This window comes from Pseudomonas sp. FP2254 (assembly GCF_030687695.1).
In the GTDB taxonomy this organism is placed as follows: Bacteria; Pseudomonadota; Gammaproteobacteria; order Pseudomonadales; family Pseudomonadaceae; genus Aquipseudomonas; species Aquipseudomonas quebecensis.
In genome coordinates, this window is the sequence record NZ_CP117444.1 from 5,116,710 (window position 1) to 5,573,825 (window position 457,116).

At 61.6% G+C, this 457,116-nt stretch carries 418 protein-coding genes, 1 other RNA gene, 4 pseudogenes and 1 riboswitch (2 of these 424 running past the window's edge); of the genes and pseudogenes, 201 read left to right on the plus strand and 222 right to left on the minus strand.

The window, feature by feature from the left end; genetic code table 11:
• The 7 genes in view from PSH94_RS23625 to PSH94_RS23655 are tightly spaced (at most 18 nt apart) and all read left to right on the plus strand, a layout consistent with a single transcriptional unit that may run on beyond the window.
• On the plus strand, positions 1–835 hold the 3' portion of the coding sequence (locus PSH94_RS23625) for a type II secretion system F family protein (protein WP_305435901.1). It extends 350 nt beyond the left edge of the window; the window shows 835 of its 1,185 coding nt (coding positions 351–1,185); its start codon lies beyond the left edge, outside the window; the stop codon is at positions 833–835.
• A 4-nt stretch (positions 836–839) separates the two neighbouring features.
• Positions 840–2,477, plus strand: a complete 1,638-nt coding sequence (locus tag PSH94_RS23630; RefSeq protein ID WP_285428053.1) for a GspE/PulE family protein — start codon at positions 840–842, stop codon at positions 2,475–2,477.
• Complete coding sequence (locus tag PSH94_RS23635; RefSeq protein WP_305435902.1) at positions 2,458–3,183, plus strand: hypothetical protein; 726 nt, start codon at positions 2,458–2,460, stop codon at positions 3,181–3,183. The genes PSH94_RS23630 and PSH94_RS23635 overlap by 20 nt, the downstream gene beginning before the upstream one ends.
• A complete protein-coding gene (locus tag PSH94_RS23640) occupies positions 3,180–3,734 on the plus strand; it encodes a hypothetical protein (protein WP_305435903.1) in 555 nt (184 codons plus the stop codon). The genes PSH94_RS23635 and PSH94_RS23640 overlap by 4 nt, the downstream gene beginning before the upstream one ends.
• A 6-nt stretch (positions 3,735–3,740) precedes the next feature.
• Positions 3,741–4,277, plus strand: a complete 537-nt coding sequence (locus tag PSH94_RS23645; RefSeq protein WP_305435904.1) for a hypothetical protein — start codon at positions 3,741–3,743, stop codon at positions 4,275–4,277.
• Positions 4,274–4,762: a hypothetical protein gene (locus tag PSH94_RS23650; protein WP_181080719.1), complete on the plus strand. Its 489-nt coding sequence runs from the start codon at positions 4,274–4,276 to the stop codon at positions 4,760–4,762. Before PSH94_RS23645 ends, PSH94_RS23650 begins: the two co-directional genes overlap by 4 nt.
• A gap of 18 nt (positions 4,763–4,780) precedes the next feature.
• Entirely contained in the window at positions 4,781–6,697 is a 1,917-nt protein-coding gene (locus tag PSH94_RS23655) for a secretin N-terminal domain-containing protein (RefSeq protein ID WP_253509654.1), read from the plus strand.
• Between the two features lie 531 nt (positions 6,698–7,228).
• On the opposite strand, the gene PSH94_RS23660 is transcribed toward PSH94_RS23655, so the two are convergent.
• The 6 genes from PSH94_RS23660 to PSH94_RS23685 form a co-directional block, all read right to left on the minus strand.
• Positions 7,229–7,999, minus strand: a complete 771-nt coding sequence (locus PSH94_RS23660) for an electron transfer flavoprotein subunit beta (protein WP_253509655.1) — start codon at positions 7,997–7,999, stop codon at positions 7,229–7,231.
• A gap of 10 nt (positions 8,000–8,009) precedes the next feature.
• A complete protein-coding gene (locus PSH94_RS23665) occupies positions 8,010–9,230 on the minus strand; it encodes an electron transfer flavoprotein subunit alpha/FixB family protein (protein ID WP_305435905.1) in 1,221 nt (406 codons plus the stop codon).
• The gene (dgcB, locus tag PSH94_RS23670; protein WP_266247184.1) at positions 9,230–11,173 is read right to left on the minus strand and encodes a dimethylglycine demethylation protein DgcB; all 1,944 of its coding nucleotides are present in this window, start codon (positions 11,171–11,173) and stop codon (positions 9,230–9,232) included. Before dgcB ends, PSH94_RS23665 begins: the two co-directional genes overlap by 1 nt.
• A 102-nt stretch (positions 11,174–11,275) precedes the next feature.
• Positions 11,276–13,336: a dimethylglycine demethylation protein DgcA gene (gene dgcA, locus PSH94_RS23675; protein WP_285428060.1), complete on the minus strand. Its 2,061-nt coding sequence runs from the start codon at positions 13,334–13,336 to the stop codon at positions 11,276–11,278.
• 15 nt (positions 13,337–13,351) lie between these two features.
• Entirely contained in the window at positions 13,352–13,882 is a 531-nt protein-coding gene (locus PSH94_RS23680) for a DUF5943 domain-containing protein (protein ID WP_008083165.1), read from the minus strand.
• Positions 13,883–13,960: 78 nt separating this feature from the next.
• On the minus strand, positions 13,961–14,938 hold the full coding sequence (locus PSH94_RS23685; protein WP_015373138.1) for a dipeptidase: 978 nt from the start codon (positions 14,936–14,938) through the stop codon (positions 13,961–13,963).
• A 219-nt stretch (positions 14,939–15,157) separates the two neighbouring features.
• On the opposite strand from PSH94_RS23685, the gene PSH94_RS23690 reads away from it, so the two are divergent.
• Positions 15,158–15,559 carry a lysozyme inhibitor LprI family protein gene (locus PSH94_RS23690; RefSeq protein ID WP_305435906.1) on the plus strand — a complete coding sequence of 134 codons (402 nt, stop codon included), beginning with the start codon at positions 15,158–15,160 and terminating at the stop codon, positions 15,557–15,559.
• A 41-nt stretch (positions 15,560–15,600) separates the two neighbouring features.
• Positions 15,601–16,017, plus strand: a complete 417-nt coding sequence (locus tag PSH94_RS23695; RefSeq protein WP_305435907.1) for a DUF3010 family protein — start codon at positions 15,601–15,603, stop codon at positions 16,015–16,017.
• Positions 16,018–16,140: 123 nt separating this feature from the next.
• Here the strand turns inward: PSH94_RS23695 and PSH94_RS23700 are convergent, their stop codons facing one another.
• Entirely contained in the window at positions 16,141–17,319 is a 1,179-nt protein-coding gene (locus PSH94_RS23700) for an AAA family ATPase (protein ID WP_305435908.1), read from the minus strand.
• Positions 17,320–17,386: 67 nt separating this feature from the next.
• Complete coding sequence (locus PSH94_RS23705) at positions 17,387–18,331, minus strand: GlxA family transcriptional regulator (RefSeq protein WP_034115322.1); 945 nt, start codon at positions 18,329–18,331, stop codon at positions 17,387–17,389.
• A 193-nt stretch (positions 18,332–18,524) separates the two neighbouring features.
• Here PSH94_RS23705 and PSH94_RS23710 point away from each other — a divergent pair, with 193 nt between their 5' ends.
• The 5 genes from PSH94_RS23710 to PSH94_RS23730 all read left to right on the plus strand — a co-directional run bounded on the left by PSH94_RS23710 (position 18,525) and on the right by PSH94_RS23730 (position 22,449).
• Positions 18,525–19,469 (plus strand): choline ABC transporter substrate-binding protein, encoded by a 945-nt coding sequence (locus PSH94_RS23710; RefSeq protein ID WP_253509660.1) that lies wholly within the window; start codon positions 18,525–18,527, stop codon positions 19,467–19,469.
• 73 nt (positions 19,470–19,542) lie between these two features.
• Positions 19,543–20,430, plus strand: coding sequence for a 3-keto-5-aminohexanoate cleavage protein (locus PSH94_RS23715; RefSeq protein ID WP_181080708.1), 888 nt, complete (start codon positions 19,543–19,545; stop codon positions 20,428–20,430).
• 48 nt (positions 20,431–20,478) lie between these two features.
• Positions 20,479–21,444: an L-carnitine dehydrogenase gene (locus tag PSH94_RS23720; protein WP_305435909.1), complete on the plus strand. Its 966-nt coding sequence runs from the start codon at positions 20,479–20,481 to the stop codon at positions 21,442–21,444.
• Positions 21,445–21,457: 13 nt separating this feature from the next.
• A complete protein-coding gene (locus PSH94_RS23725; RefSeq protein WP_181080706.1) occupies positions 21,458–21,934 on the plus strand; it encodes a thioesterase family protein in 477 nt (158 codons plus the stop codon).
• 251 nt (positions 21,935–22,185) lie between these two features.
• Positions 22,186–22,449: a hypothetical protein gene (locus tag PSH94_RS23730; protein WP_181080705.1), complete on the plus strand. Its 264-nt coding sequence runs from the start codon at positions 22,186–22,188 to the stop codon at positions 22,447–22,449.
• A 94-nt stretch (positions 22,450–22,543) separates the two neighbouring features.
• On the opposite strand, the gene PSH94_RS23735 is transcribed toward PSH94_RS23730, so the two are convergent.
• Together PSH94_RS23735 and PSH94_RS23740 are read right to left on the minus strand one after the other, a co-directional pair.
• Positions 22,544–23,647, minus strand: coding sequence for a GlxA family transcriptional regulator (locus PSH94_RS23735; protein WP_060753382.1), 1,104 nt, complete (start codon positions 23,645–23,647; stop codon positions 22,544–22,546).
• Positions 23,648–24,156: 509 nt separating this feature from the next.
• A complete protein-coding gene (locus tag PSH94_RS23740) occupies positions 24,157–25,533 on the minus strand; it encodes an L-serine ammonia-lyase (RefSeq protein ID WP_181080704.1) in 1,377 nt (458 codons plus the stop codon).
• Between the two features lie 416 nt (positions 25,534–25,949).
• Between PSH94_RS23740 and PSH94_RS23745 the strand changes: the two genes are divergently transcribed.
• The 3 genes from PSH94_RS23745 to choV all read left to right on the plus strand — a co-directional run bounded on the left by PSH94_RS23745 (position 25,950) and on the right by choV (position 28,987).
• Complete coding sequence (locus tag PSH94_RS23745; protein WP_305435910.1) at positions 25,950–26,897, plus strand: choline ABC transporter substrate-binding protein; 948 nt, start codon at positions 25,950–25,952, stop codon at positions 26,895–26,897.
• Positions 26,898–26,966: 69 nt separating this feature from the next.
• A complete protein-coding gene (gene choW, locus PSH94_RS23750) occupies positions 26,967–27,812 on the plus strand; it encodes a choline ABC transporter permease subunit (RefSeq protein WP_016972877.1) in 846 nt (281 codons plus the stop codon).
• On the plus strand, positions 27,809–28,987 hold the full coding sequence (choV, locus tag PSH94_RS23755) for a choline ABC transporter ATP-binding protein (RefSeq protein ID WP_266247203.1): 1,179 nt from the start codon (positions 27,809–27,811) through the stop codon (positions 28,985–28,987). The genes choW and choV overlap by 4 nt, the downstream gene beginning before the upstream one ends.
• A 91-nt stretch (positions 28,988–29,078) precedes the next feature.
• Here choV and PSH94_RS23760 read toward each other — a convergent pair whose 3' ends face one another.
• On the minus strand, positions 29,079–31,013 hold the full coding sequence (locus PSH94_RS23760; protein WP_305437750.1) for a BCCT family transporter: 1,935 nt from the start codon (positions 31,011–31,013) through the stop codon (positions 29,079–29,081).
• 386 nt (positions 31,014–31,399) lie between these two features.
• Between PSH94_RS23760 and betI the strand changes: the two genes are divergently transcribed.
• From betI to yccS, 10 genes are all read left to right on the plus strand, one after another.
• Positions 31,400–31,993 (plus strand): transcriptional regulator BetI, encoded by a 594-nt coding sequence (betI, locus tag PSH94_RS23765; protein ID WP_181080700.1) that lies wholly within the window; start codon positions 31,400–31,402, stop codon positions 31,991–31,993.
• 109 nt (positions 31,994–32,102) lie between these two features.
• On the plus strand, positions 32,103–33,575 hold the full coding sequence (betB, locus tag PSH94_RS23770) for a betaine-aldehyde dehydrogenase (RefSeq protein WP_181080699.1): 1,473 nt from the start codon (positions 32,103–32,105) through the stop codon (positions 33,573–33,575).
• Positions 33,576–33,689: 114 nt separating this feature from the next.
• Positions 33,690–35,393: a choline dehydrogenase gene (betA, locus tag PSH94_RS23775; RefSeq protein ID WP_181080698.1), complete on the plus strand. Its 1,704-nt coding sequence runs from the start codon at positions 33,690–33,692 to the stop codon at positions 35,391–35,393.
• A gap of 204 nt (positions 35,394–35,597) precedes the next feature.
• Entirely contained in the window at positions 35,598–37,040 is a 1,443-nt protein-coding gene (locus PSH94_RS23780; RefSeq protein ID WP_305435911.1) for a TldD/PmbA family protein, read from the plus strand.
• Positions 37,040–38,356 carry a TldD/PmbA family protein gene (locus PSH94_RS23785; RefSeq protein WP_181080696.1) on the plus strand — a complete coding sequence of 439 codons (1,317 nt, stop codon included), beginning with the start codon at positions 37,040–37,042 and terminating at the stop codon, positions 38,354–38,356. Before PSH94_RS23780 ends, PSH94_RS23785 begins: the two co-directional genes overlap by 1 nt.
• A 294-nt stretch (positions 38,357–38,650) precedes the next feature.
• Positions 38,651–39,541 carry an alpha/beta fold hydrolase gene (locus tag PSH94_RS23790; protein ID WP_253509669.1) on the plus strand — a complete coding sequence of 297 codons (891 nt, stop codon included), beginning with the start codon at positions 38,651–38,653 and terminating at the stop codon, positions 39,539–39,541.
• A gap of 35 nt (positions 39,542–39,576) precedes the next feature.
• Positions 39,577–40,983, plus strand: coding sequence for a multidrug transporter subunit MdtD (mdtD, locus tag PSH94_RS23795; RefSeq protein ID WP_181080694.1), 1,407 nt, complete (start codon positions 39,577–39,579; stop codon positions 40,981–40,983).
• 186 nt (positions 40,984–41,169) lie between these two features.
• Positions 41,170–42,507 (plus strand): ATP-dependent RNA helicase DbpA, encoded by a 1,338-nt coding sequence (dbpA, locus tag PSH94_RS23800; protein WP_305437751.1) that lies wholly within the window; start codon positions 41,170–41,172, stop codon positions 42,505–42,507.
• 99 nt (positions 42,508–42,606) lie between these two features.
• Positions 42,607–43,785 (plus strand): NAD(P)/FAD-dependent oxidoreductase, encoded by a 1,179-nt coding sequence (locus PSH94_RS23805; RefSeq protein WP_253509670.1) that lies wholly within the window; start codon positions 42,607–42,609, stop codon positions 43,783–43,785.
• A 154-nt stretch (positions 43,786–43,939) separates the two neighbouring features.
• Positions 43,940–46,123 carry a YccS family putative transporter gene (gene yccS / locus PSH94_RS23810; protein WP_305435912.1) on the plus strand — a complete coding sequence of 728 codons (2,184 nt, stop codon included), beginning with the start codon at positions 43,940–43,942 and terminating at the stop codon, positions 46,121–46,123.
• A gap of 3 nt (positions 46,124–46,126) precedes the next feature.
• On the opposite strand, the gene PSH94_RS23815 is transcribed toward yccS, so the two are convergent.
• Entirely contained in the window at positions 46,127–46,864 is a 738-nt protein-coding gene (locus PSH94_RS23815; RefSeq protein ID WP_181080691.1) for an ABC transporter substrate-binding protein, read from the minus strand.
• A 190-nt stretch (positions 46,865–47,054) separates the two neighbouring features.
• On the opposite strand from PSH94_RS23815, the gene PSH94_RS23820 reads away from it, so the two are divergent.
• Complete coding sequence (locus PSH94_RS23820) at positions 47,055–47,525, plus strand: GNAT family N-acetyltransferase (protein ID WP_181080690.1); 471 nt, start codon at positions 47,055–47,057, stop codon at positions 47,523–47,525.
• On the opposite strand, the gene PSH94_RS23825 is transcribed toward PSH94_RS23820, so the two are convergent.
• The 3 genes from PSH94_RS23825 to PSH94_RS23835 are packed head-to-tail and all read right to left on the minus strand — an operon-like array spanning position 47,516 to position 50,479.
• Positions 47,516–47,812 (minus strand): helix-turn-helix domain-containing protein, encoded by a 297-nt coding sequence (locus PSH94_RS23825; protein WP_181080689.1) that lies wholly within the window; start codon positions 47,810–47,812, stop codon positions 47,516–47,518. The genes PSH94_RS23820 and PSH94_RS23825 overlap by 10 nt on opposite strands.
• A 19-nt stretch (positions 47,813–47,831) precedes the next feature.
• Positions 47,832–48,332, minus strand: coding sequence for a M48 family metallopeptidase (locus PSH94_RS23830; protein WP_181080688.1), 501 nt, complete (start codon positions 48,330–48,332; stop codon positions 47,832–47,834).
• Between the two features lie 41 nt (positions 48,333–48,373).
• Entirely contained in the window at positions 48,374–50,479 is a 2,106-nt protein-coding gene (locus PSH94_RS23835; protein ID WP_181080687.1) for a bifunctional diguanylate cyclase/phosphodiesterase, read from the minus strand.
• Between the two features lie 312 nt (positions 50,480–50,791).
• On the opposite strand from PSH94_RS23835, the gene PSH94_RS23840 reads away from it, so the two are divergent.
• Positions 50,792–51,457 (plus strand): polysaccharide lyase family 7 protein, encoded by a 666-nt coding sequence (locus PSH94_RS23840; RefSeq protein WP_181080686.1) that lies wholly within the window; start codon positions 50,792–50,794, stop codon positions 51,455–51,457.
• A 137-nt stretch (positions 51,458–51,594) separates the two neighbouring features.
• On the opposite strand, the gene fba is transcribed toward PSH94_RS23840, so the two are convergent.
• The 6 genes from fba to tkt form a co-directional block, all read right to left on the minus strand.
• Positions 51,595–52,659 carry a class II fructose-bisphosphate aldolase gene (fba, locus tag PSH94_RS23845; RefSeq protein ID WP_003177554.1) on the minus strand — a complete coding sequence of 355 codons (1,065 nt, stop codon included), beginning with the start codon at positions 52,657–52,659 and terminating at the stop codon, positions 51,595–51,597.
• A gap of 233 nt (positions 52,660–52,892) precedes the next feature.
• Entirely contained in the window at positions 52,893–53,225 is a 333-nt protein-coding gene (locus PSH94_RS23850; RefSeq protein WP_181080683.1) for an MliC family protein, read from the minus strand.
• A gap of 60 nt (positions 53,226–53,285) precedes the next feature.
• Complete coding sequence (locus PSH94_RS23855) at positions 53,286–53,513, minus strand: hypothetical protein (protein WP_181080682.1); 228 nt, start codon at positions 53,511–53,513, stop codon at positions 53,286–53,288.
• A 29-nt stretch (positions 53,514–53,542) separates the two neighbouring features.
• The gene (locus tag PSH94_RS23860) at positions 53,543–54,706 is read right to left on the minus strand and encodes a phosphoglycerate kinase (protein WP_253509676.1); all 1,164 of its coding nucleotides are present in this window, start codon (positions 54,704–54,706) and stop codon (positions 53,543–53,545) included.
• Positions 54,707–54,723: 17 nt separating this feature from the next.
• On the minus strand, positions 54,724–55,779 hold the full coding sequence (epd, locus tag PSH94_RS23865; protein WP_181080680.1) for an erythrose-4-phosphate dehydrogenase: 1,056 nt from the start codon (positions 55,777–55,779) through the stop codon (positions 54,724–54,726).
• Positions 55,780–55,917: 138 nt separating this feature from the next.
• Positions 55,918–57,915 (minus strand): transketolase, encoded by a 1,998-nt coding sequence (tkt, locus tag PSH94_RS23870; RefSeq protein WP_181080679.1) that lies wholly within the window; start codon positions 57,913–57,915, stop codon positions 55,918–55,920.
• A gap of 257 nt (positions 57,916–58,172) precedes the next feature.
• Between tkt and PSH94_RS23875 the strand changes: the two genes are divergently transcribed.
• Positions 58,173–59,168 (plus strand): metalloregulator ArsR/SmtB family transcription factor, encoded by a 996-nt coding sequence (locus PSH94_RS23875; RefSeq protein ID WP_181080678.1) that lies wholly within the window; start codon positions 58,173–58,175, stop codon positions 59,166–59,168.
• A gap of 19 nt (positions 59,169–59,187) precedes the next feature.
• Complete coding sequence (gene metK / locus PSH94_RS23880; protein WP_034115338.1) at positions 59,188–60,378, plus strand: methionine adenosyltransferase; 1,191 nt, start codon at positions 59,188–59,190, stop codon at positions 60,376–60,378.
• Between the two features lie 70 nt (positions 60,379–60,448).
• Here metK and PSH94_RS23885 read toward each other — a convergent pair whose 3' ends face one another.
• Complete coding sequence (locus PSH94_RS23885; protein WP_305435913.1) at positions 60,449–60,640, minus strand: hypothetical protein; 192 nt, start codon at positions 60,638–60,640, stop codon at positions 60,449–60,451.
• Between the two features lie 37 nt (positions 60,641–60,677).
• Here PSH94_RS23885 and ligB point away from each other — a divergent pair, with 37 nt between their 5' ends.
• Together ligB and PSH94_RS23895 are read left to right on the plus strand one after the other, a co-directional pair.
• Entirely contained in the window at positions 60,678–62,339 is a 1,662-nt protein-coding gene (gene ligB, locus PSH94_RS23890; RefSeq protein WP_305435914.1) for an NAD-dependent DNA ligase LigB, read from the plus strand.
• A 67-nt stretch (positions 62,340–62,406) separates the two neighbouring features.
• A complete protein-coding gene (locus tag PSH94_RS23895) occupies positions 62,407–62,802 on the plus strand; it encodes a DUF1090 domain-containing protein (protein WP_181080676.1) in 396 nt (131 codons plus the stop codon).
• Between the two features lie 6 nt (positions 62,803–62,808).
• Here the strand turns inward: PSH94_RS23895 and PSH94_RS23900 are convergent, their stop codons facing one another.
• The gene (locus tag PSH94_RS23900) at positions 62,809–63,258 is read right to left on the minus strand and encodes a cytochrome c (RefSeq protein ID WP_253509678.1); all 450 of its coding nucleotides are present in this window, start codon (positions 63,256–63,258) and stop codon (positions 62,809–62,811) included.
• Between the two features lie 128 nt (positions 63,259–63,386).
• Here PSH94_RS23900 and PSH94_RS23905 point away from each other — a divergent pair, with 128 nt between their 5' ends.
• Complete coding sequence (locus PSH94_RS23905; RefSeq protein ID WP_181080674.1) at positions 63,387–64,583, plus strand: murein transglycosylase A; 1,197 nt, start codon at positions 63,387–63,389, stop codon at positions 64,581–64,583.
• Between the two features lie 66 nt (positions 64,584–64,649).
• Here the strand turns inward: PSH94_RS23905 and PSH94_RS23910 are convergent, their stop codons facing one another.
• The 4 genes from PSH94_RS23910 to PSH94_RS23925 form a co-directional block, all read right to left on the minus strand.
• The gene (locus PSH94_RS23910) at positions 64,650–65,036 is read right to left on the minus strand and encodes an MAPEG family protein (protein ID WP_181080673.1); all 387 of its coding nucleotides are present in this window, start codon (positions 65,034–65,036) and stop codon (positions 64,650–64,652) included.
• Positions 65,037–65,187: 151 nt separating this feature from the next.
• Positions 65,188–66,075: a formate/nitrite transporter family protein gene (locus tag PSH94_RS23915; protein WP_181080672.1), complete on the minus strand. Its 888-nt coding sequence runs from the start codon at positions 66,073–66,075 to the stop codon at positions 65,188–65,190.
• A gap of 71 nt (positions 66,076–66,146) precedes the next feature.
• A complete protein-coding gene (locus tag PSH94_RS23920; protein WP_305435915.1) occupies positions 66,147–68,054 on the minus strand; it encodes a patatin-like phospholipase family protein in 1,908 nt (635 codons plus the stop codon).
• 102 nt (positions 68,055–68,156) lie between these two features.
• Positions 68,157–68,561, minus strand: coding sequence for an acyl-CoA thioesterase (locus PSH94_RS23925; protein ID WP_181080670.1), 405 nt, complete (start codon positions 68,559–68,561; stop codon positions 68,157–68,159).
• A 177-nt stretch (positions 68,562–68,738) separates the two neighbouring features.
• Positions 68,739–68,846, plus strand: a riboswitch (S-adenosyl-L-homocysteine riboswitch).
• Positions 68,847–68,867: 21 nt separating this feature from the next.
• Here PSH94_RS23925 and ahcY point away from each other — a divergent pair.
• The 5 genes from ahcY (at position 68,868) to PSH94_RS23950 (ending at position 75,404) form a co-directional block, all read left to right on the plus strand.
• Positions 68,868–70,277: an adenosylhomocysteinase gene (gene ahcY / locus PSH94_RS23930; RefSeq protein WP_181080669.1), complete on the plus strand. Its 1,410-nt coding sequence runs from the start codon at positions 68,868–68,870 to the stop codon at positions 70,275–70,277.
• Positions 70,278–70,445: 168 nt separating this feature from the next.
• Positions 70,446–71,291, plus strand: a complete 846-nt coding sequence (gene metF / locus PSH94_RS23935) for a methylenetetrahydrofolate reductase [NAD(P)H] (RefSeq protein WP_181080668.1) — start codon at positions 70,446–70,448, stop codon at positions 71,289–71,291.
• A gap of 78 nt (positions 71,292–71,369) precedes the next feature.
• Positions 71,370–72,449, plus strand: a complete 1,080-nt coding sequence (locus PSH94_RS23940) for a hypothetical protein (protein WP_253509680.1) — start codon at positions 71,370–71,372, stop codon at positions 72,447–72,449.
• Positions 72,450–72,512: 63 nt separating this feature from the next.
• On the plus strand, positions 72,513–73,304 hold the full coding sequence (locus PSH94_RS23945) for an ABC transporter substrate-binding protein (RefSeq protein ID WP_305435916.1): 792 nt from the start codon (positions 72,513–72,515) through the stop codon (positions 73,302–73,304).
• A gap of 222 nt (positions 73,305–73,526) precedes the next feature.
• Positions 73,527–75,404, plus strand: coding sequence for a DEAD/DEAH box helicase (locus PSH94_RS23950; protein ID WP_305435917.1), 1,878 nt, complete (start codon positions 73,527–73,529; stop codon positions 75,402–75,404).
• Positions 75,405–75,507: 103 nt separating this feature from the next.
• Here PSH94_RS23950 and PSH94_RS23955 read toward each other — a convergent pair whose 3' ends face one another.
• On the minus strand, positions 75,508–76,086 hold the full coding sequence (locus PSH94_RS23955; protein ID WP_034101238.1) for a YceI family protein: 579 nt from the start codon (positions 76,084–76,086) through the stop codon (positions 75,508–75,510).
• Positions 76,087–76,118: 32 nt separating this feature from the next.
• Positions 76,119–76,670 (minus strand): cytochrome b, encoded by a 552-nt coding sequence (locus PSH94_RS23960; protein ID WP_181080664.1) that lies wholly within the window; start codon positions 76,668–76,670, stop codon positions 76,119–76,121.
• A gap of 273 nt (positions 76,671–76,943) precedes the next feature.
• On the opposite strand from PSH94_RS23960, the gene PSH94_RS23965 reads away from it, so the two are divergent.
• Entirely contained in the window at positions 76,944–78,350 is a 1,407-nt protein-coding gene (locus PSH94_RS23965; protein WP_181080663.1) for an adenosylmethionine--8-amino-7-oxononanoate transaminase, read from the plus strand.
• Between the two features lie 91 nt (positions 78,351–78,441).
• Positions 78,442–79,161 (plus strand): 16S rRNA (uracil(1498)-N(3))-methyltransferase, encoded by a 720-nt coding sequence (locus tag PSH94_RS23970; RefSeq protein ID WP_305435918.1) that lies wholly within the window; start codon positions 78,442–78,444, stop codon positions 79,159–79,161.
• A 160-nt stretch (positions 79,162–79,321) separates the two neighbouring features.
• Here the strand turns inward: PSH94_RS23970 and PSH94_RS23975 are convergent, their stop codons facing one another.
• The 3 genes from PSH94_RS23975 to PSH94_RS23985 are packed head-to-tail and all read right to left on the minus strand — an operon-like array spanning position 79,322 to position 81,842.
• Positions 79,322–80,224 (minus strand): transporter substrate-binding domain-containing protein, encoded by a 903-nt coding sequence (locus tag PSH94_RS23975; RefSeq protein WP_305435919.1) that lies wholly within the window; start codon positions 80,222–80,224, stop codon positions 79,322–79,324.
• A gap of 24 nt (positions 80,225–80,248) precedes the next feature.
• On the minus strand, positions 80,249–80,599 hold the full coding sequence (locus PSH94_RS23980) for a RidA family protein (RefSeq protein WP_181080660.1): 351 nt from the start codon (positions 80,597–80,599) through the stop codon (positions 80,249–80,251).
• A 10-nt stretch (positions 80,600–80,609) separates the two neighbouring features.
• On the minus strand, positions 80,610–81,842 hold the full coding sequence (locus PSH94_RS23985) for a D-amino acid dehydrogenase (RefSeq protein WP_370694785.1): 1,233 nt from the start codon (positions 81,840–81,842) through the stop codon (positions 80,610–80,612).
• Between the two features lie 99 nt (positions 81,843–81,941).
• Here PSH94_RS23985 and PSH94_RS23990 point away from each other — a divergent pair, with 99 nt between their 5' ends.
• The 4 genes from PSH94_RS23990 (at position 81,942) to PSH94_RS24005 (ending at position 88,130) form a co-directional block, all read left to right on the plus strand.
• Positions 81,942–82,844 carry a LysR family transcriptional regulator gene (locus PSH94_RS23990; RefSeq protein WP_305435921.1) on the plus strand — a complete coding sequence of 301 codons (903 nt, stop codon included), beginning with the start codon at positions 81,942–81,944 and terminating at the stop codon, positions 82,842–82,844.
• Between the two features lie 895 nt (positions 82,845–83,739).
• Positions 83,740–85,476: a B12-binding domain-containing radical SAM protein gene (locus PSH94_RS23995; protein ID WP_266247240.1), complete on the plus strand. Its 1,737-nt coding sequence runs from the start codon at positions 83,740–83,742 to the stop codon at positions 85,474–85,476.
• Between the two features lie 22 nt (positions 85,477–85,498).
• The gene (locus PSH94_RS24000) at positions 85,499–86,347 is read left to right on the plus strand and encodes a DUF692 family multinuclear iron-containing protein (RefSeq protein WP_305435922.1); all 849 of its coding nucleotides are present in this window, start codon (positions 85,499–85,501) and stop codon (positions 86,345–86,347) included.
• 526 nt (positions 86,348–86,873) lie between these two features.
• Positions 86,874–88,130 carry a hypothetical protein gene (locus PSH94_RS24005; RefSeq protein WP_305435923.1) on the plus strand — a complete coding sequence of 419 codons (1,257 nt, stop codon included), beginning with the start codon at positions 86,874–86,876 and terminating at the stop codon, positions 88,128–88,130.
• 106 nt (positions 88,131–88,236) lie between these two features.
• On the opposite strand, the gene PSH94_RS24010 is transcribed toward PSH94_RS24005, so the two are convergent.
• Positions 88,237–88,854, minus strand: coding sequence for a hemolysin III family protein (locus tag PSH94_RS24010; RefSeq protein ID WP_181080655.1), 618 nt, complete (start codon positions 88,852–88,854; stop codon positions 88,237–88,239).
• A gap of 143 nt (positions 88,855–88,997) precedes the next feature.
• Here PSH94_RS24010 and PSH94_RS24015 point away from each other — a divergent pair, with 143 nt between their 5' ends.
• Positions 88,998–89,912, plus strand: a complete 915-nt coding sequence (locus PSH94_RS24015; RefSeq protein WP_305435924.1) for a LysR substrate-binding domain-containing protein — start codon at positions 88,998–89,000, stop codon at positions 89,910–89,912.
• Between the two features lie 117 nt (positions 89,913–90,029).
• Here PSH94_RS24015 and madM read toward each other — a convergent pair whose 3' ends face one another.
• The 12 genes from madM to PSH94_RS24075 all read right to left on the minus strand — a co-directional run bounded on the left by madM (position 90,030) and on the right by PSH94_RS24075 (position 98,946).
• Positions 90,030–90,794 carry a malonate transporter subunit MadM gene (madM, locus tag PSH94_RS24020; protein WP_253509688.1) on the minus strand — a complete coding sequence of 255 codons (765 nt, stop codon included), beginning with the start codon at positions 90,792–90,794 and terminating at the stop codon, positions 90,030–90,032.
• Between the two features lies 1 nt (position 90,795).
• The gene (gene madL, locus PSH94_RS24025) at positions 90,796–91,200 is read right to left on the minus strand and encodes a malonate transporter subunit MadL (protein ID WP_061434475.1); all 405 of its coding nucleotides are present in this window, start codon (positions 91,198–91,200) and stop codon (positions 90,796–90,798) included.
• Between the two features lie 67 nt (positions 91,201–91,267).
• The gene (gene mdcH / locus PSH94_RS24030) at positions 91,268–92,167 is read right to left on the minus strand and encodes a malonate decarboxylase subunit epsilon (RefSeq protein WP_253509689.1); all 900 of its coding nucleotides are present in this window, start codon (positions 92,165–92,167) and stop codon (positions 91,268–91,270) included.
• Positions 92,164–92,760, minus strand: coding sequence for a malonate decarboxylase holo-ACP synthase (locus PSH94_RS24035; RefSeq protein ID WP_181076569.1), 597 nt, complete (start codon positions 92,758–92,760; stop codon positions 92,164–92,166). The genes mdcH and PSH94_RS24035 overlap by 4 nt, the downstream gene beginning before the upstream one ends.
• Positions 92,754–93,524, minus strand: coding sequence for a biotin-independent malonate decarboxylase subunit gamma (gene mdcE, locus PSH94_RS24040; RefSeq protein WP_305435925.1), 771 nt, complete (start codon positions 93,522–93,524; stop codon positions 92,754–92,756). Before mdcE ends, PSH94_RS24035 begins: the two co-directional genes overlap by 7 nt.
• Positions 93,521–94,363, minus strand: coding sequence for a biotin-independent malonate decarboxylase subunit beta (locus tag PSH94_RS24045; protein WP_305435926.1), 843 nt, complete (start codon positions 94,361–94,363; stop codon positions 93,521–93,523). Before PSH94_RS24045 ends, mdcE begins: the two co-directional genes overlap by 4 nt.
• The gene (locus PSH94_RS24050) at positions 94,356–94,655 is read right to left on the minus strand and encodes a malonate decarboxylase subunit delta (RefSeq protein WP_181076564.1); all 300 of its coding nucleotides are present in this window, start codon (positions 94,653–94,655) and stop codon (positions 94,356–94,358) included. Before PSH94_RS24050 ends, PSH94_RS24045 begins: the two co-directional genes overlap by 8 nt.
• Entirely contained in the window at positions 94,655–95,488 is an 834-nt protein-coding gene (locus PSH94_RS24055; RefSeq protein WP_181076562.1) for a triphosphoribosyl-dephospho-CoA synthase, read from the minus strand. Before PSH94_RS24055 ends, PSH94_RS24050 begins: the two co-directional genes overlap by 1 nt.
• Positions 95,489–97,159, minus strand: a complete 1,671-nt coding sequence (mdcA, locus tag PSH94_RS24060) for a malonate decarboxylase subunit alpha (protein ID WP_253509695.1) — start codon at positions 97,157–97,159, stop codon at positions 95,489–95,491.
• Positions 97,160–97,512: 353 nt separating this feature from the next.
• Positions 97,513–97,932: a hypothetical protein gene (locus PSH94_RS24065; RefSeq protein WP_266247251.1), complete on the minus strand. Its 420-nt coding sequence runs from the start codon at positions 97,930–97,932 to the stop codon at positions 97,513–97,515.
• The gene (locus PSH94_RS24070) at positions 97,910–98,293 is read right to left on the minus strand and encodes a polymorphic toxin type 44 domain-containing protein (RefSeq protein ID WP_253509697.1); all 384 of its coding nucleotides are present in this window, start codon (positions 98,291–98,293) and stop codon (positions 97,910–97,912) included. The genes PSH94_RS24065 and PSH94_RS24070 overlap by 23 nt, the downstream gene beginning before the upstream one ends.
• Before the next feature lie 392 nt (positions 98,294–98,685).
• Positions 98,686–98,946 (minus strand): DUF6124 family protein, encoded by a 261-nt coding sequence (locus tag PSH94_RS24075; protein WP_305435927.1) that lies wholly within the window; start codon positions 98,944–98,946, stop codon positions 98,686–98,688.
• Between the two features lie 779 nt (positions 98,947–99,725).
• Between PSH94_RS24075 and PSH94_RS24080 the strand changes: the two are divergent.
• A pseudogene (locus PSH94_RS24080) lies at positions 99,726–100,012 on the plus strand (HigA family addiction module antitoxin).
• Between the two features lie 20 nt (positions 100,013–100,032).
• Here PSH94_RS24080 and PSH94_RS24085 read toward each other — a convergent pair.
• Positions 100,033–100,668, minus strand: a complete 636-nt coding sequence (locus PSH94_RS24085; protein ID WP_253509699.1) for an NBR1-Ig-like domain-containing protein — start codon at positions 100,666–100,668, stop codon at positions 100,033–100,035.
• Positions 100,669–100,956: 288 nt separating this feature from the next.
• Here PSH94_RS24085 and PSH94_RS24090 point away from each other — a divergent pair, with 288 nt between their 5' ends.
• Positions 100,957–101,763 carry a 2OG-Fe(II) oxygenase gene (locus PSH94_RS24090; protein WP_305435928.1) on the plus strand — a complete coding sequence of 269 codons (807 nt, stop codon included), beginning with the start codon at positions 100,957–100,959 and terminating at the stop codon, positions 101,761–101,763.
• Positions 101,764–101,785: 22 nt separating this feature from the next.
• Positions 101,786–102,421, plus strand: coding sequence for a LysE/ArgO family amino acid transporter (locus tag PSH94_RS24095; protein ID WP_181076553.1), 636 nt, complete (start codon positions 101,786–101,788; stop codon positions 102,419–102,421).
• A 55-nt stretch (positions 102,422–102,476) separates the two neighbouring features.
• On the opposite strand, the gene PSH94_RS24100 is transcribed toward PSH94_RS24095, so the two are convergent.
• Genes PSH94_RS24100 through pilG form a run of 6 tightly spaced genes read right to left on the minus strand, consistent with a single transcriptional unit; the run spans position 102,477 to position 112,201 of the window.
• Positions 102,477–102,932: a chemotaxis protein CheW gene (locus PSH94_RS24100; protein ID WP_181076551.1), complete on the minus strand. Its 456-nt coding sequence runs from the start codon at positions 102,930–102,932 to the stop codon at positions 102,477–102,479.
• On the minus strand, positions 102,925–108,744 hold the full coding sequence (locus tag PSH94_RS24105) for an Hpt domain-containing protein (protein ID WP_305435929.1): 5,820 nt from the start codon (positions 108,742–108,744) through the stop codon (positions 102,925–102,927). The genes PSH94_RS24100 and PSH94_RS24105 overlap by 8 nt, the downstream gene beginning before the upstream one ends.
• A 53-nt stretch (positions 108,745–108,797) precedes the next feature.
• Positions 108,798–110,849 carry a methyl-accepting chemotaxis protein gene (locus tag PSH94_RS24110; RefSeq protein WP_181076548.1) on the minus strand — a complete coding sequence of 684 codons (2,052 nt, stop codon included), beginning with the start codon at positions 110,847–110,849 and terminating at the stop codon, positions 108,798–108,800.
• Positions 110,846–111,370, minus strand: a complete 525-nt coding sequence (locus PSH94_RS24115) for a chemotaxis protein CheW (RefSeq protein ID WP_181076547.1) — start codon at positions 111,368–111,370, stop codon at positions 110,846–110,848. The genes PSH94_RS24110 and PSH94_RS24115 overlap by 4 nt, the downstream gene beginning before the upstream one ends.
• Before the next feature lie 12 nt (positions 111,371–111,382).
• A complete protein-coding gene (pilH, locus tag PSH94_RS24120) occupies positions 111,383–111,748 on the minus strand; it encodes a twitching motility response regulator PilH (RefSeq protein ID WP_181076545.1) in 366 nt (121 codons plus the stop codon).
• Between the two features lie 45 nt (positions 111,749–111,793).
• A complete protein-coding gene (gene pilG, locus PSH94_RS24125) occupies positions 111,794–112,201 on the minus strand; it encodes a twitching motility response regulator PilG (protein ID WP_181076543.1) in 408 nt (135 codons plus the stop codon).
• Positions 112,202–112,439: 238 nt separating this feature from the next.
• On the opposite strand from pilG, the gene gshB reads away from it, so the two are divergent.
• The 7 genes from gshB to PSH94_RS24160 all read left to right on the plus strand — a co-directional run bounded on the left by gshB (position 112,440) and on the right by PSH94_RS24160 (position 118,366).
• Complete coding sequence (gene gshB / locus PSH94_RS24130; protein WP_253509703.1) at positions 112,440–113,417, plus strand: glutathione synthase; 978 nt, start codon at positions 112,440–112,442, stop codon at positions 113,415–113,417.
• Positions 113,418–113,513: 96 nt separating this feature from the next.
• A complete protein-coding gene (locus PSH94_RS24135; protein ID WP_181076540.1) occupies positions 113,514–114,419 on the plus strand; it encodes an energy transducer TonB in 906 nt (301 codons plus the stop codon).
• Between the two features lie 54 nt (positions 114,420–114,473).
• On the plus strand, positions 114,474–115,043 hold the full coding sequence (locus PSH94_RS24140) for a YqgE/AlgH family protein (protein ID WP_181076539.1): 570 nt from the start codon (positions 114,474–114,476) through the stop codon (positions 115,041–115,043).
• Complete coding sequence (gene ruvX / locus PSH94_RS24145) at positions 115,043–115,480, plus strand: Holliday junction resolvase RuvX (protein ID WP_003176676.1); 438 nt, start codon at positions 115,043–115,045, stop codon at positions 115,478–115,480. Before PSH94_RS24140 ends, ruvX begins: the two co-directional genes overlap by 1 nt.
• A gap of 82 nt (positions 115,481–115,562) precedes the next feature.
• Positions 115,563–116,069, plus strand: coding sequence for a bifunctional pyr operon transcriptional regulator/uracil phosphoribosyltransferase PyrR (gene pyrR / locus PSH94_RS24150; RefSeq protein ID WP_181076537.1), 507 nt, complete (start codon positions 115,563–115,565; stop codon positions 116,067–116,069).
• Positions 116,070–116,093: 24 nt separating this feature from the next.
• Positions 116,094–117,098, plus strand: coding sequence for an aspartate carbamoyltransferase catalytic subunit (locus PSH94_RS24155; RefSeq protein WP_181076535.1), 1,005 nt, complete (start codon positions 116,094–116,096; stop codon positions 117,096–117,098).
• Positions 117,095–118,366, plus strand: a complete 1,272-nt coding sequence (locus tag PSH94_RS24160) for a dihydroorotase (protein ID WP_285428527.1) — start codon at positions 117,095–117,097, stop codon at positions 118,364–118,366. Before PSH94_RS24155 ends, PSH94_RS24160 begins: the two co-directional genes overlap by 4 nt.
• 72 nt (positions 118,367–118,438) lie before the next feature.
• On the opposite strand, the gene PSH94_RS24165 is transcribed toward PSH94_RS24160, so the two are convergent.
• Entirely contained in the window at positions 118,439–118,867 is a 429-nt protein-coding gene (locus tag PSH94_RS24165) for a TM2 domain-containing protein (protein WP_219855145.1), read from the minus strand.
• A 249-nt stretch (positions 118,868–119,116) separates the two neighbouring features.
• Between PSH94_RS24165 and PSH94_RS24170 the strand changes: the two genes are divergently transcribed.
• A complete protein-coding gene (locus PSH94_RS24170) occupies positions 119,117–119,752 on the plus strand; it encodes a C40 family peptidase (protein ID WP_181076532.1) in 636 nt (211 codons plus the stop codon).
• A 60-nt stretch (positions 119,753–119,812) separates the two neighbouring features.
• Here the strand turns inward: PSH94_RS24170 and PSH94_RS24175 are convergent, their stop codons facing one another.
• On the minus strand, positions 119,813–120,847 hold the full coding sequence (locus tag PSH94_RS24175; protein ID WP_253509705.1) for a type IV pilus twitching motility protein PilT: 1,035 nt from the start codon (positions 120,845–120,847) through the stop codon (positions 119,813–119,815).
• A gap of 57 nt (positions 120,848–120,904) precedes the next feature.
• Between PSH94_RS24175 and PSH94_RS24180 the strand changes: the two genes are divergently transcribed.
• The 9 genes from PSH94_RS24180 to PSH94_RS24220 all read left to right on the plus strand — a co-directional run bounded on the left by PSH94_RS24180 (position 120,905) and on the right by PSH94_RS24220 (position 127,534).
• Positions 120,905–121,591: a YggS family pyridoxal phosphate-dependent enzyme gene (locus tag PSH94_RS24180; RefSeq protein WP_181076529.1), complete on the plus strand. Its 687-nt coding sequence runs from the start codon at positions 120,905–120,907 to the stop codon at positions 121,589–121,591.
• A gap of 33 nt (positions 121,592–121,624) precedes the next feature.
• Complete coding sequence (proC, locus tag PSH94_RS24185; protein WP_285428525.1) at positions 121,625–122,443, plus strand: pyrroline-5-carboxylate reductase; 819 nt, start codon at positions 121,625–121,627, stop codon at positions 122,441–122,443.
• A gap of 24 nt (positions 122,444–122,467) precedes the next feature.
• Positions 122,468–123,055, plus strand: a complete 588-nt coding sequence (locus tag PSH94_RS24190) for a YggT family protein (protein ID WP_181076526.1) — start codon at positions 122,468–122,470, stop codon at positions 123,053–123,055.
• A 122-nt stretch (positions 123,056–123,177) separates the two neighbouring features.
• Positions 123,178–124,317 carry a homoserine O-acetyltransferase gene (locus PSH94_RS24195; RefSeq protein ID WP_305435930.1) on the plus strand — a complete coding sequence of 380 codons (1,140 nt, stop codon included), beginning with the start codon at positions 123,178–123,180 and terminating at the stop codon, positions 124,315–124,317.
• Between the two features lie 7 nt (positions 124,318–124,324).
• Positions 124,325–124,945, plus strand: a complete 621-nt coding sequence (gene metW, locus PSH94_RS24200) for a methionine biosynthesis protein MetW (RefSeq protein ID WP_181076522.1) — start codon at positions 124,325–124,327, stop codon at positions 124,943–124,945.
• Positions 124,946–124,966: 21 nt separating this feature from the next.
• Entirely contained in the window at positions 124,967–125,401 is a 435-nt protein-coding gene (locus PSH94_RS24205; protein ID WP_181076521.1) for a DUF4426 domain-containing protein, read from the plus strand.
• Complete coding sequence (gene rdgB, locus PSH94_RS24210; RefSeq protein WP_105521096.1) at positions 125,398–125,994, plus strand: RdgB/HAM1 family non-canonical purine NTP pyrophosphatase; 597 nt, start codon at positions 125,398–125,400, stop codon at positions 125,992–125,994. Before PSH94_RS24205 ends, rdgB begins: the two co-directional genes overlap by 4 nt.
• A gap of 59 nt (positions 125,995–126,053) precedes the next feature.
• Complete coding sequence (gene hemW, locus PSH94_RS24215; protein WP_305437752.1) at positions 126,054–127,193, plus strand: radical SAM family heme chaperone HemW; 1,140 nt, start codon at positions 126,054–126,056, stop codon at positions 127,191–127,193.
• Positions 127,194–127,210: 17 nt separating this feature from the next.
• The gene (locus PSH94_RS24220) at positions 127,211–127,534 is read left to right on the plus strand and encodes a DUF3392 domain-containing protein (RefSeq protein WP_122716594.1); all 324 of its coding nucleotides are present in this window, start codon (positions 127,211–127,213) and stop codon (positions 127,532–127,534) included.
• Between the two features lie 79 nt (positions 127,535–127,613).
• On the opposite strand, the gene trmB is transcribed toward PSH94_RS24220, so the two are convergent.
• From trmB to PSH94_RS24240, 4 genes are all read right to left on the minus strand, one after another.
• Positions 127,614–128,339, minus strand: a complete 726-nt coding sequence (gene trmB, locus PSH94_RS24225; protein WP_181076518.1) for a tRNA (guanosine(46)-N7)-methyltransferase TrmB — start codon at positions 128,337–128,339, stop codon at positions 127,614–127,616.
• Between the two features lie 9 nt (positions 128,340–128,348).
• Entirely contained in the window at positions 128,349–129,143 is a 795-nt protein-coding gene (locus PSH94_RS24230; protein ID WP_034101284.1) for a thiazole synthase, read from the minus strand.
• 51 nt (positions 129,144–129,194) lie between these two features.
• Positions 129,195–129,395 carry a sulfur carrier protein ThiS gene (gene thiS / locus PSH94_RS24235; RefSeq protein ID WP_181076516.1) on the minus strand — a complete coding sequence of 67 codons (201 nt, stop codon included), beginning with the start codon at positions 129,393–129,395 and terminating at the stop codon, positions 129,195–129,197.
• A 71-nt stretch (positions 129,396–129,466) separates the two neighbouring features.
• Positions 129,467–129,847, minus strand: coding sequence for a DUF423 domain-containing protein (locus PSH94_RS24240; protein ID WP_181076515.1), 381 nt, complete (start codon positions 129,845–129,847; stop codon positions 129,467–129,469).
• 73 nt (positions 129,848–129,920) lie between these two features.
• Here PSH94_RS24240 and mtgA point away from each other — a divergent pair, with 73 nt between their 5' ends.
• Entirely contained in the window at positions 129,921–130,643 is a 723-nt protein-coding gene (gene mtgA / locus PSH94_RS24245; RefSeq protein ID WP_266247265.1) for a monofunctional biosynthetic peptidoglycan transglycosylase, read from the plus strand.
• Positions 130,644–130,752: 109 nt separating this feature from the next.
• Here mtgA and rpoH read toward each other — a convergent pair whose 3' ends face one another.
• The 4 genes from rpoH to ftsY all read right to left on the minus strand — a co-directional run bounded on the left by rpoH (position 130,753) and on the right by ftsY (position 134,827).
• Entirely contained in the window at positions 130,753–131,607 is an 855-nt protein-coding gene (rpoH, locus tag PSH94_RS24250) for an RNA polymerase sigma factor RpoH (protein ID WP_005792286.1), read from the minus strand.
• 129 nt (positions 131,608–131,736) lie between these two features.
• Positions 131,737–132,759 (minus strand): permease-like cell division protein FtsX, encoded by a 1,023-nt coding sequence (gene ftsX, locus PSH94_RS24255; RefSeq protein ID WP_181076511.1) that lies wholly within the window; start codon positions 132,757–132,759, stop codon positions 131,737–131,739.
• Entirely contained in the window at positions 132,756–133,427 is a 672-nt protein-coding gene (gene ftsE, locus PSH94_RS24260; protein WP_003176700.1) for a cell division ATP-binding protein FtsE, read from the minus strand. Before ftsE ends, ftsX begins: the two co-directional genes overlap by 4 nt.
• Positions 133,424–134,827 carry a signal recognition particle-docking protein FtsY gene (gene ftsY / locus PSH94_RS24265; protein ID WP_305435931.1) on the minus strand — a complete coding sequence of 468 codons (1,404 nt, stop codon included), beginning with the start codon at positions 134,825–134,827 and terminating at the stop codon, positions 133,424–133,426. Before ftsY ends, ftsE begins: the two co-directional genes overlap by 4 nt.
• 232 nt (positions 134,828–135,059) lie before the next feature.
• Here ftsY and PSH94_RS24270 point away from each other — a divergent pair, with 232 nt between their 5' ends.
• The 4 genes from PSH94_RS24270 to PSH94_RS24285 are packed head-to-tail and all read left to right on the plus strand — an operon-like array spanning position 135,060 to position 139,566.
• Positions 135,060–136,415 carry a pitrilysin family protein gene (locus tag PSH94_RS24270; RefSeq protein WP_181076508.1) on the plus strand — a complete coding sequence of 452 codons (1,356 nt, stop codon included), beginning with the start codon at positions 135,060–135,062 and terminating at the stop codon, positions 136,413–136,415.
• Positions 136,408–137,898 (plus strand): pitrilysin family protein, encoded by a 1,491-nt coding sequence (locus tag PSH94_RS24275; protein WP_305435932.1) that lies wholly within the window; start codon positions 136,408–136,410, stop codon positions 137,896–137,898. The genes PSH94_RS24270 and PSH94_RS24275 overlap by 8 nt, the downstream gene beginning before the upstream one ends.
• A complete protein-coding gene (gene rsmD / locus PSH94_RS24280; RefSeq protein ID WP_285428522.1) occupies positions 137,898–138,515 on the plus strand; it encodes a 16S rRNA (guanine(966)-N(2))-methyltransferase RsmD in 618 nt (205 codons plus the stop codon). The genes PSH94_RS24275 and rsmD overlap by 1 nt, the downstream gene beginning before the upstream one ends.
• Before the next feature lie 55 nt (positions 138,516–138,570).
• On the plus strand, positions 138,571–139,566 hold the full coding sequence (locus PSH94_RS24285; protein WP_253509711.1) for a hydrolase: 996 nt from the start codon (positions 138,571–138,573) through the stop codon (positions 139,564–139,566).
• A gap of 13 nt (positions 139,567–139,579) precedes the next feature.
• On the opposite strand, the gene PSH94_RS24290 is transcribed toward PSH94_RS24285, so the two are convergent.
• The gene (locus PSH94_RS24290) at positions 139,580–140,434 is read right to left on the minus strand and encodes a sulfurtransferase (protein WP_305435933.1); all 855 of its coding nucleotides are present in this window, start codon (positions 140,432–140,434) and stop codon (positions 139,580–139,582) included.
• A gap of 30 nt (positions 140,435–140,464) precedes the next feature.
• Positions 140,465–141,136: a TetR/AcrR family transcriptional regulator gene (locus PSH94_RS24295; RefSeq protein WP_181076502.1), complete on the minus strand. Its 672-nt coding sequence runs from the start codon at positions 141,134–141,136 to the stop codon at positions 140,465–140,467.
• Between the two features lie 146 nt (positions 141,137–141,282).
• Here PSH94_RS24295 and PSH94_RS24300 point away from each other — a divergent pair, with 146 nt between their 5' ends.
• The 5 genes from PSH94_RS24300 to PSH94_RS24320 all read left to right on the plus strand — a co-directional run bounded on the left by PSH94_RS24300 (position 141,283) and on the right by PSH94_RS24320 (position 145,854).
• Positions 141,283–142,710 carry a coniferyl aldehyde dehydrogenase gene (locus PSH94_RS24300; RefSeq protein ID WP_305435934.1) on the plus strand — a complete coding sequence of 476 codons (1,428 nt, stop codon included), beginning with the start codon at positions 141,283–141,285 and terminating at the stop codon, positions 142,708–142,710.
• Positions 142,711–142,738: 28 nt separating this feature from the next.
• Positions 142,739–143,284, plus strand: coding sequence for a twin-arginine translocation pathway signal protein (locus PSH94_RS24305; protein WP_305435935.1), 546 nt, complete (start codon positions 142,739–142,741; stop codon positions 143,282–143,284).
• 37 nt (positions 143,285–143,321) lie between these two features.
• Complete coding sequence (locus PSH94_RS24310) at positions 143,322–144,917, plus strand: GMC family oxidoreductase (protein WP_181076499.1); 1,596 nt, start codon at positions 143,322–143,324, stop codon at positions 144,915–144,917.
• A 103-nt stretch (positions 144,918–145,020) separates the two neighbouring features.
• Positions 145,021–145,500 carry a pantetheine-phosphate adenylyltransferase gene (gene coaD / locus PSH94_RS24315; protein ID WP_003176711.1) on the plus strand — a complete coding sequence of 160 codons (480 nt, stop codon included), beginning with the start codon at positions 145,021–145,023 and terminating at the stop codon, positions 145,498–145,500.
• Positions 145,501–145,602: 102 nt separating this feature from the next.
• On the plus strand, positions 145,603–145,854 hold the full coding sequence (locus PSH94_RS24320; RefSeq protein WP_181076498.1) for a YfhL family 4Fe-4S dicluster ferredoxin: 252 nt from the start codon (positions 145,603–145,605) through the stop codon (positions 145,852–145,854).
• Between the two features lie 118 nt (positions 145,855–145,972).
• On the opposite strand, the gene mutM is transcribed toward PSH94_RS24320, so the two are convergent.
• Entirely contained in the window at positions 145,973–146,785 is an 813-nt protein-coding gene (mutM, locus tag PSH94_RS24325; RefSeq protein ID WP_034101302.1) for a bifunctional DNA-formamidopyrimidine glycosylase/DNA-(apurinic or apyrimidinic site) lyase, read from the minus strand.
• Between the two features lie 21 nt (positions 146,786–146,806).
• A complete protein-coding gene (locus PSH94_RS24330) occupies positions 146,807–147,673 on the minus strand; it encodes an HDOD domain-containing protein (protein WP_181076497.1) in 867 nt (288 codons plus the stop codon).
• 226 nt (positions 147,674–147,899) lie between these two features.
• Here PSH94_RS24330 and PSH94_RS24335 point away from each other — a divergent pair, with 226 nt between their 5' ends.
• A complete protein-coding gene (locus PSH94_RS24335; RefSeq protein ID WP_181076495.1) occupies positions 147,900–149,096 on the plus strand; it encodes a class I SAM-dependent rRNA methyltransferase in 1,197 nt (398 codons plus the stop codon).
• A gap of 167 nt (positions 149,097–149,263) precedes the next feature.
• A complete protein-coding gene (locus PSH94_RS24340; protein ID WP_305435936.1) occupies positions 149,264–150,427 on the plus strand; it encodes an MFS transporter in 1,164 nt (387 codons plus the stop codon).
• Here the strand turns inward: PSH94_RS24340 and PSH94_RS24345 are convergent.
• Entirely contained in the window at positions 150,424–152,157 is a 1,734-nt protein-coding gene (locus PSH94_RS24345) for a DUF4153 domain-containing protein (protein ID WP_305435937.1), read from the minus strand. The genes PSH94_RS24340 and PSH94_RS24345 overlap by 4 nt on opposite strands.
• Positions 152,158–152,435: 278 nt before the next feature.
• Between PSH94_RS24345 and ilvD the strand changes: the two genes are divergently transcribed.
• The gene (gene ilvD / locus PSH94_RS24350) at positions 152,436–154,277 is read left to right on the plus strand and encodes a dihydroxy-acid dehydratase (RefSeq protein WP_181076491.1); all 1,842 of its coding nucleotides are present in this window, start codon (positions 152,436–152,438) and stop codon (positions 154,275–154,277) included.
• Positions 154,278–154,416: 139 nt separating this feature from the next.
• On the opposite strand, the gene PSH94_RS24355 is transcribed toward ilvD, so the two are convergent.
• Positions 154,417–155,478, minus strand: coding sequence for a haloacid dehalogenase-like hydrolase (locus PSH94_RS24355; protein ID WP_305435938.1), 1,062 nt, complete (start codon positions 155,476–155,478; stop codon positions 154,417–154,419).
• Between the two features lie 241 nt (positions 155,479–155,719).
• On the opposite strand from PSH94_RS24355, the gene PSH94_RS24360 reads away from it, so the two are divergent.
• Entirely contained in the window at positions 155,720–157,111 is a 1,392-nt protein-coding gene (locus PSH94_RS24360; RefSeq protein WP_253509717.1) for an L-cystine transporter, read from the plus strand.
• Positions 157,112–157,189: 78 nt separating this feature from the next.
• Here PSH94_RS24360 and PSH94_RS24365 read toward each other — a convergent pair whose 3' ends face one another.
• Complete coding sequence (locus tag PSH94_RS24365; protein WP_305435939.1) at positions 157,190–157,702, minus strand: dihydrofolate reductase; 513 nt, start codon at positions 157,700–157,702, stop codon at positions 157,190–157,192.
• 69 nt (positions 157,703–157,771) lie between these two features.
• On the opposite strand from PSH94_RS24365, the gene PSH94_RS24370 reads away from it, so the two are divergent.
• A complete protein-coding gene (locus tag PSH94_RS24370) occupies positions 157,772–159,151 on the plus strand; it encodes a DUF2868 domain-containing protein (RefSeq protein WP_181076484.1) in 1,380 nt (459 codons plus the stop codon).
• Positions 159,144–160,511, plus strand: coding sequence for a DUF3482 domain-containing protein (locus PSH94_RS24375; protein ID WP_305435940.1), 1,368 nt, complete (start codon positions 159,144–159,146; stop codon positions 160,509–160,511). Before PSH94_RS24370 ends, PSH94_RS24375 begins: the two co-directional genes overlap by 8 nt.
• On the opposite strand, the gene PSH94_RS24380 is transcribed toward PSH94_RS24375, so the two are convergent.
• The 7 genes from PSH94_RS24380 to PSH94_RS24410 form a co-directional block, all read right to left on the minus strand.
• Positions 160,502–161,065, minus strand: coding sequence for a phosphonate degradation HD-domain oxygenase (locus PSH94_RS24380; protein ID WP_305435941.1), 564 nt, complete (start codon positions 161,063–161,065; stop codon positions 160,502–160,504). The two genes, PSH94_RS24375 and PSH94_RS24380, sit on opposite strands and share 10 nt — an antisense overlap.
• Positions 161,062–162,189, minus strand: coding sequence for a TIGR03364 family FAD-dependent oxidoreductase (locus tag PSH94_RS24385; RefSeq protein WP_305435942.1), 1,128 nt, complete (start codon positions 162,187–162,189; stop codon positions 161,062–161,064). Before PSH94_RS24385 ends, PSH94_RS24380 begins: the two co-directional genes overlap by 4 nt.
• A gap of 119 nt (positions 162,190–162,308) precedes the next feature.
• Positions 162,309–163,331, minus strand: a complete 1,023-nt coding sequence (locus PSH94_RS24390) for a putative 2-aminoethylphosphonate ABC transporter substrate-binding protein (protein ID WP_253509723.1) — start codon at positions 163,329–163,331, stop codon at positions 162,309–162,311.
• 22 nt (positions 163,332–163,353) lie between these two features.
• A complete protein-coding gene (locus PSH94_RS24395) occupies positions 163,354–165,066 on the minus strand; it encodes a putative 2-aminoethylphosphonate ABC transporter permease subunit (RefSeq protein ID WP_305435943.1) in 1,713 nt (570 codons plus the stop codon).
• A 1-nt stretch (position 165,067) separates the two neighbouring features.
• Positions 165,068–166,132, minus strand: coding sequence for a putative 2-aminoethylphosphonate ABC transporter ATP-binding protein (locus PSH94_RS24400; RefSeq protein ID WP_305435944.1), 1,065 nt, complete (start codon positions 166,130–166,132; stop codon positions 165,068–165,070).
• 216 nt (positions 166,133–166,348) lie between these two features.
• Positions 166,349–167,212 (minus strand): LysR family transcriptional regulator, encoded by an 864-nt coding sequence (locus PSH94_RS24405; RefSeq protein WP_305435945.1) that lies wholly within the window; start codon positions 167,210–167,212, stop codon positions 166,349–166,351.
• Between the two features lie 15 nt (positions 167,213–167,227).
• Positions 167,228–169,480, minus strand: coding sequence for a heavy metal translocating P-type ATPase (locus PSH94_RS24410; protein WP_305435946.1), 2,253 nt, complete (start codon positions 169,478–169,480; stop codon positions 167,228–167,230).
• Positions 169,481–169,565: 85 nt separating this feature from the next.
• Here PSH94_RS24410 and cadR point away from each other — a divergent pair, with 85 nt between their 5' ends.
• Entirely contained in the window at positions 169,566–170,006 is a 441-nt protein-coding gene (gene cadR / locus PSH94_RS24415) for a Cd(II)/Pb(II)-responsive transcriptional regulator (RefSeq protein WP_305435947.1), read from the plus strand.
• 63 nt (positions 170,007–170,069) lie between these two features.
• On the opposite strand, the gene PSH94_RS24420 is transcribed toward cadR, so the two are convergent.
• The 3 genes from PSH94_RS24420 to PSH94_RS24430 form a co-directional block, all read right to left on the minus strand.
• The gene (locus PSH94_RS24420) at positions 170,070–170,903 is read right to left on the minus strand and encodes a thymidylate synthase (RefSeq protein WP_181076469.1); all 834 of its coding nucleotides are present in this window, start codon (positions 170,901–170,903) and stop codon (positions 170,070–170,072) included.
• A 58-nt stretch (positions 170,904–170,961) separates the two neighbouring features.
• A complete protein-coding gene (lgt, locus tag PSH94_RS24425) occupies positions 170,962–171,774 on the minus strand; it encodes a prolipoprotein diacylglyceryl transferase (protein ID WP_181076467.1) in 813 nt (270 codons plus the stop codon).
• Between the two features lie 65 nt (positions 171,775–171,839).
• A complete protein-coding gene (locus PSH94_RS24430; protein WP_181076465.1) occupies positions 171,840–172,622 on the minus strand; it encodes a sulfite exporter TauE/SafE family protein in 783 nt (260 codons plus the stop codon).
• Positions 172,623–172,741: 119 nt separating this feature from the next.
• On the opposite strand from PSH94_RS24430, the gene PSH94_RS24435 reads away from it, so the two are divergent.
• On the plus strand, positions 172,742–173,488 hold the full coding sequence (locus PSH94_RS24435) for an NRDE family protein (protein WP_285428510.1): 747 nt from the start codon (positions 172,742–172,744) through the stop codon (positions 173,486–173,488).
• Positions 173,489–173,527: 39 nt separating this feature from the next.
• Here PSH94_RS24435 and ptsP read toward each other — a convergent pair whose 3' ends face one another.
• The gene (ptsP, locus tag PSH94_RS24440) at positions 173,528–175,807 is read right to left on the minus strand and encodes a phosphoenolpyruvate--protein phosphotransferase (RefSeq protein WP_181076462.1); all 2,280 of its coding nucleotides are present in this window, start codon (positions 175,805–175,807) and stop codon (positions 173,528–173,530) included.
• A gap of 22 nt (positions 175,808–175,829) precedes the next feature.
• Positions 175,830–176,309, minus strand: a complete 480-nt coding sequence (locus PSH94_RS24445; RefSeq protein ID WP_003176750.1) for an RNA pyrophosphohydrolase — start codon at positions 176,307–176,309, stop codon at positions 175,830–175,832.
• 143 nt (positions 176,310–176,452) lie between these two features.
• Between PSH94_RS24445 and PSH94_RS24450 the strand changes: the two genes are divergently transcribed.
• The gene (locus PSH94_RS24450) at positions 176,453–177,109 is read left to right on the plus strand and encodes an HAD family phosphatase (protein WP_305435948.1); all 657 of its coding nucleotides are present in this window, start codon (positions 176,453–176,455) and stop codon (positions 177,107–177,109) included.
• A gap of 90 nt (positions 177,110–177,199) precedes the next feature.
• On the opposite strand, the gene PSH94_RS24455 is transcribed toward PSH94_RS24450, so the two are convergent.
• On the minus strand, positions 177,200–177,613 hold the full coding sequence (locus PSH94_RS24455; RefSeq protein ID WP_181076459.1) for a DUF2269 family protein: 414 nt from the start codon (positions 177,611–177,613) through the stop codon (positions 177,200–177,202).
• Between the two features lie 40 nt (positions 177,614–177,653).
• Positions 177,654–179,168 (minus strand): threonine ammonia-lyase, biosynthetic, encoded by a 1,515-nt coding sequence (gene ilvA / locus PSH94_RS24460; protein WP_181076457.1) that lies wholly within the window; start codon positions 179,166–179,168, stop codon positions 177,654–177,656.
• A 137-nt stretch (positions 179,169–179,305) separates the two neighbouring features.
• Between ilvA and rpiA the strand changes: the two genes are divergently transcribed.
• Positions 179,306–179,977, plus strand: a complete 672-nt coding sequence (gene rpiA / locus PSH94_RS24465; protein WP_305435949.1) for a ribose-5-phosphate isomerase RpiA — start codon at positions 179,306–179,308, stop codon at positions 179,975–179,977.
• Positions 179,978–180,242: 265 nt separating this feature from the next.
• Positions 180,243–182,189, plus strand: a complete 1,947-nt coding sequence (locus PSH94_RS24470; protein ID WP_305435950.1) for an autotransporter domain-containing protein — start codon at positions 180,243–180,245, stop codon at positions 182,187–182,189.
• On the opposite strand, the gene PSH94_RS24475 is transcribed toward PSH94_RS24470, so the two are convergent.
• From PSH94_RS24475 to PSH94_RS24490, 4 genes are all read right to left on the minus strand, one after another.
• Positions 182,190–183,098: an SdiA-regulated domain-containing protein gene (locus tag PSH94_RS24475; RefSeq protein ID WP_305435951.1), complete on the minus strand. Its 909-nt coding sequence runs from the start codon at positions 183,096–183,098 to the stop codon at positions 182,190–182,192.
• A 120-nt stretch (positions 183,099–183,218) separates the two neighbouring features.
• Positions 183,219–184,145 carry an SdiA-regulated domain-containing protein gene (locus tag PSH94_RS24480; protein ID WP_253509728.1) on the minus strand — a complete coding sequence of 309 codons (927 nt, stop codon included), beginning with the start codon at positions 184,143–184,145 and terminating at the stop codon, positions 183,219–183,221.
• Between the two features lie 145 nt (positions 184,146–184,290).
• On the minus strand, positions 184,291–184,956 hold the full coding sequence (locus tag PSH94_RS24485; RefSeq protein WP_181076449.1) for a fumarylacetoacetate hydrolase family protein: 666 nt from the start codon (positions 184,954–184,956) through the stop codon (positions 184,291–184,293).
• 22 nt (positions 184,957–184,978) lie between these two features.
• A complete protein-coding gene (locus PSH94_RS24490) occupies positions 184,979–186,373 on the minus strand; it encodes an FAD-binding oxidoreductase (RefSeq protein ID WP_285428505.1) in 1,395 nt (464 codons plus the stop codon).
• Between the two features lie 205 nt (positions 186,374–186,578).
• On the opposite strand from PSH94_RS24490, the gene serA reads away from it, so the two are divergent.
• A complete protein-coding gene (gene serA / locus PSH94_RS24495) occupies positions 186,579–187,808 on the plus strand; it encodes a phosphoglycerate dehydrogenase (protein ID WP_034101340.1) in 1,230 nt (409 codons plus the stop codon).
• Positions 187,809–187,875: 67 nt separating this feature from the next.
• On the opposite strand, the gene PSH94_RS24500 is transcribed toward serA, so the two are convergent.
• Positions 187,876–188,316 (minus strand): DUF4399 domain-containing protein, encoded by a 441-nt coding sequence (locus tag PSH94_RS24500; protein WP_181076446.1) that lies wholly within the window; start codon positions 188,314–188,316, stop codon positions 187,876–187,878.
• A gap of 133 nt (positions 188,317–188,449) precedes the next feature.
• Between PSH94_RS24500 and PSH94_RS24505 the strand changes: the two genes are divergently transcribed.
• Positions 188,450–188,974, plus strand: a complete 525-nt coding sequence (locus PSH94_RS24505; protein WP_181076444.1) for a transporter substrate-binding domain-containing protein — start codon at positions 188,450–188,452, stop codon at positions 188,972–188,974.
• Here the strand turns inward: PSH94_RS24505 and PSH94_RS24510 are convergent.
• Positions 188,925–189,407, minus strand: coding sequence for a DUF523 domain-containing protein (locus PSH94_RS24510; protein ID WP_181076442.1), 483 nt, complete (start codon positions 189,405–189,407; stop codon positions 188,925–188,927). The two genes, PSH94_RS24505 and PSH94_RS24510, sit on opposite strands and share 50 nt — an antisense overlap.
• 2 nt (positions 189,408–189,409) lie before the next feature.
• Positions 189,410–190,042, minus strand: coding sequence for a 2OG-Fe(II) oxygenase (locus tag PSH94_RS24515; protein WP_181076586.1), 633 nt, complete (start codon positions 190,040–190,042; stop codon positions 189,410–189,412).
• A gap of 132 nt (positions 190,043–190,174) precedes the next feature.
• Between PSH94_RS24515 and PSH94_RS24520 the strand changes: the two genes are divergently transcribed.
• Positions 190,175–190,927 carry a DUF2059 domain-containing protein gene (locus PSH94_RS24520; protein ID WP_181076441.1) on the plus strand — a complete coding sequence of 251 codons (753 nt, stop codon included), beginning with the start codon at positions 190,175–190,177 and terminating at the stop codon, positions 190,925–190,927.
• A 41-nt stretch (positions 190,928–190,968) separates the two neighbouring features.
• Here PSH94_RS24520 and PSH94_RS24525 read toward each other — a convergent pair whose 3' ends face one another.
• Entirely contained in the window at positions 190,969–191,910 is a 942-nt protein-coding gene (locus PSH94_RS24525) for an alpha/beta hydrolase (protein ID WP_305435952.1), read from the minus strand.
• Positions 191,911–191,999: 89 nt separating this feature from the next.
• Here PSH94_RS24525 and PSH94_RS24530 point away from each other — a divergent pair, with 89 nt between their 5' ends.
• Complete coding sequence (locus PSH94_RS24530; RefSeq protein WP_305435953.1) at positions 192,000–192,575, plus strand: DUF6436 domain-containing protein; 576 nt, start codon at positions 192,000–192,002, stop codon at positions 192,573–192,575.
• Positions 192,576–192,607: 32 nt separating this feature from the next.
• Positions 192,608–194,962, plus strand: a complete 2,355-nt coding sequence (locus PSH94_RS24535) for a penicillin acylase family protein (RefSeq protein ID WP_305435954.1) — start codon at positions 192,608–192,610, stop codon at positions 194,960–194,962.
• 66 nt (positions 194,963–195,028) lie between these two features.
• Here PSH94_RS24535 and PSH94_RS24540 read toward each other — a convergent pair whose 3' ends face one another.
• Entirely contained in the window at positions 195,029–195,994 is a 966-nt protein-coding gene (locus PSH94_RS24540; RefSeq protein ID WP_305435955.1) for a GlxA family transcriptional regulator, read from the minus strand.
• A gap of 239 nt (positions 195,995–196,233) precedes the next feature.
• On the opposite strand from PSH94_RS24540, the gene PSH94_RS24545 reads away from it, so the two are divergent.
• Positions 196,234–196,875: an HD domain-containing protein gene (locus PSH94_RS24545; protein ID WP_181076433.1), complete on the plus strand. Its 642-nt coding sequence runs from the start codon at positions 196,234–196,236 to the stop codon at positions 196,873–196,875.
• 114 nt (positions 196,876–196,989) lie between these two features.
• Here PSH94_RS24545 and PSH94_RS24550 read toward each other — a convergent pair whose 3' ends face one another.
• The 7 genes from PSH94_RS24550 to PSH94_RS24580 all read right to left on the minus strand — a co-directional run bounded on the left by PSH94_RS24550 (position 196,990) and on the right by PSH94_RS24580 (position 205,302).
• The gene (locus PSH94_RS24550; RefSeq protein ID WP_046034911.1) at positions 196,990–197,874 is read right to left on the minus strand and encodes an ABC transporter permease subunit; all 885 of its coding nucleotides are present in this window, start codon (positions 197,872–197,874) and stop codon (positions 196,990–196,992) included.
• Positions 197,871–198,791 carry an ABC transporter permease subunit gene (locus PSH94_RS24555; RefSeq protein WP_253509735.1) on the minus strand — a complete coding sequence of 307 codons (921 nt, stop codon included), beginning with the start codon at positions 198,789–198,791 and terminating at the stop codon, positions 197,871–197,873. Before PSH94_RS24555 ends, PSH94_RS24550 begins: the two co-directional genes overlap by 4 nt.
• On the minus strand, positions 198,788–199,930 hold the full coding sequence (locus tag PSH94_RS24560; RefSeq protein WP_046069993.1) for an ABC transporter ATP-binding protein: 1,143 nt from the start codon (positions 199,928–199,930) through the stop codon (positions 198,788–198,790). Before PSH94_RS24560 ends, PSH94_RS24555 begins: the two co-directional genes overlap by 4 nt.
• 67 nt (positions 199,931–199,997) lie before the next feature.
• The gene (locus tag PSH94_RS24565) at positions 199,998–201,092 is read right to left on the minus strand and encodes a polyamine ABC transporter substrate-binding protein (RefSeq protein ID WP_181076430.1); all 1,095 of its coding nucleotides are present in this window, start codon (positions 201,090–201,092) and stop codon (positions 199,998–200,000) included.
• Positions 201,093–201,243: 151 nt separating this feature from the next.
• A complete protein-coding gene (locus tag PSH94_RS24570; RefSeq protein WP_181076585.1) occupies positions 201,244–202,338 on the minus strand; it encodes a polyamine ABC transporter substrate-binding protein in 1,095 nt (364 codons plus the stop codon).
• A 182-nt stretch (positions 202,339–202,520) separates the two neighbouring features.
• Complete coding sequence (locus PSH94_RS24575) at positions 202,521–203,885, minus strand: aspartate aminotransferase family protein (RefSeq protein WP_305435956.1); 1,365 nt, start codon at positions 203,883–203,885, stop codon at positions 202,521–202,523.
• A 58-nt stretch (positions 203,886–203,943) separates the two neighbouring features.
• Positions 203,944–205,302 (minus strand): glutamine synthetase family protein, encoded by a 1,359-nt coding sequence (locus PSH94_RS24580; RefSeq protein WP_181076427.1) that lies wholly within the window; start codon positions 205,300–205,302, stop codon positions 203,944–203,946.
• Between the two features lie 608 nt (positions 205,303–205,910).
• On the opposite strand from PSH94_RS24580, the gene PSH94_RS24585 reads away from it, so the two are divergent.
• Together PSH94_RS24585 and PSH94_RS24590 are read left to right on the plus strand one after the other, a co-directional pair.
• Complete coding sequence (locus PSH94_RS24585; protein ID WP_034101359.1) at positions 205,911–207,287, plus strand: glutamine synthetase family protein; 1,377 nt, start codon at positions 205,911–205,913, stop codon at positions 207,285–207,287.
• A gap of 222 nt (positions 207,288–207,509) precedes the next feature.
• On the plus strand, positions 207,510–208,133 hold the full coding sequence (locus PSH94_RS24590; RefSeq protein ID WP_181076426.1) for a TetR/AcrR family transcriptional regulator: 624 nt from the start codon (positions 207,510–207,512) through the stop codon (positions 208,131–208,133).
• A gap of 120 nt (positions 208,134–208,253) precedes the next feature.
• Here the strand turns inward: PSH94_RS24590 and PSH94_RS24595 are convergent, their stop codons facing one another.
• From PSH94_RS24595 to argE, 10 genes are all read right to left on the minus strand, one after another.
• Positions 208,254–208,469 carry a molybdopterin-binding protein gene (locus PSH94_RS24595; RefSeq protein WP_003176783.1) on the minus strand — a complete coding sequence of 72 codons (216 nt, stop codon included), beginning with the start codon at positions 208,467–208,469 and terminating at the stop codon, positions 208,254–208,256.
• Positions 208,470–208,497: 28 nt separating this feature from the next.
• Positions 208,498–209,304, minus strand: a complete 807-nt coding sequence (gene ssuB / locus PSH94_RS24600; protein ID WP_253509740.1) for an aliphatic sulfonates ABC transporter ATP-binding protein — start codon at positions 209,302–209,304, stop codon at positions 208,498–208,500.
• Positions 209,301–210,089 carry an aliphatic sulfonate ABC transporter permease SsuC gene (gene ssuC / locus PSH94_RS24605; protein ID WP_181076424.1) on the minus strand — a complete coding sequence of 263 codons (789 nt, stop codon included), beginning with the start codon at positions 210,087–210,089 and terminating at the stop codon, positions 209,301–209,303. The genes ssuB and ssuC overlap by 4 nt, the downstream gene beginning before the upstream one ends.
• Positions 210,090–210,098: 9 nt before the next feature.
• The gene (gene ssuD, locus PSH94_RS24610; protein ID WP_181076423.1) at positions 210,099–211,247 is read right to left on the minus strand and encodes an FMNH2-dependent alkanesulfonate monooxygenase; all 1,149 of its coding nucleotides are present in this window, start codon (positions 211,245–211,247) and stop codon (positions 210,099–210,101) included.
• Positions 211,248–211,272: 25 nt separating this feature from the next.
• Entirely contained in the window at positions 211,273–212,241 is a 969-nt protein-coding gene (locus PSH94_RS24615; protein WP_181076422.1) for a sulfonate ABC transporter substrate-binding protein, read from the minus strand.
• Positions 212,242–212,336: 95 nt separating this feature from the next.
• Positions 212,337–212,930 carry an NADPH-dependent FMN reductase gene (gene ssuE, locus PSH94_RS24620; RefSeq protein ID WP_181076421.1) on the minus strand — a complete coding sequence of 198 codons (594 nt, stop codon included), beginning with the start codon at positions 212,928–212,930 and terminating at the stop codon, positions 212,337–212,339.
• Positions 212,931–213,186: 256 nt separating this feature from the next.
• Positions 213,187–213,825 (minus strand): peroxiredoxin, encoded by a 639-nt coding sequence (locus PSH94_RS24625; protein WP_181076420.1) that lies wholly within the window; start codon positions 213,823–213,825, stop codon positions 213,187–213,189.
• 270 nt (positions 213,826–214,095) lie between these two features.
• On the minus strand, positions 214,096–215,466 hold the full coding sequence (locus PSH94_RS24630; RefSeq protein WP_034139726.1) for an OprD family porin: 1,371 nt from the start codon (positions 215,464–215,466) through the stop codon (positions 214,096–214,098).
• Between the two features lie 620 nt (positions 215,467–216,086).
• Positions 216,087–217,388 carry an amino-acid N-acetyltransferase gene (gene argA / locus PSH94_RS24635; RefSeq protein WP_034101368.1) on the minus strand — a complete coding sequence of 434 codons (1,302 nt, stop codon included), beginning with the start codon at positions 217,386–217,388 and terminating at the stop codon, positions 216,087–216,089.
• A 135-nt stretch (positions 217,389–217,523) separates the two neighbouring features.
• Positions 217,524–218,672, minus strand: a complete 1,149-nt coding sequence (argE, locus tag PSH94_RS24640; protein ID WP_266247352.1) for an acetylornithine deacetylase — start codon at positions 218,670–218,672, stop codon at positions 217,524–217,526.
• 158 nt (positions 218,673–218,830) lie between these two features.
• Here argE and PSH94_RS24645 point away from each other — a divergent pair, with 158 nt between their 5' ends.
• On the plus strand, positions 218,831–220,198 hold the full coding sequence (locus PSH94_RS24645) for an inorganic triphosphatase (RefSeq protein WP_305435957.1): 1,368 nt from the start codon (positions 218,831–218,833) through the stop codon (positions 220,196–220,198).
• 172 nt (positions 220,199–220,370) lie between these two features.
• Here PSH94_RS24645 and PSH94_RS24650 read toward each other — a convergent pair whose 3' ends face one another.
• The gene (locus PSH94_RS24650) at positions 220,371–220,841 is read right to left on the minus strand and encodes an Lrp/AsnC family transcriptional regulator (RefSeq protein ID WP_305435958.1); all 471 of its coding nucleotides are present in this window, start codon (positions 220,839–220,841) and stop codon (positions 220,371–220,373) included.
• Between the two features lie 126 nt (positions 220,842–220,967).
• Between PSH94_RS24650 and PSH94_RS24655 the strand changes: the two genes are divergently transcribed.
• From PSH94_RS24655 to PSH94_RS24680, 6 genes are all read left to right on the plus strand, one after another.
• Complete coding sequence (locus tag PSH94_RS24655) at positions 220,968–221,306, plus strand: hypothetical protein (RefSeq protein ID WP_305435959.1); 339 nt, start codon at positions 220,968–220,970, stop codon at positions 221,304–221,306.
• 82 nt (positions 221,307–221,388) lie between these two features.
• Positions 221,389–223,053, plus strand: a complete 1,665-nt coding sequence (locus PSH94_RS24660) for a GspE/PulE family protein (protein WP_266247376.1) — start codon at positions 221,389–221,391, stop codon at positions 223,051–223,053.
• 92 nt (positions 223,054–223,145) lie between these two features.
• The gene (locus PSH94_RS24665; protein ID WP_305435960.1) at positions 223,146–224,066 is read left to right on the plus strand and encodes an SPFH domain-containing protein; all 921 of its coding nucleotides are present in this window, start codon (positions 223,146–223,148) and stop codon (positions 224,064–224,066) included.
• 10 nt (positions 224,067–224,076) lie between these two features.
• A complete protein-coding gene (locus PSH94_RS24670) occupies positions 224,077–224,523 on the plus strand; it encodes an NfeD family protein (protein ID WP_266247379.1) in 447 nt (148 codons plus the stop codon).
• A 69-nt stretch (positions 224,524–224,592) separates the two neighbouring features.
• Positions 224,593–224,907 carry a DUF2388 domain-containing protein gene (locus PSH94_RS24675; RefSeq protein WP_003176799.1) on the plus strand — a complete coding sequence of 105 codons (315 nt, stop codon included), beginning with the start codon at positions 224,593–224,595 and terminating at the stop codon, positions 224,905–224,907.
• 162 nt (positions 224,908–225,069) lie between these two features.
• A complete protein-coding gene (locus tag PSH94_RS24680; protein WP_305435961.1) occupies positions 225,070–226,212 on the plus strand; it encodes a DegT/DnrJ/EryC1/StrS aminotransferase family protein in 1,143 nt (380 codons plus the stop codon).
• A gap of 55 nt (positions 226,213–226,267) precedes the next feature.
• On the opposite strand, the gene gcvH is transcribed toward PSH94_RS24680, so the two are convergent.
• From gcvH to PSH94_RS24725, 9 genes are all read right to left on the minus strand, one after another.
• Entirely contained in the window at positions 226,268–226,651 is a 384-nt protein-coding gene (gcvH, locus tag PSH94_RS24685) for a glycine cleavage system protein GcvH (protein ID WP_181076409.1), read from the minus strand.
• A gap of 51 nt (positions 226,652–226,702) precedes the next feature.
• Positions 226,703–227,785, minus strand: a complete 1,083-nt coding sequence (gene gcvT / locus PSH94_RS24690; protein WP_305435962.1) for a glycine cleavage system aminomethyltransferase GcvT — start codon at positions 227,783–227,785, stop codon at positions 226,703–226,705.
• Between the two features lie 156 nt (positions 227,786–227,941).
• A complete protein-coding gene (locus PSH94_RS24695) occupies positions 227,942–229,558 on the minus strand; it encodes an iron ABC transporter permease (RefSeq protein ID WP_253509746.1) in 1,617 nt (538 codons plus the stop codon).
• A gap of 164 nt (positions 229,559–229,722) precedes the next feature.
• Positions 229,723–230,727 carry an extracellular solute-binding protein gene (locus tag PSH94_RS24700; protein WP_305435963.1) on the minus strand — a complete coding sequence of 335 codons (1,005 nt, stop codon included), beginning with the start codon at positions 230,725–230,727 and terminating at the stop codon, positions 229,723–229,725.
• 93 nt (positions 230,728–230,820) lie between these two features.
• The gene (locus tag PSH94_RS24705; protein WP_305437753.1) at positions 230,821–232,038 is read right to left on the minus strand and encodes a 2-octaprenyl-3-methyl-6-methoxy-1,4-benzoquinol hydroxylase; all 1,218 of its coding nucleotides are present in this window, start codon (positions 232,036–232,038) and stop codon (positions 230,821–230,823) included.
• Positions 232,039–232,047: 9 nt separating this feature from the next.
• The gene (locus tag PSH94_RS24710; RefSeq protein WP_181076403.1) at positions 232,048–232,533 is read right to left on the minus strand and encodes a DUF4442 domain-containing protein; all 486 of its coding nucleotides are present in this window, start codon (positions 232,531–232,533) and stop codon (positions 232,048–232,050) included.
• Positions 232,526–233,713 (minus strand): 2-octaprenyl-6-methoxyphenyl hydroxylase, encoded by a 1,188-nt coding sequence (gene ubiH / locus PSH94_RS24715; RefSeq protein ID WP_181076402.1) that lies wholly within the window; start codon positions 233,711–233,713, stop codon positions 232,526–232,528. Before ubiH ends, PSH94_RS24710 begins: the two co-directional genes overlap by 8 nt.
• Positions 233,710–235,032, minus strand: a complete 1,323-nt coding sequence (gene pepP / locus PSH94_RS24720) for a Xaa-Pro aminopeptidase (RefSeq protein ID WP_305435964.1) — start codon at positions 235,030–235,032, stop codon at positions 233,710–233,712. Before pepP ends, ubiH begins: the two co-directional genes overlap by 4 nt.
• 20 nt (positions 235,033–235,052) lie before the next feature.
• Positions 235,053–235,610, minus strand: coding sequence for a YecA family protein (locus PSH94_RS24725; protein WP_253509750.1), 558 nt, complete (start codon positions 235,608–235,610; stop codon positions 235,053–235,055).
• Between the two features lie 137 nt (positions 235,611–235,747).
• Here PSH94_RS24725 and PSH94_RS24730 point away from each other — a divergent pair, with 137 nt between their 5' ends.
• The 4 genes from PSH94_RS24730 (at position 235,748) to PSH94_RS24745 (ending at position 237,168) form a co-directional block, all read left to right on the plus strand.
• The gene (locus tag PSH94_RS24730) at positions 235,748–235,957 is read left to right on the plus strand and encodes a TIGR02449 family protein (protein WP_007982902.1); all 210 of its coding nucleotides are present in this window, start codon (positions 235,748–235,750) and stop codon (positions 235,955–235,957) included.
• Complete coding sequence (locus PSH94_RS24735) at positions 235,954–236,271, plus strand: cell division protein ZapA (RefSeq protein ID WP_181076399.1); 318 nt, start codon at positions 235,954–235,956, stop codon at positions 236,269–236,271. Before PSH94_RS24730 ends, PSH94_RS24735 begins: the two co-directional genes overlap by 4 nt.
• 30 nt (positions 236,272–236,301) lie before the next feature.
• Positions 236,302–236,480, plus strand: a non-coding RNA gene (gene ssrS / locus PSH94_RS24740) — 6S RNA.
• Positions 236,481–236,538: 58 nt separating this feature from the next.
• Positions 236,539–237,168, plus strand: coding sequence for a 5-formyltetrahydrofolate cyclo-ligase (locus PSH94_RS24745; protein ID WP_285428542.1), 630 nt, complete (start codon positions 236,539–236,541; stop codon positions 237,166–237,168).
• A gap of 7 nt (positions 237,169–237,175) precedes the next feature.
• Here PSH94_RS24745 and PSH94_RS24750 read toward each other — a convergent pair whose 3' ends face one another.
• The gene (locus tag PSH94_RS24750; protein WP_181076398.1) at positions 237,176–237,322 is read right to left on the minus strand and encodes a hypothetical protein; all 147 of its coding nucleotides are present in this window, start codon (positions 237,320–237,322) and stop codon (positions 237,176–237,178) included.
• 195 nt (positions 237,323–237,517) lie between these two features.
• Between PSH94_RS24750 and PSH94_RS24755 the strand changes: the two genes are divergently transcribed.
• The 4 genes from PSH94_RS24755 (at position 237,518) to PSH94_RS24770 (ending at position 242,903) form a co-directional block, all read left to right on the plus strand.
• Entirely contained in the window at positions 237,518–237,967 is a 450-nt protein-coding gene (locus PSH94_RS24755; protein ID WP_266247402.1) for an EVE domain-containing protein, read from the plus strand.
• Between the two features lie 138 nt (positions 237,968–238,105).
• The gene (locus tag PSH94_RS24760; RefSeq protein WP_305435965.1) at positions 238,106–239,071 is read left to right on the plus strand and encodes an HlyD family secretion protein; all 966 of its coding nucleotides are present in this window, start codon (positions 238,106–238,108) and stop codon (positions 239,069–239,071) included.
• Positions 239,068–241,785 carry a ribosome-associated ATPase/putative transporter RbbA gene (gene rbbA, locus PSH94_RS24765; protein WP_305435966.1) on the plus strand — a complete coding sequence of 906 codons (2,718 nt, stop codon included), beginning with the start codon at positions 239,068–239,070 and terminating at the stop codon, positions 241,783–241,785. The genes PSH94_RS24760 and rbbA overlap by 4 nt, the downstream gene beginning before the upstream one ends.
• Complete coding sequence (locus tag PSH94_RS24770; RefSeq protein WP_181076392.1) at positions 241,785–242,903, plus strand: ABC transporter permease; 1,119 nt, start codon at positions 241,785–241,787, stop codon at positions 242,901–242,903. Before rbbA ends, PSH94_RS24770 begins: the two co-directional genes overlap by 1 nt.
• A gap of 19 nt (positions 242,904–242,922) precedes the next feature.
• Here the strand turns inward: PSH94_RS24770 and PSH94_RS24775 are convergent, their stop codons facing one another.
• Complete coding sequence (locus PSH94_RS24775; RefSeq protein ID WP_034101391.1) at positions 242,923–243,339, minus strand: flagellar basal body-associated FliL family protein; 417 nt, start codon at positions 243,337–243,339, stop codon at positions 242,923–242,925.
• Positions 243,340–243,488: 149 nt separating this feature from the next.
• Between PSH94_RS24775 and PSH94_RS24780 the strand changes: the two genes are divergently transcribed.
• Positions 243,489–244,466 carry an NADPH:quinone oxidoreductase family protein gene (locus PSH94_RS24780; RefSeq protein ID WP_181076390.1) on the plus strand — a complete coding sequence of 326 codons (978 nt, stop codon included), beginning with the start codon at positions 243,489–243,491 and terminating at the stop codon, positions 244,464–244,466.
• Between the two features lie 184 nt (positions 244,467–244,650).
• Positions 244,651–245,988, plus strand: a complete 1,338-nt coding sequence (gene glpT, locus PSH94_RS24785; RefSeq protein WP_181076389.1) for a glycerol-3-phosphate transporter — start codon at positions 244,651–244,653, stop codon at positions 245,986–245,988.
• On the opposite strand, the gene PSH94_RS24790 is transcribed toward glpT, so the two are convergent.
• On the minus strand, positions 245,972–246,637 hold the full coding sequence (locus PSH94_RS24790; protein WP_181076387.1) for a gamma-glutamylcyclotransferase: 666 nt from the start codon (positions 246,635–246,637) through the stop codon (positions 245,972–245,974). The genes glpT and PSH94_RS24790 overlap by 17 nt on opposite strands.
• 324 nt (positions 246,638–246,961) lie before the next feature.
• Between PSH94_RS24790 and PSH94_RS24795 the strand changes: the two genes are divergently transcribed.
• On the plus strand, positions 246,962–247,444 hold the full coding sequence (locus PSH94_RS24795; protein WP_181076386.1) for a sn-glycerol-3-phosphate transporter: 483 nt from the start codon (positions 246,962–246,964) through the stop codon (positions 247,442–247,444).
• A gap of 22 nt (positions 247,445–247,466) precedes the next feature.
• Here the strand turns inward: PSH94_RS24795 and PSH94_RS24800 are convergent, their stop codons facing one another.
• From PSH94_RS24800 to PSH94_RS24825, 6 genes are all read right to left on the minus strand, one after another.
• Complete coding sequence (locus PSH94_RS24800) at positions 247,467–248,435, minus strand: CDP-6-deoxy-delta-3,4-glucoseen reductase (protein WP_181076384.1); 969 nt, start codon at positions 248,433–248,435, stop codon at positions 247,467–247,469.
• On the minus strand, positions 248,435–249,901 hold the full coding sequence (gene ubiD / locus PSH94_RS24805; RefSeq protein WP_034101397.1) for a 4-hydroxy-3-polyprenylbenzoate decarboxylase: 1,467 nt from the start codon (positions 249,899–249,901) through the stop codon (positions 248,435–248,437). Before ubiD ends, PSH94_RS24800 begins: the two co-directional genes overlap by 1 nt.
• 59 nt (positions 249,902–249,960) lie before the next feature.
• Entirely contained in the window at positions 249,961–251,943 is a 1,983-nt protein-coding gene (locus tag PSH94_RS24810) for an acyltransferase family protein (protein ID WP_305435967.1), read from the minus strand.
• Positions 251,944–252,099: 156 nt separating this feature from the next.
• On the minus strand, positions 252,100–253,359 hold the full coding sequence (gene rho, locus PSH94_RS24815; protein ID WP_003176825.1) for a transcription termination factor Rho: 1,260 nt from the start codon (positions 253,357–253,359) through the stop codon (positions 252,100–252,102).
• Between the two features lie 232 nt (positions 253,360–253,591).
• Complete coding sequence (gene trxA, locus PSH94_RS24820; RefSeq protein ID WP_253509756.1) at positions 253,592–253,921, minus strand: thioredoxin TrxA; 330 nt, start codon at positions 253,919–253,921, stop codon at positions 253,592–253,594.
• A gap of 124 nt (positions 253,922–254,045) precedes the next feature.
• Positions 254,046–254,738, minus strand: a complete 693-nt coding sequence (locus PSH94_RS24825; protein ID WP_181076379.1) for a FadR/GntR family transcriptional regulator — start codon at positions 254,736–254,738, stop codon at positions 254,046–254,048.
• A gap of 260 nt (positions 254,739–254,998) precedes the next feature.
• Between PSH94_RS24825 and PSH94_RS24830 the strand changes: the two genes are divergently transcribed.
• Genes PSH94_RS24830 through PSH94_RS24845 form a run of 4 tightly spaced genes read left to right on the plus strand, consistent with a single transcriptional unit; the run spans position 254,999 to position 257,841 of the window.
• The gene (locus tag PSH94_RS24830) at positions 254,999–255,784 is read left to right on the plus strand and encodes a transporter substrate-binding domain-containing protein (RefSeq protein WP_181076378.1); all 786 of its coding nucleotides are present in this window, start codon (positions 254,999–255,001) and stop codon (positions 255,782–255,784) included.
• Between the two features lie 17 nt (positions 255,785–255,801).
• Positions 255,802–256,470 (plus strand): amino acid ABC transporter permease, encoded by a 669-nt coding sequence (locus PSH94_RS24835; protein WP_181076376.1) that lies wholly within the window; start codon positions 255,802–255,804, stop codon positions 256,468–256,470.
• On the plus strand, positions 256,467–257,117 hold the full coding sequence (locus tag PSH94_RS24840) for an amino acid ABC transporter permease (RefSeq protein WP_305435968.1): 651 nt from the start codon (positions 256,467–256,469) through the stop codon (positions 257,115–257,117). The genes PSH94_RS24835 and PSH94_RS24840 overlap by 4 nt, the downstream gene beginning before the upstream one ends.
• The gene (locus PSH94_RS24845) at positions 257,104–257,841 is read left to right on the plus strand and encodes an amino acid ABC transporter ATP-binding protein (protein ID WP_181076373.1); all 738 of its coding nucleotides are present in this window, start codon (positions 257,104–257,106) and stop codon (positions 257,839–257,841) included. Before PSH94_RS24840 ends, PSH94_RS24845 begins: the two co-directional genes overlap by 14 nt.
• Here PSH94_RS24845 and PSH94_RS24850 read toward each other — a convergent pair.
• The 4 genes from PSH94_RS24850 to PSH94_RS24865 form a co-directional block, all read right to left on the minus strand.
• The gene (locus PSH94_RS24850) at positions 257,813–258,325 is read right to left on the minus strand and encodes a hypothetical protein (RefSeq protein WP_305435969.1); all 513 of its coding nucleotides are present in this window, start codon (positions 258,323–258,325) and stop codon (positions 257,813–257,815) included. The genes PSH94_RS24845 and PSH94_RS24850 overlap by 29 nt on opposite strands.
• A complete protein-coding gene (locus PSH94_RS24855) occupies positions 258,315–260,816 on the minus strand; it encodes a fimbria/pilus outer membrane usher protein (protein ID WP_305435970.1) in 2,502 nt (833 codons plus the stop codon). The genes PSH94_RS24850 and PSH94_RS24855 overlap by 11 nt, the downstream gene beginning before the upstream one ends.
• A 7-nt stretch (positions 260,817–260,823) precedes the next feature.
• Positions 260,824–261,453 (minus strand): fimbria/pilus chaperone family protein, encoded by a 630-nt coding sequence (locus PSH94_RS24860; protein WP_305435971.1) that lies wholly within the window; start codon positions 261,451–261,453, stop codon positions 260,824–260,826.
• Between the two features lie 196 nt (positions 261,454–261,649).
• Positions 261,650–262,309 (minus strand): DUF1120 domain-containing protein, encoded by a 660-nt coding sequence (locus tag PSH94_RS24865; RefSeq protein WP_305435972.1) that lies wholly within the window; start codon positions 262,307–262,309, stop codon positions 261,650–261,652.
• Positions 262,310–262,754: 445 nt separating this feature from the next.
• Here PSH94_RS24865 and ppx point away from each other — a divergent pair, with 445 nt between their 5' ends.
• On the plus strand, positions 262,755–264,257 hold the full coding sequence (ppx, locus tag PSH94_RS24870) for an exopolyphosphatase (RefSeq protein ID WP_181076365.1): 1,503 nt from the start codon (positions 262,755–262,757) through the stop codon (positions 264,255–264,257).
• Between the two features lie 65 nt (positions 264,258–264,322).
• Here the strand turns inward: ppx and ppk1 are convergent, their stop codons facing one another.
• Together ppk1 and hemB are read right to left on the minus strand one after the other, a co-directional pair.
• On the minus strand, positions 264,323–266,545 hold the full coding sequence (ppk1, locus tag PSH94_RS24875) for a polyphosphate kinase 1 (protein ID WP_253509761.1): 2,223 nt from the start codon (positions 266,543–266,545) through the stop codon (positions 264,323–264,325).
• An 18-nt stretch (positions 266,546–266,563) separates the two neighbouring features.
• On the minus strand, positions 266,564–267,577 hold the full coding sequence (hemB, locus tag PSH94_RS24880) for a porphobilinogen synthase (protein ID WP_181076362.1): 1,014 nt from the start codon (positions 267,575–267,577) through the stop codon (positions 266,564–266,566).
• Between the two features lie 207 nt (positions 267,578–267,784).
• On the opposite strand from hemB, the gene PSH94_RS24885 reads away from it, so the two are divergent.
• Positions 267,785–268,420, plus strand: coding sequence for a DedA family protein (locus PSH94_RS24885; protein WP_181076361.1), 636 nt, complete (start codon positions 267,785–267,787; stop codon positions 268,418–268,420).
• On the opposite strand, the gene PSH94_RS24890 is transcribed toward PSH94_RS24885, so the two are convergent.
• Positions 268,401–269,636, minus strand: a complete 1,236-nt coding sequence (locus PSH94_RS24890) for a sterol desaturase family protein (RefSeq protein ID WP_181076359.1) — start codon at positions 269,634–269,636, stop codon at positions 268,401–268,403. The two genes, PSH94_RS24885 and PSH94_RS24890, sit on opposite strands and share 20 nt — an antisense overlap.
• 116 nt (positions 269,637–269,752) lie before the next feature.
• Here PSH94_RS24890 and elbB point away from each other — a divergent pair, with 116 nt between their 5' ends.
• Entirely contained in the window at positions 269,753–270,421 is a 669-nt protein-coding gene (gene elbB, locus PSH94_RS24895) for an isoprenoid biosynthesis glyoxalase ElbB (protein ID WP_305435973.1), read from the plus strand.
• A gap of 23 nt (positions 270,422–270,444) precedes the next feature.
• On the opposite strand, the gene PSH94_RS24900 is transcribed toward elbB, so the two are convergent.
• Complete coding sequence (locus PSH94_RS24900; RefSeq protein WP_181076357.1) at positions 270,445–270,900, minus strand: YaiI/YqxD family protein; 456 nt, start codon at positions 270,898–270,900, stop codon at positions 270,445–270,447.
• Between the two features lie 2 nt (positions 270,901–270,902).
• Positions 270,903–272,798 carry an FTR1 family protein gene (locus tag PSH94_RS24905; protein WP_305435974.1) on the minus strand — a complete coding sequence of 632 codons (1,896 nt, stop codon included), beginning with the start codon at positions 272,796–272,798 and terminating at the stop codon, positions 270,903–270,905.
• 266 nt (positions 272,799–273,064) lie between these two features.
• Between PSH94_RS24905 and PSH94_RS24910 the strand changes: the two genes are divergently transcribed.
• From PSH94_RS24910 to PSH94_RS24925, 4 genes are read left to right on the plus strand one after another with little or no spacing between them, the layout of a single operon-like run.
• Positions 273,065–274,462: a COG3014 family protein gene (locus PSH94_RS24910; RefSeq protein ID WP_305435975.1), complete on the plus strand. Its 1,398-nt coding sequence runs from the start codon at positions 273,065–273,067 to the stop codon at positions 274,460–274,462.
• 10 nt (positions 274,463–274,472) lie between these two features.
• Complete coding sequence (locus PSH94_RS24915; RefSeq protein ID WP_181076354.1) at positions 274,473–274,844, plus strand: YcfL family protein; 372 nt, start codon at positions 274,473–274,475, stop codon at positions 274,842–274,844.
• A gap of 29 nt (positions 274,845–274,873) precedes the next feature.
• The gene (gene lpoB / locus PSH94_RS24920; RefSeq protein WP_181076353.1) at positions 274,874–275,461 is read left to right on the plus strand and encodes a penicillin-binding protein activator LpoB; all 588 of its coding nucleotides are present in this window, start codon (positions 274,874–274,876) and stop codon (positions 275,459–275,461) included.
• 3 nt (positions 275,462–275,464) lie between these two features.
• The gene (locus PSH94_RS24925) at positions 275,465–276,205 is read left to right on the plus strand and encodes a penicillin-binding protein activator LpoB (RefSeq protein ID WP_305435976.1); all 741 of its coding nucleotides are present in this window, start codon (positions 275,465–275,467) and stop codon (positions 276,203–276,205) included.
• 73 nt (positions 276,206–276,278) lie between these two features.
• Here the strand turns inward: PSH94_RS24925 and PSH94_RS24930 are convergent, their stop codons facing one another.
• From PSH94_RS24930 to PSH94_RS24940, 3 genes are all read right to left on the minus strand, one after another.
• Entirely contained in the window at positions 276,279–276,911 is a 633-nt protein-coding gene (locus PSH94_RS24930) for a LysE family transporter (RefSeq protein ID WP_181076351.1), read from the minus strand.
• 87 nt (positions 276,912–276,998) lie between these two features.
• Positions 276,999–277,565, minus strand: coding sequence for a mechanosensitive ion channel family protein (locus PSH94_RS24935; protein WP_181076349.1), 567 nt, complete (start codon positions 277,563–277,565; stop codon positions 276,999–277,001).
• Entirely contained in the window at positions 277,565–279,475 is a 1,911-nt protein-coding gene (locus PSH94_RS24940) for an ATP-binding cassette domain-containing protein (RefSeq protein WP_253509766.1), read from the minus strand. Before PSH94_RS24940 ends, PSH94_RS24935 begins: the two co-directional genes overlap by 1 nt.
• A gap of 50 nt (positions 279,476–279,525) precedes the next feature.
• Here PSH94_RS24940 and PSH94_RS24945 point away from each other — a divergent pair, with 50 nt between their 5' ends.
• Positions 279,526–279,993: a TIGR02444 family protein gene (locus PSH94_RS24945; protein ID WP_305435977.1), complete on the plus strand. Its 468-nt coding sequence runs from the start codon at positions 279,526–279,528 to the stop codon at positions 279,991–279,993.
• Here PSH94_RS24945 and PSH94_RS24950 read toward each other — a convergent pair.
• Positions 279,990–281,045 carry an AlgP family protein gene (locus PSH94_RS24950; protein ID WP_305435978.1) on the minus strand — a complete coding sequence of 352 codons (1,056 nt, stop codon included), beginning with the start codon at positions 281,043–281,045 and terminating at the stop codon, positions 279,990–279,992. The genes PSH94_RS24945 and PSH94_RS24950 overlap by 4 nt on opposite strands.
• A gap of 192 nt (positions 281,046–281,237) precedes the next feature.
• Between PSH94_RS24950 and PSH94_RS24955 the strand changes: the two genes are divergently transcribed.
• Positions 281,238–281,915: an FKBP-type peptidyl-prolyl cis-trans isomerase gene (locus tag PSH94_RS24955; RefSeq protein WP_305435979.1), complete on the plus strand. Its 678-nt coding sequence runs from the start codon at positions 281,238–281,240 to the stop codon at positions 281,913–281,915.
• 52 nt (positions 281,916–281,967) lie between these two features.
• Here the strand turns inward: PSH94_RS24955 and rsd are convergent, their stop codons facing one another.
• From rsd to PSH94_RS26230, 8 genes and pseudogenes are all read right to left on the minus strand, one after another.
• A complete protein-coding gene (rsd, locus tag PSH94_RS24960; protein WP_305435980.1) occupies positions 281,968–282,426 on the minus strand; it encodes a sigma D regulator in 459 nt (152 codons plus the stop codon).
• 205 nt (positions 282,427–282,631) lie between these two features.
• Positions 282,632–283,153, minus strand: a complete 522-nt coding sequence (locus PSH94_RS24965; RefSeq protein ID WP_181076340.1) for a disulfide bond formation protein B — start codon at positions 283,151–283,153, stop codon at positions 282,632–282,634.
• Positions 283,154–283,389: 236 nt separating this feature from the next.
• The gene (locus tag PSH94_RS24970; protein WP_305435981.1) at positions 283,390–284,631 is read right to left on the minus strand and encodes a heme biosynthesis protein HemY; all 1,242 of its coding nucleotides are present in this window, start codon (positions 284,629–284,631) and stop codon (positions 283,390–283,392) included.
• Positions 284,632–284,636: 5 nt separating this feature from the next.
• Positions 284,637–285,749 (minus strand): uroporphyrinogen-III C-methyltransferase, encoded by a 1,113-nt coding sequence (locus tag PSH94_RS24975; RefSeq protein ID WP_181076337.1) that lies wholly within the window; start codon positions 285,747–285,749, stop codon positions 284,637–284,639.
• A 41-nt stretch (positions 285,750–285,790) separates the two neighbouring features.
• Positions 285,791–286,540, minus strand: coding sequence for a uroporphyrinogen-III synthase (locus tag PSH94_RS24980; protein ID WP_181076335.1), 750 nt, complete (start codon positions 286,538–286,540; stop codon positions 285,791–285,793).
• The gene (gene hemC / locus PSH94_RS24985) at positions 286,537–287,478 is read right to left on the minus strand and encodes a hydroxymethylbilane synthase (RefSeq protein WP_181076334.1); all 942 of its coding nucleotides are present in this window, start codon (positions 287,476–287,478) and stop codon (positions 286,537–286,539) included. The genes PSH94_RS24980 and hemC overlap by 4 nt, the downstream gene beginning before the upstream one ends.
• Positions 287,479–287,616: 138 nt before the next feature.
• On the minus strand, positions 287,617–288,363 hold the full coding sequence (locus PSH94_RS24990) for a LytTR family DNA-binding domain-containing protein (RefSeq protein WP_181076332.1): 747 nt from the start codon (positions 288,361–288,363) through the stop codon (positions 287,617–287,619).
• Positions 288,360–288,476: pseudogene (locus PSH94_RS26230) on the minus strand (sensor histidine kinase); the annotation flags it as partial. The pseudogene PSH94_RS26230 and the gene PSH94_RS24990, both read right to left, overlap by 4 nt.
• A 393-nt stretch (positions 288,477–288,869) precedes the next feature.
• Here PSH94_RS26230 and argH point away from each other — a divergent pair.
• The gene (gene argH, locus PSH94_RS24995; protein ID WP_024078056.1) at positions 288,870–290,264 is read left to right on the plus strand and encodes an argininosuccinate lyase; all 1,395 of its coding nucleotides are present in this window, start codon (positions 288,870–288,872) and stop codon (positions 290,262–290,264) included.
• 36 nt (positions 290,265–290,300) lie between these two features.
• Here argH and PSH94_RS25000 read toward each other — a convergent pair whose 3' ends face one another.
• Entirely contained in the window at positions 290,301–290,960 is a 660-nt protein-coding gene (locus tag PSH94_RS25000; RefSeq protein ID WP_266247426.1) for a glutathione S-transferase family protein, read from the minus strand.
• 127 nt (positions 290,961–291,087) lie between these two features.
• Here PSH94_RS25000 and PSH94_RS25005 point away from each other — a divergent pair, with 127 nt between their 5' ends.
• The 3 genes from PSH94_RS25005 to PSH94_RS25015 all read left to right on the plus strand — a co-directional run bounded on the left by PSH94_RS25005 (position 291,088) and on the right by PSH94_RS25015 (position 294,732).
• Positions 291,088–291,372: a hypothetical protein gene (locus PSH94_RS25005; RefSeq protein ID WP_253509773.1), complete on the plus strand. Its 285-nt coding sequence runs from the start codon at positions 291,088–291,090 to the stop codon at positions 291,370–291,372.
• 96 nt (positions 291,373–291,468) lie between these two features.
• The gene (locus PSH94_RS25010; RefSeq protein WP_181076327.1) at positions 291,469–291,723 is read left to right on the plus strand and encodes a TIGR02647 family protein; all 255 of its coding nucleotides are present in this window, start codon (positions 291,469–291,471) and stop codon (positions 291,721–291,723) included.
• A 168-nt stretch (positions 291,724–291,891) separates the two neighbouring features.
• Positions 291,892–294,732, plus strand: coding sequence for a class I adenylate cyclase (locus tag PSH94_RS25015; RefSeq protein WP_305435982.1), 2,841 nt, complete (start codon positions 291,892–291,894; stop codon positions 294,730–294,732).
• Here PSH94_RS25015 and rnk read toward each other — a convergent pair.
• The 3 genes from rnk to cyaY all read right to left on the minus strand — a co-directional run bounded on the left by rnk (position 294,729) and on the right by cyaY (position 295,827).
• Complete coding sequence (gene rnk / locus PSH94_RS25020) at positions 294,729–295,142, minus strand: nucleoside diphosphate kinase regulator (RefSeq protein ID WP_181076324.1); 414 nt, start codon at positions 295,140–295,142, stop codon at positions 294,729–294,731. The two genes, PSH94_RS25015 and rnk, sit on opposite strands and share 4 nt — an antisense overlap.
• 131 nt (positions 295,143–295,273) lie before the next feature.
• The gene (locus PSH94_RS25025; protein WP_305435983.1) at positions 295,274–295,492 is read right to left on the minus strand and encodes a DUF1289 domain-containing protein; all 219 of its coding nucleotides are present in this window, start codon (positions 295,490–295,492) and stop codon (positions 295,274–295,276) included.
• 2 nt (positions 295,493–295,494) lie between these two features.
• Entirely contained in the window at positions 295,495–295,827 is a 333-nt protein-coding gene (gene cyaY, locus PSH94_RS25030) for an iron donor protein CyaY (protein WP_181076321.1), read from the minus strand.
• 238 nt (positions 295,828–296,065) lie between these two features.
• Here cyaY and PSH94_RS25035 point away from each other — a divergent pair, with 238 nt between their 5' ends.
• From PSH94_RS25035 to PSH94_RS25060, 6 genes are read left to right on the plus strand one after another with little or no spacing between them, the layout of a single operon-like run.
• Positions 296,066–296,236, plus strand: a complete 171-nt coding sequence (locus PSH94_RS25035) for a lipoprotein (protein WP_253509776.1) — start codon at positions 296,066–296,068, stop codon at positions 296,234–296,236.
• A 9-nt stretch (positions 296,237–296,245) separates the two neighbouring features.
• The gene (gene lysA / locus PSH94_RS25040; RefSeq protein WP_181076318.1) at positions 296,246–297,493 is read left to right on the plus strand and encodes a diaminopimelate decarboxylase; all 1,248 of its coding nucleotides are present in this window, start codon (positions 296,246–296,248) and stop codon (positions 297,491–297,493) included.
• A 3-nt stretch (positions 297,494–297,496) separates the two neighbouring features.
• On the plus strand, positions 297,497–298,327 hold the full coding sequence (gene dapF / locus PSH94_RS25045) for a diaminopimelate epimerase (protein ID WP_181076317.1): 831 nt from the start codon (positions 297,497–297,499) through the stop codon (positions 298,325–298,327).
• Between the two features lie 13 nt (positions 298,328–298,340).
• A complete protein-coding gene (locus PSH94_RS25050) occupies positions 298,341–299,057 on the plus strand; it encodes a DUF484 family protein (protein WP_181076316.1) in 717 nt (238 codons plus the stop codon).
• A gap of 2 nt (positions 299,058–299,059) precedes the next feature.
• Positions 299,060–299,959, plus strand: coding sequence for a tyrosine recombinase XerC (xerC, locus tag PSH94_RS25055; protein WP_181076315.1), 900 nt, complete (start codon positions 299,060–299,062; stop codon positions 299,957–299,959).
• Positions 299,956–300,651: an HAD family hydrolase gene (locus tag PSH94_RS25060; RefSeq protein WP_266247431.1), complete on the plus strand. Its 696-nt coding sequence runs from the start codon at positions 299,956–299,958 to the stop codon at positions 300,649–300,651. Before xerC ends, PSH94_RS25060 begins: the two co-directional genes overlap by 4 nt.
• A 155-nt stretch (positions 300,652–300,806) precedes the next feature.
• Here the strand turns inward: PSH94_RS25060 and sutA are convergent, their stop codons facing one another.
• The 4 genes from sutA to glnK form a co-directional block, all read right to left on the minus strand.
• Positions 300,807–301,142, minus strand: a complete 336-nt coding sequence (gene sutA / locus PSH94_RS25065; protein ID WP_181076313.1) for a transcriptional regulator SutA — start codon at positions 301,140–301,142, stop codon at positions 300,807–300,809.
• Between the two features lie 101 nt (positions 301,143–301,243).
• Complete coding sequence (locus tag PSH94_RS25070) at positions 301,244–301,669, minus strand: secondary thiamine-phosphate synthase enzyme YjbQ (protein WP_305435984.1); 426 nt, start codon at positions 301,667–301,669, stop codon at positions 301,244–301,246.
• A gap of 210 nt (positions 301,670–301,879) precedes the next feature.
• Complete coding sequence (locus tag PSH94_RS25075) at positions 301,880–303,217, minus strand: ammonium transporter (RefSeq protein WP_181076311.1); 1,338 nt, start codon at positions 303,215–303,217, stop codon at positions 301,880–301,882.
• A 34-nt stretch (positions 303,218–303,251) separates the two neighbouring features.
• Complete coding sequence (gene glnK / locus PSH94_RS25080) at positions 303,252–303,590, minus strand: P-II family nitrogen regulator (RefSeq protein ID WP_002555808.1); 339 nt, start codon at positions 303,588–303,590, stop codon at positions 303,252–303,254.
• A 419-nt stretch (positions 303,591–304,009) separates the two neighbouring features.
• Here glnK and PSH94_RS25085 point away from each other — a divergent pair, with 419 nt between their 5' ends.
• Positions 304,010–304,270, plus strand: a complete 261-nt coding sequence (locus tag PSH94_RS25085; protein WP_034101453.1) for an accessory factor UbiK family protein — start codon at positions 304,010–304,012, stop codon at positions 304,268–304,270.
• A 166-nt stretch (positions 304,271–304,436) separates the two neighbouring features.
• Positions 304,437–305,933 (plus strand): YifB family Mg chelatase-like AAA ATPase, encoded by a 1,497-nt coding sequence (locus tag PSH94_RS25090; RefSeq protein WP_305435985.1) that lies wholly within the window; start codon positions 304,437–304,439, stop codon positions 305,931–305,933.
• 24 nt (positions 305,934–305,957) lie between these two features.
• On the opposite strand, the gene PSH94_RS26235 is transcribed toward PSH94_RS25090, so the two are convergent.
• From PSH94_RS26235 to PSH94_RS25100, 3 genes and pseudogenes are all read right to left on the minus strand, one after another.
• Positions 305,958–306,818 (minus strand): methyl-accepting chemotaxis protein, encoded by an 861-nt coding sequence (locus tag PSH94_RS26235; RefSeq protein ID WP_370694786.1) that lies wholly within the window; start codon positions 306,816–306,818, stop codon positions 305,958–305,960.
• Positions 306,819–306,860: 42 nt separating this feature from the next.
• Positions 306,861–307,934, minus strand: a pseudogene (locus tag PSH94_RS26240) (Cache 3/Cache 2 fusion domain-containing protein); the annotation flags it as partial.
• 177 nt (positions 307,935–308,111) lie between these two features.
• Positions 308,112–309,032: a LysR substrate-binding domain-containing protein gene (locus tag PSH94_RS25100; RefSeq protein ID WP_305435986.1), complete on the minus strand. Its 921-nt coding sequence runs from the start codon at positions 309,030–309,032 to the stop codon at positions 308,112–308,114.
• 153 nt (positions 309,033–309,185) lie between these two features.
• On the opposite strand from PSH94_RS25100, the gene PSH94_RS25105 reads away from it, so the two are divergent.
• Positions 309,186–310,589: a NorM family multidrug efflux MATE transporter gene (locus PSH94_RS25105; protein WP_181076580.1), complete on the plus strand. Its 1,404-nt coding sequence runs from the start codon at positions 309,186–309,188 to the stop codon at positions 310,587–310,589.
• 27 nt (positions 310,590–310,616) lie between these two features.
• On the opposite strand, the gene PSH94_RS25110 is transcribed toward PSH94_RS25105, so the two are convergent.
• Positions 310,617–312,290 (minus strand): bifunctional diguanylate cyclase/phosphodiesterase, encoded by a 1,674-nt coding sequence (locus tag PSH94_RS25110; protein ID WP_305435987.1) that lies wholly within the window; start codon positions 312,288–312,290, stop codon positions 310,617–310,619.
• Positions 312,291–312,558: 268 nt separating this feature from the next.
• On the opposite strand from PSH94_RS25110, the gene rep reads away from it, so the two are divergent.
• Both rep and PSH94_RS25120 read left to right on the plus strand, forming a co-directional pair.
• Positions 312,559–314,568 (plus strand): DNA helicase Rep, encoded by a 2,010-nt coding sequence (rep, locus tag PSH94_RS25115; protein WP_181076301.1) that lies wholly within the window; start codon positions 312,559–312,561, stop codon positions 314,566–314,568.
• 58 nt (positions 314,569–314,626) lie between these two features.
• Positions 314,627–315,199, plus strand: a complete 573-nt coding sequence (locus PSH94_RS25120) for a xanthine phosphoribosyltransferase (protein ID WP_305435988.1) — start codon at positions 314,627–314,629, stop codon at positions 315,197–315,199.
• Between the two features lie 135 nt (positions 315,200–315,334).
• Here PSH94_RS25120 and PSH94_RS25125 read toward each other — a convergent pair whose 3' ends face one another.
• From PSH94_RS25125 to dadA, 6 genes are all read right to left on the minus strand, one after another.
• Positions 315,335–317,257 (minus strand): acetyl-CoA hydrolase/transferase C-terminal domain-containing protein, encoded by a 1,923-nt coding sequence (locus tag PSH94_RS25125; RefSeq protein WP_305435989.1) that lies wholly within the window; start codon positions 317,255–317,257, stop codon positions 315,335–315,337.
• Between the two features lie 136 nt (positions 317,258–317,393).
• Positions 317,394–317,804: a cytochrome c5 family protein gene (locus PSH94_RS25130; RefSeq protein WP_305437754.1), complete on the minus strand. Its 411-nt coding sequence runs from the start codon at positions 317,802–317,804 to the stop codon at positions 317,394–317,396.
• 181 nt (positions 317,805–317,985) lie between these two features.
• Positions 317,986–318,534 carry a cupin domain-containing protein gene (locus PSH94_RS25135; RefSeq protein WP_005792468.1) on the minus strand — a complete coding sequence of 183 codons (549 nt, stop codon included), beginning with the start codon at positions 318,532–318,534 and terminating at the stop codon, positions 317,986–317,988.
• Between the two features lie 114 nt (positions 318,535–318,648).
• Entirely contained in the window at positions 318,649–319,722 is a 1,074-nt protein-coding gene (alr, locus tag PSH94_RS25140) for an alanine racemase (RefSeq protein ID WP_181076296.1), read from the minus strand.
• 80 nt (positions 319,723–319,802) lie between these two features.
• Positions 319,803–320,156 carry a RidA family protein gene (locus PSH94_RS25145; protein WP_181076295.1) on the minus strand — a complete coding sequence of 118 codons (354 nt, stop codon included), beginning with the start codon at positions 320,154–320,156 and terminating at the stop codon, positions 319,803–319,805.
• A complete protein-coding gene (gene dadA, locus PSH94_RS25150) occupies positions 320,128–321,429 on the minus strand; it encodes a D-amino acid dehydrogenase (protein ID WP_181076294.1) in 1,302 nt (433 codons plus the stop codon). Before dadA ends, PSH94_RS25145 begins: the two co-directional genes overlap by 29 nt.
• Before the next feature lie 155 nt (positions 321,430–321,584).
• Between dadA and PSH94_RS25155 the strand changes: the two genes are divergently transcribed.
• Entirely contained in the window at positions 321,585–322,073 is a 489-nt protein-coding gene (locus PSH94_RS25155) for an Lrp/AsnC ligand binding domain-containing protein (protein WP_003176896.1), read from the plus strand.
• Here the strand turns inward: PSH94_RS25155 and PSH94_RS25160 are convergent.
• Positions 322,070–322,423 carry a YkgJ family cysteine cluster protein gene (locus PSH94_RS25160; protein WP_305435990.1) on the minus strand — a complete coding sequence of 118 codons (354 nt, stop codon included), beginning with the start codon at positions 322,421–322,423 and terminating at the stop codon, positions 322,070–322,072. The genes PSH94_RS25155 and PSH94_RS25160 overlap by 4 nt on opposite strands.
• 115 nt (positions 322,424–322,538) lie before the next feature.
• Here PSH94_RS25160 and PSH94_RS25165 point away from each other — a divergent pair, with 115 nt between their 5' ends.
• Positions 322,539–323,831 carry an FAD-binding oxidoreductase gene (locus PSH94_RS25165; RefSeq protein ID WP_305435991.1) on the plus strand — a complete coding sequence of 431 codons (1,293 nt, stop codon included), beginning with the start codon at positions 322,539–322,541 and terminating at the stop codon, positions 323,829–323,831.
• Here the strand turns inward: PSH94_RS25165 and PSH94_RS25170 are convergent, their stop codons facing one another.
• Entirely contained in the window at positions 323,832–324,056 is a 225-nt protein-coding gene (locus PSH94_RS25170; protein ID WP_181076289.1) for a DUF1127 domain-containing protein, read from the minus strand.
• A gap of 166 nt (positions 324,057–324,222) precedes the next feature.
• On the opposite strand from PSH94_RS25170, the gene PSH94_RS25175 reads away from it, so the two are divergent.
• Positions 324,223–325,641: a PLP-dependent aminotransferase family protein gene (locus PSH94_RS25175; protein ID WP_305435992.1), complete on the plus strand. Its 1,419-nt coding sequence runs from the start codon at positions 324,223–324,225 to the stop codon at positions 325,639–325,641.
• A 3-nt stretch (positions 325,642–325,644) separates the two neighbouring features.
• Here PSH94_RS25175 and PSH94_RS25180 read toward each other — a convergent pair whose 3' ends face one another.
• The 4 genes from PSH94_RS25180 to PSH94_RS25195 form a co-directional block, all read right to left on the minus strand.
• On the minus strand, positions 325,645–326,175 hold the full coding sequence (locus tag PSH94_RS25180) for a hypothetical protein (RefSeq protein ID WP_305435993.1): 531 nt from the start codon (positions 326,173–326,175) through the stop codon (positions 325,645–325,647).
• Positions 326,175–328,601 carry a fimbria/pilus outer membrane usher protein gene (locus PSH94_RS25185; RefSeq protein WP_305435994.1) on the minus strand — a complete coding sequence of 809 codons (2,427 nt, stop codon included), beginning with the start codon at positions 328,599–328,601 and terminating at the stop codon, positions 326,175–326,177. Before PSH94_RS25185 ends, PSH94_RS25180 begins: the two co-directional genes overlap by 1 nt.
• On the minus strand, positions 328,601–329,305 hold the full coding sequence (locus tag PSH94_RS25190) for a fimbria/pilus chaperone family protein (protein ID WP_305435995.1): 705 nt from the start codon (positions 329,303–329,305) through the stop codon (positions 328,601–328,603). The genes PSH94_RS25185 and PSH94_RS25190 overlap by 1 nt, the downstream gene beginning before the upstream one ends.
• Before the next feature lie 121 nt (positions 329,306–329,426).
• The gene (locus tag PSH94_RS25195) at positions 329,427–330,077 is read right to left on the minus strand and encodes a DUF1120 domain-containing protein (protein ID WP_305435996.1); all 651 of its coding nucleotides are present in this window, start codon (positions 330,075–330,077) and stop codon (positions 329,427–329,429) included.
• A 243-nt stretch (positions 330,078–330,320) separates the two neighbouring features.
• On the opposite strand from PSH94_RS25195, the gene PSH94_RS25200 reads away from it, so the two are divergent.
• Positions 330,321–331,886: a phospholipase D family protein gene (locus tag PSH94_RS25200; protein ID WP_305437755.1), complete on the plus strand. Its 1,566-nt coding sequence runs from the start codon at positions 330,321–330,323 to the stop codon at positions 331,884–331,886.
• Here PSH94_RS25200 and PSH94_RS25205 read toward each other — a convergent pair.
• Positions 331,883–333,028: an MFS transporter gene (locus PSH94_RS25205; protein ID WP_305435997.1), complete on the minus strand. Its 1,146-nt coding sequence runs from the start codon at positions 333,026–333,028 to the stop codon at positions 331,883–331,885. The two genes, PSH94_RS25200 and PSH94_RS25205, sit on opposite strands and share 4 nt — an antisense overlap.
• Positions 333,029–333,176: 148 nt before the next feature.
• The gene (locus PSH94_RS25210; RefSeq protein ID WP_305435998.1) at positions 333,177–334,670 is read right to left on the minus strand and encodes an aldehyde dehydrogenase; all 1,494 of its coding nucleotides are present in this window, start codon (positions 334,668–334,670) and stop codon (positions 333,177–333,179) included.
• 230 nt (positions 334,671–334,900) lie between these two features.
• Here PSH94_RS25210 and PSH94_RS25215 point away from each other — a divergent pair, with 230 nt between their 5' ends.
• Positions 334,901–335,263, plus strand: coding sequence for a cupin domain-containing protein (locus PSH94_RS25215; protein WP_253509788.1), 363 nt, complete (start codon positions 334,901–334,903; stop codon positions 335,261–335,263).
• Positions 335,264–335,334: 71 nt separating this feature from the next.
• Here the strand turns inward: PSH94_RS25215 and rpmG are convergent, their stop codons facing one another.
• Together rpmG and rpmB are read right to left on the minus strand one after the other, a co-directional pair.
• Positions 335,335–335,490: a 50S ribosomal protein L33 gene (gene rpmG, locus PSH94_RS25220; protein WP_003176906.1), complete on the minus strand. Its 156-nt coding sequence runs from the start codon at positions 335,488–335,490 to the stop codon at positions 335,335–335,337.
• Between the two features lie 11 nt (positions 335,491–335,501).
• Positions 335,502–335,735, minus strand: a complete 234-nt coding sequence (rpmB, locus tag PSH94_RS25225) for a 50S ribosomal protein L28 (protein ID WP_181076277.1) — start codon at positions 335,733–335,735, stop codon at positions 335,502–335,504.
• A 458-nt stretch (positions 335,736–336,193) separates the two neighbouring features.
• On the opposite strand from rpmB, the gene PSH94_RS25230 reads away from it, so the two are divergent.
• On the plus strand, positions 336,194–337,786 hold the full coding sequence (locus PSH94_RS25230; RefSeq protein WP_305435999.1) for an ABC transporter substrate-binding protein: 1,593 nt from the start codon (positions 336,194–336,196) through the stop codon (positions 337,784–337,786).
• 28 nt (positions 337,787–337,814) lie between these two features.
• Here the strand turns inward: PSH94_RS25230 and radC are convergent, their stop codons facing one another.
• Positions 337,815–338,489: a DNA repair protein RadC gene (gene radC, locus PSH94_RS25235; RefSeq protein ID WP_181076273.1), complete on the minus strand. Its 675-nt coding sequence runs from the start codon at positions 338,487–338,489 to the stop codon at positions 337,815–337,817.
• 143 nt (positions 338,490–338,632) lie between these two features.
• Here radC and coaBC point away from each other — a divergent pair, with 143 nt between their 5' ends.
• The 5 genes and pseudogenes from coaBC (at position 338,633) to argB (ending at position 342,893) form a co-directional block, all read left to right on the plus strand.
• A complete protein-coding gene (coaBC, locus tag PSH94_RS25240; protein WP_266245059.1) occupies positions 338,633–339,841 on the plus strand; it encodes a bifunctional phosphopantothenoylcysteine decarboxylase/phosphopantothenate--cysteine ligase CoaBC in 1,209 nt (402 codons plus the stop codon).
• A gap of 5 nt (positions 339,842–339,846) precedes the next feature.
• The gene (gene dut, locus PSH94_RS25245) at positions 339,847–340,302 is read left to right on the plus strand and encodes a dUTP diphosphatase (protein WP_181076270.1); all 456 of its coding nucleotides are present in this window, start codon (positions 339,847–339,849) and stop codon (positions 340,300–340,302) included.
• A 68-nt stretch (positions 340,303–340,370) separates the two neighbouring features.
• Entirely contained in the window at positions 340,371–340,529 is a 159-nt protein-coding gene (locus PSH94_RS25250; RefSeq protein ID WP_253509789.1) for a hypothetical protein, read from the plus strand.
• A gap of 18 nt (positions 340,530–340,547) precedes the next feature.
• Positions 340,548–341,969, plus strand: a pseudogene (locus PSH94_RS25255) (phosphomannomutase/phosphoglucomutase); the annotation flags it as partial.
• Positions 341,970–341,987: 18 nt separating this feature from the next.
• On the plus strand, positions 341,988–342,893 hold the full coding sequence (argB, locus tag PSH94_RS25260) for an acetylglutamate kinase (protein WP_003176913.1): 906 nt from the start codon (positions 341,988–341,990) through the stop codon (positions 342,891–342,893).
• Between the two features lie 62 nt (positions 342,894–342,955).
• Here argB and pyrE read toward each other — a convergent pair whose 3' ends face one another.
• Positions 342,956–343,603 (minus strand): orotate phosphoribosyltransferase, encoded by a 648-nt coding sequence (gene pyrE, locus PSH94_RS25265; protein ID WP_181076267.1) that lies wholly within the window; start codon positions 343,601–343,603, stop codon positions 342,956–342,958.
• Positions 343,604–343,685: 82 nt separating this feature from the next.
• Between pyrE and PSH94_RS25270 the strand changes: the two genes are divergently transcribed.
• The gene (locus PSH94_RS25270; RefSeq protein WP_003195493.1) at positions 343,686–344,465 is read left to right on the plus strand and encodes an exodeoxyribonuclease III; all 780 of its coding nucleotides are present in this window, start codon (positions 343,686–343,688) and stop codon (positions 344,463–344,465) included.
• Positions 344,466–344,523: 58 nt separating this feature from the next.
• Here the strand turns inward: PSH94_RS25270 and PSH94_RS25275 are convergent, their stop codons facing one another.
• Together PSH94_RS25275 and rph are read right to left on the minus strand one after the other, a co-directional pair.
• Positions 344,524–344,892, minus strand: a complete 369-nt coding sequence (locus PSH94_RS25275) for a DUF4870 domain-containing protein (RefSeq protein WP_181076266.1) — start codon at positions 344,890–344,892, stop codon at positions 344,524–344,526.
• 22 nt (positions 344,893–344,914) lie between these two features.
• Positions 344,915–345,637, minus strand: a complete 723-nt coding sequence (rph, locus tag PSH94_RS25280) for a ribonuclease PH (protein ID WP_034101482.1) — start codon at positions 345,635–345,637, stop codon at positions 344,915–344,917.
• 214 nt (positions 345,638–345,851) lie between these two features.
• Between rph and PSH94_RS25285 the strand changes: the two genes are divergently transcribed.
• From PSH94_RS25285 to PSH94_RS25310, 6 genes are all read left to right on the plus strand, one after another.
• On the plus strand, positions 345,852–346,715 hold the full coding sequence (locus PSH94_RS25285; protein WP_181076264.1) for a YicC/YloC family endoribonuclease: 864 nt from the start codon (positions 345,852–345,854) through the stop codon (positions 346,713–346,715).
• Positions 346,716–346,725: 10 nt separating this feature from the next.
• The gene (gmk, locus tag PSH94_RS25290; protein ID WP_181076262.1) at positions 346,726–347,346 is read left to right on the plus strand and encodes a guanylate kinase; all 621 of its coding nucleotides are present in this window, start codon (positions 346,726–346,728) and stop codon (positions 347,344–347,346) included.
• 167 nt (positions 347,347–347,513) lie between these two features.
• Entirely contained in the window at positions 347,514–347,777 is a 264-nt protein-coding gene (gene rpoZ / locus PSH94_RS25295; protein WP_003176920.1) for a DNA-directed RNA polymerase subunit omega, read from the plus strand.
• A 60-nt stretch (positions 347,778–347,837) separates the two neighbouring features.
• Complete coding sequence (spoT, locus tag PSH94_RS25300) at positions 347,838–349,943, plus strand: bifunctional GTP diphosphokinase/guanosine-3',5'-bis pyrophosphate 3'-pyrophosphohydrolase (protein WP_181076261.1); 2,106 nt, start codon at positions 347,838–347,840, stop codon at positions 349,941–349,943.
• Positions 349,944–349,983: 40 nt separating this feature from the next.
• Positions 349,984–350,364 (plus strand): RidA family protein, encoded by a 381-nt coding sequence (locus PSH94_RS25305; RefSeq protein ID WP_003176922.1) that lies wholly within the window; start codon positions 349,984–349,986, stop codon positions 350,362–350,364.
• A 56-nt stretch (positions 350,365–350,420) separates the two neighbouring features.
• Positions 350,421–351,164 carry a hypothetical protein gene (locus PSH94_RS25310; protein ID WP_181076259.1) on the plus strand — a complete coding sequence of 248 codons (744 nt, stop codon included), beginning with the start codon at positions 350,421–350,423 and terminating at the stop codon, positions 351,162–351,164.
• Positions 351,165–351,228: 64 nt separating this feature from the next.
• Here PSH94_RS25310 and PSH94_RS25315 read toward each other — a convergent pair whose 3' ends face one another.
• Positions 351,229–352,080 (minus strand): SDR family oxidoreductase, encoded by an 852-nt coding sequence (locus PSH94_RS25315; protein ID WP_181076257.1) that lies wholly within the window; start codon positions 352,078–352,080, stop codon positions 351,229–351,231.
• 191 nt (positions 352,081–352,271) lie between these two features.
• Here PSH94_RS25315 and exbB point away from each other — a divergent pair, with 191 nt between their 5' ends.
• The 6 genes from exbB to PSH94_RS25345 all read left to right on the plus strand — a co-directional run bounded on the left by exbB (position 352,272) and on the right by PSH94_RS25345 (position 359,089).
• On the plus strand, positions 352,272–353,240 hold the full coding sequence (exbB, locus tag PSH94_RS25320) for a tonB-system energizer ExbB (protein WP_181076255.1): 969 nt from the start codon (positions 352,272–352,274) through the stop codon (positions 353,238–353,240).
• A 6-nt stretch (positions 353,241–353,246) separates the two neighbouring features.
• The gene (gene exbD / locus PSH94_RS25325; protein ID WP_017526806.1) at positions 353,247–353,672 is read left to right on the plus strand and encodes a TonB system transport protein ExbD; all 426 of its coding nucleotides are present in this window, start codon (positions 353,247–353,249) and stop codon (positions 353,670–353,672) included.
• The gene (locus PSH94_RS25330) at positions 353,669–354,421 is read left to right on the plus strand and encodes an energy transducer TonB (RefSeq protein WP_034101489.1); all 753 of its coding nucleotides are present in this window, start codon (positions 353,669–353,671) and stop codon (positions 354,419–354,421) included. The genes exbD and PSH94_RS25330 overlap by 4 nt, the downstream gene beginning before the upstream one ends.
• Before the next feature lie 142 nt (positions 354,422–354,563).
• Positions 354,564–355,487: a hydrogen peroxide-inducible genes activator gene (locus PSH94_RS25335; protein WP_181076254.1), complete on the plus strand. Its 924-nt coding sequence runs from the start codon at positions 354,564–354,566 to the stop codon at positions 355,485–355,487.
• An 8-nt stretch (positions 355,488–355,495) separates the two neighbouring features.
• Positions 355,496–357,571, plus strand: coding sequence for an ATP-dependent DNA helicase RecG (recG, locus tag PSH94_RS25340; protein ID WP_181076252.1), 2,076 nt, complete (start codon positions 355,496–355,498; stop codon positions 357,569–357,571).
• A 117-nt stretch (positions 357,572–357,688) separates the two neighbouring features.
• Positions 357,689–359,089 carry an aminoacyl-tRNA deacylase and HDOD domain-containing protein gene (locus PSH94_RS25345; RefSeq protein ID WP_305436000.1) on the plus strand — a complete coding sequence of 467 codons (1,401 nt, stop codon included), beginning with the start codon at positions 357,689–357,691 and terminating at the stop codon, positions 359,087–359,089.
• 115 nt (positions 359,090–359,204) lie between these two features.
• On the opposite strand, the gene PSH94_RS25350 is transcribed toward PSH94_RS25345, so the two are convergent.
• The 13 genes from PSH94_RS25350 to tagH all read right to left on the minus strand — a co-directional run bounded on the left by PSH94_RS25350 (position 359,205) and on the right by tagH (position 376,723).
• The gene (locus tag PSH94_RS25350) at positions 359,205–359,579 is read right to left on the minus strand and encodes a hypothetical protein (protein WP_003195530.1); all 375 of its coding nucleotides are present in this window, start codon (positions 359,577–359,579) and stop codon (positions 359,205–359,207) included.
• Positions 359,580–359,703: 124 nt separating this feature from the next.
• Complete coding sequence (tagQ, locus tag PSH94_RS25355) at positions 359,704–360,627, minus strand: type VI secretion system-associated lipoprotein TagQ (protein ID WP_181076249.1); 924 nt, start codon at positions 360,625–360,627, stop codon at positions 359,704–359,706.
• A gap of 84 nt (positions 360,628–360,711) precedes the next feature.
• Positions 360,712–362,424 carry an SUMF1/EgtB/PvdO family nonheme iron enzyme gene (locus tag PSH94_RS25360; RefSeq protein WP_181076247.1) on the minus strand — a complete coding sequence of 571 codons (1,713 nt, stop codon included), beginning with the start codon at positions 362,422–362,424 and terminating at the stop codon, positions 360,712–360,714.
• The gene (locus PSH94_RS25365; RefSeq protein WP_305436001.1) at positions 362,417–363,601 is read right to left on the minus strand and encodes an ABC transporter permease; all 1,185 of its coding nucleotides are present in this window, start codon (positions 363,599–363,601) and stop codon (positions 362,417–362,419) included. The genes PSH94_RS25360 and PSH94_RS25365 overlap by 8 nt, the downstream gene beginning before the upstream one ends.
• Complete coding sequence (locus PSH94_RS25370) at positions 363,601–364,305, minus strand: ABC transporter ATP-binding protein (RefSeq protein ID WP_181076575.1); 705 nt, start codon at positions 364,303–364,305, stop codon at positions 363,601–363,603. Before PSH94_RS25370 ends, PSH94_RS25365 begins: the two co-directional genes overlap by 1 nt.
• The gene (locus PSH94_RS25375; RefSeq protein ID WP_305436002.1) at positions 364,305–367,301 is read right to left on the minus strand and encodes a serine/threonine-protein kinase; all 2,997 of its coding nucleotides are present in this window, start codon (positions 367,299–367,301) and stop codon (positions 364,305–364,307) included. The genes PSH94_RS25370 and PSH94_RS25375 overlap by 1 nt, the downstream gene beginning before the upstream one ends.
• Positions 367,298–368,017 carry a PP2C family serine/threonine-protein phosphatase gene (locus tag PSH94_RS25380; RefSeq protein WP_181076242.1) on the minus strand — a complete coding sequence of 240 codons (720 nt, stop codon included), beginning with the start codon at positions 368,015–368,017 and terminating at the stop codon, positions 367,298–367,300. Before PSH94_RS25380 ends, PSH94_RS25375 begins: the two co-directional genes overlap by 4 nt.
• The gene (gene tagF / locus PSH94_RS25385; RefSeq protein WP_305436003.1) at positions 368,018–368,671 is read right to left on the minus strand and encodes a type VI secretion system-associated protein TagF; all 654 of its coding nucleotides are present in this window, start codon (positions 368,669–368,671) and stop codon (positions 368,018–368,020) included.
• Positions 368,668–372,168: a type VI secretion system membrane subunit TssM gene (tssM, locus tag PSH94_RS25390; RefSeq protein WP_181076239.1), complete on the minus strand. Its 3,501-nt coding sequence runs from the start codon at positions 372,166–372,168 to the stop codon at positions 368,668–368,670. Before tssM ends, tagF begins: the two co-directional genes overlap by 4 nt.
• Positions 372,165–373,454, minus strand: a complete 1,290-nt coding sequence (locus PSH94_RS25395) for a DotU family type VI secretion system protein (protein ID WP_181076237.1) — start codon at positions 373,452–373,454, stop codon at positions 372,165–372,167. The genes tssM and PSH94_RS25395 overlap by 4 nt, the downstream gene beginning before the upstream one ends.
• A gap of 6 nt (positions 373,455–373,460) precedes the next feature.
• Positions 373,461–374,795, minus strand: a complete 1,335-nt coding sequence (tssK, locus tag PSH94_RS25400) for a type VI secretion system baseplate subunit TssK (RefSeq protein WP_253509797.1) — start codon at positions 374,793–374,795, stop codon at positions 373,461–373,463.
• Between the two features lie 15 nt (positions 374,796–374,810).
• Complete coding sequence (gene tssJ, locus PSH94_RS25405) at positions 374,811–375,320, minus strand: type VI secretion system lipoprotein TssJ (RefSeq protein ID WP_181076234.1); 510 nt, start codon at positions 375,318–375,320, stop codon at positions 374,811–374,813.
• A gap of 50 nt (positions 375,321–375,370) precedes the next feature.
• A complete protein-coding gene (tagH, locus tag PSH94_RS25410) occupies positions 375,371–376,723 on the minus strand; it encodes a type VI secretion system-associated FHA domain protein TagH (RefSeq protein ID WP_253509798.1) in 1,353 nt (450 codons plus the stop codon).
• A gap of 394 nt (positions 376,724–377,117) precedes the next feature.
• Between tagH and tssA the strand changes: the two genes are divergently transcribed.
• From tssA to comJ, 12 genes are all read left to right on the plus strand, one after another.
• Entirely contained in the window at positions 377,118–378,137 is a 1,020-nt protein-coding gene (tssA, locus tag PSH94_RS25415) for a type VI secretion system protein TssA (RefSeq protein ID WP_181076231.1), read from the plus strand.
• A 54-nt stretch (positions 378,138–378,191) separates the two neighbouring features.
• Complete coding sequence (gene tssB / locus PSH94_RS25420) at positions 378,192–378,698, plus strand: type VI secretion system contractile sheath small subunit (protein WP_034101506.1); 507 nt, start codon at positions 378,192–378,194, stop codon at positions 378,696–378,698.
• A gap of 2 nt (positions 378,699–378,700) precedes the next feature.
• Positions 378,701–380,197, plus strand: a complete 1,497-nt coding sequence (tssC, locus tag PSH94_RS25425; protein ID WP_181076229.1) for a type VI secretion system contractile sheath large subunit — start codon at positions 378,701–378,703, stop codon at positions 380,195–380,197.
• Between the two features lie 171 nt (positions 380,198–380,368).
• The gene (locus PSH94_RS25430) at positions 380,369–380,857 is read left to right on the plus strand and encodes a type VI secretion system tube protein Hcp (protein WP_017526783.1); all 489 of its coding nucleotides are present in this window, start codon (positions 380,369–380,371) and stop codon (positions 380,855–380,857) included.
• Positions 380,858–380,947: 90 nt separating this feature from the next.
• Positions 380,948–381,463 carry a type VI secretion system baseplate subunit TssE gene (gene tssE, locus PSH94_RS25435; protein WP_042945974.1) on the plus strand — a complete coding sequence of 172 codons (516 nt, stop codon included), beginning with the start codon at positions 380,948–380,950 and terminating at the stop codon, positions 381,461–381,463.
• On the plus strand, positions 381,460–383,319 hold the full coding sequence (gene tssF / locus PSH94_RS25440) for a type VI secretion system baseplate subunit TssF (protein ID WP_034101508.1): 1,860 nt from the start codon (positions 381,460–381,462) through the stop codon (positions 383,317–383,319). Before tssE ends, tssF begins: the two co-directional genes overlap by 4 nt.
• A complete protein-coding gene (gene tssG, locus PSH94_RS25445) occupies positions 383,283–384,326 on the plus strand; it encodes a type VI secretion system baseplate subunit TssG (RefSeq protein ID WP_305436004.1) in 1,044 nt (347 codons plus the stop codon). The genes tssF and tssG overlap by 37 nt, the downstream gene beginning before the upstream one ends.
• Positions 384,319–386,982: a type VI secretion system ATPase TssH gene (gene tssH / locus PSH94_RS25450; protein WP_305436005.1), complete on the plus strand. Its 2,664-nt coding sequence runs from the start codon at positions 384,319–384,321 to the stop codon at positions 386,980–386,982. Before tssG ends, tssH begins: the two co-directional genes overlap by 8 nt.
• 149 nt (positions 386,983–387,131) lie before the next feature.
• Positions 387,132–389,072 (plus strand): type VI secretion system Vgr family protein, encoded by a 1,941-nt coding sequence (locus PSH94_RS25455; protein WP_305436006.1) that lies wholly within the window; start codon positions 387,132–387,134, stop codon positions 389,070–389,072.
• Positions 389,073–389,087: 15 nt separating this feature from the next.
• A complete protein-coding gene (locus PSH94_RS25460) occupies positions 389,088–389,522 on the plus strand; it encodes a DcrB-related protein (RefSeq protein ID WP_065879244.1) in 435 nt (144 codons plus the stop codon).
• A 12-nt stretch (positions 389,523–389,534) separates the two neighbouring features.
• Positions 389,535–393,905 carry an RHS repeat-associated core domain-containing protein gene (locus PSH94_RS25465; protein ID WP_258197630.1) on the plus strand — a complete coding sequence of 1,457 codons (4,371 nt, stop codon included), beginning with the start codon at positions 389,535–389,537 and terminating at the stop codon, positions 393,903–393,905.
• Positions 393,905–394,384, plus strand: a complete 480-nt coding sequence (comJ, locus tag PSH94_RS25470) for a competence protein ComJ (RefSeq protein ID WP_181076223.1) — start codon at positions 393,905–393,907, stop codon at positions 394,382–394,384. The genes PSH94_RS25465 and comJ overlap by 1 nt, the downstream gene beginning before the upstream one ends.
• 91 nt (positions 394,385–394,475) lie before the next feature.
• On the opposite strand, the gene PSH94_RS25475 is transcribed toward comJ, so the two are convergent.
• From PSH94_RS25475 to PSH94_RS25485, 3 genes are all read right to left on the minus strand, one after another.
• Entirely contained in the window at positions 394,476–394,751 is a 276-nt protein-coding gene (locus PSH94_RS25475) for an HU family DNA-binding protein (protein WP_003176958.1), read from the minus strand.
• A gap of 191 nt (positions 394,752–394,942) precedes the next feature.
• On the minus strand, positions 394,943–396,091 hold the full coding sequence (locus PSH94_RS25480; RefSeq protein ID WP_181076222.1) for an NAD(P)/FAD-dependent oxidoreductase: 1,149 nt from the start codon (positions 396,089–396,091) through the stop codon (positions 394,943–394,945).
• Between the two features lie 36 nt (positions 396,092–396,127).
• The gene (locus PSH94_RS25485) at positions 396,128–396,295 is read right to left on the minus strand and encodes a rubredoxin (protein ID WP_122849948.1); all 168 of its coding nucleotides are present in this window, start codon (positions 396,293–396,295) and stop codon (positions 396,128–396,130) included.
• Positions 396,296–396,491: 196 nt separating this feature from the next.
• Between PSH94_RS25485 and PSH94_RS25490 the strand changes: the two genes are divergently transcribed.
• On the plus strand, positions 396,492–397,055 hold the full coding sequence (locus PSH94_RS25490) for a chorismate lyase (protein ID WP_181076220.1): 564 nt from the start codon (positions 396,492–396,494) through the stop codon (positions 397,053–397,055).
• Positions 397,055–397,945 (plus strand): 4-hydroxybenzoate octaprenyltransferase, encoded by an 891-nt coding sequence (gene ubiA / locus PSH94_RS25495; protein ID WP_181076218.1) that lies wholly within the window; start codon positions 397,055–397,057, stop codon positions 397,943–397,945. The genes PSH94_RS25490 and ubiA overlap by 1 nt, the downstream gene beginning before the upstream one ends.
• Positions 397,946–398,065: 120 nt before the next feature.
• On the opposite strand, the gene PSH94_RS25500 is transcribed toward ubiA, so the two are convergent.
• Positions 398,066–398,443: a hypothetical protein gene (locus PSH94_RS25500; RefSeq protein ID WP_305436007.1), complete on the minus strand. Its 378-nt coding sequence runs from the start codon at positions 398,441–398,443 to the stop codon at positions 398,066–398,068.
• A gap of 154 nt (positions 398,444–398,597) precedes the next feature.
• Here PSH94_RS25500 and phoB point away from each other — a divergent pair, with 154 nt between their 5' ends.
• The 3 genes from phoB to PSH94_RS25515 all read left to right on the plus strand — a co-directional run bounded on the left by phoB (position 398,598) and on the right by PSH94_RS25515 (position 402,319).
• Positions 398,598–399,287: a phosphate regulon transcriptional regulator PhoB gene (phoB, locus tag PSH94_RS25505; RefSeq protein ID WP_016703132.1), complete on the plus strand. Its 690-nt coding sequence runs from the start codon at positions 398,598–398,600 to the stop codon at positions 399,285–399,287.
• Positions 399,288–399,423: 136 nt separating this feature from the next.
• The gene (gene phoR, locus PSH94_RS25510) at positions 399,424–400,710 is read left to right on the plus strand and encodes a phosphate regulon sensor histidine kinase PhoR (RefSeq protein ID WP_219855147.1); all 1,287 of its coding nucleotides are present in this window, start codon (positions 399,424–399,426) and stop codon (positions 400,708–400,710) included.
• Between the two features lie 268 nt (positions 400,711–400,978).
• Positions 400,979–402,319, plus strand: coding sequence for a hemolysin family protein (locus PSH94_RS25515; RefSeq protein WP_053127585.1), 1,341 nt, complete (start codon positions 400,979–400,981; stop codon positions 402,317–402,319).
• 196 nt (positions 402,320–402,515) lie between these two features.
• On the opposite strand, the gene PSH94_RS25520 is transcribed toward PSH94_RS25515, so the two are convergent.
• The 7 genes from PSH94_RS25520 to PSH94_RS25550 form a co-directional block, all read right to left on the minus strand.
• Entirely contained in the window at positions 402,516–403,424 is a 909-nt protein-coding gene (locus PSH94_RS25520) for a response regulator (protein ID WP_181076214.1), read from the minus strand.
• A gap of 167 nt (positions 403,425–403,591) precedes the next feature.
• Complete coding sequence (gene phoU, locus PSH94_RS25525) at positions 403,592–404,353, minus strand: phosphate signaling complex protein PhoU (RefSeq protein ID WP_053127580.1); 762 nt, start codon at positions 404,351–404,353, stop codon at positions 403,592–403,594.
• A gap of 115 nt (positions 404,354–404,468) precedes the next feature.
• Positions 404,469–405,302 (minus strand): phosphate ABC transporter ATP-binding protein PstB, encoded by an 834-nt coding sequence (gene pstB, locus PSH94_RS25530; protein ID WP_016971675.1) that lies wholly within the window; start codon positions 405,300–405,302, stop codon positions 404,469–404,471.
• Positions 405,303–405,395: 93 nt separating this feature from the next.
• A complete protein-coding gene (gene pstA, locus PSH94_RS25535) occupies positions 405,396–407,066 on the minus strand; it encodes a phosphate ABC transporter permease PstA (RefSeq protein WP_253509805.1) in 1,671 nt (556 codons plus the stop codon).
• Between the two features lie 15 nt (positions 407,067–407,081).
• On the minus strand, positions 407,082–409,115 hold the full coding sequence (locus PSH94_RS25540; RefSeq protein ID WP_181076573.1) for an ABC transporter permease subunit: 2,034 nt from the start codon (positions 409,113–409,115) through the stop codon (positions 407,082–407,084).
• Positions 409,116–409,543: 428 nt separating this feature from the next.
• A complete protein-coding gene (locus PSH94_RS25545) occupies positions 409,544–410,533 on the minus strand; it encodes a phosphate ABC transporter substrate-binding protein PstS (protein WP_181076211.1) in 990 nt (329 codons plus the stop codon).
• Between the two features lie 270 nt (positions 410,534–410,803).
• A complete protein-coding gene (locus PSH94_RS25550) occupies positions 410,804–412,093 on the minus strand; it encodes an MFS transporter (RefSeq protein WP_181076209.1) in 1,290 nt (429 codons plus the stop codon).
• Between the two features lie 399 nt (positions 412,094–412,492).
• Between PSH94_RS25550 and PSH94_RS25555 the strand changes: the two genes are divergently transcribed.
• Together PSH94_RS25555 and PSH94_RS25560 are read left to right on the plus strand one after the other, a co-directional pair.
• Complete coding sequence (locus PSH94_RS25555; RefSeq protein ID WP_003176975.1) at positions 412,493–412,897, plus strand: acyl-CoA thioesterase; 405 nt, start codon at positions 412,493–412,495, stop codon at positions 412,895–412,897.
• A gap of 57 nt (positions 412,898–412,954) precedes the next feature.
• The gene (locus PSH94_RS25560; RefSeq protein ID WP_181076208.1) at positions 412,955–413,854 is read left to right on the plus strand and encodes a D-hexose-6-phosphate mutarotase; all 900 of its coding nucleotides are present in this window, start codon (positions 412,955–412,957) and stop codon (positions 413,852–413,854) included.
• Positions 413,855–413,973: 119 nt separating this feature from the next.
• Here PSH94_RS25560 and PSH94_RS25565 read toward each other — a convergent pair whose 3' ends face one another.
• The 5 genes from PSH94_RS25565 to PSH94_RS25585 all read right to left on the minus strand — a co-directional run bounded on the left by PSH94_RS25565 (position 413,974) and on the right by PSH94_RS25585 (position 417,700).
• A complete protein-coding gene (locus tag PSH94_RS25565; RefSeq protein ID WP_181076206.1) occupies positions 413,974–414,510 on the minus strand; it encodes a DUF3299 domain-containing protein in 537 nt (178 codons plus the stop codon).
• Between the two features lie 77 nt (positions 414,511–414,587).
• Positions 414,588–414,833 (minus strand): GlsB/YeaQ/YmgE family stress response membrane protein, encoded by a 246-nt coding sequence (locus tag PSH94_RS25570; protein ID WP_181076205.1) that lies wholly within the window; start codon positions 414,831–414,833, stop codon positions 414,588–414,590.
• Between the two features lie 106 nt (positions 414,834–414,939).
• Entirely contained in the window at positions 414,940–416,025 is a 1,086-nt protein-coding gene (locus PSH94_RS25575) for a 5-(carboxyamino)imidazole ribonucleotide synthase (RefSeq protein WP_181076203.1), read from the minus strand.
• 11 nt (positions 416,026–416,036) lie between these two features.
• Positions 416,037–416,528 (minus strand): 5-(carboxyamino)imidazole ribonucleotide mutase, encoded by a 492-nt coding sequence (gene purE / locus PSH94_RS25580; protein ID WP_003195648.1) that lies wholly within the window; start codon positions 416,526–416,528, stop codon positions 416,037–416,039.
• Positions 416,529–416,791: 263 nt separating this feature from the next.
• Positions 416,792–417,700: a LysR substrate-binding domain-containing protein gene (locus PSH94_RS25585; RefSeq protein WP_010566930.1), complete on the minus strand. Its 909-nt coding sequence runs from the start codon at positions 417,698–417,700 to the stop codon at positions 416,792–416,794.
• 182 nt (positions 417,701–417,882) lie between these two features.
• Here PSH94_RS25585 and aspA point away from each other — a divergent pair, with 182 nt between their 5' ends.
• From aspA to PSH94_RS25610, 5 genes are all read left to right on the plus strand, one after another.
• Entirely contained in the window at positions 417,883–419,307 is a 1,425-nt protein-coding gene (aspA, locus tag PSH94_RS25590) for an aspartate ammonia-lyase (RefSeq protein WP_034101530.1), read from the plus strand.
• A 392-nt stretch (positions 419,308–419,699) separates the two neighbouring features.
• Positions 419,700–421,151 carry a sodium:alanine symporter family protein gene (locus tag PSH94_RS25595; protein ID WP_181076201.1) on the plus strand — a complete coding sequence of 484 codons (1,452 nt, stop codon included), beginning with the start codon at positions 419,700–419,702 and terminating at the stop codon, positions 421,149–421,151.
• Positions 421,152–421,228: 77 nt separating this feature from the next.
• On the plus strand, positions 421,229–422,206 hold the full coding sequence (locus tag PSH94_RS25600; protein ID WP_305436008.1) for an asparaginase: 978 nt from the start codon (positions 421,229–421,231) through the stop codon (positions 422,204–422,206).
• 113 nt (positions 422,207–422,319) lie between these two features.
• Positions 422,320–426,909, plus strand: a complete 4,590-nt coding sequence (locus tag PSH94_RS25605; RefSeq protein WP_305436009.1) for a hypothetical protein — start codon at positions 422,320–422,322, stop codon at positions 426,907–426,909.
• Between the two features lie 123 nt (positions 426,910–427,032).
• On the plus strand, positions 427,033–431,688 hold the full coding sequence (locus tag PSH94_RS25610) for a dermonecrotic toxin domain-containing protein (protein ID WP_305436010.1): 4,656 nt from the start codon (positions 427,033–427,035) through the stop codon (positions 431,686–431,688).
• A 7-nt stretch (positions 431,689–431,695) separates the two neighbouring features.
• Here PSH94_RS25610 and PSH94_RS25615 read toward each other — a convergent pair whose 3' ends face one another.
• Positions 431,696–433,234, minus strand: coding sequence for a PLP-dependent aminotransferase family protein (locus PSH94_RS25615; protein WP_305436011.1), 1,539 nt, complete (start codon positions 433,232–433,234; stop codon positions 431,696–431,698).
• Positions 433,235–433,321: 87 nt separating this feature from the next.
• Here PSH94_RS25615 and PSH94_RS25620 point away from each other — a divergent pair, with 87 nt between their 5' ends.
• The 3 genes from PSH94_RS25620 to PSH94_RS25630 are packed head-to-tail and all read left to right on the plus strand — an operon-like array spanning position 433,322 to position 435,091.
• Positions 433,322–433,960, plus strand: coding sequence for an FMN-binding negative transcriptional regulator (locus tag PSH94_RS25620; RefSeq protein WP_305436012.1), 639 nt, complete (start codon positions 433,322–433,324; stop codon positions 433,958–433,960).
• Complete coding sequence (locus PSH94_RS25625) at positions 433,957–434,403, plus strand: GNAT family N-acetyltransferase (RefSeq protein ID WP_181076192.1); 447 nt, start codon at positions 433,957–433,959, stop codon at positions 434,401–434,403. Before PSH94_RS25620 ends, PSH94_RS25625 begins: the two co-directional genes overlap by 4 nt.
• 10 nt (positions 434,404–434,413) lie before the next feature.
• Positions 434,414–435,091 (plus strand): GNAT family N-acetyltransferase, encoded by a 678-nt coding sequence (locus PSH94_RS25630; RefSeq protein WP_266245149.1) that lies wholly within the window; start codon positions 434,414–434,416, stop codon positions 435,089–435,091.
• 3 nt (positions 435,092–435,094) lie between these two features.
• Here the strand turns inward: PSH94_RS25630 and PSH94_RS25635 are convergent, their stop codons facing one another.
• Positions 435,095–435,994, minus strand: a complete 900-nt coding sequence (locus PSH94_RS25635; RefSeq protein ID WP_253509813.1) for a homocysteine S-methyltransferase family protein — start codon at positions 435,992–435,994, stop codon at positions 435,095–435,097.
• A gap of 113 nt (positions 435,995–436,107) precedes the next feature.
• Here PSH94_RS25635 and PSH94_RS25640 point away from each other — a divergent pair, with 113 nt between their 5' ends.
• The 3 genes from PSH94_RS25640 (at position 436,108) to PSH94_RS25650 (ending at position 439,214) form a co-directional block, all read left to right on the plus strand.
• Positions 436,108–436,929, plus strand: coding sequence for an ABC transporter substrate-binding protein (locus PSH94_RS25640; RefSeq protein WP_305436013.1), 822 nt, complete (start codon positions 436,108–436,110; stop codon positions 436,927–436,929).
• On the plus strand, positions 436,926–437,729 hold the full coding sequence (locus PSH94_RS25645; RefSeq protein WP_181076185.1) for an amino acid ABC transporter permease: 804 nt from the start codon (positions 436,926–436,928) through the stop codon (positions 437,727–437,729). Before PSH94_RS25640 ends, PSH94_RS25645 begins: the two co-directional genes overlap by 4 nt.
• A 177-nt stretch (positions 437,730–437,906) precedes the next feature.
• Complete coding sequence (locus tag PSH94_RS25650; protein ID WP_305436014.1) at positions 437,907–439,214, plus strand: autotransporter domain-containing protein; 1,308 nt, start codon at positions 437,907–437,909, stop codon at positions 439,212–439,214.
• Between the two features lie 74 nt (positions 439,215–439,288).
• Here the strand turns inward: PSH94_RS25650 and oadA are convergent, their stop codons facing one another.
• Both oadA and PSH94_RS25660 read right to left on the minus strand, forming a co-directional pair.
• A complete protein-coding gene (gene oadA / locus PSH94_RS25655; RefSeq protein ID WP_253509816.1) occupies positions 439,289–441,097 on the minus strand; it encodes a sodium-extruding oxaloacetate decarboxylase subunit alpha in 1,809 nt (602 codons plus the stop codon).
• A 100-nt stretch (positions 441,098–441,197) separates the two neighbouring features.
• Positions 441,198–442,613, minus strand: coding sequence for an acetyl-CoA carboxylase biotin carboxylase subunit (locus PSH94_RS25660; protein WP_034101546.1), 1,416 nt, complete (start codon positions 442,611–442,613; stop codon positions 441,198–441,200).
• Between the two features lie 195 nt (positions 442,614–442,808).
• Here PSH94_RS25660 and PSH94_RS25665 point away from each other — a divergent pair, with 195 nt between their 5' ends.
• Positions 442,809–443,783 carry a LysR family transcriptional regulator gene (locus PSH94_RS25665; protein WP_181077630.1) on the plus strand — a complete coding sequence of 325 codons (975 nt, stop codon included), beginning with the start codon at positions 442,809–442,811 and terminating at the stop codon, positions 443,781–443,783.
• Here the strand turns inward: PSH94_RS25665 and PSH94_RS25670 are convergent.
• The 3 genes from PSH94_RS25670 to PSH94_RS25680 all read right to left on the minus strand — a co-directional run bounded on the left by PSH94_RS25670 (position 443,713) and on the right by PSH94_RS25680 (position 447,962).
• Positions 443,713–443,910 carry a PA3496 family putative envelope integrity protein gene (locus PSH94_RS25670; RefSeq protein WP_253509817.1) on the minus strand — a complete coding sequence of 66 codons (198 nt, stop codon included), beginning with the start codon at positions 443,908–443,910 and terminating at the stop codon, positions 443,713–443,715. The genes PSH94_RS25665 and PSH94_RS25670 overlap by 71 nt on opposite strands.
• A 149-nt stretch (positions 443,911–444,059) precedes the next feature.
• Positions 444,060–444,926 carry a transcriptional regulator HexR gene (hexR, locus tag PSH94_RS25675; RefSeq protein WP_003177007.1) on the minus strand — a complete coding sequence of 289 codons (867 nt, stop codon included), beginning with the start codon at positions 444,924–444,926 and terminating at the stop codon, positions 444,060–444,062.
• 162 nt (positions 444,927–445,088) lie between these two features.
• Complete coding sequence (locus tag PSH94_RS25680; protein WP_181077628.1) at positions 445,089–447,962, minus strand: EAL domain-containing protein; 2,874 nt, start codon at positions 447,960–447,962, stop codon at positions 445,089–445,091.
• A gap of 268 nt (positions 447,963–448,230) precedes the next feature.
• On the opposite strand from PSH94_RS25680, the gene uvrD reads away from it, so the two are divergent.
• The 3 genes from uvrD (at position 448,231) to PSH94_RS25695 (ending at position 451,994) form a co-directional block, all read left to right on the plus strand.
• Entirely contained in the window at positions 448,231–450,414 is a 2,184-nt protein-coding gene (gene uvrD / locus PSH94_RS25685) for a DNA helicase II (RefSeq protein WP_181077627.1), read from the plus strand.
• A gap of 171 nt (positions 450,415–450,585) precedes the next feature.
• Entirely contained in the window at positions 450,586–451,452 is an 867-nt protein-coding gene (locus PSH94_RS25690) for a Tim44 domain-containing protein (protein WP_034101550.1), read from the plus strand.
• A gap of 134 nt (positions 451,453–451,586) precedes the next feature.
• Positions 451,587–451,994, plus strand: coding sequence for an SMI1/KNR4 family protein (locus PSH94_RS25695; protein ID WP_181077625.1), 408 nt, complete (start codon positions 451,587–451,589; stop codon positions 451,992–451,994).
• Positions 451,995–452,007: 13 nt separating this feature from the next.
• On the opposite strand, the gene PSH94_RS25700 is transcribed toward PSH94_RS25695, so the two are convergent.
• Complete coding sequence (locus PSH94_RS25700; protein WP_181077624.1) at positions 452,008–453,771, minus strand: cation:proton antiporter; 1,764 nt, start codon at positions 453,769–453,771, stop codon at positions 452,008–452,010.
• A 282-nt stretch (positions 453,772–454,053) separates the two neighbouring features.
• Between PSH94_RS25700 and PSH94_RS25705 the strand changes: the two genes are divergently transcribed.
• Positions 454,054–454,539 carry an acyl-CoA thioesterase gene (locus PSH94_RS25705; RefSeq protein ID WP_181077622.1) on the plus strand — a complete coding sequence of 162 codons (486 nt, stop codon included), beginning with the start codon at positions 454,054–454,056 and terminating at the stop codon, positions 454,537–454,539.
• A gap of 65 nt (positions 454,540–454,604) precedes the next feature.
• Here the strand turns inward: PSH94_RS25705 and pdxY are convergent, their stop codons facing one another.
• On the minus strand, positions 454,605–455,477 hold the full coding sequence (gene pdxY, locus PSH94_RS25710; protein ID WP_181077620.1) for a pyridoxal kinase PdxY: 873 nt from the start codon (positions 455,475–455,477) through the stop codon (positions 454,605–454,607).
• A 117-nt stretch (positions 455,478–455,594) separates the two neighbouring features.
• Here pdxY and PSH94_RS25715 point away from each other — a divergent pair, with 117 nt between their 5' ends.
• Positions 455,595–455,990, plus strand: coding sequence for a DUF3301 domain-containing protein (locus tag PSH94_RS25715; protein ID WP_181077619.1), 396 nt, complete (start codon positions 455,595–455,597; stop codon positions 455,988–455,990).
• On the opposite strand, the gene PSH94_RS25720 is transcribed toward PSH94_RS25715, so the two are convergent.
• Positions 455,984–456,946: a GTP-binding protein gene (locus tag PSH94_RS25720; RefSeq protein WP_305436015.1), complete on the minus strand. Its 963-nt coding sequence runs from the start codon at positions 456,944–456,946 to the stop codon at positions 455,984–455,986. The two genes, PSH94_RS25715 and PSH94_RS25720, sit on opposite strands and share 7 nt — an antisense overlap.
• Before the next feature lie 44 nt (positions 456,947–456,990).
• Positions 456,991–457,116 carry the 3' end of a DUF1826 domain-containing protein gene (locus PSH94_RS25725; protein ID WP_305436016.1) on the minus strand. The gene runs 519 nt beyond the window's last position, so the window shows 126 of its 645 coding nt (coding positions 520–645); the start codon falls outside the window, past its right edge — the gene reads right to left on this strand; its stop codon occupies positions 456,991–456,993.

Below are 457,116 nucleotides of genomic sequence, written 5' to 3' on the forward strand. Positions count from 1 at the left end.
GACGTTCCCGTCGCTGTTGATCGCCACCGTGGCGTCCTCCGAGCACAGCGGCCAATTGGCCGTGGCCCTGCGCCGCTACCATCATTTTGAAGCGCACTTGGAAAGCGTGAAAAAACGCGTCAGCGGCGCCCTGATGTACCCCGTGGTGGTGCTCAGCGTGGGTGCGTTGATCCTGCTGTTTCTGCTGTTCTTCGTGATCCCACGCTTCGCTTCGGTGTTTGACGCGGTCAACGACCTGCCTGCCACCGCGCGTTTGATGGTGTGGTGGGGCGCGCTGGTGGAGGCGCGCGGCATGGAGTTACTGATCGGCCTGGTGCTGGCAATCGTCGCGCTGGTGCTGCTGTTTCGCAGTGCCGCGTTCAAACGTCGCGCGGCCGAGCTGTTCTGGAAGATTCCCAGCCTGGGCGCCCAGCGCACGCTGTTTGTACTCGCGCGGTTTTATCGCACCGCCGGCATGCTGTTGATGGGCGGAATGCCGGTGGTCACAGCGGTGGAACTGTCCGGTGCCCTGCTGCCTGTGGAACGCCAGGCAGCCCTGCGCCAAGCCATGATCGATATCCAGTCCGGTCAGCCGCTGTCCACGTCATTGGCCCGTCACCAACTGACCACCGCCGTCGCCGAACGCCTGCTGCGGGTCGGTGAACAAAGCGGCGAATTGGCGGCCATGTGCGAGCGCATCGCGCAGTTTCACGATGAGGCGCTGGAGCGCGCCATCGAACTGTTCAGCAAGGTCTTCGAGCCGGTGTTGATGCTGGTGGTGGGCGGGCTGATTGGCCTGATCGTGTTCATGTTGTACATGCCGATCTTTGAACTGGCGGGCTCCATTCAGGGGTAGTGCGATGAGCGAACAGACACGGCAATGGCAGGCCCTCGCAGAGCAACGCGGGTTGAGCGTATCCAATTACCTGCTGGAGGTGCTGCACACAGCGCCCGAACAGCTGGCGACGATCGCCCATACCTTGGGAATGCTCGCCATTGCCCCGGAAAATCTCGATGAACACTGGCGCTTTGACCTGCTGCCATTGCCTCAGGCACTGGTGCATAACGTGCTGCCCCTGGACCACGAGGGCCAGCCGTGCCTGGTACTGGGCGACCCCTTCACCCTGACAAGCCGACACTGGCTGCAGTCCTCCAGCACCTTGCGCCAATTGCCCCTGGCCATGAGCCTGCCCGGCGCCGTCAAGACCCGGTTGACCAAGGCCGAAGCCAGCCAGCGGGTGATGCAGCCGTTTGGCGCAGACGACCCAGACGCACCGATCAGCCAGGCCGCCCAGGAAATTTCCCTGAGCAGCATCGCCCGCGACGACAACCCAGTGGTGCGTCTGGTCAACTCCATGCTGTTCGACGCGCTGCAAAGCCGCGCCAGCGATATCCATGTGGAAACCAGTCCCGCCGGCCTGGTGATCAAGTACCGCATCGACGGCGTATTGCAGCAGATGGGCCAGGCCAACGGCCTGGACATGGCCGAGCAGGCGCTGTCGCGGATCAAGGTGCTGTCGGAGCTGGATATCGGCGAGCGGCGGGTGCCCCAGGACGGGCGCTTCAAAATGAAGATCCAGAGCCGCGAAGTGGATTTTCGCGTGTCGATCATGCCCAGCATTCATGGCGAAGACGCGGTGTTGCGCATCCTCGACAAATCCCAGCGCGGCGAATCCCTGAGCCTGGAGGCCCTGGGCCTGGCCGCCGACACTATCGCGCGCATTCGCGTCCTGGCCAGCGAGCCCTACGGCATGCTGCTGGTCACCGGCCCCACCGGCAGCGGCAAATCCACCACGCTGTATGCCGCCTTGTCGGAGACCAATACCGGCGAGAAAAAAATCATCACCATCGAAGACCCGGTGGAATACGAACTGCCCGGCGTGCTGCAGATCCCGGTCAACGACAAGAAGGGCCTGACCTTCGCCCGCGGCCTGCGCTCGATCCTGCGGCATGACCCGGACACGATCCTGGTGGGCGAAATTCGCGACGGAGAAACCGCCGGCATTGCGGTGCAGGCCGCTCTGACCGGGCACCTGGTGATGTCGTCGGTGCATGCCAACAGCGCGTTCAGCGTGTTGGAGCGTTTTACCTACATGGACGTCGACCCGGCGAGTTTCGTCGAAGCGCTCAACGGCGTGGTCGCCCAACGCCTGGTGCGACGCGTCTGCCCGGACTGCGCCGAGGAGGCCGCGCCCGACGCGAACATTGCCCGCCTCGCCCAACTGCCCGAGGCTCAGTTGAACCAGGGTCATTACCGCGTGGGCAAGGGGTGCGAGGCCTGTCGCCACACCGGCTATCGCGGCCGGCTCGCATTGGCCGAAGTATTGACCCTGACCGACCGCATCAAGGAAGGCCTGCTCAACCGCAGCTCCGCCTCCACCCTGCGTGAACTGGCGCGTGAAGCCGGCCATGTGTTCATCCGCGACATTGCCCTGGCCCATGCGGCTCAGGGCGACACCACGCTCAAGGAGGTCCACCGTGTCATTTCCCTTTATTGAGCACGTGGTGTGGCTGCACAGCGACGCCGCCGAATGGGCCGCGCGGGCCCGCTGGCGCGGCGCGCCCATCTGCCACGCGCAACGCCGGGGCGCGCCGCTGGCCGCGTGTGCCGAACTGCTGGAGCAGGCGCCACGCGGGCGCGTGAAGTTTCTCGACCGTGCCACGGTGCTGCTGGGTTTTCCCCATGTGCATTACCTGATGCTGCCCTGGCACCCCGAGCTGTACAGCGCACAGGACTGGCAAGGCTTCGCCGAGGCGACGTTCGGCCAGCAGGCCAATATCGATGCCGAGCGCTGGCAGGTGCAGGTCGCCGATAGCCCTTTCGGTCAACCGCGCCTGGCGGTCGCCACGCCACGGGATGTGCTGCAGGACCTGCGCGAGCTGTTCACGCTCAACCGCTTGCCGCTGGTGACCTGCGCGCCCGTGCTGACGGCAGTCGCCCGGCAGTACTGGCGGCACCTGCCCGACGATTGCGTGGTAGCCGTGCCCGAGGCCGGCAGCCTCAGTTGCCTGTACCGACACCACGGCATGATCGATCAGGTGTGCGTGATCCCCACCCTGCCCGGCAGCACCTTGAACGACAACCTGTTCACCGCCGACCTGCTGGTAGAACGACATGCCTCGGCTACGCGGGTTGTCAGCAACGCCCCGGTGGACAATCGCCTGGGGCCCGTGCATCCGTGGCTGGAGGAGTCGCCGTCATGAAATCCAGGCTCGCGGGTGTCTGGCAACACCTGCGCGCGCCCCGTGCGCCCAGCGTTGATTTCCAACGCCCCACCTCCACCCATCGTGCCCTGGTAGCCGGGTTGTGGCTGGTCGCAGGTCTGTTGCTGTCAAGCACCTGGCACCACTGGCAGCGCATGGTGCAACAGCAGCAACAGACCGATGTGCTGGAGCAGCAATTTATTCAACTCACCCGCCGCCAGGAGCAGCTGATCCAGGCCGCCATCCGTTTGTCACCCCAGCAAAAACAGCAGCTGGCGAGCTTCGCCCGGCAAAAGATCACGCCGTTTGCCCTGATGGATGGCGTGGCGCAGGCCTGGTCCAAGGAAATCGCCCTGACCCGCGTGGAGGTCAACACCCAGGCCCAGGTCGTGCACCTGGACCTGGAAGCCAAGCAACTGGGGGATGCGTTTCGCTTCGTAGACCGGCTCAAGGCCCAGCCAGGGGTGCAGGTGAACCTGCAACAAAGCGCACTGAAGACCCAAGACCCGCAGCATCCGGTGCAGGTCAAACTCACCGTTGGCGCGGGGTAGCCGCCCATGGATGCCCTCACTCGCCACTTGCCGCGCCTGCGTTGGTACCTGCTGCAAACGCGCCAGCGCCTGGGCTTCTGGGGCCTGCTGGCCATGGGGGTAATGGCAGCGACGTTGCTGATTGAGGTGGCGGTGATTCAGCCGGCAAGCAGCGCCGACAGCCAGCGACGCCAGGCGCTGCAAGCGGGTATCGACGAACAGCCCCAGGCGGTTCAGGTGACTGAACCGGCGGCGGTCGAGGCATTACCCACGGCACACGATTTTGCCCCGCGCCTGGAAAAACTGCTGGGCCTGCTGAGCCAGCGCGGTTTCATCATTGAGCAAACCACGCTGGCCTACTCCACGCCGGGGGATACCGGATTGCAGCGCCTGGATGCGCAGATCCCTCTTTCCGGCCCCTACTTTCTCCTGCGCGAAGCCTTGACGGATATCGCCAAGGAGCCGGCGGTGCGCATCGAAAACCTGACCCTGGAGCGCAAGGACATCGCCAGCGGCCTACTCACCATCGACCTTAAAATCAGCGTCCTGGGGGTGGTGGAATGAAGCTGCCGGTGTACCTGCGCCTCCTCCTGCTGCTGACGTTGATCGGTTGCGCCTGGCTGCTCTGGCAGGACGAACCCGCACCTCCCGACCACGCTGCGGCCCCTGTCACCGCCACACCGGCGCCGACTGGACCGGCGCCCGCCGCCATTGCCGAAACGCCCCTGGCGAAGATCGATCTGTTCCCTGTACAAACCTGGACGCCACCGCCTGCTCCCGCGCCGGTGGTTAACACAGCGCCCACGCCGCCGGCGCTGCCCTTCACGGTCAGCGCGCAATGGCGCTACGAGAACCAGGCGAACATCGTCGTGCTCAGCGGCAATGGCAAACAGTACACCCTGTGCAACCGATGCTCGGTGCCCGGGCGCATCGTGCCCGGCAAGATGCTGGACGCCCACTACCGCTTGGACAAACTCACCGACACCGCCGTGGTGCTGACCTACCTGCCGTTGAAGCAGGTCAGCACCCTGCGCCTGGACAAGCACTGACCCGGGAGGGGCACGCTTATGCCGCTTAGATGGATTCCCTTGAGCCTGGCGCTGTTCGCGCTGAGTGCGTGCGACACCCAGCGGGCGATCAGGCAAAGCGATGAGTTACGCAAACAAGGCGACATCGTGCGTTCGGTCGAGGTGCTGCAGGCCGAAGCCAAACAGGATCCCGACGATATTCAGCTGCGCACCGCGCAGTTCAGCAGGCTGGAACTGCTGGTGGCCCAATACAGCCGCGAAGCCAGCACCGCGCTGATGCGTGGCGACGATACCGCCGCCATCCGCGCCCTGGAAACCATCCTCAAATATGACCCCGGCAACCTCGGCGCGCGCCAGGAAATCCAGAGCATCCAGGCGATGAAGCACCTGCGCCCGCAGCTGGCGCGGGCCTATGACATGAAGCGTTCCAACCCGGTGGAAGCGCTCAACCTGGTGCGCCGGATCATCGCGCAAAAGCCTAACTACCGAGAGGCCCTGGACTTTCGTAACGCCCTGACCCGTGAGTTGGTCAGCGCTGACTATCTCAGCGCGGACCTCTCCGAAGCCATGCGCAAACCTTTGAGCCTGGAGTTCAGCGCCCAGAGCCTGTCCACGATTTTCGAGACGATCGCGCGGCTGTCCGGGGTCAATTTTGTGATCGACAAGGACGTCAATCCCAGCGCATCGGCCAGCATGACCGCCAGTCGCACCACCGCCGAGGACGCACTGAACCTGTTGCTGACCACCCAGGGCCTGGAGAAGAAGATCCTCAACGCCAACACCATCCTGGTCTACCCGCGCCGCCCGGACAAAGAACGTGAATACCGCGAGCTGGCAGTGCGCACGTTTTACCTCAGCCACAGTGACCCCAAGGTGGTGGGCGCCGAGATCAAGCAAGCCCTCAAGCCCAAGGAAGTGCTGGTGGATGAGCGTTTGAACGCCGTGATTGTGCGCGACGGCCTCGACACCCTGAGCGCCGTGGAGAAACTGGTGGAGGCCATCGATATCGCACAGTCGGAAGTGACCATCGACATTCAGGTGCTGGAGGTCAGCCTGACCGACGAATTGAACCTGGGCATCCAATACCCGGAGAGCATCGGCTTATCCGTGGGCAACCTCGCCAACGTACCTGCCGGGCTGGCGGGCATTCCGATCAGCGCGTTGCGGGGGATCAATGGCGACAACATCCTGCTCGACTCGGGCAGCACCTCGGCACGCATCAATATGCTGCAACGCAGCGGTAACACCGTGACCCTGGCCAACCCCAGGGTGCGGGTGCGCAATCGTGAAGAAGCCCAGGTGAACATCGGTGACAAGATCCCGGTGGTCACCACCACCACCGCCAACCAGATCACCACCTCGTCGGTGTCTTACCAGGACGTGGGGCTGCAGATCACGGTCAAGCCCAATATCAGCCTGAGCGATGAGGTGAACCTGGAGCTGAGCGTGGAAATGAGCCATATCACCAAGCGCATTGCCGGCTCGGAACATGTACCGGCTACGTTCGAGCTCGGCTCACGGGCCACCAAGACCTTGCTGACCGCGCGCAACAATGAAACCCAGATCGTCTCGGGGCTGATTCGCACGGCGGACGTCGACGAGGGCTCGGGTTTGCCGTGGTTGAGCCAGATCCCGTGGATCGGTAAGAAGCTGTTTGGCTCCAACCAGAACACTCAGCAGAAAACCGAGATTATCCTGTTGCTGACCCCGAGAATCGAACGCAACCTGGACCTGCCGATTTCCCAGATCAGCACCTTTCACAGCGGCACCGAGGCGCGCAGTTCGACGCAGGGCATGATCCTGCGCGACACCACCGAAAAAATGATTCTCAAGCCAATTGGGGGCGAGCCTGCGCTGGCGCTGCCGCCGCCGATGCAACAACCGGATGCCACCTGGCAGCCGCTGCCGCCGCCGCTGCCGGACCTGGTACCCAAGCCTGCGCCAGCCCCCCCTTAACCTAAGATTCTGATGGAGATCACAATGTGGGAGGGGGCTCAATCTCAGTATCTGAGCGCAGATCGTTCCCACGCTCCGCGTGGGAATGCAGCCCGTGACGCTCTGCGTCACAAGATGCACAAGGTTCAAGTCTTGCGTGCTTGCCGGGAGGCGGAGCGTCCGGGGAGGCATTCCCACGCGGAGCGTGGGAACGAGGTTCATCGGCTTCGGAGCGTCGATCGTTCCCACGCTCCGCGTGGGAATGCAGCCCGTGACGCTCCGCGTCACAAAGATGCACAAGGTTCAAATCTTGCGTGCTTGGCGGGACGCGGAGCGTCCATGGAGGCATTCCCACGCAGAGCGTGGGAACGAGGTTCATCGGCTTCGGAGCGTCGATCGTTCCCACGCTCCGCGTGGGAATGCAGCCCGTGACGCTCCGCGTCACAAGATGCACAAGGTTCAAGTCTTGCGTGCTTGGCGGGACGCGGAGCGTCCGGGGAGGCATTCCCACGCTCCGCGTGGGAACGAGGTTCACTGGGCTCCCACAGCGGGTCAGCGCACAACGCCTTCTTCTATGAGCAGTTTGAGGATGGCTTGGGCGCCTTCTTCTGCGCTGACGCCTTTGAGCACCTGCCCTCCGCCCCCACTGGCTTTGGCCGTCGCCGCCTTCATGCGGTCGGCGCCGCTCTTGGCCTTGATCACCTTCAGGCGTTTTGGACGAGGCTTGGCCGGTTGCAGCACGGCGCCTGTGAATAACTCATCGGCATGAACCTCGACCTCATGGGCCGCCAACTCACCGCGCTGTGCCGGGCCGTAGGCGCTTTGCCGAGGTTTGGGCGCGGCGTTGTCCACCGTGGCCAGAAACGGCAGGCGTACTTTCAAGCGCCGCCGCTGGCCGCGTGGCAAGGCTTGCAGCACATGGGCCACGCCCCCGTCGATGGATTCCACCTGCGCCAGCCCGACAATCAGCGGCCAGCCCAATTGCTCGGCGAGCAGAAACGGCAACATCCCCGAGCCTTCGCCGGTTTCGGCCTGGCTGCCGGTGAGCACCACCTGGGCACCGGCATCGCGCAGGTACTCGCTGAGCACCGGCAACGCATCGCTGCCCTCCGGTTGTTCCAGCACGTGCAACTGTGGCAAGCCCATGCCCAGGTAGCTGCGCAGGGTCGGCTCGGCGATGTCGCCGGCATGCAGCACCTGCAACTTATCCCCAGCCAATTGCAGACCCAGCTCGACCGCACGGGCATCCTGCTCCGCACGGCGCGGGCGCCCGGAAGTGGGGTGGGCGCCGACGGACACCAGGCTGATTACATTCGTGGTCATGCTCATATCCTCAAGCCGCGTCGCGCTTGGCGCCGTTGCGGTAGGCCTCGACCGCATCGATCAAGGCATGCAGTATCGCGGCGCTCTCGCCGATCACCGACAGGTCGGCCCGCTTGATCATGTCGCAACCTGGGTCGAGGTTGATCGCCACCACTTTGTCGCAGGCACCGATGCCTTGCAGGTGCTGGATCGCCCCGGAAATCCCCACGGCCACGTACACCCGCGCCGTCACCCAGGTGCCGCTGGCGCCGACCTGGCGATCACGCGCCATAAAGCCATCGTCCACGGCGACCCGCGAGGCGCCTTCGGTGGCACCCAGGGCGGCGGCGGTCTGGTGGAACAGGGCCCAGTCCTTGACGCCGTTGCCGCCGGAGAAAATAAACTCGGCTTCGGCCATGGGGATTGCCGCCGGGTCCACCGCCACCGCGCCGAGATCCTCGATGCGCGGCAGGCTGCGCGCCAGGGTTGTGGATAACTCCACGGGCAACACTTCATGGCGGGTTTCGCTGACCGGGTCGGCACATTCGGCGGCGGCCAGAACCAGGCGTGGCAGTGGTCGCGCCAAATCCTCCTGGCCGGCACCGGCGCGGCCGATGCAGGTGTTGTCCTTGATCTGCCAGACGCGCGTGGCCGGGCGTTCCTTGAGGCTGGCGGCAAAACGCCGGCCCAGCTCACCGCCACCGCTGCGACTGTCCGGCAGCAGCCAGTGGCGTGGATTGAATTGGTTATCCACAGCCCGCAGGCCTTGCACCCGCTGTTCCGGCGAATAACCGTCGAATTCGGCACCGCCGAGCACCAGCAGGCGGTCGACACCGGCGGTGGCAAACGCGCTTTCCTTGTGTTCGCCAAATACCACCGCCAGCACCGCGCCGTCGTTGCCGGCCAGTTGCCGCGCCAGGCCAAGCAGGTCGCGGTCGTGACTGCTCAGGCGGCCGCCGACCATGTCCGGCACTACGTTGATGTAGAACGCAGGCGCCGCAATCTGATGCAGCGGCAATTGCACTTCGGCGGCCGCGGTACGCTTGCTGGCGCCGCCCTGCTGGGCGCCGCTGCGGTCGATGCGCTTGATGCCGTTGGGGCCAATAAAACCAACGCCATGAACGTTTTTGCGGATAACGCCGTTAGGCCCCATCCAGCTGTGTTGCAGCGGCTGCATCGCCGCATGCAGCGGGTGCAGGCGGTTGCGGGCGATCCATTCGGCCCGTGGGTCGCGGCGGATTATGTCGCTCATCAGTGCACCTCCGCAGGTTCACGCTTGGTCGGTGACTTGGCCGGTTGAGCCTCCTCAAGCAAGGCGTCGGCCACCAGTTCGGCGATGTCCTTGATCAATGGGCGCGGCTCGACCACCCCTTCGAGCATCGCGGTGCATTGCGGGCACCCTACCGCCACCAGTTCAGCGCCGGTCTCGCGGATGTCTTCCATGCGCATGTCGGGGATCCGTTGCTTGCCTGGGATGTCGGTAATCGGCGCGCCGCCGCCACCGCCGCAGCAGCGAGAACGGAAGCCCGAACGCTGCATCTCCTTGACCTCGATGCCCAAGGCTCGCAGCACTTGGCGCGGGGCCTCGTACTCACCGTTGTAACGGCCCAGATAGCACGGGTCGTGGTAGGTCACACTGTTGCCTTTGTGCTGGCCCAGGTTCAGCGCGCCCTCGCCGATCAGCTCGGCCATGAACGTACTGTGGTGCTGCACAAGGTAGTTGCCGTTGAAGGCGCCGTATTCGTTTTTCAGCACATGGAAACTGTGCGGGTCGCAAGTGACGATGCGCTTGAAGCTGTACTTGGCCAGGGTCTGGATATTGCGCGAAGCCAGCAGTTGGAAGGTCGCTTCATCGCCCAGGCGCCGGGCCACGTCGCCGCTGTCGCGTTCTTCCAGGCCGAGCACCGCGAAGTCGACCTTGGCCGCTTTCAGCACTTTGACGAACGCACGCAGCGTGCGCTGGTTGCGCATGTCGAAAGCGCCGTCGCCGACCCAGAACAGCACGTCGGCGCTGCCTTTTTCGCTGAGCAGCGGCAGGTTCAGATCCGCCGCCCAGTTCAGGCGACCGCCCGGGGCGAAACCGCCGGGGTTGTCGGTGGCGATCAGGTTTTCCAGGACTTCGGCGCCCTTGTTCGGCGTGGCACCTTTTTCCAGGGTGAGGTGGCGGCGCATGTCGACGATGGCGTCCACGTGCTCGATCATCATCGGGCACTCTTCCACACAGGCGCGGCAGGTGGTGCACGACCACAGGGTCTCGGCGTCCACCAGGCCATTGACGATGGGCTGGTGCGGGTTACCGCCGTGTTCGCCAATCGGCTTGCCTGGATACGGGCTGCCGGCAAACCTGGCATCGGTGCCGCCGGCCAGGCCGACCACCATGTCCTGGATCAGCTTTTTCGGGTTCAGCGGCTGGCCGGCGGCGAACGCCGGGCACGCCGCTTCGCACTTGCCGCACTGCACGCAGGCGTCGAAACCGAGCAGTTGGTTCCAGGTGAAATCCTTGGGCTTTTCCACGCCCAGGGGCGCGGTTTTGTCGCTAAGGTCCAGCGGTTTCAAACCGGTGGAGCGACCGCCGCCGAAGCGTTCGGCGCGGCGGTGCCAGGCCAGGTGCAGGGCACCGGCGAAGGCGTGCTTCATCGGGCCGCCCCAGGTCATGCCGAAGAACATCTCGCTTACGCCCCACAGCACGCCCACGCTGAGCAGCGCAGCCAGCAACCAACCGCCGAAGTCCGCCGGCAGGATGCCCGCCACCGGCAGGGTCACCAGGAAGAAGCTCACCGAGAATGCCATGAGGCTCTTCGGCAGGCGCATCCACGGGCCTTTGGACAGGCGCGACGGCGGGTTGCGCCGACGCAGGTACACGAAGGTGGCGCCGACAAACATCAACACCGAAGCCAGCAGCAAGGCGTAGCCGAGGATGCGATTGTGCAGGCCGAAGCCGTGCACCAGGATCGCCAGCAGCGCCGACAGCACAAAGCCCAGCGCCGTGGCGACGTGGGTGTTGGCGATGTATTTGTCGCGAGCGACCACATGGTGCAGGTCGACCATGTAGCGCTTGGGCATGGCCAGCAGGCCGCCCAGCAGGTCGACCTTGGACGCGCGGCCACGGCGCCACATGTTTACCCGGCGCAGGGCGCCGAGGACGGCGAGGCCCAGGGCGGCAAACAAGAGAATAGGCAGCAAGGTGTTCAACATTGAGGTGGCCTCAAGCGGCAAGTTTCAAGCTACAAGCGGCAAGTCAAAGCGGTCACCCATTGCTCTTCCTTGCTGCTTGAAGCGGGTGGCTTGCGGCTGTTTTTAAAAATCCTTGCACAAGCGCAGGGCGTCGTAGATGGCAGCGTGGGTATTACGCTGCGCCACACAGTCACCGATGCGGAACAGCAAGTAGCCCTCGCCCGGTTCGCTCAGGCACGGTTGCGGTTTGATCGCGAACAAGGCTTCCACGTCGATCTGGCCTTTGTTGCGCGAACCTTCCTTGAGCCCGTAGTAAATGGCTTCGTCCGGACGCACGCCGTTCTCGACCACCACCTGATCGACCACTCGCTCCTCTTTGGCGCCGGTGTATTCGTTCTCCAGCACCGCCACCAGCTTGTCGCCCTCGCGATAGACCTTTTCCAGCATCATGTCGCCGGTCATGATCACTTCCTTGGGGTACATGCTGCGGTAGTAGGTCGGGAACGACGTACCGCCAATCGCTACGCCCGGCTTGATGTCGTCGGTGACGATTTCCACCTGGCAGCCTTTGTCGGCCAGGAAGTCCGCCACCGACATGCCGGTGAACTCACAGATGGTGTCGTACACCAGCACGTTCTTGCCCGGCGCGACTTTGCCATCGAGCACATCCCAGCTGCTAACCACCAACCCTTCGGCGGCGCCCCAGTGTTCGTTCTGTTCGATGTACGGGTGCCCGCCGACGGCCAGCACCACCACGTCCGGACGCAGGTCCAGGATGGTCTCGGCATCGGCCGCCACGCCCAGGCGCAGGTCGACTTTCAAGCGCGCCAGTTCCAGTTGGAACCAACGGGTAATACCGGCGATCTGGTCGCGCTGCGGCGCCTTGGAGGCGGTGGTGATTTGCCCGCCGATAAATTCTTTTTTCTCCAGCAGGGTTACGTCGTGGCCACGTTCGGCGGCCACGCGCGCCGCTTCCATCCCGGCCGGGCCGGCGCCCACCACGACCACCTTGCGTTTCGGCCCGGTGGATTTCTCGATGATGTGCGGCACGCCCATGTATTCACGGGAGGTCGCGGCGTTCTGGATGCACAGTACGTCCAGGCCCTGGTACTGGCGGTCGATGCAATAGTTGGCGCCGACGCACTGCTTGATCTGGTCGATCTGGCCCATCTTGATCTTGGCGATCAGGTGCGGGTCGGCGATGTGCGCACGGGTCATGCCGACCATGTCCACGTAGCCGCCTTCGAGGATACGCGTGGCCTGGTTCGGGTCCTTGATGTTCTGCGCGTGCAGCACCGGGACCTTGACCACTTCCTTGATCCCGGCCGCCAGGTGCAGGAACGGCTCCGGCGGGTAACTCATGTTGGGGATCACGTTGGCCAGGGTGTTGTGCGTATCGCATCCCGAGCCCACCACGCCGATGAAATCGAGCATGCCGGTGTCGTCGTAGTACTTGGCGATCTGTTTCATGTCCTCGTGGGACAGGCCGTCCGGGTGGAACTCGTCGCCGCACAGGCGCATGCCCACGCAGAAGTCGTCACCGACCTCGGCGCGCACCGCTTTCAACACTTCCAGGCCGAACTTCATGCGGCCTTCGAAGGTGCCGCCCCATTCGTCGGTACGCTTGTTGACGCGCGGGCTCCAGAACTGGTCGATCATGTGCTGGTGCACGGCGGACAACTCCACGCCGTCCAGACCACCGGCCTTGGCGCGGCGCGCGGCCTGGGCGTAGTTGCCGATCACGCGCCAGATCTCTTCCGGCTCGATGGTTTTGCACGTGGCACGGTGCACCGGCTCACGCACACCGGACGGCGACATCAGTGTCGGCCAGTTGAAGCCATCCCAGCGCGAGCGACGGCCCATGTGGGTAATCTGGATCATGATCTTGGCGCCATGCTTGTGCATGGCGTCGGCCAGGTTCTGGAAGTGCGGGATGATGCGATCGGTGGACAGGTTCACCGAGCTCCACCATTCCTGGGGGCTGTCGATGGCGACCACCGAGGAGCCGCCGCAGATCGCCAGGCCGATACCGCCCTTGGCTTTCTCTTCGTAGTACTTCACATAGCGGTCAGTGGTCATGCCGCCGTCGGTGGCATACACCTCGGCGTGGGCAGTGCTGAGTACGCGGTTGCGGATGGTCAGTTTGCCGATCTGAATCGGCGCAAACATTGCTTCGAAAGCCATGGCACGGTCCTCGGCTTACAACGGCTTGACGGTGAACAAACCATCATCGTGGCCCTCTTCGGAGCCTCCGTAGACTTGTTCGGCGACGGTGCGGATCTTGCTGCCGCGTGCTTCAAGGATCTGGTCCATGGCACCGGCAAACCAACCGGTGAACATGTAGTCGACCTTGCGCCCGACCTTGCCGTAGACGTAGACGAACGCCGAGTGCTCCAGCTTGACGCTGGCGGTGCCTTTATCCAGGTCGATGTCCTGGATTTTGAACAGGCCCCAGCCACGCTGCGACAGGCGTTTCATGTAGTGCTCGAACACCGCGACGCCTTCCAGGCCATGGCACTCGGCTTCTTTTTCGCACCAGTGCCAGGCGGATTTGTAGCCGGCCTTGTAGAGGATCTCGGCATAGGCCTCGGCGCCCAGCACCTCCTCGATGCCCATATGGTTGTTGACGAAGAAATGACGCGGCACGTACAGCATCGGCAAGGCATCGGACGTCCAGACACCGGTTTCGCTGTCGACTTCGATAGGCAATTGCGGGGCGATCTTGGCCATGGAAACTTAACTCCAGAAAATTCGTGTTGATGCCCGCTGCGCGAATGGCAACGGGTTAAGGATAAGGAGAGCGGCGGCTTATTCGCCCCACACGTCTTTAAGGACGTTGACCCAGTTCTCGCCCATGATCTTGCGCACCACGCGCTCGCTGTGGCCGCGCTTGAGCAGGGTTTCGGTGAGGTTGGGAAACTCGCCCACGGTGCGGATGCCCAGCGGGTTGATGATCTTGCCGAAGCTGGTCAGGCGCCGGGCGTAGCCTTTGTCATGGGTCAGCATTTCGAAGAAATCCTGGCCATGGCCCTGGGTGAAGTCGGTGCCGATGCCGATCGCGTCTTCGCCGACGATGTTCATGGTGTATTCGATGGCTTCGGCGTAGTCGTCGATGGTCGAGTCGATGCCCTTGGCCAGGAACGGCGCGAACATGGTCACGCCGACAAAACCGCCATGGTCGGCGATGAACTTCAGTTCTTCATCGGACTTGTTGCGCGGGTGCTCCTTAAGGCCCGACGGCAGACAGTGGGAGTAGCACACCGGTTTTTTCGATTCGAGGATGACTTCTTCGCTGGTCTTGGAGCCCACGTGGGACAGGTCGCACATGATGCCGACGCGGTTCATCTCGCCGACGATTTCACGACCGAAACCCGAAAGGCCGCCGTCGCGCTCGTAGCAACCGGTGCCGACCAGGTTCTGGGTGTTGTAGCACATCTGCACCACGCCAACGCCGAGCTGCTTGAAGATCTCCACATAGCCGAGCTGATCTTCGAACGCATGGGCATTCTGGAAGCCGAAGATGATGCCGGTCTTGCCCTGCTCTTTGGCTTTGCGGATATCGGCGGTGGTTTTTACCGGAATCACCAGGTCGCTGTTCTCGCGGATCAGGGTCTGGCTGGCCACGATATTATTGATGGTGGCCTGGAAGCCTTCCCACACCGACACGGTGCAGTTGGCGGCGGTGAGGCCGCCTTTGCGCATGTCCTCGAACAGGTCGCGGTTCCACTTGGCAATAATCAGCCCGTCGATAACGATGCTGTCGGCGTGCAATTCGGCTGGGCTCATCAGGCGTCCCCTTATTGGCGATTCATGCGCCGAATCGTCTGCCGGCGCTTTGGGGCCAGCATATGCCCAGGGGCTGAACGGACCGGGTGCAAAAACGACAGGGGAATTGCCGAAAGCGTCAATCCACGACAAAGGCTGTATAGACGCGTCTGACGGGTGGCTGTTCTTTGTCTTACGCTTGAGCCAGAATTCGGCCATCAACTGATATGAGACGGCGCAATGAAATCGATTTTCCTGGCTTTGGCACTCATCGCAACCGGCGTCCACGCGGCCGAAGACACCGACAACACGCCCTGCGACAGCATCGAGAACGACAAACAAACCCTGGAATGCGCCACTTACAACAAGACCACCGCCGAGCAATTGCTCAAGGACAACTACCAGAGCCTGCTCGAACGCATGGGTTCGACCTATGGCAGCAACAAGACCCAACTGGCCGACATTACCGCTCGTCTGAAGGATGCCCAGCAGAAGTGGGAAAAACTGCGGGATGCCGATTGCGCCGTGGACACCTTCCCGGCCAAGCCCGGCACCAAGGATTACGCGATTGCGCAGAACGACTGCCTGGCGCGGATGAGTGATGAACGGTCGGAATTTTTGGAGTCGATCGGGCAGGAATAAGCGACAATCGCCGCCAATTTTTAATCTGACCAAGGCCATTCATGACCCTCTGCGGCATCGAAATCAAAGGCAGCGAAGCCATCATCGCCCTCGCCTCCCTCGACAACCAGGCGCTGACCCATGTCGCCCTGGCCACCAAAAAAATCGCTCTGGAAGATGACGACGACGCGACTAACGTCAAAGCCTTCGCCGCGCAGGTGAAGGCGTTTGTGCAGGACAATGCCATTACTCGCATCGCCATCAAGAAACGCAGCAAAAAAGGTGAATTCGCCGGTGGGCCGACGACGTTCAAGATCGAGGGAGTGTTTCAGTTGCTCGACGGTGTGGAGGTGACACTGCTGTCGCCCCAGACCATCAATGCGCAGAACAAGAAGCACAATTTTGAACTCCCCGCGACGCTGAACAAGTATCAGCATGAGGCCTATAAGGCTGCGTGTTCGGCGTTGGTAAAAAAATAAGCCACACCGAAATTCAATGTGGGAGGGGGCTTGCCCCCGATAGCGGTGGGTCAGCCAACGTTGTATCAGCTGACAGTCCGTCATCGGGGGCAAGCCCCCTCCCACATTGGATATGTGTTGTTTTTAGTGTTGGGTATGGCGCTTGTAGCGCAGCCACTCGCCGAATGATTTGTCTTCGAGCACGTACCCGCCCCGACCCGATTTCCACACCAGTTCCTTGTCGCGCAGAGCATCGATGCAGGCCTGGATGGTCTGGGTGCCCGGCACCACGTCACTGCCCATATCCTCCAACGCCTTGCTGACCGCAGTGAGGGTGCTGTCGGTAAACGGCGCAAAAGGCTCGTTGTTCAGCGAGCGCTCCACCATCACCTGCAGGACGGCGCGTTGCGGGATGGTCAGGGCGTTCCAGGCGCTTTCGAATTCGGTCCACACACCTGCGCGCAGCAGTTCGGCGCGACTGTGCAGCAACTGGCCCAAATTGCTGGCCTCGCCCAACTCCAGCGCTACTTGACCGATGATCGTGCGCAGCATCTCGGGTCGGCGGCCGACCAACTCGAAGGCTTCATCGATATCGGCCGCGTTGAATTGGTTGGTCGGGGCCAGGTTCGCGTTGAGGTGTGCGGTGTACGCCTGGGTGAAGGCTTTGCCCAGCAGCGGAAACGGCGTGATGCTGGAGCCAAAAAACGGCTGGCTTTTACCCAATACCAGATAGGCCAGCTTGTCGCGGTTGGAACCGGTAAAGACTAAATGCAGACCGCTGCCCTCCTCGTCACGCCCTTGGTTGAGCTGATCACGGGCGGCCTTGAGCGCGAACATGGCGTTGGTCCCCGAATCGCTGGTCAAGGCATGCTGGGCTTCATCGATCACCAGCACGACGGGTTTTTCCGCCGCGTGGTGGAGCAACTCCAACGCCTGGGTCAAGGTCGCGCCCACCGGCAATTGCGGCTTGCTGAAGTCCCAGGACAGGGTCCGCAGAAAACTCAACCTTTCGATGCCAAGGTTTTTGGCCAGCTTGCGAATGCCCTTTTCGTAGGGTGCAAGCGCGGCGGCAATGGCGCTGGCGATCAGCTCCGCGGGATCTTTTTCTTTGTCGGCCCACAGGTCCACATACACGGTGAGCCAACCGCGCAGCTGGCACTCCGGGATCAGGTCTTCGCGCAAGAACGTACTTTTACCAGTGCGACGTGGCGCGGCGAGAAACAGGCCAGAAGTGAAATCCTGAAGGCCGGCGCCCACCAGGCCATCGGCAATGCTGCTGGCCAGCGCGGGACGGCGGAACACAAAACCGCTGAGTTTGGACATGGCCTATACCAAATTATTGAAACGGCTATAAATTATAGCCACGAGTATAATCTACTATAATTGCCCGTCAAACCGGCTCCCGCCGCCGGTCCTCCCTGGGGCATTTGGCAAACCGCGCCCGGTAACTGCGCGTGAAATACGACGGCGACTCAAACCCGCAGGCAATGCTCACCTCCAACACGCTCAAACCGCTTTGGCGCAGCAGTTGCCGGGCTTTTTCCAGGCGCAGGCCCAGGTAAAAGTTGCTCGGCGTGTCGTTCAGGTGCAGGCGAAACAATCGCTCCAACTGCCGCCGCGTGACCTTGATCGCTTCGGCCAGAGCCAATGTGCTCAGGGGCGGTTCGGTGTGCTGTTCCATCTCGCCGATCACTTGCACCAGTTTCTGATTGTTGATGCCGTAGCGCGTGGCGATCTGCATGCGCTGGTGGTCTTTGCGTGGGCGAATGCGGCCCAGCACGAACTGCTCGGACACCTGAATCGCCAGGTCGGCGCCGTGGGCCTGGGCGATCAGGTCGAGCATCAAGTCGATGGAGGCGGTGCCACCGGCGCAGGTGATGCGGCGACGGTCGATTTCGAACAGCTCCTGGGTCACCGCCAGGTGCGGATAGGACTCTTTGAAGGCGTCGATGGCTTCCCAGTGCAGGGTCACGCGATGGCCGTCGAGCAGACCGGCTTGGGCCAACACACAGGCACCGGTGTCGATACCGCCCAGCGTCACGCCATCGTGATCGAGACGGCGCAGCCACTGTTCCAGTGCGGGCGTAGCGAACTGCAGAGGCTCGAAACCGGCGACCACCAGCAGCGTGGTGCCCTTTTTCAGCGGTTCCAACGCGGCGTCGGCGTTGACTGACATGCCGTTGCTCGCCAGCACCGCGCCGCCGTCGGCGCTCAGTACATGCCAGCGGTACAGCTCACCGCGAAAACGGTTGGCCACCCGCAGCGGCTCAAGGGCCGAGATAAAGCCCATCGCCGAGAAACCCGGCATCAGCAAAAAGTAGACATCCTGGGACATGGTGGCGCTCTCATCGGACGGCCAGCGTGGCACTGTGATACTCCCGTTCAGGGGTGGTTTCAAGGGGGCAGGTCGCTGCAGTGCAAGAGTCGGTCGCCGCCGTGCGTTTTGTCGCCTCACAAGCTGCGTAACGTGGCGTCACGGTGCACAAAGACACCGGCAACCACAATAACGACCTGCCGAGGGCTCCACCATGAACCGACTGATTCGCCGCTGCGTGTTCGCACTCAGCGCCAGCGCCATCTTGAGCACCAGCGTTCTCGCGGCCGATGCCGCCTCCTGCAAGAACGTGCGCATGGGCGTGGTGAACTGGACCGATGTGATCGCCACCAGCGCCATGACCCAAGTGCTGCTCGATGGCCTCGGCTACACCACCAAGCAAACCAGCGCCTCCCAGCAAATTATCTTCGCCGGCATCCGTGACCAGCGCCTGGACCTGTTCCTCGGTTACTGGAACCCGTTGATGACCCAGACCATCACCCCATTCGTCGACGCCAAGCAGGTCAAGGTGCTCGACAAACCCAGCCTGCAAGACGCCCGCGCCACCCTCGCCGTGCCGACCTACCTGGCCGACAAAGGCTTGAAGAGCTTCGCCGACATCGCCAGGTTCGAGAAGGAACTGGGCGGCAAGATCTACGGCATCGAGCCCGGTTCGGGCGCCAATACGCAGATCAAGGCGATGATCGCCAAGAACCAGTTCGGCCTGGGCAAGTTCCAGCTGGTGGAATCCAGCGAGGCCGGCATGCTCGCCGCCGTCGACCGCGCCGTGCGCCGCAAGGAAGCCGTGGTGTTCTTCGGCTGGGCGCCGCACCCAATGAACGTCAACGTTGCCATGACCTACCTCACCGGCAGCGACGACGCCCTGGGCCCGAACGAAGGCATGGCCACCGTGTGGACGGTCACGTCGCCCAACTACGCCGAACAATGCCCCAACGTGCACAAACTGTTGACTAACCTGACCTTCACCGCCGCCGACGAGAGCCGGATGATGCAGCCGTTGCTGGATCACAAGGACGCCCTCACGTCCGCCCGGCAGTGGCTCAAGGACCACCCGCAGGACCAGGCGCGCTGGCTGGAAGGCGTGACCACCTTCGATGGCAAACCAGCGGCGGCCAACCTGCAATTGACCAGCAAATAACCTTTTCGAATCACCGTTTCGCGGTCACTGACGACCGCGAACGGCATCACCACGCCTGTAAGGAACCTGCCTCATGAACCACGACGTCATCATCACCTGCGCACTCACCGGTGCTGGCGACACGACCAGCAGAAGCCCCCACGTGCCGGTCACGCCCAAACAGATCGCCGCGGCGGCGGTTGAAGCGGCCAAAGCCGGCGCCACCGTGGTGCATTGCCATGTGCGTGACCCGCAGACCGGCAAATTCAGCCGCGACGTGGCGCTGTACCGCGAAGTGATGGAGCGCATCCGCGAGGCCGACATCGATATTATCGTCAACCTCACCGCCGGCATGGGCGGCGACCTGGAGATCGGCGGCGGCGAAAACCCGATGGAATTCGGCCCCAACACCGACCTGGTCGGGCCGCTGACGCGTCTGGCCCATGTCGAAGAGTTGTTGCCGGAAATCTGCACCCTGGACTGCGGCACCCTGAACTTCGGCGATGGCGACACGATTTACGTGTCCACGCCGGCACAGCTGCGCGCCGGCGCCAAACGTATCCAGGAACTGGGCGTGAAGGCCGAGCTGGAGATCTTCGACACCGGCCACCTGTGGTTCGCCAAGCAGATGATCAAGGAAGGCCTGCTCGACGACCCGCTGTTCCAGCTGTGCCTGGGCATTCCCTGGGGCGCACCGGCCGACACCACCACCATGAAGGCCATGGTCGACAACCTGCCCGCCAACGCGGTGTGGGCCGGCTTCGGCATCGGCCGCATGCAAATGCCGATGGCCGCCCAAGCGGTGCTGCTGGGCGGCAACGTGCGGGTCGGCCTGGAAGACAATCTGTGGCTGGACAAAGGCGTGCTCGCCACCAACGGCCAGCTGGTCGAACGCGCTGGCGAAATCCTCAGCCGCCTGGGTGCGCGGGTCATGACCCCGGCCGAAGGGCGCGTGAAGATGGGCCTCACCCAGCGCGGCTGACCCACCGTCCCTGCCACACGCGATCATCGAACTCTTTAGGAATTTGCCATGCGCTTTATCACTGAGATCAAAACCTTCGCCGCCCTCGGCAGCGGTGTTATCGGCAGCGGTTGGGTGGCCCGCGCCCTGGCTCACGGGCTGGATGTGGTGGCCTGGGACCCGGCGCCCGGCGCCGAAGCCGCGTTGCGCAAACGCGTCGCCAACGCCTGGGGCGCTCTGGAGAAAAACGGTCTGGCCCCCGGCGCGTCCCAGGACCGCCTGCGCTTTGTCGCCACCATCGAAGCGTGCGTGAAAGACGCCGACTTCATCCAGGAAAGCGCCCCCGAACGCCTGGAGCTGAAACTGCAACTGCACCGCCAGATCAGCGCGGCGGCCAAACCCGATGCACTGATTGGTTCGAGCACCTCGGGGCTGTTGCCGAGTGAGTTCTACGAGGGCTCGACCCACCCGGAACGCTGCGTGGTCGGCCACCCGTTCAACCCGGTTTACCTGCTGCCGCTGGTGGAAGTGGTCGGCGGCAAACACACGGCGCCCGAGGCGGTGCAGGCGGCGATCACAGTGTATGAATCCCTGGGCATGCGCCCCTTGCATGTGCGCAAGGAAGTCCCTGGGTTTATCGCCGACCGTTTGCTTGAAGCGTTGTGGCGCGAGGCATTGCACTTGGTGAACGACGGCGTGGCGACCACCGGCGAAATCGACGACGCGATCCGTTTTGGCGCTGGCCTGCGCTGGTCGTTCATGGGCACTTTCCTCACCTATACCCTGGCGGGCGGCGATGCGGGCATGCGCCACTTCATGGCCCAGTTCGGCCCGGCGCTGCAGTTGCCGTGGACCTACCTGCCGGCGCCGGAACTGACGGACAAGCTGATCGACGACGTGGTCGATGGCACCAGCGCTCAACTGGGTACCCACAGCATTGCGGCGCTGGAGCGCTATCGTGATGATTGCCTGCTGGCGGTGCTAGAAGCGGTGAAAACCACCAAGGCCAGGCACGGCATGACCTTCGCCGAATAATGGAATGCAGACAATGCCCGCACTCACGACCTACACCACACAGATCCAGCCCGACTGGGTGGACTACAACGGCCACCTGCGCGACGCGTTCTATCTGCTGATCTTCAGCTACGCCACCGACGCACTGATGGACACCCTCGGCCTGGACAGTGAAAACCGCGAAGCCAGCGGCCATTCCCTGTTCACCCTGGAGCTGCACTTGAACTACCTGCACGAAGTGACACTCGGTGCCGAGGTTGAAGTGCATACGCAACTGATCGCCCATGACGCCAAGCGCCTGCACCTGTATCACAGCTTGCATCGGGTCGGGGATGGGCAGGAACTGGCCGGCAACGAACAGATGCTCTTGCATGTCGACCTGGCCGGGCCGCACTCGGCGCCGTTCGCCCAGGCGACACTGGAAAAAATCGCGGCCCTATGCACCGAGCAGGCCGACCTGCCGCGCCCGGCCCTGCTCGGCCGTGTCATCGGTTTGCCGCCCAGGAAATAGGCCAAAAAAAGCCCCGATCCAGCCGTGACGGGATCGGGGCAGAGGGCCTTGTGAGAGCGATGCATATCGAGGGTGACCAAACCTTCAAGCTGCTTGCTGAGGCCAGTGTGCCGGTTAGTGCGATCGGCAAATGGCCCGAAAACGACCTGCTCATAGCCATCTGAGGCATCCGCGCGGCGCGCCCTTGCCGATGCGGTCGGGGGCTACCAGAATCCAGGCAGATCCCCGCTCCCCTAACCAGGATAAACGTCATGATGCACGCGGATTTGATTGACCAGGATGACCTGCTGAGCCAATTGCGCTCGCTGGGTTTCGAGGTATCCAGCGGCGCCAGCGCCGAACAGGCGTGTGAGTGCGCGGTGCGCGGCTTGAGCGAAGCACGGGCCAAGGCGCTTAAAGGCATGGTCGAGCGGATGTACAGCGGCAGCGCGACGATTTTGCCGGCGGTGCGTCAGGCCATCGACAAGCAGTTGTTGCCGGCGTTGATGCAGTTCAAGCAGAACTCCGGGGCCTGACAGATGGCTATCGGGGGCAAGCCCCCTCCCACCTTTGACTGTGTTCACAAATCAAATGTGGGAGGGGGCTTGCCCCCGATACAGACGCCTCGGTTCAGAGCCTTACACTGGCAAACGTCGACTCATTACGCGCCTGGCTCAACGCCGACATCGGCCCCGACAACGGTGAAAGTACCAGCGCCTGCGGAATCGGCATCATCGCCACCTGCTGGGTGGTGTTGGAACCTACACGCTCATCCCGTGGCGGGATGCCGAAGTATTCGCGGTAGCACTTGGAGAAGTGCGGCGTGGAGACGAACCCGCACACCGAGGCGACTTCGATGATCGACATTGGCGTTTGCTTGAGCAACTGCCGCGCACGGATCAGGCGCAACTTGAGGTAGTAACGCGACGGCGAACAGTGCAGGTATTTCTGGAACAGCCGCTCCAGTTGACGCCGGGATACGGCGACGTAGACCGCCAGTTCGTCCAGGTCGATGGGTTCTTCCAGGTTGGCTTCCATCAGCGCGACGATTTCCTGCAATTTCGGCTGGTTGGTGCCGAGCATGTGCTTGAGCGGCACGCGCTGGTGATCCTGTTCGTTGCGGATGCGTTCGTACACGAACATCTCGGAGATCGCCGCCGACAGTTCACGGCCGTGATCGCGGCTGATCAGGTGCAGCATCATGTCCAACGGCGCAGTGCCGCCGGAACTGGTGAAGCGGTTGCGGTCGAGGGTGAACAGGCGTGTGCTCATGGACACACGGGGGAAGGCTTCCTGCATCGAGGCCAGGCATTCCCAGTGCACGCTGCAATCGAAACCATCCAGCAGGCCGGCACAGGCCAACGCCCAGCTGCCGGTGCACACCGCGCCGAGGCGACGGGATTGGCGTGCCTGGCTTTGCAGCCACGACACGTGCTCACGGGTGACGGTGCGCTGGATGCCCACGCCGCCGCACACGATCACCGTGTCCAGGGCCGGGGCCTTATGCATGGCGGCGTCGGGAGTGATCTGCAGGCCGTCGCTGGCCCAGACCTGGTTGCCGTCGACGCTCAGTGTGGTCCAGCGGTACAGCTCACGGCCGGACAGCTGGTTGGCCATGCGCAGGGGTTCCACTGCGGACGCCAGGGAAATCAGCGTGAAATTGTCCAACAGCAAAAAGCCGATGGATTGAGGCGCACGGTTCTGGGGTTGGGCCCCTGAGTTGAACGACGTCATCGCGGTATCTCCTCACACAAAGCGGGTGATGGCCTCAGGCGAGGCTCTTGTTATTGCACTCTTCGTCCTGACACGGCGAGAGGCTTTGAATTGATAGAGCAATTGCCGTGCCTAAATTTGAATGGCTATTCAATAACTCCTGAAAACGACCTGTTGACGCGTCTATGTAGCCCTTGCGTGAAGTACGGAATATGCCCGGAAAAGGACGTAGGAGCGGCTACCCTCAAGGGGTGTGAGCAGATCGGTAGCACTTGTGGGAAGGCGCTTTCAGCACGTAGGAAAACTCTGTCACCGCACGCACAGGGGACAGGTGGTCGGAGGGGAAATCGTTCGCGAGCTACTTATCTGTTTGCGACGCGCTAAAAGGTGGCGCGCGGGGATACTGGTGTTCACTTTTTGAGCAGTATTGTTTGAACTGCCGCTATCGGGGGCAAGCCCCCTCCTACCTTTGACTGTGTTCACAAATCAAATGTGGGAGGGGGCTTGCCCCCGATGCAGGCGACTCGGTCTTAACACTCGACCGCGCTGACCGCCAACCCACCCCGCGAGGTTTCTTTGTACTTGTCATGCATATCCGCCCCGGTATCGCGCATGGTGCGGATCACCCGGTCCAGAGAGATGAAGTGCTGGCCGTCGCCGCGCAGGGCCATTTGCGCGGCGTTGATCGCCTTGACCGCTGCAATCGCATTGCGCTCGATGCACGGCACCTGCACCAACCCGCCCACTGGGTCGCAGGTCAGGCCGAGGTTATGCTCCAGGCCGATTTCGGCGGCGTTGCACAGTTGCTCCGGCGTCGCGCCGAGGATCTCCGCGAGCCCGGCGGCGGCCATTGCGCAGGCGGAACCCACCTCGCCCTGGCAACCCACCTCGGCACCTGAGATGGAGGCGTTTTTCTTGCACAGAATGCCTACCGCTGCGGCGCCGAGCAGGTAGTCGACCACGTTGGCTTCGGTGACTTCTTCACTGAACTTCATGAAGTAATGCAGCACGGCCGGAATGATCCCCGCCGCGCCGTTGGTGGGCGCGGTGACCATCCGCCCGCCGGCGGCGTTTTCTTCGTTTACGGCCAGGGCGAACAGGTTGACCCACTCCATGGCGCTCAAGGTCGAGCCGATCACATTGGGCTTGTTCAACTCCTGCAGGCTGCGGTGCAACTTGGCGGCGCGGCGGCGCACGTTGAGGCCGCCGGGCAGGATACCTTCATGCTTGAGCCCCTGCTCCACACAGTCCTGCATGGCACGCCAGAGCTTCATCAGGCCGCTGCGGATTTCTTCTTCGGAACGCCACACTTTTTCATTGGCCATCATCAGTTCGGCGACACGCAAGTGGTGGGTCTTGCACAGCTGCAACAGCTCCACCGCGCTGGAAAAATCATAGGGCAACTCGGTGCGGTCCATATCCGCCACACCGCTGCGCGCCTGGGCTTGATCCACGACGAAACCGCCACCGACCGAATAATAGGTATCACGGTGCAATTCGCCGTGTTCGTCATACGCCACCAGGGTCATGGCGTTGGGATGGAACGGCAGGTTTTCGTCGAGCAGGCGCATGTCCCGCGCCCATACGAATGGCACCGGCAGGCGCCCATCGAGCAGCAGTGTGTCGGTTTCGCGCAGGGTGCTGATGCGACCGGCGATCTGCGACGGATCGATCGCGTCCGGCCATTCGCCCATCAAGCCCATGATGGTGGCGGTGTCGCTGCCATGGCCGATGCCGGTGGCCGACAGCGAGCCGTAGAGCTGAACTTCGATGCGCCGCACCTGTTCCAACCGTTCACGTTCACGCAGTGCCTGGACGAACAACGCCGCGGCGCGCATAGGCCCGACGGTGTGGGAACTGGACGGTCCGATGCCGATCTTGAACAGGTCGAAAACGCTGATAGCCATTGCCGTGAAACTCCTCATTGAGCACAGGCCAGGCATGAACAAGCTGCTACGCTCAGTTCGCCCAGATGGCGGCATCATCAAGGTTTTATTCGCTGCCACGGCGTCTCACACCGACGTAACCATGCTCACCAGCGTCGCCCGCGCGCGATCGCCTGTTTTGGCCGTTTTTAGCGGTGCAGATGGGCAAAATCCACGGTTTTGCCTTGGGAAAAACCTGTAAACGACGTCACCGACACTGGATACGACCCTCCCTGTACTGGATACGACGCCCCCTGTAGGCGTCTGATTTTCACTGGTACATGATCAGTTCCGACTCGTTTGCAAGGCACCGTGCCAGAGCTGTCGTCGCACGCTCCAACCGCAACACTGATAAAGCGCGGCACATGCCGCCAGAAAAAACACAGGAGTCTAGCCTCATGAAAGCTTCACCCTCGTTGTTGTTGGCCGCCATGCTGAGTCTGCCAGTCCTGGCGCACGCGGCAGAACCGGAACAGTGCAAGACCGTCAACTTCTCCGATGTCGGCTGGACCGACATCACCGTCACCACCGCGACCACCAGCGAAATCCTCAAGGCCCTCGGCTACAAAACCAAAACCACGATGATTTCCGTACCGGTGACCTACAAGTCCCTGGCCGACGGCAAGAACATGGACGTGTTCCTCGGCAACTGGATGCCGACCATGGAAAACGACATCAAGCCGTACCGTGATGCCGGCACCGTGGAAACCGTGCGCGCCAACCTGGAAAACGCCAAGTACACCCTGGCGGTGCCCGAGGCGCTGTACGACAAGGGCCTTAAGGACTTTGCCGATATTGCCAAGTTCAAGGACCAACTGGGCGGCAAGATCTACGGCATCGAGCCGGGTAACGATGGCAACCGCACCATCCAGACCTTGATCGACAAGAACGCGTTCGGCTTGAAAGACGCAGGTTTCAAGGTGGTCGAGTCCAGCGAAGCCGGCATGCTGTCCCAAGTGGACCGCGCCGCCAAGCGCGGCACGGACCTCGTCTTCCTCGGCTGGGAACCGCACCCGATGAACACCCGCTTCAAGATGAAGTACCTGACCGGTGGCGACGACTCGTTCGGCCCCAACTACGGCCAGGCGACCATCTACACCAACGTGCGCAAGGGCTACACCCAGGAATGCAGCAATGTCGGTCAGTTGCTGAAAAACCTGGTGTTCACCCTGAACATGGAAAGCACGCTGATGGGCAACGTCCTGGACGACAAAATGAAGCCCGACGCCGCCGCCAAGGCCTGGCTGCAGAAGAACCCGCAAGTGCTCGACACCTGGCTCGCCGGCGTCAACACCGTCGACGGCAAACCCGGCCTTGAGGCCGTCAAAGCTTACCTCGCCAAATAACACCCGCTGACCCCGGGGCGGTGCGCTGCCCCGGGATGTTTTCCCCTTCGCATGTGGACATTCACTACCATGCTGACTGAACAGAAAATCCCACTAGGCCAGTACATCGCTGCCTTCGTCGAATGGTTGACCCAACACGGCGCCAACTACTTCGACGCAATCGCATCGACACTGGAAACGATGATCCACGGCGTGACGTTTGCGCTGACCTGGTTCAATCCGCTGGCATTGATCGGTCTGATTGCGCTGCTGGCTCACTTTATTCAACGTAAATGGGGCCTGACTGTTTTTGTCATTGCCTCCTTCCTGCTGATCCTCAACCTGGGGTACTGGCAGGAAACCATGGAGACCCTCGCACAGGTGCTGTTCGCCACCCTGGTCTGCGTGGTCATCGGCGTGCCGCTGGGCATTGTTGCCGCGCACAAGCCACTGTTCTACACCATGATGCGGCCGGTACTCGATCTGATGCAGACCGTACCGACCTTCGTCTACCTCATCCCTACCCTGACCCTCTTCGGGCTGGGTGTGGTGCCCGGGCTGATTTCCACGGTGGTGTTCGCGATTGCCGCGCCGATCCGTCTGACTTACCTGGGTATCCGCGATGTACCGCAAGAGTTGATGGACGCCGGCAAGGCCTTTGGCTGCTCGCGCCGTCAGTTGCTCTCGCGCATTGAACTGCCCCACGCCATGCCGAGCATTGCCGCCGGCATTACCCAATGCATCATGCTGTCGTTGTCGATGGTGGTGATCGCGGCCCTGGTGGGTGCCGACGGCCTCGGTAAACCGGTGGTCAACGCACTCAACACCGCCGACATCGCCCTGGGCTTTGAAGCGGGCCTGGCAATCGTCTTGCTGGCCATCATGCTCGACCGCATCTGCAAACAACCCGATGCCAAAGTAGGGGGTGATGCATGAGCATTATCCGATTCGACAAAGTCGACGTGATCTTCTCCAAAGACCCACGCGAAGCGCTCAAGCTGCTGGACCAGGGCATGAGCCGTAACGAGATCCTGAAAAAGACCGGCCAGATCGTCGGCGTCGAAAAAGCCAGCCTGGACATCGAGAAAGGCGAAATCTGCGTGCTGATGGGCCTGTCGGGCTCCGGCAAGTCGAGCCTGCTGCGCTGTATCAACGGCCTCAACACCGTCAGCCGTGGCCAGCTGTTCGTGGAGCATGAAGGTCGCCAGATCGACATTGCTTCCTGCACCGACGCGGAGCTGAAAATGATGCGCACCAAGCGCATCGCCATGGTGTTCCAGAAGTTTGCCCTGATGCCTTGGCTGACGGTGCGCGAGAACATCAGCTTCGGCCTGGAAATGCAGGGCCGCCCGGAGAAAGAACGGCGCACGCTGGTGGACGAGAAACTTGAGCTGGTGGGCCTGTCCCAGTGGCGCAATAAAAAGCCCGACGAGCTGTCCGGCGGCATGCAGCAACGCGTCGGCCTGGCCCGCGCGCTGGCGATGGACGCCGACATCCTGCTGATGGACGAACCCTTCTCCGCCCTCGACCCGCTGATCCGCCAAGGCCTGCAGGACGAGCTACTGGAACTGCAACGCAAGCTGAGCAAGACCATCGTGTTTGTCAGCCATGACCTGGACGAAGCGCTCAAACTGGGCAGCCGTATCGCGATCATGAAGGACGGCAAGATCATCCAGTACAGCGTGCCGGAAGAGATCGTGCTGAACCCGGCGGACGACTACGTGCGTACGTTCGTGGCCCACACCAACCCGCTGAACGTACTGTGCGGCCGCAGCCTGATGCGTACGCTGGATAACTGCACGCGGGTCAATGGCTCGGTCTGCCTGGACCCGGGCGGCGATTCGTGGCTGGACCTGGCCGAAGGCAACACCATCCAGGGCGCGCGCCAGAATGGCGTGGTGATGAACCTGCAGAACTGGGCGCCAGGGCAAGCAGTGGAAGGTTTGGGCCGCGTACCGACCTTGGTGGACTCCAATATCGGCATGCGCGATGCGTTGCAGATTCGTTACCAGACGGGTAACAAGCTGGTGTTGCATGACAACAACAAGGTGGTGGGGATCCTCGGCGACAGTGAGCTCTACCATGCCTTGCTGGGCAAAAATCTGGGCTAACACACACTGCAAAACAACTGTGGGAGGGGGCAAGCCCCCTCCCACATTTTTTTCCCAGTGGGGTCAGTGACACCACCGGGCTTTCAACACATCAGCTATAGACACGGCCAAGGAGCTGCCGATGGCTTTCAAACTGATCGAGCACATCCCGAGTGATCTGCTCCGAGGTGAAGCCCATCAGGTCGTATTCCTGAGGCCCATTGTGCAGGTACACCTCGGCGCGGTAGTAGCGGGTGCGTTCTTCTTCAGGCACATCGCTCGGCGCCGACGAGTAAGCATCCAGGCTCACCTCATAGACGAACGGGTTGCCCTCTTCCATCTCGATACGCACCCCGATGCAACGCTTGGATTTACCCAGCAGCGTCTGCACTTGCAGCCCTTGCTCACGCAACGCGACGGCAGCCTCTTCCAGCGCCGGCGTAACGTGCTTGTCCATAAAGCGCTGCACCGTGCCCTGGCTCGGTTGCAGGTCCAGCGCGGTCAAACGCTCGCTGAACCCACGACGCCCGCGTTCGGCCAGTTGCGCCTGCTCCTGTTCGATCGCCGCATCCTGGCGCATGGCCTTGTGCAAACCGAACATGAAGAAAACCAGCACCACCGAGAACGGCAGCCCCGCCAGCACCACCATGGTCTGCATGGCTTCGAAGTTGCCGGCGAACAGCAAGCCGATGGTCACCAGGGTAATCACTGCCGACCAGAAGATCCGCAGCCAGTGCGGCGCATCCTCATCAACGTTGCCGCCCTTGCACGACAGATTGGCCATCATCACCGCGCCGGAATCCGCCGGAGTCAGGAACAGCACAAAGCCCACAAAGATCGACACACCGATCACGACTTTCGACGCCGGGTAATGCTCCAGCAACTGGTAGATCGCCATGGACGGCTGTTCCAGCGCGGTCTTACCCAGCTCCACCGCGCCCTGGTTAAGCACCAGATCCAGTGCCGAGTTGCCAAAAATCGACAGCCACGCCAGGGTAAAGCCCAGCGGGATCAGCAGCACGCCCGCCACCAGTTCACGCACCGTACGGCCACGGGAAATCCGCGCGATGAACATGCCCACGAATGGCGCCCAGGAAATCCACCAGGCCCAGTAGAACAGCGTCCACAGGCCCATCCAGCGTTCGGTCTTGGCGCCGTCGCCTTCGTACACGTACAAATCGAAGGTTTTCAGCACCAGGCCATTCATGTAGTCGCCGATGTTCTGCACGAAGCCGTTGAGCAGGTGCAGGGTCGGGCCGAACAACAGCACAAAGATCAACAAACCGCTGAACAGCACGATATTGAGGTTGGACAAGCGACGGATGCCGTTTTCCACCCCCGACACCGCAGCGATGGTGGCCACGGTGCTCATCACGATGATCACGATCAGCAGGTTGGTGTTGCTGTGCTGCATGCCGAACAGGTTCTCCAGGCCGGACGACACCTGCATCGCGCCGATGCCCAGGTTGGTCACCAGGCCCAGCAGCGTCACGAACATGCCGAAACCGTCCACCGCGTGGCCGGCCGCGCCCTTCACCCAGCGCTCGCCTACCAGCGGGTAGAGCGCCGAACGCAGGGCCAGCGGCTGGTTATGGCGATACGCGAAATACGCCACGGCCAGGCCGACCAGGGCGTAGATCGCCCAGCCGTGCAGGCCCCAGTGCAGAAAGGTCAGTTGCAGCGCCTGGCGCGCGGCCAGGTTGCTGCCGGCAACGCCTTCTGGCGGGTTGAAGTAATGATCCAACGGCTCCGAGGCACCGAAGTACAGCAGCGAAATGCCGATCCCCGAGGAGAACAACATGCCGGCCCAGGCGCCGTAGCTGAAGTCCGGGGTGTCGTCCTTGCTGCCCAGCTTCAATTTGCCGTAGGACGAAAACGCCAGCCCGACCACAAACACCAGGTACGCGGCGATGACCACCATGTAGTACCAGCCGAAGCTTTTGGACAGCCAGGCCTGGGCAATCCCGAGCAAGCGCCCGGCCTCCTGCGGGGCGGCGATCAGGACAATGGTCAACAACAGAATCAGCGCGGTAGAGGTGTAAAACACCCAACCGTTGACCCGGACCTTTTCCGGTGGGGTCTTTATTAGAGAGGCAGAACTCATGGCGCAGATGCTCCGGGCAGTGCGAAAGAGAAACACAAGGCAACGGTTATCCCGGGACATCGATTTTTCGGCAGTCGACGGACGGGTGTTATAAAGACACCCCGAAAATCCCCGCTGCGCCAAAACCGCGGCAGGCCCTTGAGCGGGCCCTTGCAGGGATGTTCCAGGTGTCGGATGTCGCTGGCTGAATGGGCTGAAAACCTGCCAGCAGCGACGATTTGTCGCAGAGCTTATTCTTTGTTGATTGAACGTTCAATCAAAACAAAATAGACTGGCCTTCAAGCCGATGGACGTGATCGCCCGTCGGCAGGCCTAAGGAGACGTGCTACATGCCCAAGGTCGGTATGCAACCCATACGCCGTCAACAGTTGATCGAAGCCACGTTGACGGCCATTGATCAAGTGGGGATGGCAGACGCCAGCATTGCGCTGATCGCCCGCCTGGCCGGTGTCTCGAACGGCATCATCAGTCACTACTTTCAGGACAAGAACGGCCTGATCGCCGCGACGATGCGCTACCTGATGAACGTGCTGATCGAGAACGTCCACGAGCGCAGGCTTGCGTTGGAGGATGACAGCCCACGGGCACACCTTCAGGTGATCGTCGCGGGCAACTTCGACGCCAGCCAGGTCAATGGCCCGGCAATGAAAACCTGGCTGGCCTTCTGGGCCGCCAGCATGCACCACCCGTCATTGCACAGGTTGCAGCGGATCAACGATCAACGTCTGTATTCCAACCTGTGCTGCCAGTTCCGCCGGGCGCTGCCGCTGCCGCAAGCACGCAGCGCGGCCCGCGGCCTGGCGGCATTGATCGACGGTTTGTGGTTGCGCGGCGCCCTGTCGGGAGACGCTTTCGACACGGAGCAGGCGCAACGCATCGCTTACGAATACATGGATTTCCAATTGGCCAAGCAGGTGAGTTAGAGCCCTTATAAATGCTCAACCCCTGAACGTCTGCCACGCAGTGATGCCACACCCTCATGGCCCGCTGTCGGCAGGTAACGCCAACCACTTATGCACTTGCGAGGACTTTATGGCCCGTTTCGACCTGCAAAAACTCTACATTGACGGCGGCTACAGCGACGCCGGCAGCGATGCCACCTTCGAAGCCATCAACCCGGCTAACGGTGAAGTTCTCGCCCAAGTGCAACGTGCAACGTTCGAGGACGTTGAACGTGCCGTGGTCAGCGCTGAAAAAGGCCAGAAAATCTGGGCCGCCATGACCGCCATGGAGCGTTCGCGCATCCTGCGCCGTGCCGTCGACATCCTGCGCGAGCGCAACGATGAACTGGCCGCACTGGAAACCCTGGACACCGGTAAGGCCTTCTCCGAAACCAAGTACGTCGACATCGTCACCGGCGCCGACGTGCTGGAGTACTACGCTGGCCTGGTGCCGGCCATCGAAGGCGAGCAGATCCCGCTGCGCGACACCTCGTTCGTCTACACCCGCCGCGAGCCACTGGGCGTGGTCGCCGGTATCGGCGCGTGGAACTACCCGATTCAGATCGCCCTGTGGAAATCCGCCCCGGCCCTGGCCGCCGGCAACGCGATGATCTTCAAGCCGAGCGAAGTCACCTCCCTGACCACCCTGAAACTGGCCGAGATCTACACCGAAGCCGGCGTTCCAGCGGGTGTGTTCAACGTATTGACCGGCAGCGGCCGTGAAGTCGGCACCTGGCTGACCGAGCACCCGCGGATCGAGAAAGTCTCGTTCACCGGCGGCACCGACACCGGCAAGAAAGTCATGGCCAGCGCGTCGAGCTCGTCGCTCAAGGAAGTGACCATGGAACTGGGCGGCAAGTCGCCGCTGATCGTGTTCGACGATGCCGACCTGGATCGCGCCGCCGACATCGCAATGATGGCCAACTTCTACAGCTCCGGCCAGGTCTGCACCAACGGCACCCGCGTGTTCGTGCCCAAGCACCTGCAGGCGGCATTCGAAGCCAAGATCGTCGAGCGCGTAGCCCGCATCCGTGTTGGCGACCCGCAGGATGACAACACCAACTTCGGCCCGCTGGTCAGCTTCGCTCATATGGAAAGCGTGCTGGGCTACATCGCCAAGGGCAAAGAGCAAGGCGCGCGCCTGCTGTGCGGCGGCGATCGTCTGACCGACGGCGATTTCGCCAAAGGCGCCTATGTCGCCCCGACCGTGTTCACCGACTGCACCGATGACATGGTGATCGTGCGTGAAGAAATCTTCGGCCCGGTGATGAGCATCCTCACCTACGAGACCGAAGAAGAAGTGATCCGCCGCGCCAACGACACCGACTTCGGCCTGGCCGCAGGCCTGGTGACCAAGGACCTGAACCGCGCCCACCGCGTGATTCACCAACTGGAAGCGGGCATCTGCTGGATCAATGCCTGGGGCGAATCCGACGCGAAGATGCCGGTGGGCGGCTACAAGCAATCGGGCGTGGGTCGTGAGAACGGCATCAGCTCGCTGAACAACTTCACCCGCATCAAATCGGTACAGGTTGAGCTGGGCGATTACGCATCAGTGTTCTGATGAGCCTCAAGCGGCGAGCTTCAAGCTGCAAGCTCGCCGCACCTCCCAGATACACCGCTCGCTGCTCTTTCTTGCAGCTTGAAGCTTAGAGCTTGCCGCTCTAAAGGAGACCCCATGACTCAAGAATACGACTACATCATTGTTGGCGCAGGTTCTGCGGGCAACACTTTAGCAACCCGCCTGACCGAAGACGAAGGCGTCACCGTCCTGCTGCTGGAAGCCGGCGGCCCCGATTATCGTCTGGATTTCCGTACCCAGATGCCAGCCGCCCTGGCGTTCCCGCTGCAGGGCCGTCGCTACAACTGGGCCTACGAGACGGATCCGGAGCCGCACATGGACGGCCGCCGGATGGAATGCGGTCGCGGCAAGGGCCTGGGTGGCTCGTCGCTGATCAACGGCATGTGCTACATCCGTGGCAACGCCATGGACTACGACAACTGGGCAAAGCTGCCGGGTCTGGAAAACTGGACCTACCTCGACTGCCTGCCGTACTTCCGCAAGGCCGAAACCCGCGATATCGGCCCCAACGATTACCACGGTGGCGACGGTCCGGTCAGCGTGACCACGCCCAAGGCCGGCAATAACCCGCTGTTCCACGCCATGGTCGAAGCCGGCGTGCAGGCCGGCTACCCGCGTACCGAAGACTTGAACGGTTACCAGCAGGAAGGTTTCGGCCCCATGGACCGTACCGTCACGCCGAACGGCCGTCGCGCCAGCACTGCACGCGGTTACCTGGACACGGCTAAAAAGCGTTCGACGCTGACCATCGTCACTCACGCCCTCACCGACAAAGTCTTGTTCGAAGGCAAGCGCGCGGTGGGCGTGCGTTACCTGATCGGCGCCGCCGAAGAACGCGTTGAAGCCCGCGCGCGCAAGGAAGTGCTGGTATGCAGCGGCGCCATCGCCTCGCCGCAGTTGCTGCAACGCTCCGGCGTCGGCCCGGCCAAATTGCTGGAAAGCCTGGATATCCCGGTGGTCCACGACCTGCCCGGCGTCGGCGAAAACCTGCAGGATCACCTTGAGCTGTACCTGCAATACGCCTGCACCCAGCCAGTATCGCTGTACCCGTCGCTGCTCTGGTACAACCAGCCGGCCATCGGTGCCGAATGGCTGTTCAACGGCACCGGTATCGGCGCCAGCAACCAGTTCGAAGCGGGCGGGTTTATCCGTACCCGTGAAGAGTTCGAATGGCCGAACATCCAGTACCACTTCCTGCCGGTGGCGATTAACTACAACGGCAGCAACGGTGTGAAAGAGCACGGCTTCCAGGCGCACATGGGTTCCATGCGCTCGCCGAGCCGCGGCCGCGTCCAGCTGAAGTCGAAGAACCCACGGGACTACCCGAGCATCCTCTTCAACTACATGGCCACCGAACAGGACTGGCAGGAATTCCGCGACGGCATCCGCCTGACCCGGGAAATCATGCAGCAGCCGGCGCTGGACCCTTACCGTGGGCGCGAAATCAGCCCAGGCATCGACGTGCAAACCGACGAGCAACTGGATAAGTTCATCCGCGAGCACGCCGAAACCGCGTTCCACCCGTCCTGCTCGTGCAAGATGGGCACCGACGAGATGGCGGTGGTGGACGCCGAAGGCCGCGTGCATGGCATGCAAGGTCTGCGTGTAGTCGACGCGTCGATCATGCCGATCATCACCACCGGCAACTTGAACGCGCCGACGATCATGATCGCCGAGAAAATCGCCGACAAGATCCGTGGCCGCCAGCCGCTGCCGCGCAGCACCGCCGACTACTACGTGGCGGGCGACGCGCCGGTGCGTGGCAAGCCGTTGCGTGAAGTGGGGCCGACTGCGCAGTAACCCACTCCCTGTGGCGAGCGGGCTTGCCCCGCGCTGGAGTGCGTAGCGCTCCCAAGATTTTTGGGGCCGCTGCGCAGCCCAGCGCGGGACAAGCCCGCTCGCCACAGGGGCACTTGTCACAAAGAATTACCTTTCCTTGATCAGCCCCCAGCCCGGGCCTACTCTGTTGCCTGCCCGCACCGAGCCGCCCACAAGGAAGGCCCCATGTTCGACCACCACGCCACACTTAAAAAACATTTCGGTGCCCTGCGCACCACCGCCGACTTCTTCTCCCTGCGCTACGTGCGCGAATCCGGCCAGTACCTGTCGGTGCGCAAGAATGTCGCCGAACCACCGCACCTGAACCACGACGAGGGCGTCATGCTCACCGTGCGTCTCAACGGTGTGGAAGCCTACGCCGCGACCCACGATATTTCCCTGGCCGGCCTGCAAGCCGCTCTTGAACGCGCCGAACAACAGGCCCTGCTGATCAAGTCCCATGCGCTGCTCGACCTGCGCGACCAGCACGCGTCCAGCGACGTGGCCGACTACCTGTCTCCCGAACTCGACCAGCCCTTCCCTTCCCTGAGCGACTGCTACCAACTGCTGGGCGACGAGTCTGCCGCCGTGCCGAAAGACGATCGCCTGGTCAGTTGGGACGTCAGCCTCGGCCTGACCCACGTCGAGCAGATCTACCTCAACAGCGCCGGCGCCGAGCTGCGCCAGGCTCAGCGTTTTGTGTTCCCCGGCGTGAGCGTTACCGCCTACGACAGCAATGACAGCCAGACCCGCACCCTGGGCGGCAGCAACTTCGGCCAGCAAGGCGGTTATGACGTGATCAGCCGCTTCGGCCTGATCGGCGCCGCGCCACGGGTGGCCGACGAAGCCCTGCAACTGCTGCTGGCGCCCAATACGCCCCAGGGCCCGCGCGACCTGCTGCTGATGCCCGACCAGATGATCCTGCAGATCCACGAGTCCATCGGCCATCCGCTGGAGCTGGACCGCATCCTCGGCGACGAGCGCAATTACGCCGGCACCAGTTTCGTCAAAGCCAGCGACTTCGGCCACCTGCAATACGGCTCCAGCCTGCTCAACGTGACGTTCGACCCAAACATCCCCGAACAGCTCGCCAGCTACAGCCATGACGACGACGGCACCCGCGCCAGCAAACAATTCCTGATCCGCGAAGGCTTGTTGCTCAAGCCGCTGGGCGGGGCGTTGTCGCAATTGCGCGCCGGCATGGGCGGTGTGGCCAACAGCCGCGCCAGCAGTTGGAACCGCCCACCGATCGACCGCATGGCCAACCTGAATATCGAGGCCGGCGACCAGAGCCTGGCACAGCTGATTGGTGGTATCGAAAGCGGCATCCTGATGTCGACCAACCGTTCGTGGTCCATTGACGACGCGCGCAACAAGTTCCAGTTCGGCTGCGAATGGGGCCAGTTGATCGAAAACGGCGAACTCAAAGGCGTGGTCAAGAACCCCAACTACCGCGCCATTTCCGCGCAATTCTGGCGCAACCTCAGCGCGGTGGGCGACGCCAGTACCTTTCAGGTGCTGGGCACGCCCAACTGCGGCAAGGGCGAGCCCAACCAGGTGATCCGCGTCGGCCATGCCTCGCCGGCCTGCGTATTCAGTCATGTCGACGTATTCGGGGGAGCTGCCTGATGCATGATTTCAAGGCATTGGTGGAGTGGCTCAAGCAGGCCCTCACCGACCAGGAACAATTTCACCTCGGCTACGCGGCGGAAGCCTCCGAGTTCGTGCGTTTCAATCATGCCAAGGTGCGCCAGGCAGGGCAGGTGCAGCAGGCCAGCCTCAATCTGAAACTGATCAGCGACGGCCGGCATGCCGACCTCGCCATCACCCTGGCCGGCGAACCTGCGCTGGACCGTCAGCGCCTCGCCGAAGGTTTGCAGCAACTGCGCGAAACCTTGCCGTTGTTGCCGCAGGACCCGTACCTGCTACTCAACCCCACCGCCTGGCAAAGCAGCAATGAGCAGGCTCGGCCGTTGCCCGAGCTGGCTCGGGTGCTGCAAGACATCAGCCAGGCCGCCGACGGTGTTGACCTGGTCGGCATCTATGCCGCCGGCCCTATCAGTCGTGGCTTTGCCAGTTCAAACGGAGCGTTCGGCTGGCACCAGGCCAATAGCTTCAACTTCGATTTCAGCCTGTTCCATGCCAATGGCGAAGCGGTCAAAGCCAGCTATGCCGGGCACACCTGGGACAGCGTCGAATTCGCCGCGCGCCTGCAGCAGGCGCGCGAGCAATTGGCATTCCTCGACCGTGCGCTGCACCCGTTGCCGCCCGGCCAGTACCGCGCCTACCTGGCGCCCGCCGCGCTGGAAGAAATCATCAGCATCATCACCTGGGGCGGGTTCTCCGCCCAAGCCATCGCCAGCAAAGGCAGCTCGCTGCAACGGCTGTACGCCGGTGAGCAACACCTGAGCCCGCTGGTGACGGTAAGCGAACAGATCAGCGGCTCCCTGAGCCAGGCGTTCTCCACAGAGGGCTACCCGCGCAGCGACGTGACGCTGATCAACGCCGGCAAGGCCTGCGGCCAACTGGTCAATTCGCGCAGCGCCGCCGAATACGGCCTGAGCGCCAACGGTGCCAGCAGCGACGAATCCCCCAGCGCCCTGCAAATGGCGGCGGGAAGCCTGGCCCAGGCCGATATCCTCAAGCAGCTGGGCACCGGGTTGTATATCAGCAACCTGTGGTACCTGAACTACTCGGACCTGCCGGCCGCACGCCTGACCGGCATGACACGCTTCGCCACGTTCTGGGTGGAGGACGGCGAGATCAAGGCGCCCGTCAGCACCATGCGCTTTGATGACAGCGTCTACAGCCTGCTCGGTTCCCAATTGGAAGCACTGACCGCCGAGCGAGAGTTACTGCTGTCACCCAGTACCTACGGTCAGCGCAACACCGCTTCCAATCTGTTACCGGGGGCGCTGATAAAACGCCTGACCCTGACGTTGTAAATACTCTCCCTGTGGGAGGGAGCTTGCTCCCGATAGCGGTGTTCAACCAAGTGCTCATTGACTGACACGCCGCTGTCGGAGGCAAGCACCCTCCCAGATTGTCTTGTGCTGATTTCAGACAGCTCGGTTTTACCCGTTCCTACGGCCATTTCTCTTGCGCACCGCGCGCGCGGGCGGCCTGTTGTCGCCTGTGGAAAACCTCGTTATAAGGGTTAGTGGCATCCCGCCACCTCGCCCGCGTGCCTGCACGCACTGCATGACCTTGTCCGGGGAAGGACAAGCTGGAGCGTTGACATGAACCATGGAAGTTTTGTCATTGAACAGCTGTACAAGCACTACAACGTCCACGTAGAGCGACTGGGAAACGATCCACACAAGAACACCGTCCTGCTGGTCAACGGAGCGCTCGCCACCACGCGTTCCTTTGCGCGTACCGGCAAGTGCCTGGCCGAGCACTTTAATGTGCTGCTGTTCGACCTGCCGTTCTCCGGTTATTCGCGCGAACACAACCTCAACCTCGACCTGGTCACCAAGGACGACGAAGTGCAGATCCTGCGGGCGCTGGTGGAGCGCTTCGAGGTCAACCATCTGGTGTCGGCCTCCTGGGGTGGCATTTCCACCCTGCTGACCCTGGCGCATAACCCACCCTCCATCAAAAGCTCTGTAGTGATGGCGCTGGCGCCCAACCTCAACCAGGCCATGCTCGACTACGTGGACCGCGTGCGCGTGCTGATCGAGGCCGATGACAAGTCCGCCGTCGGCCATTTGCTCAACGAAACGGTGGGCAAATACTTGTCGCCGCGCCTCAAGCGCAACAACCATCGGCACCTGTCGAGCATGGCGACCACCGAGTACCGCCAGGCGCGCTTTCATATCCACCAGGTAATGGCGATGGGCGACGGCAACTACCTGCCGGCGCTGCGGCAAATCGAAACGCCAGTGCATTTCCTCAACGGCGCGCTGGACGAATACACCCCCGCTGCCGACGCTCAACTGTTCAAGCAGTATGTGGGGCGCAGCAGTTATTCGGTGGCGCAACACACCGGTCACCTGCTGGATCTGGAATCGCGCGAAGCCGCCCTGGCGGTGCATCGCGCGCTGTTGGATTTCCTGGTGGGCAAGCACGCGGTGTTGTCGGATTTAGACGAACCGCCAGTGGGAAAAGGCGCCACGGATGGCGCATAATCGCCGACACATAGCCGGCTGACAAAAGGTCCCCCATGCCCGATCGCGCCCCTCTCGATGCCAAGACCGCCCGATGGCTCCCCTGGGTGGTGGCGATTGCCTTCTTCATGCAGTCGCTGGATGGGACGATTCTGAACACCGCCCTGCCGGCCATGGCCCGGGATCTCGCGGAAAACCCGTTGCGCATGCAGGGGGTGGTGATCGCCTACATGCTCACCGTCGCCTTGCTGATCCCGGCGTCGGGTTGGATCGCCGACCGTTTCGGCACCAAGAAGATTTTCTTCGGCGCGATCATGCTGTTCAGCATCGGCTCGCTGCTGTGTGCGCTGTCCAGCAGCCTGACCATGCTGGTGGGCGCGCGCGTGGTGCAGGGTTTGGGCGGCGCACTGATGCTGCCGGTGGGGCGCCTGGTGGTGCTGCGCGCCTACCCGCGCTCCGAGCTGGTGCGGATCATGGGCTTCATTACCATCCCTGGCCTGCTCGGCCCGCTGCTTGGCCCGACCATGGGCGGCTGGATGGTGCAATACCTGACCTGGCACTGGATCTTTCTGATCAACCTGCCGGTGGGCATACTCGGGTGCTATGCCGTGTGGAAATTCATCCCGGACCTGCGCGGCAGTGAACGCACGCGCTTTGACGGGTTGGGTTTTGTGCTGTTTGGTGCGGCGATGGTGCTGATCACCATCGCCATGGAGGGCCTGGGCGAACTGCACCTGCCGCATCTGCGGGTGATGTTGCTGCTGTTCGGCGGGCTGGCGTGCCTGGCGGCGTACTGGCTGCGCGCCGGGCATATCGACAACCCGCTGTTCTCGCCGGTGTTGTTCAAGACCCGCACCTTTGCCGTGGGCATTCTGGGCAACCTGTTCGCGCGCCTGGGCAGCGGCGCGCTGCCGTTCCTGGTGCCGCTGCTGTTGCAGGTGGCGCTGGGGTATTCGCCGTCGCAGGCGGGCATGAGCATGCTGCCGTTGGCGGCGGCCGCGATGTTCGCCAAGTCCGTGGCGCGGCCGCTGATCGAACGCCTGGGCTATCGGGTGGTGCTGACCGGCAACACATTGGCGCTGGGCATCATGCTGGCAAGCATGGGCCTGGTCAGCGAGCAGACACCCTACCCTCTGCTGCTGGGCATGCTGGCAGTGCTCGGGGCGATCAACTCCCTGCAGTTCACCGCGATGAACACCGTGACCCTGATCGACCTTGACGATGCCCAGGCCAGCAGCGGCAACAGCCTGCTGTCGGTGGTGGCGCAACTGTCCCTGAGCCTCGGCGTGGCCTGCGCCGGTGCGCTGCTGGGCGGGTTCACCGCCGAAGCCGGCAACGACGGCGTCAACAGCGTGCTCGGCGCGTTCCAGTTGACCTTCCTCACCGTGGGCGTCATGGCAATGCTGGCGGCGGCGATCTTCCTGCAACTGGAGCCTAAAGGCAGCCTCAAGCGGCAAGCTTGAAGCTGCAAGAAAAGCTTCAAGCTTGCCGCTTGCCGCTCATAACTTGCCGCTGCCCCCCATCCCCTCGTCTGAACCATGCGAAAAAACCTACGGGGGGCTGCTACACTGCGCGACATTTTGTTTTGCAGAGCCAGTCCCGTGACTACCATCGCCACCGCTTTTAATACTTTGCCCCTGTCCGCCGCCATGCTGGCTAACCTCGACTCGCTGGGTTATGTCGAGATGACGCAGATCCAGGCGCAAAGCTTGCCGGTGATCCTCAAGGGGCTGGACCTGATTGCCCAGGCGAAGACCGGCAGCGGCAAGACCGCCGCCTTCGGCATCGGCCTGTTGAACCCGATCAACCCGCGTTACTTCGGTTGCCAGGCGCTGGTGATGTGCCCGACCCGCGAGCTGGCCGACCAGGTGGCCAAGGAAATCCGTCGCCTGGCCCGCGCCGAAGACAACATCAAGGTGCTGACCCTGTGCGGCGGCGTGTCCCTCGGCCCACAGATCGCCTCCCTGGAACACGGCGCCCACGTGATCGTCGGCACTCCGGGCCGCATCCAGCAGCACTTGCGCAAGGGTTCGCTGGTGCTGGACGGCTTGAACACGCTGATCCTCGATGAAGCCGACCGCATGCTCGACATGGGTTTCTACGACGCCATCGAAGACATCATCAGCAAGACTCCGCCGCGCCGCCAGACCCTGCTGTTCTCGGCCACCTACCCGGTGAGCATCAAGCAACTGGCATCCAAGTTCATGCGCGCGCCGCAGCAAGTGAAGGCCGAAGCGTTCCACTCCGACGATCAGATCGAGCAGCGTTTCTACGAGATCTCCCCGGAAGAGCGCATGGACGCGGTGACCAAAGTCCTGGCGCACTTCCGTCCGGCCTCGTGCGTGGCGTTCTGCTTTACCAAGCAGCAGGTGCAGGAGACCGTCGACCACCTGACAGCCAAGGGCATCTCCGCCGTCGGCCTGCACGGCGACCTGGAACAGCGCGACCGTGACCAGGTTCTGGCGATGTTCGCCAACCGCAGCACCTCGGTGCTGGTGGCGACCGACGTCGCCGCACGGGGCCTGGACATCGACTCGCTGGACATGGTGATCAACGTCGAACTGGCCCGCGACTCGGAAATCCACATCCACCGCGTCGGCCGTACCGGTCGCGCCGGTGAGACCGGGATTGCCATCAGCCTGGTAGCGCCGTCCGAGGCGCACCGTGCCCAGGCCATCGAGCAGCTGCAGAAATCGCCGCTGAACTGGGAGCAACTGGACAACCTCAAGCCGCAAAGCGGTGGTCCACTGCTGCCGCAGATGAGCACCCTGTGCATTGCCGCGGGCCGCAAGGACAAGGTTCGTCCAGGCGACATCCTCGGCGCGCTGACCGGCGAAGCCGGTATCCCCGGCGCCCAGGTCGGCAAGATCGCGATCTTTGATTTCCAGGCGTTCGTAGCCGTGGAACGCGGCATCGCCAAGCAGGCGTTGCAGCGTTTGAACGACGGCAAGATCAAGGGCCGCTCGTTGCGCGTGCGGATCCTGTAACCCGATCTGCGACCTATATGAAGATCCAATGTAGGAGGGGGCTCGCCCCCTCCTACAGTTTTGATTGCATTTCAGACCCGTATTTGTGAGGACATTGCTGTGCGCTCGACCGAAGTTGTGATCATTGGCGCCGGCGCCGCAGGCTTGATGTGCGCACTGACCGCCGCCGGGCGTGGGCGCAAGGTGATGCTGATCGATCATGCGAACAAGGCCGGCAAAAAGATCCTGATGTCCGGTGGTGGCCGCTGCAATTTCACCAATATGTACACCGAGCCGGCCAATTTTCTCTCGCACAACGCACATTTCTGCAAATCCGCCCTGGCTCGCTACACCCAGTGGGATTTCATCGGCCTGGTGGCCAAGCACGGCGTGCCGTACCACGAGAAGAAGCTCGGCCAGCTGTTCTGCGATAACAAATCCAGCGACATCCTCGGCATGCTGCTCGATGAGTGCATCCAGACCGGCGTGAGCCTGCACCTGGACACCTCCATCCAGGAAATCGCCAGGCTCGACAGCGGTTATCAGTTGCAGACCACCCTCGGTGAGCTGCGCTGTGAATCCCTGGTAATCGCCACCGGCGGCCTGTCGATCCCAACCCTGGGCGCCACCGGGTTCGGCTATCAGGTGGCCAGGCAATTCGGTCATGAACTGCTGCCGACCCGCGCCGGATTGGTGCCGTTCACCATCACCGACCAGCTCAAGGCACTGTGTACCGAGTTGTCCGGCACTTCTGTGGACTGCGTGGCCAGCTGCAACGGCCAGAGTTTTCGCGAGAACCTGCTGTTTACTCATCGCGGCCTGAGCGGGCCGGCGATCCTGCAGATTTCCTCGTACTGGGAGCCGGGCGACACGGTCGAGATCAACCTGCTGCCCGACCACGACGCCCACACCTGGCTGCAACAACAACAGGTCGAACGGCCGAACAGCGAGTTGAAAACGCTGCTGGGCGAGATCTTCACCAAGAAAATGGCCACCCTGCTGGCGGACACCTGGTTCGCGTCCAAGCCGATGAAGCAATACACCCATGCCGAAGTCGCCGACATTGCGCAGAAGTTGTCGAGCTGGCAGCTGGTGCCCGCCGGCACCGAGGGCTATCGCACCGCCGAGGTGACGCTGGGCGGTGTAGACACGCGGGAAGTCTCGTCCAAGACCATGGAGTCGCTGAAAAGCCCGGGGCTGTACTTTATTGGGGAAGTGCTGGATGTGACCGGGCATTTGGGCGGGTTTAACTTCCAGTGGGCATGGGCATCGGGCTACGCCGCCGCGCAATACGTCTGACGAGACCGGATCAACAATGTGTAAGGGTGCTTGCCCCCTCCCCATTTTGTAGTGTGCCTGGGGAATAATTTGCTGTGAGATGTGATCACCACGCTTGCCGTGGCGTCCTTACTGCCTCAATTTAGCGGCATCGTCCCGGAAGACCCCAGCCTTCATGTCATCGACCTCGTTCAAGCAGTCCATGCGGCGCCTATGGGCGCTGGATAAATTCAGCTATAGCGTTCGGGTATTCATCGCCCTCACCGGCAGCATGGCGCTGTGCTGGTATCAGGATGAAATGACCCTGCTGATCCCGCTGTTCCTGGGGATTATCGCCAGCGCCCTGGCCGAGACCGACGACAGCTGCCAAGGGCGCCTCAATGCCCTGGCGGTGACGCTGGTGTGCTTCAGCATCGCCGCGCTGTCGGTGGAATTGCTGTTTCCCTACCCTTGGTTGTTCGCGATTGCCCTGGCGCTGGCGAGCTTCTGCCTGACCATGCTCGGCGCCCTTGGCGAGCGTTACGGCGCGATTGCCTCGGCGACGCTGATTCTGTCGGTCTACACCATGATCGGCGTGGACCAGCGTGGTGGCGCGGTGTCGGACTTCTGGCACGAACCGCTGCTGCTGGTGGCCGGCGCCGCTTGGTATGGCGCGTTGTCGGTGCTGTGGCAGGTGTTGTTTTCCAACCAGCCGGTGCAACAGAGCCTGGCGCGCTTGTTCCGCGAGTTGGGGCGTTACCTCAAGCTCAAATCGTCGCTGTTCGAACCGATCCGCCAATTGGATGTAGAAGCCCGTCGTCTGGAACTGGCCCAGCAGAACGGTCGCGTAGTCGCTGCGCTGAATGCGGCCAAGGAAATCATCCTGCACCGCGTGGGCAATGGTCGCCCGGGTTCGAAGGTCAGCCGCTATCTGAAGCTGTACTTTCTGGCCCAGGACATCCACGAGCGCGCCAGTTCTTCGCACTATCCCTACAACGCCCTGGCCGAAGCGTTTTTCCACAGCGACGTGCTGTTCCGCTGCCAGCGCCTGTTACGCCAGCAAGGCAAGGCCTGCCAGGCCCTCGCTGAGTCGATCCAATTGCGCCAGCCGTTCGTCTACGACGACAGTTTTGCCGAAGCCCTCGGTGACCTGAACGCCTCCCTGGAACACCTGCGCATCCAGAGCAACCCGGCCTGGCGGGGCCTGCTGCGCTCGTTGCGCGCCCTGGCGGCCAACCTGTCGACCCTCGACCGCCTGCTCGGCGACGCCAGCAACCCTGACGCCCTGGCCGATGCCACCGACAGCAACCTGCTCGATCGCGCCCCGCGCAACCTCAAGGAAATGTGGACGCGGCTGCGTACTCAACTGACCCCGACCTCGTTGCTGTTTCGCCACGCATTGCGCCTGTCGTTGGCGCTGACCGTCGGCTACGGCACCTTGCACGCGATTCACGCGTCCCAGGGTTATTGGATCATCCTCACCACTCTGTTCGTGTGCCAGCCCAACTATGGCGCCACACGGCGCAAGCTTGGCCAACGGATCGTCGGCACCGCCATCGGCCTGACCGTGGCCTGGGCGCTGTTCGACCTGTTCCCCAGCCCGCTGGTGCAATCGATGTTCGCCATCGCCGCCGGCCTGGTGTTCTTTATCAACCGTACCACCCGCTATACCCTGGCCACCGCGGCGATCACGCTGATGGTGCTGTTCTGCTTCAACCAGGTGGGCGATGGCTACGGATTATTCCTGCCACGGCTGTTCGATACCCTGCTTGGCAGTCTGATCGCGGGCCTGGCGGTGTTCCTGTTCCTGCCGGACTGGCAGGGCCGGCGTCTGAACAAAGTGCTGGCCAACACCCTGACCTGCAACAGCATCTACCTGCGGCAGATCATGCAGCAGTACGCCGCCGGCAAGAGCGACGACCTGGCCTATCGCCTGGCCAGGCGCAACGCGCACAACGCCGATGCGGCGCTGTCCACCACCTTGGCCAACATGCTGATGGAGCCGGGGCACTTTCGCAAAGAAGCCGACGTAGGCTTTCGCTTTCTGGTGCTGTCGCACACCTTGCTCAGCTATTTGTCGGGGCTTGGCGCGCACCGTGACACGCAACTGCCCGCCGAAGTGCGTGAACACCTGATCGACGGCGCCGGCAATAGCCTGGCGGCGAGCATTGATGAAATCGCCACGGGGCTGGCGAACAAGCAGCCGATTGCGATTCAGAGCGATGCCGAGGAGGCCTTGGCGGCGGACCTGGAGCAAATGCCGGATGAGATCGACGAAGGGCAGCGCTTGGTGCAAACGCAGCTGGCGCTGATTTGTCGGCAATTGGGGCCGCTGCGCACATTGGCCGCGCATTTGATCAAGGACACTCGCGCGGCTTAGGCCTTACATGCCATGGGCCTTCATTAATCGCTCGTAACTGCCATCGGCCTTCATCCTGGCTATCTCCCGGTCAAAGCCCGCTACGATCTGTGCATGTTCGGGGTGCTTGAGGCTGACCAGAATGTGCAGGCTGTTTTCAGTCAGCGGCTTGGGCAGGAACTCTATGGCATTGCGCACCCGGGGTGATTCACGGGCCAGGTAATAGCGCGCGACATACTCGTCCTCCACCGTCAGCCGCACTCGCTGCGCCGCCAGCATGCGCACGGCCATGGCGAAGTTATGCACCGGCACTTTCTGCAGCTGCGTGTCCCCGTCGAACGCCGCGGAGTAGGCATAACCGCGCACCACCGCGATGGGCTCGTCATGCAGTTGCTCAAGCGTCTGGTAATCGATGGGGTCGTCGCGGCGCTTGATGAAGCGCACGCGGTTGAGCAGGTATTCGTTGGAGAATTCTCCCAGCTGTGTACGCGCCTCGTCGTACCAGGCATTGATCAGCACGTCATAACGCCCATCGCCTATGCCCATCAACGCACGCGCCCAGGGCACCTGTTCGAAATCACTGGCGTACCCGGCGCGGGCCAGGGCGGTGGTGACGATGTCGGTGGCCAGTCCGCCGTTGATCAGCGTGGCATCGGTAAAGGGTGGCCAGGCGTCCGCGACCAGGCGCAGACGCTGTGCAAACGCCGGTTGAGCCAGCAGCAACACTCCAATTAAAGCAACGGCACGAGACAATCGCGGCATGCTCAAAATCCTTGGCGGGCTTAGCTCAGGCAAGACCTGAGGTGTTAACAGTAGCTCAGATTACACAAAGAAACGGCTGGGGCACGCACTCAATAGTGGCTAATTGACCTCGCCCTCAACAATAGACCATTTAGACAGAGCCGCCCGCCGCGCTTACTATCAAGCACAGACATTCGAGCGAGAACACACCATGACTGTTGATTGGGTCTGCAAGCACCATAATGACCTGGGCAAGGAGCAGCTTTACGCCATCCTGCGGTTGCGTAACGAAGTGTTCGTGGTTGAGCAGAAATGCGTCTACCAGGACATCGATGACCAGGACCTGAGCGGTGACACCTACCACCTGATGGGCTGGCGGGACGATAAGCTGGTGGCCTACCTGCGCCTGCTGGACCCGGAGTCCCAGGGCGGCGATGTGGTAATCGGCCGTGTGATTATCGCCCCACTGGCGCGGGGCACCGGGTTAGGCCATCGGATGATGGAAGAAACCCTCAAGCAGATTGACGATATCTGGCCTGAAACCCCGATCTTTCTGTCAGCCCAGGCGCACTTACAGGGTTACTACGGGCGGTACGGGTTCGTGGTGGCGGGAGAGGAATACCTGGAGGACGACATTCCTCATATCGGCATGCGGCGCACCGGAGAAAGCCCTCAGGGATAACCCAGCACGCGCTTGATCGACGCCAGGTTGGCCTCGATCCAGCGCCGATCAATCGCGCCCCAGTTACGAATCCGATAGCACCCGGCATGGTTACGCGCGCCATCCTCCTGCTCGAACTCACACACAATATCCAGGTCGGCGAGCGCCGCTATCGTATCCTGGGCCGTGCGCCGGGGCATGCCGGTCGCGTCGGTCAGCGCCGGTACGTTGCTGGCCTGGCCGCTGTCGATCAGGTAGGCGACGTAGAGGCGACGGTAGAAACTGCTTTTGGTCTTGCTCACATCCATGGTCATTGGCCTTGTGCGGTCAGGGTTTGCCCAGCAGGTCGCGATACGTGAGGTAGACCCGCAGGTCGAATTCCACCTGATGGTAGTCCGGCATCATGTATTGGCAGAGTTTATAGAACGCCTTGTTGTGGTCCGATTCTTTGAAGTGCGCCAGTTCATGCACCACGATCATGCGCAGAAATTCCGGTGCGGCCTCTTTGAACAAGGCGGCGATGCGGATTTCTTTCTTGGCCTTGAGGTTGCCGCCCTGCACCCTTGAAATCGTGGTGTGCAGGCCGAGGGCGCGGTGGGTCAGGTCCAGGCGGTTATCGAACAGGACCTTGTCGATGGCCGGCGCGTTGCGCAGGTGTTCCTGCTTCAAGGCCAGCGCGTAGGCGTACAAGGCCTTGTCGCTCTGCACCGCGTGGCGCTCGGGATAACGCTGCTCCAGATAATTGCCCAACTGGTCAGTGGCGATCATCTGACGCACTTGCTCCTGTAGTGCAACCGGGTAGGCCTGGAGGTATTTCAGCGCGGTCATGAGGGTCTGCAACAAGATTTGAAGGGCGCCAGTGTACCAATTCAACGTGCGCGGGTGCGGGACCAGTCGGCGACATCCTCGGCTATCAACGGCTGCGCCGCCCATGGCCCCTGGATAAACGTGCAGCCCTGGGCTTTGAGCCATTGGGCCTGCTCCTGGGTTTCCACACCTTCGGCCACCACCAGCACCTCGAAATGCCCGCACAACTCGATAATGCTGCGCGCCATTGCCGCGTCCCGTGCCGAGCCCGGCAGACGCGCCACCAATTTGGGGTCGAGCTTCAAGGTGTCAAATTCCAGATCACGCAGGTGCGCCAGGGAACACTGGCCGGAACCAAAGTCATCCAGGGCGATACGCACACCAATGCGGCGCAGCAACTTAAGCTGTTTGATGGCCTCCTCACGGTTACTCATCAGGCAGTCCTCCCCGATTTCCACCTCCAACTGCCGCCCTTGCAAGCCGTAGCGCTCCAGCATCTGCTGCAGTTGGTTGGCCAGGTTGGGCATATTGAACTGGCTGCTGCTCAGACTCACACTCAGCACCAGCTCCTCGTCGAAGGTGGTGTGCCAGGCCTGGCGCTGTGCGGCGACCTGCTGGTAGATCCAGATGCTCAATTGGCTGATCAGCCGCGCCTCTTCCAGCAGCGGCAGGAAAAGCCCCGGCGGCACGTCGCCGACACTTGGGTGCTGCCAACGCAACAACGCCTCGACGCCGCGCAGACGCCCGTCCTCCAACGACACCTGCGGTTGGTAGACCAGGATGAATTCTTTGTTTTCAATGGCCGTGCGCACGCTGTCTTCAAGCATCAGCCGCGAGCGAGCCCGGCCGTTCATTTCCTGGTCGAAATAGCGATATTGCTGACGCCCGGCGCGCTTGGCTTCGTACATTGCAATATCAGCGGCGCGCAGCAGACCATTCAAATCCGAGCCGCAGTCAGGAAACGTGGCGATACCAATACTCACGCCGAGCATCACATCCAAACCGTCGACCTGTTGGCAGACTGACACCCGTTCGATCAGTTTTTCCGAAATTTTCGCCGCCTGCTCAGGGAAGTCCAGCTCCAGCAATGCGGTAAATTCATCGCCGCCCATGCGTCCGACAATGTCGTAGGAACGCAGGCAACCTTGCAGTTGTTCCGATACCCAGCGCAGTACCCGGTCGCCCGCGTCATGGCCCAGGGAGTCGTTGACCCGCTTGAAGCCGTCGAGGTCCAGGTACAGCAGCACCAGGGATTGCTCGACGCGCTCGCTGCGCGACAGGGTGCTTTCCACGGCCTGGTAGAACCCACGACGGTTGAGCAGGCCGGTGAGCGGGTCGGTAACGGCCTGGAACTCCAGTTGCTGGTGCAGGTGGCGCACTTCAGACATATCCAGCACGGTCACCACCATAGCCTTCTGCTCGGACGGCAATGGGGCGCAGGACAACGCCACGGGCACCTGCTGCCCGCGGCCGGTGCGCAGCATGGCGTCGTGCAGGCGCCAGGTCTGGCCGGTGCGATAACCGGCGTACATCTGCGAATCCAACCAGCTGGGCACGTGGGGCTTTTGCAAAAAGCTCAGGAACGTCTGGCCCTGCAATTCGTTGAGCGTCGCATTGAGTAAGCGCGAAATGGCCGGATTGGCGTACTGGATCACGCCTTCTTCGCCCACCACCAGGATGCCTTCGGCGGCGTTGTCGAGCACCGAGGCGTTGAACGCGCGAGCCGACTCCAAGTCATGGCTCAGGCGCTGCAAGGCGCGGCGATTACGCTGGTGCTCCAGCAGTGCCTGGACCTTGGGCTTGAGAATATGCGGGTCGAACGGCTTGAACAGGTAATCAATGGCGCCACTGGCGTAGCCTTCCAGCACGGCGGCGGGCGATTGGGCGTTGGCGCTCAGAAAGATGATCGGGGTCATGCGGGTGCGCTGGCTGCCGCGCATCAGGCGGGCGACTTCAAAGCCATCCATGCCCGGCATCATCACGTCCAGCAATACCAGGTCCACATCGTGCTGCAGCAGCAACTCCAGGGCTTCCACACCGGAAGCGGCGGTTACCACATGCCAATCCTCACGCTGCAAAAGCGCACGCATGCTGATCAGGTTTTCCGGGTAGTCGTCGACCACCAGAAGAACCGAACTGCCATCGCCGTGGTGTGGAGCGCATTCCATGCTACGTCTCTTCCTTAGATCGCTGCTCCGGTCATTTCTGAGAGAAAACCCGGACAAACACTGAGGCCTCACTCTAGCCCCGGTTCTGGAAAAGCAGAAGTAACCTCGGTGCCATCATTGCGCCAAATTTCAGGAAGCCGACTAACGGTCAGTGCCTGCAACCCACGGTTCATGGGCAACATGGCTTTTTGGCATTCATTTGGCGCCAATAAATTGCCAGCAATTGTTTAACAATCCGCTGCACAGCACCTATAAAGAACCTGACTGGCCCTGAGGGCCATAGCCTACACCCTTCTGTAAAAGGCCTACGCCATGATTGACCTCTCCACTTGGAACCTGAGCATTCCCGTCGGCTCGCCCCCCGCGACCATCGACACGCCTAAACTGCTTAGCGGCTTCAAGGACCAATACTTCCAGGCCGAAGGCAGCAACGTGCAATTCTGGACACCCGTCACCGGCACGCGCACCGAGAACGCGATCTACCCCCGCAGCGAATTGCGCGAAACCTACGCCGACGGCCGCTTGCGCAACTGGACCTACCCCGACGCCGACAATTTTCTGCGCGCCACCCTGGCCGTCAACCAGGTGCCCTCCAGCGGCAAGATCGTCATTGGCCAGATTCACGCGTATGACAGCCAGAAACCGCTGATCAAGCTCGAGTACCAATTCAAGGAAAAGACCCAGACCGGCAACATCGTCGCCAAAGTGCGCATGCGCCCGGATGAGGACGAAAGCCGCGTGATCACCGTCGCCTCCAACGTGCCGTTGGACAAGAGCTTTACCTACGTAATCAACCTCAACAAGGCCGGATTACTCAGCGTGTATGCCGCCGATGGCGAATGGAACGAACGCATCGGCGCGGCATGGGGCGCCAAACCGCTGTACTTCAAGGCCGGCGCCTATGTGCAGGACAACAGCGGGGACAGCAAGGAAGGCGCGAAGGTGACGTTCGACAAGCTGGATATTGATCATGAGTGAGCGCCGCCTCATTCACTTAGCGGGTGACGGCCACACCGAACTAGGGCGCCAGCCTCCTCCCACATTTTGACCGCATCGCACGTTCACAGCACAAAAAAGCCCGCATCGCTGCGGGCTTCTTTTGTAACGCCTGAGGCTTAGTTCACCTTAGCGTTCAACTCACCTTTCAAATAACGCTGGTACATCGCCTCCAACGAGATCGGCTTGATCTTCGATGCATTGCCGGCCGTGCCGAATGCTTCATAACGAGCGATACACACGTCACGCATGGCGGTCACGGTGGCGCCGAAGAATTTGCGTGGGTCGAATTCGCTCGGGTTGGTGGCCATCAGGCGGCGCATGGCACCGGTGGACGCCAGGCGCAGGTCGGTGTCGATGTTGACCTTACGCACGCCGTACTTGATGCCTTCGACGATTTCTTCAACCGGTACGCCGTAGGTTTCCTTGATGTCGCCGCCGTACTGGTTGATGATCGCCAGCCATTCTTGCGGTACCGAGGACGAACCGTGCATCACCAGGTGGGTGTTGGGGATGCGCTTGTGGATTTCCTTGATGCGGTCGATGGCCAGTACGTCGCCGGTCGGTGGCTTGGTGAACTTGTAGGCGCCGTGGCTGGTGCCGATGGCGATGGCCAGGGCGTCCACCTGGGTTTTCTTCACAAAGTCGGCAGCCTCTTCCGGGTCGGTCAGCATCTGGCTGTGATCCAGCACGCCCTCGGCACCGATGCCGTCTTCTTCACCGGCCATGCCGGTTTCCAGGGAACCCAGGCAGCCCAGCTCGCCTTCAACCGAAACGCCGCAGGCGTGGGCCATGGCCACGGTTTGTTGGGTGACGCGGACGTTGTATTCGTAGTCGGTCGGAGTCTTGCCGTCTTCGCCGAGGGAGCCGTCCATCATCACCGAGCTGAAGCCCAGTTGAATGGAGCGCTGGCATACGTCAGGGCTGGTGCCGTGGTCCTGGTGCATGCACACCGGGATGTGTGGGAATTCTTCGATAGCGGCGAGGATCAGGTGACGCAGGAACGGGGCACCGGCGTATTTGCGCGCACCGGCCGAAGCCTGGACGATCACGGGGGAGTCGGTCTTGTCAGCGGCTTCCATGATGGCGCGCATCTGCTCAAGGTTGTTGACGTTAAAGGCTGGGACGCCATAGCCGAACTCGGCTGCGTGGTCCAGCATTTGACGCATGCTGATAAGTGCCATTGTGTTGTCTCTCCCGGTCGAGGGTCGTTAATCGTGCAAGCCTGCCGTAGCGGCGACTGCTATTCAAGTTATTGCAGGCCAGGTTTTACATACCTGGCCTGCTGAATCGTTATTGCAAGTGTGGGAGGGGGCTTGCCCCCGATGACAGCCTGGCAGTGATGAATCTGTTGACTGATCCACCGCTATCGGGGGCAAGCCCCCTCCCACATTTGGATCTCATCAAATTTGAAATCTCATTGGGCCTTGCAGCCACGCCCGATCAAATCGTCGGTGGCGACCCAGTAAACCAAGCCTTCCTCACCTTTTGTGTGAAACGCCAACTGGTCGTTGCTGTACAGCACGCCCGAGGCGGCAACGTCCTGTTTAAGGCGGTAGACCTGGTCCGAGCCGCCGAGGCGCACATCCACCTCGCTGCGGGCCGCATTGGCAAAGCGCCAGTTGACCTCGGCCTTGCTGTCGCAGGTCCAGGTGGTCCACTTATCGGCAGGTTCTGCCTTATTGAACATGTTCATGCTGCTGCAACCCGCCAACAGAGCCAGTGCCGCCAGGGCGAAAACGCCTTTCATTGCCAATCCTCGAACGCGACCCAAGGGCCGCGACTGCTGTCGGTTAGTTGATCAGACCCGTCAAGGGCAACCCTGTTCCTGACCGTTGGGCGCGGAGTCGTATTTCTCCAGCCGCTCGTTGCCGATGCGCTTGTTGATCACCGGCATGGTTTCGGCCTGCCAGTCAGCCTGGTAGCAGCCCTGTTTCTGCTGCGCCGCAGGCTGTTCGGGCGCCGATACCGCAGTGGGCGCGCTGCCGCACCCGCCCAACAGGCCCGCCGCGAACACCAGTGCCAATGACTTGATCATGGGAATGCTCCTTTTCCGGATCACGCGTTTCAGCCTTTGGCTCGGCTTTCCAGCACTTCCACGGCCGGCAGCACTTTACCTTCGACGAATTCGAGGAAAGCGCCACCACCGGTAGAAATGTAGGAGATCTGCTCGGCCACGCCATATTTGTCGATGGCAGCCAGGGTGTCGCCGCCGCCGGCGATGGAGAATGCCGAGCTGTCGGCGATGGCCTTGGCCAGCACTTTGGTGCCGTTGCCGAACTGGTCGAATTCGAACACGCCGACCGGGCCGTTCCACAGAATGGTCTGCGACGCTTTCAACAGTTCAGCGAAATTGGCCGCAGTCTGCGGGCCGATATCCAGGATCATGTCGTCGGCAGCCACGTCAGCGATCAGCTTGACGGTGGCTTCGGCGCTTTCGGCGAATTCCTTGGCCACCACCACATCCACCGGCAACGGCACGCTGACTTTGGCGGCGATGGCACGGGCGGTGTCGAGCAGGTCCGGCTCGTACAGCGACTTGCCCACCGGATGACCGGCGGCAGCCAGGAACGTGTTGGCAATACCGCCGCCGACGATCAGTTGGTTGCAGATCTGGCTGAGGCTGTTGAGCACGTCAAGCTTGGTCGACACCTTGGAGCCGGCGACGATGGCCGCCATCGGTTGTGCCGGCGCGCCTAGGGCCTTGCCCAGCGCGTCCAGTTCAGCAGCCAGCAGTGGGCCGGCAGCGGCGACCTTGGCGAACTTGGCCACGCCGTGGGTCGAACCTTCGGCGCGGTGAGCGGTGCCGAATGCGTCCATCACGAACACATCGCACAGGCCAGCATATTGCTGGGCCAGTTCGTCGCTGTTCTTTTTCTCGCCTTTGTTAAAGCGCACGTTTTCGAACAGCACGATGTCGCCGGCCTTCACGTCCACGCCATTCAAGTAGTCAGCCACCAGCGGCACGTCACGGCCCAGGGCCTTGCTCAGGTAGTCGGCTACCGGCTTGAGGCTGTTTTCGGCGGAGAACTCACCTTCGGTCGGGCGACCCAGGTGGGAGCAGACCATCACGGCCGCGCCTTTTTCCAGGGCCAGCTTGATGGTCGGCAGCGAGGCCAGGATTCGCGCATCGCTGGTGACAACACCGTCCTTGACGGGGACGTTGAGGTCTTCGCGAATCAGTACGCGCTTACCTTGCAGATCGAGGTCGGTCATCTTCAACACGGTCATGGGTCGCAGTTCCTGAATTACTGTTGAGGTTGTTTGGAGGCCACTTGCAGATAGTGTTCTGCAACGTCCAGCATTCGGTTGGCAAAGCCCCACTCGTTGTCGAACCAGGCCAGGATATTCACCAGCCTGGGGCCGGAAACACGGGTCTGGCTGGCATCGACAATCGCCGAATGCGGGTCATGGTTGAAATCGCAACTGGCGTGAGGCAATTCGGTGTAGGCCAGCAAGCCTTTGAGCGGGCCGCGGGTGGCGGCGTCGCGCAGGATCCGGTTGACCTCCACGGCATCGGTGTCGCTGACGGTTTGCATGGTGATGTCCAGGCAGGACACGTTCACCGTCGGCACACGTACGGCTTTGGCCTGAATTCGCCCGGCAAGTTCCGGCAACAAGCGTTCGATGCCGCGTGCCAGGCCGGTGGACACCGGAATCACCGACTGGAACGCCGAACGCGTGCGACGCAGGTCTTCGTGGTGGTAGGCGTCGATCACCGGCTGGTCGTTCATTGCCGAGTGAATCGTGGTGATCGACACGTAATCCAGGCCGATCGCCTGATCCAGCAGGCGCAACAGCGGCACGCTGCAGTTGGTGGTGCAGGAGGCGTTGGACACCAGCCGCTCATCGCCGCTCAGGCAATCCTGGTTGATGCCATAGACGATGGTGGCGTCGACATCCGCCTCGCTGGCCATCGGCTGGGAAAACAGCACACGTGGCGCGCCGGCGTCGAGAAAACGCTGGCCATCGGCACGGGTGTTATAAGCACCGGAGCATTCCAACACCAGGTCGACGCCCAGCGCCGCCCAGTCGATGCCCTCGGGGGTGGCACTGCGCAGCACTTTCACGCAGTTGCCGTTGATATGCAGACAATCGCCGTCGACCCGCACTTCGCCGGGGAATCGGCCATGGGTGGAGTCAAAGCGTGTCAGGTATTCGATGCTGGCCATGTCCGCCAGATCATTGATCGCAACGATTTCAAACCCGGCTGCCGCCCCTCGCTCGAACAGAGCACGCAAGACGCAACGACCAATGCGGCCGTAGCCGTTGAGTGCAACTTTGTAGGGACGCAGTTCGGGCATGGGGTTCTCGGTCAAGGTTAGTTCGGTGTTGAACGTTCTGACGCCATCGCGGGCAAGCCCCCTCCCACATCAGACCGCGATCCAAATGTGGGAGCGGGCTTGCCCGCGATAGCGCCAGTACAGACAACGCAGACTGGCTTAGTCTTCCAGCAGCTCTTCAGCCTGACCCAGGATGTTTTCCAGGGTGAAGCCGAACTCTTCGAACAAGGCTGGCGCCGGCGCCGACTCACCGTAGGTGGTCATGCCGATCACGCGGCCTTCCAGGCCCACGTACTTGTACCAGTAGTCGGCGTGCGCCGCTTCGATGGCGATACGCGCGCTGACCTGCAACGGCAGCACCGATTGCTTGTAGCCGGCGTCCTGGGCTTCGAACACGCTGGTGCACGGCATGGATACAACGCGCACATTGCGGCCCTGCTCAGTCAGCTTGTCGTAAGCCTGAACGGTCAGGCCCACTTCGGAACCGGTGGAGATCAGGATCAGCTCCGGCTCGCCCACGCAGTCCTTGAGCACATAACCGCCACGGCTGATGTCGGCGATCTGCGCGTCGGTACGCGCCTGGTGCTGCAGGTTCTGACGCGAGAAGATCAGCGCCGAAGGGCCGTCCTTGCGCTCGATGGCGTGCTTCCAGGCCACGGCGGATTCCACCGCGTCGGCTGGGCGCCAGCAATCCAGGTTCGGCGTGGTACGCAGGCTGGTCAATTGCTCGACCGGCTGGTGCGTCGGACCGTCTTCGCCCAGGCCGATGGAGTCGTGGGTGTACACATGGATCACGCGCTTCTTCATCAGCGCGGCCATGCGCACGGCATTGCGCGCGTATTCCATGAACATCAGGAACGTTGCGCCGTAAGGCACCAGGCCACCGTGCAGGGACACGCCGTTCATGATCGCGCTCATGCCGAACTCGCGCACGCCGTAGTACATGTAGTTGCCGCTGGCGTCTTCGGCCGTGACACCTTTGCAGCCTTTCCACAGCGTCAGGTTGGACCCGGCCAGGTCGGCCGAACCGCCGAGGAACTCAGGCAACAGCGGGCCAAAGGCGTTCAGGGTGTTCTGGCTGGCTTTACGGCTGGCGATGGTTTCACCCTTGGCCGCGACTTCGGCGATATAGGCCGAGGCTTTTTCCGAGAAGTCGGCAGGCAGGTCGCCGGCCAGGCGGCGAACCAGTTCGTTGGCCAGTTCCGGGAATTCGGCGGAATAGGCAGCGAAGCGCTGGTCCCACTCGGCTTCGGTGGCCAGGCCTTTTTCCTTGGCATCCCATTCGGCGTAGATGTCGGCCGGGATTTCGAACGGGCCGTGGTTCCACTTCAACGCTTCACGGGTCAGGGCGATTTCCGCGTCACCCAATGGGGCGCCGTGGCAGTCTTCCTTGCCTTGCTTGTTCGGCGAACCGAAGCCGATGGTGGTCTTGCAGCAGATCAGGGTCGGCTGCGCGCTCTTGCGGGCGGTGTCGATGGCGGTCTTGATCTCTTCCGGGTCGTGACCGTCGACGTTGCGGATCACCTGCCAGTTGTAGGCTTCGAAACGCTTCGGGGTGTCATCGGTAAACCAGCCTTCGACTTCACCGTCGATGGAGATGCCGTTGTCATCGTAGAAGGCGATCAGCTTGCCCAGGCCCAGGGTGCCGGCCAGGGACGCAACTTCGTGGGAAATGCCTTCCATCATGCAGCCATCACCCAGGAACACATAGGTGTGGTGATCGACGATGTCGTGGCCGGGGCGGTTGAACTGCGCGCCCAGGACTTTTTCAGCCAGGGCGAAGCCCACGGCATTGGCCAGGCCCTGGCCCAGGGGACCGGTGGTGGTCTCGACGCCTGGGGTGTAGCCGAATTCCGGGTGGCCCGGGGTGCGGCTGTGCAGCTGGCGGAAGCTTTTGAGGTCGTCGATGGTGACGTCGTAGCCGGTCAGGTGCAGCAGCGAATAGATCAGCATCGAGCCGTGGCCGTTGGACAGCACGAAGCGGTCACGGTCGGCGAACGATGGGTTGCTCGGGTTGTGTTTCAGGTAGTCACGCCAAAGCACTTCGGCGATATCCGCCATGCCCATCGGGGCACCGGGATGGCCGCTGTTGGCTTTTTGCACGGCATCCATGCTGAGGGCACGAATGGCGTTGGCACGCTCACGACGGCTGGGCATCGCTGTTCTCCTGCGGATAGGGAAAGAAACGGAAAAAAGGACCGGCATTTTCCCTCAGCCACCGCCTGCGGGCAATGACAGATAGTCACTTGAAGCGGTTTTTCCTGTGGTTTGCACGGCAATCGTCTGCGCAAACCTTTCACCTGTTCGCCGAAAGGCTATAGCGACTGCTTATAACCGCCACTTATCGATCAATATCAAAACTTTTTGATATTGACCTTGCGACCGCCCTGTCCCACCACTAGACTGCTGGCCTTATGAACCTACCCGCATCCTCCCTGCGTTCCGACGATGGTGAAGAGCTGGCCGCCTTGTGCAAGGCCGCCGGCGACCCCTTGCGCCTGAACGTTTTGCGGGCATTGGCCAATGACTCCTTTGGCGTGTTGGAGCTGGCGCGGATTTTCGCCATCGGCCAGTCGGGCATGAGCCACCATTTGAAAGTGCTGTCCCAGGCCGACCTGGTGGCCACTCGCCGCGAAGGTAATGCGATTTTCTACCGCCGCGCCCTGCCCCACACCGACCTGCTCGGCGGCAAGCTGCACGCGGCCCTGTTGGATGAAGTGGATAACCTGAGCCTGCCCAACGACGTACAGGCACGTATCGGCCAGGTGCATGGACAACGTGCTGCGGCCAGCCAGGACTTTTTCGCACGGGTCGCCGAGAAGTTTCGCGCCCAGCAGGATTTGATCGCCGGCTTGCCGCAATACCGCGACAGCGTGCTGGCGTTGTTGGACAAGCTGAGCTTCAGTGAAGAGGCCACGGCGCTGGAAGTCGGCCCCGGCGACGGCGGTTTTCTGCCGGAACTGGCGCGCCGCTTCCAGCAGGTCACGGCATTGGACAACAGCCCGGCAATGCTGGAACTGGCGCGCCAGCTCTGCGAGCGCGAGGCCTTGAGCAACGTCGATCTGCAATTGGCCGATGCCTTGAACGACACCCGCCTGCGGGCCGACTGCGTGGTGCTGAATATGGTCCTGCATCATTTCGCCGCGCCCGCCGAGGCCCTCAAGCAAATGGCCGGGTTACTGCACCCCGGCGGTAGCCTGCTGGTGACGGATTTATGCAGCCACAACCAGAATTGGGCCAGGGAGGCCTGCGGTGATCTCTGGTTGGGTTTTGAACAGGACGATCTGGCCCGTTGGGCCACCGCTGCGGGACTCGTTCCCGGGGAAAGCCTCTATGTAGGTTTACGTAACGGTTTCCAGATTCAGGTCCGCCACTTTCAGCGACCGGCTGGCGACACTCACCATCGGTAAATATCAGGAAAACATCGAGATGAGCGAATACTCCCTTTTCACCTCCGAGTCCGTGTCTGAAGGGCATCCGGACAAAATCGCCGACCAGATTTCTGACGCGGTGCTGGACGCCATCATCGCTGAAGACAAGTTCGCCCGCGTGGCGTGCGAGACCCTGGTGAAGACCGGTGTAGCGATCATCGCCGGCGAAGTGACCACCTCGGCCTGGGTCGACCTGGAACAACTGGTCCGCGACGTGATCACCGACATCGGCTACAACAGCTCCGACGTTGGCTTCGACGGCGCGACCTGCGGCGTGATGAACATCATTGGCAAGCAATCGCCCGATATCAACCAGGGTGTCGACCGCGCCAAGCCGGAAGACCAGGGCGCCGGCGATCAGGGCTTGATGTTCGGCTACGCCAGCAACGAGACCGACGTGCTGATGCCGGCTCCGATCACCTTCTCCCACCAGTTGGTCAAGCGCCAGGCCGAAGCCCGTAAATCCGGCCTGCTGCCGTGGCTGCGCCCGGACGCCAAGTCCCAGGTAACCTGCCGTTACGAAGGCGGCAAAGTCGTCGGCATCGACGCGGTGGTGCTGTCGACTCAGCACAACCCGGATGTGTCCTACGCCGATCTGCGCGAAGGCGTGATGGAACTGATCGTCAAACACGTGTTGCCGGCCGAACTGCTGAGCAAGGACACCCAGTTCCACATCAACCCGACCGGCCAGTTCATCATCGGTGGCCCGGTGGGCGACTGCGGCCTGACCGGTCGCAAGATCATTGTCGACAGCTACGGCGGCATGGCCCGTCACGGCGGTGGCGCGTTCTCCGGCAAAGATCCGTCCAAGGTGGACCGTTCGGCCGCCTACGCCGGTCGCTATGTGGCCAAGAACATCGTGGCCGCCGGCCTGGCCGAGCGCTGCGAGATCCAGGTTTCCTACGCTATCGGCGTGGCTCAGCCTACGTCGATCTCGCTGAACACCTTCGGCACCGGCAAGATCAGCGATGACAAGATCGTCAAGCTGGTACGCGAAGTCTTCGACCTGCGTCCCTACGCGATCACGACCATGCTCGACCTGCTGCACCCGATGTACCAGGAAACCGCAGCCTACGGCCACTTCGGTCGTACGCCTGAGCAGAAGACCGTGGGTGACGACACTTTCACCACCTTCACCTGGGAAAAAACCGACCGCGCCAACGACCTGCGTACCGCCGCCGGCCTGTAAGCGAAGCGATGTGCAAAAAGCCCCGCCAGGTTCGCCCTGCGGGGCTTTTTATTGCACCCACGGCCAACGCTTAAAGCGCCGTCGGAGGCGCTACACCAGTTGAAACACTTTGACTGAATCCACCGTCAAAGCCGACATTGGGCAGCAAAACCAGGCCGCCAGCAATCAGGCAATGCGGTTCCACGGTGATCTGTTCGGCAAACAGCAACACCCGGTAAAAAGCCCCGTATGGCCGGGACTTTTTTGTCGGCAAACGGATCATTTAGGCTGGGCGCCCTTTTCGAGCAAGGATGCTCCTGATGCGTTTACTGGTTGCTCTATTCATCGTTGCGCTGCCCTTCCGGGTGGCAGCGGAAACATGCCCGCAAGAAGCCCGTCAACAAGCGGATGCCCTGGCCGAACAGGTGCGAAGGTGGGACGACAGTTACCACCGCCTCGGCCAATCGCCGGTCAGCGACGAACTCTATGACCAAGCCCGTCAGCGTCTGGCTGATTGGCGCCAGTGTTTCCCTGCGCCTGCTGCGGCCGACGACCAGCCCCTGGCCAGCTCGCGAGGCACCTTGCGCCATCCCGTCGCCCATACCGGCCTGGAAAAACTACTGGATGACCAGGCCGTCGGGGCTTGGCTGGCCACGCGTCAGGATGTGTGGGTCCAACCCAAGGTGGATGGCGTCGCGGTGACGCTGGTGTACCGCAAGGGCCGCCTGCGGCAGGTAATCAGCCGTGGCGACGGTGTGCTTGGCCAGGATTGGTCGACGTCTGCAGGTAAAATCCCCGGCATTGTCCAGCAATTGCCCGACCCCATCGATCTGATGTTGCAAGGCGAACTGTACTGGCGTCTCGACGACCATGTGCAATCGGCACAGGGCGGGCTCAATGCTCGCAGCAAAGTGGCCGGGCTGATGAATCGCCGCCAATTGAGCGACGCCGATGCCGCCGGTATCGGCCTGTTCGTATGGGCCTGGCCCGACAGTACGGCCACGTTCAGCGAGCGCCTGGCCACACTGGCGCGCTGGGGCTTCACCGACAGTCAGCGCTACAGTCACCCCATCCAAAGCCTCGACGAAGCCGCCCATTGGCGTACCTACTGGTACAACCATCCTCTGCCCTTCGCCAGCGATGGCGTGGTGTTGCACCAGGCTTTACGTGCACCCGCCGAGCGTTGGCAGGCCAGTGCGCCCTACTGGGCGGTGGCCTGGAAATATCCGGCCACCAGGACCCTGGCGCTGGTGCGCAAGGTTCGGTTCAAGATCGGCCGCACCGGGCGGATCACGCCGATCCTGGAGCTGGAGCCGGTGCGACTGGACGACCGGCAGATCAGCCGCGTGAGCGCCGGCTCCTTGAAGCGCTGGCAAACCTTGGATATTCGCCCCGGCGATCAGGTGTCCATCACCCTCGCGGGCCAGGTCATTCCACGGCTGGACCAGGTCGTCCTGCGCAACCCCACCCGAGTCGAGCTGCCCGTCCCCGACCCTCGGAATTTTCATGCCTTGAGCTGCTGGCAGCTCGACCCTGGCTGCGAAGAGCAATTGCTCGCCCGCCTCACCTGGCTCAGCAGCAACCAGGGCCTGGCTTTGCCACATATGGGGCGAGAGACCTGGAACGTATTGATCCAGGCCGGTCTAATCGCAGGCTTTCTCGATTGGTTAACCCTGGATGCGGCGCAGCTTGCTAACATTGATGGCTTTGGCGAGCAAAGCCGCGCGCGGGTACTCGACAGTCTCCACCGCGCCCGGCAGCGGCCTTTCGCACACTGGCTCAAGGCCTTGGGCGTACCGCCTGTGGCGCGTAACAACCTCAAGGGTGACTGGCATACGCTGGTCGCCCGCGACACCCAAGCCTGGATGGCCGAAGATGGCATCGGCCCGGGGCGTGCGGCGCAATTGAGCGCTTTTTTTCACGACCCACAGGTAAAGGCCTTGGCTGAAACATTGCGTATGGCCGGGATAGACGGGTTCTGAACCCGGCCCGCCACCGTTTTAACAGTTGGCAGAATTCACCCTGCCCCATGCGACCCTGGAGTTCACGATGAAATTTTTAGCCCCTGTTGCCTTATTGACCGTCGCAAGCCTGATGACCATGCCGTTGCTGGCGGCCGAAGACGCCGAGCCCCTCACCGGCTGCGCCGCCAAGCGCCAAGCCATCAGCACTCAGATTGAACAGGCCAAGGCCCACGGTAACAGCGAACAGCAAGCCGGCCTTGAAAAGGCCCTGAGCGAAGTCACCGCCAACTGCAACGACGCATCGCTCAAGAGGGAACGTGAAAACAAGGTGCTCGACGCCAAGCATGAAGTCAGCCGCCGCCAGGCCGATCTCGATAAAGCCATGAAAAAAGGCGACCCGGACAAGATCAACAAACGTAAGGACAAGCTCGCCGAGTCGCGCAAGGAATTGCAGGACGCCGTGGAAGAACTCGATCAGTAAGACCGGTCAATGGTCCCGAAACTGTTTATGGCAGGCGCTGCAGGCATCTTCGACTTTCTGCACGGCAGGCCCCAGGTTGCTGGCTTTGTAAGGCAGGACCTGGCTGGCGATCACCAGTTCGCCGGTGGCCGCTTCCAGGTCGCGCGCCAATTGCTGAAACTGCGCCTGTTTTTGCCATACGTCGTCCTTGGCACTGGTGTGGTCTTCTTCCCGCACGCTTGGAAAGTGCTGCCACGGTTGATGGGCCAATGCATCGAGTCGGGTCGCGCCTTCGGCGAACTTCGCGCCGTCGAACGGTATACGCCCACGCAACATGCCGCCCAGGTCTTCGCCGGTCTTGAGCATCTGCTTGAAGATCGCCTTGCGCAGCCCCAGGGGCGAATTGGGATCCACCCCGCCACAGGCGGACAGAGTGAGGCAGGCCAGCAATACAACGGTCAGTCTTTTAAAAGTCATGATGGCTTCGAGGTCACGGGAAACGGCGGCCAGTATCCTCGCCCCGTCCCTAAAGACCAATAGCCCTATTAATAATAAGGTTGCCCGGCGCCACTACGGCGCGGGCAATCAGTTCAGGAATTGCTTGGATGACTATCACGTTGAAACCCTGGAGCCGCCGCCTGGCGTGGGCTCTCCCCCTCGTCGCGCTGCTGGCCGGCTGCGACGCCGGCAAGGACACGGGTAAAGAAGCAGCCAAGGACGAAACCGTCAAACCCCACGCCGTCGCCACCTATGTGAGCGCACCGTGGGAAGCGTTGCCGGCGGTGTCCGACAGCGATTTACTGGCCGGCTTCGAAGCCTGGCGCAGCGCCTGCCAGCGCCTCAAGGCCGACCCGGTCTGGGGCACGACCTGCGCGGCAGCGGCGACGGTGCCGGGCGACGCAGCGGCCGTGCGGGGGTTTCTCAAGGAGCGCCTGGACGTGTTCGGCTTGCGCTCGGCCGACAATACCCCTGATGGCTTGATCACCGGCTACTACGAGCCCGTCTACCCAGGCAGCCTGACCCAGACCGCCGCCGCCCACGTCCCGGTGTACGGCGTACCGGATGACCTGATCATCGTCAATCTGGAAAGCATTTACCCTGAACTCAAGGGCAAGCGCCTGCGCGGACGCCTGGAGGGCCGCGTACTCAAGCCTTATGACGATGCCAGTGTGATCAACGGCCAAGGCTCCACCGCCAAGCCGATCGCCTGGCTCACCGACCCGATGGACCTGCAATTCCTGCAGATCCAGGGTTCGGGCCGTATTCAACTCAAGGGTGGGCGCCAACTGCGTGTCGGTTACGGCGACCAGAACGGCTACCCCTATCGTCCTATCGGCCGCTGGCTGGTGGAGCAAGGCGAACTGAAGAAGGAAGAGGTCAGCATGGGCGCCATCAGCGCCTGGGCCAAGGCCCACCCGCAACGCATTCCGCAACTGCTGGCGAGCAACCCCAGCTACGTATTTTTCAGCGCCCGCCCCGACAGCAACGAAGGCCCGCGCGGCTCACTGAATGTGCCGCTGACTGCCGGCTACAGCGTGGCGGTGGATCGCAAGGTGATTCCGTTGGGCAGCCTGTTATGGCTGGCGACCACCAGGCCGGATGGCTCGCCGATTACCCGCCCGGTCGCCGCCCAGGACACCGGAGGCGCCATTACCGGTGAAGTGCGTGCGGATTTGTTCTGGGGCACGGGCCAAGCGGCGGGTGAGTTGGCGGGGAATATGAAACAGCAAGGCCAGATCTGGATGCTCTGGCCCAAGGGCGCTGCGCTGCCACAGGTCCCGGATGCGCCTGTCGGGTCCTGATCGAGGCTGAAAAACCCAGTGCGGGAGGGGGGGAGCCTCTCCCTGCCTTGGAATCTGCGCCACGTCTCAGATCGAGACGAAGAAGAAACTCGCGATCAACGCCATCCCCACCGCCCATACCAGCGAGCGCAGGATCGCCCAGTCCGCCAGGTAGCAGATGATGTACAACAGGCGACTGGTGATAAACAGCACCGCCAGCACGTTGATGGTCACCAGTTCGGCCGTCCCGGCCAGGTGGGCAATAATCACCGCTGCCGCAAACGCCGGGGTAACTTCAAAACCATTGAGCTGCGCGCTGTGGGCACGCTTGGCTACACCATCCAGGCCGTCCAGGAACGCCCGAGGGTCATGGTTATGGCGCAACCCGAACTTGCCGCCGCTGAACTTGGCCACCCCCGTGCACAGGTAAGGCAGAAAAATGGCGATCAACACACACCAGAAAGCGACTGTCATGACTTAATTCCTTTTGTCGTTTTTTATGCTGCGATGAAAGTTCTAGCACCACAAACTTAAAACCGCACCTACCCGCTCTGAGCCGTGGCACATCGAAAGGTTCTATCGCGCACTTATCTGGGACCGTGCAACCTCACGCCACGACTCAGGCTCACTGACCCTTGTCGATGCGCTGCGGATGCCTTGGATCTGCAGCCTTCTTGTCCGGTAGGCTGCTTTCGCTGCGGATCTGCGCATGACTGATCAGGGCAAAAATGAAGCTGCCGCCGATGATGTTACCGGCCAGGGTCGGTCCGGCGAACACCAGCCAGAAGTCATGCCACGACAATTCGCCGGCAAACACCAGGTACGAGACTTCCGCCGAGCCCACCACGATATGGGTGAAATCGCCCAGCGCCATCAGGTAGGTGATCAAGATGATGATCCACATCTTGGCGCTTTCCATGGAAGGAATCATCCACACCATGGTGGCGATCATCCAGCCTGAGATGATGCCCTTGGCGAACATCTGCCCCGCGTCGTTTTCCATGATCTTGCGCCCGATCTCCAGGAAGGCGTGGTCGGTCTTGGTGTCGAAAATCGGCAGGTGCAGCATCACGTAGGCCACCAGCAAGGTGCCGCACAGGTTACCCACCAGCACCACAGACCACAGCCTAAGCAGGCGACCGGCGTTGGCCAGCGTCGGCTTGCTCATCACCGGCAGCACGGCCGTAAGGGTGTTTTCCGTAAACAGTTGCTGGCGCGCCAGGATCACCGCCAGGAAGCCCGCGCAGTAGCCGAAGCTGGCGATCACCTTGAACGCTTCACCGTCGGGCAGCCGCGAATTGAGCAGCCCCATGGCCATCAGTGAAAGGCCCATGGTCAGGCCGGCGGCCAGCGCCGACCACCATAACGCAGCGACGCTGCGCTCCAGCTCCTGATCGCCTTGGGTGCGGATGATCTCGTGCAGTACCGCCGCGCGGGGCGGTTGATTGTCGTCGACGTCCTGCTGCTCTTCCTGCGACAAGTTGGGGGTTTTGCCGTCTGCGTGTGTGGCCATGATTTACCAGAGTCCAAGGGATGCCTGTAGCTACGACACGCCGCGACAGTGGCTGTTCAGTGGCCAGACAACTAAACCGGTACACGCCAGGCTTTGGCCATCTCAACCGTTGTGGCGCTGCCCGGTTTCGCCCAAGGTTTGTTGCGCGCCTTGTAATTGCCAATGATGCCGTCGAGCACTTGGTTGAACTCGGCCGGCGTGGTTGCCTTGGCTACTTCGCGGGCCGCTTGCTGCAACAGGTCGACATTACTGTCTGGCTGGCCCAGGCGGTATTGCGAGGGATAAATGACTTCTCGGGTGAAGCGCTCGGCCTTCACCGCGATATCGCGCTTGCCCATTTCAATAACCGCCGCTCTCATGACCTTGGACAGAGGTGCGTCATCCCATCCGCCCTTGGCACACACTTGCAAAAGCTGCTGAAAATTGCGCTGCCCCGACACGTTAAGGCGCCGTGACAACCATTCAACACGCTCCGGACGACAGGCAAGTGCATCCAGGTTGCGCAGAGCGCAGGCCAATTTCGATGTAAGCGTCAGGGTGTTGCTCGATTGATTGGCCTCGCAAATCGCACTGTCCAGTTGCTGCAGCGCCTGCTGCGCCTCCTTGCGAAAACGCATGATATCCGTGGCCGCAGGCTCGTTCTTGAGCGAGTCTTGCACGCTGGCCAGCATTTCATCATCCATCGCTAGCACCGCCTGTTCCAATGTGGCGAAGTGATGATGCTCACGGACCGTAGCGTGCTTTTCGAGGTGGGCCGCCACCGCTTTGTACGCCTGGGCCTGCAAGTGGTCTTTCTGTCCAGGCGTCATGGTGAAATTGACAGTACCGTGCATGCCGCGAAAGTCACCTTCGGCGGTGTTCATGGGTAATGTCACCGTCTGATCGGCAAGTGCAATGAGTCGATCATTTTGATACGCGTCGGCAGCCGTATGTGAGGTTCCACTGAAGGTATCGACCAGATGACTGAAAAATCCGCCGGTCCTCGTTGGCTCCGACGGTTGTTCGGATTCAAATTGAACAATCAGCGACTTGTCCTTGCTCAGAGGGGATTCTGGAAACGAACGCTCAATCACATCCGGTGCCGGAACGTTGACCAGCAGTCCGCCGTCCTGAAAAGCGCTGACGTCAGTGGCCGCCTGGAACGCATGCCCCTGCTCAAGCGGGCTCTTGAACAGCACAGGCAATGCCCCTGAGATATGTGCGGCGCGGGCGATACCCATGTCCGGCGTCAGATCGGCATTGAACACCACCAATTGAGGGCGGCCGTCGAACATGCCGGTGCCGGTGATGTTGAGTTGCTTGATATCAGGGATATGGCGACTCAACGTGGCGAGATCGGCAAACGTAGGGCCGCTTCCGGCGCTCAGCCGGTCGGCAATCTTCATCAGTTCGGCAGGCCGGGTAGACCTGGGCGTGTCGGCAATATGGGTGAGAATCGATTGGCGCGCCTGGTCGCGCATCATCGCTTCCAATGCAGGCGCCTCAGTCTGCAGACGCGGCATCAGCGTCATGAACAACTGCAAAATGCCACCGCCCGGCAAGCGGCGGGTAACGTTGCCAAGAGTCGAACTGGCGCTTTGCAACCACGCCGTTACGGGGTCCGGACTGTTAAGCAGACTCGGCATGTCAATACGGTCCAGCAGGGCGTCGAATGCGTCGCCCCCCATGCCACTGGCAATCAGCACACCGGAAATCGCCCCGGCTGAAGAGCCGGAAACCAGCCTGATATCTTCCAGCTTCCCGGCCTCCTCAAGTGCCCGCATCATGCCGGAAAAGGCAATGCCTTTGGCGCCGCCGCCGCTGAGTACGAGATGCTCAGGTGCTGCGGGCGATAAAAACACATCCACCCGACCACCGGCATCGCGATAGAGATCCAATTTGCGCGGACCTGCCCCCACGATTAACGGCCCATGGGCATGCCGATCGATGTTTGCGGGCAATGTTGGTTGATGCTGAACGAGCGGGCTGGACACTTTCATATACGGACTCCTTTCACTTCAGTTGTCATCCTGAGTGAGCAGAACGCTGCAGAAAGGTCCATCCGGAATAATTCAGTAACTTAACTGACGCCCGCCAAGGCGTTACTCAGCAAGCGTGTCGTCCTTGAACTGGTCCTTCACGTATTTAATCTCGGTGCGCCCGTGCGGCGCCGGCAACCCATCTTCGCCAAGATTGACGAACACCATTTTTTCCACGGTAAGGATGCTTTTGCGGGTGATCTTGTTGCGCACTTCGCACGTCAGGCTAATGGAGGTGCGGCCGAATTCAGTGGCGGTAATGCCCAGCTCGATGATATCGCCCTGGCGCGAGGCGCTGACGAAGTTGATTTCGGAGATGTACTTGGTGACCACCCGCTGATTGCCCAGTTGAACAATCGCGTAGATCGCCGCTTCTTCATCGATCCAGCGCAACAGGCTGCCGCCGAACAACGTGCCGTTGGGGTTGAGGTCTTCGGGTTTTACCCATTTGCGGGTGTGGAAGTTCATGGGGGGCGGACTCCGAGGTGTTTGAGAGACGCCAGCTTCAAGTTTTAAGCGACAAGCTGCAAGTTAAAAGCCGATTCGCTCTTACTGGCCGCTTGCCGCTTGTCGCTTGCCACCAACCAACCAAAGAAAGCTATAATCGCCCCCGATTCAGAACGGCTACTGCCGTTTTCCCGCCACCTGTCCGAGGGGCGCTGCAGCAGGGTTCAACCTGTCAGGCTCGGATGGGGCGTTGTCCGGCCTGGTTGCCCTGGCCTGATACTAAACGCACAACGGCGCCCATTCGCACACTACGAATGGAGGCTCTTCATGAGCGCTGTCAACACGCCTGCAGATTTCACCGACTACAAAGTCGCCGACATGTCCCTCGCTGCCTGGGGCCGTCGCGAAACTTTTATCGCCGAATCCGAAATGCCTGCCCTGATGGGCCTGCGTCGCAAGTACGCCGCCGAGCAACCGCTCAAAGGCGCGAAGATCCTCGGTTGCATCCACATGACCATTCAGACCGCCGTGCTGATCGAAACCCTGGTTGCCCTGGGTGCCGAAGTGCGTTGGTCGTCCTGCAACATTTTCTCGACTCAAGACCAGGCGGCTGCCGCTATCGCTGCCGCCGGTATTCCGGTGTTCGCCTGGAAGGGCGAGACCGAAGAGGAATACGAGTGGTGCCTGGAGCAAACCATCCTGAAAGATGGCGCGCCTTGGGATGCCAACATGATCCTTGACGACGGCGGCGACCTGACCGAGCTGCTGCACAAGAAATACCCGCAGATCCTCGACCGCGTCCATGGTGTGACCGAAGAGACCACCACCGGCGTACACCGTCTGCTGGACATGCTGGCCAAGGGCGAGCTGAAAATCCCGGCCATCAACGTCAACGACTCGGTGACCAAGAGCAAGAACGACAACAAGTACGGCTGCCGTCACAGCCTCAACGACGCCATCAAGCGCGGCACCGACCACCTGTTGTCGGGCAAGCAAGCCCTGGTAATCGGCTACGGTGACGTGGGCAAGGGTTCGTCCCAGTCCCTGCGTCAGGAAGGCATGATCGTTAAAGTGTCCGAAGTCGACCCGATCTGCGCCATGCAAGCCTGCATGGACGGTTTCGAAGTGGTTTCGCCGTTCATCGACGGCGTCAATGACGGCACCGAGGCCAGCATCGACAAGGCCCTGCTGGGCAAGATCGACCTGATCGTGACCACCACCGGTAACGTGAATGTGTGCGACGCCAACATGCTCAAGGCCCTGAAAAAGCGTGCCGTGGTGTGCAACATCGGTCACTTCGACAACGAGATCGACACCGCTTTCATGCGCAAGAACTGGGCATGGGAAGAAGTGAAGCCGCAGGTGCACAAGGTTCACCGCACCGGCGCCGGCGATTTCGACCCGCAGAACGACGACTACCTGATCCTGCTGGCCGAAGGCCGTCTGGTTAACCTGGGCAACGCCACCGGCCACCCAAGCCGCATCATGGACGGTTCGTTCGCCAACCAGGTGCTGGCGCAGATCTTCCTGTTCCAACAGAAGTACGCCGATCTGTCGCCTGCTCAGAAAGCCGAGCGCCTGACCGTGGAAGTACTGCCGAAGAAACTCGACGAAGAAGTAGCCCTGGAAATGGTCCGCGGCTTCGGCGGCGTGGTGACCCAACTGACCAAGACCCAGGCCGACTATATCGGCGTGACCGTTGAAGGTCCGTTCAAGCCCCACGCGTATAGGTACTGACAGCAGCGGCAAGCTTTCAGCTACAAGCGGCAAGTAAAAGCGTTTGTGTGAAGGCTTGCTACTTCCTTGCTCTTTAAGCAGTTATGGGTTGGGAGCTTCATGCTACAAGAACAGGCGCACCGCCCTCTTGCAACTTGAAGCTCGCAACTTGCAGCTGGAGACCCCTCCATGTCCCAAGACCGTCGCTTCAGCTTCGAGTTCTTCCCGACCAAGACCGATGCTGGGCATGAAAAGCTCATGGCGACTGCCAAGCAGTTGGCCAGCTACAACCCCGATTTCTTCTCCTGCACTTACGGTGCCGGCGGTTCCACCCGCGACCGCACGATCAACACCGTGTTGCAGCTGGAAAGCGAAGTCAATATTCCCGCCGCGCCGCATTTGTCGTGCGTGGGCGACAGCAAGGCCGACCTGCGCGGCCTGCTTACCCAGTACAAAGGCGCTGGCATCAAGCGTATTGTCGCCCTGCGCGGCGATTTGCCGTCCGGTATGGGCATGGCCAGCGGCGAGCTGCGCTACGCCAATGATCTGGTGAGTTTCATCCGCGAAGAAAGCGGCGATCACTTCCATATTGAAGTGGCGGCTTACCCGGAAATGCATCCCCAGGCGCGCAATTTCGAAGAAGATTTGAAGAACTTCGTGCGCAAAGCCAACGCCGGCGCCAACAGCGCGATCACCCAATACTTCTTCAACGCCGACAGCTACTTCTACTTTGTCGAGCGCGTGCAGGCCATGGGTGTGAACATCCCGATCGTGCCGGGCATCATGCCGATCACCAACTACAGCAAGCTGGCGCGTTTCTCCGACGCCTGCGGCGCAGAGATCCCTCGCTGGGTACGCAAGCAATTGGAAGCCTATGGCGACGACGTAAAGAGCATCCAGGCGTTCGGCGAGCACGTCATCACCGAAATGTGTGAGCGTTTGTTACAAGGTGGCGCGCCAGGGTTGCACTTCTATACCCTGAACCAGGCTGAACCCAGCCTTGCCATCTGGAACAACCTCAAGCTGCCACGCTGACGTTTGCCCAGCTGAGCCAGGGCCCTCGTTTCGACGAGGGCCTTTGTCGTTTTACATGTCCACGGAAACCCGCAGTCCATGAATACAGTGCCCACGACCTCCCGCCCGCAGCTGGTCTATCTGGTTTTCGGTGCGCAGACCTACCACCAGGAAGCCGTGTTCAGCATCGCCAGTGCCCTGGCGTTTCTGCAGGAAACCCCCGATGCCGTGGATATTCAGGTATTCAGCGATGACCCCGAGCCCTATCGCCTGCTGCCCGTACGCGTCCGCCCGCTGGACGAGGCCACGCGTAAACGCTGGAGCGAACCTCATGGCTATCACTTCCGCACCAAACATGTAGCGTTGCGCCAGGTACTGCAAGAATCGCCGGTAGCACTGCTGATCGACACCGATACCTTTTTCCACCACTCGCCCCTGGAACTGTTCGAACGCGTGCAGCCCGGTACGCTGCTGTGCAACGCCTTCTACACCCGCTACGGCGATAACCACGAAAGCATCCTCTATACCGCCCTGCGCCAGCGCCTGTTGGACATGGGAGTGGCCGACGATGACATGATGACGCTCAACTCCGGCGTCATGGGCCTGACCCAGCAGGACGCGCCTATCCTGGATCGCTCCATTGCCTTGATGGACGAACTGTTCCCCCATGCTCAGGGCGCGTACACCCTGGAAGAGTTCTGCCTGTCGATCGCCGCCTACCGCACGGTCAACGTGCGGGAGTGTCCGGACCTGATTCATCACTACTGGAGCCGCAAGCAACTGTTTCGTGCCAAGGTCAAGGCATGGATCGCCAAGCACCAGGCGGCCCCCACCAGCCCTCAGGCCCTGGCTGACACCCGCCAGGTCTCCGCGCACCTGCCGCGCCCACCGCGTGCGCAGCGCCTGATGTACAAGTTGATCACGCTGGCGCTGCCCAAGCACCAGCAGCAGTTCATCCGCGAAATTCTTTACGGCTGCTACGAGCACAAGAATGAGTTCGACCAGGCATGCGGCCCGGTGTGGTGGGACAAGGCGCGACAGAACCAGGAGGAGCGGCAGAAACGCCCAATCGATGCCCACCAGCTGGAACATTGGTTTGCCAACCCGCTGGTACGCCTGATTCTCGGCGAGCGGCGCACGGCGATCTACGAACACTTGATGACATCGCCAGCCAAATAGCAGCCGCCGCGGATGCGCATGCCAGAGCTTCTCTTTAATGCGCCAGCATCGTAACCTCAGGGCATGCCCGTCATTCTCAAGTTGTTGACTGCTGTGCTTTTCACTTGCCTTAGCCTGGCCGCTTACGGCGAGAAACTGCGCATTGTCACCGAGCCGTGGGCGCCCTACGTGTACGAAGACCAAGGCACCATGCGCGGGCTGGACTACGAAACCACCGTCATCGTGTTCCAGCGCCTGGGGGTCGAGGTGCAGTGGCAATTCCTGCCCTGGAAACGCTGCCTGGCCATGCTGGATCAAGGCCACGCTGATGGCGCGCTGGATATTTTCCACAGCCAGGCGCGCGACGCACAGTTGCTGTACCCCAGCGAACCGTTGTCCGACGTGGACTTCGTGCTGTTCTATGCCAACGAGCGACCTCACCCGGCGCAGCGCCTGGACGACCTGCGTGGACTGACGGTCGGCACCTCGCCGGGCTACATGTACGGCGCTCATTTCAGCGATTCGGCGCTGTTCAACCGCGAGTCGGCGCCCAGCCATGAGGCGAACTTCGGCAAATTATTGCTCGGACGCATCGATCTACTGATCACCGATCGCCGGGTTGGCCAGCATTTGATCAAGACATTGGGCCTGGAAGGCAAGGTCAGCCAGGCCCCGCTGGTGGTCAGCCGCCAGCCGCAGTACCTTGCCGTACGCCGTGGCGCGGGCCTGGACCTGCTGGTGCAGCGGTTTGCCGCTGAATTAAAACGTTTCAAGCAAGAACCAGGCTACGCTGCACTGAGCGCCAGGTACGGCGCAAACGCCGGCATTGCAGCGGCAGAACGCACCGTTGAGCAGCAGGAAAGCAGCGCGCCGTGATTGCTCTGTTATACTCCGGCCTTTCCGCCAGGCTTACGCCCGGCCGCTGAGGTCCTGGAAAAGGCACCCAACCCCGCTACAGCGCAGCTTTGCAGCCCGCGCGAGCCGGTGGAGTGCTCGCCGGACGCAGCAGGACCGGACGGGATTTCGCTCCCCTAAGCGCCATTCACGCCCGGCAAGATTATCCCTTTGGGCCAAGCCCTAACTAAAACAGGATTACTCATGTCCTTTGCTTCCCTCGGTCTCTCCGAGGCTTTAGTCCGCGCCATCGAGGCAGCGGGCTATACCGAGCCTACTCCCGTGCAACAGCGGGCCATTCCCGCCGTGTTGCAAGGTCGCGACCTGATGGTTGCAGCCCAGACAGGTACTGGTAAAACCGGCGGTTTCGCCCTCCCTATCCTGGAGCGGTTGTTCCCCAACGGTCATCCGGACAAATCCCAGCGTCACGGCCCGCGCCAACCGCGCGTTCTGGTCCTGACCCCTACCCGCGAACTTGCCGCCCAGGTCCATGACAGCTTCAAGCTGTATGCCCGCGATTTGAAGTTCGTCAGCGCCTGCATCTTCGGCGGCGTCGGCATGAACCCACAGGTTCAGGCCATGTCCCGCGGTGTCGACGTGCTGGTGGCCTGCCCCGGTCGTTTGCTCGACCTGTGTGGCCAGGGCAGCGTCGATCTGTCCCACGTGGAAATCCTCGTACTGGACGAAGCCGACCGCATGCTCGACATGGGCTTTGTCCATGACGTGAAAAAAGTGCTTGCCCGTCTGCCGGCCAAACGTCAGAACCTGCTGTTCTCGGCAACGTTCTCCCAGGACATCACTGCCCTGGCCGGCAAGCTGCTGCATAACCCGGAGCGCATCGAAGTCACGCCGCCGAACACCACGGTCGAGCGTATCGAGCAACGCGTGTTCCGCCTGCCCGCCAGCCACAAACGTGCGCTGCTGGCTCACCTGATCACCGCCGGCGCGTGGGAACAGGTCCTAGTGTTCACCCGCACCAAACACGGCGCCAACCGCCTGGCCGAGTACCTGGACAAGCACGGCCTGACCGCCGTGGCCATCCACGGTAACAAGAGCCAGAACGCGCGCACCAAAGCCCTGGCCGATTTCAAGGCCGGCACTGTGCGCATTCTGGTCGCCACCGACATTGCCGCCCGCGGCCTGGATATCGACCAGTTGCCACACGTCGTCAACTTCGAGCTGCCGAACGTCGATGAAGATTACGTGCACCGTATCGGTCGTACCGGCCGTGCGGGTCGCTCGGGCGAAGCCATCTCCCTGGTGGCACCGGACGAAGAAAAATTGCTGAAAAGCATCGAGCGCATGACCAAGCAGAAAATCGCCGACGGCGACCTGATGGGCTTCGATGCCAGCACCGTGGAGGCCGAGAAGCCTGAAGCGCGCGAGCGTCCGGATGTGCGCAACCCACGCAACCCACGCGGTCCGAAGGGCGATGGCCCGAACGGTGGCGGCGGTGGTGGTGGTCGTCGCGACAAAGGCAAGGACAAGGGCAAGGAAAAAACCGCCGGCAGCAGCCGTGGCGAACGCCCGGCCCGTGAGCAGAAGCCCCGTGAAGGCAGCCCGGCGCGCGAACAGCGCCAGCCGAGCCAGCCACCGCGCGCCGCCGCCGACCGAGCCCCGGACGAATTCCTCGACGACGATGTGGATAACTTCGGTAACCGCGTTGACTATGTGCCCCAGGCCAAGCCGGCCCAGAGCCGTGGCCGCCGTCCAGGTGCTCCGGCACAGGGCGCGGGCGCAGGCGCTCCTCGTGGCGGTCAGCCACAGGGCGCACGTCAGAATGGCCCACGCAACAGCAGCGGCGGTACCACCGGCACCCCACCTGCCAAACGCAGCGGCCCGCGTAACGGCGCACCGCGTGATGGCCAGGCCCGTCGCGAAGACTCGCGCAATCGCCGTCCAGCCCGTGACGACCAGCCACGCTCCTCCGAGCCCGCCGTGCAGAACCCGCGCGGTGGCCCGGCGCCGAAGATTATCCACAAGGAGTCGAAAGTCGATCGCTTCCCGACCCCAGAGCAGTTGGATCAATTGCCAGGCCGCCCTCGTGGTGAGAAACCAGCGTTGCTGACCCGCAACCGCTGAGTTTCTACGCAGCATAAAAAATGCCCCGCTCTCTCGAGACGGGGCATTTTTTTGCACCCAGCAAACCGGACCCTGAGATCCGGTTTTTCTTAAACCCGCACCATTACTTCTGCTTCACACCTTCCAGCGAGATGTCCAGGTCCAGGGTCTGGGAAGACGGGCCTGGGCCTTTGATGCCGAAGTCGTTCAGGTTCAGCGTGGTCTTGGCGTTGAAGCCAGCGCGCTCGCCGCCCCATGGGTCTTTGCCTTCACCGTTGAACGTGGCCTTGAAGGTCACCGGCTTGGTCACGCCGTGCAAGGTCAGGTCGCCGGTTACGTCAGCGGTTTTGTCGCCGGTGGATTTAACGGCGGTGGACACGAACTTGGCGTCGGCAAACTTGGCAACGTCGAGGAAGTCCTTGCTGGCGATGTGCTTGTCACGCTCGGCATGGTTGGACCACAGGCTGGCGGTTTTCACGTCGACTGCGATTTTGCTGGCTTCAGGCTTGGCCGAATCCCAGCTGAACGTGCCATCCCAGTCCTTGAAAGTACCGTGGATGAAGCTGTAGCCCAGGTGGCTGATTTTCCAGTCGATGAAGGCATGCTGGCCTTCCTTGTCGATCTTGTAGTCAGCAGCCATGACCTGGCCAGCGGACAGCAGAGCAGTACCGATTGCCAGAGCAGCGAGTGTCTTTTTCAACATGCTTTCTATTCCTTGTGAGTCGAGGTTGAACATCAGGCTTTGCGCCCCAGCATTCGCGTAAGGGTCGCATCACGATCGATAAAGTGGTGTTTCAACGCAGCCACGCCATGCAGGCCGGCGAAGACCACCACCACCCAGGCCAGGTACAGGTGCACCAGGCCGGCGTTGTCTGCCTGGTCCGGTAGACCGGAAACCAATGCAGGAATTTCAAACAGCCCAAACACCGGAATACCGACACCGTCTGCGGTGGAAATCAGGTAACCGGCAATCATCACCGCAAACAGGCCGACGTACAGGAACATATGGCCAAACGCGGCACCGATGCGGGTCAGGCGGCTGTAGCTGGCCAGCGGCGGTGGCGGCGGGCTGATCAGGCGCCAGACGATCCGCACCAGCATCACCGCAAACAGCGTGATGCCGATGCTCTTGTGCAGGTCCGGCGCATCTTTGCGCCAGGCGCTGTAATAATCGAGTCCAACCATCCACAGGCCCAGGGCAAACAGGCCAAACACCACCAGGGCCACGCCCCAGTGCAAAACCATACTGACCCAGCCATACCGGGCCGGTGAGTTACGTAGCTGCATGTACTTAATCCCGTAAGAGCTGCGCCCAAGACTAGCCTGTTAACTATCGAATTAAAGCGGAAAATTTCGCTTTGAAATATCGAGAAATGCGATCAAGAGCCTAGGCACGATAAGTTAACCAAGGATTAAGGACTATTCCTGAGAAACGTGACAGTCCGTCCTGTGTTTACTGCCAATTAACACGCCATGGGTTGTGACGCCGCCCTGCTTTGCATAGGCTTGCGCGATTGTTTCGCCTGCGCCGGTCGCAGGACCGCTTCGAGGAGAGACACGATGGGCCTGAACAACCAGTGGATGCAACGCGACCTCGCGGTGCTGTGGCATCCCTGCACCCAGATGAAAGACCACCAGCAACTGCCGCTGATCCCCATCAAGCGTGGCGAAGGCGTGTGGCTGGAGGATTTCGAAGGCAAGCGCTACCTCGACGCCGTCAGCTCCTGGTGGGTCAATGTATTCGGGCATGCCAACCCGCGCATCAACCAGCGCATCAAGGACCAGGTCGATCAACTCGAACATGTGATCCTTGCCGGCTTCAGCCACCAGCCGGTCATCGAGTTGTCCGAACGCCTGGTGGCGATGACGCCCGAAGGCCTGACCCGCTGCTTCTACGCCGATAACGGTTCGTCGTGCATCGAAGTCGCGCTGAAGATGAGCTTCCACTATTGGCTCAACCGCGGCCTGCCGGACAAAAAGCGCTTCGTCACCCTGACCAACAGCTACCACGGCGAGACCATCGCCGCGATGTCGGTGGGCGATGTGCCGCTGTTCACCGAAACTTACAAGGCGCTGCTGCTCGACACCATCAAAGTACCGAGCCCCGATTGCTATCTGCGCCCCGAAGGCATGAGCTGGGAAGAACATTCACGCGCCATGTTCCTGGCCATGGAGCAGACCCTGGCCGAACACCATGCCACGGTCGCCGCGGTGATCGTCGAACCGCTGATCCAGGGCGCCGGAGGCATGCGCATGTACCACCCGGTGTACCTCAAACTGCTGCGCGAAGCCTGCGATCGCTACGGCGTGCACCTGATCCACGATGAAATTGCGGTGGGCTTCGGCCGCACCGGCAGCATGTTCGCCTGTGAGCAGGCCGGCATCCGTCCGGACTTCCTGTGTCTCTCCAAAGCCCTGACGGGGGGTTACCTGCCGCTGGCGGCGGTGGTCACCACCGATGATGTCTACGACGCGTTCTACGACGACTACCCGACCCTGCGCGCCTTCCTGCATTCCCACAGCTACACCGGCAACCCGCTGGCGTGCGCGGCGGCTTTGGCGACCCTGGATATTTTCGAAGAAGACAACGTTATCGAGAACAACAAGGCCCTGGCCCAGCGCATGGCCACGGCGACGGCGCACCTGGTCGACCATCCGCATGTGTCGGAAGTACGTCAGACTGGCATGGTGCTGGCCATCGAGATGGTCCAGGACAAGGCCACCAAGACCGCCTACCCATGGCAGGAACGCCGTGGCCTCAAGGTGTTCGAACACGCGCTGGAGCGCGGCGCATTGTTGCGGCCGTTGGGCAGCGTAGTGTATTTCCTGCCGCCCTATGTGATCACGCCGGAGCAGATCGACTTCCTCGCCGAGGTTGCCAGCGAAGGCATCGACATCGCCACCAACAGCAATGTCAGCGTGGCGGTGCCGAAGGATTTCCACCCCGGCTTCCGCGATCCGGGCTAAACCACCCCATGATCGTTCCCACGCTCTGCGTGGGAATGCAGCCCTGGACGCTCCGCGTCCGCTCTGCACACCCTTTTTCCAGAGAACAGACATGAGACTGTCCCGCTTTTTCACCGACACCCCGCTGAGCCTCGGCGAGGTTGAACTGCCCGAAGCCCAGGCGCATTACATCAGCCGCGTACTGCGCATGGGTGAAGGCGATGCCGTGCAACTGTTCGACGGTTCCGGTCAGGAGTTTCGCGGCGCGTTGCTGGAGGTCGGTAAGAAACGCGTCACCGTGCAACTCACGCAACGCTTCGCCGGCCAGACCGAATCGCCGCTGCACATCCACCTCGGCCAGGGGCTGTCCCGGGGCGAGCGCATGGATTGGGCGATTCAGAAAGCCACTGAACTGGGGGTCAACGCCATCACGCCGATCTTCAGCGACCGCTGCGAAGTGCGCCTCAAGGACGAACGCGCCGATAAACGCCTGCTGCACTGGCGCCAGGTGGCGATCAGCGCGTGCGAGCAATGTGGGCGTTCGACGGTGCCGGTGATCCACCCGCCGCTGCTGCTGGCCGATTGGCTCAAGCAGGCCGAGGCGGATTTGAAGTTGGTGCTGCACCCGGTGGCCGAGCCGATGGTCAGCCATGCCAAGCCGTCGAGCCTGGCGTTTTTGATCGGGCCAGAAGGTGGGCTGACCGACAATGAAGTCGAAACAGCCCAAGCCGCCGGCTACCACGCCGCCCGCCTTGGGCCGCGGGTGTTGCGTACCGAAACCGCGCCCGTCGTTGCATTGGCCGTGGCCCAACAACTCTGGGGCGACTTCTAACGCCCTTACTTTGCAAACCCCATCAAAACTGTGGGAGCGGGCTTGTGTGGGAGCCGGGCTTGCCCGCGATGCAGTCACCTCGGTCTTTCAGTAACACTTGGGTGATGCTATCGCAGGCAAGCCAGCTCCCACAGTTAGATTGGGTTACCACATCAGCACATCACTCCACCGGGTCGCTGACCGGCTTGGCAATGATCGCCTTCAGCTCGCTGGTCATCGGGAACTCAAGGTTCAAGCCCTTGGGCGGAATCGGCTGTTCAAACCAGCGCTGGTAAATCCCGTTGATTTCCCCGCTGCGGTACAGGTCACCGAGGGTCTCGTTGACCACCGCCAGAAACTGCGGATCCTCCTTGCGCACCATGCAACTGTAGATCTCGCGCGACTGTTCCTCGCCCACCACCACCCAGTTGTGCGGGTCGCGGGCCTTGGCACGTTCGCCGTAAAGCAACGCATCATCCATGTAGAACGCCGCCGCGCGGCCGGTCTCCAGCATCTTGAACGCTTCGCCATGGTCCTTGGCGCTGATCACAAACATATTGGCCTTGTGCTCGGCGTTGTAGCTTTTAAGGAAACGCTCGTTGGTCGTGCCGGCGGTGGTCACCACATTCTTGCCCGCCAGATCGGCGAAGCCGTTGATGCCGCTGTCTTTAGCCGTCAACAACTGGCCTTTCACATAGATAAACCCGTAGGAAAATGCCACCTGTTTCTGCCGTTCGGCAGTCACGCCGGTGGAGCCGCATTCCAGGTCGACGGTGCCGTTCTGCACCAGCGGGATACGGGTCTGGGAGGTCACCAGGTTGTACTTCACATTCAGGTTGGCCACCCCGATTTTCTGCTGGATGCGCTCGACGATCTTGTTCGCCAGGTCCACCGAATAGCCCATGGGTTTGCCGCTATGGTCGCCCACATACGAAAACGGTACCGAGGCGTCGCGATAACCCAGGGTGATTGACTTGGCGCTGGCGATCTTGGCCAGTGTGCCGTCCAGCGGGGCCGTGCTCGCTTGGGCCTGTGCGGCCAATAACAGCCCGAGGGTGCAGCCGGTCAACAGGATCTTTTTCATTGTTATTCTCCGTTGGTCTTTGAGTTATTTACGTACAGCAATCACGCTGATTTCCACCAGCACACTGGGTCGAGCCAGTTCCGCTTGCAGGGTGGTGCGGGTCGGCGCCATGCCTGGCGAAAGCCACGCAGACCACTGCGCGTTCATCGGTGCAAAACCACTGCTGATGTCTTTCAGATAAATCGTTGCATTGAGCAGATGATCCTTGTCGCTGCCTGCCTGGGCCAACAGCCCATCGATCTTGGCGAGGACTTCGCGGGTTTGCGTCGCCACGTCCTCACCGTCGCCTGGCACCTGGCCGGAGAGGAACACCAAGTTCTTGAACGTCACGGCGCCGCTCAGGCGTTCATTACTGCTGATTCGGTTGATGGTCATGGGGGCTTCCTTATGCCGCGCGGGGCGCCAGGCCCTGCATATCAATGGAAGTGACCTGTTGGTCGATGAGTTCGGCAAGCAGTTTGCCGCTGCCACAGGCCAGGGTAAAACCCAGCGCGCCGTGGCCCAGGTTCAGCCACAGGTTGCGATATTGACCGGCGCCAATCAGCGGCACGCCGGTCGGGGTGGCCGGACGCATGCCGGCCCATTCCACCGCATGGGCATAGTCGCCAGCCAGGGGTAAAGTCTCCAGGGCCTGGCGTTTCATCAGCGCCAGGCGTTTGGGGTCGAGGCTCGCATCGAAACCGACGATGTCCACCATCGCCGCCACCCGCAGTTGCTCGCCGATGCGCGCGTAGACGATCTTGCGGTCGTAGTCGGTGATGCTCACGTTCGGCGCCCGATGCTGCGCGCCAATCGGCACGCTGAGGCTGTAGCCCTTGAGCGGGTACAGCGCCAGCGAGGCCCCCAGTTCAGCGCTGCGATAACCGGCGGCCAGCACCAGGTTTTCGACCGGCATCACCTCATCGCCCAACTCGATTGCCTGCACCGCGCCGTCGGCATGACGAACGCCAGTGACCTTGCGCCCCAGCACAAAGCGGCAACGCCCCGACGCTTGCAGCCGCGCCGCCAAACGCTGGCAGAAGGCATGACAATCGGCCACTTCTTCGCTCGGTGTGTAGATCCCGCCGACAAAACCACCGCCCTCCAGCGCCGGTTCCAAGCGTGCACAATCGACGGCGGATAGCACTTGCTGTTGCAGGATGTCGGTGATTTTATTGCGTGCCGATTCAAAGCTTGCCGCAGTGCGAAACGTCACCAGCTTGCCGTTGCGCCGCCAGTCGAAACCGTCCAGACGATCATCCTCGCGCCATTGCTGCAACGTCGCTTGGCTCAAGGCCGCCAGGCGCAGCAGGTGCGCGGCATTGCGCTGGTTCACCGAGCCACGGCAAGCGCCGAGGAACGCCGCCATCCAGCGCCACTGCCGAGGGTCGAGGCGCGGGCGCAGCTTGAGCGGCGAGTCACCACGCAGCAACCAACCGATGGCTTGCAGCGGCACACCGGCATCCGCCAGCGGGGCGACGTAGCGGTAGGACAATTGCCCGCCGTTGGCGAAGCTGGTCTCGCTACCCAGGGTGTCGCGCGCATCGATCACCGTCACTTCATGGCCCGCACGCACCAGCGCATAGGCACTGGCCAGACCGATCACCCCACCGCCGATGATGCACGCCATCCCCGCCACCTGCCGTTGCATTAAGAGGGTTCCAGCCTAGGGGCAGGTGACAGGCCAGCGACAATGAATAAAGATGGTTCACCTATAAACAAAGGTTATGGACTTGCCATGCGCCTGCGTCATATCGAAATCTTCCAGGCCATCCGCCAGACCGGCTCCGTCAGCGCTGCCGCGCAGTTGTTGCACGTGTCACAACCGGCAGTGACCAAGGTGCTGCAGCACGCCGAGTTGCAGTTGGGTTTCCCGTTGTTTCTGCGGGTGCGCGGCAAGTTGCAGCCCACGCCGGAAGCGCTGGCGCTGGAGCGCGAAGTCGATAAAGTCACCGACAGCCTGCAAGCCGTGCGGCGCCTGGCCAAGAGCTTGCGCCTCGCACCGGGCCAGAGCGTGCGCATCGGGGCGATCCCGGCGCTGGCCTTGTCGCTGCTGCCGCCGGCAATCCTGGAATGGACCCGCGATTACCCGGACATGGCCTGCGAGCTGTCCAGCGACCACAGCCGTGAGTTGGTGCAGAAACTGCTGATGCGCGAGATTGATCTGGCGCTGACCCTCAACTTCTCCGGGCACCCGGGGTTGACCACCCAAGTGCTGGCCAACGGTGTGCTGGTGGCGTTGGCGTCCAAAGGCTACTGGACCGAAGCCGAACTGAGCACGCCATTGCCCTTGGCGGACCTGGCGGGTGCGCCGTTGATCGGCCTTTCCAGCGCCGATCCGCTGGCCGCCAAACTCGACAGCTACCTGGAAAACGTCGACCCCGCGCCCCGGGTGACAATCTCGGTGCAAACCTATTCCCTGGCCCGCGCCATGGTCGAATCCGGCGCTGGCCTGACGGTCATCGACCCCTTCACCGCCCTCGGCGCCTCGACCGCCACCACCTGCATCCGCCCGCTCACACCACCGTTGCCGATCACCTTGTACGCCCTGACCCGCGCAGATGAGCCACCGCCGCATATGTTGGCCAAGTTGTTGGGGGTTGTTGGGCAGCGTGCCTGGGAACTACTGCAACGTCTGTAGGAACACAGAAGATCCAATGTAGGAGGGCAAGCCCTACTCCATATGTTTATCTCAGTTAAAGCACTTACTTAATGCATAAATTGGAATCTGAGTCTCGATCGCAGAAACAGCTCAGAGGACTGTTTTTTAGACCAAGAGATAGGAATCGGATTACATTCGCACGATATAACTGCTTAAAAAGTCTTGAAATTTCGAAAATAGAGTTTTGCTGTAACGAGTCAGCCGTTAATCCATAATTCCAAAAAATAAACAAGCACACCACAAACGATTCGATTGCCTCCATGGCCTCTTCATCCTACATACTCGTAGGAGCCATCCTTCAAAGCGGGACTTTTCTTACAAGCAAACAGTAATCTTAGGAAATTTCTGAAATTTCATTTTTTATTTGACTTAAAGAATCTCTGGGACTTTTATATAAGAGCAGCCACGATTCTTGCTGGCATGCAAGACACTTAATCCGACTGCAAATACGCTGAAATCAAAAACAAAAAGGAGCAATATCATGGCAGACGAAAATGACGATGACTATCTGGATGAACTGGCCTCTGATGTCGAGACCTTAACTCCGGTACCAGATGGAAGTTACGACATGGTTGCTGGAAAAACGGCACCCGAATTCTAATGAAGTACTACTAGCTACTAATTGGACACTGTAAAACAGTGTCCAATTACTGAGAGCGGATGGATCAACGCCGCATGAGAATAAAAACGAAGATCGGAGTAGTCTGCCTAACAGAACTAGGATATTGCTTCTTCCATAACGGGACGCACCTTCTAAAAATATCGAAAAATAAATTTATTGATGCACTAGAGTCTGACGAGAAATCTGCGCTCATAGCGGAGCGCTATCCAGATTTTTTTTGCCTGGCTAAAGCCAGTGAAGCGAGGAGTTCTTATGAAAAAAGCTCACAACTTTTCCGCGCCTTGCACGAGTGAGCCTGTCGAACTCTGTCGACTCGCATTAGTCGCTCTACCCTACGGCGAAGGCCCACAAAAAGTGATGCCGCTTGGCCTACAGAACATTTCAGCTTATGTAAGAAAAAATTCCGAGCACACAACTTGTAAAATCTTTGACTATTCCGACCTATACACATCAGATATTGACGAGCTAGCCGATTTAATCAACTGGGCACCACACTTTATAGGGATCTCAATATATAGCAGTCATGTGCAGGCAGCGATAACATGGGGAAAAACAATAAAAAATGCCTTGCCCGGAACATTCATTTTTTGTGGCGGCCCACATATAAGCCTAGCAGCGGAAGATTTTCTGCGTGCGAGTAACAGGACCTTTGAGTTAGCGATACGTGGCGAGGGTGAGCATTCAACTGCTAAACTCATAGACGTATTTAATAATACTCACACTCAGTTCCCACGCAAAACAAAATCAAAAAAACACATTTATAAAAATCACTTCAATAGAATACCAAACGCAGTGTGGCTTACGACATCTGGAAAGCTGAAAGAGTCCTATATAGAAAAGATACAACTCCCCACAGCGGACTGGGAGAACCCGCTCCTTGAATACTCTTCGGAACGCTTACAAAAACTTTATTTCACAGATAGGAAAGACTCTAAACAGAGAAAAGCCATAGCATTGACAAGCAGTCGAGGCTGCCCATTAGCATGCTCTTTTTGCGCTATTGTCGCAGCAGACAAGGAGGGGCCAAAATGGCGCGCCATCGAAGCCACGACACTTGTTAGCTGGATAGCGGAAGCCTATACGCACTACTCGTTCGAACACATATACATGATGGATGCGAATTTTTTCGTTCGTAAAGATAGGGTGCTGGAATTCTCAGAGAAACTGTACAACTTATTTAACGGCCGGGTCACATGGAGCAGTTCCTCCACGGTAGGCTACCTTCTAAAGTTACAATCCGAACTACCAAAACTAGTGAGTCAGGGACTAAGGCTTGTCGAGATGGGCATCGAGTCTGGCTCACAGTCGCAACTAGACTACATGAACAAAAGGGTCACCGTGCAAAACAATATTGATGCCGTAAGAGCCCTACAAAACAACAAGATCGATGTCGGGCTTGACTTTATAATGTTTTATCACGACCAACAAAAAAGAGAAATCATTGAAAACTTAGTTTTTTTGGTAAAATCCGGGCTGACAGAACACGAATCTTTAGATCACTATTTCAATATTATGATGTTGTATCCAGGAACCCCCGTAAGAAAAAATCTGGAGAGAAAGACAGGCACAAAGCTTGACCTGACACAGCTACCAAACAGCAGAGAATTTATTGAAAATCACGAAGTATATAACATATATACCGCCTATATAGACAACTTTGCAATCCCACTACTAAATCAACTCGAACAAGCAATCGAATCAAACATTGAAAAAATTGGGACACATACGTCGCTTACAGAGACAGCCTACCACTCCTTGCTAAATATTCACTTAAAGCATATGCCATTCAAAGTCTTATGGTGGCTTTGCCACAACACGGATAAAACAACTGAAATTAACCGCGAGCCATTCTTTATCAACTATGTGGCAACAATCAACAAAGCTATCGCCGATGACAAACCGGTCAACGCGCCCAAACTCAAAATCCTAGAAACACCGACAACTGGTTCAGGAGGTAGGAGAGGCGAACTTATAGGTAGATCCTTATAACCAACATTCAAACGGGTGATTTATGAACAACCGCTCAATTCGCATAGGCATTAGCGGCGACGTAGAGAAACTAAAACAATTCGTTCAGCATCGCACTGACAACAACCATATATATAATCAAACACCGATTCGCCACTTTAGTTTGGGTATACGCCCTTGGGATAAAATAGAAAGCTCATTAACTGATATATGCCTATCCGCAGACTTTACGATGTCCGCACACCCCGTAGACATCAATTTCTCAGGGGTTACTGACTTGGCAGACTTAAAAAACCTGAAGGAGGCGCTAGCCACACTTCCTATAATTTATATCGAGGAAGACATCGGAATTTGGAGGAATGGCAATCTATTTTTGGGCGCTCACCAAACCAATCCGCCTATGAATAAAGAAACATTAAAAACCACTGCTGACAATGCCAGATTCATAAATGACTACTTTGAAATACCTGTAGTTTTGGAAAACCCACCAATCTATAGCGAATTTGGAAACATAGAATTTTGGGAGTTTTACCTAGAGCTGTGCAGGCGCTCTGAATGCATGATGGCGTTTGATATTGGGCACTATCTTGGCTACTGTAAAACTAAAGGTCTAGCGTTCGATTTGCCCTGCGCTGCCCACGAAATTTGGAATCTAATTAAGACGCTACACATCTCAGGAGTGAAGTCTTGGCTATGGAATGGTATTCCCGTCTGGCTTGACCAACATTCAGACCACTTCAAAAACGAACTAACCGAAACATTTAAAAGCGCGGTAATAAAAAGCCTAAAAACGCACAACATTTTGTTGGAAATGGAGGGAGCACCGCTAGATGTTGAAAACAGCAACATAATTCTCATAAAAAAGGCGCTCATAGAAGCGAATAAAAAATGAAAAAATCCTGCCATATCTCAACAACTATATTTTTCTCAAAAATATATGAACCTAATAACTTGCTATCAACTCCAACATCCTCGGAAGAAAAACACTTCGCGTTTGAAAGCATCAGAAGGTATTTAGACATCTCTAGGCACATCAGTAGAAGATGGCCCTATACGATCAGGTATCTAGAATCAATTCATGGAGAGGAAGTTTTAATCGCCGTATTTGATCGTTTTGATAAAACCTCGAAAATCTACAAAAATTTAAACGCCGCGGCGTGTGAAATTTTTCTACAGAAGATAAAAACTCAATTCCCCCCTATCGATTACGAACTACTGCTTTACGAAGATTTTCGAAATAGGAGAGACACACAATACAAATATGTCTCTACCCCGCCCGCAGGACGTTCTCTCACTTTAGTTCCTTTCGACTTGGACTCCATTTACACGACACTAATGTTTTATGGTAGAGCTCATGCCCCGTCGATCTTTTATAAAAATCTAGTACTTGAACCCGGCAAAACTTTCAGGGTCAGCCTATGAAAAGCGCCACCAATATTGTCTCCCGCTCAGACGCACTATATGGTGGCATCGCGATGGGTGTAACGATACTAGAACTGGCTCTGATAGCAACCAACCCTAAGCTTGGGAGTTTTTCCTTAGAGTTCTCGCTCATTACACAGCTGCTAATTTCTCTGGTTATTGAGTTTTACGTTGGGCATTCGTTTGCAAACCGTTTTGGTACGGCATACACAACAATTTACGGGTTCATATTCAAGTTTGCATGCGCTATTTTTTTAACCACCGGATTTTATTTAGCGCTACTCGACTACTGGCATATTAGTTGGTGCTTGATACTTATTTCATTCACCTTCGACTCAATAGGCACTGGCTGCCTGCGATCATCTTTCAGGCCGGCCTACAACGACCTCCACCTGCACCTTACTGGACATAGCGCAGATTACGTGGGAGCTTTTAAAAAACACCTGCACATACGCATAGGGACTCCATTAACTCTATTACTGATAGCATCACTCATGATGAGTAGCGGATACTACCTGTACGCCATGCTAGTGACGATGTTGCCAATATTACTATGCCGAGTCATTCAGACTTACGTCTCCTACCATGATCTCAAGCCAGTTCTCACTAAAAAGAACAGCTCAAAGCACCGAACCCGCCTTTATTATATTCATCACTTTAAAGTCATCTCTAAATACCCTAGCCAGTTTTTGGGATACGTAGCAGGCAATACTTTTGAGATGTTGATCCTCATGTACGCAATTGGCTTATTATATCGACACAAACCCTCGACAGACATACCTGAAGGTTTATCTTGGCTAGGAAGCTCACTAACAGCCTTTGTAGTTTTTTTGGCGTCTACGGTTCTCGGAGTCGTGGGACTATCCCAGCCGACACTCAAAAAATCCGGCTCAATATTTTCATTTTTTTGCTTTTTCATAACCGTTGCCATATCCCTGCCAACGGCCATTGACAACACAAACACTTCATACTTCCTGATTCTTTCGGCCTTCTGTTTTTTTGGGGCTGGGATTGGAATCATAATGACCAGAGTCACATCAAATGAAGTTCTAGATCGTGCATGTAGACAGGAAATATTCTCTTTCTTTCTAATCACCGAACTCGTAACGACAATTTCGGTTATATTTACAGTTATGGTAAGCAGCCTTTTCTTTTCTCCAGAGAAAATAATGAATGGGCTAAGCTATGGTTTAATAATGCTCATGGGAGCTTACTGCTTTTCTACTACTTACAAACAGCTGAAAGAAAAGTAAATTTTCAATGTAAACCAGCGTCAGCCAACCTATTCGTCACTGGCCCACCGCCATCGGGGTGGGACGGTGCGACAAGCACCCTCCCACTTTTTGATCGAGTCGGCTGTCAGAGTACGTAGCGCATGATCGCCACGAAATGCAGCACGCTGCCGCCGATCACAAACAAATGCCAGATACCATGGGAATGCCGCAGGCGATGCTCCAGGGCAAAAAAGATGATGCCGACGGTGTACAGCACGCCGCCCGCCGCCAGCCAGATAAACCCCGCCGTGCCCAGCGCGGCCATCAGCGGCTTGACCGCCACCAGCACGATCCAGCCCATCACCGCATAAATGACGATGGACAAAATGCGCGCCTCGGAACGCGGCTTGATCTCCTGCAGGATGCCGATCACCGCCAGCCCCCACACAATCCCGAACAGCGTCCAACCCCACGGCCCGCGCAGGGTCACCAGGCAGAACGGCGTGTAGCTGCCGGCGATCAGCAGGTAGATGGAAAAGTGATCGACCTTCTGCATGATCTCTTTTCGCCGCCCCTGCACGCTGTGATACACAGTAGACGCGCTGTACAGCACCATCAGCGTAAAGCCATAAATCGCCACGCTGACGATCTTCCAGGGGCTGCCATCCAGACTGGCTACCACCAGCATCCATACGGCGCCAATACACGCCGCGACGGCACCGAGCAAATGGCTCCAGGCGTTGAATCGTTCCCCGTGGTACATGAATCACTGACCTCCCGTAACCGTTGACGACTGGCCGCAAGCCTCCGGCCTTGCGCATCAGAGTGCAAGTGCCGTGTGACGTTCCGAGGACGCCGAGCGCTTTTGCGGGCACAATCGACCCCACGCGAACCAGAGCCACGGCCATGCTGATCGACGAAGAATTCACCCTCAAAAAACTCGAAATCTTCCTGGCGTTCATGCGCACCAGCAACCTGGCCCGCGCCGCCGCCGAGCTGCAGACCAGCAATGTCAGCGTGCACCGCGCCATTCATTCACTGGAAAACGCCCTGCGCTGCCCGCTGTTCAAACATGAGGGGCGCAACCTCACGCCGCTGGAGAGCGCCTACGTGCTCGAAGAGCGCGCACAGAAACTGATCGCCGATGTGGTCGACAGCGTGCGCCTGACCCGCGAGGCCGCCGGTTTCTCCGCCGAACGTTTCAAGCTCGGCTCGCTGTATTCGCTGACGGTCAAAACCGTGCCGCAACTGATCATGGGCCTGAAGATACGCCGCAGCGAACTCAACATCGACCTGATCCTCGGCTCCAATTTCGACCTGCTCTATAAGCTCAAGAACATGGAAGTCGACGCGATCCTCATCTCCCTGGACGAACACGCCAACGATCCGGACTGCGAACAGATCGAACTGTTCTGCGACGATATCTTCCTCGCCACCCCGGCCGACTCGCCTTTCGACCGCGAGCAGGAAATCGACCTGGCCGACGTGCGCGACGCCACCTTCATCACCCTGACTCAAGGCTTCGCCACCCACCAGGACGGCAACCGAGTGTTCAAGCAGGCGGGGTTCGAGCCGAAGGTGGCGATGCAGGTCAATGACATCTTCACGCTGTTGAGCATGGTCAGCTCGGGGGTAGGTTATGCGCTGCTGCCGGGCAGAATCGCGGCGGTGTACGAGAACCGCGTGAAGCTGATACCGCTGCAAGCCAGGTATCGGTTGCAGCAGCATATTGGCGTGGTGTTCTTGAAGGCCAAGGAGCGAGACCCGAATTTACTGGCGCTGCTGGCCGAGTGTCGGATGTATGCCAACCGCCAGACTTGAGATGATCGTTCCCACGCTCCGCGTGGGAACGCAGCCCTGGACGCTCTGCGTCCGCTCTTGAAGGCGTGACGCGGAGCGTCACAGGATGCATTCCCACGCGGAGCGTGGGAACGATCGTCAGCCGACCAACCCACGCACAATGAAGTACAGCAGCGAAGGCCCGAGCAAGCACCCAAGCCCGGTATGGAACGTCGCCGTCAACGCGCCATACGGCACCAAGCGCCGGTCCGTCGCCGCCAGCCCTGCGGTCACGCCGCTCACGGTGCCGGCCAAGCCACCGAAGACCATCGCCGAGCGCGGGTTGTCCAAGCCCATCCAGCGCGCCGCCACCGGTGTGCCGACCATCACCAGGATCGCCTTGATCAAGCCGGTGGCAATCGACAGCGCCATCACATCGGACGTCGCGCCAATCGCCGCGCCGGTCACCGGGCCGACGATGTAGGTCACGGCACCCGCGCCGATGGTGGTCATGCTGATCGCATCGCGATAACCAAATGCCCAGGCCATGCTCGCGCCGACGATAAACGGCAGGACGGTGCCCAACAGCAGCGCAACCACGCCGATCATCCCGGCCTTGCGCGCTTCGGTGGCCTGCACTTCAAACGCCGTGGCGACAATGGCGAAGTCACGCAGCATCGCGCCGCCCATCAGGCCGATGCCAGAAAACAGCGCCAGGTCGGCCAGGCCTTTCTGGCCACCGCTAATCGTGCCGCCGACCCAGGCCAGTACCAGGCCGATCACAATGGCAATCGCCGAGCCGTGGATGCGGCCAAAGGTCAAGCGCCTGGACAGCACCACGGAAATCCACATCACCACGCCAACAAAGGCAAACGCAGTGATCAGGCCGTTATGCTCCAGGCCCTTTTCGATGAGATCCCACATATCAGCGACCTCCCGCAGGCACGATCAGCGGCTCTTCATCGGGCAACGGTTCGCCTTTATGCGTGCGGCTGATCAAGGCAATGGTGCAACCGCAGACCACCACCGATCCGATGGCGGCGAGCACCGCGACCGGCCCGCCGTGCAACGCGGTTACAACGTTCTGCTGCGCGGCCATCGCCACAACAACGGGGATATACATGGCGCCCCAGAAGCCCACGCCCATCTCACAATCCTTGGTCATGCCGCCGCGCTTTTGCATCCACAGGCGGGCACAGATCAACAGGATCATGGCGATCCCCACCCCGCCCACGTTGGATTTGACGCCCAGCAACACGCCAAGCATGTCGCCCATGATCACCCCTGCAAGCGTGCAGATCGCCAGCAGTGCCACACCGTAAATAATCATTGTTGTTGTCCTCAAAGTGCTCGATCGACATTGTTGTTTTTGTGCTTCGACAGCCTTGGGTAGTGCTTTATCGGTGGCGGCGCTCCTCCTCTTCCAGCAGGGCCTGCAAGGTATCCAGGCGCGCGCCCTCGCAGGCGATCACCGTGCCTTGCTCGAACACGCGGCGTGACAGGCCGGTGAGCACGGCGCCCGGAGGCACTTCGATTTGCAGGCGCACACCGCGTTCGTAGGCGCTTTGCACCGTGCCGCGCCAGTCAACGACGCGACACATGTTGAAGGCCAGATCGTCGCGCAGGTGTTCGGGGTTGTGAATCGGCCGCGCTCGGGTGCTGCTCAGGTAGGTGATGCGCGGCGCCTTGAGCGGGACAAATGCCTGGGCCAGGGCCTCGGCCGGTTGCGCCAGCAGCGCGCAATGGGACGGCACACTCACGGCCAGGCGCTTGGCGATGCCGTTGCCTTTGATACGCGCGGCGACGCGCTTCATGGCTTCGTCGCTGCCGGCGATCACGCTCTGGTTATCGGCGTTGATATTGGCCAGGTACACCGGGGTTTCGGGGCTGTGGATGGCGGCGAGAAGTGTTTCGACGGTGGATAACTCCACGCCGATGATCGCCGTCATGCCGTAGCCGTGTGGATAAGCGTTTTGCATCAGTTCGCCGCGCAGGCTTACCAGTTTTACTGCCTGAGCAAAATCCAGGGCCCCGGCGATCACCGCAGCCGGGTAGGCGCCGATGGACAGGCCCGCCACATAGTCCGGGGTGCGCGCCAACAGGCGAGCGTGGGCCGTACCTGCGATCAACAGGCACAACTGCACGGCGCGGGTACTGGCCAGGGCTTGCGCGGAGTCGAGCAGGCGCACGTTTTCGCCAAGAGCATCGCTGGCTTCTTCCAGTACAGGTTCGGGCAACGACTGGAGCATGCCGGGTCGCTGCGCCCCCTGCCCCGGAAACACCAGGAGGCTGCTCATGCCACGGCCTGCCAGGGGTCGAGCACGAGGTGGGCGCCGCGATCGGTTTTCAGCAGCACACGGCGTGAGCCGCTGGCCCACTCGCGCAAGGCGACAGCGCCGAACGGGGTTTGCAGTTGCAGATCGACGGGGCACACCGTGGCGTCCAGGATCGCCAGCAGGTCGTCGGCATACGCGCGTTCAAGGCGCTTGGGCGTACGCAGGATCAAATCCAGATCGCTACGAGCATGCAACGCTTCGATGCCGGTGGCCAATTCAAACCCTGCGCTACCGCTGACGCCCCATGTCTGTTGCACCAGCACCGAACGCAATTGAGCGAGCGCTTGCAGCGCGGGTAAATCCCGTGACGAAACCACGTCGCGCAGGGCTTCCGGGGCCACGCGCCGCTGCACCGCCGCCAGCGGCATCTCGGCGGCGAAACGCTGCTCACGCAAACGCCCGCGCACACCAACCGCCACATAACCCGGTGCGGCGATGGCGCGGCGCACCACCACCGGGTGGCCGGCGCCGAGCGCCTCCAGCCCCCAGGCCGGTGCATCGGCGGGCAGGTGCGCCGGGGTCATGCCCCAGAGCAAGTCGTGGGCGTTCACCATTGTTCCCGCAGCAGTTGGCGAACATGACTGGACGCCGCGCGATTAGTCGCGCCCAGGCGCCCGCGCAGATCGGTGCTGCCGACATCCTTGATCGCATTCACCAGGCAATCACTGACCCGCGCCACATCGTCCGCCGTGGGCTGTTCGATCTGGCTGACCGACAAGGTCTCCCACAGCAGACCGAGGCTGGCATAGCTGTCGATGTCATAGGCCATGGGCGGCACGCTGGCGGCCAGGGCTTCCAGCTCTTCGACGCTGCGCATGGTCACCCGCGCGGCCGAAGCCTTGCCCATCGCGTGCACCATCACACCGGGATCACGCAGGGCGATCAGGCGGTTGGCCTGGTAACCGTGGGCCAGGAACGCACCGGACATGGCCTTGCCCACCAGCAGCGCAATCACCGGGTGGCCGGCCAGGCGAGCACGCGCATAGCTGTCGGCGGCAGCGGCCAGGGCCTGATGGATGCCGAGGGCTTCTTCGCGACGGCCGTAGGCTTGGCTCGGCACATCGACGATGGCGATGATCGGGCGCTTGTCGCCACGGGCAATAGCCTCATCGACGGCCTTGGCCAGGCCCCAGCCTTCGAGCAGGCCGACTTCGCCATTGCGCGCCCGAGGGAAGCGGTTTTGCGCGTCCGTGATCACGGCGACAAAGCGCACCTTTTGCTCACCCAATACAGCGTCGGCAACCCTCAGCGACGCCGGCAAACCGTCTACAGGTGGAGCGCCGCCGCTCAATGCGTTGAACCACTGCAAGCCTCTCATGACCGTTCTCCTTGATACAGCTCGCGCACCGTCGCCGGGTCGATTTGCGGTATGGCGTCCAACTCGGCCAAGCGTGCGAGGTAATAATCAGCCTGGCGACTGCGTTGCTGGGCGGGCACGCCTTGCTGCAACAACGCGCTGACGGTCTGCTGAATCTGCGCCACATCGTCGGCGACATAACGGTCGGCCAGGCCACTGTTGAAGCGCTGTTCACCACCCGTGAGGCTCCAGATAAAGGGACGGTCGCGGGAGTCGTATTCTTCCAAGCCGGCTTCCTGCTCGATCACCTGCGGACCATTGAGGCCCAGCCGTGCTTCGCGGGTCACGACGAGGTAACTGCACAGCCCGGCCGCGATGGACATGCCGCCGAAACAACCAACGCTGCCCGCCACCACACCGATCACCGGCTGGTGCTGGCGCAGGTCGACTATCGCCGCGTGGATATCGGCAATCGCGGCCAGGCCCAGGTTGGCTTCCTGCAAGCGCACGCCGCCGGTTTCCAGCAGCAGCACGGCGCGGGTGCGGATGCCGTTGCGGTTGTCTTCGGCGGCCAGCTCCAGCGCACCGGCGATTTTTGCTCCGCCGACTTCACCGAGGCTGCCGCCCTGGAAGTTGCCTTCGATGGCCGCCACCACCACCGGCAAGCCACCGATGCTGCCCTTGGCGATGATCACCCCGTCATCGGCCTGCGGCACCACGCCTTGGCGGCCAAGCCAGGGCGACATGACGCGCTGGAACGGGTCGATCAGTTCGCGAAAGGTACCGGCATCCAGCAGCGCCTTGGCTCGCTGGCGTGCACCGAGTTCGACAAAGCTGTGTTTGCTGAGCAAGTCAGTCATGGTCGATCTCCTCGAAACCCTGTTCCAGGCGCAGACGCACCACGCCGGGGGTGGCGCCGAAGTCGTGGATATCAATATTCAGGGCCGGTGGCGTGTGCTCCTGGAAGATCCGCTCGAACAGGTGCAGCCAACGCTGCTCGGCGCCGTTCACTGAGGTCTGCACCTGAATGGTCAATCGCCCCGCCGTGCCCGGCTCCAGCAGCACTTCCAGGTCGCCCGAGCCGACGCAACCTACCAGCGCGCGGCCTTTTGGCGGCTGCCCGGCGGGGAATTCAAAGGATAAGGTTTCCATCACAACGCTCCGTCGAGGCGGTCGATAAACAGGCAGGCGGCCAACAGGTCGGCGGCGCCGCCGGGGGAGGCATTCAGGGCCAGGAGTTGGTTGTCCAGTGCGTGCAGGCTGCGGCGGCCGGCCAGGGTGGCGCTGCCGCCGGCGTCGAGCACCGCTTGGGCGCCGTGTTGCATGGCTTGCAGGCCTTCGGTGCCGGCGCGGTAGAGCACACACGTGTCGGCCAGCTCGGTCATGATCGCCAGCAAGGCATCAAGACGCGCGTTCTGTTCACCGGCGTTCCGGCGGCGACTCTGGTGCAGTTGCGGCAGGCCGCGCTGGGTCACGGCGGGGAAGCCCAGTTGCGCTTCTTCACGGGCACCGCGTGCACCGTAGCGTTGCGCGACCTGGGCGCCGTGGCTCATCGGTTGAGGTGCATAACGGTCGTTGAGCAGGGCCAGTCTGGCGGCGTTCAGCGTTATGGCGCGCGGTTCCAGGGCAGCCGATGCGGTCAGCAAGCCGAGGGCCCAGATCGCGCCGCGATGGGTATTCACACCGTTGGTGGTGACGAGCATCGCCTGCTCGCCTTCGCGACCGATTCGGCCGAGCGCTTCGCGCAGCGGCAAACCGACCTCGCCGAATTCAATCGCCGCCTCGGCCATTGCCTTGAACATCGGCCACAGCGACAACGCCGACGCGTGCATCAGGCCCAAGTGCAAATCGTGGTGGGCGCCGTTGCCGCGACGGTCCACCAGGGCGGGTTTGGGCGACAGGTCGGCTTCGTCGATCAGCGCGTCGACGGCCATATCCGCCAGGCGATCCGCGAGGCTGAGTTCGTGCAGTTTGAGGGCGCGCATTTACCAGCTCCTGAATTTGGCGGGCGGGTTGTAAAGGCCACCGGACCACTCCACCAGGTCGGCCACGCTCTTGGCGGCCAGCAACTCGCGGGTGGCGTCGGTGCGGCGGATGCCGAGGTCTTCGGGCAAAGCAATCAAACCCTCGCGGCGCAGGCGCGCGGTGTCCTTGGGGTTATGGCGCATGCCGATGGCGGTGACCCCGGCGACGGCGGCGATCATCGCCTGGCGTTCTTCCAGAGAGCGCGCCTTGTACAGGTAAGCGATGCCTTCTTCGGTAAGCAGGTGGGTGACGTCGTCGCCGTAGATCATGATCGGCGCCAGGGGCATGCCGCTTTTGCGCGCCACCTCCACGGCATCAAGGGTGTCGACGAAGGTCGGTTTACCGCCCTCCTGGAAGGTTTCAACCATCTGCACCACCAGTTTCTTGCCGCGTTCGAGCAGCGCTTGCGGTGCGTCGCCGTGGCGCATATCCAACCATGCCGGGGTGCCATGGCGACGGCCGCGCGGGTCGTGGCCCATGTTCGGCGCACCGCCAAAGCCGGCAAGGCGACCACGGGTCACGGTGCTGGAATGGCCGTCGCCATCGACTTGCAGAGTGGCGCCGATAAACAGGTCCACTGCGTATTGGCCGGCCAGTTGGCAGACCATGCGGTTGGAGCGCATCGAGCCATCGCGGCCGGTGAAGAACACATCCGGCCGGGCGGCGATGTAGTTTTCCATGCCCAGTTCGGTGCCGAAGCAATGCACGCTTTCCACCCAACCGCTTTCAATCGCCGGGATCAGGGTGGGGTGCGGGTTGAGGGTCCAGTTGCGGCAGATCTTGCCCTTCAAGCCCAGGGATTCGCCGTAGGTGGGCAGGATCAGTTCGATGGCAGCGGTGTTGAAACCGATACCGTGGTTGAGCGACTGCACGTTGTGTTTTTCGTAGATGCCACGGATCGCCATCATCGCCATCAGCACATGTACGGGCTTGATGTGGCGGGGGTCGCGGGTGAACAGCGGCTCGATGTAGAACGGTTTGTCGGCCACCACCACGAAATCCACCCAACTGGCCGGGATGTCGACACGGGGCAGGTCAGTGACGTCGTCGACCAACTGGTTGACCTGCACGATGACGATGCCATCGCTGAAGGCTGCGGGCTCGATCAGCGCCGGGGTGTCCTCGGTGCTGGCGCCGGTGTAGATATTGCCGGCGCGGTCGGCCATGAAACCGGCGGAAAGTACGACGTTGGGGATCAGGTCCACTACCAGGCGGGCATAGAGTTCGATGTAGGTGTGGATCGCACCGATTTCCAGCAGACCGTCTTCCAGCAACTGGCTGATGCGCAGGGATTGGGTGCCGGCGAAGGAAAAGTCCAGCTTGCGCGCGATGCCCTTTTCAAACAGGTCCAGGTGCTCGGACCGCCCGACACTGGGCATGATCATGTGCAAATCGTGAAGCTTGGCCGGGTCGGCCTTGGCCAGGGAGCGCGAGAGGAAGTCGGCCTGCTTCTGGTTGTTGCCCTCCAGCACCACGCGGTCGCCGGGGAGGATCAGGGCTTCCAGGGCCTCGACAATCCTGTCGCCGGGCAAAACCGCCCCGTCTGCGATTTTTTTGACCAGCCCGAGCCGCCGCAGCTTCTCGTCACGCCGCCGCGTCCAGCGCGAGTCGGGGTTTATTGTTGTTGTCATGGTCGCTCCACGGGTTTGCTGTCGTGGGCTGTACCTTAGGAGTGATTCAGGGGGTCATCAATCAAGCTGGGCGACGGATCATTACGGCTGGAGTAATGGATCGAGGTGATCGTTCCCACGCTCTGCGTGGGAATGTCTCCCGGGACGCTCCGCGTCCCGCCAGACGCTGCAAATTTCGACTACTGCGCATAGGCAACGCGGAGCGTCACGGGCTGCATTCCCACGCGGGAGCGTGGGAACACGTCCGTGTCACCGTTTTTTGCGATGACGGACGAAGACTAGGCGCGCGGGCTGCACACGACACGTTCATGCACGGCCCAAAATCTTGCAGGAAAAATCCGAAGCCAGCAGGCCTACAGCCTCATGTCGATGCTCACAGCCCCCAAAGCGTCAAGCGGGTAGCTGCGGTACTCATAAACCTCCCCACGAACAATGAGGTGGAGGACTCCATCCACCTGGGTCACTTGGACATCAGGCTCCTTGGTTTTTAGAAATGGATGTGCCGACACCAATGACGTGAGTATTTCGTGATCATTACCCAGATTCTTATGGACGTAGTACCTGTAGGAAAAGCCCACCGTCGCACCACCCTGACTATTCCGCACGCCATAAATAGAGTTGCCGTTACTCAAGGAATACCTGAGTACTACCTCATCCAACTCCGGTGTACCGGGACTCATCAACCAACCAACGCCCAAGTACCCGAGACACACCACCAGCAACCCGTTGAGCAAGACCTGGACCGACCACTTAATACCCTTGAGCTCTGGCATATTCGATGCCCTCCTTGATCCAATGCTGGTCGCTATGGTCATCGCCATATGGCGCATCACCCCACCAATCTCCAAATTCCGTCCGAGAGGTACCCGCTGATTTTTGCGCAGCACCTGCCGCTCTAAGCAACACACCTTCGGGGATACCCAACACCGTTCCGGTAACCCCATAGTTGAAGTTACCAAACGCCTCGTACTCGCGACTTTTCTGTTTGTAATCCCAAGGGCCACGCCCTCTGACTTGTGAGTAAAACCATGAATAGGTGAACGCCGAACCAGGCTTCAAATGCATCCTGCGGTTGTTGGCCAGGGCGATATTGTCTTGCAGCGACACGCCTGGGGGCATTGGAGGGACAGCCATTTGCGAATCCTTCGCTGATGGGGTTGAGCGTCAAAAGCTAGCACTCAAAAATCAGCCAAAACTCGGGAAATGAACTTACAGAAACTTCAGACTACTTTTCGATCCACGTCTTACATCGGTTAGGAGCAAAGTAAGACTTTTTGGGGCCGGCGTGGCTACCGCACGGCTATGGCCGTCGATGTAAAGCGCCTACGACTTGTGGCAGGCCGAGCATCGGGAGCAGCCGATGATTGAGCTCTACAGATTGTGGGAGGGGCTTACCCCGATAGTGATGGTTCAGTAACAGTTACTGAGGCTGATACACCGCCATCGGGAGCAAGTGGAATCGTCGCACCGCCCCTCCCACATTTGCTCAGTGGTGTCTGTTAGATAGCGATCCCAAAAGGAAATGATCAGCCCCTGTTTGGAACCTTTTCCGGCGAAGGGCTTACCTGTTCCAGTGCTCTATCCACTAACAACTGCCCCAACTCGGCCATTTGCTGGATCCCGAGCATGATGGCGCGCAGGGAAGTGTCCAGGTCGAAGGCCAGGTTGCAGGTCAATGCGTTGAGGGAGGACAGCGTTTCGCTGGCGTTGACCAGCAGGGTTTCGGTGTTTTGGTGGGGGTTTACCGTGAAGAGGCTTGTGGGTGGATTGGGTGTAGGTTTGACCATGATTTACAACTCCGATATGTGATGGAGACTGCCCTTTTCCGCTTGCACGCGAATTAAGGTGGCAGCTGTGCGCAGGTGTGCAAGACCGGGCATATCGGACCCCGGCAGACCCCGAAAGGTCTCCCACGCACAGCCGCCATAACAAATACAGCAGGCATAAAAAACGCCCGCTGAATGGCTATGGGCGTTGGTGCGCCGACATGTAACCGGACTTGCACGTCCGTGTCACCGTTTTTTGCGATGAAGGGTCGAAGACTAGGCGCGCGGGCTGCACGCGACAAGTTCATGCACGGCCCAAAATCTTGCAGGAAAAATCCGAAGGCTGGTCACACCTCGCAAGCGCAAAGCGCTTTCTGTGGCGAGCGGGCTTGTCGAATCGTCGCACCGCCCGCGTTGGGCTGCGCAACAGCCCCAGCAAGATAAATGCGTTGCTTCAGGTAAACCGAGTTGGCAGGTTTTGGGGCTGCTGCGCAGCCCAACGCGGGGCAAGCCCTAATGCCGTTCAGTTAAGGCTTTTTGTAGGAGCGAGCTTGCTCGCGAAGAACTCAGGGCCACCGCGCTTATCGAGAATGAACGCGTTGCCTGGGCGTTTTTCGCGAGCAAGCTCGCTCCTACAGTGAATCACTTTCGCTTAACTGAACGGCATTAGGGCAAGCCCGCTCGCCACACAGAATATTCCGACAAGGATTTCAGGTTGTTGCTCGGGACTCGCCTCTCTAGCCTTTTTCGTCCAAATCCCACCAAGGGCAAACATGATGAGTCCGAACACTAAGCCCCATATAGCCATGCACAACCCACCTCACCCAGGCGAAATTCTGCTTGAGGATGTAGTCCCGGCCCTCGGTATTACCATCACCGAATTGCCAGACGCCATGGCTTCGCCCGCGAGACTTTTTCAAGGATCTTGCATGGCCACGCCCCCGTCAGCCCAGACCTTGCCGTCAGGTTGGAGCGAGCCGGCGTGAGTACTGCGCAGTTATGGTTGTCGATGCAAAGTGCCCACGACTTGTGGCAGGCCGAGCATCGGGAGCAGCCGATGATTGAGCGGTTTGCGCGGATTGACTAAGGAAAAAGCCAACCGGACGCTCAACGCGCCATGACGTTAACCACTACATGCAAAATGAACGCAGGCCCGTAACAGGGTTTCCCCTGCTCATCCTCGATTCTCCAGACTGAAGCCACCGTGCAGGTCTCTTTGGGTGCTGCAAACTCCACACTGATATGCACCGGCTGGCCCGGCAGCGTATCGGCAATAGGGAGCTCGCTGTGCAGGCTACGCAAATGAATATCCATCACAACCTCCAACTGGCCTTGTGGATCTGCGCGGCGGGCAATCACATATTCCCTATCAACACGCACCAGTCGTCGCCCTCGCCAAGGTCGTGTGCCCAGGTTCTGAATCTCCCAGGTTTTCTGAAAAACTTCCCCCGGCAACACGACGGCTTGATCAGGCGTCGTGACATCGGCATTGAACACCGCAACGTCCTCCGGATCATCAATACCTGCAGCCCGATTGGTGGTAGCCATTGAGCACGCATTAGCGGGCGCGCCTGTCAGGTCAGCGAAGTAGCGAAACAACAGCAAGGGAGAAACCTGCAATGCCTTCGCCAGCTTGATCAGCGTGCGTACCGATGGGTCCCTGGACGCTCCAGCCGCTAGACCGTACAGGTAAGTCCTGGAAATTCCTGCTTCCTTGGCCAGCGCAGTCAGCGGCTTGCCCAATTCGCGGCTGCGCCGTGCAACCAATGACCTGAGGGTATCTCGCGTTCTTATATTCATACGAAGTGTACGGTTCCCGTTTTTAGGTGAACGTCATTTCTTTGTCCGCCAAAAAAGACAACCTGTCCGCCGCCCCGTGTCTTGAACCATGCACACTCGCCACCTGCTGGCGATGTTGTGAAGGACATGGATGGCACCCTTTTAGCCGGTCATATCCAGTGTCGTAGTTTCTCGCATGCTTGCGAACCTAGTGTTTGTTGCATTCCTTTACATCTACCTTTGGATATAGCCATGAACCACATTAAAGCGTGCTGTGAATCCATTGCTCAAACAGGCTTCGGCACCCTGCAAATATCAGAAGCGATGCTGCTGGATTACAAAAAAATCGTTGATGGATACCCCGCAATATCACCAGCCACCAAAGCCTCGTTTTCCTTCGAAAAAGGCACCGATGGATTTTTCCCCTTTGGCGCTGAGTACTCGAGCCTTGAGGAGCAGCCAGACCTATGTGAGCGATTTTGTTACTGGCCTGCACATTCATTAAAACGAAGAGCCTTTGAATTCACACGAAGTGATTTTTTTGCCGCCGTCACAGCTTTTGAACAACAGATCAGCGAGCTTGCCCAGGGATTGATGGACGGAATTTGCGCGGAGTTTGGAGCCACTTCGTTGAACTCTTTGCGTGCAGCGTCCTATCTGCAACTGTGTGTCTATGGAGCTAATTCCGGGTCGGGTCAGCGCCAGTTTGCTCAGGATCCTCACGAGGATGGTCATCTGTTGTCATTTATCAAGCCTACTCGTGATGGCCTCGTTCTGGTTCGAGGCAGCTCGCTGGAGCCGGTGCGCCTCTTGGAGAACGAGGTAGCAATCTTGGCCGGATCGTTACTGACCGAGCTCTCGGATTGTGCGATTCCCGCTGCGTACCACGCGGTTCTGACGCCTCGGAGACCAATGCCGCGCAGCTCTCTCATTTACTTCGTCAACCCTGATTCGGAGCAGGAACTGACAAGCTTTTTCCGCCACCAGCCGATCGACTTGAAAAACGCCGCCAACACGCGCCATACCAGCTTCGGTAATCACCCCCTTCAATTGATCTGATACACAGGCGGCTGAGCGCTTCATGACTCCAGACTTCAACGCTTTTTATCTCGAAGGCCTGTTACTGGGCATCGGACTGTTCGCCGCTCCTGGACCGAAGGACACCCTGGTTATTCGCCAGGGTGTCAGTCGCAGCCCTGTCTGGGGGGTGGTGGCGGTATGCGTGTTCGCCGACATCATCCTCATCGCTCTTGGGGTCATGGGCTTGGGCTCGTTACTTGGCACAAAGCCAGGTTTAGTGGCGTTTCTGCTGCTGTCGGGAGCGGCCTACCTATTGTGGTTCGGCTGGCAGCGGTTATTGGCTTGTCTGCGTAACCAGTCGATGCCGGACACTCGAAGCAACCTCACCTCACAACGGGGATTGCTGCGCACAGCGGTGATACTTGGATTTGCCAATCCGTATGCTTGGCTGGATACCGTGGTGCTAATTGGCTCTATTGGCGCGGTAAAGCCCGTCAGCCAACAAGCGTTCTTTGCCGTCGGAGCAATGACTGCGTCGCTGGTGTGGTTTGTGGTTTTGGCGTTGGGATGCCAGAGGTTGACGGGGCTATTCCGTTCGGCAAAAGTCTGGCGTTTATTGGACGCGGGCGTGGTGATTTTGATGGTGTATCTGGCGGGTATGCTGATTGCTGATTTTCATCGGCTGCAGCGTCCCTGAACCGGAAAAGGCCCCTCATCATAGGACGCCTTTCATTTCTCAGAAAATGCGCAGCTCAGGCCAGGCCTGACTCGACCAGCAAGGCTTCCAGCCCCATCAAATCCGGCACCTTCGCCACATGCTCGCCCACCTGCACCGCTGCCAGCTCCAGCGGGCTGAGCGGCACGTCCACATAGCTCAGCTCGCTGTCGAGCTTGTACGACCGCGGAATCCCCTGGATCACCAGTGCGACGAACTTCAAGGTCGGCCGCCCACCCAGTGCGTTCAGCACCACGATGCGCGAGCGTTCGCCGACGACAATAGCTTCGCCGCAGGCGGCTTCAAAGCTGATCAGGGGGATTTGCCGGTCACGCCAGGTGACTTGCCGCAAATACCACGGCGGCGCATCACTGGCCGGTTCGCCGCGCTGAAAATCGATCAGCTCGGCCACGGCCACGTTGGGCAGTATCAGGTGCCGGTCAGCCAGGGGCAGAAGCAGGCCGGTGACCTGGCTGGCGCGATGGTCAAGCATGGGACTTGCTCCAGTAAGCGATGCTTTCGAGCAGCACCGACTCCTGGTACGGCTTGCCCAGGTAATCGTTGACGCCGATGGCCATGGCGCGGTCGCGGTGTTTCTGGCCGGTGCGAGAGGTGATCATGATGATCGGCAGGCGCATCAGCCGCGGGTCGTTACGCACCTGAATCGCAACTTCAAAGCCGTCCATGCGCGGCATTTCTATGTCCAGCAACATCAGGTCCGGGGTGTGTTCCTCAAGCACGGCCAGGGCGTCAATGCCGTCCTTGGCGGTGAGTACGTTCATGCCGTTGCGCTCCAGCAGGCGGCTGGTAACTTTGCGCACCGTCACCGAGTCGTCGACCACCAACACCAGCAGCGGGCGCTTTTTCAGGGGATCGTTGAGGATCAGCGGCGCGTGGCTCGCCTGGGCCGGCAATGCCGCTGGCCGGGCGCGGATATGGGCCAGCAGGTCGATGATCAGCACCACGCGACCGTCTCCGAGAATGGTCGCCCCCGAGACGCCTTTTACCCCGGCAAATTGCGGGCCCAAGCCCTTGACCACAATCTCACGCGTGCCGGCCATGGCGTCCACATGCACCGCCACATGCCGCTCATTGCACTGCACCAGCAGCACCGGCACGGGCTGGTACTGGCCCAGCAGTTTCGGGCGCGCGACGGTGTGCAGCAGGTCGCCCAAGTAGAACAGCTCATAGCGCTGGCCAGCATACTCGTAGCACGGCGGGTCCTGCTGATAGTGGCCCGCCAGTTCATGGGGCAGCACACGCACCAGGCCCTCAATGGTGTTGAGCGGGATCGCGTACTGCTCGTCCGCGCACTGCACCATCAACGCACGATTGACCGACACGGTGAAAGGCAGGCGGATGCGGAAATGCACGCCCTGCCCCGGCGTCGAGTCGATCACCATCGAACCGCCGAGCTGGCGCACTTCTTCATGCACCACGTCCATGCCCACGCCGCGCCCGGAAATCTGGGTGATTTTTTCCGCAGTGGAGAAGCCCGGTTGCAGGATGAACTGCAGCACGTCACGGTCGCTGATCTCTTGCTGAGGACTGAGCAGGCCGCGCTTGATCGCCTTGCGCCGCACCGCGTCCAGCGGCACGCCGGCACCGTCGTCGCGCATGTCGAAGACGATATCGCCGCCTTCATGAGTCAGGTCGAGGGTGATGCGGCCCTTTTCCGGCTTGCCGGCGGCCAGGCGCACCTCCCGGGACTCCAGGCCGTGGTCGACGGCGTTGCGCAACATATGCTCCAACGGCGCTACCATGCGCTCCAGCACGTTGCGGTCCATTTCGCCCTCGGCATTGCCGACGATGAACTCGACATCCTTGCCCAGCTCACTCGCCACCTGCCGCACGATACGTTTGAGCCGTGGCAGCATGCGTTCGAACGGCACCATGCGGGTACGCATCAGGCCTTCCTGCAACTCGGTGTTGATGCGCGCCTGCTGCTGCAACAGGTTGTGCGCGTCCTGGTTACGCCGTTCCAGGGTTTCCTTGAGGTCCAGCAGGTCCGAGGCCGACTCGAACAGCGCGCGGGACAATTGCTGCAGTTGCGAATGACGGTCCATTTCCAGCGGGTCGAATTCTTCGTAGCCCAGGCGCTCGGCCTCGACTTGCTGGCGACTGAGAATGCGGCCCTGGGTTTCGGTGTCCAGGCGGCGCAACTGATCGCGCATGCGCTCAATGGTGGTTTCCACCTCGTTGAGGGCGACGCTGGCATCGTTGACCTGCTGCTCGATCCGCCCTCGGAAGATCGAGGTTTCGCCGGCCAGATTGACCAGGTCATCAAGCAGATCCGCCGAGATTTTTACCGTATCGGCGGCCGGGTCCACCGCCGCCTCGGCCTTGCCCGTCGGCAACGCCACCGGCACCAGCGGCTCGTCGCTGGGGTGCACCAGGCTCTTGATGCGCTCGATCAGTTTGTCCACCGAGCCCACCGGCAAGCCGTCGGCCACCGCGTCGATCATCTGTGCCAGGCGATCGTGACAACCTTGCAGCAGCGCGAACAGCTCCGGGCTTGCAACCAGTTGGCCGGCGGACAGCCCTTCGTAGAGAAACTCCAGTTCATGGGCCAGGTCGCCAATCGGACCGATCTCGACCATGCGCGCGCCACCCTTGAGGGTGTGCAGGTCGCGCAGCAGGGTTTCGACCTCCTGGCGATTGCTCGGCTCGGCCTGCCAGCGCAGCAGCGCGGCGCCGGAGCTGTCGAGGATGTCGGCGGCTTCTTCGAGAAAGATCTCCAGCAACTCAGGGTCGGCACTCGACGCGTCGCTCGCCGGCGTGGCGGCTGCCGGGGCGCCGTTGTGGCGCAGCGCCCGGATTTTGGCCACCAGCTCCGTGCTGTCGCTCAGGGCCTGATGCTGGTGCAGCTCTTCCAGCTGCAGCGCCAGCCGTTCATGGCTGGCCATCAACACCTGGGACAGTTCGTTGGAGTAGTTGTAGCGACGGTCGACCAGGCCTTCGTAAAGGCCTTCCAGTTCATGGGCCAGGTCGGCTACCGGCGCGATCTCGGCCATGCGCGCGCCGCCCTTGAGGGTGTGCAGGTCGCGCTGCAACGACGACAACGGCGCCATGCTCTCGGGCTCCAGCAACCAGCGCTTGAGGGATTGCCCGGCACTGTCGAGGATATCGACCGCTTCTTCCAGGAAAATCTCGACGATCTCATCGTCCACGGTGGTGGCGTGTTCCAACTGTCGCGTAGCCGCGCCCAGTTCGGCAATGTTCGGCGCGCGGTCGCCCTGGCGTGTGATCAGGCCGGTGGCCGAGGGGTCGAGGGCTTCATCCAACAGCTCGCGCAAGGCCTGTACACGAGCCGGCGCGGGGCTGATCTCCTGGCCGGCGGCGAGTTGGTCGAGCATGTTGATCAGCGCTTCATGGGCCTGTTCGGCCTCCTGGAAAAACCGCTCGCTGACCGCCAGGCTGCTTTCTTCCACGGCGCCGTACAGGTCGAGCAAGGCTTCGCAAAGCTCGTCGATGGCATGCAGGTCGGCGTGATGCGCGCCTTCGCCGAGGGTGGTCAGCTCATCCAGCAGCGCGGTGAGTTCCTGGCGCTCGCCGGGATGTTGCTGCCAGCGGCGCAGCAGGCTTTCGGCATCGAGCAGGATGTCCATGCCCTGGGCCAGGAAATCGGCGATCAGGTGCGGGTTGCGCTTGATGCGCAGGCCACTGCTGGGCGCGTCGAGCAACGCCTGGAGCTGACGCTCGAGCAGCTGTTGGGTACGTGCAATCAGGTCCGCCGCGCCCGAGATCGGTGCAAGGGGGTCGCTGTCCAACTGACGCAACCCTCGCTGGAACAGGCCTTCGGCTTCCAGCAGCAGCTCCACTTCATCCAGGTCCAGCGGCAGGCGGTGAGCCTTGTACTCGCGAGTCAGGTGATCCAGCGGCCGCGCCAGTTCGGCGATGGGCGATACGCCGGCCATGTAGGCGCTGCCCTTGAGGGTGTGCAGGGCCCGTTGCAGTTCATCGCTGACTTGCAGCGGCACATGCTCGGCGGCCTGTTCCAGGAAGCGGTTGAGGCTGTCGAGGTGGCTCAGGGCTTCGTTGCGAAAGATCTCCAGCAGCAGCGGGTCATGGGGCTCGGCGGCCGTCACGGCGACACCACTGGCCAACCCATGGGCACGGGCGGCCAGGGCGTCGACTTCATCGCGCTGGCGCTGGGCGCCCTGGGCAAAATCGGCGATCAATTCCGGCAACAGTGCCACGGCTTCATCCAGCACCTGTTGCACCTGCGGGCCCAGGGTCACGCTGCGTTCGAGCACGCGGTTCAGCAGGTTCTCCACGGCCCAGGCCAGTTCCGCCAGCACCAGGGCGCGCACCATGCGGCCGCTGCCTTTGAGGGTGTGAAACGCGCGGCGCATCTCGCCTTGGGCGTTTTTGTCCGCGCTGTTGGGCAGATAGCGGTGCAGCACCTCGAGGACTTCGTCGGTCTCTTCGAGAAACACCTCGCGCAACTCATCGTCGACCGGCGCTTCATCGGCCGGCGGCGGCAACAGGCTGCCGGGGCGCTGCAAGGCCGGCGGGTTGAGGCGCGACGTGGGGCTGGCCAATGCGTCGAATTGGGATTGGCTGGGCGCAGCCTCGGTAGAGAGTGCACCGTCCGGCGCGGCCAGGGCTTGGCGCCAGGGTTTTTCCGCCGGCAGGTAGCCGAGCGCGGCCAGCCCCTGGGTGGCCAATTCCAGCACCCGTTCGCCGGCGGCATCCGGGTCCTGGAGCATGCGTTCGAGGTAATACTCCAGGCTGCTGATTACGTCGGCGAAGTGCGCCAATTGCGTCTCGCTCGGCGGTTGTTCGTCGACCATCAACTGCGCATCGACGTAATCGGTGCAACCGCGCATCAGGCTGGCCGCCCGGGGCAGAGGGATCATGGCCAGCGCGCCGCGCACCTGGCTCAGCAGTTCCGGCAGGGATTCCAGGCGTTGGCGGTCCCAGTCGGCCTCGATGCAGTCGATCACCAATTCTTTGGCCTGGCGCAGGCACTGGCAGGATTCGCGCAGCACCAATTGGTGAATCTGGGTCAGGTCGGTGGTGGGCAGGCGGCTTTCTTCGCGGCTCTCCGGCTCGACGGTGCCTGCCATGCCCGCCAGCGTGGCTTCGACGTAAAGGAGCGCGCCGGCCACATCCATCAGCACCGCATCGTCCGGTTCGCGATGGCCTTGGGCCAGGCTCAGCACCACGGCGAGCTGGTCGATGATCACTTTGCGCGGCTGGCCGAAGCCGAGCACCGCCAGCGTATCGGCGATCTGTCGCAACGGTGCCAGCAGCGCGTCAAGGTCGCTGGCGTGCTGGCGGTCGCTGCGCACGAACAGGTCCAGGCGCTCCTTGACCCGCACCAGCTCCTCGCACAACGCACCGAGTACCGAGCCCATCGCATTGCGATCCGGCCCGGCCATGCGCGCGCGCTCGGCATCCACCACGGCGCTGTCGGGCAAGGCATCGTCCAGGCCGTAGCGTTCTTTCAAGCTTTGCATGCGGGGCGTCGGGCGGGTGACTTTGGCGACGTAGAACAGCAGGCTCTTGAGCAGGTCATCCGGCGCCGACTGGTTGATGCCCTCGATGCCCTGGGCCAGCAGGCGCTTGAGCTGCCTGTCGCTGGCCTTGAGCAGGCTGCGCAGCGCCGGGCTGTTGGCGATCACGCCCGTGAGCATGCCCTCGACCAGCGCCGAGGCCACTTGCCACAATGGCAACAGAGGTGCGCCCTGGCACAGCGCTTCCAGACGCGCGAACACCCGCGCCATGTCTTCCAGGTTGCTCGGGCCGTGATCTTCGCGCAGCAACCCGGCCAGCGCCTGTTGCAGCAGTTGGTGCCATTGGCGCAGGTGTTCGTGAAGGTCCGGCCCTGCGCGCCGGGCCAGGGCCTCGTCGGGCAACGGCGCAATCGACAGCAGTTGCGGGCTGAACAGGCTGGTTTCCGACAGCAGGCTTTCACCGCGGGCGCTGCGCAGGTCGTTGAGCAGCGGCAGGACGACCAGCGGCAAGTCACGGCGAGCGCTGTGCACGCGGTCGAGGTACAGCGGCAACTGGCCAAAGGCCTGTTGCAGCAGGCGGATGCCCTCATCGCGCTGGCCGACCTGCCCGTCGCGCAGGGCCATCACCAATGCCTCGATCTCCTCAGCCAGCAGCGCCGCGCCGTAGAACTCGACCATCTGCAGCGCGCCGTGCACCTGGTGGATGCCGGCCAGGCATTCGTCGATCACATCGCCGTCGGCGGTTTCGACGTAAGCGTCCAGCGCCGAACGGGCGTGTTGCAGGGTCTCGGCAATGTCGTCCTTGACCCATTCGAGGGCCACGTAGTCGTGCCGATCAACCATAACTGCTCCGCTTTGAATTCATGGATTGCTGGTGTTCTTGAAACCTGTACCTGTCAACTGTCGACCTGTTTGGGCGGCGGCAGGGTGAAACCCGACACCGACCGGCGCAACTGGCTCGCCATCTTCGCCAGGTTGCCGATGCTTTCGGCGGTAGCGGTGGAACCCGACGAGGTCTGCGTGGTGATCTGCTGGATCACGTTCATGGTCAGGGAGATCTGCCCCGCCGACGAGGTCTGCTGCTGCGCCGCGTTGGAGATGCTCTGGATCAACGCCGCCAGGGTTTTCGACACGCCCTCGATCTCTTCCAGCGCCACCCCGGCGTCCTGCGCCAACCGCGCGCCGCGCACCACTTCGGTGGTGGTCTGCTCCATGGAGATCACGGCTTCGTTGGTATCGGCCTGGATCGCCCGCACCAGGGTTTCAATCTGCCGGGTTGCCGCCGATGAACGCTCGGCCAGGCGTTGCACTTCATCGGCCACCACGGCGAACCCGCGCCCGGCGTCGCCGGCCATGCTGGCCTGGATTGCCGCATTGAGGGCGAGGATGTTGGTTTGATCGGCAATGTCGTCGATCAGGCTGACGATATCGCCGATCTCCTGTGAGGACTCGCCCAGGCGTTTGATGCGCTTGGCGGTGTCCTGGATCTGCTCGCGAATGTTGTCCATGCCATGGATGGTGTTATGCACCACCTCGTTGCCCTTGTTGGCGATTTCCACCGAGCGCTCGGCCACCGCGGAGGATTCGGCGGCGTTGGCCGACACCTGGTCGATGGACTGGGCCATCTGGTTGATCGCGGTGGACGCTTCGGCGATCTGCTGGGCCTGGTGCTCGGACGCTTGTGCCAGGTGCATGGCGGTGGCCTGGGTTTCCTGCACTGCACCGGCCACTTGCCCGGCGGTGAGATTGATGGTGGCCACCAGATCGCGCAGTTGGTCCACCGAATAGTTGATGGAGTCGGCGATGGTGCCGGTGAAATCCTCTGTGACCGAGGCGGTCACGGTGAGGTCGCCGTCGGCGAGGTCTTCGATTTCGTCGAGCAGGCGCATGATCGCGTTCTGATTGCGCTCGTTTTTCTCGGCGGTTTCGTGTAACTGGCGGTTGGTCTCACGCACCATCACCAAGCCGATCAGGATGATCGAGGTCAACGCCAGCAGGCCCAGTACGTAGCCGCCGATGGTGTCGAAACTGCGCCCGCCGGCCAGATTTTCAAAGCCGCTGGCAAGGCGCGAGGCTTCATCGAGCAGGGTCTGGGAGAGGTTGAAAATATTGCTCGCCGAGGCGCGCACCTGAAACAACTGGGGCGAGGTTTCCAGGATTTCATCCACCGAGCCGGAAACGAATTCGAACAGCTCGGCGATTTCCGCCAGCCGTGCGCGGGCATCGCGGTCTTCGACCTGAGTGATGCGCAGCCCCGGGTTGCCGTTGAGCATGCCATTGAGCACCTGGCCGAAGCGGTTGGCATCGCGACCGAAGGCATCGGCAGCCTGCACGGCGGTTTCGTCGCCGGCAAGCACGGTATTGACCGCGCCCAGGATGCGCTCGGCGAGCAACGATTGGCGCTGGGCCAAGGCTACCTGGCTGGCCGGCGCGCCGCGCTGAAGCAGGATATCGACGACTTTTTCCGATTCCATCTGCAATTGCGGCACGGTTTCGGCGAGGGTCGCCGCCACTTGGTGCAGGGACAGCACCGTTTGTTCGCTGGCCAGGATCGCGTCGGTGTTTTTCAGCAAGGCTTCCCAGTCGGTCTGCACCGCGCGCATTTCGCCGCGCACGGCGCTGGGGGCGGCGGGCAGGCCGGTTTGCGGGTCGCCTTTTTTCAGGTAGCCCCAGCGCTGGGCAAAGTCGTTGCGCGCTTCGCCCAGCAGCTTGAACGCGGCGGCCTTGCCGGCGGCGGCTTCGGTGGCGTTCTTGGCGATACGTTGGGACAGCACGCGCAATTCACCGGCGTGGCCGATGTACTGCTTGTCGTAAGTGGATTGGGTATTGAGGTAGGCGAAGTTGGCGAACAACAACATGATGAACACGATCAGCGCGATAAACAGCACGATGATCTGTGAGCGGCTGCGCGAGCCGGCCTGGGGTTTGGGCGGGGTCACGGTGGTCATGCGGCGACATCCATGAAGCCCGGCGCCTGGGCCAGGGCGAAGGGGCTGAAGACCTGCCAGAGCGGCTCGCCGTCAAATCGGCCCTGGATAAACGGCGCGCCTGGCTGGGCGCTGGCCAATAAAGCGTCTTGCGCGAAATGCTGCATGCCCACCACCTCGTCCACCAGCAACCCGACAAACAGGTCATTGAATTCCACCACCAGCACCCGCCGTTGCTTGCGCGCCTTGGACAGCGCCTCGCCGAGGAACCCGCCGAGGTCCATCACCGGCAACAACCGCCCACGCAGATTCGCCACGCCTCGCACCCAGGTCTTGACTCCGGGCATTAACGTGCAGCGCGGCTCATGCAGGACTTCGGCGACTTCCCCCATCGGCGCCACAAACCAGTGCGCGCCCACCCGAAAGCCAATCCCGCTCCAGCGCTGCAAGCCGGCATCCTGGGACGGCAGGTCGGCGGCCAACAGGCGACAGCGGCGGTCGATGTCCAGCAACAGCTCGAAGGCGGTCTGCGACTCGGTCATGATGGCGTGCCGTCAGCCGGCCAGCACCTTGTTCAGGGTGGCGATCAGGGTTTCTTCGTCCACCGGCTTGGTCAGGTAATCCTTGGCACCCTGGCGCGCGCCCCAGATCTTGTCGGTGTCCTGGTCCTTGGTGGTGATGATGATGATCGGGATACCGTTGGTTTCCGGCTCCTTGGACAGCTGGCGGGTGGCCTGGAAGCCATTGAGGCCCGGCATTACGATGTCCATCAGCACGGCGTCGGGTTTTTCCTGACGGGCCAGGGCCACGCCGTCCGCGCCGTTTTCGGCTTTGAGCACTTCGTGCCCGTGCTTTTCCAGCATGCCGGTGAGTTTGTACATTTCGGTCGGCGAATCGTCGACGATCAGAACACGTGCCATGGTTTTCCCCACTACATTGGTCGGCGCCGGCGTTGTGAAGCGGCGTCAGTGTGCTTGTTCCACTGCGGCGAACCCCGGCACGTAGGCCTTGATCGCACCCAGCAGTTCTTCCTTGCTGAAAGGCTTGGTCAAAAACTGGTCGACCCCCACGATGCGCCCCTTGGCTTTATCGAACAGGCCGTCCTTGGATGACAGCATGATCACCGGGATCGCCTTGAACGCCGGGTTGTTCTTCACCAGGGCGCAGGTCTGATAGCCATCCAGGCGCGGCATCATGATGTCGACAAAGATAATGTGCGGGTGATGATCCACAATCCGCGCCAGGGCATCGAAACCGTCGATGGCCGTGATGACGTCGCACCCCGCGTTTTTCAACAGCGTCTCGGCGGTACGGCGGATCGTCTTCGAATCGTCGATCACCATCACCCTCAAGGCGTTGGAATGCTGTTCCATATCTGCTCTACCATCGCCACAGCGAATCGGTTTTCGGTGTGTACTGCCTGATGTTGCACAGGATGAGCGCCGCGGGCCTTGGAATTCACGGCCTGCTGCGTCGTGGCAGCCTTTTTAGCACAGTCTCGGGGAGCAATCTATCGAGGCACCCGCCAGGTGGTTTTTCCTTGACCCACAACAGCGTCAGCGCCACTCTGACGCCACTTTTATGCGCCCAATTTGCCAGAGGAAATCCCCCATGAGCGTTCGCGTCGGCATTGTCATGGACCCTATCGCCAGCATTTCCTATAAAAAGGACAGCTCGCTGGCCATGCTCCTGGCCGCCCAGGCCCGTGGCTGGACCCTGTTCTATATGGAGCAGCGCGACCTGTACCAGGGCGAGGGCCAGGCCCGTGCGCGCATGCGCCCGCTGCAAGTGTTCGCCAACCCCGAAAAATGGTTTGAACTGCAGGATGAAATCGACAGCCCCCTGAGCGATCTGGACGTGATCCTGATGCGCAAGGACCCGCCGTTCGACATGGAGTTCGTCTACTCCACGTACCTGCTGGAGCAGGCTGAGCGCGACGGCGTATTGATCGTCAACAAGCCGCAGAGCCTGCGCGACTGCAATGAAAAGCTGTTCGCCACCCTCTTCCCGCAATGCACCCCGCCCACCGTGGTCAGCCGCCGCGCCGATGTGCTGCGTGAATTCGCCGCCAAACACGGTGACGTGATCCTTAAACCGTTGGACGGCATGGGCGGCACCTCGATCTTCCGCCACCGCGCCGGCGACCCCAACCTGTCGGTGATCCTGGAAACCCTGACCGTGCTGGGCAGCCAGCAAATCATGGGCCAGGCCTATCTGCCGGCAATCAAGGACGGCGACAAGCGCATCCTGATGATCGACGGCGAACCGGTGGATTATTGCCTGGCGCGCATCCCGGCCGCCGGTGAGACCCGAGGCAATCTGGCCGCCGGCGGGCGCGGTGAGGCACGCCCGCTGTCGGACAAAGACCGCTGGATCGCCGCGCAGGTCGGCCCGACGCTGCGGGAAAAAGGCCTGCTGTTTGTCGGTCTGGACGTGATCGGCGAGCATCTCACTGAAATCAACGTGACCAGCCCGACATGCATCCGCGAGATCGATAACGCATTTGGCACGAACATCGGCGAAATGTTGATGGCCGCGATAGACGCGAAGCTGCAGGTGACAAGCTCCAAGCGGCAAGTTCAAGGCTGACCGCGCCAAAGCTTGCAGCTTGTAACTTGTCGCATGAAGCTAAAAACCAACATTGCGTTATCATGCCGAACCTCGAAATACGCGATGTTGGTTTTTATGTCCCTCCCGTCCGAGCTGCCCCCCGAACTCTCCCACAGCGGCGTGCGCCCGGCTGATCGGCTCGGTTTTACCCTGTTCCTGGCAGCGTTGATTCACCTGGCCGTCATCCTCGGCGTGGGCTTTACCATGGTCGAGCCCAAGCAGATCACCAAGACCCTGGAAATCACCCTCGCCACCTTCAAAAGCGAAAAGAAGCCTGAAAAGGCCGACTTTCTCGCGCAGGATAATCAGCAAGGCAGCGGCACGCTGGACAAGAAAGCGGTCCCCAAGACCACTGAAGTGGCGCCCTTCCAGGACAACAAGGTCAATAAAGTCACGCCGCCGCCGGCGCCCAAGCCGGAGGTCAAGCAGGCCGCGCCAAAAGCCGCTGTGACCACCGTGGCGCCCAAGCCGCAGAAAGCCCCGACCCAGCGCGAGAAGACCAAGACCGAGCCGCAGCCCGAGCCGGTAAAACCGGCGCCGACGTTCGACAGCTCGCAACTGTCCGACGAGATCTCCAGCCTGGAAGCCGAACTGGCCAACGAACAACAGCTGTACGCCAAGCGCCCGCGCATCTACCGCCTGAACGCGGCCTCGACCATGCGTGATAAAGGCGCCTGGTATAAGGACGAATGGCGCAAGAAAGTCGAGCGCATCGGCAATCTTAACTATCCCGAAGAAGCTCGCCGCCAGCAGATCTACGGCAATCTGCGCCTATTGGTGTCGATCAACCGCGACGGCACGCTGTATGAAGTGCAGGTGCTGGAATCTTCCGGGCAGCCGCTGCTGGACCAGGCCGCCCAGCGCATCGTGCGCCTGGCGGCGCCGTTTGCACCGTTCACCGGGGACTTGAATGATGTGGACCGCCTGGAAATCATCCGCACCTGGAAATTCGCCAAGGGCGATCGACTCTCCAGCAACTGATCGGCGATCAAACCTGGCTTGTCAGTTCGCCCCCGCGCCGCCACACTAGCGGGCATGAAAAATGTCAGCCCGACCTACCTCAAGCACCAATTCCTGATCGCCATGCCCCACATGGCCGACCCGAACTTTGCGCACACCTTGACCTACATCGTCGAGCACACGGCCAATGGTGCCATGGGGCTGATCGTGAACCGCCCGCAGGAGCTGAACCTGGCCGATATCCTCGAGCAACTGCGCCCCGAAGTTGACCCGCCGGCACGTTGCCAGGGCGTGCCGATCTACATTGGCGGCCCGGTACAGACCGATCGCGGCTTCGTATTGCACCCTACCGGGCCAACGTTCCAGGCCACGGTGGACCTGGACGGTGTGTCGCTGTCCACTTCCCAGGACGTGTTGTTCGCCATCGCCGACGGCGTGGGCCCCGAGCAAAGCGTCATCACCCTGGGTTATGCCGGCTGGGAAGCCGGACAACTGGAAGCCGAGCTGGCCGGCAATGCCTGGCTGACCTGCCCGTTTGACCCCGACATTCTGTTCAGCACCGCCAGCGAACTGCGCCTGGACGCGGCGGCGGCAAAGCTTGGGGTCAACCTCAGCCTGCTGACCAGTCAGGCGGGGCACGCCTGATGGCTTTGCGCTTGATCCTCGGTTTTGACTACGGCACCAAGCAGATCGGCGTGGCGGTCGGCCAGGTTATCACCGGCCAGGCCCGCGAGCTGTGCACCCTCAAGGCCCAGAACGGCATCCCGGACTGGAATCAGGTCGAAGCCCTGATCAAGGAATGGAAACCCGACGCGGTCGTCGTCGGCCTGCCCCTGAATATGGACGGCACGCCCAGCGACATGTGCCTGCGCGCCGAGAAGTTCGCGCGCCGCCTCAATGGCCGCTACAACATCCCCTTCTATACCCATGACGAGCGCCTGACCACCTTCGAAGCCAAGGGTGAACGCCGTGACCGTGGCGGGCAGAAGGGCAGCTACCGCGACAACCCCGTGGATGCCATCGCCGCCGCCCTGCTGTTGCAGGGTTGGCTGGATGAAAACACGGCTTTATTTGAATCCTGACTGACGCGGCTTGCCGCGTCTTTTTACGTTTGAGCCCGACCCCTGCCGCCACCTCGAGGCGCAAGGCCTAGAAGGAGCCACCATGAGCCTGCCCAATCCCGCCGAACTGATCAGCCAGATGGCAATACGCCTCAAGGCGCACCTGGAACACCGCGGCATCAACGAACCGCGCTTTATCGGCATCCGCACCGGTGGCGTATGGGTCGCCCAGGCGTTGCTCGAAGCACTGGGCAGCGAGTCGCCGCTCGGCACGCTGGATGTGTCCTTCTACCGCGACGACTTCAGCCAGAACGGCCTGCACCCGCAAGTCCGCCCATCCGCCCTGCCCTTTGAAATCGAAGGCCAGCACCTGGTGCTGATCGACGACGTACTGATGAGCGGGCGCACCATTCGCGCGGCCATGAATGAACTGTTCGACTACGGCCGCCCGGCCAGCGTGACCCTGGTGTGCCTGCTGGACCTGGACGCCGGCGAATTACCGATCAGCCCCGATGTGGTCGGCGCCACCCTGTCGCTGCAAGCCCATCAGCGGGTAAAATTGTCCGGTCCCACGCCGCTCGAACTCGAACTGCAAGACCTCGCCCCTTAAACCGCCTTGTAAAGAGTCCCCGCGATGACGCCTCTAGATGCCAAGCGCCCGCTGCAGCTCAATGCTCAGGGTCAGTTGCAACACTTCTTGTCCCTCGACGGTTTGCCCCGCGAACTGCTCACCGAAATCCTCGACACCGCTGACTCGTTCCTCGAAGTCGGCGGCCGGGCAGTGAAGAAAGTCCCGCTGCTGCGCGGCAAAACCATCTGCAACGTGTTCTTCGAGAACTCCACGCGCACCCGCACCACCTTTGAACTGGCGGCCCAGCGGCTGTCGGCCGACGTGATTACGCTGAACGTTTCCACCTCGTCGGCGAGCAAGGGCGAAACCCTGCTCGACACCCTGCGCAACCTGGAAGCCATGGCCGCCGACATGTTCGTGGTGCGCCACGGCGACTCCGGCGCCGCGCATTTCATCGCCGAGCACGTGTGCCCGCAGGTGGCGATCATCAACGGCGGCGACGGCCGCCACGCCCACCCGACCCAGGGCATGCTCGACATGCTCACCATTCGCCGGCACAAGGGCAGCTTTGAAAACCTCTCGGTGGCCATCGTCGGCGACATCCTGCACTCGCGGGTGGCGCGCTCGAACATGCTGGCCCTGAAGACCCTGGGCTGCCCGGATATTCGCGTGATCGCACCGAAAACCCTGCTGCCCATCGGTATCGAGCAGTACGGCGTGAAGGTCTACACCGATATGACCGAAGGCCTCAAGGATGTGGACGTGGTGATCATGCTGCGCCTGCAGCGCGAGCGCATGGCCGGTGGCCTGCTGCCGAGCGAAGGCGAGTTCTACCGCCTGTTCGGCCTGACCACCACACGCCTGGCCGGCGCCAAGCCGGATGCCATCGTGATGCACCCGGGGCCGATCAACCGTGGGGTGGAAATTGAATCGGCGGTGGCCGACGGCAACCAGTCTGTAATTCTCAACCAGGTGACCTACGGCATCGCCGTGCGCATGGCGGTCTTGTCCATGGCCATGAGCGGGCAAACCGCGCAACGTCAATTCGAGCAGGAGAACGCCCAGTGAAGCTCAGCATTCTCGGCGCCCGAGTCATCGATCCGGCCAGCGGCCTGGATCAAATCACCGATCTTCATGTGGAAGCCGGCAAGATCATCGCCATCGGCGCCGCGCCTGCCGGTTTCAGCGCCAGCGAACGCATCGACGCCAAGGGCCTGGTAGCCGCGCCAGGTCTGGTGGACCTGAGCGTCGCCCTGCGCGAGCCGGGTTACAGCCGCAAAGGCAGCATCGCCAGCGAAACACGCGCCGCCGCCGCCGGAGGCGTGACCAGCCTGTGCTGTCCGCCGCATACCAAGCCGATCCTCGATACCTCGGCGGTGACCGAACTGATCCTCGACCGCGCCCGCGAAGCCGGCAATTGCAAAGTGTTCCCCATCGGCGCCCTGAGCAAAGGTCTGGACGGCGAGCAACTGGCGGAGCTGATCGCCCTGCGCGATGCCGGTTGCGTGGCGTTCGGCAACGGCCTGGAAAGTTTCCGCAGCACCCGCACGCTGTGCCGCGCACTGGAGTACGCGGCCACTTTCGACCTGACGGTGATCTTCCACTCCCAGGACCGCGACCTGGCCGAAGGCGGCCTGGCCCATGAAGGCGCCGTGGCCAGTTTCCTCGGGCTGCCGGGCATCCCGGAAACCGCCGAAACCGTGGCCCTGGCCCGCGACCTGTTGCTGGTGGAACAAAGCGGCGTGCGCGCGCACTTCAGCCAGCTGACCAGCGCCCGGGGCGTGGCCCTGATCGCTCAGGCCCAGGCCCGCGGCCTGCCGGTCACGGCGGATGTGGCGCTGTATCAGTTGATCCTGACGGACGAGGCGCTGATCGACTTCTCCAGCCTGTACCACGTACAGCCGCCCCTGCGCACCTTGGCAGACCGGGAAGGTTTGCGCGCGGCGGTGAAATCGGGCGTGGTTTCGGCGATTTCCAGCCATCACCAACCCCACGAGCGCGATGCCAAGCTCGCGCCCTTCGGTGCGACCGAGCCTGGCATCAGCAGCGTCGAGCTGTTATTGCCACTGGCGATGACATTGGTGGAAGAAGGCTTGCTGGACCTGCCGACGCTGCTGGCGCGCTTGAGCAGCGGCCCTGCCGAGGCGTTGCGTCTGCCGGCTGGCAAGTTGGCGGTGGGGGCGGCGGCGGATCTGGTGCTGTTTGATCCGGCCAGCTCTACCCTCGCCGGGGAACACTGGCTGTCCAAGGGCGAAAACTGCCCGTTCATCGGCCATAGCCTGCCGGCGAGCGTGCGCTACACCTTGGTGGATGGGCGCATCAGCTACCAGGCCTAAACGGTCGCGGGGAAAAGGTGTGGGGAGGGAACTTACCCCTCCCACACTCAGCTTTCTATTCAGCCAGAGATATCAACGCCCGTTATTGCGCTCGGCATTGCGGATGGAAATCTGAGTGTTCAACGTCAGAAAGTCATACAGCACTCCCACCAGAAACAAGCCGCCGGTCAGCAGGTAAATCAGCCCGGTGATCCATTTGCCCTGATACATGCGGTGCACGCCGAACACCCCTAGGAACGTCAACAGAATCCATGCCAGGTTGTATTCGATGGGCCCGGCGGTAAAGCGCAGGTCTGCCTGGCGGTCCATGGCCGGGATCAGGAACAGGTCGATCAGCCAACCGATACCCAGCAAGCCGAAGGTAAAAAACCAGATCGTGCCGGTGACCGGTTTACCGTAATAAAAGCGATGCGCGCCGGTAAAACCGAAAATCCACAGCAGGTAACCGATCACCTTGCTGTGGGTGTCTTGCTGCGGGCCAATCTGTTGATAGGTGTTCATCGCGTACCTCTTTTGCCTCGATAGATAAATTTTTTCACTTTCTTTGTGACTTTTTTACAGGCGCCCGACGTACGGCGAGTGGTATCTTCCCTGCCCTGAAAGCCTTATGCCACCTGCCTTGTGTAGGACAATTGCGGCGATTTGTCGCGTTTTCCTGAATTTGACCCCAAGGTTCAGTCGACAAACGGCCTGAGAACGACATCAAAAGCTGTTATAAAGTTGCGCGCAAACCCACAAGAGCCACGCCTAATGCGACCATTTTTCAAGACATGGCTAACCATTTGCCTATTAATGCCACTGGCCGCCCACGCCACCAATCGTGAGCAACGACTTCCAAACGTCAACGGTTTCACCCCTAAAGTCCACAGCACGCCGAGCACCGCCAAAGCCTCCAAGCCGACCGTCAACCGTCCGACTCAACTGAGCAAGGCCCACGGTAAAGCGACCCCGGGCCTGATGGCCGTTAACACCAAGCAGAGCAGCAACGTGCTCAGCCGCGCGGTGAATGTGCTCGGTACGCCTTATCGTTGGGGCGGCAGCAGCCCAAGTAAAGGGTTCGACTGCAGTGGCTTGGTGAAATATGCCTTTAACGATGTAAAAGCGGTGGATTTGCCACGCACCTCCAACGCCATGGCTGCCGGTCACGGTTTGAAGGTTGACCGCAAAGACCTGAAACCGGGCGACCTGCTGTTCTTCAAGTTGAAGAGCCGCCAGGTCAACCATGTTGCCATCTACCTGGGCAACGACCGTTTTATCCACGCACCACGACGTGGCAAGTCGGTGAGCATCGACACGCTGAAAAAGCCGTTCTGGGACAAGAACTACGTAATTGCCAAGCGGGTTCTGCCGAAAGAGCAGAACACTATGCGGGTAGTACAACGCTGATCTGAAGCTCGAATGCGGTCGAGTGTGGGAGGGGCAAGCCCCTCCCACATTTAAGCCTGCTTATATATCCCCAGGCACCCTCGCCTTTTCCCGCGCCTCTTCCCGGCTGATCACGCCCTGCGCGACCAGCGCCTTCAAACTCATATCCAGTGTCTTCATCCCCAGCGCGCCCCCCGTCTGCATCGCCGAGACCATCTGAGCCACTTTGTCTTCACGGATCAGATTACGAATTGCCGGTGTGCCCAGCATGATTTCATGGGCCGCCGCACGCCCGCCGCCGAGCTTCTTCACCAGCACCTGGGACACCACGGCTTGCAGCGACTCCGACAGCATCGAACGCACCATGGCCTTTTCGCCTGCGGGGAACACATCGACCAGGCGATCTATGGTTTTCGCCGCCGAGGTGGTGTGCAAGGTGCCGAACACCAGGTGCCCGGTCTCCGCTGCGGTCAATGCCAGGCGGATGGTTTCCAGATCGCGCAGCTCGCCGACCAGGATTACATCGGGGTCTTCGCGCAATGCCGAGCGCAGCGCTACCGAAAAACTGTGCGTATCACGGTGCACCTGGCGTTGATTGATCAGGGCGACTTTCGGCGTGTGGATAAATTCGATGGGGTCTTCCAACGTGAGGATGTGCTGGCGCCGGTGCTGGTTGAGGTAGTCGATCATCGCCGCCAGGGTGGTGGACTTGCCTGAACCGGTAGGCCCGGTCACCAGCACCAGGCCGCGCGGTAACCGGGCGATACGTTGGAATACATCGCCCAGGCCCAGCCTCTCCAAACTCAGGACCTCCGTCGGGATGGTGCGAAACACTGCGCCCATGCCGCGATCCTGCTGGAACACGTTAGCCCGGAACCGTGCCACATCGGGCAGCTCGAAGGAAAAATCAGTTTCAAGAGACGTTTCGAAATCCTTTTGTTGGTGCTCGTTAAGCAACGGGCTCAGCAAATCTGCAACTTGCCGGGCTGAAAGTACGGGCCAATCCAGGGGCCAAACCTCGCCATCGATCCTTAACATTGGCACCAGGCCTGCCGAGAGATGCAGGTCGGAGGCGCCTCGGCGCACGCTGACCGTCAGCAATTGAGCGATATCCATAGGGCTTTCCATTTCCAGTAGAATGCCGCGGACTCCATATCCACGGGCGCAACTTGAATGTCGACGATAGCAGACAACCTCGGCCTGGTTAGCCAGCGCATCCGCGCCGCGGCCGCCGCCGCGCAACGTGACCCCGACAGCGTCCACCTGCTGGCCGTGAGCAAGACCAAACCCGCGCAAGCCGTGCGCGAAGCTTATGCCGCCGGCCTGCGTGACGTTGGCGAGAACTATCTGCAGGAAGCCTTGAGCAAACAGGCCGAATTGACCGACCTGCCCTTGAGTTGGCACTTCATCGGCCCCATTCAATCGAACAAGACTCGTGCGATCGCCGAGCACTTCGCCTGGGTGCATTCCGTGGACCGCTTGAAAATTGCACAACGCCTGTCCGAGCAACGCCCGGCCGAGCTGCCGCCGTTGAATATTTGCATTCAGGTCAACGTCAGCGGCGAAGCCAGCAAGTCCGGCTGTACGCCCGCCGACCTGCCGGCCCTGGCCAACGCCATCATTGCCCTGCCGCGCCTGTCGCTGCGCGGCTTAATGGCGATCCCGGAGCCGACCGACGATCGTGCCGCGCAAGACGCCGCGTTTGCCACGGTACGCGACCTGCAGGCCAGCCTGAACCTGGCGCTCGACACACTTTCCATGGGCATGAGCCACGACCTTGAATCGGCCATCGCCCAAGGCGCTACCTGGGTGCGGATCGGTACCGCTCTGTTTGGCGCCCGCGACTACGGCCAGCCTTGAAATGGCTGACTTCTCTTTGAGTAAGGACCTGTCATGAGTAACACGCGTATTGCCTTTATCGGCGCCGGTAACATGGCGGCCAGCCTGATCGGCGGCCTGCGGGCCAAGGGCCTGGAGCCGGCCCTGATCCGAGCCAGCGACCCGGGCGCCGACACCCGAGCCCGCATCAGTGCCGAACACGGCATCGAGACCTTCGCCGACAACGCCGAGGCCATCCAGGGCGTCGATGTGGTCGTACTGGCGGTCAAGCCACAGGCCATGAAAGCGGTGTGCGAAAGCCTGCGCGCCCATCTGCAGCCGCATCAACTGGTGGTATCCATCGCCGCCGGCATCACCTGCGCCAGCATGCACAACTGGCTGGGCGCGCAGCCGATCGTGCGCTGCATGCCCAACACCCCGGCGTTGGTGCGCCAGGGCGTGAGCGGTTTGTACGCCACCGCCCAGGTGAGCGCCGAACAACGCGACCAGGCGCAGGAGCTGCTGTCCGCCGTGGGTATCGCCCTGTGGCTGGAACAGGAGCAGCAACTGGATGCGGTGACCGCCGTGTCCGGCAGCGGCCCGGCGTACTTCTTCCTGCTGATCGAAGCCATGACCGCCGCCGGTGTGAAACTGGGCCTGCCCAAGGACGTTGCCGAACAACTGGCCGAGCAGACCGCACTGGGCGCCGCGCATATGGCGGTGTCCAGCGATGCAGACGCCGCAGAGCTGCGCCGCCGCGTGACCTCGCCGGGTGGCACCACCCAGGCCGCCATCGAATCGTTCCAGGCCGGAGGCTTCGAAGCCCTGGTGGAAAAAGCGCTGGGTGCCGCGGCACACCGTTCGGCCGAGCTGGCCGAGCAACTGGGCAAATAATCGTCTCCTACGAAGGAATACATGATGCTTGGACTCAATGACGCCCTGATCTTCATCATCCAGACCCTCGGCAGCCTGTATCTGCTGATCGTGCTGATGCGTTTTATCCTGCAACTGGTGCGGGCGAACTTCTACAACCCGCTGTGCCAGTTCGTGGTCAAGGCCACCCAGCCGTTGCTCAAGCCACTGCGCCGAGTGATCCCGAGCCTGTTCGGGCTGGACATGTCGTCGCTGGTACTGGCCCTGCTGCTGCAGATCCTGCTGTTCGTGGTCGTGCTGTCGCTCAACGGCTACCAGGCCTTCACCGTGCTGCTGTTGCCTTGGGCGCTGATCGGCATCTTTTCGCTGTTCCTGAAGATTATCTTCTGGTCGATGATCATCAGCGTGATCCTGTCGTGGGTCGCCCCCGGCAGCCGCAGCCCGGGCGCCGAGCTGGTCTACCAGATCACCGAACCGGTGCTGGCGCCGTTCCGTCGCCTGATTCCCAACCTGGGCGGCCTGGATATTTCGCCGATCTTCGCGTTTATCGCCATCCAGCTGCTGCAGAGCTGGGTGATTCCGCGCCTGGCGTTCTACGCGTTCATGCCTAAAGAGCTGTTTGGCCTGATCTGACACGGTTGCAAGGAAGGAGGGATCACCCCTCCCTTCCACATTTTGCCTCCCCAGAGGCCTTCGCTTGCCGCTGGGGTCCCCGCTCTTTAGACTTACGCCTCATTTAGACGAGAGCAGGGTCGATGCCAACTGCCTTCCCCCCCGATTCTGTTGGACTGGTCGTGCCCCAAGTGGCGCACTTCAGCGAACCGCTGGCCCTGGCCTGTGGTCGGTCGCTGCCAGCCTACGACCTGATCTACGAAACCTATGGCCAATTGAATGCCACGGCGAGCAACGCCGTGCTGATCTGTCATGCCCTGTCCGGCCATCATCATGCCGCAGGTTTCCACAACGTCGATGAGCGCAAGCCCGGCTGGTGGGACAGCTGCATCGGCCCCGGTAAGCCCATCGACACGCGAAAGTTCTTTGTGGTCAGCCTCAACAACCTCGGGGGCTGCAACGGGTCCACCGGCCCCAGCAGCCTCAACCCGGAAACCGGCAAGCCGTTCGGCGCCGATTTCCCGGTGCTCACCGTGGAAGACTGGGTGCACAGCCAGGCCCGCCTGGCCGATCGGCTGGGTATCAACCAGTGGGCGGCGGTGATCGGCGGCAGCCTGGGCGGCATGCAGGCGCTGCAATGGACCATCACCTACCCGGACCGGGTGCGCCATTGTCTGGCTATCGCTTCGGCGCCTAAATTATCGGCGCAGAACATCGCCTTCAACGAAGTGGCGCGCCAGGCCATCCTCACCGACCCCGAGTTCCACGGTGGCTCGTTTCAGGAAGCCGGCGTGATTCCCAAGCGCGGCCTGATGCTGGCGCGCATGGTCGGCCACATCACTTACCTGTCCGATGATTCCATGGGCGAGAAATTCGGCCGCGGTCTCAAGAGCGAGAAGCTCAACTACGATTTCCACAGCGTCGAGTTCCAGGTGGAAAGCTACCTGCGCTATCAGGGCGAGGAGTTTTCCGGGCGTTTTGACGCCAACACCTACCTGCTCATGACCAAGGCCCTGGACTACTTCGACCCGGCGGCCAACCACGACGATGACCTGGCGAAAACCTTTGAGATCGCCAAGGCCAAGTTCTGTGTGATGTCATTTACCACCGACTGGCGCTTCTCGCCGGCCCGCTCCCGTGAGCTGGTGGATGCCCTGATGGCCGCGCGCAAGGACGTCTGCTACCTGGAGATCGATGCTCCGCAAGGCCACGATGCCTTCCTGATTCCGATCCCGCGCTACCTGCAGGCCTTCGGCAACTATATGAACCGCATAACTGTGTGAGAACGCCATGAGAGCCGACCTGGAAATTATCCAAGACTGGATCCCCGCCGGCAGCCGCGTGCTCGACCTGGGCTGCGGCGATGGCGAACTGCTGAGCTGGCTGCGGGACAACAAGCAAGTCACCGGCTACGGCCTGGAAAACGACGCGGACAACATCGCCCAGTGCGTGGCCAAGGGCATCAACGTGATCGAGCAGGACCTGGACAAGGGCCTGGGCAACTTTGCCAGCAACAGCTTCGACATCGTGGTGATGACCCAGGCCCTGCAGGCGGTGCACTACCCGGACCGCATCCTCGACGAAATGCTGCGCGTAGGCCGCCAGTGCATCATCACCTTCCCCAATTTCGGGCACTGGCGCTGCCGCTGGTACCTGGCCACCAAGGGCCGTATGCCAGTATCGGATTTCCTGCCCTATACCTGGTACAACACGCCGAACATCCACTTTTGCACCTTCGAAGACTTCGAAGCCCTGTGTGGTGAGCGTGAAGCCAAGGTGATCAACCGCCTCGCCGTCGACCAACAGCACCGTCACGGCTGGGCGAGTAAACTATGGCCCAACCTGTTGGGCGAAATTGGTATCTACCGGGTCAGCAGCCCCGGTCTGGCCGACCACAAGATTGCCGTCTAATCATTTTCAAGAGGGACGCTCATGAGCCGCCTGGCTGTATTTCTATTGACCGCCTGCCTGGGCGCCAGCGCCATGGCCGCGGACGCTATCGACGCAAATCGCAAGAAGGACTTCGGCGATATCACCGTTCACTACAACACATTCACGTCCAGCTTCCTGCCCCCGGAGACCGCGCAGAAAATCGGCGTGGTGCGCAGCAAGGAAAAAGGGCTGATCAATGTGACCGTGATCAAGGGAGTGACGCCGGGCGCGGCTCAGGTGACCGGTACCATCAAGGACCTGGGTGGCAAAAGCGAGATCCTGACGTTCAAGCAAATCGATGAGAAAAACGGGATCAGCTACCTCGCGCCGTACTCCGTGACCCAGCGCGAATACAAGACCTTTACCATCAATGTTGAAACCGGCGGCAAAGCGCATAGCTTCCAATTCAACCAAGAACTGTTTCCGGCCGAATGATGAACCTGACTCAACTGGTACTGGCCAGCCATAACGCCGGCAAACTCAAAGAACTGCAGGCCATGCTCGGTGACTCCGTGCAACTGCGCTCCATCGGCGAGTTCAGCCAGGTGGAGCCGGAAGAGACCGGCCTGTCGTTCGTCGAAAACGCCATCCTCAAGGCGCGCAATGCCGCGCGTATTTCCGGTCTGCCGGCACTGGCGGACGACTCGGGCCTGGCGGTGGACTTCCTTGGCGGTGCGCCGGGGATCTACTCGGCACGCTATGCCGATGGCAAGGGCGACGCGGCCAACAACGCCAAGCTGCTCGAAGCCCTCAAGGACGTACCGGATGCCGAGCGCGGCGCGCAGTTCGTCTGCGTACTGGCGCTGGTGCGACACGCCGACGACCCGCTGCCGATCCTCTGTGAAGGCCTGTGGCACGGGCGCATCCTGCATGCGGCCAGCGGCGAGCATGGGTTTGGCTATGACCCGCTGTTCTGGGTGCCGGAGCGTAACGTGTCCAGTGCCGAGCTGAGCCCGGCCGACAAGAACCAGATCAGCCACCGTGCTCGCGCAATGGATTTGCTGCGCCAACGCCTGAGCCTGAAATGACCCAGAACACCTCTGCGCAGCCGCTGATTCACGGCGGCGTGCAAACACCTCGGGCGGCCATGCCTGTGCTGCCGCCCCTGGCGCTGTATATCCATATTCCGTGGTGCGTGCGCAAATGCCCGTACTGCGACTTCAACTCCCACACCGCCAGCAAGGTGCTGCCGGAAGAAGAATACGTCGACGCCTTGCTGGCTGACCTCGATCAAGATCTGCACGCGGTATATGGGCGTGAACTGAGTTCGATCTTCTTCGGCGGCGGCACGCCCAGCCTGTTCAGCGCTGCGGCGTTGGGGCGACTGCTCAAAGGCGTGGAAGCACGCATCCCGTTTGCCGGCGACATCGAAATTACCCTGGAAGCCAACCCCGGCACGTTCGAGCAAGAGAAGTTCGTCGCTTACCGCAAGCTGGGAATCAACCGGCTGTCCATCGGCATCCAGAGCTTCCAGCAAGCAAAACTCGAAGCCCTGGGCCGCATTCACAACGGCGACGAGGCCGTACGCGCCGCCGGGATGGCGCGCCAGGCCGGGTTCGATAACTTCAACCTCGACCTTATGCACGGCTTGCCCGATCAGTCTTTGGACGACGCGTTGAGCGACCTGCGCCAGGCCATCGCGCTCAAGCCCACGCATTTGTCCTGGTACCAGTTGACCCTGGAACCCAACACCGTGTTCTGGAACCAGCCGCCGGCGCTGCCGGAAGACGACACGCTGTGGGATATCCAGGAAGCGGGCCAGGCGCTGCTGGCCGAGCACGGTTACGCACAATATGAAGTCTCGGCCTATGCGCAGCCGGGTCGACCGGCACGGCATAACCTGAACTACTGGAGCTTCGGCGACTTTATCGGTATCGGCGCCGGTGCCCACGGCAAACTCAGCCATCCGGACGGGCGTATTGTGCGCACGTGGAAAACCCGCGCGCCCAAGGACTATCTGAACCCGGCCAAAAGCTTCCAGGCCGGCGCGAAGGAACTGACCAACGAAGAACTGCCATTCGAGTTTCTGATGAATGGCCTGCGGCTTACCGACGGCGTTGATGCCAGGCTCTACGCCGAGCGCACCGGTCTGGCCCTGGCAAGCCTCGACGAAGCACGCAGGGAGGCAGAACAAAGCGGCTTAATGCAGGTCGAACCGTCACGCCTGGCGGCCACCGACCGCGGGCAACTCTTTCTCAATGACCTGTTGCAGAAGTTTTTGAGCTGACGCTCTAAGGAATTCGAATGGATTTGGTACTCGACCTGCTCGCCACCGTATCCCGCTGGAGCCGCAGCAACCTGTCGGAAATCTCCCTGGCCCTCGTCGGCTGCTTGCTGGTGCTGTTCGGTGCCGACATCAAGGGCTGGATCGAAGCCCGCCTGGGCAGCATCGCCGGCGCCTTGCGCGTGCCTTTGATGGCCCTGGTCTGCATGATCGGCAGCGGCGCCGCCTTGATCTACGCCACACCGTGGATCGTGCGCGGGTTGAGCCAGTTCAACAACTACAGCCTGGCACCGGTGCTGGTGGTGGTGCTGGTGTTGATTGGTGTGGTTGCCGACCGCCGCTGATCTTAAATCCAATACAAAACAACTGTGGGAGGGGGCAAGCCCCCTCCCACATTGGATTGCATTTCAAGCCAGTGGCGAGTTATGCCAGCTTCTCGAACTTCAAATCCCACACCCCATGCCCCAGCCGCTCACCACGGCGTTCAAACTTGGTGATTGGACGCTCCGCCGGGCGCGGTACGCATTTGCCGTCTTCGGCCAGGTTGCGGTAGCCGGGGGCGACGTTCATCACTTCCAGCATGTACTCCGCGTACGGCTCCCAGTCGGTCGCCATATGCAGGATACCGCCGACTTTGAGCTTGCTGCGCACCAGTTCCGCGAACGAAGCCTGGACGATGCGGCGCTTATGGTGGCGGGCTTTGTGCCATGGGTCGGGGAAGAACAGCATCAAGCGGTCCAGACTGTTGTCGGCGATGCAGCGGTTAAGTACTTCGATCGCGTCGCAGTCGTACACCCGCAGGTTGGTCAGGCCCTGGGTCAGCACGCCGTTGAGCAGCGCGCCGACACCTGGACGATGCACTTCCACACCGATGAAATCCTGTTCCGGCGCAGCCGCTGCCATTTCCAGCAGGGAGTGGCCCATACCGAAGCCGATCTCCAGCGAGCGCGGGGCCGAACGGCCGAACACCTGGTCGTAGTCCACCGGCGCGTCGGCCAGGGGCAGCACGAACAACGGCGTACCTTGTTCCAGGCCCTTTTGCTGGCCTTCGGTCATGCGGCCGGCGCGCATCACAAAACTTTTGATGCGGCGGTGCTTGGACTCGTCGCCTGCTTCCTGGGTGTTCGGCGTTTCGTTTGATTCAGTCATCAATGGCTCTTACTTGATCAGACCATCCAGCGGCGAAGAGGCGCTGGCGTAGAGTTTTTTCGGCATGCGCCCGGCGAGGTAGGCCAGGCGGCCCGCGACGATGGCGTGGTTCATGGCTTCGGCCATCATGATCGGTTGCTGGGCATGGGCAATGGCCGAGTTCATCAGCACCGCGTCGCAGCCCAGTTCCATGGCAATGGTCGCGTCGGAGGCGGTGCCCACGCCCGCGTCCACCAATACCGGGATCGTGGCTTCTTCGAGGATGATCTGCAGGTTGTAGGGATTGCAGATCCCCAGGCCTGAACCGATCAGACCGGCCAGCGGCATCACCGCGATGCAGCCGATTTCGGCCAATTGGCGCGCGATGATCGGGTCATCGCTGGTGTAGACCATCACGTCGAAGCCTTCCTTGACCAGGGTTTCGGCGGCCTTGAGGGTTTCGATCACATTGGGGAACAGGGTTTTCTGGTCGGCCAGCACTTCCAGCTTGACCAGGTTATGACCGTCGAGCAGCTCACGGGCCAGGCGACAGGTGCGCACGGCTTCGACGGCGTCGTAGCAACCGGCGGTGTTCGGCAAAAAGGTGTAGCGGTCCGGCGACAGCACTTCGAGCAGGTTCGGCTCGCCCTCGATCTGGCCGAGGTTGGTGCGACGTACGGCGAAGGTCACGATTTCGGCACCCGAGGCTTCGATGGCCAGGCGTGTTTCTTCCATGTCGCGGTACTTGCCGGTGCCGACCAGCAGACGGGACTGGTAGGTACGGCCGGCCAGGACGAAGGGCTTGTCGTTACGAACGATGCTCATGGGAAATCCTCGTATGGGGTGAGGTTCTGCAGAATTCAGAAAGCTACGCGACTAGCCGCCGCCGATGGCGTGGACCACTTCGACCTGGTCACCGTCGCTCAACGCGGTACCTTCATGCTGGCTTCGCGGAACGATGTCTTGGTTGAGTTCCACCGCGACGCGACGCCCGGTCAGGTCCAGACGGGTCAGCAGGGCCGCAACGGTTTCACCGTCGGGCAGTTCAAAGGGTTCGCCGTTCAACTGAATGCGCATGCCACGGGCCGCCATCGTTTTTAGGGGCCCGCATTCTAGCTCGATTGGGACCTGAAGGTCAGCTCCAAGCGTCAAGCGGTCAGCTGCATGCGCCAGGCAGCAAGGCCCAGGAAGAACCAGCCGAGCAGGAAGGCCAGGCCGCCGAAGGGTGTGATGATGCCCAGCTTGCTGACACCGGTCAGGGTCAGCGCATACAGGCTGCCGGAGAACAGCACGATCCCGACCACAAACGACACGCCGGCCCAGGTCACCAGCCGGCCGGGGATGTGGGCGGCCAGCAGCGCGACGCCCAACAGCGCCAGGGTGTGCACCAATTGGTAGGTCACGCCGGTGTGAAAGATCGCCAGGTAGTCGGCGCTCAGGCGGTTTTTCAGGCCATGGGCGGCGAAGGCGCCAAGGGCAACGCCCGTAAAGCCAAAAAAGGCGGCCAGCATCAGAAAGCTACGCAGCATGGGAACTCCGGTCAGACTCATCGGGCAGGGTCTGTATAATGGCCCGCTCAACGGGTTCGGCCAAGCCATCTCTATGCTGCGTGTCCTCTTCAGTCGTTTACTCAAAGTCGTGAAATGGTTCGCCATCGGCAGTGTGTTGCTGGTGCTGCTGTTTCGTGTCGTCCCGCCGCCGTTCACCGCGCTGATGGTGGAGCGCAAGGTCGAGTCATGGTTCGACGGCGAACCCATCGACCTGCAGCGCACCTGGGTGCCCTGGGACGAGATTTCCGATGACCTCAAAGTCGCGGTGATGGCCGGTGAAGATCAACGCTTCCCGCAGCATTGGGGTTTCGATTTCGGTGCGATCCAGGCGGCATTGGCGCATAACGAGCGCGGCGGTTCGATACGCGGCGCCAGTACGTTGAGCCAGCAGGTGTCCAAGAACCTGTTCCTGTGGGCCGGCCGCAGTTATTTGCGCAAAGGCCTGGAGGCTTGGTTCACCGGGTTGATCGAGGTGTTGTGGCCCAAGCAGCGCATTCTTGAGGTTTACCTCAACAGCGTGGAATGGGATGAGGGCGTGTTTGGCGCAGAAGCGGCGGCGCGACATCACTTTGGGGTGAGCGCCAAGGGCTTATCACGGCAGCAGGCCAGCTATCTGGCGGCAGTGTTGCCCAACCCTCGCGTGTGGAGTGCCAGTCACCCAACAGCGTACGTGGCGCGGCGGGCGGCGTGGATTCGACAACAGATGAGCCAGCTGGGCGGTGATGGTTACCTGATGGAGCTGAACAACGCCCGCAAAGCCCCCTGGTCCGACTGACACAACACAGAAACAAATATGGGAGGGGGCTTGCCCCCGATTGCGGTGGATCAGTCACACAGAAGTTGACTGACACTCCGCCATCGGGGGCAAGCCCCCTCCCACATTGTTAAGCGGCGATGGACAGCTTCAGCTTGTTCATCGCGCTCTTTTCAAGCTGACGAATCCGCTCGGCCGACACGTTGTACTTCTGTGCCAGGTCGTGCAACGTGGCTTTTTCTTCCGCCAGCCAACGCTGGTAGAGGATGTCGCGGCTGCGTTCGTCCAGCACTTCCAGCGCTTCGTGCAGGTTGTGATTGGAGTTATCGCTCCAGTCCGCGTCTTCCAGTTGACGCGCCGGGTCGTACCGGTGGTCTTCCAGGTAGTTGGCGGGCGATTGGAAAGCGCTGTCGTCGTCCGCTTCAGCGGCCGGGTCGAACGCCATGTCATGACCGGTCAGACGGCTTTCCATTTCGCGCACTTCGCGCGGCTCCACACCGAGGCTTTCGGCCACGCGGTGGACTTCTTCGTTGTTCAGCCACGCCAGGCGCTTTTTCTGGCTGCGCAGGTTGAAGAACAATTTGCGCTGGGCCTTGGTGGTCGCGACTTTCACGATGCGCCAGTTGCGCAGGATGAACTCGTGAATTTCCGCCTTGATCCAGTGCACGGCAAACGACACCAGGCGCACGCCCATTTCAGGGTTGAAGCGCTTGACCGCCTTCATCAGGCCCACGTTGCCTTCCTGAATCAGGTCAGCCTGGGCCAGGCCGTAGCCGCTATAGCTACGGGCGATATGTACGACAAAACGCAGGTGGGCGAGCACCATCTGCCGAGCCGCCCCCAAATCCTGCTCATAGTAGAGACTCTCGGCCAGTTCACGCTCCTGCTCGGGCGTCAGCAATGGAATGCTGTTGACCGTGTGCACATAGGCTTCCAGGTTCGCACCCGGCACCAAGGCATAAGCAGGTTGCAAAGAAGTGGTCATACGAAAAAACCTCCGACTCACATAACTCGTGCAGTTCAGCACTGCGAAAATTGACCGGGAACCGTAGGACAAGTTCCCTAAACCACTGATACGGTCAATACAAACGAAACCACATTAATCTGACATTAACTACTTCGGTGCCAGCTCACGTAAATGCCGTGCGACCGCAATCCAAGCACCGATATACCCCAACAATACCGCGCCGAGCAAGAGTGACAGGCCATCGGCAACCGGCACGCCCGCCAGGGCGAAATCGCTGCCGTACAGCCCGGCCAGCCCGACCACCGCGTCGTTCAGCCAGTTCAGGCCAAACGCCAGGACACCCCAGGATAAAATCCCCGCACCGAAGCCATAAAGCGCGCCCATGTACAGAAACGGCCGACGCACATAGCTGTCCGTGCCGCCGACCAGTTTAATCACTTCTATCTCAGTGCGACGGTTTTCAATATGAAGACGAATGGTATTACCTATCACCAAAAGTAATGCAGACACCAGCAACACCGTCAAACCGAACACAAACCGGTCACCCAGCTTGAGGATCGCCGCCAGGCGCTCTACCCAGACTAGATCAAGTTGCGCTTGTTGCACCTTCGGCAGCTCTGCGAGTTTTTGTCGCAGGGCTTCGAGGGCGGCCTTGTCCACTTCGTTCGGCGTTACCAGCACCACGCCGGGCAATGGGTTCTGCGGCAGCTCCTTGAGCGCCTCGCCCAGGCCGGATTGTTGCTGGAACTCCTCAAGGGCCTGGTCACGGCTGACGTACTCGGCATCCGCCACGCCCGGCATGTTCTTGATGTCGTCGCGCAACGCTTCGCCCTGCTGTGGGCTGGCATCCAGGTTCAGGTACAGCGAAATCTGCGCCGCACGTTGCCAGGAGCCGCCCAGGCGCTCCACATTATTGAGCAACAGCGACAAGCCCATCGGCAGGCTCAAGGCCACGGCCATTACCAGGCAGGTAAAAAAGCTACCGATCGGCTGCTTGCCCAGGCGGCGCAGGCTGTCGACCAGGCTGGCGCGATGACTTTCGATCCAGGCGCGCAGCAGGGTGCTGAAGTCCGGGCCGTCGTCATCGTTGTGTTTTTTCTTTTTCGGTTGCGGGTCGGCCGGTTTTGGCGCCACGCGCTCGGAAACCTTGGGGCTGCGTGTGGCACTCATACGCCCGCCTCCCCGTCGCCGATCAGGCGGCCGCGTTGCAAAGTAAGCATGCGATGGCGCATGCGTGCGATCAGCGCCAGGTCGTGACTGGCGATCAGCACACTGGTGCCCAGGCGGTTGATGTCTTCGAACACGCCCATGATCTCCGCCGCCAGACGCGGGTCGAGGTTGCCGGTGGGTTCGTCCGCCAGCAGCAGGGCCGGGCGGTGGACGATAGCGCGGGCGATACCGACGCGCTGCTGCTGGCCGGTGGACAGGTCGCCGGGGTAGAGGTCGGTCTTGTCCGACAGCGCTACACGCTCCAGGGCCGAATCCACGCGCTTGATGATCTCAGCCTTGGACAACCCGAGAATCTGCAGCGGCAGCGCGACGTTATTGAACACCGTGCGATCGAACAGCAACTGGTGGTTCTGGAACACCACGCCGATCTGGCGGCGCAGAAACGGAATCTGCGCATTGCTGATGGTGGCCAGGTCCTGGCCGGCCAGCAGCAGTTTGCCGGTGGTCGGGCGCTCCATGGCCAGCAGCAGGCGCAGCAAGGTACTTTTGCCCGCGCCCGAATGGCCGGTGACAAACAGGAACTCGCCGCGACGCACTCGAAAGCTCAGCTCATGCAAGCCGACATGCCCGTTGGCATAGCGTTTACCGACCTGTTCGAATCGAATCATGAACGCTCCCGCTCGGCAAACAGTGCCTGGACAAAGGGTTCGGCTTCAAAGGTGCGCAAGTCGTCGATACCCTCACCGACACCGATATAGCGAATCGGCAACCCAAACTGTTTAGCCAGGGCGAAGATCACACCGCCCTTTGCCGTGCCGTCGAGTTTGGTCAAGGCCAGGCCGGTCAACTGCACCGTCTGGTTGAACTGCTTGGCCTGGCTGATAGCGTTCTGGCCCGTACCGGCGTCCAGCACCAACAGCACCTCGTGGGGCGCGTCGGCGTCGAGCTTGCCGATCACACGGCGCACTTTTTTCAGCTCTTCCATCAAATTGTCTTTGGTGTGCAGGCGACCGGCGGTATCGGCGATCAGCACATCGATGTTACGGGCCTTGGCCGCCTGCACGGCGTCGAAAATCACCGAGGCGGAATCGGCGCCGGTGTGCTGGGCGATGACCGGGATCTTGTTGCGCTCACCCCAGACCTGCAACTGCTCCACGGCAGCGGCACGGAAGGTATCGCCGGCGGCGAGCATGACTTTCTTACCCTCAAGCTGCAGCTTTTTGGCCAGTTTGCCAATGGTGGTGGTCTTGCCGGCGCCGTTGACGCCCACCACCAGAATCACGAATGGCTTGTTCGGGGTGATCACCAGCGGCGCTTCGACCGGCTTGAGCATCGCGGCCAGCTCGGCCTGCAGCGATTTGTAGAGGGCATCGGCGTCGGTCAGTTGCTTGCGGGCGACCTTCTGGGTAAGGCTCTGGATGATTACCGCGGTGGCTTCGACGCCGACGTCGGCGGTCAGCAGACGGGTTTCGATGTCTTCGAGCAGTTCGTCATCGATGGTCTTGCGGCCCAGGAACAGGCTGGCCATGCCTTCGCCGATACTGGCGCTGGTCTTGCTCAGCCCTTGCTTGAGGCGGGCGAAGAAGCCGGTCTTGCTGATTTCGGCCGGTTGCGCAGCGATGACCGCAGGCGCGACCTCCAGCACCGGCGCAGGCTCGGCCGGCGCAGGCACAACTACCGGAGCAGGCGTCGGCTCGACTGCCGCCGGCTGCGGCTCAGGTTCGACAACCGGCGGAATCGGCGGCACGAGGTGCTCAGCCTGCACATCATCGACCAGCGCCACCGGTTCCTCGGCCACCGGCAACGGCGGCCACGGCTTGTGGTCCGGCTCCGGCTCAGGCGGCGCTTCGACGACCGGCTGCAATACGGGTTCCACCAGGGGCAATACCACCGGTGCCGGCGCTTCGGCCGCCGGTTCGGCTTCTATAACGGGTTCGGGGATCGGCTCAGGTTGAACCTGCGGCTGTTCGACGACGGTTTCCTGCGGCTTTTTGCGCAGCCATCCGAACAGGCCTTTTTTCTCGCCAGCCGCGGCTGGGGTCTTCTTGTCGTCGTTGGAACCAAACATGGAGACGGCTATCTCAAGGTAGCGACGCGCCTAGGGGCGTGCCGGTAAATAAAATTCGATGCGTAACAGACTGTTTTTTAGCCAGCTCGTTCATGCGCAACATTTTGTAAGGCCTAAATAGGGCCTCAACAAGACAGCCGCTGTGGCCGTCCCTGAATCGGATCAGTATCCTAGCACCTCCTCGCCCGCCGACGCTAAGACCAAGCGGGCAGCCCAACAGGTTAAAAAACGAATGAATGCTCTCGCCCGCCGCGCCGCAGGCCTGCTGTTCAGCACAGTTTGTCTGCCTCTTTCAGCTTTGGCTGCCGATCCACAACCCACCCATGAATTCACCCTCGACAACGGCCTCAAGGTGGTCGTGCGCGAAGACCATCGCGCGCCGGTAGTGGTTTCCCAGGTCTGGTACAAGGTCGGCTCAAGCTATGAAACCCCGGGCCAGACCGGTTTATCCCATGCCCTGGAACACATGATGTTCAAGGGCAGCGCCAAGGTCGGGCCAGGCGAAGCCTCGCTGATCCTGCGCGACCTGGGCGCCGAAGAAAATGCGTTCACCAGCGACGACTACACCGCCTACTACCAAGTACTGGCCCGCGACCGCCTGGGTGTGGCCTTCGAGCTGGAAGCCGACCGCATGGCCAGCCTGCGCCTGCCGGCCGACGAGTTCAGCCGCGAGATCGAGGTGATCAAGGAAGAGCGCCGCCTGCGCACCGATGACAACCCGATGTCCAAGGCCTTCGAACGCTTCAAGGCCATGGCTTTCCCGGCCAGCGGCTATCACACGCCGACCATCGGCTGGATGGCGGACCTGGAACGCATGAAGGTCGAGGAGCTGCGCCACTGGTACCAGTCCTGGTACGTGCCCAACAACGCCACGTTGGTGGTGGTCGGCGACGTGACCCCGGACGAGGTCAAGAACCTGGCCCAGCGCTACTTCGGCCCGATCCCCAAGCGTGACGTGCCACCGGCCAAGATCCCGATGGAACTGGCCGAACCGGGCGAGCGCCTGCTGACAATGCGCGTGCAGACTCAATTGCCCAGCGTGATCCTGGGCTTCAACGTCCCGGGCCTCGCCACTGCCGAGGACAAGCGTTCGGTGCAGGCCCTGCGCCTGATCTCGGCCCTGCTGGATGGCGGCTATAGCGCGCGTATTTCCGAACAATTGGAGCGCGGCGAAGAGCTGGTATCCGCCGCCTCCACCAACTACGACGCCTATACCCGTGGCGACACCCTGTTCACCCTCTCGGCCACGCCGAACCAGCAGAAGAAAAAGACCATCGCCCAAGCCGAAGCCGGCCTGTGGCGCCTTCTGGACGAGTTGAAAGCCAAGCCGCCGACCGCTGAAGAACTGGAGCGCATCCGTGCCCAGGTCATCGCCGGCCTGGTCTATCAGCGGGACTCCATCACCAGCCAGGCCACCGCCATCGGCTCCCTGGAGACCGTGGGGCTGTCGTGGAAACTCATGGACAGCGAACTCGCCGACCTGCAAAGCGTGACCCCGGATGATATCCAGAAGGCCGCCCGCACCTACTTCACCCGCGAACGTTTGAGCGTCGCCCATGTTCTGCCCGAGGAGACCGCTCATGAGTGATCGCAAAAACAGCCGCCTGATCCTGCCTGGCCTGATCGCCGTCACCTTGATCGCCGCAAGCGCCGTGTACTTCCTGCGCCCCAGCGAGTCCGTGGCCAGCCAGGCGCTGGATCAGGCCCAATCGGCCAACACGCTGCAGTCCCTGGCGGAACTGGACGGCAAGGCGCCGACCAATCGCAAGCTGGATGTGCAGACCTGGACCACCGCAGAAGGCGCCAAGGTGCTGTTCGTCGAAGCCCACGAACTGCCCATGTTCGACATGCGCATCCTGTTCGCCGCCGGCAGCAGCCAGGACGGCGATGTACCCGGCCTGGCGCTGATGACAAACGCCATGCTCAACGAAGGCGTGCCGGGCAAGGACGTCAGCCAGATCGCCAGCGGCTTTGAAGGCCTGGGCGCCGACTTCGGCAACGGTGCCTACCGCGACATGGCATTGGTGTCCCTGCGCAGCCTCAGCGACAGCGCCAAGCGCGACGCCGCCCTGGCGCTGTTCGACCAGGTGATCGGCCAACCGACCTTCCCGGCCGATTCCCTGGCGCGCATCAAGAACCAGATCCTGGCCGGCTTCGAATACCAGAAGCAGAACCCCGCCAAACTGGCGAGCCTTGAGTTGTTCAAGCGCCTGTATGGCGATCACCCTTATGCGCATTCCAGCGAAGGCACGCCTGAAAGCGTGCCGAAGATTACCCTCGCACAACTGCAGGCCTTCCATGCCAAGGCTTATGCCGCAGGTAACGCAGTGATTGCGGTGGTGGGTGACTTGAGCCGCGCCGAAGCCGAGGCCATGACCGCCAAGGTGTCCGCCTCACTGCCCAAGGGCCCTGCCCTGCCGAAAATCGCCCAGCCCACCGAGCCCAAGGCCGGTCTGAGTCATATCGAGTTCCCTTCCAAGCAGACTCACCTGCTGTTCGCCCAACTGGGCATCGACCGCGCCGACCCGGACTACGCAGCCTTGTCCCTGGGCAACCAGATCCTCGGCGGCGGTGGGTTCGGCACGCGCTTGATGAGCGAAGTGCGCGAGAAACGCGGCCTGACCTATGGTGTGTACTCCGGTTTCTCGCCCATGCAGGTGCGCGGCCCGTTCATGATCAACTTACAAACCCGCGCCGAAATGAGCGGCGGCACCCTGCGACTGGTGGAGCAAGTGCTGGCCGATTACCTCAAGACCGGCCCGACCCAGAAGGAATTGGATGACGCCAAGCGTGAGCTGGCCGGCAGCTTCCCGCTGTCGACGGCGAGCAACGCCGATATCGTCGGCCAGCTGGGCGCCATGGGTTTCTACAACCTGCCGCTGAGCTATCTCGAAGATTTCATGAAACAATCCCAGGCCCTGACCGTAGAGCAGGTCAAGGCTGCGTTGAACAAACACTTGAGCGCCGACAAGATGGTCATCGTGACCGCCGGCCCAACGATTGCGCAGAAGCCACTACCGCCCCCTACTGATAAACCCGCCGAGCAGCCGCTCGGCGTCCCGGAGCATTAATGGCCAGTTCATCTCGCCCGAAAAAACCTGTCCACAACGTGCATAACGGTGTGGGCCAACTGCGCATCATTGGCGGTGAATGGGGCAGCCGCAAGCTGAGCTTCCCCGACGTGGTAGGCCTGCGCCCCACGCCGGATCGTGTGCGCGAAACCCTGTTCAACTGGCTCGCGCCCTACATCGGCGGGGCCAGGGTGCTGGACCCGTTCGCCGGCAGTGGCGCGCTGTTCCTGGAGGCGCTGTCCCGTGGCGCTGCCCAGGCCCAGGCGCTGGATGCCAGCAACGTCGCGGTGTCCAGCCTCAAGGAACATCTGGGCACTCTGCGTTGCACCAACGGCCAGGTGCAGACCGCCGACGCCCTGCGTTACCTGGAAACCCAGCCTGCCAGCGAGTACGACGTGGTGTTCCTCGACCCGCCGTTCAACCAGAACCTGTTGCCCACCGTGTGTGCGCTGCTGGAAGAACGCCAATGGCTGGCTGCCGATGCGTGGATCTACACCGAAAGCGAAACCGCACCTTCTACCCTGGGCCTGCCGGGCGCGTGGCGCCTGCACCGGGAGCAAAAATCCGGGCGGGTGTATTACGCGTTGTGGCACCGGTTGGTCGAAAGCGCCGCCTGATTGTTCAGACTGGCTTTACTTGTGGCGAGCGGGCTCGCCACAAACCGAGAGTTTCATGACACCGTCCTCCGACCTGTTTACCCCCGCCTTCGGCCTCGGCAACCCTCACCTGCAAACCCTGTGGGGGCCGCTGTTGCGCCCCACAACCCACATTGAGCGCCAACGCGAGCGCTTGTGGCTGGACGACGGCGACTTTCTCGACCTCGACTGGCATGGCCCCCACGACGCACACGTGCCGCTGGTGCTGGTGCTGCATGGGCTGACCGGCTCGTCCAATTCCCCCTATGTCGCAGGCTTGCAGAAAGTCCTCGCCGGCCAGGGCTGGGCCAGCGTCGCGCTGAACTGGCGGGGCTGTTCCGGCGAGCCGAACCTGTTGGCGCGCAGCTATCACTCCGGCGCCAGCGAAGACCTCGCAGCGACCATTGCGCACCTGCGCGCCAAGCGACCGTTGGCGCCCTTGTACGCGGTGGGTTACTCGCTGGGCGGCAATGTGTTGCTCAAGCACTTGGGGGAAACGGGGGAAATGTCCGGGTTGCAAGGCGCAGCGGCAGTGTCGGTACCCTTTCGCCTGGATCAGTGCGCCGATCGCATCGGGTTGGGGTTTTCGCGGGTGTATCAAAAGCACTTCATGCGCGAGATGCTGGCGTATATCCGCGTCAAGCAACGCCGCTTCCTACAGGACGGCCAGGTGGAGGGACTGAAAACCCTGGAGGCCCTCGGCTCGCTGGAGAAGATGCGCACGTTCTGGGACTTCGACGGCCGGGTCACCGCGCCGCTGCACGGTTTTCTGAGTGCCGAGGATTATTACCGCCGCGCGTCGAGTCGTTACTATCTGGGCGGCATCCGCACCCCCACCCTGATTATCCAGGCCGCCGACGACCCGTTCGTGTTTGCCCATAGCCTGCCGCAGGCCAGCGAGCTGTCGGATTGCACCGAGTTTGAGCTCACGACCAAGGGCGGCCATGTGGGCTTTGTCGATGGTTCACTGAAACGCCCCGGCTACTACCTGGAACGTCGCATCCCCCAATGGTTATTGGCACAACACGGCTAAAACGGGTGGAAGGTCAGTCGCCCGTAGCAATCGCCCGCTTCGAATCGGTGATCCACTCGCTCCACGACCCCGCATACAACTTACCCAGTGGATAACCCGCCAGGCTCAGGGCGAACAGGTTGTGGCACGCCGTCACCCCCGAACCGCAATAGGCAACCAGTTCTTCCGGCGAACGCCCCTGCAACTGTGCGGCGAAGCGTTGCTTGAGTTGTTCAGCCGGCAAAAAGCGCCCGTCGCTGCCGAGGTTTTCATTGAATGCCGCGCACTGCGCGCCGGGAATATGCCCGGCAATCGGGTCGATGGGCTCAACGTCGCCGCGAAAACGCGCGCGTGCGCGAGCATCGATCAAGGTCATGCCCGGCTGACCCAAGCGTTTTTGCAGGTGTTCGGCGTCCAGCAGCAGATGATTGTCCGGCTGGCCGACAAAGCTCCCCGCTTCGTTTACCGGAACGTCCAGGCTCAATGGGAAACCGGCGCTGTGCCAAGCCTTGAGGCCGCCATCCAGAATGAACACGCCGTCGCGCTTGCCCAGCCAGGCGAGCAGCCACCATGCCCGCGCAGCATAGGCGCCCGGGCCGTCGTCATATAGCACGACATCGGTATCCGCACTGATGCCCCAGGCCCGCAGTTGCTTGGCGAAGGTGTCCGCCGCCGGTAAAGGGTGGCGGCCGGTCACGCCTTTTACCACCGGACCACTGAGGTGACGATCCAGATCGGCATATTGCGCCCCCTCAATGTGACCTTCTTCATAACTGGAGCGCCCGTAGTCCGGGTCTTCCAGGGCAAAGCGGCAATCGAGGATCACTAGACCTTCGGCCTTGCGGCGCTCGGCCAATTGCTGGGGACTGATCAGTTGGGCAAGCGGCATGGCGGACTCCTGTAGCATTAGAGAAAGGGCCTACTTCACGTCTTCCAGTGCCTGATTCAACGGCACGTAAAACTCCTTGAACAGCGCGTCTACCGCCTCTTTCGCCTGGGGCGTGACAAAACCCGCCTCCAGCACCAGCACCTGATACACCCCGCGTTTGATCGCTTCGGCGCTCAGGTGGGCAGAGTTTTCATTGGTGGTGCACAAAAACCGCACCCAGGAGGTGAGGATGATCCAGGCATTGAGGGTCAGGGCTTCGGTTTGCACCGGGTCCATGTTGAGGATGCCGGCATCGACAAAGCCCTGATAGATAGCACCGCCCTGGATCAGGCAGCGCTGGGAAAAACGCCGATAGCCAGTAGCCAGCTCCGGGTCGCTTTCCAGCAGGTGTTCCAGGTCACGGTGCAGGAAACGATAGCGCCACATGCCGGCCAGCACGGCCTGCAGGTAGAAGCGCTTGTCCTCCACCTGCATGGCGCGCCCTTGGGGCGGACGCAGGAAGCTGTCCACCAGCGCTTCGTATTCGCGAAACAGCACGGCGATGATCGCCTGCTTGTTGGGGAAGTGGTAGTACAGGTTGCCCGGCGAAATTTCCATATGGGCGGCGATATGGTTGGTGCTGACACTGCGTTCGCCCTGCTGGTTAAAAAGCTCCAGGCTGGTTTGCACAATGCGCTCGCTGGTCTTTACTCGTGGTGCCATAGGGGATCAGCTTCTGTACACGGGATGGGGCATCTTACGGGCTATCTCGGCCTGGATAAATCCATCATGTTGCTGCAATGTTATTTGACAATTTAGAGTAATGACTCTAAAAATCCACGCAGACCAATAACAATCGGTACTGCGCCATGTCCGCCAACGTTGCTTACCTGCAGGATACCCAGGCGCTGGATCAACTCCAGGCGCTGTTTGACGCCCAACGGCATGCCTACGCCGCAAACCCGATGCCGCCGGCCGCGCAACGCCAGCAATGGCTCAAGGCCCTGCGGGATGTGCTCAGCAACGAACGCCAGGCCCTGATCGACGCCATCAGCCAGGACTTCAGCCACCGCAGCGCCGACGAAACCCTCTTCGCTGAATTGATGCCCAGCCTGCATGGCATTCACTACGCCAGCAGACACCTCAAGCGTTGGATAAAACCATCCCGACGCACCGTAGGCATTGCCTTCCAACCGGCCTCAGCCAGCGTTATTTACCAGCCACTGGGGGTCGTCGGTGTGATCGTGCCGTGGAACTACCCGCTGTACCTGGCCATCGGCCCGCTGGTCGGAGCGTTGGCGGCGGGTAACCGGGTGATGCTCAAACTCAGTGAGTCCACTCCCGCTACCGGGCAATTGCTCAAGACGCTGCTGGCGAAAATCTTCCCTGAAGACCTGGTGTGCGTGGTGCTCGGCGAGGCCGATATGGGCATCGCGTTCTCCCGGCTGCGCTTCGATCACTTGCTGTTCACCGGCGCCACCAGTATCGGCAAGCATGTGATGCGCGCGGCGGCGGAACACCTCACCCCGGTAACCCTGGAACTGGGCGGCAAGTCGCCGGCCATCGTTTCCGCAGATGTACCGCTCAAGGACGCCGCCGAGCGCATCGCCTTCGGCAAAGCCTTGAACGCCGGGCAGACCTGCGTCGCGCCGGACTACGTGCTGGTACCAGAAGACCGCATCGAGGGGTTTGTCGAGGCTTACAGCAACGCCATTCGCGGGTTTTATCCCACGCTGACCGACAACCCGGACTACACAGCCATCATTAATGAGCGACAGTTGGCCAGGCTCAACGCCTACGTCAAAGACGCCATCGACAAGGGCGCCACCCTAATTCCGCTGTACGACCAGGGCCAGGCGCGGCGCATGCCTCACAGTCTGCTGCTCAACGTCAGCGACGACATGACTGTGATGCAGGACGAAATCTTCGGCCCGGTGCTGCCGATCGTCCCGTATCGCGGCCTCGAACAGGCCTTTGCCTACATCAACCAGCGCCCTCGCCCCCTGGCGCTGTACTACTTCGGCTACAACAAAGGCGACCAGCAGCGCGTGCTGCACGAAACCCATTCCGGTGGCGTATGCCTGAACGACACCCTGCTGCACGTGGCCCAGGACGATATGCCCTTCGGCGGCATCGGCCCCTCGGGCATGGGCCATTACCACGGTCATGAGGGTTTCCTGACGTTCAGCAAGGCCAAGGGGGTGCTGGTCAAACAGCGCCTGAACGCCACGAAGCTGATCTACCCGCCCTACGGCAAAGCCATTCAGAAGTTGATCCAGAAACTGTTCGTCCGCTGATTCCGCCACCTACGGGATAACAATAACAATGAACCCCAGCCTCACGGATTCACCCGCGCTGTCACGACGCGGCGTCTTGAAAATCGGCCTGTGTGCCAGCGCGTTCCTGTCTACCGCAGGGCTGGGCGCCAGCCTCAGCGGCTGCTCCAGCAGCACCCCGGCCAGCGGCTTTGCCCTGCTGCGCAGCAGCGATTTGCCGTTTTTGCGCGCGGTAATCCCTGTGGTGCTGGAAGGCGTGGCCAGCGCCCAGGAGGTGGCCAGCGGCATCGACGGCACCCTGAAAAAACTCGATTTCAGCCTGCAGCACCTGTCCCCGGAGATGTTCAAGCTCACCCAGCAATTGTTCGACGTACTCGGCATGGGCCTCACCCGTGGACCGCTCACCGGTGTCTGGGGCAGTTGGGAGAACGCCAGTGCCGAGCAGATCCGCAATTTCCTGCATCGCTGGGAAAACAGTTACCTGAACCTGCTGCGCATGGGACAGGGCTCGCTGCTCAAGCTGGTGATCATGGCCTGGTACTTCCAGCCGGCGTCCTGGGCCCATTGCGGCTACCCCGGGCCGCCGAAGATCTGAACCGCATCCCCCACAATAAAAACAAGAGACGACCCTGATGCCTGTACCCGATCTGTTCCGCGAAGGCCTGGCCCGTGGCTGGAAAACCCATAATGGCGCCGCCCTCGATCAAGACCTGACCCTGGAAACCGATGTCGCGATCATCGGCAGCGGCGCCGGCGGTGGCACCACCGCGGAAATCCTCAGCGCGGCCGGTTACAAGGTGCTGCTGATCGAGGAAGGCCCGCTCAAGACCAGCAGCGATTTCACGTTACTTGAGGACGAGGCCTACACCAGCCTGTACCAGGAAGGCATCGGCCGCATGAGCAAGGACGGCGCAATCACCATCCTGCAGGGCCGCGCGGTGGGCGGTACCACGCTGATCAACTGGACATCGAGTTTTCGCACACCGGACGCAACCCTTTCTCACTGGGCCAGCGAATATACGGTGAAGGGCCACAGCAGCGCCGAGATGGCGCCGTGGTTCGAAAAAATGGAGCAACGCCTGGGCATCGCCCCCTGGGCCATCCCGCCTAACGCCAACAACGATGTCATTCGCAAGGGCTGCGAAAAACTTGGCTACAGCTGGCACGTGATCCCACGCAACGTGCGCGGCTGTTTCAACCTGGGGTATTGCGGCATGGGCTGCCCGGTCAACGCCAAGCAATCGATGCTGGTGACCACCATCCCGTCGACCCTGGAACAAGGCGGCGAGCTGCTCTATCTGGCGCGCGCCGAGCGTTTCAAATATAACGGCGACACCGTCAGCAGCCTGGAGTGCGTGGCGATGGACGCCCGCTGTGTAGCGCCCACCGGGCGCAAGATCACGGTCAAGGCCAAGCATTATGTATTGGCCGGTGGCGGCATCAACAGCCCGGCGCTGCTGATGCGGTCGGACGCGCCGGACCCGCATTCGCGACTGGGCAAGCGTACCTTCCTGCACCTGGTGAATTTCTCTGCGGCACTGTTCGACGAGGTCATCAACCCGTTTTACGGCGCGCCGCAGTCGATTTATTCCGACCATTTCCAATGGCAGGACGGCACCACCGGCAAAATGTCCTACAAGCTCGAAGCGCCACCGTTGCACCCGGCGCTGGCCAGTACGCTGCTGGGCGGCTACGGCGCCCAGAATGCACTGGACATGAGCCAGCTACCCAATACCCACGCCATGCTGGCGTTGCTGCGCGACGGCTTTCACCCCGACAGTCCGGGCGGCAATGTGGAGCTGCGCGGCGACGGCACGCCGGTGCTCGACTACCAAGTGTCGGACTATGCCTGGGACGGCCTGCGGCGCGCCTTTCATAGCATGGCCGAGATTCAGTTTGCGGCGGGCGCCACGTCGGTCAAACCGCTGCACCATGATGCGCGCTATGTAAAGACCCTGGCCGAGGCCCGCACGCTGATCGAGGGCCTCAACCTGGAACTGCACCGCACCTGCCTGGGCAGCGCCCACGTGATGGGCGGTTGCGCCATGGGCGAAGACCCGAAAATGGCCGTGGCCGACAGCCTTGGCCGGCACCACCAATTGCGCAATCTGTCGATCCACGACGGTTCGTTGTTCCCCACCAGCATTGGCGCCAACCCGCAATTGTCGGTGTATGGACTGACCGCGCAATTGGCGACGGCATTGGCCGAACGTCTGAAAACAGCGTGAATAAACGTGGGATTCACGGCATCTATCTACATAAGTCGACTTGGCCGACCGAGATGGCTGCGATACCATCCGGTTCCCCAACGGACTCCGCCAGGACGACGCGATGAACCGAGTGTTGTACCCAGGTACCTTCGACCCGATTACCAAAGGCCACGGAGATCTGGTCGAACGCGCCTCTCGCCTGTTTGACCATGTGATCATCGCGGTCGCTGCCAGCCCCAAGAAAAACCCGCTGTTTCCCCTGGAACAGCGCGTGGAGCTGGCGCGAGAGGTCACCAAGCACCTGCCCAACGTGGAAGTGGTGGGCTTTTCCACGTTGCTCGCGCATTTCGCCAAGGAGCAGAACGCCAATGTATTCCTGCGCGGCCTGCGCGCGGTGTCGGACTTCGAATACGAGTTCCAACTGGCCAACATGAACCGCCAACTGGCGCCGGACGTTGAGAGCCTGTTCCTGACGCCGTCGGAGCGTTACTCGTTCATTTCCTCGACGTTGGTCCGGGAAATCGCGGCGTTGGGCGGAGATATCACCAAGTTTGTGCATCCGGCCGTGGCCGATGCACTGACGCTGCGCTTCAAGAAGTAAGACCGCTCAATCGGCGCCTGCTCGCACTGCGGGCGCCAATGCGGCACAATTGCGCGCATTAGTTTTCAGATGCCTTGGCTGACGGCCCTGGCAGGAGTTTCCATGTCCCTGATCATCACCGACGATTGCATCAATTGCGACGTCTGCGAACCCGAGTGCCCGAACGCGGCGATTTCCCAAGGTGAGGAGATCTATGTGATCGACCCCAACCTGTGCACCCAGTGCGTCGGCCACTATGACGAACCTCAGTGCCAGCAGGTGTGCCCGGTGGATTGCATTCCGCTGGATGAAGCCCATCCGGAGACGCAAGAGCAGTTGATGGAGAAGTACCGGCAGATTACCGGTAAGCATTGAGCTTATTCAGCGCCTGTCAGGGCCTTATCCGGGGCAAGCCCCCTTCCACACTTGGAATGTATGCCCAAACTGTGGGAGAGGGCTTGCCTCCGATAGCGATATCAGCCATCACCCGCAATCAGCTCTGGCACCTTGGGCAAAACACACTCGCCCGCTGCCCCAGCACCACATTGCGCAGCTCAGTCCCGCACACCTTGCACGCCTCGCCGCCCCGGCCGTAGACGAACAGTTCCTGCTGGAAATAACCCGGCTGCCCATCGCCGCCGATAAAGTCCCGCAATGTAGTGCCGCCGCGCTCGATGGCCGCCGCCAGCACCCGCTTGATCTCGATCGCTAGCTTCAAATAACGCCCGCGTGAAATGCCGCCGGCCGCTCGACGCGGATCGATCCCCGCCGCAAATAACGCTTCCGTCGCATAGATATTGCCCACACCGACCACCACCGCGTTGTCCATGATGAACGGTTTGACCGCCATGGACTTGCCGCGGGACTGTTGAAACAGGCGCTCGCCGTCGAACAGGTCGGTCAACGGTTCCGGCCCCAGGCGCAGCAGCAGTTCGTGGTTGTGCGGGTCCTGGCTCCAGAGCATCGCGCCGAAACGCCGGGGGTCGGTGTAGCGCAGGGCCAGGCCGGATTCGAGTTCGATATCCACATGCTCATGCTTGGCCGCCGGCATGCCGGTTTCCACCAGGCGCAGGTTACCGGACATGCCCAGGTGGCTGATCAGAGTGCCCACTTCGGCATTGATCAACAGGTACTTGGCGCGCCGCTCCACCAGCACGATGCGCTGCCCGGAGAGACGCACATCCAGGTCTTCCGGGATCGGCCAGCGCAGGCGCCGTTCGCGCACCACCACACGGCTGACGCGCTGGCCTTCCAGGTGCGGGGCAATCCCGCGACGGGTGGTTTCGACTTCAGGTAACTCGGGCATGTACGCCTCTTGGGTAAAAAATCAGTTCGCGCCCAATTCGCGGATCGACAACTTCATGCTCTCGAAGTCGTAGTCCGACAGCCCCACATAATCGAGCACCAGAGGGCCAACGGCATTCCACTCATGGTCCACCGACTGGTTCCCCAGCACCCGGTAAGACTCGCAGATGTGCTCGGCCATCTTCAGGATCGCCAGCAGGTTCTTCAGCGGTGCATTGCGTGACGACTCGTCGCTGAAAATCGCCAGGGCGTTGTGGTGGTTGGCGATCGCGTCGGTCACATGTTCCGGCAGGCGCCAGGACTTGGCGGTGTAGTAGCCCACCACCGCGTGGTTGGTATTGAACGCGTTGTTCTCGGTATCGACCACGCGGCAGTCCGGCCCGGCATTGGCGTAGGCCTCTTCGAGCACGCTCATGTAGTTGGGAAAGCGCTTGAGCATCAGCGGTACGCCACAATCGTGGAACAGCCCAAGGGCATAGGCCTCGTCCACGGCCTGGGAGCCGGTGCGCTTGGCCACGGTCAGGCTGGTCATGGCCACGTCCTGAGCGGTGTCCCAAAAGCGGTTGAGGGTGACGATGGTTTCATCGCTCATTTCACCCCGGATCGACAAGGCATTGATCAGGTTGATCACCGAACGGCTGCCCAGCAGGTTCACCGCGCGCTGGATCGACGCGATCTTGTTGCTCAGGCCGTAATGCGCCGAGTTGACGATTTTAAGCAGCGCGCCGGACAGGCCCGGGTCCTGGGAGATCAACCGCGCGATCACCTCCAGGTCCGGGTCGGGCATGTACTGCTCCATCTGCAGATCCACCATGATCTGCGGTTGCGGCGGTACGCTGATGCCTTGCAGGGCCTGTTGAATCTGTTCGGCGGTAAGCTCTTGGGACATAAGTACACACTCCGGGCTAGGTGGGGATTCTAACCTTGAAGCAAAGCTGACTGACACCTCAAAAAACCTGAATTGAAACCCGATCAAATGTGGGAGCTGACTTGCCTGCGACAGCATCGCCGCCGTACGTCAGATACAGCGCGCCGTCCGCATCGCAGGCAAGCCAGCGCCCACATAAACCGGTGCGCAAAGGGTATACTCCCGCTCTTTTTTCCGGAGCGACGTCATGTCCCTGCCAAGCCTGCGTCTCAAAGCCAACGCCGATCGTCGTTTGCGCAACGGCCACCTGTGGGTCTACAGCAACGAAATCGATGTGGCCGCCACCCCACTCCACGGGTTCCAGGCAGGCGACCAGGCCATCCTGGAAGCGGCCGGCGGCAAGACCCTCGGCATTGTGGCCATGAGCCCGAACAACCTGATTTGCGCCCGTCTGCTGTCGCGCGACATCAAGTTGCCGCTGGACAAGTCGCTGCTGGTGCATCGCCTGAACGTCGCCCTGTCCCTGCGTGATCGCCTGTTCGACAAACCGTTCTACCGCCTGGTCTACGGCGATTCCGACCTGCTGCCGGGCCTGGTGGTCGACCGTTTCGGCGACATCCTGGTGGTACAGATCGCCTCGGCGACCATGGAAGCCCATAAGGACGACGTGATCGCAGCGCTGACTCAAGTGCTCAAGCCCAGCGGCATCCTGTTCAAGAACGATTCCGCCGCACGCGACGCCGAAGGCCTCAACCGCTATGTCGAAACCGTGTTCGGCCTGGTGCCGGAGTGGGTGGCGCTGGAAGAAAACGGGGTGAAATTCGAAGCCCCGGTGATCCAGGGCCAGAAAACCGGCTGGTTCTACGACCACCGCATGAACCGCGCCCGCCTGGCCCCGTATGCCAAAGGCAAACGCGTACTTGACCTGTACAGCTACATCGGCGGCTGGGGCGTGCAAGCCGCGGCGTTCGGCGCCAATGAAGTGTTCTGCGTCGACGCCTCCGCCTTCGCCCTCGACGGTGTGGAGCGCAACGCGGCGCTCAACGGCGTCGCCGAGAAAATGACCTGCATCGAAGGCGACGTCTTTGAAGCGCTCAAGGAGCTGAAAGCCAGCGAAGAGCGCTTCGACGTGATCGTCGCCGACCCACCGGCCTTCATCAAACGCAAGAAAGACATGAAGAACGGCGAAGGCGCCTACCGCCGCCTGAACGAGCAAGCCATGCGCCTGCTCAGCAAGGACGGCATCCTGGTCAGTGCGTCGTGCTCCATGCACTTGCCGGAGGACGACCTGCAAAACATCCTGCTGACCAGCGCGCGCCATCTGGACCGCAATATCCAGATGCTGGAACGCGGCGGCCAGGGTCCGGATCATCCGGTGCATCCGGCGATCGTGGAGACGCGGTATATCAAGAGCATTACGTGCCGGTTGTTGCCCAATAGCTGAAACGGTGGGAGGGGCCAGCCCCCTCCCACCTTTGGGCGGTGCAATGAAGATTTTTCCTACCGCAGCAAGCTACGTTAATTCAGGAAATTTCTTCCAACACTTTGGATTGCATTGCATTTTTCGCAGACTAGTATCGGTTTCTGGTTTTACGCCGGAAAACAATAACAATGTCTGGGCCCATCCTCTCCCGCTTCATCCTCATCACCAGCATTTCCCTGATCAGCTTCTTCCCGATCAATATCCTGCTGCCCTCCTTCCCCGCGCTGGCAACCCGGTTCGACACCCCCAGTGCAGACATCGCGCTGTCGATCAGTCTGTTTACGCTGGTGTTTTCGATCTCGCAGATGGTCGCCGGGCCGCTCTCGGATAAATGGGGACGCAAGGAAGTCCTGCTCGGCTGTATCGTGCTGTCGATCCTGGGAGCGATGGGCTGCGCACTGGCGAACGACTATCCGACCTTCCTGCTGTTTCGAAGCGTACAGGCCGTGGGCTGCGGTTTCTTCGTACTGGGCCACGCGCTGGTGGAGGACCTGTTCGAAGAACAGCACCGTGCCAGAGTGCGCCTCTATTACATGACCCTGAGCGGCTCGTTTGTCGCACTGTCGCCGCTGATCGGCTCCTGGCTGCAAACCACCTTCGACTGGCAAGGCAGTTTCTACGGCTTTGCACTGATGGCATTGGGCATGTTGATCCATGCGTTCTGCATCCTGCCCTCCAAGTCCACCGGCCCGCATCGCGCGCCGGTGCCCATCCTCGGCACACTCAAAGCTGTTGCGCGCAATCGTGACTTCCTGCGCTACTGGTGGATCGCCGCCCTGGTGTTTGCCTGTTATTTCGCCTTGATCAGCGTGACGCCGATGATTTTCATGGATGCGCTGAAGTTGTCCGAATACCAATATGCGCTGGTGCTGATGGTGTACGGCTTGGCCTATCTGCTCGGCGGCGTGGCGGCTTCGTACCTGCAAAAGCGCATTTCGCTGTCGCGACAAATCAACATCGGCCTAGGGCTACTGCTTGTTGCTGGCGCGCTGTTAACGCTGATCATCAGCCTGGAAGCCATCACCACCGTGACCTTGCTGATTCCAATGCTGATCAGCGCTCTCGCCGTCACCCTGGTTCGACCCGCCGCCATTTCTGCAGCGATGCTGCTATTTTCCAGCCGCGCGGGCACGGCGGCCTCGGCAGGAAACAGCATCATGTTCCTCACCGCCGCCGTCAGCAGCGCGGCACTGGCCCAGGCGGGCGGTCATCTGCTGCTGACCATCGCCCTCAGTTTTATCGGCTTGAGCCTGTGGGGACTGGTGACCAATCACCGAACAGGCCGCGACTAACGCTCCCGAATCACCGGGGTGAGCAACATGTCACTGGACTCCAATTGCAGGTAACGCGGCTTGGCCAACGATACCTTGCCTGCGCGGATGTCACGGATCAGCGCTTCAGTGTCGACGGCTCCGTCCGGCAGTTGCGTCCACAGCAGCGGGCCGCGATCTCCCCATTGGCCCTTCCGGTCCTGCACAAAAATGCGCGGGAGCATGAAGTCGTGGCCGTAGCCGGTGTGTGGGATGGCCAGCACTTCGGGCCGGCCATCCTCGTCAAGGTCGACCGCCCACAGCACGCAGCCGGGTTCGCAAGGCGAGTCCGCATCCAGGCTGAGGTTCGCGAACTGTTCGCTGCCTTTGGGCTGCGGGCCGATCCATTCCAACTCGGGCTTGGGCCGCTGGGCGCGTTCCTTTTCGTACTGTTCGCTGAAACTCAGCGACGTGTCCTCCATGCGCTCGCGCAGGGCGCGGCGTGTTTGCGGGTCAAGAATGCGCTCCTGATCCAGGTCGGCCTGCAATTTCGCATACGCCTCCTGGCCGGCCTTTTCCAGGCCGAAGCGCAGGTTGTTCGCATCGAACGCTTCTGCCTTGATACGCCCGTCGAGCAGACGCCGGACCTGATCGTCGACGCTCAAGCGCACCGGGTCCAGGAGCGGCGTATTGATCAACACCACCAGCCCACAAAACAGCAACGCCAGGGCCGGGTTGGTCACCCGCAAGTTGCCCAGCCAGACCGGCGAGCGCAAGGCCACCGCCCACACCGCCGCCAGGCCGTACAGGCTGCACAATACGGCCAGTGCCAGTGCGATGAAACGCAGGGGCGACAAGGCATATTGCTCGACCCGCAGCCAGCTTGAATAAAACGCCAGCGCGGCAAGAATCGGCAGGCACAGCAGGCTCAACTCGATAAAATGCGTCAACCATTTGGGATACGGTCGAGGCTGGACGCCATCCTGGAACACGCCGTTGAGCAGGAACAACTGCGCACCGGCCAACACCAGCAGAATCGGGGTGGAATAGCCCGTGGCCCAAATCCGCGCCAGCCCGGTGAACGGCAAGGTCAGGGTAAACAACACGCTGATCAGCGCAATCAATGGCAGCAACAGACCGCAGGCGCTCAACAGCATGCTGCGCATCTGGCCGATGACCTTCTCGCTACGCGCCGCCAGATACATCCCCAGCGCAAACACCAGCGGCAGGCTGAAGCACAGGAACAGCTTGCTCCAGAAGTGACGCTCAAAAAACTCGATGCCCAGCATCAGGAACAGTTGGCCCCAGAGTTTGAGCAACAGCATGATCACCGCCACCAGGATCAACGCGTACAGCACGATAAACACGCTGCTCCAGGCTTGCAGGAACAGGTCCTCATAGCGCCAGCGCTGCCCTTTGGTGACGGGCCAGGCGAACAGGAAGGTGGCACAGACATAACACAGCACCAGCAAGCTGATGATCCAGGTATTGATCGCCCAGCGGTGATTGTCATCCGGGTCAAGGCCCTGGCAGACCCAAAATGTCATGCCGCCCATCAGCAGGGTGAACGCCAGGGTAGGCAGCAATGAGCGCCAATGTCGGGCTTTTTCGCCCAGCAGCTGCAACGTAGTGCCGCCGACCAACACCACGGTGCCGGTGACGAAGAACAGCGTCTCGCTCAAGCGATGCAACTGGCCGGCGTAATAGCAGACGATGCCCTGGATCAGGCCGATCAGCAGGTAGAAGCCTAGAAGACGATGAATAACGGGCATTCCAATTCCTTTGGAGCGAGGTAAGAGCAAAGGGCCGCCAGTCTAAACAAAGCCGGTGGCGCTGAGTATTGCCCCATTCCCTCCAGCCGCCAGCGGTGTAGAATCGGCCCTATTCATCGCCAGTCATCCCCCGGCGGGTTTATGAGCTCAAGGCCACGGCGCGCGGCGATCCCGCAGCGTTTGAGGCAACCTCCGGACACACGGCTATTTCTGAGTGTTCCAGACGTCCATAGAAGCTCACTCCCCTTTAGTACCTGATTAGCCGCCCGGAGTGCTCCATGCCAGATTACCGCTCGAAAACATCCACCCACGGCCGCAACATGGCCGGCGCCCGCGCACTGTGGCGCGCCACGGGGATGAAAGATGACGACTTCAAGAAGCCGATCATCGCGATTGCCAACTCCTTTACTCAGTTCGTACCCGGCCACGTCCACCTCAAGGACCTGGGCCAGCTGGTCGCCCGCGAAATCGAACGCGCCGGCGGCGTGGCAAAAGAATTCAACACCATCGCCGTGGACGACGGCATCGCCATGGGCCATGACGGCATGCTGTACTCGCTGCCGAGCCGCGAGATCATCGCCGACTCCGTGGAGTACATGGTCAACGCCCACTGCGCCGACGCCATCGTGTGCATCTCCAACTGCGACAAGATCACCCCCGGCATGTTGATGGCCGCGCTGCGCCTGAACATCCCGGTGATCTTCGTCTCCGGCGGTCCGATGGAAGCCGGCAAGACCAAACTCGCCTCCCATGGCCTGGACCTGGTCGACGCCATGGTCATCGCCGCCGATTCCAGCGCTTCTGACGAGAAGGTGGCGGAATACGAGCGCAGCGCCTGCCCGACCTGCGGTTCGTGCTCCGGCATGTTCACCGCCAACTCGATGAACTGCCTCACCGAGGCCCTCGGCCTGGCACTGCCGGGCAACGGTTCCACCCTGGCCACTCACAGCGACCGCGAGCAGCTGTTCCTGCAGGCCGGCCGCACCATCGTCGAGCTGTGCAAGCGCTACTACGGCGACAACGATGAGTCGGTGTTGCCGCGCAACATCGCCAACTTCAAGGCGTTCGAAAACGCCATGACCCTGGACATCGCCATGGGCGGTTCCACCAATACCATCCTGCACTTGCTGGCCGCGGCCCAGGAAGCCGAGATCGACTTCGACCTGCGCGACATCGACCGGCTGTCCCGCCATGTGCCGCAACTGTGCAAGGTCGCGCCGAACATCCAGAAGTACCACATGGAAGACGTGCACCGCGCCGGCGGGATCTTCTCCATCCTCGGCTCCCTGGCCCGTGGCGGCCTGCTGCACACCGACCTGCCGACCGTGCACAGCAAGACCATGGCCGACGGCATCGCCAAATGGGACATCACCCAGACCGACGACGAAGCCGTGCACACCTTCTTCAAGGCCGGCCCGGCGGGCATCCCGACCCAGACCGCTTTCAGCCAGTCGACCCGTTGGGACACCCTCGACGACGACCGTGAAAACGGCTGTATCCGCAGTGTCGAGCACGCCTACTCCAAAGAAGGCGGCCTGGCCGTGCTGTACGGCAACATCGCCCTCGACGGCTGCGTGGTCAAAACCGCCGGCGTGGATGAGTCCATCCATGTGTTCGAAGGCAACGCGAAAATCTTCGAAAGCCAGGACAGCGCCGTACGCGGCATCCTCGCAGACGAAGTGAAGGCCGGCGACATCGTGATCATCCGCTACGAAGGCCCCAAAGGCGGCCCGGGCATGCAGGAAATGCTCTACCCGACGTCGTACCTGAAATCCAAAGGCCTGGGCAAAGCCTGCGCCCTGCTGACCGATGGACGTTTCTCCGGCGGCACCTCGGGCCTGTCCATCGGCCACGCTTCGCCGGAAGCCGCAGCGGGCGGTGCGATTGGCCTGGTGCAGGATGGCGACAAAGTGCTGATCGACATTCCGAACCGCTCGATCAACCTGTTGATCAGCGACGAAGAACTGGCGGCACGCCGGGTCGAGCAGGATAAAAAAGGCTGGAAGCCGGTGGAGAAGCGTCCGCGCAAGGTCACTACCGCGCTGAAGGCTTACGCCCTGCTCGCTACCAGTGCCGACAAAGGCGCTGTGCGTAACAAGGCGATGCTCGACGGCCTGTAAGACTCGCCCCCATAAAAATGCCCCGCCAAGTGCGGGGCATTTTTTTGCCGGGTCAAATCTCAAAGCCAGCGTGCCAGTTAGCACATTTGCAACTGAACTATTGCAATCGGGGGCAAGCCCCTCCCCCATTTTTGATCAGTTACTGGATTTCATCCGGCTTGACGATCACCCAGTTCTTGTCCGCCGTCACCGGCAGCCCTTCCTTGGCCTGCGCCGCCGCATGCTTGGCCATCATGCCGTTGAGTTGGGCCATGTACTTGTCTTTGCGGTTGACCCACAAGTGAATGCCGCCCTTGGCCACGTCCACATCGTGGAACAGCATGTAGCCATCGCTTGTCGGCGTGTCGCCGCCGACGATCAGCGGTTTTTTCCATTCGTCGATGTAGGTGAGGATCGCTGCGTGCTTGCCGGCCATCCAGGTCGCCGGGGTCCACAGGTACGGGGTGAGTTCCAGGCCGAGGTTGGCCTTCTCGTCGTATTTGCCGGCGGCGATCTGTTTACGTGCGGTGGTCAGTTCGCCGGTCTTGCGATCCTTGAGCAGGGTGGTCACGCCGATCACGTTCTCGGGTTTGACGTTGTAGCCGTACTTCGGGTCGGCGGCGACCATGCGCACCAGTTCTTCCGAGGCGGCGGTCATCACATACACCTCGATGCCGTTTTCCATCAGCTTGTTGTACAGCTCGGCCTGGCCGGTGAAGACTTTCGGCGGCTGCACCTCGGACGTCTTCACCACATCGCCTTCGTAATAACTGACCGGCACGGGCTTGCCGGAGGCCATCAGCTCGTCGACCTGGACTTTGAGTTCCTTGAGGGTGAAGCCGGAAAACACTTGGGCGACCCACGGGTAACAGACCATGTCGTCCACTTCGCACAGGCGATAGTAGTAACTGAAGAGACTTTCCTTGTGGTCGGAAGTGTCCTTGAACGGCATTAGCTTGAGCGATGGATCAAGGCTTTCGCGGGTGATGAGCCCCTTGTTTTCCATGTAGGGCAACAGCGACTCTTCGAGGTCGTAGCGGTAGCTGGTGTTGTCCATGTCGAACACCGCGAAGTTGCCCTTGTTGGCGTTGGCGGCGATCATCTCGTTCAACTGCTTGGCGGCGGGTGCCGGCCAGTGTTTCAACTCGGTGTCGGCGAACGCCTGGCCGGCGAGCCCCAGGCAAAGTACGGCGGATACCAGTAGTGTCGGCGCGAGCTTCATAGGCGTTGTCTCCCTGAGTGAAAGACATCGACGCTAACAAATCCCTATGACAGTTCCCACTTCACCCGCGACCGTGCGCGTCCCGTTCCCGCCAACGCCATACGCCTTTGCGTCAAACGCTTATTCCAAAAACGACAGCTACCATTCCATATTGGTATTAAATCATTATATTTCAAGCTGTTAGGCTCCCCGGTTCGCAATCGCAGGCTCACGCGATTGGCGCCTTCTCAATGGAGCTCAAATGAATCTGCCGCTGATTCTCAACTTACTGGTGTTCGTGGCCCTGCTGCTGGGCCTGGCACAAACCCGTCGTACCCAATGGAGCCTGGCCAAAAAGGTTCTGTTCGCGCTGGTGCTGGGCGTGGTGTTTGGTGTGGTATTGCATGCCATCTACGGCGCCGGCAACCCGGTGCTCAAGGCTTCCATCGGCTGGTTCGACCTGGTCGGCAACGGCTATGTGCAGTTGTTGCAAATGATCGTGATCCCGCTGGTATTCGCCTCGATCCTCAGTGCCGTGGCGCGCCTGCATAACGCGGCGTCCCTGGGCAAGATCAGCTTCCTGACCATCGGCACGCTGCTGTTCACCACCGCGATTGCGGCGTTGATCGGTATCGCCCTCACCAACCTGTTCGGCCTTACCGCCGAAGGCCTGGTGGCCGGCACCCAGGAAATGGCGCGCCTGCAAGTGATCCAGAGCGATTACGCGGGCAAAGTCGCCGACCTGAATATCCCGCAACTGCTGCTCTCGTTCGTGCCAGCCAACCCGTTTGCCGACCTGGCCCGGGCCAAGCCGACGTCGATCATCAGCGTGGTGATTTTCGCCGCATTCCTGGGGGTTGCCGCGCTGCAGCTGCTCAAGGATGACGTGGAAAAAGGCCAGAAGGTCCTCAACGCCATCGACACCCTGCAAGCCTGGGTGATGCGCCTGGTGCGCCTGGTGATGAAGCTGACCCCGTACGGCGTACTGGCGCTGATGACCAAAGTGGTGGCCAGTTCCAACCTGCAGGACATCATCAAGCTCGGCAGCTTTGTGCTGGTGTCGTACCTGGCTTTGGGCCTGATGTTCGTGGTGCACGGCCTGCTGCTGTCGTTGGCCGGGGTCAACCCACTGCGGTTTTTCCGCAAGGTGTGGCCGGTGTTGACCTTCGCCTTTACCAGTCGCTCCAGCGCGGCCGCGATTCCCCTGAGCATCGAAGCGCAGACCCGTCGCCTGGGTATCCCGCAATCCATCGCCGGCTTCGCCGCTTCGTTCGGCGCGACCATCGGCCAGAACGGTTGCGCCGGTCTCTACCCTGCCATGTTGGCGGTGATGGTGGCGCCGACCGTGGGCATCAACCCGCTCGACCCGCTGTGGATCGCGACCCTGGTAGCGATTGTGACCTTGAGTTCGGCAGGCGTTGCCGGGGTGGGCGGCGGTGCGACCTTTGCCGCGTTGATCGTGCTGCCGGCCATGGGCTTGCCGGTGTCACTGGTGGCGCTGCTGATTTCCGTGGAGCCGCTGATCGACATGGGCCGTACGGCGCTGAACGTGAATGGTTCGATGACGGCCGGCGCGATTACCAGCCAGATCATGGGGCAGACGGACAAGGCGCTGCTGGAGGCGGATGAGCATGGGGAGTTAGCGCAGGCCTGATAGACCGCCATCGGGGGCAAGCCCCCTCCCACATTTGGCGTGCATATCAATGTGGGAAGGGGCTTGCCCCCGATGCTGTTAGGCTTTTTCCCAAACTTCAAAGTTGTAGGCTGGCTTGTCGCCCTCAGCCGCATTCTCGGCATTCGACATCAGCGTCCACTGGCTGCGATCAAACTCCGGAAACCACGCATCCCCTTCCGGACTCAACGCCACCCGCGTCAAATACAACCGATCCGCCAGCTCCAGGCCCTGCGCATACAACTGCGCACCGCCGATCAGCATCAGCTCGTCCACGCCCTGCTCCAATGCCCATGCCTCGGCGCGCTCGACGGCGGCCTCCAGTGACGGAAAAACTTCCGCACCTTCCAGCGCCAGGTCGGTCTGACGGCTGACCACAATGTTCAAGCGCCCCGGCAGCGGTCGGCCTAGGGAGTCCCAGGTCTTGCGCCCCATAATGATCGGCTTGCCGAGGGTGGTGGCCTTGAAATATTTGAAATCCCCGGGCAAATGCCAGGGCATGCGGTTGTCGACGCCGATCACGCGGTTTTCACCGAGGGCTGCGATCAGGCTTAGAGGGAGAGTTTTTTTCATGGCGACGAGAATACCAGAGCCGCGAGTCAGCGGTTATGCTCCAGACTCACTTGCTCAACAGGACAGCGCGTGACTGCACTGAACTCGCTACACACACTCTGGCTGACGGAAACCGTGCGGCTGCGTGAAGAACACGCCGGCAACCTCGAAGACCAGGAAGCCAACCGCCTGGCCCGCACGGCCGGAGGCGACCTGCCGACGCGCATTCAACGACGCGCCTTGCACCTGGCCGAGCGCGATGGCTTGGTGGCGGCCCTGACCCGCTGGTTGCAAGGCGCGCGCCTGGCGCTGGTGCTGCTGGCGATACTCGCGGTGGTCAGCGGTGCCGCCCTGGCGTTTGCCGCGCTGGGTAACGGATTGGCGCCAGTGAACGTGTTCTGGGCACTGGGCAGTCTGCTCGGTTTGAACCTGATTCTGCTGATCAGCTGGGCATTGGGCCTGCTATTGGCCGGCGAACATAGCGCCAGCCTCGGGCGCCTGTGGCTGTGGCTCAGCGAAAAATTCGCACGCGATGCCAAGGCCGCGCAATTGGCCCCGGCCTTGTTACTGCTGTTGCAACGGCAGAAGCTCAATCGCTGGGCCGTAGGCGTCCTGGTCAATAGCCTCTGGCTGCTGGCATTGCTCAGTGCGCTGGTGATTCTTCTGACATTGCTTGCCACACGCCGCTACGGCTTTGTGTGGGAAACCACTATCCTCGGCGCCGATACCTTCGTCGCTGTGACACAAGCGCTGGGTACCTTGCCTGCCCTGCTCGGCTTCAACGTGCCAAGCGCCGAGATGATCCGCGCCAGCGGGGATGCAGCCGTGAATATCGAGCGTGCGCGCCAGGCCTGGGCAGCGTGGCTGGTCGGCGTGTTGCTGGTTTACGGCCTGCTGCCTCGCCTGATCCTCGCCCTGCTCTGCCTGTGGCGCTGGAAACGCGGACGCGCCGCCCTGCGCCTAGACCTCAACCTGCCCGGCTACAGCCAACTGCGCGAGCGCCTGATGCCAAGCAGCGAGCGTCTTGGGGTTAATGACGCCGCGCCCGATCACTTGCACGCCGTCATCGGCGGCGTCAGTGAACAGGACAGCAATGGCGCCCTGCTGGTGGCCATCGAACTGGACGGTCAGCACCCCTGGCCGCCCAAACTACCGGCCAACGTGAGTAACGCCGGTATTCTCGACAGCCGCGAATCGCGCCACAAACTGCTGGAACAACTCACGCGCTTCCCACCTGCGCGCCTGGCCATTGCCTGCGACCCACGGCGCTCGCCGGATCGCGGCAGCCTGGCGCTGATCGCCGAACTGGCTCGCAGCGCCAGCGCCGCCCGCGTCTGGCTGTTGCAGGCGCCACCCGGCCAGGCGCTGGACGCCGAACGCCTGGGCGATTGGCACAACGCGCTGCAACAGCTCGAGCTTCCCTTCGCCGACTGCGCACCGTTGAACTGGCTGGAGACCGGTCATGACTAAGCCGCTGAAACTCGCCGTGGTCGGCCACACCAACGTCGGCAAGACCTCGCTGTTGCGTACCCTGACCCGCGATGTGGGCTTCGGCGAAGTCTCCCATCGCCCCAGCACCACGCGGCATGTCGAAGGCGCGCGCCTGTCGGTGGACGGTGAAGCCTTGCTGGAGTTGTACGACACGCCCGGTCTGGAAGACGCCATCGCCCTGCTCGATTACCTGGAGCGCCTGGACCGCCCTGGCGAACGGCTTGACGGCCCGGCGCGCCTGGCGCGCTTCCTGGAGGGCAGTGAAGCGCGCCAGCGGTTCGAACAGGAGGCCAAGGTGCTGCGCCAACTGCAGGCCTCGGACGCCGGCTTGTACGTGATCGATGCCCGCGAACCGGTGCTCGCCAAATACCGCGACGAACTGCAGGTGCTGGCCAGTTGCGGCAAGCCGTTGTTGCCGATACTCAACTTCGTCAGCAGCAGCGACCACCGCGAGCCGGACTGGCGTGAAGCCCTGGCACGCCTCGGCCTGCATGCGCTGGTGCGTTTTGACAGCGTCGCGCCGCCCGAAGACGGCGAACGGCGCTTGTATGAAAGCCTCGCCCTGCTGCTGGAAAACGCCCGGCCGCAGTTAGAAAGGCTGGTTCTTGACCAGGAGGCTCAACGCCAGGCCCGCCAGCAAAGCGCCGCGCGGTTGATCGCCGAGCTGCTGATCGACTGCGCCGCGTGCCGACGCAGCGTGGTCACCGAGGACGAGCACAACGCAATCGGCGAACTGCGCAAGGCTGTGCGTCAACGCGAACAAAAGTGTGTGGACGCCTTGCTCAAACTCTTCGGGTTCCGCCCGCAGGATGCCGCCGCCAGTGATTTGCCGTTGCTGGACGGGCGCTGGGGCGACGACCTGTTCAACCCCGAAACCCTCAAGCAACTCGGCGTGCGCGTCGGCGGCGGGATCGCTGCCGGTGCGGCGGCCGGTGCGGGTGTGGATCTGCTGGTCGGCGGCCTGACCCTCGGCGCCGCCGCCCTGGCCGGTGCGATTGCCGGAGGCGCGCTGCAAACCGCACGCAGCTATGGCAACCGCTTGATGGGCAAGCTCAAGGGTCACCGCGAGCTGACCGTGGACGACAGCGTGCTGCGCCTGCTCGCCCTGCGCCAACGCCAGTTGCTCAAGGCCCTCAACCTGCGCGGCCATGCGGCGATGCACAGCATCAAAGTGGACACACCCCAGGACAAAACCTGGCGCGAGGGCAAACTGCCCGACGCCCTGCACAAGGCCCGCGCCCACCCGCAATGGTCGTCCCTCAACCCTCACGCCAAACTGAGCCAGGCCGAGCGCCAGGAACAGATCGATGCCCTCGCCGAGCGCCTCGATCAGGACTGAGCCGTCAGCAACCGCCGTGCCTTGGCCTTGAGCCATTCAAGGTCGAGCGGCGACACATTGGGCTGCTTGGCCATCTCATCCCAATGCCGCAGACGCACACTCACCGCGCAGAGCGGGTCCTGTTCGAAGGCCCGGGCCTCGACCGCGCTCATCATGCCGCCCTGGTAAGCCAGGGTGCGGCGGCTCGCCTCGCTCAGGCGTGCGTAATAATCCGGCTGGCTGAAGGTCAGGTAACGCTTGGCCTGGACGTGATACTCCACAAGCCTGGCCAGGCGTTCGCTGAAGCCGGCTCGGCGCAGGTAATCCGCCCCCAGCCGCTCATGACTGACCACGCCGTAACCGCCCATGCTCTCGGCACGTTGATCACAAAGATGGCCGATATCATGAAAGAACGCCGCTAATACCACTTCGTCATCGAAGCCTTCGGCCAGGGCCTGCTGCGCGGCCTGGGACATATGCTCGAGCTGCGACACCGGTTCGCCGATGTAGTCCGCCGCGCCGTGCTGTTCGTACAGGCCGAACACATTGACAATCGTCTGCTCCGGGCTACTCACGCCTCACCCCACAGCGCCGCAACGTTGCGCTCGCCCAGCGCCGGCCCCACGCTCATGCCCACGCCGGTGTGCATCAACGCGGCACTGACCCCGGGCGCCGCCCGTACGAAGGAAAACGGTCCCGGCCCGCGCGCGCCATAGACCCCCTGCCAGCGCTCGACTACCTGAATTGCACAACCCAGGGTCTGCTCGGCCAGTTCAATCATCCAGTTGTCCACCTGTTCGCCGTTGAAGGGTGACGCATCCCGGCCGTAATCATGGGAATCGCCGATGATCAGCTCACCATAAGGCGTGGGGCTGATCAGCAGATGAATGCCATGCTCGTGCAGGTGCGGCGCATCGCGCAGGATCTGCGCCTGCACCGCCGCCGCTTCCGGCAGATCGGCGAACGCGCCGTAATGCACGCAACTGAGGCCCGTGAGCAAGGCATGTTGCAGGTTCAGATTCAGCGCTGGTCGCGCCCGTAGCATTTGCAGGCGGCAGATACTCGGGTTGAGTTCGGCCAGCGCTTCGGCCAGCAGGGTTTGGTAGTCATGGCCGGAACAGACGATGATCTGTTCGCCGCGAAAGCTGCCCGCCGTGCTGTGCACGTGGCCCGGCTCAACGTCGCGCACCAGGGTAGAAATGTGAAATTCCACCTTCAGTTCGCGGCGAAGATAGTCGATCAACGCCGGGAGAGCTTCCCGCGAATACAGTTGCTGGTCGTCGCGACCGTGCAGCGCAGCCCGGTGATGACGGAACTGGCCACCGTACAGATCGCGCATTGCCGCGCCCTGCAGCAGCTCCACGTTGTACCCGTGTTCCTGCGCGCGCCCGGCGCAGAACGCTTCCAGCAGGTGTTCTTCCGCTTCGGTGCGGGCGAACAGGTAAGCGCCGTTGCGCTTGAGCGGCAGGCCCGCCACCTGGGCCCAATGCCCCCAGATGTCACGGCTTTGCCGCGCCAGGTCGAGCATCGGCCCAGGCGGCTGGCCGGTAACCAGGGCCTGGCCGAAGTTACGTACCGAGGCGCCCAGAGGCGTGGCGCTGCGTTCGAACACCTTGACCTTGAGCCCACGCTTGGCGGCGGCGTAGGCGTGGGACAGGCCGAGGATGCCGGCGCCGACAATTAACAGATCACTGCTCATGCGTTCCTCTCGTTCCCACACTGTGTGGGAATGCATCCAGTGACGCTCTGCGTCACTCATTTAACAGCGGACGCGGAGCGTCCAGGGCAGCATTCCCACGCGGAGCGTGGGAACGATCATTACTGACCGGCGACCTTCTCCGACTTACCGTCATAGCGCTTGCGCCATTCGGTCAGGATGCTGTCGCGGTTTTTCGAGGCCCAGGCGAAGTCGTTCTTGATCAAGCGTTGCTCGTAGTCGGCCGGCAACTCGGTCTGCGGCTTGGCGATACCTGGCTGGGCGAGTACCGCAAAGTTGTCCTTGTACAGCTCCATGGCTGCGGGGCTGGCGGAGAAGTCGGCGAGTTTTTTCGCCGCATCGGCGTGGGCGGTGCCTTTCATCACGGCGGTGGCTTCGATGTCCCAGCCCAGGCCTTCTTTGGGCAGGATGATGTCCAGCGGCGCCCCTTGGCGTTTGAGCTGGACCGCCGGGTACTCAAACGAAATACCGATCGGGAATTCACCGGAAGCCGCCAACTTGCACGGCTTGGAACCGGAGTGGACGTACTGGCCGATGTTCTGGTGCAGGTCATCCATGTACTGCCAGCCCTGCTTCTCGCCGAAGGTCTGCAACCAGGCACTCACGTCAAGGAAACCGGTGCCGGACGACGCCGGGTTGGGCATCACGATCTTGCCCTTGTATTCAGGTTTGGTCAGGTCCTGCCAGCTCACCGGTTTGGTCAGGCCCTGCTTCTCGGCTTCGACGGTATTGAAACAGATCGTCGCGGCCCAGACGTCCATGCCGACCCACGCGGGCGGATTGGCAGGGTCGCGGTAATTCTTGCCGATCTTGTCCAAATCCTTCGGCGCATAGTTGTCCAGCATGCCCTGCTGCTCGAGGATCGCCAGGCTCGAGGCGGCCAGGCCCCACACCACGTCAGCCTGCGGGCGATCTTTTTCGGCCAGCAGCTTGGCGGTGATGATCCCGGTGGAGTCGCGTACCCATTTGATCTCGATATCGGGGTTGGCCTGCTCGAAGGCTTTTTTATAGGTCTTCAACTGTTCGGCTTCGAGGGCCGTGTACACGGTGAGGTCGGTCTTGGCGAAGGCATTCAGGCTGAATGCGGTGAGTACGGCAGCGACCAGCGCCAGGGGCTTGAACATAAGGAACCTCCTTCAGGGTTGTTTATTGGCCGGGCGCGGTCTGGCGCCAGGCTTGGGAGCGACGCAAGGCGCCGCGTGACGCCCACGCCAGCAGCAGCGAGACGCCGCCCGAGGTGAACAGGATCAAAGTGGACATGGCCGCCGCGCCGCCTACATTGCCGGCGTCGTCCATGTTCAACACGGCAACGGCGGCGAGAATGGTGTCGGGGCTGTAGAGGAAGATCGCGGCGGACACGGTGGTCATCGCCGACACGAATAAATAGCGCAGGATGTCCAGCAGCGCCGGCAGGCAGATCGGTACCGTGACTTTCAAGTAATGGCGATACAGCGGCGCCTTGAGCGACAGCGCGGCGGCTTCAAACTCAGCGTCCAACTGGCGCAGCGCGGTAGTAGCGGTCATCTGTGCGGTGGTCAAATAGTGAGCAATGGTGCACACCACCAACAGGGTCATGGTCCCGTAGAACACATGCAGCGGGTTGCCGTTGAGGTTGAAAAAGAACACGTAGCCCAAACCCAGCACCAACCCCGGCACCGCCATCGGAATGAAACTGAGCATGCGCAACGTCAGATTGAGGTGCTTCTGGCCCTTGGTCTTTTCCATCAGGTAGGCACCGGTGAAAATCAGCACGCTGCCGATCAATGCCGTACACAGCGCCAGGGTCAGGCTGTTGCGATACGCCAGCCAACCACCGCCGGCGGTGTCCTCGAACTGGTAATGAGCGAGGGACAGCGACAGGTTGTACGGCCAGAACTTCACCAGCGAGGAATACACCGCCATGCCAAATACCAGCAGCAACAGCGCGCAGATCAGCAGCACGATGACCAGGTAGCAGGCGTCTCTCAAGCGCGACGGCGCCGGACGAAAGACTTGGGCGCGACCGCTCATGGCATCGCCGTGACGACGGCGCAGCCAGCCGTCCACAGCGAAGCTGAACAGCGCCGGCAGGAGCAGGACCATGCCGATCAACGCACCGCGACCGAACTGCTGCTGGCCGACCACCGCCTTGTACGCCTCCAGCGCCAGTACCTGATAATCGCCGCCAACCACCACAGGCACGCCGAAATCGGTGATGGTCAGGGTGAACACCAGGCAGAACGCGGCGAACACGGCCTGGCGCGTGGCCGGCCAGGTAATGCTGCGAAACGCCCGGGCCGGGCTGGCACCCATACTCGATGCGGCATCGAACAGGCGCGCATCCGCCAGCGAGAGCGCCGACAGCAAAATCATCAGCGCGTGTGGGAAGGTGTAGATCACTTCGCCGAGCACGATGCCCCAGAAGCCGTAGATATTATCCGCGAGCATCCCGCGCAGCAGACCCTGGTTGCCGAACAGGTATACCAGCGCGATGCCCGGCAACATCGAGGGCGCCATCAATGGCAGCAATGACAGGCCGCGCCAGATCGCTTTGCCGGGAATCAATGTACGTTGCAGCGCGTAGGCAAACAGGTAGGCCAGCGGTACGACGATGGCCGCCACGCTGAGCGAGACTTTCAGGCTATTGCCCAACAACCAGTGGAAGTTGGCGCTGGTCGCCAGTTCACGTGCAGCGACAAAACCGCCGCCCTGCCCGGCCTCGCTGCTGAAACCACGCCAAAAGATTGCCAGCAACGGCATCAACACCGCGATGCTCAGCAGGCCCAGCCACAGCCATTTGCCGCCGACCACAAACAGGCGGTCGCCCCAGTCGGCACGGGAAACCTGACGCGTTGCAGGCACACTCATCACCACGGCCATCTCAGGCAAACACCTGCAGGCTGCGCGGCGGCAAGGCTACCCAGATGTCCTGGGCACCCAGGCGCGGCATGGCTTCGGGGGCGAGTTCGGCCAGCAGCGGATGACCGGGCAAGTGCTCCAGTTCAAAACTCATGCGGCATCGGTTGCCCAGAAAGGTGATTTCGCGGACCTTGGCCGGGAACAGGTTCTCCTCGTGCACGGGAGGGTTGACGCTGATCGCTTCCGGGCGACAGAACAGGCGACCGGACTTGGCTCTACCGGCATCATCGGCCAGGCGCATAGTCAGCCCGCCGACCTGGGCATGGCTGATGCTGTTACGACTGAACGGCAGCCAGTTGCCCTGGCCGACAAACTCCGCCACGAACGGCGTGGCCGGACGGTCATAGATTTCCTGGGGCGTGGCGTATTGCTCGACCTTACCGTTGTGCATCACGGCGATGCGATCGGCCATCAACATGGCTTCGTCCTGGTTGTGGGTCACCATCAGCGTGGTGATGCCCAAGCGCCGTTGCAGTTGGCGCAGTTCGGTGCACAAGTGCTCGCGCACCCGGGCGTCGAGGGCCGACATCGGCTCATCCAGCAACAGCAGCGACGGCGCCGGCGCCAGGGCACGGGCCAGGGCGACCCGTTGTTGCTGGCCGCCGGAAAGCTGGCCGGGGTACTTCTTTTCGCTGCCGAGCAGGCCCACCAGCTCCAGCATCTGACCGACGCGCTGGCGCACTTCGTCGCGGCCGCTGCCGGTGAGGCCGTAGCCGATGTTCGCTTCGACGGTCAGGTTGGGAAACAGCGCGTAGGACTGGAACAGAATGCCGTAGTCCCGCGCCTGGGGCGGCAGCACGGAGACGTCACGGCCGCCCAGGTAAAGCTCGCCACTGTCCTGGCGCTCCAGGCCGGCGATGCAGCGCAACAAGGTGGTCTTGCCGCAGCCGGACGGGCCCAGCAGGCACACCAGCTCGCCGGCGGCGACATCCAGGGAGACGTTGTCCAACGCCGTAAAGGCGCCGAAGCGCTTCTGGATGCCGCGCACCTTCATGGGCGCGCCGGGTTGGCTCAGGGCTGTGTTCATGGTGGCACCTCATCAAACGGATGAAGGCCATGCTAGGCAGGCAATGCGTCGCTCTTGTGGCAGGAAGGCAAAGCGCGGCGATAGTGGTATTCGCAGATTTGTGTAGGACGCATATCGCCAATCGGGGGCAAGCCCCCTCCCATACTTGAAGCCGTTCACAATTCAACTGTGGGAGGGGGCTTGCCCCCGATTGCCCCCCAGAGCCACTACAAGGCTTCAGATCGGCGACATCTCCTGCGCCAACCCCAAAAACGCCGCCGGCAGGCGAGCGCCTTTTCGTTCTTTGAGGCAGTACAGATACTCCGGAATCTGCGGCGCATGCTCGAGGGTCAGCACCTTCAACTGCGGGTCATGGGGCACTTCCTGGCGGGCGATGATGCTGATGCCGATATTGCGCAGCACCGCCTCGCGGATCGATTCGCGGCTGCCGATTTCCAGCAGCGGGCCGTAGCTCACCCCAACCCCGCGCAGCATGTCTTCGGTCAGGCGCCGCGTGGTGGAACCCACCTCGCGCATCAACAGCGTGTGTCCGGCGAGCGCGCTCAACGGCACATGATCGAGTTTGGCCAGGGGGTGGTTGCGATGCACCGCCAGTACCAGCGGATCGGTGCCGAGGACGCGGCGGATCAGACGTGGGTCGTCGAGCAGCTGTGAGGACGCCGCCACATCGACGCGGTAATCATCCAGCGCTTCGAGCACTTGCTGCGAGTTGCCGATTTCCACCGACACCTCCACCTGCGGCAGGCGTTCGCGGAACGCTTTGACCAGATCAAGGATGTAATAAGGTGCCGTCGCGGCAATACGCAGGGCGCCCTGGACCTGACCATTGTTACGCAGGAAAAACTCGATATCGGCTTCCTGCTGCAACAGCGTCTTGACCATCGGCAGCAACCGCGCGCCTTCGTCGCTGACGGTGAGGCGGCGCCCGCCGCGATAGAACAGCTCGACGCCGTATTGGCTTTCCAGGTTGCGGATCTGGGTAGTGACCGTGGGCTGGCTCAGGCCGAGTTTTTTCGCCGCCTGGGTGATGCTGCCCAGGCGGGCGACCATAAAAAACGCCTTCAGCTCGGCACTCAGCACACCACCCTCTCTTGTCTATTTGCGCAACAGGCGCAGGCCATTGAACACCACCAGCAGGCTTACGCCCATGTCGGCGAACACCGCCATCCACATGGTGGCCATACCCATGAACGTCACCGCGAGGAAGATCGCCTTGATCACCAACGCCAGGGCGATGTTCTGCTTGAGGATACTCGACGTTTGTCGCGACAACCGAATGAATGCCGGAATCTTGCGCAAATCGTCATCCATCAAGGCCACGTCGGCGGTCTCGATGGCAGTGTCGGTGCCGGCGGCGGCCATGGCAAAGCCGATCTCGGCGCGCGCCAGGGCCGGGGCGTCGTTGATGCCGTCGCCGACCATGCCCACTCGACGGCCCTGGGCGTAGAGGGTTTCGATGGCGTGAAGTTTGTCGGTGGGCAACAGGTCGCCCTGGGCCTGATCGATGCCCACCTGCGCAGCGATTGCCTGGGCGGTGTGGGTGTTGTCGCCGGTGAGCATCAGGGTCTTGATGCCCAATTCATGCAACTGCTCGATGGCTTCACGGCTGCTGTCCTTGACCGTGTCGGCCACCGCGAACAGTGCCAGCGGGCCGGATTTATCGAGCAGCAGCACCACGGACTTGCCTTGTTTTTCCAGGGCAAACAGCTTTTCTTCCAACTGCGGCGAACACAGGCCAAGGTCTTCCACCAGGCGGTGGTTGCCCAGGTGGTAGGTTTGGCCATTGATGTCCCCGCGCACACCCCGGCCGGCCAAGGCCTCGAAGTTATCCACAACATGGGTCGGCAGGTTTTTATCCACAGCCGCGTTGGCGATCGCTAGGGACACTGGGTGATCGGAACGCCCCGCCAGGCTGGCGGCCAGGGCCGGCGCGCTGTCCTCGAGGGTTGGGAACAGCGCCAGGTAGTCGGTTTGCACCGGTTTGCCGTGGGTGATCGTGCCGGTCTTGTCGAGGGCCAGGTAATCAAGTTTGTAACCACCCTCCAGGTACACGCCGCCCTTGATCAGGATGCCTTTGCGCGCCGCAGCGGCCAGGCCGCTGACGATGGTCACCGGCGTGGAGATCACCAACGCACACGGGCACGCGACCACCAGCAGCACCAGCGCGCGGTAGATCCAGTCGAACCAGACGCCGGCCATGAACAGTGGAGGAATCACCGCCACACCGAGGGCAAACAGGAACACAGCCGGGGTGTAGAGCTTCGAAAAGCGGTCCACAAAGCGCTGCGTCGGCGCCCGTGCGCCCTGGGCCTGCTCCACCGCGTGGATGATCCGCGCCAGGGTGGAGTTGTTGGCTGCCGCCGTGACCTTGTACTCCAGAGAGCCTGCCTGGTTGATGGTGCCGGCGAAGACTTTATCGCCCACGGTCTTTTCAATCGGCAGGCTTTCACCGGTAATCGGCGCCTGATCGATAGTGGATTGACCCGCAGTGACTTCACCGTCCAGGCCGATACGCTCGCCGGGCTTAACCCGCACGACAGCGCCCAGTTCGATACTTTTCACCTCCTGTTCGGTCCAACTGCCGTCAGACTGCTGCACGGTGGCCCGTTCCGGGGTCATCTGCATCAAACCGCTGATGGCGTTGCGCGCGCGATCCAGGGACTTCGCCTCGATCAGTTCGGCCACGGTAAACAGGAACATCACCATGGCCGCTTCCGGCCACTGGCCAATCAGTACCGCGCCGGTGACGGCGATGCTCATCAGGGCGTTGATATTCAGGTTGAGGTTTTTCAAGGCGATCCAGCCCTTTTTATAGGTGCCGAGGCCGCCGCTGAAGATCGACACCAGCGCCACCAGGGCAATCACCCAGGTCGGCGCGGCATTAGTGAAGTGCAGCACTTCGGCGCCCAACGCCCCAAGACCCGACACGGCCAGCGGCCACCAATGCTTCTTGGCCGGGGGGGCAGCGGCAGGCACGCCCTCTTCGATGGGGTCGGCCTGCATGCCAAGGGATTTGATCGCGTCAATGATCGGCGCGGTGCTCGGCAGGTCATGGGTGACGCCGAGGATACGGTTGATCAGGTTGAATTCCAGCTGCTGCACACCGGCGAGCTTGCCCAGTTTGTTCTGGATCAGCGTTTGCTCGGTGGGGCAGTCCATGGCCTTGATACGGAAGGTGCTCAGGTGCGCGCCGGCGGTGGGTGCTTCACTCAGTTGCACCACCGCAGGGGCCGGGGTGGCGGAGCAGCAGGAGCCGCCATGCCCGTGGTTATGCACGGGCGTCAGCTTCTGCTCGCCATGGTCATGGTCATGGTCGTGTTTATGTGGGGTGTGAATGGAATCGCTCATCAGGTCGCGTCCGTAAGGTGCCTGTTGCCAAGTAAAGACCCTGTAGCCACTATAGGGTCAAGCATCCATTTTGGAGATTGCGCCAATGAAGATCGGCGAACTGGCGAAACTTACCGACTGCCCGGTGGAAACCATCCGTTACTACGAGAAGGAAGGCCTGCTGCCGCCCCCGGCACGTACCAACGCCAACTACCGCGTGTACACCCAGGCGCACACAGAGCGGCTGATCTTTATTCGCAACTGCCGCAGCCTCGACATGACCCTGGAAGAAATCCGCAGCCTGCTCAGCCTGCGCGATAGCCCCCAGGACCAGTGCGAAAGCGTCAATGCGTTGATCGACGAGCATATCCAGCATGTGAAAGCACGCATCGATGGGTTGCTGGCCTTGCAGGAGCAATTGCTGGATCTGCGCCAGCGGTGTGGGGGTGGGGATCACTGCGGGATTTTGCAGCGATTGGAGGTCAACGGCGGGGTGGCCCCCAGCGAGGCCGAGCCCTCACACGTAGGCAGGAGCCACGGGCACTGACTCAAGCGAACACTGTTCAACTGTGGGAGGGCAAGCCTCTCCCACATTGGACAGCGTCAGGCTCTAGATAGCCACGTCGGCCTTAATGCTCGGATCGGCCTCGTAGCCTACGATTTCGAAGTCTTCGAATTTATAGTCGTAGATCGATTCGGGCTTACGCTTGATCACCAGCTCCGGCAGCTTCTTCGGCGTACGCGCCAGTTGGGTCCGGATCTGTTCCATATGGTTGCTATAGGCATGGGTGTCGCCGGTGGTGACGATGATCTCGTGGGGAATCAGGTCACACTGTTGAGCCAGCATATGGGTCAGCAGCGCCAGCGCGGCGGTGTTGTACGGCAGGCCGAGGAATACGTCGGAGCTGCGGATATACAACTGCATCGACAGGTGGCCGTCATGCACGAATGCCTGGTACAGCAGGTGGCACGGCGGCAGGGCCTGTTTGCCGTTGCGCGCGTTCTCCTGGGGGCTTTGGGTTTCGTCAGGCAGGTACTCGACGTTCCAGCCATGGAACAGGATACGGCGGCTATTGGGGTTGGTCTTGAGCGTGTGCACCATGTAGTCGATCTGGTTGATCGTACCGCCGTCCTTGGTCGGCCAGGCGGTCCACTGCTCGCCGTAGACCGGGCCTAGGTCGCCGTCTTCGGTGGCCCATTCGTCCCAGATGCGCACGCCGTTTTCGTTGAGCCACTTGATGTTGGTGTTACCGCTCAACATCCAGATCAGCTCGTTGGCGATGCTCTTGAAGTGCAGCTTCTTGGTGGTCAACAGCGGGAAACCGTCGGCCAGGTTGTGCCGAAACTGCCGGGCGAACACGGCCTTGGTGCCGGTGCCGGTACGGTCGCCCTTGGTCAGGCCATTGGTCACGACGTCGTTCAGTAGTTCGAGGTATTGCTTCATGTGGGTACCCGTATCGTTGAAGCCTGGGCTCTTCGCGGTCGAGCCCAGGCATTCGAATTTAAAGCGCGGTGTTCTTCAGCGGTTGCGGACGGTTATACGCCCACCACAACAGGCCAAGACCGACGAGAATCATCGGCATGCTGAGCACCTGCCCCATGGTCAGCCAGCCCCACGCCAGGTAACCCAGCTGCGCATCCGGCACCCGTACGAATTCGACGATGAACCGGAAGATCCCGTAGAACAGCGCGAACATGCCGGACACGGCCATGGTCGGGCGCGGTTTGCGCGAGAAGATATACAGAATGAGGAACAGTGCCACACCTTCCAGGGCGAACTGGTACAGCTGCGACGGATGGCGCGGCAACTGGGCAGGGTCGCTGAACGGCGGGAACACCATGGCCCACGGCACGTCGGTCGGCTTGCCCCACAACTCGGCATTGATGAAGTTACCGATACGCCCGGCGCCCAGGCCGATCGGCACCAGCGGCGCGACGAAGTCCATCAGTTCGAAGAACGACTTGCCGTTGCGACGGCCAAACCACCAGGCGGCGATCATCACACCGATGAAGCCGCCGTGGAACGCCATGCCACCCTTCCACACCTCGAAGATCAGCATTGGGTTGGCGATGTACGCCGAGAGATCGTAAAACAGCACATACCCCAGGCGCCCGCCGACGATCACCCCCATCGACAACCAGAACACCATGTCGGAGAGCTTCTCCTTGGTCCAGGTCGGGTCGAAACGGTTCAGGCGCCGGGACGCCAGCAGCCAGGCGCCGCCGATGCCGATCAGGTACATCAAGCCGTACCAGTGGATTTTCAGCGGACCGATGGCCAGGGCCACCGGGTCGATCTGCGGGTAAGGCAGCATTGCGACTCCTCGTTAAATCATTCGTTATGGCGACCGGACCATGCCCGGACGCGATTAAGCGTGCGTTACAGCAAAAAATTCAAACCGACACAAAACAGCAAACCGGCGAACAGACGCTTGAGCAAACGCGGCGACAAGCGATGCGCCAACCGTGCACCGAAGCGCGCAAATACCATGCTCGTCAGGGCAATGCCCAACAGCGCCGGCAAATACACGAAGCCCAGACTATGAGCGGGCAACAGCGGGTCGTGCCAGCCCAGAATCATGAAACTTAATGCACTGGCCAGCGCAATCGGCAGGCCGCAGGCCGACGAAGTAGCTACCGCCTGCTGCATCGGCACGCTGCGCCAGGTCAGAAACGGCACGGTCAGCGAGCCGCCGCCAATTCCGAAAATCGCCGAGGCCCAGCCAATAACAGTGCCGGCGAGGGTCAGCCCAACCTTGCCCGGCACCGTTCGACTGGCCTTCGGCTTCATGTCCAGGGCCAGTTGCAGTGCCACCAGCAGGGCAAATACGCCGATGATCTTCTGCAGGTGCGGCCCGGAGATCGCTTCGGCGGTCAGCGCACCGAAGCCGGCGCCGATCAGGATGCCCACGGTCATCCACACGAAGATCGGCCAGCGCACCGCGCCACGCCGATGGTGCTCGCGCACAGCGTTGACCGAGGTAAAGATGATGGTCGCCAGGGACGTGCCCACGGCCAGGTGCGTCAGTACCTGCGGGTCGAAGCCCTGCAAGGTGAAGCTGAACACCAGCACCGGCACGATGATGATCCCGCCTCCCACGCCGAACAGCCCGGCGAGCACACCCGCACAGGCGCCGAGCACCAGATACAGTAGAAATTCCATGGGAGCCCTCGAAACAAGTCCGGCATGTTAACGGATGGAAGGCATGCGACCCAACTGGATACGATGGAACGCCTCTGCTTGAGTCAGTAGAGTGACAAAAACACAAAAGGGATCGCCTGATGTGCCTGATTGTTTTCGCCTGGCGGCCGGGCCACGCCCAGCCGTTGATCGTCGCGGCCAACCGTGATGAGTTCTATGCCCGCCCCACGCTGCCGCTGGCGCAGTGGCCGGATATGCCCCATGTGTACGCCGGCCGCGATCAGGAAGCCGGCGGCACCTGGCTGGGGATCAGCGCCGAAGGCCGGTTTGCGGCCCTGACCAATATTCGCGACCCGTACCAGCCGCCCGCACGCAGGTCCCGTGGGGAACTGGTGGCGCGGTTTCTCAGTGGTTCGCTACCGATTGATGAATATTTGGCCGATGTTAACGGCAGATCGATTGAATACGCCGGGTTTAACCTGCTGGTGGGCACGCGGGATGAGTTGTGGCATTACAACGCCAACCACACTGAGCCAACGCAACTGAAAGTCGGGGTCTATGGGCTTTCAAATGCCGGGCTGGATACACCGTGGCCGAAGTTGCTCAAGGCCAAGGCGGCGTTGAGCGAGGTGTTGGCAGACCCGCAGCCGGAAACGTTGCTGGGGATTTTAAGCGACCCGCAGACGGCGCCGTTTGCCGAGTTACCGGATACCGGCGTGGGGTTGGCGACTGAAAGCCTGTTATCCAGCGTGTTTATCGCCAGCCCTGCTTATGGGACCCGAGCCAGTACGGCGCTGATTGTGAATGCCGATGGGACGCGGCGGATGGTGGAGCGTAGTTTTGGGCCGCTGGGTGGGCGACTGGGTGAAGTAGAGCTCAGAATTTAGCGGCATGATCTTTCCCACGTTTTGCGTGGGAACGATCAGTTACAAGGTCTTGGCAGACGCCGGATTGATCATCCGCGTCAGGCCCAGGTTTTTCAGGGCCAATTGCAGCGAGCTGTGGATAACTTGCGGGTTGTCGATGGTCATCACCTCCGCCAGCAGATCCTTGGCCATGCTCAGGTTGACCTGGCGCAGCAGCCACTTCACTTTCGGCAGGTTGGTGGCGTTCATCGACAGACTGTCAAAGCCCATCGCCATCAACAACACCGCCGCCGCCGGGTCGCCGGCCATTTCACCGCAGATACTCACCGGTTTGCCTTCGGCGTGGGCGTCGCGCACCACATGTTGCAGGGCTTGCAGCACCGCCGGGTGCAGGTAGTCGTACAGGTCGGCCACCCGGGGGTTGTTGCGGTCCACGGCCAGCAAGTACTGAGTCAGGTCGTTGGAACCCACCGACAGGAAGTCCACCTGCCGCGCCAGCTCCTTGGCCTGGTATACGGCCGCCGGGATTTCGATCATCACCCCAATCGGCGGCATCGGCACGTCGGCGCCTTCGTCGCGCACTTCACCCCAGGCCCGGTGGATCAGGTGCAACGCTTCTTCCAGCTCATGGGTGCCGGAAATCATCGGCAACAGGATGCGCAGGTTGTTCAGGCCCTCGCTGGCCTTGAGCATGGCGCGGGTCTGTACCAGGAAAATCTCGGGATGGTCGAGGGTCACGCGGATACCGCGCCAGCCCAGGAACGGGTTGTCTTCCTTGATCGGGAAGTACGACAGCGATTTGTCGCCGCCAATGTCCAGGCTGCGCATGGTCACCGGCAGCGGGTGGAAGGCCGACAACTGCTCGCGATAGATCGCCAGCTGTTCCTTCTCGCTCGGGAAACGCTGGTTGATCATGAACGGCACTTCGGTGCGGTACAGGCCCACGCCTTCGGCGCCTCGCTGCTGCGCGCGGGCCACATCGGCCAGCAGGCCGGTGTTGACCAGCAGCGGCACGCGGTGACCGTCGAGTGTTACGCACGGCAACTCACGCAACGAATCGAGGCCCAGCGCCAGCTGCTTCTCTTCTTCCACCACCTCGGCATATTGCTTGCGCAGTACCTCGCTGGGGTTGGTAAAGACTTCACCGCGATGGCCGTCGACGATCATATCGATGCCGTCGACCTTGGAATACGGCAGGTCCACCAGGCCCATCACTGTCGGAATGCCCATGGCGCGGGCCAGGATCGCGACGTGGGAGTTACCCGAACCGAGTACCGACACCAGGCCCACCAGTTTGCCTTCGGGCACTTCGCCGAGCATGGTGGCGGTCAGTTCTTCACTGATCAGGATGGTGTTGTCGGGGTAGACCAGGTTGGTGCTGCGGTCTTCCTGCAGATAGGCCAGCAGACGGCGACCCAGATCGCGCACATCCGAGGCGCGCTCGCGCAGGTAGGCGTCGTCCATCATTTCAAAACGGTTGACGTGATCGCTGACCACCTGGCGCAAGGCGCCCTGGGCCCACTGGCCGGTCTTGATCACAGTCTTGACTTCGTTCCCGAGGGACGCGTCGTCAAGCATCATCTGGTACACCTCGAACAACGCGCGCTCTTCGGGGCGCAGTTGGGTGGCCAGTTTGTTCGACAGGTTGCGCATGTCGGCGCGCACGCCTTCGAGGGCGGTCTTGAACAGTTTGATTTCAGCGTCGATGTCGCTGATGGTCTTGTCCGGCACCACGTCGAGATCGGCCGGCGGCAGCATGACCACCGCCGTACCCACGGCGGCGCCTGGCGAACCCGGCACGCCGACGAACTTGGCTTCCTGGATGCCCTTGCCCTGGCGACCCAGGCCACGGATGGAGCCGGTGGCCTCGGCGTGGGCGATAACCCCGGCCAGTTGCGCGCTCATGGTCACGAGGAAGGCTTCTTCACCCTCGTCGAACTGGCGGCGTTCTTTCTGTTGGATGACCAGCACGCCGACAACGCGGCGGTGGTGGATGATCGGCGCCCCAAGGAACGAGGCGTAGCGCTCTTCGCCGGTTTCGGCAAAGTAACGATAACGCGGGTGATCGGCCGCGTTTTCAAGGTTCAGGGGTTCTTCACGCGTCCCTACCAGGCCAACCAGACCTTCATTGGGCGCCATGCTGACCTTGCCGATGGAGCGCTTGTTCAAGCCCTCGGTGGCCATCAGCACAAAACGGTTGGTCTCTGGATCCAGCAGGTAAACCGAGCAGACCTGGCTGCCCATGGCTTCCTTGACGCGCAACACAATAATCCCCAACGCCGCCTTGAGATCCTTGGCGGAGTTAACTTCCTGGACGATCTTGCGCAGCGTATTGAGCATGGCTCGGGGTCGAACTCCGTCGTCAGTCGCGCGCTAAAAGGCGCGGGGCAAGCTCTTTGAGAGCGCGACGATAAACTTCGCGCTTGAATGTCACCACCTGGCCCAACGGGTACCAATAACTGACCCAACGCCAGCCATCGAACTCCGGTTTACCGGTCAAATCCATCCGCACCCGCTGCTCGTTGGAGATCAGGCGCAGGAGAAACCATTTCTGCTTCTGGCCGATGCACAGCGGTTGGCTGTGGGTACGCACCAGGCGTTGCGGCAAACGATAGCGCAACCAGCCACGGGTACAGGCCAAAATCTGCACATCTTCACGCTCAAGGCCGACTTCTTCGTTCAACTCACGGTACAAGGCGTCTTCAGGGGTTTCGTCGGGGTTGATTCCGCCCTGAGGAAACTGCCAGGCATCTTGGTTGATTCGGCGAGCCCATAGCACCTGTCCGGCATCATTCGTAAGAATAATCCCGACATTAGGACGGAAACCATCGGGGTCGATCACGGCAACAACCTCGCAAACGCATGTCGCCGCATTGTTCCACAAAGCTTGCGCAAGCGGCAACGAGGCTTCTTAGCTTATGTGCACTCTTGTGAAAAGACCGTATTCTGGACGCCTTTTTACAGACATTTCAGCGAGTAACTGCAATGCGCCTGGCTTTATTCGACTTGGACAACACCCTGCTTGGCGGTGACAGCGACCATGCGTGGGGCGATTACCTGTGCGAACGCGGGATTCTCGACGCGGTGGCCTATAAGGCCCGCAACGACGAGTTCTATCAGGATTACCTGGCCGGCCGCCTGGATAACGCCGCCTACCTGAACTTTTGCCTGGAGATCCTCGGCCGCACCGAGATGGCCCAGCTGGACGAATGGCATAACGACTATATGCGCGACTGCATCGAGCCGATCATGCTGCCACGAGCCTCAGAACTGCTGGCCAAGCACCGCGAAGCCGGCGACAAGCTGGTGATCATCACCGCCACCAACCGTTTCGTCACCGCGCCGATTGCCGCACGCCTGGGCGTAGACACCCTGATCGCCACTGAATGCGAGATGGAAAACGGCCGCTATACCGGACGCAGCACGGACGTGCCGTGTTTCCGTGAAGGCAAGGTCACGCGTTTGAATCGTTGGCTGGAGGAGACCGGGCATAGCCTGGAAGGCAGTTACTTCTATAGCGACTCGATGAACGACTTGCCGCTGTTGGAGCAGGTGGCGAACCCGGTGGCGGTCGACCCGGACCCCAATTTACGCGCCGAAGCCGAGAAGCGGGGTTGGCCGGTGATTACCCTGCGTAGCTGAGGGTGCTTATCGGGGGCAAGCCCCCTCCCACATTTGACCGAGTCCGTGTGGGAGGGGCTTGCCCCCGATGCAGGCGACACGGCCCAAGCGTTAAACCGGCTTGGCCCCCATCAACCCAGCAATCGCCACAAACCCCACCAGGCTGACCACCGCCAGCACCAGGGTGAAATTCAGGCTGCCGCCCTCGCCTTTGCGCAGCCGGTTGAGGCGCGCCACCAGCCAGAACCAGGCCAGCGCCGCCACGGTGTAGAGCAGGCTGGAACCCAGTATCCACGTCTGCCCCAGTGGCCAGCCCACCAAGTGCACCAGCCACCAGCCGGTAAACGGCATGCTGAGCAGGCAGACTCCCATCAGCAACCACACGAACGCCCAGGGGCGCCGGACGACGACGGCCGGGCCGGCGCTGCGGTTGCGCCAGGCCAGCAGCGCCAGGCCCAGGCCACACAGCAGCAGCACCACAGTGGCGGCGATGTGGACAGTCTTGAGGGTGATCAGGGTATCCATGGATCGTCTTCCTTAAAGGTCGCCCAATCAGCGTAGTCGCTCAACCGAGGAACAGTGTGTAGGCAGGGTTATCGCTTTCATCCCAGTACGGGTAGCCGATTTGAGCCAGGGCCGCCGGAACCAGGTGACGTTCGTCCGCCGGTACTTGCAGGCCGGCGACCACACGACCATCGGCCGCGCCATGGTTGCGATAGTGGAACATCGAGATGTTCCAGCGACCGCCCAGTTTATTGAGAAAGTTGAACAACGCCCCCGGCCGTTCCGGAAACTCGAAACGCAGGACCATTTCGTCGCTGACCTTGGCCGCATGCCCGCCGACCATATGGCGGATGTGCAACTTGGCCAGTTCGTTCTCGGTCAGGTCCAGCACCGGAAAACCCTGCTGGGTGAGGCTGGCGATCAATGCGCTGCGCGGGTCGCTGTCCGGGTGGGTCTGCACGCCGACAAAGATGTGCGCCTCGCTGCCGGTGTGGTAGCGGTAGTTGAATTCGGTGATCTGGCGCTTGCCCACGGCCTCGCAGAACGCCTTGAAGCTGCCCGGCTGTTCGGGAATGGTCACGGCGATAATGGCTTCGCGGCCTTCACCCAACTCGGCGCGCTCGGCCACGTGACGCAGGCGGTCGAAGTTGACGTTGGCGCCGGAATCAATGGCCACCAGGGTCTGGCCACTGACGCCACGGGTTTCCACGTATTTCTTGATGCCCGCCACGCCCAGCGCGCCGGCCGGCTCGGTGATGGAGCGGGTGTCATCGTAGATGTCCTTGATCGCCGCGCAGATTTCGTCAGTGCTCACGGTGATCACTTCATCCACATAGTCCTTGCAGATTTCGAACGTGTGCTGACCGATCTGCGCCACCGCCACGCCATCGGCAAACAGGCCCACGGTCGGCAGCACCACGCGCTCGCCCGCTGCCATCGCGGCTTGCAGGCAGTTGGAATCGTCCGGCTCGACGCCGATGATCTTGATTTCCGGGCGCAGGTATTTCACGTATGCCGCGATACCGGCGATCAGGCCGCCGCCGCCCACCGGGACGAAAATCGCATCCAACGGGCCAGGGTGCTGGCGCAGGATCTCCATCGCCACGGTGCCCTGCCCGGCAATGGTGTGCGGATCGTCGTAGGGGTGAATGTAGACGTAGCCTTTTTCGTCGACCAGCTTGAGCGAATAGGCCAGGGCTTCCGGAAACGAATCGCCGTGCAATACCACTTTACCGCCGCGCGAGCGTACGCCTTCAACCTTGATCTCCGGGGTGGTCTTGGGCATCACGATAGTGGCCTTGACCCCCAGCACTTTCGCCGCCAGGGCCAGGCCCTGGGCGTGGTTACCCGCCGAGGCGGTGACCACACCGCGCGCACGTTCTTCGGCGCTCAGTTGGGTCAGCTTGTTGTAGGCGCCGCGAATCTTGAACGAGAACACCGGCTGCAAGTCTTCCCGCTTGAGCCAGACCTTGTTGCCCAAGCGCTCGGAGAGCTGGCGGGCGGTCTGCAACGGGGTTTCTACGGCCACGTCGTAGACGCGCGAGGTGAGGATCTTTTTGACGTACTGTTCAAGCATCGGAAAGCATCACTGGGCGGGTTGGGCAGGGCCAAGGAGTCTAACCCGGCTTTTAGCCGTACGACCACACGAATCCCGAGGTTTTGTTGGGGTATACTCGCCGCCCTCGATCACTCCCCGCCCGTTCCGGAGCCCGCATGACCCAGGATCAACTCAAACAGGCAGTGGCCCAGGCCGCCGTCGATTTAATCCTTCCCAAACTCGACGACAAGAGCATCGTCGGCATCGGCACCGGCTCCACCGCCAACTGCTTTATCGATGCGCTGGCCCAGCACAAGGGCGCGTTCGACGGCGCCGTGGCCAGCTCCGAAGCCACCGCCGCGCGCCTCAAGGGCCACGGCATTCCGGTGTATGAGCTCAATACCGTGAGCGACCTGGAGTTCTACATCGATGGCGCCGATGAAAGCGACGAGCACCTGCACCTGATCAAAGGCGGCGGCGCAGCCCTGACCCGCGAGAAGATCGTCGCGGCCGTGGCCAAGACCTTCATCTGCATCGCCGATGCCAGCAAACTGGTGCCGGTGCTCGGCACATTCCCGCTGCCGGTGGAAGTTATCCCGATGGCCCGCAGCCACGTAGCCCGCGAACTGGTGAAGCTGGGCGGCGACCCGGTGTACCGCGAAGGCGTGTTGACCGACAACGGCAACATCATCCTCGATGTGTTCAACATGCAGATCACCAACCCGGTCGAGCTGGAAACCCGAATCAACGCCATCGTCGGCGTAGTCACCAACGGCCTGTTCGCCGCGCGGCCAGCGGATGTGTTGCTGCTGGGCACGCCCGAAGGTGTGAAGACCCTCAAGGCTTAAGCATCGGTTGACTGTGGGGCGGAGCCAGCCTCCTCCCACAGCCCGTGTCCATGTAACAAAAACGCTACCTTTCGCAGCACCCCTCTCCAAAATCGTGCGCCAAGTCACGACATTCAATACCGTCGCTGGTATCAAATCCGTTACAACTTACAGCCACGCGACCCCGCCGTTTAACAATGCGCCAATTCACAATCGCCCAGGGAATGAGGCGCACATTGTGCAAAGGGTCTGGGCTCAACAACTCCGTCACTTCAAGGAAGACCCTGTGATAAAGCCCCTCGCCTTCGCGATCGGCGCGACCTGCGCCCTGCTGTCCCTGCAAACCTCAGCCTATGAATACGGCGAGCACGCCAATACCACCCTGGAAAAACTGATCAACGATTACCCCGGCCGTTATCGTGGCACGGCCAATTTCGCCGGCGCGGCCGATTGGATGCAAAGCCAGATGGGCGCGGCCTACAGCATCGGTCGACAGGATTTCACCTGGAGCGGCGGCAGTCGCGCCTCGCAGAACGTAGTGGCCTACGCCGCCGGCACCCGGCCGCAGTACGTGGTGATTGGCGCGCATTTCGACACTTACTTCGGCCGCCCGACCCTGCAAGGCCTGGACGACAACGGTTCCGGCGCCAGCGTACTGACCGAAGTGGCGAAGAACCTGGGCGGTCTGCAGCTGGAAAACGGCCTGCAGGTTGTCGGTTTCGGCGCGGAAGAAGAAGGCTTGCGCGGCTCTCGGGCTTTCGTCGATTCGCTGAGCGCCAGCCAGCGCGCGAATATGCTGGCGATGATCAACCTCGACAGCCTGATCACCGGCGACATGATGTACGCCCACGCCGGCCAGAACAGCACCGCCAACCCGGCGCTGGCGGCGTTGCGCGAGCACACATTCCAGATCGCCAGGGAATTGAACATTCCCCTGTTCACCAACCCCGGCCTGGACCCGCAATACCCCAAAGGCACCGGCTGCTGCAGCGACGGCGAAGCGTTCGAGGCGCTGAATGTGCCGATTCTCTATATAGAAGCCACCAACTGGGAACTGGGCGACCTGGACGGCTACACCCAGACCGACAACCCCGCAATCCCTGGCGGTTCGACCTGGCACGACCCTGCCGAAGACAACAAAGCCGTGCTCACGGATGCCTTCGGCCAGGCGCGCATCGACCAGCGCCTGCGCGACTATTCACGCCTGCTCAGCCGCCTGGTGCTTGAGCTGACCAACGCCGATCTGCTGGCCTCGACCGCCTCCGGCGGCGCCGTCGCGCGCAATATGCAGGACAACCTGCAGCGCCAGCACCAGGCGATGGTGCGCCTGCATGACCGCCGCTGGCTGACCTTGCAGTCGGCCAGCCGCGAGATCGGCAGCTTTGACGGCGAGATCGGTGTGGACGGCGAATACAACCCCGACAGCGGTTTCGACACGGCGCCCAACCCCGAAGCGCGGCGCGTGGGCCTGCACGCACTGGGCGATTACCAACTCACCCCCAGCCTGAACATCGGCGCCAGCCTCAGCTACCTCAACGGTCGCGACAAACTGGAACATCGCGGCAAGCTCGACAGCGATACCTGGCAGGCCGCCGCCTACGCGCTGCTCAACGATGGCGGGCCGACCTGGCTGGCCGGCGATCTGAGCATAGGCCACGCCCGCTTCGACAGCCGGCGCAACCTGCTGATTCAGGCCAATGGCGGGCCGATCCTGCTCAATCAACAGCTGACCGGCAGCACCGATGCGTTAACGCTCGGCGCAAGGGTGCTGGGTGGGTACGACTTTGACCTCGGCGCGATCAAGAGCGGTCCGTTCGCCGGCCTGGATTACAGCTACTCGCGCATCGATCAATTCCACGAAAAACAGAATCTGCGTACTGCACTGGAGTATGAAGAGCAGTCCTTCGACTCCCTGGAAGCCAGCCTGGGCTGGCGCGTACGTGGCATGGTTGGCCTGCCCCGCGGCCTGAGCCTGATGCCCTACGGCGACATAGCCTGGGTCTCGGAATTGGCCGACGGCCGCCTGGACAACCTGCAACTGACCGCCCGGGCCGATGACCAGGCGCGCACGGCACGGCTGGGCGCGGTGGATAAGCATTTTGGTCGCGCGCAACTGGGCAGCCAGCTGGCGATCACTCCGCAGTTGGGGGTGTACGCCGAGGTCAACAGCCGGCTGGGCCACAACGAAGGCAGCCAGACCGGCTATTCGCTGGGTGTGCAATGGCTGTTCTGATCAGGGCTTTTTGAACACGTAGAACAGGTTCGGCTCACTGACCAGGTACAACGCCCCGTCGTCATCCATGGCGATACCTTCGGCCTGTGGCACACGTTTGCTCAGGCCATGGCGCCCGCTGAGCAGAGACAGGCTGCTCAGCGGGCGACCGTCGATGTCCAGTTCCAACACCAGGAACGACTCATCCGACAGCGCCAGTAAATGCCCGCTGCGCTCGTCGTACTGCAGGCTCGACAGGTCGCGCACAAACAACCCGGCATCGCGCTTGGGGTTGTTGATCACGTGCACCGAGTAGGTTTTTTCCGGTTTGAAATGGGGAAAGCCGTGCACCTCGTAGATCAGCATCGGGTCGCGCTCCTTGGCGACGAACAGGCGCTTGCCCACCGAATCATAAGCCAGGCCTTCGAAGCCTTTGTTGCCGCCGACATGCACGCCCAGAGTCATTTGCTCGGCATCGGCGGCATCGAGGAATTGGGTGTCGTCGTCCACGTGCACCTTGATCAGCCGTTGCTGGCGCTCGTCGCTGATGACGTAAATATTTTCACTGATAAATTCCACCGCTTCGGCATCGCCAAACCCGATCAGAGGAATGCGTCGCACAATTCTGCCCTCCAGGGACAGCTCGATCAGCTCGGCGTTTTTATTGGTCACGGTAAACAGGCTTTTGCGCACCGGGTCATAGGTCAGCGCCGATACGTCGTCGTTGAGCCCGTCGATCACCTGAGCCTCCAGGACCACGCGGTAATCGGCCAGGCCGATGGATTGCGCCTGAGTGGGCTGGCGCCACGCCTGCCAGTTGAACCAGGCGCGCTCGAACAAACGGAAGTTCTGGGCAACAGCGACGGCGCCGATCACGATGACCAGCGCAAGCAGGAGAAGAAGAGGTTTAAGGCGGGCTAATCGACGCATCGGGCAAGCTCAAAGTCAAAAGTGGCGAATGAATATCACGCCGGTCTGAATTTAAACTTAAACGCGCCACAGTGTCTGACGAATTCCGCTGAAAGAGAAATATCCGACGTAATTTGCCAGCTACTTCTGCTTTTCAAAACGATAGAACAGGTTCGGCTCACTGACCACGTAGAGGTTGCCGTCCTCGTCGAGGGTGACCCCTTCAGCCCGTGGAATGGTGTCCTTGAGGCCGTTGAAGCCACCGAGCAAGGTCATGAAGCTGACTTGCTCGCCCTTTTCATCCAACTCCAGCAACAAATGAGAATCGGCCGACAGCACCAGCAGATGGCCCGTACGCGGGTCGACGGCCAGGGCCGAGAGGTTGCGCATGTCCAACTCTTTACTCGCCAGCTTTTGTTTAGCGCCGGTCAAGAGCTGGGCGCCGTCGCTTTTCCAGGTGAACAACGCCGGCGGGCGCTCCTCGCCCAACACTATCTGCTGGTTATGCTTGTCCCAGGTCACGGCCTCAAACGCTTTGTTCTGGTCCTTGGAAGGGCCCAGGTCATAGCTCTTGAAGTCGGCCTTGGTCAACTGTTGCGTGGCGGCCTCGACCTTGACGATGCTGAGCGTATGCTGGCGCTCGTCGACAATCGCCATCAGGCCGTTCTCCATCATCGCAACGCCTTCGGGGTTGTCCCAGCCGTTGAGCGGCATCTTGCGCAGCACGTCGCCTTGCAGGCTCAGCTCGACAAGAAACGGGTTTTTACCCATCACGGAAAACAGGGTTTTGGTCTGCGGATTGTAGGTAATGTCCGAGGCTTCGTCCTTCTCCAGGCCCGGCAGCACCTTGGCGTCGATAATCGCCTGGTAGTCGGGCAGCCATACGCTTTCCTTGCGCTCGGCAGGGCTTTCGAACCGTTCCAGCACCCACAGTACGCCGCGATCGTCCCAATGCATCAGCCACGCCACGCCATACACCACCGCCCCGGCCAGGAACAGCCAGGAATACCAGCGCAGGGCGAAACGGGAACGGGACTTGGATGGTGCAGAGGGCAGAGGCACGGCCATTGAGCGCTTTTCCTGCAGATGAGCTTTAGGGGTTAGCACAGGATCAATGGGCTCGCGTGCTGGAGGCTGAGGATTATCCGGATTGCGTGTGAAAAAAATGCAAAAGCCGCTATGTGGGAGGGGCAAACCCCTCCCACCCTTTCGTTCAGCGAACGACGCTTTCGAAGCGACTCACGTTCGGCAATTCCAACACCAGCTCATCACCTGCATTCAACGGCCCGACGCCGGCCGGAGTACCGGTGAGGATCACGTCTCCTGCCTGCAGCGAGAAGCAGCCGGCCATGTACTGGATCATCGGCACGATCGGGTTGAGCATCTGCGCGCTGCTGCCGTCCTGACGCACTTCGTCGTTGATGGTCAAGCGAATGCCAATGTCGGTCAGGTCAGGGAAGGTACTGTCGACCACGAACGGCGCAATCACCGCCGCGCCGTCGAATGACTTGGCGACTTCCCACGGCAGGCCCTTGGCCTTGAGTTCGGCCTGCTTGTCGCGCAGGGTCAGGTCCAGCGCCGGCGCGAAACCGGAGATGGCGTCCAGCACTTCCTCACGGCTTGGCTTGGCCGACAGCGGCTTACCGATCAGCACCGCGATTTCCGCCTCGTAGTGCACCGAACCGCGCTCGGCAGGAATGGCGAAACCGCCTTCCAGCGGCACCACGCAACTGCCCGGTTTGATGAACAACAACGGCTCGGTCGGTACCGGGTTGTCCAGTTCCTTGGCATGTTCGGCGTAGTTACGCCCGATGCACACCACCTTGCCCACCGGGAAGTGGATGTGGGTGCCGTCGACATACTTGTGCTGGTAGCTCATGAAACGACTCCTTGAGGGGCGGTTAAACAGCGAAGATTTTGCCCGGGTTCATGATCCCGTTCGGGTCGAACACGGCCTTGACGGCCTTCATGTATTCGATTTCAACCGGCGAGCGGCTGTAGGTCAGGTAATCGCGCTTGGTCATGCCCACGCCGTGCTCGGCGGAGATCGAGCCGTTGTACTTCTGAACGGTTTCGAACACCCACTTGTTCACAGTGGCGCATTTGGCGAAGAACTCGTCCTTGCTCAGGTTTTCCGGCTTGAGGATGTTCAGGTGCAGGTTGCCGTCACCGATGTGGCCAAACCAGACGATTTCGAAATCCGGGTAATGTTCGCCGACAATGGCGTCGATTTCGCTGAGGAACGCCGGCACTTTGGAAACCGTCACCGAAATATCGTTTTTGTAGGGCGTCCAGTGGGAAATGGTCTCGGAGATGTACTCGCGCAGCTTCCACAGGTTGTGCAACTGGGTTTCGCTCTGGCTCATCACCCCGTCCAGCACCCAACCCTGCTCGACACAGTGCTCGAAGGTCTCCAGGGCATGGTTGGCGACTTCTTCGGTGGTGGCTTCGAATTCCAGCAGTGCGTAGAACGGGCACTCGGTGTCGAACGGCGCCGGTACGTCACCACGGCCGAGGACTTTGGCCAGGGCCTTGTCGGAGAAGAACTCAAAGGCCGTCAGGTCGAGCTTGCCCTGAAACGCGTGCAGCACCGGCATGATCGAATCGAAGTCGGTGGTGCCCAACACCATGGCGGTGAGGTTCTTCGGCGCGCGGTCCAGGCGCATGGTCGCTTCGACCACAAACCCCAGCGTGCCTTCGGCACCGATGAACAACTGCCGCATGTCGTAGCCGGTGGCGTTCTTGATCAGGTCGCGGTTCAGTTCCAGCACGTCGCCCTTGCCGGTGACGACTTTCATGCCCGCTACCCAGTTACGGGTCATGCCGTAGCGAATCACCTTGATCCCGCCGGCATTGGTGCCGATATTGCCGCCAATCTGGCTGGAACCGGACGATGCGAAGTCCACCGGGTAATACAGGCCGTTTTCTTCGGCGACATTCTGCAGTTGCTTGGTGACCACGCCCGGCTGGCACACGGCAGTGCGGTCGGTGAGGTTCACGTCGAGAATCTGGTTCATATAGTCAAACGACACCACCACCTCGCCATTGGCCGCAACCGCTGCCGCCGACAGGCCGGTACGCCCGCCCGACGGCACCAGCGCCACCTTGCGCTCGTTGGCCCAACGGACAATGGCCTGCACCTGCTCGATGGTCTTGGGAAATGCGATAGCCATGGGTGCCGGAGCGAAATGCTTGGTCCAATCCTTGCCGTAAGCCTCCAGGGAGTCGGCGTCGGTCAGCACTTTGCCGGGCTCAACCAGGGTCTTCAGCTCATCAATCAGGGCAGGATGGGTCATCGACAGAACTCTCGAACAATTCATGGTCATCCTGAGAACGCTTCACGTCGCAGGAATAGGTGTTTAGCGGGGCGCGTATGCTAGCATACCGCCCCCGCAGGACAGAGCCCAAGGGCGTTTCTGCGGTGACGGCTTTCCTGCCGTCCGGGTCAGCTTAAGTGATCCGACTCCCTGCCATTTTTCTCCGGGATACAGGTTTACGCAGATGAGCAAGACTTCTCTCGATAAGAGCAAGATCAAGTTCCTTCTTCTGGAAGGCGTCCACCCATCGGCTGTCGACGTTCTGAAAGCCGCCGGGTACACCAGCATTGAGTACATCACCAGTTCTCTGCCGGAAGCCCAGCTCAAGGAAAAGATCGCCGACGCGCACTTTATCGGCATTCGCTCACGCACTCAGCTGACCGAAGAAATCTTCGATCACGCCAAGAAGCTCGTGGCGGTCGGCTGCTTCTGCATCGGCACCAACCAGGTCGACCTCAACGCAGCGCGCGAGCGCGGTATCGCGGTGTTCAACGCACCGTATTCCAACACCCGCTCCGTGGCGGAGCTGGTGCTGGCCGAGGCCATCCTGCTGCTGCGCGGTATCCCTGAGAAGAACGCTTCCTGCCACCGTGGCGGCTGGATCAAGAGCGCGGCCAACTCCTTCGAAATCCGCGGCAAGAAGCTGGGTATCGTCGGTTACGGCTCGATCGGCACGCAGCTTTCGGTATTGGCCGAAGGCCTGGGCATGCAGGTGTTCTTCTACGACACCCTGACCAAGCTGCCATTGGGCAACGCCACGCAGGTGTCGAGCCTGACCGAACTGCTGGGCATGTCCGACATCGTGACCCTGCACGTACCGGAAACCGCTGAGACCCAGTGGATGATCGGTGAGAAGGAAATCCGCGCCATCAAGAAAGGCGGCATCCTGATCAACGCCGCACGCGGTACCGTGGTCGAACTGGACGCCCTGGCCGATGCGATCAAGGACAAGCACCTGATCGGCGCCGCCATCGACGTATTCCCGGTTGAGCCGCGCTCCAACGATGACATTTTCGAAAGCCCGCTGCGTGGCCTGGACAATGTGATCCTGACTCCGCACATCGGCGGTTCCACCGCTGAAGCCCAGGCCAACATCGGTCTGGAAGTGGCCGAGAAGCTGGTCAAGTACAGCGACAACGGTACGTCGGTCTCGTCCGTCAACTTCCCGGAAGTGGCCCTGCCGGCTCACCCTGGCAAGCACCGCCTGCTGCACATCCACCAGAACATTCCGGGTGTGATGAGCGAGATCAACAAGGTCTTCGCGGAAAACGGCATCAACATTTCCGGTCAGTTCCTGCAGACCAACGAGAAGGTCGGCTACGTGGTAATCGACGTCGACGCCGAGTACTCGGACCTGGCGCAAGAGAAGCTGCAGCACATCAACGGCACGATTCGTAGCCGCGTGTTGTTCTAAGGCTTTAACCGCTGTACAAAAAATGGGAGACCCGCAGGGGTCTCCCATTTTTTTGTCCGCAGAACGCTTACTTGACGTTAACGGTGATGACTTTCGAGGCAACCGTTGGCTCGAACTGGCGATGCACGTTGTCGCCTGCCACCAGTTGCAAGGTGTGCTTGCCTGGGGTCAGGGTCAGCTCGGTTTCGGTTTGCGCCTTGCCGAAGTGGATCGAGGTCGCGGTGGCCGGGATCGCGTCGGCGGCCTTAAGCGCCGTCACATCCTGGTCAACCAGCAGGTGATGGTGACCGGCGTTAGGCACTTGCTTGTCGATCGGCTCCAGGTCCAGGTTTTTCACGCCGAATTTGACGGTGAAGGTTTTGTCGACGGTCGCGCCATCCTTCGGCGAGACGATAAACACTTCCGCACCTTCAGGCGCCGGCGTGCGCGGCAGGTCGGCGGCGCTGGCCAACATCGAGGCACCCAGCAACAGGCTGGCAATCGTTGCACGGGACAAAAGGGCTTTCATTCGCTTCTCCACTTCTTTATGAAATCTGCAGGGTTGTGACAACTTCGCGACAAATTGCTGTCCAAGGCACTCAACACCATAGCAAAGCGATGCTGAACGGCGCCTCGCACATTCGAATTTTCTAGGAGTGACCATGCGCTTTTCGCCTGGCCTGTTACTGCTGCTTCCCCTTCTGAGCCCTTTGGCTCATGCCGAACTGATCGACGACGTCAATGATCGTGGTGAGCTGCGCATCGCCCTTGAAGCCAATACCCCGCCCTACAACTTCAAGGAAGGCGACAAGCTCACCGGTTTTGAAGTGGAGCTGGGTGAACTGCTGGCGAAGGAAATGGATGTGCGCGCCTCGTTCATCACCACCGATGACGCCGACATGCTACCCGGTGTAGCAACCGGCAAATACGACGTGGCCATCAACCATATCGCTAAGACTGCCGAGCTTGAGGATCAGTTCGATTTCAGTGAGGCCTATCACGAGAAGCCTGAACTGGCGATCCCGTTCCAGAAGGGTAACCCGGCGTTCAAGACGAGTGTGGACGGGGCGTTGAAGCGGATGAAGGACGATGGCCGATTGAAGACGCTGTCGCAAAAATGGTTCGAGGCCGACGCCCCTACAGGCGCGTCAACGCCTGTGCCGCCTCCGGCAGCTCCAGCTCACTGAATACCTGCACGCCATGACGCTTGAGCAGCGCCGCCGTTACGCCCTCGCCACTGACCTTTACCCCGGCGAAGGTACCGTCATAGGTCAGCAGATTGCCGCACGACGGGCTATTGGCCTTGAGCACAGCAATGCGGATATCGTGCTGCTGCACCAGGGCCAGGGCCTGGCGCGCGCCGTCCATGAAGGCGGCGCTGAAGTCTTCGCCCTCGGCCGTCAGCACTTTGGCACGGCCCTCCCACACGTCGACGCCCTGACCACCGGGGATTTCGGCAGAAGGCCTGGGCGTCGGCAAACCGCCCGCCACTTCCGGGCAGATCGCAACCACCCGTCCCTCAGCCTGCCACGCGGCCAGTTGGTCGAACGGCCCGCTGGCGCCGCCGTCGTAGCGCACCTTGTGGCCCAGCAGGCAGCGGCTGATCAGTATCTTGTGCATGGTTAAAACGGCTCGTTGCCCCGCCGGCGAAACCAGCCGGTGAGGGACAGCCGTTCGCGCGAGGCAGGCATGACTTCGTGGGGCACTTCGCCCGACAGGAATACCACCAGGCTGCCGCCGGTGGGCACCACATCGTATTCGACGCCATTCTTGAGGTACATGCGCAACTGGCCGCCATGTTCGGGCAGCCAGGCGTCATTCAGGTAGATCACCGCCGAGACCATGCGCCGGTCATCATCGCGAAAACGGTCCAGATGCTTGAGGTAAAACGCCCCCGGCGGGTACATCGCGAAATGACTTTCGAAATCTTCCAGGCCGAGGAAGAGCCCCCGGTTCATCGCCAGGCGCAGGCTGTCCATCACCGCCATGTAGGCGTCGCAGACTGGCGCATCGCCCTCTTCCAACCATTGGATATGGTCGCCGCGAATGCCTTCGCGGATCTCCTGTGCCGGCCCGCGTCCTACCGCCGCGGGTGCTAATTCGCCCTCGGCCGCACGTTTACGGCACTCAGCCGCCAGTTCCAGGGTCAGAGCCTGGGGCAGGAAGCCATTCTGCTGCGACCAGCCTTTTTCGGCCAGGTCGTCGACAATGCGTTGCAGCAGGGGATGATCGAAGGGTATTTGCATGGCGCGCATAGTATCCATACGCCTGTGAATCCGACAGAGCCGCCGAGCGTCTGAACATAGATTAGTTCAAGTGACCGACAGGATTTCTCGACAAATACTACGCCCGACACGGACAATAGTGGCCGACTGACAGGAGTCCATATGCGTCGTTTGTTTTTTTCCTTGCTGATGTTCTGCGTTTTGCCCGCCTGGGCAGACGGCCATGACCAGTTGTACAAGGTCGCCGGCTGGGCCGAACAACGTGCGCATTTCAATGATGCCCTCGCCGCCGCCCAGCAGCGCTATCGCAACAGCCTGCCGCCGGCGGTGTATCAGGCGCTGGTGGATAACAGCAACCAGCGCTTCGCCGCCCAGGCCATGGATCAGCGCGCCGAAGCGCAGTTGCGCAAGCACCTGGCGGACCCGGCGCCGGCGCTGGCGTTCTTTCAGTCACCCTTGGGGCGCAAGATCGTCGCTGCCGAGTTGCTGGCCACCCGCCGCGATCAGTTGGCCAAAAACGCCCAGGGCCTGCCGAAAATCCAGGCCGACGCCACCCGCAGCCTGATCATCGGCCACCTGGCCCAAGCCCTGCCCGCCCGCGAAGCCGGCGCGGAGGTCAGCCTGGCGATTGCCGGTGTGGCGGCCGACAGCCTCAGCCAGATGATCCCTGGCCTGCTGGGCGGCGGTCAGGCCCAAGGCATGCTGAATGGCCAGCGTGAGCGGCTGATGCAACAGATCGACAAAGACCTGAACAACACTCTGCTGTACGTCTATCGGGATTTATCCGACCCGGAGCTGGAAGAGTTTGCAACGTTTGCGGAGTCACCGGAAGGTAAAGCGTATTACCAGGCGGCGCTGGCGGCGATTCGCGCAGGTCTGGCAGTCGGCCAGAGCACCTCAAGCCTGGCGCAGTAGAAAACGTGGAGGGGCTTGCCCCCTCCTGCATTGGCACCGTGTTATTTCAGATGGTCCGTCAAATACCGGAAGTACTCTTCGCGAATCTCAGGAATCTCATTCGCCAGATGATGCCGGCCACGCGGCAGCATCAGCACCTCGGGCCGGTCGAACTTGCCGCGCAGCACTTGCAGGTTGTGTTGCCAGTCCACCGTCATGTCTTCCTCACCCTGCACAATCACCGGCCGCCGCGTGCTGCGCGGGGCGGCTTCGATGCGCTTGATCCAGCGCGCCAGGGCGCCCACCCACGCGGTTGGCAGTTGCCGTGGCTGCAGTGGATCGGCTTCCAGGAACGGCTTGAAGGCCGGGTCGTTGGAGTTGTCGCTGAACCGCCGCGCAATGCCTTTGACGAACGGCCGCAACAGGTAATAGCTGACCTGGGACCAGCCCCACGCCCGTGGACGCACCAGCGGTGACAACAGCAAGACCTTGCCCTGCGCCGGGCTGTCGGCGCCGTGATGCAGCAGATGGTCAACGACGATAGCGCCGCCGGTACTTTGCCCGAACAGATGCCATGGCGTGGGTAATTGCAGCGATTCGGCCTCGGTGAACAGTGCCTGGACCACATTCTGATACACCGCGAAATCACCGATGCTGGCACGCGCGCCGCTGGACAATCCATGCCCCGGCAGATCGCAGGCGATCACCACAAAACACTGGTCCAGCGCCCAGTCCACCACGTTGCGGTACAGACCCATGTGGTCGTAGAAGCCGTGGAACATGAACATCGTCGCCACCGGCACCGGCGGCCACCACACTTGCGCCACAACGTCGAATCCGTCCACCTCGAAGCGCCCCAGGCGACTTACCGCCGGCACTTTGCGCGCGGCCAGGTCCAGCCCGTAGAAGCGCTGGTACACCCGCGCCTCGGCGCTGAGCGGTTGCGCATCCGACAAGGGGCGCAAGCTGTCGCGCAGATGATCGGGGTCAAAGGTGACGGGCATAAAGGGTTCCAGACTCACACTATCGAGCAGCGATATTCATCTGTCAGGGCAAGCATGGCAAGCTACGCGACCTGCGAGGATAGATCCGAATGCGACAGCCCCACCGTACTACCTTGTTCGCCGCCCTGATCCTGCTCATTTGCACCGGCGTGCTGTGGGCGGCGTATGACTGGTTCCAGGGCCGCTACCTGCGCGCGTTCAGCGAGCACACCGCCGTATTTTCCGGCGATGCGCTGCAACTGCCCGCCGAACTCAGCGGCCCCGGCCCGATCCGTCTGGTGCATTTCTGGGACCCGGCCTGCCCGTGCAACGTGATCAACCAGCAGCACCTGGGGGAACTGATCGAGGCCTATGCGCCCTTGGGCGTCGAGTTCTATGCCTTGCAAAAAGCCGGCAGCCACGGCCAATTGCCGGACAACCTGAGCCGGATGAAGATCCTCACCGCCCTGCCCGGTGCCGACCAGGTGCCGGCCAGCCCGGCCGTGGGCATTTGGGATCGAAGCGGCAAACTCGCGTATTTCGGACCGTACAGCGAAGGCCTGACGTGCAATGCCGGCAACAGTTTTATCGAGCCGATCCTGCAGGCCCTGGCAGCCGGGCGCGAGGTGAATGCCACGCACACCCTGGCGGTGGGCTGCTATTGTTCGTGGTCTACCGGTCCGTAGGCCATCACTCCCACTTTGGGTAAGGAATGTTCATGAAACGCGTCCTGCAGACGCTGGCGGCCCTGGCGGTGCTGCTCGCCCTTGCCGTCGGTTGGTATGTCTACAGCAAACAGCCCACGCGCCAGGGCACGGTAGAGCTGGCCAACCTGCAAAGTTCGGTCACGGTGCGCTATGACGACCGCGGCGTGCCGCATATCCGAGCCGAGAACGAAACCGATCTGTATCGCGCCCTGGGCTATGTGCACGCCCAGGACCGGCTGTTCCAGATGGAGATCATGCGTCGCCTGGCCCGTGGCGAACTCGCCGAAGTACTGGGCCCCAAGGTGGTCGACACCGACAAACTGTTCCGCAGCCTGCGCATCCGCGACCGCGCCGCGACGTATGTGACGCAGCTGGATCATGAATCGGCGCACTGGAAGGCGCTGCAAGCCTATCTGGATGGAATCAACCAGTATCAGGACAGCCACCCCAGCCCGATGGAGTTCGACGTGCTGGGCATTCCCAAGCGGCCCTTTACCGCCGAGGACACCATCAGCGTCGCCGGGTACATGGCCTACAGTTTTGCCGCCGCGTTTCGTACCGAGCCGTTGCTGACTTACATCCGCGACCAGTTGGGCAGCGACTACCTGAAAGTCTTCGACCTCGACTGGCAACCCAAGGGTGCCCTTAACCTGGCCGCCAGCGACTGGCAGGCCCTCGGCGCCCTCGCAGCCCTGAGCGACCAGGCTTTGGCGGACAACGGCCTGCCGCAGCTCGAAGGCAGCAACGCCTGGGCCATCAGCGGCAGCCGCACGCGCAGCGGCAAACCGTTGCTGGCGGGTGACCCGCATATTCGTTTTTCGGTGCCGTCGGTGTGGTATGAGGCGCAATTATCCGCGTCGGGTTTTGAGCTGTATGGCTATCACAACGCACTGGTGCCGATGGCGTTCCTCGGGCACAACCTGAATTTCGGTTGGAGCCTGACCATGTTCCAGAACGACGACCTCGACCTGATCGCCGAGAAGGTCAATCCGGATAATCCCAATCAGGTCTGGTACCAGGGCCAGTGGGTCGACATGACCCGCAGCGAGCAGCAGATCGCGGTAAAGGGCCAGGCGCCGGTCACCCTCACCCTGCGCCAGTCGCCCCATGGCCCGATCGTCAATGACGTGCTCGGCGAGGCGGGCGGCAAAACACCGATTGCGATGTGGTGGGCGTTTCTCGACACGCAGAATCCGATCCTCGAAGGCTTCTATCAGCTCAACCGCGCCGACACGTTGGCGAAGGCGCGCGCCGCCGCCGCCAAGGTCTCGGCACCCGGCTTGAATATCGTGTGGGCCAATGCCAAGGGCGATATCGGCTGGTGGGCGGCGGCGCAGTTACCGATTCGCCCGGCAGGCGTGAACCCTGGGTTTATCCTCGACGGCAGCACCGCCCAGGCCGACAAACTGGGTTTCTACCCGTTCAATGCCAACCCTCAGGAAGAAAACCCGGCGCGCGGCTATGTGGTCTCGGCCAACGCCCAGCCGGCGTCGCCCACCGGCATGGAGATCCCCGGTTATTACAACCTGGCCGACCGTGGCCAGCAGCTGAACGCCCAGCTGAGCGACGCCCGCGCGAAGTGGGACGTGACCAACAGCCAGGCCTTGCAACTGGGCACCACCACCGCCTTCGGCCCGCGCCTGCTGGCACCGCTGCTGCCAGTATTGCGTGAAGTGGTCACGGACCCGGCGCAACTCAAGTTGGTGGATCAACTGGCCAACTGGAAAGGCGACTACCCGCTGGATTCCATCAGCGCCACGCTGTTCAACCAGTTCCTGTTCAACCTCGCCGACGCCGCGTTCCACCCCAAACTCGGCGATGCGATGTTCAAGACCCTGCTCGGCACCCGCATCATCGACGCGGCCCTGCCACGCCTGGCCGCCGATGCGGACTCACCCTGGTGGGACGGCCAGCGCGCCGCCGTCGTCAAACTTGCATGGGACAACAGCCTCGCCCACCTGCAGGCCACGTTCGGCGGCGATCCGAGCCAATGGCAGTGGGGCAAGGCGCATACGCTGACCCATGGCCATCCGCTGGGCCAACAGAAGCCGTTGGACAGGCTGTTCAACGTCGGCCCATTCCCCGCTCCCGGCACCCACGAAGTGCCGAACAACCAATCCGCCGCCATCGGACCCGCGCCCTGGCAGGTCACGTATGGCCCGTCCACGCGCCGCCTGATCGACTTCGCCGACGTAGCCCACGCGCTGACCATCAACCCCGTGGGGCAAAGCGGCGTACCGTTCGACAAGCACTATGGCGACCAGGCCGAGACCTATATCGAAGGCGGTTACGAGCAGGCGCATTTGAGTGATGAGGAAGTCACGGCCAACACCCGTGGCACGCTGAAGCTGCTGCCCGCTCGATAACGGCCTGCAGCGCAAAAACCGTGGCAGGGGCTGGCCCGCTCACACAGTGTCGCTGCAGTGGCGCGTCTATACCGGCGCCGCAAAGTTGAGCCGGAACTGATGCGGCGTCACGCCCAACCGGCGGTTGAACACGCTGCGCATGTGCTGGGCATCGCGAAAGCCGCATCGATAAGCCACGGTCTTGAGCGGCGCGTGGGTGCTTTCGAGCATCACTCGCGCCGCGTCCACCCGTGCTCTTTCGACGAATTCCGCCGGCGTGATGCGGGCCTCACGGGCAAACACCCGGGAGAAATTGCGCGCACTCATATTGGCCGCCTTGGCCAGGTCGGCGATGGTCAGGTCGCCGGTCAGGTTCGCCAATACATACAGTTGCACCTGCGCCACCGCCGACGTGGGTTCGGCGTGGGGCGCAAGGAACGGGCTGAATTGCGACTGCCCGCCGGAGCGCTGGGTGAACACCACCAAGCGCTTGGCCACGCTCAACGCGACTTCCGGGCCGTGATCCTGGGCCAGCAGGTACAGCGACAAGTCGATGCCTGCCGTGACGCCCGCCGAGGTATAGAGATTGCCGTCTTGTACGTAGAGGCGGTCAACCTCGACCTGGGCCGACGGGCACAGATGCGCCAGGTCGGCAGCATCGTTCCAGTGGGTAGTGACGGTTTTGCCCTCCAGCAATCCAGCGCGCGCCAGCATAAAGGCGCCGTTGCAGACAGAACCGAAGCGTTGCGCCCTGGCGGTTGCACCCCGTAGCCAGTCATCGAACGCCGAGCCGAAATCTTCGAACGGCAGTTGCGGGCCTCCAGCGACCAGCAGCAGATCATAGTCCTGCAGGGCCTCGCTGTAATGCCGGTGGGCCTGCAATGCCAAGCCGTTGGAGGCGACCATGGTGCCGTGGTCCAGCCCGATGACCTCTATCCGGTAATGATCCTGGGCCGGCAGAAAGCGGTTGGCTTCGCAGAACACATCCATGGGGCCGGTCACATCCAGTGACTGGACGCCGGGGAAAATCAGGATCGCGACGGTCTTGTGCATGGGGAAACCTTATAGCTGGGGCTGGCGCAAAACCCTGTGGGGCTGACTTGCCTGCGATACAGACGACCAGGCCCATCAGGTATACCGAGGTGATGCTATCGCGGGCAAGCCAGCGCCCCCATTGACAGCGTATACCCTTGGCACGAAGTGACGGCACTTTGGCCGGGATCGCATCCCCGTCGCCATGGTCGCTTCGCGGGTGCGCGACCAGACTGTGGGCTTTCCACAGGAGAGCTACCATGACCACTACCATTGCCGGCATCAAAATCCCGAACAGCGCGCTGGCCAAGGCCACCACCGAATACATCCGCGACGTCGAATCCGACCTGCTCTATCACCACTCCCGTCGGGTCTTTCTGTTCGGCGCACTGAGCGGTGAACGCAAGCAACTGGCCTACAACCCCGAGCTGCTCTACGTCGGCGCCATGTTTCATGACCTGGGCCTGGTGGCAGGTCATCGCAGCGACAACGAGCGTTTCGAAGTGGACGGCGCCAACGCCGCCGCCGCCTTCCTGAAGCCGTATGGGCTGAGCGATGACGATATCGAACAGGTATGGCTGTCCATCGCCCTGCACACCACGCCCGGCATACCGCAACATTTGCGTCCGACCGTGGCGTTGGTGACCGCCGGCGTCGAAATGGACGTGCTGGGCATGGACTACGCCGCGTTCAGCAGCGTGCAGCGCGAAGCCGTGGTGCATGCGCATCCACGCGGTGAAGGATTCAAGGAGTGCATCATCTGCGCCTTTGCCGACGGCTTGCGCCATCGCCCGCAGACCACGTTTGGCAACGTGAAGACGGATGTACTGGTGGATCAGGAGCCAGGGTTCAAGCCGATGAACTTTGTCGAGGTGATTCGCAAGTCGCCTTGGACTGCATAGCCAATCTGGAATGCGGTCAAGACTGTGGGAGGGGGCTTGCCCCCGATTGCTGAGTGCCAGTCACTGCATCTGTTGACTGACCCACCGCCATCGGGAGCAAGCCCCCTCACACATTTAGACCGGCGCCGGAGCGCGGCGCTTGTCCGGTTGCTGCCAGCCATCGGCGGCGGCTTCTTCGATGGCTTGCTGGATGGCTTTCTTGCGCATCTCTTCGGCACGGCGGCTGAAGAACCACACCAGGAAGGTCACCAGCGACACCGCCAGCAGAATCAGGCTGGCCACCGCGTTGATCTCGGGTTTAACCCCCAGGCGCACGGCCGAGAACACTTCCATCGGCAAGGTGGTCGAGCCCGGGCCCGACACGAAGCTGGCCAAAACCAGGTCGTCCAGGGACAACGCAAACGACATCATGCCGCCCGCCGCCAATGACGGCGCAATCATCGGGATGGTGATCAGGAAGAACACTTTCCACGGCCGCGCGCCCAGGTCCATCGCCGCCTCTTCGATCGACAGGTCCAGCTCACGCAAACGCGCCGACACCACCACCGCCACATACGCAGCACAGAACGTGGTGTGAGCGATCCAGATGGTGACGATGCCACGCTCCTGAGGCCAGCCGATCATCTGGGCCATGGCCACGAACAGCAGCAACAGCGACAGACCGGTGATCACTTCCGGCATCACCAACGGCGCGGTCACCAGGCCGCCGAACAGCGTGCGGCCTTTGAACTGGCTGATACGCGTCAGCACAAACGCCGCCAACGTACCCAGCGCCACCGCGGCCACCGCCGTGTAGCAGGCGATTTCCAGGGAGCGCGCCACCGAGCCCATCAACTGGGTGTTGTCCAGCAGGCCCACATACCACTTGATCGACCAACCGCCCCACACCGTCACCAGCTTGGATTCGTTGAACGAGTAGATCACCAGAATCAGCATCGGCAGGTAGATGAACAGCAACCCCGCCACCAGCATGAAGCTTGAGAAACTGAAGCGCTTCATATCTTGCCCTCCATCTCTTTGGCTTGGCTGCGGTTGAACAGGATGATCGGCACGATCAGGATCGCCAGCATCACCACCGCCAGTGCAGAAGCCACAGGCCAGTCACGGTTATTGAAGAATTCCTGCCACAGCACTTTACCGATCATCAGGGTTTCCGGGCCGCCCAGCAGTTCCGGGATCACGAACTCGCCCACCACCGGGATAAACACCAGCATGCAGCCGGCGATAATGCCGTTCTTGGACAGCGGCACGGTGATCTTCCAGAAACTGTTGAAGGTGCTCGACCCCAGGTCCGACGCGGCTTCCAGCAGGCTCTGGTCGTGCTTCACCAGGTTGGCGTACAGCGGCAGGATCATGAACGGCAGGTAGGAATAAACCACGCCGATATACACCGCAATGTTGGTGTTGAGGATCTGCAGCGGCTCGTTGATCAACCCCATGGACATCAGGAAACCATTGAGCAGACCGTTGTTGCTGAGGATGCCCATCCAGGCATAGACGCGGATCAGGATCGCCGTCCAGGTCGGCATCATGATCAGCAGGACCAGCACGGTCTGCATTTCCTTGCGCGCGGTGGCAATGGCATAGGCCATCGGGTAGCCGATCAGCAGGCACAGCAGGGTGCTGAAGAACGCCATTTTCAGCGAGCCCAGGTATGCCGAGATGTACAACTCATCGCCTGCCAGCAGGCTGTAGTTGGCGAGGTTGAGCACCACCTGCAGCTTCTGCTCAACGTAGGTATAGATCTCGGTGTACGGCGGGATCGCGACATCGGCTTCGGCAAAGCTGATTTTCAGGACGATAAAAAAAGGCAGGGCGAAGAACAGGAACAGCCACAGGAACGGAATCCCGATGACCACCTGCTTGCCGCTGGGGACGATGCGGTGCAAGCGCCGCTTGAACTTCTTCATGTTCATGAGCGCAGTACCACGCCGCTGTCGTCTTCCCACCACACGTAGACCTGGTCACCCCAGGTCGGACGCTGGCCACGGCGCTCGGCGTTGGCCACGAACGATTGCACCAGCTTGCCGCTGGGCAGCTCGACGTAGAACACCGAGTGGCCGCCCAGGTAGGCGATGTCGTGCACCTTGCCGCTGGACCAGTTGTGTTCGCAGGTCGGCATCTGGGTAGTGACCAGCAGTTTTTCCGGGCGAATGGCATACGTCACCGACTTGTCTTCCACCGCCGTGGCGATGCCGTAGCCTACGTAGATATCGCGGTCCAGGTCGGCGCACTTGAGTACGGCGTGACCCTCGGCATCATCCACGACCTGGGTGTCGAAGATGTTGACGTTGCCGATGAACTCGCACACCAGGCGGCTGGTAGGCGTTTCGTAGATGTCGATCGGGCTGCCGATCTGCGCGATCCAGCCCAGGTGCATGATCGCGATGCGCTCGGCCATGGTCATGGCCTCTTCCTGATCGTGGGTCACCATCACACAGGTCACGCCGACGCGCTCGATGATTTCCACCAGTTCCAGCTGCATCTGCGAACGCAGTTTCTTATCGAGGGCGCCCATCGGCTCGTCGAGCAGCAGCAGTTTCGGGCGCTTGGCCAGGGAGCGGGCCAGGGCCACGCGTTGGCGCTGACCACCGGACAACTGGTGCGGCTTACGCTTGGCGTACTGGCTCATCTGCACCAGCTTGAGCATCTCGGCCACGCGGGCGTCGACCTCGGCCTTGGGGATCTTGTCCTGCTGCAGGCCGAACGCAATGTTCTGCGCCACGGTCATGTGCGGGAACAAGGCGTAGGACTGGAACATCATGTTGATCGGCCGCTCGTAGGGCGGCATGTCGGTGATGTCCACACCGTCGAGGTAAATGCGGCCCTCGGTCGGACGCTCGAAACCTGCGAGCATGCGCAGCAAGGTGGACTTGCCCGAACCCGAACCGCCGAGCAAGGCGAAGATCTCGCCTTTCTTGATTTCCAGGGACACATCGTCCACGGCAATCGTCTCGTCGAACTTCTTCGTGACCCGGTCGATTTTGACCAGCACCTTCTTCGGTGTCTGGTCGCCCTCGAGGGCTTTCTTGTAGGCGCCGGAGGCAACTGCCATTTACGAAACTCCCAAAAAAACAGAGTGCGGTTCGCCCGAGGCGGGCGAACCCAGGATAGTTTGAGCCTTACTTGCCCGTCTTGATCTTGGTCCAGCTACGGGTCATTAAACGTTGCACCTTCGGGGGTAGCTCGAAGTTGACGAACGTGCGGTCAAGAACCGCCTGCGGTGGGTAAACCGCTTCGTCAGTGCGTATCGATTGCTCCATCAGTTTGTCCGCCCCTGGGTTAGGGTTGGCGTAACCGACGACGTCGCTGACCTGGGCGATGACCTCAGGCTGCAGCAAATAGTTGATGAAGGCGTGGGCTTCCTTGACGTTGGTGGCATCCTTGGGGATGGCCAGTACGTCGAACCACAGGTTGCCGCCCTCTTTGGGAATCACGTAAGCGATGTTCACGCCTTTGCCGGCATCGCTGGCACGCGCCTTGGCCTGGAACACATCGCCGGAGAACCCGGCAGCCACGCAGATATTGCCGTTGGCCAGGTCCGAGATGTATTTGGACGAATGGAAATAGGTCACGTAGGGCCGCACTTTCAGCAGCTTTTCCTCGGCCTTCTTGTAATCCTCGGGGTTGGTGCTGTTAGGGTTCAGCCCCATATAGTTGAGCACCGCCGGCAGCATTTCGTCCGCCGAATCCATGAACGACACGCCACAGGTGGCGAGTTTTTTCATGTTTTCCGGTTCAAACAGCACGGCCCAGGAGTCGATATGGTCGACGCCCAGCACTTCTTTGACTTTGTCGACGTTGTAACCGATGCCATTGGTGCCCCACAGGTACGGTACGGCGTACTGGTTGCCGGGGTCGTTCTTTTCCAGGCGCTTGAGCAGTGCCGGGTCGAGGTTGGCGTAATGGGTCAACAGTGACTTGTCGAGCTTCTGGAACGCCCCGGCCTTGATCTGCTTGCCGAGGAAGTGGTTGGACGGCACCACCACGTCGTAACCGGTATGACCGGCCAGCAACTTGCCTTCCAGGGTTTCATTGGAATCGAACACGTCATACACAGGCTTGATGCCGCTGGCTTTTTCGAAATTGACCAGGGTGTCGGTGCCGATGTAATCCGACCAGTTATAAATATGCACGGTCGGTGCAGCCTGCACGCTGACACTCAGCGTGATGCCTGCAGCCGCCAGCATGGCTTTGCTGAATAAAGAAATTGGCAAGTGGAGGTCCTCTTAAATAGTTGGGCCCAAAGTTGTTGCCCGGCAACAAAACCGGCGCGCAACTTACCCTCGATAAACCGATCCGGCAAAACTTTCTGTCATTTAATTAATGTGCGGGAGGGGACCAGCCCCCTCCCACAGGTTTTAAGGCTTACTTGCCCGACTTGATCTTGGTCCAGCTGCGGGTCATTTCACGCTGGGTCGCGGCCGGCAGGTCGGCAATGGCATAGAGCTTGGCCTGCACATCCGCCGATGGGTAGATGCCCGGGTCGCTGGTAATGTCCTTGTCGACCAGTGCGGTCGCCTTCTCGTTACCATTGGGGAAACGCACGCTGTTGGTGATAGCCGCCATGACATCCGGCTTGAGCAGGTAGTTCATGAACTTGTAGGCCGCGTCGACGTTTTCGGCGTCTTTAGGGATGGCGACCATGTCATAGAAACTGCCGGCGCCTTCCTTAGGAATGTCGTACGCCACCTTGACCTTGCCGCCGGCTTCAGCCGCGCGGGACTTGGCCTGCTGGATGTCACCCGAGTAACCGACGGCCACGCAGATGTTGCCGTTGGCCAGGTCGGAGATGTACTTGGAGGAGTGGAAGTAGCCGATCGAAGGACGGATCTTCAGGAACAGCTCTTCGGCTTTCTTCAGGTCGTCTTTTTTCTGGGTGTCCGTCGGCAGGCCCAGGTAATGCAGTGCGACCGGCAGCATTTCGGTTGGCGAATCGAGGAAGCTCACGCCGCAGCTTTTGAGCTTGGCGATGTTTTCAGGCTTGAGCAGCGTGTCCCACGAGTCGATCTTGTCCACGCCCAGCGCAGCCTTGACCTTCTCCGGGTTGTAGCCGATGCCGATCGAGCCCCACATGTAAGGGAAGGCGTGCTTGTTGTCCGGGTCACTGACCGACACGGCCTTGAGCAGGGACTTGTTCAGGTTGTCGTAGTTGGACAGCTTGGACTTGTCCAGCTCCTGATAAACGCCGGCCTTGATCTGCTTGGCCAGGAAGTTGTTCGACGGTACGACGATGTCATACCCGGACTTGCCGGCCAGCAACTTGGCCTCCAGGGTTTCGTTGCTGTCGAACACGTCGTACACCACTTTGATGCCCGACTCTTTTTCGAAGTTGGCGATGGTGTCCGGTGCGATGTAATCGGACCAGTTGTAGACGTGCAGCACTTTATCGTCCGCCTGTGCCGCGCCCGCCATCGCGCCCATCAGGGACAAGGCGAGGAGGGTCTTGCCCGCGTTCTTCAAACCTAATGCCTTCATTTGGTAATGCTCCAATTTTTCTTTTTTGGGCCACACGCTATGTATGTTCCGCAGCCCAGCCAAAGGGCAACACAACAGGGCGACAGTCTGGCAAGTTCAGGGGCCGGCTTTCAACCAAAGCCCCTACATTTATAACCGCTCGGTGCACTGCGCACTGAGCCTAGCATTTAGCCCTGCAATGCCGCCAAAGTCAGGTCCAGGCACTGGCGAGCCTTGGTGACCAGTTCGTCGATTTCCGCCTTGCTGATCACCAGTGGCGGCGAAATGATCATGGTGTCGCCCACGGCGCGCATGATCAGGCCATTTTCGAAGCAGAACGTGCGGCAGATCATGCCTGCACCCCTGCCCTCGTAACGCTTGCGCGTGGCCTTGTCCTGCACCAGTTCAATCGCACCGAGCATGCCGACGCCACGCACTTCACCCACCAGAGGGTGATCCGCCAGCTCCCTCAGACGTTTCTGCAAATAGGGTGCCGTTTCGTCATGCACACGTTTAACAATCTGTTCATCGCGCATGATGCGGATGTTTTCCAACGCCACCGCCGCCGCCACCGGGTGACCGGAGTAGGTGAAGCCATGGTTGAAATCGCCGCCTTCGTTGAGCACGGCCACCACGTCATCGCGCACGATCAGGCCACCCATGGGGATGTACCCCGAGGTCAGGCCCTTGGCGATAGTCATCATGTGCGGCTTGAGGTCATAGAAATCGCTACCGAACCACTCGCCGGTACGTCCGAAGCCGCAGATCACTTCGTCGGCGATAAACAGAATGTCGTACTTGGCCAGAATCTCTTTGATGCGCGGCCAGTAGGTCTCGGGCGGCACGATCACACCGCCGGCGCCCTGGATCGGTTCGGCAATAAACGCACCGACGTTATCCACGCCCACTTCCAGGATCTTTTCTTCAAGCTGGTTGGCGGCCCACACACCGAACTCTTCGGGGCTCATGTCGCCGCCTTCGCCGAACCAGTACGGCTGGGCGATATGGACAATGCCCGGGATCGGCAAGTCGCCCTGCTCGTGCATATAGGTCATGCCGCCCAGGCTGGCGCCGGCCACGGTGGACCCGTGGTAGCCATTTTTGCGGCTGATGATGGTTTTCTTGTTCGGCTGGCCCTTGATCGCCCAGTAGTGGCGGACCATGCGCAACATGGTGTCGTTGCCTTCGGAGCCGGAACCGGTGAAGAACACGTGGTTCATGCCGGCCGGCGCGATGTCGGAAATGGCTTTGGCCAGTTCCAGCACCGGCGGGTGAGCGGTCTGGAAGAACAGGTTGTAGTACGGCAGCTCTTTCATCTGTTTGGCGGCGGCGTCGGCCAGTTCATCGCGACCGTAACCGATCGCCACGCACCACAGGCCGGCCATGCCGTCGAGGATCTTGTTGCCTTCGCTGTCCCACAGGTACACGCCGTGGGCTTTGGTGATGATGCGCGGGCCTTTCTCTTTCAATTGCTTGAAGTCGCTGAACGGCGCCAGGTGGTGATCACTGCTCAAGGCTTGCCATTCACGGGTTTGCGGGTTGTTGCTGGACATACCGATCTCCTAGACTTTTCAGTGAAGGGCGCGCGGGTTGCCCCGCGCGCCCGGCGCATCAGACGGCGAAGAGCAGGAATTCCCGCTCCCACGAACTGATGACGCGCTTGAAGTTTTCATGCTCGGCCCGCTTGACCGCGACGTAGCCTGTGATGAATTTGTGCCCCAGGTATTTCTCGATGGTCTTGCTGTTTTCCATGCGTTCCAGGGCGTCTTCGATGGTCAACGGCAGGCGCAGGTTGCGCCGCTCGTAACCACGGCCTACCACGGGAGCGCTCGGCTTATGGCCTTCGACCATGCCGATGTAGCCGCATAACAGGCTGGCCGCAATCGCCAGGTACGGGTTGGCATCGGCGCCCGGCAGGCGGTTTTCCACACGACGGTTCTGCGGGCCGGCGTCCGGGACGCGCAGGCCCACGGTACGGTTTTCTTCGCCCCATTCCACGTTCACCGGCGCCGACGTATCGGGCAGGAAGCGGCGGAACGAGTTCACATTGGGTGCAAACAATGGCAGCAACTCAGGGATGAATTTCTGCAGGCCACCGATGTGGTTGAGAAACAGCTCGCTCATGGTCCCGTCTTCATTGGAGAAGACGTTCTTGCCGGTGGCGATGTCGATGATGCTCTGGTGCAGGTGCATGGCGCTGCCGGGCTCACCGGTCATCGGCTTGGCCATGAAGGTGGCGGCCACGTCGTGCTTGAGTGCGGCTTCACGCATGGTGCGCTTGAACACCAGGATCTGGTCGGCCAGGGACAGCGCATCGCCATGACGGAAGTTGATTTCCATCTGCGCCGTGCCGTCTTCATGAATGAGGGTATCGAGGTCCAGTTCCTGCAGCTCGCACCAGTCGTAGACGTCTTCGAACAGCGGGTCGAATTCGTTGGCCGCTTCTATAGAGAAGGACTGGCGACCGGTTTCCGGGCGACCGGAACGACCGATCGGCGGTTGCAGCGGAAAGTCCGGGTCTTCGCAGCGCTTGGTCAGGTAGAACTCCATCTCCGGCGCCACGATGGGCTGCCAGCCTTTGTCGGCGTAGAGCTTGAGGACTTTCTTGAGCACGTTGCGCGGCGACAGCTCGATGGGGTTGCCTTGCTTGTCGTAGGTATCGTGGATCACCTGGGCGGTGGGCTCGATGGCCCAGGGCACCAGGAATACCGCGTTCTGGTCGGGGCGGCAGATCATGTCGATATCGGCCGGGTCGAGCAGTTCGTAATAGATGTCGTCTTCGACATAGTCGCCGGTCACGGTCTGCAGCAGAACGCTCTCGGGCAGGCGCATGCCTTTTTCGGCAATGAACTTGTTGGTCGGCGAGATTTTGCCCCGGGTGATACCGGTGAGGTCGCCAATCATGCATTCGACTTCTGTGATCTTGTGGTCTTTCAACCAATCGGTGAGCTGGTCGAGGTTGTTACTCATAAATGCCTCTGGGCTGGGTTTCCTGGCATCCATTAAAGGCCAGGCGTTGGTTGACGCAGCATCCGCGTCGTTTCTTCACTCAGGGTAGGAGCTTACCTGCCATTTGGAGCGCAGATGCATTCCTCACGCCAAACTTGTGCAGAATCATGAGCGGCACCCAGGGTCGGCGCCCTTCAGGGGCGAAGGCGAGGTGAGTGAAGGGGGGAAAAAGAGGTCGGCCGAGGCGTCAAGAATATTGGCCGGGGCATGGGCATTCACGCAGGAAGAACGAACAGATGACAAAGCCTGTGTGAAGCAGGCCGAGACGCCGATTGGCGGCAGGCGAGACATGAAGCACCCCGGTATTATTGCTGTTATGGGTTTGAATCGAGCTTAGCCTTGTTCATTTTTTTACACAACACCCCCGTAAAAAATACAACACGGCCCGCTCAAGCCTGCGGTACCCAAGCCGGTCAAAGCGAAAAAAACGCCCCGAAAAGCCCCAAAAAAGCCGTCACGGCGCTTTTTTAGGGCAAAAAAGGCCTCGCTTGACTTCGGCATGCCGTTCGGGTTGACTGAAACCAGAAAAGATCAATGATTGATATTTTTAACAACAAAGGTGTTGCATCATGTCGGTACCCCCGCGTGCCGTTCAGCTTAACGAAGCGAACGCGTTCCTTAAGGATCATCCTGAGGTTCTGTACGTAGACCTTCTAATTGCGGATATGAATGGTGTGGTGCGCGGCAAGCGCATCGAACGCACCAGCCTCCACAAGGTTTACGAGAAGGGCATTAACCTGCCTGCCTCTTTATTTGCTCTGGATATCAACGGCTCGACGGTGGAAAGCACCGGCCTGGGTCTGGACATCGGCGATGCTGACCGAATCTGTTATCCAATCCCCGACACCCTGTGCAATGAACCTTGGCAAAAGCGCCCTACCGCGCAGTTGCTGATGACCATGCACGAACTGGAAGGTGAACCTTTCTTCGCCGATCCGCGCGAAGTACTACGCCAGGTTGTCAGCAAATTCGACGACCTCGGTCTGACCATCTGCGCTGCCTTCGAGCTTGAGTTCTACCTGATCGATCAGGAGAACGTGAACGGCCGACCACAACCGCCCCGCTCGCCGATCTCCGGCAAACGCCCGCACTCGACACAGGTCTACCTGATCGACGACCTCGACGAATACGTCGACTGCCTCCAGGACATTCTGGAAGGTGCCAAAGAGCAAGGCATCCCGGCCGACGCCATCGTCAAGGAAAGTGCCCCGGCGCAGTTCGAAGTGAACCTGCACCACGTGGCCGACCCGATCAAGGCCTGCGACTACGCGGTACTGCTCAAGCGCCTGATCAAGAACATCGCCTACGACCATGAGATGGACACCACCTTCATGGCCAAGCCTTACCCAGGCCAGGCAGGCAACGGTTTGCACGTACACATTTCGATCCTGGACAAGGACGGCAAGAACATCTTTGCCAGCGAGGATCCCGAGCAGAACGCCGCATTGCGTCACGCGATCGGCGGTGTGCTGGAGACCCTACCCGCCCAGATGGCGTTCCTGTGCCCCAACGTCAACTCCTACCGCCGCTTCGGCGCACAGTTCTACGTGCCGAACTCGCCGTGCTGGGGTCTGGATAACCGTACCGTGGCGATTCGCGTACCGACCGGCTCGGCCGATGCGGTGCGTATCGAACACCGCGTAGCGGGTGCCGACGCCAACCCTTACCTGCTGATGGCTTCGGTCCTGGCAGGCGTGCACCACGGCCTGACCAACAAGATCGAGCCTGGCGCACCGGTGGAAGGCAACAGCTACGAGCAGAACGAGCAGAGCCTGCCGAACAACCTGCGCGATGCCCTGCGCGAGTTGGACGACAGCGAGGTGATGGCCAAGTACATCGATCCGAAGTACATCGACATCTTCGTCGCCTGCAAGGAAAGTGAGCTGGAAGAGTTCGAACACTCCATCTCCGACCTTGAGTACAACTGGTACCTGCATACCGTGTAAGCGGTTGCGGCGATAAAAAAACGCCACAGGCTTTGGGTCTGTGGCGTTTTTTTATGGGTCTGTTCTGAGAGACCGGGTCGGTCTTATCGGGGGCAAGCCCACTCCCACATTTTGACCTGTGAATGCTTTCAGAATGTGGGAGGGGGCTTGCCCCCGATAGCTGCCTGGCAGACAACACAGATTCCTGCTCCTACAATGCCCGCTGCCTTGTAGGAGACTTCCATGACCGCTACCGCCCCTCGCAAACCCCGCGCCCGCAGCCAGGCCCGGATCGATGCGATTCTGGACGCCGCCCGCACCCTGCTGGCCGCCGAAGGGGTGGCAGGTTTGTCGATCTACAGCGTGGCCGAACGCGCGCAGATTCCTCCGTCGTCGGTGTATCACTTTTTCGCCGGTGTGCCGGCGCTGCTGGAGGCTTTGACGGCCGATGTGCATGGGGCGTTTCGCGCGGCGATTCAGGCCCCCATCGACCATGAATGCCTCAAGCAATGGCGCGACCTGTCCTGCATTGTCGAGCAACGTATGCTCACCATCTACGACCAGGACGCCGCCGCGCGCCAGTTGATCCTGGCGCAGCATGGCCTCACCGAAGTGACCCAGGCCGACCGCCAGCATGATCTGGAACTGGGCGATCTGATGTTCAAGGTCTTCAACCGCCATTTCGAGCTGCCGACACTGCCCAGCGATGTGGATGTGTTCGCCCTGGCGCTGGAGTTGAGCGACCGCGTGTATGCGCGCTCGGTGCATCAGCATGGGCTGATCACGCCGCGCATGGCCGAGGAAGGGATGCGCGTGTTCGATGCGTATGTAGGGTTGTATTTGCCGGTTTACCTGCCCAAGCGTTGAGCCTTGTGTTGGTTGGGGCGGCCTCATCGGGGGCAAGCCCCCTCCCACATTTGAATGTGTTTACAGATCAAACTGTGGGAGGGGGCTTGCCCCCGATGGCAGCCTCAAGAGCGACGCGAATTACAACTTGGCAATCGACACCTCAGTGGACTTCACAAAGGCAATCACTTCACTACCAATCACCAGCTCCAACTCTTTGACCGAGCGAGTGGTGATCACCGAAGTGACGATACCGGAGGCGGTCTGCACGTCGATTTCCGACAGCACGTCGCCGACCACGATTTCCTTGATGGTGCCTTTGAACTGGTTACGCACGTTGATGGCTTTAATAGTCATGGTGTTCTTCCTTCGTGGGACAAGTGAGTTATTGCGCCCAACGCAGTTGCGTCGGCAACGGTGAAACAGGTTCGGGTTCGGGCGGCGTGCCGGGCAGCGACAGCACACGGTTGAGCACTTCGGCTTCCAACGCCGCAAGGCGATGAGAGCCACGCGCCCGCGGGCGCGGCAGGTCGACGATCAGGTCCAGGCCTATTTCGCCGTCTTCGATCAGGATCACCCGGTCGGCAATCGCCACGGCTTCGCTGACGTCATGGGTAACCAGCAGCACGGTGAAGCCATGTTTTTGCCAGAGGTTTTCGATCAGTTGCTGCATCTCGATGCGCGTCAGGGCATCCAGCGCACCCAACGGCTCATCGAGCAGCAACAGACGTGGTTGGTGGATCAGCGCGCGGGCCAGCGCCACGCGTTGCTTCTGGCCACCGGACAATGCCGCCGGCCATTCATTGGCGCGTTCGGCCAGGCCCACCGCGCCCAGGGCCTCCAAGGCCTTGGGCCGCCAGTCGCCCTTGAGGCCCAGGCCCACGTTGTCGATGATTTTTTTCCACGGCAGCAGGCGCGCTTCCTGAAACATCAACCGCGTGTCTTCAATCGCTTCACTCAGCGGCGCGGAACCGGCCAGCAGCTCGCCGCCACTGGGCTTGTCCAGACCCGCCAGCAGGCGCAGCAAAGTACTTTTACCGCAACCACTGCGGCCGACCACAGCCACGAACTGGCCCGCGGGGATGTGCAGGTCAATCTCTTTAAGCACGTGCCGAGCGCCAAACGATTTGCGCAATTTGCGCACCGCCAGGGGGATGCCCTTGAGCAGGCGCGGAGGTTGTTGGGCCGTCATACCGCACCGCCTTTATTCACTTGATACGCCGGGTGCCAGCGCAGCCACACACGTTCCAGGCCACGCGCCGCCAGGTCGGCGAGCTTGCCGAGGACCGCGTACATCACGATGGCCAGCACCACCACGTCGGTCTGCAGGAACTCACGGGCGTTCATTGCCAGGTAACCGATGCCGGAACTGGCGGAGATGGTTTCTGCCACGATCAGCGTCAGCCACATGAAGCCCAGGGCAAAGCGCACGCCCACCAGGATCGACGGCAACGCGCCGGGCAGGATCACCTGCCGGAACAGACTGAAACCGGACAAGCCGTAGCTGCGCGACATCTCTACCAGCGCCGGGTCGACGTTGCGGATGCCGTGGTAGGTGTTCAGGTAGATCGGAAACAGCGTGCCGAGGGCCACCAGGAAGATCTTCGCCGTCTCGTCAATGCCGAACCACAGGATTACCAGCGGGATCAGCGCCAGGTGCGGCACGTTGCGGATCATCTGCACCGAGCTGTCGAGCAGGCGCTCGCCCCACGTCGAAAGCCCCGTGATAAAGCCCAGCGCGAGGCCGATAGCGCCGCCGATCACAAAGCCCAGGCCCGCGCGCCAGCCGCTGATGGCCAGGTGTGTCCAGATTTCGCCGCTGCGCACCAGGTTGACCCCGGCCTCGATCACCGCGCTCGGCGCCGGCAGGATGCGCGTCGACAACCAACCCGCCGACACCGACAACTGCCACACCGCCAGCAACAGCACCGGCAGCACCCAGGGCGCCACGCGATGGCTCACTTTTTCAATACTCATGGCGCCGCCTCAGCTCTGTGACGCAGCTTTGGGGAGGATATCGTTAGCGACCATTTCACCGAACGGGCTGACGTAGCCGGCGCTTTTCGGCGCTTCGGGCCGTTCGATATCCAGGTGCGGGAACAGCAGTTCCGCTACGCGGTATGACTCTTCCAGGTGCGGATAACCGGAGAAAATAAAGGTATCGATGCCCAGGGCCGCGTACTCCTTCACACGTTCGGCCACGGTTGGGCCATCGCCCACCAGCGCCGTGCCCGCGCCGCCACGCACCAGACCGACACCCGCCCATAGGTTGGGGCTGACTTCGAGATTGTCGCGGTTGCCGCCATGCAAGGCGGCCATGCGTTGCTGGCCGACGGAATCGAAACGCGCCAACGAGGCCTGGGCGCGGGCGATGGTGTCGTCGTCCAGATGGGAGATGAGCTTGTCGGCGGCTCTCCAGGCCTCGTCATTGGTTTCGCGCACGATCACATGCAGACGAATGCCGAAGCGCACGGTGCGCCCGAGTTTGGCGGCCTTGGCGCGCACTTGTTCGATTTTCTCGGCGACGGCAGCCGGCGGCTCGCCCCAGGTCAGCACCATCTCCACTTGCTCGGCCGCCAGGTCCTGGGCCGCCTCCGACGAACCGCCGAAGTACAGCGGTGGTCGTGGCTGCTGGATCGGCGGATAAAGCAATTTTGCGCCTTTGACGCTGATGTGCTGGCCGTCGTAATCCACGGTTTCGCCTTCGAGCACGCGGCGCCAGATGCGGGTGAACTCCACCGACGCCTGGTAGCGCTCTTCGTGACTGAGAAACAGGCCATCGCCGGCCAGTTCTTCAGGGTCGCCACCGGTCACCAGATTGAATAACGCCCGCCCGCCGGATAAGCGATCCAGGGTCGCAGCCTGACGCGCGGCCACCGTCGGGGAAATGATCCCAGGGCGCAGCGCTACCAGGAATTTCAGGCGCTGGGTCACCGGGATCAGCGAAGCGGCCACCAGCCACGAGTCTTCGCAGGAGCGCCCGGTGGGGATCAGCACCCCGCCAAAACCCAGACGATCTGCCGCCTGGGCCACTTGCTGCAGATAGCCGTGATCGACGGCGCGCGCGCCTTCGGCGGTGCCAAGGTAATGGCCGTCACCGTGGGTAGGCAGGAACCAGAAAATATTGAGGCTCATGGAGTTGTCTCCTGAAGAAGTCGGATTACGGCGCGTTAGCCACCGCGGCAGGTGGCGTCCAGATCACGTCCTTGATGCTCAAGGGCTTGGGGATCAATTTGAGTTGGTAGAAGCTGTCGGCGATCTTCTGCTGGGCCGCGATCACCTGCGGGGTCAGAAACAGCGCACCGTAGCCTTGGCGTTTGACCGAGGTAAGGGTGATGTCCGCCGGCAGGCCGAGCAGCGGCGCAACTTGATCGGTGACTTCCTGCGGGTTGGCCTTGGACCACTCACCCACGGCACGCACTTCTTCCACCAGCGCCTTGATCACGTCGGGGTGCTGTTCGGCGTAGGGTTTGGTCGCCAGGTAGAACTGATGGTTGTCGGCAATACCGGTACCGTCACGCAGGGTGCGCGCCTGCAGTTGTTTCTCGGCGGCGGCCTGATACGGGTCCCAGATCACCCACGCATCCACACTGCCCCGCTCGAACGCGGCGCGGGCATCGGCGGGCGGCAGGAATACGGTCTGCACGTCGGTGTATTTCAGGCCGGCCTCCTCCAGGGCGCGCACCAGCAGGTAGTGCACGTTGGAGCCTTTGTTGAGCACGATTTTCTTGCCCTTGAGCTCGGCGACCGATTTGATCGGTGAGTCTTTGGGCACCAGGATCGCTTCACTGCTCGGCGCCGGCGGCTCGTAGGCCACGTAGAGCAGATCGGCACCTGCAGCCTGGGCGAAGACCGGCGGGGTTTCGCCGGTCACACCGAAGTCGATGGAGCCGACATTCAGCCCTTCGAGCAACTGCGGGCCGCCGGGAAACTCAGTCCACTGCACCTGCACGCCTTGGGCGGCCAGGCGTTTTTCCAGGGTGCCCTTGGCCTTGAGCAGGACCAGGGTGCCGTATTTCTGATAGCCGATCCGCAGGGGCTCGGCGGCGTGAGCTTGAACAATGGCGCCGAAGGACACAGCCGCAGCAAACAGTGCGACCAGACCGCGACGCAAGATGACAGTGCGCATGGCGCTCTCTCCAAAATGCGATGAGGGGTTTTGGCTGCACCTGCTTGGCCGTTGGCGGCTGAGTAAGGTGAGTGTTTCCAGGTTTCAGGTGAGGCTTAAATGCTCCAGCGAGCACTCAACAAACGTTCATTTAACACATGCGGATCAAGCGGTTTTGGGCGACGGGCCATCGCGCTGTAAAGCGTGTCCAGCGCCTCGTGCAACCGCTGCTCGAGCACCGGCACCAATTGCGCCTGGGCGTTGCCTTCGCCATAGGCGATCTGGCTGTCTTCGGCAAAAATACCGTGGAGCAATTCCTGGGCCTTGAGCGCCGACAGCACCGGCTTCAACGCGTAGTCCACCGCCAGCATGTGCGCGATGCTGCCGCCAGTGGCCATCGGCAGCACCACCTTGTGGGCCAGGGCCCGTTCGGGCAGCAGGTCTAGCACGGTTTTCAACGCACCGGAGAAGGAGGCTTTGTACACCGGCGTGGCGATCACCAGGCCGTCGGCATTGGCTACCTGCTCCAGCAGGTCGATGACCTTGGGGCTGTCGAACCGCGCGTGCAGCAGGTCTTCAGCCGGGAAGTCCCGTATCTGGTAACTCACTACTTCCACGCCTTTGTGTTGCAGCCACTGACGGGTTTTTTCCAGCAAGACCCCGGAGCGGGAGCGCTGGCTGGGACTGCCTCCTAGTGTTACGACCAACATGCAGGAATTCCTTGAGCAGGTGTCGGCGGTTCGCTGTGTGGCGATGGCGCCAAGATGGAACAGACCTTATCAGCTGATTCATATATCTATAAATCTTATTTTTTCATTTGTTTATTCCATAAAAACATATAGGCCCTATCAATCGCCAGGCGAAAAAAAAGGCCGTGGAAACGGCCTGAAAACCCCTGCTTTGATTCAGTTACAGATGCGGTGCATCGACGGTGGGAGGGGGGTTGCCCCCGAGGCGATATCCGCGTTAACGATTGGGCTGCGGGGTAAGCCGCAGGTACGGCTTCACTGCGCGATAGCCTTTTGGAAAGCGTTTCTTGATCTCGTCTTCGTCCTTGAGCGACGGCACGATCACCACTTCATCACCGTCCTGCCAGTTGGCGGGGGTGGCGACCTTGTGGTTGTCGGTCAGCTGCAGCGAGTCGATTACCCGCAGGATTTCATGGAAGTTGCGCCCGGTACTGGCCGGGTACGTGATGGTCAGGCGAATCTTTTTGTTCGGGTCGATGACAAACAACGAGCGCACGGTGAGGGTGTCGCTGGCATTGGGGTGGATCAAATCGTAGAGGTCCGAGACCTTGCGGTCGGCGTCGGCCAGGATCGGGAAGTTGACGGTGGTGTGCTGGGTTTCGTTGATGTCTTCGATCCACTTGTGGTGTGAGTCCACCGGGTCGACCGACAGCGCGATGGCTTTGACGCCGCGCTGGGCGAACTCGTCCTTGAGCTTGGCGGTAAACCCCAGCTCGGTGGTGCATACCGGCGTGAAGTCGGCCGGGTGGGAAAACAACACACCCCAGCTATCGCCCAGCCACTCGTGGAAACGAATCTTGCCGGCGCTGGAATCCTGCTCGAAGTCGGGGGCGATATCGCCCAGTCTTAGGCTCATGGTGTGGCTCCTGATGAGTGCTTATGGAGGCCACTGTGCATGGGTTGTGAATATTTTAAAAAGAATAAATATCGATTTATCTAGACGATAAAGGAATATTAAAAATCGTTCATTGGACGCTGAACCGGGCGCAGGGCACCATCGGTTTCAAGGTTCGAGAAGGCCTTGAGACGCTGTAAAAGAGGGGTTCAGGAAGGGCTTACGGGGGTGAGCCCGACTTGAAAGGCAACACACCTTGCCCGGCGTTGCGCCGGGCAAGGTTTTACGCAGTTACTTGAACGCGTAGGTGTAGCTGACGATTACACGGTTTTCGTCCTGGTCGCGCGCGGCGGCAACATCGTTGCGCCACATAGCGTTTTTCCAGGCCACGCCGACGTTCTTGAACGGGCCTTCCGGCACCACGTAGGCAACAGTGATATCGCGCTCCCACTCGGACTGGCCGGTGAACTCTGCACGGCTACCGTTAACGGTGTCGATGTCAGTACCTTTGAGGTACACGACGCCCGCTGTCAGGCCAGGCACGCCGACCTTGGCGAAGTCATACGCGTAGCGAGCCTGCCAGGTGCGCTCGCCGGCACGGGCGAACTTGGCGATCTGCATGTCGGTGGTGATGTAAGCCGACGAACCGTCGCCCTGGTTCAGCCAAGGGAAGTCGCTGCTACCGTTGCTGACCTGATAACCACCACCGAAGGTGTGACCACCCAGGGTGTACAGGAACAGGCCGCTGTACAGGTTGTTATCGACCTTGCCGCGACCGGAGTTCACGCCGCTGTAGTTGCCCGAGGAGAAATAGGCCGACTCGTTGCCGTTCTTGCCGTCATCGGTGCTGTGGAAGTAGCGCAGGTCGGATTTCAACACGCCCGGGCCGATTGCCCAGTTGTGAGTCAGACCCAGGAAGTGCTGCTTGTAGAAGTCTTCCAGATTGCCGTAGTAGTACTGGGCAGTCAGGTCCTTGGTGATCTTGTAGTCACCACCGGCGTAGTAGAACTTGTTGCTGTCACGCCAGTTGGCGCCACGGGAGTTGGCACCGGAGATCGACAGGTTGTCGACGTTGCTGGAGTTACGACCTTTGGCTTTTTCGATCTGACCGGCAACCAGAGTCAAATCCTTGATGTCGTTGGTGGTGATCTGGCCACCCTGGAAGGTCTGCGGCAGCAGACGACCGTCGTTGGTCACGATGACCGGCAGCTTGGGCTGCAGAGTCCCCAGCTTCAGTTCGGTCTGGGAAATCTTGGCCTTGGCGGTCAGGCCCAGGCTCGAGTAGTTATCAACGGCTTCGCCGTTGGACTTGCTCGGGAACACAGTGCCACCGTAGGAAGAGGCAGTAGCACCGTTGGTGCCGCCACCGGAATCCAGGCGAACGCCCAGCAGGCCGATAGCATCAAGACCGAAGCCTACGGTGCCTTGGGTGTAACCGGAGATGAAACGCAGGTCGAAGCCTTGGCCCCATTCTTCCTGCTTGCTTTGAACACCGGCGCGCTTGTTGGCAGCAGAGCCAGCAGCCGAATCACGGTTGTCGGTGTTGATGTAAAAGTTACGCAGACCCAGGGTTACTTTACTGTCATCGATGAAACCAGCAGCGCCTGCTTGCTGAGCGATTGCGCCCAGGGCTACAGCCAGTGCCAAGGTGGACTTCTTCATGTACCGCTCCTCTCGTTTCTAATTTTTGTAGTTCTTAGGTCTCGGGTCTGACGCCCTCGATCCACAGATGCGCGATTAGCGCCAGATAGTGACTACCAAGTCAATCGTAACCTAGTGTGTCTACTACCTTCGTCTAACCACCGTTGATTTGGTCCCTGCAGGGTAATGAGTTTTTCATACACCCAAAAAGAATTGTTTCATTCTTTTTCATACAATTTCGGAATAAGCCATTACGTAGATCGGGCAGGTCAGGATAGACGAACCTCCCTAAAAGCTAATTCCTAAAGGGTATTTGTTTTCCACTTTTTAGATCATCGAATGCAGGTCTAAAGCCGCATACGTCACGTACGATCAAAAAAGCGACGCCATGATGGCCAAACGCATATCCTCCCGTCAATTTGTTACAGTTTTTGTATCGGAATAGTTTCTTTTGATGACAAGCCTGCCAAGGCTCATAGGCCGATGCCCCTCCCGTCACGCGCTCTATCCCTGCTCGCGCTCAGCGTATCGGCCTGATTCAACGGTTCTGAAGGGGGTGGTGTCGTTTGCCGGAGCACAAACAGGACGGGGAACAGGAAAAGGGTAGGAGCGCGTTCGCTCCTACCTTGGGAGAGGATTAGCTAGAGGGCCTTTTCGAAAATCTTCGAATTACGCTGGTAGTTGTACAACGAGGCGCGGGCGGACGGCAGGCGATCGACGCTGCTCGGCACAAAGCCCCGTTCACGAAACCAGTGGGCGGTGCGAGTGGTGAGCACGAACAAGGTCTTCAAACCCTGCGCCCGGGCCCGGGTTTCGATGCGCTCAAGCAGCTCATCACCGCGCCCGCCGTGGCGGTACTCGGGGTTCACCGCCAGGCACGCCAGCTCACCGGCATCCGAATCGGCGATCTGATACAGCGCCGCGCAGGCGATGATCATGCCTTCGCGCTCCACCACGCTGAACTGCTCTATTTCACGCTCCAGCACTTCCCGCGAACGACGCACCAGAATGCCCTGCTCTTCCAACGGGCTGATCAAATCGAGCAAGCCGCCGACGTCTTCAATCGCCGCCTCGCGTACCAGTTCGAATTGCTCCTGAGCCACCAGCGTACCGCCACCGTCTCGGGTGAACAGCTCGGTGAGCAACGCGCCATCTTCGGCATAGCTGACGATATGGCTGCGCCCTACCCCGCCCCGACAAGCCTGCGCCGCTGCGTCGAGCAACTCGGCCTGGTAGTTGCTGCTGCCCAGACGCTGCAAATGCGCCGGCACTTGCTGCGGGCGCAACTCACGCACCAGGCGCCCATGTTCGTCGATCAATCCAAGATCGGCACCGAACAGCAGCAACTTATCCGCCCCCAGGTCGATGGCGGCGCGGGTAGCGACATCTTCACAGGCCAGGTTGAAGATCTCCCCGGTCGGCGAGTAACCCAGCGGCGAGAGCAATACGATCGAGCGCTCGTCGAGCAGCCGATTGATGCCCTTGCGGTCGACCCGGCGCACTTCGCCGGTATGGTGGTAGTCCACGCCTTCGAGCACGCCGATGGGACGCGCGGTCACCAGGTTGCCGCTGGCCACGCGCAGGCGCGAGCCCTGCATGGGCGATGAGGCCATGTCCATCGACAGGCGCGCTTCGATGGCGATACGCAGATGACCGACCGCATCGATCACGCACTCCAGGGTGGCGGCATCGGTGATGCGCATACCTTCGTGGTATGCCGGGGTAAGGCCGCGCGCTTCAAGGCGCGCTTCGATCTGTGGGCGCGAACCGTGCACCAGCACCAGACGCACGCCCAGGCTGTGGAGCAGCACCAGGTCGTGGACGATATTGCCGAAGTTGGGATGGTCCACACCGTCGCCAGGCAACATGACCACAAAGGTGCAGTCACGATGGGCATTGATGTAAGGGGAAGCATGACGAAGCCAATTGACGTATTCGGGCATAACACCTGGGCCTGTAATAAAAAGCAGCCAAAAAAGGATGAATCGTGAAAGCGCACGGCGGGCTGATGGTTATCGTCGGAACAGGCTTGGCGACACGCTCACTCTCCTTCTATGTACGAACAGGCAGGGGTTAATTTATGCAGGTTTGAGGCAGTAATGTTCGATCAATCCGCGCAATAGACGCACTGTAGGCGTCAAGCGTGACATTTCGAGGTATTCGCCCGGCTGGTGCGCACAGGCGATATCGCCAGGGCCGAGCACCAGGGTTTCACAACCAAGGCGCTGAAGATAAGGCGCTTCGGTGCCGAACGCTACTGCTTCGGCACGATGACCGGTCAAACGTTCCGCGACCCGCACCAGCTCGGCGTCTTCCGGCTGCTCGAATGGCGGCACGGCGGGGAACAGCGGCGCATAGTCGATCTTGACCTGATGGCGCTCGGCCAGGGGTTGGAGCTTCTGCCGGATGGCGTTGCGCAACACCTCAGGGTCCATGCCGGGCAGGGGTCGCAGGTCGAACTCCAGGGAGCACTGGCCACAGATGCGGTTGGGGTTGTCACCGCCGTGGATACAGCCGAAGTTCAGGGTCGGTTGCGGCACGCTGAATTGCGCGTTGCGGTATTCGCGCTGCCAGGCCAGGCGCAGGCCGCGCAATTCACCGATGGCATCGTGCATGGCCTCGAGGGCGCTGTGACCGAGACTGGGGTCCGAAGAATGACCGCTGCGACCGAGGATGTCGATGCGCTCCATCATCACGCCTTTATGCAGGCGGATCGGCTTGAGACCGGTCGGCTCGCCGATCACCGCTGCGCGACCCAGGGGGCGACCGGCTTCGGCCAGCGCTCGCGCACCGGACATGGAGCTTTCTTCATCGCAGGTGGCGAGGATCAGCAATGGCTGCCTGAACGGTTGATCCAGCAGTGGCAACACAGCCTCAATGATCAGAGCGAAAAAGCCCTTCATGTCGCAACTGCCCAGTCCTACCCAGCGGCCGTCAACTTCTGTCAGCGTGAGCGGGTCGGTTTTCCACAACGCGGGGTCATATGGCACGGTGTCGCTATGACCGGCCAGCACCAGGCCGCCGGGGCCGCTGCCGAAACTGGCAAGCAGGTTGAATTTGCCGGGGCTGACGGTCTGGATGTCGATGGCGAAACCCAGGTCGCCCAGCCAGCCGGCAAGCAGATCGATTACCGGGCGGTTGGTCTGATCCAGGGACGCCTGGGTGCAACTGACCGACGGCGCGGCGATCAACGCGGCGAACTGCTCTTTCATGGACGGCAACGGCATACACGGTCTCCCCACTTCCCGGATGAGCCTCACTATAGAGGCATCTGCACGACACAATAAACCGTTGCGGCGCGTTGCCGGGCTCAGTCCTGTACACTGCACGACCTTGGCAGCCACTCTTTTCCCCGGCTGCGCTCCCGATCCTGGATTTTCCGGCCATGCAGAAAGAAACCGAAATCAAGCTCCGCGTCAGCCGCGAAACACTCGCCGCGCTGCGTGAGCACCCGCTACTGAAAAAACGCAACAAAAGTGGCTGGGAACGCCGTGAGTTGATGAACCAGTATTTCGATACCCCCGAGCGCGACCTGGCTCAGGCCAAAGTCGCCCTGCGTCTGCGCAAGGACGGTGACGACATCATTCAGACCCTCAAGACCCGCGGCCAGAGCGTCGCCGGCTTGTCGGAACGCAATGAGTACAACTGGGACTTGCCCAAAGCCAAGCTCGACGTGAAGAAACTCGACGGCGAGTGCTGGCCCGAGCAATTGGCCGAGCTGGACAAAAAGACCCTCAAGCCAATCTTCACCACCGATTTCGTGCGCGAGCGCGCCGAAATCGCCTGGGGCCGTGGCAAGGCCAAAGTGGTGATCGAAGCCGCCCTGGACCTGGGCCACGTAGTGGTCGGCAAGCAGAAAGAAGAGATCTGTGAGCTGGAACTGGAGCTGCGCGAAGGCGAACCGGCGGCGCTGCTGGAACTGGCCGCCGAGCTGGCCGCCACCCTGGCACTGATGCCGTGTGACATCAGCAAGGCCGAGCGCGGCTATCGTCTCTACGACGCCAGCAGTTACTCCCTGAGCCTGCCGGCACCGCAGTTGCACGCCGAAATGCCCTTGGACGACGCCTTTGCCGCCATCCTGTGGCACCTGCTCGGCAGCAGCCAGCGCCTGGCTGAGCAGTACCGCTTCAATGGCCATTGGCGCCTGCTGCAGGAATGGGTCGACAACCTCGGCGAACTGCGCGCCCTGGTCGGCAGCCTCGGCCAGGCTGCGCCCCGCCAATCCACCAGCGAACTGCGCACTGCGCTGGATGCGCTGTTGGAAGACTGGCGCCCGCTGGTACAAGCCGGCGACGACGATGAAGACATCCGCAAGGCCGCGCCGGAGCAATTCGCCGAAGAATTGGACGACGTACGCTGGGGCCTGTTCTCACTCAACACCTCGCGGTGGCTGATGGCCCGCACCTGGACCGCCGACCGCAACGTGCGTGGCAACCGCCAGGGCGCCGCGCAAATCGCCAATTGGCTGCCGCGCCTGCTGGCCGACGACGCCGTCGCCTTGCAACTGCAGCGCTACCAGCAGCAGCCGGAAGACCTGGCCGAGCAACTGCCGCGCATCGAACGCATCCAGGCCTGGCTGCACCACGCCCGCCATGTGCTGGATATTCCGGAACTGGATCGTTTGTACGGCGAGCTGAACAAGCTGGCGCAACTGGCCAATCAGCCGATCACCGATGAATCGCTGGATGCGCGGATGCACCAGGCGATTGCGGTGTATCAGAACCGCGCGTGGAAGACCCTGTTGCGCCTGTAGTCAGCAAAGGCCCGATAAGCTCTACGCACATCTTGAAAGCTGAAAATAACTCCGTGGTGAGCAGACTTGCCTCGCGCTGGGCAAGCCTGCTCATTACAAGTATGCAAAACGAGCCGCTCTTGATCGTGCTGGTGTAACGCGGGATACCTCTACCTCAATAAGGCGAGGCCGGTCAGCGCAATACTGGCAGGCTGGTGGTCGATTTGATTTCAGACAGCGCCACAATCGAATTGACCTCCTGGATCCCCGGTACCATCGACAGCTTCTCGAAGAAAAACCGCTCGTACGCCTCGATATCCGACGTCACGATGCGCAGCAGGAAATCCACCGCCCCCATCAGCACGTAACACTCCAGCACTTCGGGAAAGCCGCGAATCGACTCGGTGAATTCAGTGAAGTTGGAGCGGCCGTGGGCGTTGAGTTTGACCTCGGCGAATATCTGCGTGTTAAGGCCGATTTTCTTGCGGTTCAGCAACGTCACCTGGCTGCGGATTACTCCTTCCTCCTTAAGCCGTTGAATGCGCCGCCAGCACGGCGACTGGGACAAGCCCACCTGTTCGGCAATCTGCGCGCTGGAGAGCGAAGCGTCCTCTTGCAGCAACGCTAGAATGCGTCGGTCGTAGACATCCAGTTCATTTTGCATAGAAATACCTGATTCACCGCCATTCTTGAATTGATCTCGCTTAATAGTCGGCAGTAACCCGTATCTTAGATAAGAAATCTCCGTTAACGCATGTAAAAATTTCTGCGTCGAATCTGGAGCAAGAGCATGCACACCATCGAAGCCACCCCCTCGCTTACCCGCGTCGATGCATGGGCCGCCAACAGCCCCCACTGCCGCGCCCATTACCAGATCGTTGCCGAGGCTGAACCCGATGTGTTGTGCCGGGTGCTCAACTACTATGCCCTGCAGTTTCTGACGCCGGCGCAGGTCACGGTGAGTCGAGAACAAGAGCTGCTGAATATCGAGATCGTGCTGGATGGCCTGAGCTGGCATCGGGCCCAGGTGATCGGTGAAAAGATTCGAAACCTGATCAGCGTCTGTTCGCTGGATGTATGGGCCATTGATGCCACGGGCCCCGGCGTACAGGTGGCGGTTGCCGGGTAAAAACCTGCAACACAGGCGGGCGGGAAGAAAGTCAGGGGCTGACTAGCCTGGGAGAACATCCAAGGTTGCCCAGGAACCCCTCATGGCTATTGATCACCGATTGAAGCTGCATTCGTTGCTGCCGGCCTTGCTCGAACGAGGGCTGATCTCGCCCGATATCGCGCGTCGCTTGTCGGCGCTGCCAGACGATAATGCCCAGCATCCCTTGGAACGCATCGCGGAACATGGCCCGGGCCTGGAGCTTTTGACCCAGTGGCTGGCCGAGCAGGCCGGGCAAGCCTATCTGCGCATCGACCCACTGAAGATCGATGTCGCGACAGTCGTGCCGCTGATGTCCCATACGTTTGCCCAGCGCCACGGCATCCTGGCCGTGGCCATGGATGGGCTGACGGTCACCGTCGCCAGCGCGCAGCCCTACGTGACTTGTTGGGAGGCGGGGCTGGCACAGGTGCTCAAGCGTTCGATTACCCGCGTTGTCGCCAACCCTCAGGCAATTCAACGGTATATAGGCGAGTTCTATCGACTGACGAAGTCGGTGAGCAGGGCTGATCAAAACGTCATCGGGCCTGCCCCTTTCGATCTGCTCAACCTCGGCGCCAGCGATCAGGAGCCGGACGCCAACGATGCGCACATCGTCACGATCGTCGATTGGCTTTTGCAGTACGCCTTTGCCCAGCGGGCCAGCGATATCCATATAGAGCCGTGTCGGGATCAGGGCCGGGTACGCTTTCGCATTGACGGGCTGCTGCATGATGTCTATCAATTCCCGCCCCAGGTCGCGGTGGCCGTGGTCAGCCGCCTCAAGAGCCTGGGCCGCATGAATGTGGCGGAAAAACGTAAACCCCAGGATGGTCGGGTAAAAACCAAAAGCCCGGCGGGTACCGAAATCGAGCTGCGCCTGTCGACCTTGCCCACGGCCTTCGGCGAAAAACTGGTGATGCGGATTTTCGATCCCCAGGTGCTGCTCAAGGATTTTGACCAGTTGGGCCTATCGGATGAAGACCAGCGGCGCTGGCACGCCATGACACGCCAGACCAGCGGGATCATCCTGGTCACGGGCCCTACGGGCTCCGGCAAGACCAGCACCCTCTACACCACGCTCAAACAACTGGCGACCCGAGAAATCAACCTGTGCACGGTTGAAGACCCGATCGAGATGGTGGAGCCGGCGTTCAACCAGATGCAGGTCCGGCACAATATCGACCTGACCTTTGCCAGCGGTATTCGCGCCTTGCTGCGTCAGGACCCGGACATCATCATGATCGGTGAGATCCGCGACCACGAAACCGCGGAAATGGCCATCCAGGCCGCGTTGACCGGGCATCTTGTGCTGTCCACCCTGCACACCAACGACGCGCCCAGCGCCATCAGCCGGCTGCAGGAGTTGGGCGTTGCACACTATTTGATCAAGGCCACCTTGCTTGGGGTGATGGCGCAGCGCCTGGTACGGGTGTTATGCCCCCAGTGCAAGCGCGTGGAACATGACCGCCATGAAGCCGTGGGGTGTGCGGACTGCCGCCACAGCGGCTACCACGGGCGCGCCGGGATCTACGAGATCATGGTGCTGGATGAATCGCTCAAAACGCTTATTACCCCCGAAGCCGACGTGCTGGCGCTGCGCCGTGCAGCGATAGGGCAAGGAATGTGCAGCTTGCGCATGGCTGGCATGCAGAAGGTCATGAGCGGCCACACAACGCTGGCTGAGGTGCTGCGGGTGACGCCAGCAGATTCAGTAACAAATCCCTAATGGGTAACCCCGGGAAACCGTTCTTATCGGTGACAACCCCGTTACAATCGGCCGTAAGTCGCGCCACTGACATCATCAGATAGGGAATCGCCATGCAAATCGGAACCGTACTGCTGCTTTTTGTAGGATTGGCCATCGCCATTCTGTTCATGGGCTTCAAGGTCGTGCCCCAGGGCTATCAATGGACAGTCGAGCGTTTCGGTCGCTATACCAATACTCTCAAGCCCGGCCTGAATATCATCATTCCGGTCATGGATCGCATCGGCCGCAAGATCAACGTGATGGAGAGCGTGCTGGATATCCCGCCGCAGGAAGTCATCACCGCCGACAACGCCACCGTGCAGATCGATGCCGTGTGCTTTTTCCAGGTGGTCAATACGGCCCAGGCGGCTTACGAGGTCAACAACCTCGAACATGCCATTCGTAACCTGCTGCAAACCAATATCCGTACCGTACTCGGCTCGATGGAACTCGACGCCATGCTCAGCCAACGCGACGGCATCAATGAAAAACTGCTGAAGACCGTGGACGAAGCCACCGCGCCCTGGGGCATCAAGATCACCCGCATCGAAATCAAAGACATCAGCCCGCCTGCCGACCTGATGGCCGCGATGTCCGGCCAGATGAAAGCCGAGCGGATCAAGCGCGCGCAAATTCTTGAGGCCGAAGGGTTGCGAGCATCGGCGATCCTCACCGCAGAAGGTAAAAAGCAGGCCCAGATCCTGGAAGCCGAAGGTAGCCGGCAAGCGGCATTCCTTGAATCCGAAGCCCGCGAACGTCAGGCCGAAGCGGAAGCACGGGCAACCCAAGTGGTGTCGGAGGCCATCGCCTCGGGCAACGTGCAGGCGGTCAACTACTTCGTCGCGCAAAAGTACATCGACGCCCTGGGCAAACTGGCCTCGGCCAACAACAGCAAAGTCATCCTGATGCCACTTGAAGCCAGCCAGGTGATCGGTGCGGTCGGCGGCATCGGCGAGATCGTCAAAGCAACGTTCGATAACAAAAAGGACTGAGGCCATCGCCATGTGGGATTTCCTGCTGCACCTGTCGTTTTGGGATTGGCTGGCTTTGGGCACAGTGCTGTTGATTCTTGAAGTTTTCGGCGCCGGCGGGTACCTGCTGTGGATGGGCATCGCAGCGGCTGCCGTGGGCGTAATCAAGTTTTTGGTTCCGCCGCTGGGCCTGGAATGGCAATTGCTGCTGTTTGCCGTGTTGTCGATATTGACCGCTGTTTACTGGTGGAAACGCCAACGCAGCAGCGCCAAGGCCAGCGACCAACCGGGATTGAATGAGCGCGGCTCAGAACTGGTCGGTCGCACGTTCGTGGTACACCAGGCGATTGTGGATGGGCGAGGTAAGGTGAAAGTCGGGGACGGCGTGTGGATGGTGAGCGGCCCTGATTGCCCTGTAGGCACTCAAGTGCGCGTGATTGCCCAGGAAGGCGTGGTGTTGAAGGTTGAAACTGTTTAGTCAGTGACGGAACTCGTTTGGATAAATTACGATCCAAACGTACAGATCACCCACCCGGAGTCACCCATCATGCGTCTCAAATATGCTGTCGCAACCCTCGCTGTGCTTTCCCTCCCTGTCGGTTCAGCCATGGCCGACAGTTTCTGGCGCAACGTCATCTCCTCAGGTGCTACCACCGGCTCGACGTACCTGACCTTCAAGGATCACAAGCTGGTGGTCGCCGCGCAAGACGATGCTGGTAGCTTTGTTGCGAGCGATGGCGGTATCCGTGGCCCGTATCTGGAAGCCGCAATGCAGAAAGTCCGCGCCGACAACCCAGGCCTGCAAGCCACGGATATGGAACTGGCCAACGCCATCCTCGCGAAGAATGCCGTCACCGAGTAATAGCCTCTCGCTGAAAAATGCCGCTTTTGAAGCGGCATTTTTTTGCCCGCACGGTGACGATTCATTCACAGGCGACAGGCTATATTCAGTCGAGCCGTGCCACCATGCCCGTGCTGACAAGCCTCACCACCATCGCCAATTTGAACGGATGCCATCATCGTCATGAGCCAACAGCCTTTCCTGCCGTTTTCCAAGCCCACCATCGATGAGGCCACCATCTCGGCGGTAGGCGACGTCCTGCGCTCGGGCTGGATCACCAGCGGGCCGAAGGTGCAGGCGTTCGAGGCGCAGCTGTCGGAATACTTTGGCGGCCGACCGGTGCGCACGTTCAACTCCGGCACCTGCACCATGGAGATTGCCTTGCGCATCGCCGGCATCGGGCCGGGCGATGAAGTTATCACCACGCCGATCTCCTGGGTCGCCACGGCCAACGTTATTCTGGAAGTCGGCGCCACACCGGTGTTTGCCGATATAGACCCTGTCACCCGTAGTATCGACCTGGCCCAAGTGGAAGCCGCCATCACCCCACGCACCAAGGCGATCATTCCTGTCTACCTGGCCGGCCTGCCGCTGGACATGCCAATGCTTTACGCACTGGCCAACAAGTACAACCTGCGCATCGTCGAAGACGCCGCCCAGGCGTTGGGTTCCAGCTGGGACGGCGAGCGCATTGGCGCCACCGGGGATTTCGTGTCGTTCAGTTTCCAGGCAAACAAGAACATCACCTCTTCCGAGGGCGGTTGCCTGGTGTTGAACAATGCCGAAGAGGCGCGTCTGGCCGAAAAATACCGCCTGCAAGGCGTTACGCGTACTGGCTTCGACGGCCTGGACGTGGACGTGCTGGGCGGTAAATTCAATATGACTGACATTGCCGCCGCCATTGGGCTGGGACAATTCGCTCATATCGAGCAGATCACTGCCCATCGCCAGAATCTTGCGCGTCACTACTTCAACTGTTTTGGCAGTGACTTCGAAGAAAAGTACGGCGCTCAACTGCCGCCGGCCGACTTCGAAAACAGCAACTGGCACCTGTTCCAACTCGTACTGCCGGAACGCCAGGACGGTTTGCCCGCCCGCGCCACGTTCATGGAAAAAATGCAGGCTCTGGGCGTCGGCATTGGCTACCACTACCCGCCGATCCACCTGCTGAGCCTGTATCGGGCGCAGGGATTCAAGGAAGGCATGTTCCCGGTGGCGGAAAAGGTAGGACGCTTGATCGTGTCGCTGCCGATGTTCACGGCGATGACGAAGGCGGATGTGGAGCGGTCGGTGGCGGCGGTAAAAGCAGTCTTGACGGCGAGCTGAACACTTACGGTTCAATGTGGGAGGGAGCAAGCCCGCTCCCACATAGGCCTCGCGTTTATTCGCCGATGGCGGCTTTGTAGCCGGCAGCATCCAGCAGCTTGTCCAACTCAGCCGCGCTGCTTGGCTTGAGCTTGAAGATCCAGGCACCGTATGGGTCAGAGTTCAGCAGTTCAGGGCTACCGCTCAATTCCTCATTGACGGCGATTACTTCACCTGCAATCGGGGCGTAGATATCCGAAGCCGCTTTCACAGACTCAACCACCCCAGCCTGGTCTCCTGCCCCGAACGTGGCGCCGACCTCAGCCAACTCAACAAACACCACATCTCCCAACGCTTCCTGGGCATGATCGGAAATCCCGACGGTAACAGTACCGTCAGCTTCCAGACGGGCCCATTCATGACTTTCGGCAAAACGCAGGTCGGCTGGGATATTGCTCATTGTCTGTGTCCTCAAGAAGAAATGTCAGCGGCCATTAGCCCGCCGGAATAGTTAGATCAAGGTTTTGCCATGACGCACGAAGGTCGGTTTGACCACTCGAACCGGGTACCACTTGCCGCGGATTTCCACTTCGGCCCGATCGGCAGTCGCCGCCGGTACACGCGCCAGGGCAATGGATTTGCTCAGCGTAGGAGAGAAACTACCACTGGTGATCTCCCCTTCGCCAACATTGGCGATACGAACCACCTGATGAGCGCGTAAAACCCCACGTTCCTCCAGCACCAGCCCCACCAGTTTGGACTGCACACCCGCCGCCAGCTCTGCTTGCAGCGCAGTACGGCCGATGAAATCGCGCTCGGCAGGCTCCCAGGCGATGCTCCAGGCCATGTTGGCCGCCAGGGGCGAAACATTTTGGTGGATATCCTGGCCGTACAGGTTCATGCCAGCCTCCAGACGCAGGGTGTCCCGAGCACCCAGACCGATAGGTGAAATACCGGCGCCCACCAGGTCGTTGAAAAAACCCGGCGCCTGATCGGCAGGCAGGACAATTTCCAGGCCGTCTTCGCCGGTATACCCCGTGCGAGCGATAAACCAATCGCCGTCGGCCTGGCCTTCAAAAGGCTTGAGTTGATGGATCAGGGTGCCGCGCGACTGGGTTACCAACTCTGCAATCTTGTGGCGCGCATTGGGGCCCTGGATGGCCAACATCGCCAGTTCCGGGCGCTCATTGAGGTGCGCCTGATAGTTACCCAGTTGTGCCTGCATCCAGGCCATGTCCTGGTCGCGGGTGGCGGCGTTGACCACCAGCCGGTAACCGGCCTGGGTGCGGTAGACGATCATGTCGTCCACCACCCCGCCCTGCTCATTGAGCATGGCGCTGTACAACGCACGGCCGCAGCCATGCAAACGATCGACGTCATTGGCCAGCAGATGCTGGAGCCATTCCTTGGCCTGGGGGCCTGTGACATCGATCACGGTCATATGAGATACATCGAACACCCCGCAGTCGCGTCGCACCTGATGGTGTTCTTCAACTTGCGAGCCGTAATGCAAAGGCATATCCCAACCGCCAAAATCGACCATTTTCGCGCCGAGGGCGAGATGCAGGTCATACAGAGGCGTACGCTGTCCCATGGGTTTCTCCTTCCGGGCTTGGCGAAGGTGCGCAGCGTTGCCAAACGCGCTGGAAGCCTTGAATAACAAGGACTGCAGTCACGCTAAGCGCGCCGATCCGAAGGATGGACCGCACCGAATGCCGCGCATTGTAGCCGCAAGCCGTAGGACTGGCACCTAACCGATTTGTCGCGCCGAGCGTCGGATCAGCCCGATGACCGGCAGCAACCCCACCAGTACCAGCGTCAATGCGGGCAGGGAGGCGCGCGCCCACTCCCCTTCGCTGGTCATTTCAAAGATCCGCACCGCCAACGTATCCCAGCCGAACGGGCGCATCAGCAGGGTGGCGGGCATTTCCTTGAGCACATCGACAAACACCAGCAGCGCCGCGCTCAAGGCGCCGGGAAGCAACAGAGGCAGATACACTTTGCAAAACAGTCGCGGACCGCTCACGCCCAGACTGCGGGCGGCCTCCGGCAAAGATGGGCGGATTCGCCCTAGACTGTTTTCCAGCGGCCCATACGCGACCGCCAGGAATCGCACCAGATACGCCAACACCAACGCCAGCAGGCTGCCCAGCAGCAGCGGCTTGCCCGCGCCGCCCAGCCAGCCCGACAGCGGCACCACCAGTTCGCGGTCCAGGTAGCTGAACGCCAACATGATCGACACTGCCAGCACCGATCCCGGCAAGGCATAGCCAACATTGGCCAGGCCGATCCCGGAGCGAATCGCTCGGGTCGGCGACAGGCGGTTGGCGAAAGCGAGCACTAATGCCACGGCTACGGTGATCAACGCCGCGATACCGCCGAGATACAGAGTGTGAACGATCAAGCCGGCGTAGCGCTCATCGAGGTCGAAGCGGCCGCGCTGCCAGAACCAGGCCACCAGTTGCAGTACCGGAATCACAAAGGCGCAGGCGAACACCAGGCCGCACCACGCGCTCGCGGCCGCCGCCTTGAACCCACGCAGGTGATACAACGCCTTACCTCGCGGTCGCTCGTTGCCGGGGCGGCTCGCGCCTCGCGCACGGCGCTCGCCGTAAAGCACCAGCATCACCACCAGCAGCAACAGGCTCGCCAACTGGGCTGCGCTGGACAGGCTGAAAAAGCCGTACCAGGTCTTGTAGATGGCCGTGGTGAAAGTATCGAAGTTGAACACCGAGACAGCACCGAAATCCGCCAGGGTCTCCATCAATGCCAAGGCCACACCTGCACCGATCGCCGGGCGCGCCATGGGAAGGGCTACGCGCCAGAACGCTTGCCAGGGCGACTGGCCCAGCACCCGTGCGGCTTCCATCAAGCCCTTGCCCTGGGACAGGAACGCCGTACGTGCCAGCAGGTAGACGTAGGGATAGAACACCAGCACCAACACGACAATCACGCCACCGGTCGAACGCACCCGTGGCAGGCGCAACCCCATACCGAACCACTCGCGCAGCAGCGTCTGCACGGGGCCGGAAAAGTCCAGAAGGCCGACGAACACGAAGGCCAGCACGTACGCCGGGATGGCGAAGGGCAGCATCAACGCCCAGTCGAGCCAGCGCCGGCCGGGGAACTCACAGAGGCTGGTCAGCCAGGCCAGGCTGACGCCCAGCAGCGTTACGCCCACGCCGACACCCAGCACCAACGTCAGGGTATTGCCCAGCAGACGGGGCATCTGGGTGTCCCAGAGATGGGACCAGATTTGCGCGTCGATACTTTGCCAGGACAACACCAGCACGCTCAGCGGCAGCAGCACCAGGGCGGCAACGGTGAAGACCGGCAGGTACCAGCGACGTTGGGCAGGGTGGGCCAAAGGTGGGTTCTCGGTAATGAATATCTTGAAATCACCGCAACCCAATGTGGGAGGGGGCTTGCCCCCGATGGCAGCGGATCAGTCACTGATCAGTAGACTGACACTCTGACATCGGGGGCAAGCCCCCTCCCACAGTTAGATCTGCGGCGTCCTACAAATTGTACTTAGTTCCAGCCGGCGCGATCCATCAACCGAATGGCCTCTGCCTGACGCTTGCCCGCGACCTCCACCGGCAGGGTATCCGCGACGAACTTGCCCCAGGTCGCCACTTCGTCCGACGGCGGCACTGCCGGGTTGGCGGGGAACTCCTGGTTCACATCAGCGAAGATCTTCTGCGCTTCAGGGGTGGTCATCCACTCCACCAGGGCCTTGGCGGCTTCCGGGTGTGGCGCGTATTTGGTCAGGCCGATGCCCGACAGGTTCACGTGAACACCACGGTCGCCCTGGTTGGGCCAGAACAGTTTTACCGGCAGGTCCGGCTTCTGCTTGTGCAGCCGGCCGTAGTAGTAGGTGTTGACGATGCCCACATCGCACTGGCCGGCGTTGATAGCTTCCAGTACCGCAATGTCATCGGAGAACACGTCGGTGGAAAGGTTATTGACCCAGCCCTTGATGATTTCTTCGGTCCTGGCCGCGCCGTGGGTTTCGATCAGGGTAGCGGTCAGCGATTGGTTGTAGACCTTTTTCGCCGTGCGCAGGCACAGGCGGCCTTCCCACTGCTTGTCGGCCAGGGCTTCATAGGTGGTCAGGTCGGAGGGTTTGACCCGGTCGGTGGAGTAGGCGATGGTCCGCGCGCGCAGGCTCAAGCCGGTCCAGGCATGGGCCGATGAGCGGTATTGAAGGGGGATGTTCTTGTCGATCACCGCAGAGGTGAACGGTTGCAGGATGCCCATTTGCTCGGCTTGCCAGAGGTTACCGGCGTCGACGGTGAGCAGCAGGTCGGCGGTGGCGTTGTCGCCCTCGGCCTTGATGCGCTGCATCAGCGGGGCTTCCTTGTCGGTGATGAACTTGACCTTCACGCCGGTCTTCTGGGTGTAGGCATCGAACACTGGCTTGATCAGTTCGTCGATGCGCGAGGAGTAGACCACCACTTCGTCGGCAGCCTGCACGGCGCAGCTGCCGAACAGGGTGAGTGCCAGGGCAGTCAGAAGGCGCTTGGATGCCAACATAGGTGCGGTCTCTCATGAACGAAGGATCGCAAATGATAAGGACTCACATTTGCCGGCGCTCGGTAGAGGCGTTACCAGATGTTGCACGCCCCGTCAGGGCCTGGCCAACTCCGGCAAATCCCCGCTCAAGCCGAGGGCCTGGCGCACGAATAACGCCTTGGCTTGCGGCAGCCGGTCGACCATTTTCAGGCCCGCATTGCGCAACCAGCGCAGCGGCAATGGGTCGGCCTGGAACAGCCGCTCGAAGCCCTCCATCGACGCCATCAACGCCAGGTTATGCGGCATGCGGCGCCGCTCGTAGCGGCTCAGTACTTTCTGGTCCGCCAGGCGCTCACCGCGCTCGGTGGCCGCCAGCAGCACCTCGGCCAGTACCGCCGCATCGAGAAAGCCCAGGTTCACGCCCTGCCCGGCCAGCGGGTGGATGACGTGGGCGGCGTCGCCTATCAGCGCCAGGCCTTCGGCCACGTAACGTTTGGCATGCCGCTGACGCAATGGCACGCAGACGCGCGGGTCAGCGCTCACCACGGTGCCCAGGCGCCCCTCGAATGCTCGCTCCAGTTCGCGGCAGAAGCTGTCTTCATCCAACGCCATCAAGCGTTCGGCTTCAGTCGGAGTGGTCGACCAGACAATCGAACACCAATCCTGCTGGCCGTCGCGCTCCAGCGGCAAGAATGCCAAGGGCCCGGTATCGGTGAAGCGCTGCCAGGCCGTACGCTGGTGCGGCTGGGTGCTGCGCACACTGGTGACGATAGCGTGGTGCAGGTAATCCCACTCACGAGTGGCGGTACCGGTGAGGCGGCGCACGGCGGAGTTGGCGCCGTCGGCCGCCACCACCAGCGGTGCACGCAGCTTGCGGCCGTCGGCCAGGGTCAGCAGCCACTCATCGCCGGAGCGACGCATCTGTTCGAGCCGCGCATTGGCCAACAGGCCCAGGTCGCAGTCATGCAGGCGGTCGAGCAAGGCGTCCTGAACCACGCGGTTCTCGACGATATGCCCGAGCGCCTCGGCATGCACACTGGCCGCCGAGAAGCGGATCTGCCCGGTGCCGCTGCCGTCCCACACCTGCATCTGGCCATAGGGGCTGGCGCGACGTGAGACGATGCCGTCCCACACGCCCAGTCGTTCGAGGATGCGCTGGCTGGCGGCGGACAACGCGCTTACACGAGGTTCGAAGGCCGCGTCACGGTCGAACGGCTTGACACTCAACGGGCTGCCATCGAGCAACAGCACCTGCAGGCCGCTGCCCTGCAACGCCAGCGCCAGGGCGCTTCCGACCATTCCGGCCCCGACAATCAGCACATCTGCGCGCATGTCCATGCTTTAAGCCTGTCTCACTGGCGGCTTGCGCCGCACATAAAGGGTTTTGTCGACCCGCGCCACCAGGGTGCCGGAGCCGTCATGAATCTGGACCTTAAGATGAGGCAGATATTTCTCGCCCCCTTCGGTCTGACGGCGCACCTCATCGAGCAGGGTGTCGTCGATAAAAAATTCGGCATACACCGGGCCTTTGCCCGGCGAGATGAAGTCGATGCTGGCGGCCTTGTCCCAGACAATGTAATCGCGCCCCAGGTTCTCCATGAGCATCAGCATGTAGAACGGATCGACCATCGAATACAGGCTGCCGCCGAACTGCGTCCCTACGTAGTTGCGGTTGTACCAGCCCAGGCCCATGCGCACTTTGACGTGCCGAAAGTCGGCGCTCATGTGCTGCACGCTGATACCCGCGCCCAGGTACGGCGGGTACACCGTCATGATCCAGCGCAACAGGCGCGCCTTGCCCAGGCGCTCTATCAGCCACTTACGCATCGGGGCGCGTGCCCAGGCCCATGGCCTGCCGGGCGAACCAGCGCTTGGCCGGTGGCAACAGATCCAGGCCCAACAGCCCCATGTTGCGACCCATCGCCACTAACGGTTGTGCACTGCCAAACAGCCGCGTGACCTGGTCGGAAAAGCCCACGGTGAGCGTCTGATCCATGCGCTGGCGGTCACGGTAGGCTTGCAACGTTGCCAGATCTCCCGGCACCGCCGGCCCGGCCAGCAAGGCTTCGGCCAAGGCGTGCGCGTCACGCAGGGACAGGTTGAAACCCTGCCCGGCAATCGGGTGCAGGCTGTGGGCGGCATTGCCGATGATGGCCAGGTGAGAGCGCACTTGCTCTTCGGCTTCCACCAATGTCAGCGGATACAAATGTCGCGCACCGACTTGCTTGAGGGTGCCCAGGCGATAGCCGAACACGCTCTGCAGTTCGCTGAGGAAACTGCGTTCGTCGAGATCGGCCAGGCGCTGGGCGTCCATCCCGACGCGCGTCCACACCAGTGCACAGCGGTTGTCCGGCAGCGGCAGCAAGGCCATCGGGCCATCATCGGTGAAGCGTTCGAAGGCTTCGCCGTTGTGAGCTTCACTCGGGGTGATGTTGGCGATCAGCGCACTCTGGTTATACGGTCGGGTTTTCACGCCGATGCCCAGTTGTTCGCGCAAACCGGAACGGCCGCCATCGGCCAGGATCGCCAGGTCGCACGCCAACTCGGTTTCATCGTCGAGGGTCAGGCGATAGCCGTCGGGCAGTGGCGTCATGCGCGTGACATGCGCCGGGCAACGCCAGCTCACCACGTCGCTGTCCAGCCCTTGCCACAGGCATTGGCCCAGCCAGGCGTTTTCCACCACATAGCCAAGGGCCGGCACACCTTCTTCCATGGCGGACAAGCGCGCGGTGGAAAAACGCCCGCGGTCGGAGACGTGAATCTGCTTGATCGGCTCGGCGCGACGAGCGATGGCCTGCCACAGGCCCAGCCGCTGGTAGATCTGCCGGGCGCCAAACGACAGCGCCGAGGAGCGCGCGTCGTAGCTGGGCTGGTAGCTGTCGCCGGGAGCGAACGGTTCGATCAGCACGATCTTCCAACCGCGCGCCTTGGCCCCGGCCTGCAACGCCAGCGCCAGGCTGGCGCCCACCAGGCCGCCGCCGATAATCGCCAGGCTGACCCGGCTCATCGGGCAGCCGCCATCAACGCTTCGATGTCGGCGACAGTCTTGGGCACGCCGCCGGTCAGGATTTCACAGCCTTGCTTGGTCACTACCACGTCGTCCTCGATGCGCACGCCAATGCCACGCCATTTCTTTGCCACGTTCTGGTTGTCCGGCGAAATATAAATCCCCGGTTCCACGGTCAGCGCCATGCCGACTTCCAGCACGCGCCACTCACCGCCTACTTTGTACTCGCCTACATCGTGCACATCCATGCCCAGCCAGTGCCCGGCGCGGTGCATGTAAAACGCTTTATAAGCTTCGCTGGCGATCAACTCGTCGACTTCGCCCTGCAACAGCCCCAGCTTTACCAGCCCGGCGGTGATGACCTGCACGGTGGCCTCATGGGCCTGGTTCCAGTGCTTGTTGGGGGCGATCTGCGCAAACGCCGCCTCCTGGGAAGCCAGCACGATTTCGTAGATTGCCTTCTGCTCCGGCGAAAACCGACCATTGACCGGCCAGGTGCGCGTGATGTCGCTGGCGTAGCAGTCGATTTCACAACCGGCGTCGATCAACACCAGATCGCCGTCCTTGAGCGGTGCGTCATTCTGCTGGTAGTGCAGGATGCAGCCGTTGCGCCCGGCGGCGACGATGGACCCGTAGGCCGGCATTTTCGCGCCCCCCCTGCGGAATTCGTAGTCCAGCTCGGCCTCCAGGCTGAATTCGTACAGGCCGGCGCGGCTGGCCTGCATCGCCCGCACATGGGCGGCGCAGGAAATCCGCGCGGCTTCGCGCATCACCTTCAGTTCCGCCGCCGATTTATACAGACGCATGTCGTGGAGCAAATGATCCAGGGCAACGAATTCGTTCGGAGGCTGCGCGCCCAGGTGGGCCTTGGAGCGGATCACGTTGATCCACTCCATCAAATGCCGGTCGAATTCGGCATTGCTGCCCATGGCCGAGTACACGCGGTCGCGACCTTCAATGAGGCCGGGCAGGATGTCGTCGATGTCGGTAATGGGGAAGGCATCGTCGGCACCGAACTCACGGATTGCGCCTTCGGTGCCGGCGCGCAGGCCATCCCACAGCTCACGTTCGGCATTGCGTTCGCGGCAGAACAGCACGTACTCGCCATGCTGGCGACCGGGCATCAGCACGATCACCGCTTCGGGTTCGGGAAAACCACTCAGGTATTGGAAGTCGCTGTCCTGGCGGTACACATGCTCCACATCACGGTTGCGGATCGCCACGGCGGCGGCCGGCAGGATCGCGATGCTGTTGGGTTCCATCTGCGCCATGAGCGCCTTGCGGCGTCGGGTGTATTCCGCTTTGGGGATATGGATCATGGGCAGATGGGTGTCCTTTCTCAGTGCAGCGACGGCTTGGGCGCGGCAGGTTCAGCGGATTTTCGGGTCTCGGTGAACAGCAGCAGCGGCGCGACGCGCAGGTATTCCATGACTTCCATGTAATCGCCTTCGCCGTCTTCGGACTCTTCCAGCGCGTCTTGCACTTGGGAGATGGCGGCCAGGTCCTGCAGCACTTCCTTGGCGTCGGTGCTCAGCTCCAGGCCGCCGGCGTTCACGCCGAAACCATGGAGGAAGCCCTGGCACCATTGGCCCAGCGCGGCGGCGCGCTCGGTGAGCGGCGCGTCGTCGGTCGGCAGCAGCAGAACCACGGTGATTTCATCACCGGTCAGCTCGCCCTTGACCATTTCCTGCAGGCCGATCAGCGCATTGCGCACGTTGTCTTCGGGCTCTTTTTCCAGCAGCTCGGCCACATCGGCGAGCCAGTTGTCGGCGTCGAAACCAACACCGGTGCAGCTGCGACCCAGCAGTACGCCGTGGAGCTCGGCGGGGGAGCAAGGGTGACCGCTGGCGTTCAGCAGAGTGGAAAAAGCGTCGTACGGGGAGTTCTTAGTGGGCATGATGAGCTAGGCGCCAGGCGGCGCGATGTCTAGAATGAAGCGCTGTATCCTAGCACCGGCAGACGCACCCGACTATCAAGGGCGTCAGATCGTTTATCCTGCAGTCGCCATTCATCAGACAAATCCAGTGGAACCCAATGGAAGACACCGACCTGCAAGCGCTGATGGCCAGACTTGAGCTGCTAATTACTCGGGTCGAGCAACTTAAGAGTCAAAACGGACTCCTATTAGCTCAGGAAAAGACCTGGCGCGAGGAACGCGCTCACCTCATTGAAAAAAACGAAATCGCCCGGCGTAAGGTCGAATCGATGATTTCGCGCCTGAAGGCCCTGGAGCAAGACTCATGAGTTCAAGCAATAGCGTCACCGTGCAGATCCTCGACAAAGAATATTCGATCATCTGCCCCCAGGAAGAGCGCAACAACCTGGTGAGCGCCGCCCGCTACCTGGATGGCAAGATGCGTGAAATCCGCAGCAGCGGCAAAGTCATCGGCGCCGACCGCATCGCCGTAATGGCCGCGCTGAACATCACCCATGACCTGCTGCATAAGCAGGAACGCCCGGATGTACAGGCCAGCGGCTCGACACGCGAGCAGGTGCGCGACCTGCTCGAACGCGTGGACCTGGCGCTCTCCAGCGACTCGGATGCACCCAAGGGCTGATTGCCGCGTCTGTTTAAGGTATACTCGCCCCACTCCCTGGCGTGTTTGCCAGTCGGCGATGTCCCTGAGCCGATTCGCACTACCCTGGAAGTTGCACGTTGGGCTGGTGTGCATGTCCGCTAGACGGAAAGCCTTAAAGCCTACTGCTTCTTCCACCTTGAACTTTCGGGTTCAAGGGCTAAGTCGACAGCGGCTCTGTCGGGGAGCCTGAATTCCCAAACTCAATGCCAGTCCCAGGACTGGCATTGTTTTATGAGCCAAACAGCCATGACCGAACCTGCGCCGCTTTCCCGCCCGCAACTTCGACGCCTGTTGCGCAAAGCCCGCCGCGCCCTGACGCCGAGCAAGCAACGCGAGGCCGCACAGGGCCTGTATCGGCAACTGGCACAGCATCCGCTGTTTCGCCGGTCCAGACATATTTCCTTGTATCTACCGACGGACGGTGAAATCGATCCGCGCCTGCTGCTGCGCGCCGCCCAGCGCCGGGGCAAAGCCACTTACCTGCCGGTGCTCAGTGCGTGGCCGCGTACGAAGATGGTGTTCCAGCGCGTGCGGCCTGGAGAAAAGCTGCTGCCTAATCGCTTTCGCATCCTGGAACCACGGGGCAATATCCGCCAGCAACGCAAGCTGTGGGCGCTGGACCTGGTACTGATGCCGCTGGTGGGGTTTGATGATGAAGGTGGCCGCCTGGGCATGGGGGGAGGCTTCTATGACCGCAGCCTCGCTTATCTTGCCCGACGCCAGCATTGGCGCAAGCCGACCTTGCTGGGTCTGGCCCATGAATGTCAGAAGGTTGATCGCTTGGCGCAGGCAAGTTGGGATGTGCCGATGGCTGGCACGGTGACGGATAAGCAGTGGTATATCGCAGAAGCGTCGCTGGAATCAGCGACGCCTTGAAGCCAGATTAACGCTTGTACTGTTGTTGCACAGGTGACAATTCAACCGGCGCATCGGTCTTGGTCGACCACAAGCTCTGCGCATACCCGGTGGTCACGACGCCCAGACCAAACAAAATAACCAATATCCATAGTAAATCCGGTTTACGTTGCATCGATTGCCCCCCTTCAGGCACCTCGTACACGATGACAACAACGTTCCAAAGTAGTCCGTTGCAGCGGCGTCAAGCTTAAAATCCCGGCATTTTGCGTTAACGTGAACCAACACGCAAACCTTGACGCCAACCGACTGTCGGTTTGTCCGGTAATTGCCCGACAACTTGCCCAATGCCTGTTTGAGGAGCCCAAGAATGGCCTACTGGCTGATGAAATCCGAGCCCGATGAACTCTCCATCAAAGGCCTGGAAAAGCTCGGCGAAGCTCGCTGGGACGGCGTGCGCAACTACCAGGCGCGCAATTTCCTGCGCGCTATGGCGGTGGGCGATGAGTTCTTCTTTTACCACTCCAGTTGCCCCGAACCGGGCATTGCCGGCATCGGTAAAATCATCGAGGCCGCCTACCCGGACCCGACCGCACTGGAACCCGACAGCCATTACTTCGACGCCAAAGCCAGCCCGGAAAAAAATCCGTGGAGCGCGATCACCGTCGCCCATGTCCAGACCTTCCCCAAAGTACTGGGCCTGGGTTACCTGAAACAGCAGACAGCGCTCGCCGAACTGCCTCTGGTGCAAAAAGGCAGCCGGCTCTCGGTAATGCCGGTCACCGCCGAGCAATGGGCCGCCGTACTGGCGCTGCGCTAGGCACAGAACCCTACGGTCACGCTCACGCCGCAAGCATCTTCGCCGCAACCACGTTAGGCTTGCCCTTCATTTGACCGGTATCAACGCCCGCAGCGGCGATACCGTCAAACTAGGACGCTAACGCAGCAGGATGCTTCCATGTCGACCAACCCTCGCACTTCTCAGCTGTTTGCCACCCTTCTGATCGCATTGCTGGTCGCCGCCGGCGGGTTCGGTTATTGGAAATCCACCCAGGACCGGTTGCCCGACGGGCTGAGCATGGGCAACGGTCGTCTGGAATCCACCGAAGTGCAGATCGCCGCGAAAATCCCTGGGCGCCTGGCCGATGTGCGGGTGGACGAAGGCGACAAGGTGCTCAAGGGTCAATTGCTGGCGCGCATGGACACCCGCACCCTGGAGGCCCAGCGGGCCCAGGCCGAAGCCGAAGTGGTGCGCGCCAGGGAAAACCTCGCCGCCGCTGAAGCCAACGTGCAACTGCGCCAGAGCGAACAACTGCTGGCCAACCAGGAACTCAAGCGCACCCAGGAGCTGTACAAGCGCGGTTTCGCCAGCAGCCAACTGATCGATCAGCAGCAGGCGCGGCGCAACACCGGCAATGCAGCGGTGGTCGCCGCGCTGGCGCAGGTCAATTCGGCCAAGGCCGCCATCGGCGCTGCCCAGGCGCAAGTGGCTCAGCTCACCAGCGAAATCGATGACAGCAGCCTGCGCGCGCCTATCGACGGCATCATCCAACTGCGCCTGGCCGAGCCCGGCGAAGTGCTCGGTGCCGGCGGTCGCGTGTTGCTGCTGATCGATCCCGAGGATCAATACATGAACCTGTACTTGCCCGCCTCGGTGGCCGGTCGCCTGACAGTGGGCAGTGACGCTCGCATCCTGCTCGATGCCCTGCCCCAGCAGGCGCTGCCGGCGAAAATCACGTTTGTCGCGGCCAAATCGCAATTCACCCCTAAAGAAGTGGAAACCCGCGATGAGCGGCAAAAACTGGTGTTTCGCGTCAAGCTGCGCCTGACCCAACCCAGCGCCGTACCGCAGGCCAAGCCCGGCATGCCGGGCGCCGGTTACGTGCGCACGGCCGACATAGACTGGCCGGCCAACCTGCAATGACCGGCCTGGCGCTGCACGCCACGGGGATCAACCACCGCTACGGCCAGCAACAGGCGCTGGTCGACATTGCGTTCAGCCTGCCCGCCGGCACGCGTTGCGGGCTGATCGGCCCGGACGGTGCGGGCAAATCCAGCCTGCTGGGCCTGATCGCCGGGGTCAAGAAGCTGCAGGCCGGCCAGCTCGAGGTCCTCGGCGGTGCAATCACCGACCGCCGCCATCGCAATAGCCTGTACCCGCGCATCGCCTTCATGCCCCAGGGCCTGGGCGGCAACCTGTACCCCGAGCTGTCGATCCGCGAAAACATACGCTTCTTTGCCACGCTGTTCGGCTTGTCGAAAACCGAGTGTGATCGGCGCATGCACAGCCTGCTGCTGGCCACCGACCTTGAACGCTTCGCCGAGCGCCCCGCCGGCAAGCTGTCCGGGGGGATGAAACAAAAGCTCGGCCTGTGCTGCGCGCTGATCCACGAGCCCGACCTGCTGATCCTCGACGAGCCCACCACGGGTGTCGACCCGCTGTCGCGCCGACGCTTCTGGGAGCTGGTCGAAACGGTGCGCCGCGAACGCTCGCAACTGACCTTGCTGGTCGCCACCGCCTACATGGAAGAAGCCGAGCAATTCGAACACTGCCTGATGCTCGATCGCGGCACGCTGATCGCCAATGGCTTGAGTCGTGACCTCGCCGCCGCCACCCCCAGCGGCAAACTGGATGAGGCGTTCACCCACTTCCAGGGCGACGGCGCTCACGACAAAGCGCCGCTGGTGATCCCTCCGAGGGAAAGCGCCAGCACCGACATCGCCATCGAGGCCCACGACCTGACCCTGCGCTTTGGCGACTTCACCGCGGTGAACAAGGTCAGCTTCGCGATCGGCCGTGGGGAGATCTTCGGCTTCCTGGGCTCCAACGGCTGCGGCAAGACTACCACCATGAAGGTCCTCACCGGGCTGATGCCGGCCACGGAAGGCAGCGCGACGCTGCTGGGCAAGACGGTGGACGCCAAAGACCTGGCCACCCGCAAGCGCGTGGGGTTCATGTCCCAGAGTTTTTCGCTGTATGGCGAACTCAGCGTGCGCCAGAACCTGGCGCTGCATGCGCAATTGTTCGACTTGCCCAAGGCCGACAGCGGCCCGCGCATCGACGAGCTGATCCAGCGCTTTGAGCTGACCCACGTTGCCGAACAGCCGTCGGGCGAGCTGCCGCTGGGCCTGCGCCAGCGCCTGTCCCTGGCGGTCGCGGTGCTGCATCGCCCGGAAGTGTTGATCCTCGATGAGCCGACCTCCGGCGTCGACCCGGCCGCCCGGGACGATTTCTGGCGGTTGCTGATCGAGCTGTCCCGCGAGCAAGGGGTGACGATTTTCCTGTCCACCCACTTCATGAACGAGGCCCAGCGCTGCGACCGCATCTCACTGATGCACGCCGGCAAGGTGCTGGCCTGCGACACGCCGCACGCGCTGCAGCAACAATTCAAAGGAGAGACCCTGGAGGCCGCATTCGTCACGTGCCTGGAGCAGGCCCAAGGTGAAGACGAACCCGCCGCGCCGAGCCAAACCGTCAGCGAAGCCAGCGCACCGCTGCAGGGAAAGCGCGGTTTCAGCCTGGCGCGCCTGTTGGCCGTGGCCAGCCGTGAAGGCAAAGAGCTGTTGCGCGACAAAGTGCGCATGGCCTTCGCGCTGCTCGGGGCGATGTTCATGATGGTGATCTTTGGCTACGGGATTTCGCTGGATGTGGAAAAGCTGGCGTTCGCTGTCTACGACCAGGACCAGACCGCGCAAAGCCGCGCCTATCTGGAAGCGTTTCGCAGCTCGCGCTATTTCGCCGAACGGCCGCCCATTCAGGATGCGGATGAACTGCACCGGCGCCTGCAACGCTCGGAAATCAAACTGGCATTGGAGATCCCGCCGGGCTTTGGCCGCGACCTGTACGCCGGGCGCCAGCCCACAGTGGCCGCCTGGCTCGATGGCGGCATGCCGTTTCGCGCGGAAACCAGCCGTAACTATGTGGAAGCCGTACACCTGGGCAACCTTCAGCAATTGGCCGAATTGAGCAGCCTGCCGCGCAGCCCGCAAGCCGCCGCCAAACTCGAAACCCGTTTCCGCTATAACCAGGACGTGGTCAGCGTAAATGCCATCGGCCCTGGGGTGATGGCGCTGATCCTGGCGTTTATCCCGGCCATGCTCACCGCGCTGGGCATCGTGCGTGAAAAGGAGCTGGGCTCAATCACCAACTTTTACGCCACACCGCTGACCCGCCTGGAATTCCTGCTGGGCAAACAAGCGCCATACCTGCTCGTGAGCCTGGTCAACCTGGCCCTGCTGGTGGCAATGAATCGTTGGCTGTTTGGCGTGCCATTCAAGGGCAGCGGCCTGGCATTGGCATTCGGTGGGCTACTGTATGTGCTGGCCACCACCAGCATGGGCCTGCTGATTTCAGCGTTCACGCGCACCCAGATCGCGGCGATCCTCGGCACGATGATCATCACCAGCCTGCCGACCATCCAGTTCTCCGGGCTGATCGTGCCGCGCTCATCCCTGGAAGGCGCCGCAGCGCTGATGGGCATGCTGTTTCCGGCCGGGCACTTTTTGGATATTGCGGTGGGCACCTTTACCAAGGCTCTGGACCTGCGCCAGCTGTGGCCGCAGTGCCTGGCGCTGTTCGGTTTTTTTGTCGGGTTCACCGGGCTGAGCCTGGTGATGCTCAAGAAGCAGGAGGTCTGATGCATAAGTTTGCGCATATCCTGCGCCTGGGCCTGAAAGAACTCACCAGCCTGCGCCACGACAGCGTACTGCTGCTGTTTCTGTTTTACGCCTTCACCGTGGCCATTTACATGCCCGCCGCCGGTTCGGTGATTGGTGTGCATAACGCTAGCGTGGCGCTGGTGGATGAGGACCACAGCGCCCTGTCCCGGCAACTCGGCGAGGCCCTGCAACCGCCGGAGTTCCAGGCGCCGGCCGCGTTGCCCTACAACCTGCTGGACCAGGCCATGGACAGCGGCGAGTACACCTTCGTGATCAATGTGCCGGCCAATTTCCAGGCCGACCTGCTGGCCGGGCGCCAACCCAGCGTGCAGGTCAACGTGGACGCGACGGCCATGAGCCAGGCGTTCATGGGCGCCGGTTACATTGGCCGGATTTTCCAGCGCGAGTTGCTGAGCTACAGCGGCCAGGCCGATGCCGCCGCACAGACACCGGCGCGGCTGACCACTCGCTCGCTGTTCAACACCAACCTGGAAGGCGGCTGGTTCCTGGCGGTGATCCAGATCGTCAACAACATCACCATCCTCGCCATCGTGCTGACCGGCACCGCGCTGCTGCGCGAGCGCGAGCACGGCACGCTTGACCATTTGCTGGTGCTGCCGCTGACTGCGCTGGAAATCATGCTGGCAAAAATCTGGAGCAACATGCTGGTGGTGGTGTTGTGTACCTGGGTATCACTGGAAGTGGTGGTCAAAGGCTTGCTGGGCGTACCGCTGGCCGGCTCGCTGGGATTATTTCTATTGGTGACGGCGTTGTACCTGTTCGCCAGTACCGCCCTGGGAATTTTCCTCGCCACCCTCGCCCGCTCGACCCCGCAATTCGGGTTGCTGGCGATTCCGGTGATTATCCCCATGCTGTTGCTGTCCGGCGGCAGCACGCCCCTGGACAGCATGCCCGAGTGGCTGCAGTGGGTGATGCAGGGCTCGCCGTCGACGCATTTTGTGAGCCTGAGCGCGGCGATTCTGTTCCGCGACGCGGGTGTGGGCGTGGTGTGGCCGGATTTGCTGGCGTTGACCGCGATCGGCCTGCTGTTTTTCGCCGTGGCGCTGGCGCGGTTCAGGAAGAGCCTGGCGTCCTGAAACCGCGCACCTGGTGTGCTTACTGGATGATCAGGTTGTTGAACAACAGGTCTTCGACCATCGGCTTGCCGGTCTCATCGTTCATCACTTGCTGAGTTTGCTTCAAGGCTTCCTGGCGCAGTTTTTCCTTACCCTCAACGGTGCTCATCGCCTCGTTGGTCTGCTGAGTGAACAGCGCCACCAGTTGGTTGCGGATCAATGCATCGTTGGCTTTAACGGCGGCGGCCGCTTCGGTACCGGTCACGCGCAGGGCGATGTCGGCCTTGAACACTTTGAGTTTTGCCGTGCCATCCAGGCCATAGTTACCCACGAACGGCGGGCTCAGGCTGATATAGCTGACCTTCGGCGCCTCGCCTTCTTTGCCTTCCTTGGCTTCTTCGGCCTGTACCGCCATCGGCAGGATCAAGGCCAGCATCAACAGAATCCGCGCTTTCACAATTCATTCCTCACATTCGGTGCCCGGTAGCATAACGCTAGCAAGGCTGAGCACAAGCTTATGGCGACTTATCAGGCCGGGGCATGCTTGTTGACCCAGGGGCCTGCCCTCCTACACTTATCGGCCACGACGCCAAAAGGAATAGTCCGATGAAAGCTGTGCTGTGCAAAGCCTTCGGCCCCGCCGAAACCCTGGTGCTGGAAGATATCGCCAGCCCGGCGATCAAGAAAAACGAAATCCTGCTGGACGTCCATGCCGCCGGGGTCAACTTTCCCGACACCCTGATCATTGAGGGCAAATACCAATTCAAACCGCCCTTTCCGTTCTCGCCGGGCGGTGAAGCCGCAGGCGTGGTCAGCGAGGTGGGAGAAAAAGTCAGCCATTTGAAGGTGGGCGATCGCGTCATGGCGTTGACCGGCTGGGGCAGCTTTGCCGAGCAGGTCGCGGTGCCGGGCTACAACGTGCTGCCGATCCCGCCGAGCATGGACTTCAACACCGCCGCCGCCTTCAGCATGACTTACGGCACCTCGATGCATGCGCTCAAACAACGGGCTCACCTGCAACCCGGCGAGACCCTGCTGGTGCTCGGTGCCTCCGGTGGGGTGGGCCTGGCCGCGGTGGAAATCGGTAAAGCCATGGGCGCCCGGGTGATCGCCGCCGCCAGCAGCGCCGACAAGCTCGCAATCGCCAAGGCCGCGGGTGCCGATGAATTGATCAATTACAGCGAAGCCAGCCTGAAGGATGAGATCAAGCGCCTCACCGACGGCAACGGTGCCGACGTGATCTACGACCCAGTGGGCGGTGACCTCTTCGACCAGGCCGTGCGCGCCATCGCCTGGAACGGCCGCCTGCTGGTGGTGGGATTTGCCAGCGGGCGCATCCCCGAGCTGCCGGTGAACCTGGCGCTGCTCAAGGGCGCGGCGGTGGTCGGGGTGTTCTGGGGGTCGTTTGCACAACGCCAGCCGCAGGATAACGCGGCGAACTTCCAGCAACTGTTTAGTTGGTATGCCGAGGGCAAGCTCAAGCCGTTGGTGTCGCAGGTGTATCCGCTGGAGCAGGCTGCCCAGGCCATCAATGACCTCGGCCAGCGCAAGGCGGTCGGCAAGGTCGTCGTGCAGACCCGCTGACTAACCTGAAATGCAATCAAACGTGGGAGGATCAAGCCCCTCCCCATTTGATCTCTGGTGTTCGTAAGAGAACATGCAATTGCTCTCATTTTCCTGTGGTGGCGCTTAAGCGGCGATGCTATTTTCGGTAACGAAACTGTAACATTCGCATCCGCAGTCAAAACAAGAAATCTGGAGCTCTTGAATGTTTGCTTTCTTTCGTCCTGCCGCGCACCAGGCGCCTCTGCCTGAAGAAAAAATCGACAGTACCTACCGACGTCTGCGCTGGCAGATCTTCGCCGGTATTTTCTTCGGGTACGCCGGTTACTACCTGCTACGCAAAAACTTCTCCCTGGCCATGCCTTACCTGATCGAAGACGGGTACAGCCGTGGCGAACTGGGCCTGGCGATGTCGGCTATCGCGATTGCCTACGGCCTGTCCAAGTTCCTGATGGGCCTGGTGTCCGACCGCTCAAACCCGCGCTACTTCCTGCCCTTTGGCCTGTTGGTCTCGGCGGGCGTGATGTTCATTTTCGGTTTCGCGCCTTGGGCGACGTCCAGCGTGACCATGATGTTCATCCTGCTGTTCATCAACGGCTGGGCCCAGGGCATGGGCTGGCCGCCGAGCGGACGGACCATGGTGCACTGGTGGTCGCAGAAGGAACGCGGCGGCGTGGTGTCGGTGTGGAACGTAGCGCACAACGTCGGCGGCGGCCTGATCGGCCCGCTGTTCCTGTTGGGCATGGCCTGGTTCAACGACTGGCATGCGGCGTTCTATGTACCGGCTACCGTGGCCCTGGCGGTGGCGGCGTTCGCCTTCATTACCATGCGCGACACCCCGCAATCGGTCGGCCTGCCGCCTATCGAGCAATACAAGAATGACTACCCGGAAGGCTACGACGCCAGCCACGAAGACGAATTCAGCGCCAAGGAAATCTTCGTCAAATACGTGCTGCGCAACAAAATGCTGTGGTACATCGCCTTTGCCAACGTATTTGTCTACCTGCTGCGCTACGGCGTACTGGACTGGGCGCCGACCTACCTCAAGGAAGCCAAGCACTTCACGGTGGATAAATCGTCGTGGGCTTACTTTTTCTATGAATGGGCGGGCATCCCGGGCACGCTGCTGTGCGGCTGGATGTCGGACAAGATCTTCCGTGGCAATCGAGGCCTGACCGGCATCGTGTTCATGGGGCTGGTGACCGTCGCGACCCTGGTGTACTGGTTGAACCCGCCAGGCAATCCGACCGTGGACATGATCGCGCTGGTGTCGATCGGTTTCCTGATCTACGGCCCGGTGATGCTGATCGGTCTGCAGGCGCTGGAACTGGCACCGAAGAAGGCCGCCGGCACTGCCGCGGGTTTTACAGGGTTGTTCGGTTACCTGGGTGGTTCGGTGGCGGCAAGTGCGGCCATGGGCTACACCGTTGACCATTTCGGCTGGGACGGCGGTTTTGTGCTGCTGATCGGCGCGTGCCTGCTGGCCATCGCATTCCTGATCCCGACCCTGTGGCACACCAACAGTGTCAGCTCGGCCCGTTAAGCGCCTGAGCCCCTTTTGCACACCGCTTGAGCCGCGCCTCCAGGTTCTTATCTGGCATGGCGTGGCTGCGCAGGGCGTTGACGGTTTGTTCGACATAGTCGCGCGTCGTACCGTAACGCCCGCTCGCGCTTTGCAACACATGGTTGAGCACGATGTCGGGCAGGTTGCCGGCGTAGCTGGGCAAGTGCCGCTCCAATACAAACCCCAACGCCTGCACCTGAGTACCATCCTCCAGCCGGCAACTGAGCCAGTGCGGTCGGTACGAGGGATAGGGCATCTCGCGCTGCCATAAGGCATACAGCGAGGCTTCCAACTGATCCTCGGGCAAGCGATAGGCAAACCCGCTGCACGATCCGCCTCGATCCAAGCCAAAGACCAACCCCGGCAACTCCGGCGTACCACGGTGCTCGTGGGACCACAAATACAGGCCGCGGTGATAACCGTGGACTCGCGCCCGTACCCGCTCGGTCGACGAGCATTCAGGTCGCCAGATCAATGAACCATACGCAAACAGCCAGACCGGCCCGCCCTTATGCCGGGCCATCGTGGCCTGCATGGAGCTCATTAACTGTTCGTGAGTGAGTTGCGGTCCCAGATCGAGCCGCGGAGGGTAAGCCAACTGCAGAAGATCGGTTTCAATGACGGTCATGGCGAAAAGCGGTGCGCCTCCTGTGTAACCAGTTGTAAGCGACTTTAGCGTAATAAAACGCGCCGCAGGAACCGTTAAGGGAAAAAGTCCGGGCCGCGCTGAGCCAGCGACCTCGCGGGTGTAGCTTAGGGACATCCACTGGCGACACTAAATACCGGAAGTGAATAAGCACGGATATAAGCCCAACGGCCGCTCGTCAGGATTGGAGCGGCTAATCTCGCTACCTTCAGCCCCGGTTCAGCCTGGGGCACGATCCTGCCGTCAAAATAGCGCGCACAACGACCCACTTAGCCGCCCTTCATACCGACTATCGAGGTCACACCCATGAAAAAAATTCGATTGCCCGGCCTGGTGTTCCTGGCTCAGGCCACCACCGCGCTGGCCGCCGAAGCACCGCCTGCCGGGGATGAAAAAAGTTTCTGGCACGCCCAGACCAGCGTCTACACCCGGCACTTTTCTCCCGACCCAGGCCACAATAACAATCAGGACCTGATCGGCCTGGAACGCAATGAAGCCTCAGGCCTTGTTTATGGCGGGGCGACTTTTCGCAACTCGTTCAGCCAGCGTTCGTATTACGTCTATGGAGGCAAACGCTATGACATGGCGGATTACCCGGTGTACGTAAAACTGACCGGCGGCGCGCTCCAAGGCTATCGCGGCGAGTATCGCGACAAGATCCCATTGAATCGATTCGGCGTGGCGCCGGTGATCATTCCTTCAGTGGGTGCCCATTACGGACCGGTGGCGGCGGAGCTGGTGCTGTTGGGCTTCAACGCCGCGATGGTGACGACAGGCGTACGATTCTAAGCACAGGCAAGCCCCCTCCCACTCAGGGCCGGGGGGCGTAGGCAAATACGTCAGCGCGCATCTGGTGCGCGTCCATGCCGGCCTCCACCAGCGCATCCAACGTACCGTAGATCATCGCCGGTGAACCGCTGGCATAGACGTGTACGGTCTTCAGGTCGTGGATGTCCTCGCACACCGCTTCATGCAAAAGACCGCAACGCCCTTCCCACCCGCACAGATCGCTGACAACCTTGTGCAGGAACAGATTGGGCAGTTGCTGCCATTGAGCCCAGTGCTCGATCTCATAGAAATCTTCCGGGCGACGCACTCCCCAGTACAGGTGCACCGGGTGTTTGAACCCGGAGGCCCGACAATGCTCGATCAGGCTGTGCATCTGCGCCATGCCGGTGCCCGCCGCGATCAACACCAGCGGGCCGTCGGGCAGCTCGGCCAGGTGGGTATCGCCAAACGGCAGCTCCACGCGCGCCATGCGGTCGCGCTGCAACTGGGCCAGCAGATTGCGTGCGCTGTCTTCGCGGGCCAGCACATGCAGTTCCAGCTCGCGCCCGGCATGGGGCGCGGACGCCAGGGAAAAGGCGGATTTTTCGCCGTTATCCCGTTCGATCATCAGGTATTGCCCGGCGTGGTAGCGCACCGCCTTGCCGGCCGGCGCACGCAGGCGTACCCGCCATACATCGCCGCCCACCTCCACGCACTCGCTCAATTGGCAGGCCAATTGGCGCAACGGTAATTCTCCTGGCGCGAGAACGCCGTCCCACAACACCACGCAATCTTCCAGCGGCTCGGCGATACAGGTGTAGAACTCACCATGGTCCCGCACCTCACCCGCCTGCCGCACCCGGCCTTCCACCAGCAGCGCGGCACACACGTGGCATACGCCGTTTCGACAGGCCTGGGGGCACTCGTAGCCCAGGCGGCGCGCGCCTTCGAGGATTCGCTCGCCGGGGACCAGCTCCAGTACGGCGCCGGAAGGTTGCAGGGTTACACGCATCAATCTATTCCCAATTCTTTCCAGATCGCATCGACACGTGCGGTCACGGCTGCATCCTTGACAATGACCCGACCCCACTCACGGGTGGTTTCACCCGGCCATTTATGAGTGGCGTCCAGGCCCATCTTCGAACCCAGACCGGACACCGGCGACGCGAAGTCGAGGTAGTCGATCGGCGTGTTGTCGATCATCACCGTGTCGCGCTTGGGGTCCATGCGCGTGGTAATGGCCCAGATCACATCGTTCCAGTCCCGGGCATTGATGTCGTCGTCAGTGACAATAACGAACTTGGTGTACATGAACTGTCGCAAAAACGACCATACACCCAGCATGACCCGCTTGGCATGGCCTGGGTACGACTTCTTCATGGTTACGACGGCCATGCGGTACGAGCAACCTTCGGGCGGCAGGTAAAAGTCGGTGATCTCGGGGAATTGCTTCTGCAGGATCGGCACAAACACTTCATTGAGCGCGACGCCAAGGATGGCCGGCTCATCCGGCGGACGGCCGGTGTAGGTGCTGTGGTAGATCGGTTTGATCCGATGAGTGATGCGTTCGACGGTGAAGACCGGGAAGCTGTCGACTTCGTTGTAGTAGCCGGTGTGATCGCCGTAGGGCCCTTCGTCGGCCATCTCGCCGGGGTGAATCACGCCTTCCAGGATGATTTCCGCCGTGGCCGGCACCTGCAGGTCGTTGCCGCGGCACTTGACCAGCTCGGTGCGGTTACCGCGCAACAGGCCGGCGAAGGCGTATTCGGAGAGGCTGTCCGGCACCGGCGTCACGGCACCGAGGATGGTGGCCGGGTCCGCGCCCAGGGCCACGGACACCGGGAAAGGCTGGCCGGGATGTTTTTCGCACCATTCGCGAAAGTCCAAGGCACCGCCACGATGGCTCAGCCAGCGCATGATGACTTTGTTACGGCCAATGACCTGCTGGCGGTAGATGCCCAGGTTCTGGCGGTCTTTGTTCGGGCCCTTGGTGACGGTCAGGCCCCAGGTGATCAATGGGCCGACGTCGCCGGGCCAGCAAGTCTGCACCGGGAGCATGCCCAGGTCGACGTCATCCCCTTCGATGACTACTTCCTGGCATACGGCGTCCTTGACCACCTTGGGCGCCATGGCAATGATCTTGCGGAAAATCGGCAGCTTCGACCATGCGTCCTTCAAGCCCTTGGGCGGCTCGGGTTCCTTGAGGAACGCCAGCAGCTTGCCGATCTCGCGCAGCTCGCTGACCGACTCTGCGCCCATCCCGAAGGCAACCCGCTCAGGCGTGCCGAACAGGTTGCCGAGCACCGGGATATCAAAGCCGGTCGGCTTTTCGAACAGCAGCGCCGGGCCCTTGTTACGCAAGGTACGGTCGCAAATCTCAGTCATTTCCAGCACCGGGGAAATCGGCATCTGGATACGTTTCAACTCTCCGCGCTGCTCAAGTTGCTGCACGAAATCCCGAAGATCCTTGAATTTCATTAACCATGCCACCCGTAAAATAGGCGTACATCCTACCTGCTCTGAAGCAGGCTGGCAGCTTAATTGGCCGTAACCTCGCGTGATTGCAGGGAACGGAACAACGGCTCCAGGAACGCCTCGACGTGGCGCGCCCCGACCTCGGAAAGGTGGTTATCGTCGGTATAGAGGGCGCGCCCATTGAGTTCGACACGGCATAGACCGTCGGCACCGCAGAGCAAGGGCGCAGGGTCCAGCACCGTGACGCCGGTGTCCGCCGCCGCCAGCTCCTCGAACACACGAGCAATGAAAGCCTGGCGCTCCAGATGATCGGCGACCGGTAGCCCTTCGTCGGCCACGGGGCGGTTCATCATCGCCAGGCGACTCAGACGGTAAGGCACGATGATTTTCTGCAGCGGCACTTCCTTGACCAGCCACACCCGGTGTCCGGCGGCGCGCAATTGCCGCACTCGCTCGCGCAAGCCCTCGGCGAATCGCTGCTCAGCCACGGCACGCACATACTTGCCTGTGCTCGGGTCCTTGAGTGCGTGCTCCTTGTCGCCGGACATCTGCCCATAGACATACAGACTCCAGCGCGCCGCCAGCACTACATCGCTGAACCGTTTCTCGGCCATGGCCTTCTCGACGCGATGATTGAAATGCGCACAGCGGGCGATGTTCTCCAGGCCGTCCAACGGGATGCAGCCAGCAAAACTGGCCTCCACCAGACTGAGGTCATGCCGGTCGGCGCCGTCCTTAAGTGCTGGGATCAGTGCGGTGGCGTGGCTGTCGCCCCATACCAGCGCCGAGACGGAGCGGCCATTCGGGCCGAAATGGCAGAACAGTCGCTCATCGGGCGTGTCTTTGTCGGCCATGCAGGCCAGTAAATCCGGGCTCCACTTCTTGGCCTGGGCAAAACGCAACGCCTGCTCCGGCAACCGCGAAGGCACGCCGTCGGCTTTGCGGATCGCCAGGCCGGTCAGGCCGAGACACAAAATACCCACCAGGGCCGTCGTCAGAATCGCCTGGCGCCCGGCGAGCAAGCGCTTCTCCCGGAACGGCGTCTCAACAAAGCGCCAGGACAGGTAGCCCAGCACCAGCGAGAGCAGCATCAAGCCGGCCAGTTCCAGCGCGCTCAAACCATCCACGGCGGCATAGCTGGCGTACACGAATACTGGCCAATGCCACAGGTACCACGAGTACGAGATCAGCCCGATGCCTACCATCACCCGTGAACTCAACAGGCGAGCGACCCAGGTGTGTTGCTGCCCATTGGCCCAGATCAAGCCGACCACACCCAGCACCGGCAACAGCGCGGTCGCGCCAGGAAAGGAGGTCGTCGCGTCGTAGCCCAGTACCGCGATCAGGATCAACCCCATGGAAACCAGGCTGACGCCCTGCGCCAGCAGCGGCGAGGCGCGCCAGTCGCGCTTGGGCATCACCGCCAGCATCGCGCCGGCCAACAACTCCCAGGCCCGTAGATGCAGCAGGAAAAACGCTTTCTGCGGTTGATGCTCGACCGCCCAGACACTCATGCCAAACGACACCAGCAATACCGCAAGCAGCGCCAGGCGCCAATGCTTGAGTCGACTCGAAAGCAGCATCAGCAGGAGCGGAAACACGATGTAGAACTGTTCTTCTACCGCCAGCGACCATGTGTGCAGCAAAGGCTTGATGTCGGAGGCCGCTTCGAAATACCCATGCTGGCGCGAGAACAGCAGGTTGGAGGTAAAGGTCACTTGATAATGCGCAGATCGCCCCAGCTCTTCGTAATCCTTGGGAGCCAGCAGAAACCAGCCGAGGATCAGCGTTGCCGCCATCATGACGAACAGCGCGGGCAGGATGCGACGCGCGCGCCGCGCCCAGAAGTCGATAAAACTGAAGCGCCCGGCCTGACGCTCACGCCAGATAATCGAAGTAATCAGGAAGCCGGAAATGACGAAAAACACGTCAACCCCAACGAAACCGCCCGTGATGCCAGGCACTCCGAAGTGAAACAACACGACTGCAAGGACAGCGATGGCACGCAGGCCGTCAATGTCTCTGCGGTAAGCAAGAGTGGTCATAAGAAATAGGGTCAGTCTGTGACGAAAGGAATGAGCGTAGTCGCGCGTACAAATTTTGTTACTTAACGGACACTTATGCCATAAAAAAGACTGAATCTCGACGCAAAAAAATGGCGCCCTGTGTGGGCGCCATTTTTTCGGACCTGAAACGTCGGGTTACTTACGCTTCATCGACAGGAAAAACTCGTCGTTGGTCTTGGTGGTTTTCAATTTGTCGATGAGGAACTCGATGGCGGCCACTTCATCCATCGGATGCAGCAACTTGCGCAGGATCCACATGCGTTGCAGTTCGTCGTCGGCGGTCAACAACTCTTCGCGGCGGGTGCCGGAGCGGTTGATATTGATGGCCGGGAAGACGCGTTTTTCTGCAATACGGCGATCCAGGGGCAGTTCCATGTTGCCGGTGCCCTTGAACTCTTCGTAGATCACTTCGTCCATCTTCGAGCCGGTTTCAACCAGCGCGGTGGCGATAATGGTCAGCGAGCCGCCTTCTTCGATGTTCCGCGCGGCACCGAAGAAACGTTTCGGTTTCTCCAGGGCATGGGCGTCGACACCACCGGTCAATACCTTGCCGGAGCTCGGGATCACGGTGTTGTAGGCACGGGCCAGACGGGTGATGGAGTCAAGCAGGATCACCACGTCCTTCTTGTGTTCGACCAGGCGCTTGGCCTTCTCGATCACCATTTCGGCAACCTGCACGTGGCGGGTTGGCGGCTCATCGAACGTCGAGGCAACCACTTCGCCGCGCACGGTGCGCTGCATTTCGGTCACTTCTTCCGGACGCTCATCGATCAGCAGCACGATCAGGTGAACTTCAGGGTTGTTACGTGCAATGTTCGCGGCAATGTTCTGCAGCATGATGGTCTTGCCGGCTTTCGGCGGCGCGACGATCAGGCCGCGTTGGCCCTTGCCGATCGGCGCGCACAGATCAATCACACGGCCGGTCAAGTCTTCGGTGGAACCGTTACCGGCTTCCATCTTCATGCGCACGGTGGGGAACAGCGGCGTCAGGTTCTCAAAGAGAATCTTGTTTTTCGCGTTCTCGGGACGATCGAAGTTGATCGTATCGACCTTGAGCAGGGCGAAATACCGCTCGCCTTCCTTAGGAGGACGGATCTTGCCAACGATGGTGTCACCGGTGCGCAAGTTGAAGCGGCGGATCTGGCTCGGCGAGACGTAGATATCGTCAGGGCCGGCGAGATAGGAAGCGTCTGCAGAGCGGAGGAAGCCGAAGCCGTCCTGGAGAATCTCCAGCACGCCATCACCGGAGATTTCCTCGCCGCTTTTCGCGTGCTTTTTCAGCAGGGAGAAAATCACGTCCTGCTTGCGCGAACGGGCCATATTTTCTATGCCCATTTCTTCGGCCAATTGGAGCAGGTCGGTAATCGGCTTTTGCTTGAGTTCAGTCAGATTCATATAGGAATGACGTAATCATTTATGGAGGGGGAAATTAAGCTTTTGGCTTAATGAGGCCGCGCCGCGGAGAAGGCGACAGGATCGCGTACTAATCGAAAGGAATGCGTCGGCGACGGCTTGCAGGGGGCAGTGGAGAAACCAGTGCGGGGCCGAATGTAACACCTGAATTTCGGAGCGTCTAGCCCTGCTTTACGAAAAAGCCCCGCCAATTGCGGGGCTTTTTTGACGACGCTTAGATGTTGGCGTCGAGGAAAGCTTGCAACTGAGACTTCGACAGCGCGCCGACTTTAGTGGCTTCAACGTTGCCGTTCTTGAACAGCATCAGCGTAGGAATACCGCGCACGCCGTGCTTGGCCGGGGTTTCCTGGTTTTCGTCGATGTTGAGCTTGGCAATGGTCAGTTTGCCTTCGTAGGCCATTGCAATGTCGTCCAGGACCGGAGCGATCATTTTGCAAGGGCCGCACCATTCAGCCCAGTAGTCAACCAGCACCGGGCCTTGAGCCTTGAGTACTTCAGCGTCAAAGGTCGCGTCCGTGACGTGCTTGATAAGATCGTTGCTCATGGATGTCTCCGGATTGTAAGCAAAAAAAACGTTGCCCATCATAGCCGCCCTTCCCCCGTTCAGGAAGCCGCCTCTGATTGAGTCTTGCTATGGTGGTAAGTGAGTTTGCACATTGCCCGGCGCATTAAATGGCAGGGGTCACGAAAGCGATGCCGGTGCGTAACGCCGCGTTGCGTACATGCTCCTGCATGGTTTTCTGTGCCGCGGTACTGGCACGCCGCGCCAGGGCGCGAAGGATCCTGCGGTGCTCCTGCCAGGTTTCCATGGCTCGTTCCGGCCGGATGAACGGTAGTTTCTGACTTTCCAGAAAAACCTCCGCGCTGGCACTCAGAATACTGACCATCGCCCGGTTGCCGCTGGCCTGCAGGATGCACTGGTGGAACTCGAAATCCAGCCGCGCGGCCGCGTCGAAGTCACCGGTCTTGAGCACCTTGCGCATCGCCTCGACGTTATCTTGCAGGCTGTCCAGTTCATCGATGCTCAGCGTGACCGCCGCCAGGCCCGCGGCAAACCCTTCAAGGGCATAGCGCAGCTGGAAAATCTCCAGCGGTGTGACCTGCGCCGCAAAAGGCCAGACAACTCCCGGGGTCTCCTGTGAGGTGTGTACGAACACCCCTTTGCCCGGCTGCACACTGACCACACCCAGGGCACTGAGGGTCGACAACGCTTCGCGCAACGACGCTCGGCTCACCCCCAACCGCACCGCCAGGTCACGCTGGGACGGCAGCGCATCGCCCGGGCCGAAGCCTTGCTCCTTGATGAGTTTGCGGATGGCCTGCAGAGCCGCTTCCGGTACCGCTTGGGCGATGGAATTCATAAAAACTCAAGGTTTCAGTCGACTGAGCGGCTAGTTGTAAAGCTATTCGCAGTCGGCGGCAAGCCACGCCCCAAAGGCGCTCGCGAGGTTTTGCCGGCGCTCGAAAAGGGTGCGAAAAATCCGCTCACTGTTCAGACCAGTAAGACCACTGCGCGCCAGTAAAACCCAGCCTTGCAGGACGATCGGCCACGGCTGGCATGGGCTGTGCACTTGGCATATGCCACTTACAGAATATTCCTTCGCCTTCTCGGAGAGTTGCCATGACCCAGCGCTACCGCGCCCTGCTCACTGCCCTGTTTGCCAGCCTGGTGCTGAGCCAGGCGCCTGCCATGGCCGACGGGCTGGACGATATCGTCGCCCGTGGCACCCTCAAGGTCGCGGTACCGCAGGACTTCCCGCCGTTCGGCTCGGTCGGCCCGGACATGAAACCCCGCGGCCTGGACATCGACACCGCCAGGCTGCTGGCCGATCAACTCAAGGTCAAGCTGGAGCTGACCCCGGTCAACAGCACCAACCGCATTCCCTTCCTTACCACCGGCAAGGTCGATCTGGTGATCTCCAGCCTGGGTAAAAACCCCGAACGCGAGAAGGTCATCGATTTCTCCAAGGCCTATGCGCCTTTCTACCTGGCCGTGTTCGGCCCGCCTGAGGCAGCCATCGGCAGCACCGATGACCTCAAGGGCAAGACCATCAGCGTGACCCGCGGCGCCATCGAAGACATCGAGCTGACTGCCGTGGCGCCCAAGGAAGCCACGATCAAGCGCTTCGAAGACAACAATTCGACCATCGCCGCCTATCTGGCCGGGCAGGTCGACCTGATCGCCAGCGGCAACGTGGTGATGGTGGCGATCAGCGAGCGCAACCCCAAACGCGTACCGGCGCTGAAAGTGAAGCTCAAGGACTCGCCGGTATACGTGGGCGTGAACAAAAACGAGCCCGCGTTGCTGGAGAAGGTCAATCAGATCCTGGTCGCGGCGAAGGCTGACGGCAGCCTGGAGAAGAATGCGATGCAATGGCTGAAAGAGCCGCTGCCCGCCGATCTCTGAAGCGACGGAGCTGACTGATGGCGTACCAATTTGACTTTGTGCCGGTACTGGCCAATACCGACCTGCTGTTGCGCGGCGCGCTCTTTACCCTGGAGCTCACGGCCATCGGCGCAATCCTGGGGGTGGCACTGGGCACCGTCGGCGCCGTGGTGCGCGCCTGGAAAATCCAGCCCTTTGCCTGGGTCTTTGGCGTCTACGTCGAGTTGATCCGTAACACACCGTTTCTGGTACAGCTGTTCTTCATCTTTTTCGGCCTGCCTTCACTGGGCCTGAACATCACCGAATGGCAAGCCGCCGTGCTGGCGATGGTGATTAACCTGGGAGCCTATTGCACGGAGATCATCCGTGCCGGCATCCAGGCCATCCCTCGCGGTCAACTGGAAGCCGCCGCCGCGCTGGCGATGACCCGCTTCGAAGCCTTCCGCTACGTCGTGCTGCTGCCCGCGCTGGGCAAGGTGTGGCCGGCCCTGAGCAGCCAGATCATCATCGTCATGCTGGGCTCGGCGGTGTGTTCGCAGATCGCCACCGAAGAACTGAGCTTTGCCGCCAACTTTATCCAGTCGCGCAATTTCCGTGCGTTTGAAACCTACGCCCTCACCACGCTGGTGTACTTGTGCATGGCATTGATGATTCGCCAGTTGCTCAATTGGATCGGCCGCCGTTTTGTGATGAGGAACAGCCGATGAGTGATTTTTCCTTCTGGGACATCGTGCGCAACCTGCTGGCCGGCCTGCAATGGACGCTGTTGCTGTCGCTGGTGGCATTCGTAGGGGGTGGCGTGATCGGTATGCTGGTGATGATCCTGCGCATCAGCCGCACGGCGTTTACGCGCAATATCGCGCGCCTCTATATAGAACTGTTCCAGGGCACGCCGCTGCTGATGCAGTTGTTCCTGGTGTTTTTCGGCATAGCCCTGCTCGGTGTGGATATATCGCCCTGGCTGGCGGCCGCGATTGCCCTGACGCTGTTTACCAGCGCCTACCTCGCCGAGATCTGGCGCGGGTGCGTCGACTCCATCGCCCATGGGCAATGGGAAGCATCGGCCAGCCTGGCCCTCAACCCGCTTGAGCAACTGCGCTACGTGATCCTGCCCCAGGCCCTGCGCATTGCGGTAGCGCCGACGGTGGGATTCTCCGTGCAAGTGGTCAAAGGCACGGCGGTCACCTCGATTATCGGCTTCACCGAACTGACCAAGACCGGCGGCATGCTCGCCAACGCCACGTTCGAACCCTTCATGGTGTATGGCCTGGTGGCCCTTGGTTACTTCCTGCTCTGCTACCCCCTGTCCCTCAGCGCGCGCTACCTGGAAAGGAGACTGCATGCCTCTGCTTAGAATTTCCGCCCTGCATAAGTATTACGGCGATCATCACGTCCTCAAGGGCATCGACCTGACGGTAGAAGAAGGCCAGGTGGTGGCGATCATCGGCCGCAGTGGCTCGGGCAAATCCACCTTGCTGCGCACCCTCAATGGCCTGGAGTCGATCAACGATGGGGTGATCGAAGTCGACGGTGAATACCTCGACGCCGCCCGCGCCGACCTGCGCAGCCTGCGGCAGAAGGTCGGCATGGTATTCCAGCAATTCAACCTTTTCCCGCACCTGACCGTGGGGGAGAACGTCATGCTGGCGCCGCAGGTGGTACAGAAAGTGCCCAAGGCCAAGGCGGCACAGCTGGCAAGGCAGATGTTGGAGCGCGTGGGCCTGGGCGAGAAGTTCGACGCTTTCCCTGATCGGCTGTCCGGTGGCCAGCAACAGCGCGTGGCTATCGCGCGCGCCCTGGCCATGTCACCCAAGGTGCTGCTGTGCGATGAAATCACCTCGGCCCTGGACCCGGAATTGGTCAATGAAGTGCTCAGCGTGGTGCGCCAACTGGCAAAGGACGGCATGACATTAATCATGGTGACCCACGAAATGCGCTTTGCTCGGGAAGTCGGCGACAAGCTGGTATTCATGCACCAGGGCAAGGTGCATGAAGCAGGCGACCCAAAGCAGCTATTCGCCCACCCCCGAACCCCCGAGTTCGCCAACTTCATCGGCTCAGTGGAACAGTCGGGCTGACCAGTTCGAAGCTGCCACGCCCCTCCAGCACGACATGGTTGCGTACCTGCAAGGCGTCGGCGGGCAAGTCGACCTCGATTTCGACCTGGGCGATCAAGCGCTTCCCAACTGCCCGCGCCACCAGCACCTGGCCCGGCGGCAACGGCGCAACGCTGGAGTCACCGGGTAGATGGGCGCCCGACCAATCGATGGCGCGCCCGTCCACTTGGGCATGTTTAAGCGTCAATCGGAACCGCCCCTGCTGCCCAAAGCGGAAACCTTCCGCATCGCCCGCGCCGCTGAAACGCAGGGCAATGGCGGAAGGCTGCGTACACAGGACACTCAAGTGCAGCAGGCGTGTGCCCAGTACGGTTTCATGGCGAATCACACCGTAGTCGAGCGTCGATTGGTTCAATGACAGCCGACAGTCCTGCGCCTGCGCCACCGGAGTCATCAACGCCGCAAAGAACAGGGCGCCGCCCAACGTTTTAAGCTTAACCACCATGGCACACCGCCGATGTCGTTTCGTAGAACTTGTCATGGTCCGGCTGGGTGCCGGGCGTGAGCTTGAGCAGGCACGTGGCAGCCTGCGACACTGAAACCCGCAGTTCCTGTGAGTCCTCCGCGTCATTCAGGAAAATCATGCCCTCGCCCACCACGCTGGTCAGGAAGCGGTTGTTCTTGTCGAACACCGAAGCCCCCTGGGGCAGCGGTCGGCCTTGCTCATCGCGACCGGTGACCAACATACGACGCACTTTCACCACATCGAATGCCACGTTATTGACCGAGCCGCGGCTGGCGGCGAGTACTTTGGTGCCGTTCTTCAAATCCACCTTTTTTGGCAGGGATTGGGTCTGCACTTCGATTCGGCTATCGGTATACGCCGGCAAGCCCGGGATCACCGCCTGCCCGCTGAAGTCGGTCCATACCGGCCCGTGCGGAGTGCTGATTCTGGCAGCGCCAATGTCGCCGACCGAGACAATGCCAAAGGTGTCCTGCACGGTGTAGGGCGAAAAGGTCACCCCGCCGCCGTGAGCGACGACACCGCCTTGCAACTGCCCGGAATAAGTACTGCCTTGCGAATCGTGGCTGACCCCAAGCCCCATCCGGGTAAACCGTGGCATCAGGTTCAACTGGCCATGCAATGTTTGCTCGCGCGCACTGAGGTCACGCTCCACGCCTATGTCGTAGTTCACGTAATCGTTGACCCGCTCGGTGAGCGCCGAACCCGTCCGGGACTGCTGCCCACGGCGGCTGACGTAGCTGCTGACACGACGATCCCCACCCAGCGGCACGCTGACCTGCAGTCGCACGAACAGGTCATCGTCGAGCGTCGAGTCGCGCCGGTTGCCGCCGGTGCCGGCGTCACGACGTGCTCGGGTGCCGCCGACCTGCGAATCGGCGATCAAGCCAACGTCGGCGTATCTGAACGACTTGTTCCAGGAAGCGAACAGGTGCTCTGCCGCTTGCCCGTCAAATTGAGCGCCACGGGTGTAGCCAAGTGAAAAGGCACCCAGCGTGGGATCGAGCCAACTCACGCCTGCCGTGTACTGATTCTTGAAGCGCGAATCCAAGTCGCCGGATTTGACCGGACGACCCGCCTCCAGCACCTCGCGATACCCCTGGGTCTGGGTGGTGGCGCTGAGGTTGAGGTCTATGTTGGCATGCACCGGGCTGCTCACGCTCACGCTGCTGCGAGACCCGGAAATGGCATTGAGGCTGTCTCGGGACTGGTTATGACGCGCGCCCACCGAAACCCGCTGGAAAAACACGCTGCTCAGGGTGCCACCGGCCGACCAGTAGTCCTCGGTGCTCAACAAACCAAAGCCCGCCGATGAATCGCGCCCCAGGCCCCAGGTGCCGCCGCCCATGGCAACAACCGGCGGCGGCGCTGCGTCAGCGGCCTGCTCACGCACCTTACCCAACGAAAAGTAATAGCCCGGCGCCGCAGGCGCAGCCCCGGCAAACGACGCTGCCGGCACCACGAAACTGCGCTTGCCACCGCGCACATCAATCACGCTGACCTCCAGGTCGCTGGTGCCGTTGAGCAACGGCAGCCCCGTGAGCCGGAAAGGCCCCTGGGGCACCAGCGTGCTGTGGATCAACGCGCCGGACTGGCGCACTTCAATCCGCGACTGACTTTGGGCCAGCCCCTCCACGACCGCATTGTTGCTGCCCGCCGGCACGCGCGATTGACCATCCGGCGAGAACTGCACGCCGGACAGCTGGAGGCCGCCGAACAGAGGGTTATTGCTGGATATCTGACCGGCTTGAAAAGTCGACTGCAGCGCCGCGATATCCCGCTGTACAAAGGCACTCTGGTGCTCGGTGCGGGCCTTGCCATTGTCGGAAACGTAATACTGGCGACTGCGAACGATCCAGTCACCGACGTTGAAACCTGCTTCCGTATACGCCGACACGAATTGGCTGGTGCCGCTGCGCGAGTGGCTATCGAAGCCTTGTACGTCATAATTGAACAACCCCGCGGCACCGCCCGTGGCGAACTGCCCGCTCTCCCATTGCGGTTCGCGCAACGACTGCGTGGGCACCACCAATGCGACTTCATCGCTGCCGGGCCGCAGCCGCACCATGGTGGCGGGGAAATCGGCGAGAAAATCATGACAGCCCTGCTCCGCCTTGGCCCCTTCTCGAACGAGGGCGCGGGGCTTGACCAGCCCGGCCTTATCCAGCAAATCCGCGGTAAAGCACAACTGCCCCTGGGCGTCGAAACGAGCATCTACCAGCCCAAGCGGGTTGCCATTGACCCGCAGGCCGACCACCTGGACACCTTCGCGAAAACGCGCCGCCGTGCGGAAGTAATCGGAGACTTTCGGGTCAATACCGTGGGTGGTCAGCGCCGCCAGGTCGAATCCCTCGCCCAGTTCCAGTGCAGGCACAGCGCCAGGCAAGCTCCATAACGTCGCGACGCCCACAAGCAGGCTCGGTCGACACGCCCAGGAAGGTGCCGCGCGCCGGTTATTCGACAGGTTGCTCATGGCTTGATCAACCCTCGTCGGCGCTGACCGACGCCTGGTAACTGTCCGCCGAAAAGCCGTAGACCGTGGCCGGCTGGATCTCGACAGCCGACACGCCTTCCAGGCGCCCCTCTACCGTTGCCGTCAGCACTTCGCCCGGCAGGATATAAGTGCGGGGCAATGTCGCCAGGGCCTTGTGTGGCAGCAGCAGCACCTCCGGCGCCAGGCGCACGACGTAGGCACTGTCATTGGACACCACGAGCTGCTCCGCCGAGCGCTTCCACTTCAGCAGTTCCCAGGGAGAGTGGTGCACCGCAAGCCCGCGCGGGTGCAGGATCAGCGGTAAATTCTGGCGCAAGGTGATACCGATGGTCGCACCGCCCGCTGCACGGGCCTGGGGGATACCTTCGAAAGACACGCGCTTCAACCGCTGGGTTTTCAGAGGCGCCGTGGCGGTGCTGATGAAGCGCACCAACTGGGTTTCACCTGCCTCCACCCGCGAAATGGGCGGCGTCACCACCAGCAGCGCTTCCCTGTCTTCGGGCACGTTTTCAATGACGGCGTGTAGCAGCGCTGGCGCCGCATCGGTATTTTTAATGTTGATTGTGGCCTCGCCCTGCTCTTCATGAAGCACAACTATTGTAGTTTCCGGCAACATACCGTCAGCTACCGCAGCGCCGGTAACCCACAGGCACAAACCGGCACATAACACGCGCGCACTATTTATTATCGAAAGACTAAGCACTCAGTGTTCCCCGCGTCGTTCAAGTTAACTATTGGCCGTCGAGCGCCCACACAAAAACAGTCGAACAGAAATACCGAAGGTGTCTGATCGACTGTTTTTAAATCGCTTTTTAGATGTAACTCAGCTCAAGCGTCGCACGCCCATCAATGACGGTATCGCGACCCAGATCCAAGTCCTGCCCCTTATTGATGACGGCCCTCACTTCCAGGGTTCCGGTCAATTGGGTGATCGACGCCGGAGTCACGGTCGCGCCATTGCGCCACGAGTACTGGCTGGGCGACTGGGCAACCTTGCCGTCCGAGTTCTGCCAGGTACCCGTTGTACCGACACGCATGATGGGATAAAGGGTGGTGCTGGACGTACGCAGGTCCTTGAGGTTAATCGCGAAACCGCCGGTCTTGCGACCAGCTACGGTGCCCAGGCCATAGTTGTGCGCCTCGGTATAGCCCGTACCCAGAGCCCCCAGGATGCCCGTCACCTTGCTGCTGGCCTGCAGATCGACGAATCTCAAGCCGAACTTGGCTGGAGTGGTGCCGCAACTGACACTCAGGGGCGCGGTTTTTGGCGACAGTGGGTTGAATGCCGTTGGCAGCAATGAGCCGGAAGGGATATTGCCGTAGTCAATAATGCCACCTGCGCTCAGGCTGAGATTACATGCGGCCGGTTTGATCGTACCCCTGACGATCAGTTCGGCGCCGGTGGTTGCGTGAGCATTGAGGGCCGCAGCCAGGCATGCGATCCCGAAAGTCAATCCAACAATTCTTTTCATAGTTGACCTGTCACTTAAAGTTGTCAGGCGCATTTATTGTTGTAATCAGGAAAAACAACAAATAAATAACGCCACGGCAAAATTGCCGAGTGACAGTCTGTTCCTTTAGCAACGGGGCGAAAAATAAGACGAGACTTCAATAACTGTGGGAGTGATAAAAATAAATCGTCGGCTTAAAGCCCCACAGCAGTAGGCTTAAACAAAACAACAAACGGGACACTGTCCTTCCAGCTGTAGGTGAAATCATAAACAGCACTATCACCCGTCAAAGTAAAAGATTCCTACGACACCGAACGAAGACGTAACAGAGTTACGAAAGGAAGACCTATAGGTCCTACGGCAAGTTCTTACAGACCGCCTCTGTGACATTCCCGCAGCGCTACGCGTTGGCGTCAGCGGTCGATCGTGGCACGATGGTCAGGTTATCGACCGAGACCCCCAAACCATGCCGCAATCCCAAGCCAAGAATCTGTCCCTGATCGCCGCCATCGACCTGGGCTCCAACAGCTTTCACATGGTCGTGGCCAAGGCCCAGAACGGTGAGATCCGCATCCTCGAACGGCTCGGCGAGAAAGTGCAACTGGCTGCCGGGATCGACGATGCCCGCCAGCTCAATGAAGAGTCCATGCAGCGCGGCCTCGATTGTCTCAAGCGCTTTGCTCAATTGATCAACGGCATGCCGCTGGGCGCCGTTCGAATCGTCGGTACCAATGCCCTGCGCGAAGCGCGCAACCGTGTCGAGTTCATCCGCCGCGCCGAAGAGATTCTCGGCCACCCGGTGGAAGTCATCTCCGGTCGTGAGGAAGCACGCCTGATCTACCTCGGCGTGTCGCACACCCTCGCCGACACTCCCGGCAAACGCCTGGTGGCGGACATCGGTGGCGGCAGCACCGAGTTCATCATCGGCCAGCGTTTCGAACCGCTGCTGCGCGAAAGCCTGCAGATGGGCTGCGTCAGCTACACCCAACGTTATTTCAAGGACGGCAAGATCACCCCGGCGCGCTACGCCCAGGCCTACACGGCGGCGCGCCTGGAGATCATGAGCATCGAGCACGCGCTGCACCGCTTGACCTGGGATGAGGCGATCGGCTCGTCCGGCACCATCCGCGCCATCGGCCTGGCCCTCAAGGCGGGTGGGCATGGCACCGGCGAGGTCAACGCCGAAGGCCTGGCGTGGCTCAAGCGCAAGCTGTTCAAGCTGGGGGATGCCGAGAAGATCGACTTCGATGGCATCAAACCCGACCGCCGCACGATTTTCCCGGCCGGCCTGGCGATTCTGGAAGCGATTTTCGACGCCCTCGAACTGCAACGCATGGATCATTGCGACGGCGCCCTGCGCGAAGGCGTGCTGTATGACCTGCTGGGGCGCCACCACCATGAAGACGTGCGCGAACGCACCCTCAGCTCATTGATGGAGCGTTATCACGTCGACCTGGAGCAAGCGGCCCGTGTTGAACGCAAGGCGCTGCATGCCTTCGACCAGGTGGCCGAGGACTGGGACCTGCAGGACGGCGTCTGGCGCGAACTGCTGGGTTGGGCGGCGAAGGTGCATGAAGTGGGCCTGGATATCGCTCACTACCATTACCACAAGCACGGCGCTTACCTGATCGAGCACTCGGACCTGGCCGGCTTCTCCCGGGAAGACCAGCAGATGCTCGCGCTGCTGGTGCGCGGCCATCGCCGTAATATCCCCAAGGACAAATTCGCGGAGTTCGGTGACGATGGCATCAAACTGATTCGACTGTGCGTGCTGCTGCGCTTTGCGATCCTGTTCCACCACATCCGCGGTACCCAGGAAATGCCCCAGGTAAAACTGCGGGCCGATGGCGACAGCCTGGAAGTCATGTTCCCCAAAGGCTGGCTGGATGAAAACCAGTTGACCCAGGCCGATTTTGCCCAGGAAGCGGAGTGGCTGACGCGGGTGGGGTTCAGTCTGAACCTGCGCTAGAGAACACCGAAAATAAATGTGAGAGGGGGCAAGCCCCCTCCCACATTTTCAGACACTATTGTCTGCTAGTTCACCGCCAGAATCGGGCTACCCAACTTCTCCAACAACGTCGCCTGCGCGCTGCGCGGGTTCTGGTTGCCGGTCGGGGTGTTGCGCACGTAGCGCCCGTCGGACTGCAGGCTCCAGCTGTGAGTGTTATCGGTCAGATAACTTTCCAGCTCCTTCTTGACCCGCATGATCAGCTTCTTGCCTTCCACCGGGAAACAGGTCTCGACGCGCTTATCGAGGTTGCGCTCCATCCAGTCGGCGCTGGAGAGGAACATCTGCTCTTCGCCGCCGTTGAGGAAGTAGAACACGCGGGTGTGTTCCAGGAAGCGGCCAATGATCGACCGCACATGGATATTGTGCGAAACCCCGACGATCCCCGGACGCAGGCAGCACATGCCACGCACCACCAGGTCGATGCGCACGCCGGACTGGCTGGCCTTGTACAGCGCACGAATGATTTTCGGGTCGGTCAGCGAGTTGAACTTGGCAATGATGTGCGCCGGCTTGCCGTCGAGGGCGAACTGGGTTTCGCGGGCAATCATGTCGAGCATGCCCTTCTTCAGCGTAAACGGCGCATGCAGCAGCTTTTTCATGCGCAAGGTCTTGCCCATGCCGATCAGCTGGCTGAACAACTTGCCGACGTCTTCGCACAAGGCGTCGTCGGAGGTCAGCAGGCTGTAGTCGGTGTAGAGCTTGGCGTTGCCGGCGTGGTAGTTACCCGTGCCCAAGTGGGCATAGCGCACGATTTCGCCGGCCTCGCGACGCAGAATCAGCATCATCTTGGCGTGGGTCTTGAAGCCCACCACGCCGTAGATCACCACCGCGCCTGCGGCCTGCAGGCGGCTGGCCAGTTGCAGGTTGGACTCTTCGTCGAACCGCGCACGCAGTTCGATAACAGCGGTGACTTCCTTGCCGTTACGCGCGGCGTCTACCAGCGCATCGACGATTTCCGAATTGGCGCCGGAGCGGTACAGGGTCTGACGCACCGCCAATACATGGGGGTCTTTGGCGGCCTGACGCAGCAGGTCGACCACCGGCGTAAACGACTCGAAGGGGTGCAGCAGCAGAATGTCCTGCTTGCTCACCACGCTGAAAATGTTCTCGCTGTTTTGCAACAGCTTGGGGATCTGCGGAGTGAATGGCGTGTATTGCAGCTCCGGGTGGCTGTCCAGGCCGGTGATGCTGAACAGGCGCGTGAGGTTGACCGGGCCATTGACCTGGTACAGCTCGCTCTCGCCCAGGTTGAACTGCTTGAGCAGGTAGTCCGACAGGTGCTTGGGGCAGGTATCGGCCACTTCCAGACGCACCGCATCGCCGTAACGCCGCGAAAACAGCTCGCCGCGCAGCGCGCGCGCCAAGTCTTCGACATCTTCGGAATCCAGCGCCAGGTCGGCGTTACGGGTCAGGCGGAACTGGTAGCAGCCCTTGACCTTCATGCCCTGGAACAGGTCATCGGCGTGGGCGTGGATCATCGACGACAGGAATACATAGTTGTCGCCAGCGCCCCCCACCTCTTCCGGTACCTTAATGATCCGTGGCAGCAAGCGCGGCGCCGGGATGATCGCCAGGCCGGAGTCGCGACCGAAGGCGTCGATGCCTTCCAGTTCGACGATGAAGTTCAAGCTCTTGTTGACCAGCAACGGGAACGGGTGCGTGGGGTCGAGGCCGATGGGGGTGATGATCGGCGCGATTTCGTCGCGGAAGTAGCGACGCACCCAGGTCTTGATCTTGGTGGTCCAGTGCCGGCGACGGATAAAGCGGACCTGATGTTTTTCCAGTTCCGGCAGCAGAATATCGTTGAGGATCGCGTATTGGCGATCCACATGGCCGTGGACCAGCTCACTGATGCGCGCCAGGGCCTGGTGCGGCTGCAAACCGTCGGCACCCGCCTGTTCACGGGCGAAGGTGATTTGTTTCTTGAGGCCGGCGACGCGGATCTCGAAGAACTCATCCAGGTTGCTGGAGAAGATCAGCAGGAATTTCAGCCGCTCCAGCAAGGGGTAGGACTCATCCAGCGCCTGCTCCAGCACGCGGATGTTGAATTGCAGTTGCGACAGCTCGCGGTGGATGTACAGGCTGCTGTCATCCAGGTTGACCACCGGCGCCACCGGGGCCGGCACCGGCACTTCAGCGGCGACGACGGGGGCGAGCGGCTCATGTTCCGGCGGCGTCTCGGTGACTTGCTCCACCACCGGGTGGGCGTCTTTTACGGCAACTTCGGAGAGTCCTTCGGTATTCATCGAGTGTTCCTGTGAGGGCTATTGTTGCTCTCTAAGCAATTGGGCGGCGCGGGCGGCAAAGTAGGTCAGAATGCCATCAGCCCCGGCACGTTTAAAGGCAGTCAGGGATTCAAGGATCACCCCTTCACTCAACCATCCATTCTGTATTGCAGCCATGTGCATGGCGTATTCGCCGCTGACCTGATACACGAAGGTCGGCACCTTGAATTCCTCTTTGACCCGGTAAAGGATGTCCAGGTACGGCATCCCGGGCTTGACCATCACCATATCCGCCCCTTCGGCCAGATCGGCGGCCACTTCGTGCAAGGCCTCGTGGCTGTTGGCCGGGTCCATCTGGTACGAGGCTTTATCAGCCTTGCCCAGGTTCAACGCCGAGCCCACCGCATCGCGGAACGGGCCGTAGTAGGCGCTGGCGTACTTGGCCGAATAGGCCATGATCCGCACGTTGACGTGGCCGGCCAGCTCCAGGGCCTCTCGAATCGCCTGGATGCGGCCATCCATCATGTCCGACGGCGCCACCACCTGCGCGCCGGCCGCGGCATGTGACAACGCCTGCTTGACCAGTGCATCGACGGTGATGTCGTTCTCGACATAGCCGTCAGCGTCCAGGATGCCATCCTGGCCGTGGGTGGTGAACGGGTCCAGCGCCACGTCGGTGATCACTCCCAGCTCCGGGAAGCGTTCACGCAGTGCACGGGTGGCGCGCTGGGCTATCCCGTCCGGGTTCCAGGCTTCGGCAGCATCCAGGGACTTGAGTTCAGCGGGAGTCACGGGAAACAACGCCAGGGCCGGAATCCCCAGCTCAACCCAACCGGCCGCCTCTTCAAGCAGCAGGTCGATGGTCAGTCGCTCTACGCCAGGCATTGACGCCACCGCTTCGCGGCGGTTCTCACCGTCCAGCACAAACACCGGCAGAATCAGATCACCGGTCGTCAGCACGTTTTCACGAACCAGGCGGCGAGAAAAGTCATCACGGCGATTGCGACGCAGACGGGTGGCGGGGAACAGGCGATGGGCAGGGGTAAAGCTCACGACAGACTCCTGAGCCCGGGTTCACGGGCGAGCGTTGCAGTTATAAGCGGCCATTATGACGAAGGAATGACAGTTGTGCTTATCGATGCGACCTGTAGTCGCATTCGTCGTTTCCGTAGGAATTGTTCACTTCGTGACACATCTCGATACTTTCATGAATGTTCGCGAAGGCGTAGGCTGCGCGTTCATTTCGCCAGCACCCAGACCATGCTTCAACAATTTCTGCATGACTTCGGCTACTTTGCCCTCTTCCTCGGCACCTTCTTCGAAGGCGAAACCATTCTGGTGCTCGCAGGCTTTCTGGCGTTCCGTGGTTACATGGATATCAATCTGGTGGTGGTCGTTGCCTTCTTCGGCAGCTACGCCGGCGACCAGCTCTGGTACTACATGGGGCGCAAGCATGGCCGCAAGCTGCTGGCGCGCAAACCGCGCTGGCAATTGATGGGTGACAAGGCACTGGAACATATCCGTAAGCACCCGGACATCTGGGTGCTGAGCTTCCGCTTCGTCTACGGGCTGCGCACCGTGATGCCGGTAGCGATCGGGCTGTCCGGCTATCCGCCGCTGCGCTACCTGATCCTCAACGGCATCGGCGCCGCGATCTGGGCGGCCGCGCTGGGCGCAGCGGCGTACCATTTTGGCGCGGTGCTCGAAGGCATGCTGGGCAGCGTCAAGAAGTACGAGCTGTGGGTGCTGGGCGCGCTGCTGGTGCTGGGTTTCGGTCTGTGGCTGCGCCGTCGCTTCAAAAATGCGCGTATCGCCCGTCAGGCCTGCGCCGACGCGCAAGCCCAGCGCGCTGCCGAACCGGTGCCGAGCGAGCAACCTAAGACACCAGTCGAGTAAGCCGGCTTCTGCAGCAGTAAAGGCCGATCACGCTGAGCAGGCTGTAACTGGCCAGTCCCAGCCAGGCCAACGGGCTTGCCGGCCACAGCCCGACCAACGGCGCCAGCCATACCAGCGGCACGTTCAGCGCCAGGCGCACCAGCTCGGCCGTCAATGCCCAGGGACGATTCTCCAGGGCCACGCCCAAGGCAAACAAGCCCAGCGCCATCGCGCCCCAGCCCAGGATCAGCGCTGCCGTGGGCAGGCCTTGGCCGACGTTCATCAAGTAACTGCCAAAGCCTGCGTAGGCCACAAATTGCAGGGCCACGTACACCTGCTGACGTACATCCAGCGGCACCTCGAACTTGCTGAACTGGCTCAGGTCCGGCTTGGCCAACGGGTACTTGGCCTTCACGTCCGCCGGGCGCCAGCCGGTACGCATGAACCAGATGCGTAGCTTGTCCCATAGGCTGTGCGTGCGCCGCGCATCGCTGCACAGTTGGGCATAGAACTGCAGGTTGGCCCACAGCGGGTTCCAACTGGCCAGCGGCGTGGTCACGCCGAAGATCACCGGTTCGTTTTCGTCCTCTTCCTGGAAGCTGCCGAATAGACGGTCCCAAATAATGAACACCCCGCCGTAGTTGCGATCCATGTAGAGAGCATTCTGCGCATGATGGGCCCGATGATTGGACGGCGTGACGAAGAACCACTCGTACCAACCCAGCTTGGGCACATGCCGCGTATGCACCCAGAATTGATACAGCAGATTGAGCGACGCCACGCTGATAAACACCACCAACGGCACACCGAGCACAGCCAGGGGCAGGTAGAAGATCCAGCTCAGCAAAAAGCCCGTGCTGGTCTGGCGCAGGGCAGTGGTGAGGTTGTAGTCCTCGCTCTGGTGATGCACCGAGTGTGCCGCCCACAGGATGTTGCGCTCATGCCCCAGCCGATGCAGCCAGTAGTAGCAGAAGTCATAGAACACGAACGCGAACAGCCACGTCCATGGGCTCTGCGCCGGCAACTCCAACAGCGCCAGATGCTCAAGGGCAAAGGCATAGGTCAACACACCCACACCCTTGGTCAACAGGCCCGTGGTGGTGGACAGCACACCGGTGCTCAGACTGTTGATGGCATCCGCCACCCGGTAATTGCGCTGGCCGCGCCAACGGTCGGCGAGCAATTCCACCACGATCAAGGCAATGAAAAACGGTACCGCGTAAGGCACGAAGTCCATGGGCAAGTCCGGTCTATTTTTGTTACATCAAGATTAGGTGCAGTGCTGTGAGATCCCATTGGCAACAGGTTACAAATTAGTAGACATTTAACGCCAAGAACTCAGGAGAAACGCCCATGAGCAAAAAGATTGCAGTGATCCTTTCCGGCTGCGGCGTGTATGACGGCGCAGAGATCCAAGAAAGCGTGATCACCCTGCTGCGCCTGGATCAGCGCGGCGCTCAGGTCCAATGCTTTGCACCCGATATCGCCCAACACCATGTGATCAATCACCTGACCGGCGAAGAAATGCCCGAATCACGCAATGTACTGGTGGAGTCGGCGCGCATCGCCCGTGGCGAGGTGAAGGACATCAGCCAGGCCAATGTCGACGACTTCGACGCACTGATCGTGCCCGGCGGGTTTGGCGCGGCGAAGAACCTGTCGAATTTTGCCAGCGAAGGCACCGCCTGCAGCGTCAACCCGCAGGTACTGGCGTTGGCGGAGGCCTTTGCCGAGGCGAGCAAGCCCGTCGGGCTGATCTGCATCTCGCCGGCCCTGGCCGCGAAGATCTATGGGCCGGGCGTGACATGCACCATCGGTAACGATCCCGATACCTCGGCCGCCCTCAATAAAATGGGCGCTACCCATCAGGAGTGCTCGGTAGAAGACATCGTCGAGGATAAACCGCGCAAACTGGTGAGCACGCCCGCCTATATGCTGGGCAAGAACATCAGCGAGGTGGCGTCAGGCATCAACAAACTGGTGGATCGCGTGCTGGAGTTGACCCACGAGAACGATGAGTGAGCGCCTGATCGCTACAGGCCCGCTCACTCCTGACGCATCAACTGCGTGAGGATGCGATCCAGCGCGTTGGCAAACGCCTGCTTGTCCTTCTCTCCATGGGGCGGTGGTCCGCCGCCCATCTGGCCCTGTTCACGCAGGTCGGTGAACAGGTTGCGCACCGCCAACCGTTCGCTCATGTTTGCCGGGCTGAACTCCTTGCCTCGCGGGTCCAGCGCCGTGACGCCCTTTTTCACCAAACGATCAGCCAGCGGTACGTCGCTGCAAATCACCAGTTCGCCGGGCACCGCATGTTCCACCAGGTAGTCATCGGCGGCGTCCGGGCCGCTCGGCACCACGATCAATTTCACGCAGGAAAAGCCAGGCTTGATCTGGCTCTGCCCGGCTACCAGCACCACTTCGAACTGGCGCTTGAGGGCGAACTTCACCACCAGGTCCTTGGCCGCGCGTGGGCACGCGTCGGCATCGATCCACACGCGCACGTCTAGACCGCCACTCGACGTCTTTCGGCCAGGCGGCTTCGGCCGTACAGCACCACAATCGCCAGGATCGCCACCACCTGCGCACTCAGCGAGTAGGCGTCGGCGTGGATGCCCAGCCAGTCGAAGTCAAAGAACGCCACCGGCCGCGTGCCGAAGACACCGGCCTCCTGCAATGCCTTGACGCCATGCCCGGCGAATACCACCGACAGCGCGCACAGCAGCGCCGCGTTGATACCGAAGAACAGCGCCAGCGGCAGCTTCGCCGAGCCGCGCAGGATCACCCAGGCCAGGCCCACCAGCAGCACCAGCGCCGTGGCGCCCCCCGCCAGCACCGCGTTATGTCCGGCCGGACCGGCTTGCAGCCATAGGGTTTCGTAGAACAGGATCACTTCGAACAGCTCGCGGTATACCGAGAAAAACGCCAGCACCGCAAAACCAAAGCGCCCACCGCCGCCTACCAGGCTGCTTTTGATGTAGTCCTGCCAGGCCGCTGCGTGGCGTCGGTCGTGCATCCAGACCCCCAGCCACAGCACCATCACGCTGGCGAACAACGCCGTGCACCCTTCCAGCAATTCACGCTGGGCGCCGCTGACGTCGATCACATACGCGGCCAGTGCCCAGGTAGCCAGACCGGCCAACAGCGCCAAACCCCAGCCCGCGTTGACGCTGCGCACCGCCGACTGCTGGCCGGTATTACGCAGGAAGGCCAGGATCGCCGCCAATACCAGGATCGCCTCCAGGCCTTCCCGCAGCAGGATCAGCAAACCGGAGATGTAGCTCAACGACCAGCTCAGGCCATCGCCACCGAGCAAATCGGCCGACGCGGTGAGCTTGGCCTTGGCGACGTCCAGGCGCTGTTGCACTTGCTCGATCGGTAGCCCGTCCTGCAACGACTGTCGATACGCCATCAACGCCTTCTCGGTGTCCTTGCGCACGTTGGCATCGACGTTGTCCAGAGAGCTTTCCACCAGCTCGAAACCTTCCAGGTAGGCGGCTACCGACAGGTCGTAGGCTTGGTCGTGATCGCCATTGCGGTACGCGGCGAGGCTTTTGTCCAAGGTCGTCGCGGTGTAGTCGAGCAACTGCGCCGGGCCGCGCTTGACCTGTGGCGGCTGCGCGCGCTGAGCGCGGAAGGTCGCGGCAGCAACGGCGCCGTCGGCGGCCAACACTTCATTGGGTGTACGCCGGGCCAGGTCAGCGAGGTTGAATGGCTGCTCGCTCTTGGCGGCCGCCGGGTCGGCGGTAAACCCGGCGATGTAGGTGGCCAGGTCCCAACGCTGACGGTCGTCCAACTGATCGGCGAACGCCGGCATGTCGGTACCTTCGACGCCCAGGCCCAAGGTGTTGTAGATCGCGTAGAGGCTCAGGCGATCCAGCCGCGCGGCATCCCGTAGATTCGCCGGCGGCGGCGTAAGGCCCACGCCCGCCGGGCCATCGCCGGCGCCGGCGGTGCCGTGGCATACCGAGCAATGCTGGGCGTAGAGCGGTGCGCCACGCGTCGGGTCAGGCGTAATGGCCGGGGCCTGGCTCACTTCATAGGCCACCGCCAGCTTGGCGCCCAACTGCCGGGCCTGACGGGCAACGGTGGCACCGTCCTGACGAGCGGTCACCGCCGCGCGCAGTTCTTCGACGCCCGTTACCAGCTCGGCGCGTTCCGGCTTGGCCGGCAAGTCCGCCACCAAACCTTGCAACACCCCAAGAAACTCAACCTGCTCGCGGTATTCCGAGGTGTCCACCACCCTGCCCGCGTCCACGGTCGGCGGGTAATCAGCACCGATGTAGTCCAGCAAATGCAGGGCTTGGGGCGCGCCCTCGGCCGTCGCGGCCAACAGGTTGAAGCTGCACGACATCAACGCCGGCAACACCAGCCAGGCGAGAAAACGGTGGGGGGCAGTCATGAATGAATCTCAAAGGGAAATACGAAGTAACACATTGTTTAACGATAAGGGATTTGACTCAAGCCGTTCGTGACCTGGAACACCTGAGCGCATCGGTTTACGTGTTCAGTAGTGGCATTCTGTGGAGCACATCACAGCAAAAAGCCATTGTTTTGCCAGCTATGGCGCCTATAATGCCGCGCCCTGTTAGTGCGAAAGGGAATGTCATTGCCGTTTTTTATGCGCAATGACCACATTGGCTGACTACTTTCAGGGAAGAAATCTGCATGGCATTTCGCGCCTTAACTCCGCTTGCGCTCGCGGCGGTGACCTTGCTGTCCGGCTGTTCGATGTTGCGCAGCTACGACACCGAGCTGCAAGCCACTAACCAGCAACTGGCCACCGGCAACGTCGATGCAGCATTGAATCTGCTGGAGAAGAACAACACCGGCGAAGACAAAGACCTGCTGTATTTCTTCGAAAAAGGTGAGCTGCTGCGCGCCAAGGGCGACCTGACCGGCAGCCAGACCGCCTGGCGCAGCGCCGACCTGCAAGTCTACAAATGGGAAGAGTCGGTCAAGTTCGACAGCGCCAGGTACCTCGCCCAGTTCGGTAGCTTCCTGGCCAACGACAAAGTGCGCCGCTACGAAGGCTACGACTACGAAAAAGTCATGCTGACCACCCAGATGGCTTTGAACCTGCTGGCGGTGAACGACTTCGACGGCGCCCGCACCGAGATCAAGAAAACCCACGAGCGCGAAGCCGTGATCGCCGATCTGCGCGACAAGGAATACCTCAAGCGCGAAGACGAGGCCGAGCGCCAGGGCGTGACCACCCAGCTCAAAGACCTCAATGGCTACCCGGTGGCGGCCCTGAACGCGCCGGAAGTGGTCGGCCTGAAAAACAGCTACCAGAGTGCGTTCAGCCACTACCTGGCCGGCTTCGTCTACGAAGCCCTGGGCGAAAAAGACCTGGCCGCGCCCGGCTATCGCAAGGCGGCCGAGCTGCGCCCCAATACCCCGCTGCTGGAGCAGGCCTTGCGAGACCTGGACAAATCCAAGGTCGGCGCCAATGAAACCGACGTGCTGATTGTGGTTCAGAGCGGCCTGGCGCCGGCCCGCGACTCGATCCGCCTGCCGTTGCCGATCCCCATCAACGGCAACCTGGTGATCACCCCGCTGTCGTTCCCCGTGATTAAGGCCGACACCTCCACCGCCACCTTCGCTCAGATCGGTGTCGACGGCCAGCAACAGAACCTCACCGCGCTCAACAGCACCACCGCCATGTCCCGCCGCGCCCTGCGCGACGACATGCCGGGGATCATCCTGCGCACCACCGTACGCGCAGTCAGCCGTGGCGTGGCGCAGAACAACCTGAACAAGACCAACCCCATGGCGGGCCTGGTACTGGGCATCGCTTCGGCCGTGACCGAGGGCGCCGACACCCGCACCTGGCGCACCTTACCGGACATGACCCAAGTGACGCGCCTGCGCCTCAAGCACGGCGAGCACCAGGTCAGCCTGCCCAACGCGCTGGGCGGCACGCTGGTGACGGTCAAGGCCGATCAGCGCTATCAGGTGATCACTCTGCGCGTGGTCGGCAACCAAGTGTTTGCCGGTGGCCTCGCGGCCCATGTCGTGCCGAGCAGCACGCCTCAGGCAATCGCCACCCTTAAACAACCGTAAGGAGCACGCTATGCGTCATTTCATCCTCGGCGCTTTGGCGCTGGTCCTGCTCGTCGGCTGCGCCACCCCGCCGCCGCCGGCGCCCGGCAGCGCCGCCAGCAAAATCGTGGTGATGGGCAAGTTCAAGGGCATCGCCGTCGGCGCTATCCGCGTCGCGCGCGAGAACGGCTTCCTGACCGCCAAAGTGCAACTGAGCAACATCACCAGCAGCAACCAGACGATGTATTACCGCTTCGCCTGGCTGGGCGCCGATGGCTTCCCGGTAGGCGACGAAGAGACCTGGAAAGTGCTCAACCTGTACGCCAACCAGGCCACCTTCCTGCCGGCCATCGCCAACCTGCCCCAGGCGGCGGACTTTCGTCTTGAAGTGAAAACCCCTTGAGCCGCTCACCCTTTCTGAGAGATTTCCCCATGTTTGCACGCTTCTCGATGCTCGCCGTGGTCGCCGTCCTGGCCAGCGGTTGCGCCAATACCTCGCCGGTACTCGGCAGCAAGCACATCAACTACGGCGACACCAAGGCCGTGGAAACCGTGACCAACGAGTTCGGCTCCACCGACCTGCAGATGATCGCCGAAAGCATGACCCGCTCCCTGGCGCAGTCCGGCGTGCTGCGAGGTCGCCCGGTGGTGCAGGTGTACGACGTGAAGAACAAGACCAGCGAGTACATCGATACCCGCGAGATCACCACGTCGATCAAGACCCAACTGATGAAGACGGGCACCGCGCGCTTCGCCAGCGACAATACCGACATGCAGAGCCAGGTCGACCAGCTCAAGCTGCAGAACCAGAGCGGCCTGTACAAGAAGTCCACGGTCAGCAAGACCGGCAACATGGTCGCTGCCCAGTACCGTCTGGAAGGCTCCATCAGTTCCATCGTCAAGCGCAGCTCGGACTACAAGGACGTGTTCTACAAATTCAGCCTGCAGTTGATCGACGTCGAGAGCGGCGTGGCCGAATGGATGGACGAAAAAGAAATCCGCAAAACCACGGAGCGCTGAACAATGCGTGCATGGATCGGCATGATCGGCCTGCTGTGCGCCTTTGGCGCCTCGGCCGCGCCGAAGATCGCAGTGACCGACCTGGCCTACGAGGCGCGGGTCGAGGAGTACATCCACCAGGTCTCGGCCAGCGACACCTTTCAGGCCAGCGCCTACCACGCCAGTGGCGCCTCGAATTACAGCGAGTACGAAAGCCGTACCAGCTATATCGAGCAGACCGAGCTGCGTAAATTCAGCGGTGATATCAAGGGGGAGATCCTCAAGTCGCGGCAGTTTCAGCTGGTGCAGGGCACGCCCTATACCGCCGATGCCAAGGGTGACGTCTACGACGTCATCAAGCGCATCAAGGCCGGCCACTTCAAGGGGGCCGATTACGTGCTGTTCGGCACTTTGTCGGATATCGACTTCACCCAGGACATCGACGCCCTGGACCACACCAACAGTTATTCGGCTGTGCTGGGCCTGACGCTGGTGGCGGATTTCAGCCTGATCAACACCCGCACCTACGAGATCACGTCGGCGTTCACCGCCATGGGCGAAGGCCAGGACACTAAACTGGTGAACAGCCGTGACATCCGCGTGAGCTTGAACCGGCCACGGGTGGTGAAGGAAGTGTCCAAAGCGTTGGGTGAGGATGTGGCCAGGCAGTTGGCAGAGCAATTGGGCGGTGGCTATCAGGAACCTGGCCAGCCGACACCGCGTAGCAATCTGCCAAGGGACGAAGCGCCGAAGATTCTGCGCTGACCGTTAATCCTCCAGGCAACACAATGTGGGAAGTGGCCAGCCTCCTCCCACATTCTTGACTCGGTTTGGCCAGTTACGCCGTTGCGCGATGCAGGCTGGCCAGAAACCCCGCCGCTCCCACGAACAACCCGGCAAACGTACGATTCACGCGTTTTTGCTGCGTGGGCGTGCGCAACAGGCGCAACACTTTCGACGCCAGCCCGGTGTAGCCCGCCATCACGATCATATCGACGCTGATCATCGTCGCGCCGATGATCAAATATTGAACCAGCAACGGCGCCTGCGGGTTCACGAACTGCGGCAACACCGCGAGCATGAACACCAAGGCCTTGGGGTTGCTGGCATTGACCAGAAAACCACGGAACATCATCGCCATCGGCTTGCCGACGGGGCGCACGGCCGCATCGTTGGCCATGTCCAGAGGCAAGGCACGCCATTGCTTGATGGCCAGGTACACGAGGTACGCCACACCGAACCATTTGATCGCATAGAACGCGGTGGACGATGCGGCGAGAATGGCACCCAACCCGCCCGCGACCACGGCAATCTGCATCGCCAGGCCCAGTTGCAGGCCGATGGCATTCCAGTAGCCGCGCAGAAAGCCGTATTGCAGGCCACTGGACATCGAGGCGATGGCGCCGGCGCCGGGAGAAAGGGAGATGATCCAACTGGCCAGGAAAAAGGCCAGCCACGTATCGAGTGCCATGACACACCTCGCAGAGAGTTAGCGGTTGTGCCTAAAGCTAACGCCAGCGACCAACGGCTGGCTATCAATTTTTACTCGATATGAACGCTAGCGGTCGCCCGGGAACACATGGGTGCCCGGCCAACGTCGCACCGAGCGCTGGAAGAATAGACTGTTAGGCACCTGCACGATCGCGCTGTCGGTGCCTGCGGCCTCCACTTCGACCAGCGTGGTATAGAGCAGATTGATTGCCACTACCCGCCCCTTGACGCCCGGTTTGTCGACGGTATCCACCAATTCCACAATGTCACCCAGACGAAACGGTCCGACCGTAAAGATCAGAATCGCGCAGAGCAGGTTGGACAACACCGACCACATGGCAAAAAACGCCACGGCGGCGACCGCCACAAACCCCGACAACGCGGTCCACAACACCGTGGCGGACACACCGAGGCGGCCGAGCACGAAGATCAGCGCGCTGCCCATGATCAGCCAGCGCAGGCCGCCCCGCAGCGGCATCAGCAGTTGCGGCGGGAATGGGTAGCGCTCGCCTAGGCGCGTGAGGCCCTTGCCCACAAAGCGCTGCGCCAGGTAACCGGCCAGCAGGATCAACAGGATCTGCGCGCCAATCCACACAGGCTCGACCCACTCTGCCGGCAGTTGCAATGCCTCCATCAGGACAGCGCCTCCAGCTCCGCCTGCAGGGTTTCAAGCAGTTCGAGGGCTTCCATCCAGGCTTCCTCCAATTGCCCTTCGCGCACCTTGAGCTTGGCCTGTTCGGCCAGCAGGTCGCGCAGTTCGTCTTTGCGTGCGGCTTCGTACACGGCACTGTCACCGAGGCTGGCTTCGATTTTGGCCAACCGCTCGTGCACCTTGCCCAGCTCGGCCTCCAACTTATCGGCTTCGCGCTTGTGCGGCGCCAATTGCTGGCGCAACGCAGCGGCGGCCTGGCGCTGGGCCTTTTTGTCGGTCTTGTCCGGGTTGACCGGCGTGTTGCTGGCCGGCGCATTACGCAGGCGGTAATCGGTGAGCCAGCGGGCGTAGTCGTCGAGGTCGCCATCGAACTCTTCGACTTTGCCATCGGCCACCAGCAGGAAATTATCCGTGGTGCTCTTGAGCAAATGGCGGTCGTGGGAGACCACCAACACCGCACCGCTGAACTCCTGCAAAGCCATGGTCAGCGCCAGGCGCATTTCCAGGTCCAGGTGGTTGGTCGGCTCGTCGAGCAGCAGCAGGTTCGGGCGATCCCAGGCGATCAGGGCCAGGGCCAGACGGGCTTTTTCGCCGCCGGAGAAATTCAGCACCGGCTCATCGATGCGCGCGCCACGGAAGTCGAAGCCACCCAGGAAGTCGCGCAGGGTCTGCTCGCGCTCGGTCGGTGCCAGGCGCTGCAGGTGCAGCAACGGGCTGGCCTTGGCGTCCAGGGAGTCCAACTGATGCTGGGCGAAGTAACCCACCACGGTGTTTTCGCCACGGGTCAGGCGGCCGGCCAAAGGCTCCAGTTCACCTGACAGGTTCTTGATCAATGTCGACTTGCCCGCGCCGTTAGGGCCGAGCAAACCGATCCGCGCACCCGGCGTGAGTTGCAGCTTGACCTTCTCCAGGATGGTTTTATCGCCATAGCCCAGGCGCGCGTCAGAAAGATCCAGCAATGGACTGGAGATTTTCACCGACTCGCGGAACACGAAGTCGAACGGCGAATCGACGTGGGCCGCCGACAGCTCTTCCATGCGCTCCAGCGCCTTGATCCGGCTCTGGGCCTGACGGGCCTTGGTGGCCTGGGCCTTGAACCGAGCGATGTAGCTTTCCATGTGCGCGCGTTGCGCCTGCTGTTTCTCGTAGGCCTGTTGCTGCTGGGCCAGGCGTTCGGCACGTGCACGTTCGAACGCAGTGTAGCCGCCGCGGTACAGGGTGATTTTCTTCTGTTCGACATGGGCGATGTTATCGACCACCGCGTCAAGGAAGTCCCGGTCGTGGGAAATCAGCAGCAAGGTGCCCTGGTAGCTCTTGAGGAAATCTTCCAGCCACAGGATCGCATCGAGGTCCAGGTGGTTGGTCGGTTCGTCGAGCAGCAACAGGTCCGAGGGGCACATCAGCGCCTGGGCCAGGTTCAGGCGCATGCGCCAGCCGCCGGAGAAGTCGGCGACCGGGCGGTCCATCTGTTCGTTGGTAAATCCCAGACCGGCGAGCATCTTGCGGGCACGAGCGTCGGCAGTGTAGCCATCGGCGCTGTCCAGCTCCGAGTGCAGGCGCGCCTGGGCGGCGCCGTCCTGAGCTTTTTCGGCTTCGGCCAGGTCGTGCTGCACCTGGCGCAGGCGCAGGTCGCCATCGAGCACGTAGTCGATCGCGATACGGTCCAGGGTGTCGATCTCCTGGCGCATATGAGCGATGCGCCAGTCGGCCGGCAGCAGACAGTCGCCGGAGTCCGGAGTCAGCTCGCCCAGCAACAGCGCGAACAACGTGGATTTGCCGGCGCCATTGGCACCGATCAGGCCGGCTTTGTGACCGGCGTGCAGGGTCAGCTCGGCGTCTTCGAGAAGACGTTGCGGGCCACGCTGTAATGTTAGGCTTTGAAGTCGGATCATAATGGCGGCGGAGTCTACCAGCTTCGTTCGCCGCTGGCTTGGGTGTGACTATGTGCGCTGACCTGTGGAGCTTTGCTCTTTCGATGTATGCCCGCCCGGGCATAGAAGCCGCCTGCCTGCGCCTTCAGGCGCAAGGGGCGGACGTGTGCCTGGTGCTCTGCGGCGCATGGCTGGAACAACGCGGCATTATCCCGACCGCCGAGCGATTGCAGGCGCTCAGGCAAATTGCCGGCCCTTGGCAGACGCAGGTGATCGAGCCGTTACGCCAGTTGCGTGTGCAATGGCGAACGAACGCGCAGCAGGACAAGCCGTTGGCTGCCTTACGGGAACGGATCAAGTCGATGGAGTTGGAGGCCGAACGGCAGTTGTTGATGCGTCTCGAAGAGTTGATCGAAACATGGTCATCTGGCGAGCGGGCAGATCAACAGCACTGGCTGGAAAGACTGGCGGCTGAGGATGCCGCCAACCTTGACCACGACGCGCTGCAGCAGCTGCGCGTCGCGGCCACCGGCACTTAAGAGGCGCTGGTTGGGGCAGCGGTTGGCGTCGCCGATGCAGGGGTGCTGCTGGCCGGTGCGGTTGCAGCGGTGGATGCTGCCGGGGTCGCTGCTGGAGTAGCGGGCTTGGCCGGCGAAGGCTTTGCAGCGGCCGGTTTGGCGGCAGCGGGTTTAGCCGTTGGCTTGGCTGCTGGCTTGACGGCAGTCGTTTTAGCCGCAGGCTTGGCAGCCGGTTTAGCGGCAGCGGTTTTAGCTGCTGGCTTGGCTGCTGGTTTAGCGGCAGCGGTTTTGGCTGCTGGCCTGGCTGCTGGTTTAGCGGCAACGGTTTTGGCTGCAGGCTTGGCTGCTGGTTTAGCGGCAGCGGTTTTGGCTGCAGGCTTGGCTGCTGGTTTAGCGGCAACGGTTTTGGCTGCTGGCTTGGCTGCTGGTTTAGCGACAGCGGTTTTAGCTGCAGGCTTGGCTGCTGGTTTAGCGGCAACGGTTTTGGCTGCAGGCTTGGCTGCTGGTTTAGCGGCAACGGTTTTGGCTGCAGGCTTGGCTGCTGGTTTAGCGGCAGCGGTTTTAGCTGCAGGCTTGGCTGCTGGTTTAGCGGCAGCGGTTTTGGCTGCAGGCTTGGCGGTTGGTTTGGCCGATGGCTTTTTAGCGGTGCTTGCTGCAACAGCTTTCACGGGGGTACGAGCACCCAACGCCTTAGCCACTGCTTCTTTCACACGACCAACGCCCTGGGCCAGCTTCAAGCTTTCCTGAGCATCTTTTTTCAGTTGGGAAATGTAGGCACGGGTTTCGGCCTGGCGATCCTTGAGGGCGTCCAGCAGGTCCTCAAGTTCTTTGACGGCGTCTTTGGCCTTGGCTTGTGCCTTGGCTTTGCCGGCAGTGGCGGCATCTTGCAATTTGGTACGGGATTTGTGCAGCTTTTCTTGCGCCTTACCACGTTGTTTCTCCAGCTTGGCGAGCAGTTTTTCTGCATCAGCCAACGCTTGGGAACATGCGCTTTCCAGATGTTCGAGCAAGCTGCCCGAGAGTTGTTGGAGTAAGTGCAACGGGGTATTAACAGGCTTCTGTTTGGCCGACATGGTTTACCTCCTGGCTGACGTGGGTGCGGCTCATACTAGCCCTCTGCTCTTACCGCCGCTAGCGCATGTTGACAGTATCGATAGCCTTGCGTTGCACCGTACGAAAATTCTTATTGGGATGACGAAAATACCCAGCACTTTTTACCTTTCCACACTGGCATAATCCGTCGCACTTTCGGCTGGAGGATGCCCATGTTGCGCTACCTTTTTCTTGTGCTTGGCCTGGCGATCCCAGTGGCCGGTGCGAGCGAATCATCGCCGTCCAAGACCAACGACCAGGATCGGCACGACCTCGCCTACAGCGTGGGTGCCAGCCTCGGCGAACGCCTGCGTCAGGAGGTTCCCGACCTGCAGATACAAGCCCTGATCGACGGCCTCCAGCAGGCCTATCAAGGCAAGCCACTGGCGCTGGACGCTGCACGCATCGAGCAGATCCTGGCGCAGCACGAGGCGCAGATCGAAGCCGCTGCCCAGATCCCCCAAAGCGAAAAGGCATTGGCCGCCGAGCAACAATTCCTCGCCAAGGAAAAAGCCTCAAAAGGCGTTCGTGAATTAGCGGATGGAATCCTGCTCACCGAACTCACGCCCGGCACGGGCAACACGCCGTCGGCCAATAGTCAGGTTCAAGTGAAATACGTCGGCCAACTGCCCGATGGAACAGTCTTCGACAAGAGCAACCAACCACAGTGGTTTCGCCTGGACAGTGTGATCAACGGCTGGAGCAGCGCGTTGCGACAGATGCCGGTGGGCGCGAAATGGCGCCTGGTGATTCCATCGGCCCAGGCGTACGGCGCCGACGGTGCCGGCGAGTTGATCCCGCCTTATACGCCACTGGTTTTCGAGATCGAACTGCTGGGTACGCGTTCCTGAAGCCAAAAAAAAACGGTGCGACCCGCGCACCGTTTTTATCGCATCCCCCAGGTCAGGCCTGGGCGACGGTTTGTTCCTTGTGCGCGTTGTGCAGCACTTCGATCAGGCAGTCTTCCAGCTCGAAGCGCTCGTGAAGCAGCGCACCCAATTCTTTGAATTTTTCAGCGACGCATTTGCCTTGATCACAGAGTTCGGTAAACGTCAGCAACATCTGGGTAATCACATCGATACGCGGGTAAAGGGTCTTTGCGAAATCCAGGCCACGCTGGTCATCGAACGCTTCGGCCTCTTTGGTGAGTTGGGTGTAAATGCTCAAATGCCCAGCCGACACGTAATCCACCAGTACAACGCAGAAATCCTGCAACGGTTCGCGCTTCTCGGCCAACGCCTCGGGCTCGGCACCTAGCGCATCGAAAGCCCGAATCAGTTCATGGCGTGCCTTCAACCAGCTGTCGATCAGCTTGTGCACCCCACCCCAGCGTTCCCGAGCATTCTTGCAACGTTCCAACATGATGATCTCTCTTCCCTAATAGGGGGCGCTGCCGCCTGATGCCCGCGCTCTTCAAGGAAGCGGGGGCGAAACAAGGCTGCATCTGACAACCGGTTTGAATAACGCGTGCGGGCCAGATTATGCCCGCACGACTGTGGCTTCAAGGTACGCAGGACAGAAAGTTCATACAAGTGTTTAATCCCGTCCTACAAACCACCGCCGGGTTTTAATGCCTCGCAGGGTGCAGGCCTCGCCTGAGCAGCAGCCGTGAAAACTGCATGATGCCCAGGATCAGCATTCCCACGAAAAACAGCAGGCTCCACTCAGGGAGGCTCAAATCAAACAGCGTCCAGCTGATTTCCATGCAGTCGACGGTGCCTTTGACCGCCAGCTGCAGCGCCTGCCACCACGAAATATCTTCGAGCATGTGGCTGGCGTTCGGCCAACAATTGGCGGCCTGCCCAGGTGCGGAGTTTTGCAGCAAGACCTGGCGCACGGCGGTGGCCGCCCCCAGTAATGCACAGCCCATGCTCGCCACGCCGTACACGTAGATGATGGGACGCCTGGGGTTATGGAGCGCGGCCACCAGATTGACCAACGTGAACGCCGCTAGAAATACGCGCTGCATTTGGCACAGAAAACACGGGCGCAGCGAGGCTCCGAATTCGAGGTAATAGGAAGCGCCCAACGTCAGCGTACCCGCCATGAACGCCAGAAAAAACAAGGAACGTGAAGGGGCCAAAGACATGCTTTATCCGCATCGCGAAAGACAGGTGGCTACGGTAGAGGAAAGGCCTGACTCCTTTCAATACGCGACAGATCAGCCGATTCCGTGAGCGCTTAAGGAGATCCCGCCAGAACCTGGAAGACTTTAAGCCACTGTGTGTAGGAGGCTGCCGCCAGCAACGCCCGGCCGAGTTTTGACCTCCCAGAAAGGGCTGACGCTCAGACGCATCTGAGGCAGCCCTCGGCTCTGTTCCTACATCAAACTCGCGCGGGAACTGGCAAGGGGGACGCCAGCAGACGGCTATCCAGCAAGCCCAGGCCTTCCTGGAACAGTTGGTTGCTGCGCTCGGTATCCCCCAGTTGCGCCAACAGGCGTGCCAGTTCGGCGCAGGCCTCGGGGTTGCGCTGCACCTGCAGGCTGCGTTCGAGGTAGTCGCGCGCCTTGCCCCAAAAGCTGTTCTGCAGACACAAGCGACCCAAGGTCAGCAGCAGGCTGGCGTCGCCTGGATGCTCCTTGAGCCGGCCTTCGGCAAACTTCAACTGCCGCGCCGAGTCACTGCCGCGCAGAAGGCCGTACAGTCGCATCAGGTGGCTGTTGTAGTCGCGTTTGATCGCTGCGCGCAGGGCCTCCTCGGCCTTGGCGTCTGCGCCCAACTGGCGCAACTGTTCGGCATAGGCCAGCACCAACTGTGGTTCCTGGCGCTGGGCGGAGGTGAGTTGTTGCCAGGCGCGCTCCAGCGACTGCAACCCCGCCTCGCCCTGCTCTTCGCGCTGAGCAGCCAGGCTCAGGTTCTCACCCCATGCGCGACGTTCCAATTCGGCCAGTTCAGCGGCGGGTAACACCTTGTCCTTACGCAGTTCCGGCAGCAGCCGGATCACTGAGGACCAGTCGCCACGCTGCTGATGCAAGCGCTGCAATTGGCGCAGGAGTTGCGCGTTATGCGGGTGGCGCTCATGCATCGCCTGCAGGGTGACCAGGGCCCCGTCCGTGTCGCCACGGTCCAGTTGCAGTTGGGCGTGGCTCAAGGCGACCGCCAATTCAGCCTGGGGCTGACGCTCAAGGGCCCGCTCGAGCAAGCCGTCGGCCTCTTCGTAGCGCCCCTGCTCGTTGGCCGCACGCGCGGCGCCGAGATAGTAGAGCAACGGTTGGCGCTCAGCTTCGGCAGCCCGATGCAAATGGCGTTCAGCGCTGGCCCAACGTCCCTCGGCGAGGTCCATCTGGCCCTGCTCGATAGCAATCTGCACACGACGGCTGCGGTTACGCCGCGACCAGGGGTTGACCACACCGCTCGACGTGGTGACCAGGCTCAGCGCCACGCGGATCAGATAGATTGCCAGGGCGATGCCACATACCGCGATCAGGGTCGCCCAAAGGCTCGACTCGTAATGCAACACATGGGGGTAGGTAATCAGCACGTAGCCGGTGTGTTTCGAAATGCCCACGGCCAGCGCCAGGGCGATGGCAATCGCCAGCACCAGGATCACATAGAAACGCTTCATCGGCTCTACTCCTGGGTCGCCGGCTTGGCAGCCGCCTTGGCTTCATCGGCGGACAAGTGACGACGATCAAGATACGCCTGCACGGCCGCCAGGCTGGCGGCCAGATCGGGCGTCACCACCGAAACGGCTTTAGGCTCAAGCTCGGCAATACGCGCCAGCATCGCTTTGCTCTGGGGATTATCCTGATTGAAGTTGTCCTGCAGCACACTGCGCGCTTCTGCGAGCGAGCGACTGTACACCGCCGACTCGCCATTGAGCGCAGCCCATTGTGCTTGCTCAAGAGCCAGACTCAAGGCCAGGCGAACCTGGTTCAAGCCTTGCCCGGCGAGCAGCGGACGAATGTTGTCGTCCGGGTTGAAATCGATACGGAAGTAGCGGGAAATCTGCTCCCACCATTCGCTCCAACGGCTTTGTGTGTCAGTGGTCGGCCGCCCATCGCTGGAAGGCTCGGTCAACTGATACTCCGGCGCAATCGCCGCCAGCTGCACCACTTGGTCGCGCAGGGCGGCCAATTGCAGGTAAAGCCCGGTGCGATCCGGTTGTTCGGTACTGCGCAGCGCCACCAGGCTCTTGGCCAATTGCTCACGCGCGGCGTACGCACCTGGGTCGCTTTGCTCGCGAAGAATCTCGTCGGCGCCCTGCACCAGCGCCAGGGCGCTGTTGATGTCCTGTAACGCCGACAGACGCAGGCTCGCCAGGCGGATCAAGTGCTCGGCCTCGGCCAGGCGCCAGTCCTGACGACTGGCACCCAGCACGGTCTCCAGCCGCTGGCTCAAGTGTTGTTGATCGGCCTGCAACTGCGTCACCAGGCGACGGCGCTCTTCCAGCTCGTCCGCAGCTGGCAACTGGGCCAGACGCGCGGCCAGTTGCTGCTGGTTCTGCTTGAGGGACTGGGATTGGTCGTCCAGGGCCTGCACCTGACCGGTCTGCTGCTGGCCGCTGGCTTGCAGGGCACGGACCTGCCAGATGCCCCAACCGCCGGCTGCCACCCCGGCAACGCCGAGCAGCAAGGCGACGACTGCCAGGCCATTGCCACGGCGCGGCGCGGTGACCGTTGACTCGACCGGCGCTTGAAGTGCGGGTTGAGCTTCATCTTTAGGCAAGGCTGTTTCGCTCACGTATCCGTCCTTTGCGTATCAGAGAGTGGGGCGGGATCTTTTTATAAGACAATGCCGCGTAACGCCACTAACAACGCCGCAGCGCTCGCGCCGCGACAATCCACAACTTTTTCTGCGCCGGCAGCCTGCGCCATCTGCTGGACTCGCGGGCTGGGTACGAACAATGGCAGTTGTGCCACCTGTGGCCAATCGGCACCGGCCAGGGCTTGCAGATGCAAAAAACCCTGCCCACTGCTGACCACCACGCCGTTCAAGCGTTCCAACTGGATGCGCCGCGTCAGTTCACCGACGTCGTACTCAGGCAGGAGCCGCCGGTACAACTCCAGATAATCGACACTAACACCTCTGGCGCGCAACTGTTGCGCCAGCAACTCGCGACCGCCCTCACCCCGCACGATCAGCACTCGCGCATCGGGGCGAGCAATCGCCTCGCGCAACGCCGGCAGTTGCAGCAAAGCCTCGCTGTCGTCGCCGGTTTGCGGGTAATCAACCCTGTAGCCACGCTCGGCCAACACCTGCGCGGTGGCCGCGCCGACACTGAACCACTGCACCTGAGGCCATTGCCTGTCCAGGTGTTGCAAGGCCAGGCGCGCGGCCGGCTTGCTGACCACGATTACCGCGCAGTAACGGCCCAGATCACGAAGTACCGCCTGCCGTTCCGGGCTGACAGGCAGCGGCTCGATGTCCAGCAAAGGCAGGCTGCTGCTGTAGATCCCGACGTCGGATAACGCCGCCGCCAGCGCCACCGATTCCTCGGCGGGCCGCGTCAGCAGCAAGCGCCAGCCGATCACTGCGGCCCGGCCTCGCCATAGACTTTTTGCAGGATGGCGCCGGCGCCCTTGGCCAGCAGCTCTTCAGCCACCTGGACCCCCAGTGCCGTCGCATCGCGTTGCGGACCACGCACCTCGGCGGTCAGCAACGTGCCGCCGTCGGGGTCGCCCACCAGGCCACGCAGCCACAGGTTATCGCCTTCGAGCACCGCGTAGCAGGCAATCGGCACCTGGCAGCCGCCATTGAGGTGCTTGTTCAGGGCACGCTCGGCCGTAACGCGCACTTCAGTGTCGTAGTGATCCAGAGGCTTGAGAAGCGCGTGAATTTCGCTGTCCGCGCTGCGGCACTCAATGCCCACTGCGCCCTGCCCACCCGCTGGCAGGCTGTCTTCGACACTGATGGCCGAAGTGATGCGGTCCTCGAAACCGAGACGGATCAAACCGGCGGCGGCGAGGATGATGGCGTCATATTCACCGCTGTCCAGCTTGGCCAGGCGGGTGTTGACGTTTCCGCGCAGAAAGCGGATCTGCAGGTCGGGGCGGCGGGTCAGCAGCTGAGCCTGGCGTCGCAGGCTCGACGTGCCGACGATGCTGCCCAAAGGGAGGTCATCCAGCGATGCGTAGTTATTGGAAACGAAGGCATCGCGCGGGTCTTCGCGCTCGCAGATGCAGAACAGGCCCAAGCCTTCAGGGAAGTCCATCGGCACGTCTTTCATCGAATGCACGGCGATGTCGGCTTCGTTCTCCAGCAGCGCGGTTTCCAGCTCCTTGACGAACAAGCCCTTGCCGCCGATCTTCGACAGCGGTGAGTCGAGCAGCTTGTCGCCACGACTGACCATGGGCACCAGGGACACCTTGAGGCCCGGATGGGCAAGCTCCAGGCGTGCTTTGACGTATTCGGCCTGCCATAGGGCCAAGGCGCTTTTACGGGTGGCGATGCGGATTTCGCGAGAGGACATGAATCAATCCGTACTGAATAGATACGGCAGATAATAACAGCTCAGGCAAATACGCCTTGATTTGAATCAGCAAGTGCGGGGCCTCCCTGGCCTCGTCGCACCGGGATAAGGAATGCAAATTGCGCCACAGCCCTCGAGCTAAAGCTGCTGCATCATCTTGCGTACGCCGGCGACATGCCGTCGACTGACGATCAAGGCATCGCCATTGAGCCCTTTGAGGAACAACTGGAAGTGCCCCAATGGCGTGCGTTGCAGGCGTTCGATACGCTCTCTGGCCACCAGTGCATTGCGGTGGATCCGCACGAAGCGGTCGCCGAACTCATCTTCCAGGGCCTTGAGCGGCTCGTCGAGCAAGACTTCTCCCGCTTCGTGACGCAAGGTCACGTACTTGTGGTCGGCAATGAAGTACACCACTTGATTCAGGGGAATCAACTCGATGCCCTTGCGGGTACGCGCACTGATATGACTGCGGGGGCCGTTGCCACTTTGGGCGGCAGGCTGGGTCAAGGCGGCGAGCTGGGCGCGGCTGGGGCGCTCGGCCTTTTTCAGGGCCTTGAGCAGCGCTTCGGCCGTCACCGGTTTAGTCACGAAACTCACACCGCTGTCTTCCAGCGTCTGCGCGGGAAACTCTTCCTGGGCCGCACACAGCACCACGGCCGGCGGTGATTCGCGTTCACTCAGGCGGGCGGCAACCTGCAGACCATCCAGGCCCGGCATGCGGATATCGAGCAGCAGTACATCCGGCTTGAGGCTGTCGATCAGCGTCAACGCTTCCTCACCGCTGGTGGCGCTCGGTTCTAGGACTGTATAACCCTCGAGCTCACCGACCAGACGGCTCAGTCGGTCGCGGGCTTGGGGTTCGTCATCAACGATCAGGACATTCATATTGCGCTGGATTCCTGCGTGAGTCTCGCACATGGATAACGTAGACAGGTGCGGTGACTTGCGTCACAGCGATCCACGCTAAGACTAGTGCGAGCGGCAAAAAGTGCCCCGACGGTGGCACCCATATTTACCCGGATCTGTTCAAGAGTGCCCAAGACCTGCAGCCTTCGGGCATCGTCGTAGGGTTTGCTGATACACAATCCGAATACCCCCCTTGTTTAATGGTTAGTCTGGGCTCTGACCGCAATAGCCGACTTTGGTGCATTCATACACTCTCAGTCCAACTGTAGACGCTCGCCGAGGCGACATTGCTCAATCGTCAAATATCGTTTCAATAAGCGTCTTTCTCCAGTCTCGTCCCGGACGTGATCGGCGGCAAGGCACTTAGCCATCCTTTGTACAAATAAAAATGCCGACGACCCTCGCCACCGCCTCCGCGAGCAACCCTGTTATGATCGGCGTCACACGTCCATGCCTTTTACTTACAGCAAATCACGAGCGAATCCATGAGCACCGACAAGACCAACCAGTCCTGGGGCGGCCGCTTCAGTGAACCCGTCGACGCCTTCGTCGCGCGCTTCACCGCCTCCGTCACCTTCGACCAGCGCCTGTACCGCCACGACATCATGGGCTCCATCGCCCACGCCACGATGCTGGCCAAAGTCGGCGTGCTGACCGACGCCGAGCGCGACAGTATCATCGACGGCCTGACCACCATCCGCGGTGAGATTGAAGCCGGCACCTTCGACTGGCGCGTCGACCTGGAAGACGTGCACATGAATATCGAGGCGCGCCTCACCGACCGCATCGGTGTGACCGGCAAGAAGTTGCACACCGGGCGCAGCCGTAACGATCAGGTGGCCACCGATATCCGCTTGTGGCTGCGCGATGAAATCGACCTGATCCTGGCCGAGATCACCCGCCTGCAAAAAGGTTTGCTGGAGCAGGCCGAGCGTGAATCGGACACCATCATGCCCGGCTTCACCCACCTGCAGACTGCGCAACCCGTGACATTCGGCCACCATCTGCTGGCCTGGTTCGAAATGCTCAGCCGCGACTATGAGCGCCTGGTGGACTGCCGCAAGCGCGCCAATCGCATGCCCCTGGGCAGCGCCGCGCTGGCCGGTACGACTTACCCGATCGACCGTGAGTACACCGCGCAATTGCTGGGCTTCGATGCCGTGGGCGGCAACTCTCTGGACGGCGTGTCGGACCGCGACTTCGCCATCGAATTCTGCGCCGCCGCCAGCATCGCGATGATGCACCTGTCGCGCTTCTCCGAAGAGCTGGTGCTGTGGACCAGCGCGCAATTTCAGTTCATCGACCTGCCGGACCGCTTCTGCACCGGTAGCTCGATCATGCCGCAAAAGAAAAACCCCGACGTGCCTGAGCTGGTGCGTGGCAAGAGCGGCCGTGTATTCGGCGCACTGATGGGCCTGCTGACCCTGATGAAAGGCCAGCCATTGGCCTACAACAAGGACAACCAGGAAGACAAGGAACCGCTGTTCGACGCCGCCGACACGCTGCGCGACTCGTTGCGCGCGTTTGCCGACATGATCCCTGCGATCAAGCCCAAGCACGCCATCATGCGCGAAGCGGCTTTGCGTGGGTTCTCGACGGCGACTGACCTGGCGGACTACCTGGTGCGCCGTGGCCTGCCGTTCCGCGACTGCCACGAAATCGTCGGCCACGCCGTGAAATACGGCGTGGACACCGGCAAAGACCTGGCGGAAATGAGCCTGGAAGAACTACGCCAGTTCAGCGACCAGATCGAGCAGGACGTGTTTGCCGTGCTGACCCTGGAAGGTTCGGTCAACGCCCGTAACCACGTGGGCGGCACGGCGCCGGCACAGGTGAAGGCAGCCGTCGTGCGCGGCCAGGCACTGCTCGCCAGTCGCTAAGACATATGGGAGGGGTTTTGCCCCTCCCGTACTTGATTACTTTTTGGCCGCAACCATCGCCATGAACCCCGGCATCGCGGCCTGCCTGTCAGCCTCTACCTTCCGGGCGTTAGGCATGTCATTCAGACGTTCCAGCAATGCCTTGGCCGCCGGCAGCTGCGCCAGCAGGTCCAGGCCAAACAATTTATCCCCCACCCCGCAGGCCAGGTTCAGGCTGTACATAAAGTACAGATCCGCGATCGTGAAGCTGTCTCCCGCCACATACGGCGCAAACTTGCCGTGCCTTCCCAGCGAAGCGATGCCCAGCAGCAATTCCGCCCTGGATTTTTCCTTGATCGCCTCCGGCACTTGCATGCCAAAAAATGCCTCGCCAAAACACGCCCGCGCAGGCAACTCGATGTACAGTTCGATCTCCCTGCACAACGCCAGCACCTGGGCGCGCTGGAACGGGTCGGCCGGGAGCAGCGACGGCCCTTCCTGGGTTTGTTCGATATATTCCAGAATCACGCTGGTTTCATTGATAAACCCCTGCTTCACCCCCAATACCGGCACCTTGCCGCGCGGGCTGACGGCCAGAACGTCAGGGGTTTGCCCGGCATAAAACGGCACTTCTTCAAAGGGCAGGCCCTTCTCCAGCAGCGCCAGTTTCACCATGTTGTAGTAGTTGCTGACCGAAAATCCGTAAAGCTTGAGCATCGCAAAGCCTCCAGGCCGTGTGCGGGGTTGGCTGCAAGCGTTATAGACGCCGCCGGGCCATCTGACCAGCAGCATCACCTGGCTGAATGGGGGTAGACTGGCGCCCTTTCCTTGAAGGAGTCCCGCCGTGAGCGAGCCCACCGATATCGATAGCGACGAAGAAACATTCACCGAAAATACGTTGATCGAAGCGATCGAAAACCAGATCGAAAACGACAACCCGCCTGCCGCCAAGGCCACGTTCAACAAGTTGACGCTGGTGGGTTACGAGCGCGAGGAGATTCTGAATCTGATGGCTCATGTGCTGGCGTTCGAAATCGACGCCATGTTGGATGAGGACCGCGCGTTCGATACCCAATGGTATGAAACAGCGCTGCGCGCACTGCCCGATCTGCCGCCTGAAAAGGATTAATCCCGACACGCAGCAACGCTGCTGGACAGTTCGGCAAATTGCGTTCACCTTATGGTCTGCTAGCCTCTAATAAATTTTAGAAAGTCTGGAGTCCTTATGTCGTATACCCCTGAGTTGGTTGCCGAACTGGAAATCCTTGTACTCTTCCCCTTGGACAGCACCCAGGAAGGCCTGAAAGTCCATCAGACCGCCGCTCCCGCTGCCATCGCCGCGGCCAAGCGCCTCCACGCGAAAGGGCTGATCGATCAAGCGGATGGAGGCTACCTGACCAGCCTTGGCCGAGACGCTGCAGAGCAGGCCCAAACCCTGCTGACCATCCTCACCACCGCCAGCACTAAAGAAGCAGCCTGAGAGCGTACGCCGCCCATGGAGTCCGCTTCCTGCGGATTCCGAGGGCCGCATTATGGAGCGTCTCGATTTTTAACCTCGAAAGCCATTTCCCTCTAAACCTCCTACGTTTCTGGCTGTAAACTCCTACACGGCCGCCCATGCCGGGCCCTGCGAGCCGCCGAGTTCTACATGACCCGCACCCACGAAATCCGCCCCGACCTGGACGAAGGCATCGACCGCAAGGTGCTGGCCCAGTTGCGTGCGCGGTTCATGACCCTGAACGAAGGCCGCATGGCGCGAGCCGTCGAGGGGCTGACGCCACGCCAGCAGAGCGTGCTGACGCTGCTACCGCTGTTTTTTCATGTTAATCATCCGCTGCTGCCCGGTTATGTATCGGGCAGCACGCCGGCCGGGCTGTCGAATTTCGAGCCCGACGCCCAGGCCCTGGCCGAAGCTCAGCGCCTGACCCGCTCGTTCTCCTATAAGCCACGCCATGGCAACCCGCCAAGGCCGATTCACGGGCTGTACCTGATGGGCAGTCTCGGCACGCTGGCGCAGGCCGACCAGAGCGATATGGACGTGTGGGTGTGCCACGCAGCTGACCTGGGCGAGAGCGAACTGGCCGAATTGCGCAGGAAATGCCAGTTGCTGGAAACCTGGGCCCTGAGCATGGGTGCCGAGGCGCACTTTTTCCTGATCGAGCCGACCCGCTTCGTACTCGGTGAGCGCGATACGCAGCTCAGCTCCGATGATTGCGGCACCACCCAACATTACCTGTTGCTCGACGAGTTCTACCGCACCGCCATCTGGCTGGCCGGGCGCACGCCGATCTGGTGGCTGGTACCGGTCTATGAAGAACCTCGCTACGCCGAGTTCACTCACACGCTGCTGTCCAAACGCTTCATCCGTGCCGACGAGACCCTGGACCTGGGCCACTTGGCACACATTCCGGCGGGCGAGTTCATGGGAGCCGGACTGTGGCAACTGTTCAAAGGCATAGAGTCACCTTACAAGTCGCTGCTCAAACTGCTGCTGACCGAAGTCTATGCCAGCGAGCACCCACAGGTGCATTGTCTGAGCCTGCGATTCAAGCGAGCCGTGTTCGCCAACCAGGTTGACCTCGACGAGCTGGACCCCTACATCGTGGTGTACCGCCGCATCGAGGAATACCTCACGCAGCGCAACGAGCCCGAACGCCTGGAGCTGGTACGGCGCGCGCTGTATTTGAAGGTCAATCGCAAGCTCAGCAGCGGCCAGCGCACGACCAGTTGGCAGCGCCTGCTGCTCGAACGTCTCGCCGATGAGTGGGGCTGGGACCATCGCCAACTGGCCCTGCTGGACAGCCGCAGCCAGTGGAAAGTACGCCAGGTGGCCTCTGAACGCCGTGCTCTGGTCAACGAGCTGAACCACAGCTACCGCTTCCTGGCCCAATTCGCGCGCACGGAGCAGACCGTCAGCCTGATCAACAAGCGCGACCTCAACGTGCTCGGCCGCCGGCTGTATGCAGCGTTCGAGCGCAAGGCCGGCAAAGTCGAGTTCATCAACCCTGGCATCGCCCCGGACTTGGCCGAGGACACCCTCACGCTGGTGCAGTCGCCCGTCCGCAAAGAGCCTGGCCAGCACCATTGGGGCTTGTATAACGGTAACCTCACCGCGCTCGAATGCGAGCACTTCGCGCCGATCAAGCGCAGCCGCGACCTGCTGGAAATGCTCACCTGGTGCCATCGCAACGGGGTCATCGACAGCAGTACGCGCCTGGCCCTGCATCCTGGCGTCAGTGACATGACCGAGTTCGAGTTGTTCAACCTGCTGGGCAGCCTGCAGCAGACCATCGCCCTGCCCCTGACCAGCGTTGATGAGGAGCGCCTGCTGCGCTCGGCGGTGCCCGAAGAGGTGCTGTTGCTGATCAACGTCGGCGTCGACCCGCTCAAACACCACCGCGACCTGAATATCCTGATGACCACCGAGCGCACCGACTCCCTGAGCTATGCCGGGGTGCGCGACAACCTGGTGCTGACATTGGACCAGGTGACCCTCAACAGCTGGAACGAGGTCATGGTCAGCCGCTACGACGGGCCGCACGCGCTGCTCGACTGCCTGCGCGATTACCTCAACCAATTACCGCCGAATCACCTGCCGCGCCTGCGGGTGCGCTGCTTCTGTCACAACCGTGCACAATTTATCGCGCAGCGCGTGGAAGAAGTCTTCGACACCGCGCAGAACCTGCTGCTGGGTCGCTCCAACCATCGCTACCTGTTGCAAGTGCAGCAGCATTACCACGTGATGGAGTTGACGCCGGGCCAGGCCGTCCACGTTTCATTGGCCACTCAAGAGGCGTTGATCGCGTACCTCAGCGAGGAACTGGCCAGCTACAGTCCGTTGCACCTGGACGCCATGGCTTTGGAAGACCACGACCTGGCGCTACTGTTACCCATGGGCATGGCGGACTGTGTGCAGGTGTTCTACCGGGTCAACGAAGGGTTCGCGGAGCTGTATGTGCTGGATGAATTCAACGCACTCTGGCAACAGCGCCTGCCTTTCCATGATGAGCAAAGCCTGTTGGTGCCGTTGCAGCGCTTTTTACAATCGATCATCTACCGCCGCGACGCGCTGTCGCCGCTGGACCCGCAACAGCCGATGAGCGCCGTACAGACGCTGTATTACCAGCTGTTGCCATCCGGCAGCGGACGCGCCCGTGGCATCGAGCCTCGGCCTGTGCCCTTGGCCTCGGCAAACAAACCGTTCTATGACGTGCAGGCCATTATCAGCAAGGCGGCACCCGGTCAGGTGGGCATCACCCTCTACTGCAATCAGCGCGAGTTTTCCGAACTGGAGTTCGGTGACCAGCTGTTCACCGTGGTCGCCCGGGAGATCGTCGGGCAGCGCCGCGAAACCGAGCGCTACCGCTGCTACATCACCGACCTGGACTTGTCGGGCCTGCTCGGCGATGTGCAGAGCCCGAGTAATCTGTACCTGCGCTATAAGGCCGAGCTGGAGCTGTCGCTCAATGAGGCGCTGCGCCAGATTTAGAGCGGGAAGGCGCCCCCATCCTTGGGCTGGCCTTCAACGCTGAGCAATTCAAGCTTGAGAGTCTTGCCGCCGGGTGCCGGCCAGTCGATGTGCTGGCCCACTTGCAGGCCGAGCAACGCGCTGCCCACTGGCGCCATGATCGAAATCTTGCCTTCGTCGGCATTCGCATGCTTCGGGTAGACCAGGGTCAGGTGGTAGTCCTTGCCGCTGCCTTGCTCGCGGCAATGCACGCTGGAGTTCATGGTCACGACACCCGCGGGCACTTCATCGTGGCCAACCACCTCTTCGGCGCGGTCGAGTTCGGCCTGCAACGCTTCGACGCCGGGAGACTCGTCGCCCAAACGGTCGATCAGTTGCTCCAGACGCTGCACGTCAAGGCGGGTGAGGATGATGGACGGTGCGGTGGTCATGATTCAGGCAGACTCCTTTTTTCTGCACAAAAAAGCAAAACCCCGCCAGAAAAAGGCGGGGTTCTCACGGGCCTCGATGAGTGGAGGCGTACCCGGACACTAACACAGCGTCACAAATAAACAAGACAGCCTCAGGCGTGGGCCTTGCGTCGCTCGGCCTGGGCGCAGATCACACGGCGTCGATCGTCGTCGGCCGAGCGCCATTCGCGGATGTCTTCCACATGGCGAAAGCACCCGAGGCAGACTTTTTGCTCATCCAGGCGACACAAACTGATACAAGGTGACGGCACCGCCGGGCTGACGTTGCTGAACAACGGCTTGGGCGGGCGTACGGATACGGGCTGGCTCACGATCAGATCTCGTCGAAGTCCAGCTCTTCGCCGGTATAGTCCTGGACCAGGCGCGCGAGCATCTCGCCCAACAACTCTTCACTCTTATCGCACTGCCATTTGCGGCTTTCTTCGTCGTAGTCAAAGTGGATGCCACCGGAGCGCGCCGCCAGCCAAAGCTGACGCAGCGGTTCCTGGCGACTGAAGATCAGTTGCTGGCCACTCTCGAACTTGACAGTCAACACACCGGCCGATTGTTCCAGATCCACGTCCAGGTCGCTGTCGTCGAAAATATCTTCCAGCTTCTCCTGGGTGGCATCCACCAGGTCGTGAAAACGGGCTTCGGTCAAACTCATTGTGGCAACCTCAAAAGTGTCTGGTTTTGCTCAAGCGCCGCACGATACGGGCGAGCCTCGCCGATTGCAAAGGATACCGATTTCATCGCAGATGGCGGTATGAAATATCCCCTTCCAGCGTAGTCCGCTTCCCTACCATCTCGGCAAACCCCCGCCGGACGGGTATTCCAGCGCATAGGCAAGGTGGCGGGTGGTCGGTATACTCGGGCGCAATTAATGCATATTCAAGGATTTCGCCATGAAGCGCCTGATCTCTTCCCTTGCTGCGCTCGTCGCGGTCGCCTGCCTCGTTAGTGCCTGTGGTCAGAAGGGCCCGTTGTACCTGCCCGATGACAGCAAAGACCCTAACGATCAGGCGCAATCGTCGCAAAAGCCAGCCAAAGCGCATAAGCACGACACCTTCGAATAAGGGAACCCCATGGACGCTTTTAACTACCGGGACGGCGAGCTGTTCGCGGAAGGCGTGGCGCTGTCCGCGGTTGCCGAACGCTTTGGCACCCCGACGTACGTGTACTCGCGTGCGCACATCGAAGCGCAGTACCGTTCGTTTACCGATCCGTTGAATGGCGTGCCGCATCTGGTGTGCTACGCGGTCAAGGCCAACTCGAACCTGGGTGTGCTCAATGTCCTGGCGCGTCTGGGCGCCGGTTTCGACATCGTGTCCCGTGGCGAGCTGGAACGGGTGCTGGCCGCCGGCGGCCAGGCCGACAAGATCGTGTTTTCCGGCGTCGGCAAGAGCCGTGAAGACATGCGCCGCGCCCTGGAAGTCGGCGTGCATTGCTTTAACGTCGAGTCCACCGAAGAGCTGGAACGCCTGCAAAAGGTGGCCGCCGAGATGGGCGTTCGCGCGCCGATCTCCCTGCGCGTCAACCCGGACGTCGACGCCGGCACCCACCCCTACATCTCCACCGGTCTCAAAGAGAACAAGTTCGGCATCGCGATTGCCGACGCCGAGGATGTGTACATCCGCGCCGCCCAGTTGCCGAACCTGGAAGTACTGGGCGTCGACTGCCATATCGGCTCGCAACTGACCACACTGCCACCATTCCTCGATGCGCTCGACCGCCTGCTGGCGCTGATCGACCGCCTGGGCGAATGCGGTATCTACCTGCGCCACATCGATCTGGGTGGTGGTGTCGGCGTGCGTTACCGCGACGAAGAGCCGCCGCTGATTGCCGACTACATCCAGGCCGTGCGCGAGCGCATCGAAGGCCGCGACCTGACGCTGATGTTCGAGCCGGGCCGTTACATTGTCGCCAACGCCGGCGTGCTGCTGACCCAGGTCGAGTACCTCAAGCACACCGAACACAAGGATTTCGCCATCGTCGATGCGGCGATGAACGACCTGATCCGCCCGGCGCTGTACCAGGCCTGGATGAATGTCACAGCGGTAACGCCTCGCAACAGCGCTGCGCGCGCCTATGACATCGTTGGTCCGATCTGCGAGACCGGCGACTTCCTGGCCAAGGATCGTCAGCTCGCCCTGGAAGAAGGCGATCTGCTGGCCGTGCATTCGGCCGGTGCCTACGGGTTTGTCATGAGTTCCAACTACAACACCCGCGGCCGTACCGCCGAGGTGCTGGTGGACGGTGATCAAGCGTTTGAAGTGCGTCGCCGCGAGACGGTAGCCGAGTTGTATGCTGGCGAAAGCCTGCTGCCGGAGTAAGCCATGCTGCTGCGTTTTACCAAGATGCACGGGCTGGGCAATGATTTCATGGTTCTCGACCTGGTCAGCCAGCACGCGCACATCCTGCCCAAGCACGCCAAACAATGGGGCGACCGTCATACCGGCATCGGTTTCGACCAACTGCTGATTGTCGAGGCCCCGACCAATCCGGAGGTGGATTTCCGTTATCGGATCTTCAACTCCGACGGCTCCGAAGTGGAACAGTGCGGCAACGGCGCGCGCTGCTTCGCGCGCTTCGTGCTGGACAAGCGCCTGACCGCCAAGCGACAGATTCGCGTCGAGACCAAGAGCGGCGTGATCGAACTGGACATACGCAATGACGGCCAGATCAGCGTCAACATGGGCGCGCCACGTCTGGTACCGGCGGACATTCCGTTCCAGGCCAGCGAGCAGGCGACCAGCTATGCGGTAGACGTCGATGGCAACGTGCTGGACCTGGCGGCCGTGTCGATGGGCAATCCCCACGCCGTGCTGCGCGTCAACGACATCAACAACGCGCCCGTGCACGATCTGGGGCCGAAAATAGAACACCATCCGCGCTTTCCGGCGCGGGTCAATGTGGGCTTTTTGCAGGTGATCGAGCGTAACCGCGCGCAACTGCGCGTATGGGAACGCGGCGCCGGCGAAACCCAGGCGTGCGGCACCGGTGCTTGCGCTGCTGCCGTCGCCGCGATCAGCCAGGGGTGGATGGATTCGCCGCTGCTGATCGACCTGCCCGGCGGACGTTTGTCCATCGAATGGGCAGGCCCGGGCCACCCGGTGATAATGACCGGGCCGGCCACGCGCGTATACGAAGGACAGGTCCGTCTATGAGAGAGCCAATCCAATGACCGATAAGCCTCAAGTACCCGCACAAGCATCCCCGGGCGAAACTCTGGAGGCCGCTGCCGTCGCGGCGTACCTTGAGGCTCATCCGGATTTCTTCGTCGAACACGACGAACTGCTGCCGGCCCTGCGCATCCCGCACCAGCGTGGCGACACCGTGTCGCTGGTGGAGCGGCAGATGAAAATCCTGCGTGAGCGCAACATTGAAATGCGCCACAAGCTCTCGCACCTGATGGACGTGGCCCGCGATAACGACCGCCTGTTCGACAAGACCCGTCGCCTGATCCTCACACTCCTGGACGCCGCCAGCCTGGAAGAAACAGTGATGGCCGTGGAAGACAGCCTGCGCCAGGATTTCCAGGTGCCCTTTGTCAGCCTGATCCTGTTCAGCGACAACCCGATGCCGGTGGGCCGCTGGGTCAGCGGCAGCGAAGCCCAGACTGCCATCGGCGGCCTGCTGTCCGAAGGCAAGACCATCAGCGGCACCTTGCGCGAGCACGAGCTCGACTTTCTGTTCGGTGCCGAACAGCGCAAGCAGATCGGTTCCACCGCCGTGGTCGCCCTCAGCCATCAAGGCCTGCATGGCGTACTGGCCATCGGCAGCCGCGACCCTGCGCATTACAAAAGCTCGGTGGGCACGCTGTTCCTGACCTACATCGCCGAAGTGCTTGGCCGCGTCCTGCCGCGCTTCACCACCGCCCTGCGCGCGGTGCGCTAGCCATGGAACGGCAACTGGACGCTTACTGCGCTCACCTGCGCAACGAGCGCCAGGTGTCGCCCCATACGCTGCAAGCCTACCGGCGGGATTTGAATAAGGTCCTGGCCTACTGCGAAAAGCATCAGGTTGCCAGCTGGAAAGCCTTGGACATTCAAAACCTGCGCAGCCTGATCGCGCGGCTGCACCAGCAGGGGCAATCCTCGCGCAGCCTGGCTCGCCTGCTGTCGGCGGTGCGCGGGCTTTACCATTACCTCAATCGCGAGGGCCTGTGCGATCACGACCCGGCCACCGGCCTGTCACCACCCAAGGGTGAACGACGACTGCCCAAAACCCTGGATACCGATCGCGCCCTGCAGTTGCTGGAAGGCGCCGTGGAAGATGACTTCCTCGCTCACCGTGACCAGGCCATCCTTGAGCTGTTCTATTCCTCGGGCCTGCGCCTGTCGGAGCTGACCAGCCTGAACCTCGACCAACTGGACCTGGCGGACGGCCTGGTGCAAGTGCTTGGCAAGGGCAGCAAGACCCGCGTTTTGCCTGTGGGCAGCAAGGCTCGCCAAGCGTTGCAGCAATGGCTGGCGCTGCGTGCGCTGGCCAACCCGGTAGATGACGCCGTGTTTATCAGCCAAAAAGGTCGGCGCCTTGGCCCACGGGCCATTCAGGTCCGGGTCAAGGCCGCGGGCGAACGCGAGCTGGGGCAGAACCTGCACCCGCACATGCTGCGACACTCCTTCGCCAGCCACCTGCTGGAGTCGTCCCAGGACCTGCGCGCCGTGCAGGAACTGCTCGGCCACTCCGACATCAAGACCACGCAGATCTACACCCATCTGGATTTCCAACACCTGGCAACGGTGTACGACAGCGCCCATCCACGAGCCAAACGCATCAAGGACAGCGACTCATGAGTATCAAGCTGATCACTTTCGACCTGGATGACACACTCTGGGACAACGTGCCCGTCATCATCAGCGCCGAAGCATCGATGCGCGAATGGTTGGCGACCCATGCATCCAAAGTGGGCGACCTGCCCCTGGAGCACTTCGCCAGCCTGCGCCAACAGGTGCTGCAACGCCACCCGGAGCTAAAGCACCGCATCAGCCTGTTGCGCCATCGGGTATTGATGCATGCATTCGAAGAGGCCGGTTATCCACAGCCCGAAGCCACCGAAATGGCTGATGTGTGCTTTGAAGCGTTCATCCATGCACGTCATCAACTGACGGTCTTCCCAGAAGCCGAGCCTATGCTGCAGGCGCTGCGTCGCCAATATCTGCTGGGGGTCATCACCAACGGCAACGCCGACGTGCAGCGTGTAGGCCTGGCGGACTATTTTCACTTCGCGTTGCGCGCCGAAGATATCGGCATCGCCAAACCGGATGCGCGGTTGTTTCAAGAGGCATTGCAACGGGGCGGAGTGGATGCCAGTGCGGCGGTGCATGTGGGCGATCATCCTGGGGACGACATTGCCGGCGCGCAACAGGCGGGGCTGCGTGCAGTATGGTTCAACCCGACGGGCAAGACTTGGGCGGCGGATACGCGCCCGGATGCGCAGATTCGCAGCCTGACGGAGTTGCCGGAACTGCTCCGTAACTGGCAATAACCGTGGAGATTTAACTTTGGGAGCCGGGGACTGATACACCGCTACCGGTGGCAAGCCCACCTTCCACAGTTGAATCGCATAAGACTCAATAAATCATCAGGCATGAAAAAGCCCGCAGCGACGGCGGGCTCTTTCTTACACGCAGGTGGCTGGCCTCAGATAGGTCGGCTGCCGTACTTGTTATCCGGTTTCTTGGGTGGATCGGCTACCACGTTGGGCTCGACCTCGACCACTTTGCCGCCTTTCGCGAGAAACTCTTCCATCGCACGGGCCAGGGCATCACGCTCTTTGTTCTTGGCCTCAACGCTCGGCAACTCATCGACCGACACTGCGGCCTTGGCTTTGCCTTTGGCCTTGGGAGCAGCGTCATCGCCTACACTGTCATCGGCCTCGTCAGGCACGTCGTCAACCGCCGCCGCTTCGAGGCTATCATCAGCCTCGTCTTCGTCACCGACTTCAAGGTCGTCGTTTTCCAGATCATCGTCGCTCATGTTCTACCTCATGACTTGCGAAAAGCAGATTAGTTATAGCCCAGCTTCACCCTCTGTCGAGCTCGCCGGAAAAAAATCACATCCACTGGATTACCAGTGGCTTACGCCTCATCACCCTGCAGGGTGGCGAGGACTTTGCGAGCACCGCCATGATCACGGTGCTCGCCCAGGTAAACGCCCTGCCACGTCCCGATCGCCAAACGGCCGGCCTTCACCGGCAAACTCAGCTGACAGCCCAGGAGACTGGCCTTGAAGTGCGCCGGCAGATCGTCCGGACCTTCGTCGTTGTGCTCAAACCCTGCGCGGCCTTTCGGCACCAGCAGGTTGAAAAACCGTTCGAAGTCACGGCGAACCGCCGGGTCGGCGTTCTCGTTGACGGTCAACGAGGCCGAAGTGTGCTGCAACCACAGGTGCAACAGTCCTACGCGACACGCCTTTAATTCAGGCAAGCCGGCAAGCAACTCGTCGGTCACCAGGTGAAAGCCCCGGGGCTTGGCCCGCAGGGTAATCAGGGTCTGTTGCCACATACAGTTCTCCGCCCATCGGCGCGCATTCTAGCGCGCTCTGGGAAAAAACAAAGTGTCGAATACGCCTACATGCCTGTAAGACATTCGCATGCTGAAAAATGCTCTATACGTCCCGACGCAAACATGACGCAAAAACCGCCGGAGCCTGTATGACTGACAAACGCCAGGCAAAAAAATGCCCGGCAAGCCGGGCATCTTTTTTTCGCGTACTTACAAGTTGTAGCCGCGCTCGTTGTGTTGCGCCAGATCGAGGCCGACCGCTTCTTCCTCTTCGGTAACGCGCAGCCCCATGACCATATCCAGCACCTTGAGGATGACGTAGGTGACGATCGCCGTGTAGATCACGGTGAAGCCCACGCCTTTGCACTGGATCCAGACCTGTGCCGCTACGTCCGTCACGGTACCGAAGCCGCCCCATGCAGGCGCTGCGAACACACCGGTAAGGATCGCGCCGACGATACCGCCGATACCGTGCACCCCGAACGCGTCCAGGGAGTCGTCATAGCCCAGCTTGCGCTTGAGGCTGGTGGCGCAGAAGAAGCAGATCACACCGGCCACCAGGCCGATCACCAGGGCGCCCATCGGGCCCACGGTGCCTGCAGCCGGGGTGACGGCAACCAGGCCCGCCACCACGCCCGAGGCGATGCCCAGTGCGCTCGGTTTACCGTGGGTGATCCACTCGGCGAACATCCAGCCCAGTGCTGCGGCAGCGGTAGCGATCTGAGTGACCAGCATCGCCATGCCGGCGGTACCGTTGGCGGCCGCCGCGGAACCTGCGTTGAAACCAAACCAACCAATCCACAGCATGGCCGCGCCGATCAGGGTGTAACCCAGGTTGTGCGGCGCCATCGGCGTGGTTGGGTAACCTTTACGCTTGCCGAGCACGATGCACGCCACCAGGCCAGCCACACCGGCGTTGATGTGCACCACGGTGCCACCGGCGAAGTCCAGCACGCCCCAGTCCCACAGCAGGCCGCCGTTGCCGCTCCACACCATGTGTGCGATCGGTGCGTAGACCAGAGTGAACCAGATGGCCATGAAGATCAGCATGGCGGAGAACTTCATACGCTCAGCAAACGCGCCGACGATCAGCGCCGGTGTGATGATCGCGAAGGTCATCTGGAAGGTGATGAACACCGCCTCAGGGAACAGTGCCGCCGGGCCGGTAATGCTGGCTGGGGTGACACCGGCCAGGAACGCCTTGCCCATGCCGCCGACGAAGGAATTGAAGTTGACCACGCCCTGTTCCATACCGGTGGTATCGAACGCGATGCTGTAACCGTAGATAACCCACAGAATGCTGATCAGGCCAGTGATGGCGAAGCATTGCATCATCACTGAAAGAATATTTTTGGAGCGAACCATGCCGCCGTAGAACAGCGCCAGGCCAGGGATGGTCATGAACAGCACCAGCGCGGTGGATGTGAGCATCCACGCCGTGTCGCCGGAGTTGAGGACTGGAGCAGCCACTTCGTCTGCCGCCATGGCCAGGCTTGGCATTACGATGGACAACAGGGCTCCGAGCCCTGCGAATTTACGCAGAGTCATATTGTTTTCTCCTGGGGCGTTGGGGTTTAGCGGCTTAGATTGCGTCGGTATCGGTTTCGCCGGTACGGATGCGAATAGCCTGTTCCAGATTGACCACAAAGATCTTGCCGTCACCGATCTTGCCGGTGTTGGCAGCCTTGGTTATCGCCTCGATAACCCGGTCAAGATCCTTGTCGTCAATGGCGACATCAATCTTCACCTTCGGCAGGAAATCCACTACATATTCCGCGCCGCGATACAGCTCGGTGTGACCCTTCTGCCGACCGAAGCCTTTGACCTCAGTAACGGTAATGCCCTGCACGCCGATCTCGGACAACGACTCGCGTACATCGTCCAACTTGAACGGCTTGATGATGGCAGTGACTAGCTTCATGAAAACTCTCTCCCGAATTGGTGGACTTGCCCCAGGAAAACAAACCCGTCTCAAGTCTAAGCGCAGTGCCTGGCTTTGTAACGCGTCGTCGCCTCGGCATGCCGTTGCGACGCCAGCTAACCACTGGTGACAAACCTGTACCCCTGATCCATCGGCGCACTGCATTCGTCACAGCGACTGCATCAGTGCATGGGTCATGATCGTCTAAGCAGAAACCTTGCCAGCTCCGTGAAACTCACTGAAATCAATCCTTTGCTCACTTATGCCCACCTGCGGGGCGATGTGGCGAGCCTGACGCGCACAAAAACGGTGCGCAGCCCGCCGGAGCCCTGCGCGAAAAGCGTGCGCCCAAGGCCGTGAAAAAGACTATAGACGGTGCGTGATACACTGCCCGCCAACTGTTTTCCGGAATATTTCCCATGCTCGCGCCCAAAGATTTCCTCGATGCCCTGAGCGGCCACGCCTCTCGCCTGTTCAGCGGCGAAACTCCGCTGCCCCGCAATGAAATCGAAAGCCAGTTCAAGGCCTTGCTGCAAAGCGGTTTCAGCAAGCTCGACCTGGTCAGCCGTGAAGAATTCGACAGCCAGATGGTCGTGCTCGCCCGCACGCGGGCACGGCTGGAGAGCCTGGAGGCGAAGGTGGCGGAGCTGGAAGCGCGGCTGACGCCTGACCAGAAATAACCCACACTCCTTTGCACAAGCGAGCTTGTTCGCGCAGATCTTCGCGAGCAGGCTCACGTCGCCACGCCCAAGATACGTTCTGTAAAACCTCCCCGCCCCGCGCTGACTTGCCTCGTCTACCCTTGAAAAACCGCAGGAAGCGGCCCTCATTTTTCAAGGAACGAGCATGTCACTGGCCATCGTCCACAGCCGCGCCCAAATCGGTGTCGAAGCCCCCGCCGTCACCGTCGAAGTGCACATGGCCAACGGCCTGCCGTCCCTGACTCTGGTGGGCTTGCCCGAAACCGCAGTCAAAGAAAGCAAGGACCGCGTGCGCAGCGCCATTCTCAACTCCGCGCTGCAATACCCGGCCCGCCGCATCACCCTCAACCTCGCGCCCGCCGACCTGCCCAAGGATGGCGGGCGTTTTGATCTGGCGATTGCCCTAGGCATCCTGGCCGCGAGTGTGCAGGTGCCGACGTTGATGCTCGACGACGTGGAATGCCTGGGCGAATTGGCGCTGTCCGGCGAGGTACGCGCCGTCAAAGGCGTGTTGCCGGCGGCGCTGGCTGCGCGCAAGGCCGGGCGCACTGTGATAGTGCCGCGCGCGAATGCGGAGGAAGCATGCCTGGCATCGGGCTTGAAAGTGATTGCAGTGGATCACTTGCTGCAGGTCGTGGCGCACCTCAATGGGCACGCGCCGATTGAGCCCTACACATCCGACGGTTTGCTGTACCTGAGCAAACCGTACCCGAACCTGAGCGAAGTGCAGGGCCAGATGACGGCCAAGCGGGCGTTGCTGATCGCCGCGGCCGGCGCACACAACCTGCTGCTGAGCGGCCCGCCGGGCACCGGCAAGACCTTGCTCGCCAGCCGCCTGCCCGGCCTGCTGCCGCCTTTGAGCGAGCAGGAAGCACTGGAGGTCGCGGCGATTCAATCGGTGGTCAGCCTGGCGCCGCTGAGCCATTGGCCCCATCGACCGTTTCGCCAACCGCACCACTCAGCCTCCGGGCCGGCCTTGGTGGGCGGCGGCTCAAAACCCCAGCCGGGGGAAATTACCCTGGCGCATCACGGCGTGTTGTTTCTGGATGAGCTGCCGGAATTTGATCGCAAGGTGCTGGAGGTTTTGCGTGAGCCGCTGGAGTCAGGGCATATCGTGATTTCCCGCGCGCGCGACCGAGTGAGCTTCCCGGCGCGCTTTCAACTGGTGGCAGCGATGAATCCCTGCCCCTGTGGGTATCTGGGCGATCCTACCGGCCGTTGTCGCTGTACGCCGGAGCAGATCCAGCGCTATCGCAACAAACTGTCCGGGCCGCTGCTGGACCGGATCGATCTGCACCTGACGGTCGCGCGTGAAACCACGGCGCTGAACCCCACCCAAGCGCCCGGCGATAACACCGCGACGGCGGCCGCACAGGTTGCCGACGCTCGAGAACGGCAGGAAAAACGCCAGGGCTGCGCCAACGCGTTTCTGGATCTGCCAGGGCTGCGTGAGCATTGCAGGCTGGCGAAGGCCGATGAAAGCTGGCTGGAACATGCCTGCGAGCGGCTGACACTGTCCTTGCGCGCGGCTCACCGGCTGCTCAAGGTCGCCCGTACCTTGGCCGACCTGGAGCAGGCGGAGGCGATCACTCGCGAGCATCTGCAGGAGGCACTGCAATACCGCCCTGCAGCGGTCACTTGACCCTCGTTTTTACCCGTCAGTGCTTCAGCGGAAGCGGTCCACCTCATGCCGCAAGCCCGACGCCAGGGTCTCCAGCTCCTTGGCGGTGATCGCCAGGTTCGACACCACTTCGCGTTGTTCGCTGTTGGCCAGCGCAATGCTCTGCAGATTACTGCTGAGCAGCGTTGCGGTGCTGCTCTGCTCCTGGGTGGCGGTGGTAATCGCGGCGAACTGCTGGCCGGCCGAGCGGCTTTGCTCGTCGATTCGCGCCAGGGCCGAGGCCACATCGGCATTGCGCGACAGGCCTTCCTGCATCAGCACCTTGCCCTGCTCCATGGTGCTGATGGCGTTACCGGTTTCCTTCTGGATGCTTTGAATCATTGCGGAAATTTCGTCGGTGGCTTCGCGGGTACGCGAAGCCAGGTTGCGCACTTCGTCCGCCACCACGGCGAAACCACGCCCCTGTTCACCAGCACGTGCCGCCTCGATGGCTGCGTTGAGCGCCAGCAGGTTGGTCTGTTCGGCGATGGCCGTGATCACGCCGACGATCCCACCGATTTCCTGGGAGCGCTGGCCCAGGGTGTTGATCACTGTGGCGGTGCTGTTCAACGCCGTGGCGATATGCTCCAGCGAAGATGAGGCCTCCTGCATCGAGTTGCGACCGATGCGGGTTTGCTGGGCGTTCTCCTGAGCCAGGCGTTCGGTGTTGCCCATGTTGTCGGCAATGTTCAGCGACGTCGCACTGAACTCTTCCACCGCGCCGGCCATGCTGGTGATTTCGCCGGACTGCTGCTCCATGCCTTCATAGGCGCCGCCGGACAAACCGGACAGCGCCTGTGCACGGCCATTAACTTCTTCTGCGGCCTTGCGGATATGCGACACCATGGTCGACAGCGCCTCACCCATCTGGTTGAAGGCGCGCGCCAGTTGGCCGATTTCGTCGTGACTGGAAACGTTCAGGCGTGCACTCAAGTCCCCCGCACCCAAGGCTTCAGCCTGGCGCACCAGATCGCCCAGCGGCGCCAGCTTGCTGCGCAGCAACCAGACCGTAGCGCCCACCGCCAGCAACATCGCCAACACACTGCCGATGACCAGGCGCAGGCCGACGGCCCAGGTAACCGCACGAATTTCCGCCTTGGGCATGCTGGCAACGACCGCCCAGGGGCCACCGTCGAAGGGCACCGATACACTGTAGAAATCTTCGCTCTTATCGCTCCAGAACCGCCCCTTGCCCGGGGTTTTGGCTAAGTCCAGCATTACCGGCACCGCCTGCTCCGGGGTCTGTACGCCGGCCGGTGGCACCAGCCAGTGTTTCTGTTCATCCAGCAAGGCCAGCGAACCGGTCTGGCCGATACGGAAGCGCTTGAGATTCTCGAACTGGGCACTCTGCGCGTCCGTGTAGTCGAAGCCGATGAACAGCACGGCGATGACTTTACCGCCGGCGTCCCGCACCGGGCTGTACTGCGTCATGTAGGAGCGATCGAAAAGTACTGCCCGACCAATATAAGGCTGTCCGCTGAATACTCGCGCATAGGCCGGACCCTGACGGTCCAGCACGGTGCCAATCGCGCGGCTGCCGTCCTGCTTGGTCAGGGAAGTGCTGACCCGGATAAAGTCATCGCCACTGCGCACGAACACCGTAGCGACGCCGCCGGACATCTGTTTGAACTCGTCCACTTCGTTGAAGTTGTTGTTCAACACATCGCTGCCCAGGTACAGGCTCGGGGTCTGCACACCGGCGACGGCAATCGGCTGGTCCGCGCGCACGCTCAAACCGGCACTGAAACGCTGCTCGAACAGCCCGGTCAGGCGCTGGGTGCTTTCACGCAACGTGCTGTGGAACGTGTTGAGCTGATCGGCGAGCAAGCGTGCCTCACTGGCCAAGTGTTCCTCGCGGGTATCAAGGTTGGCGGCATCCAGGGAACGCAAGGCAAAAACAGTGCTGCCGCCGATGGCGACAGCCAGGATCAAGGCGAGGGCAATACCCAGTTGTGAGGCGATCCGAGCGCGAGGTTGAGACATGACAGCTCCTGGCCGAGGCCAGGATCATCCTGATCTCTTAGCGATGCTCGGCAAATTATCCAGTGGGGTACGTCGGCGCACCGTGGCTCCAATACTGCTACTTCGGCGGGATGAGCAAATACTTGAGCAGATCGCAGGGGTATCACGCAAACGGTTGCGCAGCAGGCGCTGCGGGCTTCAATCCAGGCGTTCCACCGCCGGCAGGAGCATGGCCTGAACTTCACTCTGAAGAAAATCCGCCAGGCGTCGCAGGCGTTCGCCACCGGGACGGGTCTTTGGCCAAACCAGGTAATAGTTTTCTCCACTGGCCACGGCGGTCGGCCACGGCAGGCTCAACCGGCCCTGGGCCACGTCTTCGGCGACCATAAGCAGGTCCCCCATGGAAACCCCATACCCACGCGCCGCGGCAATCATGCCCAACTCCAACGTGTCGAAGACCTGTCCGCCCTTGAGCGACACTTGAGACGACAGCCCCATGCGCTCCAGCCAATAGCGCCAGTCACGCCGATCGGGCGTGGGGTGCAGCAGCTCGGCCGTGGCCAGGCGCGCCACATCCCAGGGACCATCGTCCAGCAGGTTCGGCGCGCCAACCGGAATCAGCATCTCGGGAAACAAGTGGCACGCCTCCCAGTCCGTCGGAAAATGGCCGTTGCTCAGCAGCACCGCGCAGTCGAACGGTTCCTGATTGAAGTCCACTTCATCGACGCTCATCCATGCGCTCGTCAATTGCACCTCGTTGCCCGGCTGCAAATGCCGGAAGCGGCTGAGCCGCGCCAGCAACCAACGCATGGTCAGGGTCGAGGGCGCCTTCATGCGCAGGATGTCGTCATCGGTGTTCAGGGTGTGGCAGGCCCGCTCCAGCGCGGCAAAGCCTTCGCGTACGCCAGGCAGCAACAGCCGTGCGGCTTCGGTGAGTTGCAGATGGCGCCCGCTGCGCTGGAACAGGCGACAGGCAAAATGCTCTTCGAGGGTGCGGATATGCCGGCTCACGGCGCTTTGCGTGATCGATAGCTCATCCGCCGCCCGGGTGAATGAGTTATGCCGGGAGGCAGCCTCGAATGCCCTCAGGGCATACAGCGGAGGAAGACGACGAGACATAAGGAAAGCTCCGACAACGCAATAAGAGAACCGTACCAGAATCCACAGAGGCATGAGTTTTAATCATGTGAACGATCGCATTTATCCCTTTGTGCAATGGGCCGGGAGCGCCGAGAATCAACCCTCCCCCCATTCCATGACTTTTCGAGCGTGATGATCATGCAGCATCCGGCACGTACCGAACTCTGGGCCATCCTGCGGCTGTCAGGGCCGCTGATCGCTTCGCAGTTGGCCCACATGTTAATGGTGCTGACCGATACGCTGATGATGGCGCGCCTGAGCCCCGAAGCCTTGGCCGGCGGCGGCTTGGGCGCGGCGAGCTATTCGTTCGTGTCGATTTTCTGCATCGGTGTGATCGCCGCCGTGGGTACGCTGGTAGCCATCCGCCACGGCGCGGGCGACATCGAAGGCGCCACGCGCCTGACCCAGGCCGGGCTCTGGCTCGCCTGGCTGATGGCCCTGGCAGCCGGCCTGCTGCTGTGGAACCTCAAGCCCGTGTTGCTGCTGTTCGGCCAGACCGAAACCAATGTGCATTCGGCGGGGCAATTCCTGACGATCCTGCCCTTCGCCCTGCCCGGCTACCTGAGCTTCATGGCGTTGCGCGGTTTCACCAGCGCCATCGGCAAGGCCACGCCGGTCATGGTGATCAGCCTTGGCGGCACGGTGCTTAACTACTTGCTAAACCACGCGCTGATTGAAGGTCTGTTCGGCTTGCCGAAACTGGGCCTGATGGGCATTGGTCTGGTCACCGCGATCGTCGCCAATGGCATGGCGCTGGCACTGATGTGGTACATCCGTAGCAATCGCGCGTATGCGGCTTACCCGCTGAGCAGCGGCCTGCTGCGTCTGAACACCCATTACCTGCGCGAATTGTGGCGCCTGGGCCTGCCGATCGGCGGCACCTATGCGGTGGAAGTCGGATTGTTTGCCTTCGCGGCACTGTGCATGGGCACCATGGGCAGTACGCAACTGGCCGCGCATCAGATCGCCCTGCAGATCGTCTCGGTGGCGTTCATGGTGCCGGCGGGCATGTCCTACGCGGTGACCATGCGCATCGGGCAGCATTACGGGGCCGGGCAGTTGCTGCAGGCACGCCTGGCGGGGCGCGTCGGGATCGGTTTCGGTGCCTTGGTGATGCTGGGTTTTGCCGCCGTGCTGTGGCTGTACTCCGACCCTCTGATCGGACTGTTCCTCGACCATAACGACCCGGCATTCCATGACGTCATTGTATTGGCCGTCAGCCTGCTGGCCGTGGCGGCCTGGTTCGAACTGTTCGACGGCGTGCAGACGATCGCCATGGGCTGTATTCGTGGGCTCAAGGACGCCAAGACCACCTTCCTGGTGGGGCTGGCTTGCTATTGGCTGATCGGGGCGCCGTCGGCATGGTTGATGGCGTTCACCCTGGGCTGGGGGCCAACCGGCGTGTGGTGGGGCCTGGCGCTGGGGCTGGCCTGCGCGGCGGTGAGCCTGACGTGGGCGTTTGAAGCAAAGATGAAACGCATGATTCATCAGGAACCTGCGACTCAAGGCGTGTTTCAGGCTGCGCAAGCAGACTGAAAGGCCAACTTCACCGGCTCCACCGCGCTAGATAACCGCGCCCGGCATGGCCTGCTGGCCATCGCCGACGGTCAGGTAAGCCACCAGCTCAGGCAATGGCAATGGCTTGCTGATCAGGTAGCCCTGGGCCTGATCGCAGCCAAATAACCGCAACAGCGCCAGTTGTTCCTGGGTTTCCACGCCTTCGGCCACCACCTCCAGGTTGAGGTTGTGGGCCAGGTTGATCATGGCGTGTACCAATTTGCGGTTTTCTTCACGCTCCTCCATGCCGCCGACAAAACTCTTGTCGATCTTCAACAGGGCAATCGGCAGGCTGTTGAGGTGCACGAACGAAGAGAAACCGGTACCGAAGTCATCCAGGGAAAACCGCACGCCCAGGCGACCGAGGGCATCCATGGTCTGTTTGACCAAATCGCTGCGGCGCATCACAGCGGTTTCGGTCAGCTCGAATTCCAGCCACTGCGCCTCTACCCCACGCTCCGCAATCAGACGGCTGAGGGTGGAAAGCAGTTGGCTGTCCTGAAACTGGCGAAACGACAGGTTCACCGCCATGTGCAGCGGCGGCAGGCCGCGTTCGCGCAAGTCCTGCATGTCGCGCAGGGCACGGGAGATCACCCAATAGCCAAGCGGTACGATCAGGCCGCTTTGTTCGGCCAGCGGTACGAACTCGCTGGGCGGCAACAGGCCACGTTCGCCGTGGCGCCAGCGCACCAAGGCTTCGAGGCCGACAATGTGGCCGTCGTCCAGGTCCAGGCGCGGTTGGTAGTGCAGCTCCAGCTCATCACGCCGCAGGGCACGACGCAGCTCGCTTTCCAGGTCGGCCAGGCTGCGGGCGTTGCGGTTGATGCGTTCGTTGAAGATATGAAAGGTGCAGCCCTGGGTGCTCTTGGCCTGCTGCATGGCGATATGGGCGTGCCACATCAGCGGGTCGGCGCCGGCGCGAGCGCGGGCATGGGCCACGCCCAGGCTGCAGCCGATCAGCAGGCTTTCGCCATCCACCCAGTAAGGTTCGGCCATGACTTGCGTGATGCGTTCGGCCATCCACTCGGCACGTTGGGGCGCGCGGCGGGTATCTATCAACAGAGCGAATTCATCGCTGCCCAGGCGGGCGAGTTGGTCGCCGACTTCGAGTTGGCTCTTGAGCCGCGACACTACCTGCAGAATCAGGCGGTCGCCGGCCTGGTGGCCAAGGGCGTCGTTGGCATGTCGGAAATTGTCCAGGTCCAGGTGACCGAGAGCCAGGCCGCGACCGTCGTTCTCGGCCAGTCGCGCGGCCAGCAAGGTCAGGAAGCCCTGACGGTTGGCGATGCCGGTCAGCGGGTCCTGTTCGGCCAGGCGTTGCAGGGTTGTTTCCAGCACACCGCGCTCGCGAACATGGCGCAGGCAGCGGCGCAGCGTGTCGACGGCCACGCCATCGCGCACCAGCCAATCGCTGACGCCTAACGGCGCAACCAGCGGTTCCTGCTCCAGCAGGAGCACGCAGGGCAGGCTGCAACGGCCGGGGGCGGGTTGCAGCATCGGTGTGGTCAACAGCACCGCGCTCTGGTCGTCATCGAACAGACGACTCACGGAGTCCCAGTTTGGCGCGCTGATCAGCACAGCCCCATCGCCCATCGGCGCCAGGCACTCGCGCAACAACGCTGCCCACTCAGGCGTATCGGCCAGAAGCAGCAAACGCAAGGGTTCGACAGGCGTAGACAAGCTAGCTCCCTAGACTCTGCAAAATTTCGTTGGCGGCGGGCATTATGACGTGCGGCCTGATAATCACCAATGATAAGAGTTATCAAACACGCAGGCTGTAATCATTTGTCAGCGCTTTAACCACAAGAAGCCCCGACATCCTGCGGCAAAGTAGCAAAACCGGCAAATTTAGATCGAGTGGTACGTCACACCGTCGATCCAGAGCAGCAGAATCTTGCCAGCCTGTTAAAATGCCCGCCCTTTTGATCAACGACCCCACACATTCCGTATGTCCCGACTCAACCCCCGGCAGCAAGAAGCCGTGAACTACGTCGGCGGCCCTCTATTGGTGCTCGCCGGCGCAGGCTCCGGCAAGACCAGCGTGATTACCCGCAAGATCGCGCACCTGATCCAGAACTGCGGCATCCGCGCCCAGTACATCGTCGCGATGACCTTTACCAATAAGGCCGCGCGGGAAATGAAAGAGCGCGTCGGCACCCTGCTCAAGGGTGGCGAAGGCCGTGGCCTCACCGTGTGTACCTTCCACAACCTGGGGCTGAACATCATCCGCAAGGAGCATGTGCGGCTGGGCTACAAGCCAGGCTTTTCGATCTTTGACGAGACCGACGTCAAAGCCTTGATGACCGACATCATGCAGAAGGAATACGCGGGCGACGACGGCGTCGACGAGATCAAAAACATGATCGGCGCCTGGAAAAACGATCTGGTCCTGCCGCCCGAAGCCCTTGAAAACGCGCGCAACCCCAAGGAACAGACCGCCGCCATCGTTTACACCCACTACCAGCGCACGCTCAAAGCGTTCAACGCCGTGGACTTCGACGACCTTATCCTGCTGCCGGTCAAACTGTTCCAGGAACACAAGGACATCCTGGAAAAATGGCAGAACAAGGTGCGCTACCTGCTGGTCGACGAATATCAGGACACCAACGCCAGCCAATATCTGCTGGTGAAGCTGCTGATCGGCACGCGCAACCAGTTCACCGTGGTGGGCGACGATGACCAGTCGATTTACGCCTGGCGCGGCGCTCGTCCGGAAAACCTGATGCTGCTCAAGGAGGATTACCCATCCTTGAAAGTGGTGATGCTGGAGCAGAACTACCGCTCCACCAGCCGCATCCTGCGCTGCGCCAACGTGCTGATCTCCAACAACCCCCACGAGTTCGAAAAACAGCTGTGGAGCGAGATGGGCCACGGCGACGAGATCCGCGTGATCCGTTGCCGCAACGAAGACGCCGAAGCCGAGCGCGTGGCCGTCGAGATCCTCAGCCTGCACTTGCGCACCGACCGGCCCTATAGCGATTTTGCGATCCTGTATCGGGGCAACTACCAGGCCAAGCTGATCGAGTTGAAGTTGCAGCATCACCAGGTGCCGTATCGCCTGTCGGGCGGCAACAGCTTTTTCGGACGCCAGGAAGTCAAAGACCTGATGGCGTACTTCCGCCTGATCGTAAACCCGGACGACGACAACGCCTTCCTGCGCGTCATCAACGTGCCACGCCGGGAGATCGGTTCGACGACCCTGGAAAAGCTCGGCAACTACGCTACCGAACGTAAGATCTCGATGTACGCCGCCACCGACGAAATCGGCCTGGGCGAACACCTGGACACGCGCTTCACCGACCGCCTGTCGCGCTTCAAACGCTTTATGGACAAGGTGCGCGAGCAATGCGCCGGCGAAGACCCGATCAGCGCCCTGCGCAGCATGGTCATGGACATCGACTATGAAAACTGGCTGCGCACCAACAGCTCCAGCGACAAGGCCGCGGATTACCGTATGGGCAACGTCTGGTTCCTGATCGAGGCGCTGAAGAACACCCTGGAAAAAGACGAAGACGGCGAAATGACCGTCGAAGACGCCATCGGCAAGCTGGTACTGCGTGACATGCTCGAACGCCAGCAGGAAGAGGAAGACGGCGCCGAAGGTGTACAAATGATGACCTTGCATGCGTCCAAGGGTCTGGAATTCCCCTACGTGTTCATCATGGGCATGGAAGAGGAAATCCTCCCGCACCGCTCCAGCATCGAAGCCGACACCATCGAGGAAGAACGGCGCCTGGCCTACGTGGGCATTACCCGCGCGCGTCAGACCCTGGCCTTCACCTTTGCCGCCAAGCGCAAGCAATACGGCGAAATCATCGATTGTGCCCCCAGCCGGTTCCTCGACGAACTGCCGCCGGACGACCTGGCCTGGGAAGGCAATGACGACACCCCGACCGAGGTGAAGGCCGTTCGCGGCAATACCGCCCTGGCGGACATACGCGCGATGTTAAAGCGCTAGAATCGACTACTTTTTAATCTACTTTCGGCGCACAACGCGCCATTAGAGGAAGCTTTCCGTGGAAGCACTGCACAAGAAAATTCGCGAAGAAGGCATCGTGCTTTCCGATCAGGTACTCAAGGTCGATGCGTTTCTGAACCACCAGATCGACCCGGCGCTGATGAAACTGATCGGCGACGAGTTCGCCGCGTTGTTCAAGGACTCGGGCATCACCAAGATCGTCACCATTGAGGCCTCGGGCATCGCCCCGGCGATCATGACCGGCCTGAACCTGGGCGTGCCGGTGATTTTCGCGCGCAAGCAGCAATCCCTGACCCTGACCGAAAACCTGCTGTCGGCGACGGTGTATTCGTTCACCAAGAAAACCGAAAGCACCGTGGCCATCTCGCCGCGTCACCTCACCAGCAGCGACCGCGTCCTGGTGATCGACGACTTCCTGGCCAACGGCAAGGCGTCCCAGGCACTGATTTCGATCATCAAGCAGGCCGGCGCAACCGTGGCCGGTTTGGGGATCGTGATCGAGAAGTCGTTCCAGGGTGGCCGCGCCGAGCTGGACGCGCAGGGTTATCGGGTTGAGTCGCTGGCGCGCGTGAAGTCGTTGGAAGGTGGTGTGGTCACCTTCATCGAGTAATTTGCTACGAGGTGAACACGCATCAAAATGTGGGAGGGGGCTTGCCCCCGATAACAGTGGTTCAGCCAACACATTTGGGACTGATACGCCGCTATCGGGGGCACGCCCCCTTCCACAGTTGGCCCTGTGTTGGTTTTAGTGTGCGGTTGCTTGTAAGCCAGCGAGTAACAGGCGCTGATAGAGGTCCTCCTTCAAACCTTCAGGCTTGTCCAACCGCATCCGCCTCAAATGCTCTGGAAACGCTTCCGGTTCCGGCGCATCCAATGCAGCCTTGCCCAACTCGAGAATCTCCGTCAGCTTGAATTTGCTCTTGAGCCAGTTCAGCGCCCGCAACAGATCTCGCTCCTCATGAGTGAAATCGCTGCCCAGCGGATATTCGGGGAACAAGCGTCGGTGTCGCGCCTGGATACCCTGCAACCGTTCGGGCGTGTTGTCGCTGAACCGCGGATCCAGCTGGAAATCCTTGGGCAATTTGCCGGCCTTCTGCGCCTGTTGGATCAGGTCATTCTGGAAGCGCGAGTCGGTGATGCTGAGCAACGCCTCGATCACCTTGGCGTCCGTCTGACCGCGCAAGTCCGCGATGCCGTATTCGGTAATGACGATGTCCCGCAGGTGCCGGGGAATGGTGCAGTGACCGTAGTCCCAGACGATATTGGAACTGACCTCCCCGGCCGATTCGCGCCAGCTCCGCAGGATCAGGATCGAGCGAGCGCCCTCCAGCGCATGGCCCTGGGCGACAAAGTTGTATTGCCCACCGACCCCGCTGAGTACGTGGCCGTCTTCCAACTGGTCGGCCACGCCCGCGCCCAGCAGCGTCACCATGATCGCGCTGTTGATAAATCGCGCATCCTGGCGCTGCAGGCGCTTGAGTGCCTCCTGACCGTACAGCTCGTTGATGTAACTGATACCTGTCATGTTGAATTCAAGGCGCTTGGCGTGGGTCATTTCCTGCAAGCGCTGGTAAAAACTCCGAGGCCCTAGAAAGAAACCGCCGTGGATCGACACGCCATCGGTCTGCGCGGCGTCATCGAGCAAGCCCGCGTTGGCCTGTTCTTGAGTGGCGACATCCGGGTACACCTTGCGCCGCACGATGCCCGCGTCGGCCAGTACCAGCAGGCCATTCACGAACATTTCGCTGCAGCCGTACAGGCCACGGGCGAACGGCGCAACCCCGCCTTCACGGCTGATCAACGGCGCCCAGCGGTATACATCCAGGTCCGTCAGCAGCAAGCGATAGGCTTCGTTGTCCGCCTGACGCGCCAGCAGTGCGGCCGTGAGTGCATCGCCCATCGAGCCGATACCAATCTGCAACGTGCCGCCGTCGCGTACCAGGGTGCTGGTGTGCAGGCCGATAAAGTGATCCTGGAAACCCACTGGCATATTGGGTGTGGAAAACAGCGTGGTGCTGTCCTTTTCGTCGAGCAGGTAGTCGAATGCGTCCATGCCCAGCTCGGAATCCCCGGGCATGTAGGGTAATTCGGTGTGAACCTGACCGACGATCAGGATGGTTTCACCCGCGTCGCGGCGCCTGGCGATCATCGGCAGCAGGTCGAGGGTAATGTCGGGGTTGCAGCTCAGGCTCAGACGGTCGGGGTGTTCGGCACTGCTGGCGACCAGCTGCGCCACCAGGTTCAGGCCGGCAGCGTTGATGTCGCGGGCGGCGTGGCTGTAATTGCTGCTGACGTAGTCCTGCTGCGCCGATGCACTGTGCAGCAGGCTGCCGGGTTGCATGAAGAATTGCTGCACGCGGATATTGGCCGGCAAGCTGTCTGTGTGCAGGCCGGCGAGGAAATCCAGCTCGGGGTAATCGCCGAACACACGCTCGATGAAGGGTTCGAGAAAGCGCTTCTGCAAACCGTCGCCCAATGTCGGGCGGCCCAGGCTCAAGGCGGTGTAGATCGTCAGTGCCCGCTCCGGCAGCTTGGCGATACGCCGGTACAGCGCGTTGACAAACAGATTGGGCTTGCCCAGGCCCAGCGGCAGGCCCATATGGATATGCGCCGGCAATCGCGCCAGTACGTCATCAACTGCTTGCTCGATTGAACACAACTGCACCATCCGACCCTCCTGACATTCCATGAATTGGAGTTGGACCGAGCTTGCAGGGTCTTTGCTGCAATAACCAGCCTCGACCTATCAATTGCAGGCACAAAAAAGCCGCTCGGAAGCGGCATTTTTGGCGAAGCTACCCGGGTTACAGACCGGACATCTTCTTGATGGCGCCCTTGAGCTCCTCATCGGAGCAATCGGCGCAGGTACCTTTGGGCGGCATGGCGTTGATACCGGTAATGGCTTTGGCCAGGATGCCATCAAGGCCGCCCTGGTGATCGGCGCGCTCTTTCCAGGCCGCGGTATCGCCGATTTTCGGCGCGCCCAGCAAACCTGTGCCGTGGCATGCATTGCAATGCTTGGCGATGATGTCATCCGGCGTTTTCGCACCGCCGCCGCCCGCCGTCACGGCCACCTCCATGCCCTTGCATTCCTGGCCCTGGACGCACACCTGGCCGACAGGCTCCAGGCGCTTGGCGATCTCATCGTTGGTCGCAGCTTGAGCGCTGACAGCCCAGAGGGCCAGTACGGTTGCTGGTGCAGCCAGCATTTTCATAATTAGGTTCACGCGTTCACCCTCAATGGTGGCTATTCACGCCTGCGGCCACGGTTTCGCAGGCGGCGAAAGTATAACGGTTAGCCCGCCTGGCCGAAACAACCCCATTAAATAAAGGGAGATTCAGCCTCGCGGATACTGCCACGGGCGGCTCTGCAACGCTGGCAGGACGCCTCTTGTGTTAAAAGTTCGCGGGTGTGGCTGCGCTGATTAGTCGCGCCGGCACGTCGAACGGGTTGCGGAAACGGTGGGGCTTGGTGCTTTCAAAGTAGTAGCTATCGCCCGCTTCGAGCACAAAAGTTTCAAGACCGACCACCAACTCCAAGCGGCCCTCAAGCAAAATCCCGGTTTCCTCACCTTCGTGGGTGAGCATTTCCTCACCTGTGTCGGCGCCCGGCGGATAGATCTCGTTGAGGAACGCGATAGCCCGGCTGGGGTGCGCCCGGCCCACCAGCTTCATGGTGACCGCGCCGTCGGAGATATCGATCAGCTCATTGGCTTTATAGACGATCTGCGTCGGTATTTCCTGGAGGATCTCTTCGGAAAAGAACTCGACCATGGACATCGGAATGCCGCCCAGCACCTTGCGCAAGGAGCTGATCGAGGGGCTGACACTGTTTTTTTCGATCATCGAAATGGTGCTGTTGGTGACACCCGCGCGCTTGGCGAGCTCACGCTGGGAAAGACCTTTGAGTTTACGGATGGATTGCAGTCGTTCGCCGACGTCCAATGCAGGTGCCTCCTAGGATTCAGGCTTGTTGTAATTGAGCGTTATCATGGCGACAGCGTTCAGTATTTACAACACTTTGGCCTAAATCCCGACCAGCTCCATTCGTAACGGCGCTCAGGCCTCGGAGTAGAGCCTTGGCACCCGCCGCAGGTTGCAGAAAATCTGGTAGGGGATGGTGTCGGCGGCGACGGCGACGTCGCTGGCCAGGATGTTTTTTCCCCACAACTCCACCGTCGAGCCCAGGCCGGCCTGAGGCACGTCCGTCAGGTCGATACAAAGCATGTCCATGGACACGCGCCCCAGCAACCGGCTGCGCTGCCCAGCCACCAGCACTGGCGTCCCGGTGGGAGCGTGACGTGGGTAGCCATCGGCGTAACCCATGGCGACCACACCGATCCGCATGGGTTTGGGCGTGATGAACCTGGCGCCGTAGCCCACTGGCTCACCCGCCGGCAGCTCACGCACGCAGATCACTTTCGATTCCAGGGTCATTACCGGCTGCAGGCGCGCGGCCACGGCCTGGTCTTCGCCAAACGGCGTGGCGCCGTACAGCATGATGCCGGGGCGCACCCAGTCGCTGGACACATTCGGCCAGCCCATCACCGACGGCGAATTGCGCAGGCTCACCTCGGCCGCCAGGCCCTGGCGCGCCGCGTCAAACACCGCCACTTGCTCATCGCTGCTCACGCAATCGAGCTCATCGGCACGTGCGAAGTGGCTCATCAAGACGATTTTTGCAACGCTGCCGGTGGCCAGCAGGCGTTGGTAAGCCTCGTGATAATCCTTGGGATGCAGGCCGACACGATGCATGCCCGAATCCAGTTTCAACCACACGGTCAGCGGTTTGCTCAAGCGAGCCTGTTCGATAGCTTCCAGTTGCCACAGCGAATGCACCACACACCAGAAATCATGCTCGATGATCAGCGGTAGCTCGTCGGCTTCAAAAAAGCCTTCCAGCAGCAGCACCGGCCCACGAATGCCGGCGGCACGCAGTTCCAGTGCTTCCTCGATGCAGGCCACGGCAAAACCATCGGCCTGCGCCTCCAGCGCCTGGGCCACCCGCACGGCGCCATGGCCGTAGGCATCGGCCTTGATCACGGCAAGCGCCTTGGCGCCCGTGACTTCACGGGCCAATTGGTAGTTGTGGCGCAAGGCTTGGAGGTCGATCAGGGCACGGGCTGGACGCATGGCGGCAGGCTTCTAGGCGGCGGAGTGAAAAAAAAACCGGCACCGATCAACAGCCTCGGCGCCGGGAGAGGGATCTGAATCTAAGGCAGCGCGGCCACCACGGACAGCTCTACCAGGATGTGCGGTTCGCACAGCTTGGCTTCAACGGTGGCGCGTGCCGGGGCAACGCCTTTGGGCAGCCACGCGTCCCACACTGCATTCATGCCGGCGAAATCGGCGTCGATGTCCTTCAGGTAAATCGTCACCGACAGCAGTCTGGTTTTGTCGGTGCCGGCCAGGTCCAGCAAGCGCTCGATATTGGCGAGCGTCTCGCGAGTCTGCTGTTCAATCCCGGCGCTCATGTCATCGCCGACTTGCCCGGCCAGGTACACGGTACCGCTGTGAACAACGATCTGGCTCATGCGCTCATTGGTGAGCTGGCGCTGGATTGACATGTTTTGCGGACTCCTGGTGGTTGCCGTAACGGGAAATATCGAGGCCCGCGGCGCTGATCTGCGGGGTTTTCCTGGCCATCAGGTCGGCCAGCAAACGACCGGAGCCACAGGCCATGGTCCAACCGAGGGTGCCGTGGCCGGTATTCAGGAACAGGTTCTTGAACGGTGTGGCACCGACAATCGGCGTACCGTCGGGCGTGGTCGGACGCAGGCCGGTCCAGAACGAAGCCTGGGCCAGATCGCCGCCTTGAGGATAAAGGTCGTTGACGATCATCTCCAGGGTTTCGCGTCGACGCGGGTTCAGCGACAGGTCAAAACCGGCGATCTCAGCCATGCCGCCGACGCGGATGCGGTTGTCGAAACGGGTAATCGCGACCTTGTAGGTCTCGTCGAGGATGGTCGAGGTGGGCGCCATCGCCGGGTTGGTGATCGGCACGGTCAACGAATAACCCTTGAGCGGGTACACCGGCGCCTTGATACCCAGCGGTTTGAGCAACTTCGGCGAATAACTGCCCAAGGCGAGGACATAACGATCGGCTGTTTCCAGCTTGCCATCGATCCATACACCGTTGATGCGCTCGCCCGCGTGGTCGAGGCGCTGGATATCCTGTTCGAAGCGGAACTCAACGCCCAATTGCCTGCACATGTCGGCCAGGCGCGTCGTGAACATCTGGCAGTCGCCAGTCTGGTCGTTGGGCAGGCGCAGAGCACCGGCGAGGATGTCGGTGACGCTGGCCAGAGCAGGTTCCACGCGGGCAATGCCGGCACGATCAAGCAGCTCGAACGGTACACCGGACTCTTTGAGTACAGCGATGTCCTTGGCGGCGCCGTCCAACTGCGCCTGAGTGCGGAACAGTTGGGTGGTCCCCAGGCTTCGGCCTTCGTAGGCAATGCCGGTCTCGGCGCGCAGCTCATCGAGGCAATCACGGCTGTATTCGGACAAACGCACCATGCGCTCTTTGTTCACCGCATACCGGCTGGCGGTGCAGTTGCGCAGCATCTGGGCCATCCACAGGTATTGATCGATATCGGCGGTGGCTTTGATCGCCAATGGCGCGTGGCGTTGCAGCAGCCATTTGATTGCCTTGAGCGGCACGCCCGGCGCGGCCCAGGGCGAGGCATAGCCTGGGGACACCTGGCCGGCGTTGGCGAAACTGGTTTCCATGGCAGCGGCGGGCTGGCGGTCGACCACCACCACTTCAAAACCGGCCCGCGCCAAATAGTACGCACTGGTTACCCCAATGACGCCGCTACCCAAGACCAGAACGCGCATTTTTATATCCTCATCGCGGCTTGGCCGCCGACGTGTGTTATTCGAGCAATGATGGGCGCAGTATAAAAAGCAATCGCCAGTGCATTTCACTATATAAATGCCTATATTTGGCGACAATTCTCGGCAAAAACCGTTTTAACAGAGGCGTATCCCCTATGCGTACCAACACCCAGACCAAGCGGGAGCTGGACAAGATCGACCGCAATATCCTGCGCATCCTGCAAACCGATGGGCGCATCTCGTTCACTGAGCTGGGGGAAAAAGTCGGCCTCTCGACCACACCCTGCACCGAGCGCGTACGGCGCCTGGAGCGCGAGGGAATCATCATGGGCTACAACGCGCGGCTCAACCCGCAGCACTTGAAGGGGAGTTTGCTGGTATTTGTCGAGATCAGCCTGGATTACAAGTCCGGCGACACCTTTGAGGAGTTCCGCCGCGCCGTGCTGAAACTGCCCCATGTGCTGGAATGCCACCTGGTATCCGGTGACTTTGACTATCTGGTGAAGGCGCGGATTTCCGAGATGGCCTCCTACCGTAAATTACTGGGCGACATCCTGCTCAAGCTGCCCCACGTGCGCGAATCCAAGAGCTACATCGTGATGGAAGAGGTTAAAGAGAGCCTTAACCTGCCGATCCCGGACTAAACCAATACCTGCCGGGTGCTGGCCATGTATTCGTGGATCTGTTTTTCCACCCGTGGGTGAATCAGCTCCACCGGCCGACGGCCATTGGGGCATGGCAAGGTTTCGGTGGTGCCGAACAGCCGACAGATCAGCGGCCGCTCGTCATACACCGTGCAGCCCGCGGGGCCCAGATGAACGCAGTTCAGCTCGTCCATGGCGGCCTCCTGCTCGGCAGCAGTCTTGCGCGGCAGGCGCGACATTTCTTCGGGCGAGGTGGTCACCGGCCCACAACAGTCATGGCACCCCGGCACACATTCGAACGAAGGAATCTGACGGCGCAATGCGCTGATCTTCTGACGGTTGCAACTCATCGAAACACGTACCCCACGGCGAACAGGCGTGGATTCTGCCGCAAATTGCCCTGCGCAGACAGCATCGTCCGACCGCTGTATCCTGCGTCAAATTTTCCAAACAGGGATGCTCCCCATGATCACAAGCGCCCGCCACACTGATTCCTACTACGCCGCCAGCAGCCTGCCGCAGCCCGACTACCCGGCGCTGACGGGCGAGGTGACAGCCGATGTGTGTGTGGTTGGCGGTGGCTTTTCCGGGCTCAATACCGCCCTGGAACTGGCCGAGCGCGGGTTCAGCGTGGTGCTGCTGGAGGCCCGCAGAATCGCCTGGGGCGCCAGCGGGCGTAACGGCGGGCAATTGATCCGCGGGGTCGGTCATGGCCTGGACCAGTTCGCCAGCATCATCGGCACCGACGGGGTCCGACAGATGAAACTGATGGGCCTTGAGGCCGTGGAGATCGTGCGCGAGCGCGTTGAACGCTTTCAGATCGCGTGCGACCTGACGTGGGGCTATTGCGACCTCGCCAACAAGCCTCGCGACCTGCAAGGCCTGGCCGAAGATGCCGAAGAACTGCGCAGCCTCGGCTATCGTCATGAAGTGCGCCTGCTGCAAGCCAACGAAATGGACAGTGTGATCGGTTCCGGGCGCTATGTGGGCGGCATGATCGACATGGGCTCCGGCCACCTGCATCCGCTGAACCTGGCTATCGGCGAAGCCGCCGCCGCCGCGCAACAAGGCGTAAAGCTGTTCGAGCAATCGCCAGTGACGCGTATCGACTACGGCCCCGAAGTCCAAGTCCACACCGCCCAGGGCACGGTACGCGCCAATACGCTGGTGTTGGCCTGCAACGCTTATCTCAATGGCCTCAACCCTCATCTGAGCGGCAAGGTACTGCCCGCCGGCAGCTACATCATCGCCACCGAACCCTTGAGCCAGGCCCAGGCCGCTCAATTACTGCCGCGCAACATGGCCGTCTGCGATCAGCGGGTGACCGTGGACTACTTCCGCCTGTCGGCCGACCGGCGCCTGCTGTTCGGCGGGGCCTGCCATTATTCCGGTCGGGACCCCAAGGACATCGGCGCGTATATGCGTCCGAAAATGCTGCAGGTGTTCCCGCAACTGGCCGACGTGAAGATCGATTATCAATGGGGCGGCATGATCGGCATCGGCGCCAATCGCCTGCCGCAGATCGGGCGCCTGAGCGATCAGCCCAATGTGTATTACGCCCAGGCCTACGCCGGCCATGGCCTCAATGCCACACACCTGGCGGGCAAGCTGCTGGCCGAAGCAATCAGCGGCCAGCAGCACGGGCGTTTCGATCTGTTCGCCCAGGTGCCGCACATGACCTTTCCCGGCGGCAAGCATCTGCGCTCGCCGCTGCTGGCATTGGGCATGCTTTGGCACCGCCTCAAAGAGCTGGTCTGATCAATCACGCCAGAACGGTTTCAGGCCTTCCTCCAGCGCCTGTTCGGCACTCAAGCCGATGTCGCGCAGTTGCTCGCCGGTCAAGTGCAGCAAGGCCTTGCGGGTGTGGCGACGGCGCCAGAACAGCCCCCAACGGCTGATATCGCCCGGCGTTGCGGCCCGAGCTTGGTCAGCCTCCAGCTCCTGACTGTATAACCTCAGGCGCACATCGCTCATACCGTTCATTTTTGCTGCCCCTCATTTGTCGGTTGCCATGAGTGACTAGAATGAGCGAGTGGACCAAACCATTACAGATTCAACAAGCGCTTATTAAATCCATACAGATACTGCCACTTGAAGGTTGAATCCTGTATTTTCCCAGGATCTGTACTGGTCCCAGGGAGCGACCGCCATGATCCTCTACGTCAACCTCGCCGAGCTGCTGGGCACTCGCATCGAACAAGGCTTCTATCGCCCAGGCGACCGGTTGCCCTCCGTACGGGCGTTAAGCGTGGAACATGGGGTGAGCCTGAGCACCGTGCAACAGGCCTATCGCCTGCTGGAAGACCACGGCCTGGCGACACCTAAACCCAAGTCTGGTTACTTCGTGCCCGCGAGCCGTGAGCTGCCTGCGTTGCCGGAGGTAGGACGGCCGGCACAGCGCCCGGTGGAAATCTCCCAGTGGGACCAGGTGCTGGAACTGATTCGCGCTGTGCCGCGCAAAGACGTCATACAGATGGGCCGTGGCATGCCCGATGTACTGTCGCCCACCCTCAAACCCTTGCTGCGCAGCCTGGCCCGCGTCAGCCGGCGCCAGGATCTGCCGGGGTTGTACTACGACAACATCCTGGGCTGTATGGAACTGCGCGAGCAGATCGCCCGGCTGTCATTGGATTCCGGCTGCCAACTGGGCGCCGAAGACATCGTGATCACCACCGGCTGCCACGAAGCGTTATCGGCCAGCATCCACGCCATCTGTGAGCCGGGCGACATCGTCGCGGTGGACTCACCGAGCTTCCATGGCGCCATGCAGACCCTCAAGGGGCTGGGCATGAAAGCCCTGGAGATCCCCACCGATCCGCTCACCGGCATCAGCCTCGAAGCCCTGGAGCTGGCCCTCGAACAATGGCCGATCAAGGTCATCCAGCTGACCCCCAACTGTAACAACCCCTTGGGCTACATCATGCCGGAAGCGCGCAAACGCGCGCTGCTGACCCTGGCCCAGCGCTTTGACGTGGCCATCATCGAAGACGATGTGTATGGCGAATTGGCCTACAGCTACCCGCGCCCGCGCACGATCAAGTCCTTCGACGAAGACGGTCGCGTGCTGCTGTGCAGTTCGTTCTCCAAAACCCTCGCCCCAGGCCTGCGCATTGGCTGGGTTGCGCCGGGCCGGTATTTGGAACGCGTGCTGCACATGAAATACATCAGCACCGGTTCCACCGCCACGCAGCCGCAGATCGCCATCGCGGAATTTCTAAAGGGTGGCCACTTCGAACCGCATTTGCGGCGGATGCGCACGCAATATCAGCGCAATCGCGACCTGATGCTCGATTGGGTCAGCCGCTATTTCCCGGCTGGCACACGCGCCAGTCGGCCACAGGGCAGCTTTATGCTGTGGGTAGAACTGCCGGAGGGCTTCGATACCCTCAAGCTCAACCGCACGTTGATGCAGCAAGGGGTACAGGTGGCGGTCGGCAGCATTTTTTCCGCGTCGGGCAAGTACCGCAATTGCCTGCGCATGAATTACTCGGCCAAACCCACCCCGCAGATTGAAGAAGCGGTGCGCAAGGTCGGAGCGGCCGCGACGGCGATGCTGGCAAGCGACTGACCCTCACTCCAGCTCAAAGCGCCCCACTGTTGCAAACCGCGTGATATCCCTGACATTCGCCGCCTGCCGAGGCACCAGCGGCTCGACCTCCAGCTCCAACTGCAAATGGCGACCTGCCAGCGCCTGGCCATTGTGCCAGGGCCGCACGCGGTCGCCTGGGCGCAATACGTTGTCGCGTGCAGCTGCATCCGCGTCGCGCCAGCCTTCGATCAAGCGCCCATCCACTCGCGCGGCACGCACGCGCACCTGCAAACGACCCACGCCGAAGCGATAGGCCTGGGCGTTCGCTGCAGGAGCCTCGAACCGCAAGCTCATCGGCTGCGATTGCCGGCACTGCGCATTCAACCACACACGCCGCACGCCAAAACTCAGGTCACCGCCAGCGCTGCCGGGTCGCAGCGCCGAACGCGGGCCTGGTTCGAACACCACCTGAGGCGAACTCAACTGCAAGCTGCACTCAGCCTGGACTTGCGCAGCCGGGCCGTAGCAGAGCGCCACGGCGCAGAGGACGCCCTTCATCGTTGTGCCTGCCATTACGGGCTCCTTTGGCTACAGGTCGTTTCGGCGCTTTGATACGGCGCCGCGGTTTGCGCAATGCGCCGGGTATCCAACTCGATAACGCAGCGCCGGTCGTCGGCCATGGAGACGTACAGCTTCAATTGCTCCGGTGCGTCGGCCAGGTACACCAGACCGGCGTCAACCACGTTGGTAAGGTAGGCACCCGTGGCACTGTCATACACCGCGCCGCCCTTGGGCACCCAACCCCCCGCGTCGGTGCGCACGCGCAGCAACAGGCGCCGGGCACTGGCCAGGGCAAATTCGACCCGTGGCACAGCGCCACGCCCGGCCTCGACCTCCCGGAACCCATTGAGCACGTCGGTGTTCCGTTTGAGGCTGCGAGGATCGACCTCCAACCGGCTCGCGGAAAATGCCGGCAGGCTCGCCGCCACGGCATGCCCCGAGCTATCGGTCCAGACCGGCCCCTGGGGTGTATTGACTTTGACGCCGGCGCCCTCGCCGACCTTGATCACACCAAAGGTATCGCGCACGGCGTATGGCGAAGGCGTCACGCCGTGCGCGTGCAGCGCCAGGCCGCCATTGAGCGACAGGTCATAGCTGCGTTGCCCCAGACCGCCGCGCGCATGCCCCAGCTCAACACTGCTGTAGCGCGGCAGCAGGCTCAGGCGCGCGGAAAGATCGGTGCGGCCGGTATCGCTGCGATCCGCGGCAAGGCTGTAGCTGACGGTATCGCTGATGTGCTCGTTGTAACGCGCGCCGGTGCGCGTGCCCTGCCGCTCGTCATGGCGCGCCGAAACGCTCACGCGGCGATGCCCGAACGGCAGGGTCAGGCTTGTGTAGACACCGATCCCCCGGTCATCGCCGCCGCTGTCATGGCGAACGCTCAACGACAGGCTGGCGTCGGCAAAGGCGCGTGACCAGGCGACATTCACGCTCGTGCGATCCGCGGCGCCTGCCAGGCGGTACTGCGACACGGAAGACGTCAGGGCACCCCACGCCTGATCGGAATAGCTCAACGACGCCCCCCATTGTTGCTCCGCCCGCTCATAGGGATTGCTATCGCGGGCATCCAGCGCGACGTCATCCAGAGCTCGAAACCCCTGGCTGCGTCGCGTCCAGGTCAAGCCAGCGGAAACACCGGCGCCGAGCGATGTGTTCACGGCAGCGTTAAGACTGTGCCCCGACCCCGCCGTCGCGACATGAGAGCCCAGGTGCTGCGCGCTCACCGTGGTGTCGCGGCCCAACGCGTGCTGAACGCCAAGGCCGAGGGATTGATAGTCACCGGCGCCCATCCATCCTCCCGTCAGCAACGTCGAAGGGCTCAACAGCCAATCCTTGCTACCGACCGCGAACGACGGCTTTTCGCGCGTATCGTCGGCAAATCGGCGAACCTGCCCCGCCGCCAGGGCAAACCCGGGGGACGCCGCAATCGCCAGTGGGCGCAGGCTGTCGACGGGCACCCAGAAACGGCGGGGCTCGGCACCGTCCTCTATCACGCTGACTTCAAGGTCCAGCCGCCCGCTCAGCAGGGGCACATCGCGCAGGACGAAAGGCCCGCTGGGAACCAGCGTGGTGTGGATCAGCGCACCGCTTTGACGCACCTCGACACGGGCAGGCCCGTAGGCAATGCCTTCGACCTGCGTGCCATCGCCCAACTGCCCATCGAACCGTTGGGCGAGGCCCGCTTCGGGCAACATCTGGATCCCGGTGAAGGCCCCGCCTGCAAACAGCGGCGAGCGCAGTGTGAGCTGGCCCACCTGGACAGTGGCCTGGTAGCGCTCCAAGGTCCTTGAGGCGTGGGTGTAAAGGTTTTCGACCTGCGAGGCGTCGTTTGATCGGGTGTAACTTTGGCGGCTGCGCACCACCCAATCATTGGCGTTGAAGCCCCACTCCACCCCCACGTGACGAAACTGGCTGGAATAGGCAGGCCCTGCGCTGGCGGACACCAGCGCCGTGTAGTTCACCACCCCGGCCGTGCCGCCCGTCGTCCAGGTTTTGGACGCGCGCGCGCCGTTGCGCAGCAGTCCCGTGGGCACCAGCAACGACACCTGCTGGGTGCCAGGATCAAGCTGCACTTGTACGCCGGCAAGCGTCTCGGCCGGCAGCGCGCATTGCGTCGACGCGGCGTACGGTATGAACGCCTCATCGATACCTGCCTGCTCAAGCAGCGCGGCATCCAGGCACAGCCGGCCTTGCTCATCGAAGGTGGTCAGCACCTGTCCGGCGGACACACCGTTGACCCTCAGGGCGACCCGACTTTGCCCGGCGGTGAAGCGCGGGGCTGTTCTAAAGTACTCGGCGAGCTTCGGATCAAGGCCGCGCGCCTGCACCACCGAGAGGTCGAATTCCACCGCTGTTTCACCGAATGCATTCGCTGTGGTGCCGATGAACATCGCCACCGCCAGGCGCGAGACCGGCCAAGGGCCAAACCCACGTGGCATTACTGCGTGCTCAGCGGCGCGTCATGGCTGCTGACCGCGAACCCATAAGTGGTCGCCGGAAACAGTCGCACGTGGGTGCCCAGGAAAGCGTCACCTGCCGGCGTCAGCACCTCCCCCGGCAGAATATAAGTGCGCCCCAGGTCCAGCACTTCGCCACCCGGCAGCAGGCTGACGGATTTGGATAAACGAACCACATAGGGGCTGGGATTGCTCACCTGTACCTTGCCCTCGGTCACGCGCCAGACCAAGAGCTTCCAGGGCGCGCGCTCGATGGGCAGGTTGGCGGGCCGCAGGATCACCGGGATGTTCTGCCGCACGCCCAGGCTCACATGAGCACCTTCGGCACTCTGGCGCGGCTTGATGCCCTCGAATACCGCGCGCTTGAGGCGCTCGGTGGTCAGTGGCGTTTCGCTGTGCAGGACAAACCTGACCTGCTGGCTCTGCCCGGCTTCGACCCTGATCACAGGCGGCGTCAGCAACAGGATCGGTGCCGGGTCCTCAGCGATGTGTTCGATGCTGCTGTAAAGCAACGCCGGCTGGTCATCGGTGTTCTTGACGATCAACGTAGCGTCCCCCGTCCCTTCGTCCACGATGACAACCGGGGTTTGCGGCACCATGCCTGCCGCCATCGTCGACAGACTGGCAAACGCCAGGCACGACAGGGCAACGACGCTCAACGCGCGAAAACAATCATGGGATTTCATGCAGTGCTCCAGGGCACGTCAAGGCGGCGTAACAGCCATGCCGCCCGACGTGTTTCGTTTGGCTGAGTCGCGTATTCAGGCCGACCGGGTCAGCGCCCCGTCATGCCTGGCGCGCACTGCTTCAGAGGTAGAAAACGTTGAACGTGACGGACCCGGAGAGCTCGTACGAATCAGTGGTCTCCGGCAGCGCCGACGCACGGCGAATCGCTGGCAGCACCTGCATCGGAAATGTGTGCAAACGGGCTGCAACCGGGCCCGAGGCCGCACTCTCACCCCAGGAGTAGGACGTCGGCGAATTGGATACCAGGCCGCTGGTCGGCACGCGCCATACCGGGTTTTCCGGCGTACGCACCAGGAACGTCTGGGCCGTGCCGTCGGTGGTGGGCTGCCCCACCGACAGACCAAACCCGCCGATCGGCACGCCCTGGACACTGCCCAGGCCGTAATACAGGCCCACGCTCGGGTTGTTTTTGAAGAGCATGCCGGGGGCCTTGGTTTCCGCGCGGTTATCCACGACGGCAATTTCCACCGGCGCCGGGGCGTCGCAGGCAATGATCAGGTTGATATCGCGCGGCGGCAGATCGGTCTGGCGCTCCTGGTTCAAACGGGAAGCTTCGACCTGGCCCAGGTTCACATGGGAGCCGCCCGCAAAGGACGGTACGCAGGAGGTGGGCACGACCGTACCGCTGACGGTCAGGTCGACACTGGCGGCATTGGCCGCAAGCGGCGCCATCGCGATGATGAGGGCGGTCAAGATACGTTGTTTTTTCATGTTGGTTTTTTCTTGATTGGATTAGTCGGACGCGCCGCACTCCGTCGGCCCAGATGCGCCGCGGGGCATCGGCGACGTCGAAATAATCCGGGCAGCGCCCCGCGCTGATCTGTAGGGAATGTCTCCAAATCAAAGGCAGGTGTGCTGCCTGATCAGCCTGCGCGTTCCAATCAACGCCCATGACATTTCGCAAAGCGTGTTGTCCAACGCCGCGCCCCCTCAGCGAGACACATCCCCTTGAGATTGCGACCTGCCCAGCTGTTCACATTGGTACTCGCCCTGGCCTTGGCTGGCTGCGCAACGGTGCATGCCCCGCGCATCCCCAGCGACGCCCTGCCCGCGCCGGCGTCTTCGTTCGGCCGTTCGATCCAGGCCCAGGCCGCGCCTTACCAGGGCCGTTCGGGTTTTCGCCTGCTGCCCAACAGCAGCGAAGCGTTCATGGCCCGCGCCGAACTGATCCGCAACGCCCAGACCAGCCTCGACCTGCAGTACTACATCGTGCACGACGGCATCAGCACTCGCATGCTGGTGGACGAGCTGCTCAAGGCCGCCGACCGTGGCGTGCGCGTACGCATCCTGCTGGACGACACCACCAGCGACGGCCTCGACCAGATCATCGCCACCCTCGCCGCCCACCCCAAGATCGAGATTCGCCTGTTCAACCCGCTGCATCTGGGACGGAGCACGGGGGCCACGCGGGCCATGGGGCGCCTGTTCAACCTGTCGCTGCAACACCGACGCATGCACAACAAATTGTGGCTGGCGGACAACAGCGTGGCGATTGTCGGCGGGCGCAATCTGGGCGATGAGTATTTCGACGCCGAGCCCAATCTGAATTTCACCGACATCGACATGCTCAGCGTGGGGCCGGTGGCCGAGCAACTGGGGCACAGCTTCGATCAGTACTGGAACAGCGCCCTGAGCAAGCCCATCGACGACTTCGTTTCCAACCCGCCGTCAAAAGGCGACCTGGCCGTCGCACGCGTGCGCCTGGAGGCGTCGCTCGCCGAATCACGCCAGCAGAACCACGCGCTGTACAACCGCTTGCGCACCTACAAGACTCAGCCACGCATGGACATCTGGCGCCGCGAACTGATCTGGGCCTGGAACCAGGCGCTGTGGGACGCACCGAGCAAGGTGCTGGCCAAGGCGGACCCGGACCCGCAACTGCTGCTGACCACCCAACTGGCGCCGGAGCTGGAACGAGTCAACCGCGAACTGGTGATGATCTCAGCGTATTTTGTGCCCGGCCAGCCCGGCCTGGTGTACCTGACTGGACGCGCCGACGCCGGGGTTTCGGTGCGCCTGTTGACCAACTCCCTGGAAGCCACCGACGTGCCGGCCGTACACGGCGGCTACGCGCCCTACCGCAAAGCGTTGCTCGAACACGGCGTAAAGCTGTACGAATTGCGCCGTCAACCCGGCGACCCCAGCGCCGGCAGCGGACCGCACCTGTTCCGGCGCGGCACGTTCCGCGGTTCGGATTCGAGCCTGCACAGCAAGGCGATGATCTTTGATCGCGAAAAATCGTTTATCGGCTCGTTCAACTTCGACCCACGGTCGGTGCTGTGGAACACCGAAGTCGGCGTGCTGGTGGACAGCCCCGAACTGGCCGAGCACGTGCGTAACCTGGCGCTGCAGGGCATGGCGCCAGCACTCAGTTATGAGGCGAAACTGCAAGACGGCCAGGTGGTGTGGGTAACCGAGGATAACGGCCAACTGCACACCCTGACGCGCGAGCCAGGCAGTTGGTGGCGGCGTTTCAACGCATGGTTCGCCACCTCAGTCGGCCTGGAGCGCATGCTTTAAGAACACGGTTGTGTGGCGCCGAAAGCGCCTTGGCGCAGTAACAGCAGCACCAGCCCCACTGCCCCGGCCGCCATCAGCAACGGCAGCGCGTGTCCGCTGATCCACTGGCTGCCGGCGCCGGCCACCAGCGGCCCAATCAGACACCCGATACCCCACAGCTGCGCGATATGAGCATTGGCCCGCACCAGCGCATCATCGCGATAGCGCTCGCCGATCAGAATCAACGACAGCGTGAACAATCCGCCGGCACTGGCGCCGAACAGCACCCACACCGGCCAGATCAACAGCGTGTGCATCAACGCAGGAATTGCCAGGCTCGACACCAGTAACAGCAGCGCACAGCCCAGAAACAATGTTCGGCGCGGCAGGTAATCGGCCAGCGCGCCGATGGGCAACTGCAGCAGCGCATCGCCAACGACAACGGCGCTGACCATCGCCAGGGCAATTTCAGCGGTGAACCCCTGCTGCAGGCAATACACCGGCAGCAGCGTCAGGATCATTGCTTCGAACGCAGCAAACAGCGCCACCGCCCACGCAATCGCCGGCAGGCTGCGGCAAAAACGCCACAGGTCGACAAAGGTGACGCTGAACGCTTCGGCCGTGGGCGCGCCGGAGCGCCCCAGCAACAGCAGCGGCGCAACCATCAGAAGCCCCACGCCGACCCAAAAGCCGTAGTCATGCCCGGTGCCGATCACGCCCAGTAACAAAGGCCCCGACAACTGGCTCAACGCATAGCTGCAGCCGTACAACGCCACCAGCCGTCCACGCCACTGCTCGACCACCAATTGATTGATCCAGCTTTCGCCGAGGACAAACACGATGGTCAGGATCACGCCGATCATCAAACGCAGCACCAGCCACACCGGGTAACTGGGCAGGATCGCCAGCAACCCGATGGACACCGCACCGGCCCACAGGCACAGGCGCATCAGGTTGGCGGTGCCCAGCCACGCCGCCAGGCGACTGGAGAGTTTGGCGCCGAGCAGTACACCAAATGCTGGCATCGCCGCCATTACGCCAATGGCGAAGCTGCCATAGCCCCAGCCTTCCAGGCGCAAGGACACCAGCGGCATGCTGACGCCCAGCGCCAGGCCCACGCTGAGTACCGAAGCCAGGACGGCAAAGTAAGTCGCCCAACGCATTGCCACGCTCCTGTGGATATCTACGGGTTCGTACAAAACAGTGTGGGAGCGGGCTTGCTCGCGAATGCGCTGTATCAGACGCGACAACGGCGACTGTCATACCGCATTCGCGGGCAAGCCCGCTCCCACATTTGGCCTGCAGGGGTGCTTAGAGCTTGATCCAGGTAGCCTTCAGCTCGGTGTACTTATCGAACGCATGCAGCGACTTGTCGCGACCGTTACCCGATTGCTTGAAGCCACCGAACGGCGCGGTCATGTCGCCGCCGTCGTACTGGTTGACCCACACGCTACCCGCGCGCAGCGCCTTGGCGGTCAGGTGCGCTTTGGAGATATCCGCAGTCCACACCGCCGCGGCCAGGCCGTATTGGGTGTCGTTGGCGATCTTGATCGCTTCGTCGGCGCTGTCGAAGGTGATCACCGACAGCACTGGACCGAAGATTTCTTCCTGGGCGATTCTCATCGCATTGGTCACACCGTCAAAAATCGTCGGCTCGACGTAGGTACCGCCGGTCTCTTCCAGGGTGCGCTTGCCGCCCGCCACCAGCTTGGCGCCGTCGGCGTGACCCGCCTCGATGTAGGACAGCACCGTGTTCATCTGCTGGGTGTCCACCAGGGCACCGACGTTGGTCGCCGGGTCCAGCGGGTTGCCGGGCTTCCAGCCTTTGAGGGCCTCGATCACCAGGGGCAGGAAGGTGTCCTTGATCGAACGCTCCACCAGCAGGCGCGAGCCGGCGGTGCACACTTCACCCTGGTTGAAGGCGATGGCACTGGCGGCCGACTCGGCGGCGGCCTGCAGATCCGGAGCGTCGGCAAACACGATGTTCGGGCTCTTGCCGCCCGCTTCCAGCCATACGCGCTTCATGTTCGATTCGCCGGAACGAATCAACAGTTGCTTGGCAATCTTGGTGGAGCCCGTGAACACCAGCGTGTCGACATCCATGTGCAACGCCAAGGCGTTACCCACAGTGTGACCGTAGCCTGGCAGAACGTTGAACACGCCTTTCGGGATACCGGCTTCAACGGCCAGGGCCGCGATGCGGATGGCGGTCAGCGGAGATTTTTCGGACGGTTTGAGGATCACCGAGTTACCGGTGGACAGCGCCGGACCGAGTTTCCAGCAGGCCATCATCAACGGGAAGTTCCACGGCACGATGGCGGCCACCACGCCGACCGGCTCACGGGTCACCAGACCCAGCTGGTCATGAGGCGTGGCCGCCACTTCGTCGTAAATCTTGTCGATGGCTTCCCCGCTCCAGCTCAAGGCGTTGGCGGCACCGGGCACGTCGATGTTCAGGGAATCGCTGATGGGCTTGCCCATGTCCAGGGTTTCGAGCAGCGCCAGCTCTTCGGCGTTGGCTTTAAGCAACGCGGCGAAACGGATCATGGTGGCTTTGCGTTTAGCCGGTGCCAGGCGCGACCACACACCGGAATTGAAGGTGGCGCGGGCGTTTTCCACGGCGCGCTGGGCATCGTCGGCGTCACAGCTGGCAACGGTGGTCAGCAGGCGGCCGTCCACCGGGCTGATGCACTCGAAGGTACTGCCGGAAACGGCGGTGGTGTATTCGCCATTGATATAGGCGCGGCCTTCGATCTTCAGATCCTTGGCGCGTTGTTCCCAGTCGGCACGGGTCAGGGTGGTCATGCGAGTGTCCTCCTCTTATTGAATACGAGGGCCAGGTGATGTCGCCCGGCAGCCTCAAAGAATTCTTGCCCGCCAGCCAACTGCTCGGCTCAAAGGCAGCTGCCACCCTAAACCAGCGGCCAGGGATGTTTCAATATATTTGACATAACGGCGGCAAACGCCCTTGCGATGTTCATTTTAATAAACATAGACTTTGGGCTCTCCAACCGCAGGCCAGACGGGACACGCATATGAGCATCCAGGACATCGTCGACTTCAGCCAGGCCAACACCGCCCCAGACCGCTACCGCCCTGCCGCAGAAAAAATCCTCAAGGGCGATCCCGAGCAGACCGTCTACAACCATTACAACAGCCCCTGCGGCCAGATGAATGCGGGCGTCTGGGAAGGTGAAGTGGGGCAATGGGCGGTTAATTACACCGAGCATGAGTACTGCGAAATCGTGCAGGGTGTGTCGGTGCTGCGCGATGGCGAAGGCAACGCCAAGACCTTGCGCGCCGGTGACCGTTTCGTGATCCCCGCCGGATTCAGCGGAACCTGGGAAGTGCTCGAACCTTGCCGCAAGATCTATGTGGTATTCGAACAGAAAGCCTGATCAATAAATCGGACGCAAAAAAAAGCCCGTATCGTGAGATACGGGCTTTTTTTCACAAGGAAGGAAATCAATTACTTGATTTTGCCTTCTTTGTAGATCACGTGCTTGCGAACGCGCGGGTCGAACATTTTCTTTTCGAGCTTGTCCGGGGTAGTACGCTTGTTCTTGTCGGTAGTGTAGAAGTGACCAGTACCGGCGCTAGAGATCATTCGAATCAATTCACGCATGATATAGCTCCTTAAACCTTGCCAGCGCGGCGGATGTCGGCCAGCACGGCAGTGATGCCACGCTTGTCGATGATACGCATGCCTTTGGCGGATACGCGCAGACGCACGAAACGTTTCTCTTCTTCAACCCAGAAGCGGTGATGCTGCAGGTTCGGCAGGAAACGACGACGGGTTTTGTTATTTGCGTGGGAAATGTTATTCCCAGTCACCGGACCCTTACCGGTAACTTGACAGACTCTCGACATGCCTCAGCCCTCTAAAACCACATGCCCAACCCGGCATGGGTTGGCCGCTTAATCTCTCAGTCATTTGGCGCCAGGCGCCGCGTTTCTTTAGGGTCTTACCGGCTACACCTACAAGCGAAGGAACCGGGCCCCTAGAAAAGAGCGCTGCTTTATACCAGAAAGACCCAGGCGCAACAACAGCCCGTGTGTTTTTCCCAGCTTAATTCAACGCCACTGGCGCCCGAACCGCTGCCAGGAGGCGCCGCCCTTACCGCTGACCGCTCGTCGCACAGAATCAGTTTATGCCCTCATGCACGGTGCCGAGCGCACGGCGAAACGAACCGAGGCGCCATCAAAACAGCATTTGCCGCAAAAGCACAGGCAAAAATGGGCTAGTCATTTATCAATCAGACCTCTACGGTAGGACTTTTCCAGACTGCACTCGCAGATGGGCCTACGATCTGCAAAGGAAACCGAATATGCGCCTCGCAGCCCTGCCGCTCTTGCTTGCCCCTCTCTTTATTGCGCCGCTGGCCTCTGCCGCCAGTAATCTGAGCGTCTGCACCGAGGCCAGCCCCGAAGGGTTCGATGTGGTGCAGTACAACTCGCTGACCACCACCAACGCCTCGGCCGACGTGCTGATGAACCGTCTGGTCGACTACGACGCCGCCAGCGGCAAGCTCGTGCCAAGCCTGGCCGACAGCTGGGAAGTCTCGCCCGACGGCCTGACCTATACCTTCAAGCTGCATCCCGATGTGAAATTCCACCGCACCGAGTATTTCACACCGAGCCGGACGCTGACGGCCGAAGACGTACGCTTCAGCTTCGAGCGCATGCTCGACCCGGCCAACCCTTGGCATAAGATCGCCCAGAGCGGTTTCCCCCATGCCCAATCGCTTCAATTGCCCGCTCTGGTCAAGAAGATCGATGCTCTGAACCCACTCACCGTGCGCTTCACCTTGGACCACGCCGACTCCACGTTCCTTGCGGCCTTGAGCATGGGCTTCGCCTCGATCTACCCGGCGGAGTACGCCGACAAACTGCTCAAGGCCGGCACGCCGGAAAAGCTCAATAGCCACCCTGTCGGCACCGGCCCGTTCGTTTTCGTGCGGTTTCAGAAAGACGCCGTGGTGCGCTACAAAGCCAACCCGGATTATTTCGCCGGCAAACCGGCTGTGGATAACTTGATCTTCGCGATCACTCCGGACGCCAATGTGCGACTGCAGAAGTTGCACCGCGACGAATGCCAGATCGCCCTGTCGCCCAAGCCTCTGGATGTGGCGCAAGCCGAAAAGGATGCCGCCCTCAAAATCGAGAAAACCGCCGCGTTCATGACCGCCTTTGTGGCCATCAACAGCCAGCATCCACCGCTGGACAAACCCGAAGTGCGCCAGGCCATCAACCTGGCATTCGACAAGGGCAGTTACCTCAAAGCCGTGTTCGAAGGCACCGCCGAAGCCGCCAACGGGCCTTACCCGCCGAACACCTGGAGTTTTGCCAAGGAGTTGCCGGGCTATCCACAAGACCTCGCCAAAGCCAAGACGTTGCTGGACCGCGCCGGCCTCAAGGATGGCTTCAAAACCACGATCTGGACGCGCCCTACCGGCAGTCTGCTGAACCCCAACCCCAACCTGGGCGCGCAATTGCTGCAGGCCGATCTGGCCAAGGTCGGCATCCAGGCCGAGATCCGCGTCATCGAATGGGGCGAGTTGATCCGCCGCGCCAAGGCCGGCGAGCACGACCTGCTGTTCATGGGCTGGGCCGGCGACAACGGCGATCCGGACAATTTCCTGACCCCGCAGTTTTCCTGCGCAGCGGTGAAGTCCGGCACCAACTTCGCACGCTATTGCGACCCGACCCTGGACAAGCTGATCAATGCTGGCAAGACCACCAGCGAACAAGGCGTGCGCAGCAAGCTGTATCAACAGGCCCAGGCCCAGATCCAGCAACAGGCGCTCTGGTTGCCGCTGGCGCACCCCACCGCCTTCGCCCTGACGCGCAAAGGCGTCGAGGGGTATCAGGTCAGCCCGTTCGGGCGCCAGGACTTCTCCAAGGTCAGCGTCAAGCCTTGAGCCTGTGCCCCGCTCTTACCGGGCGGGGTCACATCCATCCATACTCGGCCATCGACAGCGGGTCGCCGTCCCCGACGATGATGTGGTCCAGCACTCGCACATCCACGACTTCCAGAGCCTTTTGCAGCAGCTTGGTCAATTTTCGATCAGCCGCGCTGGGTTCAAGGCTGCCGGAAGGATGGTTGTGACACAGGATCAGCGCCGCCGCGTTATAGGCCAAGGCGCGCTTGACCACTTGCCGTGGATAAACTACCGCCGCATCGATGGTGCCTTCGGACAGCGCCTCGAAACCCAGCACCCGATGCCGCGAGTCGAGGAACAGGCAACCGAATATCTCGTGGGGCTCATGCCGTAACAGCGCCTTGAGGTAGTCGCGCACCGCTACCGGACTTTCCAGCACCGAGTCATGGCGCAGCCGTTCGGCCATGTGCCGCCGGGACATTTCCAGCACGGCCTGCAGTTGCGCATACTTCGCCGGCCCCAGCCCCAATTGCTGGTTGAACAGCGCCTGGCTGGCCTCAAGCAACGGGCGCAGGCCGCCGAACTGCGCCAACAAATGGCGCGCAAGGTCCACAGCGCTGCGCCCCGCCACCCCCGTGCGCAGAAAAATCGCCAGCAGTTCGGCGTCCGACAGACTCGCTGCGCCCCATTCCAAAAGTTTCTCCCGTGGTCGCTCTGCCGCCGGCCAATCGCGAATACTCATCCCACCTCCCTGTGCATGTGCGCCGCTGTTGCGTGGCGGTCGCTGTGTTATCGTAGGCCCTCTTTTTTGCCTGCGATTTCACCTGGGGAGGGGGCATCGCAGGCGTCACTGAACTGGCTTCACTGAACTGGAAAGGCAAACCAATGCAGCGTCTGTATCGGAAACGCATCGTTCTCGGCGTCGGCGGCGGCATTGCCGCTTACAAGAGCGCAGAGTTGGTTCGCAGGCTTCTCGACCAAGGCGCCGAAGTGCGCGTGGTCATGACCCGCGGCGGCAGTGAGTTCATCACCCCGCTGACCATGCAGGCCCTGTCCGGCCACCCGGTTCACCTGGACCTGCTCGACCCCGCCGCCGAAGCCGCCATGGGCCATATCGAGCTGGCCAAATGGGCCGACCTGGTGTTGATCGCCCCGGCCACCGCCGACCTGATCGCGCGCCTGGCCCAAGGTATCGCCGACGATCTGCTCACCACTCTGGTACTGGCCACCGACGCCACCGTTGCCATCGCTCCGGCCATGAACCAGGCCATGTGGCGCGACCCGGCAACCCAGGCCAACACTCAACTCCTGCAAAGCCGTGGCCTGAAGGTGTTCGGCCCGGCCTCCGGCAGCCAGGCCTGCGGTGACGTGGGCATGGGCCGCATGCTCGAAGCCACCGACTTGGCCCTGTGTGCCGCCGAGTGTTTCCAACACCTGGCCCTCACCGGTAAGCACGTGCTGATTACCGCAGGCCCGACCCAGGAAAACATCGACCCGGTGCGCTACATCACCAACCATAGCTCAGGGAAAATGGGGTTTGCCCTGGCCGAAGCAGCGGTTGAGGCAGGCGCGCGTGTCACGCTCATCACTGGCCCGGTGCATTTGCCGACGCCGGATCGCGTGACGCGCATTGATGTGGTCAGCGCCCGCGACATGCTGGCGGCCTGCGAAGCGGCCATTCCATGTGACCTGTTCATCGCCTCGGCAGCGGTTGCGGACTACCGTCCAGAAGTCGTCGCCCCGCAAAAACTCAAGAAAGACCCTACCAGCGGCGATGGCCTGCTCCTGCAAATGGTGCGCAACCCGGACATTCTGGCCACCATCGCCACACGCCCGGACCGCCCGTTCAGTGTCGGCTTTGCCGCCGAGACCGAAAACCTGCTGGACTATGCCGCGCGCAAGCTGAAAGACAAAAACCTCGACTTGATCGTTGCCAATGATGTCGCCAACCCGAGCATCGGCTTCAACAGCGAGGAAAACGCTTGCAGCGTGATCGACCGCGAGCTGCACGCCACCCTTTTCGCCCAGACCAGCAAGGGCAAGATTGCCCGCCAACTGATCTCTTTTATCGCCCAACGGCTGAACCAGGTTTAATTTCCATGCACGCTTTGCAAGCCAAGATCCTCGACCCCCGCCTCGGTACCGACTTCCCATTGCCGGCCTACGCCACACCAGGCTCCGCCGGCCTGGACCTGCGCGCCATGCTCAAGCAAGACACCGTGCTTGAACCGGGCCAGACCCTGCTGATCCCCACCGGCCTGTCGATCTACGTGGGCGATCCGGGCCTGGCGGCACTGATCCTGCCGCGTTCCGGCCTGGGCCATAAGCACGGCATCGTGCTGGGCAACCTGGTGGGCCTGATCGATTCGGACTATCAGGGCGAGCTGATGGTGTCGTGCTGGAACCGTGGGCAAACCGCCTTCAACATCGCCGTCGGCGAGCGCATTGCCCAACTGGTGCTGGTGCCGGTGGTGCAGGCGCACTTCGAACTGGTAGAGGAATTCGACGAAACCCAACGCGGTGCGGGCGGTTTTGGGCATTCCGGCAGCCACTGACTAAGCTGAATCGGGCCGGACACTGACGTCCGGCTTAACGCCCCTGGCAAGGTCATTCAGGACGAAGAATGCGTGAAGTTAAATGGCAATATTTCTCCATTAAAATCAAAGCATTATGCGGATACGGCAACGATGGGCGAGCGGCGATGGCATTTTTGCACCACGAACTCTCTGCCGAAAACGCCGTCATACCCTTCAGCTTGAGCCTGCCGGCCACCCCCAATTAGGCCAGCCTTGCCCCCCCCCTTCAGATGGAGTTTCCCCCCGCGATGAGTACCGCAGCCCGTGTAGCCCCGACGTTCCCAGACAGCATTTTTCGCGCCTACGATATTCGCGGCGTCGTACCCAAAACCCTGACCGCCGAAACCGCTTACTGGATTGGCCGCGCCATCGGTGCCCAAAGTCTGGCCCAAGGCGAGCCCAATGTCTGCGTCGGCCGCGATGGGCGCTTGTCCGGTCCGGAGCTGGTGGAGCAACTCATCCAGGGCTTGGCCGACAGCGGCTGCCATGTCAGCGATGTGGGCCTGGTGCCGACACCGGCGCTGTACTACGCGGCAAACGTCCTGGCCGGCAAGTCCGGCGTGATGCTTACCGGCAGCCACAACCCGTCGGACTACAACGGCTTCAAGATTGTCATTGCCGGCGACACCCTGGCCAATGAACAGATCCAGGCCCTGCACACACGCCTTAAAACCAATGACCTGACCAGCGGCCAGGGCAGCATCACCAAGGTCGACATCCTGCAGCGCTACTCCGATGAAATCACCGGCGACGTCAAACTGGAGCGCCGCCTGAAGGTGGTGGTGGACTGCGGCAACGGCGCGGCCGGTGTGATCGCCCCGCAATTGCTCGAAGCCCTGAACTGCGAGGTCGTCCCGCTGTTCTGCGACGTGGACGGCAACTTCCCCAATCACCACCCGGACCCGGGCAAACCTGAAAACCTGGTGGACCTGATCGCCAAGGTCAAGGAAACCGGCGCTGACGTCGGCCTGGCCTTCGACGGCGATGGCGATCGTGTGGGCGTGGTGACCAACACCGGCGTAAACGTGTTCGCCGACCGCCTGCTGATGCTGTTCGCCCGCGACGTGGTCAAGCGCAACCCCAACGCCGAGATCATTTTTGACGTGAAGTGCACCCGCCGCCTCACGCCGCTGATCAAGGAATATGGCGGTCGCCCGCTCATGTGGAAGACCGGTCACTCGTTGATCAAAAAGAAAATGAAGGAAACCGGCGCCCTGCTCGCCGGCGAAATGAGCGGCCACGTGTTCTTCAAGGAACGCTGGTTCGGCTTTGACGACGGCATTTACAGCGCCGCGCGCCTGCTGGAAATCCTCAGCAAGGAAAAATCCACCGCCGAAGAGCTGTTTCAGACCTTCCCGAACGATATTTCCACGCCAGAGATCAATATCCATGTGACCGAGGAGAGCAAATTCAGCATCATTGACGCTCTGCACGATGCGCAATGGGGTGAAGGCGCCAACCTGACGTCCATTGATGGTGTGCGAGTCGATTACGCCAAAGGCTGGGGCCTGGTTCGCGCCTCCAACACCACACCGGTGCTGGTGCTGCGTTTCGAGGCGGATACCGAGGCTGAGTTGCAGCGCATCAAGGACGTGTTCCACGCCCAGTTGAAACGTGTTGCCCCTGATCTCCAATTACCGTTCTGATTTTTACCGGAGCCCTGAATGACCCTCGAACGCGAAGCCGCTGCCAACACCGCCAAGGTCCTGTCCGAAGCGTTGCCTTACATTCGACGCTACGTCGGCAAGACGCTGGTGATCAAGTATGGCGGCAATGCCATGGAAAGCGACGAGCTCAAAACCGGCTTCGCCCGCGACATCGTGCTGATGAAGGCGGTGGGCATCAACCCGGTGGTCGTGCATGGCGGCGGCCCGCAAATCGGCGACCTGCTCAAGCGGTTGTCGATCGAGAGTCACTTTATCGATGGCATGCGCGTCACTGACGCGCAGACCATGGACGTAGTGGAGATGGTCCTCGGCGGCCAGGTAAACAAAGACATCGTTAACCTGATCAACCGTCACGGCGGCAGCGCCATCGGCCTGACCGGCAAGGACGCGGAGCTGATCCGCGCGAAAAAACTGACAGTGACCCGCCAGACGCCGGAAATGACTCAGCCGGAAATCATCGACATCGGCCAGGTGGGCGAAGTGATCGGCATCAATACCGATCTGCTGAACCTGCTGGTCAAAGGCGACTTCATCCCGGTGATCGCGCCAATCGGCGTAGGTGCCAACGGTGAGTCCTACAACATCAACGCCGACCTGGTGGCCGGCAAGGTGGCCGAGGCCCTGAAGGCTGAAAAGCTGATGCTGCTGACCAACATCGCCGGCCTGATGGACAAGCAAGGCAAGGTGTTGACCGGCCTGACCACCCAGCAAGTGGACGACTTGATCGCCGACGGCACCATCTACGGCGGCATGCTGCCCAAGATCCGTTGTGCACTGGAGGCCGTGCAGGGCGGGGTTGGCAGCTCGCTGATCCTGGATGGCCGGGTGCCGAATGCGATCCTGCTGGAAATTTTCACCGATACCGGTGTGGGCACGCTGATCAGTAATCGCAAGCGTCCTTAAACCGCTGACAACGAAAAGCCCCGCTCAACCTGATTGAGCGGGGCTTTTTTATGGTTCGGCGATTACTGAACGCCGAACTGCTCGCGGTATGCACGAACAGCAGGCAAGTGCTGCTTAAGCTGCGGATCATCTTCCAGGAACTGCAACACCTGGTTCAGCGACACGATGCTTACCACTGGAATGTCGAAATCGCGCTCCACTTCCTGGATCGCCGACAATTCACCGTTGCCGCGCTCCTGGCGGTTCAGTGCGATCAGCACACCGGCGGCCTTGGCGCCTTCCTGGGACGCGATGATCTGCATCACTTCACGGATCGCCGTGCCGGCAGTGATCACGTCGTCGATGATCAGCACATCACCGGTCAGTGGCGCGCCTACCAGGCTGCCGCCCTCGCCATGGGCCTTGGCTTCCTTGCGGTTGAAGCACCACGGCAAATCGCGCCCATGATGCTCGGCCAGAGCCACGGCCGTAGCGGCAGCCAAAGGGATGCCTTTGTAGGCAGGGCCAAACAGCACGTCGAAGGCAATACCGCTTTCAACGATGGCCGCCGCGTAGAAACGACCCAGCTGCGCCAGGGCGGAACCGGAGTTGAACAAGCCGGCATTGAAGAAGTACGGGCTGGTGCGCCCGGACTTGAGGGTGAACTCACCGAAGCGCAAAACCCCGCGATCGATGGCAAAACGAATGAAATCGCGTTGATACGCCTGCATGAAAAAAGCCTCAGATACCACGGATTTAGCTAATTAGGTAGACGGCGTGTATCATACACGCACGCGATTTTTGGGGCCATTTATGCGGATCATCAGTGTGAACGTTAATGGTATTCAGGCTGCAGTCGAGCGTGGTTTGCTCAGTTGGCTGCAAGCCCAGAATGCCGACGTCATCTGCCTGCAGGATACCCGCGCCTCCGCCTTTGAACTGGACGACCCAGCCTTCCAATTGGATGGCTACTTCCTTTATGCCTGCGATGCCGAAGTGCCCACTCAAGGTGGCGTGGCTTTGTACTCGCGGTTGCAACCCAAGGCGGTCATCAGCGGCCTCGGCTTCGAGACAGCCGACCGCTACGGGCGCTACCTGCAAGCCGATTTCGACAAGGTCAGCATCGCGACCTTGCTGCTTCCATCAGGGCAGAACGGCGATGAAGACTTGAACCAGAAATTCAAGCTAATGGACGATTTCGCCCGTTACCTGGATAAGCAGCGGCGCAAACGTCGCGAGTACATTTATTGTGGCTCGCTGTACGTGGCGCAACAGAAGCTGGATATCAAGAATTGGCGCGACAGCCAGCAATCTCCAGGCTTCCTGGCGCCGGAGCGGGCCTGGATGGACGAGATTGTCGGCAACATGGGTTATGTCGATGCCCTGCGCGAAGTCAGCCGTGAAGGCGACCAGTACAGCTGGTGGCCGGACAACGAACAGGCCGAAATGCTCAACCTGGGCTGGCGTTTCGACTACCAGCTGCTGACCCCAGGTCTGCGCCGCTTCGTTCGCAGCGCGCGTTTGCCGCGCCAACCGCGTTTCTCGCAGCATGCGCCGTTGATCGTGGACTACGACTGGACACTGACCATCTAAGGTCTTTTTCCAGGCACAAAAAAACCGACATCACTGTCGGTTTTTTTGTGGGCGGTCATTATTTAACCAGACGCCAGGTCAGCGGATAGCGATAAGCGATGCCGTTGTTGGCCTTGATGCCACCGATGATGGTCAGCACCACCGTGGCAATCGCCAGGGCCATCATCAGGAAAAACCCAATCACGGCGAACGCGAGCACGATGCAGACCAACCAGGCGATAGCCACGGTTATCTGAAAGTTCAAGGCTTCCTTCCCCTGATCGTCGATGAACGGGTCCACTTCCTTCTTCATCTGCCACAGGATCAGCGGCCCCACGACACTGCCGAAAGGGAACACAAACCCGAGGAACGCCGCGAGGTGGCACAACATTGCACTCTGCCGAACCTCGTAGGAAGGGGTAGGTACCGGCATTTGGCTGTCATTCATGGCGCTTCTCCTTGAGGCGGTTTCAGTCGGCCAGGGCGGCGTTCTGCAGTTCGAAAATTTCGCTCATGCCTTTCTGGGCCAAGGCCAGCATGGCGTTCAGGTCGGCCGGCTGGAATGGCGCGCCTTCAGCGGTGCCCTGCACTTCGATGAAACCACCGGTGCTGGTCATCACCACGTTGAGGTCGGTTTCGGCGGCAGAGTCTTCCAGGTAATCCAGGTCCAGCACAGGCTCGCCCTGGTACATACCGACCGACACCGCGGCAATCATCTGTTTGAGTGGATCGCCGGCCTTGAGGCCGCCACGCTTCTTGATCACTTTCAGGGCGTCGACCAGGGCCACCATGGCGCCGGTAATGGACGCGGTGCGAGTACCGCCGTCGGCCTGGATTACGTCGCAATCGACATACAGGGTCACGTCGCCCAGCTTGGACATATCCAGGGCGGCGCGCAGGGAGCGACCGATCAGGCGCTGGATTTCCAAGGTACGACCGCCCTGCTTGCCTCGGCTGGCCTCACGCTGGTTACGCTCGCCGGTGGCGCGCGGCAACATGCCGTATTCGGCGGTCAACCAGCCCTGGCCCTGGCCCTTGAGGAAACGCGGCACGCCATTTTCGACGCTGACGGTGCAGATGACCTTGGTATCGCCAAACTCGACCAGTACGGATCCCTCGGCGTGTTTGGTGTAGTTGCGGGTGATGCGGATCGAGCGGAGCTGATCGGCAACGCGACCACTTGGACGTTTCATAGGGGATACCTGTACTGAGGACGAAAACTGCCGGGCATTATAGAGCCGCGAACCGCTTCGGGGCACTTCTAAAAATTCAGTTACGAATGCTGGGCCCGTCGCCCTTTGTTTGGGCGCATTCGTCCCACTGCGCTACAATCCTGCGCCTTCGCAGCCTGCCTGCTTCATTTACCCATCAGCCCGTGATCGCGGGACTGCAACGCGAGGTACCCGCATGGTGCACAGCATGACCGCCTTCGCCCGCGTCGAAAAAGCCGGCGTCCAGGGCACCCTGAGCTGGGAATTGCGCTCGGTCAACAGCCGCTACCTGGAGCCGCACCTGCGCCTGCCGGAGTCGTTCCGCGACCTCGAAGGCGCCGTGCGCGAAGCGCTGCGCCAGGGCATTTCCCGCGGCAAGCTGGAATGCACCCTGCGCTTTACCGAAGAAACTGCCGGCAAACCGCTGCAGGTCGACCGCGACCGCGCGGCACAACTGGTCGCCGCCGCCGAAACCATTGCCGGCCTGATCCAGCGGCCGGCCCCGCTCAACCCTCTGGAAGTGCTGGCCTGGCCCGGTGTATTGGTGGCCGACGCTGCCGACCCGCAGGCCCTCAATGCCGAGGCCCTCGCCCTGTTCAACCTGGGCTTGAAGGAGCTCAAGGCCGGTCGAGAGCGTGAAGGTGCCGAGCTGGCGCGCCTGATCAACGAGCGCCTGACCTCGATCGAAGAGGATGTGCTGATCCTGCGCGACCTGGTGCCACAGATGCTCGCCACACAGCGCCAGAAGGTGCTCGACCGTTTCGCCGACATGAAGGCTGACCTCGATCCGATGCGCCTTGAGCAGGAAATGGTGCTGCTGGCACAGAAAAGCGACGTTGCCGAAGAGCTCGACCGTCTGAGTACCCACATCCTGGAAGTGCGCCGCGTACTCAAGTCCGGCGGTGCCGCTGGTCGTCGCCTGGACTTCCTGATGCAGGAACTCAACCGCGAAGCCAATACACTGGGCTCCAAAGCCTTCGATCCGCGCAGCACACAGGCGGCGGTCAACCTCAAAGTGTTGATCGAGCAGATGCGCGAACAAGTACAGAATATTGAGTAAGGCAACCTCCATGACCCATAGCACCGGCACCCTTTACATCATTTCCGCCCCTTCGGGCGCGGGCAAGAGCAGTCTGGTCAAGGCCCTGACCGACACCAACGATCAAATCCGCATCTCGGTTTCCCACACCACTCGTGCCATGCGCCCGGGTGAAGTGAATGGCGTGCACTATCACTTCGTCGAGCGCACCGAGTTCGTGAAGATGATCGAACACGGTGACTTCCTAGAGCGCGCCGAAGTGTTCGGCAACCTCTATGGCACCTCGCAAAGCCACCTGCAGCAGACCCTGGACGAAGGCCACGACCTGATTCTGGAAATCGACTGGCAGGGCGCCGAGCAGGTGCGCAAATTGATGCCCAACGCGCGCTCGATCTTTATCCTGCCGCCCTCGCTGGAAGCCTTGCACCAGCGCCTGACCAATCGCGGCCAGGACAGCGACGAGATCATCGACGGCCGTATGCGTGAGGCGGTCAGCGAAATGAGCCACTACGTCGACTACGATTACCTGATCATCAACGACGATTTTTCCCACGCGCTGGATGACTTGAAGGCGATTTTCCGTGCCAATCAGCTCCAGCAGAAGCGGCAACAGCAGCGTTTTGGCAAATTACTGGCCGAATTGCTCGGCTGATTGACGCTTCCCAAAACCCCTGCAAGGGCTTTACATTGGCGCTTGCAGCGGTTTGGCGAGGTTCCGCGAAAAATCAGCGCTTCCCTAAACGCTGGTGATTTTTTAAACTGCTCAGTCCGCTCGCCCAACCGGGCAGCGCGCATCTTGCATTCGCTCCGAGGAATACCATGGCCCGCGTAACCGTTGAAGACTGCCTAGAACACGTGGATAACCGCTTTGAGCTGGTCATGCTCTCTACCAAGCGTGCCCGTCAACTGGCCACTGGCGGCAAAGAGCCCCTGGTCCAGTGGGAAAACGACAAGCCGACCGTTGTCGCCCTGCGTGAAATCGCCGAAGGCCTGATGAGCTACGAGTTCATCGCCAATGCCGAAATCGTTGAAGACGAACCGCTGTTCGCAGCGTTCGAGGACGAGTCCAACGAGGCCGTCTAAGCCTATGCCTGGTCGACGTAGCACGGCGCGGGGTCACAGCCATCGGCAGGAGTTCACACTTTGCCGAGCATAGACGCCCTCGCCGATCGCTTATCGGCCTACCTCGGCCCAGACCAGGTCAATCTGGTCCGCCGAGCGTATTTCTACGCCGAACAAGCCCACGACGGCCAACGCCGTCGCAGCGGCGAGGCGTATGTCACCCATCCTCTTGCGGTGGCCAATATTCTTGCGGACATGCACATGGACCATCAGAGCCTGATGGCCGCGATGCTGCATGACGTGATCGAAGACACCGGTATCGCCAAGGAAGCGCTCAGCTCCCAGTTCGGCGAAACCGTGGCCGAACTGGTCGACGGGGTCAGCAAACTGACCCAAATGAACTTCGAGACCAAGGCCGAAGCCCAGGCGGAAAACTTCCAGAAGATGGCCATGGCCATGGCCCGCGATATCCGCGTGATCCTGGTCAAGCTGGCCGACCGGCTGCACAACATGCGCACGCTGGAAGTGCTGTCCGGCGAAAAACGCCGGCGCATCGCCAAGGAAACCCTGGAAATCTACGCCCCCATCGCTAACCGGCTGGGCATGCACGCCATTCGCATCGAGTTCGAAGACCTCGGCTTCAAGGCGATGCACCCGATGCGTTCGGCGCGCATCTACCAAGCGGTCAAGCGCGCCCGAGGCAACCGCAAGGAAATCGTCAACAAGATCGAAGAGTCGTTGAGCCATTGCCTGGCGATTGACGAGATCGAAGGCGAGGTCAGTGGCCGACAGAAGCACATCTACGGCATCTATAAGAAGATGCGCGGCAAACGTCGGGCCTTTAACGAAATCATGGACGTGTATGCGTTCCGGATCATCGTCGACAAGGTGGATACCTGCTACCGCGTACTCGGCGCTGTACATAATTTGTACAAGCCCCTGCCCGGCCGCTTCAAGGACTACATCGCCATTCCCAAAGCCAACGGCTATCAGTCGCTGCATACCACGCTGTTCGGGATGCATGGCGTGCCGATCGAGATCCAGATCCGCACTCGGGAAATGGAAGAGATGGCCAACAACGGCATCGCCGCCCATTGGCTGTACAAATCCAGTGGCGACGAACAGCCCAAGGGCACCCACGCCCGTGCTCGCCAGTGGGTCAAAGGCGTGCTGGAAATGCAGCAACGCGCGGGCAACTCCCTCGAATTTATCGAAAGCGTGAAAATCGACCTGTTCCCGGACGAGGTCTACGTGTTCACGCCCAAAGGCCGGATCATGGAGCTGCCCAAGGGCTCCACAGCGGTCGATTTCGCCTACGCGGTGCACACCGATGTGGGCAATAGCTGCATAGCCTGTCGGATCAACCGGCGCCTGGCGCCGCTGTCGGAGCCGCTGCAAAGCGGCTCCACCGTAGAGATCGTCAGCGCACCGGGCGCGCGCCCGAATCCGGCATGGCTCAATTTCGTGGTCACCGGCAAAGCCCGCACACACATTCGCCATGCTCTCAAACTGCAGCGCCGTTCCGAGTCCATCAGCCTGGGCGAACGCCTGCTGAACAAGGTGCTCAACGGCTTCGACAGCGCCCTGGACAAAATTCCCCAGGAGCGCGTGCAGGCGATGCTTCACGAATATCGCCAGGAAACCATCGAAGACCTGCTCGAAGACATCGGCCTGGGCAACCGCATGGCCTATGTGGTCGCCCGCCGCCTGCTGGGCGAAGGCGAACAACTGCCAAGCCCGGAAGGCCCACTGGCGATTCGCGGCACCGAGGGCCTGGTGCTCAGCTACGCCAAATGCTGCACACCGATCCCGGGCGATCCGATCGTCGGCCACTTGTCCGCCGGCAAAGGCATGGTGGTGCACCTGGACAACTGCCGCAACATCTCCGAAATCCGCCACAACCCGGAAAAATGCATCCAGCTCTCGTGGGCCAAGGATGTCACCGGCGAGTTCAATGTCGAGCTGCGCGTAGAGCTGGAACACCAGCGCGGCCTGATCGCTCTGCTGGCCAGCAGCGTCAATGCGGCCGACGGCAACATCGAGAAGATCAGCATGGACGAACGCGATGGTCGCATCAGCGTGGTCCAACTGGTGGTCAGCGTGCACGATCGCGTGCACCTGGCCCGCGTGATCAAGAAGCTGCGCGCCTTGACGGGAGTCATCCGCATCACCCGCATGCGTGCCTAGTGCGTCATACCCCGCCACTGCCTATTACAAGGAGTCATTCATGACCAAGACTGTTATCACCAGCGACAAAGCCCCGGCCGCCATCGGTACTTACTCCCAGGCAATCAAGGCAGGCAACACCGTCTACATGTCCGGCCAGATCCCACTGGACCCAAAGACCATGGAACTGGTGGAAGGCTTCGAAGCCCAGACCGTGCAAGTCTTCGAAAACCTCAAGTCCGTGGCCGAGGCCGCCGGCGGTTCGTTCAAGGACATCGTCAAGCTGAACATCTTTCTCACCGACCTGAGCCACTTCGCCAAGGTCAACGAGATCATGGGCAAGTACTTCGAACAGCCTTACCCAGCCCGCGCCGCCATCGGCGTGGCAGCTCTGCCAAAGGGCGCGCAGGTTGAGATGGACGCGATTCTGGTCATCGAGTAAAACACCCGGCGCAGCCCCCACAGGCTGCGCCGACTTCGTTTTAAAAGGATTTCATCATGCGCAAAGCGCTTGTAGCCTCTTCATTGCTCGCCCTGTTGCTCGGCGGCTGCGCCAGCAACCCCGCCGATCAGGATGTAAGCGGTACCTGGATCAACCAGGCCGCCATCGATGCGGCAGCCAAGGGCGGCCCTTTGCGTGAAGCGCTGCAAAGCTTCGGCCCGAATCTGGAATGGGAGGTCAATACCAAGGCCTCCCAAGCGCGCTACTACAACGGTTTTGAAGTGGCGGAAGGCAAACTGCTTGCGGAACAATCCGGCGCCTGGAGCGTAGGCTTCTACGGCAGCTCCGCCACCGAACTCAAGCGCAAAGGCAAGCAACTGCTGCAGGTGGCCAACGATAACGAGCCCGAGCAATTGTTCGCTCGCGCCAAGGACCCCGCCCCGGAAGGCGCGCCACTGGGCGCCAACTTCGAACGGGCGTTGTACGCCGCCTACCTGGGCGGCGACTGGAAGATCACCGACGGCTTCGGCAACGGCGCCATCGTGCAGTTCCAGGCCGATGGCAAGGTTGTCGGCCTGCCCAGGGTCGATCGGTATTCACTGTGCCTGGCCGGCGATTGCGCTTCCATGAGCGGCGGCTATGACAGCATCTGGCTGCAACTCAATGGTCAGGGCAACCCCTGGATTTTCATGCGCAAAGACAAGCAGTTGGAGATTTTCCAGGCGGTCAATACGGCGCAGGCGGACGAAGTACCTTCGTTTACGCCGGGCCCTCGCCAATGGCTGCTGGAAAAACAATAACCGCCCTGAATGAAAGTGAATGTGGGAGAGGGCAAACCCCTTCCCACCATTTTCAGACCGTGTTTCAGCCCTTGAGGATCGCCGCGTAGCCTTCCCGATACGTCGGGTATGTCGGCGTCCATCCCAAGGCCTTGATGCGCGCATTACTGCATTGCTTGCTCCCCGCACGCCGCACGCTCGCCTCGTCGGACCACTGCGTCACGCCCAGGTAATCGCGCAACCAGGCCACCACCTCGGCCAGCGGCGCCGGCGCGTCGTCCACACCGATGTAGACCTTATCCAGCGAACCGCCCTGCTCCACATGGCGCAGCAGGAATGCGAGCAAGCCCGCCGCATCATCCGCGTGGATCCGGTTGCCATATAAGGGCGGATCGACCGCCACCCGGTAACCCTTGCGCACCTGGGTCAGCAACCATTCGCGGCCAGGGCCATAAATACCGGTCAACCGCACGATGCTGGCCGCAATGCCGCTGTTCAAGGCGACCTGCTCGGCTTCGAGCATGATCTGACCGGAGTAGCCTTTGGCCTGAGTTTCAGACGTTTCGTCGACCCACTCGCCGTTCTGCTGCCCATACACACTGCTGCTGGACACAAACAGTAGATGTTTGGGTTGCTGGCCGTAATCGCCGAGCCACTCCAGCACATGCTGCAACCCCTGCACGTACGCCGCGCGATAGCCGGCTTCATCGTGATCGGTCGCGGCAGCGCAATACACCAGGTAATCCACTGCGCCGATCGGCCAGGTGTCCGGGCAGTCCTTTTTGAACAGGTCGCCGGCAATGCCGATCACTCCGTCGGGCAAGCGCGAAATGTCACGCCGCAGACCATGCACCTCCCATTCCGAGGCGAGCAATTGGCTGGCTAACCGACTCCCCACATCGCCACATCCGACAATCACAACAGAAGGCGCGGACATCATAAAACTCCGTATCGAAAGGTCTAGGTTAGCGCTGCCGGTTGACCGACGGCCAGAAAAACGGCAAATAAAGTTACTGTATTACTTCTGTTAACAAGAATTACTTGCAATAATGACCGCCCATTTGTCCTCGACCCCTGCTCAGGGTCTGGCAGGACAATCACTCATTCTTTCTCTCAGGTCCGGCCAGCATGACACGTAATACAACCCCCGCTTCGCCAACCAAGCCTCACAGTCCTTCCCGCGCCTGGCGCGCGATTGCTGCGGTGCTGTTCAGCGTTCTGCTGGCACCGACCGCCGCATTCGCCGACGCCACCGCGCCAGCCACGCCCACTGCCGCCGAGCAGAGCGCCGCCGCACCGGCTGCACCGGTTGCCGCGCCGGCCGCCACCGATCCGGCCGCAGCGGCCGCGGACGACACCGGCGTAGTGCTGGAAGAAAACAACACCCTGGGCATGGCCCATGACCTGTCGCCATGGGGCATGTACCAGAACGCAGACGTGGTAGTGAAGGCCGTGATGATCGGCCTGGCCATTGCCTCGATCATCACCTGGACCATCTGGATTGCCAAAGGCTTCGAGCTGTTGGGCGCCAAGCGCCGTCTGCGCACTGAAATCGTCCATCTGAAAAAGGCCGCCACCCTCAAGGAAGCCAGCGAAAGCGCCACCAAGAAAGGCACCCTGGCCAATACCCTGGTGCACGATGCGCTGGAAGAGATGCGCCTGTCGGCCAACACCCGCGAAAAAGAAGGCATCAAGGAGCGCGTAGCGTTCCGCCTGGAGCGCCTGGTGGCCGCCTGCGGTCGCAACATGAGCAGCGGCACCGGCGTGCTGGCGACCATCGGTTCAACCGCGCCGTTCGTCGGTCTGTTCGGCACCGTGTGGGGCATCATGAACAGCTTCATCGGCATCGCCAAAACCCAGACCACCAACCTCGCCGTCGTTGCCCCCGGCATCGCCGAAGCCTTGCTGGCAACCGCCCTCGGGTTGGTCGCCGCGATTCCTGCGGTGGTGATCTACAACGTCTTCGCCCGTTCGATTGCCGGCTACAAGGCTCAGGTATCGGACGCGTCGGCGGAGGTTCTGCTGCTGGTCAGCCGCGACCTCGATCACCTGCCTACCGAGCGCAGCTCGCAACCGCACATGGTGAAAGTGGGGTAATCGGCCATGGGCCTGCATTTGAATCAAGGCGACGACGAACTCGTCGAGAACCACGAAATCAACGTCACGCCGTTTATCGACGTGATGCTGGTGCTGCTGATCATCTTCATGGTGGCCGCACCGCTGGCAACCGTAGACATTAAAGTCGACCTGCCCGCCTCCAGCGCCAAACCGGCGCCACGCCCGGAAAAGCCGATCTTCCTCAGCGTCAAGGCGGATCAACGCCTGTTCCTGGGTGAAGAAGAAGTCAAGACCGAAACCCTGGGCCCGGTGCTCGACGCCAAGACCCAAGGCAAGAAAGACACGACGATCTTCTTCCAGGCTGACAAAGGCGTGGACTACGGCGATCTGATGAGCGTGATGGATGCCCTGCGCGCGGCCGGCTACCTCAAGGTTGGCCTGGTTGGACTTGAGACGGCAGCCAAGAAATGATCACGACGCGCCACAAACTGACGCGTTATGGCACCAGCCTCGCCGTCGTGCTGGGCGTGCATGCCATCGCGATTGCCATCGCACTCCATTGGTCGGCGCCGCGTACGGTGCAATTGCCGCCGGCGGCCATGGTCATCGACCTGGCGCCCGCGCCTGCGCCACCACCACCGCCGGCCCCGCCGAAGGTGGTGACGCCGCCGCAACCGCCCGCCCCGGTGGAAGAGTTGCCGCTGCCGAAAATGGCCGAGGCGCCCAAGCCGACTATCCAGGTGCCCAAGCCGGTCAAGCCCAAGCCCAAACCCCAGCCGCCCAAGCCGGTGGAAAAAAAGCCCGAGCCGCCCAAGGAGAAACCGTCCGAGGAGCCGCCGAGCGATACGCCGCCGACCCAGGCGCCACCGCAGAAATCGGCACAGCCTGCTCCGGGGCCGTCGCCGCAACAGCTCGCGGCCAAGGCGTCCTGGGAAGGCACTTTGCTGGCGCACTTGCAGAAGTACAAGAAGTACCCGCCAGGCGCGCAGGCACGTGGCAAGGAAGGCTTGAACCGCCTGAAGTTCGTGGTCGACGCTGAAGGCAATGTGCTGTCGTACGAGTTGGTGGGGCTCTCCGGCAACGCCGACCTGGACCGCGCCACTCTGGACATGATCCGTCGTGCCCAGCCGCTGCCCAAACCGCCGGCCGATATGGTCAAGAGCGGCAGCATCGAGATCGTTGCACCGTTCGTGTACAACATCGAAAAGCGTCGTCGCTGAACATTAGCATGGCGAGGGGCAACCCTCGCCACTTTCAGCAAAATCCTCGGCACTTCCCACTCAATCCCTTACAAACTTCTGATAACGTGCGTCTATCGATTGCAGCCGGTATGCTTGGCTCGCAACCTCATGGACGCCCGCTATGACTCTTACAGAATTACGCTACATCGTGACCCTCGCCCAAGAGCAACACTTTGGCCATGCGGCCGAGCGCTGCCATGTCAGCCAGCCGACGCTGTCGGTGGGCGTGAAAAAGCTTGAAGACGAACTCGGTGTGCTGATTTTCGAGCGCAGCAAGAGCGCCGTGCGCCTCACGCCAGTAGGCGAAGGTATCGTCGCCCAGGCCCAGAAGGTGCTGGAACAGGCGCAAAGCATTCGCGAGCTGGCCCAGGCCGGCAAGAACCAGCTCACCGCGCCGCTCAAGGTCGGGGCCATCTACACCGTCGGCCCGTACCTGTTTCCGCACCTGATTCCGCAACTGCACCGCGTGGCGCCGCAGATGCCGTTGTATATCGAAGAAAACTTCACCCACGTACTGCGCGACAAACTGCGCAACGGCGAGCTGGACGCAATCATCATCGCCCTGCCGTTCAACGAAGCGGATGTGCTCACCCTGCAGCTCTACGACGAGCCGTTCCAGGTGCTGATGCCCGCTTCCCACCCGTGGACCAAAAAAGCCACCATCGACGCCGCTCTGCTCAACGACAAGAGCCTGCTGCTGCTCGGCGAAGGCCATTGTTTCCGCGACCAGGTGCTGGAAGCCTGCCCGACCCTCACCAAAGGCAACGACGGCGCCAAGCACACCACGGTGGAATCCAGCTCCCTGGAAACCATTCGCCACATGGTCGCTTCGGGCCTGGGCATCTCGATCCTGCCGTTGTCGGCGGTAGACAGCCATCATTACGCCCCTGGCGTGATCGAAGTGCGCCCACTGACGCCACCGGTGCCGTTCCGTACCGTGGCGATCGCCTGGCGCGCCAGTTTCCCACGGCCCAAGGCGATTGAGATCCTCGCCGACTCGGTCCGCCTGTGCTCGGTGGCCAAGCCGCCTGCCGCCGCGAGCTGATCCGTCGTATGACTGAGCTGTCGCAGGTGTCGGTGACGGCACTCAAGGGTGTCGGGGACGCCATGGCCGAGAAGTTGGCCAAGGTCGGCCTGGAGAACCTCCAGGACGTATTGTTCCACTTGCCCCTGCGTTATCAGGACCGCACTCGCGTGGTGCCCATCGGCCAGCTTCGCCCTGGGCAGGACGCGGTGGTCGAAGGTACGGTCAGCGGCGCCGACGTGGTGATGGGCAAGCGCCGCAGCCTGGTGGTGCGCCTGCAGGATGGTACCGGCGGCCTTAGCCTGCGCTTCTACCATTTCAGCAATGCACAGAAAGAAGGCCTTAAACGCGGTACTCGCGTGCGCTGTTACGGCGAAGCCCGCCCCGGCGCCTCGGGCCTGGAAATCTACCACCCGGAATACCGTGCAATTACCGGCGACGAACCGCCGCCGGTAGACACCACCCTCACTCCGATCTACCCGCTCACCGAAGGCCTGACTCAACAACGCCTGCGCCAGTTGTGCATGCAGACGCTGACGATGCTCGGCCCGACCAGCCTGCCGGACTGGCTGCCCCTGGAGCTGGCCCGCGACTATCAACTGGCGCCGCTGGCCGATGCGATTCGCTACCTGCATCACCCGCCCGCCGACGCCGACGTGGACGAGCTGGCCCTGGGTCATCATTGGGCCCAGCATCGCCTGGCCTTCGAAGAGCTGCTGACCCACCAACTGTCCCAGCAACGCCTGCGCGAAAGCATGCGCTCGCTGCGCGCGCCGGCAATGCCCAAGGCCACGCGCCTGCCCGCGCAATACCTGGCCAACCTCGGGTTTGCGCCGACCGGCGCCCAGCAGCGCGTGGGCAACGAAATCGCCTACGACCTCAGTCAGCAGGAACCCATGCTGCGCCTGATCCAGGGCGACGTCGGCGCAGGCAAGACCGTGGTCGCCGCCCTCGCCGCGCTGCAGGCGCTGGAAGCCGGTTACCAGGTGGCGCTGATGGCGCCTACCGAGATTCTCGCCGAACAGCACTTCATCACCTTCAAGCGCTGGCTGGAGCCGCTGGGCCTGGAAGTCGCCTGGCTGGCCGGCAAGCTCAAGGGCAAGAACCGCGCCGCCGCGCTGGAGCAGATCGCCGCTGGCGCACCGATGGTGGTGGGCACCCACGCACTGTTCCAGGACGAAGTGCAGTTCAAGAACCTGGCCCTGGTGATCATCGACGAACAACACCGCTTCGGCGTGCAACAGCGTCTGGCCCTGCGCCAGAAAGGCGTGGGCGGGCGCATGAGCCCGCACCAACTGATCATGACCGCCACGCCGATCCCGCGCACCCTGGCGATGAGCGCCTACGCCGACCTCGACACCTCGATCCTCGATGAACTGCCGCCCGGCCGCACGCCGGTCAACACCGTGCTGGTCACCGACACGCGGCGGGTCGAGGTGATCGAACGCGTGCGTGGTGCCTGCGCCGAAGGCCGCCAGGCCTATTGGGTCTGCACCCTGATCGAAGAGTCCGAGGAACTGACCTGTCAGGCCGCCGAGACTACCTATGAAGACCTCACCAGCGCCCTGGGCGAGCTCAAGGTCGGGCTGATCCATGGCCGTATGAAACCGGCGGAAAAAGCGGCGGTGATGGCCGAATTCAAGGCCGGCAACCTGCAACTGCTGGTCGCCACCACTGTGATCGAGGTTGGCGTGGACGTGCCCAATGCCAGCCTGATGATCATCGAGAACCCCGAACGCCTGGGCCTGGCGCAGTTGCACCAGCTGCGCGGGCGCGTGGGCCGAGGCAGCGCCGCCAGCCACTGCGTGCTGCTGTACCACCCGCCGCTGTCGCAGATCGGCCGCCAGCGCCTGGGCATCATGCGCGAAACCAACGACGGTTTTGTGATTGCCGAAAAAGACCTCGAACTGCGCGGCCCCGGTGAAATGCTCGGCACCCGCCAGACCGGCCTGCTGCAATTCAAGGTAGCCGATCTGATGCGTGACGCCGACCTGCTGCCCGCCGTGCGCGATGCCGCCCAAGCCCTGCTGGAACGCTGGCCGGATCACGTCAGCCCGTTGCTGGACCGCTGGCTGCGACACGGCCAGCAATACGGCCAGGTTTAACGCTGTCGAAGGAAAAACCGTCGCGGATCACCAACCTGGTCACAAACAGCACTTATCCGACCAACACTTGTACCAAGCTGGTTATACTTCGATGACTGTACGAAATTGGATCAGGCCATGTCAGAAGTTGCCCATGCCACAGCCCCGCTGACCGCTCCGCCGGTCATTCGGGACCTGCTCGCCAAGCTAGCCGTCAGCTACACGGAAGTCGCCGAACAACCGGGCCTGAATCCTGCGCAAAAGGTCCAGGCCGTGCTGCTCGAAGATGCGGTGGGCGCATTGATGGTGCTGTTCCCGCAGAGCCAGTTACTGGACCTCAACCGCCTCGCCGAACTCACCGGCCGTCGCCTCACCGCCGTGGCGCCGGAGCGCGTCAAGCGCATGCTGGATAAACACAACCTGAGCCTGCTGCCAGGCCTGCCGCCGCTCACCAGTTCGCCCTGTCTGTATGAAGGCAGCCTGCTCAATCAACCGAGCCTGCTGGTGCATTCGGGCGAAGCCGGGCTGTTGCTGCAAATCGACACCGCAGCCTTCAAGACCCTGCTCACCAAGGCCAGCGCCGCGCAGTTCGGCGAGCCACTGAGCAATATTCGCCCGAACCTCGACCGCCCCAATGATGACCGCGAGGAAATCACCCAGGCGATGCAGGCCTTCACTGCGCGCCGTATCCAGCAACGCCTGGAAGCAACCATCGAGATTCCGCCGCTGGCCGACACCGCGCAGAAGATCATCAAGCTGCGGGTCGACCCCAACGCGACCATCGACGACATCACCGGCGTAGTGGAAACCGACCCCGCCCTGGCGGCGCAAGTGGTGAGCTGGGCCGCGTCGCCGTACTACGCGTCGCCGGGCAAGATCCGCTCCGTGGAAGACGCTATCGTGCGCGTGTTGGGTTTCGATCTGGTGATCAACCTGGCGCTCGGCCTGGCCCTGGGCAAAACCCTGAGCCTGCCCAAGGACAACCCACACCAGGCCACGCCGTACTGGCATCAATCGATCTACACCGCCGCCGTGATCGAAGGCCTGACCCGCGCCATGCCAAGGGCGCAGCGCCCTGAAGCCGGCCTGACTTACCTGGCCGGCTTGCTGCACAACTTCGGCTATCTGCTGCTGGCCCACGTATTCCCGCCGCACTTCTCGCTGATCTGTCGGCATCTGGAAGTCAATCCGCACCTGTGCCACAGCTATGTGGAACAGCACCTGCTGGGCATCAGCCGCGAGCAGATCGGCGCCTGGCTGATGCGCTACTGGGACATGCCGGACGAACTGTCCACGGCCCTGCGTTTCCAGCATGACCCGACCTACGACGGCAACTACGCCGAGTACCCGAACCTGGTGTGCCTGGCCGTGTGCCTGCTGCGCAGCCGGGGGATCGGTTCCGGGCCGGACGAAACCATCCCGGATGCGCTGCTTGAGCGTCTGGGCTTGAGCCGGGACAAAGCTGACGAAGTGGTGGGTAAAGTACTGGACGCCGAAGTCTTGCTGCGCGAACTGGCCTCGCAATTCACTCAGGGTTGAATGTGGCGCCTGTCATATAGCAATCGGGGGCAAGCCCGCTCCCACATAGGAATGCATTCCAAATGTGGGAGGGGGCTTGCCCCCGATGAATCCAACTCGGCCTAGCTGAAAAGCCCTACTTCTTTTTCTTCGGCTTCAAGTACTTGGTCAAGCCCTGGAACCAGATCACCAGCGCCGGGTTGCCCTTGATCTGGATCGACTTGTCCTGAATCCCCGTCATGAACGCCAGTTGCTTGTTCTTCGCCTGCATCGTGGCGAAGCCGTAGGCGGCATCTTTAAAGGCAATGGCAAACGCCGGCGCCGGGTGAACACCCGAACGGCTGGTGATGCGCTGGTCTTTAACAATGAAGTGACGGGCAACCTTGCCGTCGAGGGTCTGCAACTGAAACGCCAGGTCTTTGTCACCCAGCTGTTGCTGAAAGGCAGGGTTGGTGCGGCTGGCTTTGCCCATCATCAGGCCCAGCACCCACAACAGAAGACGAAATTTCATGCACACGGCCTCGGTGTAATTATTGAATGGCCGCAGCAGTGTAGCGATTTGCCGGAAGAACGCCACCGATCTCACGCTTTAGCGGGAGATCGGCTGGCGTTTAACGCTTATAGCAACATGTTACTTAAACGTTAGGGCAAGGCACCGGTGCCCAGTCGGCCAGGTTTGGATCGCGGCAGGTGCCTTCGATCTGTGCCTTACCGGCGTTGGCGACCTGCTTGCTTTCAGCTTGCTTGGTCTGCGCGGTCTGCAGGGTTTTCTCGGTCGCGACGGCTTCTTTCGGCACCACCGGCAATACCGGTTTCTTGGCCGGTTTGACAGCCTTCTTGCCCTTGGTCGGAGCAACGACCGGGGTGGTATCGGCGGTGGCCACCGTCACCACGTCGTTGCGCTGCACGCCCACCTGTTGCAGGTCTTTCTCGTAGGCCTGGGTGTAGTTGTTCAGGTCCTCGGCGGCTTTGCCGTTGACTGCCACGATCAGGTCGTTGGATTCCTTCAGGCCGGCGACGATTTCCGCCAGGCGCTTGCGGCCTTCGGTGTCGTTGACGGTCTTGGCCTTGCGGTCCGCGACGAGCTTGGTGAACGCGCTCTGGTAGCACTGCTGCGAAGCTTTGGCGTAGGCGGTGCTGCGGTCGATGTCGGACGCGCTCTTGTTGACGTCAGCCGCGTAGGACGCAATGCGCTGGTTGTCGTCGGCAATCTGCTTCTGACGCTCGGTGTAGTAACCCGCCGCGCCGCCGGCCAGGGCACCGCCGGCAGCGCCGATGGCCGCGTTACGGCCACGTTTTTCCTTGTCACCGCTCAACACGCCGAGCAGTGCACCGCCGGCGGCACCGATGGCCGCGCCGGTCACAACCGACTTGGTCATGTCCGAATCGGTCGCACGCAGGTGCTGCACCGGCTCGTAGCAGCTTGGGTAATACTCGACCTTGGTGCTGGACGCGACCTTGGAGGCTGGCGACGTGGCGCAACCTGTCAGCACGGTGCTGAAACCGGCTGCGATCAGCAGCAGGTGACGCTTGGAAACCGCCTTACGGGAAAAAAGCATAAGTTGTGTTCTCTTCTAAGTTTGACTTGCCCAGCACGGCCCATGCCGCCTGAGTCCCTTCCAAGCTCGCCATACAGCCAACGATCAAGACCGCTGACCGCTCGCTGCGAGCAATTCCTTCAAGATCGTTGCCGGGTCGGCCCGCTGTTGCTTGCGGTAGTTGCCGACATGGCGAACGAACAGTGTTGCGCGCGTCACCAGGCTCTTACCGAGCACCGGCTTGCGATCCAACTCTTCCTTGATCCTTTGAAACTGCGCCTGGATCACCGCATCGGTATAGCGCGTGCCGGTGGCCAGGTTGTCAATATAGATCGCCACTGCGCCATCGAGCGCGCTGCGGCCGTTATCGATGGCCGTGGCGAACAGCTGCGCACTGGCGTCGTCCTTGGCGTCGACGGCCTGCTGACGACTCTTCTGCAGGTTCATCAAACGAATGTTGTAGTTACTGATGGTCTCGGCCACCAGGGCTGCCGACTGGATCAGATTACCCGCCGCCTCTTCGCGTTGCTGGGCGATCAGCGACACGTTGCGCTTGAGCTCCTCGTTGACCAGCCCCAATTCGGCTTGCAACTTGGGGTCGACGCTGGCGGCGATGATGCTGTCCAGGCGCTTGGTCGGGTCCTGAGCGTCGTCGATGGCGTCGGTCAGCGAAGCCAGGCGGCCTTCTTTCTGCCACTGCGCAAACAGCTCCTTGTAGCGCGAACGCGGCGCCGACAGTGCGCCAATCGCCACGCGGAAACCGGTGGTCTCGTTGCTTTGCTCGGTGCCATCGGCGGCGAACAACGGATACTCGCGGCGCATGCCGGTGAACAACGTGCCCTCGCCTTCCAGGTAATTGCCGCCCTTGACCACAAACCCGCCGTAGGTGCCCTGGCGGCGCCCGGCGTGGACCAGCTGGAAGGATTCCTGGACCATTTCCGCAGCGTTGCCAATCACATCGAACATGCCGATCGGGTTGGGCAGCTTGGTGCCGATGGGCATCAACCGCGCCGCCTGGCCGGTGCCGCCGGCCACTTGGTTGAAGACGGCGTAGTCGCCCAGCGGGCCGTCACTGTCGCTGCCTTCGGCGCGGCGCGGGAACAGGCGGCCTTCCAGGTCCTGCCGGCTCACGGCCTGGGCGCCACGGGCGGCAAATTCCCACTCCACTTCGGTGGGCAGGCGCACAAATCCTACACCGCCATCATCCTCGGACGAACCGCGACCACTGACCGGCAGCGCATCGCGGTGATATTTGAGCAGCCAGGCGCTGTAGACCGCCGAGAACCGTTCGGCCTCGAACCTCGATAACTTCACCTTGGGCAAACGCGCGGCCATGCCGGTCGGCGCATCACAGGCCGGAGCCGGTTCGCCGCTGGCCAGGGATTGCGCCTGGGCCATCACCTGGGCGTACTGGCGCGCCGTCACTTCGTACTTGCCGATGAAGTACAGCATCGGCTTGAGCGGCGTCTTGGCGTCGGTCTTGGGCATCAACGGCGTGATGACCTTGCTCCAGTCCTTGGGCAGGTCCTTGAGGGTGAACTGACCGTTGATAAAGTCGCGACGGTAGCCGGAAATAAACGACTGTTGATAACCCGCTTCGCCTTCACTGAACGGATAGCCAAGGCTGATCTCGCGGTCGTCCAGAGTGCCCTGGGCCAGCACATAGGCGTAGCGGAAGACCATATTGCCTTCGCACGGCAGCGGCAGGCTCACGTCATCCGGCAACGGTTTGGGGTTGTCGAGCTTGTCGCTGGCTTCATCGGCCCAGGCCAGCGAGGCCAGGCTCAGCGCCACACAGGCGCCCAATAACTTATACATCTCTGATCCCTTCAGAAGCCTGGATACGCGCCACGCGCCAACCGCCACACGCCGCCGCCACGGCGCTGATGCCGAGCACGGCAACCAGGGCCAGGCCATAGTGATGCGCCAGCAGGCGGCTGGCGTGTTCGCCCGGCACCTGCACGAATAATTGATTCAACCCCGCCTCGGCCAGGCCATATAACCCGGCGCTGAGCACGGCGGCAAGGCTTGCGCTGTACAGCGCCTGCAGCACGACAAACAGCAACAGCGCGCCGGTGGAAAACCCCAGCAGGCGCAGCACCGACAACTCCCGTCGCTTGCGCGCGACAGCGGCCAGGGCGCCGGCAAAGATCGCCGCAAACGCCCCGGCCAAGGCCAACCCGGCGATGATCCAGAACACGATGGACAGGTTACGACTCAGAGATTGCACCTGAGCAATGTTCAATGCCTGGGTCGACACCAGCATGTTCTGTCTGGCAAAAAACACCCGTAACGGTTCCACGTCGTTGAGGCTACGCGCATACAAACGAAACGCCGGGTAGACGCGCTGCTCATTCGTGCCCACGGCCTCGCCCTCCCATCCCAGCGCCGGCACCGCCCGGCCGTCGCGATAATCTTCCGCCGCCTCGAGCAGGCCCAGCCCGGCGAACAATCCGTCGCGGGCAAACGCCTCCAGGGGCAACACCGCCAGCACCTGCAGCCGTGTATGGCGGGCCTCGACACGCCCGGCCACTTGCCGCGCGAAACCGGTCTCCAGCCAGTCACCGGGCCGCGCCGCAAGTTTCTCGGCGGCGGTGTGGCTCAGGACGATCTGCTCCAGCCCCCGAGGCACCGGCAAGCCGCCGAGCAGGGGATCGCCCGGCGCGGTCGGCAGCATCTCCAGCACCAAAGTGCCCACCTGCGCCGTCGCCGCAATCTGCCGCGTACGCGGGATGGCGAACGCCACGTCCGGCCGTTGACCCAGTTGCTCGATAAACTCGCTGTTGAATCGACCACCGCCCAGCGGAATAATTTCACGGGTGGCCGGGTCCGTCTCCAAACGTTGGGTCAAACTGCTGACCAGTCCGAATTTCAGGCCGAACAACACCAGCAACGGCGCGATCACCGCCACCAGCGCCAGCACCGAGCAGGCCGACAGCCAGGTGTCGTTGCGGTAGTCCTGCCAGGCGAGCGACGCCACCAAAGGAAAGCGCATCAGCCGGCCTCCCCCAGCGTGGCCGTGACGCCGCCGTCGCTGTCGCGCCGGCAACGAATACGCCGCACCTGCAAGCCACTGGCGCGCGCCAGGGGCTCATCGTGGGTGGCGATCACACAGGCGGCACGGTGTTCGCGGGCCTGGGCCAGCAACGCTTGCATGACCCGCTCGGCATTCAGCGGGTCGAGAGACGCCGTGGGCTCATCCGCCAATACCAGTTGCGGCGCGTGGGCCAGGGCCCGGGCGCAACTGACGCGCTGGCGCTGGCCCACCGACAATGCCGAGGGTTTCTTGGCCAACTGATCGCTGATCTCCAAGTGTTCGGCCAGGCGCGCCACGCTGCCGTCGTCCTTCAGGCCGAGCAGTTGGCGGGACAACGCGATATTGCCGCGCACATCCAGGAACCCCAGCAGCCCACCGGTCTGCAGCACATAACCCAGGTGCTGACTGCGCAACCGGGCCAGGGCCGATTGCTGATCGGCGCGCCACAACCCGGCGATATCCTGCTGATTGAACTCAAACCGGCCCACCTGATCCGGCGCCAGCACCAGTGCGAGCAGGTCCAGCAAGGTGCTTTTGCCGCAGCCGCTGGGCCCGACAATCGCCACTTGCTCGCCCGCGCGCAGGTGCAGTGCCGGAATCACCAGGCTGTAGCGCTGGCTGCCGGCGCCCCGGCTCTTGTGCACCGCGCTCAGGTTCAGCATCACGGCAGCGTCGACAATGGCACGCGGTACAACGCATCACCCGGCTCGGCATCGCCAAAGCTGACCCAGTTGGCCACGTCGTTGTGGAAGGTTTCGTAGAGGCGGATTTTCGAATCCAGCTCGTCGATGAAGTCTTCCTGCTCGGCCACGCTCAATGACAACCACAAATCCTGGGTCATGTTCAGCGACTTGCTGCGGTACGGCAGGCCTTCCAGGTATTCGCCGAGGATGCCGCCGTCGGCCAGATTGCCGCCCTTGCGCAGGGCCTGCGGGTCGCGGCTCATATAAGCCGACGCACTGGCGATTTCCTGGAAGAAGTCCTTGGGCGAGGTCTGGGTTTTGCGCGCCGCGTCGACGATCAGTTTCAGCGATTGCTGCAGGTCGTTGAGCTGCAGTTTGGTCAGCATCACGCACACCTGGAACGCCGGCAGCGCCGGGTTGGTCAGGTCGCGGTCGGCGGTCCAGGCGCTGACCAGTTGCGGCGCCTGGCTCGCGGTTTTGCGGCCGAGAAAGTCCATGTGCATCGCATAACCGACCGCCGCGGATTTGTCCGCCAGGCTCGGCGCGGCGCTGAGTGTCGGCACCGCTTGCGGCGTATTGCTGCGCACTTGGTGCACGAGGTTGGCGAACACCGTGCCGATCTCATCCACACGCTCGCCCAGCTTGCGCACATCGCCGCCGGGCACCGGTGTGTAAAGGTCGCCGATCTGTGGGTTGGCGTCGGCGGTAAGGATGCGGTACTGGCTTTCGGCGCCGGCGTGGGTTTTCTTGCCGGCGTCGGTGCGCAGGTGCAGGGCGTAGATTTTGATCTGCTTGCCCAACGCGGCCTGGCGCACTTCGGCTTCGTTCATCTGGGTGGCGGCGAACGGGTCGTTCTTGCGCAGCGCGCCGGCGTCGGTTACCAACAGGATGATGCGGCCACCGTAGCCGGACCAGTCCATGCCTTCGACCGCCTGCATCACCCCGGCAAACGCGTCCTCGTTGAACGAATGGCTGGAAACCGTCGAGGCCTTGACCTGGCGCGCCATGTCGAGAAAACGCTGCGGGTCGCGGCCCTGGTCGAGGGTGATCAAGGTCTTGGCCACGTATTCCAGGCCGGGCGTTTTCTTGATGCTGTTGCGAAAACCCACCAGCCCGAAGCTGACGCTGTCGAGCTCGCCGCGTTCGGCGATACGGGTTTGCAGTTCGTGCACCACGTCGCGGACCTGGTCGATATAGGGCTGCATCGACACGGTGGTGTCCACCACCAGTACCACGGCGGTGCGAAATGCATCGGCGTTGGCGTTGAGCACTGGCGTCGACGGCTTGGCCACCGGGCTGCTGCCTGGGTCGATGGAGGCCACGTTAAGCAACTGCACCGGCTGGCCGTTTTCGTCGAAACTCTCTTTGGAATCGAAGATCGGCAGCAGGTAGAACTGGTTCTGCGGCACGGCGCTGGCGGACGGTTCCAGGGCCAGCACCTGGCCGTTGTCTTCGCGGTTTTTCTGCGCCTTGACCAGCACGCCTTTGGCGGCGGCGGGGTCGGCGAGCAACTTCTCGACTTCGCCGGATTGACGCAGGAACATCACCGGCGCACGGCCCGAGCGTTCGGTGAACTTGAGCACCAGGCTCTGCTTCCAGTCGCTGACCTGGGCAGCCGGTAACCACCCGTCGCTGCGACCATCGGTGGCGGCGCCGACGCGCACCCACGGTTGGCCGTCGATGTCTTTACGCTGGTACACGTAGAGCACGGAGAACGCCGGCAGCGTTTTGCCCGGTGCACCGCCGGCATCGCTGGAGAGTTTCGCGCCAGGCTTGCTCAGCACGCGCTGGAACAGGGTTTTCTTGCCCGCCATCAGCAACGGGCGGCCGCCGCCGTCCGCTTCGGCCACTGCCGGTTTCGCCTCTGGCGGCGCGGTCGGCGTCGCTGGCGGTTTCGGCAGGCTGGCGGTGGGCGCGGCCGCTGGCGTATCGCTGCGACTCATCCACCAGTAACTGCCCCCGCCGATGGCCAATGCCACCGCGACCGCCACGGCCGCCAAGGCCAGCACCGGTCCACGCCGCTGCTCGCCGTGCTGGGTTGGCTTGACCACCGGCTGACGCACCGGAGGCGGCGCGGGCTGGGGCTTGTCGGTGGGGATTTCGATGGATTGCGGCGTAATCCCCGCCAGATCGAAACTGAGCGGCAGCGGCGCCGGGCGCACCAGGGTCGCCTCCGGCGAATCGGCCGGCAGTTGATCCAGCGCCAGCAGCAACGCCGCCGCATCCGGGAAGCGATCGGCGGGGTCCTTGGCCAACAGTTTGCGCAACACCGCTTGATAACGGCCGTGGTGCACCGGCAACTCCGGCAACGGTTCGGTCAGGTGCGCCAGGGCGGTGGAGAGCGCATCGGTGCCGTTATACGGCAGCTCGCCCACCAGGATTTCATACAGCACCACGCCCAGGGCGTAGAGGTCGGCGCGCCCGTCGATCTCCTGCCCGCGTGCCTGCTCGGGGCTCATGTAGCTCGGGGTGCCCACGGCGAAACCGGCCTGGGTGAACTGGGTGCGGTCGTCAAGGGATTTGGCGATGCCGAAGTCGGACAACACCGCCGTGCCGTCGGCGCGGAACAGGATGTTCGCCGGCTTGACGTCACGGTGCACCAGGCCCTGGGCATGGGCGTAACCCAACGCCGAGGCGATCTGACGGATCAACGTCACGCCCTGCTCCGGCGTCATGCCGGCGGCGATGCGCTCCTTGAGCGTGCCGTTGGGCAGGTATTCCATGGCCATGTAGTACAGCTCACCGACATTGCCGATGTCATGGATGGTCACAGTGTGCGGGTGCGAAAGGCGCGCCAGGGTCTTGCCCTCGCGCAGGAAGCGCTCGCAGAAACTCGGGTCGGCCGCCAGGGCCGCCGCCATCACCTTCAACGCCACCTTGCGCTCCAGTGAACGCTGGGTGGCCAGGTACACATTGGCCATGGCGCCTTCGCCGATCTCGCCTTCGATGTCATAACCCGGAATCAGAATGTTCATGCCGATACCTTCACGACAATGGCGGTGATGTTATCCGGCGCGCCTCGGTTGAGGCCCAGATGCACCAGGCTGCGCACGATTTCATCCGGCGCGTCATGGCCCAGCACTTCACGGATCTCATGGTCTTCGACGGTTTTGTTGAGGCCGTCGCTGCACAGCAGGTAAGTGTCGCCGGGGGCGATCAACAAGTCGACCACCGCCAGGTCCAGGTGCGCCTCCACACCGATGGCGCGGGTGACGATGTTGGCGCGCGGGTGCACACGAGCGTCGGCTTCGCTGAGCAAACCGCTGTCTTGCAGGTCCTGCACGTAGCTGTGGTCGCGGGAAATGCCTTCGAGCACGCCGTCGCGCAGGCGATACAGGCGACTGTCGCCGGCCCACAGGCACACGCCGCGCAGGCCACGGGCAGCGAAAACCACCACCGTGCTGCCCATCATGGTCACGCCACGGTTGGCGGTTTCCTCGCGCACGGCGGCGTTGATACGGACCAGGTCGTTGCGCAGTGCCGCCGTGTATTCATCCAGCGAGCGACCCAGCGGCACGTTGCGCAGGCTGTCGACGATCAGGCTGCTGACGTAATCGCCCGCCGCATGCCCGCCCATGCCATCGGCCACCACCCACAGGCGGTTCTCCGGCAGGTCCAGGCACGCATCTTCATTGACCTGCCGCACCATGCCCACATGGCTTTTGCTCGCGGATTTGTACGTCGACCCCATCTACACCACACCTTCTTGTCCGAGCAAAAACTGCGCAAAATCGCTGGCGGCAGGCAGGCCCTGACACCGCAATAAACCAGGAGAAATCTGTTGCGAGCCGCGCCCCCACCACAGGCTGGCGCCTTCGCATGCCTGTTCGGCCAGCGCGGCCAGGCGGCCTTGGGGCTCGGTCGCGACGACGCGCTGCAGACCGGCGAAACGGCCGTCGAGGGCGCGCGGCTCGGTGGTCGGCACACCCAGACGGTCGAGCCCCTCGTTGAAGCCTTCAAAGGTCGCGCCGCTGTCCAGGGTACCCAGCAGCAACGCTTCGACCTGCTCGAACCAGGCGTCCGGCCCGCCCACCAGCGAGGCGGGGTTGGTGTTGTGATCCAGCAGCGCCACCACCGCCAGCGGGAAGTACCGCCCGACCCGGTCGATGCTCGGCATCACCACCCCGGCGGCGGCGTCCGGCCCGCAGACGCCCGGCGCCAGCACAAAACGCCACAGCGGGCTGACCAGGTACGCATTGAGCCAGCCAGCGCCCAGGCTGTTCTGGCTGGCGAGCAACCCCGCCGCCAGCCAGCTGTCCCACGGGCCGATAAAGCTCTGGGGCAAGGCGCGGCTGACGAAATCGCCACGGCTGGCCAATTTGCCGTAGAAGCCCAACGTCGTCATAGCCGCTCCGGCAGGCTGAAGCCGCTGAGCACGCGGCTCTTGAACGGGTTGAAGGCACTGTTGGCGCGCAGCTCGTAAGCGATACTCGCGCCATCGACGCGCAGGCGCAGGTTGAAACGGTCCGGTGAGTTGCCGGGGGTCAGGTCCGACTGTTCCAGCAGGCGGAACCAGGCCCACGGGCCGTCGAGGGTTACGCCGGAACGGCCACTGGCCGACGGCGGCATGATGGAGATACGCACCACGCCAATACTGCCGGGGTTCGGCCATTGCATCGCCACCGGACGACTCGGGCCATGGTCATAGCTCAGTTGCTGGCCGTCCAGGTCGAGCAGGAACTGGGTGATGCTTGGGTCCATCGACACCGGCTTAAGCTCGAAACGCACAATCGGTTGGGTGCCCCCGGAGCGGAAGAACGCATCGCGAATCGTCGCGGCGCGCTGGAAGGTCTGCAGCACGCCCGGCGCGATCCCCAGTTTCTGCGCCGCGCCCGGCTGCCAGCGCCAGGTTTGCGCGGAGGTGTCCACGTAGGGCTGCAGGTATTTGCGGAAATAATTGTCCATCACCCCGCCGACGCCGAAGAACTGGCCGAAATCATCCAGCGTGGCGTCCCGCGCGCTGCCGGGCGACATCGGATAACGCCCCGCCAGCGACTGGCGATACACGTTGACCACTTCGCTGACCCAGGCCGCGTTCAGTTGGTTACGCACCCCGCCCATCATGCTGTTGGTGGTGGAGTTGACCACCGACTTGACCATGCCCTGCACCAGCGGCGGCTGGCGTTCGGCATTCAGGCTGACGCGCGTAGCCGCAGCCGCTGCCTGGTTCTTGGCCTCGCCGAGCAGCGCGTCGCCACTGGCGCCGACCATCGCGCTGACCTGCACATACAGCGCATTCATGTCCGCCAACAGGCCGTCGATGGCCGCCGGCTCGCCTTCATTTTTACTGACGATGCTGTTGAGTTCGGCGAAGTGCGCGGTGACCGGATCGTCCGTCGCCGCCGGCGCGTTGGTTGTGGGTTGCTCCTGACCCAGCAAGCTGCCGAGGCGCTCCTTGAGCTTGTCGACGCCGCCTTCCACCGGCGCGCCTTTGGCCGCCAATTGGCGTTCTTCGGCTTGCAGGTCGGTTTCCTTGGCCACCGCCACCAGCAGCTTTTTCAGCGGCGAGGTCGGCCCGGAAATCACCCGCAGCACATCGGCGGCCTGGGCCACGCTGGTGATCGGCACAAAGTCGATGTCGGCGAGCAAGGCGTCCCATTGGCGCTGGTAGTCCTGGAAATACAGGCGGCGCACATCGGCGGCCAGGCTCACCACGTTCTGCTGATCGGCCTGCTCGCGGCCCAGCACCCACTGTTCTTCGGCCAGCGTGCCGGTCTGGTTCAGGCTGCTCAGCAGGAATGCCTGACGATAACCCTTGGCGGTAAAGAACCCACTCAACGGCTCGCCCAGGGGCTTGCCGCTCTTGCGGCTGAACACCAGCGCGGCATCACGCCCGGCGGCTTCGTTGATGCGAAAGTCCGGGATGCCTTCGGGCAGTTTCTGGCGTTTGACCCGGTCATACACACGCTGCGCCACCGGCAACTGTTGCAGTTGGCGGCGCAGGTCGTCGATCAGGCGTGGGTCCAGGCGTGCGTTCGGCGGATGCCGTTCGAACAGGGCCTGCAAATGCCCGGCCAGCGCCTGGCGCTGATCGGCCGGCAGATCCCGTGGCAGGTTGCGGTCCCAGTCCAGGGCGATCCACGCCTTGATGAAATCCGGGTCGTAATGCTCGCTGTCGGCAAGCATCAGGTAAGCCTTGAGGCCTTCGTAGAGGAAGTCGGAGTTGCCGCCGCCGTGCAGTTGCTCCTCGATGCGCGTCACCAGTCGCGGGGCGAATACGGCGATCAACAATTTGCGGTAGACGCTGGCGGACTCGGCTTCGAGCATGTCGCCCTGGTACAACCCCAGGCCCTCGGACCAACTCGGCGAATCCCCCGCCAGGTTTTTCACCGCATTGAGCAGCGGCAGCACCGCGAGCACGTCGCGCTGCGCCGGGCTGAGGTTCTGTACGGTCTGGCCCAGGGGCGCGACCTTCTGGTCGACCTGGGCGATATAGGCCTGGTTGGCGCGATAGCTCACCCACCACAGGCTGCTGACCACGATCACCAAAGCCACGGTGGCCGCGAGTACACCGCGCGCAATCCACTTGCGCCGGCGTTCGACTTTCGGGTTCACACCCACCAGCCCACGCTCGGCAAAGGCCACGGCGGTAAAGAGTTTTTCGATGAAATAACTGCGCCCGGTGCCGCTCTGGCGCGCCAGGTGCTGGCGGTCCAGGTTCATGCTCTGGGCCATGGCGCCGATCAGGCGGTCAATCGGGCTGCCTTCCTGGGTGCCACTGGTGAAGTACACGCCACGCAGCAATACACGCTCTTCAAAGGCGTTGGGTTTAAACACGCCCTCAAGGAAACTCTGCAGGCAATCCTTCAAGGCGCCGAATTGCTGCGGGAAGCCGTAGATCAGGTCGCGCCGCGCCGGGTCGCGCTCTTGTTGCAGACGTTCCACCAGGCGCTCGTTGAGACGCTGTTCGAGTCCGGCGAACTCGCTCTGCAGGTGCGCCAGCGGGCTGTCATTGTTTTTACCGTCGTCCAGGGCAAAGGTCATGCCCCACACCTGGGCGCGCTCTTCCTTGCTCAGGTTGTCGAAGAACTCCATGAAGCCGGGGACCAGATCGAGCTTGGTCAGCATCAGGTAGATCGGAAAGCGCACGCCCAATTGCGTATACAGCTCCTGGATCCGCAGGCGAATCGCCGCCGCGTGGGCGGCGCGCTCGGCGTCGGTGCCGAGCAGCAGATCCGAGAGGCTGATCGCAATGAATGCGCCGTCGATGGGGCGGCGCGAGCGTTGTTTTTTCAGCAGGTCGAGAAAGCCCAGCCACGCAGCTTTATCCACCGTGGAGTTGCTGTCCTGGGTGGTATAGCGACCAGCGGTGTCGAGCAGTACGGCCTGGTCGGTGAACCACCAGTCGCAGTTACGCGTACCGCCGACACCGCGCACCGCACCGGCGCCCAGCTGCGCGGCCAGCGGAAAGTGCAGGCCGGAGTTGACCAGCGCGGTGGTCTTGCCCGAACCCGGCGGACCGATGATCACGTACCACGGCAGTTCGTAGAGGTTGCGCCGCTCGTCGCCGCCCAGTTTGGCTTTCTTGAGCAGCGTCAGGGCCTCGTCCATGCGCTGGCGCAGGGTGGCGAGTTCTTCGGCGGTGGCCACGCTGTTGGGGTCCACCGGCGTATCCGCCGCCAGGCTGCGCATCACTTCGGCGGCCTGGCGGCGCGCCTGGATAATGCGGAACACGCGGTAGGCGATCCACACCGCGAACATCAGGACGATCAACGCCCAGCGGCGGCCTTCCGGCACCAGCACGTCGAGCAGCGGCCCGACAAACCAGATGATCAGGCTCAGGGCGATCAGGCCCAGCACCGGGATCACCCAGCGAATCATGAAACTGAAAAACGCCTTCACTCGACGCCCTCCGCCAATACGGTGATTTCAACCCGACGATTGCGGGCGCGGCCTTCGGCTGTGCTGTTGGTGGCCAGCGGCTCGGTGTCGCTTCTGCCCTCGGCACTGAAGCGTTCGGCCTGGCCGGTCTTGGCGGCAAGAATCTCCAGCACCGACTTGGCCCGCGCTTCCGACAACGCCCAGTTGGACGGGAAGCGCAGCGTGGCAATCGGACGGTTGTCGCTGTGGCCCGTGACGCGGACCTGGCCCTTGACCTTACGCACGGCGTCGGCAATGCGCAGCATCAACGGCTGGTAGTCATCGACGATGCTGGAGCTGGCGGACGCGAACAACTCGTCGCCACGAATGGTCACCACGGAGCGGTCGACCTTGTCTTCCACCGCGACGCGCCCGGCCTTGATGTCTTCCGCCAGGAAGCCGGCCAGACGCGGCCGCTCAATGACCTTGGGCTGCGCCACCGGACGGTCGATGGCCTGCACCGGGATCTCGCCCAGGGCATGGATATTCTTGAACACCGGTTCGGCCTGCGCCGCCAGCAGCATGCGCAACACGAACAGCAGCGCCAGCAGCAGCGCCAGGCCGATGGCCACGGCGATCCACGGCGGCATGAATTGCGCCAGGCGATCTCGCGCCACGGTCACACCGCGCCAATGCGGCGACAGCTCGCGCTCGTGCTCGCCACGGGCACTGCGAATGGCCGCGGCGGTGCGTTCGCGCAGGGCTTCCAACTGGCTGCGGCCGTCGTTCATCACGCGGTAGCGACCTTCGAAACCCAGGCACATGCACAGGTACAGCAACTCCAGCAGGTACAAGCGTTCCCGTGGGCTTTGCAGGCAATGGTCGAGCAACTGGAAGACTTTTTCGCCGCCCCAGGCTTCGTTATGCACGGTGATCAACAGGCTCTGCTTGCCCCACTCGCTGGTGCTGCCCCACGGCGTGCTCAACACCGCCTCGTCCAGAGCGGTGCACAGCGCGTAGCGCGCCAGCAGCACTTCGTTGCGCGCCACGCCGGCGGCCTCGGCACGCTCTTCGAACTGGCGCAGGTAGGCCAACAGTTGCGCGCGCAGGCTGGCCGGCGCCGGGTGGGCGATGGTGTTGCGCAGCCGCGTCAGCAATGCCAGCAACGGGCCGGCGGCGCTTTCCAGCGGGTTGAGGCCCTGGCTCTTGCCGGTGAGCATCGGCGCGGCCGGCACTGACAAAGGCGCGGGCTCTGCACGCGCGGGTTCCGGCGCACGGCCCCCCGGGCGCGGCATGAACTGGGTGCGGTCGTCATCATTGGGATGCATCGCTGATTATCCTCGGATCGCCCAGAAGGCCAGGTTCAAGCCCGGGAACTGCCCGGCGATGTGGAAAGCAAAACCACCGGAGTTGCTCAGTTGCTGCCAGTGCTCGCTGCCCCGGTCCAGCTCGTAGTAAGTCGAGCCTGCGTGGTACGGCAATTGGCGCGGCGCCACCGGCAACGGCACCAGACCGATGCCCGGCAACTGCAGGTTGACCATGTCGCGGATGTGTTCAACCGACCCTACCTTGCTCTGCTGGCCGAAGCGCGCGCGCAGGGTTTCGCCGGGTACATCGGCACGCACCACCAGGATGAAACTGGCGTTGTCGAGCAGGGTTTTGTCGGCCAGCATTGCCACGTGGATGCCATAAGCTTTTTCCACAATCGGGATTGGCGTGGCTTTACTGTCAATCAGCATCGACAACGCTTCGCGCAATGCCGCCATTACCGGGGCGAAGCTGACGGCCAGATCGTCGTGCTGGTATTGCGGGTATTCCTGAGGACGACGGCCCGAGGTGGAGAACGTGGAAAACTCCCCGGCCAGGCTCACCAGTTCACTGAAGAAACGCTCCGGGTGCAGCGGGCTCAACTGGCTGAAATGCTGGATCAGCGGCTGGGCGCGGTTGACCAGTTGCAGCAGCATGAAGTCGGCGATCTCCGAGGCGCCGCCGGCGCCCGAGGCCACCACGCGGCCGGCCAGGGCCTCGCCACGCTGGTGCAGCAGGCCCAGCAATTCGCTGCGAAACGCGGTGAGCGGTTTGCTCGCGGCCACGTCCAGCACCGGTGGGATGTAGCTGTCATCGAGCACCAGCGCGCGGTCGGCGCGTTTTTCCTTGATGCGTACCACACCGATGGCGGCGTAATCGCTGATGCCATCCTGGGCGGTGAGCAGGCGCAGCGCCCGAGAACCCACGGCCACCGGCGCGCGGTTTTCGAACGGTGCGTTGTCATCGCGTACTTCGCGCACCTGGCTCACGTAACGCGCGGCTTCCAGGGCTTCGCCCTCGTCGACGGTGTCGCGCACGCCGGCCCGCTTGAGTGGCAAGGCCAGGTAGACCAGGCCGTCGCGCAGGTTGTCATCGATGTTCAGCGGGCTGGGCGCCAGGTCGTCCTGGGGAATATTGAACGGTGTGCCGTCAGGCAACAGGCCCCGCGCCGAGACGATGGCCAGCTTGCCCTGGGCCAACAGGCCCTGGTCGATCAGCAACTCGGAAAAGCCCCAGGCACCGGCGGACAGCGGGCGGCTGCGGGCGTCGATCAGGTTTTCCAGGTAACGGTCATGCTGCTGGAAGTGCTGCGTTCCGATGAACATGCCTTCCGACCAGACCACGCGATTGTTCCAGGACATGGGGGCTCCGATTGCTTATTGGGCAGGGCTGGATGGGGTAACCACGACGTCGGCGCGCACCGCGCGCACATCGAGGCTGATCTGGTATTCGGTGTATTGACGCGCCGGCACATTGATCACCGTGCGCCACTGCGCGCGATCGAGTTCGCGGTAGCCCACCAGCAAGCCGATCTGGCGCGTCGACGGGTCGAGGTCACGCTGAATGCTCAGTTGCTGGCCGGGCTGCACCATCACTTCGTCCTGGTCCAACAAGTCCAGGCCCAGGGTCGATTGCGCACGGTCGGCCAGGGCGAAATAGTCGGAGCGGGCAAATGTGGCGGCATTCTTCAGTTCGAAAATCCGCACGCGCACCGGGGCGGCCTGGCCATTGGCGCCGGGGTTGAGCCCGGCAATGGCGTGAAAGTGCAATTCGACCGCAGCCGTATCCGCTTCAGCCTCGGCGGCGGCTTCGGGTTTGGCGGCGTCTTTGGCACACGCCGTCAGCAGAAGCGCGGTGGCGACTGCGAGTAAAAACCTGGGAATCATCCTGCGTCCTCAATGACGTACTTAGCTATCCGTTAATCCGTGTGTGCGGTTCAGCGCCGCTGTCGTGCGCTGTGTTCTTCGTAGGCCCGACTGAACTCGCGGCCGAACAGGTCCTGGAAGTCTTCCTGGGCCTCACGGGAAATATTGCCGTAGAGCTCGGTGAACTGCTGCCAGTACTGGGCCTGGCGTGACCCGTTGAAAATACTCGACAGCCCACCGGGCTTGCCCATGCGTTCTTCCAGTTGCGCCGGTTCGAAGCGCTTGAGCAGGTGCTTGATCGCCGCTTCCACACCGGCCATCACCGCCAGTTGGTGGGCGCGCAGGTCGTCGAAACTTTCCTTTACCGCGACATCGGGCGCCATAAACGCCTGGTTGCCGTGACGCAGCAGCAGCAGTAACGCTTCGTCAGCATTCGGTGCGAACTTCAACGGATTGTTTTCGGCGGGCTGGATCATGGTCTGCTGCATGCGGAACTCGCCTTTGAGGCTGGCCCGGGCGCGCAGGACGTCGATCAAGCCTTCGACCATCAGCCGGTAGCTGCGACCGATGCTTTCCATCTGCGCGCAGGCGTCGGCCTTATCCAGGCGCAATTGGTCGAGGCCGGCACCGCGCAGGAAGGCTTGCAGCAGGTCCGGTTGCCCGGCATTGACCACCGGCGGTGCCACCTCGGGCATGGGCGCGGATGGCGTCACTGGCGGTGGCGGTGGCGGCGATGGAGTCGGTGCCGGCGCGCTGATAATCGGCGGCGGCGCGTCGCTGAGCAGGTCCCAATCTTCGGGGATCACTGAACCGGACGCCACCGGCGCCTCGGGCACCGGCACGCTCACCGGCGTCGGCGGGCGGAAGTCGTGTTGTTCACTGGGCACATGATCGGCCACGGTCGGCGGCGGCACGGCGGTGGGGCTGAGGAAGTCGAACAGGTCCGGCAGGGTGTCCATCGACGACGCACCCTGGAACTGCGGCGCGATCGCTGGCTGCGGCATCGGCGCGGGCGTCACGGGGCCGGCCACGGCGCCCATCAGCGCTTCGAAACTGTTCGGCGACTCACCGGCAAAGGGCTGGCTTTCAACGGCTTGCACGCTGAAATCGATGCGTGCCTGGATTTCGTAATCGCCGATACGGATCAGTTCGCCATCCTGCAGCAGCTCGCTGTTGCCGCGGCGCATGCGGATGCCGGCGTTGACCAACTCCACGCCGTTGGTGCTGTTATCGGTTAAATAATAACGGCCGTCTTTGTATTGAATAACGCAGTGTTGCGAAGACACGAGGCGCTCGGGGTCGGGCAATACCCAGTCATTATCCGAGCTGCGGCCGATCGCCATCGAGCCCTGGTTCATGGACTTTTCGGGGCACTGCCCGGGGGTAATCTTGTGATAACTAGTGATAGTCAAACACAGCGACATCTTGCCTCCTTGCTGATACTTCGCGCGCAGTCGATTCCCGGGCTGAACATTCCCGGGAAATCCCATCGGGCCATGCAATCGACCCTTTACAACCCGCTGTTGTCAGCATGATCGCTGATGTTAACTGGGCCGCATGACAAAAATCCTGCCTCGGTGCGTGCTTCGACCCGTCAGTCGCACAGGTTGTTAAGCACCGCACATCTGTCACAGAGGGCGAATAGCTTACCTTGACAAGGCATAAGTACTACACCAAAAATGCACAACTTCTTGAACACCAATGATGGCACATTAATAGCACTGTGCTTATATGACCAAGAAAACATGCAAAGTTCCTTGCGCAACTAATGCATGAATAGCCCGTCATCTTAACGGGCGGATAGGGAGATCGATTTCAGTGGATGTGCCTTTGCTGCTCGCCGCCGTTTCCGCGAACTCGCCGTGTGGCGAAGACATGGAATATGACGCGGACTTTCTCCAGCTTGAGCGTGACGCCAAGGGGCAACCCGAGCGCAGCATGGGTGATGCCATCCTGCCCGCCGAACCGCCGGAATGGCGCAGCATCCAGCAGCAGAGCCTCGACTTGCTGCAGCGCAGCAAAGACCTGCGCATCACTCACTTTCTGCTGCAAAGTTCCCTGGCCCTGCAAGGCGTGGCCGGGCTGGCCGAAGTCCTCACGCTGATCGACGCGTTGTTGCGCCAATACTGGGCCGACCTGCACCCGCGCCTGGACGCTGACGACGATAATGACCCCACCGTGCGCATCAATGCACTGGCCGGCCTGACCAGCGACGCAACCATCCGCCTGCTGCGCGAAAGCATCCTCACCCGCTCGCGCACGTTCGGCCCGGTGAGCCTGCGCGCGGCGCTCAACGCCAGCGGCCTGATGCACTTCCCGGATGAACAACTGGGCGCCCAGCAACTCAACGCGGCGTTCCTCGACAGCGACCCCGATCACCTGCAAGCCACCCGCGAGGCCTTGAGCGCCGCGCGGGCTGCCTGCGAAGCCATTGAACAACAGGTCAACGAGCAGGTCGGCTCCGCCCAGGGCGTGGACCTCAGCGCGTTGAAGCAGCCGCTCAAGCAAGCGCTGCAAATACTCAATCAAGCGGTGCCGGGCACCGACAGCAGCAGCGAACCCGAGGCCGTCAGTGAAGACAATGCCCCCTCGGCCGACTTCGCCCCTGCCCCAGCGGCGCCACGCCCGGTCGGCGATATCGCCAGCCGCGACGACGTGCTGCGCAGCCTCGACAAGATCCTCGCGTACTACACCCGGCACGAGCCTTCGAGCCCGCTGCCGGTGTTATTGAACCGGGCCAAAAATCTGGTCCATGCCGATTTCGAAGCAATCGTGCGCAACCTGATTCCCGACGGCATGTCCCAATTTGAAAACCTGCGTGGCCCGGACGGCGAATAAACCGCCCGGCTGTGCAGTAACAACACCGTCGCTCAAGCGACCAGGAGCAGCAACGTGGCGAAGCAAAGTTCTCAGAAATTCATCGCGCGCAACCGCGCGCCTCGAGTGCAGATCGAGTACGACGTCGAGCTCTACGGCGCCGAGAAAAAGGTCCAGCTGCCCTTCGTGATGGGCGTGATGGCCGACCTCGCCGGTAAGCCTGCCGAGCCTCTGGCGCCGGTGGCCGACCGCAAATTCCTTGAAGTGGATGTCGACAACTTCGACTCCCGCCTCAAGGCCATGCAGCCGCGCGTGGCATTCCACGTGCCGAACGAACTGACCGGCGAAGGCAACCTGAGCCTGGACATGACCTTCGAAAGCATGGACGACTTCAGCCCGGCCGCCGTGGCCCGCAAGGTCGACGCGCTGAACCAGCTGCTCGAAGCCCGCACTCAGTTGGCCAACCTGCTGACCTACATGGACGGCAAGACCGGCGCTGAAGAAATCATCATGAAGGCAATCAAGGACCCGGCACTGCTTCAGGCACTTGCCAGCGCGCCGAAGCCTGCAGGGGATCAGTAATCATGACCGACAACACCGCACGCGAAGGCGTCCAGAGCCTGGGCGCTACTGAAGAAACCAGCGAGTTCGCATCCCTGCTGATGCAGGAATTCAAACCCAAGACCGAACGTGCCCGCGAAGCCGTGGAAACCGCCGTGCGCACCTTGGCCGAACAAGCCCTGGCGCAGACCGACCTGGTGTCCAACGATGCGATCAAGTCGATCGAATCGATCATCGCCGCGATCGATGCCAAGCTGACCGCCCAGGTCAACCAGATCATCCACCACCCGGACTTCCAGCAGCTGGAAAGCGCCTGGCGCGGCCTGCACTACCTGGTCAACAACACCGAGACCGATGAGCAGCTCAAGATCCGTGTGCTCAACATCTCCAAGCCGGACCTGCACAAGACCCTGAAGAAATTCAAGGGCACTGCGTGGGACCAGAGCCCGATCTTCAAGAAAATGTACGAAGAAGAATACGGCCAGTTCGGCGGCGAGCCATACGGCTGCCTGGTGGGCGACTACTACTTCGACCAGTCGCCACCCGACGTCGAACTGCTCGGCGAGCTGTCGAAAGTCTGCGCGGCCATGCACTCCCCGTTCATCGCCGCGGCGTCGCCGACCGTGATGGGCATGGGCTCGTGGCAGGAACTGTCGAACCCGCGCGACCTGACCAAGATCTTCACCACTCCGGAATACGCCGGCTGGCGTTCGCTGCGCGAATCGGAAGACTCGCGCTACATAGGCCTGACCATGCCGCGCTTCCTGGCGCGCCTGCCGTACGGCGCCAAGACCGACCCGGTGGAAGCCTTCGCGTTCGAAGAAAACACCGACGGCGCCGACAGCTCCAAGTACACCTGGGCCAACGCCGCTTACGCGATGGCGGTGAACATCAACCGTTCGTTCAAACACTACGGCTGGTGCTCGCGCATCCGTGGCATTGAATCTGGCGGTGAAGTGGAAAACCTGCCGGCCCACACGTTCCCGACCGATGACGGCGGCGTGGACATGAAGTGCCCGACCGAGATCGCCATCAGCGACCGCCGTGAAGCGGAACTGGCGAAGAACGGTTTCATGCCGCTGCTTCACAAGAAAAACACCGATTTCGCCGCCTTCATCGGCGCGCAATCGTTGCAGAAACCGGCCGAATACGACGACCCGGACGCCACCGCCAACGCCAACCTGGCCGCGCGCCTGCCGTACCTGTTCGCCACTTGCCGTTTCGCTCATTACTTGAAGTGCATCGTGCGCGACAAGATCGGTTCCTTCAAAGAGAAGGACGAGATGCAGCGCTGGTTGCAGGACTGGATCCTCAACTACGTGGACGGCGATCCGGCGCACTCCACCGAAACCACCAAGGCCCAGCACCCATTGGCAGCCGCCGAAGTGATCGTCGAAGAAGTAGAAGGCAACCCGGGTTACTACAACTCCAAGTTCTATCTACGCCCGCACTACCAGCTCGAAGGGCTGACCGTGTCGTTGCGTCTGGTGTCGAAGCTGCCTTCGGCGAAAAGCGCCTGACCCACGGATGAGCTGGCTCTTCTGTGGGAGGGGGCTTGCCCCTCGATAGCATCACCGGGGTGTGGCTGACACACCGAGGTGCCTGCATCGGGGGCAAGCCCCACCCACACAAAAGCACTGCCCATTTGGAGTCACTCAAATTCAGTGGCAAGAGCCACACAGGGAGAAAACATGGCTGTTGATATTTTCATCAAGATCGGCGACATCAAGGGCGAGTCCATGGACAAGGCCCACAAAGACGAAATCGACGTGCTGAACTGGAGCTGGGGCATGTCCCAGTCCGGCAACATGCACGTTGGCGGTGGCGGCGGCGCGGGCAAGGTGAACATCCAGGACCTGTCGCTGACCAAGTACGTCGACAAGGCGTCGCCAAACCTGATGATGCTGTGCGCCAGCGGCAAGCACATCGACAAGGTCAAGCTGACCGTGCGCAAGGCCGGTGGCGAAAGCCAGGTCGAGTACATGGTGATCAACCTGGAAGAAGTGCTGGTAACGTCGCTGAGCACCGGCGGTTCGGGCACCGATGACCGCCTGACCGAGAACGTCACCCTGAACTTCGCCCAAGTGATGGTGGACTACCAGCCGCAGAAAGCCGACGGCACCAAAGACGGCGGCGCGGTCAAGTTTGGCTGGAACATCCGTTCCAACACCAAGCGCTGATAGCCCTTGTGCCGTGGCCCCGCGCCACGGCACAACAGCCTCACATGCAGCATCTTGTTCCTCTCGCAATCCGTCCGTGGAGCTGCTTTGGTGGTAACTGAAATCGCTTCCCGCGACCGTCTGCAACCGTCCCTGCTGGATCGGCTGACCGACGACGACCCAACCAACCCCAAGGAAAGCGCCGACAAACGCGTGCTGTCCCTGACTCAATTGAAAGCCTCGGTGCTGCGCGACCTGGCGTGGCTGCTCAACACCACGTCGTTGCTCGACGCCGATGCAACGCTGCACACCCCGGCCGGCACCTCCGTGGTCAATTACGGCCTGCCGGCGCTGGCGGGCAACAGCGTGTCCAGCGTGGATATCAAAGCGCTGGAGGCCCTGATTTATCAGGCTATCGCCACATTCGAACCGCGCATTCTGCGCCATACCCTGCGCGTCAAAGCCCGGGTCGGCCAGGGCGAGATGAACCACAACGCCCTGAGTTTCGAAATCGAAGGCGACCTGTGGGCACAACCGGTGCCGTTGCGCCTGCTGCTGCAGACCGACCTGGACCTGGAATCCGGCCATGTACGCGTGGTCAATGCCGACCAGCGGAGGCGCCCATGAACCCGCGCCTGCTGGAGCTGTACAACCAGGAATTGCACCACGTGCGCGAAAGCGCCGCCGAGTTCGCCAAGGAATACCCAAAGATCGCCAGTCGGCTGACCCTGTCCGGTATGGACTGCGCCGACCCGTACGTCGAACGCCTGCTCGAAGGCTTTGCCTACCTCACCGCCCGCGTGCAGCTCAAGCTCGACGCCGAGTACCCGACGTTCACCCACAACCTGCTGGAAATCGCCTACCCGCACTACCTGGCGCCGACGCCGTCGATGACCGTGGTGCAGTTGCAGACCGACCCCGACGAAGGTTCCCTGGTCGGTGGTTTCCCGTTGCCGCGCGACACCGTCCTGCGCGCCGCCCTGGGCCGCGAGACCCAGACCTGCTGCGAGTACCGCACCGCGCACCCGGTAACGCTGTGGCCACTGCAGGTGAGCAACGCCGAGTACTTCGGCAACCCGGCCACCGTGCTCGGGCGCCTGGCCGCCAGCGAGCCGAAGGCCAAGGCCGGTCTGCGCCTGACCTTGCGCACCGGCGCCGAACTGCCGTTCAACAGCCTCGATCTGGACAGCCTGCCGCTGTACCTCAGCGGTGCCGACGAGCAACCGTTCCGCCTTTACGAACAACTGCTGGGCAACGCCTGCGCGGTATTCGCACGCAAGCCCGGTGGCGATTGGGTCGAGCGTCTACCGCAGGACGCACTGCGCTCACGCGGGTTCGACGACGCCGATGCGGCCATGCCGGTAGTGGCGCGAGCGTTCCAGGGTTATCGGTTGTTGCAGGAATACTTCGCCCTGCCCCAGCGGTTCCTGTTCGTGGAATTCGCCGAGCTGAGCCGTGCGGTCAAGCGCTGCGACGGCCAGGAGCTGGAATTGATCGTACTGTTTGACCGTCACGAGCCGAGCCTGGAAGGCAGCGTCGGCGCGGCGCAGTTCCTGCCGTTCTGCACCCCGGCGATCAACCTGTTCCCCAAGCGCCTGGACCGTATTCACTTGTCCGACCGCGTCAACGAACACCACGTGATCGCCGACCGCACCCGGCCGATGGATTTCGAGGTGCATTCCCTCACCGGCCTGACCGGCCATGGCACCGGGCCGGAGCAGCCGTTCCTGCCGTTTTATGCGGTGCGCGACCCATCGCGCTATGGCCGTGACAAGGCTTACTACACGGTGCGGCGCGAGCCCCGCGTGCTCTCCAGCGACCAGCGCCGCAATGGCCCGCGCTCCACGTATGTGGGCAGCGAGACCTTCGTCAGCCTGGTGGACAGCCAACAAGCGCCGTATCGCCACGACCTGCGCCAACTCGGCGTGACCGCGCTGTGCACCAACCGCGACCTGCCGCTGTTCATGAGCGTGGGCAACGGCAAGACCGACTTCACCCTGGCCGACAGCGCGCCGGTACTGGCCGTGCGCTGCGTTGCCGGCCCGAGCCGCCCGCGTGCCAGCCATGCCCATGACGCCAAGGCGTGGCGCCTGATCAGCCAGCTGTCGCTCAATTACCTGTCCCTGAGCGAACAGGGCCAGGGCGCCGGCGCCTTACGCGAACTGTTGCGCCTGTATGGCGACAGCAACGACGCCGCCCTGCAGTTGCAGATCGAAGGCCTGCGCGAAGTCAGCAGCAAAGCGGTGACCCGGCGCCTGCCGATGCCCGGCCCGATCGTGTTTGGCCGAGGCTTGGAAATTACACTGGAATTCGATGAAAACGCGTTTCGTGGCACCGGCGTATTCCTGCTCGGTGCGGTACTGGAGCGCTTCCTGGCACGCTACGTGTCGATCAACAGCTTTACCGAGACGGTGATCCGTACCACCGAACGCGGCGAGATCATGCGATGGAAAGCCAAGCCCGGACGTCGTCCGACCCTGTGAGTACCCTGGAAGCGATGCACCAGGAGCCCTGGGAATACGATTTCTTCCAGGCCCTGCGGCGCATCGAATGCGAGTCACCGCACCTGCCGCGCCTGGGCCATTCCCTGCGTCTGGCGGACGACCCGTTGCGCCTTGGGCAACAGGCCGACTGCACCTTCGCCCCGGCCACCCTGGCCTCGGTGGCGCCGGGCGGCGATGGCCAGCCGGCGCGGCTGGAGCAGTTCTTTTTCGGCCTCGGCGGCCCCAACGGCCCGCTGCCGCTGCACATCACCGAATACGTGCGCGAGCGTCAGCGCAACAACGCCGACAGCACCAGCAAAGCGTTCCTGGACGTGTTCCACCATCGCCTGCTCAGCCTGTTTTACCGGGCCTGGGCCGAGGCGCGGCCGACGGTCAGCCACGACCGCCCGGACGATGACTACTGGTCCGCGCGCCTCGCCGCCTTGAGCGGTCGCGGCATGCCGAGCCTGCTCAACCAGGGGCTGATTCCCGACACGGCCAAGCTGCATTACAGCGGCCACCTGTCGGCACAGACCCGCTATCCGGACGGGCTGAAAGCCATCCTCAGCGAGTACTTCGGCCTGCCGGTAGAGATCGAGGAATACGTCGGCCAATGGCTCGAACTGCCCGAACGCAGCCGTGTGGGCGTCAACGCCACCCGGCTGGGCGTGGACCTGTGCCTGGGCAGCCATGTATGGGACCGCCAGCATAAATTCCGTATCCGCCTGGGCCCGCTCACGCTCGATGACTACATGGGCATGCTGCCCGGCCACCAGCCGTTCAACGAACTGGTGGCATGGGTGGCCGAGTACCTGGGCCACGAATTGGACTGGGACCTGAACCTGGTCCTGCAACAACCCGAAGTCCCGGCGCTGCGGCTTAACGGCCAGTTCCGCCTGGGCTTCAACACGTGGCTCGGCCAACCTGCGGTTGACGCCAACGACCTAATCCTGGCCCGGCATTACGCCGATCAAGCCACCACCTCAAGGAATCCAGAGCATGGGTGAAATCAGTCGCGCCGCACTGTTCGGCAAACTCAACAGCGTGGCCTACAAAGCCATCGAAGCCGCCACCGTGTTCTGCAAGTTGCGGGGCAATCCTTACGTGGAACTGGCCCACTGGTTCCACCAGTTGCTGCAACTGCAGGACTCGGACCTGCACCGCATCATCCGCCAGTTCAACGTCGAACCGGCGCGCCTGGCCCGCGACCTGACCGAAGCCCTGGACCGCCTGCCGCGCGGCTCGACCTCGATCACCGACCTGTCGTCCCACGTGGAAGAAGCCGTGGAACGCGGCTGGGTGTACGGCAGCCTGATGTTCGGCGAAAGCCAGGTGCGCACCGGTTACCTGGTGCTGGGCATTCTCAAGACGCCGAGCCTGCGCCATGCGTTGCTGGGCCTGTCCGGCGAGTTCGACAAAATCAAGGCCGAGGCCCTGAGCGAGCGCTTTGACGAATACGTCGGCGACTCGCCGGAAAACGCCCTGACCGCCAGCGACGGTTTCAACGCCGGAGCCGTCCCAGGCGAAGCCAGCGGCGCCATGGCACCCAGCGCAATGGGCAAGCAGGAAGCGCTCAAGCGTTTTACCGTGGACCTGACCGAGCAGGCGCGCAGCGGCAAGCTCGACCCGATCGTGGGGCGTGACGAAGAGATTCGCCAGTTGGTCGACATCCTCATGCGTCGCCGCCAGAACAACCCGATCCTCACCGGTGAAGCCGGCGTCGGCAAGACCGCCGTAGTCGAAGGGTTCGCCCTGCGCATTGTCGCCGGTGACGTGCCGCCCGCGCTCAAGGACGTGGAACTACGCAGCCTGGATGTGGGCCTGCTGCAAGCCGGCGCCAGCATGAAAGGCGAGTTCGAACAGCGCCTGCGCCAGGTGATTGAAGACGTGCAGGCCTCGCCCAAGCCGATCATCCTGTTCATCGACGAAGCCCACACCCTGGTGGGTGCCGGTGGCGCCGCCGGGACGGGCGACGCGGCCAACCTGCTCAAACCCGCATTGGCGCGCGGCACCCTGCGCACCGTGGCCGCCACCACCTGGGCCGAGTACAAGAAGCACATCGAGAAAGACCCGGCCCTGACCCGCCGCTTCCAGGTGGTGCAGGTGGCCGAGCCGTCGGAAGACAAGGCGCTGCTGATGATGCGCGGCGTGGCCTCGACCATGGAGAAGCACCACCAGGTGCAGATCCTCGACGAAGCCCTGGAAGCCTCGGTGAAGTTGTCCCACCGCTACATTCCGGCGCGCCAGTTGCCGGACAAATCCGTAAGCCTGCTGGACACCGCCTGCGCCCGCGTCGCCATCAGCCTGCACGCGGTACCGGCGGAAGTGGACGACAGTCGTCGTCGCATCGAAGCCCTGGAAACCGAGCTGCAGATCATCGCCCGCGAGCACGCCATCGGCATCGACACCGGCGCGCGCCAGAGCAACAGCGAAGCCTTGCTGAGCGCCGAACGTGAGCGTCTGGCCACTCTCGAAAGCCGTTGGGCCGAAGAAAAAACCCTGGTGGATGAGTTGCTCGCGACCCGAGCAACGCTGCGTGAAAAGGTCGGGGTGGTGGACAGTGGCAACGACGAATTGCGCGCTCAATTGGTCGACTTGCAACAACGCCTCACTGCGCTGCAAGGCGAAACTCCGTTGATCCTGCCGACCGTGGATTACCAGGCCGTAGCCTCGGTGGTCGCCGACTGGACGGGCATTCCGGTGGGCCGCATGGCACGCAACGAATTGGAAACCGTGCTGAACCTGGATCAGCACCTGAAAAAACGCATCATCGGCCAGGACCATGCCTTGCAGATGATCGCCAAGCGCATCCAGACCTCCCGCGCCGGCCTCGACAACCCGAGCAAGCCGATCGGTGTGTTCATGCTGGCCGGCACCTCCGGCGTGGGCAAGACCGAAACCGCCCTGGCCCTGGCCGAAGCCATGTATGGCGGCGAGCAGAATGTGATCACCATCAACATGAGCGAGTTCCAGGAAGCCCACACCGTGTCGACCCTCAAGGGCGCGCCACCGGGCTACATCGGCTACGGCGAAGGCGGCGTGCTGACCGAAGCGGTACGGCGCAAGCCCTACAGCGTAGTGCTGCTGGACGAGGTGGAAAAAGCCCACCCGGACGTGCATGAGATCTTCTTCCAGGTGTTCGACAAGGGCGTGATGGAAGACGGCGAAGGCCGCGTGATCGACTTTAAGAACACCTTGATCCTGCTGACCACCAACGCCGGTACCGAGTTGATTTCCCAGGTCTGCAAAGACCCGGCGAACATCCCCGAGCCGGAAGAAATCGCCAAGGCCCTGCGCCAGCCGCTGCTGGAGATCTTCCCGCCTGCCTTGCTCGGCCGTCTGGTAACCATTCCGTATTACCCGCTGAGCGATGAAATGCTCAAGGCGATCACCCGCCTGCAACTGAACCGCATCAAAAAGCGCGTGGAGAATACCCACAAGGTTGCCTTCGACTACGACGACGCGGTGGTCGACCTGATCGTCTCGCGCTGCACCGAGACCGAAAGCGGCGGACGCATGATCGACACCATCCTCACCAACAGCCTGCTGCCGGACATGAGCCGTGAGTTCCTCACGCGCATGCTTGAGGGCAAGGCGCTGGCGGGGGTGCGGATCAGCAGTCGGGATAATGAGCTGCACTACGACTTCAACGACGCCGAATAACGACTGTTGAAATAAGGTTTAAATGTGGGAGGGGGCTTGCCCCCGATAGCGGTGAATCAGTCACTGCATGCATCAACTGACACACTGCTATCGGGGGCAAGCCCCCTCCCACATTTGGACTGGGTTCCTTCAGTTATTAGGGTACTTCGATGCTATTCAACCAAGCCTCACGCCTGGCCAAGATCACCAGCCCTCTCGGGCCGGATGTGCTGCTGCTCAATGAAATGGGCGGCGGTGAAGAGCTTGGCCGCCTGTTCAATTACGAGCTGCAGCTGACGTCCCTGGACGCCAACATCGACCTCAACCAGTTGCTCGGCAAACCCATGAGCGTCGGCCTGCAATTGGCGGACGGCGGCGAGCGGCACTTCCACGGTATCGTCGCGCGCTGCAGCCAGAACATCGACCAAGGCCAGTTCGCCAGTTACCAGGTGACGCTGCGCCCGTGGCTGTGGCTGCTGACCCGCACCTCGGATTGCCGGATTTTCCAGAACCTGAGCATCCCGCAGATCATCAAGCAGGTGTTCCGCGACCTGGGCTTTTCCGACTTCGAAGACGCCCTGAGCCGGCCGTACCGCGAGTGGGAATACTGCGTGCAGTACCGCGAGACCAGCTTCGATTTCGTCAGCCGCCTGATGGAACAGGAAGGCATCTACTACTTCTTCCGCCATGAACAGGACCGCCATGTGCTGGTGCTGGCCGACGCCTACGGCGCCCACACCACGGTGCCGGGCTACGCGTCGGTGCCGTATTACCCCAAGGACGAGCAACAGCGCGAACGCGACCACATGCATAACTGGCACCTGGCGCAGGAGGTGCAGCCGGGCTCGCTGGAGCTCAACGACTATGACTTCCAGCGCCCCAGCGCCAGCATCGACGTGCGCTCGGCCATGCCGCGCCCGCACACTGCCGGCGACTATCCGCTGTACGACTACCCCGGCACCTACGTGCAAAGCGAAGACGGCGAACACTACGCGCGCACCCGCATCGAGGCCCTGCAAACCCTGCACGAACAAATCGAGTTTGCCGGCAATGCACGCGGCCTGGGTTCGGGCCACCTGTTCAGCCTCACCGGCTTCAGCCGCCAGGACCAGAATCGCGAATACCTGATCGTTGGCATCCGCTACTACATCGCCCAGGAAAACCTCGAAAGCGGCGGCGGCTCGGCCTCGGCGCAGTTCGAAAGCAGCCTGACCTGCATCGACGCCCAGCAAAGCTTCCGCCCGTTGGCCACCACTCACCGGCCCATCGTCAAAGGCCCGCAGACCGCGCTGGTGGTCGGCCCCAAAGGCGAGGAGATCTGGACCGACCAGTACGGCCGCGTGAAAGTGCATTTCTATTGGGACCGTCACGACCAATCCAACGAAAACAGCTCGTGCTGGATTCGTGTGTCGCAATCCTGGGCCGGCAAGAACTGGGGCTCCATGCAGATTCCACGGATTGGCCAGGAAGTGATTGTGAGCTTTCTGGAAGGCGACCCGGACCGGCCGATCATCACCGGCCGCGTGTACAACGCCGAGCAGACCGTGCCCTATGACTTGCCCGAGAACGCGACCCAGAGCGGCATGAAAAGTCGTTCGAGCAAGGGCGGCACGCCAGCCAACTTCAATGAAATCCGTATGGAGGACAAGAAGGGGTTGGAGCAGTTGTATATCCATGCCGAGCGTAACCAGGACATTGTGGTGGAGGTGGATGAGAGCCACTCCGTCGGGCATGACCGCAACAAAAGCATCGGCCATAACGAGACGGTGACCATCGGCAACAACCGCCTGCGCATCGTCAAGCAGGAAGACATCCTCTCGGTGGGCCAGCGCAAGACCGACAGCATCAGCCAGAGCTATGTGATCGAGGTGGGCGAAAACCTGCGCCTGGTCTGCGGCGAAAGCATCCTGGAGTTGAATGCCAGCGGGCAGATCAACCTCACCGGCGTGAACATCAGCTTCTATGCCAGCGGCGACGCCGAGTTCAATACCAAGGGCGTGCTGCACCTCAATAACGGCGGCGGCCCTGGCGCCACGCCCGATGGACAGGGCCAGAAAGCCAGCATCGACGCCAATATCAAAGCCGCGTTCCCCGCGCCGAAAAGCTCCTGACGAGACCCGTTTGCCATGACGTACCGAATCAACGAATTCCAGTTCCAACTGCCGGCGAGCGAGCTGCAGGACGCGACGATCAATATCCTCAAATTCCCTGAGCTGGGCACATCCCTGATCGTCAGCCGCAGCCTGCTGGCCGACGGCGAAACCCTGCACAGCAACTTCAACGACCAACTCCAGCGCCTGGAAAAACAAGTGCAGGAGCTGCGCTATCAACCGGGCGTGGACGTGCGCTTGGGCGCCGCGCAGGAAGTGGAAGGCATCGAGCTGCGCAGCCAGTTCAACAAGGGCAACGACAAGGTGTTCCAGTATCAGCTGGCGCTGGTGATACCGGGCACGCGCAAGATGCTCGCCTTGAGTTATGTGAAGGCGGACAAGCTTGGGGATGCCGAGGCGGCGCATTGGGCGCTGATTAAAAATTCGCTGTCGTTCGACGCTATTTCCTGATGAGTTGCCTGCATGTCTGACGCACTCTGGGCCGCCCGCATGGGCGATGCGCTCTCCCACACCTCGATGATGGCCGACATCCTCGGCGGTGTGCTGGAAGTGGCGGCTAACATCGCGATCACGGCGGTGGCGACTGCGGCGGTGGTTGCCGCCACCGGGATTACCGTGGCCACCGGCGGGCTCGGTTGTTTCCTGCTGGGCGCCGTGGTGGGCACGGTTGTCGGCCTGGCCATGAGCAAGACCGGCGCGGACAAAGGCTTATCGAATTTATGCGAGAGCTTCAGCAACGCCCTGTTTCCGCCCACGGTGCAGGCGAACATCCTCACTGGCTCCACCAACACCCTGACCAATAATATTCCGGCCGCGCGCGCCGCCGGGGCGATCACCTCTCACGTCGCACCCGCCGGCACTGAGCTGGAAGAGCCCGCGCCCGAGCCGGAAGCCAGCTTCCTGGACATGGCCGAGAGTTTCTTCTCGCAGATGTGGCGCCCCACGGTGGCCACGCCCGCTCCCGGCGCCGAACCCAAGCCGCTGGATCAGGTGACGTGCACAAAGCATCCGCCGATGCCGCCGCAGTTTCTGGCCGAGGGTTCGGAAAAAGTCACCATCAATGGCCAGCCGGCGGTGCGCAGCGGTGACCGCAGCACCTGCGATGCAACGGTGGTCTCGTCGGGGCTGATCTCCTCCAACGTGACCATTGGCGGCGGCTCGGTGGTGGTGCGTGAGATTCGCAGCGGCAAGACACCGGGCGTCGGGCTGGCGGTGACGGCGTTGCTGATGCTCAAGGGCGGCAAGGGCAAGTTCTTCAGCAAGTTGCCCTGTATGTTGATCAGCAGTGCGAGCTCGATGGCTGTCAGCAGCGCGATGGGAGCGATGGCCAATGCAGCCATGGGCTCGTCGAACCCGGTGCATGCAGCGACGGGTGCGAAAGTATTGGGAGATGTCGAAGATCGGGATTTTGTGCTGCCGGGCATCTTGCCGATTGAGTGGCAACGCGTCTACAACAGCCGCGACGAACGCCAAGGTAGCCTGTTCGGCCCAGGCTGGAGCGTGACCTACGAAATGTGTGTAGAGCTTCGGCATTATCCCGAAGGCGGCAATACGCTGGTCTACACCGACGAACAGGGGCGGCCTATTGATATGGGCACCATTCCCCTGGGCGGCGCAGTGTTCAGCTCCGGTGAAGGGCTCGCCGTAAGGCGGCACCTCAACGGGCAATTGTTGATTGAAAGCGACGACGGTCTGTACCGCCTGTTCGAGCCCTCGCCGGCCAATACCTCCCTGCTACGCCTGATTCAGCTCGGTGACCGCAACAATAACCGCATTTATATGGACTATGACGAAGCCGGGCGTCTGGTACGGCTGCGCGATACCTTCGATCAGGTACAGATCGAGCTGGCCCGCGACGGCAGCCGCCTGACCCAAATCGAACGCCTGTACCCCGATCAAAGTCGCGAAGTGCTCGTGCGCTATGGCTATGACACCATTGGCAACCTGGTTGAGGTACGCGATGCCACTGAACAGGTGCAGCGTCGCTTCAGCTACGACGGTGGCCGGCGCATGGTGGAGCATCAGTTGCCTACTGGTTTGCGCTGCTTCTACGAGTGGGCCTTGATTGAAAATCAAGAATGGCGGGTTGTTCGGCACTGGACCGACGAAGGCGATGCGTACCAGTTCGACTATGACTTGAACGCCGGTCTTACTCGCGTCACCGACGGCTTGCAGCGCGTCAGCACGCGGCATTGGAACACGCAACACCAGATCATTCGATACAGCGACAACCTCGGGCAAACCTGGCTATTCGAGTGGAATGACGAGCGCCAGTTGCTCAGCGCCACCGACCCCCAGGGCGGTCGCTTTGAATACAGCTACGATGAGGCCGGCAACCTGATCGGCGAGACCGACCCTCTGGGCCGCAGCGACTCCACCCTATGGCTGGAGCACTGGGCATTGCCACTGGTGGAAACCGACGCCGCCGGTAATAGCTGGCAGTATCGCTACGATCCGCGTGGCAACTGCATCGCCGCGATCGATCCGCTGGGCTACGTCACCCAGTATCGCTATGACGCCCATGGCCAGCCAGTAGAGATCATCGACGCTACCGGCAAAAGCAAAAAACTGCGCTGGAATTCGTTCGGACAGTTGATCGAGCACATCGATTGCTCGGGTTACGCGACACGCTTCAACTATGACGAGCGCGGCTATTTGCAGGTGATTACCAACGCCCTCGGTGAGCGTACGCAGTTCAGCTACGACGCCCAAGGGCGTTTACTCGGCAGCTTACTACCGGACGGTCGTACGGAGCAGTACCAGCGAAATATCCGCGGTCAATTGGTCGGTTACACCGACCCGGCCGGACACACCACGCTTTACCAGCACAATCGTCGCGGCCAGGTCAGCCAGCGCACTGACGCCCATGGTCGGCAAGTTCAATTCGGCTATGACAGCTATGGACGCCTGCAGACACTGACCAACGAGAACGGCGAACGTTATCGGTTTGCATGGGATGCCGGGAATCGGATGACGGAACAACAAGATCTCGACGGCAGCGCCAAGCATTACAACTACGACCAGCTGGACAACATCACAACAGTAACTGCCGTTCCCGCGCCTTACGGCAACGGCTTGGCGGTAGTGCCCGAAACACCACCGGCCCCCATCGTTCATCGGCTGGAGCGCGACGCGGTTGGTCGACTGGTTGCAAAAACCACCGACGATGGTCGAACCGACTACTGCTACGACGCAGTGAACCAACTCACAGCGGTAACTTTCACCGACCTACAAGGCAATGCACAAGCCTTGGGCTTCGCTTACGACGCCCTCGGCCAGCTAGTTGCCGAACAGAGCTCAGCAGGTAACCTGAAACACCACTACGACGAACTCGGCAACCTGATCCAGACCCAACTGCCCGACGGCCGCTGGCTCAACCGCCTGTACTACGGCAGCGGCCACCTGCATCAGATCAACCTCGACGGTCAGGTGATCAGCGACTTCGAACGCGACCGCCTGCACCGCGAAGTGCTGCGCACCCAAGGCCAGCTCAGCACCCGCAGCGAATACGACCGCAGCGGCCGTCTGCGCGCACGTCAACGTCGTCTGGCGGGCCAACCGTCGCTGCTACCGGCAGCCGCACAGAAACAATTCGAATACGACCCCGCCGACAACCTGATCGGCAAACTCGACCAGCAACCCGCCACGCAACACCGTCAGTTGCTGCACTACGACGCCACCGGCCGCATCATCGCCAGCCAGGACAACCTGCACGGCCAACGCGAAACCTTCGCTTACGACGCCGCCGCCAACCTGCTCGACGGCCCGCAGGCCGGTGCAGGGTTGGTGGTACATAACAAGTTGCTGACGTATCAGGACAAGCGTTATCGCTATGACGCGTTCGGTCGGACTATCGAAAAACGCAGCGCCGCGAGGGGTTTGCAGCGTTTTGCCTACGACGCCGAAAGTCGGTTGATTGAAGTACGTAATGAAAATGGCAGCGTGGTCAGGATGACCTACGATCCGCTGGGCCGACGCATTGAGAAAACTGAGCATGGCAGTAACGACTATCCACTAGGGGCAACCCGGTTCACGTGGAGCGGCCTGCGCCTGTTACAGGAGTACAAACACAGCCAAACCAGCCTTTACATCTACGAAGACGAAGGCTATCAGCCCATGGCCCGTGTAGACGGTACCGGGCCGCTGCAAAAAATTCGCTACTACCACAACGACCTGAACGGCCTTCCGGAACAGCTGACTGAGGCTGACGGTCACCTTATCTGGCGAGCGACTTATCGTGTGTGGGGCAACACCTTGGAGGAGACGCGCGAGCCGTACTACATCGAAGAGCAGAATCTAAGGTTCCAAGGGCAGTATCTGGATCGGGAAACAGGTTTACATTACAACCTGTTCCGCCATTACGACCCTGACATTGGACGATTCTCAACCCCGGACCCAATCGGTCTGGAGGGTGGGTTCAACCTGTACGCATTCGTTCTAAATCCGTTCACTTGGACGGACCCGCTAGGCCTTGCCGGGTGTACCGTGAGCAAGGCGCGTTCGAAGCAGTACGACTACAAGTTACGCTTAAAACGCTCGGAATATCCGGAAACATTCGGCCATATCGAAGGCGCCATCAAGAAAGGCCACCCTTACATTGTGACCATTCAGCGTGATACCGCTAAGCTCAATCGCAAACTCAGTCTGAAAGACATCAAAACCAAAACAGGCAAGGATCGGGACGAATGGCCGATGGCGATGTTCAAGGAAGGTGGTAGCGGCGCAAGCGTTAAGTACATCGACCCTAGTGATAATCGGGGGGCTGGCTCGAGCATTGGCAACGCTCTGTCCGACCTCCCCAACGGAACCAGAATCAAGATCGAGGTTTATTGATGAAAAATACCACCCAATCCGTGGATCTACTGATCTCCCACAGCCAAATCCAGTTTCGTTCGCGCCCCTTCGACGAGGCGTCAAGTCAATGGGGCAAGGTCAACCTGGCGCAGGGTGCGGTCCTGCATAGCGACTACGTTGTCTTTGACCCTCTGCCCGAAGACGCTTTCGGCGCGAATGTGAACCTGAATCTCACAAACCATTTCACCCCTGATGAAACCGCCCAGCGCTGCATCGTCGTGCCATTTCATGTCACAGACCCCAATCAGGTGGAAGTAGCCTCGGCGTCTGAAAAATTCAACGTTACGCTGGATCTGGAGAAGCGCGACTATGCGTTGTACTTCGAGGTCTGCGAAGGCGACGAGATTTTCTACAAGATCACCTTGGTCCCAACTGACACCGAAGTCGCTGCCAAGTATCTGCTGGACGATCCGTGGGGTGGCGAGAAAGACCAGGAACTCGTCGAAGGCATTCGTTAAAGCACTTAGTAAGCGTCCATAAAAAAGGGCACCCGACCCAGTCGGCGTGCCCATTTTCCTACTGCCCCGCCCCCTGTCGAGACGGCACTGTTTACGCGTTAACGGTGTCTTTAAGCGACTTACCCGGCTTGAACGCAACGGTGTTGCTCGCCTTGATCTTCACAGGCTCGCCGGTTTGCGGGTTTTTGCCGGTGCGGGCGCCGCGGTGGCGTTGCAGGAAGGTGCCGAAGCCCACCAGGGTGACGCTGTCCTTGCGGTGCAGGGCGCCGGTGATTTCTTCGAGAACGGCGTTAAGGACGCGGTTGGCCTGTTCCTTGGTGAGATCGGCTTTTTCAGCGATGGCGGCTGCGAGTTCTGGTTTACGCATAAGTGAAGCCTCTTTGACGGTTTTTTGTTGTTATGTCCGTGCCGCTCTCTGACGGAGCGGCGCCCAAAGCGCCGCAGGCTCTACTCTGCGGCAGACGGAAGTGAGGATGGCATGCCCTCGAACGCCGCGCCAGTCTGGCGGCGACCTTTCTAAGTGGAAAAATGTGCTGAATCCGACAGAACGACCGGTATTTATGCCAGCAACGGCGGAAGCTCTTTGTTGAGCGCGAGTTTTTCCATCACGGCGGTGCCCGTCAGCGCGTAGCCCAGCAGCCGGCCGCTGGCGTCGCGGCACAGCGCCTTGATATCAGCGCCCTGCCCTTCGACGCTCCACACGCCCTCGGCGCCGCGTGGCGGAGGGGAGACCACCAGCGGGCAGACCGGCGTTTTCACGGTGACGGGCATCGGCCCGTAGCTGACGGCCGTGGCGTTGCCGGCCAGCGTCTGGGCCAGGGCGCGGGCGCAAGTCATCAGGGGCATGACGTACAGCAGGTTGAGACCGTCGACCTCGGCGCAGTCGCCCAGGGCGTAGATGTTGGCGTGGGACGTCTTGAGGTGGCGATCAACCATGATGCCGCGGTTGATCTGCAGGCCAGCGGCGGCGGCCAGGTCGATGCGTGGGCGCAGGCCGATGGCCGAGACCACCAGGTCGCAGTGGATCACTTCGCCGTCAGACAGGTGCGCTTCCAGGCCGTCAGCCGTGCGTTGCAGGCGGTTGAGCACCGGGCCCAGGTGGAAACGCGCGCCAAGGCTTTCCAGGCCGGCTTGCACCGCCGCCGCCGCTGACGGGTGCAGCAAGGTCGGCATGACTTGCTCGCACGGCGCGACCAGGTCGATTTCATAGCCGCCCAGGATCAGGTCATTGGCGAATTCGCAGCCGATCAGGCCGGCGCCAAGTACCAGCACGCGGCGCTTGCCGGCGGCAGCGGCGCGAAAGCGCGCGTAGTCTTCAAGGTCGTTGATCGGGAAAATCAGCTCGGCGGCGTCGCCCTCGACCGGTACGCGCACGGTTTCGGCGCCCCAGGCCAGGATCAGGTCACGGTAGGCTACCGCTTCCTCGCCGATCCACAGGCGCTTGTGGCCAGGGTCGATGCCGCTGACGCGGGTGTGGGTACGCACTTCGGCCTTAAGTTGCTCGGCCATGGCGCCAGGTTCAGCCATGCTCAGGCCATCGGCTTCCTTATTCTTGCCAAAACCGGTGGAGAGCATGGGCTTGGAGTAGGAGCGCCCGTCATCCGCGGTGATCAGCAGCAATGGGGTCTCGCTGTCGAGCTTGCGAAACTCTCGGGCCACGTTGTAACCGGCCAACCCTGTGCCGATGATCACGACAGGTGCGTTCATTCCTTTCTCCTTGTAGTACGTTTCTTAATTTTCAGATCAGCCGATTTCGATCATTTCGAAATCCATTTTGCCCACGCCGCAATCCGGGCACAGCCAGTCTTCCGGGACGTCCTGCCAAGCAGTGCCCGGCGCGATGCCGTCATCAGGCCACCCGTCCGCTTCGTTGTAGATAAGGCCACAGACGATACATTGCCACTTCTTCATTACTCGCTTCCTCAGGGTCCAGGCATATTGGCCGGCGGTCGATGGATCCAGCGTTGCCACGCGGCTCAGGGCGTTTTGTACTGATCGGGGCCTGCAGATGCAAGCGCGATCGACTCAACGGGACGGTTGAGCCCGGCAAAAGACCGGGACGCCATGGTAAGCTCGCCGCCTCTTTTGCTGCCAATACTGACTCGCCGTGCCGCACTCACTCACCCGCCCCGCTGTCTGCCGATGGCTGCCCCAGAGCCTTCTGAACCCTGCGCCCGCGCCGTCGACCCTCGACTGGTTGTTCGACGAAGGCTCACTGACGCGGCGGTTGACCGGGTTGTCCAACGGTGCCTTCAGCGTGACGCCGCTGTTGGAGGGCTGGCAGCCGCTGCGCGAGGACGAGTGCGCCGCGCTGGAACTGCCCCCGGCCAGTATCGGTTGGGTACGCGAGGTGTATCTGCGCGGGCATGGCCAGCCCTGGGTGTTTGCCCGCAGCGTGGCGGCGCGCAGTGCCTTGCAGGGCGACGGGCTGCAGATGGACGAATTGGGCAGCCGTTCGCTGGGTGAATTGCTGTTCTGCGACCGCGCGTTCACCCGCCAGGCCATTGAAGTGTGCCACTACCCCCGGCACTGGCTGCCTACGGTGGATCAGGTCGATGGGTTATGGGCCCGCCGCTCACGTTTCGACCGGGGCGCACTGAGCGTGCTGGTGGCGGAAGTCTTCCTGCCGAGCTTCTGGGATGCACTGCACGCCCCTTCGGAGAACCGCTGATGTACCAACGCCTGCTCCAATCCCTGAACCGCCTGAATCCCAGAGCCTGGGACTTCGTTCAGTTGACCCGCATGGACAAGCCCATCGGTATCTACCTGTTGATGTGGCCGACACTGTGGGCATTGTGGATTGCCGGCAAGGGCTCGCCCTCGCTGATCAATATCGTGATTTTCGTGCTGGGCGTTACGCTGACGCGCGCTGCCGGTTGCGTGATCAACGACTGGGCTGATCGCAAGGTCGACGGCCATGTGAAGCGCACCGCGCAGCGCCCGTTGGCCAGCGGCAAAATCAGTTCCAAAGAGGCGCTGGTGTTCTTTGCGGTACTGATGCTGATCAGTTTCCTGCTGGTATTGCTGACCAACGCCACCACCATCTGGCTGTCGCTGGGCGGCCTGGCGCTGGCGGTCAGCTACCCGTTCATGAAGCGCTACACCTATTACCCACAGGTGGTGCTGGGGGCGGCGTTTTCCTGGGGCATGCCCATGGCATTCACTGCCGAGACCGGTCATCTGCCCGCCACGGCCTGGCTGCTGTATATCGCCAACCTGCTGTGGACGGTGGCCTACGATACCTACTACGCCATGACTGACCGCGATGACGATTTGAAGATCGGCGTGAAATCCACCGCCATTCTGTTTGGCGATGCTGACCGCGTGATCATCCTGACGCTGCAAGGCCTTTCACTGGCGTGCCTGTTGCTGGCCGGCGCACGGTTTGAGCTGGGGGGCTGGTTCCACCTGGGCTTATTGGCGGCGGCTGGGTGTTTTGCCTGGGAGTCCTGGTACACCCGCGATCGCGATCGCATGAAGTGCTTCAAGGCGTTCTTGCACAACCATTGGGCCGGGCTGGCGATTTTTCTCGGGATTGTGGCGGATTACGCGTTTCGCTGAGGTTTTTGCGCTGTCTGATCGGGCCTCATCGGGGGCAAGCCCCCTCCCACCTTTTGATGTGTGAATACATTCAAATGTGGCAGGGAGATTGCCCCCGATGGTTTGAGCAGCGCCCAGAAATCAGGGCTTGATTACATGCCACACGCCACCCTTGCCATCGCCGGACTTGTCACCGGCCTTTTTGTCATCCTTGTAGGTGTACACCGGCTTGCCTTTGTAGGCCCACTGGCTGGTCTGGTCGTCGCGGGTGATGACCGTCCAATCGCCTGTCGACTTGTCAGTGGACTCTGCCTTCAGCGGCGGCCAGTTGGTCGCGCACTGGTCCTTGCACACGGACTTGCCATCGGCGTCCTTGTCGAAGGTGTAAAGGGTCAACCCGTTGTGATCCACCCACAACCCACCTTGGGTCATCGCCGGCTCCGCCGCGAACGCCAGGCCTGGCAGGGTCAACGCTGCCGTTACCATGAGGGCTTTCCAGGAAACAGTGCTGTAAGTCATCGGAACCTTCCTTTTGTGGTTGTCAGGATTCGGACCCAAAGGGTAGTCCAGAGTGCCGCTAATTGCCCAGGCGACTAAATTACTGTCACACGACTGCAATAATTCCGTTATCTAATGCGGCGCAAGACAGTTAAATGACAAGAGGATTTTGAGCATGGTTGGCAGGAGCATTCTGATTGTTGACGACGAAGCGCCCATCCGCGAGATGATCGCCGTTGCGTTGGAAATGGCCGGCTATGACTGCCTGGAGGCAGAGAACTCTCAGCAGGCCCATGCCATTATCGTCGACCGCAAGCCGGACCTGATCCTGTTGGACTGGATGCTGCCCGGCACGTCCGGCATTGAGTTGGCCCGACGCCTCAAGCGTGACGAACTCACCGGGGATATCCCGATCATCATGCTTACCGCCAAGGGCGAAGAAGACAACAAGATCCAGGGCCTGGAAGTCGGTGCCGATGACTACATCACCAAACCCTTTTCCCCACGGGAACTGGTCGCACGGCTCAAGGCTGTGTTGCGCCGTGCCGGCCCTACCGACGGCGAAGCGCCGATTGAAGTCGGCGGCCTGCTGCTGGACCCGATCAGCCACCGCGTGACCATCGACGGCAAACCGGCCGAGATGGGCCCCACCGAATACCGCCTGCTGCAATTTTTCATGACCCACCAGGAACGCGCCTACACCCGCGGTCAACTGCTGGACCAGGTGTGGGGCGGCAACGTGTATGTGGAAGAACGCACCGTGGACGTACATATTCGCCGCCTGCGCAAAGCCTTGGGTGATGCCTACGAGAATCTGGTACAAACCGTGCGCGGTACCGGCTATAGGTTTTCGACCAAAAGTTGAGCAGCAAGCAGTCAGCTACAAGCGGCAAGAGAACGCCGCATCGCTCTAACTTGAAGCTTGCAGCTTGCACCTTGAAGCTGCCCCAAGGACGTATTTTCAAGTGAATTCGAATTGGCATGGCACCTTGATCCGCCACATGCTCCTGTTGGTCACCGGTTGCCTGTTGGTGGGCCTGATCAGTGGTTATTACGGCTGGAGCCTGGCGATCGGCATCGGCCTGTACCTGGCCTGGACCCTCAAGCAACTGCTACGCCTGCATGAATGGCTGCGCCAGCACAAACCCGACGAAGCACCACCCGACGGCTACGGCCTGTGGGGCGAAGTGTTCGACAGCATCTACCACCTGCAACGTCGCGACCAGCGGGTACGCGGGCGCCTGCAGGCGGTGATCGACCGCGTGCAGGAATCCACCGCGGCCCTCAAAGACGCTGTGATCATGCTCGACAGCGACGGCAACCTGGAATGGTGGAACCGCGCCGCCGAAACCCTGCTGGGCCTCAAGACGCCCCAGGACAGCGGCCAACCGGTGACCAACCTGGTACGCCACCCACGTTTCAAGGAATATTTCGAGCAGGACAATTACGACGAAGCGCTGGAAATCCCCTCACCCACCAACGACCGTGTGCGTATCCAGCTGTACCTGACGCGTTACGGCAACAACGAGCACCTGATGCTGGTGCGTGACGTCACGCGTATCCACCAGTTGGAACAGATGCGCAAGGACTTCGTCGCCAACGTGTCCCACGAGCTGCGCACCCCTTTGACGGTGATCTGCGGTTACCTGGAGACGCTGCTGGATAACGTCGATGAGATCAACCCACGCTGGAGCCGCGCGCTGCAGCAGATGCAGCAGCAGGGCTCGCGGATGCAGACCCTGCTCAACGACCTGTTGCTGCTGGCCAAGCTGGAAGCCACCGACTACCCCTCCGACAACCATCCGGTGGCGGTGCAAAGCCTGCTGCAGACCATCAAGAATGACGCCAAGGCCCTCTCGGGCGAGCGCGGGCAGCAGATCAGTCTGGAAGCCGACCCGGCGGTGCTGCTCAAGGGCAGCGAAGGCGAGTTGCGCAGCGCGTTCTCCAACCTGGTGTTCAACGCGGTGAAATACACCCAGGATCAGGGCACCATTCGCATCCGCTGGTGGGCCGACGAGCAAGGCGCGCACCTGAGCGTGCAGGACTCCGGCATCGGCATCGATGCCAAGCACCTGCCGCGTCTGACCGAGCGTTTCTACCGCGTCGACTCCAGCCGCAACTCCAACACCGGCGGCACCGGGCTGGGCCTCGCCATCGTCAAGCACGTGCTGCTGCGCCATCGCGCGCGCCTGGAGATCAGCAGCGTGCTGGGGCATGGCAGTACGTTCACCTGCCACTTTCCGCCCGCTCAGATGACCCGCTCGCGGGCGATCGGCCTAGATGAATAACCCAAAAACACCATAAGACTAATGTGGGAGGGGGCTTGCCCCCGATGACGGGAGTGAAGTCAACTTATCCATAACTGATCCACCGCCATCGTGGGCAAGCCCCCTTCCACGGTGGATCTTCAGCGTCTCGGGAAATACATTCCATGTCCCACCCGGCGGCGGGCACTAGGCAAGCGCCCCGTCAGCCGCTACATTGGCCGACTTGCGCCTGCCTTTCAGGCGTGCCTGTCACCCCTTATTGAACACATGGAACCTGCAAAACCCCATCATGGACCCTTCCCCTGGTATCACCTTCGCCACACTCTTCGCCGACTTCGGCATGATTCTTTTTGCTCTGATCCTGGTACTGCTCAACGGTTTTTTCGTTGCGGCGGAATTCGCCATGGTCAAACTGCGCTCGACCCGCGTTGAAGCCATTGCCCACACCAACGGTTGGCGCGGGCAGATCCTGCGCACCGTACACAGCCAGCTCGACGCTTATCTGTCGGCGTGCCAGCTGGGTATCACCCTCGCCTCCCTGGGGCTGGGCTGGGTCGGTGAGCCTGCGTTTGCGCACATCCTCGAGCCGCTGTTGGGCGCGGTGGGCGTAGAGTCGCCGGAAGTGATCAAGGGTGTGTCGTTCTTTGCGGCGTTCTTCGTGATTTCCTACCTGCACATCGTGGTCGGCGAGCTGGCGCCCAAATCCTGGGCGATCCGCAAGCCCGAGTTGCTGTCGCTGTGGACGGCCGTGCCGCTGTACTTGTTCTACTGGGCCATGTACCCGGCGATCTACCTGCTCAACGCCAGCGCCAACGCCATCCTGCGTATCGCCGGCCAAGGCGAGCCAGGCCCGCACCACGAGCATCATTACAGCCGCGAAGAACTCAAGCTGATCCTGCACTCCAGCCGTGGCCAGGACCCGAGCGACCAAGGCATGCGGGTACTGGCATCGGCCGTTGAAATGGGCGAGCTGGAAGTGGTGGACTGGGCCAATTCCCGTGAAGACCTGGTGACACTGGACTTCAACGCTCCGCTCAAGGAAATTCTCGCGCTGTTCCGCCGCCACAAGTTCAGTCGCTACCCGGTATACGACGCGGTGCGCAATGAGTTCGTGGGCCTGTTGCACATCAAGGACCTGCTGCTGGAACTGGCGGCGCTGGACCACATCCCCGAATCCTTCAACCTGGCCGAGCTGACCCGTCCGCTGGAACGCGTGTCTCGGCATATGCCGTTGTCGCAGTTGCTGGAGCAGTTTCGCAAGGGCGGTGCTCACTTCGCTCTGGTGGAAGAAGCTGATGGCAAGATCATCGGCTACCTGACCATGGAAGACGTGCTGGAAGTGCTGGTCGGCGATATCCAGGACGAACACCGCAAGGCCGAGCGCGGCATTCTTGCGTACCAGCCGGGCAAGCTGCTGGTGCGCGGCGACACCCCGCTGTTCAAGGTAGAACGCCTACTGGGCGTGGACCTGGACCACATCGAAGCCGAGACCCTGGCCGGGCTGATCTACGACACGCTCAAGCGCGTGCCGGAGGAAGAAGAGGTGCTGGAGGTTGAGGGCCTGCGGATCATCATCAAGAAGATGAAAGGGCCGAAGATCGTACTGGCCAAGGTGCTGCTGCTGGATTGACCGTCAGTTGCCCGACGCAAAGCCGGCTTAGGCCGCCGACGGGCTGAGCACTCATGGCAACGTTGTATGCTGCAATGAAGATCAAACGTGGGAGCGGGCTTGCTCGCGAACGCGGTGTGTCAGCCACTGATCCGGGACTGACACCCCTATGCGCAAGCAAGCCGGCTCTCACACTCACGCGTGCGCCGCTTGAGAATCAGGCACCCGGCACAAAATGCTTCTGCGCCGTGCCCCGTGCGATCAGGCGCGAGATGTAGTCCAGCTTCTGTGCGTCCTGGTCAATGAAGCGAAAGGTCAGTTGCAGCCAATCGCTGTCCGGCTTGGGCTCGAAGGCGACGATGGCGTGCAGGTAGCCGTTGAGGCGCGCCACTTCGGCGTTCTCGCCTTGTTCCAGGTCCAGCACTGCGCTTTCCAGCACTTGTGGCAGGATCTCGCCACGGCGTACTACCAGCAGCGCTTCCTTGATGCTCAGCGCCTTGATAACGCACTGCTGAGTGCCGCTGGACAGCCGCAACTGGCCCTGGCCACGCCCGGACTGGGCCGGCGATGCGGCCGGCGCTTGTACCGGTGGCGTGTTGAGCAGGCCACGGTTGGGCGCGGCGGCGGCGACGGGGGCGGCGCCCTTGACGGCTTCGGGCTTACCGCCGGTCAGGGCGCTGAGCGAGTCATTACCGAACGCCGAATTCATCTTGGTTGGCGCACTGGCGACCAAAGCATCGAGACGGCCAACCTTGTGCAGGGCCTGCTTGACCTTGTTCAACAATTGCTCGTTGGTAAACGGCTTGCTGACGTAGCCGGACACGCCGGCCTGAATCGCCTGGACTACGTTCTCCTTGTCACCCCGGCTGGTCACCATCACAAACGGCATGGCCTTCAGATGGGCCTGCTCGCGGCACCAGGTCAGCAGCTCCAGCCCGGACATTTCCGGCATTTCCCAATCGCACAGCACCAGGTCGAACGACTCGCGCATCAGGATGGTCTGGGCCTTCTTGCCGTTCACCGCATCTTCAAGCTTGATCCCGGGGAAGTAATTACGCAGGCACTTCTTCACCAGGTCGCGGATAAACGAGGCGTCATCCACCACCAATACACTGACTTTACTCATCGACCCTTTATCCTATAAAAACCGCGGCACGCAGAACGCCTGACTGATGGCATTTTGCCAAAACTCTGCAGTCACGTCGGGACTTTCTTTCACCCGCCGCGCAAATAATTCAGATGCCACAAACAAAAACGCCCGACCAAAGGCCGGGCGTTAATTTCTCGGGCAACTTACTTATCGTCAGGTTCGCCCGGAACATTAGGGATTTGGTCGGCTGAGCCCTCAACTTCGGCTTTCATGCGCTTGAGCCCCATGTGCCGTACGTCGGTACCACGCACCAGGTAAATCACCAGCTCCGAAATATTGCGCGCGTGGTCGCCGATGCGCTCCAGCGAACGCAGCACCCAGATAATGCTCAAGACCCGCGAGATAGAGCGTGGGTCTTCCATCATGTAGGTAGCCAGCTCGCGCAGGGCGGTCTTGTATTCGCGGTCGATGACCTTGTCGTACTGGGCCACCGACAGTGCCAGGTCGGCGTCGAAGCGAGCAAACGCGTCCAGGGCATCGCGCACCATGTTGCGCACTTGGTCGCCGATGTGCCGCACCTCTACGTAACCACGCGGCGCTTCGCCTTCTTCGCAGAGTTGGATGGCACGGCGCGCGATCTTGGTGGCTTCGTCGCCGATGCGCTCCAGGTCGATCACCGACTTGGAGATGCTGATGATCAAACGCAAATCCGATGCCGCCGGCTGGCGACGGGCGAGAATGCGCAGGCATTCTTCGTCGATGTTGCGTTCCATCTGGTTGATCTGGTCGTCGATTTCCCGCACCTGCTGGGCCAGGCCCGAGTCGGCCTCGATCAGCGCGGTGACCGCATCGTTGACTTGCTTCTCCACCAGCCCGCCCATCGCCAGGAGGTGGCTGCGCACTTCCTCAAGCTCGGCGTTGAACTGCGCAGAGATGTGATGGGTAAGGCCTTCTTTGCTAATCATGCGTTTGCTCCGCAAAAGCTGTAAGCCGCAAGCTACAAGCCGCAAGCTGATGTGTGTCGTTCCGTTGAACTGCTTTTACTTGCCGCTTGAAACTGGCGGCTTGCAGCTGCCCCAACTAGCCATAGCGACCGGTGATGTAGTCTTCGGTCTGTTTCTTTGCCGGATTGGTGAACAGGGTATCGGTGTCGCCGAACTCCACCAGCTTGCCCATGTACATGAACGCGGTGTAGTCGGAAACGCGCGCCGCCTGTTGCATGTTGTGGGTCACGATGACGATGGTGAACTTGGATTTAAGCTCGTAGATCAGTTCTTCCACTTTCAGCGTCGAGATCGGGTCAAGGGCCGAGCAGGGTTCGTCCAGCAGCAGCACTTCCGGCTCCACGGCGATGGTTCGCGCGATCACCAGCCGTTGCTGCTGACCGCCGGACAAACCGAGCGCCGAATCGTGCAGGCGGTCCTTGACCTCGTCCCACAGCGCCGCGCCCTTGAGCGCCCACTCGACGGCTTCGTCAAGGATGCGCTTTTTATTGATGCCCTGGATGCGCAGGCCATAGACCACGTTTTCGTAGATGGTCTTGGGGAACGGGTTGGGCTTCTGGAACACCATGCCGACCCGGCGACGCAGCTCGGCCACGTCCTCGCCCTTGCGGTAGATGTTGCTGCCGTAGAGGTTGATGGCACCCTCCACGCGGCAGCCGTCCACCAGGTCGTTCATGCGGTTGAAGGTACGCAGCAGTGTGGACTTGCCGCAGCCCGACGGGCCGATGAAGGCGGTCACGCGCTGCTTGGGAATGTTCATGCTGACATCGAACAGCGCCTGCTTTTCACCGTAGTACAGGCTCAGGCCCGGCACTTCGATGGCCACGGTTTCCTGGGCCAGGCTCAGGCTCTGCTTGTCGCGACCCAGGGCAGACATGTTGATGCCGTGGGAATGGGTTTCGTGTTGCATGGTCTCACTCCGTTCGAAGCTGCAAGCTTTTAGCTGCAAGCTGCAAGATTTGAGCAAAAGCGGCTTGTAGCTTGCCGCTTGTGGCTAATAGATTCAGCTGTCCAACGCCTTGTACTTCTCGCGCAGGTGGTTACGAATCCACACCGCCGACAGGTTGAGCGTGGCGATCACCAGCACCAGCAACAGCGCGGTGGCGTACACCAGCGGTCGCGCGGCTTCGACGTTGGGGCTCTGGAAGCCGACGTCATAAATATGGAAGCCCAGGTGCATGATCTTCTGGTCCAGGTGCAAGTACGGGTAGTTGCCGTCCAGCGGCAGCGACGGCGCCAGTTTCACCACGCCTACCAGCATCAGTGGCGCCACTTCACCGGCGGCGCGGGCCACGGCGAGGATCATGCCGGTCATCATGGCCGGGCTGGCCATCGGCAGTACGATCTTCCACAGCGTCTCCGCCTTTGTCGCGCCCAGCGCCAGCGAACCTTCACGCACGGTGCGCGGGATCCGCGCCAGGCCTTCTTCGGTGGCCACGATCACCACCGGTACCGCCAGCAGCGCCAGGGTCAGCGAGGCCCACAGCAGGCCCGGTGTACCGAAGGTCGGCGCCGGCAGTGCTTCGGCGAAGAACAAGCGGTCGACCGAGCCCCCCAATACATACACGAAGAAACCCAGGCCGAACACGCCGTAGACGATGGCCGGTACACCCGCCAGGTTGTTCACGGCGATGCGGATGATGCGGGTCAGGGTGTTCTGCTTGGCGTATTCGCGCAGGTACACCGCCGCCAGCACACCGAACGGGGTGACGATCATCGCCATGATCAGGGTCATCATTACGGTGCCGAAAATAGCCGGGAAGATCCCGCCTTCGGTGTTGGCTTCCCGCGGGTCATCGCTGAGAAATTCCCAGACTTTGCTGAAGTAGAAGCCGATCTTGGTCATGGTGCCCATGGCGTTGGGCTGGTAAGCGTGCACCACTTTGCCGATGCCGATTTCCACTTCCTTGCCATTGCCGTCACGGGCCGTCAGCGCATCGCGATTGAATTGCGCGTGCAGGTCGGCCAGGCGTGCTTCGATGTCCTGGTAGCGTGCATTCAGCTCGGCGCGGTCGGCGTCCATATCGGCCTGGGCGGCGGCGTCGAGCTTGCCTTCCAGCTCCAGCTTGCGGCCGTGCAGGCGGATGCGTTCCAGGCCGGCGTTGATCGCGCCGATATCGGTTTTTTCCAGGCTCTTGAGCTGAGCGGCCAGCTTGTTGACGCGCTCGACCCGCGCCTGCAGCTCCGGCCACGCGGCCTCGCCTTCAGCGATGACCTTGCCGTCCTGCTTGACGTTGACCAGGGTGCCGTAGAAGTTGCCCCACTCACGACGCTCGATCGTCATCAGCTCTTTCGGCTTGGTCTGGTCCTGCAACCATTCGCCGACGATCCAGGTGAAGTCGTTGCCGTTCAAGTCCCTGTTACCGACCTTGATCAGCTCGCGGGTCATGAACTCCGGGCCCTCGTCGGGCACCGGCAGGCCTGCGCTTTTAAGCCGTTCGCGCGGCACTTCTTCTTTCTGCACCACTTCGCCGATAACGATGTGGTTGGCCTGGCCCGGCACGTTGTAATTGGCCTGGATCAGGTCGGCCGGCCAGAAGTGGCCCAGACCACGCACCGCGATCACAGCCAGCAGGCCAATGGTCATGATGACCGCGATGGATACCGCGCCACCGCTGATCCAGACGCCGGGGGCGCCGCTCTTGAACCATCCATTCAGGGAGTTCTGTTTCACAGACTTCTACCTTTCTTAAAGCGACGAGTATTTCTTGCGCAGACGCTGACGAATCAGCTCGGCGAGGGTATTCATGATGAAGGTGAACAGCAGCAGCACCAGCGCCGAGAGGAACAGCACGCGGTAGTGACTGCCGCCCACTTCCGACTCGGGCATTTCCACCGCAACGTTAGCCGCCAGGGTGCGCAGGCCTTCGAACAGGTTCATCTCCATCACCGGGGTGTTGCCGGTGGCCATCAGCACGATCATGGTCTCGCCCACGGCGCGGCCCATGCCGATCATCAGCGCCGAGAAGATGCCCGGGCTGGCGGTCAGGATCACCACGCGGGTCATGGTCTGCCACGGCGTGGCGCCCAGGGCCAGGGAGCCCAGGGTCAGGCCGCGCGGCACACTGAACACGGCGTCTTCGGCAATGGAATAGATGTTCGGGATTACCGCAAAACCCATGGCCAGGCCCACCACCAGAGCATTGCGCTGGTCGTAGGTGATGCCCAGGTCGTGGGAGATCCACATGCGCATGTCGCCGCCGAAGAACCAGGTTTCCAGGTACGGGCTCATGTACAGCGACAGCCAGCCCACGAACAGGATCACCGGGATCAGGATCGCGCTTTCCCAGCCATCGGGCACACGCAGGCGCAGGGATTCAGGCAGGCGGCTGAAGATAAAACCGGCCACCAGGATGCCAATCGGCAACAGCATCAGCAGGCTGAAAATCCCCGGTAGATGCCCCTCGACATACGGCGCCAGGAACAGCCCGGCGAAGAAGCCCAGGATCACCGTCGGCATCGCTTCCATCAGCTCGATCACCGGCTTGACCTTGCGGCGCAGGCTCGGGGCCATGAAGTACGCGGTGTAGATCGCGGCGGCAACGGCCAGCGGCGCGGCCAGCAGCATGGCGTAGAACGCAGCTTTGAGCGTGCCGAATGTCAGCGGCGCCAGGCTCATCTTGGGTTCGAAGTCGGTGTTGGCGGCGGTTGATTGCCAGACGTATTTAGGCTCGTCGTAGTTCTCGTACCAAACCTTGCTCCACAGCGCGCTCCAGGAGACTTCCGGGTGCGGGTTGTCCAGCACCAACGGCTGCAGTTTGCCGCCGGCTTCCACGATGACGCGGTTGGCTCGTGGCGACAGGCCGAACACGCCCTGGCCGTCGACCACCGGGTCCACCAGCAGGGTGCGGTGCGCGGTGCTGTGGAACACACCGAACTTGCCGGCGGCATCCAGGGCGGTGAAGCCTTTGCGACGTTCCTCGGCGGTAATTTCCACAATCGGCGCGGTGCCCATCTGGAAGGTGCGGATCTGCTTGAGGCGCTGTTCGCCGTCCGGGTCGCGGGCCATGAACCACTGGGCCAGGCCGCCCTTGGAGTTACCGACGATCAGCGAAATGCCGCCCACCAGTTGCGTACTGGCGGTAATTTCAGCGTTGCCATCTTCCAACAATTTGTATCGACCGTTGAGACTCTTGTCGCGCAGGCTGAATACGTCGGCCAGGGCGCGGCCGTTGATCACGTATAGCCATTGCTGGCGCGGGTCGATGAAGATCGCCTTCACCGGCTCGGTCATCTGCGGCAGCTCGATACGCTTCTGCTCGCTGGTGACTTCACCGGTCATCATGTTTTCTTCGCGGCTCAGGGTGAGCACGTTCAGGTGCGAACCGGCCGAGCCTGCGGCTACCAGCGAGGAATCGGTGGCGTTGAGCGCTACGTGCTCCAGCGGGCGACCGGCATCGTCCAGTACGATCGGCGTTTCACCGTAGGGGTATTCGATGGCGGGAGTGATGGTCTTCTTGCCGTCCGGGTAGGACACCTTATAGGTGTGGCGGAACACCATGGCCTGGCCATTGGACAAACCGAGAATCACCAGCGGGCTGCCCGGCTGGTCTTCACCAATGGACGCTACGCTCGCGCCGACCGGCAATGGCAGGTCGACGCGCTTGAGCTCGGCACCCGTGTCCACTTCAAAGAACAGCGCCTGGCCTTTGTCGGAAACCCGCATGGCGACCTGGTTCTGTTCTTCCAGGGAGATCAGCAACGGCTTGCCGGCGTCTTGCATCCACGCGGGCGTGAGAGCGTCTTCCTTGGTCAACGAAGCACCTTGGAACAACGGCGCCACCACGTAGGCCAGGAAGAAAAAGATCAGGGTGATGGCGGCCAGCACGGCAAGGCCGCCGACCAGCACATACCAGCGAGTGAAGCGATCCTTGAGCGCGCGGATGCGGCGCTTGCGTTGCAGCTCAGGCGTATTGAAATCAATGCGCTTGGGAGGAGAAGTCGTCGTCATGGTGGAATTGGCCAGATCATTCATGCGCACACCCTAGCGATCCTGTATGACAGAAAGATGACAATGCAGTGACGCAGGAAATCCGCCGCGGAGCAGGGCTGGCAGCGGACTAGAAATTAGGAGGCAAGGTCCAGCTCCTTCGGACCTGCCCGGCCTTGAACCCAGCCAAGCGGCGGGCTCAAGGCGATTTTACCGGTAGCTTACTTGCCGCCTTCCTGCAGACCCAGGTCAGCCAGTGCCTTGGCGGCAACTTTGGCTGGCAGTGGGATGTAGCCGTCTTTCACCACAACTTCCTGGCCCTGTTTCGACAGAACCAGCTTCACGAACTCAGCTTCCAGCGGAGCCAGCGGCTTGTTCGGGGCTTTGTTGACGTAGACGTAGAGGAAGCGCGACAGCGGATATTTGCCGTTCAGGGCGTTTTCTTCACTGTCTTCGATGAAGTCGGTGCTGCCTTTTTTGGCCAGGGCCACGGTCTTCACGCTGGCAGTCTTGTAGCCGATGCCCGAGTAGCCGATGCCGTTGAGCGAGGAACTGATCGACTGCACGACCGACGCCGAGCCTGGTTGCTCGTTCACGTTAGGCTTGTAGTCGCCTTTGCACAGGGCCTCTTCCTTGAAGTAGCCGTAGGTACCGGATACCGAGTTACGACCGAACAGTTGCACCGGCTTGTTGGCCAGGTCACCGGTCACGCCCAGGTCGCCCCAGGTTTTCACGTCAGCTTTGCCACCGCACAGGCGGGTCGAGGAGAAGATCGCGTCGACCTGCTCCATGGTCAGGTGCTGGATCGGGTTGTCCTTGTGCACGAACACCGCCAGGGCGTCCACGGCCACCGGGATAGCGGTTGGCTTGTAGCCGTACTTCTGCTCGAAGGCCGCCAGTTCGGTGTCCTTCATCTTGCGGCTCATCGGGCCCAGGTTGGAGGTGCCTTCAGTCAGCGCAGGTGGCGCAGTGGCGGAACCGGCAGCTTGAATCTGGATGTTGACGTTCGGGTATTCCTTTTTGTAACCCTCAGCCCACAGGGTCATCAGGTTGGCCAGGGTGTCGGAACCGACGCTGGACAAGTTGCCCGACACACCCGTGGTCTTCACATACGCCGGAATCGCCGGGTCAACACCAGCGGCCACCGCGTTGGCGGTCGCAACGCCAGCAGCGACAAACGTCATTGCCGCCATCAAACGTTTCAGTTTCATGCCTTGCTCCTAGCAGATAGGGATAGTTGGATCGGGGCCAAGTATCGGTAGGCCGTGTGAACACTCTATGTCTGGAATGTGACAATTAGATGAAAGGCCAGTATGGGGAGCAAAGACCGAGGGCGGGGTGCAGTGCCCTGAATACGGGAGAATGTGAGGCGAGGAGGTAGCGCGCGGCAGTTTTTGAAATACCCTGTAATTGTTGTAGCAAGCAACCTCTGTGGCGAGCTTGCCCACTCGCCACAGATTATCGTTGCGTGTCAGCAGGGTTCAGCGCCCACGCTTCCACAGATACCCACCCACCAACATCCCCATCACACACAGCACGGCCACGTAGTAAGCCGGACCCATCGGGCTTTCCTTCATCAGCAGTGACACCACCAATGGCGTCAACCCGCCGAACACTGCATAGGCCACGTTGTAGGAGAACGACAGTCCGCTGAAGCGCACCACCGGTGGGAAGGCCTTGACCATCACGTAAGGCACCACGCCGATGGTGCCGACGAACAGGCCGGTCAGGGCGTAGAGCGGGAACAGCCAGTCGGGATGAGTGATGAGACTGTGGTAGAGCGTCCAGGAGGTCGCCAGCAGCAACGCACACCCGGCGGTCAGCACGCGCCCGGCGCCGAAGCGGTCGGCCAGGGCGCCGGAGCCGATGCAGCCCAGGCTCAGGGTCACGATGGCCAGGCTGTTGGCTTGCAGCGCAACGGTGGGGCTGAAGTGATAGATGGTCTGCAGCACGGTCGGGGTCATCAGAATGACCACCACCACGCCGGCCGACAGCAGCCAGGTCAACAGCATCGACAGCACGATGGCGCCACGGTGGTCACGCAGCACCGCGCGCAGCGGCAGCTCAGCGGCCAGGGTCTTGCGTTGCTGCATCTCGGCGAAAATCGGCGTCTCATGCAGCCAGCGACGCAGGTACACCGACAACAGGCCAAACACGCCACCGAGCAGGAACGGGATACGCCAGGCGTAGTCCGACACCTGTTCCGGGCTATACAGGGTGTTGATGGCGGTGGCGACCAGCGATCCGAGCAGAATACCGGCGGTCAGGCCGCTGGTCAGGGTGCCGCAGGCGTAGCCGATATGCCGTGGCGGCACGTGTTCGGACACAAATACCCACGCCCCCGGCACCTCGCCGCCGATCGCCGCGCCCTGGATGACGCGCATCAGCAGCAACAGCAGCGGCGCCCAGAGGCCGATCTGCGCATAAGTCGGCAGCAGGCCCATGATCAAGGTCGGCACGGCCATCATGAAGATGCTCAAGGTGAACATCTTCTTGCGCCCCAGCAGGTCGCCGAAGTGCGCCATGATGATGCCGCCCAGAGGACGCGCCAGGTAGCCGGCGGCAAAGATACCGAAGGTCTGCATCATGCGCAGCCACTCGGGCATGTCGACGGGGAAGAACAGCTTCCCGACCACGGTGGCGAAAAACACGAAAATAATGAAGTCGTAGAACTCCAGCGCCCCGCCCAAGGCGGACAGCGACAGGGTTTTATAGTCGTTGCGGGTCAGCGGGCGCGAAGGTTGCGCACTGCTTGCAGGCACGGAGGACATGGCAAGGCTTCTCTTATTAGTCAGAACGGCAGATCCGGGGTGCTGGCTGCGCCAGGACGGGTTCGGCAAGATAGCAAATCGCCTGGAAAAGCACACCAGAAGCACAGTTGCCGGAAAAAGCTCCATTACAGCGGCTAAATGCCGACCAAATGAGCGACGGGAGGTCGTCGCAGCGCATGGGTGTCGATATACTCGCCCCTTGCACGCGCCAGACCCGCAGTCTTGAGGGCTGCTGTGCCAAAACGACGTTGGCGCCGCCCAGCCGTTTTGGCAGAGTTTCCCTTTAGTACGCCTTACGAGAAACGCATCAGGCGGGGTATGGTGCTGAAACGTTTTTCCCAAAGACGGCTATCCACTTGAAATACCCATGAAGCGTCACGGGTCAGAGGCACCCTCGGCATGATCGAACTCGAACAAGAAGATCCTATCCCGCAAGGCGATCTCGCCCTGCAAATCACGGCTCTGCCGCGTGAAACCAACGGTTTTGGCGACATCTTCGGCGGCTGGCTGGTCGCGCAGATGGACCTGGCCGGCACCGCCATGGCCAGCAAGGTCGCCGGTGGGCGCGTGGCTACCGTGGCCATCGATCGCATGGCGTTCCTGGTGCCGGTCGCGGTGGGCGCGCAATTGTCCTTTTATACCCAGGCCCTGGAAATCGGCCGCAGCTCGATCCAGATGATGGTCGAAGTGTGGAGCGACGATCCGCTGTCCAGCGAATGGCGCAAAGTGACCGAGGCGGTGTTTGTGTTCGTCGCCATCGACGGCAGCGGCCGCACCCGTTCGGTACCGTCGCGCGCGCGTTAAACCTCATCGGATTTTGACGGTCAATTGCCCCATTGCCTGCCATTGAGAGTGCTTCGTATGCCTACGCCACACGTTGAAACCGTGACAATCGACGAGCTGGACTGCTGGCGCATCCGCCACAACGGCGCCGAGCTGATGGTGGCCCGGCAGGGTGCGCATATCTTCAGTTACCAGCGCGAGGGCGAACAGCCGCTGATCTGGCCGAACCCCGCCGCCGTGTTCAAGCAAGGCAAAGGCATCCGCACCGGCGTGCCCGTGTGCTGGCCGTGGTTTGGCGTGTTCGACCGCAACCCGGACAGCGTCAAAGCGATGCGCCGGAGCGACCAACCAGCCGGCGCCCACGGGTTTGCGCGCACCGCACGCTGGGAATTGGCCGGAACCGAGCTTGAGGGCGACGCCTTGCGCATCGACCTGGCGCTGCCGATACCTGCGGGCGGCTTCCCCGGCTGGCCCCATCAGGTCGAACTTACCCTGAGTCTGCTGCTGGACGAGCAACTGCACATCCGCCTGACCAGCCACAACCGTGGCACCGACACCGTGACTCTCAGCCAGGCGCTGCATACCTACTTCGCCGTCAGCGATGTGCGCCACGTGCAGGTCGAAGGATTGGACGGTACGACGTATATCGACACCGCCGACGGCTGGACCACGAAGACCCAGTCCGGCCCGCTGCACTTCAGCGCCGAGACCGACCGCATCTACCTCGACACGCCGAAGCAGGTGAGCATCGTCGACAAAGACTGGCAGCGTCGCATCCAACTCACGGCCCAGGGCTCCACATCGACAGTGATCTGGAACCCCTGGACCGAGCGGGCCAAGGCCTTCGACGATATGGCCGACGACGGCTGGCAAAACATGCTGTGCATCGAGACGGCGAATGTGCTGGATGATGTGGTGACATTGGCGCCCAACGAACGCCATACGCTGGGCGTAAGCATCGCCGGCATCGCCCTGTAGATAAAGAGTCCATTGTGGGAGGGGGCTTGCCTCCGATAGCGGTGAGTCAGCCAGCTCAAGGGTGACTGGCATCCTGCTATCGGGGGCAAGCCCTCTCCCACATTGATTTGTGTTGAGGCTTAGAGATCGGCTTCCTTGACTACTCGCACCTTGCCCGCGTCCAGCGCATAGGCCGCATCCGCCAAATCGTTATTCACCGTCTCCACCTTCAACGTGCCGGTAACCCACAGCGGCGTGTAGATATCGTCCAGCTTCAACCCCTTGGGATAACGCACCAGCACCAGCTGGTTTGGCGGCGGTGGCGGTACGTGGATGCAGGCGCCTGGGTACGGCACCAGGAAGAACAGTGTGCTGCGGCCCTTGGCGTCGGTCTCCAGCGGAACCGGATAACCGCCGATGCGGATATTCTTGCCGTTCATGGCGGCCACGGTTTTGGTGGAATACATCACCGCCGGCAGGCCTTTGCTCTGCTTCAAGCCGCCTTTGTCGGTAAAGGTGCCCTGGGCTTCAGGGGAGTTGTGGTCGATCTCGGGCATGGCCTCAAGGGCCTTCTGGTCCGACAGCGGCATCAGGTCGAGCCAGTCGGTTTCCGGCAGTTCGCCGGCGTGCGCCAGGCCAGTGCCCAGCACGAGGAAAATCAATAGAAAACGGCGCATGGAGAGGCTCGGCAAGTACAAGTGGCGAGCATTCTAGCCCTCTGCGCCTGCGCAGCGCAGAGGACTTTGTCGGCTGATTACTTCTTTCTGATCAGGCCGTAGATCACCAACAGGATGATCGCGCCGACCAGCGCACCGATGAAGCCGGCACCTTGACCCGCCTGGTAGATACCCAGCGCCTGGCCACCGTAGGTCGCGGCCAGGGAGCCGGCGATGCCCAGCAGAATAGTCATGATCCAGCCCATGCTGTCGTCGCCTGGCTTGAGGAAACGCGCGAGCAGACCGACGATCAGGCCGATAAAGATGGTTCCGATGATACCCATGGCATTTCCCTCTGAATGAATGTGTGTCATGGCAAAGCCTAGCCAGGCTTTACCATCCTGCAATCAGAGAGACGGCGGGGCCCAATGGTTCCCGCCGCGCCGAGGCTTATTGCTCGGCGATCAGCGCTTCGACCTTGAGGATCTGCGCCTGCAGCGTCGCGCGATCCTGGCAACGCAGGTTGGCGTGACCGACTTTGCGCCCGGCCTTGAAGGCCTTGCCGTAGTGATGCAGGTGGCAGTCGTCGATCGCGATCACGCGCTCCACCGGCGGGACCACGCCAATGAAATTGAGCATCGCACTCTCGCCCACCTTGGCCGTGGAACCCAGCGGCAAGCCCGCCACCGCCCGCAGGTGGTTCTCGAACTGGCTGCACTCGGCGCCTTCGGTGGTCCAGTGCCCGGAGTTGTGTACACGCGGGGCGATCTCGTTGGCCTTGAGGCCGCCGTCGACTTCAAAGAACTCGAACGCCATCACGCCGACGTAATCCAGCTGCTTGAGCACACGGCTGGAATAGTCTTCGGCCAAGGCCTGCAACGGATGGTCGGTGCTGGCAACCGACAGTTTGAGGATGCCGTTGACGTGAGTATTGTGCACCAGCGGGTAGAAGCGCGTTTCGCCATCACGGGCGCGCACGGCGATCAGCGAGACTTCACCGGTGAACGGCACGAAACCTTCCAGCAGGCAGGCGACGCTGCCCAGTTCGGCGAAAGTACCGACCACATCCGCTTCGCTGCGCAGCACTTTCTGACCCTTGCCGTCGTAACCCAGGGTGCGGGTTTTCAGCACGGCCGGCAGGCCGATGCGGGCGACCGCGGCGTCCAGGTCCGCCTGGGACTGGATATCGGCGAAGTCCGGCGTCGGGATGCCCAGGTCCTTGAACATGCTCTTTTCGAACCAACGATCGCGAGCGATGCGCAGGGCCTCGGCACTGGGGTACACCGGCACGAACTGCGACAGGAAGGCCACGGTTTCCGCCGGAACGCTTTCGAACTCGAAAGTCACCAGGTCCACTTCGTCGGCCAGTTGGCGCAGGTGGTCCGGGTCACTGTAGTCAGCGCGCAGGTGTTCACCCAGGGCCGCCGCACAGGCGTCCGGCGCCGGGTCCAGGAAAGCGAAATTCATCCCCAGCGGGGTGCCCGCCAGGGCGAGCATGCGGCCCAGCTGGCCGCCACCGATTACACCGATCTTCATGGTCTACAACCTCAGGCGATGCGTGGATCTGGATTGTCCAGCACGCTGTCTGTCTGTTCAGCACGGAATTTTTTCAGCACCGCGTGGAACTGCGGGTGCTTGGCGCCCAGAATACTGGCGGACAGCAACGCGGCGTTGATCGCGCCGGCCTTGCCGATCGCCAGGGTCGCGACCGGGATGCCGGCCGGCATCTGCACGATCGACAACAGCGAATCCACGCCCGAAAGCATCGACGATTGCACCGGCACACCGAGCACCGGCAGGTGGGTCTTGGCCGCACACATGCCTGGCAGGTGCGCTGCGCCACCGGCGCCGGCGATGATCACCTCGATGCCACGGGATTCTGCTTCATCGGCATACTGGAACAGCAAGTCCGGGGTGCGGTGGGCGGAAACCACCTTCACTTCGTATGGAATGCCGAGTTTTTCCAGCATATCGGCGGTGTGGCTAAGGGTGGACCAATCGGACTTGGAGCCCATGATCACGCCAACCAATGCACTCATCGTCGTGCCTCTTCTCTCTGGGCGCCCGCAGGCGCGTCAAAAAACAACAAGCCACGCGGGAAATCCGGCGTGGCTTGTTGTACGAATGTTGGCCGGTTGGACCGGCCGAAGGCCGCGCAGTATACCGTAATAATTAAGATAAACAGCCCCTGGAACGACCATCTGTCCAGTGGTGAAAGCGGCGGTTTTATTGACTTTCAAGTCAGCCAAACCACCACAAAGCGCCTTCCCACATTTGCCCTGCATTCGGCTTGAGATTGGGCTCAGGTGTTCTGCGCCGCACCACCTTCCAACTTGCGCCACAACAACCGCACATTGGCCTTGCGCACCAACGCACAGCGGTACAAGCGAATTTCCAGCGGTACATGCCATTGCGGCCCGCCGCAGACCACCAGCTCGCCGCGCGCCAGTTCGGCACGCACGCTCAACTGCGGCACCCAAGCGATGCCCAGGCCTTCCAGGGCCATGCTTTTGAGGCTGTCGGCCATGGCGGTTTCGTACACGGTGGTAAAGCGCAGGGCGCGCTGGCGCAGCAACAGGTGCACCGAACGGCCGAGGAAAGCGCCGGCGCTGTAGGCCAGCAACGGTACGCTGCCCTCGCCTTCCAGGTCGAACAACGGCTTGCCGTCGGCGTCGGCGGCGCACACCGGGAGCATTTCGGTGTTGCCCAGGTGCAGGGACGGGAAGATCTCGGCGTCCATCTGCATGGCGGCATCAGGGTCGTAGAACGCCAGCATCAAATCGCAGCCGCCTTCACGCAGGGCGTGCACCGCATCGCCGACGTTGGTGGCGACCAGCCGCGTGGCGATGTTCAGGCCTTCGTTGCGCAGTTGTGCGATCCAGCGCGGGAAGAAACCCAGCGCCAGGGAGTGTGCGGCGGCCACTTGCATGACTTCGCCCTGCCCGCCTTCCAAGTGATGCAAATGACGCAGGACTTCACCCAACTGTTCGACCACGGTGCGCGCGGTGACCAGGAACAACTGCCCCGCCGCCGTCAGCTCGACCGGCGTACGCGAGCGGTTGACCAGGGTCAGGCCCAACGCCGCTTCCAGGCTGCGGATGCGTCGGCTGAACGCCGGCTGGGTGACAAAACGCCGCTCCGCCGCCTGGGAAAAGCTGCGGGTCGCGGCCAGGGCGCTGAAGTCTTCCAGCCACTTGCTCTCAAGGTTCATCACTGCCTCCCACGGGAACGCACCATTTTGGCACACACGCCCGCCATGATAGCCGGGTCACACTCACATTATGCCGTTTATGCATAGGCCAGTGTTTAACAGCATTGGCCCAAAAATTCGTACAAGCCTAGCATTCGCAGCGTTCCGGCCAGTTCCGGGTCCATATCGAGATGATTTCCGTCATGTCCTCCGCTGCATCATTCCGCACAGAAAAAGACCTGCTTGGCGTACTTGAAGTACCTGCTCAAGCGTATTACGGCATCCAGACCCTGCGAGCGGTGAACAACTTCCGCCTCTCGGGCGTTCCGATTTCGCATTACCCGAAATTGGTGGTCGGCCTGGCAATGGTCAAGCAAGCCGCCGCTGATGCCAACCGCGAGTTGGGCCAGCTCAGCGAAGCCAAGCACGCCGCCATCAGCGAAGCCTGTGCCCGTCTGATCCGCGGCGATTTCCACGAAGAGTTCGTGGTGGACATGATTCAAGGCGGCGCCGGCACTTCAACCAACATGAATGCCAACGAAGTCATCGCCAACATCGCGCTGGAAGCCATGGGCCACCAGAAAGGCGAATACCAGTACCTGCATCCCAACAACGACGTGAACATGGCGCAGTCGACCAACGACGCCTACCCCACTGCGATCCGCCTGGGTCTGCTGCTGGGCCACGACGCGCTGCTGGCCAGCCTCGACAGCCTGATTCAGGCGTTCGCCGCCAAGGGCGAAGAGTTCAGCCACGTGCTGAAAATGGGCCGCACCCAATTGCAGGACGCCGTGCCGATGACCCTCGGCCAGGAATTCCGCGCTTTCGCCACCACCCTCGGTGAAGACCTGGCCCGCCTGAAAACCCTGGCGCCGGAACTGTTGACCGAAGTGAACCTGGGCGGCACCGCCATCGGCACCGGCATCAACGCCGACCCGCGCTACCAGGCCCTGGCCGTACAGCGCCTGGCCGTCATCAGCGGCCAACCCGTGGTTCCGGCGGCCGACCTGATCGAAGCCACCTCCGACATGGGCGCCTTCGTGCTGTTCTCCGGCATGCTCAAGCGTACGGCAGTGAAGCTGTCGAAGATCTGCAACGACCTGCGCCTGCTCTCCAGCGGCCCACGCACCGGGATCAACGAGATCAACCTGCCGGCGCGCCAGCCAGGCAGCTCGATCATGCCCGGCAAGGTCAACCCGGTGATCCCGGAAGCGGTCAACCAAGTGGCGTTCCAGGTCATCGGTAACGACCTGGCCCTGACCATGGCGGCCGAAGGCGGCCAACTGCAACTGAACGTGATGGAGCCGCTGATCGCCTTCAAGATCTTCGACTCGATCCGCCTGCTGCAACGCGCCATGGACATGCTGCGCGAGCACTGCATCGTCGGCATCACCGCCAACGAAGCCCGCTGCCGCGAACTGGTGGAGCACTCCATCGGCCTGGTGACCGCGCTGAACCCTTACATCGGCTATGAAAACGCCACCCGTATCGCGCGCATCGCCCTTGAAAGCGGCCGCGGGGTACTGGAACTGGTGCGCGAAGAAGGCTTGCTCGACGACGCCATGCTCGACGACATCCTGCGCCCCGAAAACATGATCGCTCCACGTTTGGTCCCATTGAAGGCCTAAGCGTTTGTTGCACCGCTCACCAGGTTGAGGGACTAGACACCTCTCACCTTTTGAGGGCCTGAAGGCTCGTTCTTCAGGCCCTTTTTTTTGCTTCGAGGTTGTGAAATGACGCCCATAAAAAATCCAATATCGCACCGCTTACCCACCGCCCCTGTAACCGCCTGGCTGAAACCTTTAATCGGCCCGGGCAGACGGATCACGTTCGCCTAGGTATAGTGCCGCCCCTCTTCGCGTCTGCGGCTGTCGGTAACGAAGCCGGGATAACCCGCGAAACCGCATGAATAACAACCCGCAAAAGGAATGGGGTCGAACCGTCGCGCACTGCCTGGTGCGATGCGACGTTTTTGAACCGTCCTGCGTTTGCCATTAGAAAAATCAGCGAGGAACACTCCATGCTCGAAGTCATCAACGACTTCCTCTCAGGGAAAGTACTGATCGTGCTCATTGTCGGGCTCGGCGGTTATTTCACGATCCGCTCGCGTTTCGTACAGCTGCGCCACTTTTTCCACATGTTTTCGGTGTTTCGCGACAGCCTCAAGAGCAGCTCCGGCCAGCTCAGTTCGTTCCAGGCGCTGATGCTCAGCCTGGCCGGCCGCGTAGGCGCCGGTAACATCGCCGGTGTCGGCATTGCCGTGACCCTCGGCGGCCCGGGCGCCGTGTTCTGGATGTGGGTCACCGCACTGGTGGGCATGTCCTCGAGCTTTATCGAATGCTCCCTCGGCCAGTTGTACAAGCGCACCGACGCAGAAGGCACCTACCGTGGCGGCCCGGCTTATTACATCCAGCACGGCCTGCACAAGCGCTGGCTGGGCATGGTCATGGCGTTCCTGCTGCTGGTGACCTTCGGCTTTGCCTTCAACGGCCTGCAGGCCCATGCTGTGACGCATTCGCTGAATAACGCGTTCGGCCTGGACACCACCTACACCGGCCTGGCCCTCGCGGTCTTGCTGGGCCTGGTGTTCATCGGCGGAATCAAGCGCATCGCCTCGATCGCCGACCTGCTGGTGCCGGTCAAGACCCTGGTCTACATCGCCGTGACCCTGTACGTGATCGTGCTGCAATTCGACCACGTGCCGGCCATGCTCGCGACCATCGTCAAGAGCGCCTTCGGCCTCGACCAAGCCTTCGGCGGCCTGGTAGGCAGTGCGATCATCATGGGCGTGAAGCGCGGCGTGTTCGCCAACGAAGCCGGCCTGGGCAGTGCGCCCAATGTGGCGGCAGTCGCTTCGGTTGAGCATCCGATCGCCCAAGGCGTGGTTCAAGCGTTCAGCGTGTTCCTCGACACCTTCGTGATCTGCACCTGCACCGCGCTGCTGATCCTGCTCTCCGGTTTCTACACCCCAGGCTTTGAAGGCGACGGCATTGCCCTGACCCAGAACTCCCTGGCGGCGGTGGTCGGCGACTGGGGCCGCATGTTTATCTCGGTGGCCCTGGCGTTATTCGTGTTCACCTCGATCATGTACAACTACTACCTCGGCGAGAGCAACCTGCGCTTCCTGGTGGGCAACAACCGCAAGGTGCTGATGGGCTACCGCACGCTGGTGCTGGTGCTGATCTTCTGGGGTTCGATCGAGAATCTGAGCACCGTATTCGCCTTCGCCGACATCACCATGACCATGCTGGCGTTCGTTAACCTGTTTGCCCTGGCGTTCCTGTTCAAGATCGCCATGCGCATTCTCAAGGACTACGACGACCAGCGCGCAGCGGGCATCAAGACCCCGGTGTTCGATTCCAGCCAGTTCCCGGATCTGGACCTGGACCGCAAGGCCTGGCCGGCCAACCCGGTCAAGTCCGAGCCGGCGGCAAAGGTGTCGGCTGAACTGAACGCTCAAGCGCAACGCTGAGCGTAGATAGATGACACGCCGCCCGGCCTTGGGCATGCTCGGGGCCCGGCGGCGTTTTTCGTTCAGGAGAATTCTCGATGTCCCCAGCCAATAACATCATGGTGCTCTACACCGGCGGCACCATCGGCATGCAGGCCAGCGCCAACGGCCTGGCGCCCGCTTCGGGTTTCGAAGCGCGCATGCGCGAGCACTTTGCCGGGGCGAAGCTGCCCTCCTGGCGCCTGCGCGAAATGTCCCCGCTGATCGACAGCGCCAATATGACCCCGGCCTACTGGCAGCGCCTGCGCACAGCAGTGGTCGAGGCGGTGGACGAAGGCTGCGACGCGGTGCTGATCCTGCACGGCACCGACACCCTGGCCTACAGCGCGGCCGCCATGAGTTTTCAACTGCTGGGGCTGCCGGTGCCGGTGCTGTTCACCGGCTCCATGCTGCCGGCGGGCGTGCCCGACAGCGATGCCTGGGAAAACGTCAGCGGCGCCCTGACGGCGTTGGGCGCAGGCCTGGCGCCGGGGGTGCAGTTGTACTTCCACGGTGCGCTGATGGCGCCGACCCGTTGCGCGAAGATCCGCAGCTTCGGCCGTCATCCGTTCGCGGCGCTGCAGCGCCAGGGCGGCGCAGCCAAGGCCGATGCGATTCCGGATGCTTTGGACTATCGCCAGCAGAAAGCGTTGGCGAACGTCGGCGTGCTGCCGCTGGTGCCCGGCCTTTCAGCGGTGCTGCTCGACAGCCTGATCGACAGCGGCATTCAAGCACTGATCCTGGAATGCTACGGCAGCGGCACCGGGCCCAGCGACAACCCGGCATTCCTCGCCAGCCTGCAGCGCGCACAGGACCGGGGCGTGGTGGTGGTCGCCATCACCCAATGCCATGAAGGTGGCGTAGCGCTGGACGTGTATGAAGCCGGCAGCCGCCTGCGCGGGGTTGGCGTGCTGTCGGGTGGCGGCATGACCCGTGAAGCGGCGTTCGGCAAGCTCAATGCCCTGATCGGCGCGGGCCTGCCTAATGCCGAGATCCGCCGCCTGGTCGAACTGGACCTGTGCGCCGAGCTGAGCTGACTGTCGTTCCACCATACATAGTCACTCCCGCCGCTGACCTGGCGCTGCCTAGCATGGAAAACCCGAGCCTTTGACTCGGGTTTTTTCATGCAACGGCACCACAGGAACGCCCCATGACCTCTTCAACTTCCGCTTCCCAGCCGCAGCCCAGGCGCAGTGACCTGACCTTGGAACTGATCGCCCAATTCCACGCCGGGCCCTCCTTCAGGGCCACCGCCACCCAACTGTTGCGCCAGGCGCTGAACGAACTCTACCCGGACCTGAACATCGACCCGGACAGCACCCTGATGGGTTCGCCGACCTGGACGCTCATCGAGGGCCAACCGGTCGCCGGACCGACCACCTATCGCGCGCTCAGCGACCTGCTGGCGCGCCAAGCCGTCCTCCAAATACCGGTGCTGTGCATCGAGGGCGAGCACTTCCTGACGCGGCAGCCGATCACCGCGCCACCTGAGCACCTGCCCGTACGCATGACCGACATCGCCAGGATCATCAACACCCAGGCACCGGTGATGCTCAGCGCGTTTCAGGCGTACCTGGTGGATTTCTGGAACGAGAGCAACGCCAAGGGCCCGCGCTGGCAGGAATTGTCCAGCACCCTGCGCAGCGGCTGGGGCACTGCGCAGGTGGAAGAATGGGATGAGACCGATCGCGCCATGGCAGATCGACTGTATCGCTTCCCCGACCGCGCCACCCGGCAAATCGATGACCCCTATGCGAGCAAAGCCTGCATTGTCGAGATCGAACAGGTCGAGGACGGCGCTGCCACGCGCTTCAGCCCGCTGATGCTGGCGGTGCTGCTGGGCGAGCACCTGGGCCGCGCAATCATCCTCACTTACTCGCCGCGCAACGGCTACGAAAAATTCGACTCTCTGGACCAGTTGGGCGAGTCGCTGCCTACGCATGCCGGGTCGCAGACGCATCGCACATCGCTGCAATGGCGTTTATCCGAGCCCCAGGGCAACTTCTTCGATCAGTTGGCCTGCGTGTTTATCAGTGCACAGGTCGAAGCCGTGGGCGCGCTGGATTTTTCGAACTTGCTCCAGAGCAATTCGGCCCAAGTTAATCAGGCATTGAATGCAGGTCCGGGTGCCATTTACACGCCAGCGCACCAAGGGCCCAACCTCGACTGGTATCACCATGCGCTTCCCGACTGGCTGAAAAACGCCTCGGTCGGCGACCAGAATAACTTCGCTCAGCACCTCAAAGATCTCGCGGCCCTCAACAGCCTGAATATGGGCGCCTCCTACCTGGACGGTATCCCCGGCATTGAGCAGTACGCGCTTGAGCAGATCAGGCAACAGGTCCTGCTGGATCATCCGGACGCCCTGCACGTGCCGTTGGAAAAAATCGTCTTCAAGGTGCAAAGCGTGGTGGTCTGGGGATTGTTCGTCGTGCCCGGGAGTGTTGAAACCACCTCCTTTACCCTCGTTGAGCTGGCCCTGCAGAACCTCATCGCACTGCCCCTGGGCAACAAAACCATAGAGCTGCGCAACGGTGCCAACTTGCCCGACTGGCTGACGGTCGATTATGTCGAAGACATCATTCAACGGGTCGACGTCGGTCAAACCTACCCAGCCCTGATCAAACAGAATTTGCTGGAGCTGCGCCATGAGTCGGCCCGTCGCAAAAAGCTCTACAGCGAACAGCTGCGTATCCAGCTACCGTTGATGGCTTTGCAGAGCAAGCTGCGACGGCAAGACGGGATCGATGAGCAGGGTTACCGTTACCTCGTCGCGCTGATGCAGGCCGAGGAACACGACCGCAAGGTCGATGGCCAGGATATCGTCCTTCACCAATTGGCTTTCTACCCCACTCGCCGCGCGGACCAGAGCTACGACATCGTGGCGAACATGTACGTGATCGGCCTGCGCAATCTGAGCGGCGGGCCCTGCCTGCTCTATCGCCCGTTATTCAACCCGCCACTGATTCAATACGCCTCCTCCGCCAACCTGATCTATGACGTCATGCAGTCGTCCACATTGCGCAGCTCGATACTGCCCTGGCTGCCCGATGACGTGCGCGACGACTACGCAAACCTCGTCTTTCCAGGCGACGTACCCTCCCCCTGGGAGGTCTTCAACTACCTGGTAGATCCGCTCAGAGTGTTGATTTTGAGCGGTCCTGTGGCACTGGCCAATCCCGTCGTCGGCAGCGACATGCTGGGTGCACTGTTTAATGCCAACGCCCAGGCGCTGTTCAGCCTGGCCGATCGACAATCGGTTTCCAACGCGGAGAACCGCTGGGCGACGCTCAAGCAGATCGGCTGGGTGTTGCTCAATGCCGTGCTGCCCTTCCTAAACCCGACCCTGGGCACCGCCGCCTGGATCTGGCAGATTTTCGATCAAGTGCAAGCGCTCGTCGAAGCGAGCGAACAGCAGGACAAACCTGCGCAATGGGCTGCCCTCACTGACGTTTTGCTCAACATTGGCATGGCGATCACCTTGCACACCGTCACGCGGCGGCAGAGCATCGGCAAGTCGCTTACCCACGAACCCGGCACGCCGGTCAAACCGCCGCTGATCAAACGATTGCCCCTCCAGACCGCATCCGCGCGGCCGACTGAACGAGCAGGCCCGCTCAGTACCAGCGGTGCCCTCAACCGCTTGCCCGGCCCGTTGGCGACCGTGCTGGACAGCTTCCATGTGGTAAAACCCAAGAACCTGGGCCAGCCCATTACCGAAGCGGGCACCTACCAGCACCTCTATCGATCAGGCCGGAAATATTACGTATCCCTGGGGCAACGCTGGTTCGAGGTATCGGCGCAGGCGGACGAGCCCGTGGTGATCATCGATCCCAACCAACCGGAGCGCAGCGGCCCGGCGCTGATACACAATGCAGCCGGCCAATGGTTCATCGACACGCGCCTGCGATTGCGTGGCGGCGGCCCCAAGCATGCAAGCCGGCGGGCGAGTCTGCTGGCCACGGAAAAAGCCAAGCAGCTGCGCGACAAACTGCAGACATTCGAAACAGGCAAAAAGGCCGCATCACTTGAATTGGAGCAAGCCCGCACAGCAATGACAGAAGCACCCGGTACGTCGGCCGCTGCCAGGCGCGAAGGCTATCTGCAAGCACTCGACAGCCAACGCTCTGACTATGAAACGGCCCTGCAGGACCTCAAGAAACTGAATGTCTTCGAACCCCTTGCCGACTATCCGCCCAAAGCGCTGAGCTACCTGAGGGCACAGCTGGAGTTAACCGAGTTCGGTATCCGCGAAACCCAGCAGACATTCACCCCAGGCCTTAGAACAATAATGGATCAGGTCACACACCAGGCAGAGTCGCCTGGAGAGCGGCACATCGAGGACGCGCAGCATTTCAGCCAGATAAACCAGGACATGATCGAACGCCTTGATTACGTCGAGTCGCGTTTCGAAGAGCTGCGCGAACTGGGCCAGCAAGGCTACCGTGAGATCAGCCAACACAAAGGACTGTTGCCCAGTTACACCAGCTCAAACCTTAAGGCCCTGCAATTAACTACGTCACGCAACCTGTGCCTGAGCGAGTCGTCGCTCAATAGCACTCCGCAGGCGTGGTCGACCCTGGATGACATCGTCAACACCGCCGACGTTGCAGCCCAGACCCTGCACGATACGCTTTTCGAGCGAAGCGAAGCACGCCTGGACGAGCGTATCGAAGCGCTCGGCAGCCTGACTGAGCAGTTTGCGGTCGTAGATGAGCGCCTGGAAGACCTGTCGCAGGAATTTTCCGCCGAAATCATTCCCGAACAGTTGCAACGCCTGCGCGCGCAGATACACCGATACTCCCAGGACACCCAGTTGCACCTGGCACGGCTGCACCTGGAACGTGACAATCTCAGGCATCGCCCCACCCCGCCGCCGACTCCGCCGGCTCAGCGTAAAATGTTCATCCGCACCCGCTATGACGGCCTGTTGATCGGCGAGCCACGCTCGACGCAGTTGGGGCATGAGCCCGACTTCGTGGACATCAAATCGCCCATCACTCAACACATCATCGCCACCTACCACAAAAAGGATCAGGCCCAGTGGGTCAGACGCATCACCGCACCCGCTGCCCCTGCGCCTGTGGCGCCGGACCTTACGGCATCCCTCGATCAGGCCCAGGCTTTTCTGGACGGATTGAGCGCGTTCAAGGCTCGCGCCCACGAGCAAGCGGCCAAGCCGGCACGTACTGCGGTCGGTATCGAATACCTGTATCACCAGCACGCCCTGCGGCTGGAGGAAACCCAGCATGCCATCGACCACGCCTTGTCATCGCCCGGCGTAGTGAAGAATGAACTGCGCTCCGCCACCCTCGCCAGTCAGAAACTCAAGGAGGCCACGGCAGACCTCTACCTGGAAGCCAACCAGCAGGTGCGACGCATGATCATAGAGCGACCGCCCACTGTCGAGGGCGTGGAATGGCTCCTGCAGCGCAAAGAAGTCACCCTTAAAAAGACCATCAGCCGGCGTCGGATCAAAGGTGTCCAGGAGGACTACCTGGATGAATACACCATCGCCGACCGCGCGCGGCATAACGTGCTCTGGTATGCCCATTTCCATTACTCGGCGTCGTGGACGCCGCCCAGGACGTTTATCTCGGCACGCCTGAAAACCCCGGCCGAGCATCGGATGGGCGCAGCCGCCGATACCGTCAATGGGTTCAACCAGCAGCAACGGCTTGACTACTACCGCAGCGAAATCAACCTGGAACAGGCCCGCCGGTTGTTTTTCAATCTCTGATCGAACGGCCAGGGCGGTTCAGCAATCCCGAGTGGAAGCCGGGCCGCCTACTTATCTACCTCCGCGGCGTTCCTTGAGTGGTTAGTTTGCAGGTCCACCGCCTGTGATCACCAAGGAGCTGACATGCCCAACGACTCTACTCAATCCGCCCCCACGCCAACCGCCCCCGGCTACGGGCTGCTCACCCAGCTGACCACCGGCCCCTCCAGCCGGGAAGTGGCTTCCAACCTGCTGCGCGAAGCCCTCGCAGAACTGTACCCCAAGCTCAATCTCAATCCGGATTTCTGCATGCTGGTCACTCCGCGCTGGCAAGTGACAGAGCAGGCGCTTGAACGCGGCGAGCCGCAGGTCGAATCCCTCACCAGTATCCTCGCGCGCCAGGCGCTCATGCCCAAGCCGCTGGTCTACATCGAGGGCGAGCATTACCTGACCCTGCAACCCAACGTGCGGTCGCCGGTGCATTTGCCGGTTGCCATCGACGCCATCGCGCGCCTGATGAACGAGCTGTCGACGCTGCTGTACGTCGCGTTCCAGGAGCAGCAGTTGAATTACTGGAATACGTCCTACAACAGCGCAGGGGTGCGCTGGAAAGTATTCGCTAACGCCCTGGGCAAAGCATGGAATGTCACCACCGCTGAAGGTTGGGATGAGGACGAATGCAAGATGGCCCGCCTGCTGTACCACGCACCCGACCGTGCCAACCGAGCCTCCGATGCCCCCTACAACCTTCGCGCGTGCCTGATCGACGTCGATGTAGTGTTGCCCGACCGCCACGCGCACGTGGGGTTGTTGGGTATTGCCGTGCTGATCGGCACACTCCAGGAGCGCCAGGCCATCCTCACGTTCTCGCTGACGGACGGTTACAGCCGCTATGACTCACTGGACGAGTTGGGGAAGATATTACCGGGCACGCTCGACCCTCTGTACGCCGGTGCCGAGATCCAGTGGCGATTGTATGAACCCCACGGCAACTATTTCGAAAGCCTGGCCTGCACACTGATCGGCCTGCAGGTCGAGGCCATCGGCCTGATGGGCGATGACGTTGCGCAGGACCAAACCGAGTTGCCACTGCGCCATTCGGCCGTCTCCCGAATCATGCCCAGCCTTGAGGATCTGAGCGATGAGCATCTCTCGCGGATCTTCGACATCCACCAGCATTTACCCGACTGGCTGACGGCCGCCTCGGACGCGGACATGGCAGCCTACAGCCGCTTGATGATCGACCTCGCCGAGCTCAACGCCCACTGGCACGGACGCGCCTTCAACGACGGTATCGCGCCGATCCGCGACTATGCCCGCGAACAGTTGCAGAGCCGCATCAACGCCCGTGCTCAGGACGCGCCCCTGAACCTGGACAAGGTGCAGATTGAAATTCGCTCGCCGGTGATCTGGGGTTCCTTCCCGATCCCCGGCGCGCAAGACATCACTCGGCGTAACCTGATCGACCTGGCGCTGGAGAACCTCACCGGCCTGCCCATCGGTGTCGTCAGCGTGACCTACAACGGCGGCGACGCCCCGCAATGGCTGTCCTATGACTACCTCAAGGAGGTGATCGAGGGGCTTGATATCGGCGCGACCTACCCGGCGCTGATCAAGCAAAAACTGCTCGATGACCCGCAGCAATCGGCGCAACGCTCACGCCTCTACACCGCGCATTTACGCGTACAACTACCGTTGCTGGCCCTGCAGTTGAAATTGCAGCGGCGAAATGGCCTGGATGAACGTGGCTTCCGCTACGTTGCCGCCGTGATGCAAACCGAGGCGCACGAACGCAACGTAGATGCGCAGCCGGCTGTGATTCGTCGCCTGGCCTTTGCTCCCAGGCTGCGCCCTGGCAACGGTCACGACATCGTCGCCAACATGTACGTGATCGAGCCGAAGGACCCTGGCGCCGGCCCGTGTATCCTGTATCGCCCATTGCTGGAGCCGATGCTGCTGCAGTTTCCCTCGCGCCAGAACCTCCTGTACGCCATCAAGCAAGACCCGGCGCTGCGTGAGTCGGTGCTGGCCTGGCTGCCTGAGGAGGTGCGTTTCAACTACACGCAATACGTATTTCCCGACACTCTGCCGTCACCCTGGACGGCCGCGCGCCTGCTGGTCGAGCCGGCAACCGTGCTGCAGATGAGCGGGCCGATCGACTTGAGCAACGCAACCCTGGGCGATGACGCGCTGGACACGCTGTTCAGCGCCAATGCCAAGGCGATGGTTGAGCTGGCGACTCGGCAATCGGTATCCAATGTGAAGAAACGCTGGGACACGTTTCGCCGCACGGGTTGGCAGCTGTTGACCGCCGTCTTGCCGTTCCTGGGTCGTACCCTCGGCATCGCCGCCTGGATCTGGCAAATCATGGACGACCTGGAGCAGGCCGAACGGGTCGTCGACACGCCGCAGGCGCAGGCCCCGTGGACCGCGCTGGTGGACATGTTGCTCAATGTGGGGATGGCGCTGACGCTGCATGTCACGCTGCGCCATCCTCCCTCCCAGGCACTGGACGAACCCCTCAAGCCTCTGGCCGCAGAGCGCATGGAGGTGCTGGAGGAGACCGAAAAGCCCCCGGTAAAGGCACCGGCAAAGGTCCCTGTGAAGCGCCAGTCGGACGTTCCCGACAGCCAATTGCCACCCTCGCATCAAGGCCCTCTGAATGTCAGCGGCCCGCTGCACAGTACGCCGACACGCCTGGCCACACTGCTGAGCAGCTTCGCCGTGCCCAAACCCGAGGGGCTGGGCGAGCAAAACACCAGCGCCGGCACCCACCTGTACCTCTACCCATTGAGTGAAAAATGGTATGCGCCGGTGGCCCAGCGCTGGTTCGAAGTCACGCTGGATGCCAATGACAACGTGATGGTCGTCGATCCCAGGGAGCCAACCCGCACCGGCCCGCTGCTGGTGAATAACCGCGCCGGGCAGTGGTTCATCGATTCTCGCCTGCGCCTGCGTGGCGGTGGCTTCAGAAATCGTCGCCGGACCGCTCAGGAGCAGAAGCCCTCGCGCATCGAGAGCCTGCGCAAGGAGCTCATTGCCTTTAGCGAAAATGATGAACCCACCCAATCGCAACTGTACGAAGCGCAGGTGGCCATCGACTCGGAGCCGGGGCCGTCCACGGCCCAGCGTCGCGAGGCGTTCATCAGCCAGGCGGATGAGCGGGTAGGTGCCTACGACACCCCCATCCGTCAGCTCAGGGCCTTGAGCATCATCGACACCGTGCCCAATTACCAGAGCCTGATGAGCGGCTACTTGAACAAACAGCTGATCCTCACGCGCTCGGTGATCGAAGAGCGTGTCGGCCCTTTTCGCGACACGATGGAAGCCACCATGAACGTGCTCGACCCTTCGGCGACTGTCACAACGCAGCAGCAGGTGGACCAGGCGCAGGCGATGTCGAGCGTAAATGTGGACATGATCCGGCGCATGGAATACGTCGACTCGCGCTATCGGGAGTTGGGAGAACTGGGTGTCGCGGGTGCCGACGTCATTCAGCGCACCCGGCAACGCGTGCCCAACATCCAGGTGATCGACCTCAAGGCGCTGCAAATCACCGTCGCGCGTTTCCTGTGCGTCGCTCTTACCGAGGACACAACCGAAACGCGGCGGCGGCTCAACCGCATCATCGATGACCTGGATATCAGCATCCAAAGCTTCATCGAGCTGCTCGGCAAAGTCGGCGGCGTGCCCCTGGATCAACGCATCGAAGTGCTCAACAGCATGGTTGAGCAATTCGCCCTCGGCGACCAGCGCCTGCTCGACCTGCATGCCGACGCACCGCAAAAACTGCTGCGCGAGCCCTTGGAGACGCTGCGCGGCTACATCAATGACTTTCAGCAACAGGCCACGCAGGACTTGGTCAGGCTGCTGCGCGAACGCCGCGCCATGGAGCCCAAGCCCGGGCCATCCAGATCACCGACGACGCCCCAACGCAAAGTCATCAAGACCCGCTACAAAGGCCTGATCGTGGGCGAACCGCGCGAAGCCGACAGCCATCTGGTGGACATCAAGGCACCGCTGACCGGCAAGGTCATCGCCACCTTCCACGAGAAAACCCCAGGCGTCTGGCTGGAACATGAACCGTCGGCCTCGCGCCCCCCGAAACCCGAGTCGATCGACCTGGACACCAGCCTCAACAGCGCACAGGACCTGCTGGATGCGGAGCCTGCCGAATCCCGGCGCATCCTCAACCATTCGCGCAAGGCCGGGTGCATTCCGGTGGAAATAGAAGAGATGTTCCACCAATACGCGATGCGCCTGGAAATGGCTGCCGATCAGATCGAGGAAGCGCTGACCCAACGCAATCTGATCGAGAGCGATCGCCCGTCCGCGGTCACCCTCAGAAAAGCCCTGGCCGATCATGCGACGCGGCTCTTCGCGTTAGGTACCGACACCCGTATCAACATGACCAAGCAGCAACCGCCCACCGCGGCCCGCCTGGAATGGCTGCATCACGAGGGGCAAGTGGCAATCAGAAAAACCGTCACCCGGCGACGCCTCAAAGGCCCCGGCAAGGACTACCTGGACGAGTACGAGATTCGCGGCACCAAGGACAATGCAGTGCTGTGGTACGCGCACTTTCACTACCCATCGCCCCAGGCCGCCGATGAAGCGTTCGGCGCCGCGCACCTCAAGACCCGCGAACAGCAGAAGCTTGGCGGCGCCGTAGAACGCAAGGACGTCAGTGCCCGCGACCAGATCGCGATTTATCGCAGCGAGATCAGCCCGGCGCTGGCCGGTTCGCTGTTTTTTCCCCAGTTGAAGCCGGCGGCTGCGCCTGGCGCATCAAAATCGTAGCTGCCGATCAACACCGCCAGGCCTCGCGTAAACGTTCCAGCGCCTGCGCGATAGCGTGCTCTGGCACTGCGGCAAAGCCCAGCACCAGGCCGGCGTCCTGGTCCGGCGCCAGCGTGGAGGACGCCAGCCAGTAATTGCTCAAGCCATTGATCTCAACGCCCACGGCATGGGCCTGTGCAAGCAATTGCTGCTCGCGGGCAAGGTTGTCGACACGCACGGTGATGTGCAGCCCTGCGGCGACGCCGGGCAATTGGCCGACGCCGGGCAACCCGCGCGGCCAACCGGCGAGCAATGCATTGCGCCGACTCAATGCCGCACGCCGCATACGTCGAATATGGCGCTGGAAGTGCCCGGCCGCCATGAACTCGGCCATTACCGCCTGCGTGCTGACTTCCGAGTGGCGCATGTCCACGGCGCGACGCCGGGAAAAGGCCTCTACCAGGCCTGGCGGCAGCACCAGGTAGCCCAGGCGCAGCGCCGGGAACGCCACTTTACCGAAGGTGCCCACGTACAACACGCGCCCGCTGCGGTCCAGCGCGGCCAGGGGCGACAGCGGTGCGCCGCTGTAGCGGTACTCGCCATCGTAGTCGTCTTCGATGATCCAGCCGCCGGTGCGTTCGGCCCAGGCCAGCAGCTCCAGGCGGCGCGCCAGGCTCATCACCACGCCCAACGGGTATTGGTGCGACGGCGTAACGTAGGCCAAGCGGCAATCGGCCAGGGTGTTGAGCACGCCACAGTCGATCCCCTCCTCATCAACCGGGACGCCATGCAGGCACGCACCGGCCAGGGCGAACGCATGCCCGGCGGCGCGGTAGCCCGGGTTTTCCACCGCCACACCGTCGCCAGGCGCCACCAGCAACTGTGCACAAAGGCTGATTGCCTGTTGCGCGCCGCTGGTGATCACAATTTGTTCAGCGGTGCATTGCATGCCGCGTGAACTGCGCAGATAGGCGGCGATCAACCCACGCAGGCGAGCGTCTCCGGCAGGGTCGCCGTAGCACAGCTGCTCCAGGTTAGGCCTGCGCCAGAAAGCCCCGTTGAGCTTGGCCCAAACCTCAAACGGAAACAGATCAAAGGCCGGCACGCCGACACGAAAGGCCTTGGGCGGCCCCACCGGCGGTTGAGACAAATGGTGGGTTTCCAGACGCTCCAGCGCCGCGCTGTGGATAACTTTCAGGCTCGAATTAACCGATGAATTTCCGCAATTTGTGGATAAAGCTGGGGATAAGCCTGGTGATAACCCTGTGGATGGTTTTGTGGATAGTTTTTTCGCCGTCGGTAATTGGGCGACATAGGTGCCGTCTCCGACGCGCGCTTCGATAAAGCCTTCGGCGTACAACTGATCGTAGGCCCGCACCACGCTGTTGCGGGAAATCGACAAGGCCGCCGCCAGGTCGCGGCTGGCGGGCAGGCGCGTGCCACTCACCAGGCGTCCGTCCAGCACACGTTGGCGCAGGGCGTCGTAGAGCTGGCGTGTCAGGCCCTGGCGAGGGTCCAACTCAATACCGGCGGGGTTGAAGGACAACGGCGGCGACGCAGGCGGCATATTGGACCTATGAAATTGACCCTGGATGGCTCTTACCACAGACCATTAGCCTGCCTAGGATGGCGCCATTCGCCAAGGAAAATAATCATGTACACACCGCGTGCCTTTGCCCTCGATGACTTGCCCGAAATCCAGCAATTGATCCAGCACACGCGCTTGGCGCAACTGGTGACCCTGGGCGACGACGGCCTGCAAGCCAGCCACCTGCCGCTGCTGCTCAACCCTGATGAAGGCCCGAACGGCACGTTGTACGGGCACATGGCCAAGGCCAACCCACAGTGGCGCGACCTGCAAAACGGCAGCGAAGCCCTGGTGATTTTTGCCGGCGCCGACGCCTACATCAGTCCATCGTTCTACCCGGCCAAGGCCGAGCACGGCAAAGTGGTGCCCACCTGGAATTACCTGGCGGTACATGCCTACGGCAAGGCCGAGGTGTTCACCGATGCCGGGCGCTTGCTGGCGGTGGTCAGTGCGTTGACTGACCGCCACGAAAGCCGTCGCGCCCAACCATGGGCCGTCAGCGATGCCCCGGCCGACTACATCGACGGCATGCTCAAGGCCATCGTCGGTTTCTCGCTGCCCATCGAGCGCCTGATCGGCAAACGCAAACTCAGCCAGAACCGCAGCCCGGCGGATATCGCCGGTGTGCGCGACGGCCTGGCCGCCAGCAGCGACGTGCGCGACCAGACCCTCGCCCGATTTATTCCCAAAGGAGCTACAGAATGAGTCCTATCGATATCCGCCCCGTCACCGCCGCCGACCACGCTGCGTGGCTGCCGCTGTGGCAAGCGTATTTGCAGTTCTACAACACCGAACTGCCGGACGCGGTGAGCCACAGTACCTGGCAGCGTTTGATCGACCCCAGCGAACCGACTCATTCGGCGCTGGCCTGGCAGGACGGCAAGGCGGTGGGTATGGTCAACTTCATCTACCACCGCTCCAACTGGAGCATCGAGAACTCCTGCTACCTGCAGGACCTGTTGGTGGACCCGTCCCAGCGCGGCACCGGTGTCGGTCGCAAACTGATCGAATTCGTCTACGCCACCGCCAAGGCCGACGGTTGCTGCAAGGTGCACTGGCTGACCCACGAGACCAACTCCACCGCGATCCAGCTGTATGAGCGGATCGCCGAGCGCCCGGGTTTCATTCAATTTCGCAAAGGTCTTTAAGGAGCGCAGCATGTCCACTTCCCTCGCCGACTGGAAAGGTGCTCCGGCGCCCTCGGCTCAACTGCTCGAAGGGCGCTTTATCCGCCTGGAAAAACTCGATCCCGCACGCCACGCCGATCAACTCTGGCAAGCGCTGGAAGGCCCCGGCGCCGACCCCAAGCTGTGGGATTACTTGCCCTATGGTCCGTTTGCCGAGCGCGCGGCCTTCGATGCCTGGCTGAACAACCATGCGGCCAACAGCGACCCGTATTTTTTCAGCGTGATCGACCGTGTCAGCGGCGATGTACAAGGCATCCTCAGCCTGATGTCGATCGTGCCGGCCCAGGGCCGCATCGAAATCGGCCACGTCACCTTCGGCGCACCGATGCAGCGTTCGCCGAAAAGCACCGAGGCGGTGTACCTGCTGGCCAAATACGCGTTCGAGCAGGGTTATCGCCGCCTGGAATGGAAGTGCAACAACGGCAATGCCCGTTCCAAATACGCGGCCGAGCGCCTGGGGTTCAGTTTTGAAGGGGTGTTCCGCCAGCATATGGTGGTCAAGGGGCAGAACCGGGATACGGCGTGGTATTCGATTTTGGACGGGGAATGGCCGGTGGTGGGGGCGGCTTTTGAGCAATGGTTATCCCAGGCGAATCAGACGGCTTCCGGGCAGCTCAAGGGCCTGGCGGAGTGCCGCCAGGCGCTTTAAGCGTCAGTTCAGCTTCTGCGCCAGCACCGCAATATGCTCCGGCCCGATCCCGCAGCAGCCGCCCAGATGGCTGGCGCCACGCGCTTGCCAGTCGGCCGCCCACTGCAGGTAGCCCGGCGGGTCGAGGTCGTCGCGCAGCGGGTCCAGGCCGTCGTTGGCCGTGGCTTCCTTGGGTTGCGGCGGGAAGGCATTGGCATAGGCGCCGATCTGGATCTGCACGCCCAGGCGTTCGAAGGTCTGGCGAGCCGCATCGATCGCCGCGCCAATCACTTCAGGCTGGCTGCAGTTGAACAGCAGCACCTGTACACCCCATTGCGCCGCCGCTTCGGCGGCGTCCGCCACCGGCTCGCCGGAACGCAGGCGCGGCACTTCATCGGTGTCTTCGTCTTTCAAGGTAAACGACAGCCAGAACGGCTTGCCGTCCTTCGGCAAACCAGCGTGGATCGCTCGCGCCTCAGCGATGGAGCTCTGGGTTTCCGCCAGCCACAGGTCGACATGGGGCGCCAGGCCCTGCACCAGGGGCGTCAGCAGCTCGGACACCCGCGCCGGTTCGAACAGGTCGGGCCGGTAGGAGCCGAATAACGGCGGCAACGAACCGGCCACGCGCACGGGTTTGCCCGAAGCCTCTACTGCTCGGCGCGCCAACTCCCCCGCCAGCGCCGCCAGGGCCTGGCCCTCGGCAGCAAAACGCGCTTCACCGATGTGAAACGGCACCACCGCATAACTGTTGCTGGTAATGACGTCGGCACCGCTGTCGATATAGGCCGCATGCACCGCCTCCACCGCCTGTGGGGCTTCGCTCAGGGCCAGTGCCGACCACTCCGGCTGCCGGAAAGGCGCGCCACGGCGTTGCAGTTCACGGCCCATGCCGCCGTCGAGAATTACTGTGATTTCAGCGCCCATATAGCTTTTACTCATATGCTTATGAAAATAACTCACTATGAGAGTCGTTCTTATAACTATTTAATGCGTACCATTCGGTTAATAACAACCTCTTTTTTATTCAGGTGTTCATTTTGAAATTCAAACCGCTATGGGCCTTGGGCCTGACGATGCTGGCTGCTTCAACCCAAGCCTTTGGCGGCGCCACCCTGGACCGCATCGAACAGAAAAAAGAACTGGTGGGCGTGCTGATGGAAAGCTACCCACCGTTCTCTTTTCTCAACGATCAGAACCAGCTCGACGGCTTCGACGTCGACGTGGCCAAGGCTGTGGCACAGAAACTGGGCGTTAAGCTGCGTCTGGAAACGCCGTCCTGGGATGTGATCGCCGCCGGCCGCTGGAGCGGACGCTATGACATTTGCATCTGTTCCATGACCCCGAGCAAGGCCCGCGCCGAGGTGTTCGACTTCCCGGTGGAGTACTACGCGTCCCCTGCGGTCATTGTGGTCAACGCCAAGGACGACCGCATCCACGGCGCCAAGGACCTGAGCGGCAAGAAAGTCGGCCTGACCAGCGCCTCCAGCTATGAAAGCTACCTGAATAAAAATCTGCTGATCGAAGGCGCCGAAGATACGCAGTTGCAGTACCCGTTCGAGGACGTGCAGATCGCTCCATACGACACCGACAACGTAGCGTTCCAGGACCTCGGCCTGGGTGCCGGCGTGCGCCTGGATGCGATCCTCACTAACCTGGTCACCGCCCAGCCGCGCCTGGACCAGGACAAGCGCTTCAAGCTGGCCGGCGAGCCGCTGTACGCCGAGCCCAACTCGGTGGCCATCGAAAAAGGCGACCCGCAGTGGGACAGCAAAGTGCGTGACGTCTTTGCGCAGTTGAAACAGGACGGCACGTTGAGCAAGCTGTCGAAAAAATGGATCGGTGCCGACATCAGCCAATGAGTCATCTGCCAAAACCTGCGCGCGCGCTGCTCGGCTTTCGCGCACGCCTGTACCTGACCTGGGCGGCGTTGTTCGCCCTGTTCGCCAGTTTTTTCCTGAGCTTTGACCTGAAGTTCTCGATCATCCTCGACAAGCTGCCCAACCTGATCGGCGTGCACCTGGCGCCCAACGGTTTCCTGCAAGGCGCGGCGCTGACGCTGTTCCTGTGTCTGTGCTCGATGGCGGCATCGTCGGTGCTGGGCTTTGTCACCGCCCTCGCACGCTTGTCGAAAAGCGCCGTGGCATTTGGCATCGCCAGTTTCTATGCGTCGTTTTTTCGCGGCACGCCGCTGCTGATCCAGATACTGCTGATCTACCTCGGCCTGCCGCAACTGGGCGTGGTGCCGGGCGCAATCGTCGCCGGCATCATTGCGCTGTCGCTGAACTATGGCGCCTACCTCAGCGAGATCTTCCGCGCCGGCATCCTCGGTGTGCCCCAGGGCCAGCGGGAGGCCGCCCTGGCCCTGGGCATGCGCGACCGGGAGATCTTCTGGCATGTCACCCTGCCCCAGGCCATGCGCACCATCATCCCGCCGGCCACCAACCAGTTCATCTCGATGCTCAAGGACTCGTCACTGATTTCGGTGATGGGCGTTTGGGAGGTGATGTTCCTGGCGCAGTCCTACGGCCGTTCGAGCTACCGCTACATCGAAATGCTCACCACCGCCGCGATCATCTACTGGGTATTGTCCCTGGGCCTGGAGCTGATCCAGGCACGCATGGAGCGGCACTACGGCAAGGGCTATGCGGGGCGGGGGTGAAGGAGCGTCGATCGCGCCTGATTCAACCGTGCACACTCAATGCTGTGCAGATTTAACGAATTGTTTTATCGCAACGCACTAGAGACATCTCCCGCAAACCCGCAGCACCCGGCCTGACAGTTATCCCTCTGTCACCTCGTTAAATTCCCCGCCTCATACATCACGAGGTGGGTTTGCATGCCGTTCATACACAAGCAATTGGCAGTCGCCATCATCCTGGCGCTGGGCACAATCGGGGCTTCATACGCACACACTCGCGGCGACATGGAGCCGGACAGCGAGTGGTTGCAACCGCTCAGCGGCAACGGAGCGGCAGGTCATTCAGGGCTGGTCATTGTCAAGCCTCGGGACGCCAGCTTCGCCAACCGCGCCACCAGCCGTAATGGCCTGAACGTCGCCCGTATGCTGGACTCCGCGGTCAGCCAACTGCTGGCTTCGGACCAGCTCGACTATTGGGACAAACACCAACTGCGGCAATACGTGCATTACCTGGCGGGTCTGGAGCCGGGCCGCGTCGGCGCATTGCTTGAACAATTGGCGGGCAGCCAGAACGCCAACCTGGGCACGGCCACCCAGGCCAGCATGAAACAATTGAACGCCAGTCTGCTCGCGGCGATTCGTCAATTGGACACCTCTGAAGAAGCAAGCCGTGTGTGGGTGCAAGGCGTGGGCAGCGGCGGCAAACTCGACGCACAGCACGGCAGCGCCGGCCTCAAACGGCGCAGCCAAGGGCTGTTGCTGGGCGCCGACTGGTCGTTGGCCAACGCCTGGCGGATCGGCGTGGTGGGCGGCAAATCCGACAGTGACCTGAGTGCCAAACGCTTCAAGGGTGACCTGGACAGTTGGCACCTGGGCACCTATGCGGCACGCCAGGACGGCCCGTTCGCGCTGCGCCTGGGCGCGCTGTACAGCAGTCACGCGGGGCAGAACAAACGCTACGTGGATGTCGACTTCATCAATCATCGCGAACGCCTCACCGGCCACTACAAAGCTCAAAGTCAGAATGTATTCGCTGAACTGGGTTATCCGCTGGTCATCGCTGACCTGCGCGCCGAACCCTTTGCCGGACTGGGTCTGCAGCGCTATCACCGCCAGGGCTTTCGCGAAAAGGGCGGCTACAGCGCGCTGGATGTACGGGCGCAGACCCAGCAAAACCTCAACACCACCTTCGGCCTGCGCCTGGCCAGGGACTTCAGGCTGGATAACCAGATGGCCCTCAAGCCGCATTTGAGCGCCAGTTGGACGCACCTGTACGGCAACGTCGAAAGCCGCGTGAAACAATCCTCGGCCTGGAGAGAACCTGAACACGTCAACAGCGAGTTCTCCATCAGCGGTACCTCACTGGCGCGAGACAGCCTGGCCGTGCGCACCGGCCTGGACGTGGCGCTGTCGGCTGAACACAGTGTGGGCCTGACCTATACCGCCGAACGTGGCAGCCACAGCCGCAACCAGGGACTGGCGGGGCAATGGACGATGGCGTTCTAAATCGCTGAATCCAATGCAAAAAAAAGGGGAGCACCTGCTCCCCCGAGGATTAAACGGTTGTGTCGAAGGCTGGATCAGCCTTCGATTTCGATCAGGATCTCGCCAGGGTTGACCCGGTCGCCCTTGGCCACATGCACGGCGGTCACTTTGCCGGCAATCGCGGCCTGCACCTCGGTCTCCATCTTCATGGCTTCGGTGATCAGTACGGCCTGGCCGGCCTTGACCACATCGCCTTCCTTGACCAGCACGTCGACGATATTGCCCGGCATCGCGGTGCTCACATGGCCCGGCGCTGTTGCGTGCTTGCGCTGGCTGCCGCCACTGCTGACGAATTCGTTGAGCGGCTCGAACACCACTTCTTCGGGCATGCCGTCGATGGACAGGTAGAAGTGGCGCTTGCCTTCGGCCTTCACGCCGACGCCGGTGATGTCGACCCGGTAGCTTTCGCCGTGCACGTCGATGACGAATTCGGTCGGCACGCCTTCGCCACCGGCGCGGGCTACGCTGCCCGCCTCGGGAATCGGCAACAGCACTTCAGGGGCCAGGGTGCCTGCGTCGCGCTCCTCGAGGAACTTGCGCCCGATGTCCGGGAACATCGCGTAGGTCAGTACGTCCTCTTCGGATTTGGCCAGTGTTCCGATTTCACCGCGCAGCTTGGTCATTTCCGGCTTGAGCAGGTCGGCCGGGCGTACATCGATAACGTCCTCGCTGCCGATGGCCTGACGCCGCAGCTTTTCATTCACCACGCCCGGCGCCTTGCCATAGCCGCCCTGCAGGTAGAGTTTCACTTCGTTGGTGATGGTCTTGTAGCGCTCACCGGCCAGCACGTTGAAGAACGCCTGGGTGCCGACGATCTGCGAGGTCGGGGTGACCAGTGGCGGGAAGCCGAGGTCTTCCCGCACGCGCGGGATTTCCGCCAGCACTTCGCCCATGCGATTGAGCGCGCCCTGCTCCTTGAGCTGGTTGGCCAGGTTGGAAATCATCCCGCCCGGTACCTGATTGACCTGCACGCGAGTATCGACGGCGGTGAATTCACTTTCGAACTGGTGGTACTTCTTGCGCACAGCGTAGAAGTACAGACCGATTTCCTGCAGCAGCTCCAGGTCGAGGCCAGTGTCGAATTCGCTGCCTTTGAGCGCGGCGACCATCGACTCGGTACCTGGGTGGCTGGTGCCCCAGGCAAAGCTGGAGATCGCGGTGTCGATATGGTCGGCACCGTTTTCGATGGCCTTGAGTTGGCACATCGCGGCCAGGCCGGCGGTGTCGTGGGAGTGGATGAAAATCGGCAGGCCTTGCTCTGCTTTCAGCGCCTTGACCAGTTCACCGGTGGCGTACGGCGTCAGCAGGCCGGCCATGTCCTTGATCGCGATCGAATCGCAGCCCATGGACTCCATTTGCTTGGCCTGGGCCACAAATGCGTCGATGGTGTGCACCGGGCTGGTGGTGTAAGCGATGGTGCCCTGGGCATGCTTGCCGGCGGCTTTTACTGCTTCGATGGCCACGCGCAGGTTACGCACGTCGTTCATCGCATCGAAAATGCGGAACACATCGATGCCATTCACTGCGGCCTTGGCCACGAACGCTTTGACCACGTCATCGCTGTAGTGGCGGTAGCCCAGCAGGTTCTGGCCGCGCAGCAGCATTTGCAGACGGGTGTTGGGCAACGCGGCGCGCAGTTTACGCAGGCGCTCCCACGGGTCTTCCTTGAGGAAGCGCACGCAGGCGTCGAAGGTCGCGCCGCCCCAGACTTCCAGGGACCAATAGCCGACTTTGTCGAGCTTGTCGCAGATCGGCAGCATGTCGTCGGTGCGCATGCGGGTGGCGAGCAACGATTGGTGAGCGTCGCGCAGGATGGTGTCGGTAACGAAGATCTTTTTAGTCATTGGTATCTCCTCATAGCGGCAAGTTTCAAGCTACAAGCTGCAAGAAAAAGCCACTCTGCTTTTACTTGCAGCTTGCCGCTTGCAACTTGCCGCTGTTTATTCATAAACCCGCATGCGCGGCGATGGCGGCGGCGATGGCCAGGGCCAGCTCTTCGGGTTTGCGCTTGATCGAGTAGTTGGTCAGCTCAGGGTGGCTTTCCACAAAACTGGTGTTGAACTGGCCGCTGCGGAATTCCGGGTTGCGCAGGATTTCCTGGTAGTAGGCGGCGGTGGTCTTCACGCCTTGCAGGCGCATGTCGTCCAAGGCACGCAGGCCGCGGTCCATGGCTTCTTCCCAGGTCAACGCCCAGACCACCAGTTTCAAGCACATGGAGTCGTAGAACGGCGGGATCGTGTAACCGGTGTAGATCGCCGTGTCGGTGCGCACGCCGGGGCCGCCGGGCGCGTAGTAACGGGTGATCTTGCCGAAGCTTGGGAGGAAGTTGTTCTTCGGGTCTTCGGCGTTGATGCGAAACTGCAACGCAAAGCCACGGTGTTGGATGTCTTCCTGCTTCACCGACAGCGGCAGGCCCGAGGCGATGCGGATCTGCTCACGGACGATGTCGATCCCGGTGATTTCTTCGGTGATGGTGTGTTCCACCTGCACCCGGGTGTTCATCTCCATGAAGTACACCTCGCCCTCGGCGAGCAGGAACTCCACGGTGCCGGCATTCTCGTAGCCCACGGCCTTGGCCGCGCGCACCGACAGGTCGCCGATGTAAGCGCGCTGTTCGGGGGTCAGCTGTGGGCTGGGGGCAATCTCGATCAGCTTTTGGTTGCGACGCTGAATCGAGCAATCGCGCTCGAACAAATGCACTACGTTGCCAAAGCTGTCACCGAGGATCTGCGCCTCGATGTGTTTGGGGTTGACGATGCATTTTTCCAGAAACACTTCCGCCGAACCAAAGGCCTTGGTGGCTTCGGAGATCACGCGCGGGAAGGCTTGTTCGAGTTCTTCGCGGCTGTTGCAGCGGCGGATACCGCGACCGCCGCCACCGGACGTGGCCTTGAGCATCACCGGGTAACCGATGCGGTCGCCTTCGGTGAGCGCTTCGTGGATGTCGGCCACGTTGCCTTCGGTGCCGGGGGTGACCGGCACGCCGGCTTTGATCATGCTGCGGCGCGCTTCGGTCTTGTCGCCCATGCGGCGGATCACTTCAGCGGCGGGACCGATGAACTTGATCCCACGTTCGGCGCAGATGTCCGCCAATTCGGCATTTTCCGACAGGAAGCCGTAGCCGGGGTGCAGCGCATCGCAACCGGTTTCCACCGCCAGGTTCACCAGCTTGCGCGGGTTGAGATAGCCGGCCAGGGGCTCGGCGCCGATGCTGTGGGCTTCGTCGGCCCGTTTGACGTGCAACGCGTGGCGGTCGGCATCGGAATAGACCGCGACCGAACGGATACCCATCTCGGCGCACGCACGCACGATGCGGACGGCAATTTCACCGCGGTTGGCGATCAGGATCTTTTTTATCACTTGGAAATTCCCTTGAGCCGATTGCTGCGTTCTTCGACCCGCTGGAGCCGGGTCGGCGCGTGACCAAATGTTTCAGGCCAGTCGCGAGACACACACTAAGCTGCGCAAGGGATTAACAAAAATCAATAATTATTGGGTCGTGCATAAGTAAAGACTTATAGTTGGCCGGACGGCCTCGGAGGTGGAGACAAAATTATGCGTAAGTCATTGATGCGACTGACATTACGTCAGCTGCAGATATTCCACGAGGTGTGCGATTTGCGCTCTTACAGCCGCGCGGCCGAGGAAATGTCACTCACGCAACCGGCGGTCAGCCTGCAAATCCGCCAGCTCGAAGAGCTGATCGGCCAGCCGCTGTTCGAGTATGTCGGCAAAAAACTCTATATGACCGAGGCCGCCGAAGCCCTGCAACGGGCCAGTCGCGATATCTTCGGGCGCCTGGAAAACCTCGATATGCAGCTGTCGGACATGCAAGGCTCGCTGCAAGGCCAGTTGAAGCTGGCGGTGGAGTCCAGCGCCAAGTACTTCGTGCCGCACCTGTTCGCCGCCTTCAAGCGCCAGCACCCGGAGGTGCAACTGCAATTGACCGTGGTCAACCGCGCCCAGGTGATCCGCCGCCTCTCGGACAACCGGGACGACCTGGTGATCATGTCCATGGTGCCTCAGGACATGGGCCTGGAGTTCCTGCCCTTCCTCAACAACCCCATCGTCGCGGTGGCGCTGCCGGACCATCCGTTGAGCCTGCAAGGGCCGCTGCGCCTGCAGGACCTGGAGCCCTACACGTTGCTGCTGCGCGAACCCGGTTCGGGTACGCGGCTGGCGTGCGAAGAGTATTTCAAGGAAAAACGCGTGCACTTCACCCAGACGGTGGAAGTGGCGTCGGCCGAAGCCCAGCGTGAATGCGTCGCGGCCGGCCTGGGCATCGCCCTGTTGACGCGCCACGCCTTGAACCTGGAACTGGCCACCGGCGGGCTCAAGGAGCTGCCGGTGGAAGAACTGCCGCTGTTGCGCAGCTGGTGCCTGGTGCAGGCCAAGGCCAAGCGCCTGTCACCGGTGGCCCATGCGTTTCTGGGCTTTATCCGCAGCGAACGACAGCAGATCAGCGCCCTGGCTGAGCGCTTCGCTGGGCGGCCGCGGGTGCCTGCCAATGAAGCTCCGGATAGTCACTGATGCTCTGGAGCAACTGGCGCTCCTCACAACGGTCTTCGATTGCGCGACGGAACGCCATGCGGCGCTGGTCTTCCTGCTGACGACGGGTCTTTACGGCGCTGTTGCTGTCTTCGTAGGGACGTGCCATTTGGAATCTCCCAATGCAAGTGCGGGGAGCTCAGAATGGGCGCGAGGGATGACGGGGCGATGACAGCCTGATGAAGATTCTGGACATACAGGAGCATCCCAATGTGGGAGGAAGCTTGCCCCTCCCACACTGGGATGTATGTACAGTGTTCAGTCGTCGAGGGCTTTGACGGACTTGGGTGACAGACGCAGGCTGCGCAAGCTGCGCTTCACGCTCTTGAGGTGATTGACCAGGCTCGGGCCACGGGCCATGGCTACGCCCATCGCCAGCACATCGATCACCACCAGATGGGCGATCCGCGAGGTCAACGGGGTGTAGATCTCGGTGTCTTCGTGCACGTCGATAGCCAGGTTGACCGTGGACAACTCCGCCAATGGCGTCTGGCTCGGGCACAGGGTGATCAACGACGCGCCACTTTCACGCACCAGGTTGGCGGTGATCAGCAAGTCCTTGGAGCGGCCCGACTGGGAAATGCAGATCGCCACGTCGGTTGGCTTCAAGGTCACGGCCGACATCGCTTGCATATGCGGATCGCTGTAGGCCGCCGCCGTGAGCAGCAGACGGAAGAATTTGTGCTGGGCATCGGCCGCTACCGCACCGGAGGCGCCGAAGCCGTAGAATTCCACACGCTGAGCCTGGGACATGGCTGTCACGGCTTTCTGCAGTTCCACCGGATCAAGCTTTTCGCGCACTTCCATCAGGGTGTGCAAGGTGGTGTCGAAAATTTTGAGGCTGTAGTCGGCGACGGAATCGTCTTCGTGGATCGCGAACTGGCCAAAACTGGCGCCGGCGGCCAGGCTCTGGGCCAGCTTGAGTTTCAGATCCTGGAACCCGGAGCAACCGATGGCGCGGCAAAAACGCACGATGGTCGGCTCGCTGATGCCCACGCTGTGGGCCAGGTCGGCCATGGAACTGTGCATCACGGCCGCAGGGTCAAGCAGCACGTGATCGGCAACCTTGAGTTCCGATTTGCGTAACAGGTGGCGCGACTGGGCGATATGTTGCAACAGGTTCAAAGGGCAGGACTCTTGTTATTGGCAGGGCCAGGGGATGTAGCAAGCTTGTAGTTATACTACAAGAATTGCCGTTTTGCCCGTCCAACGCATCACTAAATCGCCCTGCTGCCCTGTGATTCAAAGGGCACACACTTTGTAGCCACACGGGCGCGGTCGGCGTCGCTAAGATAAATCCGCATTTCCCCGCAACAAATCCGCGAGCCCGTCGGCTGGCATCGGCCGGCTGATCAGGTAGCCCTGCACCTCGTCACATTGCTCGGCGCGCAGAAAATCCAGCTGTTGTTGATCTTCCACACCTTCGGCCACCACCTTGAGCGCCAACCCGTGCGCCATGGCGATGATCGCTCGGGTAATGGCCGCGTCTTCACGACCTTGGCCCAGCCCGCGAATGAATGTTTGATCGATCTTCACGTAATCCACCGGGATACGCTTGAGATAACTGAGGGACGAATACCCGGTGCCGAAATCGTCGATCGCCAGCTTCACCCCCAGGTCTCGCAGTTGCTGGAAGGTCGCGATGATCGGTTCGACGCTGTCGAGCAGTTGGCTTTCGGTCAGTTCCAGCTCCAGGTATTGCGGGTCCAGGCCGGTCTCCTCCAAGACCTGACGCACCAGGCTGACCAGCTTGCCCTGACGCAATTGATGCACCGACAGGTTCACCGACACTCGGATCGGCGCCAGCCCCTGGCGTTGCCATTCGCAGGCCTGCCGGCAGGCTTGGCGCAACACGAACTCGCCCAGCGGCACGATCAGGCCGGTCTCTTCGGCCAGGCCGATAAATTCGCTGGGTGGCACCATGCCCCACTGCGGATGTTCCCAACGGATCAGCGCCTCCGCAGCATTAAGCTTGCCGGTGGCCAGGCATAACTTGGGCTGGTAGAACACGCTGAGCTGGTGTTCGTCGATGGCCTTGCGCAGATGGTTTTCCAGCTGCAGGCGCTCCAGCGTGCTGGCTTGCAGGCTGTCGGTATAGAACTGGAAGTTATTGCCGCCCAGGTGCTTGGCATGCTGCATGGCCATGTTGGATTGACTGACCAGCGCGGAAATTTCCCGCGCATTGTCCGGCAACAGGCTGACACCCATCGACGCACTGACCACCAGTTCATGCCCGTCCACCGTGACCGGCACACGCAGCTTGGCCAGCAATCGCGTGGCCACCCGCGCCAGGCTCGACAAACTGCCGTAGGCATCGAACAACACCGCAAATTCATCCCCGGACAACCGCGCAATGGTGTCGGCTTCGGGCAGTGCATTGATCAAGCGCCGGGCCATCTTCTGCAGCAACTGGTCAGCCACTTCATGCCCCAGGCTGTCATTGAGCAGTTTGAAGCGATCCAGGTTGATGTGCAGCAGCGCCAGGCTGCGGCCCCCCTGGCGCACGCGCTGATGGGCCTCGCGCAGGCGCTCGCGGAACAGCGAACGGTTGGCCAGGCCGGTCAACTCATCGTAATGGGTGAGGTAGCGCATACGCTCTTCGGACTCGCGCCGCGCCGACAGATCAGCGAAGAACCCCACAATGTGGCTGACATTTCCTCGCACATCACGCACAACGTTCAATTGCAGCCACTGCGGGTAGAGTTCGCCATTCTTGCGCGTTTCAACCAGCTCGCCCTGCCAGGTGCCATGATTGAGCAGCGCCTGGCGGATCATCGGAAAATGACGCCGCGCATCGCGGCTGCTGGGCAACTCCACGACATTACGACCCAGCATGTCGTCGCGCTCGAAACCGGTGACGCGGCTGAAGGCCTGGTTGACCGCAATCAGCTTATAGTCCGGATCGAGAATCACGATGCCTTCGCTGGCAGCCTCGAAGACGGTCGACGCCAGGCGCTGCTGCTCTTCCAGGGCTTTGCCGGCGCTGATATCGCGGCGTGTGCCGAGCATACGGGTCACACGCCCACCGCGCCCGTGTTCAACCGCGCGGCCACGGTCTTCGATCCAGACCCAGTGACCGTCGCCGTGCCGCACCCGGTATTCCACCTGGTAGTCCTCGCTGCGTCCTTTGAGATGCTCCACCAGTGCGCGCTTGAGCAGCGGCAAGTCGTCGGGATGCAGGCGCGGCTTGAGGTGGCTGAGCATAGCGGTGACGCATTCAGGCTCCAGGCCGAACAGCTCTTTGATTTGAGTGTGGTGCACCTCGTCGGTTTGCAGGTTCCAGTCCCACAACCCCAACTCACTGGCCTGCAGCGCCATGGCCAGGCGGGCTTCGCTTTTATTCAGGGCCTGGCTGGCGAGGTCCAGCTCCTGGCTGCGCTGCGCCACGCGATCCTGCAGGCCGACCTGCACATCGCGCAGCTCCTGCTCGACCTGGCGCCGTTGCTCGACTTCACGCACCAGCTCGTGATTCAACTGCTCACTGCGCTGCTGCGCCCGCTGCAGATGCTCGATCAGCGCCTGATTCTGAAAACGGCGCAATAACCCGCGCTGGATCAAGCGATTGACCTGCCACGCCACCAGGCTCAAGGACGCCAGCAGAATCAGGCCCAACACCCCCCAACCTTGTTGCTGCGGCTCGCCATTCCAGAACAGATAGACGATGGAAGGCACCAGGCAGGGCAAGGCAAATGACAGAAATGCGGGAAAACTCACGGCATACGCCACGCTGGCCGACAAGGTGGCCGCGCCGATCAGCCCAAACACCCAGGCCTGTTGCATGAAGCTGTTGACCGGCGCCAGGGCGATGGCGGCAGTCGCCAACGTCAGGCCACTGACCGCCGAACCGAGCATGAACATGCGCCGCCACACCGGCTGGGCCTGGCGGCTGGGCATGGCCGAATCGAACGCCGCCACTTGGATCACGCGCAGTGCCACCAGCGCCAGCAGCCAGACCAGCCAGATGCTGTCGAGCAAATATTGCGCAGGGGTCCACAGCAACCAGGCGCAGACCATCCCGTTGACCAACATCAGCAGAGTCGGCAGCAACGAGCCCTGATACAGCAGACGCGTGCGCTCGACTGCCAGCTCGGTGGCGTACTGTTTGTGGATAACCTGCGCGGGCATCGCCGAAGGGCCGGGCAGATCGGTGCTGAGGGTCATAGGCAGTGTTCTTATAATGGTGAGCCCGAAACGTCGACGGAGCATACACAAGCAAGCGCTGCGGCCAAACTGCTCCACGTCATAAAAACCTCACGGCCGCGCCACGCAAACCTGTGGGCCAGACGGCTTGAGCGAGACACCGCGCGGGCTGCACTGCCTGACTTACCGGTCATCCGCCGCACCCGTGCACGGCGTGCGCCGAACGTTTTGCGTTGACCGCCCGGCATTGGCATTTGCCCCACTCTGCTGGGAGCCATAGAATGCGCCGATGCGCGATGATCTCTCTCTTTTGCTTAATTCCCTCAACGATGCCCAACGCCAGGCCGTAGCCGCCCCCGTTGGCCGTCAGTTGGTCCTGGCCGGTGCTGGCTCCGGTAAAACCCGAGTGCTGGTGCACCGTATCGCCTGGTTGATCCAGGTCGAAAACGCGTCCCCGCATTCCATCCTGTCGGTGACCTTCACCAACAAGGCGGCCGCCGAGATGCGCCACCGCATCGAACAGCTGATGGGTATCAGCCCGGCCGGCATGTGGGTCGGTACGTTCCACGGCCTGGCACACCGCCTGTTGCGTGCGCACTGGCAGGAAGCGGGCCTGAGCCAGACGTTCCAGATCCTCGACAGTGACGACCAGCAACGCCTGGTCAAGCGCGTCATTCGCGAGTTGGGCCTGGACGAACAGCGTTGGCCCGCGCGTCAGGCCCAGTGGTTCATCAACGGCCAGAAAGACGAAGGCCTGCGCCCGCAACATATCCAGGCCAGCGGCGACTTGTTCCTGGCCACCATGCGCAGCATTTATGAGGCGTACGAAGCCGCCTGCGTGCGCGCCGGCGTGATCGACTTCTCCGAACTGCTGTTGCGCGCCCTCGACCTGTGGCGCGATAACCCAGGCTTGCTGGCCCATTATCAAAAGCGCTTCCGCCACATCCTGGTGGACGAGTTCCAGGACACCAACGCCGTGCAATACGCCTGGTTGCGCCTGTTGGCCAAGGGCGGCGACAGCCTGATGGTAGTGGGCGATGACGACCAGTCGATCTACGGCTGGCGCGGCGCGAAAATCGAGAACATTTACCAGTATTCCGAGGATTTCCCGGACGCGGTGACGATTCGCCTGGAGCAGAACTACCGCTCCACTGCCGGCATTCTCAAAGCCGCCAACGCCTTGATCGCCAACAATACCGGGCGCCTGGGCAAAGAGTTGTGGACCGACGGCGGCGAAGGCGAAGCGATCAATCTGTACGCCGCCTTCAACGAACACGACGAGGCGCGCTATGTGGTGGAAACCATCGAAAGCGCCCTGAAAACCGGCCTGGCGCGCAGCGACATCGCCATCCTGTACCGCTCCAACGCCCAATCGCGGGTACTGGAAGAAGCCTTGTTGCGCGAGCGCATCCCGTATCGCATCTATGGCGGCCAGCGCTTCTTCGAACGCGCGGAAATCAAGAACGCCATGGCCTACCTGCGCTTGCTGGAAGGCCGGGGCAACGATGCGGCGCTGGAACGGGTGATCAATATTCCGGCTCGTGGCATCGGTGAGAAAACCGTTGAAGCGATCCGCGAGCACGCGCGTCACGCCGATGTGTCGATGTGGGAGGCCATGCGCCTGCTGATCGCCAACAAGGGCCTGACCGGTCGAGCGGCCGGGGCGCTGGGCGTGTTTGTCGAACTGATCGAGAACCTTGCGGCCAAGTGCGAGCAGATGCCCCTGCACTTGATGACCCAGACCGTGATCGAACAATCCGGGCTGATTGCCTACCACGAGGCGGAAAAAGGCGAGAAAGGCCAGGCCCGGGTGGAAAACCTTGAGGAACTGGTGAGCGCGGCCCGCGCCTTCGAGACCACCGAAGAAGACGAAGAGCTGACCCCGCTCGCCGCGTTCCTCGGCCACGCGTCGCTGGAAGCCGGCGATACTCAGGCCGACGAGCACGAAGACAGCATCCAGCTGATGACCCTGCACAGCGCCAAGGGCCTGGAATTCCCCTACGTGTTCCTGGTGGGCATGGAAGAAGGCCTGTTCCCGCACAAGATGAGCCTGGAAGAACCTGGCCGCCTTGAGGAAGAGCGCCGCCTGGCCTATGTCGGTATCACTCGGGCGATGCAGAACCTGGTGATGACTTACGCTGAGACCCGACGACTCTACGGCAGCGAGACCTACAACAAGGTATCGCGCTTCGTACGCGAAGTGCCGAAAGGGCTGATTCAGGAAGTGCGCTTGTCCAACAGCGTCAGTCGCCCGTTCGGCGGTGGTCAGCAACAGAATTCCAGCAACATGTTCGCCGGTTCCGAGATTCCGGAAACGCCGTTCAGCCTGGGCCAGCAGGTCAAACATGCGATCTTCGGTGAAGGCGTGATCCTCAACTTCGAAGGCGCCGGTGCCCAGGCCCGCGTGCAGGTGAACTTCGCCGAGGGCAGCAAGTGGCTGATGATGGGCTACGCCAAGCTCGAAGCGATTTGACCTGGACCAGGCAAGGCGCGGTTTGTGGTGGGTGGGCCGATATCTGTAATTAGTCCTACAGACCCTTCGGATTTCGTCCTACGCAAAAGCCCGAAACATTATGTCGCTAGCCACTGTCATTACACCTGTGCAACATGGCGCGCGTGCAATCCACAAATGGGAATTCCCTTTATGAAACGTTTTCTTAGCATCGCCATGGCGTTGTGCATCGGCCTGACGATGAGCCTCGACGCCAACGCCAAACGCTTCGGTGGTGGCAAAAGCTCGGGCGCAGCGCCCACTCACCAGACCAGCCAAATGGCCCCATCCGCCGGTGCCGGCGGTGCAGCAGCCACTGCGGGCGCAGCCGGTGCGGCTGGCGCTGCGGCCAAGGCCGGCGGCGCTTCGCGCTGGTTGGGCCCACTGGCAGGTATCGCCGCCGGTGGCCTGCTCGCCTCCATGTTTATGGGTGGCGGCTTCCAGGGCATGCAGATCTTCGACATCCTGATCCTGGCGGTCATCGCGTTCGTGATCTTCCGCTTCATCGCCGCTCGTCGCCGCAAGCAACAGGAGCACCTGGCTCCGGCCGGCGCGCCAATGCAGCGTGAAGTCTTCGAGCAGAAGCCGGCCATGGGTTCGATCTTCGGTGGTTCGGCCGCACCTGCCGCCCGTCCGGTGATTAATGCACCGGCCTGGTTCAACGAAGAACGTTTCATCGAAGCGGCCCGCAGCCACTTCCAGTCCCTGCAGCAACACTGGGACGCCAATGAAATGGACAAGATCGCCGAGTTCGTGACCCCGCAACTGCTGGAGTTCCTCAAGCGCGAACGCGCCGACCTGGGCGACGGTTTCCAGTCGACCTACATCGACGACCTGCGCGTCCAGCTTGACGGTGTGGATGACCGCGCCGACAAGACCATCGCCACCCTGACCTTCAGCGGTGTGTCGAAAACCTCGCGTTTCGACCAGGGCGAAGCGTTCAGCGAAAGCTGGAACATGGAACGTGCCCAGGGCGACAACCAGCCATGGCTGGTCGCCGGTATCCGCCAGAACGGCTGATCCGTACTCGCTTGAGCCAGCAACACCGAAACCCCGGACCTGTCCGGGGTTTTCTATTTCACGGTTGCACTTATAGCGAGCTACTGTATAAAACGCCCCTATTAACCCGCGCCATCAGCAAGAGGATCCCGGCCGTGGAAGAAATCATCGAACAACTGCGTGAAGCCAACGAACCGGTCCCGGTTCCGCTGGAACTGCCTGACGAAGACCTGCTGGTGGAAATCGAAGAACAGCTGTTCATCGACATCCCCTTTGTCTTCCGCGAGTTCCTGCTGACCGTCAGCGACGTGGTCTACGGCAGCCTGGAGCCGGTGACCGTCACCGACCCACAATCCCACACCTACCTGCCGGATGTGGCCGCCAATGCATGGGATGCCGGTGTCGATCGCAGTTTGATTCCGATCTGCCAGGACGGCGACGACTACTACTGCGTCGAGGAAGACGGCACCGTGGTGCTGTGGTCCGCTGAAGAAGAACTCATCCAGGAAGAAACCTGGGAATCGGTCTGGCACTGGGCGCGGGACGTCTGGCTGGAAAGCTGAGTCCACAGGCCCTTCAGTGCTCCGGCGTATCCTTATGGTTATCCAGCGTCTCCAACAACGCGACCTGCATGCGCGTATGCACGCGGATGAACCAGCGCCAGAGCACCGCCGCCACCGCTGCCGTGACCACCGCGATCAACACCAGCAACTTGTTGGTCGGCAGAATACTGGCCGACAACGCGGCCAGTAGCAGAAAGATCACCAGCAGCGACAGAATCGGAATCAGCTCGGCGATTACACGCCGCACACGCTGGGTATGCCGTCCAGCCATTTCCGGTGTCACGCTCATCTCCGCCAGCAGCATCGACAGCGCTTTGAGCTTGCGGTACGCCGCGATCAGGAACGGCAGCGACAACAGCAATGCGCCGCCCCAGATCAACGCCTTCTGCCAGCTGGGATCGCTGACCCAACCCTCCAGATAGCCACCGATACGGGCGGCGAAATAGCTGCCGGCCAGGAAGATTGCCACTACCAGCGCCAGGTTCACCCCAACCTGCAGGACGATCTTGCGGATCATCGCCGCCAGCATCGCACCCTCTCCCTGAGGCTGAATGCTGCGCAGCCACTCGCCATACAGACCGAACACCCGGCTCATGCGCTGGGGCATCACTGCCGCCATCTTCAATGACAACGGATCGGCACCGCGAATCAGATAGGGCGTAAGCAAGGTTGTAATCGCCGAAACCGCCACCGCCACCGGATACAGAAAGTCACTGGTCACCTGCAACGTCATCCCAAGCGCGGCAATGATGAAGGAGAACTCGCCAATCTGTGACAGTCCCATCCCCACCCGCAGCGAAGTGCGCCCATCGTTGCCTGCGATAAATGCCCCCAGGCCACAGGAGAGCATTTTGCCCAGCACCACGGCTACCGTGATCACCGCGATCGGCCAGGCGTATTGCAGCAGGATCTGGGGGTCGATCATCAGGCCGATGGCGACAAAGAAAATCGCACTGAACATGTCGCGAACCGGCTCGATCAGGCGCTCGATCTTAATCAACTGCCGCGACTCGGCCATGATCGCTCCGATCAGGAACGCGCCCAACACCATGCTGTATTCCAGCTTGACCACCAGCAGGCAAAAACCGAAGCACAGGCCCAATACGGTAATCAACAACATCTCGTTGCTTTCAAATCTGGCCACGTAGGCCAACAGCCGCGGCACCAGCAGAATGCCGATCACCAGCGCCACAATCATGAACAGTGAGAGCTTGCCGACCGTGGAAAACACCTCGCCGGAGCTGACCGTGCCGCTCACGGCAATGCTCGACAGCAGCGCGATAATGCCGATTCCGAGGATGTCTTCCACGATCAATACGCCGAAAATCAGCTGGGCGAAACGCTGGTCTTTCATCTTCAGGTCATTAAGAGCCTTGACGATGATGGTTGTGGAAGAAATGGCCAGGATCGCGCCGAGGAACAGCGAGTCCATGGTGCTCCAGTCGAACCAGCGCCCGATTTCGTAGCCGATCCAGATCATCAGGATGATTTCCAGGAACGCCGCGATAAACGCCGTGGCGCCAACCTTGAACAGCTTGCGCAGGCTGAACTCCAGGCCCAGGCAGAACATCAGGAAAATCACCCCCAGCTCGGCCAGGGTCTTGATGGTGTCTTCGTCGTGGATCAGCCCGAAGGGCGGCGTGTGCGGGCCAATAATAAACCCGGCGACGATATACCCCAGCACCACCGGCTGCTTGAGCCGATGAAACAGGACGGTCACCACCCCTGCCACCAACATGATCACAGCCAAGTCCTGAATGAAGCTGATGGCGTGCATGGCGAGGGGCTCCTTGAGGGTACCGGCAGTTTTCCCACTTCAGCTCGCACCCTTAAAAGGCTGAAGGAAAAATCTACCTAAAACGTAAGAAATGCCCTTAGAAAGGCTTTTGAAGGTTAACACCGCGACTTCCGGCGAAAAGCCGGTGCAATATATGGAAACAGATCGGCCCACGCGTGACGGCAAGCCGCCCACCGGCGTCCCGTTAGGGCTAGCGCAGTAAAGAGTTCAGCACCCGCAGAGGTGCTTTCCCCACCAATGCCTATAACCCGTGAGTGAGCTATGGAACCCGGAAACGCCCAGCTGTCGATGACGGTCTTGATGACCCCTGATATGGCCAACTTCTCAGGCAATGTCCACGGCGGCACCTTGCTCAAGTACCTCGACGAAGTGGCCTACGCCTGCGCGAGCCGTTATGCCGGGCGCTATGTAGTGACGTTGTCGGTGGACCAGGTGATTTTTCGCGAGCCGATCCATGTCGGCGAGCTGGTGACCTTTCTCGCGTCGGTCAACTACACCGGCAATACCTCGATGGAAGTGGGCATCAAAGTGGTGACCGAGAACATTCGCGAGCGCTCGGTGCGGCATACCAACAGTTGCTTCTTTACCATGGTGGCGGTGGACGACCAGCGCAAACCGGCTGCCGTCCCGCCGTTGCAACCGCATAACAGCGAAGGCAAGCGCCGCTTCGTGCAGGCCCAGCAACGTCGGCAGATCCGCCAGGAGCTGGAAAAGCGCTATCAGGAAATCAAGGCCGACGCACCGTAAGTCCGAGGCCGTAAACCCATTCACCCTGTGGGAGTGGGCTTGCTCCCACAGTGCGCCCGGTGTGCTTACAGAGTGATGGGTGTCGCTTCGAAGCGAACGCGAGGATGGGCAATGCGGTCCTGGGCGCGCACCAGTTCCAGTTCATAACTGGCGCAGGCCTGGGTCTCGAGCAGCACTTCGTGCACCGCGGCGGCGGTGAATTCAAAAGCCGCCAGCAAGCTGTCACCCAACAGCACACGCGCCAGGAACAGTCCCGACGTCAGGTCGCCCACCCCCACCGGCTGACGAGGGAAGGCCAGCAACGGCCGGCGCAGGTGCCAACTGGCGTCGGCGGTCACCAACAGCATCTCGAAACCATCCGGCAGCTTGCCCGGGTAATCCAAATGCTTGACCAATACGGCCTTGGGCCCACGCGCCAGCAACGCCTTGGCCATGGCGAGGCAATCGAACAGCGAGCGCGGCTTGCGACCGGCGAAGCTGTCCAGTTCCAACTGGTTGGGGCACAGGAAGTCGGCCATCGCGGCAGCTTCGTCGAGCAGAAAATCGCTGACTTCCTGAGGCACGATGCAGCCTTTTTCCGGGTGCCCCATCACCGGGTCGCACAGGTAAAGAGCCTTGGGGTTGATCGCCTTGATGCGCGCCACGCCGCTGAGAATCGCCCGCCCCTGGTCCGCGCTGCCCAGGTAACCGGACAAAATGGCATCACAGTTACCCAGTTCACCGATGGCCGCAATGCCTTCCACCAACGCAGGAATTTGCTGCGGCGCCAACACTTCTCCCGTCCACTGTCCATACTGGGTGTGGTTGGAGAACTGCACCGTGTTGAGCGGCCAGACGTTCACCCCGACCCGCTGCATGGGGAACACGGCGGCGCTGTTTCCGGCGTGGCCAAAGACCACATGAGACTGGATCGCAAGCAGATGAGGGGTGCGTTTCATGCAGGGGGTTTCCGTAAAGCCATTTGGATTCTGGCCGCGCAGTATGCGACTAAACGCAGCCTGTACGACAGACCGGCGACGCAGTTAAGCTGCTCTCACTTTGTTGGAGTTCATCGCATGCTGACCCTGGGAAACATGTTCGTGTTGATGCTGCTGGCGACCGGTGCCGCCTGGGTGTGGCACAACCACGGCTTGCGCGAGCGCGCGCTGGAGCGGGTCAAGCAGCATTGCGCCAAGCTCGACGTCGAGCTGCTGGACGGCGCGGTGGCGCTCAAACGTATCGGTTTTGTAAAGGATGCCAATGGGCGGCGGCGCTTGGCGCGGGTCTACAATTTCGAGTTCACCGTGACCGGCGAGACCCGCCACCCCGGCACCATCACCCAGTTCGGCGCCCATAGCGCGCAGATCGAACTGGCGCCCTACCCGTTCGAGATCAAGACCCCCTTGCCCAGCGCCGAGATCATTGAGCTGAGCCAGTGGCGCCAGGACCACAGCACCAAGAACCGTCAGTAACGGCAGGCCGCCAATCCGGCCTGCAATGCCGCCACGTCCTGTGGCGTGCTGAAGATCAATTCCAGACGAGAATCACGGCGCCATTCACTGGCCTGCCACGCAAGCGCGCTGTTATCCAACGCATTGGCGCTGACCCAACCGTCACGGCTGTGGATAACCAGCTTGGCGCGCCGCCAGACGAGGTCTGCCAGCCACGCCGCCACGCGTTGAGTGTCGAATTGCTGGCTCGGATGCCAACGCCACCCCACACTCCAGTTGCCCTCCTGGGCCTGGCTCAAACAGATCGGCACGGTGGGATCGCGCCAGATCGCCGGCAGTTGGGCCAAGCCCTGGGGTTGGTCAACGTTATCCACAGCCACACCCGCGTGCTGATCCAACCCCGGTAGCCGAGCCAATGGCAGACGCGCCTGGTGGGTCCAGTAACGCGGGCAATCGGGTAGCCGCGCTTCAACCGCCTGGCGCTGCGCCGCGTCCAGACCTTCATCCTTGTTCAACACCAGCAGCCCGGCACCGGCCAGCGCTTCCTGTTGCGCCGCGGGCAGGGGTCTGCCCGCCGCCAAAGCCTGGGCATCCAGGACCAACACGCAGGGTTGCACCGTCAGCACGCCCTGCCAAGGTGGCTCACGCAACTGCTTGAGCACCTGCGCCGGATGGCCCAGCCCCGACGGTTCGATAAACAAACGATGCGGCTGGGCCTTACGTAACAGACGGCCCAGGCCTACCTGGAACGGCGCACCGTTCACACAGCACAAACAACCACCGGCGACCTCGCCCAGGGCAATGCCGTCGTCATCCTGGCTCAGCAGCGCGGCGTCCAGACCGATCTGGCCGAATTCGTTGATCAACACAGCCCAGCGCTCGCCTGGCGGGCGTTGGGCAAGCAGGTGCTTGATCAGGCTGGTCTTGCCGGCGCCCAATGGCCCGGCTATCACGTGAGTGGGAATGTTCTGCAGCATGGAAGGCTTCATTCAGGCCATGGAGATCGCTTGATCCTACGCGCTTATGCCAGCCAATCCAGCGTCAGAATCAAGCGGCGCTCACCGGCCTTCAATGCGGGCGAGCGATGAATCAGGCCGTGACCTTCGTTACCGTGCCACTTGCTGCCTTTGAGCAGGGCCACCTCGCC

What these genes read in the sequence shown, in the direction of transcription:
- PSH94_RS25175 (WP_305435992.1), top strand. Translation starts at nt 324,223, where the DNA reads ATGATCCTCTACGTCAACCTCGCCGAGCTGCTGGGCACTCGCATCGAA.
- PSH94_RS25610 (WP_305436010.1), top strand. Translation starts at nt 427,033, where the DNA reads ATGCCCAACGACTCTACTCAATCCGCCCCCACGCCAACCGCCCCCGGC.
- PSH94_RS25380 (WP_181076242.1), bottom strand. Translation starts at nt 368,017, where the DNA reads ATGGGGTCGACGTACAAATCCGCGAGCAAAAGCCATGTGGGCATGGTG.
- PSH94_RS23685 (WP_015373138.1), bottom strand. Translation starts at nt 14,938, where the DNA reads ATGAGCCCAGCCGAATTGCACGCCGACAGCATCGTTATCGACGGGCTG.
- PSH94_RS24090 (WP_305435928.1), top strand. Translation starts at nt 100,957, where the DNA reads ATGAACCACATTAAAGCGTGCTGTGAATCCATTGCTCAAACAGGCTTC.
- phoR (WP_219855147.1), top strand. Translation starts at nt 399,424, where the DNA reads ATGCTCCTGTTGGTCACCGGTTGCCTGTTGGTGGGCCTGATCAGTGGT.
- PSH94_RS23980 (WP_181080660.1), bottom strand. Translation starts at nt 80,599, where the DNA reads ATGACCATCAACCGAATCAGCAGTAATGAACGCCTGAGCGGCGCCGTG.
- PSH94_RS25160 (WP_305435990.1), bottom strand. Translation starts at nt 322,423, where the DNA reads ATGAGTTGCAACCGTCAGAAGATCAGCGCATTGCGCCGTCAGATTCCT.
- epd (WP_181080680.1), bottom strand. Translation starts at nt 55,779, where the DNA reads ATGCCCGAACTGCGTCCCTACAAAGTTGCACTCAACGGCTACGGCCGC.
- PSH94_RS24000 (WP_305435922.1), top strand. Translation starts at nt 85,499, where the DNA reads ATGAACAACCGCTCAATTCGCATAGGCATTAGCGGCGACGTAGAGAAA.
- PSH94_RS24865 (WP_305435972.1), bottom strand. Translation starts at nt 262,309, where the DNA reads ATGAAAAGAATTGTTGGATTGACTTTCGGGATCGCATGCCTGGCTGCG.
- PSH94_RS24525 (WP_305435952.1), bottom strand. Translation starts at nt 191,910, where the DNA reads ATGCCCGTCACCTTTGACCCCGATCATCTGCGCGACAGCTTGCGCCCC.
- PSH94_RS25455 (WP_305436006.1), top strand. Translation starts at nt 387,132, where the DNA reads ATGCTATTCAACCAAGCCTCACGCCTGGCCAAGATCACCAGCCCTCTC.
- ssuD (WP_181076423.1), bottom strand. Translation starts at nt 211,247, where the DNA reads ATGAGCCTCAATATTTTCTGGTTCCTGCCTACCCACGGTGACGGCCAT.
- ppx (WP_181076365.1), top strand. Translation starts at nt 262,755, where the DNA reads ATGCCGCAATCCCAAGCCAAGAATCTGTCCCTGATCGCCGCCATCGAC.
- PSH94_RS24835 (WP_181076376.1), top strand. Translation starts at nt 255,802, where the DNA reads ATGGCGTACCAATTTGACTTTGTGCCGGTACTGGCCAATACCGACCTG.
- PSH94_RS24285 (WP_253509711.1), top strand. Translation starts at nt 138,571, where the DNA reads ATGACACCGTCCTCCGACCTGTTTACCCCCGCCTTCGGCCTCGGCAAC.
- PSH94_RS24560 (WP_046069993.1), bottom strand. Translation starts at nt 199,930, where the DNA reads ATGGCAGTTGCCTCCGGCGCCTACAAGAAAGCCCTCGAGGGCGACCAG.
- PSH94_RS24490 (WP_285428505.1), bottom strand. Translation starts at nt 186,373, where the DNA reads ATGACCCATCCTGCCCTGATTGATGAGCTGAAGACCCTGGTTGAGCCC.
- alr (WP_181076296.1), bottom strand. Translation starts at nt 319,722, where the DNA reads ATGCGTCCAGCCCGTGCCCTGATCGACCTCCAAGCCTTGCGCCACAAC.
- PSH94_RS24485 (WP_181076449.1), bottom strand. Translation starts at nt 184,956, where the DNA reads ATGAGCTACCAGCACAAGTATGTCGACGGCACCCACATCCACTTCCCG.
- PSH94_RS23945 (WP_305435916.1), top strand. Translation starts at nt 72,513, where the DNA reads ATGCCCGTCATTCTCAAGTTGTTGACTGCTGTGCTTTTCACTTGCCTT.
- PSH94_RS25630 (WP_266245149.1), top strand. Translation starts at nt 434,414, where the DNA reads ATGTCCACTTCCCTCGCCGACTGGAAAGGTGCTCCGGCGCCCTCGGCT.
- PSH94_RS24845 (WP_181076373.1), top strand. Translation starts at nt 257,104, where the DNA reads ATGCCTCTGCTTAGAATTTCCGCCCTGCATAAGTATTACGGCGATCAT.
- PSH94_RS24950 (WP_305435978.1), bottom strand. Translation starts at nt 281,045, where the DNA reads ATGTCGGCCAAACAGAAGCCTGTTAATACCCCGTTGCACTTACTCCAA.
- ubiH (WP_181076402.1), bottom strand. Translation starts at nt 233,713, where the DNA reads ATGAGCCGGGTCAGCCTGGCGATTATCGGCGGCGGCCTGGTGGGCGCC.
- PSH94_RS25190 (WP_305435995.1), bottom strand. Translation starts at nt 329,305, where the DNA reads ATGAAATCCCATGATTGTTTTCGCGCGTTGAGCGTCGTTGCCCTGTCG.
- PSH94_RS23655 (WP_253509654.1), top strand. Translation starts at nt 4,781, where the DNA reads ATGCCGCTTAGATGGATTCCCTTGAGCCTGGCGCTGTTCGCGCTGAGT.
- phoB (WP_016703132.1), top strand. Translation starts at nt 398,598, where the DNA reads ATGGTTGGCAGGAGCATTCTGATTGTTGACGACGAAGCGCCCATCCGC.
- PSH94_RS24455 (WP_181076459.1), bottom strand. Translation starts at nt 177,613, where the DNA reads ATGGATACCCTGATCACCCTCAAGACTGTCCACATCGCCGCCACTGTG.
- PSH94_RS24675 (WP_003176799.1), top strand. Translation starts at nt 224,593, where the DNA reads ATGCGTCTCAAATATGCTGTCGCAACCCTCGCTGTGCTTTCCCTCCCT.
- PSH94_RS24630 (WP_034139726.1), bottom strand. Translation starts at nt 215,466, where the DNA reads ATGAAGAAGTCCACCTTGGCACTGGCTGTAGCCCTGGGCGCAATCGCT.
- PSH94_RS24435 (WP_285428510.1), top strand. Translation starts at nt 172,742, where the DNA reads ATGTGCCTGATTGTTTTCGCCTGGCGGCCGGGCCACGCCCAGCCGTTG.
- metW (WP_181076522.1), top strand. Translation starts at nt 124,325, where the DNA reads ATGAGAGCCGACCTGGAAATTATCCAAGACTGGATCCCCGCCGGCAGC.
- PSH94_RS24065 (WP_266247251.1), bottom strand. Translation starts at nt 97,932, where the DNA reads ATGCCAGAGCTCAAGGGTATTAAGTGGTCGGTCCAGGTCTTGCTCAAC.
- PSH94_RS24810 (WP_305435967.1), bottom strand. Translation starts at nt 251,943, where the DNA reads ATGACCACTCTTGCTTACCGCAGAGACATTGACGGCCTGCGTGCCATC.
- aspA (WP_034101530.1), top strand. Translation starts at nt 417,883, where the DNA reads ATGTCCTCCGCTGCATCATTCCGCACAGAAAAAGACCTGCTTGGCGTA.
- tssJ (WP_181076234.1), bottom strand. Translation starts at nt 375,320, where the DNA reads ATGATTCCCAGGTTTTTACTCGCAGTCGCCACCGCGCTTCTGCTGACG.
- PSH94_RS24795 (WP_181076386.1), top strand. Translation starts at nt 246,962, where the DNA reads ATGAAAAAAATTCGATTGCCCGGCCTGGTGTTCCTGGCTCAGGCCACC.
- PSH94_RS25700 (WP_181077624.1), bottom strand. Translation starts at nt 453,771, where the DNA reads ATGCACGCCATCAGCTTCATTCAGGACTTGGCTGTGATCATGTTGGTG.
- gmk (WP_181076262.1), top strand. Translation starts at nt 346,726, where the DNA reads ATGACCCATAGCACCGGCACCCTTTACATCATTTCCGCCCCTTCGGGC.
- mdcH (WP_253509689.1), bottom strand. Translation starts at nt 92,167, where the DNA reads ATGAGCAGCCTCCTGGTGTTTCCGGGGCAGGGGGCGCAGCGACCCGGC.
- PSH94_RS23910 (WP_181080673.1), bottom strand. Translation starts at nt 65,036, where the DNA reads ATGACAGTCGCTTTCTGGTGTGTGTTGATCGCCATTTTTCTGCCTTAC.
- PSH94_RS24375 (WP_305435940.1), top strand. Translation starts at nt 159,144, where the DNA reads ATGACTAAGCCGCTGAAACTCGCCGTGGTCGGCCACACCAACGTCGGC.
- PSH94_RS23700 (WP_305435908.1), bottom strand. Translation starts at nt 17,319, where the DNA reads ATGTCCAAACTCAGCGGTTTTGTGTTCCGCCGTCCCGCGCTGGCCAGC.
- mutM (WP_034101302.1), bottom strand. Translation starts at nt 146,785, where the DNA reads ATGCCCGAGTTACCTGAAGTCGAAACCACCCGTCGCGGGATTGCCCCG.
- cadR (WP_305435947.1), top strand. Translation starts at nt 169,566, where the DNA reads ATGAAGATCGGCGAACTGGCGAAACTTACCGACTGCCCGGTGGAAACC.
- PSH94_RS24800 (WP_181076384.1), bottom strand. Translation starts at nt 248,435, where the DNA reads ATGCGTGTAACCCTGCAACCTTCCGGCGCCGTACTGGAGCTGGTCCCC.
- fba (WP_003177554.1), bottom strand. Translation starts at nt 52,659, where the DNA reads ATGGCACTTATCAGCATGCGTCAAATGCTGGACCACGCAGCCGAGTTC.
- PSH94_RS24270 (WP_181076508.1), top strand. Translation starts at nt 135,060, where the DNA reads ATGAATGCTCTCGCCCGCCGCGCCGCAGGCCTGCTGTTCAGCACAGTT.
- mtgA (WP_266247265.1), top strand. Translation starts at nt 129,921, where the DNA reads ATGCTGCGTGTCCTCTTCAGTCGTTTACTCAAAGTCGTGAAATGGTTC.
- PSH94_RS25215 (WP_253509788.1), top strand. Translation starts at nt 334,901, where the DNA reads ATGAGCATCCAGGACATCGTCGACTTCAGCCAGGCCAACACCGCCCCA.
- recG (WP_181076252.1), top strand. Translation starts at nt 355,496, where the DNA reads ATGACTGAGCTGTCGCAGGTGTCGGTGACGGCACTCAAGGGTGTCGGG.
- argA (WP_034101368.1), bottom strand. Translation starts at nt 217,388, where the DNA reads ATGCCCGAATACGTCAATTGGCTTCGTCATGCTTCCCCTTACATCAAT.
- PSH94_RS25085 (WP_034101453.1), top strand. Translation starts at nt 304,010, where the DNA reads ATGCTCGCGCCCAAAGATTTCCTCGATGCCCTGAGCGGCCACGCCTCT.
- PSH94_RS24760 (WP_305435965.1), top strand. Translation starts at nt 238,106, where the DNA reads ATGTCGACCAACCCTCGCACTTCTCAGCTGTTTGCCACCCTTCTGATC.
- PSH94_RS25180 (WP_305435993.1), bottom strand. Translation starts at nt 326,175, where the DNA reads ATGGCAGGCACAACGATGAAGGGCGTCCTCTGCGCCGTGGCGCTCTGC.
- PSH94_RS24940 (WP_253509766.1), bottom strand. Translation starts at nt 279,475, where the DNA reads ATGATCCGACTTCAAAGCCTAACATTACAGCGTGGCCCGCAACGTCTT.
- PSH94_RS24390 (WP_253509723.1), bottom strand. Translation starts at nt 163,331, where the DNA reads ATGTTCAAGCCCCTGGCGCTGGTCGCTGCCGTACTCACCGCATTCAGC.
- PSH94_RS24680 (WP_305435961.1), top strand. Translation starts at nt 225,070, where the DNA reads ATGAGCCAACAGCCTTTCCTGCCGTTTTCCAAGCCCACCATCGATGAG.
- PSH94_RS23630 (WP_285428053.1), top strand. Translation starts at nt 840, where the DNA reads ATGAGCGAACAGACACGGCAATGGCAGGCCCTCGCAGAGCAACGCGGG.
- PSH94_RS24365 (WP_305435939.1), bottom strand. Translation starts at nt 157,702, where the DNA reads ATGAAAAAAACTCTCCCTCTAAGCCTGATCGCAGCCCTCGGTGAAAAC.
- PSH94_RS24660 (WP_266247376.1), top strand. Translation starts at nt 221,389, where the DNA reads ATGGCTATTGATCACCGATTGAAGCTGCATTCGTTGCTGCCGGCCTTG.
- PSH94_RS24580 (WP_181076427.1), bottom strand. Translation starts at nt 205,302, where the DNA reads ATGAGTAACAACCTCGACCAGCTCACCGATTGGTTGAAAGACCACAAG.
- cyaY (WP_181076321.1), bottom strand. Translation starts at nt 295,827, where the DNA reads ATGAGTTTGACCGAAGCCCGTTTTCACGACCTGGTGGATGCCACCCAG.
- trmB (WP_181076518.1), bottom strand. Translation starts at nt 128,339, where the DNA reads ATGACTGAATCAAACGAAACGCCGAACACCCAGGAAGCAGGCGACGAG.
- metK (WP_034115338.1), top strand. Translation starts at nt 59,188, where the DNA reads ATGAGCGAATACTCCCTTTTCACCTCCGAGTCCGTGTCTGAAGGGCAT.
- PSH94_RS24855 (WP_305435970.1), bottom strand. Translation starts at nt 260,816, where the DNA reads ATGAGCAACCTGTCGAATAACCGGCGCGCGGCACCTTCCTGGGCGTGT.
- PSH94_RS24930 (WP_181076351.1), bottom strand. Translation starts at nt 276,911, where the DNA reads ATGGCACTCGATACGTGGCTGGCCTTTTTCCTGGCCAGTTGGATCATC.
- PSH94_RS25155 (WP_003176896.1), top strand. Translation starts at nt 321,585, where the DNA reads ATGCGTACCAACACCCAGACCAAGCGGGAGCTGGACAAGATCGACCGC.
- exbD (WP_017526806.1), top strand. Translation starts at nt 353,247, where the DNA reads ATGGGCCTGCATTTGAATCAAGGCGACGACGAACTCGTCGAGAACCAC.
- PSH94_RS25570 (WP_181076205.1), bottom strand. Translation starts at nt 414,833, where the DNA reads ATGGGTATCATCGGAACCATCTTTATCGGCCTGATCGTCGGTCTGCTC.
- PSH94_RS25625 (WP_181076192.1), top strand. Translation starts at nt 433,957, where the DNA reads ATGAGTCCTATCGATATCCGCCCCGTCACCGCCGCCGACCACGCTGCG.
- PSH94_RS23915 (WP_181080672.1), bottom strand. Translation starts at nt 66,075, where the DNA reads ATGGCCACACACGCAGACGGCAAAACCCCCAACTTGTCGCAGGAAGAG.
- betI (WP_181080700.1), top strand. Translation starts at nt 31,400, where the DNA reads ATGCCCAAGGTCGGTATGCAACCCATACGCCGTCAACAGTTGATCGAA.
- PSH94_RS24700 (WP_305435963.1), bottom strand. Translation starts at nt 230,727, where the DNA reads ATGTTGGCATCCAAGCGCCTTCTGACTGCCCTGGCACTCACCCTGTTC.
- PSH94_RS24095 (WP_181076553.1), top strand. Translation starts at nt 101,786, where the DNA reads ATGACTCCAGACTTCAACGCTTTTTATCTCGAAGGCCTGTTACTGGGC.
- tagQ (WP_181076249.1), bottom strand. Translation starts at nt 360,627, where the DNA reads ATGCTTTTTTCCCGTAAGGCGGTTTCCAAGCGTCACCTGCTGCTGATC.
- PSH94_RS24335 (WP_181076495.1), top strand. Translation starts at nt 147,900, where the DNA reads ATGTCCCTGCCAAGCCTGCGTCTCAAAGCCAACGCCGATCGTCGTTTG.
- PSH94_RS25060 (WP_266247431.1), top strand. Translation starts at nt 299,956, where the DNA reads ATGAGTATCAAGCTGATCACTTTCGACCTGGATGACACACTCTGGGAC.
- PSH94_RS25335 (WP_181076254.1), top strand. Translation starts at nt 354,564, where the DNA reads ATGACTCTTACAGAATTACGCTACATCGTGACCCTCGCCCAAGAGCAA.
- PSH94_RS24115 (WP_181076547.1), bottom strand. Translation starts at nt 111,370, where the DNA reads ATGACCGAGTCGCAGACCGCCTTCGAGCTGTTGCTGGACATCGACCGC.
- PSH94_RS24045 (WP_305435926.1), bottom strand. Translation starts at nt 94,363, where the DNA reads ATGACTGACTTGCTCAGCAAACACAGCTTTGTCGAACTCGGTGCACGC.
- PSH94_RS24830 (WP_181076378.1), top strand. Translation starts at nt 254,999, where the DNA reads ATGACCCAGCGCTACCGCGCCCTGCTCACTGCCCTGTTTGCCAGCCTG.
- PSH94_RS24135 (WP_181076540.1), top strand. Translation starts at nt 113,514, where the DNA reads ATGTCCCTCCCGTCCGAGCTGCCCCCCGAACTCTCCCACAGCGGCGTG.
- rho (WP_003176825.1), bottom strand. Translation starts at nt 253,359, where the DNA reads ATGAATCTGACTGAACTCAAGCAAAAGCCGATTACCGACCTGCTCCAA.
- PSH94_RS25430 (WP_017526783.1), top strand. Translation starts at nt 380,369, where the DNA reads ATGGCTGTTGATATTTTCATCAAGATCGGCGACATCAAGGGCGAGTCC.
- PSH94_RS24510 (WP_181076442.1), bottom strand. Translation starts at nt 189,407, where the DNA reads ATGCACAAGATACTGATCAGCCGCTGCCTGCTGGGCCACAAGGTGCGC.
- PSH94_RS24825 (WP_181076379.1), bottom strand. Translation starts at nt 254,738, where the DNA reads ATGAATTCCATCGCCCAAGCGGTACCGGAAGCGGCTCTGCAGGCCATC.
- exbB (WP_181076255.1), top strand. Translation starts at nt 352,272, where the DNA reads ATGACACGTAATACAACCCCCGCTTCGCCAACCAAGCCTCACAGTCCT.
- PSH94_RS23905 (WP_181080674.1), top strand. Translation starts at nt 63,387, where the DNA reads ATGACTATCACGTTGAAACCCTGGAGCCGCCGCCTGGCGTGGGCTCTC.
- ppk1 (WP_253509761.1), bottom strand. Translation starts at nt 266,545, where the DNA reads ATGAATACCGAAGGACTCTCCGAAGTTGCCGTAAAAGACGCCCACCCG.
- madM (WP_253509688.1), bottom strand. Translation starts at nt 90,794, where the DNA reads ATGTGGGATCTCATCGAAAAGGGCCTGGAGCATAACGGCCTGATCACT.
- PSH94_RS23975 (WP_305435919.1), bottom strand. Translation starts at nt 80,224, where the DNA reads ATGAAAAAGATCCTGTTGACCGGCTGCACCCTCGGGCTGTTATTGGCC.
- PSH94_RS25205 (WP_305435997.1), bottom strand. Translation starts at nt 333,028, where the DNA reads ATGCGTTGGGCGACTTACTTTGCCGTCCTGGCTTCGGTACTCAGCGTG.
- gcvH (WP_181076409.1), bottom strand. Translation starts at nt 226,651, where the DNA reads ATGAGCAATATCCCAGCCGACCTGCGTTTTGCCGAAAGTCATGAATGG.
- PSH94_RS24735 (WP_181076399.1), top strand. Translation starts at nt 235,954, where the DNA reads ATGAGTTCAAGCAATAGCGTCACCGTGCAGATCCTCGACAAAGAATAT.
- PSH94_RS24300 (WP_305435934.1), top strand. Translation starts at nt 141,283, where the DNA reads ATGTCCGCCAACGTTGCTTACCTGCAGGATACCCAGGCGCTGGATCAA.
- metF (WP_181080668.1), top strand. Translation starts at nt 70,446, where the DNA reads ATGTCCCAAGACCGTCGCTTCAGCTTCGAGTTCTTCCCGACCAAGACC.
- PSH94_RS23920 (WP_305435915.1), bottom strand. Translation starts at nt 68,054, where the DNA reads ATGAAAGTGTCCAGCCCGCTCGTTCAGCATCAACCAACATTGCCCGCA.
- PSH94_RS23790 (WP_253509669.1), top strand. Translation starts at nt 38,651, where the DNA reads ATGAACCATGGAAGTTTTGTCATTGAACAGCTGTACAAGCACTACAAC.
- PSH94_RS25600 (WP_305436008.1), top strand. Translation starts at nt 421,229, where the DNA reads ATGTCCCCAGCCAATAACATCATGGTGCTCTACACCGGCGGCACCATC.
- PSH94_RS24240 (WP_181076515.1), bottom strand. Translation starts at nt 129,847, where the DNA reads ATGCTGCGTAGCTTTCTGATGCTGGCCGCCTTTTTTGGCTTTACGGGC.
- PSH94_RS25620 (WP_305436012.1), top strand. Translation starts at nt 433,322, where the DNA reads ATGTACACACCGCGTGCCTTTGCCCTCGATGACTTGCCCGAAATCCAG.
- PSH94_RS25395 (WP_181076237.1), bottom strand. Translation starts at nt 373,454, where the DNA reads ATGCATCCCAATGATGACGACCGCACCCAGTTCATGCCGCGCCCGGGG.
- PSH94_RS24530 (WP_305435953.1), top strand. Translation starts at nt 192,000, where the DNA reads ATGCGACAGCCCCACCGTACTACCTTGTTCGCCGCCCTGATCCTGCTC.
- gcvT (WP_305435962.1), bottom strand. Translation starts at nt 227,785, where the DNA reads ATGGGACAGCGTACGCCTCTGTATGACCTGCATCTCGCCCTCGGCGCG.
- PSH94_RS25545 (WP_181076211.1), bottom strand. Translation starts at nt 410,533, where the DNA reads ATGAAACTGAAACGTTTGATGGCGGCAATGACGTTTGTCGCTGCTGGC.
- PSH94_RS24750 (WP_181076398.1), bottom strand. Translation starts at nt 237,322, where the DNA reads ATGCAACGTAAACCGGATTTACTATGGATATTGGTTATTTTGTTTGGT.
- thiS (WP_181076516.1), bottom strand. Translation starts at nt 129,395, where the DNA reads ATGCGCATTCAGTTGAACGGCGAACCCTTTGAACTGCCCGACGGTGAA.
- PSH94_RS23740 (WP_181080704.1), bottom strand. Translation starts at nt 25,533, where the DNA reads ATGGCTATCAGCGTTTTCGACCTGTTCAAGATCGGCATCGGACCGTCC.
- dapF (WP_181076317.1), top strand. Translation starts at nt 297,497, where the DNA reads ATGCTGCTGCGTTTTACCAAGATGCACGGGCTGGGCAATGATTTCATG.
- PSH94_RS23820 (WP_181080690.1), top strand. Translation starts at nt 47,055, where the DNA reads ATGACTGTTGATTGGGTCTGCAAGCACCATAATGACCTGGGCAAGGAG.
- PSH94_RS24055 (WP_181076562.1), bottom strand. Translation starts at nt 95,488, where the DNA reads ATGCGCGCCCTCAAACTGCACGAACTCAGCCTCGCGGATCGCCTGGCG.
- PSH94_RS24550 (WP_046034911.1), bottom strand. Translation starts at nt 197,874, where the DNA reads ATGAAGCGCTTCAGTTTCTCAAGCTTCATGCTGGTGGCGGGGTTGCTG.
- PSH94_RS23895 (WP_181080676.1), top strand. Translation starts at nt 62,407, where the DNA reads ATGAAATTTTTAGCCCCTGTTGCCTTATTGACCGTCGCAAGCCTGATG.
- PSH94_RS23885 (WP_305435913.1), bottom strand. Translation starts at nt 60,640, where the DNA reads ATGATCCGTTTGCCGACAAAAAAGTCCCGGCCATACGGGGCTTTTTAC.
- PSH94_RS25330 (WP_034101489.1), top strand. Translation starts at nt 353,669, where the DNA reads ATGATCACGACGCGCCACAAACTGACGCGTTATGGCACCAGCCTCGCC.
- PSH94_RS24585 (WP_034101359.1), top strand. Translation starts at nt 205,911, where the DNA reads ATGTCGGTACCCCCGCGTGCCGTTCAGCTTAACGAAGCGAACGCGTTC.
- PSH94_RS24670 (WP_266247379.1), top strand. Translation starts at nt 224,077, where the DNA reads ATGTGGGATTTCCTGCTGCACCTGTCGTTTTGGGATTGGCTGGCTTTG.
- PSH94_RS25540 (WP_181076573.1), bottom strand. Translation starts at nt 409,115, where the DNA reads ATGCAAGACGCCGGCAAGCCGTTGCTGATCTCCCTGGAAGAACAGAAC.
- ftsY (WP_305435931.1), bottom strand. Translation starts at nt 134,827, where the DNA reads ATGTTTGGTTCCAACGACGACAAGAAGACCCCAGCCGCGGCTGGCGAG.
- tagH (WP_253509798.1), bottom strand. Translation starts at nt 376,723, where the DNA reads ATGTCGCTGTGTTTGACTATCACTAGTTATCACAAGATTACCCCCGGG.
- PSH94_RS24165 (WP_219855145.1), bottom strand. Translation starts at nt 118,867, where the DNA reads ATGAACACCTATCAACAGATTGGCCCGCAGCAAGACACCCACAGCAAG.
- PSH94_RS25360 (WP_181076247.1), bottom strand. Translation starts at nt 362,424, where the DNA reads ATGTATAAGTTATTGGGCGCCTGTGTGGCGCTGAGCCTGGCCTCGCTG.
- PSH94_RS23735 (WP_060753382.1), bottom strand. Translation starts at nt 23,647, where the DNA reads ATGACGTCGTTCAACTCAGGGGCCCAACCCCAGAACCGTGCGCCTCAA.
- PSH94_RS23835 (WP_181080687.1), bottom strand. Translation starts at nt 50,479, where the DNA reads ATGGAATGCGCTCCACACCACGGCGATGGCAGTTCGGTTCTTCTGGTG.
- PSH94_RS24105 (WP_305435929.1), bottom strand. Translation starts at nt 108,744, where the DNA reads ATGGTTGATCGGCACGACTACGTGGCCCTCGAATGGGTCAAGGACGAC.
- PSH94_RS23660 (WP_253509655.1), bottom strand. Translation starts at nt 7,999, where the DNA reads ATGACCACGAATGTAATCAGCCTGGTGTCCGTCGGCGCCCACCCCACT.
- PSH94_RS25705 (WP_181077622.1), top strand. Translation starts at nt 454,054, where the DNA reads ATGGAACCCGGAAACGCCCAGCTGTCGATGACGGTCTTGATGACCCCT.
- PSH94_RS24420 (WP_181076469.1), bottom strand. Translation starts at nt 170,903, where the DNA reads ATGAAGCAATACCTCGAACTACTGAACGACGTCGTGACCAATGGCCTG.
- PSH94_RS24175 (WP_253509705.1), bottom strand. Translation starts at nt 120,847, where the DNA reads ATGGATATCGCTCAATTGCTGACGGTCAGCGTGCGCCGAGGCGCCTCC.
- betB (WP_181080699.1), top strand. Translation starts at nt 32,103, where the DNA reads ATGGCCCGTTTCGACCTGCAAAAACTCTACATTGACGGCGGCTACAGC.
- choV (WP_266247203.1), top strand. Translation starts at nt 27,809, where the DNA reads ATGAGCATTATCCGATTCGACAAAGTCGACGTGATCTTCTCCAAAGAC.
- PSH94_RS24195 (WP_305435930.1), top strand. Translation starts at nt 123,178, where the DNA reads ATGCCAACTGCCTTCCCCCCCGATTCTGTTGGACTGGTCGTGCCCCAA.
- PSH94_RS25465 (WP_258197630.1), top strand. Translation starts at nt 389,535, where the DNA reads ATGTCTGACGCACTCTGGGCCGCCCGCATGGGCGATGCGCTCTCCCAC.
- PSH94_RS24910 (WP_305435975.1), top strand. Translation starts at nt 273,065, where the DNA reads ATGGCATTTCGCGCCTTAACTCCGCTTGCGCTCGCGGCGGTGACCTTG.
- choW (WP_016972877.1), top strand. Translation starts at nt 26,967, where the DNA reads ATGCTGACTGAACAGAAAATCCCACTAGGCCAGTACATCGCTGCCTTC.
- yccS (WP_305435912.1), top strand. Translation starts at nt 43,940, where the DNA reads ATGTCATCGACCTCGTTCAAGCAGTCCATGCGGCGCCTATGGGCGCTG.
- PSH94_RS23850 (WP_181080683.1), bottom strand. Translation starts at nt 53,225, where the DNA reads ATGAAAGGCGTTTTCGCCCTGGCGGCACTGGCTCTGTTGGCGGGTTGC.
- PSH94_RS23830 (WP_181080688.1), bottom strand. Translation starts at nt 48,332, where the DNA reads ATGACCGCGCTGAAATACCTCCAGGCCTACCCGGTTGCACTACAGGAG.
- PSH94_RS24110 (WP_181076548.1), bottom strand. Translation starts at nt 110,849, where the DNA reads ATGACCACCGTGACCCCGCCCAAACCCCAGGCCGGCTCGCGCAGCCGC.
- PSH94_RS24945 (WP_305435977.1), top strand. Translation starts at nt 279,526, where the DNA reads ATGTGCGCTGACCTGTGGAGCTTTGCTCTTTCGATGTATGCCCGCCCG.
- PSH94_RS24790 (WP_181076387.1), bottom strand. Translation starts at nt 246,637, where the DNA reads ATGACCGTCATTGAAACCGATCTTCTGCAGTTGGCTTACCCTCCGCGG.
- PSH94_RS24925 (WP_305435976.1), top strand. Translation starts at nt 275,465, where the DNA reads ATGCGTGCATGGATCGGCATGATCGGCCTGCTGTGCGCCTTTGGCGCC.
- ligB (WP_305435914.1), top strand. Translation starts at nt 60,678, where the DNA reads ATGCGTTTACTGGTTGCTCTATTCATCGTTGCGCTGCCCTTCCGGGTG.
- PSH94_RS23940 (WP_253509680.1), top strand. Translation starts at nt 71,370, where the DNA reads ATGAATACAGTGCCCACGACCTCCCGCCCGCAGCTGGTCTATCTGGTT.
- PSH94_RS24205 (WP_181076521.1), top strand. Translation starts at nt 124,967, where the DNA reads ATGAGCCGCCTGGCTGTATTTCTATTGACCGCCTGCCTGGGCGCCAGC.
- pdxY (WP_181077620.1), bottom strand. Translation starts at nt 455,477, where the DNA reads ATGAAACGCACCCCTCATCTGCTTGCGATCCAGTCTCATGTGGTCTTT.
- PSH94_RS24305 (WP_305435935.1), top strand. Translation starts at nt 142,739, where the DNA reads ATGAACCCCAGCCTCACGGATTCACCCGCGCTGTCACGACGCGGCGTC.
- rpiA (WP_305435949.1), top strand. Translation starts at nt 179,306, where the DNA reads ATGACCCAGGATCAACTCAAACAGGCAGTGGCCCAGGCCGCCGTCGAT.
- mdtD (WP_181080694.1), top strand. Translation starts at nt 39,577, where the DNA reads ATGCCCGATCGCGCCCCTCTCGATGCCAAGACCGCCCGATGGCTCCCC.
- PSH94_RS25130 (WP_305437754.1), bottom strand. Translation starts at nt 317,804, where the DNA reads ATGAAAATGCTGGCTGCACCAGCAACCGTACTGGCCCTCTGGGCTGTC.
- PSH94_RS25665 (WP_181077630.1), top strand. Translation starts at nt 442,809, where the DNA reads ATGCGTAAGTCATTGATGCGACTGACATTACGTCAGCTGCAGATATTC.
- PSH94_RS24400 (WP_305435944.1), bottom strand. Translation starts at nt 166,132, where the DNA reads ATGAACACAGCCCTGAGCCAACCCGGCGCGCCCATGAAGGTGCGCGGC.
- ssuE (WP_181076421.1), bottom strand. Translation starts at nt 212,930, where the DNA reads ATGTTGGTCGTAACACTAGGAGGCAGTCCCAGCCAGCGCTCCCGCTCC.
- PSH94_RS24850 (WP_305435969.1), bottom strand. Translation starts at nt 258,325, where the DNA reads ATGGTGGTTAAGCTTAAAACGTTGGGCGGCGCCCTGTTCTTTGCGGCG.
- PSH94_RS25375 (WP_305436002.1), bottom strand. Translation starts at nt 367,301, where the DNA reads ATGAACATTCTGATTCCGGGTTATGACATCGAAGGCGAGATCGGCGAA.
- PSH94_RS24410 (WP_305435946.1), bottom strand. Translation starts at nt 169,480, where the DNA reads ATGAGCGATTCCATTCACACCCCACATAAACACGACCATGACCATGAC.
- pyrR (WP_181076537.1), top strand. Translation starts at nt 115,563, where the DNA reads ATGAGCCTGCCCAATCCCGCCGAACTGATCAGCCAGATGGCAATACGC.
- PSH94_RS23690 (WP_305435906.1), top strand. Translation starts at nt 15,158, where the DNA reads ATGAAATCGATTTTCCTGGCTTTGGCACTCATCGCAACCGGCGTCCAC.
- coaD (WP_003176711.1), top strand. Translation starts at nt 145,021, where the DNA reads ATGAACCGAGTGTTGTACCCAGGTACCTTCGACCCGATTACCAAAGGC.
- PSH94_RS23815 (WP_181080691.1), bottom strand. Translation starts at nt 46,864, where the DNA reads ATGCCGCGATTGTCTCGTGCCGTTGCTTTAATTGGAGTGTTGCTGCTG.
- PSH94_RS25565 (WP_181076206.1), bottom strand. Translation starts at nt 414,510, where the DNA reads ATGCGCCGTTTTCTATTGATTTTCCTCGTGCTGGGCACTGGCCTGGCG.
- PSH94_RS25230 (WP_305435999.1), top strand. Translation starts at nt 336,194, where the DNA reads ATGCGCCTCGCAGCCCTGCCGCTCTTGCTTGCCCCTCTCTTTATTGCG.
- PSH94_RS24625 (WP_181076420.1), bottom strand. Translation starts at nt 213,825, where the DNA reads ATGAGCCTAAGACTGGGCGATATCGCCCCCGACTTCGAGCAGGATTCC.
- PSH94_RS24575 (WP_305435956.1), bottom strand. Translation starts at nt 203,885, where the DNA reads ATGTCCAGCAACAACCCGCAAACCCGTGAATGGCAAGCCTTGAGCAGT.
- PSH94_RS25195 (WP_305435996.1), bottom strand. Translation starts at nt 330,077, where the DNA reads ATGAAAAAACAACGTATCTTGACCGCCCTCATCATCGCGATGGCGCCG.
- rbbA (WP_305435966.1), top strand. Translation starts at nt 239,068, where the DNA reads ATGACCGGCCTGGCGCTGCACGCCACGGGGATCAACCACCGCTACGGC.
- PSH94_RS25345 (WP_305436000.1), top strand. Translation starts at nt 357,689, where the DNA reads ATGTCAGAAGTTGCCCATGCCACAGCCCCGCTGACCGCTCCGCCGGTC.
- PSH94_RS24770 (WP_181076392.1), top strand. Translation starts at nt 241,785, where the DNA reads ATGCATAAGTTTGCGCATATCCTGCGCCTGGGCCTGAAAGAACTCACC.
- PSH94_RS24005 (WP_305435923.1), top strand. Translation starts at nt 86,874, where the DNA reads ATGAAAAGCGCCACCAATATTGTCTCCCGCTCAGACGCACTATATGGT.
- lgt (WP_181076467.1), bottom strand. Translation starts at nt 171,774, where the DNA reads ATGCTGCCTTACCCGCAGATCGACCCGGTGGCCCTGGCCATCGGTCCG.
- PSH94_RS24595 (WP_003176783.1), bottom strand. Translation starts at nt 208,469, where the DNA reads ATGACTATTAAAGCCATCAACGTGCGTAACCAGTTCAAAGGCACCATC.
- PSH94_RS23730 (WP_181080705.1), top strand. Translation starts at nt 22,186, where the DNA reads ATGATGCACGCGGATTTGATTGACCAGGATGACCTGCTGAGCCAATTG.
- PSH94_RS25480 (WP_181076222.1), bottom strand. Translation starts at nt 396,091, where the DNA reads ATGAACGCACCTGTCGTGATCATCGGCACAGGGTTGGCCGGTTACAAC.
- PSH94_RS25075 (WP_181076311.1), bottom strand. Translation starts at nt 303,217, where the DNA reads ATGACTCTGCGTAAATTCGCAGGGCTCGGAGCCCTGTTGTCCATCGTA.
- PSH94_RS25275 (WP_181076266.1), bottom strand. Translation starts at nt 344,892, where the DNA reads ATGAATGACAGCCAAATGCCGGTACCTACCCCTTCCTACGAGGTTCGG.
- PSH94_RS24170 (WP_181076532.1), top strand. Translation starts at nt 119,117, where the DNA reads ATGCGACCATTTTTCAAGACATGGCTAACCATTTGCCTATTAATGCCA.
- PSH94_RS25645 (WP_181076185.1), top strand. Translation starts at nt 436,926, where the DNA reads ATGAGTCATCTGCCAAAACCTGCGCGCGCGCTGCTCGGCTTTCGCGCA.
- PSH94_RS25270 (WP_003195493.1), top strand. Translation starts at nt 343,686, where the DNA reads ATGCGGATCATCAGTGTGAACGTTAATGGTATTCAGGCTGCAGTCGAG.
- comJ (WP_181076223.1), top strand. Translation starts at nt 393,905, where the DNA reads ATGAAAAATACCACCCAATCCGTGGATCTACTGATCTCCCACAGCCAA.
- PSH94_RS23965 (WP_181080663.1), top strand. Translation starts at nt 76,944, where the DNA reads ATGGGCCTGAACAACCAGTGGATGCAACGCGACCTCGCGGTGCTGTGG.
- PSH94_RS24220 (WP_122716594.1), top strand. Translation starts at nt 127,211, where the DNA reads ATGGATTTGGTACTCGACCTGCTCGCCACCGTATCCCGCTGGAGCCGC.
- PSH94_RS24935 (WP_181076349.1), bottom strand. Translation starts at nt 277,565, where the DNA reads ATGGAGGCATTGCAACTGCCGGCAGAGTGGGTCGAGCCTGTGTGGATT.
- PSH94_RS24755 (WP_266247402.1), top strand. Translation starts at nt 237,518, where the DNA reads ATGGCCTACTGGCTGATGAAATCCGAGCCCGATGAACTCTCCATCAAA.
- PSH94_RS25475 (WP_003176958.1), bottom strand. Translation starts at nt 394,751, where the DNA reads ATGCGTAAACCAGAACTCGCAGCCGCCATCGCTGAAAAAGCCGATCTC.
- rpoZ (WP_003176920.1), top strand. Translation starts at nt 347,514, where the DNA reads ATGGCCCGCGTAACCGTTGAAGACTGCCTAGAACACGTGGATAACCGC.
- PSH94_RS25680 (WP_181077628.1), bottom strand. Translation starts at nt 447,962, where the DNA reads ATGACCCTCAGCACCGATCTGCCCGGCCCTTCGGCGATGCCCGCGCAG.
- PSH94_RS23860 (WP_253509676.1), bottom strand. Translation starts at nt 54,706, where the DNA reads ATGACCGTGTTGAAGATGACCGACCTCGATCTGCAAGGTAAGCGCGTA.
- PSH94_RS25585 (WP_010566930.1), bottom strand. Translation starts at nt 417,700, where the DNA reads ATGAACCTTGAGAGCAAGTGGCTGGAAGACTTCAGCGCCCTGGCCGCG.
- PSH94_RS25035 (WP_253509776.1), top strand. Translation starts at nt 296,066, where the DNA reads ATGAAGCGCCTGATCTCTTCCCTTGCTGCGCTCGTCGCGGTCGCCTGC.
- PSH94_RS24360 (WP_253509717.1), top strand. Translation starts at nt 155,720, where the DNA reads ATGAATCTGCCGCTGATTCTCAACTTACTGGTGTTCGTGGCCCTGCTG.
- PSH94_RS24545 (WP_181076433.1), top strand. Translation starts at nt 196,234, where the DNA reads ATGACCACTACCATTGCCGGCATCAAAATCCCGAACAGCGCGCTGGCC.
- PSH94_RS24840 (WP_305435968.1), top strand. Translation starts at nt 256,467, where the DNA reads ATGAGTGATTTTTCCTTCTGGGACATCGTGCGCAACCTGCTGGCCGGC.
- PSH94_RS25670 (WP_253509817.1), bottom strand. Translation starts at nt 443,910, where the DNA reads ATGGCACGTCCCTACGAAGACAGCAACAGCGCCGTAAAGACCCGTCGT.
- PSH94_RS25165 (WP_305435991.1), top strand. Translation starts at nt 322,539, where the DNA reads ATGATCACAAGCGCCCGCCACACTGATTCCTACTACGCCGCCAGCAGC.
- PSH94_RS24535 (WP_305435954.1), top strand. Translation starts at nt 192,608, where the DNA reads ATGAAACGCGTCCTGCAGACGCTGGCGGCCCTGGCGGTGCTGCTCGCC.
- gshB (WP_253509703.1), top strand. Translation starts at nt 112,440, where the DNA reads ATGAGCGTTCGCGTCGGCATTGTCATGGACCCTATCGCCAGCATTTCC.
- PSH94_RS24780 (WP_181076390.1), top strand. Translation starts at nt 243,489, where the DNA reads ATGAAAGCTGTGCTGTGCAAAGCCTTCGGCCCCGCCGAAACCCTGGTG.
- PSH94_RS23780 (WP_305435911.1), top strand. Translation starts at nt 35,598, where the DNA reads ATGTTCGACCACCACGCCACACTTAAAAAACATTTCGGTGCCCTGCGC.
- ahcY (WP_181080669.1), top strand. Translation starts at nt 68,868, where the DNA reads ATGAGCGCTGTCAACACGCCTGCAGATTTCACCGACTACAAAGTCGCC.
- ubiA (WP_181076218.1), top strand. Translation starts at nt 397,055, where the DNA reads ATGTACCAACGCCTGCTCCAATCCCTGAACCGCCTGAATCCCAGAGCC.
- PSH94_RS25485 (WP_122849948.1), bottom strand. Translation starts at nt 396,295, where the DNA reads ATGAAGAAGTGGCAATGTATCGTCTGTGGCCTTATCTACAACGAAGCG.
- PSH94_RS25555 (WP_003176975.1), top strand. Translation starts at nt 412,493, where the DNA reads ATGATCGAACTCGAACAAGAAGATCCTATCCCGCAAGGCGATCTCGCC.
- PSH94_RS23695 (WP_305435907.1), top strand. Translation starts at nt 15,601, where the DNA reads ATGACCCTCTGCGGCATCGAAATCAAAGGCAGCGAAGCCATCATCGCC.
- mdcA (WP_253509695.1), bottom strand. Translation starts at nt 97,159, where the DNA reads ATGACAACAACAATAAACCCCGACTCGCGCTGGACGCGGCGGCGTGAC.
- PSH94_RS24970 (WP_305435981.1), bottom strand. Translation starts at nt 284,631, where the DNA reads ATGAAGCGTTTCTATGTGATCCTGGTGCTGGCGATTGCCATCGCCCTG.
- PSH94_RS23645 (WP_305435904.1), top strand. Translation starts at nt 3,741, where the DNA reads ATGGATGCCCTCACTCGCCACTTGCCGCGCCTGCGTTGGTACCTGCTG.
- ssuC (WP_181076424.1), bottom strand. Translation starts at nt 210,089, where the DNA reads ATGAGTATTGAAAAAGTGAGCCATCGCGTGGCGCCCTGGGTGCTGCCG.
- PSH94_RS23650 (WP_181080719.1), top strand. Translation starts at nt 4,274, where the DNA reads ATGAAGCTGCCGGTGTACCTGCGCCTCCTCCTGCTGCTGACGTTGATC.
- PSH94_RS25520 (WP_181076214.1), bottom strand. Translation starts at nt 403,424, where the DNA reads ATGAGTAAAGTCAGTGTATTGGTGGTGGATGACGCCTCGTTTATCCGC.
- PSH94_RS25350 (WP_003195530.1), bottom strand. Translation starts at nt 359,579, where the DNA reads ATGAAATTTCGTCTTCTGTTGTGGGTGCTGGGCCTGATGATGGGCAAA.
- PSH94_RS24355 (WP_305435938.1), bottom strand. Translation starts at nt 155,478, where the DNA reads ATGAAGCTCGCGCCGACACTACTGGTATCCGCCGTACTTTGCCTGGGG.
- PSH94_RS23725 (WP_181080706.1), top strand. Translation starts at nt 21,458, where the DNA reads ATGCCCGCACTCACGACCTACACCACACAGATCCAGCCCGACTGGGTG.
- tssC (WP_181076229.1), top strand. Translation starts at nt 378,701, where the DNA reads ATGACCGACAACACCGCACGCGAAGGCGTCCAGAGCCTGGGCGCTACT.
- glpT (WP_181076389.1), top strand. Translation starts at nt 244,651, where the DNA reads ATGTTTGCTTTCTTTCGTCCTGCCGCGCACCAGGCGCCTCTGCCTGAA.
- PSH94_RS24990 (WP_181076332.1), bottom strand. Translation starts at nt 288,363, where the DNA reads ATGAATGTCCTGATCGTTGATGACGAACCCCAAGCCCGCGACCGACTG.
- mdcE (WP_305435925.1), bottom strand. Translation starts at nt 93,524, where the DNA reads ATGAGAGGCTTGCAGTGGTTCAACGCATTGAGCGGCGGCGCTCCACCT.
- coaBC (WP_266245059.1), top strand. Translation starts at nt 338,633, where the DNA reads ATGCAGCGTCTGTATCGGAAACGCATCGTTCTCGGCGTCGGCGGCGGC.
- PSH94_RS25310 (WP_181076259.1), top strand. Translation starts at nt 350,421, where the DNA reads ATGCGCAAAGCGCTTGTAGCCTCTTCATTGCTCGCCCTGTTGCTCGGC.
- PSH94_RS24665 (WP_305435960.1), top strand. Translation starts at nt 223,146, where the DNA reads ATGCAAATCGGAACCGTACTGCTGCTTTTTGTAGGATTGGCCATCGCC.
- PSH94_RS24705 (WP_305437753.1), bottom strand. Translation starts at nt 232,038, where the DNA reads ATGCGCGCAGATGTGCTGATTGTCGGGGCCGGAATGGTCGGAAGCGCC.
- tssG (WP_305436004.1), top strand. Translation starts at nt 383,283, where the DNA reads ATGGAAAGCCAAGCCCGGACGTCGTCCGACCCTGTGAGTACCCTGGAA.
- PSH94_RS24330 (WP_181076497.1), bottom strand. Translation starts at nt 147,673, where the DNA reads ATGTCCCAAGAGCTTACCGCCGAACAGATTCAACAGGCCCTGCAAGGC.
- rpmG (WP_003176906.1), bottom strand. Translation starts at nt 335,490, where the DNA reads ATGCGTGAATTGATTCGAATGATCTCTAGCGCCGGTACTGGTCACTTC.
- PSH94_RS25650 (WP_305436014.1), top strand. Translation starts at nt 437,907, where the DNA reads ATGCCGTTCATACACAAGCAATTGGCAGTCGCCATCATCCTGGCGCTG.
- PSH94_RS25010 (WP_181076327.1), top strand. Translation starts at nt 291,469, where the DNA reads ATGTCGTATACCCCTGAGTTGGTTGCCGAACTGGAAATCCTTGTACTC.
- PSH94_RS26235 (WP_370694786.1), bottom strand. Translation starts at nt 306,818, where the DNA reads ATGGGTGAGGCGCTGTCGACCATGGTGTCGCATATCCGCAAGGCCGCA.
- argE (WP_266247352.1), bottom strand. Translation starts at nt 218,672, where the DNA reads ATGCCGTTGCCGTCCATGAAAGAGCAGTTCGCCGCGTTGATCGCCGCG.
- PSH94_RS25015 (WP_305435982.1), top strand. Translation starts at nt 291,892, where the DNA reads ATGACCCGCACCCACGAAATCCGCCCCGACCTGGACGAAGGCATCGAC.
- PSH94_RS24290 (WP_305435933.1), bottom strand. Translation starts at nt 140,434, where the DNA reads ATGCCGCTTGCCCAACTGATCAGTCCCCAGCAATTGGCCGAGCGCCGC.
- PSH94_RS24905 (WP_305435974.1), bottom strand. Translation starts at nt 272,798, where the DNA reads ATGACTGCCCCCCACCGTTTTCTCGCCTGGCTGGTGTTGCCGGCGTTG.
- PSH94_RS24295 (WP_181076502.1), bottom strand. Translation starts at nt 141,136, where the DNA reads ATGGCACCACGAGTAAAGACCAGCGAGCGCATTGTGCAAACCAGCCTG.
- PSH94_RS24955 (WP_305435979.1), top strand. Translation starts at nt 281,238, where the DNA reads ATGTTGCGCTACCTTTTTCTTGTGCTTGGCCTGGCGATCCCAGTGGCC.
- PSH94_RS25305 (WP_003176922.1), top strand. Translation starts at nt 349,984, where the DNA reads ATGACCAAGACTGTTATCACCAGCGACAAAGCCCCGGCCGCCATCGGT.
- PSH94_RS24540 (WP_305435955.1), bottom strand. Translation starts at nt 195,994, where the DNA reads ATGCACAAGACCGTCGCGATCCTGATTTTCCCCGGCGTCCAGTCACTG.
- PSH94_RS23680 (WP_008083165.1), bottom strand. Translation starts at nt 13,882, where the DNA reads ATGGCCAAGATCGCCCCGCAATTGCCTATCGAAGTCGACAGCGAAACC.
- PSH94_RS25550 (WP_181076209.1), bottom strand. Translation starts at nt 412,093, where the DNA reads ATGTCCTCCGTGCCTGCAAGCAGTGCGCAACCTTCGCGCCCGCTGACC.
- phoU (WP_053127580.1), bottom strand. Translation starts at nt 404,353, where the DNA reads ATGATTAGCAAAGAAGGCCTTACCCATCACATCTCTGCGCAGTTCAAC.
- PSH94_RS24320 (WP_181076498.1), top strand. Translation starts at nt 145,603, where the DNA reads ATGTCCCTGATCATCACCGACGATTGCATCAATTGCGACGTCTGCGAA.
- pstB (WP_016971675.1), bottom strand. Translation starts at nt 405,302, where the DNA reads ATGCAACACGAAACCCATTCCCACGGCATCAACATGTCTGCCCTGGGT.
- PSH94_RS24710 (WP_181076403.1), bottom strand. Translation starts at nt 232,533, where the DNA reads ATGCGTAAGTGGCTGATAGAGCGCCTGGGCAAGGCGCGCCTGTTGCGC.
- PSH94_RS23640 (WP_305435903.1), top strand. Translation starts at nt 3,180, where the DNA reads ATGAAATCCAGGCTCGCGGGTGTCTGGCAACACCTGCGCGCGCCCCGT.
- PSH94_RS24650 (WP_305435958.1), bottom strand. Translation starts at nt 220,841, where the DNA reads ATGCAAAATGAACTGGATGTCTACGACCGACGCATTCTAGCGTTGCTG.
- PSH94_RS24050 (WP_181076564.1), bottom strand. Translation starts at nt 94,655, where the DNA reads ATGGAAACCTTATCCTTTGAATTCCCCGCCGGGCAGCCGCCAAAAGGC.
- PSH94_RS24890 (WP_181076359.1), bottom strand. Translation starts at nt 269,636, where the DNA reads ATGGACTTCGTGCCTTACGCGGTACCGTTTTTCATTGCCTTGATCGTG.
- oadA (WP_253509816.1), bottom strand. Translation starts at nt 441,097, where the DNA reads ATGACTAAAAAGATCTTCGTTACCGACACCATCCTGCGCGACGCTCAC.
- PSH94_RS24745 (WP_285428542.1), top strand. Translation starts at nt 236,539, where the DNA reads ATGACCGAACCTGCGCCGCTTTCCCGCCCGCAACTTCGACGCCTGTTG.
- PSH94_RS24010 (WP_181080655.1), bottom strand. Translation starts at nt 88,854, where the DNA reads ATGTACCACGGGGAACGATTCAACGCCTGGAGCCATTTGCTCGGTGCC.
- PSH94_RS24230 (WP_034101284.1), bottom strand. Translation starts at nt 129,143, where the DNA reads ATGAGCATCGTTCGTAACGACAAGCCCTTCGTCCTGGCCGGCCGTACC.
- PSH94_RS23875 (WP_181080678.1), top strand. Translation starts at nt 58,173, where the DNA reads ATGAACCTACCCGCATCCTCCCTGCGTTCCGACGATGGTGAAGAGCTG.
- PSH94_RS24515 (WP_181076586.1), bottom strand. Translation starts at nt 190,042, where the DNA reads ATGCGCGCCATGCAAATACCCTTCGATCATCCCCTGCTGCAACGCATT.
- serA (WP_034101340.1), top strand. Translation starts at nt 186,579, where the DNA reads ATGAGCAAGACTTCTCTCGATAAGAGCAAGATCAAGTTCCTTCTTCTG.
- rsmD (WP_285428522.1), top strand. Translation starts at nt 137,898, where the DNA reads ATGGCCAGTTCATCTCGCCCGAAAAAACCTGTCCACAACGTGCATAAC.
- PSH94_RS23855 (WP_181080682.1), bottom strand. Translation starts at nt 53,513, where the DNA reads ATGATCAAGTCATTGGCACTGGTGTTCGCGGCGGGCCTGTTGGGCGGG.
- PSH94_RS25635 (WP_253509813.1), bottom strand. Translation starts at nt 435,994, where the DNA reads ATGGGCGCTGAAATCACAGTAATTCTCGACGGCGGCATGGGCCGTGAA.
- PSH94_RS25100 (WP_305435986.1), bottom strand. Translation starts at nt 309,032, where the DNA reads ATGTCTCGTCGTCTTCCTCCGCTGTATGCCCTGAGGGCATTCGAGGCT.
- PSH94_RS24885 (WP_181076361.1), top strand. Translation starts at nt 267,785, where the DNA reads ATGCTTCAACAATTTCTGCATGACTTCGGCTACTTTGCCCTCTTCCTC.
- dgcA (WP_285428060.1), bottom strand. Translation starts at nt 13,336, where the DNA reads ATGGCTTTCGAAGCAATGTTTGCGCCGATTCAGATCGGCAAACTGACC.
- PSH94_RS23950 (WP_305435917.1), top strand. Translation starts at nt 73,527, where the DNA reads ATGTCCTTTGCTTCCCTCGGTCTCTCCGAGGCTTTAGTCCGCGCCATC.
- PSH94_RS25575 (WP_181076203.1), bottom strand. Translation starts at nt 416,025, where the DNA reads ATGAAGATCGGTGTAATCGGTGGCGGCCAGCTGGGCCGCATGCTCGCC.
- PSH94_RS24395 (WP_305435943.1), bottom strand. Translation starts at nt 165,066, where the DNA reads ATGGCCGTGGTGATGAGTGTGCCTGCAACGCGTCAGGTTTCCCGTGCC.
- PSH94_RS23710 (WP_253509660.1), top strand. Translation starts at nt 18,525, where the DNA reads ATGAACCGACTGATTCGCCGCTGCGTGTTCGCACTCAGCGCCAGCGCC.
- dut (WP_181076270.1), top strand. Translation starts at nt 339,847, where the DNA reads ATGCACGCTTTGCAAGCCAAGATCCTCGACCCCCGCCTCGGTACCGAC.
- ilvA (WP_181076457.1), bottom strand. Translation starts at nt 179,168, where the DNA reads ATGCTTGAACAGTACGTCAAAAAGATCCTCACCTCGCGCGTCTACGAC.
- PSH94_RS25615 (WP_305436011.1), bottom strand. Translation starts at nt 433,234, where the DNA reads ATGCCGCCTGCGTCGCCGCCGTTGTCCTTCAACCCCGCCGGTATTGAG.
- PSH94_RS24345 (WP_305435937.1), bottom strand. Translation starts at nt 152,157, where the DNA reads ATGCCCGTTATTCATCGTCTTCTAGGCTTCTACCTGCTGATCGGCCTG.
- PSH94_RS24965 (WP_181076340.1), bottom strand. Translation starts at nt 283,153, where the DNA reads ATGTCTTTGGCCCCTTCACGTTCCTTGTTTTTTCTGGCGTTCATGGCG.
- hemW (WP_305437752.1), top strand. Translation starts at nt 126,054, where the DNA reads ATGCCTGTGCTGCCGCCCCTGGCGCTGTATATCCATATTCCGTGGTGC.
- PSH94_RS24140 (WP_181076539.1), top strand. Translation starts at nt 114,474, where the DNA reads ATGAAAAATGTCAGCCCGACCTACCTCAAGCACCAATTCCTGATCGCC.
- purE (WP_003195648.1), bottom strand. Translation starts at nt 416,528, where the DNA reads ATGAGTGCATTGGTTGGCGTGATCATGGGCTCCAAGTCCGATTGGTCC.
- argB (WP_003176913.1), top strand. Translation starts at nt 341,988, where the DNA reads ATGACCCTCGAACGCGAAGCCGCTGCCAACACCGCCAAGGTCCTGTCC.
- rep (WP_181076301.1), top strand. Translation starts at nt 312,559, where the DNA reads ATGTCCCGACTCAACCCCCGGCAGCAAGAAGCCGTGAACTACGTCGGC.
- PSH94_RS24645 (WP_305435957.1), top strand. Translation starts at nt 218,831, where the DNA reads ATGCAGAAAGAAACCGAAATCAAGCTCCGCGTCAGCCGCGAAACACTC.
- PSH94_RS24915 (WP_181076354.1), top strand. Translation starts at nt 274,473, where the DNA reads ATGCGTCATTTCATCCTCGGCGCTTTGGCGCTGGTCCTGCTCGTCGGC.
- rpoH (WP_005792286.1), bottom strand. Translation starts at nt 131,607, where the DNA reads ATGACCACTTCTTTGCAACCTGCTTATGCCTTGGTGCCGGGTGCGAAC.
- PSH94_RS23925 (WP_181080670.1), bottom strand. Translation starts at nt 68,561, where the DNA reads ATGAACTTCCACACCCGCAAATGGGTAAAACCCGAAGACCTCAACCCC.
- PSH94_RS24475 (WP_305435951.1), bottom strand. Translation starts at nt 183,098, where the DNA reads ATGCGTCGATTAGCCCGCCTTAAACCTCTTCTTCTCCTGCTTGCGCTG.
- tagF (WP_305436003.1), bottom strand. Translation starts at nt 368,671, where the DNA reads ATGACGACGTTGGGCTTCTACGGCAAATTGGCCAGCCGTGGCGATTTC.
- PSH94_RS25125 (WP_305435989.1), bottom strand. Translation starts at nt 317,257, where the DNA reads ATGGTGCAGTTGTGTTCAATCGAGCAAGCAGTTGATGACGTACTGGCG.
- rph (WP_034101482.1), bottom strand. Translation starts at nt 345,637, where the DNA reads ATGAAACGTCCAAGTGGTCGCGTTGCCGATCAGCTCCGCTCGATCCGC.
- PSH94_RS25170 (WP_181076289.1), bottom strand. Translation starts at nt 324,056, where the DNA reads ATGAACGGTATGAGCGATGTGCGCCTGAGGTTATACAGTCAGGAGCTG.
- PSH94_RS24100 (WP_181076551.1), bottom strand. Translation starts at nt 102,932, where the DNA reads ATGCTTGACCATCGCGCCAGCCAGGTCACCGGCCTGCTTCTGCCCCTG.
- PSH94_RS24070 (WP_253509697.1), bottom strand. Translation starts at nt 98,293, where the DNA reads ATGGCTGTCCCTCCAATGCCCCCAGGCGTGTCGCTGCAAGACAATATC.
- PSH94_RS25560 (WP_181076208.1), top strand. Translation starts at nt 412,955, where the DNA reads ATGCCTACGCCACACGTTGAAACCGTGACAATCGACGAGCTGGACTGC.
- PSH94_RS23705 (WP_034115322.1), bottom strand. Translation starts at nt 18,331, where the DNA reads ATGTCCCAGGATGTCTACTTTTTGCTGATGCCGGGTTTCTCGGCGATG.
- PSH94_RS25105 (WP_181076580.1), top strand. Translation starts at nt 309,186, where the DNA reads ATGATCATGCAGCATCCGGCACGTACCGAACTCTGGGCCATCCTGCGG.
- PSH94_RS25605 (WP_305436009.1), top strand. Translation starts at nt 422,320, where the DNA reads ATGACCTCTTCAACTTCCGCTTCCCAGCCGCAGCCCAGGCGCAGTGAC.
- PSH94_RS23840 (WP_181080686.1), top strand. Translation starts at nt 50,792, where the DNA reads ATGATTGACCTCTCCACTTGGAACCTGAGCATTCCCGTCGGCTCGCCC.
- glnK (WP_002555808.1), bottom strand. Translation starts at nt 303,590, where the DNA reads ATGAAGCTAGTCACTGCCATCATCAAGCCGTTCAAGTTGGACGATGTA.
- PSH94_RS23665 (WP_305435905.1), bottom strand. Translation starts at nt 9,230, where the DNA reads ATGAGCGACATAATCCGCCGCGACCCACGGGCCGAATGGATCGCCCGC.
- radC (WP_181076273.1), bottom strand. Translation starts at nt 338,489, where the DNA reads ATGAGTATTCGCGATTGGCCGGCGGCAGAGCGACCACGGGAGAAACTT.
- PSH94_RS25365 (WP_305436001.1), bottom strand. Translation starts at nt 363,601, where the DNA reads ATGCGCTTTCCTTTGGTGGCGTCGCTCGCCTGGCAGGACTACCGCAAC.
- hemC (WP_181076334.1), bottom strand. Translation starts at nt 287,478, where the DNA reads ATGTCCTCTCGCGAAATCCGCATCGCCACCCGTAAAAGCGCCTTGGCC.
- pepP (WP_305435964.1), bottom strand. Translation starts at nt 235,032, where the DNA reads ATGATCCATATCCCCAAAGCGGAATACACCCGACGCCGCAAGGCGCTC.
- proC (WP_285428525.1), top strand. Translation starts at nt 121,625, where the DNA reads ATGAGTAACACGCGTATTGCCTTTATCGGCGCCGGTAACATGGCGGCC.
- PSH94_RS24340 (WP_305435936.1), top strand. Translation starts at nt 149,264, where the DNA reads ATGTCTGGGCCCATCCTCTCCCGCTTCATCCTCATCACCAGCATTTCC.
- PSH94_RS23960 (WP_181080664.1), bottom strand. Translation starts at nt 76,670, where the DNA reads ATGCAGCTACGTAACTCACCGGCCCGGTATGGCTGGGTCAGTATGGTT.
- tssH (WP_305436005.1), top strand. Translation starts at nt 384,319, where the DNA reads ATGGGTGAAATCAGTCGCGCCGCACTGTTCGGCAAACTCAACAGCGTG.
- PSH94_RS23785 (WP_181080696.1), top strand. Translation starts at nt 37,040, where the DNA reads ATGCATGATTTCAAGGCATTGGTGGAGTGGCTCAAGCAGGCCCTCACC.
- PSH94_RS25070 (WP_305435984.1), bottom strand. Translation starts at nt 301,669, where the DNA reads ATGTGGCAACAGACCCTGATTACCCTGCGGGCCAAGCCCCGGGGCTTT.
- PSH94_RS25715 (WP_181077619.1), top strand. Translation starts at nt 455,595, where the DNA reads ATGCTGACCCTGGGAAACATGTTCGTGTTGATGCTGCTGGCGACCGGT.
- betA (WP_181080698.1), top strand. Translation starts at nt 33,690, where the DNA reads ATGACTCAAGAATACGACTACATCATTGTTGGCGCAGGTTCTGCGGGC.
- PSH94_RS24725 (WP_253509750.1), bottom strand. Translation starts at nt 235,610, where the DNA reads ATGCCCACTAAGAACTCCCCGTACGACGCTTTTTCCACTCTGCTGAAC.
- ftsX (WP_181076511.1), bottom strand. Translation starts at nt 132,759, where the DNA reads ATGAGTGCCACACGCAGCCCCAAGGTTTCCGAGCGCGTGGCGCCAAAA.
- PSH94_RS23970 (WP_305435918.1), top strand. Translation starts at nt 78,442, where the DNA reads ATGAGACTGTCCCGCTTTTTCACCGACACCCCGCTGAGCCTCGGCGAG.
- rnk (WP_181076324.1), bottom strand. Translation starts at nt 295,142, where the DNA reads ATGACCACCGCACCGTCCATCATCCTCACCCGCCTTGACGTGCAGCGT.
- PSH94_RS24615 (WP_181076422.1), bottom strand. Translation starts at nt 212,241, where the DNA reads ATGCGCACTGTCATCTTGCGTCGCGGTCTGGTCGCACTGTTTGCTGCG.
- xerC (WP_181076315.1), top strand. Translation starts at nt 299,060, where the DNA reads ATGGAACGGCAACTGGACGCTTACTGCGCTCACCTGCGCAACGAGCGC.
- PSH94_RS25185 (WP_305435994.1), bottom strand. Translation starts at nt 328,601, where the DNA reads ATGCCACGTGGGTTTGGCCCTTGGCCGGTCTCGCGCCTGGCGGTGGCG.
- uvrD (WP_181077627.1), top strand. Translation starts at nt 448,231, where the DNA reads ATGCGCGATGATCTCTCTCTTTTGCTTAATTCCCTCAACGATGCCCAA.
- ubiD (WP_034101397.1), bottom strand. Translation starts at nt 249,901, where the DNA reads ATGAAATTCAAGGATCTTCGGGATTTCGTGCAGCAACTTGAGCAGCGC.
- PSH94_RS24015 (WP_305435924.1), top strand. Translation starts at nt 88,998, where the DNA reads ATGCTGATCGACGAAGAATTCACCCTCAAAAAACTCGAAATCTTCCTG.
- tssK (WP_253509797.1), bottom strand. Translation starts at nt 374,795, where the DNA reads ATGTCCTGGAACAATCGCGTGGTCTGGTCGGAAGGCATGTTCATCGGA.
- PSH94_RS24500 (WP_181076446.1), bottom strand. Translation starts at nt 188,316, where the DNA reads ATGAAAGCCCTTTTGTCCCGTGCAACGATTGCCAGCCTGTTGCTGGGT.
- pilG (WP_181076543.1), bottom strand. Translation starts at nt 112,201, where the DNA reads ATGGAACAGCATTCCAACGCCTTGAGGGTGATGGTGATCGACGATTCG.
- PSH94_RS25720 (WP_305436015.1), bottom strand. Translation starts at nt 456,946, where the DNA reads ATGCTGCAGAACATTCCCACTCACGTGATAGCCGGGCCATTGGGCGCC.
- ftsE (WP_003176700.1), bottom strand. Translation starts at nt 133,427, where the DNA reads ATGATTCGATTCGAACAGGTCGGTAAACGCTATGCCAACGGGCATGTC.
- tkt (WP_181080679.1), bottom strand. Translation starts at nt 57,915, where the DNA reads ATGCCCAGCCGTCGTGAGCGTGCCAACGCCATTCGTGCCCTCAGCATG.
- PSH94_RS23995 (WP_266247240.1), top strand. Translation starts at nt 83,740, where the DNA reads ATGAAAAAAGCTCACAACTTTTCCGCGCCTTGCACGAGTGAGCCTGTC.
- ptsP (WP_181076462.1), bottom strand. Translation starts at nt 175,807, where the DNA reads ATGCTCAATACGCTGCGCAAGATCGTCCAGGAAGTTAACTCCGCCAAG.
- PSH94_RS24590 (WP_181076426.1), top strand. Translation starts at nt 207,510, where the DNA reads ATGACCGCTACCGCCCCTCGCAAACCCCGCGCCCGCAGCCAGGCCCGG.
- lysA (WP_181076318.1), top strand. Translation starts at nt 296,246, where the DNA reads ATGGACGCTTTTAACTACCGGGACGGCGAGCTGTTCGCGGAAGGCGTG.
- PSH94_RS24655 (WP_305435959.1), top strand. Translation starts at nt 220,968, where the DNA reads ATGCACACCATCGAAGCCACCCCCTCGCTTACCCGCGTCGATGCATGG.
- PSH94_RS25145 (WP_181076295.1), bottom strand. Translation starts at nt 320,156, where the DNA reads ATGTCAATCCAGCGCCAGCTCACCAATGAGCGCATGAGCCAGATCGTT.
- PSH94_RS25050 (WP_181076316.1), top strand. Translation starts at nt 298,341, where the DNA reads ATGACCGATAAGCCTCAAGTACCCGCACAAGCATCCCCGGGCGAAACT.
- PSH94_RS23955 (WP_034101238.1), bottom strand. Translation starts at nt 76,086, where the DNA reads ATGTTGAAAAAGACACTCGCTGCTCTGGCAATCGGTACTGCTCTGCTG.
- ssuB (WP_253509740.1), bottom strand. Translation starts at nt 209,304, where the DNA reads ATGACGGCCCAACAACCTCCGCGCCTGCTCAAGGGCATCCCCCTGGCG.
- rpmB (WP_181076277.1), bottom strand. Translation starts at nt 335,735, where the DNA reads ATGTCGAGAGTCTGTCAAGTTACCGGTAAGGGTCCGGTGACTGGGAAT.
- PSH94_RS24275 (WP_305435932.1), top strand. Translation starts at nt 136,408, where the DNA reads ATGAGTGATCGCAAAAACAGCCGCCTGATCCTGCCTGGCCTGATCGCC.
- PSH94_RS23825 (WP_181080689.1), bottom strand. Translation starts at nt 47,812, where the DNA reads ATGGATGTGAGCAAGACCAAAAGCAGTTTCTACCGTCGCCTCTACGTC.
- PSH94_RS25460 (WP_065879244.1), top strand. Translation starts at nt 389,088, where the DNA reads ATGACGTACCGAATCAACGAATTCCAGTTCCAACTGCCGGCGAGCGAG.
- PSH94_RS23720 (WP_305435909.1), top strand. Translation starts at nt 20,479, where the DNA reads ATGCGCTTTATCACTGAGATCAAAACCTTCGCCGCCCTCGGCAGCGGT.
- PSH94_RS25370 (WP_181076575.1), bottom strand. Translation starts at nt 364,305, where the DNA reads ATGCTGAACCTGAGCGCGGTGCACAAGAGCCGGGGCGCCGGCAGCCAG.
- rsd (WP_305435980.1), bottom strand. Translation starts at nt 282,426, where the DNA reads ATGTTGGAACGTTGCAAGAATGCTCGGGAACGCTGGGGTGGGGTGCAC.
- PSH94_RS25515 (WP_053127585.1), top strand. Translation starts at nt 400,979, where the DNA reads ATGGACCCTTCCCCTGGTATCACCTTCGCCACACTCTTCGCCGACTTC.
- PSH94_RS24555 (WP_253509735.1), bottom strand. Translation starts at nt 198,791, where the DNA reads ATGAACATGAAGAAGTTCAAGCGGCGCTTGCACCGCATCGTCCCCAGC.
- pyrE (WP_181076267.1), bottom strand. Translation starts at nt 343,603, where the DNA reads ATGCAGGCGTATCAACGCGATTTCATTCGTTTTGCCATCGATCGCGGG.
- ruvX (WP_003176676.1), top strand. Translation starts at nt 115,043, where the DNA reads ATGGCTTTGCGCTTGATCCTCGGTTTTGACTACGGCACCAAGCAGATC.
- ilvD (WP_181076491.1), top strand. Translation starts at nt 152,436, where the DNA reads ATGCCAGATTACCGCTCGAAAACATCCACCCACGGCCGCAACATGGCC.
- PSH94_RS24450 (WP_305435948.1), top strand. Translation starts at nt 176,453, where the DNA reads ATGCGCCTGGCTTTATTCGACTTGGACAACACCCTGCTTGGCGGTGAC.
- lpoB (WP_181076353.1), top strand. Translation starts at nt 274,874, where the DNA reads ATGTTTGCACGCTTCTCGATGCTCGCCGTGGTCGCCGTCCTGGCCAGC.
- pilH (WP_181076545.1), bottom strand. Translation starts at nt 111,748, where the DNA reads ATGGCACGTGTTCTGATCGTCGACGATTCGCCGACCGAAATGTACAAA.
- madL (WP_061434475.1), bottom strand. Translation starts at nt 91,200, where the DNA reads ATGATTATTTACGGTGTGGCACTGCTGGCGATCTGCACGCTTGCAGGG.
- PSH94_RS24385 (WP_305435942.1), bottom strand. Translation starts at nt 162,189, where the DNA reads ATGAGCAGTGATCTGTTAATTGTCGGCGCCGGCATCCTCGGCCTGTCC.
- PSH94_RS25595 (WP_181076201.1), top strand. Translation starts at nt 419,700, where the DNA reads ATGCTCGAAGTCATCAACGACTTCCTCTCAGGGAAAGTACTGATCGTG.
- dadA (WP_181076294.1), bottom strand. Translation starts at nt 321,429, where the DNA reads ATGCGCGTTCTGGTCTTGGGTAGCGGCGTCATTGGGGTAACCAGTGCG.
- PSH94_RS24505 (WP_181076444.1), top strand. Translation starts at nt 188,450, where the DNA reads ATGCGCTTTTCGCCTGGCCTGTTACTGCTGCTTCCCCTTCTGAGCCCT.
- PSH94_RS24310 (WP_181076499.1), top strand. Translation starts at nt 143,322, where the DNA reads ATGCCTGTACCCGATCTGTTCCGCGAAGGCCTGGCCCGTGGCTGGAAA.
- PSH94_RS25210 (WP_305435998.1), bottom strand. Translation starts at nt 334,670, where the DNA reads ATGACCACCCTGACCCGTGCCGACTGGGAACAACGCGCCAAGGATCTG.
- PSH94_RS25250 (WP_253509789.1), top strand. Translation starts at nt 340,371, where the DNA reads ATGCGTGAAGTTAAATGGCAATATTTCTCCATTAAAATCAAAGCATTA.
- PSH94_RS23990 (WP_305435921.1), top strand. Translation starts at nt 81,942, where the DNA reads ATGCGCCTGCGTCATATCGAAATCTTCCAGGCCATCCGCCAGACCGGC.
- PSH94_RS24190 (WP_181076526.1), top strand. Translation starts at nt 122,468, where the DNA reads ATGCTTGGACTCAATGACGCCCTGATCTTCATCATCCAGACCCTCGGC.
- PSH94_RS23900 (WP_253509678.1), bottom strand. Translation starts at nt 63,258, where the DNA reads ATGACTTTTAAAAGACTGACCGTTGTATTGCTGGCCTGCCTCACTCTG.
- PSH94_RS25285 (WP_181076264.1), top strand. Translation starts at nt 345,852, where the DNA reads ATGGTGCACAGCATGACCGCCTTCGCCCGCGTCGAAAAAGCCGGCGTC.
- argH (WP_024078056.1), top strand. Translation starts at nt 288,870, where the DNA reads ATGAGCACCGACAAGACCAACCAGTCCTGGGGCGGCCGCTTCAGTGAA.
- PSH94_RS24480 (WP_253509728.1), bottom strand. Translation starts at nt 184,145, where the DNA reads ATGGCCGTGCCTCTGCCCTCTGCACCATCCAAGTCCCGTTCCCGTTTC.
- PSH94_RS24035 (WP_181076569.1), bottom strand. Translation starts at nt 92,760, where the DNA reads ATGGTGAACGCCCACGACTTGCTCTGGGGCATGACCCCGGCGCACCTG.
- dgcB (WP_266247184.1), bottom strand. Translation starts at nt 11,173, where the DNA reads ATGTTGAACACCTTGCTGCCTATTCTCTTGTTTGCCGCCCTGGGCCTC.
- PSH94_RS24520 (WP_181076441.1), top strand. Translation starts at nt 190,175, where the DNA reads ATGCGTCGTTTGTTTTTTTCCTTGCTGATGTTCTGCGTTTTGCCCGCC.
- PSH94_RS24430 (WP_181076465.1), bottom strand. Translation starts at nt 172,622, where the DNA reads ATGGAATTTCTACTGTATCTGGTGCTCGGCGCCTGTGCGGGTGTGCTC.
- PSH94_RS25500 (WP_305436007.1), bottom strand. Translation starts at nt 398,443, where the DNA reads ATGACTTACAGCACTGTTTCCTGGAAAGCCCTCATGGTAACGGCAGCG.
- PSH94_RS24075 (WP_305435927.1), bottom strand. Translation starts at nt 98,946, where the DNA reads ATGGTCAAACCTACACCCAATCCACCCACAAGCCTCTTCACGGTAAAC.
- PSH94_RS24860 (WP_305435971.1), bottom strand. Translation starts at nt 261,453, where the DNA reads ATGTTGCCGGAAACTACAATAGTTGTGCTTCATGAAGAGCAGGGCGAG.
- PSH94_RS25690 (WP_034101550.1), top strand. Translation starts at nt 450,586, where the DNA reads ATGAAACGTTTTCTTAGCATCGCCATGGCGTTGTGCATCGGCCTGACG.
- PSH94_RS25090 (WP_305435985.1), top strand. Translation starts at nt 304,437, where the DNA reads ATGTCACTGGCCATCGTCCACAGCCGCGCCCAAATCGGTGTCGAAGCC.
- elbB (WP_305435973.1), top strand. Translation starts at nt 269,753, where the DNA reads ATGAGCAAAAAGATTGCAGTGATCCTTTCCGGCTGCGGCGTGTATGAC.
- PSH94_RS24180 (WP_181076529.1), top strand. Translation starts at nt 120,905, where the DNA reads ATGTCGACGATAGCAGACAACCTCGGCCTGGTTAGCCAGCGCATCCGC.
- PSH94_RS23745 (WP_305435910.1), top strand. Translation starts at nt 25,950, where the DNA reads ATGAAAGCTTCACCCTCGTTGTTGTTGGCCGCCATGCTGAGTCTGCCA.
- rdgB (WP_105521096.1), top strand. Translation starts at nt 125,398, where the DNA reads ATGATGAACCTGACTCAACTGGTACTGGCCAGCCATAACGCCGGCAAA.
- PSH94_RS25315 (WP_181076257.1), bottom strand. Translation starts at nt 352,080, where the DNA reads ATGTCCGCGCCTTCTGTTGTGATTGTCGGATGTGGCGATGTGGGGAGT.
- PSH94_RS24155 (WP_181076535.1), top strand. Translation starts at nt 116,094, where the DNA reads ATGACGCCTCTAGATGCCAAGCGCCCGCTGCAGCTCAATGCTCAGGGT.
- dbpA (WP_305437751.1), top strand. Translation starts at nt 41,170, where the DNA reads ATGCTGGCTAACCTCGACTCGCTGGGTTATGTCGAGATGACGCAGATC.
- tssF (WP_034101508.1), top strand. Translation starts at nt 381,460, where the DNA reads ATGAACCCGCGCCTGCTGGAGCTGTACAACCAGGAATTGCACCACGTG.
- PSH94_RS24730 (WP_007982902.1), top strand. Translation starts at nt 235,748, where the DNA reads ATGGAAGACACCGACCTGCAAGCGCTGATGGCCAGACTTGAGCTGCTA.
- PSH94_RS25000 (WP_266247426.1), bottom strand. Translation starts at nt 290,960, where the DNA reads ATGCTCAAGCTTTACGGATTTTCGGTCAGCAACTACTACAACATGGTG.
- trxA (WP_253509756.1), bottom strand. Translation starts at nt 253,921, where the DNA reads ATGAGCAACGATCTTATCAAGCACGTCACGGACGCGACCTTTGACGCT.
- sutA (WP_181076313.1), bottom strand. Translation starts at nt 301,142, where the DNA reads ATGAGCGACGATGATCTGGAAAACGACGACCTTGAAGTCGGTGACGAA.
- PSH94_RS23715 (WP_181080708.1), top strand. Translation starts at nt 19,543, where the DNA reads ATGAACCACGACGTCATCATCACCTGCGCACTCACCGGTGCTGGCGAC.